We start from the raw sequence: 461,373 nt of genomic DNA, 5'->3' as shown, positions 1-461,373 counted from the left end.
AGTTTCTTTGAACACCGTGAGGCTCTGGTATGACCGCCAAGACCGTTCTGATTGTCGATGATGAGGCGTCGATTCGCGAGATGATCGCGGTAGCGCTGGAAATGGCTGACTATCGCGTGCTCGAAGCGGATAACGCCCAGGATGCCCATGCCATGGTGGTCGACCACCAACCCGATTTACTGCTGCTGGACTGGATGATGCCCGGCACTAGCGGTATTGAGCTGGCGAGACGCCTAAAGCGTGAAGAAACCACCGCTGAAATCCCGATTATTATGCTCACCGCGAAAGGCGAAGAGGATAATAAAATTCAAGGGCTTGAAGCCGGTGCCGATGACTATATCACCAAGCCCTTTTCACCCCGGGAATTGGTGGCACGGCTAAAAGCGGTGCTGCGCCGTGCGACGCCACGTGGCGTTGAAGACCCGATTGAGATTAACGGCCTGCTGCTTGATCCGGTGAGCCACCGGGTAAGTGCCCACGGCAAAGCGCTGGAAATGGGCCCCACCGAGTACCGTTTGCTGCAGTTTTTTATGACTCACCAAGAGCGCGCTTACACACGTAGCCAGCTGCTTGACCAAGTGTGGGGCGGCAATGTTTACGTTGAAGAGCGCACGGTCGATGTGCATATCCGCCGCTTGCGTAAAGCGCTGGGTGACGTGCATCAAAACCTGATCCAAACGGTTCGGGGTACCGGTTACCGTTTCTCTGCACGGGTGTAAATGTGCGTTTATGGAGTCGTGAGCTGTGGCGAATAGCGTGGCTGGCCACGCTGGGCACTTGCTTGGGCTGGCTGTTGGGCTCGGCTGGGCTGGGGCTCGCAGCAGGGCTTGCGGGATGCCTGTTTTACCACTTACGACAGTTACGCGAACTCTATTTGTGGCTCACCCTCCACCCTAACGATGAACCGCCTGCCGCTCGCGGGATGTGGGGCGAGCTATTCGATCGTTTATACCGCTATCAAAAAAGTCAGCGCATCACCCAAAGCCGTCTGCGGGCTACTTTGGCACGTATTCAAGAGTCGTCTGAAGCAATGCGTGATAGCGTGGTCATGCTTGATCGCCACGGTGATTTGGAGTGGTGGAACAGCGCCGCCACCGCCATGCTGGGGCTACAAACCGCCCATGATCGTGGTCAACACATTACCAACCTGCTGCGCGACCCAGGCTTTATCAGCTATTTTAATTCGCGTAACTACAGTGAGCCGTTAACGCTCACCTCACCGATTGATGAACGGCGAATCCTGCAGTATCAAATTACCCTCTACGGTGACGACGAACGCTTAGTGATGGCTCGCGATATCACCCGCTTGCATCGTCTTGAGCAGATGCGGCGCGACTTTGTCGCCAACGTTTCCCATGAGTTACGTACGCCGCTGACCGTTCTCTCCGGCTATTTGGAAACCTACAGTGATATCTCCGACCAGCTTCCGCCGCGCTTGGGACGTAGTATTCAGCAAATGCAGGAACAGACCCAGCGGATGCAGAATCTGGTCAACGATTTATTGCTGCTCTCGCGTTTGGAAATTGACCAGGGCGGCCAAGATCATCATCCACTGTCACTCGAGCCTTTACTGCAAAGCGTTTGTGATGATGCGCTGGCCCTATCGCATCAACGTCATACCATTACCGTCGCCCTTGAGAGCGATGCCCGACTGTTAGGCAGTGAACAGGAGATTCGCAGCGCCGTCTCTAACCTTGCCTTTAATGCGGTTCGCTACACGCCTGCTGGCAGCCAAATCACCCTGCGTTGGAAAGCTAGCGCTACTGGTGGCGGCTATATCGATGTGGAAGATAACGGTGAAGGGATTGATCCCGTTCATATTCCCCGACTAACTGAACGCTTTTACCGTGTTGATAAGGGGCGCAGCACTGCGACTGGCGGCACAGGTTTAGGCTTGGCGATCGTTAAGCACGTGCTGTTGCGCCACGATGCGCAACTACAAATTGAGTCCCTTCCCGGCAAGGGTGCGTTGTTTCGCTGCGCCTTCCCCCCCTCGCGTCTTGTTTAATTTAGCAAGTCATCCCATCGCATAATATTTGTAACAATGTGCAATATTGGCATGCAAGGTTGGTAAAGCTTTACCCATGTGCCATTTTTACACAGCTCAAAGCGTTGTGTCGTGACTCAGTTGATGCCTTTTTGGCATAACTTATTTTTAAGTAAGAATATGATTTTGTTGTTTTTATTTATATTCTTCAGTTTTTTGGCATGCCTTCTGCAGAGTACAGATTGAAGGAAGATGACCGCAGGAATTGCTGGCTTCTCAGTAAGCCTTTCTTTCTTCATTAAGCAGTACTAAACAGCGATCCGGAGGTAGGATATGACGTCCAAGGATTTTCTCAAGAAAGCTGGCATTTTAGGTGTATCTTTTGGTCTGATGGCAAGCCCATTAGCTTTTGCACAAACCGATAAAAATTCGGCGATTGACGAAAACCAAGGTATTACCGCTGACGAGCAACCGATGGATTCCCAAGGTACCGGTAGTTCAACTGGCAGTGATACAACAGACATGACTGACGATTTAACCCATGACGAAGGTGATGGTGCCAGCGACATGGATCCGCAATCAAGCAGTCACTCAGACGATGCTGAGTATGATAAGGATGAGCTTGTAGAAGAAAATGGCGGTAGCTAATTATCAATGACCTTTTAGATATCATTAAAAGCTTTTTCAGAGAATGAATAAGCGATTAACAGGATGTTACAAAAGCAAGAATGCTTTTAAGATTCACGGATGAATCAGTAGGCAATCAGAACACTAGTCAGGGTTAATTCCAAGGTTGGAGCCCCGCACAAGGAGTGGAAGCTAGCGTTAGTTATTACCTATAGCCAATTCTGATATCGGGCCCCGCAATGCGGGGCCTAATTTTTGCTGCCTACTTTTTATCTCGCTTATCCCCCCGCTACTTTCTCCCCTATCTTTTCCGCCGATCTTTCTTTGCGCCTCTCTATCCAATGCCATGTTTTGTTTTTTATGAATTGATGCCGTAGCGCTTTGTTGGCATCGAGCCTTTTATTTTGCTGAGTGTGTCATAAAGGCACAGACAGTTTTGCGCATGTGTCATTAGTGCACATGTAATTAGCGTGCTTTTGTTTTTAGCGGTGTATAATTGTGCGCAATGTATTTATTTTAAATTATTGATTTATATAAGTATTCTATTTTTATAAGAGAGTTGGCATTACATATGCTCTCTAGAGGTAGTGAAGCTAGCCGCAGTGAGATCTGGCCAGAGAGCCCTTCTCACTTCACTTCAGCGGTATCAAACGGTCACCAGGAGTAAATAGTATGTTTAACGATTTTGTTAAAAAAGCAGCCGTCGTAGGCCTCTCTTTTGGTTTGCTGGCAAGCCCGCTTGCCTTTGCCAATATGTCCATCGAAGCAAATCAAGATTTGACCGTTGACGATGAGCCTATTCAAGCTCAATCACATCATACCTCGGGTCAGGCTAAATTTAGCCCCTCTGATTTGATGTATGACGAAGGCGACCGCCCTCGAGTCATCAAGGCAGAGTCGCATCGCACTAGCGCTCAAGCCGAATACTCTCCGAAAGATTTAACGCAAGATGAAGGCGACGGAAACGTTTGGTAACAAAAATTTGCAATTCTGAAGAAATATATTACGATTAACACGTGAGCTAAACACGCGAAAGCGTGTCACACCGATACGGATGCATATCGATTCAAGGAATGAATCAAACGACAATCAGAGCGTTGGTCAGGGTTAAATTCCAAGGTTGGAGCAGCCCCGCAAAAGGAAAGGAAGCTAGCGCTAGTCATTGTCAAAGTCTTGTGTCCTTAGACCCTGCTGATGCGGGGTCTGATTTTTTGTGGCATCCAACACCTCTCCCACACTATTCTTGTTTTAGTTTAAGGTACGGCTTTCTAGCGGAGCCTAATTTCATTGCGTCGCTATTTATACACTGCCCATCATCAGCCTGCCGGTGGGTTATGTCTCAGGCATCCGGTCTCACAATCATTTTGACCGTAAAGGGTGAGCTAACTTTTTTGACGCTTAATATGCAACGCAAAGCGTAATAGCCGTTCTAATCATCGATGAACGGAATCCATGGATAATGAGGAGAACATCTTGCTGTTAAAAGAAATGAGCCAAAAAGTCGCCATAGTAAGTATTGTTTTTGGTTTGGTCGCGAGCCCCATGGCGATGGCGCACTCATCTATTGAACTGAACCAAGACCGTACCGCTGGTCAGGATGTCATCAACAAACCTGAGTCGCATGCAGCTTCCAAACCATCTCATGTCTCTGCGGGCGACTTGAACCGTGACGAAGCTGATAGCTTGGACTTTTCGCCTTCCAGTAGCCGTCCTTCTACGGCTGAAAATGGGCCTACTTCTCGCCAAGAGGGTTACACTCCTGGAGAACTCAACCGGGATGAAGGTGATAGCACCGACTGGTAAATAATAGGATAAGTGTAACTGCTAATGTAAGCGTTACTCGCTAAAAACCCCGCTTCGGCGGGGTTTTTGCTATGTGTTAAAAGCCAACGACATCAGTGGTGATGCCCATCAGCAGCTTCGCTACCGTCTTGGGCGCTCTGTATCCAGACCTCGATGTCTACGTCACCTTGTTCAGCGAAGGTGAGCGTGAGGGGAAACCGCTCACCCTCCTTCAGCGGCTCGGTTAAGCCAATCAGCATTAAGTGAAAGCCGCCACCAGGGCGCATGGTATAAGTCTCCCCTGCCTCGACACGAATCTCGTCCACATGCCGCATCTGCATCATATCGCCGTCCATTTGCATATCGTGCAGCTCAACGTTGCTGCTCGCAGGACTGCTCGCGCCAACCAGAGTGACGGGGCCTGAAACGGCGGTGATATCAAGGTAGGCGGCACCGTTTACCGCACCCGGTGGGGTTGGGGTAGCGAAGGGGTGCGCAATGCGAAGAGTCTCTGTTTTTACGTCGTGGGCTAACGCCATAGATGTCATCGAAATAGACATAGCGCCAATCAAGAGTACGCCACCCAGCCAAGCCATCGGTTTTATCATGCGGTGATTCCTTTGTTGTTGATTGAGCCCAGGATAGACGAACAAAATATAAAGGTAGCAAAGTGACGTAGCCTGGGTAATAGGCGCCTACTGCGGTGTAATGCCACGTGCATCGCCACGTTTGTCGCTACGTACGTCTCTATAGTGGTCGTCCCACAGCAGTACGGCACCCGCAACGGCGCCGGGAATCAAAAACAGGTTGGCCAGCGGAATCCAGGTAATTAAGGTCACTAACCCCCCAAAGGTGAGGCTTTGCCACCAGCGCTTAGAGAGCCGTTGGCGCATATCGGCAAACGTTACTTTGTTGTTATCCATTGGGTAGTCTAGATAAGTGATTGCCATCACCCAGGCAGAAAACAGTGCCCAGAGTAGCGGAGCAACTATATTGACGCCTGGAATCCAGCTAAGCACAAATAGGCCTGCGGCACGAGGCAGAATATAGGCGAGCTTAACAAACTCGCGTCCCACAGCATCGATGGCTGTTTTGGTCAGGTTTCGGTCATCAATGGGTTCGCGGCCAGTGGCTTGGATTTCAACTTTGGCGGCTAAAAAGCCGTAAAAAGGGGCTGCAATCAAGCTGGTAACCAGCGTGAAGGTAAAAAACACCACCACCAACAGGCTAATCACAAACAGGGGCCAGATAAGCCAGGATAACCAGTCAAGCCAAGCGGGTACCATGCCCATCCAATGGGCGAGCCAGCCATCAAAACGGTTGAGCACAAAGCTGAACATGCTCACGTAGACAATCAGGTTGACCAGAATAGGCAGAAAAACATAGCGGCGCATACCCGGTTGATACACACAGCGTGTACCTCGGCTAAGCGCAGTGACAGCATCCAGCATTTAGGTGAGCTCCTCGTGATTCCAACGTCCAGGCTGCGTGACAGCCTGGACGTATTGCAGGAGGAAAGCCCCATCAGGTCAAGACTTTTTTGGCACCTGTGGTTCCAGTTCATCGGTGTCGCTATGGCGAATATCCAGACCTTTGACGAGATAGACCACGTACTCAGCAAGGTTATCGGCGTGGTCGCCTACCCGCTCTAGCGCGCGCAGTACCCACATGATGCTGAGTACTGACGTAATAGAGCGTGAGTCTTCCATCATAAAGGTCATTAATGAGCGCATAGCGCTGCTGTACTCGTCATCCACCAGTTCGTCTTCGCGTACGACCTGCATAGCTAGGTCGGTATCAAAGCGGGCAAAGGCGGTGAGCGCATCGCGCAGCATTTTACGTACGTGCTCGCTAATGTGACGCACCTCCACCAGGCCACGAATGGTGCTAGAACTTTCGCTCAGGAGCAGGGCGTTGCGGGCGATTTTACTGGCTTCATCACCAATGCGCTCTAAGTCTGAGGTGGCGCGGATGACGGCCAGCACCAGGCGCAAATCGGAAGCAGCAGGCTGGCGGCGCGCCAGTACGCGGGTGCATTCGTCGTCGATTTGCAGCTGCAGGTCGTTGACTTGGCGGTCATTGTCACGCACCTGCTCGGCTAACCGGGTGTCTCCTTCCAGTAGGGCAAAGACAGCGTCCTGCACTTGTTTTTCCACCAGACCGCCCATGGCCATCAGGTGGGTTTTCAGCTCTTCCAGCTCCTGGTTGAACTGGCGAGAGATATGCTGGCTGTGAGAGTCGCTAGTAATATCCATGGAGCACTCCTGACGGTTCAGTTGCTAAGGCCTAGGTGATACGGCCGGTGATGTAGTTTTCAGTGCGTTGCAAACGGGGGTTGGTGAAGACCTGATCGGTAGGGCCGTATTCAACCAGCTCCCCTTGATGCAAAAAGGCGGTGTAATCCGATACGCGCGCCGCTTGTTGCATATTGTGGGTGACCAGGATCAGCGTCAGCTCCGACTTGAGGTTACGGATCAACTCCTCAATTTTGAGGGTTGAAATTGGGTCTAGCGCTGACGCGGGTTCATCAAGCAGCAGCACGTCGGGCTGTACTGCTAAGGTACGGGCGATCACCAGACGCTGCTGCTGGCCACCGGAAAGCTGCCAAGCGGAACGGTGTAGGCGGTCTTTCACTTCATCCCACAGAGCGGCGGAAGTTAGCGCCCACTCAATAATGTCGTCCCTTTTGCGCTTGGGCATGCGCTGTTGCAGTCGTAGCCCAAAGGCCACGTTTTCATAGATCGACATAGGGAAGGGGTTGGGCGTTTGAAACACCATCCCGACACGCCGCCGCAGCTCAGTCACATTCATTTGCGGGTCATGAATATCCTGCCCTTCCAGCGTGATTTGGCCGCTGTGGGTGACTGACTCATTAAGATCGTGCAAACGGTTAATTGCCCGTAACAACGTCGACTTACCGCAACCTGACGGGCCGATAAAGGCCGTTACACGATGCCGGGGAACACTGAGGGTTAACTCGCGCAACGCCTCTTTCCCCGCGTAGGCGAGGCTAAAGTGATCGATACTCAGGCAGCTGTGCTCGGACGAAAAGTGCGCCACTGGTGCCTGAGAGGTATTGGCTGAATGTAATGACGCTAGCATTCGTTTCCCCGTTGACGCCTAAGATAATGACGCAGAAATATGGCAGTTAGGTTAAGCACCAGCACAATTAACACTAAAAGTAGCGCTGTGGCGTAAACCAGCGGTATGGCAGCCTGCACATCTTCGCCGTGAAAGGCGGTATCAAATAAATGATAGCCAAGGTGCATGAACTTGCGCTCTAAATGTAGGTAAGGAAACTCACCATCGATGGGCATTTGAGGCGCCAGCTTAGCGACGCCAACCAGCATTAGCGGCGCCACTTCGCCGGCCGCGCGAGCTACTGCTAGAATGATACCTGTCAGCATGGCAGGGGCTGCCATGGGCAGTACAATGCGGGTGAGCATCTCTAAGCGCGTAGCGCCGAGCGCCACGGCGCCTTCCCGCTGCGCCTCGGGAATCCGCGCTAACCCCTCTTCTGTTGCCACAATCACCACCGGTAGGGTCAGCAGTGCCAGGGTGAGCGATGCCCATAACAGGCCGCCGGTGCCAAAGGTGGGCGAAGGTAGGGTATCGCTGAAAAACCACTCATCCAGCGAGCCGCCAATGCCGTAAACAAACACTCCCAACCCAAATACGCCATACACAATCGACGGAACGCCCGCCAGGTTGCGCACACCAATACGTACCAGCCGGGTCAGCCGCCCCTGGTGAGCGATTTCATTGAGATAAATAGCGGCCAGCACCCCAAACGGGGTCACCATCACCGACATTAAAATCACCATCAGCACCGTGCCAAATATCGCGGGCCAGACGCCACCGTCGGTATTGGCGGCCCGTGGGCCCTCACTCAGAAACCGCCAAACCGCATCCCCCCAGGCGAGCGTTTTCTGCCACACGCTCATGGCATTGGGAGCCTGAGCGCTCGCCACGCTGGCCAGCGGTTGGCGCAGGATTTGGCCGTCCACGGTGGTAAGCAGCAGTTGGCTATCCTGGCGTTGGCTGGCGGGAAGTGCCAATAAAGCGTTTAATCGCTGCCAGGCAGCGTCTCCCTCCCAGCGTTGATCATGCTGCTCAATGGCCACCAAACGGCCAATAAAGTCACCCCAGGGGCTGCGATCAAGACGAATCAAATCGTCTGGCTGGGCGCGCTCGGCAATTTCATCAATCACCACCCAGCGCCAGCGAACGCCCTCTATATCCTGGTTGCCGGTAAAGTAGAGGCGTTCATCCCCAGCTCGCTGGGGTAGCGCGACTTCGCGCACAGCTTGACCAGCAAAGGTTTCACCCGAGTCAAGGGTGACCTCTTCCAGCGTAGCGGGCCAAAAGTGCCCTAGCCCGCGTACCAGCAGTAGCGCGAGTAAGGCGCCCAGCATCAGCAGGGAGAGCGCTACGCTGGCTGCGCAAAGCCAGGGCCATACATCATTTACCCGGCTAAAACGACGGCGGCGAGAGGCGGTGTGGGTCGCAGAGTTCATCATGTGCCCCCCATCTGGCGGAAGCGGCGGCGTAAACGCTGGCGGACGACCTCGGCAAGGGTGTTGACCAGAAACGTGAAGATAAACAGCACCAGTGCAGCCAAGATCAGCAGATGGTAGGTTTGGCCACCGGGTGACGCTTCAGGCAGCTCAATGGCGATAGCCGCGGCCATGGAGCGCATGCCTTCAAAGGGGCTGGCGCTAAACAGAGCCGTATTACCGCTGGCCATAAGCACTATCATGGTTTCGCCCACCGCCCGGCCCGCACCGATCATTATCGCCGAGAAGATACCTGGGCCCGCTGCCACCAGCGCCACTTTCCATAGCGCCTGCCAGCGGCTGGCCCCCATCGCCTGGGCGCCCTCGATTAAGCTAGCAGGCACATCGGCGAGCGCGTCTTCTGCCAGTGAATATATGCTGGGAATAACGGCAAAGCCCATGGCAATGCCGACAATCAGTGCGTTACGGGTGGCGTAATCCATGCCATAGCGCTGGTCGAGTAACTGGCGTAAATCACCGCCTAACCACTGCTGCTCCATCCAGGGCGCGAGCCATAGTGCTATCGCCACCATTACAGCGAGCCAGGGAACGAGCCAGAGGCCCGCCCAGGAGAGCGGTAAGCGGCGGCGTAGGCGTGTTTTGGCCCACTGCCAGAGTAAGCCGGCAAGCGCTGCGCTAAGCGGCAGCCAAATGATCAGCACCAAAGCGCTGGCGAGATGGCGCTCTACCCAAGGTGCCAAAATAAGCCCGGCAATAAAGCCCACCACCACACCGGGGATCGCCTCCATCATTTCGAGCGCGGGCTTGATCCGCGAGCGCAGGCGCGCTGACATAAACAGCGCGGAGTAGATGGCGGCCCCCAAGGCCACGGGAATGGCGAACAGCAGTGCGGCTAGGGCGGCTTTGAGCGTGCCCCACGCCAGGGGAGAGAGCTTAGCCAGCGCTAAGGTATCGCCAATCGCCAGCAGCGGCAGGGTTTCCCACACCAAAAAGACACCGATAGCCAGAATTGCCAGCAGCACGCCTATGCCGCCAGCGGTGATTAAACCGGTGGCCATGCGGTCTTGCAGTAGCCTAAGTGGCTGTCGAGAAGAGGTTAACCGAGGTAGGGTCATGTGGATATCATGGCAAAACCGAGGTGATCATAGCGCTGACCAATAGGTAGTGAAAAACCAGAATGTGGTGAAAAACAGTGCATAGACAGGATCCCTACCCTAAGACAATTATGTGTCAGTTAGATGACAGTGGTTTACCACCTCTGTTGTGCACTAAGGACACTGGAGGTTAATGGTACAAAGCCGGATGCGCGCGCAATCTGCTGGCCCTCATCGGACATAATCAACTTGAGCAGTGCTTGCTCGGCGGGGGGTAAGTTCTCCCCCGGCGGTAGGTTCACATAGAGGTAAAGATAGCGCGACAGCGGGTAGTCACCGCTCTGTATCGCCGCTTCATCGGGCGGTATCGCAATGCCATCATCGTTATACAGGCTCAATGCATGCACGGCTGGGGTGAGGTGGTTAAACCCCGCATAGCCCATCGCATTGGCAGATTCGCCAACGGCCGCGACCACCGCCGATGAGCCGGGGTGTTCACTAATGTCGTCACGAAAAAGACCGCCACATAACGCCCGCTGTTGAAATAGCCCATGGGTACCCGAGGCAAGGTTACGCCCATGCAGCGCAATGCTACCAAATGACCAGTCACGGGTTGCCGATAGCTGCTCCCAGCGCCTGATCGGCGTTTCGCCACCGCAGGCCAGCGAGGTTGAGAAGATCGCATCAACCTGCTGGCGGGTCAGAGCGCGCAAGGGGTTATGGCGGTGTACGACTACAATCAATGCGTCACGGGCGACTTTTAATTCCAGCGGTGGATAGCCATAGCGCTCAATAAAGTTATCACGCTCTTCGCTGGTCATCGCACGAGACATCGGGCCTAGCCGGGTGGTGCCAGCCATCAGCGCCGTGGGCGCACTGGCTGAACCACTTGCTTGAAACTGCAGCTTCACGTCAGGATAGCGGGTGGTGAGGGTTTCACCCCAGCGCAGCATTAGCCCCGCCATAGTGTCGGAGCCCACCGCGCCCAAGGTGCCGCTAATAACTGTTGGCTGCTGCCCCCAGGTCAGGGGCGTTATCAGCATCAGTATAAACGCCACTCCGCTCAATACGGTGCGACGGACGGCGGAAGTTAACCTCCGATTAATGCAAAGAGTCGTCAAACGAGTATTCAAACGAGCGTCCTCTTATGGTTAACTAAATTCATTCCTTTGTGTTGCGATGCAGCAACACGCATAAACAACGTGCCACTCTGCAACGTTTACAACAATAAACTGACTAAGCGACTAACTCATGACTCTTCTGGAAACCGATTTGGATGACGTACCGGCCCCTCAAGGGCAGCTTACTTTAAAACTACTGGCTTCCCGCCAAGATACCAATTTTTATGGTGATATACCCGGTGGATGGCTGGTCAATCAAATGGATCAAGCGGCTGAGCTGGCGGCCGGTCGTGAAGCGGGTGGTCGCACGGCGACCGTGGCGATTGAAGCCATGGACTTTTTAAGCCCGGTGCGCGTTGGCTCAATGGTCAGCGTTTACACCCAAGTGCAAGAAATTGGTCATAGCTCGATCAAGATTGATGTGGAGGTCTGGGTGCGTCCTCCCCATGGGCAACGCATAGAGGAGCGCCAAAAAGTTACCGAGGCGCGCTTTGTGATGGTTGCGTTGGACGATAATGGGCGCATCCGAGCAGTACATAGCGACTAGCTCACTTCAACTTGAAATAGCAAAAGGGCGCTTAGGGCGCCCTTTTGTCGTGCTTGTCATTTACTTGTCTAGCGGCTCATTAACCGTCGACGTTATCGCGGTTCTTGAGGTAGGCGTATTCACCCACATCGCTGAACGGGCGCAGCAGCTTCTGGAAAGCCGAATAAGACTCGTAAACACGGCGAGACTCTTCGTCGCTGTCGACCTGGCGCTGGATGGCTTCCAGTGAAGAGGTGTGAAGCGCTGCCATTACGTCGTCAGGGAAAGTACGTAGCTGAACGCCATGCTCATCGACCAGAGTTTCCAGTGCTTGCGCGTTGCGGAAGGCAAATTCGCTGATCATGGCCAGGTTAGACGCCCGCGCCGCTTCGCGGATCACGTCCTGCAGGTCTTCTGGCAGGGAGTTCCAGGCATCCAGGTTGATCGTCCCTTCCAGTACCGCAGAGGGCTCGTTCCACGCCGAGGTGTAGTAGTAGTCAGCCACCTGATGCAGGCCGAATGCCATATCGTTATACGGCCCCACCCAGTCAGCGGCATCCAGCGCGCCGGTTTGCAGCGAGGTGAAAATTTCTGAGCCTGGCATAGTAACCGTACTGACGCCGATGCCGTTCATCGCCTCACCCGCTAGGCCCGGCAGGCGAAGTTTCAGCCCCTGCATGTCGTCGAGTGAGTTGATCTCTTTCTTGAACCAGCCCGCCATCTGCGTGCCGGTATTGCCCACGGCAAACGGCTTCAGATTGTGATTGGCGTAGATCTCATCCCAAAGCTCCTGACCGCCGCCGTGGTACAACCAGGCGTTCATTTCGGTAGTCGTCATACCGAAGGGTACAGCGGTAAAGAACTGTGAGGCAGCGACTTTGCCACGCCAGTAGTAAGAGGCAGAGTGGCCCATTTCAGCGGTACCAGCTGCTACCGCATCGAATACTTCCAGGGCAGGTACCAGTTCACCCGCGCCGTGGACGCGGATCTGCATGCGGCCGTTGGAAAGCTGTTCTACCCGGCGGGCGAAATCATTCGCACCAGTACCCAGGGCAGGGAAGTTTTTTGGCCACGAGGTGACCATGTCCCAGGTGAAGGTTTCTTGAGCGCGAGCACTTGAGGTGGTTACGAAGGGGGCGGCAACGGCCCCGGCGACGCCAAGGCTGGCAGTTTTGAGGAAGTGACGGCGTTGCATGGTGAGCAAAACTCCGGAGATTATAGGATTTTTTTGTCAGCGCGCACAAAGGCGCAATGTCCGTTCGCCAGTATGCGCTAAGCGGGTTTTAATCGGCAAGCCATTGCACTCAACGCCACGCGCGTAGCGGCTTAAAGCGGCGTTAGCTTAGCAAAACCAAGCACTAGCCATTTGACCCCTTCGCCTTCAAAGCTGACCTGTACCCGGGCGCGGGCACCTTCGCCTTCCGCGTTAAGAATAATCCCTTCGCCGAATACCGGGTGCTCAACGCCTTGGCCGACATGTAAGGCGGGTATATCACCGCTGCTCTCGACACTTTGCTGAGCAAAGGAGGTGCGCGACGCGGTGACTGGGCGGGAAATATGCCCGCGCAGACGGACTTCTTCGAGTAGGTGCGGCGGTAGTTCGCGCAAAAAACGCGACGGGCGTGGAAACACTTCTTTGCCGTGCAGGCGGCGGGTTTCGGCGTGTGTGAGGTAGAGCTTCTGCATAGCGCGTGTGACGCCGACGTAACAGAGCCGGCGCTCCTCTTCGAGCCTACCCGGCTCTTCCAGGGACATCTTGTGTGGAAACAGCCCCTCCTCGACACCGGCAATAAATACTACCGGGAACTCCAGGCCTTTGGCGGAGTGCAGCGTCATCAGCTGTACGCTGTCCTCAAACTCTTCGGCTTCGTGGTCGCCTGCGTTAAGAGCGGCCTCTGAGAGAAATGCTTCCAGTGCCGCCATGCCTTCGCCCGCTTCAGGCGCTTCAAAGACATCGCCTTGGGTAAAGGCACGGGCAGCGGTAACCAACTCTTCCAGGTTCTCGACCCGCGCTTGGCCTTTCTCGCCGCGCTCACTTTTGTGATGCTCTATCAGACCCGTGTGTATCGTGACGTGATCGATAATTTCGTGCAGCGCCATGCCAGAGGCATCGTTATCGAGCTGCTCGATCAGGTTGGCGAAGGTTTGCACGGCATTGGCCGCGCGGCCTTTCAAGGTGCCGTCGTTAATCGCATCGTGGAGCGCTTGCCAGAGAGGGATACTTTGTTCCCGAGCGCGCAGGCGGACAATCTCGACCGTGCGCGTGCCGATGCCGCGAGTGGGTACGTTAATCACCCGCTCCAGCGAGGCATCGTCGTCGCGGTTGAGCATCAGGCGAAGGTAGGCCAGGGCATTCTTGATTTCCAGGCGCTCGTAGAAGCGGTGGCCGCCGTAAATACGGTAGGGCATGCCTTGGCGAATCAGCGTCTCTTCCAGCAGCCGCGACTGAGCGTTTGAGCGGTAGAGAATCGCGATATCACGGCGGTTAAAGCCTTCGTCGACCTTCTCCTTGATGGTATCGACGATATAGCGGGCTTCTTCCAGGTCGTTAAACCCAGCGTAAATTGAGATCGGCTCGCCTTCGATGCCGTTAGTCCACAGGTTTTTACCCATCCGCTCGCTGTTGTGGCTGATCAGCGTATTGGCGGCTTCCAGGATGGCGCTGGTGGAGCGATAGTTCTGTTCAAGCCGTACGGTGTGGGTTTGCGGAAACTCTTGCTCAAAGCGGCTGATATTCTCCACCTTGGCACCGCGCCAGCCGTAGATCGACTGGTCGTCATCACCCACCGCCGTCATCGGCGTCTTCATGCCGGTGAGCAGTTTTAGCCAAGCGTATTGCAGGGTATTGGTATCTTGGAACTCATCTACCAGTACATGACCAAAGCGCTCCTGGTAGTGGTTTAACAGCGCCGGGTTGTCGCGTAGTAGCTCCAGGCTTCGCAGCAGCAGTTCACCGAAATCGACCAGGCCGCCGCGCTCGCAGGTGAGCTGGTAGCGCTCGTAGAGCTCAACCATCTGGCCCATGTAGGCATCGCCATCCACATTGACCTGGTGCGGGCGCAGCCCCTCCTCTTTGCAGCCGGAGATAAAGTGCTGCACTTGGCGGGGTGGGAAGCGTTCATCGTCGATGGAGTAATCTTTCAGCAACCGTTTGACCAGGCGTAGCTGATCGTCAGAATCGATAATCTGGAAGTGTTGCGGCAGCTTGGCGTCCTGCCAATGGGTGCGCAGCAGGCGGTGGGCGATGGAGTGAAAGGTGCCTACCCACACATGGCGCATCGAGATGCTCAGCAGTGCCTCAAGGCGGGTGCGCATCTCTTTGGCGGCTTTATTGGTAAAGGTCACTGCCAGCAGAGCATAAGGGGACAGCCCTTCGGCCTGCATCAGCCAGGCGATGCGATGCACCAGCACGCGAGTTTTACCGGAACCTGCGCCTGCGAGCACCAACAGATTACCTTGGGGGGCGCTCACTGCTTCGCGCTGGGCGGAGTTGAGCTGATCGAGAATCGCCGTGACGTCGTCCATAGTAGCCGCTGCCGGATCAAAAAATAGGCGGCTAGTCTAGCACAGCCAGCGAACTGGCTGTGTATACAGGTTAACGATTAGGATTCTTCAGGAAAGCGCAGCGTATTTAGGCTCTTTTTAACCGCTTTGAGCTGTTCAGCGAGTTTCGGCCCGCGGGTTTTGGCCACACCCACGGCGAGTACATCGATCAGCACCAGATGGGCAATGCGCGAGCTAAGCGGGGTGTAAATCTCGGTGTCTTCATGAACATCGATATACAGCGGCAGGCTGACCTCTTCGGCGAGTGGCGAGCCGCTGGGGCACAGGCCAATGACTGTTGCACCCGCCTCGCGAGCCAGGCGTACGCTGGCGACTAGCGCTTTGGTACGGCCGGTTTGTGAAATTGCCACCACCACATCGCCATCGTTCAAGGTCACTGCCGACATATTCTGCATATGCGGGTCGGCGTAGGCAGAAGTGGAGATCTGCAGGCGAAAAAACTTGTGCTGGGCATCAAAGGCCACTGCACCGGAAGCCCCAAAGCCATAGAACTCGACCCGGTTGGCCATCGCCAGGGCGTTTACCGCACGGCCCAGGGCATCGTTATCCAGCCGGTCACGAACCGAGAGCAGTGTACCCACGGTCGAATCGAAGATGCTGTGGGAAAATTCAGCGACCGAGTCGCTGTCGTTCATGGAGAATTGCGCGAACTGACTGCCGCTGGCCAGCATTTGCGCCAGCTGTAGCTTGAAATCCTGAAAGCCATTGCACCCCAGCGCACGACAAAAGCGCACCACGGTAGGTTCGCTAACGGTGGCTTCGGTGGCCAGATCCACAATGCGCATGTGGATGACCTCTTCGGGGTTGCGCAGTACAAAACGCGCCACTTTTTGCTCGGAGCGTCGAAAGTGCTCCATGCGGCGTCTCATTTCATCGAACAGGGCGCGACTCACGTTCAGCTCCTTGGGTGCTCAACCAACAGGTAGTCAACAGTACGCCAATATACAGTCGTTTTAAACGACCGTTTCTTCCTATCTGCTCACTGTGATGCTTCGTATTGCTTCAATGCGATAAGGACAGTATGCCTCAATGAGCCCATAGGGCCACAAACTATTAGGCAGCGATCCAACAGCGTTTAAGGTCGTTAGTCAGTTTTTTTAAGATTGGTCATCATTTTGTCAAGTAGGTTATAGTAATAATTGAAGTGCCGCACTGCATCATCACAGTCGTCACGGATGCAGGTGGACGAAGGCATATTCATCTGGAGGAACGTCGATTATGAGAAACGTCGAACGAATCACCTCGGTTAAAAGCGAATTGCTCGACATCTTTATGAGTATGGAAGTCGATGAGCATGCCCAGCGCCAGCGCAGCGCTGCCCAACGCAGCTTAAGAGCGCGGCGGGGTATTGAGCTTCATCGTGAGTTTCAAAAGTTATCGCGGGATATCGCCCCCTTGCCCGATGAAGATCGGCAAGAGAGCGAATTGCACTAAGTTTTAGGATGCCAAGAGGTTAGGGGCGCAACTATTATCTGCGCAGAACCACGCTGCCCTGCCGGCTAGCAGGGCCTTGGCGGCTCAGCTTAGATTAGCCCTGTTACGAACACGGCAACAACGCCAGCGGGCGCTACATAGCGCGCGATAATGTTCCATACGCTCTTGCCGGTCGCTGAAAGACCCAGTTCGTCTTCCACGCTGCTGCGCTCCAGGCACCAAGCGGTGAATAGAATCGCACCCAGCCCCGTCAGCGGCAGCATTATTTTGCTGGTCAGCGTATCCAGCAGGTCAAACACGCCCAGTCCAAACAGCAGCGGTTCGCTCCACACGTTAAATGACAGCAGCGCTGCAATACCCAGTAACCAAGCACCCACACCGGCCACAACGGTAGCCATGACGCGGCCTAGCGGCGTGCGCTCTTCAATGAATTCCACCACGGGCTCAAGCAGTGAAATGGCCGATGTTAATGCCGCAAACGTCAGCAGCAGAAAGAACATCAAACCTAAAAGTAAACCACCATCAATATTGCCAAAGGCCAGTGGTAGGGTGACGAAAATCAGCCCTGGGCCCGAAGCGACATCCAGATTATTAGCAAACACGATCGGGAATATAGCTAAACCCGCGCCTAAAGCGATGACGGTATCCATGATGATGACCGTGCGGGCGGTTTGCAGCAGATCGATCTCTTTGTCCAAATAAGAGCCGTAAGCCATCATGATGCCCATACCCAGTGAGAGGGTGAAGAAGGCGTGGCCCAAGGCGGCTAGCACGGTTTCTGCTGTGAGCTTGCTCCAGTCCGGGTTGAACATATACGTCAACGCCTCGCCAAAGTGGCCGGTTGTCATGCCATAACCGATCAGCACGACCAGCAGTAGTGCGAGGACTGGCATCAGAATGCGTACAGCGCCTTCAAGGCCTTTGGTAACGCCGCGGGCGACAATCCCAATGACCAGCAGCATAAACACGGAGTGGCCCAGCAGCAGCAACCCAGGGTTACTCAACATGCCATTAAATAGCGCGCCAATGCCATCGGCATCTTGACCGCTAAAAGCACCGCTCACCGAGTTGACGGTGTAGTAGAGTGACCAGCCGCCAATCACGCTGTAAAACGACAAAATCAAGAAGGCCCCGACAATGCCGCTAATGCCCACGATGGCCCAGGCTTTGGGCTTTTTCGCCGTGCGCGCTAGCTCTGACATGGTGCTGGCGGGGTTCTTCTGGCCGCGCCGCCCCAATAGCCACTCAGAGACAAGAATGGGCAAGCCGATCAGCGCGATACAGAGCAAATACACAAATACGAAAGCAGCGCCGCCGCTTTCACCCACCATATACGGAAATTTCCAGATATTCCCTAGACCCACCGCTGAACCAGCGGCGGCCAGCACAAAGGTCATTCGCGATGACCACTGCGCATGCGCAAGCTTCGCCATACATCACCCATTAAGTCGATTGTTGTGTAAGTCACTGCGTGTTGAACACGCTAGTTTTCGGAAAATTGCGTCATTGCCAGCGTACTTTTCCGAAAGTAAGCGCAATTTATCTGATCGACCGCAAGCATGCCAGTTAGCTGACCTAAAAAGGTGGGTTAAAACAGTTGGCTTTGCTTTTCACCCGCGAAGGGGCCAAGAGCGGGTAATGGCGTCACTTCTCCTAGTGCGTTATAGAGTAAGCGGGCCATGTGGGGAGACTCGCGGTTGTCCGCAGTATGCACAAATAAGAAAGGGGTTTTCCCCTGACTTATCCACAGCTTTAGGCGGGCTTTCCAGGCGGTGAAGTAGTCACTATTAATCGTTTTGTCAATATGGCCAATAAAGCGAATGACAGGAAAATTTGCCGTGGAAAGCACGTGTAGCGGGAGTTTCGGCTTTTCTTGCTGGGCGTGGGCCAAGCCCAAATGGTCATTTGCCGGGGTTGAGAAGAGCGGGCGCACGTCGAGCATCACGCGGTTGGCCGAATAAGTTATCAACAGGCGGTTAAGGGCAATTTCGGCGGCCCCTTTGTGGAAAAACTCAGGATGCCGAACCTCGACCGCGCAAGGCAAATGGGTAGGCCAAGCGGCAAGTAGCGCTTCAAGCTGGGGAAGCTCTTGGGGGCCGAAATCTCGTGGTAGTTGCACCATGGTGGGGCCAAGGCGGTCGTGCAGAGGTTCTAGCGCCGCTAAAAATGCCCAGGCCTCCTCTAACCGCGTTAGCCGTTGATCGTGGGTTACGCTGGCCGGTAATTTAAAACAAAAGCGAAAGTGGGATGGTGCCTGGCGCGCCCAGGCAGCAATGGTGTCCGGCTTTGGGGTACCGCTATAAAAGGTAGTGTTGCCCTCAACGCTGGAAAACACCGCCGCGTAATCGCTTAGCAGCTCAGTTTTGGCGTGGCGTGGATAAAGGTTGCCCAGCCAGTCTTGATTGGCCCACATAGGCAAGCCTAGATAAAGAGGAAGCGTCATGGGTGCCAGCCTACATCGACAAGATCAAGCGCTAATGTAACAGGTTAAGAGCCTTGCCCGTTAAGCGTGAATGGCGGCTTTTATATAACCTTTGTATGGCTTATATGTATAGCAAGGCGCGGAAAAAGTGAAATTGTTAAGGCGCCGATAGCGCTACTATGTAGGTATAGCCCTTTATTGGCAGTAGCCGTTTACAAACAGGATAGCGCCATGTGTTCAGCTTACGTTAGCAGTGATGAAATCCGCGACCAGTTTTCCCAAGCGATGTCGGCAATGTATCAGCAGGAGGTGCCGCAATACGGCACCTTGCTGTCACTGGTTGAGGCAGTCAACCAGGAGGTGCTAGCCGCTAACCCAGGGCTAAATAACGCATTGCAAAATAGCGATGAGCTGGCGCGTATCAACGTTGAACGCCACGGCGCTATTCGAGTGGGGAGTCCAGGCGAGCTTGCTATGCTGCGGCGAATGTTTGCGGTCATGGGGATGGAGCCAGTGGGGTATTACGACTTATCGACCGCAGGCGTGCCGGTACATTCCACCGCGTTTCGGCCGGTCGCGGATAGTGCGCTCAAGCGTAACCCCTTTCGTGTCTTTACCTCGCTGTTGCGCCTTGAACTAATTGAACAGTTCGAGCTAAGAGAACAGGCGAGTGAAATTTTAAGTGCCCGCGATATCTTCACTGCCAAAGTGAAAACGCTTATCAAGCGTTTTGAGCAGCAGGGTGGCCTAAGCGCCGATGATGCCAAGCAGTTTGTTCAGGAAGCGTTGGAAACGTTCCGCTGGCACGACAACGCCACGGTCGACTTGGCCACCTATGAGCGTTTGCATGCCGAACACCGCTTAATTGCCGATGTGGTCTGCTTCCGCGGCCCGCACATTAACCACCTAACGCCGCGCACGTTAGACATTGATGAAGTGCAGCGGCGCATGCCCAGCGTTGGCATCGACCCTAAAGCGACTATTGAAGGCCCACCACGCCGGGATTGCCCAATCCTTCTACGTCAAACCAGCTTCAAAGCACTGGAGGAGACGATTGCTTTCGCGGACGCTGCTGAAGGTAAACACACCGCCCGCTTTGGTGAAATCGAACAGCGCGGTATCGCATTAACGCGCAAAGGACGCGAGCTATACGACCGCCTGCTAGCAGCTGCCAAAGAGAACTCGCCCACAGCAGCCAATAATGACGCCCATCAAGCGTATTTATCTGACGTGTTTAAAGAGTTTCCCGATACGTATGAAACGCTGCGTCGTGAAGGATTAGCGTTTTTCCACTACCAGGCGGTTCAAGGTGTATCTGTGCAAGGGCCGATCTCAGTTGAGCAGGTGGATAGCTTGATCGAGCAAGGCGCTCTGAGAGTTATCCCCATGATTTATGAAGACTTCTTACCCGTGAGTGCGGCCGGTATTTTTCAATCCAACCTGGGGGGAAGCAGTCATGACCATTACGCCAGTAGCGCAAGCCAGCAGGCGTTTGAGCAGGCCCTGGGGAGAGCCGTCATCGATGAAATCGAGCTGTATGCCCAGCGCCAGGAAGCATCGCTTGAACAGGCGCTGGCGCAGTTGGCGGTTTAAGTGATAAAACAGGTAGCTACGTCAATTTACCCACTAACGCTGAAGGTTGAAGAGAGTTATGAGTCAAGGAAAGGTATTGGTATTACATGGCCCCAACTTAAATTTGCTGGGTAGCCGTCAGCCAGAAATATATGGGTACGAGACGTTAGACGACGTGAATAACATCTTGCGGGAGAAAGCAGTGATGGCCGACTGGGTCATCACATGCCTGCAGAGCAACCATGAAGGCGAACTGATTGACGCCATTCACGCCGCACGCCTGGATGGCACCCAAGCGATTATTATCAATCCCGCTGCCTACACGCATACCTCAGTGGCCATTCTTGATGCGCTCAATGCTTTTGATGGCAAAGTAATTGAGGTGCATTTATCCAATGTTCACAAGCGCGAAGCCTTTCGCCATCACTCCTACGTCTCGCTGCGCGCCGATGGCGTCATTGCTGGCCTCGGGGTTCAAGGCTATCGAGCTGCGCTAGAGGCAGTGATGGTAGAGGCTAATTAATATGCGCCCTTACTTGAGCCACTTTATTTTGTAAAACAGGTAAGTACACATTAATCAACGTATCAAGATCGACCCGGGCAGCGTTAGTGCTGATATTGATTGCGCCCATTAAATGCTGCTTGGCGTCATAGACAGGAACGGCAATGGAGCGCAAGCCGGAGTCAAGCTCTTGATCAGAAATTGCATAGCCCTGCTGCCGCGCTTTTATTATCTGGTTTCGTAGCTCACTCACATCTGTCACCGTTTTATCGGTGTAAGACTCTAGAGCAACCGACGAAAGAAAGTGATCAAGGTCGGTATCGCTGAGTTGAGCGAGCAACATGCGCCCCATGGAGGTATGAGCTGCTGGCAGTCGAGTGCCCACTGAAAGCGTAATCGCCATCAAGCGATGCTTTGCTGCCGAGCGCGCTACGTAGATAACATCATTGCCATCGAGCACACCAAGCGAGGAGGACTCACCGGTTTCAGCGGTAATGTCTTCGAGATGTTGCTGAATAACATCTCGGTAATTATTAGCCGATAAAAAGGCATAGCCGAGCTGAAGCACGCGGGGTGCCAATTCAAAGTAACGTTGCTGTTTTCGCACGTACCCCAGTGCATGCAGAGTGAGCAAGAAGCGCCTAGCCTTTGCTCTATTCATTCCCGTGCGCGCGGCGACTTCGCTTAGTGTCATACGCGGGTGCTCATGATCGAATGCCTGGATAACTTCCAGGCCACTAGCAAGCGCCGTTACAAAGTCGCGATTGTCTTCACTCAGCATTTCTTCCTGCATTTTTACTATCCATTGTCCTAAAATCTGAGATAAAAGATTAGCGTAAAAAAGTTCGCAGTGCGAACGTGCCTCACTCTTCCAGCCAACTATCTCGCCTCTTACTACTAAAGTTGTGTTTTTTAAAGGGTTAGCAACAACGTAATCTCAAGCTAGATATTACGAATACGTGTACGTCTTACGAACAATAGTTAAGTATAAGCAATCGCTTAGCAACGCACAGGAAGATAACAATGAATAAACTCCTTAGCGCAACATGTCTGGCTGCCTTCGGTAGCGCTCTGGCGCTGGGCCTTGTGGTTTCCTCCGCCAGTGCCAATGAGTGGCCCACCGACGATATTCGTCTTGTCGTCCCTTACGCCCCAGGTGGCACTACGGATGTGTTGTCCCGCCGCGTCGCGGATCTTCTTCAGCAAGAGCTTGATGCTAACGTGGTTGTGGAGAACCGCCCGGGGGCGGGCTCTACGGTGGGCACCGGTCGTCTCGCCCGCGGTGGACGTGATGCCAACCATACGATTCTGATGGCATCACCTGGTCACACCATTGGCGCTGCCATTTACCCTGACCTTACCTACGATCCAGTCGAAGATTTTGTCTTCCTGCAAAACATGATCGATATTCCCAATGTCATGGTGGTGCCCGCCGATAGCCCTTATGAAAGTGTTATTGAGTTCGTTGAAGCGGCCAAAGAAGAAAACATGACTTTTAGCCACAGCGGCGTGGGTAGCTCCATCCATATGTCCGGTGAGTTATTTAAAACGTTGACTGAGTCCAATATGACGGCAGTGCCTTTTGCCGGCAGCGGTGCGTCGCTTCCTGCGCTATTGAGTGGTGATGTCGATGTCTCATTCGAGAACATGCCGACCGTTCTTTCGCACATTCGCTCGGGTGACTTGCGCGCTCTGGCGGTAACCTCCGCTGAGCGGTCAGAGTACTTGCCGGATGTACCCACCCTGTCGGAAGTGGGCGAATATAACCTCGACCAGTTCGTCACGACGGCATGGTTTGGCCTGGTGGCACACAGCTCTTTCCCTGAAGAGGCGCAAAGCGTTATGCAGGATGCCCTGGCTAATGTGATGGAACGTGAAGAGTTTTTGGACTTTGCTGATCAGTTGGGCGCCGAACCGGGTCAGGTGTCTGGCGAAGAGTTCAAGCGGTTCATCGCCGATGAAGTTGAACGTTGGGAAGGTGTTGCACAACAGGCCGGTATTAGCCAGTAACTGAGTAGTCTTCCGTCATAGCACTGAGGCGAGGGCCGCTGCCCTCGCCTCTCTTGTTTCCCAGGAGAAGGCCGCGATGACACCCTCGGGTTCCAAGCGCAGAGTAAAAATAAAAGACACCAGCGACCTCATCACCGGCATCGTTTTGCTGGGATTTGCCATTGTGTTGGTCTTTTACCTGGTACCCAACTATATAAACGAACCGCCGATCCTACAAAACCCAATGATGTCGCCACGGTGGCTGCCGGCGATTATCGGCTGGTTGATTCTGCTGTTTTCGATTCTACTCATTCTTCAGGCCTTCATTTTGGAGGGAAAAACCGAGGAGGATGAGAGAGCGATTGAGAAAGGCTCTACGCGGCGTTTCGTGCTAATGGTGCTATCGCTGGTGATATATATTGCCTTGTTTGAGGTGATGGGCGCCGTGTTCTGCGGCATTTTGGCAACATTAGTTCTTTTCGTAGCGCACCCGGTTCGCACCTGGTGGGTATATAGTCTGGCATTTCTGTTTCCTGTTGTTGTGGCGCTCTTATTTGTAGAAGTAATGAACGTGCCGCTACCTATAATGCCGCTCGGATTCTGATTCGTGACAACTCTCCTGACACCGGGGTTGGCACAGACCGAGATTGACACACACCGAGAGAGTGCTAGGTGACCTATGGAAAATTTTTCGGAAGTCGTTGGGATATTCTTTAGCCTGGACAACTTTCTGGCCATAGCCGTAGGCGTGGTTATCGGCGTGGTTGTTGGTTCTATCCCCGGTTTAACCGCCACCATGGCGGTGGCATTGGCACTCCCCTTTACCTTCTCCATGCAGCCGGTTGCCGCTATCCTGCTGCTGGTAGGTATCTATAAAGGGGGGATGTACGGCGGCTCCATTACCGCCATTCTAATCAGAACCCCTGGCTCCCCCGCCTCGGCCTGTACGTTGTTAGACGGCTACCCGATGGCCCAGCAGGGGCATGCAAAAAAAGCACTAAAGGCTGCGCTTTATTCGTCGGTGATTGCCGATTTTATCTCCAACATAGCGTTGATCTTTTTTGCCGCCTACTTGGCCAAAATTGCACTGAACTTCGGGGCACCCGAATTTTTCTGGCTGATCTGTTTTTCTCTCACCATTATTATCTCGCTAGCCAGCGGTTCTATGATCAAGGGCCTGATGGCAGCGCTGCTAGGCATTTTGTTGTCCATGATAGGGCTGGATGAGGTCTTCGGTTCCCAGCGGCTTACCTTCGACAACTACAACTTGATGGACAGCATCTCCTTTATCCCCTTGTTGATTGGCCTTTTTGCGATTCCAGAGATTATCGAGTTTTATCGTAAGAAAGCGATCCCTCATATTAAGGCGAAGGCAAGTGGTGCTGGTTTGGCCTTCTCTGAGCTCAAACGTTGTATGAAAAGCATTGTGCGCGGCAGCTTAATTGGCGTCATTATTGGCGCTATCCCCGGCACTGGGGCGACGGCGGCAGCGTTCATCTCCTACAGCGATGCACGTCGGCGCTCTCCCAATAAAGCAAATTTCGGCAAGGGTGAGGTAGAAGGGGTGGCAGCGGCTGAGGCCGGTAACAATGGCGTGGCCGGGGCAACACTAATTCCGCTGTTATCGCTAGGTATTCCAGGGGATGTCATCACCGCCATTATCCTGGGGGCTTTTATGGTGCATGGGTTAACGCCTGGCCCGCTTATGTTCCAGGAAAATCTGTCGCTGATCTATGCACTGTTCCTGGGTATTATGTGCAGCTCGGTCATCCTGCTAGTGGTGGGTAACGTTGCCATCAAGTACTTCTCGTTAATTGCTGATATCCCCAAGTCAATTCTCTTTCCCATCGTCTTGATGTTCTGCGTCTACGGCGCTTATGCGGTCAATAACACCACTTTCGACGTGTGGCTAATGCTGGCTTTTGGGGTGTTGGGATATATCTTCAATCGTGCCGCCATACCGGCGGCGCCTTTTCTGATTGGCTTCATTCTGGGGCCGATGTTCGAAGACAACCTGCGTCGTTCTCTGCTCATCGGCTCCAACGACCTGTCGATCTTCGTGCGTGGGCCTATCACCTGGGCTTTCATCGTGCTGACGGTGGGTTCTATTGGCCTAGCCGTTTATCGCTTTGCTGCATCCCGACGTGGCGCGCGAAATAGCACTGACGAGTCACGCCAAACCTGAGTTGCCCGGTCTAACCGACCGTGACTCCACCGCAGACAAACAACGTCTGGCCGGTAATGAAACTGCTGCGCTCGTCGCAAAAGAAACTGACAGCCTGAGCCACGTCTTCAGGTTGTCCCATTCGGCCTAGCGGAATGTTATCGATGATACGTCGGGCGCGCTCAGAGTCGGGCGGGTTGTTCTGCCAGAAGGCACTGGTGGCGATAGGGCCGGGTGCCACGCAGTTGACCGTAATACCGTGCTCAGCAAGCTCCAGCGCCCAGGTGCGGGCCATGGATTGCAGTGCTCCCTTTGTCGCGCTGTAAATAGTGCGCGCCTCTTTACCGAGCACCACACGACTGGCATTCATGACGATACGGCCCATGCCCTGTGCCTTTATAGTGGGCAGTAGCGCTTGAGTGCAGACCAGCGCCGAGCGCACGTTCAGATGCATGAGCTTATCGAAGTCCTCAATCCGTGCCTCTTCAAGCAGCGCTGGTGCCACAATACCCACATTATTGATTAGCCGGGACACCGCATATCGTTCGGCGATTTCCTCCATCACCCGGTGAGTAGCGTTGGCGTCGGCAAGGTCAACTCGGTAGGCGTCTTCTTGTAAAGAGTCGACCTCCGGCGCAACGATATCCGCCACGATAACGCGATAGCCATCCTGCTGGAGACGCAAAGCAATGGCTTGGCCGATGTTTCTCGCTCCGCCGGTTACCACGGCGCAGTCCTGCAGATCAGAGTGTTGGTACATGTTTGTTTTTCTCCGAACACTTTTGCTATTTAAAACGCCATGAGCCCTGACAGTGTCATTAGCCAGATAATCAAGCTAAGGGTAAAGAAAGAGGCTACCGTCGCCACAAGCATTGAGGCAGCACTAACGCCACCTAAACCATAGCGTTGGCCAAACAGTGGGTAAATGCTGATCATTGGCGAGGCCGCAAACAGCAATGCACCGGCCATATAAAGGGGATCAATGTCTGGAACAAAATAGAAGGCGATGAAAATGACCAGCGGGTGAATAAGCAGTTTGCCGACAACGATCTGACCAACATCATTCGCCATACCTTTAACCTGAAGGCCAAATAGTGCGCCGCCGATCACAAACAGCGCCGCTGGGCCCGCCGCTTCGGCGAGCATATCGATGGCTTTAAACAGCGGCGCGGGAATCTTGACGCCGGAAACGGCCAGACAGATGCCGGTTAGTAAGCCTACCAATATGGGGTTTTTGATGAGGTTAAGGGCTGTCTGCTTAACCGTTTTCCATACGCTGGAGCCTTGGTGGTTATCCATTTCGGCCAGAATCAGTGCTGCGGGAATAACCAGCAGGTTTTCAATGAGCATATTGAGCGCTAACAGAACTGCCGCAGGCGAGCCAATCACCATGGCTGCTAAGGGATAGCCAACAAAACCACTATTAGCCGCTGCCATACCGAGTGCCTGCATGGCACTGGCGTTAAGTGGTTGGCGCTGTAGTTTTAAGCAGAGCAGTAACCCCGCACCGAAAACAGCAATAGAGCCCAGGCCGTAAGCAATCAGATAGTGGAGCTTGAAAATATCTTCCAGAGGCTGCTGGGTTAATGCACGAATCACGAGCGCGGGCAGCGCGCAGTAGAGCACAAATACGCCCACTCCTTGCATCTGATCGCGCTGGATAATACCGCTCCATCTCGCTATATACCCTAAGCCAATCAGTAGGAATATGGGTGTGGTAATCCCAAGTATAGCGAGCATGGCGGCCCCTTAGCGCATGAAGGCAAATGGTTAAGTTCGAATAACGAATAATTGTACGCTATTTCTCTTGCGCTTCATGGCATGGAGTGAACAGAAGGCGTGACAAGTTGCTCGATATAATGCGTACGCAGCGGTATCACATGCGGATCGATCTGTTCAGAGGTGATGCAATCGGTGTTTTCAGCCCGCAGACGGTCAGGGTCAAACCGCAGCATCTTGAGCGCTGCCGTTAATTTCCGCTTCCAAGCGCTGCTGCGCGGTGACGCGCACAAAAGCATTCGGCGCACCCAGGATGCAATCGGTGTTTTCAGCCCGCAGACGGTCAGGGTCAAACCGCAGCATCTTGAGCGCTGCCGTTAATTTCCGCTTCCAAGCGCTGCTGCGCGGTGACGCGCACAAAAGCATTCGGCGCACCCAGCCCTTGGTACCCTTCACGCTGCACCAGCTCAAAGAAGAACGCCTGGCGGCCGGGTTGGGTATACAGCTGATGGAAGTCGCCGCCACTGTCTTGATCAAAGAGAATATGGTGATCCTGCATCCACGCATGGGTTTGTGCCGAAAGGTCAAAGCGCGCGGCCAGGTCGCGGTAATAGTTGCCCGGAATTGGCAGTACCGGTATGCCCGCCTGCTGAAGCGCTGCACTGGTGTCGCGCATGGAGTTGGTGCGCAGGGCGACGTGATGAATTCCCGAGCCGCCGTACTGGCGCACAAAACGGTTGCTGGCGGTATCCGGCGAGGCACTGGCGTTAAGCGCCAGGCGAAAGCGGCCATTGTAGTTCTGCAGCACTTGGCTCTGGATCAGCCCGCGGGGATCGGTGACATCGAAGGAGGGCGTTGGCGCCAGCTGGAAAATAGCGCGGTACTGCAGCATCAGCGAGAGGTAGTCGTGGTAGGAGAGCGCCACGCTGATATGGTCGATATCCACCAGCGCCCCCTGAGGAACCGGCTGCACATCGACAGGGAACTCGCGATCCCAGGTGCGGCTAAGCTGCGAGTCGTCAATAATGTAGGAGAGGCTGCCATCCACATTACGCAGCGCGCTCATACGGTGGCTGGCGCCAACTTCTTCAGGCTCGACAATATCGTAGCCAAGTTTGTCTGCACGCTTAAACGCCTCATAGGCATTTGCCACGCGCAGGCCAATTGCCGTTACTGCGGTGGCATCACGTCCTGGCGTGCGGCCGGTAAAGCTCGATTCGGCATTGAGCACCAGATTGACGTCACCTGCCGCCCAGCGCTCGGCGTTAAGCGTGTGGTGGCGCCCCACGCAGGCCATACCCAACGCACTGAGCAGCTCGCGCAGCGATGCTAAATCCGCAGGCTCAACGGCGATTTCCAGAAAGGCGACCGACTCGATCGGCTGCGGTGCGGGAATGCCACTGTCGCTCTGCATGCTGCGCAGCAGGTTGTAGGAGCGCAGCCCATCCCGGGCCGTCTGGTCGCTGTGGCCCATGCGGAAAACATCGTTAAAGATCTCGTGGGAGAGCGGGCCGTCGTAGCGGGTCTCATCCAACATGGCCATGAACTTATCCATCTGCAGCTCGCCCTGGCCAGGGAAGCAGCGGTAGTGGCGGCTCCACGATAGGTGATCCATGGAGAGACGCGGCGCATCGGCGGTCTGTACCAGAAAGATGCGATCCCCCGGAATGCGGCCAATGGTGCCCAGCTCGGTCTGGCGGGAGAAGATATGGAAGGTGTCCAGTACCAGGCCGACATTGGGGTGGGCGGCACGGCGCACCACTTCCCAGCTGTCGCGGTAGTCGTGAATATGGCGGCCCCAGGCCAGCGCCTCATAGGCCACGCGCAGGTTACGCCGCGCGGCACGTTCTCCGAGCTCATAGTAGTCATCGGCGGCGCGGCTTAACCCCGGGAGTGAATCAGGGTGGACGGTACTGCATGCCATCAGCAGATCCGTGCCGAGCTCCTCCATCAGGTCAAACTTATGCTCGGCTCGGTCGAGCGCCCGCTCCCGAGCGCGCCCCTGCAGGCCTTCAAAGTCCCGAAACGGCTGTAGGGTGACCAGCTTAAGGCCGCGGGCGCGAATCAACTCACCCGCTTCCCGCGGCGTGCCGGTGAACGCCGTGAGGTCATTTTCAAACAGCTCAAGCCCCTCAAAGCCGGCTTGAGCAATGGCGTCTACCTTCTCTTCCAGGGAGCCGCTTAGGCAAACCGTGGCAATGGATGAGTACATGGACGTGTGCTCCTTGGTATCGAACAATCAGTAACCCGTCAGCAGTCAGCAAGGCGACCGACCGGTGCTGGCAGGAATAAAAAATCACTTGTACCTACCCCATCCCTTTGCTGTCTGTTTGGATGAACGGTAAAGCGAACCGGTATGGTTCACGAGAAAACGAGTTGAACTCTCGAAGTGGCGATTAGTCTGCTGTCATCGAATAAACAGGTTCTGGCGAGTCAGGCTCGTCGGGCGATCGCTCAAGGCTTTCAGGTAGATCTCCTGGGTTCGCATGATGTGCGCGTGTAGAACGCTTTCGAAGCTTGCGATATCGCTTTTCTTAAGGTGCTCGATCATGGCGTGATGCTCGTCGAAGCTTATATTTCTTAACTCGGTTTGCGGTGACGTGATCGACGTTCGCAGGGCCGAAATACGATTGCTGATCAAGTTGAAGGCATCGAGCAAATACCGGTTGTTGCAGTGTTCGAAGAACATCTGGTGGTAGGCGCTATCGAGGCTGGAATACGCCAGAGCATCGTCTTTATCCATAGATGACTGCATCTTCTGAGTGATCAACTGCAGAGATCTTACGAGTCTTATTGGGCTATTCGAAAAACTGCGCTTCGCTGCCTGTAGCTCTACCATAAAGCGAAAGTCGCAAAGATCCACAACGTCCGCGCTCGTTGGCTCGAATACGAAACTGCCGCGTTTGGGCTTAACGGTGACAAGCCCTAACGTTTGAAGTCGAGCGAGCGCGTCTCTTATGGGGGTTCGGCTGACACCGAGTTTCGATGAAAGCGCCTTTTCTGGGATTTTTTCTCCCAAGGCGAAATCCCCGTTGATGATGGCCGTTCGAAGTCGTTCGGCAACGATGTCCGTCAGGGATTGAACAGGCCCTATGCGAGATTTGTTTTTCATTAATTCGCCCTATCAACCGGTTACTGTCTTTTGTTTTCGAAGCAGTCGTAGCAAGACCGGCACAAACCATATGGAAAGCGTTAGGATGCCAAGCGTTGCGGCGATGGGGCGTGAGAAGAAATCGAGCAGGTTGCCGTCGCTCTTGATGAGCGAGGTAATCAGGTTGCTTTCGAGCATGGGACCCATCACCAGACCCAGTATGACCGGGGCGACAGGCAGGCCATTCTCTTCCATGAAATAAGCGATCAATCCCAGCACCAGCATGATCACGATACCGGTGTAGGTATTGTCGATCGCATAGGAGCCAGCAATGGCAAAAATCAGGATGAAAGGCACTAGAATGCTCTTCTTTACCTGAAGAAGATGCCGGGAGGCAAATATGGCGATCAGGCCAAGTGGAATGATCAGCAGGTTGGCCACCAAAAAGGTAATGAAGACTGCGGTCACTTCGACCCCTTTCGTGATAAATACCAGCGGCCCTGGGTTGAGCCCCTTGGCGTAGAGCACCCCTATGACGATCGCAGTGATCGAATCCCCGGGAATACCGAACACCATGGCCGGTACATACGCACCGGATAGCGCAGAGTTGTTGGCAGAGCAGGCGTCTACCAACCCTTCGTCGTGACCCGAGCCGTACTTTTCGGGTTGACGAGACATCTTCTTGGAGACGGCGTAGGCAATCCAGCTGCCGATATCGGAACCCGCGCCGGGCAGAATGCCCACGATATTGCCGATCAACGAGCCCCGCAGGATGTTGACCTTGTACCGGTATAGGGTCTTACCCAGGCCCGAAAACAGCGAGCGCAGGGAAACGTGTGAAGGCGCCTTCTCGGTCGACTCCTTGTGAACGATGGTGCGAATGATCTCAGGGATGGCGAACATGCCGATCAGGGCCGGTACGAAGGCCACACCTGAAATGACAGCGTCGATACCGAACACGAAGCGCGGATAACCTGCCGTCGAATCGAGACCGACTGTGGCGATCAAAAGCCCCACTCCCAGCGAGAGCAGACTCTTCAAAACGGAGCCGGTACCCAGCATGACAGCCGCTGTCAGCCCGAGAAGCGCCAGCCAGAAATACTCGGTGGAAGTGAAGTTCAGAGAGACCAGCGCAAGCTTGGGCGCGGCGAAAATGAGCACCAGCGATCCGAAGACGCCGCCAAAAGCGGCACAGAAAACCGAAATACCCAGCGCCTGCCCTACCTTCCCTTTCACGGCGAGACTATTCATGTCGCTGACGTAGGCGGCCGAGGCGGCTGTTCCGGGAATGCGCAGCAGGGCGGTGGGTATATCGGAGGCGAATATCGCCATTGCCGCCGTCGTGACGATCGCGGCAATGGCCGGCACCGGATCCATAAAGAAGGTGATGGGTACCAGTATGGCCGTTGCCATGGTGGCGGAAAGCCCTGGAATGGCGCCCACGAAGAGTCCGAAAAGCGCACTGATCAGGATAACGCTGAGCGTGGTGTAGTTGAAGACTAAGGGCAGCGCTCCCACGATGTTGTCGGTCATGTCGTTATACCCTTAGATGAATGGTCCGGCGGGGAGAGGCACATTGAGCTGTTGAGACAGCAGGTAATAAACCACAACGACGAAAAGAGCGGCGCAGCCAAGAATCAGCGGTTGGCGGTAGCCTTCAAGCCACAAAAGTGCCAGCGCCAGAATGATCCCACCGGGTACGAAGCCGATCTCTTCAATCCAAATTGCGAACACAAGACTTCCCAGCATCAGCAGCAAAAAGCCCAGAACGCGTTTCTTTTTCAGCCAGCCCTGGTTGGCGACCAGCAAGGGAGCCGCTTCTCCCGCGAGTATGTACTTGGCGATCAATATCGCGCCGCCGACCAGAAAACCGCAGCCGATAATCGTTGGAAAGGTGGAGGGGCCGACCATCTGCCCGGGCATGGCGGGAAAGGTGCGTGCCTGGAAAACCGCCAACGCGCCAATGAGTATGAAGGCAATACCAATCACAATATCGTTGAATTTCATATGAGAAGGCCTGAAGAAAAAGGATACCTTGCAGGCAAGGTATCCTTTTTTGCTATTCAACAATGCCCAGAGATTTCAGCGTTTCGCCGATTCTCTGATCCGAACTCTGCATGAAATCCATGAACTCATCGCCTTCCAGCCAAAGCGTTTCGTAGCCGCGATTGTTCATGAATTCCAGGTAGCTCGGGTCGTTCACTATGTCGCTCATATGCTCCTGTAGCGTGCCGATGATCTCCTCATCCACGCCGGCAGGCCCGACCAGTCCACGCCAGGAACCAAACGACCACTCATTGCCCGTCGCTTCTTCGAAGGTCGGCAGGTCAGGGGAGCTCGAGGAGCGCTCGGTATTCAGGATGACGAGTGGCTTGATGAGCCCCGCATCCATCAGTGCCCGCGCTTCCGGCATCGACGCGGCCGCGAAATCCACGCCGCCAGCGGCGAGATCCTGAAGGCCTGGGGCCGCGCCTTCGGAAGGAACCCAAGCCACTTTGTCCGCCGGGATATCTGATGCCAGCAGCATGCCAGCTTCTGCAATGTGATTGACGCCGCCCTGGGCCGAGCCGCTGGCCTTGAGCTCGCGATGTCCGGACGAGCGAACCGCCTTCAGCAGATCGTCGATGCTTTCATAGCCGCTTCTGGACGAAACGAAAATGGCAACTGGATCGGCATTGTAAAGCCCGATGGGCGAGTAATCCTGGTAGGTGATATCCGTGAGGCCCTGGTAATGCATGCCGCCTATTTCAAGCGTGGCGATTCCGATCGTATAGCCGTCGGGCGTGGCATTGGCGATGGCCGAATGGCCGATAACGCCCGAGCCGCCGGTGCGGTTAACCACGGGAACGGGAACGCCAAGGCTCTCTTCGAGCAGGGCGGAAATCATACGAGCGGTTGCATCGGTGCCACCGCCGGCGCCCCAGGGAACGACCAGCGTGACGGGTTTATCAGGCCAGCTACTGGCGTGCAGAGACGATGATGCAAGCAACAGCAATGAGGCAATACCAAGGGCTTTATAGCCTTGGCTCTTCGTTGAATGAGTCATGAGGGTCTCGTATTGTTATCAAAAAGCTTGTTGTATGTAACATATAACACTTCAATTTAAATGCGAGGTACCGTCAAGAAGTAATACTCAAAAACGCATTATCAAAAAGTATAATAAACTTATAAAAGCATGATAATAAAAGACATTTTGTGCACTCATTTTTTCCTGCTTGAACATACGTGTGCATATTTAAAGCACACAGTTCTTACACACAATAATCAAAGTTTAATGAGCAATTATTCGGTAAAGGGACATTAAAACGCCGAAATCGCGTTTTTTATTATTACTTTAGTCTTAGTTAAGCGGTTTAAACTCAGATTTAACTTGACGGTTTCTGGATCATTCGTTGTATGTTGTATGTAACACATTACATGAGGCGAAGCGGTGCACACCCTCAAGCGCCGACTCCGCTACGGAGGAACGATGTCCAGGACAATCAACCTGATTTTTAGAGTGGTTGACGTCGCACTCGTGGTACTGCTGTTCGGCATGACGGTCATGGTGTTTGTAAACGTCGTCTTGCGCTACGGTTTCGGCTCGGGTATCGACGTATCCGACGAGCTTTCGCGATTCTTTTTCGTGTGGCTGATCTTTCTTGGCGCCATCGCAGCTATGCACCGCAACATGCATATCGGCTTCGATCTAGTGCTTTTGCTGGCCCCGGCGCCGCTCAGGCGTGCCATGCTCGTCGTTGCCAACGGGCTGGTCGTTGCCGTTTGTGGGCTGCTCATCACCGGCGCACTTCAGCAGTTCGATATCAACGCGACGAATATCGCGCCGGTGACGCGCCTGCCGATGATTTGGGTCTTCGGCGCGGTCATCCCCATGGCGGGGGCGATCGGTTTGATCGCCGCGCTGCGTATGCTGGGCTATCTGACCGGGCGGCTGACCTCACTACCGCGTGGCGGTGAGGTGACACCATGATTCTGGGTATCTTTGTCGGTACGTTGATCGCCACTCTGGCGCTCGGCGTCCCCGTGGCCTTTGCGCTGCTGATCTGTGCGGCCATGATGGGCTGGGCGCTCGATCTGCTCGATCCACAGATCATTTCGCAACAGCTAGTGCTTGGCGCCAACAACTTTTCCCTGTTGGCCATCCCGTTTTTCCTACTGGCCGGCGAGCTGATGAACGCCGGCGGAATGTCCAAGCGAATCATCGCTTTCGCGATCGCTTTCGTGGGCCATCTACGGGGTGGGTTAGGCATCGTGGCGATCTTTGCCGCCATCATTCTTGCGTCGCTGTCGGGCTCTGCCGCCGCCGATACCGCGGCCCTGATCGCCATCATGCTGCCCATGATGCGCGCCTCGGGCCATAACGAGGCGCGCTCTGTCGGGCTCTTGTCGTCAGGGGGTGTCATCGCGCCGATCATCCCACCTTCCATCGCCTACATCATCTTTGCGGTGGCGACTAATCTCTCGATCACCAAGCTGTTTCTGGCGGGCATCGTTCCGGGTGTTCTGATGGGGCTCGCGGCGATGGCGGCGTGGCTGATCGTTGCACGTCGCGACAACGTTGAACCGCTGCCGCGTCAGGGGTGGATGACGCGTTTGCGCGAAACGCGGCGGGCGATCTGGTCGCTGGGTATGCCGGTCATCATTCTGGGCGGCATCAGATTCGGTATCGTCACGCCCACCGAGGCGGCCGTCGTCGCCGCGGTCTACGCCATATTCGTCGGCATGGTGATTCACCGTGAACTGAAGATCAGTCATCTGTTCGAGGTCTTTCGCAACGCAGCGCTCACCACGGCAGTCGTCATGCTGCTGGCCGCGGCGGCGCTGGCCACTGCCTGGTTCATCACCATCGCCGATTTGTCGGGAATAGTGCTGGAGCTGGTCGGCCCGCTGGTGGAGTCGCCGCGTCTGCTGCTAATCGTGATCATGCTGATCGTGCTGCTGGTCGGCACCATGCTGGATATGGGGCCGACCATTCTCATCCTCGCGCCCGTGCTGCTGCCCGTGGTCGTCGAGGCGGGCATCGACCCGGTCTACTTCGGGGTGATCTTCGTCGTCAATACCGCGATCGGTCTTGTGACCCCGCCTGTCGGCATTGTGTTGAGCGTCGCCTCAGGGGTGTCCGGTGTCGCGCTGCATCGGGTGGCGCGAGGGGCGGCGCCTTTTTTGATCGCCCAGGTACTGGTGCTGGTACTGCTGGTCGCGTTCCCGCAAATCGTTCTCTGGCCACTGGAGTGGTTGACTCGATAACGTCGAAGCGATCAAGCAGTGGTACGTCACTTGCGTCTTCAAACAATCAATAAGGAATGACTCATCATGAAAAAAATGACCTTCCTCGCCGCGACCGCCCTGACCGGAATGACAACGCTGGCACCGGCCATGGCCCAGGAGTTCGGCAATCACACCTTTCGAGTGTCGAACGGTGCCGCTCAAGACCACCCGGTGGCCACGGGGGTCGATGCCATGTCTAGCTGTCTTCAGGAGGGTTCGGGTGGCGCGATGAAGCTGCGCGCCTTCTACTCCGGCCAACTGGGTGACGACGCCCAGGCAACGCAGTCGGTGCGCTCGGGCTCCATCGATATGGTCGTTGCTGGGGCCGACGCGCTGGCGGGCATCGAGCCTGCGATGGGCGTTTTCAGCCTACCGTTCCTGTTTTCCAATTTCGATGAGGTCGATCAGGTGATGACCGGCCCCTACGCAAACGATCTGGCCGAAAAGATGGCCGGACATCAATTGGTAATGCTGTCGATCTGGGAAAACGGTTTTCGCCATGCCACCAACTCGGTGCGCCCCATCCAAAGCGTGGCAGATTTCGAGGGACTGAGCATTCGCGTGATTCAGAACCCGATCTATCTCGCCACCTTCCGCACGCTCGGTGCAAACCCAGTGCCGATGTCGTTCGGCGAAGTGTTCACGGCACTCGAAACCGGCGCTGTCGATGGCATGGAAAACCCGCTGCCGCTGATTCAGTCCCAGCGTTTCTACGAGGTTCAGGACTACGCCACGCTGACGCAGCACGCCTATTCCCCGTTGCCGGTCTTGATGTCCGAGAGCAAGTGGAACGGTCTTAACGAAGATGAGCAGAATCTAGTGCGCGAGTGTGCCGTCGCGGCGCGCGACCCCCAGGTCACGCGTGCCCGCGAAGCCGTTGACGAGGCGCGCGCTGCACTGGAATCCGAAGGCATGGAGTTTACCGAACTCAGCGGAGAGGCAATGGCCGAGCTTCGTGAGACGGTGGCGCCGGTTTACGAGAGCAGCCGTGACGCGCTCAGCGGTGACAACATCGACCGAATGATGGAACAGCTCGACAGCATCCGTTCAGGCAACTAATGAAGAGAGAATCATGTCTCGACCCACTGTACTGATTACCGGCGCGGCGGCGGGCATCGGCCGGGCCATCGCGATTCGGCTGGTGCAACGAGGCGCGCGTGTCCTGCTCTGGGACGTCTCGGCGCCGGCACTGGAACAGACACGCGACGAACTCGGCGATTTAGCCCGGGTAGAGGTCGTCGATATCGCCGATGAAAACGCCATCACGTCGGCGGATCTGACCACGTGGCGTCCGACACATCTGGTCAACAACGCCGGCATTCTGGGCCAAAAGCGCAGCTGGCTCGACCTGGAGGCCGCTGAAATCGAGCGCTTGTTACGCATCAACGTGACAGGCCCAATGCTGGCCACCAAGGCCTTTCTGAACGCGCGCGCCCTGGATACGCCTGGGGCGATCGTCAATATGGCGTCTATCGCGGGTGAAAACGGAGGCGCGCCGGGCTTTGCCGCTTATGGTGCCTCGAAGGGCGCATTGTTGGCGCTCACCCGCGCGATGGCTCGCGATCTGGCCCCGGAGCTTCGGGTCAACGCCTTGGCGCCCGGCATCATTCAAACCGCCATGCAGACCGGCGCGCCAGGCGGGGCGGCGAACGCCGAGGCTATCCCGCTCGGTCGGGCGGGCAGCGCCGAGGAAGTGGCCGGCGCCGCTGAATGGCTGCTGCTCGATGCGCCTTATACCTCTGGCGAAGTGCTACGCGTCGCCGGTGGGCGGCGCTGACACACACGTACTACTCCCATCACTCAAAGGTGCCCAATGACTGACACACGGCCAACTACCCAGGCTGCTCTTCTCAGATCCCTTATTGCCAAGGGCGATATCGTCGCCGCACCCGGTGCCCCCGACTCGCTGTCGGCGCGGCTGGTCGAGCGTGCCGGCTTCCCCGCTATTTACATGACGGGCTTCGGCGCCACTGCTAGCCGTCTGGGCATGCCGGATATCGGGCTTTTATCCCAGTCCGAGATGACCGAGCACGCCCGCAACATGGTGCGCGCGGTCAATATCCCGATCATCGCCGATGCCGATACCGGCTACGGCGGCCCCAACAATATCTATCGCACCGTGCAGGAGTACCTGCAAGCGGGTGTTGCGGCGATACACCTGGAAGATCAGGAAGCGCCCAAGCGCTGCGGTCAGCGCGCGGGTGTTCGCCTGATTGACGCCGAGGCCAACGCGCGGCGCTTGAAAGGCGCTGTCGCCGCCCGAGGCAATCAGGACATGCTGATCATCGGGCGTACCGATGCGATGCCCGCCGCTGGCCCCGAGGAAGCGATTCGCCGCGCCAAGATGTACCAGGATGCAGGCGTCGACCTGGTATTTGTCGACGGTATCAAGACCATCGCTGAAATCGAAGCGGTGGCCAAAGCGGTCGAAGGGCCAAAGGTCGTGTCGATTGTAGACGGCAACGAAACCGTCAAGCTCGACCGGGCCACGCTGCAGGAGATGGGATTTTCGGTCGTGTTCTACGCGGTCACGCTTCTCTTCACTGCCAGCAAGGCCATGGAGAACGCGCTGGTTCGCCTTCGCGACGACGGCACGCCCGCCAATGTCGGCGACCAGCACAACTACAGTCAGTTCACCGATATCGTCAATCAAGACTTCTTTAACAGATTTGACGACCAGTATGGAGCGCGTTCATGAGTCCCAAGATCGTTGTCACCGATTTCGAATTTCCCGATTTGGCCCCAGAGCGGGCGGTCATCGAAGCGGCGGGTTTCGAGCTGGTGGAAGCCCAGTGCAAGACCGAAGCCGAGGCCATTGCAGCCTGCGCCGATGCGGATGCCATTATTAATCAGTATTGCCAACTGACAGCAGGGGTAATCGATAAACTAGAGCGTTGTCAGGTTATCTCTCGTTACGGTATTGGGCTGAACACTATTGATGTGTCGCGTGCCACCGAATCTGGCATCTATGTTGCCAATGTGCCAGACGGCTCATTGGAAGAGGTATCGGATCATGCGATTGCACTCATGATGGCGCTGAAACGAGGCATTGGCACCTATGATCGAGCCTTAAGAGCAGGTACATGGGACTACACCGTTGCCAAGCCACTATCGCGGTTACGTGGGCAAACATTGGGCTTTCTTAGCTTCGGTCAAATTGCTCAGCGTATGGCACACAAGATGTCGAATTTTGGTTTGCGTATTATTGCGCATGACCCATACGCCGATGTAGCTGTTGCGAAGGCCGCAGGTGTTGAGCTGGTGACTTACGACAAGTTAATCGCTGAATCCGATATCTTGTCAGTACATGTTCCGCTGACCGATGAAACCCGGCACATGATTTCGGATGAACAGTTTGCGGCGATGAAGCCCACGGCGCTAATGCTTAACACCGCCCGCGGCCCAGTGGTTGACGAGGATGCGCTGGTACGTGCACTGAAAGGTGGCCAAATTGCAGGCGCAGGGCTCGATGTGTTTGAAGCCGAACCGATTGGCGCTGATCACCCGCTATTATCGCTGCCCAATGTTATTACTAGCCCGCATTGCGCTTGGTATTCAGAAGGTAGCGAGTTCGAGATTCGCTCAAAGACTGCGCAGAACATCGTCGACGTATTGCAGGGACGTGAGCCGACTTATCTCGCTAATCCGTCCGTCCGCGATATCCTTCGCGTTAAAGCCTGACGGTGGATCGAGCCGGTGCAGAGGCATCATGATCCGTTTCGGATAAGCGTTCGACGGCAACGAGTTGAGTGCGGTGAACATGCGTTTTCAGCACTCTCTCAAACCTAGCCATGTCCTGTTGTTTTAGAGCATCGATGATGTCGCCATGTTCAGTATAGCTGGCCTCGCGACGCTCTTCCCTGGCCGCTGTCAGTACGGTTCGGATTGTCGCTAGTCGTGCTTCGACCAGCATATAGGCGTCCTGTACCAATGCGTTGGAACAGTGTTGGAAGAATGCTTTGTGGAAGGCGGTATCCAGTGCGGCATAGCGCCGGGTGTCACCGCTTTTATGCGCGCTGGCCATTTCATCGAACAGCCCTTGAAGAGTTTGAATCAATGTCTCACCTCCACCTCGCATGGCGAGGGTGCAGGCTTCACGCTCTAGCATTTCACGGTATTCGCACAGCTGACCTATGTCGACGATCGTAGGATTGAAGACAAAACTACCTCGCTTGGGACGGATTTCAACCAAGCCTGTAAATTGCAGTGCGTTTAGCGCATCGCGTACCGGCGAGCGGCTGACACCAAACGTTTCGGCGAGCGACTCTTCTGAGATTTTCTCACCCAAGGTGAACTCACCAGACACAATAGCATCACGAATCCGCTCCATAACAAGTGTTGCCAGGGACTGGGGGCGCTGGATCTTAAGAGGTTTGGGAGCCATAGGTATTCCGCACAGTGGGTGGTGACTGCATCTAGTATGTAAAGTACCACACACCGTAAATCTAAATATAGTTGTGTCGTTTTGTTTCAACTTGGGAGAATTTGATATGGACACCACGGATAACGCGTTCAATACAGAGTTAAAGGGTACGGTTGCCATCATTACAGGAGCAGGTGGTGGTATTGGCGAGGCCCTTGCTTATGAGTTAGAGCGCTGTGGTGCGACTAACTGCTCGATATAATGCGTACGCAGCGGTATTACATGCGGGTCGATCTGTTCAGAGGCGATGCAATCGGCGGTGAAGAAGCGAAACGCATCCACGCCCTGGAACACAAATAGATCCACACCCGACAGTGTTTTGGCGCCCGCCTGCTGGGCGGCGCTTAACAGCTCGGTATGGGCGGGGATGTAAACCGCATCGAAGACCCAATGCTGGGCACCCAGCCCGGCGGTATCGATGGGGCAGCCGGGGTGATTGATATGGCCAATAGGTGAGCAGTTAACCACGCCCTGCCAATGAGGAAGTTCTCGCTGCGCCTGCTCTGGCGTGATGCACGCCGCTTTAATCCCCATGGCGTTAAGATCACGACTGAGGTTCTCAGCCCGGGTGCTGTCATGTTCAAGAATGTGTATGCAACTAACAGAAAGCTCCCCCAGCGCACACGCCACCGCACGGCCCACGCCACCGGCGCCGATCAGTAGAACCTCACCAGCGGGCTGGCTACCGAATGAGTGGCGGTAGGCGCTGATAAAACCGGTGTAATCGGTGTTTTCAGCGCGCAGCCCCTCAGCGTCAAACAGTAGAGTGTTGGCGGTGCCTACCCGCCGTACGCCTTCACCGCGGATATCGGCGAGCTGTGCGGCTTTTTCCTTGAAGGGGAACGTAACATTGGTGCCCCGGTACCCCTCGTCACGCAGCCTTCGTATCGCGCTGGAAAAATCAAAATCCGTCGCTCCCCGGCTATCGACTAAATCGTAACGTACCGGCTCGCCCAACGACGCACCCAGGCGCTCGTGCAAATCGGGAGATTGCGATTTAGCAATGCCTTCGCCTACCAGTCCAAGTTTGATCATGTTTGGCTCTCTCCCGAGTCGTGGTTTGGCGTTTCTTGGGCAATACCATCAATTTTCGCTTCCAAGCGCTGCTGCGCGGTGACGCGCACAAAAGCATTCGGCGCACCCAGCCCTTGGTACCCCTCACGCTGCACCAGCTCAAAGAAGAACGCTTGACGGCCGGGTTGGGTATACAGCTGATGGAAGTCGCCGTCGCTGTCCTGATCAAAGAGAATGTGGTGTTCTTGCATCCATTGCAGGGTTTGCGCCGGTAGGTCGAAGCGCGCGGTCAGGTCGCGGTAGTAATTCCCGGGGATTGGCAGTACCGGCGTGCCCGCCTGCTGCAGCGCAGCACTGGTGTCGCGCATGGCGTTGGTGCGCAGGGCGACATGGTGAATCCCCGAGCCGCCGTATTGGCGCACAAAGCGGTTGCTGGCGGTATCCGGCGAGGCACTGGCGTTAAGCGCCAGACGAAAGCGGCCGTTGTAGTTCTGCAGCACTTGGCTTTGGATCAGCCCGCGGGGGTCGGTGACATCGAAGGAGGGTGTTGGCGCCAGCTGGAAAATAGCGCGGTACTGCAGCATCAGCGAGAGGTAGTCGTGGTAGGAGAGCGCCACGCTGATATGGTCGATATCCACCAGTGCGCCCTGGGGAACCGGTTGCACATCGACAGGGAACTCGCGATCCCAGGTGCGGCTAAGCTGCGAGTCGTCAATAATGTAGGAGAGGCTGCCATCCACATTACGCAGCGCGCTCATACGGTGGCTGGCGCCAACTTCTTCAGGCTCGACAATATCGTAGCCAAGTTTGTCTGCACGCTTAAACGCCTCATAGGCATTTGCCACGCGCAGGCCAATCGCCGTTACTGCGGTGGCATCACGTCCTGGCGTGCGGCCGGTAAAGCTCGATTCGGCATTGAGCACCAGATTGACGTCACCTGCCGCCCAGCGCTCGGCGTTAAGCGTGTGGTGACGCCCCACGCAAGCCATGCCCAGGGCGCTGAGCAGCTCACGCAGCGACGCTAAATCCGCAGGCTCAACGGCGATCTCCAGAAAGGCGACCGACTCGATTGGCTGCGGCGCGGGAATCCCGCTGTCGCCCTGCATGCTGCGCAGCAAGTGGTAGGAACGCAGCCCGTCCCGGGCCGTCTGGTCGCTGTGTCCCATGCGGAACACATCGTTAAAGATCTCGTGGGAGAGCGGGCCGTCGTAACGGGTCTCATCCAACATGGCCATGAACTTATCCATCTGCAGCTCGCCCTGGCCGGGGAAGCAGCGGTAGTGGCGGCTCCACGATAGGTGATCCATGGAGAGACGCGGCGCATCGGCGGTCTGAACCAGAAAGATGCGATCCCCCGGAATGCGACCGATGGTGCCCAGCTCGGTCTGGCGGGAGAAAATATGGAAGGTATCCAGTACCAGGCCGACATTGGGGTGGGCTGCGCGGCGCACCACTTCCCAGCTGTCGCGGTAGTCGTGAATATGGCGGCCCCAGGCCAGTGCTTCATAGGCCACGCGCAGGTTACGCCGCGCGGCACGCTCGCCGAGCTCATAGTAGTCATCGGCGGCGCGGCTTAGCCCCGGTAGTGAGTCGGGATGAACGGTGCTGCATGCCATAAGCAGATCCGTGCCGAGCTCCTCCATCAGGTCAAACTTGTGCTCGGCGCGGTCAAAGGCCCGCTCCCGTGCGCGGCCCTGGAGACCCTCAAAATCGCGGAACGGCTGGAGCGTCACCAGCTTAAGGCCGCGGGAGCGTATCAACTCACCTGCCTCCCGCGGTGTACCGGTGAACGCCGTTAGGTCATTTTCAAACAGCTCAAGCCCCTCAAAGCCGGCTTGAGCAATGGCGTCTACCTTCTCTTCCAGTGATCCGCTTAAGCAAACCGTGGCAATGGATGAGTACATGGCATCACGCTCCTTACATTGAATAGCATCAGTAACCCGCCAGTCGCGGCAGGAAGGTGACCAGTGCGGGGACGAAAGTAATCAGCAGCAGAATCAAAAACTGCACGCCCAGCATCGGCAGAATGCGGCGGATAATTGGCCCCATTCCCACGCCGGAGACGGAGTCTGCGACAAACAGGCAGAGTCCCATGGGCGGCGTGATCAGCCCCATCATCAGATTGAAGATCACCACGATGCCGAAGTGCAGCGGGTCGATACCCAACGCCATGGCAATGGGATGGAGGATCGGCACGAGCACCAAGATCGCCGCTATACCCTCTAAAAACAGTCCCACCACCAACAGGAGCAGAATCACGGCGATCAGGAAGGTCCACTGGGTATCGATACTCATCAGTGCCCACTCGGTGAGCATGTTGGGCACGCGCTCAAACGTTAACACCCAGTTGGCCGCCGCTACGGCGCCCATGATCACCATAATCACCGCGCTGTCGCGCATGGCCCGGGCGAAGATAGCGGGCAGGTTCACCAGTTTGATATTGCGGTAGAGCACCACGCCCAGAATCAGCGCGTAGACCACGGCAAAGGCTGCCGCCTCGGTGGGCGTGACGATACCGGCAAGAATGGCCCCGACCACAAACACTGGCATGAGCGCAGGCAGCAGGCCGTGGAGAAGGGCGTGGCGGCGCGACTGCTGTTTTGATTGGGTGGCGCCAAGGTCACCGGCAAAAAAGTAGACGTAGACGGAGAGCCCCAATGCCAGCAAAAAGCCCGGCACAATACCAGCCAAAAACAGTCCCGGTACCGACACACCCGACACCGTCAGTGCATAGATAATCACCGGAATACTGGGTGGAATAATCGGGCCAATGACCGAAGAGGCAGCTGTGAGCGCAGCGGCAAAATCCCGGGGGTAGCCCTCTTTTTCCATTGACGGTATAAACACCCGCCCTAACGCGGAGGTGTCGGCAATCGCCGAACCGGAAAGACCCGCAAAAATCACCGAGGCCCAGATATTGACGTGTGCCAGCCCCGCCTTTAGGCGGCCGACAATGGCGGTGGCCAGGTTAATAATTCGATGGGTGATACCCGCTTCGTTCATCAGCTCGCCGGCCAGAATAAACAGCGGGATCGCCAGCAGTGGGAAGGACTCCATACCGCCGAAAAACTGCTGCGAGACGATACGGATGTGGTAGGGCAAATCGCCGGTACTCATTAACACCGTCAATGAGCCGAGGATGGCAAAGGCAAACGGCACCCCGAGCAGTACGAGGGCTAAAAGTAGTATAAAAATCATGATGAAGCCTCCTCACCACGCTGATCACACAGACGCAGCGCGCCCATTACCAGTGCAGAGAGACAGAGCAGCGCGCCACCGATGAGCATGGAGGCTTGAAACAGCCACATTGGCATTCCTGTGCTCGACGAGGTGCGGCCTCCGCGGGAGGCGATAAACTCAACGGCTGACACCATCAAGCCAATGCCCACTACTAGCACTATTAGGTCGACAGCCACGGCTTGCCAGCGCACCCAGCGCGGCGGCAGCAAGCGACGAATAAGGTCAAACCCGATGTGCTTGTCCTGTAGGTACGCCCAGGACATGCCAAACATCAGCCCGTAAATCATCAGGTAGATGGCGGTATCTTCTCCCCAGGTAATGGAGCCGCCAAAGGTGTATCGCGCAAAGGCATTGCCTGCGACCAGCAGAAAAATCAGCACCATGGCAAGCCCTGCCAAGCTGCCATTGAACAGGATCAGACCGCGGTGTAACCGGGCGAGAAGAGGAGACATAAGAGCACCTTCGATCGATAGTCAGGCACGCAGGGTTGCGAGTGAACCTCCGAAGGCCCACTCGCAAGCGCTTTGGTTCGGCGGGGATTAGAAGCGCGCGGAAGCCTCTTCCACAGCGGAAGAAAGGCGCTCGATCCACTCTGCGTCATCGCCAAGTTCTTCTGTCAGGTACGCCTGAACCGGTGGCTGGGCGGCTTCGCGGAAGGCCTCCATCTGCTCAGCAGTGGGCTGGGTGATCTCCATACCCTCCGCTTCCAGTTTGGTGATCCCCTCTGCCGAATTGAACTGCTGAATGGCACGGCCGGTAGTGCCGGCGACCACAGCGGCGCGCTTCACCGCGGCTTGCTCCTCTTCGCTAAGCGACTGAAATATCTCATCGTTGATCAGCAGGTGATCCACGCCGTAAACGTGACGATCCAGGGTCAAATAATCCTGAAACTCATAGAAGTTATTGCCGTAGATCACTGAGATGGGGTTCTCCTGGCCATCGACTACGCCGGTGGCAAGGGCCGTTGGCACCTCTCCCCAGGCGATGCCCTGAGGCTCTCCACCTAAAGCACTGACCATTTCCAAGTAGAGCGGAATAGTCTGCACGCGGAACTTCAGGCCCTGCATATCCTCAGGCGAGTTGATCGGGCGCACGGAGTTGGTGAAGTGGCGGAAGCCCGTTTCGCCGTAAGCCAGTGTGCGTAGGCCAGTCTGTTGCAAGCAGTGTTCGGCTAGTGCTGTACCAAACTCGCCGTCCATTACTTGCCACGCCACTGGCGCTGACGGGAAGGTGTAAGGGATATCCGTTACGGCGACCGCCGGGCAGAAATTAGCGTAGGCGCCGGAGACCATCGCAATGCTGATGGTGCCATCCTGGGCGCCTTCAATCAGCTCGGTTTCACCGCCTAGTGAGCCAGCGGGGTAGAGCTCCACGGTGAGATCAGTTTCGGCTTCCACCAGGTTTTTAAACACCTGACCAGCTGCGCCTTTTTTCGAAGTAGTCCAGTCATCTGGGTCAACGTGGGCGAAGCGTAGCGTCTGGGCAGAGGCGTTTGCGGCAGTCACTAGCGTGGCAGCGGCGATGGCGGCTGCTAGCGTGCGCTTCATGGACGTTTGTTTTAGTGCAAACAGTGGGTGTAGAGACATTGTTGTTGTCCTCTTATTGGGCTGTTGTCATGGGGTCTGGAGAAGCCTTCGGTCTTGGCGTGCTTGGCTCTTCCATCCTTTCCTGAGCAACAATGTACGAAATGGTACGTTCAGTCAAGCTATGGCATACTAGACAAAAGACGACCACGACAATAAAAGGCACGCTCTATGACAGCCCCTTCGACCAAGGCCAACCCCCCTGCCGCGCGGCGACGGCGTAAAAATGATCCCGAATCCGTGCGCGCCGATATTCTTGCGGTGGCTACCCGCGAATTCTCAGAAAAAGGCCTCTCTGGGGCCCGGATCGATGAGATTGCCGAGAAAACACGCGCCTCTAAGCGCATGATTTACTACTACTTTAATGATAAAGAGACGCTCTACCTACACACCTTGGAAGCCGCCTACCAGAAAGTGCGCCTGCAGGAGGCCGAGCTGGATCTTGACCACCTGGCCCCGCTCGAGGCGCTTAGCCGACTGGTGCGTTTTACCTTCTGCCACCACGCCAAAAACCCTGACTTTATTCGCCTGGTAATGATCGAAAATATTCATCATGGCCGCTTTTTAGCGCAGTCAGAGTTGATTCAATCACTCAATGCCGGGGTGATTGATGTACTCACCAACGTTTATATCCGCGGTGTAGAAGAGGGTTGTTTTCGTGAAGGCTTGGATCCTCGGGAACTGCACTGGCTGATTAGCGCGCTGTCGTTTTTCAATGTCTCAAACCAGCATACTTTTTCGCGGATTTTTGATTGGCACCAAGCCGCGCCTGAGAACCAGCAAAAATTAGAGGAGCATGTTACCGAGATGGTGCTGCGTTACGTGCGTCCTGAATAAGCAACGCCTCAATTGTAGTCAAGAGTCAGCACATGTTGATCCGCAAGCTTGCCTTCCGAAGCAGGGCGACGCTTGTGAGTTCACGCCTACCTAGTTAACGTACAGTTCGAATAGCGAACATATGTACAATTTTGTCTTGAGCCATGCTTTTTGAGCTATTTTTAGGCTCAGGACAGCGTTAATAGGAAGCCTACCGCCATGCCCTCTGCATTTTTAAAACACCCTTTCATGAGCCAGCGAGCCGTTGCCGAGTGCGACGATGACGCCATGGTGCGTGCCATGTTGGCCTTTGAGTTGGCCTTAGCGGAAGTGCAAGAAGCCAGCGGAGCCGTGCCTGACGGGATTAGCCAGCAAATGCGTGAGCAGCTTGAGCACGCCCACTTGTCTGTTTCTGAGATCGCCGATGGCATCGCCAGCGGTGGCAATGTTGCGATTCCTTTCGTCAAGCAGAGCCGTGCGCTCCTTGCCAATGACCTCAAGCGCTACTGGCACCAGGGGGCGACGAGTCAGGACGTAGTCGACTCCGCGCTGATGCTGCTGCTTAAGCCACGCTTGGCGGCGCTAGACGAGTTACTGCTGCGCTGTCGATCAGCGGCGTTAAAACTAATGGACACTCACATCGACACGCCTATGGTGGGGCGCACCCTAATGCAGCAGGCGCTGCCGATCACCTTTGGAGTGAAGGTGGCCCACTGGGCAATTGGCCTGGAGCAGAGCCGCCGCCGTTTGGATGAGGTGGAACTGCCCGTTCAGTTTGGTGGCGCGGTGGGGGCACACTCGGGCTGGGACACCCTAGGACTAGAGTGGATGGATGCGCTGGCCGGACGGTTAGGCTTGGCGGTGCCGGTGCTGCCCTGGCATACCGACCGCTACCCGATTCATGCCCTTGGCACGGCATTAGACGCTGTCGCCGGCGCCGCTGAAAAAATCGCCCTGGATGTATCTCTGCTCACCCAAACCGAAGTCGGTGAAGTGGCAGAGCCCTCTGCGCCGGGAATGGGGGAGTCGTCATCCATGCCCCATAAGCGTAACCCGGTACGCAGTGCGCTGATTCGCGGCGCGGCGCGGCAAGTGCATGGTCACACCAGCGTATTGATCAACGCCACCGCCCAGCCGCTGGAGCGCGGGCTAGGCGAGTGGCATGCGGAGTGGGCGCCGCTGATGGAGAGCGCTCTGCTGGTAGAGGGTGCATTAGAGCAAGTGGCCGTGTTGCTGGAAGGACTCGAAGTCTACCCCGACAACATGTGGCGCAACCTGGCAGCCACCGGCGGCGGCATCATGGCTGAGCCAGTCGCACGTTTGCTGGCGCCTACGCTAGGCGTGGAGAAAGCTAAAGCGGTTAGCGCTGAAGCGGCAGAAACCTCACGCCGGGAAGCACGCCCCTATTCAGAGGTGCTTGCCGAACATTCTGATGTAAAAGGAACCGTAGACCCCGATGCGCTGAGTAACGCCTGCGACCCCGCTTTATACCTTGGTAGCAGCGCCGCCCAGGTCACTCGTGCCAAAAAATGGTTAGCAGCGCAATAAGCGTATTTAAAAACAAAGTGTTACGTTTAGGTTTGGCGTGGTGGGTGGATTCAGCAGGGTAATTAGGTAAGCACCAATGGGTTTGACCCTATTAGCGTTCAGCAGTAGATTGTTCGTATAGAGGATCTATGTTCGCTTAACGAACATTTCTGCTAATCGCTAAGAGGCACCCATCATGGCCGAGTTTCTCAGCTTGCATGACGCGGTAGCGCGCTACGTCCAAGACGGCGCCACCGTGGCCATGGAAGGTTTTACCCACCTGATTCCGTTTGCCGCCGGTCACGAAGTGATCCGTCAGAAAAAGCGCGACCTGACGCTGATCCGCATGACCCCCGATATCATCTACGATCAGATGATTGGCGCGGGCTGCGCTAAAAAGGTGATCTTCTCCTGGGGTGGCAACCCCGGTGTGGGATCGCTTCACCGCTTGCGCGATGCGGTCGAGAAAGGCTGGCCGCGCAAGATCGAGATTCTGGAGCATAGTCATGCGGCCATGGCCTGTGCATTTGAAGCCGGTGCGGCAGGTTTACCGTTGGCAGTTTTTCGCGGCTACATCGGCAGCGAGCTGCCCAGCGTCAACGATCAAATCAAATTCATCGAGTGCCCGTTTACCGGGGAGCGTCTAGCGGCCGTGCCGTCGGTGCGCCCGGATGTCTCGATCATTCACGCTCAGCGTGCGGATCGTCAGGGCAATGTGCTGGTGGAAGGGATCGTTGGTGTGCAGAAAGAGGCGGTACTGGCGGCCAAACACAGTATCGTCACGGTGGAGGAGATCGTCGATGACCTCAACGCCCACCCCAACGCCTGTGTGATTCCTAGCTGGGCTATCAGCGCCATTGCGGTAGCCGAGAAAGGCGCGCTGCCCTCGTACACCCACGGCTATTACGGCCGTAGCAACCGCTTCTATAAAGAGTGGGATGCCATCGCCCGCGATCGCGACACCTTTACCCAGTGGCTCGACGACAACGTTTTTAATGCTGCCCAAAATCATGCAGGGGAGAACAGCTAATGAGTCTCGAATATACCTCTTCTGAAATGATGTCGGTGACCGCCGCGCGGGCGCTGGAAAATGGTATGACCTGCTTTGTGGGTATCGGGCTGCCCTCGGAAGCCGCCAACCTGGCACGGCTGACCCACGCCCCCGATGTAGTGCTGATTTATGAGTCTGGCACACTGCAGACCAAGCCCGATATTCTGCCGTTATCTATTGGCGATGGTGAGCTGTGCGAATCGGCGCTCACCACCGTGGCGGTGCCAGAGATGTTCCGCTACTGGCTGCAGGGCGGCAAGGTCGACGTGGGCTTTTTAGGTACCGCGCAAATCGACCGCTTTGCTAACCTGAATACCACGCTGATCGGCGATTACAAAGCGCCCAAGGTTCGCCTGCCGGGCGGCGGCGGTGCGCCGGAAATTGCCACCAACGCCGGTGAAGTGTTTATCACCCTGAAACACTCCAAGCGCGCCTTTGTGAAAGATGTCGACTTCGTCACCACCCTTGGCTTTGGCCGCGACGGCAAAGGCCGCGACAACGTACCCAATATCGGCAAGGGGCCCACCCGGGTAATCACCGACCTGTGCGTGATGAAGCCCGACCCTGAGACCAAAGAGCTGGTAGTCGTCTCTCTGCACCCTGGCGTTAGCTGTGAAGATGTCGTTGATGCCACCGGCTGGGAAGTCCGCTTTGCCGAGCAGCTTGAGAGCACCCCAGAGCCCAGCGAAAATGAGCTGACGATTTTGCGTGAGCTGAAAGCACGCACTGAGCGGGCCCACGCGGACGCATAAAGGAGCTATTTATGAGCGATGTTGTGATGCAAGACGTCTTTCTATGTCATCCCCGCCGCACCGCTGTTGGACGCTTTGGTGGCACCCTGGCCAGCGTGCGCCCGGATGATTTCGCCGCGACGATTTTTAAAGCCGTACTGGCAGAAGCGCCGGATCTCGACCCTGCTGCCATTGAAGAAGTCTTTATGGGCTGCGCCAACCAGGCCGGGGAAGATAACCGTAACGTGGCGCGCATGTCGTCGCTGCTGGCGGGCATTCCTACCTCGGTGCCCGGCACGACCATGAACCGCCTGTGCGGCTCGGGTATGGATGCGGTGGGTACGGCGTTTCGTGCCATTAAAGCCGGTGAAATGGAGTTGGCGCTGGCAGGCGGCGTGGAGTCCATGTCCCGCGCGCCCTACGTGATGGGCAAGGCCGATAGCGCCTTCGCCCGCGGGCAAAAAATTGAAGACACCACCATTGGTTGGCGCTTGGTCAATCCGCTGATGAAGAAAACCTACGGCATTGATTCCATGCCGGAGACCGCAGAGAACGTCGCCGAGCAGTTCACTATCTCTCGTGAAGACCAGGACGCCTTTGCCCTGCGCTCCCAGCAGAAAGCTGCTGCCGCTCAAAAAGCGGGGCGTTTTGCTCAAGAAATCACCGCCATTGAGATCCCGCGCCGCAAGCAGGAGCCGCTGATCTTTGATCAGGATGAGCATCTGCGGGAAACCACGCTGGAAAAACTGGCGGGCCTACCTACTCCTTTCCGTGACGGCGGCAGCGTGACCGCAGGCAATGCGTCGGGCGTTAACGACGGCGCGGCGGCGATGCTGGTGGCCAGTGAAGCAGCGGTTAAACAGCACGGTCTTAAACCGATGGCGAAAATTATCGGCATGGCCACGGCAGGTGTAGAGCCGAGGATTATGGGCTACGGGCCGGTGCCGGCAGTGCAGAAACTGCTCAAGCGCACCGGCATCTCGATGGATGAGATAGATGTATTTGAGTTCAACGAAGCATTCGCCGCCCAGGCGCTGGCCTGTATGCGCGACTTGGGCCTTAAAGACGACGACCCTCGCGTCAACCCCAACGGCGGCGCGATTGCCCTGGGGCACCCGCTAGGCATGTCCGGTGCGCGTCTGTTGATGACCGCTGCCCATGAGCTGCAAAACAGCGGCAAGCGCTACGCGCTATGCACCATGTGCGTGGGTGTGGGCCAGGGCATTGCCACACTGATTGAGCGCGTTTAACGGAGGTAGTCATGGCATTTCATACCATCAATGGCCGCAGTGTGGCTTACCGCCTGCTCGGCGCAGAAGTGAATCCGCTGGTCGTGCTGGCGCACCCTTTGGGCATGAGCCAGGCAGTATGGGATGACGTGATTCCCGCACTGCTGCCCCGCTATCGGGTGCTGACCTGGGATCTCCCTGGCCACGGTGCCAGCCAGGCGGTTAGCGGTGAGCAGATCACCCCCGCTGATTTAGCCGCTGAGGCTCTGGCATTGGTAGAGCTGGCGGGCGCGCAGCGCTTTCACTTTGCCGGGACGTCCATTGGCGGTGTGGTGGGGCAGCAGTTGATTGCCGAGCATAGCGACCGTCTGTTCTCTGTCACATTGACCAACACTGGCGCGGTGATCGGTAATCCTGATCTGTGGAATACCCGCGCGGGTCGTGTACGTCAGGAAAGTTTGGCGGCAATGTCTGAAGAGATCGTACCGCGCTGGTTTGCCCCGGCAGCCTTTGAGGCCAGCCCGGCGCTGAAAGCAGGCTGGTGTACACAGATGGGCCGTGGTGACGATGAGTCTTACGCCCAGCTGTGTGAAATGCTTGGCCGCGATACCTTTACTGGCAAGCTCTCAGGTAAGAGCACGAAAGTGCAGCTGTTTGGCGGCAGTGAAGATATGGCCACGCCGCCTGCAACGCTGGAAGCCCTGGCGGCAGAACTCGATGGCGCACCGCTGGAGATTTTTGACGGCGTCGGCCACGTGCCTGCGGTAGAGGCCCCCGCGCTGTTCGCACAAAAGCTCCTCGCCGTGCTGGCAACGGATCTGGGCGATGTGGCCAACCATGGCGTGGCTTACGCCACTGGCCTGGAAACCCGCAAGCAGGTATTGGGAGAAGAGCATGTAGCGCGCTCTACCGCCAACGCCAACAGCCTGGACGCTCCCTTCCAGCAGATGATTACCCGCTTGGCCTGGGGCGAGCTGTGGAGCAACGACGACTTAACCCGCCGTGAACGCAGCATGATCACTACCGGGATTCTCGCTACCCTTGGTCGTGAAGAGCTAACGCTGCACTTAAAAACCGCTAAACGGATTGGCCTAACGGAAGCCGAGCTGCGCCAAGTGCTGATGCACGTGGCGATTTATGGCGGCGTTCCGGCGGCCAACCACGCCTTTGCCCTTGCCAAAGAGCTGGGTTGGGGTGAGTAGCGAATCAAAATAATTGATGAGAGGTAAAGGGCGATGACCCACGACAATAAACGCTTTGTGGCCCGCGACCGCAACTGGCATCCGCCTGCCTACGCGCCGGGTTATAAAACCTCGGTGGCGCGCTCGCCTCAGCAGGCGCTAGTGAGCATGCAGCAGCCAACTGTATCCGAACTGACCGGCCCCGATTTCAGCCACCTGCGCATGGGGCCCCACGATAACGATCTACTGCTGAACTTCCGCCAGGATCCAGGCCAGGGCGGTCTCCCCCAGGGCGAGCGGATTATGATGTTCGGCCGAGTGGTGGATCAGTTTGGTAAGCCGATACCGCACACCCTGGTAGAAATGTGGCAGGCCAATGCGGGCGGGCGCTACCGGCATAAAAACGACAAGTACCTAGCACCGTTAGATCCCAATTTCGGTGGCGTTGGCCGCTGCTTGACCGATGACCAGGGCTTTTACCGTTTCCGTACTATCAAGCCCGGCCCTTATCCCTGGCCGAATGATATGAATAGCTGGCGGCCTGCGCATATTCACGTCTCGGTAACTGGTCCTTCAATCTCCACCCGGTTAATCACTCAGATGTACTTTGAAGGCGACCCGCTGATCCCGCTTTGCCCGATCGTGCATACACTGAAAGACCCGCTCGCGGTTGAGACTATGATTGGACGGCTGGATATGGCCCACAGTAAGCCGATGGACTTCCTTGCCTATCGTTTTGATGTGGTGGTGCGCGGCGAGCTGCAGACCTATTTTGAGAATCAATAAGGGGATACCTCATGAATCAGCCTAATAGCCAGCCGACCAGCGACCTGATGCTAAGGGAAACCGCCTCGCAAACTGCTGGCCCCTACGTGCATATTGGTCTTGCTCTCGCTGCGGCAGGCAACCCGGTGCGCGATGAAGAGATCTGGAACGAGATGGCTAAGCCTGACGCCGAGGGTGAGCATATCGAAGTGGTCGGCATTGTCATCGACGGCAACGGCGATCTGGTGCGCGATGCCTTTATTGAGGCGTGGCAGGCCGATGCTAACGGTGACTACCAAGCCGATTACGACCTTAGCAAACCGTTCAATAGCTTTGGCCGCACCGCGACGACGTTTGATCACGGCAGCGAGTGGTCGTTGACCACCATTAAGCCCGGCGCGGTGAAGCACCCCAGCGGCCAGCCAATGGCGCCGCACATTAACCTCACGCTGTTTGCCCGCGGGGTGAATATTCACCTGCAAACACGGCTCTACTTCGATGATGAAGCTGAAGCGAACGCCCAGTGCCCGGTGCTCACGCGTATCGAATCACCGGCACGCCGCCAGACCCTGATCGCCAAGCGCGAAGAGGTGGAGGGTAAGGTGCGTTATCGCTTTGATATCCGCCTGCAGGGCGAAGGCGAGACGGTGTTTTTTGATTTTTGAGTAGCTATTCTCGCCCCTGCAAAAAAAGCGCTGTGACGTTGTCATGGCGCTTTTTTGTGTGTCTGAGGTGGTATCTACCTACGCATCAAGAGCTCGGTGGTTTGTACCAGTATCCTGAACAGCAGCCTGATGATTAAACGGCACTGGAAGGAAATTTTTGTGTAAGCCATTTCGGAAAATTTTGTAAGAGATCTCTTACAAATATGGTTCCGGCAATATGCATTTGTTTTCCAAACAATTGATTTTGTTTGATTGTTGCTGGTTTTGTATGTTCTAAAACGCTGAGCAGTGCTCAGATCATCCCTGCTGTGTATCTGCCAGCTGTTGCGCCCTCACGGTATCTCGCTACGCTAGCACCACTCATTCGTAATCGACGATCCAAGGAGGGAGGCGATGGCAAACGGCAACGGTCTGTCCTTTACGCTCACACTACCCGGCGTAGACGATGTCGCCGTCGTGGACTTTACCCACCGCGAGGCCCTTTCCGCCCCCTTTGAGCTAACGCTCAATTTTGCCAGTCGCAATGGCCAACTCAATGCCGCCGAGCTGCTGGATCGCAACGCCACGCTTACCGTGTGGCATAGCGGAGAAGCGCTGCGTCACATCCATGGCATAGTTAGCGAATTTTCCCAGGGCGATCGCGGCCACCGCCGCACCTTCTACTCCCTGGTACTGCGCCCTGCGCTGTGGCGGCTTTCGCTACGGCACAACTCGCGTATTTTCCAAAAAGTCACGCCCATCACGATTATCACCACCCTCTGCCAGGAACGCGGCATTAGCGACATAACGTTTGATGTTACGCGCGAGCCCGTCGAACGTGAATATTGTGTTCAGTATCGCGAGACCGACCTCGCCTTTATCGAACGCCTCGCGGCTGAAGAGGGGCTGTTTTACTACCATACCTTTGAAGCAGGATCCCACCGCCTGATCTTTAGCGACGATCCTAAAATGCTCAGCACGCTCGGTGAACGCACCTACCACAGCCGCGCCGGGGGAACGCCGCCCACCCGCCATGTGCGCAAACTGCGCCAGACGGCGCGGGTGGCCAGTTCCTCTGCCATGCTCAAGGACTACACCTTCAAGAACCCTGGCTATGCACAGTTGCATGAGCATCAGGGCCGCGATATTGAGCAGCACGGCCAGCGTGCCGACTATGAACACTACGACTACCCGGGGCGTTATAAGCGGGACGCATCCGGCAAACCGTTTACCCGTACGCGACTTGAATACCTGCGCCGTGAGGCAATCACCGCGCACGCCGAGAGTGACCTACCCGAGCTTGCCCCAGGCATGCGCTTTACCCTCACCGACCACGACGCCGACGCTCTCAACCGCGACTGGCAACTGATCGAGGCCACCCACTACGGCGAACAGCCCCAGGCGCTGGAAGAGGACAGCATCTCCAGTAGCGACAAGGGCGGGATGACCCGCTACTACAACACCCTGGTGCTGGGGCCTGGTGACACGGCCTGGCGGGCAACCCCTAATCCCAAGCCGCGGGTGGACGGCCCTCAGGTGGCGTTTGTGGTGGGGCCGCCAGGGGAAGAGATTTACTGTGACGAGTATGGCCGGGTCAAGGTGCAGTTTCCCTGGGATCGCTACGCGGAGCCTAATGAGAAGGCCAGTTGCTGGGTGCGGGTATCCCAAGGCTGGGCAGGGGCGGGCTACGGCAGTATCGCCATACCGCGGATAGGGCATGAGGTCACGATTTCATTCCTTGAAGGCGATCCGGACCAGCCGCTGATCACCGGGCGCACTTATCATGCCGCTAATACAGCGCCGTACCTACTCCCTGAGCACAAAACCCGCACCACAATCAAAACCCAGACCCACCAAGGCGAAGGCTTCAACGAGCTGTGCTTTGAAGACAAGGCCGGGGAAGAGTTTATCTACATGCATGCTCAGAAAAACCTGGAGCTGCATGTCCTCAACTCCCGCCAGAAGCGGGTCGAATTCGACGACACCGCCACCATTGGCAATAACTCCCATCTGGCCGTCGCCAAGGATCGTGTCGAAACCATCGACGGCAATCGTGATATCACCGTTCGCACTAACCACACCGAACAGGTGGACGGTGATCGCGGGCTAACGGTAGGCGGCAGTTACCAGACCCACGCCAATGGCGATATCACTTTCAAAGCCGATGGCGAGCTGATCCTCGATGCCAGCAAGATCACCCTGGTTGCCGGCGGCGCCGCGCTGGTGGTCGGCGGTGGCAGCGTGGATGTCACCCCGGTACTCAATGTTGGCTCTGCATCGCCCAGCGCGGCGGCACTGCCCAGCATACCCGCCGTGCTGGAAGCCGCTGCAGGGGAAGGCAGCCCGTTTGTCTCCCACTGCCCGCTCGAAGGGGAATAACCCATGGCAATGGCTGACTACTGGCTCGCCCGCTGCCATGTGATGGCCTATTCCCCCAGTGCCCGACGCTGGGAAGAGGAGGCCGACGAAGCGGTCACCGTGGCCGCCGTATTGGCCGAGGACGCAGACGAGGTTAGGGCGCTGCTACAGCAGCAGTGCCACGATGACGGCCTGGGACTGATACGCCTGGATGCCATTGAAACCCTGCTTCAGCGCTGCCGCCGAGAAGGTATCGCCCACGGGCTGGTGGAACTGGCCCACACCACCTCGTCGCAACACCCGGTGGCTTATGGCGAGATGCTGCCCCTGTTACCGGAGAAAGTGCCTGAGCCCCCACCGGCCGTGATTCTCCCACCGGTGAATTACCAAGAGACCACCTGGCAAGCGCTGTTTGCCCCCCATCAGCCACCGTTATGGGCCGTGATTGACGGTGTTAACTGCCGCGAAGCAATGCAGCGCCTTAGCCAAGCCGATGACCAGCATACCTGTCTCTACGCCTCCACGGACACCGCCACCCAGGCCAATGCCCCGTGGTTGGTGCGCCTTGAAGCGGACAGCGACTTACGCGAATGGCTGGAAGGCCTGCCCCAGGATCAACACTGGGGGATATTGCTGCAATCCAACGCCACCCTAAAGCAACTGCGCAGCCACCTGCGCAAGTTCACCATGCTCTGGACGCCTGCCAACGACCAGGCCCCGGTGTACTTCCGCTTCTACGATCCCCGGGTGGCGCTGGATATGAGCCAAGCCTTGGAACCCTGGAAACTGGCCGCTTTGATGGCACCAATCGAAACGGTGATGGTGCCTGCCTCGCCTTTAATGGTGTTTCCCGCTGAGCTGACATTAACCCCAGCGATTGAACTCGACGCCGATGCCAACGACGTACAGGGAAGGCTAGTGCGCATCGAACTCAGTGACGATGCCCGCGCCGCCAACGGCCAGGGGCGGCAGTTTGCAATAGGGCAGGCGGAGTACCAGCACTTTGGGGAGCTTACGCAGTCAAGGGCGAGCCAAGCCCTCGCGCGGTCACTCAAAGAGCGCTATCCCCAGGTATCAGAAGGCGAGCGGACGCGTGCGGTGATTGATGCCACTCAGCTAGGGGAGCGGTATGGGCTTGCCTCTAAAAAGCAGATCCAAACCCTGGTCATTTGTGTGCTGGAGGTGGGCGCTGATTTTGCCCACCGCCACCCTGATGCTCAGCGGATCCTCGACAACGCTAAACTCGCTGGCTGGCGGAAGTGCCAGTTACTGGAAGAGTGGCTGCCCCGAGGGCGACTACGGCATGCGCTATTGGCCCCCTATCAACAAGCCGGTCAGCATGAAGACAACTATCGGCCCATCGCTGACGAGGAACGTCCATGAGCTATCAACCCAGTATTGAAGACATCGCGTATTTAGCGCAGAACCAACCGGAGCACTTCACCAGCCACGTAAACACGCTAAGATCGATCCAGAACGCTATGCAGGCAGACGAGGTTCAGCGTGAAACACTGGAGGTGATAACTACCCAAAACCACTACAACGACTTCTTGGCAAATGGTGGGGAAGCACTCACGGAAAGCCCGATTCCCTCTATGCCTCTACCCGTACTTGAAGGGAGGCCCCAAGCCCAAGATCCTGAGTTCGGTGCCGTTTGTACTGTGTGTGCATCACAAACCCCCTGTATCGAAAAAGTTGAGGTGGTATGTCATTCAGGCAGCAATAACCGAGTAACTCTGCAAGGTGAAAATGAACTGGTAGATACCGATTGTAAAATTTACTTTGTAGCGGATAAAGCGGTATCAGGTGAACTAAGTTTCGAAGGATTCTTGCAGGGCACAACGTTTAAGGACGAAGGTACTGTCACCATAACGCTAGCCGATGACTGCCCCCATGACGCTCATAGGCTGTCTTGGACTGAAGCGCTGAACGGCACGGCCATTACCTCGGGCGCCGAAATACCCTTTACGGTAGAGACAAACCCACGCCCGACCTTGCTCAATATACCTCGTTTGGGCGATTACGGCCTTGCCTTTGAAGCCGCCACGATTATTCTCGATATCATCATGAACCGTGCCGTCATGGTGAAAGAGGAACAATTCAAGATTAGCTACGATGGTACACAAGATTTTTTCTTTACCTCTGTGACCGTGCCGAGCCTGAAGTTCGCGGGAAAAGTGAGCTTACAGCCGCCTCAAATAGGCACCGAGAATATCCCTCGTAGTGAGGGAAGGCGGCTGCGCAGCGAGCATGGTATGGGGAGCAACCCCCGCCAGGTGACGCACGAACAGGGGTGGCAAATTGATGCCCAGATAGATGTGACCTGCGGTAGCAATACGAAAAAGATAGAAGTCGGTAAATACCGTAGTGAAACTACTACCTACGACAGTGCGCCATCGCTTCGCGATCAGGATAGGAGTCGCCAACAAAGTAGCTCTGTTGACCGGTTTATCGACTCGTTGAGCAATGGCGCCAAAAGCTTGGCCAAAAGGCTAAGTACTGAACACGATAATCGAAAACTGGTTAATCTCTACACCGTAGGCCCTAAGCTAGGTCTGGAAGCTGGGACAAAGCAAGTAGAAGAAACTAATGGGCCGGGGCTGACATGGGAGCTCGAGGTAGGGCTTTCAATAGATTTTGCGTTTGGTGTCAAAGTCGATATTTATCAGGCCTTGAAGCGCTCGTTACGAAGGTTGCCCGTAGTCACTCCCTTGGGTGGGGCGGCTCATGCATTACTAGTATTTCTGGAAGACGCAGAAAAGGGTAGGAACTGGGGCGTTGCCAGATACCAAATAAACCCATTCCTGTTTATAGATGTCGCTTTAGGGGCTGGGTTTAAAGCATCTGAAGATAATGCCAGTAGTGACAATATGTTAAATGGCGTCTATGACTTTTTTGAACGTGAGTTCGGTGAAGAGAGTATTCAGGGCCAAATAGAGATCAAGCTCACAGCCAAGGCGGTGGGCGGCATTATGGGGTATTTTGATTCAATTATAACCGAAGAGCGTGTATTCAGATATGAAGCGGAAATCGCTACTGAGGGCGGTATTCGGATTAAGACAGATGGAGGCCATTGGGGTTATCAGCTTTACCACAAGGGTGCGGCCATAAAAATCAAGTCGTTCAAGAAAGTGAATGTGGAGTCAGGTGGCCGGCAATCAGATGCTGGTGGTGAAACGAGAAGTTACAGTTCTAATTCACGACAAGCCGTACTAAACACCACGACGGTCGAATGGGTTGAGGATTCGGAAAATACAAACACTTACCCTCTTGCCGAGGGTTATACCGGGGAGTTTATACCATTCTCATGAAAACATTAGTGGCATTATTACTATCTTTTTTACTTGTAATGGAGACGAACGCGATGGCTCAGGAAACAGAATATCACTTTGGCGTACGCTGGTCTGTGAATGGAGTTCCTAGCTCGTTACGCATTCATAACATCATGTTGAATTTTTCAGGGACACCGAGCCATTTAGATACACGATTGCCAATTTCCCAGTATATTAAAAATGGTAAGAATACAATTAATTTAAATTCATGGCCACTTGAATATGAACCCGATAGTGAGTTGAAGGTTTCATTGCTTTACTGGCAGCCCGGTAAAAATCCTAATACCGAAGCCAGCACTGCCTTTGAAGTAGTTATGATGCCTGGAGAAGATAATGCTGATCCTGAAGTTGTCTTTCTAGACCCTGGAGCGCCTTTGCAACCGCTGCAGAATGATATTCGCTTTAGCCGCTATGAAGAATACGACACACTGGAAGTTAATTTTAATAACCGTCAGCAGATGCCCACTTGGTGCTGGGAGGAAGGCGATGTATTAAGAGACAGTAATGCTACCCGCGATAGCCTGGCCCGGGAATATCGTCGGCTATATGCTCTATTTGAAGCACAAGATAACGATGCGCTAATGGACGCCTCGAAAACCATGATCGAAGAGCTTGCTTTAGCTTCAGGAGAATCCGAAGCCTATGTGCGCCAGCGAGCAAGTTTCACCATGTTCTTTGATAATCCTAACCTTTTCCAGCTTGATCCTTTTCCAGAAGAGCCGATGACATTGAATTTGGGAGCGGATAATCGTGTGGCCTGGCTTACCCGTGAGGGGGTAGCGGCGCCGATTCGATTTGGGCATGCAGGAAGTGATGAACAAGTCTCAAACGTAAGACTCTACTTTATTCAACGCGATGGTCAGTGGGAAATCTGCCGATGAAACCCATCGCCCGCAAAGGCGACCTGCATCGCTGTCCCATCCACGGCCATGGCACCACCGAAATTGTCACCGGTTCGCCCTCTCAGGTAGAGGGCCAGCCCGTGGCGCGGGTGGGGGATAAAACCGGCTGCGGCGCCACCATTATCGAAGGCTCCAGCCACTCCAACCATGATGGAAGGCCTACGGCCTACCTTGGCTGTAAAACGGATCATGGTGGTGAGATTATTACCGCATCGAGTAGTGCCAAGGTTCAGCCTTAGTGCATCAGGTCAGTTTATCGAGTTGTTGAAGGTATATAACAGCATGAAAAAATGGGTGGCTTGCTTTTGGATTGTTGCGCTGATGCTAATCAGTGCGCCCTTAATGGCACAGGAAACCGAGTATCAGTTTGGCGTTCGCTGGAGTGTTAATGGATTAGCATACTCAGTGGACATGCAAGAGATAATGCTCAATTTCTCAGGAGTGCCGGGACATCAGAATACGATGCTGCCAGCATCACAATATATACGTAATGGTCGTAATGAAATTCAATTTTATGCTTGGCCAGTGCCCTCTGACCAACCATTTGACGAGCAGCATGAGTTGCGACTCTCCATGGAGTATTGGGAGCCGGGGCAAAATCCCAATACTGAAGCTAAAACCGCCTTTGAGGTTGTGATACACCCTGGCCTGGTAGGTTTTAAGCCAGAAGTTGTTGACGTAGATGATCAAGCTCCATTAAGTGTGGTAGCTAGTGCCATCCGTTGGGATGATGACTATTTCAGACTGGAGGTGCCTTTTAATAACCGACAGTCGATGCCCACTTGGTGCTGGGAAGAGGGCGACGTATTAAGAGACAGTAATGCTACACGTGATAGCCTAGCCCGTGAATATCGCCGACTATATGCCCTATTTGAAGCACAAGATAACGATGCGCTAATGGACGCCTCGAAAACCATGATCGAAGAGCTTGCTTTAGCTTCAGGAGAATCCGAAGCCTATGTGCGCCAGCGAGCAAGCTTTACGATGTTCTTCGATAATCCAGGGCTCTTTCAGTTAAGAGACTTTCCAGAAGAGCCGATGACACTAAATCTTGCGGCGGATAATCGAGTAGCTTGGCTAACCACAAAGGGGGTTAATGTTCCTATTCGGTTTATGCATGTCCAAGAAGACGATGTTTCAAGCAAAGTAAGACTTTACTTCATCCGCCGCGATGGTCAGTGGGAAATTTGCCGATGAACCCCTTTGCCCGTAAAGGCGATCTCCACCGCTGCCCCATACCCGGCCACGGCACCACGGAAATTATCACCGGTTCGCCCTCTCAAGTAGAGGGCCAGCCCGTGGCGCGGGTGGGTGATAAAACCGGCTGCGGCGCTACTATTATCGAAGGTTCCAGCCACTCCAACCATGATGGAAAGCCTACGGCCTACCTGGGCTGCAAAAAGGATCACGGCGGTGAGATTATTACGGCGTCGAGCAGTGCAAAGGTTCAGCCGTAGCGCTTATGCGGAATAACAGTTGTGGAAGGAGTCAGGAATTGAACGGAGTCGTTGAGCGGTTAGTGGTAGATGCACCATTTGGGGAATGTGGTGCTTATCCATTGAGTTAATGCTAAGTAGGTAAGAATTCTGAGTGTAAGAACAATAGGCAGCCTATGTTGGCTGCCCTTTTGTGATGAGGTTCAAGGAATCGCTAAACCTGACAGCTTTGCTGTAAATCCATCGCGGTATTATAGATTTCATTGGCAGCGCCGCCAATATCCTCCAAGTAATCATCAATGGTTTGCTGCAGTACAGGGCCCCATTCGGGATCTTCCAGCGCGTCTTCGATGACCACAAACTCATGCCCCGCTTCAACGGCTTCTTCACGCCCTTGGCGTATCATCTCGTCGTAAACCTCCGCCGCGCGCAGCGACCACTCCAAGCCGCTGTGGTCATCAATCACTTGCTGCAAATCGGCCGGCAGGCTGTCGTAGCTGCGCTGGCTCATGGTGGCGAACAGCGAAAGGTCATACAGGGGGACTTCAGTATGGTACTGCGCCAGTTCGTTCAGCCGGAAGGTCTTCATGCCTTCCCAGTTGAAACTTAGGCCGTCGACGACACCACGCTGCATGGAGGTAAACACATCCGGCGCTGGCATACCCACCGCCTGGGCACCAAGGCGTTCGAACATATCACCCACCACTGGCGTGGGGCGGCGTAGGCGAAGCCCTTCAAGATCCGCCGGTGTTTCAATCAGCTGGTTTTTGGTATGCAGGTAACCGGGGCCGGTGGTAAACAGGAACAGCGGGCGTGTATCGGCGTACTCCTGCTCAAAATGCCCTTGATCGTAAAGCGACTGGAGAATGCAGGCTCCTTGGCGGGCGCTCGATGATACCCCCGGCAGCTCGACGACTTGCGTGAGGGGAAAGCGGCCCGCCGTATAACCTTGGGCAGAGGCGCCAATATCGGCGATACCGCTGACAGCACTTTCGTAGGTTTGAGCCGATTTCGCTAGCGTCTGGCTGGGAAAAACTTCTACTGTCAGCTGCCCATCTGACGCCTCCTCGACGCTTTCAGCCCAGGCCTGAAACAGTTCGCGGTCTATCATGGAGCCGCCCGGCCAGACATGCGCCACTCGAAGTGTGGTACTGGCTTCCACGGCGGGGGCCACGAATGAAACGGCAAACACGCCAAACAGGGTCGCCTTGGCTAGGTGGGTGGGTATTTTTTTCATTGTCGATATCCTGATGTCTAGTCAACGGGGCACGTTTTTATGATTGTTTTTGCAACTTTTTTGAAACGGTGTTTGAGACGGTTAAAGATCCAACACAAGGGTTTTGCTCTTGGCTCTGGAGCAGCAGGGTGTGAATTGATCGTTGGCCGCGTGCTCATCGTCATCCAGGTATAAATCCCGGTGGTCGGGTTCGCCTTCGAGTACACGGGTGAGGCAGGTGCCACAGACCCCCTGCTCGCAGGAGACCATGATGTCGATGCCATTTTCAGCCAGTACTTGGTAGACGGTTTTATCGGCGGGCACGGTAAAGGCGGCGCCGCTGCTGGCAATGCGCACCTCGAAACTGCCGTCGTCTTCGCTGGCTGTTTCCGCGCCTGCAAAGTACTCGGTGTGAAGTTGGTTGGCTGACCAGCCACACTGCTTGCCGGTGGAAAGGACGGCGTTAATAAATCCGCTAGGGCCGCAGACGTAGACCAGGGCGTCAGCCTCTGGCTCACTAAGCAATTCTTCCAGGTCGAGAGTTGGGGCCGCGGTGTCGTCGTCCAGGTAGAAGTGCGCTCTATCGGCAAAACTTGATGTCTTGATACGTTCGCGAAAGGCCATGCGCTCGGCGGAGCGCGCACAGTAGTGCAGCTCGAAGTCTGCCTCGGTGCGCGCTAAACGCTCTGCCATGCACAGCAATGGGGTTATACCAATCCCACCCGCCAGCAGATAAGTTCGTTTAGCTGGCTTGAGCGGGAAGTGATTTTTAGGGGCGCTAATGAGTAAGAGGTCACCCTCTTGAACCTCATCGTGCATGGCGATGGAGCCTCCTCTGGAGGCCTCATCACGCAAAACGCCGATCAAGTAGCGATCCCGCTCTTCAGAGTGGTTGCACAGCGAGTATTGCCGGATTACCCCCTCTTTCACCTGCACGTCAATGTGGGCGCCAGCGCTAAAGGTGGGCAGCGGTCGACCATGCGGGTCGGCAAGTTCAAAGGTGGCAATGCCAAGCGCCTCCTCATGGCGAGCTTTTACCTCGACAATAAGCGATAGAGAGGGGTGGCTCATGCCGTTGCCTCCTGGGGTTGCTCGGCCTGCTCCTCTTTTAAGATGCGATCAATAATGCGGCGCGCTTGTACGCCCCCGCCGTCAATATTGAGTTTCAGTAGTTGGCGGTCGGGGTATTTGAGCAGGTTGCGTTGCTGTGCCTCGAGCATCTCAAGATCCTCTTCGAAGATCTTGCCCTGGCCCTCACGGATCTTGTCGGTGAGCGCCTGATCTTCCGGCTTGAAGTTGCGGGCCATGCCCCAGAAGTACCAGATAGAGGTATCGCTCTCAGGAGTGATAAAGTCGACCACGATACTGGACGCTTTTACATCTGCCGGTGCTTTAGCGCCGCCATTGCCCGCGTGGGCCACACCGACATCGATGTGCACATGGCTAGGAGGGGTAAAGCGGCAAATTTGCCAGCGGTCGACGGGGACATCATCAGCAAGCCCATTACCCCTTAGAGCGGCCTGCCAGAAAGGCGGTGCGGGTATGTTCTCCATCTCGCGGCTGGTGACCACCTCATCGCCGTTAACCGTCGTTTCCGGTGCGGCTTCCTCTATCTCGGGCTGGCCAATACTGGAGGCGTGCACATAGGTCTCATGGGTAAGATCCATGAGGTTGTCGATCATCAGGCGATATTCACACTGAATATGGTAGAGGCCGCCGCCATACGCCCAGTCCGGGTTGTTGGCCCAGTGCAGCTCGGGAATCAGATCGGCGTCCGCTTTCTCGGGGTCGCCGGGCCAGATCCAGATAAAGCCGTGGCGCTCTTCAACGGGGTAGGCGCGATTGCTTGGAAAGCCACGAACCCGCTGGCCGGGCATGCTGTCGCACTTACCGCTGCAGTTCATTTCAAGGCCGTGGTAGCCGCACACCAGCTTGCCATCGCGCACGAAGCCCAAGGAGAGCGGGGCACCACGGTGGGGGCAAAAGTCCTCCACGGCGGCCACGCGATTTTCGTCACCGCGGAAGAAAACTAGTTGCTTATTGCAAATAGTTCGCCCAAGCGGTTTCTCGGTAAGCTCTTCTGGGGTGCAGGCGACGTACCAGGTATTTAAAGGAAAGGGGGCTTGTTGAGTCACGGTAAACTCCTTTTTGGGTTAGTGTTGTAATTATGCTTATTGGATCCAAAGTAAAGGCTAGGAAGGTTTTTGTCGTCAACCTATACTTTCGTAGAGCTCGCCAGCTAATTGCAAAACAGTGTTGATATGAGAGAAAAAATAAATGAGTAACAACGATAAAAGTGTCGTCAGCCAGCTGCGAAAGCTGATCAGTGAGGGGGCATACGCTCCTGGGGAGCGCCTTGGTGAAGTTGCGGTTGCGGAGCAGTTAGGTGTTTCGAGAACGCCGGTAAGACTGGCTTTTCGCACTCTGGAGCAGGAGGGATTGCTGCAGCAGGCGGGCAAGCGCGGGTTTATGGTGCGTGAGTTTACCCAAGCGGATGTGCACTGCGCGGTTGAGGTGCGCGGGGTGCTGGAAGGGCTGGCCGCTCGGCACCTGGCGGAGCAAGGGCTGCCGCCTAGTGTCGCTAAGGAACTTGGGTTTTGGATCCAAAAAGGAAAAAAGCTAATCGCCAAAGGCTACCTTGTAGAGTCCGATATCAATCAATGGAGCGAGCTTAATGCGCATTTTCACGGCATTATCATTCACTCCATCGGTAGCGGTGTCGTGGCGGATGCCATTGCAAGGAATAATCACCTTCCTTTCGCTGCCGCCGACTCAATCATCATTGATAGCGATGACTTAGAGCGAGAGTTTAAAAAGTTGCAATTAGCGCAGTTTCATCATGAGCTTATATTTCAGTCACTTAAACAGGGAGAGGGGGCGAGGGCAGAAATGCTGATGCGCGAGCATGCGCTGATCGGGCTGCGTTACCCTGAGCTACTGGCCGATTCTGAATAAAAAGGTGGCTTATTTAGTTGTACTGTATAATTAAACCAAAGTATTAATAAAATAAAATTATTTATATTCAATACCTTACTTAATATTTAATATGCATAGCCTCCATTTTAATTGACAGATGGAGGTTTTTTTCGCAGCTTTGGTACGTAATGCGGATCATCGTTCGCATTGAGAACAATTACAACTAACCATTACGACCAAAAGCAGAGACAAACAATGAAAATTAACCACTTTGTTGCGTGCGCCCTTCTCGCTCCCTGTGCGCTTGCTGCCCAGGCCCATGCGTTTGATGTGGTAGAAGCCGGACAGCCTGTCGTGACCGGTGAGCCAAGCCGTGTAGGCCCACCCTGGAATCACCGATCAACGTTTAATATTCCAGGCACCAAAACCGATATCGCCTTTGGCGGGTACGTTAAGCTCGATGCGTTTTACGATTTCGACTACGACCTGGGTACATCAACGGATCCTTACGCCGTGATGAACCCAGGCAACCGAACCGATGGTCGAACCAGCTTTACGGCCTATGAGTCCCGTCTGAATTTCCGCACCCACACCGCGACTGACTATGGGCGTTTAACCACTTACTTCGAAGGGCATTTTGTGCCTGATGGTAAGTTCGGGTTGCGCCATGCGTATGGCGAGCTGAACGGTTTTCTCGCCGGGCAAACATGGTCAAATTTTATGAGCTTCGTGGGCGGGACACGCACCCTGGCACTAGGAGACCCTAAGGGCTACGCTTTCGAGCGGCAGGCTCAGTTGCGCTATACGCAGCCTGTTGGGGAAGGAAGTCTATCTGTTGCCTTGGAAAACCCCACCACGGTTATTGCCCGCAATGATGCTTCAGTGGCCGATGGGGAGAGTCAGCTTCCAGATTTGACGTTGCGCTACGAATATAAGCGTTTATTTGCGCTATCGGGGATAGCGCGTCAACTTTCGACCAATAACATCACCAATACCATTGATGATGAAGTCACCGGTTATGGGGTGCAGGCACAGTTCAATTTGCCCTTTAATACCTCAACCAGCTTGAAAGGCAGTGCCACCTACGGTGAGGGTATCGGTAACTATATGGGTAACCCCGGCAACGTAGGTCACCGTAACGCACCTGATGTCTATGTGCAGGGTAACAGCCTTGAAGCGATTGAAACCCAGGCGTTTGGTCTGTCACTTAATCACTACTGGACGGATAGCTGGTTCAGTTCTGTGGGTGTTTCGCGTCTTGAGCAAGACCTACCCGCAGGCTATGGCGACCATTTCGAAACGCTCGACTATGGGTTTGCTAATGTGATTTGGGATGTTACCGAGCGCATGTCAGTCGGTCTTGAGTACCAGCATGCGGATATCGAACAGGTGAATGGGGTCTCCAATGATGCGAGTCGCCTTCAGGCGAGTGCCACCTTCCAGTTCTAGCGCTCTACGCGTTGCAGTGAGGTGACTGTGTAAGTACTTTGCCGCTGTTTCAATCACGTTTTAGGCTGGCGTTTTGCCAGCCTTTTTTGGATCACGTATGGCTGCCTAAAAGTACCGCAGTTAAGGCGCTGGGTTCGCAGAGGGTAGGATAATGCGTGGATCCTTGGGTGACTCAGCGTAGAGGCACGCCACGAGATCCGAGTAGCGCTCGCGCACAAGCCGTTGGTTCACCGAGCCCTTGTCGGTCAATTCGCCACGGTCAACGGAGAGCGGTTGGTTGAGCAGTAGCAGGCGCTCCAGCCGCATGGAGCTGGACTGGCCGCGGCAGTGGGCTGCCAGGCGCTGGGCGAACCACTGATGCAGGCTGGCGGCTGTGGCCAGAGCATCAAGGGGAGTGCCCACTTTGCCCAGTTGCTGCTCACAGGCGGGAAGGTTCAACACGACGATTCCCGTCAGGTAGTCACGCCCTTCGCCGATCACCACTATGTCCTGTACCAACGGGGCAAAGTGTTCGACAAGGTGTAGGCGCAGGGTGCCCACATTGACCCAAGTGCCGGTCACCAGTTTGAAATTCTCGCTTAGTCGGCCATCAAAGATTAGCCCCCGTTCGGGGTGGTCGGGGTCAATAAGGCGCATGGCATCCCCGGTACAGTAGTAGCCTTCGTGATCAAACGCCTCGCTGGTTCGCTGTGTATCGCGCCAGTAGCCCGGCGTGATGTTAAGGCCCTTGAGGCGCGCCTCCCACTTATCATCCGTCGCTACCAGTTTCAGCGCCATGCCAGGTACGGGCTTCCCGATCAAACCCGGTGTGTCGCTGGGCTCTTCGGTGCAAAAAGCCAGGCATGCTTCGGTGGAGCCCAGCCCCGTCAACATGGGAACGGCGGCTCCGCGCGTCTGCTTACCTAACGCTTCCAGAGCGGTACGCACATGGGCGGGTAGCACGGCGCCCCCGAAGTGCAGCATTTCCAGATCGCGGAAAAAGGCCTCGCGCAGGGAGTCATCGTTGCGCAAATGCTCGACCAGCGCCTCGAACCCCTTGGGGACATTGCAGTAAAACGTGGGCGATACCTCGCGCAGGTTCTCGATGGTTCGCTGAACCCCCTGGGCGGTGGGATTGCCATCATCAATATATAAAGCGCCTCCGTTATGAATCGCCATCCCCAAAATCGTATTGCCGCCGAAGGTGTGGTGCCAGGGTAGCCAGTCGACTAACACCGGGGTGTGCTGCTCTAGAAAGCTCAGCCGTTTCGCTAGCATGGCTTGATTGCTACACAGCATACGGTGGGTATTGATTACCGCTTTGGGCATGCCCGTCGACCCTGAGGTAAAGAGTAGTTTGGCGATAGTGTCAGGCGTTACGCGGGCGTGGGCACTCTCCACCGCGACAGTCGCTGGCGTCGCGGCGAGGGAATCAAAGGTCAGGGCTCGCAGAGTTGGCACCTTGGCCACACAGGTGACGTCATTATCGCAAACGGCCGCCAACGCCCGACTAAAGCGCGCCTCCTCATCGACAAATAGCATTCCTGGGGTCACCAGTTTCACCACATGCCGAAGCTTAACGAAATCTTCTGATAACAGCGCGTAAGAGGGTGACACCGGCACGTAGGGAATGCCCACATGCATGGCGGCACAGGCAAGCAGTGCGTGATCGATGCTGTTTCCCGACAGCACCATCAGCGGCCGCTCCGTCGACAGGCCATGATTAATCAGTGCTTGTGCCAGGCGGTTCACTTGTGGCATTGCTTCGCCGAAGGTTAGCGTTCGCCACCTGTGTCGGCCCTCTTCTCGCTCAGCTAAAAAGGGGCTCAGTGGTGTTTCGCTTGCCCAATGGGTTAGGCGCTGGGTCATGCTGCTGGGATAACTGGGAACATCGCCCCCGTGTAGCCGGTACTCATGGAAGGTGGTGTTAGTAAGCGGAGGGGGGAGTGACATGAATAGCTCCATAGCGAAAAATCTTGGATTTGTTGTGTGCTGTCATCTTGGCGAATATAGTTATAGTTGTTAACTAGATGATTAGCTAGGATGCTGATTTAAGACCATAGTTGTAATTATTTAAATGAGATAGGAATTAACGCATGGCCATATCTAAAAAGGGCACGTCTATTCAGCAAGTTGAGCCTGACGAAAAAGAGCCGACTTCTGTCGCCGGTCTGGTGCTTGAAAATCGCCTTGGTTACGCCTTGAGAAGAGCGCAGCTGGCTGTTTTTAAACATTTTAATGAGGCCATGCAGGAGTATGAAATACGCCCTGCCCAGTTCTCTTCGCTTGTGGTGATTGAAGGCTATCCCGGCATCACTCAAACCAATTTAGCCAAGGTGCTGGACATTGATCCGCCCAGAATCGTTAGCCTAATTAATAATCTAGAGGAAAGAGGGCTTGCTTTGCGGGTGCGATGTAAGCGAGATCGGCGGTCACACGGGATTTTTCTTAGCAAAAAAGGCGAAGCCTTAACCGAACAGCTAAAAGAACTGGCTGAACAGAGTGATATCAATGCAACTCAAACACTTAGTGAGATTGAACGGCGTCAGCTGCTATCTCTGTTAGTGAAAATATACGCAGCGGACACCATCGAGGAATAAAACTTTAGGCGTATTTTTGTCGGCAACGCTTGCATGCTCTCTCAAAGACAATTACTTATATTAAGTAACTAGTTTGGTTGTGACGGTCTCGCGGTGTATAGCGCAAGGTGGGTTTCAGCCATACAGCGAATTCCAAAAACAAAGAGACGAAACGATGAGCAGCTTAGCGACGGTACCGACACTCGGCACTGCATTGATGCGCCGTAGTCTTGAGACACCCTGTAGGGTTGCCGCGATAAGCGGCGGCTTGCTGGTCGCAGCACTCGCGATCATCACCGTCGTCAGCATTCTTGGCCGGTGGGTAGCCAGTGCGCCAGTATTAAGCGATATGACGATGCTGGAGTGGGTGGGCCCAATCACTGGCGATTACGAGCTGGTGGAAATGGGGACTGCCATTGCCGTTTTTCTGTTTTTACCTTACTGCCATCTTCGCGGTGGGCATGTCACGGTGGATTTACTGGTCATGCACGCGCCGCCCATTGTTCAGCGCCTGCTCGCCGTTGTTGCCGAAACGCTCTTTTTGGTGGTGGCAGGGTTAATGACCTGGCGCCTCTTTCATGGCTTGCTCGATAAACGACGCTATATGGAAACCAGCATGCTGCTGGATATACCGCTCTGGTGGGGGTACGTCGGCGGTCTGGTGGGGTTCACGCTGTTGACGCTGGTTTGTCTCTATCGCACCTGCGATGCGTTTACTTACGATCCGCCACAGCCAGGTTCTAAACAAAATAGTCCGACTCAAAGCAGCTCGGCTGAGGTTCAAGAAAGCTCCGCCCAGGGAGACCAGTGATGACACCACTCACTTTGGGCGCTAGCGGCTTTGTGGTACTGCTATTCATGATGGCTACGCGTATTCCCATCGGCTTGGCCATGCTGGTTGTCGGTGCCGTAGGGATGATGCTGATCACCGGCCCGATGGGCATTTTAAATGGCTTAAAGACGCTCCCTTACGAACACTTTTCCAGCCATACGCTATCCATTATTCCGCTTTTTCTGCTCATGGGGCAGTTTGCGGCGAGAGCGGGTCTCTCCCGGGCCATGTTTCAGGCGGCCAATGACTGGCTGGGACACCGCCGCGGTGGGCTAGCGATGTCCACGATTGGCGCCTGTGGTGCTTTTGGGGCCATTTGCGGCTCTTCGCTGGCGACCGCCGCGACCATGACACAAGTGGCGCTACCTGAAATGGAGCGCCAAGGGTATCGCGGCAGTCTGGCAACCGGCGCACTGGCTGCTGGCGGCACTCTGGGCATTTTGATTCCCCCTTCTGTGGTGTTGGTTATCTACGCCATCCTGGCCGAGCAAAACATTAATGAAATGTTTGCTGCCGCCCTGGTGCCGGGGTTGTTAGCAGTGTTCAGCTATATGCTGGCCATCTCGCTCTACGTGCGCTTTTTTCCTGACAGTGCGCCGAGTAAGGCGAAAGCATCCCGGAGCGAGCGTTGGCGCTCACTGCTGGAGGTCTGGCCAGGAGCGGCGATCTTTATCGTGGTGATTGGGGGCATCTATACCGGTATCTTTACGCCTACCGAAGCCGCCGCCGTCGGTGCGGTCTCCACCGGTGCCCTGGCAATCACAAAAGGCGGACTGCGTTGGAACGGCCTGCGGGACTGTGTACTTGAGACCGCGGTGACCTCGGCAATGATCTTCTTCATTGTACTTGGCGCCAGTGTCTTCAATAGCTTCCTTGCTCTGACCCAGCTTCCGCAAATGACCGCCGGTTGGATAGTGGGGCTCGAGATCAGTCCCTGGGTGGTTCTGGCTGGAATTCTGTTCTGCTATTTAGTGCTTGGCTGCTTTATGGACAGCCTCTCGATGATCTTGTTAACCGTGCCTATCTTTCTGCCTATCGTCACGGGGATGGACTTCGGCATGCCCGCAACGGATGTGGCGATATGGTTCGGCATTTTAGCGCTGGTGGTCGTCGAGGTTGGCATGATCACGCCGCCGGTGGGGCTGAACATTTTCATTATCCACTCCATGGCTCCCCGCATTCCTTTAACGGAGACCTTTAAAGGCATCCTGCCTTTTTTAGCGGCCGATCTTATTCGCATTATCTTGCTGGTGCTCTTCCCCGCCATCTCGCTTGGCTTCGTCTACTTAATCAATTGATCAAGGTGAACACATGTCCCATGACGCGAGCCAGCGAAGGCTAACGCCCACCTTGATGGCGAGGAGATAGCTAATCGAAAAGTTCAGCGCTGAACAGATTGTTAAACAGTCGTTTTTGATAAGTAACGTTGTAAGTCGTTTGATAAAACCCAAGGAGCAAGAGATGAGTAACTACCAAGATCGCTGGCAAACCGTAAAAGTTAACGTCGAAGAGGGCATTGCCTGGGTGACGTTAAATCGCCCTGAAAAGCGCAACGCCATGAGCCCGACGCTCAATCGTGAAATGATCGATGTGCTGGAAACTATCGAACTGGATCAAGAGGCCCACGTGCTGGTATTAACCGGCGAGGGCGAATCCTTTTCGGCCGGTATGGATCTTAAAGAGTACTTCCGCGAGATCGACGCCAGCCCCGAGATTGTTCAGGTCAAAGTGCGCCGTGATGCCTCTACCTGGCAGTGGAAGCTCTTGCGTCACTACGCCAAGCCCACCATCGCCATGGTTAATGGCTGGTGCTTTGGCGGGGCTTTCTCGCCGCTGGTGGCCTGCGATTTGGCGATTGCCGCCGATGAGTCGGTTTTTGGTCTCTCTGAAATCAACTGGGGTATCCCTCCCGGTAACCTGGTGAGTAAAGCCATGGCCGATACCGTGGGCCACCGGGAAGCGCTCTACTACATCATGACCGGGGAAACATTTACCGGCCCCCAGGCAGCTAAAATGGGGCTGGTTAATAAAAGTGTACCGCTGACCGAGCTACGCGAAGCCACCCGCAAGTTAGCCGCTACGCTGCGTGACAAGAACCCCGTTGTGCTGCGTGCCGCCAAGATTGGCTTCAAAATGAGCCGCGAACTGACCTGGGAGCAGAACGAAGAGTATCTCTACGCCAAGCTTGATCAGGCGCAGCATCTTGATCCTGAGCAGGGTCGCGCCCAAGGGCTTAAACAGTTCCTTGATGAAAAGAGCATCAAGCCGGGGTTGGAAAGCTACCAGCGGTAAGGGCTTTATACCAATATTCGACCACCCTTTTGAGGAGAGTCAGATCATGGATCTTAATCTTTTAATTGGTAGTGAGCAGTGTGCTGCTCACCAAGGCGCGACCTTTACGCGAACCAACCCTCTCACCGGCGATACCGTCACTCAGGCTGCGGCGGCATCTACTGGCGATGCGGTTCGGGCGGTTGAAGCGGCTGCAAAGGCATTCCCTGCCTGGTCTGCGACGGGCCCCGGCGAAAAGCGCGCCAAGCTGCTCAAGGCGGCAGAGATGATGGAGGCGCGCCAAGCGGAGTTTATCGAACGTATGGTGGACGAAACTGGCGCTACGCCAGGATGGGCAGGCTTTAACGTCATGGTCGCCGCCAGCATCCTGCGCGAGGCGGCGTCGCTGACCACGCAGGTAGGCGGCGAAGTCATACCCTCTAACGTGCCCGGCAGTTTAGCGATGGGCGTGCGGGTTCCATGCGGCGTGGTGGTAGGGATCGCTCCCTGGAACGCGCCGATTATTCTGGGCACCCGTGCCATTGCAACACCGCTGGCGTGTGGCAATACGGTGATCCTTAAGGCCTCGGAGCAGTGTCCCGCGACCCACCACCTGATTGGGGAGGTGCTGATCGAGGCTGGCCTGGGCGATGGCATTGTTAATGTGGTGACCAATGCGCCCCCGCAGGCCGCCGAGGTCGTCGAGGCGCTGATCGAGCATCAAGCCGTGCGGCGTATCAACTTCACCGGTTCTACCCAGGTAGGGCGCATTATTGCCGAGAAGGCGGCGCGTCATCTTAAGCCGGTTCTGCTGGAGCTGGGCGGAAAGGCGCCGTTCGTGGTGCTTGAAGATGCCGACCTGGATGCTGCCGTTGAGGCCGCTGCCTTTGGCGCCTTTTTCAATCAAGGCCAGATCTGTATGTCCACCGAGCGGCTGATCGTGGTGGATGCGGTCGCCGATGCCTTCGTCGAAAAACTGGCCCGCAAGGCGGAAACGCTGCGCGCGGGCGATCCGCGTGGTGAAGGCAACGCGCTGGGTGCGCTGATCAATAGCGAATCAGGCGAGAAACTCAACGCCCTGCTGGATGACGCCCAACAGCATGGCGCGCGCCTAGCCTGCGGCGGCAAGGCCGAAGGCGTCATTATGCAGCCTACCGTGGTGGATGGGGTTACCAAGGCGATGCGCCTGTATGGCGAAGAGTCGTTTGGCCCGGTGGTGGCGCTGATGCGTGTTAAAGATGAAGAGGAAGCCCTGCGTGTGGCGAACGATAGTGAGTATGGCCTTTCTGCCGCCGTCTTCAGCCGCGACACCGCCCGGGCGATGCAGTTTGCGCAGCGCATTGAGTCGGGTATTTGCCATATCAATGCACCTACCGTCCACGATGAGCCGCAAATGCCCTTTGGCGGCGTTAAATCGAGCGGCTATGGGCGCTTTGGTGGTAAGGCCGGGATTGAGGAGTTCACCGACCTGCGCTGGATGACCATGCAGCATGGCCCGCGCCACTACCCCATTTAGATAAGTGCCTGACACACTTTCTTTTAATAAGGCTATAAGTAAGGAGGTTACTACAATGACAATAAAACCCACACTCGCCAGCCTCGCGTTGTTAAGCGGCCTACTTTTTAGCGGTAGTGGCTATGCCCAAGACACGGTGACCCTGCGCTTGCACCACTTTGCTGCCCCTGCAACGCCAGTGCAGACCGAGTATCTGGAACCCTGGGCTAAGCGTATTGAAGAGCAGTCCGAGGGGGCTATCAAGGTGGAAATATTCCCTGCCATGCAACTGGGAGGGGCGGCGCCATCGCTCTACGACCAGGCCAAGGACGGGGTAGTCGATATTGCCTGGACGCTACTCAGCTATACGCCGAATCGCTTCCCCGAGTCTGAAGCATTCGACCAACCCTTCCTGCCCACTACGGGCGAAGCCACCAGCATGGCAGCCCATGAGTTTGCGACAACGCACATGCAGGCTGCCTTTGAGGGCGTCTATCCTATCGCTGTATTTGCCCATACGCCGGGCAAAATCCATACCCGAGACGTGGCGATTGAGAGTGCTGATGAGCTGGATGGGCTGGCTATTCGCGCCCCTTCGAAAACCATGAATCGCTATCTGGGACTTCTGGGGGCTCAAGCGGTGGGTATGCCGATGCCGCAAATTCCAGAAGCGATTTCGCGCGGGGTAATCGATGGCCTGACACTGCCCTTTGAAAGCGCTGCGGCTTTGGGCGTGCTGGACGTTGCCCAGAATCACACCTTTTTCGAGGGCGATCATGGTTTATATACGGCAATGATGGTGCTGGCCTTAAACCAAGCTAGTTACGATGCGCTTTCACCAGAGCTGAAGCAGGTAATCGACGATAATGCGGGGCTTCAAGAGGCGCAACGAATCGGCCAGGTCATGGATCAAGCGGAAAAGGACGCAATTGAAGCTATTGAAGCGACGGGTGAGAGTGAAATGTTCTACATCGCTCAAGACGCACTGGCACCCTGGCAAGCGGCTGCCGAGACGGCCACGGCCCAATGGATTGACGACATGGGGAGCCGAGGTTTTGATGGACAACTGCTTTATGACGATGCGACTCGATTGGTAGAGAAGTATACCGAGCAGACAGAGTAGTCCATATCCCTACCTGCACCATCCAACGCGCTAAGGTTATGTTTACCACTAGCAAAAAATCCGCCTTCTGGCTTACAGCTAGAAGGCGGATTTTATTATATGCTTACGCGGGCTTGCCAAGGCTTTAATTTAATTTTTATTAGTACATAAAGCCTTAATTATGCAAATCAACTGACCTCCTCATTTTAAGTGCCGGTCAATGTGGCGAACAAGCCCCAGAATAGTGCGAGTAACAGGTACCGCGATGTTGTGCTCTTCCGCACGGCGTACTGCAGCGCCACAAATAGCTTCAATTTCGGTAGGCCTTTCTGCAAGTACGTCCTGGAGCATAGAAGGTTTATGGGAAGCGTGCAGTTCCAGTGCTTCGCTCACGGTTTTCTCGATACGCTCATTCTGAACAGCAAAGCCACATACATGGGCGGTAGTACAAAGTTCACCGATAATTTGAAATGCAAGTTCTCTAGTGTCCGCATTAGCGCCCACTTGGCCAACGGTTGATCTAGTGACTGCACAAAGGCCATTTAAAGCCGCGTTAAATATCACTTTTTCCCAAATTGCCACCTCTACCTGTGGATCAATAATGGTTTTTATCCCACTGTGTGTGAAGAGCTCAGGTATATAATTAAGTATTGGTGGCGCAACCGTAGATGAGGCGGCGGCTAGCCTGACAATGCCTTCACCATGAGACTCCACATACCCTGGCCCCTTCATGTCTGCAGGATAAGTGGTAATACCAACCACAATATTTTTTTGATCTACGAACTCCATAAGAGAAAGCTTATTGTCGAGACCATTTTGCAGGCTTAAGAGGACAGTATTAGAGTCTATTGCTGAACTTATCGCTGTAATTGCCGAATTTGTGTGCATTGTTTTAGTGAAAACTATAATAAGGTCATAGGTTTTACTCACTTCCCAAGGAAAAAGCACCGGGATAGGGATGTACCGCTCACCTTTATCTGTCTTGAGCTTGAGACCATTCTTGCGCAAAGCATCAACATGCTCTGCATTAACATCAATCAAAGTAACGTCCGCACCGCCTTCGGAAAGTCTCCCTCCTATTAGTCCACCCATTGCTCCTGCACCAAGGATAGCGATACTAGGTTCTTGTCTGGTTTGGTTATTCACTATTTTATCCTCTTAAAAGCTCTACACTTAGAAATTTATATTGTTTAATTTTGACTAAGTCTATTAAAGGGGTGGTCAGGCGTGTTAGGCAGTTTTGAACAGCGCTAATATTCTCTCGTATGCACGTTTATAAACTGTCATTTATACTGCATTGCTTTTAAATAAATAAAATAAATAAATTGTAGATTGGTCATAAAGCATATCTATAGCCAGTTAATGTCATCATCCATGTGCTATATAAGCTGTTAAAACAGCGGTGCCACTGACAGCTGAATTTTCGAGAGCTGGTTGTATGTGCCACACGGCTTATATCAAACTAGCTTGCGAAAAAATCACTTTTCCTCAGTGATAGCGGTAATGATGCTTTCACAAAGCCAACGTTGAGCTGGCGAACGCGAAGTGTGTGCCTGCCAGTAAAGTGTTACATCGAATGGAGGTACTTCGAATGGTAATTCAAGTGCTTTTAGTGGTGCTTCATTCACAAAGGCAGAAGCAATTTGCTGAGGTAAAATCACTACCAAATCGCTCTTTTGCAGGACTCTCGGTAAAATAGAGAAGTGGGGCACTACGAGGCTAACCTTACGCTTCAACCCCAGCCCTGCCAGCACATCTTCCGCCAGACTATGCCCTGACGAAACAGCAACCACAGCATGTTTAGCATCCATAAACTGCTCCAAGCTGAGATGATCATCAATACTTGGGTGATGGCGATTCAACAGGCAAACATATCGCTCCTTGAGAATGGTTCGGCGCTCTACGCCAGAGGCAGTAATAGGCCTACTACAGATGACCGCGTTAACCTTCCCTGCTGCCAGCCACTCTTCGACCTTGTCGATTTCCAAAGCAATGACTTCAAGCTCAACATTTGGTGCCTCGGCGTGTATATGGGAGAGAATGCGTGGCAATAGTGCTAGCTCGCCGAGGTCAGTAAGGGCTAGTCGAAATCGCCTATGTGAAGAGCGCGGGACAAACTCGCGATTTTCCTCCAGCGTACTGTCGATCTGGGCTAATGAGTCGCGCAGTGTTGGGTAGAGCTGTATCGCAGTGAAGGTCGGCTCCATGCCGTCTCGAGAACGCACAAAAAGACGGTCGTCAAACAAGTCGCGCAATCTCGAAAGTGCGTAACTCACTGACGGCTGAGTGACGTTCAAACGATCCGCTGCCACCGTGACGCTACGTGCATCAAAGAGAGTGACAAATACCCTGACTAGATTTAGATCAATAGCGGCCATGTAATAGATACCATTTATATTTTATAGAACATATATTTATTTGATGGATTTTTAAAGGCCAATTAGTGTGAAACAAACGTCTTCACACTAGAGCCAAATATGTCAACCGTACACTCTATTACTTACCAGCTTCTCCGCCGACAGGGACTCAACACTGTTTTCGGTAACCCTGGCTCCAATGAACTGCCGTTCCTAAAGCGCTTTCCTGAAGACTTTCGTTACATCCTTGGCCTTCATGAAGGAGTGGTTGTTGGCATGGCCGACGGCTACTCCCTGGCCAGCGGGCAGCCGGTGCTGGTCAACTTACATGCAGCCGCAGGTACCGGCAATGCGATGGGAGCACTGACCAATGCTTGGTATTCCCATTCACCGTTGGTCATTACGGCAGGCCAACAAGCGCGTTCTATGATCGGTGTTGAAGCGATGCTGGCTAATGTTGATGCATCGTCACTTCCACGCCCATTGGTTAAATGGAGTTACGAGCCTGCCTGTGCAGAGGATGTGCCGCGTACGTTGAGCCAGGCGATTCACATGGCTAATCTGCCAGCCCGTGGGCCGGTCTATGTCTCGATTCCTTATGACGACTGGGATCATGAACTTGAAGATGACGCAGCCCAAGTCGTTCAGCACGACGTTAGCCATGCCGGTTTACCGTCAGCCACCCAGCTGGAAGCCTTGGCTAAAAACCTCAAGCAAGCTCATAGCCCCGTGTTAGTACTAGGGCCTGAGGTTGATGCTGTACGTGCCAATTCACTGGCCGTGGAGCTGAGCGAGCGACTCTGTATGCCGGTGTGGGTGGCACCGTCTGCTTCACGCTGCCCGTTTCCAACGCGTCATGCCTGTTTCCGCGGTGTGTTACCGGCGGCCATTTCGGGAATTTCAGATAAGCTGGACGGCCATGATTTGATACTGGTGATTGGTGCTCCGGTGTTTCGCTATCACCAATATGCGCCGGGTCGTTACTTACCCCAAGGCGCGAAACTGTTGCATTTGACTGGCGACGTGCAGGAGGCTGCCCGCGCCCCGGTGGGCAATGCTCTAGTTGGCGACATCCATGCCACTCTGGAGGCTCTGCTGCCATTGTTGGCACAAAGTGACCGTGTTCTGCCCACCCCCCTTCCTTTGCCACCACCTCAGGCGGTTTCCTCTGGACGTCTAGCCCCGGAGAGTGTCTTTGACTCCCTTAATACCTTAGCGCCAGAGGATGCGATCTACGTTAAAGAGTCGACGTCGACAGTGACTGCTTTCTGGCAGCGCGTTGAGATGCGCCACCCTGGCAGCTTCTTCTTCCCGGCGGCAGGGGGGCTCGGGTTTGGCTTGCCTGCTGCCGTGGGCGTGCAATTAGCTCAACCCAATCGGCAGGTGATTGCGGTCATCGGTGACGGTTCAGCGAACTATGCTATCAGCGCTCTGTGGAGCGCCGCCCAGTACAACGTTCCGGTGGTATTTATCATTCTCAAGAACGATACCTATGGAGCGCTACGCTGGTTCTCGCGGCTGCTGGATGCAGAAGACGCTCCGGGGCTCGACGTGCCTGGGCTAGATTTTTGTGAATTGGCTCGGGGGTACGGTGTTGAGGCGGTTCGTACTGAGACGCTTGAGTCCTTCGAGGACGCGCTATGCCGGGCGCTGGATGCTTCCCGCCCGATATTGCTGGAGGTGCCGACAACAACGATAGAGCCTTGATTCGACGCTATACCCAGAGGGCGTGGAGATCACGCCAAACAATGAAGGTAATAACAATGACAGAGAGAACCCTCATGAAAAAAACGATATCGCCACTGCTATTCAGCATATCTACAGTAGTTCTATGTACGTCGGTTAATGCTGACACAACACTACGCATGGCCCACCTATGGCCTGCCAGCTCGACGGTTAACCAGGAAATTTATCAAGCCTGGGCAGAAAAAGTAGAGCAGGAGTCTGGCGGCCAGTTAAAAGTAGAAATCTACCCTTCTCAAACTTTGAGCAAGGCTGACCAGGCTTACGAGGCGGCGGTTAATGGCGTCGCTGACATTGCCATCACTGTACAAGGCTATACCTCCGGTCGCTTCCCTCTCTCCGAGATCGTGCAGCTTCCTGGCGTATCCACTAGCGCATCGCAAGGGGCTTGTATTTTACAAACACTCTATGATGAAGGCGACATAGCGGAGGAGTACGAAGATGCCCATACGCTATTTTTATTCACCACTGGGCCAGCCTATTTACATACACAAGATTCCGAAATTAAAACGCCCGCTGATTTAGAAGGCCTTAGGATGCGTCACCCCAGTGAGGTAGCAGGAGAAATGCTCACAAGTATGGGGGCGCACCCAGTGGGTATTCCTGCACCAGATATTTATACGTCACTGCAGCGTGGCGTGATAGATGGATTGAGTTTCCCCTGGGAAGCCATGACGGTGTTTCGTATCAACGAGTTAGTGAGTCATCACTTGGAGTTGCCATACTATACAGGCACGTTTGTAGCCACTATGAATCAGGCCTCTTATGATCGACTCTCTCCCGAACTAAAAGCAGTGATTGATAATAATAGCGGTATGGCATGGGCTAGTAAGGCCGGTCAAGTTTTTGATGATATTGATAAAACTGGACGTGAAGAGGCTGTGGCTCAAGGTGATACCATCTATGCAGTGGAAGATCCCCTCAATGACCCCGCCTGGGCTCCCCCTCTTGAGCAAGGTACTGAGAACTACCTCGAGCAACTTGAGCAGAGAGGCTTGGATAGCGCTCGTTCTGTCTACGAGAAAGCTCTGACGTTACGCGGTCAGTGTGAAGAATAAGTATTGGCGCAACGGTAGTCAGCCTTACCATTTAAATTATAGGAATACGCCATGAACACTCTCGATCTGCTTATAGGTGGTCATTCACGCTCAGCTCACGAGTCCGCCACCTTCGAGCACACCAACCCGCTGAGCGGAGAAACTGTCACCTGTATAGCGGCCGCATCGGTTAGCGATGCTCAGGCCGCCGCCGAGGCTGCAGACCGTGCCTTCCCGGCTTGGTCAGCAACGGGCCCCGGTGAAAAGCGCGCCAAGCTGCTCAAAGCTGCAGAGGCCATGGAAGCGCGACAGGCGGAGTTTATCGAACGTATGGTAGATGAAACCGGCGCTACGCCAGGCTGGGCAGGTTTTAACGTCATGGTCGCCGCCAGCATCCTGCGCGAGGCGGCATCGCTGACTACGCAGGTAGGTGGTGAGGTAATACCCTCCAACGTGCCCGGAAGTTTGGCGATGGGCGTGCGGGTACCCTGCGGCGTGGTGGTGGGGATCGCCCCCTGGAACGCGCCTATTATTCTTGGCACGCGTGCCATTGCGACGCCGCTGGCGTGTGGTAATACGGTGATTCTTAAGGCCTCTGAACAGTGCCCCGCGACGCATCACCTGATTGGGGAGGTACTGATTGAGGCGGGTCTGGGCGATGGCATCGTTAACGTGGTGACCAATGCGCCCCCGCAGGCCGCCGAGGTCGTCGAGTCGCTGATTGAGCACCAAGCCGTGCGCCGTATTAATTTCACTGGCTCTACTCAGGTGGGGCGCATTATTGCCGAAAAGGCCGCGCGCCATCTTAAGCCGGTCTTGCTGGAACTTGGTGGAAAGGCGCCGTTCGTGGTGCTGGAAGATGCCGACCTGGATGCTGCCGTTGAGGCCGCCGCCTTTGGCGCCTTCTTCAACCAGGGCCAGATCTGTATGTCCACTGAGCGGTTGATTGTGGTGGATGCGGTCGCTGATGCCTTCGTCGAAAAACTGGCTCGCAAAGCACAAACGCTGCGCGCGGGCGATCCCCGAGGTGAAGGTAACGCGCTGGGTACGCTGATCAATCGCGAATCGGGCGAGAAGCTCAACGCCCTGCTTGACGACGCCCAGCAGCATGGCGCTCGTTTAGCCTGTGGCGGCAAGGCCGAAGGCGTCATTATGCAGCCGACCGTGGTGGATGGAGTTACTAATGCGATGCGCCTGTATGGCGAAGAGTCGTTTGGCCCGGTGGTGACGATGATGCGTGTTAAAGATGAAGAGGAAGCCCTGCGTGTGGCGAACGATAGTGAGTATGGCCTTTCTGCCGCCGTCTTCAGCCGTGACACCGCCCGGGCGATGCAGTTTGCGCAGCGCATTGAGTCGGGTATTTGCCATATCAATGCACCCACCGTTCACGATGAGCCGCAGATGCCCTTTGGCGGCGTTAAATCGAGCGGCTACGGACGCTTTGGCGGTAAGGCCGGGATTGAGGAGTTCACCGATCTGCGCTGGATGACCATGCAGCTTGGCCCACGCCATTATCCCATTTAGCTAGTGCAAGAAGGATGTCTGGTAAGAAAGCGACGTCAATAAGAAATCCTTATGGTGGGGCGACTCGCTCGGTAGAGAAATATATCGATCTGACAAGGTAATCGTATTTTTCACACTGAAGCCGCCTTGGTGTGTTTAAAGGTGGCTTTTTTTGGTGCTTCAGGCGATCGTTAATTGCGCTACTAGTCGCTGCCTCGACCATAGTGGTGAGTAAATATTGGAAAAGTCCAATTATATAATGCCATTGTACCTTGTATAACAAGCCTTCTAGCCAGCAGCACTGGAGACTCTAAGCACTCGGCTAGAACGACGCGTTGCTATACCTGAGCATAGACGAATGTCGATTAGCCCTACGCCTGATAGTGGACTAATGTGGTCGTATAAGGCGAACTAGTATTCGCTATGCGAACTTAAAATAATCCAAAAAAGTCCTGGAGGCTCCTATGAAAATGTCCCTATCCCGTTGTGTTTTGGCAGCGGCAATTACTGGCCTGGCCGTTAGCTCGGCCCAGGCAGAGACCACCCTGCGTATGGCCCACTTTTGGCCTGGCCCTTCAGGCGTCAATGAAGATGTTTTGCAGGCATGGGCCGATACGATCGCCGAAGAATCCAATGGCGATCTAACCATTCAAATGTTTCCCGCCGGTACCTTAGCCAAGCCGGATTCCATTTATGAAGCCGCTGCCAACGGTATTGCCGATATTGGTGCTACTGCCCAGGGCTATACTGCCGGCCGATTCCCTCTCTCACAGATCGTTGAACTACCTGGGGTAGCGAGCACGGCAACGCAAGGTGCTTGCGTACTGCAAACGCTCTATGACGACGGCCATTTAGACAGCGAATACGCAGATACCCGCCCGCTGTTTATGTTTACCACGGGCCCAGGCGGCATCCACACCATCGACACCGATGTACAAACCCCTGCCGACCTGGAAGGGCTGCGTATACGCCGCCCCACCGCTGTGGCGGGTGAGATGCTGGAAAATATGGGGGCAAGCCCGGTGGGCATGCCTGCGCCTGATATTTATACCTCCATGCAGCGCGGCGTTATTGATGGCCTGAGTTTCCCCTGGGAAGGCTTAAAAGGCTTCCGTATTAACGAACTCGTCAACTACCACACCGAAGTACCGTTCTACACGCTGATCTTTGTCGCCACCATGAATCAGCGCGCGTACGATAATTTGACGCCTGAACAGCAGGCGGTAATCGATAATAACTCAGGCATGAAATGGGCTGAAAACGCTGGCGCGGTATTTGATCGTCTCGACGTTGAAGGCAAGCAAGAGGCTGCCGACGCCGGCCATACCATTCGTGAAATTGAAAATCCGCTGGCGCATCCAGACTGGCAGGAGCCGCTTGAAACAGGCATCGAAAATTACCTGACGCAGCTGGAAGAGCGCGGTCTTGATCAGGCGCGCGATGTCTATCAGGCGGCATTGGCAGCCAGTGAGTCTTGCAGCGCCCAATAGGGGTAATGTGTCATGCAGTCTACTCTTTACCGTGCCAGCCATTGGCTGGCCCTTATTTGTCGCTTGGTGGCCGGGGTCGCTTTGATTGGCCTGCTGGCGGTTACCATTGCTGATGTCAGCACACGCTACCTTTCCCGGTTGACGGAGGGCGCGATTGCGCTGCGCGTATCGGGGAGCGTGGAGTTGGTTAGCTATTTGATGTTGTTCGCGCTATTGGCAGCGATGGCGGCTAATGTCGAAAAAAGCCAAGTGGTGGTGGAAGCGTTCTCACATCGCTTACCACAAGCCATCAAAAATCGTGTGCAAGGCGTCTTTTTGCTCGGTTTTATGGCGCTGGGGCTGATCCTGTTTGTGGGGTTACTGGATTCTGCTGCCGCTGCTACGCGGCATGGGGAAATAACCCAAGACCTGCGACTGCCCATGGGGCCGATTTACCAGTTGGCAGCGGTGCTCAGTTTGCTGCTGGGAATACGTAGTTTTATTCACGCCTTGCTCGGCGTTATTTATGCAGTGGGTGAGGAGGCAGCGCATGGGGAGTGAAGCGATTGGTGCCATTGGGCTTGGGCTTTTATTGGTATTGATGATTCTGCGCGTGCCAGTTGCTCTCACGATGCTGATCGTGGGGGTGGTGGGCTTTGCCCAGATCATTAGCTGGGATGCGGCTGTCGCTCAGTTAAAAACCGTGCCGGTGGAAGTACTCTCTAACTACAGTTTCAGCGCCGTGCCCATGTTTATCTTAATGGGCGTGCTGGCTGCTCATTCGGGGATGGCCGGTAAGCTGTTTGATTCAACCCGTATTATTTGTGGTGGCTGGAAGGGTGGCCTGGCGATTGCGGCCGTGGGCTCTTGCGGCATCTTCTCCGCTATCTCCGGCTCTTCGTTAGCGACTGCGAGCACTATGACCCGGGTGGCGTTACCGGAGATGGAGCGCTATGGCTATAACCGTGGCTTAGCCACCGGTGCGCTGGCCGCAGGCGGCACGCTGGGCATTATGATTCCACCCAGTATCGCGCTGCTCATCTATGCCATTCTTACCGAACAGTCCGTTGGCGATATGTTTATGGCGGGGCTAATTCCCGGCCTGCTGGGGCTCGCGATGTATTCACTCACCATTACGGTAGTGATGTATCTGCGCCCTTCACTCGCCGTGGCGGGTGAGCCCACTGCCTGGAAAGAGAAGCTGCTCTCACTGACCGGCTTAGTGCCCTTTTTTGGCGTTTTCCTGGTGATGATTTTAGGTATCTATTTTGGTGCCTTTACGCCGACGGAAGGCGCTAGCGTTGGGGCATTCGCTACGCTGCTCTACGCCTTAGCGAAAGGCATGCGCGGCGCGCAGCTATGGCATAGCGTACAAGAGACATTGGCGCTCTCCGCGGTAGTTTTCTTTATGCTGGTAGGGGCCGAAACGCTGGGTTACTTCATTTCGGTGTCGCGCATTTCGTTCTCCATCACTGACCTACTCTACGGTATGGATCTAACGCCCATCGTCGTCGTGCTGTGCATCCTGGCGCTCTACTTCGTGCTGGGCATGTTCATGGACTCCATCGCGATGCTGGTGATCACCGTGCCGGTGGTTTACCCGATTATTCAGGCGATGGGCATCGACCCGGTGTGGTTCGGTATTTTGACCGTACTGACCGTTGAGCTGGGACTAATGACCCCGCCGGTGGGGATGAACGTGTTTGTGATTAAAGCGATGGCGCCACATGTCGGGCTAGGGGAGATATTTAAAGGGGTGGCGCCTTTTGTGGTTTCTGACTTAATACGACTAGCGCTATTAATCGCCTTCCCCATTTTGAGCACGCTGTTTCTGCTCTAGTTGGTGAGTACGCTTGCCTGTACCCAAGCCAGCGCTATGTCTCTGTGGTGTGCGGTAATACCTTCATCATGAAGGTTTCCGGGCAGTACCCGGCTGTGCACCATCTAATTGCCCACCCCGACATGCGGCGGATCAATTTCACCAGCTCCACCGGCGTTGCGCTTAGTTTTTGAGGCTATCGAGATTTAAACCCCGAAGGTCGAACTGGGAGTTCAACTTTCGGGGTGCTGTGTAGACCTGTATTAATGGGCTCTGTGAAACTTAGAAATCGTATCGAACCCCTAAAGCCCACCAATCCTTATCAATCGCATTGATCTCCCTATCTGTACTGCTAGCATATTCTAAATATACAAACATTGGATCACTAAGCCGGTAGCTGCCACCCGCAACGTATTGGACGTCACTCAAATTCATGTCACTATTTTCCATATAGCTGACGTTCCCGTATATTTTGCCTTCTGAGTAACTAAAAACGGGTGCTATACCATAATGACGAATATCTCCCTGCTCTTCAAATAACGCACCGACACTTAGCTGTGGAGATATTTTGTAGGTTACGCTTGCCCCGAGTAGAGCATCATCATCACCTTCTGCTTCATCATAGCCAGCGGCAAAACGTACCGGGCCTGTTTCATAGGCTACATATCCCATTAGGTTAAGTGTTTCTTCTTCACCTGCATCTTCATCTTCTGGATCGAGCTTTCCAGCGACACCCAGGCTGAAGCCATCGAAACTTTGGGATTCAAAAGAGATAGAGTTTCCACGGGCGCGGGCACCACCTTTTGCCAAGGCTCGCCAATCCACAGTATTTCTTACATTGATAACCTTGGATATGTTCTGATAATAGATGGAGTCAAAGTTACCAACCTTTACGGCTCCGACGTCTTCAAATCGTAGCCCTACATATGTGTTCCTTATATCATCAATGACGTTAGGCCGTGCCTCGTCACGATCATTAGCGGTGAATCTAAACTCGGCTCTTATAAAACCTTCTAGCTTAGGATTTATCCTATGTCCAGCTTTAAAGCCAAGTCGTGAACCTTCTTCACTAATATAGTCGTTACCGTCATCGTTGTTTAACGTCAAGTGTATACGGCCATATAGGTCAAAGTAAGTTTCTCCGTCTTCATACACATTGAATGCCTGTGTGGTTCCTGAAAACCCTAAACCTGCTACTAGTGCCAATGTAGAAATGCCATGGCATTTTTTGTTGTTCAACAACATGTTTACTCCCTGATTTATCTTTTTGAGTTTGTTTTTACACTGCCGTGAGATTTTTTTTCTTTTTGGCCCTCCTCTTTTTTATTAAATGTTGTATGGCGTAGGCATTAATAAGCCGCTCACGCAGCCAAAGCGGGATCACAGAGAGTGGCCAAAGTTGCCAACCTGTAACCCAGCGATGCTGGAGGAGCTTGTAAGCGCAATACGCCCTAGTTTTTATCGGTCAGTCTGAAATCATCGATCTCAGAACATCTGGTGAGTCATTTCTCTTTGGTGACGCTCGTTGATTCCCTTTAGTAGCAGGTGTCGTTTCGACTGTAATGTTGAGCAGTCACTCTGGCGCTGGATCTGCAAGCGTTTTTGGATGCGTTCGATCAGCTGACCTTGAGCGTCTTCAGGACATCGAGTGTGAAATCGGTAATCATGGTGTTTTCTGGTTCTTCATGGGTCGGCATTTTCATTCCTAGCCGACCCAGAATTGACGGGTGTAACCGGCGGTTCTCAACCGAAAAGCCACGGGTCGATCAGCCCACTTGGATAGGTCAGTGTTAAGAACTCAGCCATGCCGACCAGGAAAACGGTGACTCCAAGCGCCATGCTAGCGGCGATCCAGGGTTTGAGCCGTGCGATCACCAGCAGGAAGGTGAGGCAGAATAGCGTAGCTGCGGTAATGAAACCGAGCAGCACCATTGTCGCCACCAGCGCAAAGAAACCGACCAGCCAGAGTCCTTGCTGACGCATAGCCTGGTTTTGCCACAGGGGTCGATGCATCACGCACCGGGCGATCTCCAGCAAGCAGGAAACGGCAAGAATTGCGATGGCCAGACGGGGCATGATGCCCCCAATCAAAGAGAGATCGGCAACATCTATCCAGGCGACGGCGGCGGTGCCAAGCAGCGTGATGAAAAGTACCACGTCGATCACACCCAGGCTGGGGGGCACCGTGGGCGCTGCTGCTGCACCGTCGGTCTGACGGCGTTTGGCCCATAGAGAGCGCAGCATGGGAATTAACATCGCGCCCAGGATGAGGGCACCGATAATCAGCACACCGGGCCGTTGGAAGGCGCCCATTCCCTGAAACTGGACTGCTTGGTAGAAGTAGGATTCGGCACCTGGGGCAAGTACGAAGCCGATCAGGAACGCCGGACGTGACCAGTTCGCCTGCTTGAAAAGAACACCCAAGATGCCGACCGCCCCGAGGGCGAGCAGGTCGCCCGTGGCGCGCGTGGCCTGAAAGGCGGCAAACATGATCAGCACGGTGATCAGCGGTGCCAGGGTGACAAAGGGCAACCGGGTCAGGCTGGCTACCGGGCGAGCGAGAGCCAGACACAATGCAGCCCCCAGGATGTTGGCCAGAGCGAGTGACCAGATAATGGTGTAGGTCAGATCCAGGTGAGTCTCGATCATGCCGACGCCGGGCTGCAGACCAAGCAGCAGAAGCCCGCCGAGGAAGACTGCAGCCGTACCTGAACCGGGCACCCCAAACAACAGGGTCGGTACCATGGCACCACAAGCGCAGGCATTGTTGGCAGACTCTGGGGCAATCACGCCGCGGATATCGCCCTTGCCAAACTCCGACTTGTCTTTGGCGGTTTGAACCGCATGGCCGTAGGTGAGCCAGTCGACCACGGAGCCGGCCAAGCCAGGAATGGTGCCGACTAAACTACCGATACCCGCACAGCGTGCAACGAGCCCACGGTTCTGGCCCACATCCCGAATGCCTTGCCGCCAGCCCTTGCCGAGCTTACAGGGCTCTTCGGCGATTGCACCGCGCTTGACCAGCAGGTCGATGATTTCGGGCAGAGCAAAAATCCCCAGGCCAACCACCACCAGTGGCAGGCCATCATAGAGATAGTCGAGCCCAAAGTTCATGCGGAACTCGCCAGTGGCCGGCGCCATACCAATGACACCCACCAGCAGGCCTAGTCCGCAAGCGGCAAGGCCCTTGAAGAGGTCTTGCCCTGAGAGTACAGCCACCATCGACAGGCCGAGCAGGGTCAACATGAAGAGCTCGGAGGAAGAGAACGAAAGCACCAACGGGCGCGCGATCAGGATGAAGCCAGTCAGTACGACAGCACCGACCAGGCCGCCGATCATCGAGGATAGAAAGGCGCTCGACAGCGCACGGGCTGCCTGGCCACGCTTGGCCAGCGCGAAGCCATCGATCACCGTCGCCTGAGAGGCACTCGAGCCGGGAATTCCCAGTAGCACGGAGGCAAAGGTATCGCCGGTGGGAATCACTGCGACCAGGCCCATCAGCATGCCAAGAGCCACGGTCGGCTCCATGCCATAGAGAAAGGGGAGAAGCAGCGACATACCGGCGATGCCACCAAGACCGGGGATGATGCCGACAACAAGGCCGACAAGAACCCCCACGATCATGAAGAGCAAATGGGAAACAGTGAATAACTGTCCCAAGCTGGAAAGAAGGATATCAAGCATGGCGTGTGGCTCTTGAGTTATTTAAAAAGAGGGAGCCCGGGGCTACCGACCCCGTCGGGGTCGGCACATCCCGCACCGCGTCAGATTTTGGCGCCGTGCTCCGACTGAAGCCAGTCGGCCAGCCATTCGCGGGTAGCATCATTGATGGACATAGCGTCGTCGAGATGGCGCTGTGCAGTGTCGCCGATGACTGGCGTGTACGGGCCCAACTGGGCTGCAGCCGCCTCCTTGAATGCCTCAGTACTTACGAAGTCGCGAGCCGCCTGCCGGTAAGTATCAATCAGGGCTTGCGGCGTTTCCTTTGGCACCATGATCAGCTTTTGCAGTGCATAGCCGGACGCGAAGAACTTGCGGAACGCTTCATAGGCGTCTCCTGTCGGTGCTTCGCCATGGTGCTCCTGGTAGACCTCGTTGAAGGTGGGAAGCTCGGGGAAGGCTGGGTCGCGGACGATCTCTCCTTCATCGTTCAGCATGCCCAGCGAGAAGAGTGGCACGGCCTTGCCGGACTCCACCAACGGCGTTACGTTGCTCAAGTAGGCAGAGGTGGTCTGGAAGTCGATATCGGCTTCGCCACGTTCAAAGGCTAGGCGGCCCTCACCGCGGCTGCGCATACCGAACACTGCCTGTACATCAGCCCCCAGCATATCCAGAGCGATCAATACCGGAAGCTCGACGCCAGTGGGGTTCTGCGCCGCTAGCTTAACTGGTTGTGTCAGCAGGGCATCCAATGCTGCGTCGGCCGTCTCACCCAAGCTTGGCTGGGCATAAACGACACCCCCGGTTGGCGTGGCCAGGATGGGAGTCCAGTCGTTGTAGTCATAGCGAACGCGAGGGTCATCCAGCATGGCCGGATACTGAGTCGAGGCGGAGGTTCCCAGCCAATCACTGCCGTCCGTTTTGGCACGCAAGGCGAAGACATTGGCTCCATTGATGGAACCGCCGCCGGGAACATTGTCGATCATTAAAGTCGGCTCTCCTGGTAGAGAATTGCTCAGCCAGGGAGAGAAGAAACGCGCCCAGACATCGGTACCACCGCCGACGCCAAATGGAATAGTCCATTTGATGTTACCGGGTACTTCGACATCCTGGGCCTGGGCAGAGGTCATTAAACTCAAGCCCGTGAGGGTAAGCCCCAGTAAAGCAGCTTTCTTGAGCCCAAGTGTGATGGTGGGGGCTACAATCTTTTGGGTTTTCATGGCGTTACTCCTAGCATATTGTCGTTGTCGTTATTAAAGATGAGTCGGATGAGAGGACCCAACTGTTTCTATTAAGTCAGTAAATCCAGCCTAGGCGTGGCAGGAAGCGAGTAGAAAATGGAACCACTCATGATTTTTCTGGCAGTGCGAATCAATGACACGCGGGTAATATCGCAGAAATCGTTATTACGGTGCTCAACGTCGATGTCGATGTAACCGGAAGGATGCTCCAGCTTCACCTGCGCCAGAAGCTTGCCAGATGAAATTCGCTTGTTGTCTAACGCGATGCGATGGGCAATGGTGCCTGGGACACTGACCGCCGAGGCTAATGCGATGGCACCGGTCACGGCGATGGCCTTGTGGCAACGATGGGGCACGAAGTAGCGCGTGCACAGAGTGCTGCCGCTGTCCCGAGGCGCGGATAGGAGCACCGGTTTGGGCAACACACCTTGGCTGACGTCGCCCAGACCCATTCGCCGTCCAGCCTCCCGGCGAATAATCTCAAGCCGTTCGAGGGCGTTACGGTTATCATTCAATTCGGCGGGCTCTTCATCACCCCTTAGGCCTAGATCGGCGGCGTCTAACATGACAATCGGAGTCGCTGCGTCGAGACAACTAACAGCGACACCCTCAATCATGTCACAAGCCTGCCCAGTCGGCAGTAGGGCGCCCGTCTTGGTGCCGATAACGTTGAGGAAGCCGAGCATGATGCCGGCTGAGCTCCCCGGCACACCGCTGATGGAGGTATCGCCCTCGTAGGACACCTGACGGCCAGGTGTTGGCACATGGCACTCGATCAAGCGCTGGGTGTTCAGATTTCGAACCCGAACGAGAGTCGTTCCCTCTTGGGGTTCAACCAACCCGGTTTCGATTGCATAAGGGCCTACGGCGGAAAGCATGTTGCCGCAGTTGGGGTTGAAGTCCACATGGTGATTCAGCACGTCGACTTGGGCGAATAGATAGTCGACGTCGGCCTCCGGGTCGGAAGAGCGTTCCACAATCGCGACCTTGCTAGTCAACGGGTCGCCTCCCCCAATACCGTCGATCTGTAGGGAGTGACCGGATCCCATCAAACTGAGCAGGATCTTGGCTTGAGCTTCCTGGCTACTGGGGAGATCACTCATGCGTAGGAAGGGGCCTCGGGAGGTGCCGCCACGCATGATCATGCAAGGAATGCTATTTAACATTGTTCATGCCCGTCTCTGAAAATCATGATCTGAGCATGTCAGTGAACATGTAATGCTTCAAATGCAAATAAAGAGCAGTTCTAATGTGTTTTTTGGATTAATGTGATAGCGTTATCAAATACATTACTTCGTGCAAGAATATACGTATGCAGCATCGGCTAGAATTTTTGGATCTTCAGGCATTCATTCAGGTGGCAGAGCTAGGCTCCTTCCACCAAGCAGCGCAGCGGCTGCATATCTCACAGCCCGCTCTGTCTCGGCGCATCCAGAAGCTTGAGGACTTGCTAGAAGTTGAACTGCTAGAGCGAACCACTCGGCGTACTCGCCTGACCCCCATTGGTGCAGATTTCCTGCCGCGTGCACGCCGCATGATTGAGGAATACGAGTCTTCAATTCTGGGGATACGCGAGCTCGCGACGCACCAGAAAGGCACAGTGACCATTGCCTGCCTACCCACCGCCGCCTTCTATTTTTTGCCCAGCGTGATTCGAGGCTTTAGCGAGGCTTGGCCGGGTATTCGCATTCGTATCCTCGACGTTAGCGCCAATGAGGGGCTAGAGCGGGTCATCAGTGGAGAAGCTGACTTTGGCATTAATATGTTTAGTGCACAAAGCACCGAGGTTCGCTTCACTCCCCTTTTGCGTGATCCTTTCGTCCTCGCCCTGAGATCAGATCACCCACTTGCGGCAAAGGAAGATATTGGTTGGGCGGATCTCGAACAGGTCAGATTAATCACCGTCAGTCGGGATAGTGGCAATCGCACGCTATTGGACAATGCGCTTGCTGCTGAAGGTATACGCTTGAACAGCTTCTACGAGGTTCAACATCTTTCCACCTCGCTTGGTCTGGTGGAATCCGGTCTGGGTGTGGCGATCCTGCCTAGAATGACGATGCCGGGAGCGGATCATGACACCCTCTGCTCTCGGGAGCTTCCAGAGCCCCGCATTCAGCGCACCATTGGTCTAGTCAGAAGTAACTCGCACAGCATCTCCAGCACAGCCCAGTTATTTATCGATATGCTTCTCGAACATTGGGGAAGCTCGGCTAGCTCCTAAAAGCATTTCAATTTGACAGTGATGTCTTTATTGTTAGCTCTTCTACTTTTCATATTGATTTAGTCTGAGCTAACAGGTGTGCTGCCGCAGCCGAAAATCCCGCGGTGAAAGCGTGGTATTGCGCTTAAAAAAGCGCGTGAAGTAAGCCGGTTCAGAAAAGCCTAAGCTGTCAGAGACTTGGCCAATGGTCATATTGGTATAGGTGAGCTGGCGCTTGGCTTCCAGCAGCAAGCGTTCATGCAGCAATTGCAGGGCGCTGCGTCCTGCGAGTTGGCGGCAGAGCATATTCAAGTGCGCGCTACTCACCCCAATCTGCTCGGCTAACTGTTCAATACTCGGCTGCTCGCGATAGTGCGCTTCGATTAGCGCTTGATAGTGCTCTAAATGCTGCCGACCTTTGTCACTTTGGCGGGGGCCGTAGCGCTTTGCCGTGCTGCCGGTATAAGCACAAAGGCGCGATAGCTCGACCACCAAGGCTTGAATAAGTGCTTCGAGTAGGCTGTTTCGTCCAGGGGCAGGGTGGCGGTACTCCTGGTCGACCTGAGAGACCAGGGTGGCAATTCGTTCAGCCCGGTTGGCCTTTAGCAGCGGGTAGAAGTCGGCTTTTTTTAGCGTACTGCTCTCACCCATTAGCGCATGTAAGTGGTCTGCCAATGGCTTGGCCAGGGTAATGATGTGCCCCTGCACATCCGGTGAGAAGTGAAAGCCATGAATGGTCATGGCGGGCACCACGATAGCGCTGGTACTCTGCAGCTGATGGTTCGTTCCCTCCAGTTCTAACTCAACGCTACCTTGAGCAATAAACAGAATATGCACTAGATCGGCGTGGCGATGCGGGCGTATACGCCAGTCATGTAACTGGCTGCGCTCAGGAATGGATTCGCAGTGGAGCAAGTCTGGCGTGGGCCAATGCTGCGTCTCGCCATAGAGCTTAAATACGGGCACGGACGTTGCCGACGAGGCTGGCATCACCGGTATCTCCTATACGACTAAGGTGGGGTGAAAAAGCGCTAAATGTCCAATAATTGATCTAGATCATGCCTTATTATGCGGCGTGTTTCATTGAAAAATACAAGTCATAAGTTTTAGATAATGACAATGATGAGGCATCCCCTATGAAAACACAGGTCGCGATTATTGGCGCTGGCCCTTCTGGTCTACTGCTGGGGCAGCTACTCCATCGCCAAGGCATTGATAATGTGATTGTTGAGCGGCGTAGCGGTGAATATGTATTGAGCCGTATCCGCGCCGGTGTGCTTGAGCAAGGCATGGTGGACTTGCTGCGCGAAGCGGGTGTTGACCAGCGCATGGATGCAGAGGGCTTACCCCATGACGGTTTTGAGCTTGTTTTCGACAACCGCCGCGTGCGAGTCGCACTGGATGAACTGACTGGCGGCAGTAAAGTCATGGTTTACGGCCAAACCGAGGTCACGCGGGATCTGATGGAGGCCCGCGCCGCCGCTGGCGCGACAACGCTCTACGAGGCGGAAAACGTGCAGCCCCACGACCTGGAGAGCGACAGCCCCTACCTCACCTTTGAACATAACGGTGAAACGGTCAGGCTTGAGTGCGACTACATCGCCGGGTGCGATGGCTATCATGGTGTCTCCCGCCAATCGATCCCTCAAGAGCGCATTAAAGAGTTTGAAAAGGTTTACCCGTTTGGCTGGTTAGGGGTGCTCTCGGACACGCCCCCGGTCTCTGATGAGCTGATTTACGCAAGCCACGAGCGTGGTTTCAGTCTTTGTAGCATGCGCTCTGCCACCCGCAGCCGTTACTACCTGCAAGTACCCTTGGATGAAAAGGTAGAAGATTGGTCGGACGAGCGTTTTTGGGAAGAGCTCAAGCGCCGCCTACCTGACGAGGTGGCCGCCAAGCTTGTCACCGGGCCTTCCATCGAGAAGAGCATCGCACCGCTGCGCAGCTATGTGGTCGAACCAATGCAGTACGGGCGACTGTTTCTGGTCGGTGATGCGGCGCATATTGTACCGCCCACCGGTGCCAAAGGGCTTAACCTGGCCGCCAGCGATGTGAATACGCTTTATCGGCTAATGGTGAAGGTCTACCAAGAGGGACGCACGGATTTGATCGAGCGCTACTCACAAACGTGCCTGAAGCGCATCTGGAAGGCGGAGCGCTTTTCCTGGTGGATGACCTCCATGCTGCACAATTTCTCTGATGAGGAAGATTTCAACAGCCGCATGCAGTTGGCCGAGCTGGACTACATAACCAGCTCAAAAGCGGGGCTGACGACCATTGCGGAAAACTATGTGGGTCTGCCCTACGAACCGCTGGAATAGCGCCTACCCGTTGTCCATTTATCCTCCTTGCCCAGGCTGACGCTTGGGCTTTTTTGTGCCTTCTCGCTCAGTTTAAACAGTGTTTTCGTGGACTATTTCCGTGGTCTAAGTGAGTAATGGCGGTGGTGGCTACATCGTGTGAGGCTTTTGCTTGAGCGTGCCGAATTAAAAGCGAGCAGATCCGCTCCAGTGTGCACAGTATTGGTGCGCTGTGATACTTACTAAGCCATCCGATTACTTAGGTAGGCGGCTAATTATTCTCAAGAAATTAATTTATATTATTGATAATAATTGAATTAATTTTAATGGGCGAGTTTTTTGCATAAAAAAATAGATTTATGTCTGGGTATTTACTTTACTTTTCATGTGATGTTGAATGTTTTCTGCTAGGATTACCTGACATTCAACACAAAAACAAATAGGGCTAATGACCAATGACCAGCCAAAAAAAGCTGTGGCTCGAAACTTCTCGCCGACTGACACGCTTGAGCGGCGTATGCGCTGGGGTGCTACTCAGCACCAGTGCGTTAGCGGATAATATCAACCTCAGCTATGCCTTCTTTGCGCCTTCCCAAACCTTTCCCGCTGTGCAGATGGAGCACTGGGCGAAAGAGCTTAACGAAAGAACCGATGGCCAGGTAAACGTCAACACCTTCCCTGGTGGAACGTTGCTGACGGCTGCCAACATGTTCGATGGCGTCTTAAACGGTGTTGCCGATATCGGTCTCTCTGCCACCTCATACGAGCCGGGACGTTTTCCGTTACTCAATTTGGCCGGAAATCTAACGGGTATCGACGTGAATTCGCAGACAGCCAGCCAGGCAGTGTACGAACTGATCAAAGAGTTCCCTGCAGAAACGCTGGGCTTGGAAGAGTTTAAAGTCATCACGGCGTTCACCTCAGAGCCAGGCTACCTACATACTCAAGAATCAGTGACTTCGCTGGAGGATCTTGAGGGCCAAGAGATCAGGGTGCCAGGCGACAGTACAGCCGTTGTTCAAGCCCTTGGTGGCGTGCCTGTGGGTCTCACCCAATCGGAAACGGGGGAAGCCCTTCAGGCGGGTATCGTTAATGGCTATGTAGGTTCACGTGAGACGCTGATGGATCTGCAGTATGCCCGCAATGTGAGCTATATCACGGATTATCCTCTGACCAACGTTGTCTTCGTTGCGGTGATGAATCAGCAGCGGTGGGACGCTTTACCTGAAAACGTTCAGCAGGAGATCGATGCATTGGGTGCCGAAATGGCCTCCTATGCAGGTAAGTATCTCGATGAACACATCCAGGAATCCTTGACGTGGGCTGCCGAGAACCATGATCTTGAGCAGCTCACCTTGTCCGAGGAGGAGGCTGAGCGCTGGTCGGCCTTGCTGGAGCCCATCAATGAGCAACGGCTGGAAGAGGTGGCTGCTCAAGGGCTTCCTGCCTTTGAGTTGCGCGATCGGTTTATTGAGCTGATCGAACAAAACCAATAGTTGCCTGCGCTTTTTGTCTGGGCGCATTTATTTGCGCCCAGTAAGCGCCATGCTGATAGATCTAGGTAGTTACCATGAATAAATTTAATTGGGTAATTAGCCGTCTCTTACTCTATGTAGCCGGCTCGGCATTACTAATGATGGTATTTTTGGTGGTCGGTAACATCATAATGCGCCAAGTTAGCTCTTCATTTGGTGGTACCACCGAAATGGTGGGCTGGCTAACCGCGGTGGTAGTGGCGCTATCGCTCGCATACTCCCAGCTTACCAAAGCCCATATTGAGCTAGACTTGCTGGTCGAACATTTGCCCACCCGTCTGCAAAGCGTTCTCTATGTCTTGGTCTCAGGTGCAAGTTTTTTATTCTTCTCCATGGTGGCTTGGAAGCTTTGGGAGTATGGCTTTAGCGCTATGCAAAGAGGTTCTTTATCGCAAACACTGCGTATTGCGTTTTACCCCATTGTTTATCTAGTGGCACTAGGGTTTTCTGCTTTTTGCTTGGTTCTTTTAGCAGATTTTTTGAGTAGTCTAAAAAAGGTGGTAACACAATGAGTATGACGCTGGTAGCTTTGTTAGGCGTGCTCTGTTTGTTTCTTCTTATTTTGTTAAAAATGCCGATTAGCTTCGCTATGTTCATGGTGGGTTTTTTTGGCATGCTTTACATGACTAGTCCTATTGCCGCGTATAACGTTATTAGTTCAGGAATCTGGGAGCAATTATCGGGTTACTCTCTTAGTGTCATACCCTTATTTATTTTTATGGGGGAATTGCTGTTTCGCTCAGGGATAACGGAAAAAATATTTGCAGCTGCCTATGCCTGGATAGGCCATTTCCGTGGCTCCATGGCCACAACGACGATCCTTAGCAGCGCAGGTTTTGCAGCGGTTAGCGGTTCGAACACCGCCACAGCAGCTACTGTCGGTACCATTGCTCTCCCCGAAATGAAGAAATTTGGCTATAACCGCGCGCTCAGTGCTGGCAGTGTCGCGGCGGGGGGCACGCTGGGGGTCATCATTCCACCAAGTTCTGTGCTGATTGTTATTGCGCTACAAGCTGAGCTGGCCATTCGCGACCTGTTTCTAGCCAGTATTGTCCCTGGGCTTATCCTGGTCGTGCTGTTCATCGCGACGATTGGACTACTCTGTCGGCGTCGCCCCGATATGGGGCCAGCAGGTGTGCGTTCGAGCTGGTCCGTAAGGTGGCGTTCGCTGAAAGGTATTATCGAAATTGGTGCCCTGTTTACACTAGTACTGGGGGGGCTATTTGCGGGCTGGTTCACCTCAACAGAAGCTGCTGCGGTGGGCTGTATTGGCGCAATGCTGATTACCCTGATACAAGGAAAGCTCTCTTGGGCCGTCTTGAGTGAGGCTATCGCTAATGCTCTCAAGTCGTCGGCCATGATCTTGATGTTGGTTGCTGGAGCGGTCATCTTCGGGCGCTTTCTTACCATCACAAGACTGCCTTACATGGTGGGCGAGTGGGCGGCGGCATTGCCCTTGCCAGCCATAATGGTAATGGCCTGTATTCTGCTGATCTATGTGATCGGCGGAGCGCTAATGGATGCGATGGGATTTTTAATTATCTCAATCCCGATTTTCTTTCCCGTAGCGCTTGCCTTGGGTTACGACCCAATCTGGTTCGGCGTGGTGGTATGTATCGTTACCAGTATGGGGGCGATTACACCGCCGGTGGGGGTGAACGCTTTCATTGTAAAGAGCTTGGATGCAGAGTTACGAATGGGAGAGACATTCCGTGGAGTGGGTTACTTCATACTCCCTTATCTGCTGTGCATTGCCTTGCTGTTGGTTATTCCTCAACTTGTATTGTTCGTCCTTTAGCGTTTACCCGATTATATAAATGGTTATAAATTTTATGCCTATTTACTTGAAATTTCATGTGATAAGTCTAGCGAGGTGGCTGAGGTGACTATATTGACATCGAGGTTAAGCCTGGGGCAGGGGGCGCGCAAAGTGGTCGTCAAAGATACGATCGATATCGCCGGTTTCCCCACCTGTGCAGGATCCGCTGCCCTTGCTGACACACCGCCAGCCGTGGCCCATGCAGAGATCGTCGAGCGGACGCTCAAAGCGGGATACCACATCGTGGGGAAGGCCAATCTGCATGAGCTGGCGTTTGGTATGACGGGCATCAATGCTTGGGCTGGCACGCCAGAGAATCCGCGCTACCCCAGCCTTATCCCTGGCGGTTCTTCCAGTGGGTCGGCCGCCGCGGTGGCCGCTGGTCTTGCCGATATTGGCATTGGTACAGACACCGGTGGCTCTATTCGCGTCCCCGCTGCTTGCTGTGGTGTCTACGGTCTTAAGCCCACCTTCGGGCGCTTGAGTCGCCAAGGTGTTATGCCAGCGGAAAGTAGCCTCGATTGCGTAGGCCCCTTGGCTTGTGACCTTCACGCTCTGATAGCTTTCATGGCGGCGATTGACCCTCACTTTCAGTCGTCAATGGAGGGGGCCGAGCCTGTACTGGGGTGCATCGGCGTAAATGCTGAGTCGGCCATTTGGGCAAGTATCGAAGGCCAGCTCAGTCGGTCTGGCCTGGCGCGTGGGGATGTCGCCTTGCCGCTTATGGCCGAGGCGTTCGAGGCTGCCATGGTGATTATCAATCGCGAAACTTTCCGTGCCTGCGAGGCATTGCTTGCCACAGGCAAGGTGGGCGCGGATGTCGATCAACGTTTGAAGGCCGCTGCCGCGACGACCGATGCCGAGCTAAAAGAGGCGGAGCGCATACGTCGTGCCTTTACTGCCGAAGTAGATGCAGTGCTAGAGCGGCATGATGTCCTGGTGCTGCCGACGTTGCCGCATTTTCCCATGACCGTTCAGGATGCTTTTTCGGGCCACCAGGATTTGAAAATATCGTCCCTTGCGCGGCCCTTCAACCTATCTGGGCATCCCGCCTTATCGATCCCTCTTGAGTCTCAGCAAACATTGCCTGTCTCCATGCAACTGATTGGACGTCGTGGCGATGACGCGGGTGTATGCAGGGCTGCTTTGCAACTCATGGGCCGGGTTTCGTCAGCGGGAGAGGAACAAAAAAAAGGAGTGAATCATGCAACAACACATTGATAAATCACAGTGGGGAGGCGAGGAGCGTTTTGATGCGCTGCTTGAGTCAATCCGATCCCGGCGCAAAGAGCTCGAGGAGTTGCGCCATATCCCCATGGATATCATTGACGAATTCAAAGCCATTGGCGTCTATCGTGCCATGGTACCTGCCACCTACGGCGGTGATGAGAAGTCGCCCGCCGAGTTCCTGAAAATGGTCGAAGCGATCTCGGCGGCGGATGGCTCCTCTGGCTGGGTAGCGAGTTTTGGCATGAACCCCGCCTACTTGGCCGCGTTACCCGAGGAGACCCTAAAGGAAGTGTGGGGGGATTCCCCTGACATCGTCTTCGCTGGAGGGATTTTTCCGCCCCAACCCGCTGAGCGGGTCGATAACGGTTTTCGTATCAAAGGACGATGGAAATTTGCCAGCGGTTGTATGGGGGCATCGCTATGTGGCGTGGGCATTCTCCCCGCTGAAGAAGGTGCTCTGCCACGCATGGCAGTGCTGCCCCGCGACCAGGTGAAGATCGACCCGACCTGGGACATGTTGGGCATGGTAGCCACCGGCAGCCACGATCTCGTGGTCGAGGACGCTTATGTTCCAGAGGCCTGGACCTTCGTGCGCGGCGGCAAGCCCAACGTCGATACCGCCTTCTTCCGCTACCCATCACTCTCCTTCGCCGCTCAGGTGCTGGCAGTGACTACCCTGGGCTTGGCCCGGGAGGCACTGGATATCGTCCGCGCTATGGCCGGTGGGCGTAAATCAGTCACCGGTGCCCCCAATCTGGGTGAGCGTGAGTATGCCCAGATTGCCCTCGGCAAGGCCGAGGCCAAAGTTCGCGCCGCCCGCGCCTTCTTCTATGAGAGTACCGACGCCGCCTGGGCAAGCATTCAGGCCGGGGGCGAGCCAAGCCGTGAGCAGGTCAACCTGCTGCGACTCTCTACCACCCATTTGACCCAGGAGTGCGCCGAGTCGATTCGCAGCGTATATCAGATCAGCGGCATGACTGGGGCCGACAACGGCCACCCCCTGTCGCGAATCCTGCGCGACTCGCAGCTGTGTACCCAACACGCCTTTATGGGCGAGATCACCTGGAAGAATGCCGGCGCCATATTCTTCGGCCACGATCCTTTACCGGGCTACCTATAACCGCCCTACGTAGTTTAACCAACGGAGATCAACACTATGCATCGCGTACTTTTCTGCATCGGTATCAACCAAAATTTCATGAACGCTACGGCCGAGGAAGGCAAGCAAGTCTGGCAAGCCTTCAGCCAGATGATGCAAGGCATCGATGAACTTCCTGACGTCACTATCCTGGGGATCATGGATGACGACCGCATCATGGTCGGCCCTTCCACCACCGCCCCCTGGACCGCCTACATCATGGCCGATGTCCCTGATTACGAGACTGTTGTAGCCGCCTGCAACTTCTTCCGCACCATCCCGGTGGGGGATGGCACCTATAAGCTCTGGAAATACGCCCGTGTCGAAGCGCGTATCGGCCGTGAGTTGGTGGTACCTGAATAAAGACAGCATTAGCTGGCTAGGCATGAGGAGAACAAAATGAACCAATTAATCGACGTCAAAAACATCGCGCTCGAACCAGATCAACTGGTCAATAACGATAAGATTGCGACCCCGATGTACACCAGCGCGGCGCTGTTTGAGCAAGAGCAAGAGAAGATTTTCCGTAACACCTGGGTATGGGTAGCGCATACCAGCGAGATCCCCGATAAGGGGTCTTTTAAGCTGTCCAAAGTAGGTCGTGAACCGGTCATCGTGGTACGTGACCGTAAGGACAATATCCATGTAATGGTTAATCGCTGCCGCCACCGGGCAGCGACGGTGTGCGAGGTTCACAAGGGCAAGACCTCATCTTTCCAATGCCCTTATCACGGTTGGGGCTATGGACTCGATGGCAGCCTGCGTGCTTTGCCGAATCCCGAACAGTATGGCGATGATTTCGATAAGTCACAGCATGGGATGCTCAAGCTACGCGTTGAAAGCTATCAGGGCATGGTCTTCGCCACTTTTAACGAGGGCATTGAGCCATTGGAAGACTTCCTTGGTGCTGCCAAGAAGTGGATCGATCTGTTTATGAAACAGGGCGGTGGATACCCTGTAAAAACCCTTGGCGAACATCAGTTTTCGGTGCCAATGAACTGGAAGGTTCAGCTCGAGAACACCACCGACGCCTATCACTTTCCGATCGTGCATAAGTCCTTCCTGCAATCCCTCGATGAGGAAGCCGAAAAGACGTTCACCTTCCTTGATGGCGAAGGCTTCGTTGAAGACCTGGGTAACGGTCACTCCGTCATGGTCATGATTCCCGAACTCGTCGATCTAGAGGAGGACCTCGATCGCAAGATTCCAGAGCGTTTTGCAGAGCTGGCGCAGGCGCTGCGCGACGAAGGCTACCCGGAAGACCAAGTCCGTCGCATTGTGCGCGCGGTAGGTGGCTCTGGGTTCAACCTTAATCTATTCCCCAACGTGGCGTGCTCAATGGCCTTCTTCCGGGTGTTGACGCCCGTTGCTGTCGATAAAACTGATATTCGCCACATTGCCATTGGTATGGAGGGAGGTCCCGACATCGCCAATCGCGTACGTCTGCGCTTGCATGAACACTTTCAGGGCCCCATGGGCTTTGGTTCTCCCGACGATGCCGAGGTCTGGGAGCGAATCCAGCGGGGGGTCGATGGCGGTGCTGAACTACCGATTCTGGTCAATCGTGGCATCGAGAAGGAAGTGCCGGGCGAGGCAGGGCCACGTGGTCATGTATCGGATGAAACGGGCATGCGTGCCGCCTATGCGATGTGGAAACGGATGATGCAGGAGTGAACGAAATGAACGCAATCGACAATGAAAGCCTGCTCTGGCAGGTCGCGCAGTTTATCTGGCACGAAGCGGCGATTCTGGACGCAAAAGAGTACGACGCTTGGCTTGATCTGTGGCAGCCAGAGGGCTTGTACATCATTCCTATCGAGGACGCCGACGATTACGCGGCAGTGCTCAACCTCTGTTACGACGATGACAAGATGCGCCGGGATCGTATTAAACGCTTCCAGGATGGTTTCTCGATCTCTTCGGCACCCCCTGCCGTCACCGTACGCACCTTGTCTCGTTTTGTGATCGATGCCGTCGATGGCAATACGATTGTCGTTTCATGCGCGGAGCACCTGATTGAAGACAAGTTTGGGCGTCAGCGCATTTGGGCCGCCAATGTGCGCTACACCCTCACGTCCTCCGATACCGGCTTCCGTCTTCAGGAGAAGGTGGTTCGTCTACTCAACTCTGATGGAGTGCTGAATTCGTTCAGCTATTTGTTCTGATGAGCGTACCACTACCCGACAAAATTCAGACCGCGGTGGTGACCGGCGGCGCACGTGGACTCGGGGTTCACATCGTACGCGCACTGCATAAGGCGGGGTTTCGTGTCGTTATCACCGATATCGACACCGGCCCCGCCGAAGCGCTGGCATCCGAGCTCGACCTGGCCGGGGAAACCGCGGTGACCGCAACCCTCGATGTCGCCAAGCCAGAGGATTTCCAGTGCGTGCTGGACAAGATTGTCGCGCGCTGGGGCAGTTGCGAAGTGCTGGTCAATAACGCAGCCCGAACCGCTGTACAGGGAGTGTTTGATATTGACCCAGCCCACTTTAACGAAGTGATGACCACCAACGCTGGCAGTGTCTTTGCCGGTTGCCAGATCTTTGGTCGCCACTTCAGAGAGCGTGGCTATGGGCGCATCGTCAACCTGGCGTCGCTGGCAGGGCAGAACGGCGGTACCGCCACTGGCGCTCATTATGCAGCCTCCAAGGGCGCCATTCTGACCTTGACCAAGATTTTCGCCCGCGATCTGGCGGCGGATGGGGTGACCTGCAACGCCATTGCGCCGGGGCCGCTGGATACCCCGATGGTGCGTGAGGTACTCGGTGACAATCTGGATAAAGCGCTTGCCAATATCCCCGTAGGCCAGCTGGGTTCCCCTGAGCTGGTCGCGCAAATGGTGAGCTTTCTTGCCAGCCCTCAGGCGGCTTTTGTAAACGGTGCCTGCTGGGACGTCAATGGCGGCATTTACATGCGCTGAGCATCTGGAGATGACAATGCAAGATGACATCATGACCCTGCACGTTGTGCGCCGCGATATTCATACCAATGAGATCGCAGTGATCGATCTGGCTGCTGAGAGTGGCGCTGATCTGCCTGCCTTTGAAGCAGGCGCCCACATTGATATTCACCTTGATGAAGGGCTAGTGCGCCAATACTCGCTGAGTAATCCCCCAGGGGAGCGCCACCGTTATCGGCTCGGGGTGCTGCTCGACCCCGCCTCTAGGGGAGGATCCAAGGCAGTACACGACCGCCTACACGAAGGTGTCCAGGTGAAGGTTGGCGTGCCACGCAATCTATTCCCACTGGATGGATCGGCACCGCATAGCCTGTTGGTGGGCGGTGGCATCGGTATTACGCCAATGATTGCCATGGCGTACGAGCTGCGCGATGCCGGACGCTCCTTCGAGTTGCATTACTGCTGCCGTGGGCGTGAAAAGGCAGCTTTTATTGATGAGCTTGAGTCTGCCTTTGGCGATGCGTTAGTAATGCACTTCGATGATGGGGAGGCCTCCCAGCGGCTGGAAATAGAGACGTTGCTGGCGTCACAACCCGCCCATACCCACCTCTATGTATGTGGTCCCACCGGTTTTATGGACTGGGTGATTAATGCCGCCCGTCAGGCGGAGTGGCCGCAGAATCGTGTGCATTCAGAGTACTTCTCTGCAGAAGTGGATACCAGCGGCGCCGCATTTGAAGTGGAGGCGGTTGCCAGCGGCATCACCGTTCAGGTGGAAGAGGGCATGTCCATCGCCCAGGCGCTCAAGGCGGCGGGCGTCAAGGTCAATGTTTCCTGTGAAGAGGGGGTTTGTGGCACCTGTATCTGCGAGGTGCTGGAGGGCACTCCCGATCACCGTGACCACTTTCTCAGCGAAGAAGAAAAGGAAGATAACGACCAGATTGCCGTGTGCTGCTCCAGGGCTAAAAGCGCACGCCTAGTCATTGACCTTTGATCCGCCAGCGTAAAGGGAAACCGCATGCATGCCGTCAAAACAAGACTATGTGAGCCGATTCTAAACCTGTGTGGCCTCTGCCTGTTACTGATCGCCTTTGTCATCGGTGCGGGGGTGTTGATGCATTTGTTTGGAGTGTCGCAACTCATTGCGTTTGAAACGCCCCATTGGCTGGTGGGGGGAGCAATTACGTTCAACTCTTTGATGGGGTTACAGGTACTGCTTTTTGCAGTGGCCATCATGATGGCCATCGCCCCGGTCTTACTGCTGGATCGGCACGTTAGGGTTGATGTGTTCCACTCCCGTTTATCGGCACGCTATCGGCATGCGATCGATATTGTCGGGCATGCACTGTTCGGTATTCCTTTCTTTGCGTTGCTACTTCTGCCCGCTTATCGATTTGTCGAGCGCGCCTACTTGACCAGTGAGCGCTCGACAGATGGGGGGCTGACGGACATATACGTTATCAAGGCCACCCTGCCTATCGGAATCACCCTGTTTTTGGCGGTGCTGGTATATCTGTTAGTGAAACGAACTTGGTTATTTATATCAGGGAGCTCGGATCATGCTTGAACTCTGGCTGCCTCTCTCCATGGTGTTGCTGCTATTCGCGGGTATTTTGTCGGGCTATCCGGTGGCACTGGTGTTGGGTGGGGTGTCGGCCATTTTTCTGCTGTTTTCAGATCTCCCCTTGGCCTTCTCCAATCTCATGTTGACGCGCGTGTATGCGAACGCGCTGAGCAACTGGCTCTACGTTGCCATCCCGATGTTCATCATGATGGGGTTGCTGTTGGAGCGAACCGGCTTGGCCCGTGATGCTTTCCGCGTCAGTGAACGCTTGCTGCGCAGGCTTCCTGGCCATCTCGCGCTGACGGTGCTGTTCATCGGCGGGTTGATGGCAGCAACTACTGGCGTTGTTGGCGCTTCCGTTGTCCTGCTGGCGGTACTGGCGTTGCCCCGAATGCTCGATGCTGGCTACTCAGCATCGGCGTCGGCGGGGCTCATTTCAGCCTCGGGCACGCTCGCCATTCTGATGCCGCCTTCCGTTATGCTGATCATTCTATCCAGCCTGGTGTCGGTACCCGTCGGCCATCTGTTTAAGGCTGCCTTGATCCCGAGTGCTTTGTTGCTACTGCTCTACACCCTCTATTCGCTTGCCCTTGCATGGAGGCAGCGGCATTCGCCTTTAGCGGATATCAAACGCCCAGATGAGCAGCAAGGTGGCGGCGTTGGGCGCAACCTGCTGGCGTTGTTCCCTTTCCTCGTACTGATCCCCATCGTACTTGGCACCATCGTCTATGGAGTGGCGACGCCTACGGAGGCCAGCGGTGTTGGCGTGCTGGCGGTGTTGGGGTTTGCCGGTGTCATGCAGAAAATCGATGTGGAATCGGTAATGACAGCGGCGAGAGAGACCGTGGTATCGACTGCCATGATCATGATGTTGGTCATTACGGCGACTTGCTTCTCGCTAATTTTTAAAGGGGTCGGCGGTGATGGCTTAATTCGCAGTAGCTTGGGGCTGATGGGGGGAGGCAGCTGGAGCGTGTTAATCCTCATCCTGTTGCTGGTTTTCGTGCTGGGGTTCTTTCTGGACTGGCTGGAAATATCCTTGATTCTGATGCCTATCTTTGTGCCTATCATCACCCAGCTGGAACTGTCGAATGGGCTTACCGGTGGAGCGCTGCTGGTGTGGTTTGCCATTCTGTTTGCTATCAATTTGCAAACTTCCTTTCTCACTCCCCCGTTCGGCGTATCGCTCTTCTATTTGAAAGGGGCCGTGGGTGATCGCGTTGCCACTCTGGATATTTATCGAGGCGTACTGCCCTTCATCGCCATCCAGCTGTTCGTCTTGCTACTGATCCTGCTGTTTCCGGGGCTGCTCATGCTGTAGCCGTTGTATCAACCATCACCGCACAGAACTTACGACACAGAACTTAGGAAATGGAACTTAGGAAATAGAACTTACTAAACAAATAGAACAGGAGTTAACACCATGACGTTGTCTTTGAAGAGCACCATTATCGGTACTGGAGCGTCGCTACTCGCCTCCACCGCGATGGCCCAGAATTTGACCCTGCAATCCGCTTTTCCCTTCAGTCTTGAGGTCATTGATACCTCAATACATCGCTTTGTCGAGGATGTCTCCACGGCGACCAACGGGGAGCTGACCTTCACTCCTTATGATGCCGGATCCTTTTCGCCCCCCTTCGAAATTCTGGAAAACGTCGGTAACGGCAGCCTGGACGCAGGTTGGTCGGCCGCCAGCTACTGGGCAGGTCAGATTCCGGCTGCCGCGCTGTTTCAAAGCATTCCCTTCGGCCCTGATGTACCTAAGTACCTGTCCTGGCTATATGGCGGCGGCGGTCTCGAACTGTGGGAGGCGCTGTACGCACCCCATAATGTCGTACCGATTCCCTGCGGCAGCATGATCTCTGAAGCGGGCGGATGGTTCACCGAGGAAATCACTAGTGTTGAAGACCTCAATGGCATGAGCATGCGCATTAGTGGTCTGGGTGGAGAGGTGATTAGTCGCTTGGGAGTGTCGCCAGTTTCCATTCCTGCTGGCGAGACGTTTCTCGGGCTTGATACGGGGCGCATTGGTGCCGCTGAGCTCAGCTTTCCCACCATTGATACCAGTGCGGGCTTCTTTGAAGTTGCCAAGCACTACTACTTCCCTGGTTGGCACCAGCCCGGCAGCCTCAATGAACTGCTGGTTAACGCTGACGTGTGGGCTGGCTTGGCAGAAAGCCAGCGCTTGGCCGTGCGCAATGCCTGCAGTGATTTGAGCATTCGTATGTTTGCCCACGATATGCAGGCTCAATCCGCCGCCCTGGAAGAGTTTCGCAGCGCTGGAGTAACCGCTGAACGCTTCCCTGAAGAGGTGTTGGCTGCCTTGCAGTTGGCCACAGAGGAGGTGCTGGAAGAAGCGGCTCAGCGTGATAACGACTTTGCCGACGTCATTGAGTCGTATCAAAACTTTAGCGAGCGCTATGACGAGTACCGCGAGCTAACCGCTTTTTAACCACCCCGAGCCAACCGCTCAAATACGGATAATGAGGATTGCGATGCCTACCGTTCACGTTTACATGATGTCAGGCCGGACACAGCAGCAGAAGGAATCACTGATCAGCGAAGTCACGGATGCTGTGGTTTCTTCGCTGAGTGCGCCCAAAGAGAATGTTCGGGTAATTATTAGTGAGGTACCCAAGAGCGAGTATGGAATTGGTGGCGTCACCGGCGAGAAGCTAGGGCGCTGATTTATAACAACAAGCACGCTGGAGAATGAAAAATGAACTTTGACGCAAGAGATTTCCGCCGCGCCCTAGGCAAGTTTGCTACTGGCGTCACGGTGGTAACTACCCGCAACGCCAGCGGTGAAAATTTTGGCGTCACCGCGAGTAGCTTCAATGCGGTGTCGATGGATCCGCCGTTGATCCTGTGGAGCATAGATAAAGGGGCTCACAGCCTCGCTACATATCAAGTTGCTGAGCATTTCGTTGTCAATGTGCTGAGCAATGCCCAAGTCGATATCTCAAATCGTTTTGCAAGCCGTGGCGAGGATAAGTTTGCCAATATCACCTTTGAGGAGGGGGTTGGTGGAGCCGCCAAGATAACGGATGCGGCGGCCCATTTTGAGTGCCGTACCTGGAACGTCTATGAGGGTGGGGATCACCTTATTATTGTTGGTGAAGTGGTGCGTTATGCTTATCGGGACGTGGGCAGCGCGCTCGTGTTCCACAATGGCCGTTATGCGGTGCCTGAACCGCATCCCATGTTGCTACCTGTGAATGAACAGAGTTCCTTGAATGGTCGTTTGGGTAAGCATTTGCTCTACCTGATGCGCGAAGCCCTCGCCGCCTATCGCGGCGATTTCTATCCTCGGCTCGCCAGCCTCGGAGTCAATGACAATGAATGGCGAGTACTGACCTTACTGGCGGATCGTGGTGTTCTAGGGGTCGAAGATTTGGCCCGGTCTGTGGCCCAGCCTATTGCGGATCTCAACGATACATTGAATGGGCTACAAGAGCGTGCACTAGTGGTTCTAGCAAACGATGGAAGTGTCCTGCTCAGCGAAGCGGGAGAGACGTTAGCGCTGCGCTTATTGGCTATGGCAGATGACTACGAGCAGCGTCTCTTCGAAAGTTTAGAGCCAACCGAGATAAGCACAATCAAATCAGGGCTAGGGCGAGTAATCGAACGCCTTGGTACTACTGCTTAAACATTGAATTCATTGGCAAGTAGGCTTGAGAAAGCACTACTTTCTTAAGACTAATTATAAGACAGATGGCGTGTTTTTCGCGCCGCAAAAACTTGGAGTTTAAAATGACACAGGTATCTGATAACGAACTGAAAGCCTTGGTATCACGTATCGAAGTACTCGAAGCAGAAGCTGAAATTCGCCGTATTCAAGCACGTTATATGTTTTTATGTGACACGCCGATTCCCGAGTATGGCGTGCAAAGTGATGATGAGCGAATTGATTTGATTATGGATTTGTATACAGAGGACGCTGTATGGGAAGGCGTTGGAGAATATTACGATAATCAATTTGGTCGCGCAGAAGGGGCTGCTGCTATCCGTAAGCATTTCGAAGGATTTTGGAAAAAAGACCAAGACCCCAAGCTCTTGCTAAACGTTCACTATCTGACATCAGAGCAAATTCATGTGACTGGTGATACAGCGGAAGGCCAATGGGTACACTGCCAACCCTGGATATTCTCTGATGGTAAGGCACTGCTTCGCTCATCAAGATTGAATAATGGTTTTCGCAAAGAGTCTGATGGTAAATGGAGAATTACTAGAACGCGTACAGAGAATGTGTTTGTTGCACCTCTTAAGGAAGGTTGGGCGTCTGACTTTCCTTCTCAATCAATGTTGCTCAAACCCTGACTATATAACTTTTAAGGTTATTAAAAGCTTTGTGGGCTCATTATTACTATACCTTGAGCCCACTGCATTCTCTAAACAGTCTAGGTAAGAGCATGCCATATTCTTTTTTATATTCTACCAATCCTGCACGTATTGTTTTCGGTCCTGGCAGTTTGGAGCGAATTGCTGATGAGGTGCGCCGGCTGGAGTGTACCCGAGCGCTGGTACTGTCGACTCCCTTTCAGCGGGAGGATGCCGAGCGCCTTAGTCATCAGTTGGGAGAACTTGGAGCTGGCGTCTTTAGCGAAGCGGCTATGCATACTCCTGTAGAGGTGACTGAGCAAGCAATGGCAGCCTTTGCCGCAGTGAAAGCTGACTGTGTGGTCGCTCTAGGGGGGGGCTCCACTATTGGTCTAGGAAAGGCGATTGCTTATCGTAATAATGCGCCTCAAGTTGTCGTAGCCACGACTTACGCTGGATCGGAGGTTACTCCGATACTGGGGCAGACAGAGAACGGTGTGAAGACTACCGTTAAGGATGCATCAATTCTGCCTGAAGTAGTGATCTACGACGCCGAGTTGACCCTAGGGCTGCCGGTATCGATGAGCGTGACCAGCGGCCTAAACGCCATGGCCCACGCTGTGGAGGGCCTGTATGCCAAAGATCGCAACCCTATCACCACGTTGATGGCTATGGAGGGTATTCTCAGCCTTAAGGAAGCTCTGCCCGTAATCGTTGAGCGGCCAGAAAACGTGGAAGCTCGCAGTAAAGCTCTCTACGGTTCCTGGTTATGCGGTACCGTGCTGGGCACGGTTGGTATGGCTCTGCATCACAAGCTGTGTCATACCTTGGGCGGGAGCTTCAATCTGCCCCACGCCGAAACCCATGCCATCATGCTAGCTCATACTGTGGCCTACAACGCTCGGGCTGCAAAGGATGTACTCACACCCGTTGCCGAGCTATTTGGTGGTGAGTTGGGTGGAGGGCTTTACGACTTTGCCAGATCCCTAGGTGCCCCCCTGGCGCTCAAGGAACTAGGGTTGACCGAGGCCGAACTGGATCTGGCTGCTGGCCTGGCGATGAAGAGTCCCTACTGGAACCCTCAGCCTGTCGAGCAAGAAGCGGTACGTGAGTTGTTACAGTATGCCTGGAGCGGTGCCCGCCCCGAATGATCAATCAGGGCTTGTCAAAGCGAGGCCCCAGCAAGGAAAACAGTATGACCAGAATAGGTTATTTCACTGAAGAAAACTCCATCGAGGCAGTTAACGGTCGCATGAGTAAAGAGACCGCTCCGCGCTTGCAAGCGGTCATGGCCTCACTGATCAAACACCTACATAGCTTCGTCAAAGATGTCGAACTCACCCAGGAGGAGTGGGAAGCAGCTATTGAATTTCTTACCCATACCGGTCAGATATGCGATGACAAACGCCAGGAGTTCATCTTGCTCTCTGATACGCTAGGCGTCTCGATGTTGGTAGATGCGATCCAGCACCGCCGCCCCCCTGGTGCTACTGAGAACACGGTTTTCGGCCCCTTCCATGTGGATGGTGCCCCAGTACTTGAAATGGGTGCCAATATCTCCCTGGACGGTAAGGGAGAAACCTGTCTCTACGAGGGCCGCGTGCTTGATCTGGACGGTAACCCTGTCGAAGGTGTGCGAATCGACGTGTGGTCAGACAACAGCGAGGGCTTTTACGATGTCCAGCAACCGGGAGAGCAGCCGACCTGGAATAATCGCGGAGTATTCATTACCGGTTCCGATGGTCGCTATTGGTTCACTGGTATCAAACCTGTGCCTTATCCCATTCCGGACGATGGCCCAGTGGGACAGATGCTGACATTGCTCGGACGTCACCCCTGGCGTCCTGCCCACATGCATTTCATGCTTAACCATAGCCGCTACGAACGCATCGTTACACATACATTCGTCTCCGGAGATCCTTATCTTATATCGGATGCTGTTTTTGGAGTGAAGGACTCTTTAATAATCGACTACTTACCCTGCAGTGAAGAAGGCGTAATGTGGAAGGCTAGTTTTGACTTTTTTATAGTTGAGAAAGCGACCAAAAGAGACACTGAACGCAGCAACACCTAGAGGTGTTCGCTGACATACTAAAGAAAGCAGTACCTGGCACTCAGAACTTACAATAGTTTTGCGCTTGGAGCTTGAGACCGCCCAGCGCAGCCACCAGTGCATGATCTTCGTGCCTTACGGCTTAATGCAATACACAGGTCTTTATTGCGAAGCCCTGTAAAGCGAATGGCAAGTCAGTTTTTTCCACCACAGCTATTTTACCCGTGAATACGCCTGCTTTTTTAGGGAGCTGCCATCCGAGATTTGTCAGCGCGCGGCCTCTGGTTAAATGTAATCAAAATTATGAAAATCGATCAAACCGATAGGGCATTGGGTCTATGACCGGTGGGTTGCCAGAGAGAAGGTCGGCTGCTAATTCACCGGCGGCTGGCGAGGTACCAAACCCATGACCGGAAAACCCAGTCGCCACCGTTAGCCCTGGAAGCTTGTCCACCGAACCGATCACCGGGTTGGAATCCGGTGTAATATCGATCATGCCTGCCCACGTTTGTTCGATTTCGGCTTGCTCGAACGCTGGCCATGCTGCTTTCAGGTTGTTTAACGCCTCGTTGTTGAGAGTTTGGTTTGCGGCTGGGTCTATCGTCCGCACGCGTTCAAAGGGTGAGCGTTGGGTGGCGGACCAGCGGCGTGGCAGCGCTAAATCTTTGAAAAAATGCTTGTTGAGTCCTATTCGTAGAAGGTTACGCTGGGCACGTAGCGACTTCATGTAGTGCATACCGACCCGTAAATGATCCAGCGTTAGCGGTGCATCCAAAGCACCTCGCTGAGTGATAATAAAGCCACCGTCCCGATGCTTACGAAATGAAAAATCGGGCGCACCGACTGCAATATCAGTGGGGCCTTCCATGGGCTTTGTGCGCAGAACAGAGCTAATGAGAGGAAGCGTAGGCAGAGATACGCCGTGATTGCCCAAGAAACGCCGTGACCACATGCCCCCCGCTAAAAGTACCTGATCGCAGCGAATTTCGCCTTTTTCGGTAACCACACCGTCGACCTTGCCTTGTGATGTCGATAATGTGCGCACTGCGCAATTTTCAACAATAACGGCTCCTTTGGCGATAGCGGCTTTAGCAATCGCGCTGGAGGCGAGCGTCGGTTCTGCTCGCCCATCTGAAGGGGTGAAGATCCCACCAGTCCAGTCGCTACGGTTACCAGGTACCATATCGCTTATCTCATGAGGGCTAAGCAGTCGGGAGTCCAATGAAAGATGCTGAACAGAGTTTGACCAGTTTTCATAGACTGACATCTGGGCGTCGGTACGGGCCACAAACATAATGCCTGACTGTCGATACCCGACGTCACTACCGACACGTTCAGGCATCTCTGCCCACAGGCGGTCAGCGGCCTGGGCTAGAGGAATATCTTCTGCGTGGCGGCTCGTCTTGCGAATCCAGCCGAGATTGCGCGATGACTGCTCGCAAGCAATTCGGCCTTTTTCAAGTACGACGACGGGAATGTTGCGCTCTGCCAAGGTCAGGGCGGCGGTGAGCCCGATAATACCGCCGCCAATGATTACGACAGTTGTCGAAACAGGCAGATGTTGTGATGTCTCGACGGGGATTATTGACGGAGCCATAAAGCCGGTGTCCTTAGGAGTGTGCTTTAGCCTACTAGAAGGTGCGGACTCCCAGGGAGGCCGCACTAGCAGGGTAAGTAATTGCTTATTTTGCAGCCGTATTGATCATGTCTGCTGTTGTTTGAGAACCCCCTTTATAAGCAGTGACTTCGAGCTCGACTTTATAAACGGTTGAGCCCAGAGGGGGGCACGTTACCGTGGAGGCTGGATCAACGCCTTTAAATTTTTGCCCGATAATTTCCATAACAGTCGGTACATCTTGCGGATCTTGGATAAATACGCGTGACATAACGACGTCCGCCAGTGAAGCATCGATTGACGATAGGGCGGTTTCAATATTGGCAAACACTTGATGTGTTTGCTCGACAACATCTTCTGGGATCTCTTTTGTTTCTGGGTGGCGGCCAGCCGTATTGGAAACAAAAATCCAGTTATCAACCGCTACTAATCGTGAATAGCTGGCATGCTCTTCAAACGTTGAGCCTGTCTTGACTTTGACTATGTGAGCCATCGTTTTGTCCTATTATCCTGAACTATTTAGTGATCAATCGTTCGACGTACTAAAAGATGCCTGTGGCTGATATCAGCTCAACACGGGGGTTTCCCAAAGGTTTAGTGAGACGCCGATACCTTTTTCGATAGCATTACGGTAGACATACGTTGCCCATGCCACATCTTCCACTGGCATGCCCCCAACGGATAGCAGGATGATCTCGTCATCATTTTTTCGCCCTGGCGCTTCGCCCGCCACGATTTCGCCTAGGTCTTCCAGCTGGTCGAGAGTAGTCTTCCCCTCGGCAATCATGTCCATAAAGCGAACCCCAATCACTGGAATATAGTGGTGGGCTGGCTTAGGCACTTCTTCGTACCAGGCCTGATAAAGCCCAGTATTGTCGAGGACTTTACGTGCCTCTTTCTCCATTCCTTCATCCAGGTTGCATAACGCTGGCATGGAGAGAAAAGCGCCGGGTTTGACCCACTCTCGTTTGACGAGGGGGTAGGTTGAAGGGTCACCCACTTCACCAGAGTTGCAGTAGGTGACGATATCGGAATCGCGTACCACGGCTTCAATACTATCGACTACCAGAATATTAGTGATTTGCGGATAGCTGTCTTTAACCCATTGGATGAAATTGTCGAGACTTTTTTGCCCGCGTCCTTTCACCTTGATCGTATCGATAGAGGGGCAAACCGCCATAAAGGCAGAGACAGATGTTTTTCCCATCACACCTGGGCCTAGTAAGCCAATGACTTTGGAATCCTTGCGTGCCAAATGTCGGGCACCTACGCCAGGTACGGCGCCGGTTCTGTAAGCGGATAGCAGGTTGGCCGACATAAAAGCCAGAGGTGCGCCGGTATCAGCATCACTTAACGTGAAGGTAAGAATAGAGCGTGGTAGCCCCTTATCTCTATTGGCGATGTTAGACCCATACCATTTGACCCCGGAGGTGCGAAAGCTACCACCTAAATAAGCAGGCATTGCCATCATGCGGCGGTCTGCCGTTGGCTTGGGCATCGTGGGAAATGGTGACTCCTCAGGAAACATGATCATCGCGCCGTGCGAGTCGTTATTGGGGCCTGCCATACGGTAATCACCCTGGTGGAGCAGGCTGAACACCTCTTCCATCGCATCCACGCAAGCGGGCATATCAGTCACACCGGCGCGTATCATGTCTTGCTCGGAAAGGTAAATAAAGTCGATTTGTGTGTTATTTTTCATTGTAGACCTCGGTATCGTCATTGTTTTCCTCAGGGGCTAAAACAGCAACTACCTCTATATATAGTGCTGTGGAATACGTCACCCATAAGTGTTTTTGAGCGTGGTTTCCTACACGCTGTTGAATAAAGCTACGTCTCATAAGTCGGAAGCGTTAGCACAAATCGGCAACTTGTTACTGCTAATGAGGAAGGAATCATAAATTTTTATTTTAACTTTTTCTAATATTAATTTGTCTTAGAATTTGGGCGTCTGTTAGTATTTTTGATAACGTAACAATACCAAAGAGGTTGTTTTTAAACTTTTGTAAAAGATAGGAAAAAACTAACTGTCATGCTGATCCAAGTGGTCTCGACAAAAAACGACAATTAAGTTTCGGTGATTGCTTAACGTTCTCCTTAATAATAGAAAATAATGTATTAACAGATGCTAATTTTATGAGATAAGGAGTGCAGTAAGCGTTTGACTACATAGCGATAGGAACTGGTTCCGCTGGCTGTATGATCGTCCATCTACTCATCCCGGCAACGGGAGCCCCTGCTTTGTTGGTTTTGCAAGGCCAGCACATTCAAAAGCAATATACGAAGGCCAGCAGACCCGAATCTACCTTACGGATTAAAGAGTGAGACGTTATCAAAACCCTTTAATCGGCGATTTTTTGGTGTTGCGCACGATAATCCCTTGGCGGCATACCGTAGTGTCGTTTGAACACACGGGAAAAGTGCGCTGAGTCAGCAAAGCCCCAATTGTAGGCTATGGTTGTGATCGGTAGGCGGCCGTTACCAATTTGGGTCAGTTCGCGGGCGCAGCACTGCAAGCGCTGACGATTAATATAACGGCATATGCTTTCACCGTTCATTTCGAATTGACGATAGAGATGACGCACCGATACGTTCAGGCGGGCAGCCAATTCATCCGGCGTAGGTGGTTCCATCAATGCTTCATTGATCATTTGCTCGGCAAGACGCCGTAACGGGCTCCCCATTTTGATAGCGTCTTCAACATGCAAGCAGGGTTGCAAGAGACTGATCAAGGCATCCTGTAGCGCTTCACCATGTTGCTTGCCTTCGCTCAGGGTTATGTGATCCTTGCTAATCTGCTGAAACATTCCATAGAGCAGTCGTCTGCTAAGACTGGCCTGCTCGAGCTTGCCAAAGCGGCAGGTACCGGCAGGTAAAAGTCGATCAACAGCGTCACGGCAGAGATGGATCGACAATTGATTGATTAACCCCTGGGGCTTCATCTCAAACGCCTGAGCTGAATCAAGTAATGCCATGTCATTAGGCTGTAGAGTAAAGGAGTGGTTATTGTTAAGTATCGCCATGTTGCCTTGGCGCTGTAAGACAAGGAAATAGAAGCGATCATCTCCCCGTGTCGCAACTCCACGTTCTCGACGGATTGAGCGAGCGTTCACACGTATGTCCGCTAGTGTGAGACCACCCAAGTCATAACGTTGAATATTGCCAACAAAATGTTCGGGACAGTTTGCGCGCTGGGTTACAAAACGTCCGCAGACGGCTTGCATAGCATCATTCCAGCTATCGAAATCATAAGCAGTTTGCACATTCACAGCAGATCTCCTTTTTAGGATGTTCTTGTACTAAAATCCATGCCTGCGGTTGAGGCGGATGATTGCATGAATATTCATGTATTATTTGTATCAGAAAAATACCGAAGAAGCGAAGTAGTTCCTCATAGCTCACCCACGGTGTCGTCTGGCTGTACCCTAACTATCTCCCGGGGCCGATTTGAGTACTGTAATGCCCGTTATATTCCCCAGAGCGCAAAGAGGCGCTGCTGAAATAGCTCGGCAAGAAGGTATTTCCGATGCGCTGATAGATAGGCAATGACGCAGTATCAGCTGTCAAAACGGCAGGGAAATCCATGTTTTCGTCAAACAAAGACAAGATGTGCGTACCACGACTGAATACCCTTGATGGACTGCCCAGAAATTAAAGGGGTAAGACAAAATAACAAGGGGCTCTTCAATATGAAATTATGCTACTCCGCTTTTTTACCTGTTGCTGCTGTTACTAGTGGCGTAATTGCAGCGTCACTTAGCAGTGCGCAGGCTGCTGAAATATTTAGTAATACTGACACCCAGATTGGTGCCAACATTGAGGTAGTGCTGGGGGGCTTTCATAGCCAGGAAGGATACGCCCAGAGCGAAACCAGTGCGCCCGGTGGAAGGGACTGGCAGGAAGGGTTTGCCAAATATGGACTGGATGCTACGCATGCGCTAGGGGAAAGCTCGTTTTATGCCAACGTAGCCTGGGTATCCAGCGCGACTATCGGCCAAGGCGACGCGGCAGGCTATACGACCGGCGATGAGCGTAAAACCCGTCTGGAAAATTTATACGCCGGCTGGAAATCGGGCAATGCCTTGCCTGCCTTGGGGGTAGACGGCATCGATTTTTCTCTGGGGCGTCAGCGTATCCAGCTCGGCGATGGGTTTTTGATCTCAGGCGATGCACTCAACTTTGGTGAAGGAGTGTTAGGGGGCGATCTTGACCGTGGAGGCGCTTACTATTTAGCAGGACGCCAGTCGTTTGAAAACACAGCTGTGCTGAAGCTGGGGGGAGAGCAAGGCTGGCGTGGGGATGTAATGTGGCTAGCATCAGGCAACCCTGCACAGGCCAAGTCAGAACTGGCCGTTGCTAACCTTGAGCGTGTAACCGATAACGGTACGCTTGGCATCTCCTATCTTGATGTACTGAATACGGACGACGACTATGCTTTCCTCTACCCTGACCGGGAAAACGTTAAGGTCTATAGCGTGCGGGGGCAAGGCAATGTCGGTGTCGAAAACTTGTTTCTCTCTGGCCAATACGCGCTGCAAAAAAATGGCAGCACGGGGGACGAAAACGCGTGGTACCTAGAAGCCGGCTGGACTTTTTTAGACACGGCATGGACACCCAGTGTTAGCTACCGTTTCAGCCGTTTCTCGGATCAATATGACACTCTTTTTTACGGCAATGGACGTGCGTTAGGCACTTGGTTCCAAGGAGAAGTAGCCGCTAACTATGGCGGCCCGTTTAATGTTAATACGCGGGTTCATCAGCTGAACGCATCGTTGTCGCCTTCCGAAACGCTGAGCTTCGGCGCGATGTGGTATGACTTTACCTCTTTGTCAGATGACGCCGGGCCTAATACCGGTGGGCAGGAGCTCGACTTATATGCTTTTTGGGCGCCTAGTGAACACTGGTGGGTAATGCCGCTGATCGGACATTATACCCCGGATGCCTCAGCCACTGGTGGTGGTACTCAGCTCGGTAGCGATAGTGCCAATCTGTACACGCAGCTTTTGGTTGGATTTAATTTTTGAGGCAGGAAGCCGGGCATGGGTGAGGAAAATCGCCTACTTACCGCTGACAGAAGAGTAAAACACCAACAGATATCTCACAACTAGGCATTGGCTATTTAAGAGTACTAAGAAGGAGGCCGGGATGGTTAGAGAGCTAGCACAGTTACCGGGACCATACTCCTAGCAGAACAGACATGGGAACGCTGACGGGAGGGGTGGCTGATCAGCGTGAGTCATTAGGGAAAGCATTGGCAAGGGAGAACAACATTATGGCAATGCGACACAAGCGGCTGAGCTCCGCCCATTGGTAGTGTCGCTGACAAGGGTTGATTGCCCGCACCACAACTACAACCACTAGAACGGAAATAAAAATGGCTAAATCTTTGAATCGTCGCGATTTTCTTAAATCCTCGGGTGCCATGGTGGCGGGAAGCATGGCGGCCGGTACTCTCGGCCTCTCCACGAATGCTCATGGATCGGACGAAGATGCCAGTGTCTATGACGTAATCGTTGTCGGTAGCGGCTTTGCCGGTGTGACCGCCGCCCGTAATGCGAGCCAGGCCAACCTGCGAGTCCTGCACCTGGAAGCCAGCGCCCGTCTCGGTGGCCGCACCTTCACGAGCCACTTCGCCGGTCACGATATCGATCTGGGCGGCAGCTATATCGGCTGGGGGCAACCCCATGTCTGGGCCGAAAAGATGCGCTATCAAGTAGCTATTGATGAAACCGCAGGAGCAAGAGCCACTCATTACGTCTGGCATAATGAGTCAGGAGAAAGACAAGAAGGCTCTCCCGATGATTTTTGGTCACTCATGGGGCCTGCAATAGATCGCTTTTACGCTCCTGCTCAGGAAGTCCTGCCCAGGCCATATGATCCTCTTTTCATGCACGATAACCACGGTCTTGACATGATGTCTTCTGAGGAAGCTGTCAATGCATTAGGCCTGCCTCTCGATCAGCGTACATTGATACAGACTTTCGCCGCGATGAATGGTCACAGCGATGCGGATCAGAGCAGCTATCTTGATCAACTCAGGTGGTTCGCACTGTCGGGATTTAACCAGGACTTCATGTGGGACAATATCGGACGCTATAAAATAAAAGGTGGTACTCAAACCCTTCTAAGAAAAATTCATGAGGATAGCCGAGCAGAGTTTAAGACGGGCCAGCCTGTCAGAAAGGTCGAGCAGGTTGACGATCGCGTCAGCGTTACGACCGCAAGAGGAGAAACTTTTATTGCCAAGAAGTTGATCCTTTCCGTGCCGTTGAACGTGGTGTCGAGCATTGAATTTTCACCCTCCATCTCCTCAATCAAGATGGACACCAGTCAGCAACGCCATACCGGATCTGGAATAAAAACATACATTCGGATCAAGGGGAATCACCCTGTAATGTTTGGCCAAGGCAACCAGGATATGCCCTTTACTTTTATCTGGACAGAATATGAAGATGAGAACAGCCAAATTCTAGTAGCCTACGGAATTTCCCCCGAACAACTGGATACTACCGATGCAGAAGCTATCCAGTCTGCTGTCAATCAATATTTCCCAGACACTGAGATCATTGATTTTGCCAGTTACAACTGGAACGTCGACCCCTACGCCCTGGGGACTTGGTGCATGTATCGTCCCGGCTGGCTGACCGAGAGGCTGGAAGAACTCCAGCGCCCGGAAGGTAATATCCATTTCGCCACTTCGGATATCGCCAGTGGCTGGCGCGGCTTCATCGACGGGGCCATCGAGTCCGGCGCCCAGGCCGCCGAACAAGTATCGGTGCTGCTCAAGGCAGAGGCGGACTCATAATGAGATTGAAACTTACCCATTGGTTACTGGGACTCCCCTGTCTTTGGGGGTCCATCGCACCGGCATTGGCCGCGAATGACTGCGATATAGATCTAGGCAGGCAGGCCTTCGCCACCTGCAGCACCTGCCACTCCAATGATGCCAGTGGGACACACTCCGTCGGCCCCAACCTTTACGGCGTCATCGGTCGAGCGGCTGGTACCGCCCCAGGTTACGGCTATTCGGTCGCCTTGGAGGAGCTCGACACCGAGTGGACCCCTGAAGAGTTGAGCAAGTTCCTGACCAGCCCTATGGAGTATGCTCCGGGCAGCATGATGGCCTATGGTGGGCTGAAGAACGAAACACAGCGCAATGCAGTGATCTGTTACCTGGAGCAGTCTTCCGAATAACCTCGCCAATAAGGATCCAATGTCATTAAGAAGTCTCTGCCACTCTTGCTGTCCCTCTTGACCGTATCGATGGGTGCCAATGCTGCGGGCCTATCGGAGGCCGATAGGGTCGCTATCGAGAACAAGCTCGAGGCCGTCGAGGCGATGTGGAGCGAAGATGACTACGAGGGCATCGCCCGGTCTCTCTATGTCGAGGAGACGAGGATCACCGGTGAGGATACCACTGACGTCTATACCGGGATGGAGTCACTGACCGGACTCGTCGAATATCTCGTGGATACCAGCAACGCCGTCGAACTCACCCTGGTTCAGGCCAGCCCCGTGGGCGAAATTGGTGTCATCAGCTGGGTGAACTGGTATGTCACCCCAACCGAAGGCGAGGACTTCGTCATGAAGAGCTTGATGGTCTGGGAACAACATGACGGCGACTGGAAGGTAATGGCCGATATGTATGCCGCTGGCGAAATCGACGAAGGATAGGGAATAAAGGATAAGCAATATGATATCTCTCAAGTTGAAGCAGGCCTACAGTGACCTGGAAAGCATCTGCAGCGTCGCTAACATGGGTGCCGAGGTGCTGGAGGGCGACCCGCAGGCTTCGAGCAGGATGCTGGAAGGTAATATCGGCGATCCACTCAGTTGCGGTATTTTCGGCTGTACTGGGGGCAAGTATCGCGTTGTCTACACCTTTAGCGAACATGCAACCGTCGTTGAAGGCACGGTAATACTGACCAATGAATCCACGGGAGAATCCATGGAATACCATGAGGGTGACTCCTGGTTCGTCAAGCAGGGAACACCGGTCATCTGGGACGTTAAAAGCGACACTTTCATTAAGCACTTTGGTGCTGCAACCCAACCCTGATGAGCTGTAGCCATAGGTTGCTTGGCGGTAGTCGATATAATGCCAATCACATCAGTTCAGCATCCGAAGGCGACAAAAGTGCCTATCACTCCATAACATGATGCGTTTTATTGGCCAGTACTGGCCAATAAAACGCACCAGTAGCGCCAGGCTCGCCCAGCTGTAATGGCTGTCGCTGTTGTCAGTGATGCTCAGATACTCACTAACAGATGGCGGACACAGAAGGCATACAGCAGGAAGTAGCCGCGGTGATCGTAATAGCGGCTAAAGAACTTCTCGGCTTGCTCACCGTGTACAACGATATCGGTGCCATCAAATTCCAGCATGCTCCTCTTCGGGGTGCGTCATGCCGTTCATTGAAGGGGGGGCCACCGCAATTCATGGGTCTTGACCATTTGCTTGCCGATCGGCGCTCTGCTCTAACCGGCACAGCGTAGACTCGCCTGCCAGAGTATCATCTTCACCTAGCGCTGCTTGAACAGTTGGTCATAGCGCAGTGCTTCATGGTCGTTGAAATCTTCGTAGCCCGCGGCGACACCGAACACCACTGACGAACCAGGAAGTCGTTCTTGCTCTTGTGGCGAATCTGTTCCGGTGCCCAGGGGCATGAAGCGCCGAAGCGTTAGGCGATGTTACTTATAAACTTCCAATAACAGGAGCAATCCAGCGTCAGAGGTTATGTGGCCCCTGAGAAATCGGCTTCAATTTGGCGGCGTGAGAGTGGCGAGAAGGTGAGTTTTTCAGGTACTATTTCGGAGGCGGCTGTTGGTGTTGGTTTTTAGAGTAAGACCTTGAAACGTTAACACTTTCAGCCGCTTTTTTTACCGCGAAAGAAATTCGGGCTAACACTATAGCTATTCGGGGGTGAAAAGACCTTTCTTCATATATAACTTAACCCATAATACAGCGATTATACTAATGACTAGCAGAATACTTCCCGCAGTAATGTAAATTTGTTGTGTTAACTCAGGTGTGGGGGAGTTATTAAATGCAACGTAACCCATCCCGATAATTCCCAGCAGTTGCGGCACAGGGAAGAAAGGGCTCTTATAAGGACGAGGTAATTCTGGATAGCGAACTCGTAAAACAATGATATCAATATGAGCTATGATATAAGCCAATAACCAGCTGGTAGATGCTGAGATAACCAGTACGATGATAAAATCAATACTCATCGAGATCATGAATATAGAAACCATTAGCGACATGAACACAATGGCTACCCATGGAGTTCCAAACCGCTTACTGGTTATTTTTAACTGCGGAAACGATTGCCCGTTTTCTGCCATACCCTGTAGCATGCGCGAAACACTGGCAAGGACTGTATTGACAGTACTACAAGTCGCTGCAATGGCCATCACAGTCGCAAAGAGAAGGCCAGCCTTCCCAAAAACCGCATTCGCATAATCAAGATAAGGAATAGGTGTGCCGATTAGCGTTTCGGGCGTTAAGTACTTAGATGCTCCCCAAATAAAGAAGGTATATATACCTAGCATTATACATAGTGACAGCATCATTGCTCTAGGAATATCCCTCTCTGGTTTTTTGACCTCATTTACCATTGGACAAATAAATTCAACACCTACAAACATCCACATCGCGAGGGAAATAAGTCCAATGGTATCTAAACTTAGCGCCTGCTTAAAGTCCCAGGTAAGTGCTGAATTTTCCAGCACGGGGTGCGGCTCGGCGATCCCAGTTACAGCTGCTAATCCAATAGTTATCAATGCACATACTAGAATAAAAGCAAAGAAATTTTGAGCCTTTGCAAATACATTTGTCCCTAAAATATTGGTGATTGTCAAAGCAATTAAGATAACAAACGGTATCAGCATCGGGGGAAACAAGCCGGGCAATAACTCATTCAATATCGCATCTACCAGAAACATTTCGGCAGGAATCCCTAGCACTCCCACAACGACGTAGCCTGCATATACGGCCAGAATTGCAGGAAAGTGCCCGATTGCTTTTTCGGTATACGTACCTAACGTTCCAGCATGCGGAAACATAAGCGACAGCTCAGAGAAGGTCATAGCATTGAAAAGAGAAAGGATGAACGCAATAATAACAGCTGCGACAAAGGCTGTCCCTCCAATGCCCACACCCTGCAAGGCCGACAGCATCGATCCCTGAACTATAACTAAGCCAATACAAATAGAGATCATCGTAATGAAGCCGAGGCGAGACCTCTTTCGAGCCTTCCCATCTACAAGGGGGCCATAGTCCCCCACCATTCCTGATTTAGGGTTATCTACTTTATTCATTTTTTAACCTCACGAACCAAAAGGCAATTTGTTGAGTATTGTTAGGTAAAACCACGGTCTTAATATACTCATATGTAAATTGTTGTTACTTGATCCTTTCTGCCATAAACTTGAATTTTTGTGACCAATTTTTCCTGGCAACAGGCCAAATTTTGTACTCCCTATCTGCAATTATATTTCTTTAACTTGCCAGAAGTATGCAGCCGAAGTGCCTGGTAATTTTATCGCAACACATATTAGGGTTCCTAGTTCTCCTGCGCTTTCATCGGTTTCGACAGCCCCATATCCCCTGACAATTAAGCCGCTTAAAGCTGCACGCTGACTAAATAAAGAAGCCCAAGACACCCAGGTTCTTCCATAGTACTGAACCTGGCATTTTATATTAAAGAGGATTGCGTGAGCCCAGCGATATAATTCATGTTTTTTAAAATAGCTGCAAAATTTTTTTATCGATAGAGATTGAATTCCGAGTTCATCGAAAAACTTTAACAACCCTTAATCAACTTGGACTTCAAAAACTTCTCCTCACTAGGCTAGGCAGCCATAGACAACAAGCTTGGCAGCCACGATCAATTTTCGATTGCGGATTAAGGATCCAATAGAGTTTACGATGATCCATACAGCGAAGCTTCAATGTCGATACGAGATTAGGGCTACATCGTTGTTCTGTGCGCGGTGAGAGCCATGATCCTTGGCATCGTGCCACTTGAGCTTTTTTACGATCAGACGAAGGGGCTTTACGGTCTGATTGACTAACGACTGCTACCTTAACTTTGAACTATCTCACGTTGCCCAGGAGCCCTCATGAACGAAATACAGCTTTTGCCTCAGGTTCAAGACTTTCTTCAACAGAACCACGCCCACTTTATTGACGGCCAGTACTATAAGGGCCATTCCAATACTAGTATCCCGGTCATTAATCCGGCTAACGAAGAAGTGGTTACCGAGATTGCGAACGCCAGCAAAGCCGATATCGAAGCAGCGGTCTTTTCGGCCCGCAGTGCGTTTAAAGGAAGCTGGGCAAAGACCTCTCCTTATCAGCGCGGTGTGGTTCTTAACCGCTTGGCTGATCTTATCGAAGCAAACGGTGAGGAGCTGGCCCAGTTGGAAACCCTTTGTTCAGGTAAGACTATTCATCTATCGCGACTGTTCGAAGTTAGCCAAAGTGCGATGTTTTTACGTTACTTCGCTGGCTGGGCGACCAAAATTAACGGCGAAACTATAAGCCCTTCTTTTCCCTCCATGGCTGACGAGAAGTACACTGCGTTTACCCGTCGAGAACCAGTTGGCGTAGTAGCAGGCATCGTGCCGTGGAATTCGTCTGTGATGATCGGTGTGTGGAAAATCGCCGCCGCGTTAGTCACCGGTTGTACTATCATCATCAAACCTAGCGAATTTACTCCGTTGACAATGCTACGTTTGGCACAGCTAGCGGTAGAGGCCGGCTTGCCTCCTGGGGCGTTTAATGTGCTCAATGGAGCAGGAGGGGTCGGTGCGCAACTGATTAACCACCCGCAAGTGTCTAAGGTCTCTTTCACCGGTTCAGTGCCGACCGGCCTTAAAGTTGGCCAAGCTGCAATGGCAGCTAACCTTACACGTGTGACATTGGAACTGGGGGGCAAGAACGCAGCTGCGTTGCTGCCGGATGTAAATGTCGATGCGGCTGTTGCAGGCTTGATACAGAGTGGATATGTACACCAAGGTCAGGTCTGCGCGGCGCCGGAACGTGTGTACGTACCACGTGAGCGATTACAAGAGGTGATAGAGAAATTCAGCGTTGCTTTAGAGCAGCTGACTATCGGCTCTCCACTGGATGAAAGTGTACAGTTCGGGCCGCTGGCCAACAAACCGCAGTTCGACAAAGTTATGGAGTGTTTGCAGGTCGCTCATCAGGAGAGCAAGGTGTTATTTGGTGGTAAAGCACTGCCTCAGCCTGGTTACTTCGTAGAGCCAACCCTATTGCTAGCGCTTAGCTCGCAAGATCGGATGTTACACGAGGAAACCTTCGGCCCAATAATCACCCTGTTAGCGTATGACGACGTAAATGAATTACCTGCTTTGATCAATGATTCACCTTTCGGATTGACTGCCAGTGTTTGGAGCAACGATCTCTCCGGCGCACTGCGCCTAATAACTGAAATTGAAGCAGGTACGGTGTATGTCAACATGCATACTTTTATCGACCCCGCAGTGCCGTTTGGAGGTATCAAGGCTTCTGGTACGGGTCGAGAGTTTGGCAGTGCATTTATTGAGGATTATACCGAAATTAAATCTGTAATGATTCGCTACTGAAGCCTTGTCATCAGGTTGGCGCCTCACTGGCGTCGACCTTCTTTTACAGTTTTAAAGTAAAAGCTGTGTATTCTTAGGTAATAAAAGTCATGAAAAAACATTAATTAAATTTAATTTAGAAAATATGGATAGGCTAAAATAGCTAAGCTGACAAAAACATTTAAGATGACCATCCCTAATAATTATTAATATCAAACAGCAGCTTAATCTAGTATTTAATATTGCTAATCAAGATTTATCTTTTAAATTCTACCCCCTTCAAAAAGTGGCCCCCATGCCTATTGCATTCCATCATTGTACAGATGTAACCGAGCATGCCATGTGGTTATCTGGTTGGCAGCAGGAATTTGATCAGATTGACGAAGGGAGCTTTGTTGGGGAAATCATTGATATAAGCGAGCCGGGAATAAGGCTTTTCCGCGAAAGAGCCAACCTCGCCGTCTCACAATTAATGCGTTTTCCAGAAGATCAGTGGCATTTAGCCATGCCGCTACAATGGCCTAACAATTCCCTCTTTCGCTCTGATGCCATTACGGTACTGCCGCGTTGCAACGAGTTTTTGGGTATATCACCAGCTGGCTACGACTTGCTAGTGGTCTCTATAGACCTTAACCGCCATAGCTGGCTAGAACAGAATGCAAGAAAATCCCGGGTGCTCGCAGTTACGCCGGATTTATTCAAGATGGTCAAGCAGCAGTGGTGGGCATTGACAGAGCATTTAAGAACCTGCAGTGGAGAAGCTACTCCATGCACCCAGCAAGCGATAATGTGCCAGCTAAAGGAGGGTATAGACTTGTTACTTGGATCACCATCTTGCACTGTGGTGTCTGATGACAGTAGCAATTACCGCACTCGTCGCTATGTAGTGGATCGCTGCCATGCACTGTCCAAGATGCATCCAGACAATCCGCCTTCGATGATGGCGCTTTGTCAACAACTCAACATCTCACGGCGCACACTACAGTATAGTTTTCAGGCTGAGACAGGTCAGTCTCCGGTGCATTATCTTAGGGCGCTACGTCTCAATGCGGTGCGCCGCAGACTGATGAGAGACCCTACCCTTTGCTTGGCTGATGCGGCAGCGCAGCAGGGTTTTTTTCATCAGAGTTACTTCAGCCGCGAATACCGTCGCCTATTTCTTGAGCTTCCCTCTGACACTCGCAAACGAAGCCAGGAAGCATGAAAAAGCGCAACACATCGATTAACAAATAATCAATCATATAAAGAATGGAATCGATAATTAGCTCCGCCACCAATTGAAAAGACTTATGTCACAACAACGCGATACCTGATAGGCCCGGTGTTGTACTTGACCATTGTGCTCTGGTCTCTGATTTTCTGCCAGTTATCAACTTTAATTTACAAAGATCCGAATGATTTTTTTTCCGTTAAGCTGGCCACAGAAGACAAAAAATTGTCAGTAGCTGCCAAGTTTTCAAGAGAACTGTATGTTTTGATCAATAAGACGAGCGCGAAAATACAAAAATCGTAGAGGCGTAACAATGTATATAAAAACTTCTCTCCCACCCATCGCAAATTTCTCTGAAACAGCGCTTCTCTTAACTTCATTATATTCCCTAACTGCGAAGGCTTATGAAATCTATAAAGAAAATGGCCCGTCAATCGATGCTGATCACGAGGCAACTCTAGGGATTTACAATAGCCAGGACAGCTATTCCCAGTCCGGCACCCTGGACGAAGATGAGCAAAGTTGGCAGGAAGGCTATGTCAAAGATGGCATGCCATGTTCAGAAATTATTATTTAATTTCTAACGCTTTAAGACATCTGCTGCCAAAAAATAAGATAAAAATTAAGGGGTAATAGTCATGCACTTCCGGTCGCTGCGAATCTTCGTTACTGTGCTGGTAGGGGCCTGCTTGGCAGTCGCGGTTCTGATACTCACTGTCTATGCAGTAGTTACCAACTCACAAGCCCAGGAGCGATCTAGCCACGTTACGGAGCAGATGATTCAGGAAGGTGCCAAGCATCGGCTCTACGCAGAGGCCGCCTATCAGGCAGAAAAGATACAACTGCAACTAGGACAGGCATTGGGAGTTGCCAAAAGCCTGGCAAACGTCAATACCCTCATGGGAGTGAAGTCCGGCCAGGAAGACGCGCAACTCGATCTCAACCGACAGGAGGTCATGAACGTCATTCGCCAATTCATGGCCACGAATCCTGAGATCACAGACGCCTATATTGGCTGGGAGCCCAACGCCTTTGGGCCAGATGCCCCTTTTGCCGCCACCAGTGCGCCGGGGCACAGTCCTGATGGTCGATTCATGCCACTCTGGTATCGCGACGAGAACGGCTCACTCCAAGTGATGCCTCAGGGGGCAGATATTATCGAAAGTGATACCCTGCAGCCCAACGGCCTGCGCGAGGGTGAATACTACCTGTGTCCAAAGGAGACGCTGGCGCCCTGCATTACCGATCCAGCTGCTTACGAAGTCGAAAGTAAAACCGTCATGCTGACCTCCTTCAATGCACCGATCGTCGTTAATGGTGAGTTCATGGGCAGCGCCGGTGTCGATCTGTCCGTTGACTCCCTCCAAGCCACATTGAGCGAGGCCAACCGGGCTCTCTATGACGGGGCTGGGGAAATGGCGCTGATCGCTTCACGAGGCGGCGTGGTCGCCTACACCCAGGAAGCAGCGATGCTGGGTGAGCCGATGGCGAAGACACTACAGCCCGCGCTGCAGGAGCGTGTCACTCAGGCCCAGCAGGGAAATCTTATCTTCGAAACCGATGACCAGCAGGGCATGGTCGAGCTCTATTGGCCGTTTACCATAGCGGGGGTCGGCAAGCCTTGGGTGCTAATGATTCGCCTACCTGAAAGTGCTGTGCTCGCGGGGCTGCATGGTCTGCAGGAGCAGATGCAATCCCAGCGTCAAGCCGACATGCTGGGCATGTCCCTTATGGGTCTCATCATTGCCGGATTGGGACTGCTGGCGGCTTGGTGGGTAGGTGGTAGTATCGCTCGCCCGCTACGCCAATTGGCTGAGCGTATGCGTGATATTGCCAGTGGAAATGGTGACCTGACACAGCGTTTGCCGGTACATGGGCGTAACGAGAGTGCCGCGCTGGCCATACAATTCAATGCGTTCGCCGACAAGATAAACAACGTGTTACTTGATGTCCGTGAGAGCAGTGATTCGGTGCGGGTTGCAGCCAGTGAGATTGCGATGGGCAGCCAAGACCTGTCGTCGCGTACCGAGACTGCGGCCACCAATTTGCAGGAAACCTCCGCGTCGATGGAGCAGCTTACCAGCACTGTCGAGCATACGGCGGCGTCCTCGCGGGAGGCCAATCAGCTATCCTTGTCAGCTTCCGAAGTCGCCTCTCAGGGTGGTGAGGTGGTTTCCCGGGTAGTGCATACCATGGATGAAATTGATGCATCGTCCCGGCAGATCGCCGAGATCGTTTCGGTGATGGATGGCATCGCCTTTCAGACCAATCTGCTGGCGCTTAACGCCTCGGTAGAAGCAGCACGCGCCGGCGAGCAGGGCCGTGGCTTTGCGGTGGTTGCTGGCGAGGTACGCCAGTTAGCCAGCCGCAGCGCCGAGGCCGCACGCCAGATCAAGGAGTTGATTGGAACTTCAACAACCCGGATCCAGGCCGGTGCCGAGTTGGTGCGGGCTGCCGGAAAAACCATGGATGAGATCGTCGCCAGCGTGGCGCGGGTCACCGGCGTACTCGGCGAGATCAGTGCGGCCACCAAGGAGCAAAGCCAGGGCATCGGCCAGGTCAACCAGGCAGTCGCTGAACTGGATCACATGACCCAACAGAACGCAGCGATGGTTGAGGAGTCCACGGCGGCGTCTGACCGGCTCAAGGAGCAGTCGCTGCGTCTGAGCGAGGTGGTAGGTGCGTTTTTTCTGATGGAACGTGGCGCAACCGGTAGAGAAACCACTCCTGCAGAAAGACTCTCGCAACAATCTGGACAGCTGATGCTTGATGAGTAAACGTAAGTAGAAGATCGAGCCCATGCCGTTTAACGAATCGTGCATCGATCGGCAAGCGGTCACGTGTGACTTGACGCCAGCGCTTACGGCATGGGCCTCGCATTGTTTCAGCTTGCTTATACAGAATATGCTCTGGGCTTCGATAGCGGTGAGAACATGGCCCAGTCGACGTATGGAGCGCTGTGCTAAAGGACTGGCTACTCAGCAGGAAACCGATCAATCTATCACGCAGATTGCCTAGCAAGTGGGAGTTCGCGAATTCAACCCATTTCAACCACTCTTTCAAGCATTAATTTCATAACTCGCCGCGTGAGGTTAGCCGCAATGCACTAATGCAAATAACGGGGAAGAGGCCGCTTACTCATTACAACGAGCAGGCGTGGTGGAAGTTGCTTCAGTAAGCAATATCAAGTCTGCCCCGCGTTCACCCAGCATGATGGCTTGAGCATTGGTATTGCCACTGCTAATTTGCGGGCAAGCAGAGAGGTCAATGACTCGCAGGTTGGTCACTCCATGCACACACATCTGCAGGTCGGTCACCGAGGTAGAGGGATGTGTACCGATTCGGCAAGTCCCCCCGGGGTGATACACGGTTTTGATGGAATGGCGTATAAACTTTTCGATCTCGCTTGTATCACGCCAATCAATGCCTTCTGGTGCGGTCACCTTCTTAATAAGTCCTCTTAGTGCAGGTTGCTGCATGAGCTTAAGGCCAATCTGAACGGCTCGGATTTGGCCATCTAAATCATCTTGGTCTCCGAGATAGTTGGGATCGATAAGGGGTAGATCGGTTGGGTCTGAGCTGCGCAATCGCACTTCACCACGTGCTTTGGGGCGAAGGTGACCAACCTTGACAGTCAACCCATGTTCTGCCGCGGGTGGCGCTTCACCTGGCGTATTGTCGAAATTATCCAGAACAGGTAGAAACATTAGTTGAATGTCCGGTCGGCCAACGCCCAAGCTATCAATGAACGCACCACCTTCCAGAATATTGCTGGTCAATAGGCCGCTACGGAAGGCTAGCCATTGCGCCATATGTTTGATTCCGCGAAGACCTTTATCTTCTCCCAGTATGCTGTTTTGTGAATGAGTAGTGGCGTTGAGCGAGAGATGAAGATGGTCATGCAAGTTTTGGCCAACAGGTAGGTCAATTATTGGCTCAATACCGCGACTGGATAGATGCTCTTTGGGCCCGATACCTGAGAGCATAAGTATCTTTGGACTGCCAAATGCGCCCGCACTCAGGATAACTTCTTTGCGCGCCCGAACGGTTATCGGCGTGCCGCCTTTTTGGCTAAATTCCACGCCTAGCGCGCGGCCCTCTTCTATGATGACTCTGTGTATCAGAGTCCCTGTGGTGACTGTTAGCTGGCTACTTTTTTGTGCCGTTTTAAGATAGGTTCTAGAGACGCTGGCACGAGCGCCATTTAGAGTAGTTGTTTGATAAAAGCCAATGCCTTCCTGAGTAGCGCCATTGAAATCATTAACGTAGGGAAGGCCCATCTCCTGGCCAGCGCGCATAAAAGCCATTGTTAATGGGTGGCGATAGCGGTTTTCACTGACAGGTAGAGGGCCGTTTTGACCGTGGTACTGGCCGCTAAGGCTTTCGTTTGATTCCGCTTTTCGGAAATAGGGCAGTACGTCTTGATAACCCCAGCCGGTGCAACCCCACTGAGTTACCCAGTCATCGTAGTCCTTGTGCTGACCACGAATGTAAATCATCCCATTTACCGAACTTCCACCACCCAGTACTTTTCCCTGCGCGATGATCATTTCGCGGTGATTGCAGTGCTGCTGAGGTACTGTCATGTAGGGCCATGACTTTTGTTGAAATACTTTTACCACTGTCGCGGGGATGGTATGGAAAGGGCTGCTATCTTTGCCCCCAGCTTCGAGTAATAAGACGCTCCCCGCATTGTTTTCGATCAAACGGCTGGCAACAACACAGCCTGCTGAGCCAGCGCCAACCAAAATATAGTCATATTCCTGTCTGCACATTAGAGGCCTCGTCATTGGAATTTTATTCTGCCCCTATCCAAGTTGATTGTGTCAGCAGAAAATTGATCAGGGTGGACAAACTATTTGTACCTGACTGCACGAAGTTAATTGCGTTTTTTGAATATCGGTTGCGTATTGTGGATATCCGTCAGCAACGCTATGGCTATACCGTTTAACGATGCCTGAAGGTGTTAACAAGAAACGGAGATCAGCATGAAAGTCAGCGTTATTGGCGGTGGACATGGTTGCTACGCCGCAGCCATCGAGATGGTGGAGAAAGGTTTCGACGTGACATTGTGGCGTCGGGATGGCAATGCTCTGCAAGAGTTGCGTCAATTGGGCTATCTGGACGTTAAGGATGCGCAAGGTGAACGGCGTATCCAGGTTGGCACTCACAAGGATCAACTATCTCTAACAGATAGCCTGACGGAGGCGGCGCAACAGGCGGAGCTACTGATTGTGCCGTTACCCGCCACCTCCCATGACACTCTAGCCGACCAACTAGGGCCGTTACTACGGGATGATCAGGTGGTCTTTCTGCCTCCGGGTACTTTCGGCAGCTACCTGTTCCACCGAGCGATGCGAAAAGCGGGTAACGACAGCCAAGTGGCCTTCTGTGAAACGGGAACGCTCCCCTATTTGGCGCGTAAGCACGGTACGAATAAGGTTGTCATTAGTGTTTATGCAACTCGGCTACCTACCGGCGTCTTCCCCAGCGAACTGTCAGCACATGCCTTCTCTGTATTGCGGGAGGCCTACCCCAGCGTCGAACCCATCGAAGATGGCCTTAGTGGCGCCTTAATGAACGCTGGCCCTATTATCCATCCGCCTTTAATTATGATGAATGCGGGGCCGCTGGAGCATTTTGATGCCTGGGATATTCATAACGAAGGAACCCAGCCCTCTATCCGCAGCGTGACCACCGCGCTAGATAATGAGCGTATCGCGGTGCGCGAAAAGTTGGGTTACAAGCCCTCCCATTTTCCTCTTGCCAATCACTACGCCTCTGAAGGAGAGGAGTGGATGTATGGCCGGGGCGCCCACGGCAAACTGACCGATAGTGGCGACTGGCGAGAGAACATCGACCTTCATCACCATCGTTACATGCTGGAGGACACCCGAATGGGGCTCTCCTTCATCGTATCGGTTGGCCGCTGGGCGGGGCAGCCCACGCCAGTAGCGGAGGGGCTTTTAAGCATTGCTTCGGCGATCACCGGCCAAGATCTCTATGCCCAAGGCCGAACGCTGGAAATGCTGGGACTGGATTCGCTCTCCCAGGCGCAGATGCGCTCTTTATTGACGTATGGCATTCAGGCCTGACCTACCGATAGAGGAGACTGCATCATGCAGGACAACATCATCGTCTTGGGAGCAGGAAGAATGGGAGAAGGTATTGCCCTCTCATTCATTCTGGCTGGGAAGGAGGTCGTGCTGATCGACTTCAAGCCGCGCAGCCCTGAAGAGCGTCGGCACTATTATGAGCAGGCTCGCAGTCGGCTAGTGACGGAGCTCAAGTATCTTCAGGAGAAGCGGCTCATTCAGGAAGAGCAGATCGCTTCAATGGTGAAGCAGCTTCGTATCGTGGATGACCAGCAGGTGCAGATGTTGGCGGGAAGCCGTCTGGTTTTCGAGGCGCTGCCTGAAGTCAGCGAGATTAAGCAGCAAGGGCTGGCCTGGGCAAGCCGACATTTGGATAAAGAGGCTGTTATCGCCTCAACGACGTCCACTTTTCTGGTCACCGAACTCGCTTGCATGGTTAGCCATCCGGCCCGTTTTATGAACGCCCACTGGCTTAATCCTGCCCATTTGATGCCCTTAGTGGAGGTAAGCCGGGGCAAGGATACCGAGCAGCGTTATGTCGATGCGCTGTTCACGGTGCTTAAAGGGATAGGAAAAGTACCGGTGCTGTGCGAGGCGGCGCCGGGCTACATCATTCCCCGCCTGCAGGTGCTGCTCATGAATGAAGCCGCGCGTATGGTCGAGGAGGGCGTTGCCAGTGCCGAGGATATCGATGTGGCCATTCGAGTCGGGCTGGGGTTGCGCTATTCGGTGCTGGGAGTGCTGGAGTTCATCGATTGGGGCGGTGGCGATACGCTTTTCTATGCCTCCAACTACCTGTGCGACAAGCTGGATAACCGATTCAAGTCACCTGAGGTTATTACCCGGAATATGCAAGAGAAGCGTCGAGGCTTCCAAGATGGCGTGGGCTTCTTCGACTACTCAGGGGTCGATCTGTCGAACTACCGAAAGCAGCGCTCCGACGCTTTTCTAAAGCGTCTCGAGCTGCTTGACCTGATGCCAGCAGTCACTACCCGTTATTAATCCTTCACAGCCTATAACGCGCCTATTGGAAACCATGCTGTTCCTGTAGGCCTTCGCCGAGGATAGTCATAATGAAAACGAGTACACAGGTGGGAACGTTAACGGTACTAATGGCTGCAATGGCGTTGGTGGGGTGTAGCGATGCACAGGAGGAGGTAGTCGATGAGCCTAGCGACGAGTCCCAAGTGATTACCCTCAGCTACGCTTTCTTTGCCCCTGCGCAGAGCTTTCCGGCCATTCAGATGGAGCACTGGGCGAAAGAGCTCAATGAACGTACCGATGGGCGTGTCGAAGTCGACCTCTTCCCCGGGGGCACCTTACTCACAGCCAGCAATATGTACGATGGGGTGCTGAATGGTGTTGCGGATATAGGGCTTTCAGCCACCTCTTACGAGCCGGGCCGTTTTCCTCTGATCAACTTGGCCGGGAGTCTGACCGGCCAGGACGTCAATTCAGAAGTCGCCAGCCGCATGACTTACCAACTGATTCAAGAGTTTGGTGACCAGATGCCCGAACTCGAAGAGTTCAAGGTCATCACGGCCTTTACCTCGGAGCCTGCTTATTTCCAAACCATTGAACCGATTCATCAACTGAAAGACCTGGAGGGGCTGGAAATAAGAATTTCCGGCGATAACTCCAGGGCGCTGGACGCACTGGGAGTAACAGCAGTAGGCATGTCCCAGGCCGATGCTGGCGAGGCACTTCAGTCCGGCATTATCGATGGGTATGCGGCTTCCCGGGAAGTGCTAATGGATATGCAGTTTGCACGTTTGGCTAAGTACGTGACCGACTATCCCTTAACTAACACCATTTTTGCAGCGCTGATGTCGAGAGAGAAGTGGGAGGAGCTGCCTACTGATATACAGGCGGTGATCGAGGATTTGGCGCCGGAGATGGCAACCTTCACCGGTCAATATCTCGATGAGCATATACAGCGTTCACTTGAGTGGGCGCAACAGGAAGAGGGGGTTGAAGTGATAGCGCTTGACGATGATGAGGCTAGCCGTTGGGATGATCAGCTCGCGCCGGTCAATGAGACTATCCTGTCGGATGCAGAGCAGCAGGGCCTACCGGCGTATGCCTTTGCAGAACGAATGAGTGAGCTGATCGAGGAGTATCGTACCGAGGCTGAGTAAAAATAGCAGAGGCGACAGTAGGCTCAGAACAAGACGTTGGCCAATTCGTTACCAGTAGTATGTTCGCGGTTTGACTGTAGTGTTTGCACGGGGGTCACCCCATAGACCTCCTTGTACTGTGCGGAGAAGTGGCCAGGGCTGTTGATGCCATGCTGCATGATGACATCGGTGACACGGTGGCCACGAGGAGCATCAATCAGCGCCTGGTGCACACTCTTCATGCGTTGCTGAGTAAAATAGGCTTTGGGTGAGAGCCCAATAAATTGCTGGAAGCCGTATTGCAGCGTGCGCTTTGATACCCCCACCATCGAGGCTAGTGTCTCGAGCTCGATACTCTGCTTGAGATTTTGGTCAATAAGCATTTTGGCGTTTTTTACATAGTGCGGAAGAGGAGAGGGGTTACCACTCAAGCGCTGACTATAGTTGTTAATGAACAGCCCCAGCAGGCTGTCATATAAGTAGTCTTCCATCAGCTTGATCTGCTGGCGCGGGGCATTTTGCTGGTGAAGAGAGTCGGTGAGACGGGCAAAATACTTGATGGTATCCAGAAGAAAGACCGTGCCGGGGTAATGCTCGGGAAAGTAGTGGTCAAAGATGATCGGAAGATCAATGCGCTGTTCAAGTCGGCACGAAAGGCGCTGTTCCAACCGGTGGCGCGGTACTCGAACGATGATGTTATGGCAGTTCGGAGAAGTTTGAATGAGAGCGCGTTGACAGGGGGATGTGACAGTAACACCTCCCTGAATCATACTGACCTGACGGTCAGCGTATACGATGGTTCCCTGGCCTTCGAGAGTGATACGAAACAGGTAAACGTTTGACTCTTCGACGGGATCAATTTCGACATTGGCACCATATTGCAATTCGATAATGGCCAATTGGTCGAAGCTGACGGCACTCAAACGTGAGGCAAGTCGCGGGCCGTCAAATAAACGCATGCGATGTGGGCAGAGGTAGTGGGTGACATTCTCACGAATGACCTCTTGTGAATCGGTGCGCAGAATAGCGTGCTTCTGCAGCAGAAACGGTGTTGTACCCATGGTTCACCTCAACAATGCACCAAGCAGGTGATGGTTTTGGGGTGTGAAGCCGAGGCAATAGCGGCTAGGCCAGTAGATGGCACGCTCTATCTCTAGAAGCTCCCAGGCGCTTACACTCGAATGGATATATGCTAGAATAATCCACTATTTTTTTGGATGGCGCGCTTCTTATGGTCGACAAGGATGAATTATCGTCTTCCTTTTTTCCTCTTGCCGATGAATTTCGCTCGCGTGATTTTCCTTTTTATTGGGTCGCGAGGCTGAATGCTAAATACAGCGCTGATGTTGATACACTACTGAAACCACTCGGGCTCAGTTCGTCTAAGTGGCGCATTCTCATGATCCTACATGAACATGGGCGCCTTAGCATGTCGGATATATCAGTACACGCTGTTGCAAAATTGTCAACTATCACCAAAATTGTATACCGAATGCAAGAGTCGGGTTTGCTTAAAACAGAAGCCAGCCCGCAGGATGGTCGCGTCACGGAAGTAGAGCTTACTGAGGCGGGTGAGGCAAAGCTGGATATTGCTCGGCAAGTCACTAGCCGTCTAGTGGAAAAAGCCTTTGCCGACTTCAGTAAACAGGACATTGTGTATATCAATCAGTGCTTGAGTAGGATGTTTCATAACTTAAACGCGCTTTAAGGTCTAGAGGGACGCTGGAATTACTGCCATCGCGGCCAAAGTGCTTACATTTGCCCTATGGGCTATCTAATAGCCCTGCCCTTTCCTGAACTACTCCTTTTTATTCAAACTTCCGCTTAGCGCTTTTGCTTAAACGTCACGCGGGTAGTGAAATTGCCACGCTTTTCGCAGTAGCCCATCCATTAGTCGTAAACTATACGTCGTAATTAAGCAGGATATTCCCTATCCCTTGTGAAAGTCACGAATAGGTCAAGTACGAAAATAGCAGCTATTTTATAGTTAAATAACTGATTTTATTGACTATATAGAGTTCTCTGTATTCATGTCAATTTACTCAATTAGGTATGTGCATCAACCTGAGAGGTATTGGCGACTCGGCCCATCAGTCGTAACACTCACCTGCACCGTTATTGCTATGCAGGTAAAACGATCATGTCGCATACCACAGGGGCCGTTGAACAAGCGCCCTACGCTGAAGCCTCTGCTTTCAAGCCAATCTCACTTGTAATGGGTATCGTCATTGGCTTGGGTGTTTTCTTCCTTTTGCCTGAAACGCTGGCCTTCAATGCTCGTCTAGTGGCGGGTATTGCCATGCTGATGGCCACCTGGTGGATGACCGAGGCGATACCCATTCCTGCCACGTCGCTGTTGCCGCTTGTACTGTTCCCTTTTTTCGATATTGCCTCGGTCGGTGAGACCGCCTCGCCCTATGCTCACAGCATTGTCTTTCTAGTATTGGGTGGCGTACTGCTGGGCTTGGCAACGCAACGCTGGAATTTACACCGCCGCTTCGCGCTACTGACGGTGCTCACCGTGGGTACTAAGCCGGCTCAAATCGTCTTCGGTTTGATGTTCGCTAGCTGGTTTATCACCATGTGGGTCAGCAATACCGCCACCGCAGTGATCATGGTGCCCATTGGAGGCTCGATCATTGCGCTAGTGAAGTCACTGGGTAACGGTGATGACACGCCCAAGTTTTCTGCCTCTGTGCTACTGGGCATTGCCTATGCCATCACCATTGGCTCCATGGCCACATTGATCGGCCAGCCGCCGATGGCGCTAATGCGGGCCTACATGGAAGACACCCACGGGCTCAGCATCGGGTTTGGCCACTGGATGCTGGTGGGTGTGCCGTTCTCATTCACCATGCTAATGCTGGCTTGGTTTGTGCTTAACAAACTGGTGTTCCGCTCGGAAGTCGAGAGCATCCAGGGTGGCCGGGCGATGATCGAGGCAGAGCTCAAGGGGATGGGCCGACTATCGCCTGAAGAGTCACGTGTATTGATGGTCTTTGCCGGGGCAGTGTTCTGCTGGGTATTCCTGCCTTTAATCGCGAGAATTCCTGTAGTGCAGAGCGCGCTGCCTTGGTTGGGTAACATCAACGATACTAGTGTGGCGATTCTCTCGGCGATTCTGATGTTTGTGATTCCTGCCTCTAATGGAAAAGGGGCGTTGCTGGCGTGGTCGGCTACCCGTGACGTGCCCTGGGGGGTACTGATTTTGTTTGGCGGTGGCCTAACACTCTCAGCCCAGTTCACCGCCACTGGCTTGAGTGCGTGGGTGGGCGAGAGCGTCTCGGGATTATCGGGGTTACCTCCGATTCTGATCCTAGCCATCACTGCTATCGTCATTATCCTATTGACCGAGCTAACCAGTAACACGGCGACGGCGGCTGCCTTCTTCCCGATTATGGGATCTATTGCCGTGGGACTGGGTATCGAACCTTTTCTGATGACCATCGTGGTTACCTTTGCCGTGAGCTGCGCCTTTATGTTGCCCGTGGCGACACCTTCCAATGCAGTGGCTTTCGCAACAGGGGATCTTCCAATCAAGAGCATGATCCGAGCAGGTATCTGGCTCAACGTCATCGGTTTGCTGGTGATTATGGTCGCGCTCTACACCATCGTCCCTTTGGTATTCGATGTCTCTTTCTAAAATGTGGTTGTCAACGTCATTGGCAGCGATTCGGATTTGACGCTGGTAAAGATTCGCTCTATTTTGTTCGTAATACAAATTAGTGTTCGCAATATGAACAAGGAGAGGTTTCCATGTCTCAGCCCTGTATTATTTGTGTCGCTATCACCGGCAGCCTGCCGCGCAAAGAGAACAATCCTGCCGTGCCGATTACGGTTGAAGAGCAAATTGAAAGTACTCAGGCGGCGTTCGAGGCGGGAGCTACCATTGCTCATTGCCACGTGCGTAATGATGACCAAACGCCTTCATCTGACCCGGAGAAGTTTGGTCGCCTAATGGAAGGGCTTAAGAAGCACTGCCCTGGCATGATTATTCAGCTCTCAACCGGCGGGCGCTCCGGCGCCGGTGAGGCGCGCGGCGGCATGCTGTCGCTCAAGCCTGATATGGCCAGCCTCTCGGTGGGCTCCAATAACTTCCCCAATCGTGTGTACGAGAATCCGCCCCAGTTGGTGGAGTGGCTTGCCGATGAGATGCTCACGTATGGCATTAAGCCTGAAATCGAAGCGTTTGATCTATCGCATATCCATCAGGCGGTTGCACTCTCCAAGCAGGGAAAGCTGAAAGCACCGCTCTATGTGCAGTTTGTCATGGGCGTTAAGAATTCGATGCCAGCAGACAAGCCGACTTTTGATTTTTATATTGAGACACTCAAGCGGCTAGCGCCGGATGCACAGTGGTGTGGCGCAGGCATCGGCGCCAATCAATACGTACTTAACGAGTGGTCAATTGCTGCAGGTGGCCATACCCGTACCGGCCTTGAAGACAACGTACGCCTGGATAGCAACACATTGGCTCCTTCCAACGCCGCGTTGGTCGAGCGCACCGTAGTCCTATGCGAAAGGTATGAGCGCCCAGTGGCTACTTGGCAGCAGGCGCGTGAGATGCTTGGGTTGAACAATGTGTAAAAATGTTAGCTGCTACCCAACGGTGGGTGAAGGAACATACTCAATCACCATCGGATTGTTGTGTAGTCGTCTTTAAGGTGTCAGAGAGGGCTACTTACTTCGCGATATGTCAGTAGTCACCGGTAATTTTTCATAAAGCAGCCAGTATTATCCTTTTGTCGTAAATGTATTTTGTAGCGCGATGTGGTTGAGAACCCTAGCGGCCGCGGCAAATGGCTGTCGTATCGGGCTAACGGCTGAAGTGCTACGGCTTTTCTCATTTCGTTATTTAAGGCATTTATGCTCATTTAGTGATTAGTGGTGCAGCGTTAAGCTGCACCATTTTTTATTGTAGTCATTTGATTTAGTTGAATTTTAATCTATCAGTATTTAAGAAAATATATTTTTAGTTTGTTTTGCACGGTTTAATTTAAGCTACAGCTACACATGAGCGTTAAACAGCAACGCTAATGCTGGGTTAGCGATACCCTTACGGTATGGAAAGGCACTTAAACAATATTGGTTTCTAAAATCAGATGCTACCAAACTGCAGCCTAGCTAATGATTGCCAGACGCTGGAGCCTGCATGTCAACCGTCATCCAACATATTGAGACGCTGCTGGTCGATTTACCGACTATCCGTCCTCACAAACTCTCCATGACCACCATGGCCTGCCAAACCATGGTGATTGTGCGCATGCGCCACTCCGACGGTATCGAAGGGCTCGGCGAAGGCACCACCATTGGTGGCTTGGCCTATGGCCCGGAAAGCCCGGAGAGCATTAAGCGCAATATTGATACTTATCTAGCCCCTCTACTGGTCGGCCAGCCCTCTAACAATGTTCATCAGTTGCGTGCTCGGCTTAACCGCCATGCTCGCGGCAATATGATCGCCAAATCTGCATTAGAAACGGCTCTGTTGGATGCTCAGGGCAAGCGCTTGGGATTGAGCGTCGCCGAGCTGCTGGGCGGCGTACGTCAGGATCACTTGCCCGTACTATGGACGCTAGCCAGTGGTGATACCGCCAAAGATATTGATGAGGCCATGCTGCGTTTAGAACAGCGTCGGCACTGCGACTTCAAGTTAAAAATTGGTGCTAACCCGGTGGATCAGGACGTGCGCCATGTGGCGGCTATCAAGGAAGCGCTGGGTGATCGGGCCAGCGTGCGAGTTGATGTTAATCAGGCGTGGGATGAATCCACCGCCGTTCGCGGTATTCAGGTGCTACAGGATGCTGGCATTGAGTTAATTGAGCAGCCCATTGGCGCTCGTGAACATGCCGGCTTAGTTCGCTTGGCTAACCGCTTCAATGTGCCAATGCTCGCCGATGAGGCGGTGCAAGATGCCCGCGACGGGCTTGATCTTGTGTGCGGCGGCTTCAGTGGTGCCTTTGCGCTGAAGATTGCCAAATCCGGCGGTATTTACGGGGTACTAGAGTTAGCTCACGTCGCCCAAGCGGCTGGCATTGGCTTATATGGCGGCACCCTGCTGGAGGGCACTATCGGTACGGCTGCCTCTCTACATGCCTGGGCAACGCTGCCAGCAATGGCCTGGGGCACGGAAATGTTCGGCCCGCTGCTGCTGCAAGACGACATCGTCGTTTCCCCTCTCAACTACACCGAATTTGGGGTGGAGTTACCGCAAGGGGCTGGGCTCGGCATCACTCTAGATGAAGATAAGTTGGCGCATTACTCACGCAAGTAAACGTCACGTAAGTAAAAGCCGCAGTAAATAAAGCCATCGTTTGTGATCGCCCGCGATGAAAGAGGAGAGCCATATGCTGTTTCAAGTTGAGATGACCGTTAAGTTGCCGCCGGACATGCCTGCCGATCAGGCAGCCAAGATCAAGGCAACGGAAAAGGCGTATTCCCAAGACCTGCAGCGCCAGGGTAAGTGGCGCCACTTGTGGCGGGTAGCGGGTAGCTACTCGAACGTCAGTATTTTTGACGTGGAAGACAACGCCGAGCTGCAAGAGTTGGTCAGCAATCTGCCGCTCTTCCCCTATATGGAGATCAGCGTCAAACCGCTGTGTCGTCACCCCTCTTCAGTGCGTGATGACGACAGCTAGTTCTCCACATAACACGCCAAATCGTATGACGACAACAACACCCCATAACAAACAGAGGGTTTCACCATGACTGTAAAAATATTCGACACGCCCGAGGTTCAAGACTTCATCAAAACCGTGGCCGGCTTTGATAAAGCCGGTGGCAATGACCGCGCCAAGCAGATCGTCCATCGCCTGGTCAGCGACCTGTTCAAGCTGATCGATGACTTCGATGTCACCGAGGAAGAGTACTGGGCCGGTGTCAACCTGCTCAATGCCCTGGGTAGCCAAACCCAGTTCGGGTTGCTCTCGCCCGGTCTCGGCTTTGACCACTTCCTCGATATGCGTCAAGACGCCATCGATGCCGAAGCCAAGCGCACCGGCGGCACCCCGCGTACCATCGAAGGCCCGCTCTACGTGGCCGGTGCCCCGGAAGCGGAAGGCTTCGCCCGCATGGACGACGGCAGTGATCCCGATGCCGAGGTGATGTGGCTGACCGGTCAGGTGCGCGATGTCGACGGTACCCCGATCCCCGGCGCTAAGGTTGAAATCTGGCACTGCAACTCCAAGGGCGGCTACTCGTTCTTTGATCCCTCCCAGGATGAGTACAACATGCGCCGCACGATCTATGCGGACAGCGAAGGCCGCTACACCGCGCGCAGCATCATTCCCTCCGGCTACGGCGTGCCTGAAGGCGCCCCCACCGATGTGGTGCTCAAGTCCCTGGGCCGTCACGGCGAACGCCCGGCGCATATCCACTACTTCGTCTCCGCACCGGGCCATCAGCACCTGACCACCCAGATCAACCTGGCGGGCGACCCCTACACCTTTGACGACTTCGCCTTCGCGACCCGGGAAGAGCTGGTGGTGCCCGCTGAACGGATCGAAGATCCGGCCGAGATCGCCAAGCGCGACCTGGACGGCCCGTTCTCCCATGTGGTGTTTAACGTCGAACTGGCTAAAACCGAAGCCCCTGAGCTGCAAGTGCGTCACGCCCGCCCCCGCGCCAAGGAAGACGAGCAGGATCTCGCTAGCCAGTTGGCGGGTACCGCGAAGGTTTAATAGCCTTGTTAATTTCCTTTAAGTGCTTGAAGGGGCTTTAAAGAAGGGCCGCGCTAGGAAGGGGAATTGGCAAGCTCCAAAGGATCCACTTTCCTTTGAATATCATAGGTTATGGGTAGCGGCCCATGAAGCGATCATCAACAAGCTTGTGTAAAATGGTGGTCGCTTCATTCATGAGAAGTGATGGTTTTTCACCGCGGCGACGGCTGCAGACAACAGGTGAGGTGATTGTCTTGTCCGCCAATGCTACATAAGAAATACCATCTCGTTGTACGCGCTTTACCTCCTCAGGTACCAGTGTAATACCGATATCAGAGGCGACGAGGCTAAGTGCTGTCTGAACTTCGTTTGCTTCCTGTATGACCTCAACCTTTAAGCCTTGTCGGCGGAAAATACCTAGTACCATATCTGCCAAGCTAGGACGTGGTTTGGCGGGGAAAAGAATAAGTGGATAACGTGCCAATTCTTCGCATGTAGGCGTAGTGCCCTCTAAAGGGTGACCGCTAGGAAGGGCAGCAATAAATGGCTCATTGAAGAGTATCTCTTGCTCTACGTCTGGATCATCAATGCGAAGACGTCCAAATCCCATGTCAATACGACCTGCTTTAAGCGCCTGAATTTGCTGTATGGTCGTAAGTTCTGTCAATGATATTTCCACATTCTCAATTTGACGCAAGTCGCGAACCAGCATTGGAATCTGCCCATAAAAGATAGAGGGGACAAAGCCAATTCCAAATAGAGTTCGCTTGCTACGTGCCATGTGGCGTGTTGTATCAATAGTGACGTCTACTTTCTCCAAAATTTCTAAAGCACGCTGCTGAAAAAATATACCCGATGGTGTTAAGCGAAGGCCTCGCGAGCTTCTCTCAAACAGTTCGACCCCAACTTCCTGCTCTAGCTGTTTAACTTGGCGCGAAAGTGGCGGCTGTGACATATGCAAGCGTTTAGCGGCACAGGTGAGATTAAGCTCTTCAGCGACAACGCAAAAGTACCTCAGGTGGCGTAATTCCATAAGAACTCCAAGGTATGAGTAACTTCTTAACTAATGGTGGCATTTACCTTCGGTGGCTTCCAATCAGGCTGCATTGCTCAAACAACCGGGCAATCTGCTACTAGCTAGGTGAGGCGCTATAACGCTACCAGTATTTACGCACTTGAAAGCTAAATAACGTCTAAGACTTTAGTAATGCAAGGTAGTAACAAGAGGGGGAAAGCTTCCGAGTACGCCTATTCGCTGAGCTTTCAGCAACGACTCGTATAGCTTGGTTAGTCGCTGACACATAGTTGCACGAGGAAGGGGCTTCAACGCTTTATAATGCCTAGTATCGAACCGCCAGGAAATTACTTGCCGTCTAACACACCCTAGCCCATGCTTTTAGCAAGACGCTATAACCTAGGGTATTGGCTAAAACGAAACGTTAGGACGTTTGAACATGGCAAAATTCTTCCAGGAATTCCGAGAGTTTGCGGTAAAAGGCAACGTCGTCGATATGGCGGTGGGGATCATTATCGGTGGGGCGTTTACGCTGATTGTGCAGAGCCTGGTGGCGGATGTGATGAATCCGCTGATTGGCTTGCTGGTGGGCGGTGTGGATTTTTCCAATCTGTTTGTGGTGTTACGCCAAGGGGCGGTGGGCGGCCCTTATGCAACGCTGGCGGATGCCCAGGCGGCAGGGGCGGTAACGCTAAACCTCGGGCTTTTTATCAATGCGGTGGTCAGCTTTACGATTGTCGCCTTCGTGGTCTTCTTATTGGTACGCACCATTAACCGATTAAAGCGCGAAGAGGCGGTAGCGCCTGCGAACCCTACGGAGCAGCCGTGCCCTTACTGTTTGATGGTGGTGCCGATCAAAGCCACGCGCTGTGGCCACTGCACAGCAATGTTGGATCAGCCAGCGGAGGCTGAAACGCCGGTTGAAGTTACCTCTGCGCCACCGCAAATGCCACCCGCAAAACCTTGAGCCACTAAAAAGGGCGCCACTGCTGAAGAGGCGCCCTTTCACGTTATACCAGCAGCAACCCTAGGCGCTTTTCTTAATGGTTTTGCTGTCTTTTTGCTTACTGCCGGGCTTTTTGCTGTCGTTAGCATCGCTGGGTTGCGGCAGCGATGGCAGCGATTTGGCCAGCATTTCGACGCTGTGGCGATAGTAGAGCTGGCTCTTATTATGCTCGCCAAGGCTTGCATAGAGACGTGCAAGTTCAGCGCAAACTTCGCCATTGGGGCGCTGCCGCTGGCTGGCTTCAAAGTACTCCAACGCCTTTTGCCACTGGCCGGTGCGCAGCGAGAGGCGACCGCAGGCGAGCAGCAGCTCGGGGTCGTTGGGGCGCTCCTGCAGCCACTTCTCGGCTTTAACTAGTTGGCGACCGGCGTTCACATTCAGCAGGCCGTAGCGTTTTACTAAGCGTGCGTCCCAGTGGTGATCCAGCGAGTGGTTGAGCAAACGCTCGGCAATGGGCTCTTCGTGGGCTTGAATCAGCGCTTCGCTGTATAGCACGATCAGCTCGGTATTGCCGCGCAGGTAGTCGGGCATATCAGCCCAAAGGCCGCGCACCCGCTCAATGTTGGTGGGGTTTTGCGCTTCAAACACGATCAGCTCGCGGTAGGCTTTAAACTCCAACTGCTCACGCTCTTGCTGGGTAATGAGCTTCTGCGCCGCCAAGCGTGGAATCAAACGCCGTAAGCCTTCCCAATCGTTGACGCTTAAATGCACCTGTTTGAGTAGCTTGAGCACCTGCGGGTGGTTGGAGAGCTTCTTATCCAGGCGATTAAGAATCGCCAGCGCTTCTTCCGGCTGCTGACGCTCAATCATCATTTGCGCCTGCATCAAGCCAACGGCCGTATCGGCTCCGTCGGTGGTTAGCTGCGCCTGATTCAGGTGCTCCTGGGATTTCACGTGGTGGCCCTGGTAATGGGCCGCCAGCGCTGCGGATAGGTAGTTGACCAGCGGTGTGCTGGAATCATCGGCGGCATTAACCAGGGTTTTTTCGGCTTTTTTCCAGCGCCCTTCGGTCAGTGCTACCAGGCCACGCACGGTGCGCTGCATGGCGCGACGGTTACGTGCGCGGCTGTTCCAGCTACGAAAACGCCCCATAGGGCGAATAATGCCGCTGAGCAAACGCAGTACAAAGTGTAGGACGATAAAGGCGGCAAACAGCAGCACCAGACCAAACCAAAACGATGTCTGGATGGATGAGTCGCCCACGCGGATTAGCCAATAGCCGGGCACCGACATCATCAGGTGCCCAAACAGGGCCCCGACGGCGAGGCCTGCGACAATGAGGAGAACAAGCTTTCTCATGAATCACCTCCGCTTTGGCCACGCGTCTTATAGCGGTTGTCGATAAAGCGTGCGAGCTCCTGCTGTGAAGCGCTGATATCGGGCAGCTCGGGTTTTACCTCTGCTTCCTTGAGCTCTTGAAGGCGCGTAATAACGCTTTGGGTCTCTTCACGAGTGGTGTCGTAGTAGTCGTTCAGCAGCTGTAGCGCTTTGTCGATACTCGCGTCATAAAGCTCTTTCTCTTCGTTGAGCAGGGCCAACTGCGTCTGCTCCAGCACTAAGCGTAGACTTTGGCGTAGGTAAGACTCTTGCTCTGGGGTAATCAGCGCTTCCAGCGCTTCATCGTGATGGCGAACCACCACCAGGTCTTTGAGCTCTTCACCGAAGCGCGCCAGCTGGCGCTGGAAAGTGCCGGTCGGCGGCTGCTCGATGCTAGAGGTTACCGCTTGCTCCTCAATTTCTTGAGAGAGTCGCAGAGAGGAGATGCGTTCCTGCTGGGCATTGAGCGCTAAGTAGAGGCCTGTACGGTCAACCTGGGGCACGGCATCCAGAGCGGCTAGCTCATTGGCGATCGCTGCGCGTACGGGCGTCAACGCCGGGTTGTCAGCATCTACTAGGCGCGCATCGGCGGTACGCAGCAGCGCAGCTGCGCCATCAACGTCGCCTTCCAGCTGTAAACGCTGATTGGCCAGACGCAGCAGGTAGGCGGCTTCGGCATGCAACCACTCGCGCTCGTCGGTGTCCTGCTCTTGAGAGAGCTGGTCCAGCACTTGGCCCAGGGTCTCATCGACGTCGCTGCGGTAGCTGTCAAATTCATCACGCAGGTCACCCAGTGTGCTCTGCAGCGCTTCATCGCGCTCGGCTTCGCCGCTATCAAGGCGTGACTCAAGGTCACTAACCGCTTGTTGTGAGGCGCTCCCCTCAGCCTGCTGTGCGACCTCATCGAGGCGCTGCTGCTGGTTCTCCAGGCGCTGCCAGCCCTGCCAAACGACAAATGCCAAGGCAATCGCCAGGATAATCACCAGGGCAATCGCGAGGCCGCCGCTTTTACTGCCTCCGCCTTTGCCCCCACCGCTTTGGCCGTTACCGCTGCCTTTGTGGCCGGTGGGCGGCGTAGTGCCCGCCGATGACTTGCCGCTGGTCGGCTTTGACGAGGCGGCGCTTGACGATGGCGAACTAGAAGCCGATCCGCTTGAGGAAGATGGGCTGGGTTGAGCGGCACTCTGGGAAGGTGAGGCTGCGTTGCTGGATGTGGTATCTGCCGATTTAGCCGTGCTGGTAGTGCTGCTAGCAGCGGTTGAACTCGCAGTGGGCGAGCCCTTTCCACGCCGCCGCGACCGGCTATTTTTAGCGCCACTCTGAGCAGGTGTTGTTGAGCTCGGCGGTGTGTTCGGCTTGCTGGGCTCAGTCGCGTCGGTCGTGGAAGCTGCTTTGTCGGTCGTTTTAGGGACGCCCTGAGAGGCATCGGAGGACGTTGGTTGTACATCGTCCTGATCGTTTACTTGTTTGCTCATGTGTCGCTAGCCCTTAGTAAGTTCCTTGATCGACATCGGCACCCTGTGGGTCGCAGGTCTCCAACGCCGCTATCAACGCAGCTGGCGTAGCTCCGGACGCCACCTTGGGGTCACAAAAACCCAGTATGCCAGCCAGTGTAGCCAAACGGCGACTGGAAACGATTAGCGGTTGGTTCAAGGCCGCCTGATTGCACCATTTTGCCAGATGTTCCAGCAGTTCGCTGCTGGTGACGATCAACGCCCGGTAATTACCTGAAAAAAGGCGCGTTTGCAGAGCGGGTTCAAGGGGGTGAAACGTGCGTCGATACACCGCTACGCGAGTCACCTGCGCCCCCCGCTCAGCAAGCGTTTCAGCGAGCAGCGGGCGGCCACCTTCTCCCGCCACCAGTAGAATACGCTGGTGCCCTAACTGTTGAAGCGAGGCAAGCGCAAGCAGTGCTTCGCTGGTATCTTCACCTGCACTGGGCGCAGGCACATGCACACGTACGCCCAACTGATCATAAAGCGTTGCCGCGGTGGCGCTGCCAACGCTGTAGTAGTCAATGCCAATGGGCAGCTGTGGCCAGAAGCGATCTAGCGCTTCACTCAAGCAAGTGGCCGCAAAGGGGCTGATGACTATTATCTTATGGTACTGATCAATATCCAGCCAGATACGCCGCATTTCAGGGGTTTCTGGTAAGACTTCGAGTTGCATCACGTTGAGTGATTCAACGCTCTCGCCCCGCTCGCGCAGAGCAGCAGCCAGTGCTTCACCGCGCTCGCCAGGGCGGCAGATCAGTACCGGTTGGCTCATATGGCGCGGCCGTAAACCTCAGCCAAAATATCGCCAGCGCCTTGGTCGAGCAGCTCTTCGGCAATGCGAATGCCCAGCGCTTCGGGCTCATGCATCGAACCACGGCCTTCGGCGCGCAGCACTTCGGTGCCCTCTGGGTTGCCCACTAAGCCGCGTAGCCAAAGGGTTTCATTTTCAATATCCAGCACCGCGTGGCCCGCAATAGGCACTTGGCAGCCGCCCTCTAAGCGCGTGTTCATGGCCCGTTCGGCGCGCACACGCGTCGCGGTATCCGCGTCATCCAGCGGGGCTAGCAAGGCAATCAGCTCGGGGTCATGCAGGCGGCACTCAATGCCTAGGGCTCCTTGGCCGCAGGCGGGCAGGCACACTTCCGGCGGCAGTGCCTGGGCAATCCGCTCACCCAAGCCCAACCGCTTAAGGCCTGAGGTCGCCAGGATGATGGCGTCAAATTCTCCCGCGTCTAATTTACCTAGCCGCGTTTGTACGTTGCCGCGCAAGTTGAGAATTTGCAGGTCGGGGCGGGCTTCACGCATCTGCAGGCCACGGCGTAAGCTGGCGGTGCCAATTCGTGCCCCTTCGGGAAGCTCATCAATGCTAGAGTAGTGGTTGGATACAAACGCATCGGTAGGGTCGGCCCCCTCTAGGATGACCGACAGGCCCAGCCCTTCGGGGAAGAGCATGGGTACATCTTTCATCGAGTGGACGGCAATATCGGCACGGCCATCGAGCATGGCGTCTTCCAGCTCTTTAACGAACAGCCCTTTACCGCCAATTTTTGAAAGCGGTGTATCGAGAATTTTGTCGCCCTTGGTAGACAGAGCCACAAGCTCGACCTCAAGGCCGCTGTGAGCCGCCATTAAGCGGTCACGAACGTACTCAGCCTGCCACATGGCCAGTTGGCTTTTACGCGTGGCAATGCGCAGTTTGGTGATTGATAGCACGTTATTCTCCCTATACCGCAGACACGGCGAGTCAAGCTATGATAAGTGTCATCATAAAGCACCGAGCGCCACAGTAAAAATAACGGAACTGATTATGCTCCCGTAACGTGCTTTATCCGTCCCCCTAGGAAATTGTATGTCCTCAGTGTTACCCCGCGGCCAGCTTGACCAGTTTTTCCTGCTTTCACGGGATCTGTTCTGCTGTATCGACTTTAAAGGCACGCTGCTGCAAGTCAATCCAGCCTTCGAGACGCTGCTGGGATATACCTCTGAACAGTTGATCGGGCGTTCCTGTGGTGTCGTCATTAACCCCCTTGACCACCCGGTGATCGAACGGGCGTTGCAGCGAGTGCATCAAGGCGAAAAGGTCATTCCTTTTGAGGTGCGCGCTGTTTCCGCAACCGGCAAGCAGCACTGGTTAGAAATTTCGCCGTCGTTGGGGGAGGACGTGATTTACGTAATCGCCCGGGTGATTACGCGGCGTAAAGCTAGCGAACAACAGCTAAAATTATTGGAGCGTAGCGTTGAATCAAGCACCAATGGTGTTCTTATTGTCGATGCTCAGAGCAGCGATCTGCCTCTGGTTTACGTCAACGCTGCCTTTGAACGCATTACCGGCTATTCGCGCAACCAGGCACTGGGGCGTAACTGCCGTTTCCTACAGGGGGAAGAGACCGACCCCGCCACCGTCAAGCAGCTACAGGTAGGGATTGCCGAGCAGCGTGAAGTACACGTGGTCATCCGTAACTATCGGCATGACGGCACGGTTTTTTGGAACGACTTGCACATTTCACCTGTACGCGATGAGAACGGCCAAGTGACCCACTTTGTCGGCGTACAGAATGATATCTCTGAACAGCGCGAATATCAGGCTCAACTCGACCATAACGCCCATCACGACGCCTTGACCGGGCTGCCCAACCGCTTGTTACTTGGTCAGCGCTTGGAAGAGGGGGGCGTGATGGCGCGCCGCTACCATCGCTATATAGCCGTGCTGTTTATTGACCTGGACGATTTTAAGCCGATCAACGATACCTTGGGCCATGAAGTGGGCGACTTTATTCTGGTTGAAGTGGCCAGGCGGTTGGAGAATGAACTGCGCCCCTGGGACACCGTCGCGCGTTTTGGCAGCGATGAGTTTGTGGTGTTGTTGCCGGATCTAGCCCATCAGGACGATGTGATACAGGTGGTCGAGCGGGTTCTCCAGGGGCTTTCGCCGCCCTACTGGTACCGCGACAGCGAGCTGCGCATCACCGCCAGTATCGGGATTGCCATCAATGACGGCAGCATGGACAACCCCCGCCAGCTTATTCAGCAGGCGGATTTGGCAATGTATAAAGCCAAACGGCGCGGGCGCAATACCTACTACTGGTATACCGAAGACTTGAACCGCAAGGTGAGCGAACGGGTTAGCTTACGCAGCGCGCTACAGCAAGCCATTGAGCAGCAGCAGTTCGAGCTTCATTACCAGCCGCAGATTCACGCGCCAAGCGGTCGCGTGGTGGGGGTTGAAGCGCTGATCCGCTGGCAGCACCCTGAGCGCGGCAATATCCCACCATCTGATTTTATTAGCCTTGCCGAGGATACTAGTCAGATCATTCCCATTAGCGAGTGGGTGTTGGCTACTGCCTGTCGCGATGCCCAGCAGCTCAATGGCCTGGGGTTAGGCGAGATCACCATGGCGGTCAATATTTCGCCTATGCAGTTTCAACGCCCTGGCTTCCTCACCTCCCTTGAGCAGGTGCTGGCGAGCAGCGGTCTAACGCCAGCGTTGTTAGAGCTGGAGCTTACCGAGGGGGTGCTGATGGATAGCGCCGAACAAGCAATCCAGGCGTTAAAGAATTTGCGAGCGCTGGGAGTCCTGATTGCACTAGACGATTTTGGCACCGGCTTCTCTAGCCTAAGCTATTTAAAGCGGCTGCCGATTAATCGCATCAAGATTGACCGATCCTTTGTGCGCGATGTGATTTCAGACCGCCACGATGCCGCTATTATCGACGGCGTGGTCGCCATGGCGGGGAAAATGGGGCTCGAAGTGTTGATAGAAGGCGTAGAAACGGCAGAGCAGTTTGGCTACCTGCAGCAGCGTCACTGTGACTACTATCAGGGCTACTACTTTGCCCGCCCCATGTCCCTAAGTGCCCTGCACGCGTTTCTCCACAAACCACCTGCCGTCGTAACGTCACGCTCTTAGCCGCCACAGAAATAAAAACGGCGTGCCGCTGACCGTGGTGACTCTGGTACACTTTCTGCTAACGACTCCATTGTTTTGTCAGCAGGATATATCTTCGATGAGCCAAGCCACGAATCAGTCTTGGGGCGGTCGCTTTAGCGAGCCCACCGATGCCTTTGTTGCACGCTTCACCGCGTCAGTTAATTTCGACCAGCGCCTGGCCCCCCAGGACATCCAGGGCTCCATCGCCCACGCCACTATGCTGGCTCGGGTAGGCGTGCTCACCGATGACGAGCGTGATGCGATTATTAATGGCCTGAACGAGATTCAGGGCGAAATCGAGCGCGGCGAGTTTAACTGGTCGGTGCCGCTGGAAGATGTGCATATGAACATCGAAGCGCGGCTGACCGAAAAGATCGGTATTACCGGCAAAAAACTCCACACCGGGCGCTCGCGCAACGACCAGGTCGCCACCGATATTCGCCTGTTTATGCGCGATGAGATCGATGTTATCGAAGTGGAGCTCAAGCGTCTGCGTGAAGGCATGATCGAACTGGCTGATCGTGAAGCCGAGACCATTATGCCCGGTTTTACCCACCTGCAAACCGCCCAGCCGGTCACCTTTGGCCACCATATTCTGGCTTGGCAAGAGATGCTGGCCCGGGATCACGAGCGCCTGCTGGACTGCCGCAAGCGCGTCAACGTAATGCCGCTGGGTGCTGCCGCCCTGGCTGGCACTACCTATCCCATCGACCGCCACGTGACAGCGGAACTATTAGGCTTTGACCGTCCAACAGAAAACTCTCTGGACGCGGTCTCAGATCGTGACTTCGCTATCGAATTCACCAGCTTCGCCAGCATCCTACTGATGCATCTTTCGCGCATGAGCGAAGAACTGGTGCTATGGACCAGCGCCCAGTTCAACTTTATCGACTTGCCCGACCGCTTCTGCACCGGCTCTTCAATCATGCCGCAGAAGAAAAACCCCGATGTGCCTGAGCTGGTGCGCGGCAAAACCGGCCGCGTGTACGGCCACCTGATGTCGCTGCTAACGCTGATGAAATCGCAGCCGCTGGCCTACAACAAAGACAATCAGGAAGATAAAGAGCCGCTGTTCGATGCAGTGGATACCGTGCGCGACTGCTTAAAAGCGTTTGCCGATATGGTGCCCGCCATTGAGCCCAAGAAAGCCAGCATGTATGAAGCGGCGCGGCGTGGTTTCTCTACCGCGACGGACTTGGCCGACTATCTGGTGCGTAAAGGCGTGGCCTTCCGCGATGCCCACGAAATCGTCGGGCAGTCGGTGGCGTATGGCCTTAAAAGCGAAAAAGACCTGTCTGAGATGAGCCTGGATGAGCTCAAACAGTTCTCCGATACCATCGAGCAGGATGTGTTCGAGGTGTTGACCCTGGAAGGCTCGGTAGCCGCCCGGAACCATATTGGTGGCACAGCACCCAACCAGGTGCGGGCAGCTGCACAGCGAGCGCGTGAGGCGCTGAGTGCGCTCAAGGCGGGCGCATGAAAACGCTGGCAATCATGGCCCTTTCGGCGCTGCTGTTAACCGCGGTTGTCGGCTGTGGGCAAAAAGGGCCGCTTTATCTGCCGGAAGATGCACCCGCTGACGAGCAATCTGCCCAGGCGTCTGAATAGATAGCTGCAGGCCCAGGAGAAGGGGAGAGCACCATGGACTATTTTAATTACCGCGATGGCGTGCTGTACGCCGAAGATGTACCGCTGTCACGCATTGCCGACGAGTTCGGCACGCCCTGCTACGTCTACTCAAAAGCGACGTTTGAACGTCACTTTCGCGCCTATACCGAAGCACTGGGTGGTCACCCGCACCTGATTTGTTACGCGGTGAAAGCCAACTCTAACCTGGCGGTGCTGGGCTTGTTGGCCAAGCTGGGCGCGGGGTTCGATATTGTCTCTATCGGTGAGCTTGAGCGGGTGCTAAAAGCCGGTGGCGACCCGGCGAAAGTAGTGTTTTCGGGCGTTGCCAAGCAACCCCATGAAATGGTTCGTGCGCTGGACGTGGGCATTAAGTGCTTTAACGTTGAGTCACGCCCCGAACTTGAGCGCTTGAATCGTGTCGCCGGTGAGTTGGGGAAAATTGCCCCGGTCTCATTGCGGGTCAACCCAGACGTGGATGCGGGTACTCATCCGTATATCTCCACTGGTTTGAAGGATAATAAGTTCGGCATCCCGGTGGATGAAGCGTTGGCGGTTTACGAACTAGCCGCAAGCCTGCCCAATTTGCAGGTGAAGGGGCTCGACTGCCACATCGGTTCACAGCTAACTGAAACCGCACCCTTCCTGGATGCCCTTGATCGCTTACTGGTGCTTATGGAGCGGCTGCGTGAGCGGGGCATCGAAATCGAGCACCTTGATTTAGGTGGCGGTTTAGGCGTGCCTTACCGCGATGAAAAACCGCCCCAGCCGTTTGATTACGCTAGCCAACTGTTGGCGCGGCTTTCGCGTTGGGAAGGTGGCGAAGCGCTTACGTTGCTGTTTGAACCCGGTCGCTCCATCGCCGCCAATGCGGGTGTCATGCTCACTCGGGTAGAGTTTCTCAAGCCTGGAGAGACCAAGAACTTCGCCATTGTCGATGCGGCCATGAATGACCTGATTCGCCCGGCGCTGTACCAGGCCTGGCAGGCGATTGTGCCGGTGGATACTCGTCAAACACGCGAAAGCGCCCTTTACGACGTAGTGGGCCCAGTGTGTGAAACGGGTGACTTCCTGGGTAAGGAACGCGAGCTGGCGATTACCGAAGGCGATCTTTTGGCGGTGCGCTCGGCGGGGGCCTACGGTTTTGTTATGGCGTCGAACTATAACAGTCGCCCTCGCGCCGCCGAGTTAATGGTTGATGGCGACAGCTGCCATGTGGTGCGCGCGCGGGAAACCGTTGCCAGTCTGTGGGCGGGTGAAGCGCTGCTGCCCGAAGGGGGGCGTTGATGCTGTTACACTTCACCAAAATGCATGGCCTGGGTAATGACTTTGTCATGGTGGATCTAGTCACTCAGCGCGCCCGGTTGGACGAAGCTCAGATTCGTGCACTGGCAGACCGGCGTTTCGGCATTGGCTTTGATCAGTTGTTGCTCGTCGAACCGCCCCGGGATCCAGAGATGGATTTTCGCTACCGCATTTACAATGCTGACGGCAGTGAAGTGGAAAATTGTGGCAACGGTGCACGCTGCTTTGCCCGCTTCGTGCGCGATCAGCGATTGACCCACAAGCATGAAATCCACGTAGAAACCGCCGGGGGCCCGTTGGTGCTGACCGTGCAGCACGACGGTATGGTGCGAGTGGATATGGGCCGCCCGCGGTTTAGCCCTTTGGCGCTGCCGTTCGATGCCCCTGGGGATCAACCCCTGCATCAGTTACAAGTGGGTGATGAAACGCTGCAGATCGGCGTGGTCTCTATGGGAAACCCACATGCTGTGATGCAGGTTGAGAACGTTGATAGCGCCCCGGTGGAGCGCCTCGGGCCGTTGGTAGAGGCGCATCCGCGTTTTCCCAAGCGTGTTAACGTGGGCTTTATGCAGGTACTCTCGCCCAGTGAAATTCGTTTGCGTGTGTATGAGCGCGGCAGTGGCGAAACGCTGGCCTGCGGTACCGGTGCCTGCGCTGCAGTTGCCAGCGGTATTCGCCAGGGGCTGCTAAAAAGCCCCGTAAAAGTCCATTTACCCGGTGGAGAGCTCAGCATTGAGTGGCCTGACCCTGAAGGGGCGCTAACGATGGTGGGGCCAGCTACACGCGTCTTCGATGGCCGCGTAGCACTTAATTAATTCGAGGAGAACGGCGATGTCACAAGCCCCTGAACCCCGCAAAACGCTCGAGCCTGATCAAGTGGCGTTCTGGCTGGCGCGTCATCCCGATTTTTTCGTCGGTCGTGAAGGGTTACTGCAGCAGCTGCAGGTGCCCCACCCGCATATCGACGGGGCGGTGTCACTGCTAGAACGCTTGGTGTTAGACCTGCGTAAGCGCGCGGAAACCGCCGAGGGCCGCCTGGAGCACCTGCTGGAGACTGCTCGCCATAACGAATCCCAGTACCGCCGGCTGCGGGAAACGTTGATAGCCCTGGTGGAAGCGCCGGATCGCGATGCGCTGGCGCAAGCGCTGGCCACCCAGCTTAGCGAGCGCTTTGAAACCCCGGCCATGGCGCTGTGGTGTCCGGCCACGTTAAGCGATAGTGAACCGACGCCGCCTCAACCGCCACGGCACGTGCTTGATCAACATGCCAGCACGCGGCTGTCGGCGCTGCTGGATGGCCGCACCAGCCGTTGTGTGAAACTTAGCGTCAGCGACTGGAAGTGCTTGCTGCCCCATGTCAAAGCGCCGCGCAAAGCCGGTTCCTGTGCGATTTCACGGCTCTCGGCGGGTGACCCTTTGGGCTATTTGCTGCTGGCCAGCCCCAGCCCTGACGCCTATCGGGCCAGCATGGATACGCTGTTCACTGAGTACTTGGGTGATATCGTCGCGCGCCTGCTGGTGCGCCTGGGCGACTATGGCTGAAGCTCTTCCAACGGAAATAACGATAGCCAAGCGCGTTGAGGCTTTTTTAGCGGCGCTGGCATACCATGCTAGCCCTGCCACGGTGGCGGCTTATCAGCATGATTTGGCCGCACTGTGTAACTTCACCGAGCGACGCGATGTGACAAATCCTGCAGCGTTAGATACCGCTCTGCTGAGGGCTTTTCTGGGGTCGGAGCGTAGCCGGGGGCTGGCGCCTAGAAGCCTGGCCCGGCGGCGGGCGGCACTTTCCCGCTTCGCCGATTACCTGGTCAAGCAGGATGTGCTGGTCGATAACCCGGTGGGACTACTGCGTACGCCCAAACAGCCCAGCCACCTGCCGCGCCCGGTGGATGTCGACGCCCTGGCGCGCTTTCTCGATACCCCCCACGATGGCTCGCCGCTGGGCGTGCGAGATCAGGCTATTCTTGAACTGTTTTACTCCAGTGGCCTGCGCTTAGCGGAGCTGGCGGCGCTTGATTTGGGCGATTTGCAGAATAGCCGGGTAAGAGTGATCGGCAAAGGCGGCAAGCCGCGTCAGGTGCCGGTAGGGCGCCGCGCCCAGCAGGCGCTGGCTGAGTGGCTGGGGTGTCGCTCAGTGCTGGCACCCATTGATGAGCAGGCGCTATTTGTGGGCCAACGCGGGCAGCGCTTGGGGCATCGTGCCATTCAAAAGCGCTTAGCTCAGCTGTCGCTTGCCCGTGGCTTGCCCGAACACCTGCACCCGCACCGTTTGCGGCACTCCTTTGCCAGTCACCTGTTGGAGTCGAGCCAGGATCTGCGCGCCGTGCAAGAGCTGTTGGGGCACGCCAATCTATCGACCACGCAAATCTACACCCGGCTTGATTGGCAGCATCTGGCGACCAGCTACGACGCAGCGCACCCTCGTGCTAAACGAGGCTCCAACGACAGTAAGAATAGCCCCAGGAGCAAACCATGACGATGCTGCAGGCCATTACCTTCGATTTGGACGACACCCTATGGGACAACCACGGAGTCATGGCGCGTACCGAAGAGGGCCACTACCGCTGGCTACTGGAGGCACTTGAGGCATGGCGAGCGGCACGCCAGGAAACAGCGCTGGCGTTATCCCACGAAAGCGGCGGGCTGGATTATCTGCAGCGCCGTCAACAGTTGGCCAAAGAGGTGCCCGAACGGCGCGGCGACTTCACTTGGCTACGTTTGCGCTCACTGGAGGCCCAGTTAGAACACGCAGGTCTGCACCGCAGTGCTGCGTTGATGTGGGCAGCAGCAGCGATGAATGAGTTTCACCGCCTGCGCGTGCAGGTCACGCCCCATCCAGAAGCGGCCGGACTGCTGGCTGCCCTGGCAGAGCGCTATCAGTTGGCGGCGATCACCAACGGTAATATTCATCTTAAACGTCAGCCGCTGGCTGGCTACTTTCCGGTGGCCATTGCCGCGGGTGAGTTACTGGCGCCCAAGCCTGATCCGACGCCATTCCTCACCGCGCTGTCGCGCTTAAACGTTTCCCCCGAGTGTGCTATGCACGTGGGCGATTCGTGGCAGGAGGACGTGTTACCTGCCCAGCAGTTGGGCATGCACGCGGTATGGATTTCTGAAACAGAGGATCAACCGCTCCCCACGCGCGTGCATCGTATTGCCCATATTAAAGAGCTGCCCAGCATTCTCGAGAAGTTAGAGGCGCCTCATTCTGGCGGTGTATACAGCCACTGATTGAGCTTCTGGGACAGCGTATCGACGCCGTCGCGCTTGAGTGAAGAGAACAGCTGAACAGAGACGAGGTCTTCCCACTCTTTCAAGCGTGAGCGCACTTTTTGCAACGCAGCGCTGGCAGGGCCTTTTTTCAGTTTGTCGGCTTTGGTGAGCAAAATATGCACCGGCATTCCGCGCTGGTCAGCATAATCGAGCATCATTTGGTCGAACTCGGTGAGCGGGTGGCGCACGTCCATTAGCAGTACTAAGCCGCGTAGACTGAAACGGTTGCGCAGGTACTCGGCTAGGTGCTTTTGCCACTCTAGCTTGACCGCCTCCGGCACCTTGGCGTAACCGTAGCCGGGTAGGTCGACCAAACGCCGCGACTCGTCGTTCATAACGCTGAAAAAGTTGATCAGCTGGGTGCGCCCCGGTGTGCGCGAGGTGCGCGCTAACGCATTTTGTTGCGTTAATGCGTTGATAGCACTGGATTTGCCCGCGTTTGAACGCCCGGCAAAGGCTACTTCTGCGCCGGTATCATCCGGGCACAGGGCCAGGGTGGGGGCGCTGATAAGAAAACTTGCCGTCGGGTAGTTCAGCCGAGGGACTGGGCTATCATGGGGGGTAGTCATTGGGTTGATCCTGAAAAACGAACATAAAAGCGGCCTACTCTGCGCACTATCACCTCTCTATCGCTTCGATAAAGTAGAACGCATGATAGCGACTCATGATAGAGAATTGAGAGCAGTACCGCGACGAATTACCCCTAAAGCAGTCCAGCACTTGCATTCCCGCCGCTGGGGTGATTCGTTATAATGCAAGCGGTTTATATCTGCGACCTGGGGCGCTAGTGTACCATCGCGATACGTTGTTGGTATTAGCGAAGGTTGGTATTGGCGGAGCTAACCCTGGTAACTTGTGAAACCTGGGAAGCGCCCAGGGTGCGTACCAGTCAAACATAAAACGGCATAGTGGAATAGCAATGAGAAAGTTACTGGCAAGCCTAGCAATTACCATGGGCGCCGTTGGCATCGCCCACGCTCAAACGGACTATCAAGCTGATGCTGACGCATCCGCTGGCCAGGAAATGGCCCAGACCTGTGCCGCCTGTCATGGGCAACAGGGCATTAGCCCATCGGGCGCTTTCCCTAATCTAGCGGGTCAGCAGATGTCCTATCTGGCGAAACAGATTATGGATATCCGCGACGGCAACCGCATGGTTCCCCAAATGGCCGGCCAAGTGGATGACTTCTCCGACCAGGATGCCTGGGATGTGGCAGCACACTTTGCGCGCCAGGATGCCAACTTGGGCCAGACCAGCGACGAAGACGCTGAGTTGCTGGCTCGCGGTGAAGAGCTTTACCGCGCTGGTGATATGTCCAAGGGCATTCCTGCCTGTTCAGCCTGCCATACGCCAACGGGTGTCGGTATCGGCAGCGCCGTTTACCCCGGTCTATCTGGGCAGCACGCTCAGTACACGGTCTCAACGTTGCAGGCATTCGCCTCAGGTGATCGTAACAATAGCCCCAATAACATCATGGGCGACATCGCTTCAAAAATGAGCGACAACGATATGGAAGCAGTGGCTAACTATGTATTGGGTTTAAACTAAGTGTTGGGTTTGAACTAACGTTCTAACCCTGGGCGTTTAAAACCACACATAGACAGCCTACATACTTCCTTATGCCGTTTGCGGGTTCTCACTAGGCAACGTTCTTGGCAACGTTTGCTAACTGAGGGAACCCGCTAATGTATCCACGGTCTCACCCTTCGCTTACCCATGGAGAAACTTTTACAATGTCTAAAACGCGAGCGATGTTTAAAACGTTAATGGTCGCACTGGCCGGTTTGGGGCTTTCTGCGGCAGTGAGTGCCCAGGAAGTGGTTGAAGGCCAACATTATGAGCTGCTTGAAACGCCGGTAGAAACCCAGGTTGATGACGGGCAAATTGAAGTCACCGAAGTATTTTGGTTTGGCTGCCCGCACTGCTACCGCCTGCAAACGCCGATTAATGAGTGGTACGAGACCCTGGACGATGACGTTAGTGTCGTCAAAATGCCCGCCACCATGGGTGGGGATTGGAATACCCACGCTACAGCATTCTATGCAGCTGAGTCGCTGGGTATCGAAGAGGAGCTACACGCCGACTTCTTTAACGCCATTCATCAGGAAAATCAGTCGCTCACAGAGCCCGATGAGATTGCTGCTTTCTTTGCCAACTACGGCGTCAGCGAAGAAGAGGCCAAGCAAGCGCTGACTGACTTTGGTGTGCGTAGCGAAGTGAATGATGCCAATAACCGTATGCGCAAAATGAAGTTAATGGGTGTGCCTGCCCTGGTGATTGATGGCCGTTTTCTGGTGACGCCGAGCTCAGCCGGTAGCCTGGAAAACATGCCGAAAGTCGCTGAAGCGTTGGTTGAGCAGGTGCGTGAAGAGCGCACAGAGTAACCGTGTTGCGTGAAGCGAGGGAGCGTGACACAACAGCCATCAATGGCTCACACTCGACGCTGTTTGAAGATGGGCACTTGCGTTTGCTGACCTTTAATTTGCAGGTGGGCATCCAGACCTCGGCGTACCATCACTATCTTACGCGCAGTTGGCAGCACCTACTGCCCAACCCGCGTCGCCAGAAGCGGCTGGACGTGATGGGCGAAGTGCTGAGCAAGTTTGACGTGGTGGGGCTGCAAGAGGTCGATGGCGGTAGTTTTCGCTCAAGCCGCGTCAATCAGGTGGAGTATCTCGCTGCCCAAGCGGGGTTTCCCCATCATGTTCAGCAGCTCAATCGCAATCTGGGGCACATTGCCCAGCACAGTAACGGTTTACTCTCGCGCTTGGTACCCAGCCAAATAGAAGAGCACCGTTTGCCGGGGGCAATGCCAGGGCGCGGTGCGATTCACGCCCGCTTTGGCGAAGGGCCTGATGCGCTGCATATCTTTGTTGCCCACCTGGCGCTAAGCCACCGCGGCCGGGTGCGTCAGCTCAACTACTTAAGCGATATCATTCAACCACTGCGCCACGTGGTGGTCATGGGGGATCTCAACTGCACCCCTGACCAACTGCACGCTCACGAGCGTTTTAGTGCGTCGCTACCGCTGCACCCGGTTAAACCCCTGTTCAGTTACCCCTCCTGGCAGCCGCGCCATGCGTTGGATCATATTCTGCTTTCGCAATCGTTAGAGGCCGCCGAAGTGCGGGTGCTGGATCATCTCTTCTCTGACCACCTGCCGATTGCTGTCGATTTACCCTTGCCCGAGGCCTGTTTAGCGGCAATTCGTTCAAGCGTTTAATAATAAGCACGCTGTGCACTCCGTGAGCGCTGCATTGTCCGCGTATATGCGCTATTGTCTGGGACGCTGATCCCCTTAGCCGTTTTACGCGAGACACTCCCATGTCGGACACAACACAACTACCTGCTTTTATTGGTGCGCTGGACCGCGCTTCCGAATGGTTCGGGCGTACCCTTGCGTGGCTGATCATCCTTATGATGTTGATTCAGTTCGCGATTGTACTGCTTCGCTATGCCTTCAGTGTGAATAGCATCTTCATGCAAGAACTAGTGATGTATATGCACGCCAGCGTGTTTATGCTCGCTGCCGCCTATACGTTTCGCCACGACGGCCACGTGCGGGTGGATATCTTCTATCGAGGCATGACCCCGCGTCGCCAGGCGTTAATCAATGTGGTGGGCATTATCACGCTATTGATTCCAGTGATGGTCTTTATCATCGCTTCCAGTCTGGGCTACGTGGCCAACTCCTGGCGTATTCTGGAGACCTCCTCCGATTACGGCGGTATTCCGGCAGTCTACGCTCTGAAAACCTTGATACCGTTGTTTGCCGTGCTGATGATCGTGCAAGGCGTGATTGAAATTGTGCGCAATGGCTACGTGATGACCGGGCGGATAACGCCGGGAGCTGCTGGTGGCAATCACCTTGAGGAGCGTGTTTGATGCTGGAATTTATGCCAGTTATTTTATTTGCCGTTATCTGTATTGTGTTGATGTTCGGCTTTCCCGTGGCGCTTTCGCTGGCGGGCACGGCGCTGCTGTTTGCCGGAATGGGACTCGGGTTGGAAGCCATCGGTATCGACGCTAACTTTGATAGTGGCTATCTTGCCGCCTTGCCCAACCGGCTCTACGGCATAATGACCAACCAAACGCTGTTGGCGGTGCCGCTATTTGTCTTGATGGGCGTGTTGCTGGAAAAATCCAAAGTGGCTGAGACGCTGCTGGATGCCATGGCCCTGCTGTTTGGTGCCATGCGCGGTGGCCTGGGTATTTCGGTGACCCTGGTGGGTATGCTGATGGCTGCCTCTACCGGTATTGTGGGGGCCACGGTGGTCACCATGGGGCTGATGTCGCTTCCCACCATGCTAAAGCGTGGCTACAGCACCTCGTTGGCAACCGGCACCATCTGCGCCACCGGCACTCTGGGGCAGATTATTCCGCCTTCCATTGCCTTGGTACTGCTTGGTGATGTGCTGTCATCGGCGTATCAGCAGGCGCAGTTGGATATGGGTATCTTCAGCCCTAAAACGGTCTCCGTGGGCGACCTGTTTATGGGCGCGCTGGTGCCTGGGCTACTTCTGGTCGTGATGTACATGGTCTATGTGGCCCTGGTGGCCTGGTTGCGTCCGCATATGGCGCCTGCTGCCGACCGTGAAGAGTTGATGGCCGAGCTTGGTCATACCTCAGGGATTGGCATGCTACTGCTCAAAGGGCTGGTGCCACCGGTGGTGCTGATTGTGGCGGTACTGGGCTCGATTCTTAGTGGTTTTGCCACGCCGACCGAGGCTTCAGCGGTAGGCGCCTTCGGCGCTTTAGTACTGGCGCTGGCTTATCGTCAGCTCGATTGGGCGACGTTGAAGGACGTGCTGCGTTCGACCACTCACGTGACTACCATGGTGTTTTTGATCCTGATCGGTGCAGCGCTGTTTTCGCTGGTGTTTCGCGCTTACGGCGGCGAACACATGGTGACCGAACTGTTCGAGGGTATGCCTGGTGGGGTGGTCGGCGCGACGATCATCGTTATGCTGGTGATCTTTTTGCTCGGCTTTATTCTCGACTTTATCGAAATCACCTTTGTGGTGGTGCCCATTGTCGGGCCGATCTTGCTTGCCATGGGCCTTGACCCGATTTGGCTGGGCATCATGATCGCGATTAACCTACAAACGTCGTTCTTAACGCCGCCGTTCGGCTTTGCGCTGTTCTATCTGCGTGGCGTAGCGCCGCCATCTGTATCTACCTCGGCTATTTACCGTGGCGTTATCCCGTTTATCCTAATGCAACTGGGTATGTTGCTGATGCTAACGTTCTTCCCGCAGTTGGCAACGTGGCTGCCAGCGCAGTTTGGCTAATAAAGGGTTAGTTGAAAAACATCGCTGCTATCAACGTTAAGAAGTGGCAACCTAATTAATAAGCAGTAAATAGCCATTAATGGCCTGAAGTAAACCGCCTAGTGTTCTACGCTAGGCGGAGTATTCCCTACTCATAATAGTAATAATAGAAAGTAAGAGGGTTATTGTATGAAAGCCAAGACACTCCCTACTGCCATCGCCATGACGACTGCACTTTCCGCCAGTTTGTTGGCAGTCTCTAGCGTTGATAATCACGCCCAGGCGCAAGAGGAAGAATTCCGTTGGAAAATGGTCACCTCCTGGCCGAAAAATTTCCCAGGTGTTGGTCAGGGTCCCGAGCGGTTATCCCAGCTGGTCGATGAAATGTCGGATGGCCGCCTGACCATTGAAGTCTTCGGTGCTGGCCAGTTGGTACCGGGGTTTGAGGTGTTTGACGCCGTTTCTGACGGTACCGCTGAGCTAGGCCACTCCGCCTCCTACTACTGGAAAGGCAAAGCGCCTGCTGCGCAGTTCTTTGCTGCCGTGCCGTTTGGCATGAATGCACAAGAGATGAACGCTTGGCTAAGCTATGGCGGCGGTATGGAGTTGTGGAACGAGCTCTACGATGACTTCGGCGTTGACGTCATGGTGGCGGGTGCCTCAGGCGTGCAGATGGGGGGCTGGTACAACAAAGAGATCAATTCGGTTGCCGACCTCGACGGACTGAAAATGCGTATGCCGGGCCTGGGTGGCGAAGTGATGAGCCGCATGGGGGTCGCGATTGTGAATATGCCGGGTGGCGAGATCTTTACTTCGCTGCAATCCGGTGCGATTGACGCAACAGAGTGGATTGGCCCTTACAACGACCTGGCATTCGGACTACATCAAGCCGCCGACTATTATTACTACCCAGGCTGGCACGAGCCGACGGTCATGTTTGAGGCGATTGTCAACGAAGAGGCTTTCGCGGAGCTGCCAGCGGATTTGCAGGCGATCCTGCGTACCGCTATTAGCGACATTAACCAGAGCGTACTGGATGAGTACACCGCACGTAACAACGATGCGCTGGAAACCCTGGTGAACGAGCACGATGTTGAGCTACGCCGCATTCCCGATGACGTACTGGCCCAGGCGCGTGAGCACTCTCAAGATGTGGTCGCCGAGCTGGCTGAATCGAGCGAATTAGCTACGCGTATCTATGACTCCTATCAAGCGTTCCAGGAGAAGGTCGAGGATTACCACGCCATCTCCGAGCAGGCGTATTACAACGCCCGCAACCCGGAAGGTGACACCGCGCAATAGTTTGCCGTGCTTGATACACACTAACGAGCCGCCTTCGGGCGGCTCGTTAGTGTGTTTGGTATGTACGTTTTCGGCAGCATAAGTCGCCCAGCTTGGGTATCCTAGGCGTACAGTGACGTTTTTGCCGTGAAGGAGCCCCATGTCTACCCATTCCCGTCTTCGCAATGTGCTTACCATCGCCGGCTCCGATCCCTCGGGGGGCGCCGGGCTGCAGGGAGATCTAAAAACCTTTTCAGCCCTTGGCGTTTACGGCACCAACGTGATTACCGCGGTGATTGCCCAGAATACCTGCAGGGTGGCCTCGGTGTACCCCGTTTCGCCTCAGGCCATACGCGAGCAGTTGGAACACCTGCTGGATGATGTGGTGATAGACGCGGTTAAAATTGGCATGGTGGCGAGCCGTGAAGTCGCCGAGGTTATTGCTGATGTGCTGCGTCAGCGCCGCCCACGCTGGATTGTGCTCGACCCTGTGATGGTCGCCAAGAGCGGGGATGTTCTGGTCGACGACGCCGGTATTCATGCAGTCCGCGATATTCTCGTGCCGCTAGCCGATGTGATTACCCCCAATCTGCCGGAAGCCGCTGTATTGCTCGACACGCCGTCGCCCACCAGTTTAGACGCCATGGAAGCGATGCTGCCGGGGTTAACGCAATTGGGCGCGCCCTATGTGGTGCTGAAAGGCGGCCATCTGCGCGGGGAAACCTGCCCAGACTTGCTGGCAACCCCCAATGGTCATGAGTGGTTGCCCGCCTCGCGAATCGATACCGACAATTTGCACGGTACCGGCTGTGCGCTCTCCTCAGCGATCGCCGCCTGCTTGGCGAAGCTACCCGTGTATGCCGAAGGGGATGCCCCGGTAGCCGCTATCAGTGATGCCAAGCAGTGGCTGCACGCAGCCCTGGAGGCGAGCGTGCGCTTAAACGTGGGGAAAGGACGCGGCCCGGTGCACCATTTTCACGCTTGGTGGTGATGCTAGCTGTAGCCAGTGGCATTTGGGCAACAGTGCTTGCGAGAATGGACATTGCACACCATGCTAAGGAGTGTTTGCTTAACGGCTTGTAAGGCTGAGCTGCTCAGCCGAGGAGCGTTTCGCCATGCCTCGCACCATTCTGTTTGCCACCGATCTTTCCGCTGATAATCGCGCCGCTTTTGCTCGGGCGTTACGTTTGGCCTATGCCCAGGGTGTTCAGCTAGACGTGCTGCACGTGTTGGATCCTTATCTACCCAGGCGTGTGCTGCTGGATGTCGAGAGCGCGGTAGTGGAAGACATCACTACCATGTTGACGGATCTACGCGAAGACTACGCCCTAGAGGCGCCGAAAACGCTGATCCAGACCGTGACCGGCTCGCCTCACGTTGAAATCGTCCGCGAAGCTCATGAGCGCAACGCCGAGCTGATTGTGCTGGGCATGCATCGCAAGCGCGGGCAAAAAGACCTGCTGGCGGGTACCACGGTAATGCGCGTGCTGCGCAGTGCTCCATGCCCTGTGGTGGTCTCTTCTCACCAGCCGACCCAGCCCTGGCAGCATATTTTGGTGCCCATCGATTTTTCACTGACGGCGCGGCATACCTTGAAAGAGGCGCTGATTCGCTTCCCTGAAGCCACGCTGACACTGTTGCACGCCTGGACACTGCCCGGCGAGCGCGAGTTGGGTTCGCAAGCCTATTACGCCCATTGGCGTGAACATGAAGTGCAGCGTCTGCGTGAGCAGTTGAGTAACGAAGTCGATAGCCTGATACGCGAGTTAGAAGGAGTTCCCGATGTGGAGTTGGTGTTAGAACAAGGCGCGCCCTGTGATGTGCTGCAAGCATATATGAAGCGCCACACGCCCGATCTCGTGATGATCGGCAGTCGCGGTCAGCCCCACCACACCAGCCAGCTAACCGAGATGCTCCTGTGTGAACCGCACTGCGATTTAATGCTCTGCCGTGCCTGGTAAGTGGGTGGTGTTAATAATCAGTAGTGAACGGCCAATCATATATATTGTACGGAACCTTTATATGGTGTGTTGGTATGTATAGATATACTGCCATGAGGAGGTTCTATGTCTATATGCTTATTAGGGGCTAGGCGCGCCATACAATGGTCACTGCTGTTAGCTGGCCTATCGCTAACGCCTTGGGCGATGGCCAACAGTGTGACGGAAAAAGGCGAAGTGTTTGAGCGCACGGTAGAGGAGCACGGCCAGCGCTATAGCCTTATTGGTAGTGGCGTGTTTCGCTACATGATCTGGACGGCCTATGCGGGCGCCTACTACCAGGCAGGCGAATCCGAGCCACAGCCGTTGAGTGACGTTCCAAGGCGTTTGGAGCTTGCTTATTTCCATGCCATCGACGCCCCTGACTTCTCTGAAGCCACCACAGAAAGCCTTCAGAAGAGCCTCACCGCCTATGAATTTTCCCAGTTGGAAGCAGAGGTTGAGGCATTTAACCAAAGCTACCAGGACGTCAAGCCGCAAGATCACTATGTGCTAAGTTGGGACGGTGACACGCTGCGCCTGGCGCTAAACGGCGAAACATTATATGAGGGTGGTAACGCAGAGCTGGCTAGCGCCATGTTCGGTATCTGGCTGGGTGAGCGGCCTTTGGGTGAAGATTTTCGCAATGCCCTGCTAGGGAAAAATTAACGAGCGGTCGTTATAATGGCCGTTTGCTAGTGGGGAGAGAGACGTTTTGAAGGCACTCATTCAGCGCGTGAAGCGCGCCAGCGTGGAAGTGGAGGGCGAAATCGTCGGCAGTATCGACCATGGACTGCTGGCGCTGATAGGAGTGGAGAAGCACGATGACGGGACTAGCGTGGAAAAACTGCTGCACAAGCTCCTCCACTACAGGGTATTCAGCGACGCCGAAGGTAAAATGAATCACAACCTGCAGCAGGTGAACGGTGGTCTGCTGCTCGTCTCCCAGTTCACCCTGGCGGCGGATACCCGTAAGGGGCTGCGGCCGGGCTTCTCCAGCGCCGCTCCTCCCGCCCAGGGTGAAGAGCTATTCAACTTGCTGGTTACCCAGACCCGTACTGCCTGGCCGCACGTCGCCACCGGTGAATTTGGCGCCGATATGCAGGTGGCGCTAATTAACGACGGCCCGGTAACGTTTTTGCTGGAAAGCTAGTTGTTTACTTTGCAAATATCCTTCGCTGGAAAGGAGAGTCGTCATTACATCGAATACTCAGCCACCCACTTGCTGGATCGTTGCTGGGCCTAATGGAGCCGGTAAGACGACCTTCGCACTTCATTATCTCCCTCAGGTAGCGCATTGCTCCCGGTTTATCAATGCTGACTTGATTGCTGCAGGTCTCTCTCCGCTGGCGCCAGAGCGGGAGCTACTAACCGCTAGCAGAATTTTCTTGGGCGAAGTCCAACAGGCAATTGAGGAAAGAGATGACTTTGCCTTTGAAACAACACTATCTGGACGAAGCTATATGCGGCTGGTGAAACAACTGCTATCAGAGGGTTGGCGCGTAGAGTTAGTTTATCTAGCCCTACCTTCCGTCGAAATGTCACGTCTACGCGTTGCAGAGCGTGTTTCACATGGCGGCCACGATATTCCTTCGAAAGACATTCAGCGCCGATTTCCGCGAAGTTTGCGCAACCTATTAACGCTATTTGCGCCATGTGTTACTCGCGCTCGTTGTTTTATGAATGATGGCGATATGCCAGAACTTGTCTTTGAGCAGCGTGGAAGCAAACGAGATATAATCAATGATCCGTATTTTCAATTAATCTGTAAGGAGTCAGCGTCATGAGCCAGCTTGCACCCGACACGCAGGAAATGCTCAACAGCCTTCGTGCCGCTGTGACAGAAACATTGGAGCGTAAGCGTCGACTTGGCCAGTACGCGGTTATTTGGAAAGACGGCAAACCTGAGTTGGCAGGTGGTGACGCTCCCGAGAACCAAATAGACATCTCACATCCCCAGGGTTCCTCTACGAGCTAATGATCAGGCATTCCAATTCCACGACGGCCCGGTAACGTTTTTGTTGGAAAGCTGGCCCTATTGTTGAGTATTCGCTTTCCGCTAGCTAGCCGTCTCTTCACTGGCGAGCAGTTCTGCTTCCATTGTCTCCAACGCCTCTTCGGCGCTGAGCCACTGCCGCTCTGATTCATCCAGGCGCGCTTTAATCTCTGCCTGCTGACTCAGCGTCTTGGTCAGTTCGGCTTTGCGGCTGCTGTCAGTGTAGAGCTCAGGGTCTGCCAGCACTTGTTCCACCTTATCAAGCTCGTGCTGGGCCTTCTCCATGGCTTTTTCTGCCTGGTCGCGCTGCTTTTTCAGTGGGCGCAGCTTCTCGCGCAGTTCGGCAGCCGCTTTGCGGGATGCTTTACGCGCTTCTCGGCTGTCGCCGCTAGGCTGCTGGTTCTGGCGCTCGGCTTTTTCACCGCGGGAATCCCGACGGCTCTCTTCCAGGCGCGCTTTAAGCCAAGCCCGGTAATCTTCCAAATCACCATCGAAGGGCTCGACACGGTGATCCGCCACCCGCCAGAACTCATCGACCGTGGCGCGCAGTAAGTGACGGTCGTGGGAGACCAGAATAACCGTGCCTTCGAAGCTTGCCAGCGCTTGGGTCAGCGCCTCGCGCATCTCTAAGTCCAGGTGGTTGGTGGGCTCATCGAGCAGCAGCAGGTTGGGTTTTTGCCAAGCGACGAGGGCCAGCGCCAGGCGGGCTTTCTCACCTCCAGAGTAGTTGGCGACTGTGCCGAAGGCGTCATCGCCCTTAAAGCCAAAGCCGCCCAGGAAGTTGCGGATATCCTGATCGCTGGCGGTGGGCGAGAGGCGCTGGACATGCACAAAGGGCGTCGATGAAACATCCAGGCTCTCAAGCTGATGCTGAGCAAAATACCCAATCGCCAAATGCTCGCCGGGTACGCGCTTGCCGTTAAGCAGCTCAAGCTCCCCGGTGAGCGACTTAATCAGCGTCGATTTACCCGCCCCGTTGGGGCCTAACAGGCCAATGCGGCTACCGGGCAGCAGGGTGACGTTGACCTTGTCTAGTTGAATGTTGTCGTCACTGCCGTCGCCCTTTTTACCGCGATAGCCTAGCTGCGCCTGGTCAAGCACCAGCAGAGGATGCGAGGTTTTATCGGCGGCGGGCAGCGTAAAGTGGAAGGGGGAGTCCACATGGGCGACGGCGATATCTTCCATGCGCTCGAGCATTTTTACCCGGCTTTGTGCCTGCTTGGCCTTGGTCGCCTTGGCTTTAAAGCGGGCGATAAAGCGTTCGATCTCTTCCCGGCGAGCCTGCTGCTTGGCGGCTTCAGCCTGTTGCAGAGCAAGCTTTTCGGCGCGAGTGCGCTCGAATTGGGAGTAATTGCCGCGGTATAGCTCCAGGGTTTGGTGGTGCATATGCACGATGTGATCGCATACGGCATCTAAAAAGTCACGGTCGTGGGAAATCAGCAGCAGGGTGCCAGGATAGCGGGTTAGCCACTGCTCCAGCCACAGCAGGGCATCTAGATCCAGGTGGTTGGTAGGCTCATCCAGCAGCAGTAGATCGGAAGGCATAAACAGCGTACGAGCAAGATTGACCCGCATCCGCCAGCCGCCGGAAAACGCCGAGAGCGGGCGGGCGAGGTCAGCCTGGACGAAGCCCAGCCCCACCAGCAATTGCGCCGCACGCGACTCCGCACGGTAGCCATCCAGGGTCTCAATCAAACCGTGCAGTTCGGCTTCGCGGTGGGCTTGCCCGGCTTCCTGGGCGGCCAATAAGTCAGCTTCTGCTTGGCGTAGCGCCAAGTCGCCATCGAGTACATACTCGATAATTGGGCGGTCGAGGGCGTCAACTTCCTGGGCCATATGCGCAATGCGCTGGCCGCCACTCATCTCGACATCGCCCTGGTCGGGCGCAAGCTCGCCGAGCAGCAGTTTGAATAGGCTCGATTTACCGGCGCCGTTTGCCCCGATAATCCCGGCCTTTACCCCGTTATTAAGGGTAATGTCCGCGTTGTCGAGTAGCGTTTGCGTGCCGCGTTGCAAGGCGACTTGGCGCAGTGCGATCATGCCTTCTCCCGAAGAAAGTGGGTCATTTGATGCGAGATTCTATTACGCTTGATTCTACCCGATTGCAGCGCCTACAGCAGACACCGTTATGGGATTTTGTACTGACGCTCTACGCTAGACCCGGCGTTGAAGCGGCCTGCCTGAAGCTTCAAGAGGAGGCCGGGCTGGATGTGTGCGAGATGCTGTTTCATTGCTGGCTCTACTCTTGCGGTCTGGAAGCCGAACCTAGAGCGCTGGCTTACCAGCGTGAGCAGCGTCACCTTTGGCAGTGCCATGTAACGGAGGTATTGCGTGGGTTACGCCAAGACTTAAAAGCCTCAGCGGCAGCAAGCGAGTCCGTAAAAGCGCTGCGCGAGACCATCAAACAGGCCGAACTGATGGCTGAGCGTGAGAACCTTCAACGCTGGCAAGCGTGGGCTTCGGCCTCGCCCAGCGATGAGGAACGTGTGGTTAACGTTGTTGAAATGTCGCTAGATGTAGATAAGTGGCTGCTAAAACAACTGTTTTTAGGAAGGTGTGCCCGTCAAGGCGAGGGGAGTATAAAGGAGCAAAATGAGTGGCTTGATTCGCTACAAACGCTTACTTGCCAGCTTGACCCTCACCAAGGAGCGCGCTAGCCTGAAATTAAGCTGTATTTGAAATACCTAGCGCTATTCGCCCGCTAGAACGCAGTATAGAGCAGCACCATTGCCGGTTGGCGAACACCGGTTAGCGAACAACAGTGTCGTGTTGAGATACGCGAGGCTTATCCAGGTTCTTGCGCACTCGTAAAGCGCGCTTACCACTGCAAGGGGAACACCGCATGAAGGCAAGCAAATTCGTTTCTACACGTTCTGTAACTACAAAGTCTGTAACTACAAAGTTAATGACCACGGCAAGTGTGGGTGCACTGCTGTTTGGTCTAAGCGCCGCTGCTCAAGCAGACAACTGGCGCTATGCTCACGAGGAGTATGAAGGCGACGTTCAAGACGTCTTTGCCTATGCTTTTAAAGAGTACATTGAAGATAACTCAGACCACACCGTGCAGGTTTACCGCTTTGGTGAGCTGGGCGAGTCTGATGACATTATGGAGCAGACTCAGAACGGTATTCTGCAGTTTGTAAACCAGTCGCCTGGCTTTACCGGTGCGCTTATTCCGGAAGCGCAAATCTTCTTTATTCCTTACCTGCTACCGACCGACGAAGAGACTGTACTGACGTTCTTCGACGAAAGTAAGGCTATCAACGAGATGTTCCCTGAGCTTTACGCCGAGCAAGGCCTAGAGCTACTGAAGATGTATCCGGAAGGCGAAATGGTCGTGACGACCGACGAGCCGATTAGCTCACCGGAAGATATGGATAATAAGAAAATCCGTACCATGACCAACCCGCTGTTGTCGGAGACCTACGACGCCTTTGGTGCAACGCCGACGCCGTTGCCTTGGGGTGAAGTCTACGGTGGTCTGCAGACCGGCATCATTGATGGTCAAGAGAACCCGATTTTCTGGATTGAGTCTGGCGGTTTGTACGAAGTGTCTCCGCACCTGACGTTTACCGGTCACGGCTGGTTCACTACTGCGATGATGGCCAACCAGGACTTCTACGAAGGTTTGTCTGAAGAAGATCAAACGTTGGTGAATGAAGCCTCTGAAGCTGCCTATGACCACACTATCGAGCATATCAAAGGCTTGGCTGAAGAATCATTAGCGAAAATTCAGGAAGCATCTGATGAAGTGACGGTGACACGTCTCGACGAAGAGCAAATTCAAGCTTTCCGTGAGCGTGCCCCGCAGGTTGAAGAAGCCTTCCTGGAAATGACTGGTGAAGGTGGTCAAGAGCTGCTCGAGCAGTTTAAAGCTGACCTTGAAGCCGTAACAAACGAGTAATCATCCTTAAAGCCGCATTGGCGAACGGTTGATTGATCAAGGGGCAGCAAAGGCTGCCCCTTTTTGTTTTGCGGCGGTTAGGCGGGGGCTACTCGGGCTGGGGTTTGACATCGTTACCGTTGGGTTACGTACATCTAGCGTTGAATCATCGGCGGCCGCAAGCCGTTACGCTTTAGTTAACTCCTCGCCTTGCACGAGGTAAGACTTGTCTAGCAGCTCTGGTTTAGGCAAGTTGGGAAATAGGCGGGTTTTGACGAGATAGCTTGGATTGAGATAGCTCTGGAATAACGCTGTGTTTATTGTGCCTACGGCACGTAACTGTTGCCGTTAGAGCCGTTCAAAAGGAGTCCGGCCATGACCGATGACGAGATGGAAAAGAGTTACCGTTCCGGCTTGCCGGGGGTACTAGGCGTGATCGACACTGCAATTAGCAAAATAGAAGCCGTGATTCTCGCGATGGGTGTTTTGCTAATGGCGCTGAATACGGTCACCAACGTGGTTGCCCGCTTTGTATTTGGCAACAGCATCATGTTCTCCGGTGAGCTAAACCGCATTTTGATCATCATGATTACCTTTGCGGGTATTGGCTATGCAGCCCGTCATGGTCGTCATATTCGCATGTCGGCTATCTATGATGCGCTGCCGGTAGGTGGGCGCAGAGCGCTAATGATCTGCATCGCGCTGTTCACATCGCTAGTGATGTTTTTCCTGCTCTACTATTCGATCGTTTATATACTGGATCTGCATAGCAAAGGCAGGGTGTTGCCCTCCTTGGGCTTGCCGGTGTGGATCATTTACCTATGGGTGCCGATGGGCTTTTTAATCACCGGTATTCAATACTTGCTGACCGCGGTTAAAAACTTCACGTCCCACGATGTCTATCTCTCGACGGGCGTGGTGGATGGATATAAAGACACCGAAACAGAAGTCTAACGCGGGGCATTGCACCCTAGGGGAACAGCTATGACGACAATAATGGTCACCACCATGATTGCCCTGCTGCTGCTGGGCTTTCCAATGATGATTCCGCTGATTACCGCTGCAGTAATCGGCTTCTATATGATGTTTAACGGCTTCGGCCAGATGGATACGCTGATCCAGCAGATGATGGCGGGTATACGCCCAGCCTCACTTATTGCGGTTCCCATGTTTATCCTTGCCGCTGATATCATGACCCGCGGGCAGTCCGCTAACCGATTGATTGATATGGTGATGGCGTTTATCGGCCATATTAAAGGTGGCTTGGCGGTGAGCACGGCAGCTTCGTGTACGCTGTTCGGTGCTGTATCCGGTTCTACCCAGGCAACCGTGGTCGCTGTTGGCTCGCCGCTGCGTCCAAAAATGCTTAAAGCGGGCTACTCAGACTCTTTCACGCTGGCGCTGATTATCAATTCCAGCGATATTGCGTTTTTGATTCCGCCCAGTATCGGCATGATCATTTACGGGGTTATCTCGGGCACCTCTATCGGCGAGCTATTTATTGCCGGGATTGGGCCAGGGTTAATGATCCTGGTTATGTTCTCGATTTACTGCATTATCTACGCCATCGTGAAAGATGTACCTACTGAAGCAAAATCGAGCTGGAAAGAGCGCGCAGTAGCGGTTCAGCAGGCTCTTTGGCCGCTTGGCTTTCCGGTCATTATTGTCGGTGGTATTTACGGCGGTATCTTCAGCCCGACTGAAGCTGCTGCAGCCTGTGTGCTGTATGCCATTTTGCTTGAGTTTGTGGTCTTCCGCTCGCTTAAGATGAACGACATTTATGCCATCGCCAAATCAACCGGCTTGATTACCGCCGTTGTCTTTATCCTGGTCGCGGTGGGTAATGGCTTCTCATGGATCATTTCGTTTGCTCAGATTCCGCAAATGATTCTGGAGGCGGTGGGTGTCAACGAAGCTGGCCCCACGGGCGTATTGATTGCCATCTGTATCTCCTTCTTTGTGGCCTGTATGTTTGTTGATCCGATCGTGGTCATTCTGGTGCTAACGCCCATTTTCGCACCCGCCATTGCGGCGACAGGCCTGGATCCTGTGTTGGTGGGTATTTTGATTACCTTGCAGGTGGCGATAGGTTCGGCAACTCCGCCCTTTGGGTGCGATATTTTCACCGCTATTGCGATTTTCAAGCGCCCCTATTGGGATGTGATCAAAGGCACCCCGCCGTTTATTTTCATGCTGATTTTAGCTGCTGCACTGCTGATCATGTTCCCGCAAATTGCGCTGTTCCTGCGCGATGTCGCCTTCCGCTAAACAGCCACAAGGAGTACGCGAATGTTTAATCGCATTTTAGTCCCGGTGGATGGTTCAAAAGGCGCCTTAAGGGCGCTGGAAAAAGCGGTGGGTCTGCATATGCTAACCGGCGCTGAGCTCTATTTGCTGTGCGTGTTTAAACACCACAGCTTGCTGGAGGCCTCGCTCTCTATGGTGCGGCCCAACCAGCTGGATATCCCTGACGATGCGCTAAAAGAGTACGCCACCGAGATCGCTGTGCACGCAAAATCTCATGCGATTGAGCTTGGCGCTGACAGTGCTCGCGTGCGTGCTTTTGTGAAGGGCGGGCGACCCTCGCGCATTATTGTGCGCTTTGCCCGTAAGCGGGAGTGCGATCTGATCGTGATTGGTGCCCAGGGCACCAATGGCGAGAAGAACCCGCTGCTAGGCAGCGTTTCTCAACGGGTGGCGGGTGCAGCACACTGCCCCACGCTGGTGGTCTAAATCCGCTAAACCTCTCTCCCATTTTGTGGTCTTATTGGCGCCCACCTCCCCGAAGATGCAGCTCGGGGCGGTGGGTGTTAGTCTTTATATGACACTGATCGGCGTACGGCGCCGCTATAAAAAGGATCTTTCATGAAACAACTGCTCTCTACTACAGCTCTGACAGGTTTGCTTTTGGTTGCCCCTTTTGCCGCGGCAGCGCCCGAAACCGATGAACAGCGCTTGGCTTACAGCCTGGGTGTGACCCTGGGTGAAAGCATGCAGGCAGACATCGAAGACCTCGACTTGGATGCGTTCCACGACGGCATGAGCGATGTGTTTGAAGGTAATGACCTGGCGCTCAGTGAAGAAGAGATGACCGAAGCGTTGATGGCGTTCCAAGAGCAATCCATGCAAGCGCGTGAAGCGGAAGCTGAAGAGATGGCACAGAAAAACCTCGAAGAGGGCGAAGCTTTCCTAGCCGAGAACGCTGAGCGCGAAGAAGTGACCGTGACTGACTCTGGCCTGCAGTATGAAGTGCTTGAATCTGGCGATGGTGCCACGCCTGGCCCTGAAGATACCGTCGAAGTGAATTACGAAGGCATGCTGCTGGATGGCACCGTTTTCGATAGCTCTTTTGAGCGCGGTGAGTCTGTCAGCTTCCAGACTAATCAGGTGATCGAAGGCTGGCAGGAAGCGCTGCAGATGATGAGCGTTGGCGATAGCTGGATGCTCTATATCCCTGCGGATATTGCTTACGGCGAAAATGGTCAAGGTCCAATTGGGCCTAACGAAGTACTGACCTTCCGCGTTGAACTGCTAGGTGTCGAATAAGGGATGACTTCAACCCCCTCTTCTAACCTGCATTCTCTCGCTCAGGCACTGGTTTGCTTAGGTCTATGCACGCCGCTGCTAGCGCAGGCCGAGACGGACAGTGAGCCTGAGGATTTGCCCGCCCTGAGTGCTGCGAGTGAGCAGGCCAGCGTAGTGGGAGTATCGTCGGGCGGTTATATGGCGACCCAGCTAGCGGTGGCTTGGCCCGAGCGGTTTAGTGGCCTAGGTGTACTGGCAGCAGGGCCCTGGAGTTGCGCGCAGGGCTCGCTGAGTTTGGCGCTTAATCAATGCATGATGACCCGCCGTGGCGTGCCTTCGCTGGATGAATTGGAGGCTCGCCACCAGCGCTATATTGAGCTTGAACAGGTTGGCAGCACTGAGGCGCTTAGCCAGCTCAGGGCCTACTTATGGCACGGTGAAGAGGATGAAGTGGTTGAGCCACAGCTCGGCGACCTGCTTGCTGAGCAGTGGCAGCAGTGGCTTGCTTCGCCTGATCAGCTACGCGTTGCGCGCAGTGAAAATGCGGGACATGGCTGGCCGATACGCTTACCCAGTGAAGCGGCTCCCGGGCCCCAGGAGTGGGGCGATTGCCGACAGGGTGGCGGTAGTTTCCTGTTATCCTGCGATGACGATATTGCTGGAGAAATGCTGGATTGGCTCTACCCCGAACGAGCAGCCTCGGACGCTGGCGAGTCTAGTCGTGAGCCAGAGGATGAGCAAGGGGGCGAACTAGTCGCGTTTGATCAGTCAGAGTTTGCGGTCAAGGGCCTAGCGGACACCGGCTATGTGTTTATACCCGAAGGCTGTGATGCGGGGGAGTGCCCGGTAACGCTGGCGCTGCACGGCTGCCAAATGAACGCAGAGGCCATTGGCGATACGTTCATACGCTACACCGGGCTTAATGCCTGGGCGGCAGCGCATCAGCAAATCGTGCTCTATCCTCAGGCAGAAAGCAGTATGGCGAACCCCCAGGGCTGCTGGGATTGGTGGGGGTTTGCTGAAAGTACCTGGCAGTTAAGCCCCCAGCACGACACCCGTAGCGGTACCCAAATTGGCGCGCTGCTGGCGATGCTGGATCGTTTACAGGCGGCACCTGAACAAACCGATTAAGAAGAGACTTCGCTTAACCGTCTAGTTCGCTCTCTAATGCGGAGACTAAACCGTGCGGGGTCGGTGAGTAGAGCACTCGCTGCAGAATATCGCCCTCGCGATTAACCAAAAAGAGCGAGGCGCTGTGATCAATGGTGTAGTCCATTGCTGAATCCGGCGCTTCGACTTTCCGCCAGATCACCCCATAGCGTGAGGCGACATCCTCAAGCTGTTCCTGACTGCCCACCGCGCCGATAAACTCCTCGCCGAAAAAGCCCATGTACTCCTGCATGCGCGCGATGGTGTCGCGTTCGGGGTCAACGGTGACCATCACCGGCACTACACGCTCGCGCTGCTCCTCAGAGAGCTGGGCCAGGGCTTGACGCTTAACCGATTGGGTCATGGGACAAATGTCGGGACAGTAGGTGTAGCCAAAGGAGAGTATCGCGACTTGATCTTCATCTAACTGGGTTAACGAGAAATCACCCTGGGTAGAGGGCAGTTCAACTGGGCCTCCTACCGGTTCGCCCTCTTTGGGGGCGAAGGCATACTGATAGAGGCCTATACCGCTGACCACCAGTAAAGCCGCGACTAAACCGGTGCCTAGCCATAAGGGTTTCCTTGCCATATGCGTTAACTCCGAATTACGTCAAAATCGAACCAACTGCCTACCTTGCCTTCTGCGGTTTCCAGTATGACACGTGCACGCCAAGGCATAACGCTTTGAGTGCAAATCCCTACTTGGCCGTGACCTTGAAAATGGCCGGGTGCACCTGCGCTAAGGGCAAAACGGTGTAGCCCCAAATCCATATCTCGACCAATAAAATCTACCTCGACCTGGGTGGCCGTTACACCATCGACTTCCACTTCCAGTGGTAATATCTCTAGTGCATCGATTCGCCCATTTGCCTGAACCGCGAACGTGATGCGGCCCTTATCGCCCAAGGTGGCGGAGCAGGGCGCGGCATGCAGGTTGCAGCTTGATGTGGGCGGAAACCATGTCACATCACTGTCGCGGTGTAGCCAATGTGAAAAGGCATACCACGCGCAGGCCGCTAGCGCCAAGCCAGTGACCAATATCAGTACCCTTAAGGCAGGAAAGCCCGCTGAGTGTGCAGGTTTTGATGTCATCTTCATGGCAGAATAATCGCTACGCAAGCCGTGGGGCGGGGAATCATTGCCATGGTAACAGTAATCGCACCGATATCGCTGTGCTGGGATGTCGCAGGCAAAAGGGACATAAATGGAGAGTATCACTGGCGCTTTAGGCCCACTATTTCTGTTGATCTTACTGGGTGCCGTGCTTGGCTATTGGCGCTGGCCCAGCGACACCTTTTGGCCGCAGATGGAGCGGCTGATCTACTTTGTGCTGTTTCCCGCCATGCTGGTAAGCACTTTGGCCACTGCGGATGTAAGCCAAGTGCCGGTCGGCCGCTTGGCGCTGGTGCTGCTGGGCGCGATGGCGCTGTTTGGCTTGCTGCTATGGCGTTTACGTGGCTGGCTACAGCTAACGCCTGCGGCGTTTACGTCGGTATTTCAAGGTGCGGTACGTTTTAATACCTATGTGGGCGTTGCTGGCGCCGCCGCGCTACACGGCAGCTTAGGAGCGACCACCGCAGCCGTCGCCGTGGCACTAATGGTGCCAGTAGTTAACGTGATGTGTGTGGCCAGCTTTGTCGCCGCTGGCACACTCGGCGGTGCTAGCGTAGGTAAAAGTGCCATGGCGCTGATTAAAAACCCGTTGATCCTTGCCTGCTTGACGGGCATTGGCCTGAACCTTACGAACGTTGGTTTGCCCGGCTGGAGTCAAGATACGGTAGAGCTACTGGGGCGTGCGGCGCTGCCGTTGGGGTTGGTGGCCGTGGGTGTGGCGCTGCGCCCAGCGGCACTGCTACGCATTGACCGCGGCGTGCTGGCCACCAATGGCGTTAAACTGCTGCTCATGCCCGCGCTGGTATTGGCATTCACCTGGATCTTGCAGCTGGATCCCGTAAGCCGTGACGTAGCGCTGCTGTTTGCAGCACTGCCCACCGCCACCTCGGCGTATATCCTAGCCCGCCAACTGGGTGGCGATGCCGAGTTGATGGCGGCGATCATTACGGGCCAAACCCTATTGGCCATGCTCACCCTGCCTTTTTGGCTGCAACTGGTTAGTTGACAGCGAGGCTGCAAAGTTAAATAAAAGATATTCGCATTTGTATTGACGGAGTAAATGAGAATCATTACAGTGTGGTTGTCAGCGTTTGATGAGACGCTGACAACCAGGACAGCTGTTGATTTCAGAATCAGCGCCAGTTTACTGTCATGGTTTCTCCCTCTCATTGCTAGTCACGGTCTTTTTGCCGCTCCAATGGAGCGGCTTTCTTTTTTATGGTTTCCAGTTTCTTATTCATCTCCTGCGGGTGCGATCTTTGCTATCAGCAAGTGGTAATAAAAAATATTCGTATTTGTATTGACGCGGTAAATGAGAACTATTACATTGTGGTTGTCAGCGTTTGATGAGACGCTGGCAACCAGGACAGAAACCGCCAGTTTCCTGTCATGGTTTCTCCCTCTCATTGCTAGTCACGGTCTTTTTGCCGCTCCATTGGAGCGGCTTTCTTTTTTTAGCCCCTGCTACCCTCTCGCTTCCTATACTGCCTTTCGACTCCCGCTCCTCGCTTTCCGTCTCTTGTTTTAAAAACATGAATTTAAAAACGATGATTGCTGGCACGATGAGCCGGCTGACATAGCGTTATTGCTGTGGTGCGTTTTGGCGTCTACGTTTTATAAGTAGCCCCTAAAAGCGTTACTTGACATGGATACTAACGGAGGAGTTTGCCATGAACGATACACAAGACTTATTCCCTACTCGCTTGGAACGAAAGTTGGGAATGTTTGAACGCATCGATCCGGTGGTATACGGCGATGAGTCACAGCTTGCGAATGGCCCCTTAAGCAAATCAGAAATTGATGAGTACGAAAGAAAGGGATTTCTATCGTTTGAAGGATTTTTTGACGCTGATGACATGCAGGTTTTTCTTAAAGAACTGCGCGAATATGAAGACGATGCTGATCTGAAACTTTCAGAAGGCACTATTCTTGAACCTAGGCGTGAAGAGATTCGTACTATTTTCGGCATCCACGATGTTTCAAAACGCTTTCAGCGCTTGACCCAGGATCCCAAGCTATTGGCGATTGTTAAGCAACTTCTTGGCAGCGATGTATATATTCATCAGTCACGGATTAACTATAAACCAGGTTTTAAAGGCAAAGGGTTTGAGTGGCACTCCGACTTTGAAACATGGCATAGCGAAGACGGCATGCCACGTATGCGTGCGTTAAGTTGCTCCATCGTACTCACTGACAACGGTGAATTTAACGGCCCATTAATGTTGATCCCTGGCTCGCATCATTATTTTGTTCCGTGTGTCGGACGAACGCCGGAAAATAACTATAAAGAGTCGCTGAAAAGCCAAGAGGTGGGCGTGCCCCCAGCCAGTAGCCTTCGCGAGATAATGCTAGAAAACGATATCGAAGCTCCCAAGGGGCCTGCCGGTTCGCTGGTGATCTTTGAATGCAATACCATGCACGGCTCGAACATAAATATGTCTTGCTGGCCGAGAAGTAATCTGTTCTTTGTTTACAACAGTGTTGAAAACACGCTGCACGACCCTTACTGCGGTAACCGGCCCAGGCCGGAATTTCTAGCTAATCGTTCGGATTGGGAGCCGCTAAAACCGCTCAACGAGTAAAGCCCATGCGCATCGCCGTGTTTAGTGCTAAACCCTACGACCGCACTTTTCTTACACGCGCCAACTCGGGGCAACGCCACCACTTAAGCTTTTTTGAGGCGCGTTTAACTGAAGACACGGCGACCTTAGCCAACGGTTTTGACGCGATTTGCGCCTTCGTGAATGACTGCCTAGATGCCGCCGTGTTAGAGCAACTGCATAACGGTGGCACAAGATTAGTGGCGCTGCGTTCGGCGGGCTTCAACCATGTTGATTTGGCTGCCGCCGAACGGTTAGGCATCACAGTGGTACGGGTGCCTGCCTACTCCCCCCACGCAGTGGCAGAACACGCGGTCGCCCTAGTGCTGAGCCTTAATCGCATGACTTATCGCGCTTACAACCGTGTGCGGGAGGGCAATTTTGCCCTGGATGGCCTGCTGGGGTTCGACCTGCACGGTAAAACGGTAGGCATTATTGGAACTGGGCATATTGGGCTGATTTTTGCCGATATTATGCACGGCTTTGGTTGCCGGGTAGTGGCCAGCGACCCGTTTCCCAGCCCGGATGCTAAATCCTTTGTTGAGTACGTGCCGCTAGCAACGCTGTTTGCCAGCGCCGACATTATCTCGCTGCACTGCCCGTTGACGCCTGAGACTCACCATTTGATTGATGCCGATGCCATCGCGCAAATGAAGGAAGGCGTTATGCTGATCAATACCGGCCGCGGAAGGGTGGTCGATACCCAAGCCGTCATAGCAGGCCTGAAAAGCGGCAAAATCGGCCGCTTAGGGCTGGATGTCTATGAAGAGGAAGAGCAGCTGTTCTTCGAAGACCTCTCTCAAGGCGTGATTAACGATGACCAGTTTATGCGCCTGACGACCTTCCATAATGTACTGATCACCGGACACCAAGCCTTCTTCACCGCCGAAGCGCTAACCAATATCGCCGAGACGACGTTGGCTAATATTGACGCTTTTGAACGCGGTAGCGGAACCCTTCATCGAGTGACTACCCCATAATTCACCTTCACTCATGGGGGCGTTAGCGTTTCATCCAAGCATTTAATTCATCTAAGAATGCTAGGCACTGGCTAAGTTGATCAATTTCTATGAACTCATCGGGCTTGTGGGCTTGGCGAATAGAGCCGGGCCCAACAATCACTGAGGGTATGCCGCCATCGATCTCGAACACGCCGCCTTCTGAGCCATAAGATACCTTGCCGCCACGCTCGGGAAGAATGGGTTCAAGCTTTTTGAACATATCGCTGTCGGTGGCGTCCCCCATGGCGGGGTAGGCAAATAGCTCTTGCCACTCAATGGCGGAATCGGCTGATTGGCGCTGCATTTCGGGGAGTAGGGCAGTCTCTATATCGCGGATCAGTGCTTGAATGTCCGTGGCGGCTGCTTCCTGATCAATGCTGCGTAGCTCAAAGATAAAGCTGCAGGAATCAGGGGTAACGTTGGTCGCCACACCGCCTTCTATCATAGTGGTCAGTGTTGTGGCGTGGGGAACGGTAAAGTCGTGGTCGAAAGGGCCTTCTTGCTCATATCGTCGTGATCGCTCGGCGATCATGGTGATGATACGCGAGGCATACTCCACCGCATTGACGTGTTGAGGGGAGAACGATGAGTGGCCCCCTTCTCCGCGCACCGTCACCCGCATGGCGATTTTGCCCTTTTGGCCGTTGATCAGTTTCATTTCGCTGGGTTCACCGATAATCGCCAGAGCTGGTGGCACCTTGAGCTCGGCTAAGTGACGAGCAATGGCGGGGGCACCCAGACAGCCTACTTCCTCATCATGAGAGAAGCAGAAATAGAAAGGTCGGTGTAGTTCGCCGTTGGCAAACGCCGGTGCCGCCGCCATAACGCAGGCTGCAAAGCCTTTCATATCGCAGGTACCACGACCAAACAAGCGGTTGCCGCGTTGCTCCATTTTGAAAGGGTCGCTCTGCCAGTTCTTCGGGTTGGCGGGTACGACGTCCGTATGACCAGAGAGGACGATGCCAGCTGCGTCGGCCGGCCCCAGGCGGGCGACTAAATTGGCCTTTTCGCCGCTCTCATCGGGCAGCACCGTCACATCCGCGTCAAGACTGGCGAAGAACCTCTCGATGTGATGAATAAGCTCAAGGTTGGAGTAAGCACTCGTTGTGTCGTAAGCGATAAGGTCGGTGAGGTGTGATATCGCGGCTTCCAACTGCGGGTGAGCGTTAGGCGTAGCACTAGCTTGCATAGCGTTAAATCCTTGGCAGTAAGGGAATCTTTGGCTCAGACCTTGGCTTTTTTAAGCTGCTGACGAATTGTCACTACCACCACGAATATCGCCAGCGAAGCGAATAACCAGGTGATAGGCGACGACACCAGGATGCTTGGATCACCGCGAGATAGCGCAAGGGCACGACGCAGGTTCTCTTCCAGCATCGGGCCAAGAATGAAGGCGATTAAAAAGGGGGCGGCGGGAATGGCGAACAGGAACATGAAAAAGCCAAATATGCCCATCGCTAGCAGTACGATGACGTCATACATACTGTTGGAGATCGAAAAAATACCGAATACGCACAGAGCAAGTACGATCGGCGCCATTAAGCCGGGGGGAATGCGCGAGATATGCGAGAAAAAGCGCATCGTTGCTTTACCAGCACCAAACAGCAAAACAGAAGAGAACAACATGCCAATAAACAGCATGTAAACCTCATGAAGGTTGTTCTCAAATAGCATAGGGCCTGGGGTCATGCCGTGAATCATAAAGGCGCCCAGCATCACGCCCGTAATCACATCGCCCGGCACGCCCAGTGCTAACAAAGGGATCATGGTGGAGCCACAGCAACCATTATTAGCGGACTCTGATGCTGCGATCCCTTCTAGTTCGCCCTTACCAAAGTTCTCGCGATTCTTTGAGCTACGCTGTGCTTCCCCGTAGGAGGAGAAAGCCGCCGCCGAAGGCCCTATGCCGGGAATGGCCCCCATCACAACACCAATCATGCTGCCTTTGAGCATTGCCTTTAAGGATCGGCGCAGCTCGTCTCGCGTTACGCGGTTATCGCCCAACTGCATGGGCTTATGGCTTTGATTGTTACGAAAGACAATAATTTTAAGCAGCTCTGGGATCGCAAACAGACCAATGAGTACGGGGGCAACGGCAAGACCGCTCTGCATATCCACGGTTAGATCAAAGCGGAACGAGCCGTACATATCTTCGCCCACTGTGGCTAGTAGTAGCCCTAAGCACGCCGATACAAGCCCAAGCAGCAGCGAGCGCCCTGACACCCCAGCGACGGTGGTAAGTGCGAAAATCATCAACATAAAGTATTCGGGTGGCCCAATACGCAGCGCAAGTAGCGCCAGTGGCGCGGCAATAAAAATCAGCGAGAGATTGGAAATAAAATCCCCGGTACAGGAGGAATAGAGCGCCATGTTGAGGGCTTTGCCTGCCTTGCCTTGCTGGGCCAATGGGTAGCCATCAAGGGTGGTGCAGGCAGCCGAAGCAGTGCCTGGCGTTTTGATCAATATCGCGGATACCGAACCGCCGTAGGTCGAGCCTTTGTACAGTGCGACGAGTAACAAAATGCTCGGAATCGGCTGCATATAAAAAGTAAAGGGCAGCGCCAGCGTCACCGCCATGGTGCCGGTCATGCCTGGAATAGCGCCGATAATCACGCCGCCCCAAATACCGGCGGCCATGATCAGAAAGTTCTCAATGGTGGCAACCGCCTGGAAGGCAACCAGCAGGTCGTTGAGCATAGTGGTCAGTCCTATACGCGGTAAGTTAAATACCGATAGCCTTGAAAAGGCTGCCGACAGGGAAACGCGTATTGAGTGCGCTGGAGAAAAACAGGTAGAGGACCAGTGGGAGTGCAACGGCAACGATGGCCGCCACCACTTTGTGGCGCCAATAACCCGTCAATATCAGCATCGCCATTAACAGCAGAATGCTCGATAGCAAAAAACCGAGCAGCATCACTGAACCGATAAAGAGCGCAAAGGCGAGTACCGTCCAGCCGAAGCGGGTGAGCAGCGTGACAAGTGGCGTGTCACCGCGGATAGTGCTGGCATCTTCAGGGTCAGCGATTGCTTCGGTTTTGCGTGAAAAAGAAAGCCCGACGAGCAGTATGCCCAGTGCCATGCCGAGCATGGATACCGTGCGTGGCCACATATCAGGCGGTGGCGCGAACCCTGGAATAAAGCGCGGGCGGGGCACATAGGCGGGTATCAGTAAAAACAGCACGATACCGAACAGCACCGTAATAACTAAACCGCGTGTTATACCCATGACCCCTCCAGTGATGAAATGATGTATGCAGTGACGACAACGTGGTGCCTAACGCTGACTCACTCTAGATAGCCAAACTGTTCCGCTAAGGTGCGATAAAACTCATACTGCTCTTTTGCGTAGGTCTCCATATCGACGCTGCCAATAGTGGAAATTGAGCCACGATCGTCAGCACGACTGAGCCACATTTCATCTTCAGCCACCTGCTCCATTACCTCTGCCCAGGTATTCATGACCTCTTCAGGTAAATCTGGCGGGCCATACAGCGCGCTCCACCCCATCACCTGACCAGCCAACTCATAACCCAACTCTTCAGCCGTCGGCACGTCCGGTAGTGCTTCCATGCGCTCTGGTGAGAACACCATTAACGGACGCATGTCACCGCTCTCGATATGCGGCATCAGAGAGGCTGCCGCGATGGCGAGAAAATCAACATGCCCACCCAGTAATGCCGTTGCGAGTTCGCCGCCCCCACGGTAGGGAATCAACGTAGCCGCCGTCAGCGGATCCATTTTCGCGTCAGCCAGTAGCGACTGCACCGTAAAGCCATCAATGGCGGTGGCGCCGGAAGCGGCGTAGCTCATCGCACCAGGGTCGTTTTCGATGCCTTCCAGTAAATCCTCAACACTTTCATAGGGAGAGTCTTCAGCCACGGCAAGAATCATCGGTGTGGCTTCAAGCGGGCTGATGAAGGTGTACTCATCCCAATCAACACTGCTGTTTTCGTTGACCGCCGGTGATAGAGCCATGCCGACGCGGGCTAACAGCAGGGTGTAACCATCGGCGTCAGCTTGTGTCACATCGCGAGCGCCGGTCATTCCACCTGCGCCGGCTTGATTGACGACCGTGACAGGCTGTCCTAAATATTCGCGAGCCGACTCCGCTAGCGCCCGACCGGCCAGATCGGAGGCGCCGCCTGGGCCATAAGGGACTACCAGTGTGACGGGTTCGGAAGGGTAGCTCTGAGCATAGGCGGTGGAGGCAGCGAGCAGCGTTGCTGCCGCTAAACTTAAGATGAGTTTCATACTTATCTCCGCAATCGTTGTTGCATAGCTTTCATGGAGTGGATTTATTAATAGCATTTTTGAACCCAGCGCTTTTAACATAGACAGGTATGAAATTTGTTGCAACAATTCGATTTAGTATTCGATTTTGTTCTAGTGGTGAGCCAAAGTTGCAAGCTTATTGTTTATAAACGTTGTTTTTATTCGCTGTTTATTGAGTAAAAGACTTCTTGAGTGGGATTAACACCATGAAAATAAAAGAAATTGAAGCTTTTGATGCATTCATGAAGCATGGCACCACGAAAGCGGCTGCAGAAACGTTAGGAATCAGCCAGTCAATGGTAAGTCGTTTGCTCATCGGGCTAGAGGACGAGCTGGGTTTTGCTTTGTTCAAACGTGCCCGCAATCAGCTTTCGCCAACGTCAGAAGCGTTTTTATACCACGCGTCCGTTTTACGGCTAATGGCGAGTATTCGAGATACTCAAAAAGACGCGGATGCTATTGCTAATAACCAATTGGGCAGTGTCGTAGTCGCTGCACAACCCATTTTTTGCGATACCTTTTTACTCGATGTCATTAAGCGCTTTAAACAAAATCACCCTAATGTAGGCGTTCGGGTCATCGATGCCGGGTTGCAAGAGTTGCTTAAAATGATCGACAACAATACCTGTGATGTGGCGCTGGGAATAACGCTTGAAGCAGACACTTATGGAGCAACGGTTAGTAGTCTTGCACGCTGTTCTGCCAGGTGCATCATGCATCGTACGCACCCCCTTGCTAAGCAAGATGTGGTGGCGCTTACTAGCTTACAAAACCAGACATTCGTAGAGCTGATGGCGGATAGTCCTCTGCGTGCCCGCGTGGATTACATTATGCAGACAGTGGATATAAAGCGGCATATTGCCGCTGAAATGCGCCATATGCGGGGGGTGTGCGCATTAGTTGATCGCGGACTTGGGGTCGCAGTGATTGATCCCATTGCAGAACTGCTGTTGCAGGGAACAGCCGTTGTATCAAAGCCTATGGAGCCAACCATTGAGTGGGAAATTGCCTTACTTAAATCTAAACACAAGCCGTTAAGTAATGTGGCTGAATCCTTCTGCGAAGAGATATACGCTGAAATCGATAGCTTGCATCAAATGGGAATACTAACTTCACTAAAATAAAACAGTAACGACAAACATATGACTTAACAGGAGACCGCCCCATGCAGCTCTATTTAAATACCTCTTCTCCCTATGCACGTGTTGTGCGCGTGTGTCTCTATGAAAAGCAGCTGATCGAGCGCACTGAGCTTTGCTGGTGTGACCCTTGGGCGGCGGATAGCGAGCTTGTACAGATTACGCCGCTTAGCCGTATTCCAACGCTGGTAACCGATGAAGGAGACGTCATCACCGAGTCGTTGTTGATTGCTCACTATCTGGATGCAGTGGGTGAAGGGCCATCTCTGATGCCCAGTAAAGCACTAGCTGAAACCCTGGCGCTGGCAGGTTTGGGGCAGGGCTTGATGGACGCCGCTTTCAACGTGGTGATCGGCCGTAAGTATGCTGGTAATGAAGTGGATACGACGCTGTTGGGGCAGCGCCGTTTAAAAGCGATCGAACGCACCTTGATAACACTCAATGCCCACCCCAGCGTGCTAGCGGGCAGTGCCCAGCGCACCCTAGGGGCGATTACCGTTGCCGTTGCGCTGGCGTATATCAGCTTCCGCTTACCAGCCTTTGATTGGCAAAACCGCTACCCGACGCTACACGCCTGGCAGGCGAAGGTGGTGGAGGGTGAGAGCTTCGCGCTGACTGAATTTGAGTAGGAACCCACTATTTCAGATAGCGCATAAAGACTAGGCCATCGCGAGGTGGAGACAGCCCGTAGATTCACCCCTCCCGGCGATAGATCAAATCCCAAACCCCATGGCCGAGTTTCTCGCCGCGGGCTTCAAACTTGGTCAATGGGCGGAACGCCGGGCGCGGCACATACGGGGCGGTTTCCGCGCTGGCGGTATTGGCATAGCCGGGGGCCGCTTCCATTACCTCGGCCATCCACTCTGCGTAGGCTTCCCAGTCGGTGGCCATATGGAAGGTGCCGCCAGGCATCAGGCGAGTGCGAATCAGCTCAACAAAGGCAGGCTGAACGATGCGCCGTTTGTGGTGCTTCTTCTTCGGCCAGGGGTCGGGGAAGAATAGCTGTAGCGTGGTTAGCGAGCCTTCGGGCAGGCACTGCTCAAGCACTGCCAGGGCGTCCTCGCGGTAAACGCGCAGGTTAGTCAGGCCGCGCTTATCAACTTCATCGAGCAGTTTGCCAACGCCAGGAGCGTGGACTTCGATGCCGATAAAGTCGGTGTCTGGGTGAGTCTCGGCCTGTTCTATCAGCGAGTTGCCCATGCCAAAACCGATTTCCACTACCCGCGGTGCCTGACGGCCAAACAGCGCGTCCAAATCTTGGCGGCCGTCTGCGATGGTCAGGCCAAAACGCGGCCAAATATCTTCTAAGCCACGGTTTTGCGCCTGGGTCATACGGCCCGCGCGGATCACATAGCTTTTAATGCCGCGGCGATGCAGCGGTGCATCCGTACCTTCCGGCCCTGTAGTGGCGTTGCTTTCGGGCGTGACGTGACGTTCGGGTACGCTATCGTTGGGTTCAGTCATGGGGTCTCGAATCAATTAACCGTTAATACGGCCAGCGAAAGGTGAAGAAGGATCGGCGGCTGGGCGGCGCGGCATACGGCCGGCTAGAAACGCATCGCGCCCGGCCTCCACGGCCAGCTTCATGGCGTTGGCCATGCGTAGCGGCTCGCGGGCGTGGGCAATGGCGGTATTAAGCAGTACGCCGTCGCAGCCTAGCTCCATGGCCATGGCAGCATCAGAAGCGGTGCCAATGCCCGCGTCCACGAGTACCGGTACCTTGCTCTGTTCAACAATCAAGCGCACGTTGTGTGGGTTCTGAATGCCATGGCCCGAACCAATCAGTGAGCCCAGCGGCATGATGGCGCAGCAACCCATAGCTTCTAATTCGCGTGCCACAATAGGATCGTCGCTGGTGTACACCATGACGTCAAAGCCATCGGCGAGCAGCGTTTCAGCGGCTTTTAGCGTCTCGACCACATTGGGGTAAAGCGTATGATCGTCGCCGAGCACTTCCAGCTTGACCAGATTGTGACCGTCGAGCAGCTCGCGGGCCAGGCGGCAGGTGCGCACCGCATCTTTAGCGGTGTAGCAACCGGCGGTATTGGGCAGCAGGGTGTAGCGATCGGGGGAAATAGCGTCTAACAGGTTGGGCGCATCGGCGTCCTGGCCTAAATTAGTACGGCGTACCGCAAAGGTCACAATTTCAGCGCCACTTTGGGCAATGGCGGCGCCGGTTTCGGTAAAGTCTTTGTACTTGCCTGTGCCCACCAGCAGGCGCGATTGAAAATCGCGTCCGGCGATGGTTAGCGGGGTATCGGCTAGCGCTACATGCGTTTGTTGGGTCATAGTGTTTCCTCTAACCGCCGCCAATCGCGTGGACAACTTCTACGTGGTCGCCATCGACCAGGCGGGTGTCGGCGTGCTGGCTGCGGGGGACGATCTCTTCGTTAATTTCGACGGCGATACGACGACCGCTAAGGCCCAGCTGTTCAACTAAGTCAGCGGCGGTTAGGCCGGTCGACAGCGTATGGGGTTCACCGTTTAGACGTATCTGGATAGACATAGATAGGCGTGTCTCATTCGTCATGGTAGTTCGTTCTCTAAGGCATTCTCTATTGTAGCGGTTTCACACCGCGCAAGGTAAGCCGTAGGTGCAAACAGCGTGATGTATGCAAACCATAATAGGAGTAGGAGAGCAGCGTGCTGCGAACAGATAAAGTGTGGTGGTGTATAGCGGCCCTTTCAGGCGCCATACTGGTGATGCTAGGCGCCTATGCCGCCCATGGTTTGGCGGTGCGCACCACAGAAGCGATGGTGAGTGCCGTTGAAACCGGCGTGCGCTATCAGGCCTGGCACACGCTTGCCATCATGATCGTGCTGGTATGGCGCCAAGTGCAGCCGCTTGCCGGACAGCGCTGGGTGCTGGCGCTATGGGTGTTAGGCATGGGCTGCTTTTCAGGCTCGCTCTACCTGATGGCGCTGGCAGGACTGAATCTTGGCATTGTCACTCCCATTGGCGGGCTGCTGTTGATGGCCGGTTGGCTAGCGCTTGGGGTGATAGCGTTATTATGCAGCCGCACTTAACAGGTAAGGGCTATTCGCGCAGAGCAGTTAGATTAAAAGATATAAAACAACCACAGTGCCAACGCCTGCCATACCTATCGCGTCCAGTGTCTCTATCACCTCGCCCCGTAAAGGGTAAAGACGGCTACACATAGCTGTGCTTGTATTGCCTAACCTCAATAGCTGCGCTGTGCTGCTAACCCCAATACTGAAAATAGCGATAATGACTTCAAGTGACTCTATCTCAAATAGCACGAGGAGAGCGCTTAGCAAGCTGGTTAAAACTACGCATAACCGAAATGAAAACCATTGTTTGAAAATGCGAGCAGTATCATCCTTATTTATCGAATCCTCAGGTGCTGCCTTTTTTGTTGATAAGAGCCGCCTTTCAAAAAACGGGTGAGTCTTTGATAAAAGAGTTGTGAGCATGCCGACGCACCTGAGTTGTGATGAAGCTGAATCAATTTTGCCACTGAATAATTACCGATTACTTACGCGTTTAACTGCTGTTGGGTTGTCGGCACGTTTGGCTAATATCTTGTTCCTGCTGGTAGACAGTACTTGATACGCCAAGCAAACCCAACACGCTGTGAAATAGGTTGTCGTGTGAGGCGGCTTTGTCGGAAATCTGGTGTAAGCAGTCCGTATCTAGCCCTTGCTGCTGTGAAAAGGTGCTGGAAAGCCACCAAACCATAGGCACATGCGTCTGTTCGTCGGGGGCAATGGCGTAGGGAATGCCGTGCAAATAAAGCCCTTTTTCACCCAGTGATTCACCATGATCAGAGAGATAGATCATCGCAGTTGCGTAGTCATCCTGACGCTTTAACGTCTCAATTACCTGATTCAACACAGTGTCGGTATATAGAATGGCATTGTCGTAGCTATTGGTAATGGCATCTCTTGAGCACTTCGCTAAATCAGCGGTGGTGCAAGCAGGAACAAAACGTTCGTAGTCAGCAGGGTAACGCTGGTAATAGCTGGGGCCATGGTTGCCTAGCTGATGCAGCACTATCACCTGATCAGTTGGGGTGCTGCTAATTTGCATGGTTAAGGCTTGAACCAGTGCCTCGTCCAAGCAGCGCCCATCTTGGCATAAAGAAGCGTAGTCCTCTGGAGAGAGTGCTTTTGTCGTCACTCCTTCGCAGACGCCTTTGCAGCCCGACTGGTTATCAAGCCAGGTGACCTCTAAACCGGCGTGTGCTAATACGTCCAGTAAGGATTCATGTTGCTGAGCATAGAATTTAACGTAATCGGCACGCCCCGGTAATGAAAACATGCAGGGTAATGAGGCAGCCGTGCTGGTGCCGCATGCGGTAACGTCTGAAAAATTAATAACGTCGGGCTGCTGGGCAAGTTTGGGCGTGGTTTGACGTTCATAACCATTTAACCCCCAATTCACCGCCCGCGCCGTTTCGCCCACCACGATGACGAGCAGCGTGGGTTTGTCACCCACTTGTGAACTGATACGGGCATCTTCTCCCACTGGCGAGCGCACCGTATTTGCGGAAGCGTGCTGGCTGAAAACTGCCTGCGCCATCGAAACAATATAATTGCCTGGAGTCACCAAGTAGCGAAGCTCTTTATTGTTGCGCATGAGTGACGATACTTCTTGATAAGATAAGACGATCGCTAACAGCAATATAGTCGTACTGGCGAGGTAATAAGCTGAGCGGCGCAAAACAGCCTTCTTCCAGGTTGAAGGCGCGATTTTAACTCTCCAAATGATAAGGGTAGGCAAACCAAAAAAGATTGCCAAATGAATCAGCAAGCCAGCTGTAAGAAGCTCCCGTGCTTCGTTAGTATCCGTTTGAAGCACATTGTCTAACATTGAAGTATCAAAATAGGTGCCATAGTAAGTGGTAAAGTAGCTGACGAAGGCGGCTATTAGAAACAGTAATATTAATAGGGGTTTTACCAATGTTCGAACAGCAAGGCTAACGAAGACCAAAAAATGAATGCAGGTCATTACCAAAAACATATTGGCGAAGGTAAGCCACGTCTGAACTGCAAGAAGATCATAGCCAACAAGGGCTTGTTGCCAAAAAGGGCATTGTAAAAAACACTGAACATGACTACGGCCCATAAGACAAGTTGCTCCATGCTCAATGTGGGACGATAATGCCCAGCGGTGTAAACAATTTTTAAAGGCAAGGACAACAAAGGGGGCATCGAAAGGCTCTCTATGAACAGATTAATGAACGCGGTGGGGATAAGAATCTTGCAAGAACATTTGGGTGAACAGCACGCATAGCCACTCACACTCACCATCATACAAATGGTCAGCATGACGGAGGCTAACTTCATGTCGGCAGTACACTCGATAACGAAATATTAGGGTCACTATAAAAGGCAAAAACTTAACGAACAGTTATGCGCGTTAATTTATTAACTAGAGTACGTAGGGGCTGCACTGGGCTGCGGCGTTACGCACTGTTTTGGATAGTTTGTTACCGAGATAGCATGACCGGGGGCCGTTGAGGCTTGCCCGTAAACATTAGCTTGTATGGCTTCTACTACCGTGTTGATCTCTGGGCGCCAAAGGATGGTGTCATAAGATTCTCGAGGTACGAAGGCGAGAGATTTTTGCTGGCGTACCAGAGATATTGTGGGGACATCGAGCGCTGCCGCTAAATGCATAGGCCCTGAGTCTGGTGTCACGAGTAATTGAGCACGCTCCAAAACGGCGGCAAAGTGACGGATAGGAAGAGGTGGGCATAAGCTGCCGTAGAGGGAGGACTTTAAACGCTGCTCAATAGTTACTAGAAGCCTAAACTCCTCGGGCCCAAGGAAAACGACATAGCGTATTTTGTGGGCCTCCATGGCATCGATGAGCATTAGCCAAAATGCCAACGGCCAACGTTTGTTTTGATGCCCACCTACGAAGATAGCAATAAAGTCAGTATCTGATGGGTGATCGCTATGAAGACTGGTTAGCTGTCTTATCTCCGTCATTGCCTGAGAGCGCTCCTGCTTCGTTAGCTGGAGCAATGGCCGATTACGGCAAGCGACACCGAGCTGATGTGTTAAATTAATGATGGCATCGTAGGCATGTGATGACTTCCCTTCCGCCTCAATGCTGTACCATCGCTGGTGACCTTTACGTGAACCCATGCTATACCGTGCCCCTATTAACTGGGTCACTATAAAACCGCTCGTTGATCCTCCGCTCACTTGTACCGCTAGATCATAACGTTGAGCCCTTAGGCGTCGTAATAATGTCACACACTTCCAAGGACGAAGGATCGCGGATCTCGACAGTAAATAAAAATGGTCAATAGGTCGTTGTTGCAACAGTGGAAAAGTTTTATCCGTCGCTAGATAGTCTATGCGTGCGGAAGGAAAACGTTCACGAAAAGCATCAATGACAGGGGTGCTGATTAGTGCATTTCCCAGACGAAAATTGGGGCGAATAATTAGAATTTTTTCTATACCCACAAGGCTGTCGATGGTTTCTGGCGCAGGCGGTTTGACGATATACCGTATACCTCTCAGTAAATATCGTTTCATTCCTTTTTCTAAACCACGAGCCATTATTTTTAAATAATAGTTTGTTCTAATGAGGGTTAGTAAATGCATGCTCTGGCGCTCTTTTGGCTTTTCCCACGGCGGAAGAGGCAGCATGAGCCTAATAACTTAAAGAAGAGTTAAACTGTGTAAGAGCTTTACAAAAATAGGGTGGTAGGCTTACTGGTTTAGTTTAGAAGAAACTACTTTGTTGATTATAAGTCTCCGTATTTAAGAAAAGCTTAAGTTTTGGCATCCACGATAACGGTTTGACGATTGAGGAAGCAGAATGCGCGCACTGCTGATAGAAGATGATCCCCTGCTTGGGGATGGCATTAAGACAGCCCTGGAGCGTGAGGGGTATACAGTCGATTGGTTTATGCTTGGGCGTGAAGCAATCAATGCTGTCAATAGCGAGACCTTCAGTGTGATTATTTTGGATCTTGGGCTGCCCGATATGGACGGTATGCAGGTACTGCATTTACTCCGTCAGCAATCAACTCTGCCTATTCTGATTTTGACAGCCCGTGATGCGATGGAAGACCGTATTGGCGGCTTAGATGCTGGGGCGGATGACTATGTACTCAAGCCATTTAATTTGCAGGAGTTACTTGCCCGTTTGCGTGTCGTCATGCGACGCGCTGAGGGGCGGGCCTCGCAGATATTAACGCTGGGGGTGCTGAGTATTGATGAGGCTCGTCATGCGGTGAGTTGGCGGGGCAAAGACGTAAAGTTGGGCCGACGGGAGTATGCCTTGTTGTTAGAGCTAGCTAGGCATCCCGACAGAGTGCTATCTCGTCCTCGTTTAGAAAGTTTGCTTTACGGTTGGGGCGATGAGATAGAGTCCAATGCGGTGGAAGTTCACATTCATCATCTGCGTAAAAAACTTGAAAAACATTTGATCATTAATGTGCGCGGAATTGGCTACCGGCTGGATAGCCAAGCACAATGATATCGATACGGCGTTATCTACTTCGTACCCTGGCCATTACCATGGTTGTCGCCGGGGGAGTCGCGGTTACCGCAGCCTACTTAATTACGGATCACGAGCTAGAAGAAATTCTCGATACACAGCTTAGTCTGCATAGCCGGATTGTGGCTGGCCAACTCGATCCCAACGCGACCATTGACGACTATGCTCGACTGGCTTCGCGCATGGGCCTTCCAGAACATCCGGCTCAGCTATATCGCGACGGTAACGCAGTGCCCGACAGCAGCTTTGAATCAGGTATCAAGCTTTATCACGAGGAAGAGCTTAAATTAGTACTGGGTTTTTGGAATGCCGATGGCTCACCCAGGCTTCTAGGAGGCAAATGGAATGATGCAGGCCCTTTCCCCGCGCCTTTAGAGGAGGGTTTTCGCTGGGAAAGCTACGATGGTCATCGCTGGCGGGTTTTCAGCATGTTCGATGTTGCCAGCGATACTTGGATCAGTATGGGGCTACGAGGTTCGTTTCATGATGAAGTGGTGGAGCGCATCACCTGGAACAATTTATTGCCGATGCTCTTTTTGCTCCCACTCCTCCTTTGGCTGATGAGTCGTATTATCCGGCGAGGTATTGCGCCCATTCAAGCGCTTTCCAACCAGGTACAAGGCCGCTCCGCCCACGATTTGCGTCAAATTGATAATTCGGTTCCTCAAGAGCTTAATGGATTACGTCAATCGCTAAACGACTTTATCGCTCGGTTGAAAGAAACCTTAGAGCGCGAGAGGCGCTTTACAGCAGATGCGGCCCATGAATTACGTACTCCCTTAGCAGCGCTGAGAATTCATCTGGATAACGCGCAGGAGGGGGGAGAGCAATCATTAAAAAAGGCTTATATCGGAGTAGAACGGCTGCAGCGGGTGGTAGAACAACTGCTTATTTTGGCTCGTTTGGATCAAGTAGCCACAACCTCACCGGCCACTATCGATCTCTATCCTATTGTTGCTGAATTGGTAGCCGAGCTGTGGCCACTCGCTGAAGAGCGAGATCAGCACTTGAGGCTAACAGGGTTAACCCGGCTGGTGGTTCGCGCCGACGAAGTCGAGGTGGGCATTCTCTTTCGTAACCTCCTGGATAACGCCTTACGTTACACCCCGGAAGGCGGTCATATAGAGGTAGAGTTGGCGCTTCGGGAGGGGGTGCCTCAACTTATTGTGAGAGATACTGGCCCCGGACTGCCTGAGGCACTACTGGATAAAGTCACAGAGCGTTTTAGGCGCGCGTCTGGTCAGGGTACTACCGGCAGTGGATTGGGTTTGTCGATTGTTTCGGAGTTGGCTCAGCGCCAAGACGCACGCCTTGCACTTAGTAACCGCATACCCAATGGGCTAGCGGTCAGTGTTACGTGGGGAAAAAACAAGCTGCAAGCCATCTAAGGTAGGTGAGGGCTGTGGGTTATATTTTCCTCTATGCATGCGCTCAAAGTCAGATTTGCGTCTATTTTGCCGCTTGACCTTGGGGCTACCTATAGGTTGTAAGATAAAAAGTTAATGGATGCCACTAACTTTTTTGTTGATAGAGCTTATGACTGAGGGCCTATGGCTGATAGAGCTGGGTATAGTCCTGCTGGCCAGCTATTGGTTTAGTCACACACCTCAAGGAGATCGCTCATGAAACGTTTTACCGCTACGGTTTTATCTAGTGCTTTACTCCTAGGAGCCGCCTCGGCTCAAGCTGCGTTGCCGGACGAGGCCACATTGTATAAAAACCCCCAGTGCGGTTGCTGTGACGAATATGCGCGCCATCTTGAAGAGCTTGGTGTAGAAGTGACGATTGTAGATGACGTAGAGCTGGGGGATATCAAGCAGCAGGCGGGTGTGTCCTATGGTTTGGGGTCGTGTCATACCATCGAAATAGGTGACTACTGGATTGAAGGCCATGTGCCGATGGGAGCGGTTACCAAGCTGTTTGAAGAGCAACCCGACATAGATGGCATTGGCCTGGCGGGGATGCCCATCGGTACGCCGGGTATGCCGGGGCCTCAGAGCGAGCCCTATAACGTTTACGCCTTTAGCGACCAACAAGATGAGCCGTTTATGACCTTGGCGCCGCAACTGACGTTTGCTTCAAATCTTATCCGGCAACGCATAGCTGGCGGTGACATGCACCACGGGTCGCGTTTCGTCGCTGACTGAGAAGAGCTGAACTTCGCCCACTGCTAAGCGACGGCCGAGTTTGATCAGCTTGGCGTGGGCGATAATATCGTGATCACCGGACGCTGCGCGGAGGAAGTGGCAGTTTAAGTCGCTGGTCACGGCCATGGATTCGGGACCAATTTGCGCCAATATCGCCACATACATAGCCACATCCGCAAAGCCCATCATGGTGGGCCCGGAAACCCGCGGGCCAGGGCGCAAATGCTCGTTGCCGATCTTCAAGCGCATGGTGGCACTCATCTCACCCACGCTCTCTATCTTGCCCATCCGCTGGGGAAACACTTCATCCAGAAAGTGTTCGATTTGCTCGGCAGTCATTACGGTCATTGTTGTTTTCCTTTATAAAAAAGCCCCGAGGGATGAACCTCGAGGCTGATTACACCATAAAACGAACTTACTATGCCTTATGCACCTGGGCCTTATGCACCTGACGCCACTCGTGGAGTAGCGGCTCGGTGTAGCCGGAAGGCTGTACGCGGCCTTTGAAGATCAGGTCGGAGGCGGCTTTGAAAGCCGTGGAGCCTTCAAAATTGGCGCTCATGGCGGTGTAGGTGGGGTCGCCAGCGTTCTGCTCGTCGACTACCTTGGCCATGCGCTTGAGGGTCTCTTCCACTCGCGGTGCATCGACAATGCCGTGGTGTAGCCAGTTGGCAATGTGCTGGCTGGAGATACGCAGCGTGGCGCGGTCTTCCATCAGGCCTACGTTGTGGATATCCGGCACTTTCGAGCAACCGACGCCGTGCTCTACCCAGCGAACTACGTAGCCGAGAATACCCTGGCAGTTGTTATCCAGCTCCTGCTGCTTCTCTTCATCTGACCAGTTGGCGTTTTCCGCTACTGGCACGGTGAGTAGGTCGTCCAGGTAGTCGGGCTCACCCAACGCTTCCAGCTCGCGCTGAACGTCGGTGACGTTGACCTGATGATAGTGCAGCGCGTGAAGCGCAGCGGCCGTAGGTGAAGGCACCCAAGCCGTGTTGGCACCCGCTTTCGGATGGCCGATTTTCTGCTCTAGCATGTTGTGCATCAGGTCAGGCATGGCCCACATGCCTTTACCAATCTGGGCACGACCGCGAAGGCCGCAGGCAAGGCCCACTTGCACGTTGCTCTTCTCGTAGGCCTGAATCCAAGCGGCGCTTTTCATGTCGCCCTTGCGCACCATGGGACCCGCTTCCATGGCGGTATGCATTTCGTCGCCGGTACGGTCGAGGAAGCCGGTGTTGATAAATGCCACCCGTGAAGCTGCTTCAGCGATACACGCCTTGAGGTTAACGGTGGTGCGACGCTCTTCGTCCATGATACCCATTTTCAGGGTGTCGCGGTTCATGCCCAAAATGTCTTCAACGCGGCTAAACAGCTCGTTGGCGAAGGCAACTTCTTTAGGGCCGTGCATCTTCGGCTTGACGATATAAACAGAGCCAGTGCGCGAGTTGCGCGGCTGGTCAGCATCTTTCTTCAGATCATGCAACGCGAGCAGCGAGGTAACCACGGCATCAAGGATACCTTCCGGCAGCTCGTTACCGTTCTCATCCAAAATCGCCGGTGTGGTCATTAAGTGACCCACATTGCGCACGAACATCAGCGAACGGCCGGGCAGCGTGACGCTGCTGCCATCGGTGGTTTGCCAGATGCGGTCGGCGTTCAGCTTGCGGGTAAACGTCTTGCCGCCTTTTTCGATCTTCTCTTCCAGATCGCCCTTCATCAGGCCCAGCCAGTTACTGTAAACGCCCACCTTGTCTTCTGAATCCACTGCGGCAACGGAGTCTTCGCAATCCATGATGGCGGTCAGGGCGGCTTCCACCACGACATCTTTAACGCCTGCCGGGTCGGTTTTGCCGATGGCGTCGTTAGGGTCGATCTGGATTTCCAGGTGCAGGCCGTTGTTCCCCAACAGAATCGCGTCGGGTTTCGCCGCTTCGCCGTTAAAACCGATCAGCTTGCCGGAATCCTTCAAGCCGGTTTCACGACCACCTTCCAGCGTTACTACCAAGTGCTCATCACGAATGGCGTAGTTCACCGCATCCCGGTGCGAGCCAGTCGCCAGCGGTGCCGCGCGGTCAAGCACGCCACGGGCGTAGGCAATCACTTTGGCGCCGCGTTTCGGGTTAAAGCTGGTGCCTTTCTCCGCGCCATCCTCTTCGGAAATCGCATCGGTGCCGTACAGGGCGTCGTAAAGGCTGCCCCAGCGGGCGTTCGCCGCGTTCAGCGCATAGCGTGCGTTGCTCACCGGCACAACCAACTGCGGGCCTGCCTGAACGGCAACTTCACGGTCAACGTTGGCGGTGGTCGCTTTTACGTTAGCCGGCGCTTCTGCCAGGTAGCCAACCTCTTTCAGGAAGCGACGGTATCCCGGCATATCGGTGACCGGGCCGGGGTTTTCCCGGTGCCATGCATCTAGCTTCTCTTGCAGCGTGTCGCGCTCTTCGAGCAATTGACGATTTTTAGGGGTCAAATCATGAAACAGGGCATCCACACCGGCCCAAAAGGCGTTTTCATCAACACCTGTTCCCGGTAGCGCCTGCTCATTTATAAAACGATCTAGATCGGCTGCCACCTGTAAACGGTGGCGCGTGATACGCTCGCTCATGGGGTTTCTCCTGTGAGGATGCCAGTGGGTGATGTGTTTGCTACGGTCAGCGTAAAATGTATTTATGGAAAATAATTCCACACCTGGCCGGGCATGTAAACAGCGTAGACCCTAATGCGCTAAAATGCTCGACCAAATGACTAGGCATTTGGTTCTGAAAGCGCGAAACATCAGCCGTGCCTAGGTCAAAGGACAATGGCGTTATGGAGAAACATCGATGAGTGATTTCCAACATCTGGAAGGCTTGTTTCGCCACGCCTCGGGCGATACCGCCCTTAGCCGCCTGTTGCCTGGGGAAGTATTGGCAAACGCCATGCAAGACTATTTCCACCACTATGGCTTGGAAGCACTGCTGTTAGATACCAGTGAAGTGCATGCAGGCTTTATCGATACGGGGCGCTTTGCGCTGTGGTGCCAAGTGTGGAGCCCCCCGCAGCCGGTGGGCACTGCCTTTGTGGTACATGGCTATTTCGATCATATGGGGCTATATCGCCATTTGCTTGAACGCCTGCTGGCTAAGGGCTGGCGAGTGGTGCTGTGGGATCTTCCCGGCCACGGCCTTTCCAGCGGTGCGCGGGCGGCAATAGAAGATTTCGATGATTATCAGCACTGCCTGGCTCATTTGCAGATGACCTTAAAGAGCCAAGGCATGGCGCCTGAGCCGTGGTTAGGCGTGGGCCAGAGTACCGGTGGGGCGATTCTGGCTACCGATGCACTCACCCGTCGTGGGGCTTCCGGCTGGTCGGGTTTGGTGCTGCTGGCGCCCCTGGTGCGGCCTTGGGGATGGAGCCAAACCAGCTGGCTGCACTTGATTGCCAGCCCTTTTGTAAAAGAGTTGCCGCGTAAATATCGCCCCAACTCTACCGACGAGCAGTTCACCGAGTTTCTACGCGAGGGTGACCCGCTGCAGCCCGAGCGTTTGAGCGTTGCCTGGGTGAGCGCCATGCGCCGCTGGATGCCTCGCCTACTGGCCCAGGAGCCCAACCCGCTGCCTACCCTGATACTCCAGGGCGAGCAGGATTTGACCGTTGATTGGGAGTGGAATTTAGCGATTTTGGCGAAGAAGTTTCCCAATGCCGAAATTCACCGCCACCCGGAAGCTCGCCACCACTTGGTAAATGAGGCAGATCCCATTCGTGAAGTGCTGTTTGAAGCGCTGGATAATTTTGTAGATGGGTTTGTCGATAGTGTTAGTAAATAACGTCGGCAATTCCAGACCCTAGAGGCATCCCTGGATCTAGGGCCCTGTTCTACCCTCTCAATGAGCCCTGCTTTACCCCCAGGGCGGTGTGCCGCCGAGCTGATTTACCATGAAGTCTACAAAGCAGCGTACCTTTGGCGAGAGGTAGCGGCTGGCTGGATAGAGAATATAGAGGCCTTGCTCAGGGGGGCGGTATGTCGGCATTATTTCAATCAAGCGCCCAGCCTTGAGATCCGCACTGACTACGAAGGTCGGGGTTAGAGAAATGCCCATGCCCGCAAGCAGCGCTTCTCGCAGGGCGATGCTGCTATTGGCGGTCAGGGTTGCTTTCACTCGCTGTTCGATAGTCTGCCCTGCATAGCCAAGGCGCCACACTTCCGGTGCGGCGCCCAGGCTGTAGAGCAGGCATTTATGCTCAGAAAGTGCTTGAGGTGTTGTCGGTTCGCCGAATCGCTCGAGATAGCCTGGCGAGGCGCACAATACGCGATGAATGCTTTGTAGTCGGCGTGCGATCAGTGATGAATCTTCCAGTGGGTCACCGGCACGTAAGGCGACGTCGAATCCTTCCTCCACCAACGCTACGCGGCGGTCATTCATAACCAGTTCGATGTTGATTTCCGGGTAGCGCTCGGCAAATACGGGGATCAAAGGTGCGATATGCAAAAGCCCCAGCGACATGGGGCAGTTGATCTTAAGAGATCCCCGCGGGATTGCTTGGTGAACTCCCAACGCTAGCTCGGTTTCTTCAATGTCGTCGAGGATGCAGGCGCAGCGTTCGTAGTACGCCCGCCCCGCATCGGTAAGGCTCAGCCGCCGGGTGGTACGCGTCAACAGCGTTACCCCAAGGCTGGCCTCCAGTTCCGCTACCTGTTTACTCACAGCGCCGTTGGAGAGCCGCTGGTCGTTCGCGGCCGCAGAAAAGCTCTGCAGCTCTACGACTCGCCGAAAGGTGCGCATTGCCGTCAGCTTATCCATGCATTGTTTCCAGTAAGGAAAATATCATTTTCGAATACTACTGATTATCTCTATTTAAACAAAGCTTATCCTGGGATTCATGGCGTCGACGAGATCGCCTACTCAGAACGTATTCGAATAGCAACGCATGGAGAATCACGATGACCCGGGTACTAGTCCTTTATTATTCAACCTATGGCCATATCGAGACGATGGCTGACGCTGTAGCGAAAGGCGCGGCCAGCATCCCTGGCACTGAAGTGACCATCAAGCGCGTGCCAGAACTGATGCCAGAAGAGGTCGCCCTCAAGGCGGGGGCTAAATTGGATCAGTCTGCGCCTATCGCCGAGCCGAGTGAACTGGCTGATTACGATGCCATTATTTTCGGCACGCCCACTCGCTTTGGCAATATGGCCTCCCAGATGCGCAATTTCTTAGATCAAACCGGTGGACTCTGGGCTAAGGGGGCGCTTATCGGCAAAGTTGGTGCAGCATTCACTTCCACCGCGAGTCAGCATGGAGGTCAAGAGAGCACCCTATTGTCCTTCCATACCACCTTGTTACACCACGGCATGGTCATCGTGGGGGTACCTTATTCTTGTCCCGACCTTACGACGATGGACGAGATCAGCGGAGGCACACCCTATGGCGCATCAACCTTGGCGGCGACAGATGGCTCGCGGCAGCCGTCGGCGGTAGAGCTGCGCATTGCTGAATTTCAGGGTCAGCACGTGGCATCCATTGCGCGTTCGCTCAGTTCACACAACGATTAGAGGGGGAGGTGAGACATGCATCCATTAAAGGTGGTGTTTGTGCACGATGTTGTTTGCGGTTGGTGTTACCTTCTCTCTCCCCGGCTGCACTCGCTTGCCAAGCAGTTGAACCTGGATGTGCATCACCAGTGCTTTACGCTTCAAGCAAGTAGAGAAGCCATGCTAGAAGCCTTCGGCTCTATGGGTGATGCCAAAGAAACAATTCTCGGTCATTGGGAAAAATGCGTTGCCGCAGAGGATACCCCGCGTATCAACATTGATGGTATGCGTGCCCAAACCTTCGAGTATCCTCACGGGATGCCTGGCGCGCTGGCGTGTAAGGCGGCTGAAATGCAGGCAGGTCAACAAGGGCACTGGCGTATGTTTGATCGTGTTCAGTACGCGCACCTGACGGAGAGCCGCAATATCGGTGATAGCCAGGTGCTGCGATCACTGGCTGAAGAAATCGGGCTCGACATGGTTCGTTATGATCTAGACGTGCTCTCGGAAACAACTCAGCAGGCGGTGGAAAAGGATCACCACCTCGCGTCCAAGTTGGGAGTGCAGTCGGTGCCGACATTGATTGTTGAAGACAGATGGCTGATTAATGGTGCGCAACCGATAGAAAGCCTGCGTCTCCAGTTACAGGAAGTCCGCCAGCATATTGGCTGAATTTGTCGAGAGATTGCTGACGTTTTAACGTGAGGCTAGGGTCATAATTGAGCGCCCCGGCCCCACGCTTGCTCACATTACTGGGCGTTCAGGAAGTCCTCTACATCGAGCAGTATTAGCTCATTATCATCGGCGCGGCCTTGCTGGCGGCCAATCGAGAAAGGGTAGTTGTTGTCATTGGCGACCACGATGGTGCTCTCATCGACACGATCCACGTTCTCAATGGTCACAAAGGGAAAGTTAAAGGTGCCGTTGATCGTGCCGCGCGGTGCAAGGCCCTCTGGATCCTGGATGTCCATCAAGTCGATATAGGCGATTTTCTCAAGCACACCCTGCTCGTCCGTACGTTCGAGATCGACGAGATAGATGCGTTTGAACTCGGCAGGGTTGTCTGCCCACTCTTCTCGCGGGTCGCCCTGGCGGCTATCACGCTCGATGATCAAGCCGCGAGTTCCGCCAATGAGGTTGAAATCGCCGATGGCGTGATCCGCTGATTCCAAGGGGTAGTAGCGGGTTGTGTCGCCCCATTCGCCGGTTTTAGTGTTGAGCTCGAACATTCTTAATACGGGGGTGCCATCAATCGTTTCCGGGGCGTTGGCGTTGCTATCCCAGATGGGCTTTTCCAGTAAGGGGTAGAGGGTTGTTTGGTCTTCGGAGAGCGCCATGCCCTCATAACCACCGGAGCGAAACACCCTCACATCATCAGCGAGAGGCGCGCCAGGGTTCGGGGGGAGGGCAAAGGCATTGTCGGGGGAGCGCATCAGCGTCCCACCAGGATTGGTGGCCAGCACTTGCAGAACTTCGCCCTGATTATCCACCTGGATAATCCACGGGCCAAACTCATCGCCAATCCAGTAGCTATCGCCCACCGGCTGTATCGATTCAATATCGAAATCAGCCCCGGTTAAAAAACGACCAGGAGTGGCTTCATTCATAATCGGGAAGGGCACCTTGCGGTTTGGATCCGAGAGTTGAACGGTTTCCTCGATGATGACACGCCCAGTGTCCCAGTCGGTCTTTATGATGTTAAACATCAGAATGACGTCGGAGGAGTTCGCCTTGGAGCCAAAGCCGTTATCGGTCAATACCAGGAAACGGTTATCGCCAAGCGAGCGAATGCCAGAAAAACCCTGCAGGGGCTGGCTGGGGAAGGGTAGCGCTAAGCCGGTGGCTTGCATGTTCGTATACAACTGCTCAACGCGGCCCTCTTGGCCAGTAAAACGGCCTGAGACGTTATAGTGCTCAGCGGCACCGGAAGGAGCTGCCACAAAGGTGCTGCCGGGTAGCTGGGCATGGCCGGACAATGTGGCGGGAAAACTCTGCTGGGCGTGTGCCGCACTGGTAAACGCAAAGGCGAGTAGAGCAGTCGCTAGTAACGGCTTTGTCATCACTATTTCACCATTTCGGAGGAAAAATTAGGGCAGGTGCAGCTTTTGCTAATTTTCATCCGTAATAGTGATAGTTGAATGACAAAGTGCAGACGTTTTAATGGCAGCAGGGTTTCACGTCGAGTCTGGCCCTGAGTCGTAAAATACGTCTTGCTCAACAGGCGTAAATATTAATAAATGGTGTGGCTTTCAAATACATTATTCAAAGAGGAAATGGCAATGGGATCATCGGTCAAAAAGGTACTGGTCTTTGCTGGCAGTGCCCGAGAAGCGTCACTGAACAAGCAGCTAGCCAAGCTGGCCGCCAAGCGTATTGAGGCGCTTGGCGGGGAAGCAACCTTTATCGATTTAAAAGATTATCCCTGCCCACTGTTTGATGAAGATATTGAAGCCCGGGGCGTGCCGGAGAATGTGCTGAAGCTGCGTGAGATTCTGGCGGATCACCAAGCGGTGATGATCGCTTCGCCGGAGTACAACGGCTTTATCACGCCGCTGCTGAAAAACACACTGGACTGGCTATCACGTCCCTATCAGGATACGCCGGGGCTCAAGTTATTTGCCGGTAAGTGGGCAGCGCTGGTGGCGGCTTCCCCAGGTGGGCTAGGTGGCATCCGTGCGCTACCGCTTGGTCAGCAACTGTTAGCCAATCTGGGGTTGGTCGTGCTGCCACAGCCATTGTCGCTGGCGAAAGCGGGCAGCGCTTTCAATGATAGTGGCGCGTTACACGATGAAACCACGGGGCAGAAGCTGGATGCGCTGTGTCAGCGCCTAGTGGACTCACTGGCCGCCACGCACTAACCGCCCAGTGGCTTTCGGGGGCTTACGCCCCCTTTAGCATCCGATCCAGCTGGCGGTAGCCGATGACTTCAATGTAGGTACGGTTGCTCGAGTCGTTAAATGAGAGAATTGTTCATGCCACTTGGTGACGGCGGGCTTCTTCTAGGTCGTAGGCATTCTGCAAACGAAGCCAGTAACCTTCGCTTGTGCCGAAGATCTTTGCTAGACGTAAGTCAGTATCTGCCGTAATCGCTCGGCGACCCAAGGTGATTTCACCAATGCGGGTCGCTGGGACGCCCATCTGCTTAGCCAGCGCATTTTTACTCAGCGCCATTGGCTGCATGAAATCTTCGTACAAAATTTCACCGGGATGGATATTAGGAAGTTTTGCCATTTTGTCACCTCCCGTTATGAGTGATCGTGTCTAATTCAATGCTAAGCACCTTTCAGCATCCGATCCAGCTGTCGGTAACCAATGGCCTCAATTAGATGTGGCTGGGTGGGCTTGGGCTCACCCTGAAGGTCGGCAAGGGTCAGGGCTACGCGTAGTACGCGGTGATAGGCGCGGGCGGAGAGCTTGAGCTTTTCCAGCACGCCCGCGAGCCAGGCGCGCTCTTCATCGTTAAGCGCGCAGGCGGCTTCCAGGGCTTTGCCGCTTAGCTGGCTATTCAGCGCGCCACGGGCCATTTGGCGTTCTCGGGCGGCCATCACCCGCTCACGCACGGCTTCTGACGACTCGCCTTGGGTTTGTGCGGTGAGCTGCTCTGGCGGCAGTGCGGGCACTTCCACTTGCAGATCGATACGGTCTAGCAATGGCCCGGAAAGCCGCGCTTGATAACGCTGGATTTGGCTGGCGGTACACTGGCAGCGCTGGCGTGGGTCGCCCAAGTGGCCGCAGGGGCAGGGATTCATTGCGGCTACTAACTGAAATTGAGCAGGGTAGCGGCGCTCATGGCTGGCACGTGCGAGATGAATCTCTCCAGTTTCCAGCGGTTGCCGAAGTACCTCTAGCACATGACGAGAGAACTCCGGCAGCTCATCCAAGAACAGCACGCCGTGGTGGGCGAGTGAAATTTCGCCGGGTTTGGGTTTTGAGCCGCTGTCATTTTCAGCAATTAGTGCGACCCTCAGGGCGTAATATCGGGCTATTATGGTAGTCTGTACAGGATTGAGTGCGACAGAATTAATAGCAATTGATGCGACAGGTCTTGTTTTATTCAACATTTGGTGCGACTGCCCATGCCACTGCCTACATCCGTTCGTAAAATCGGCCCTACCCGACGAAGTGTGTCTGGCTACTATGCCTTTCGCGGGGAGGAGTCTATTGCGTTCGAGTCGACGCTCGAACGTGATTTCCTCATCAAGGCTGACTTTGATGTGAGCGTCCTTGGTGTGATATCCCAGCCGTGCGAGATCCCGTTTCATCATCCCGTGACCGGTAGGCGCTACACCTACACACCTGACTATTTGGTTTATTACCGTCTCGGTAACCGTCATTACAGGGATTACCCAAAACCTCTCCTGGTGGAGGTCAAACCACGGGAAAAGTGGCAAGCACATTGGCGTGAATGGTCGCCTAAATGGAAGGCGGCGATACGGCATGCCAACAATGAGGGCTGGGCGTTTCGCATTCATGATGAAAGCCGCATTCGTGATAAGACCTTGGACAACATTACCTTCCTAGCGCGCTACAAGCGGATGGTGTTTCCCTCTGTCGAAAGCCAGGCAGTCCTCAACACGGTGAGGGAAATGGGGGTGGCGACCTTGGATTACCTGCTTTCTCGGCACTTTATGGGCGATATTTACCGGGCAGAGGGGATTGCGCATTTATGGCATCTACTGGCGACTCGGCAGTTAGATTGCGATATGGCCCAATCCTTCAGTCCTCTATCGGAGGTATGGGTACCCGATTATGAATAACCATCGTGGCAGCGCAACTGAACCCAATAACGGCGTCGCCCAAACACGCCAACACTTGCAGATTATGGTGGGTGAGCAGGTTCAGAAAGATGGCACCGTTTACCGAATTTCCCAGGTGCTCGATTTTGAGACAGTCATTGGCATTGCCGTTGAGTCCGGGCGTAGTTGCCCGCTTCGCATCAAAGAACTAGCGCCTCTCAATAGCGGGTCCGTATCCCCTGAGCAGGATATGTCCGAGATTGGGGATGCCGATTGGCGGGAGGCCGAGCATCGCTTTTCCATCATTAAGCCCTTGGTGGATCGCCATACGGTGGGGCGGGATGCAGCGGAGGAGCGTGCGAAACAAACGGGGGTTGATACGGCTACGATCTACCGTTGGTTGAAGCGGTATAAAGCGACGGGCTCGGTGCTCGCATTGATTCCTCAAAAGCCAGGGTGGAAGAAGGGAAAGTCGCGTATTCCCGCGCATGCCGAGGCAGTGATTCAGGAAGTCATCAAAGAGGTGTATTTGACGCTGCAGCGTCCGTCCGCACAAAAAGCGGTACAGGAAGTCATGCGGCGCTGCCATGAACGGCGCATCGACCCGCCGAGCCCTGGTACCGTTCGTGCTCGTCTGCGTGATATCCCAGAGCGTGACCGGTTGCGTGGCCATGGTTTTAGAGACAAAGCCATTAACAAGTTCCAGCCGGCTGCCGGAAAATTTCCCAATGCGGACTATCCGTTAGCCGTTATGCAGATTGACCACACGCCTGCCGATATTATTTTGGTCGATGACGTGTATCGCAAGCCGATTGGTCGCCCATGGATTACGTTGGCCATGGACGTGTTTACTCGCATGGTCACGGGGTATTACTTGTCGTTTGACCCGCCCTCTGAAACATCTGTCGGCATGTGTGTGGCGCACTCCATGCTTCCTAAAGATGAGTGGTTGCTACTGCATAATGTGGAGGCTGAGTGGCCGGTATGGGGCACACCCGCCACGATTCATGTCGATAACGGCCCAGATTTTCGCTCTGAGACGTTTCGGCGCTCATGCCTAGCCTATGGGGTCAACCTTGAGTTTCGGCCTGTTAAGCAGCCTCGTTATGGTGGCCACATTGAGCGGGTACTGGGCTCTCTTCTAAAGGAAATCCATAACCTGCCTGGGACGACCTTCTCCTCCATTAAAGAGAAAGAGGGATACGATCCAGAGAAGCACGCGGCCATGACGAAAAGCGAGTTTGAAGAGTGGCTGGTGACGTTGATTTGCAAGGTTTACCACCAGCGCCTTCATTCTGGGATTGGTATGTCGCCGATGAAAAAGTGGGAAATTGGTGTGTTTGGCAATGCGGATGTGCAGGGAGTGGGATTAGCGCCGAGGCCTGCTGACAGGCTCTCTGTATTGCTCGATTTTTTGCCCAGCTTTCAGCGTACGATCCAGACCTTTGGTGTGACCATCGATGGCATAAACTATTACGATGAAGCGCTAAGACCTTGGATCAATGCCAAAGATCCAGACATGCCAGACAAGAAACGCACCTTTGTTTTCCGGCGCGACCCTCGCGACATTAGTGTCATTTGGTTCAAAGACCCGGAGCTCGGGCACTATTTTCGCGTGCCCTTTGCCAATCTTGCCCTCCCCTCGATGAGTGTTTGGGAGTATGCCCAAGCTAAAGCGCGCCTTCGGCAGGAAGGAAGAAACTCGGTCAATGAGACTGAAATTCTACGCGCTATTAGTGAGCTGCGAACCCATGTGGAGGAGTCGCAAGCACGTACTAAGCGAAGTCGCCGTCAGGCACAACGACGTAAAGAGCATGAGAAGAAGGTGACGCCTGCAGATCCCCTTTTACATGCGCCCTCAACTGCGGCCCCTAAAGAGACACCCGCTCAAGGGGACGGTCTTTTAACGGGTGATATCGATGTGAACTGGGACATAGCATGAGCACACACCTTCATCCTGATCTTCGTCACATCTTGGGGCTGTCCGCTAAAGAGCGAATGGAGTTTATGGATCAACCGCGCTGGTTGGGCTATCCATTGGCCAATCGTGTCATTGAGGTCATGCGTGGGTTGATGGAGAAGCCCAGTCGTCCTCGTATGCCTAACCTCTTGCTCGTGGGTGACTCCAACAACGGAAAGACAACCATCGTTCAACGGTTTCGTAAGCAGTACGGTGAAGGCTACGTGAATGAAGACGTAGAGCCCGTGAAGCCTGTTGTTGTCACTCAGGCTCCCCCGAGTGCCGATGAGAAAAGTCTGTATATCGCAGTGCTAGAGAGTTTCTGGGCTCCCTACCGGCCTACAGATCCTGTTCCCAAGCTGCGCTACCAGGTGATTCATCAACTGCGTGCTTGCCATACGCGCTTACTGATCATCGATGAGTTTCACTCTCTGTTAACCGGTGGTGCTGTTAAGCAGCGCGAAACGATGAATGCCATTAAGCTTTTATGCAATGAGCTAATGATTCCCATCGTTGGTGTGGGGACGCAAGATGCTGTGCGTGTGCTGCATTCAGACCCACAGCATGCGAGTCGCTTTGATGTGGTCGCGTTACCAAAGTGGGAGCTCAATCAGGAGTTTCAGAAGCTGCTCGCTGGCTTTGAGAAGATATTACCTCTCAAACATCCTTCCCAACTGCATGAGCCCCAATTGGCGACCCAGCTCCACGCGATTTCTGGCGGTAATTTGGGTGACCTGCACCGGCTGCTGATTGAGTGTGCAAATGCCGCTATTTTGTCTGGAGCTGAGTGCATCGATGAGAAAATTATTCAGAGTAAATCATGGGTGCGGCCCACCCGTGGCATTAGGGAAGTGATGCTGTAATGACCTGGGCGCTGAGTGTGCCCCTGCTGCCTGAGGAGTCCCTTTCATCATGGCTCGTTCGGGCGGCGTTGCGACAGGGGTGTGATCCTTTGTCGCTCACCGGGGCTATTTGGCCAACATGGCGTATATGGACGAGGGACATTGATAGGGAAATACCCCTCGCAAGAATGCGCCCATTAGTGAATGCCTCGGGGATATCTTCCGCTAAGTTTCAGAAAGCGGGGATGCGGGACGATTGTGAGAAAGTGGTCGGTTACTCGTTACCGGAAACCCGGACTTGGCCCTGGTTGTTGGCACTCGGCAGCCGAAATCGAACCCGCCATGGAGGACAACAGGTATGCACGTTGTGCTTGGCAGAGGACTCAACCCCCTACTTGCGCCGGCACTGGCGATTCGCTTGGCACACTGGGTGCCGCTTTCATGGGGTGCAGCTGGTAGATGAGTGCCCAGCATGCAAGGCCCCTATAGAGCCCCATCGCCTGACAGCGGAAGATCAACATTTAGCTCAATGCAGCCGGTGTCATAACGATTTTAGAAAGGCGGTATGCACGTCGCCTTTACCTGAAGCGTTCAGTGTTCAAGTGATGGCTGATCGTGTGTTAGAACAGGATAAGGTGACGTTTAGGCAGGCCTCTATCGCACCCGCCGATTGGTTTTCTATGGTGGCCTTTTTTATTGGCGTTATACGGCGTGCAAGTCGGCGGCCTGTGTCACCCCTGGCCGATGCGCTTCTTTCATTGGGCATTTCGGTTACGGATTGCCGAATGCCTGTGTCTGGCCTGGCGTTTGAGCTGCTGGCTGTCAGCGAGCGTAGTGCCTTATTGGTAGCGTTGGAACGCTTGCTCAGTATGGGCCTTGAAGAAACGTTCAGCGTTCTGGTCGCGTGCAATGTCAAAACGAGCGCGCTTCATGATCCCCGAAGGTCGCCCCCCGTTGTGTTGTTGCCGCTGCTATCACGGTTATCTCACCACCCTCATGGGCCGCATCGCCGCCGTGTTCCCCCGGCTTGTCGCCCCATGTCGGAACGCGCTGTTAGAGCCTCATGGGCGCGTTTAAAACGCAGAATGAAAGCGGAGCCAACCTCTTGAATCAACACCAAACGGTCGACTGCGATGAGTGTGGCCGAGAAGTCTCCAAATTGTGGCGACGCCATAAAGGGCACGGCTACTGTTCAACTTGCTATGCTCGTGTGTTTAAGCGGCGGATGTGCCCACGATGTGGTGAGTTAGCCCGTCTGCCTAAGAATGACCCAGACGCCGTCTGTCGTCAGTGCAACGTTGACAAACCGTGTGCACGATGTGGAAAAGCCAGTTCAGACTACAACATCGGCAAGGTCACTCCCTACGGCCCTGTCTGTATCGCCTGCGCTCCCTATTTCAAAGAACCAGAGCCCTGCGAGGCGTGTGGGAAAGCATCTCAACGTCTTACCCGAGTGGCGCGTATGGGGCATGATCATCGCTTATGTCCACGCTGTTCGACAGCAGACCACGGTACCTGTTCTGCATGTCGTCGACATCGTTTATTGGTGGTGGCACCCAACGGGGATGCGTTGTGCAAAGCCTGTAATGAGCAAGGGGAAATTGCCTGCCCATCGTGTGGTAATCCCATGCCAGCGGGTCGAGGTGATGCCTGTGAGCCCTGCTATTGGACGCGAACATGCCGTAAACGCATCACCATTGGCCAAGCCGGTATCACTACCAAAGCGTTAAGTGAGGCCTTTGGGGAATTTGGTGAATGGCTGATTCGTATCACTGGGCCGCATAAGGCTGCCCTCAAGATCAATCATTTCTTCTCGTTCTTCCTTGAGCTCGACCAGGCATGGTCACGGATACCGAGCTATTCGGAGCTACTTCATCACTTCGGGGCGGAGGGCTTGCGGCGTGTGAGGCTTCCCATGCGATGGTTGCATGAAGAGCAAGGGGTAGAGCCGGATCACCAAGCAAAGCGGATCGACTCAGAGAAAAGACGTATTCAAGCGTGTCTCAGTTCTATGCCGTTCGCTTCGCTATCAGACCAAGTGCTGCAAGCCTATTGGCTGCAATTGGAAACCCGTATAGAGGCGGGCAAAACGTCCCACACCTCCGCACGACTTGCACTAAGAGCGGCAGCCGCATTGCTACTCGCTACTGACCGGGAGGGGCAGCGACTGCCTCAACAGGGCGATGTGGACAACTATTTGCATGCGGTGCCCGGACAAGCAGCCTCGGTCACGGGGTTTACTAATTTCTTAAATCGCCAACATGCCACCACGTTGGCTCCTCGGGTGGATGTAAAACGGGCAAGAAAGCGGCGAAAAGAAACACTAGCCCGCACCCTGATGACGATGGCCCGGTGTGCTGATCAAGGAGAGGCCTGGAGGGAGGCATGGATCGTTGCTGCCATGGAGTATTTCCATGACACAAAATTAACGCAGAAAATGCTTCGACAACAGACCGTAGAGCGGACGACAGACGGGATACAGGTGGTAGTGGGTGGCGTTACCTACTGGCTGCCTCTGGATATTGAGTGCTAAGACACTGATAGCGCGCAGTCACTTGGAGGGCCCCGCGACTCTGTAGGCGAATGTCGCCCCGCCGTTTGGACGGGGCTATGGCTCTCTACCTATATGCCAGGGCTCAACGGGGTGCCAAAAGGCGTGTCATGACCGTTGAGATGACGTCAAAACCAGGTCTTCATAAATGCCCTTGATAGCCTTCTCTTCTGGGCTGTGGCGCTGTGGCTCCTGTTCCTGCTTTGGATGTAGTGGGGTTATAAGCCCGTTAGAGAGTGACAGGACATCGCTGAGCTGCTCGTAATCGAGGTTTACGTTATCGACATTGTATTGGTTAAGGCGTGTCATGGTCTCTGTGAGTGCGGTCATACTGTGCTCTTCTTCTCCAAGCGGCGGAAAGGCTTGAATCAGCGGCTGACCGCCTTCCCAACCTATCTTGATCGGCTGATTGATGATGTTGACTTGGGTGCCGGGTGGAATGCGGTCAAATATAGATTCGATGTCTTTGGGTAACATGCGGATACAACCTCGGCTTGCGCGCATGCCAATGCCATCGGGCTGGTTGGTGCCGTGAATCAAATAGCCATCGAAGCCTAGGATGATGGCATGGTCTCCTAGCGGGTTATCGGGGCCGGGCGGTACAACGCTTGGTGCGGTTTCGCCGCGTGCTTCCGCTTCACGTTTTACCGACTCAGGCGGGTACCATGCGGGGTTTTTAATGTTCATGGTAGTCTCGGTCACACCAAGGGGTGTATCAAACCCTTCGCGACCGATGCCGATAGGATAGGTCTCAACGCGCGGTGTCTCACCGGTTTTGACATCTGGGTAGTAGTAAAGCCGCAGCTCGGCGATATTGATGACGACCCCAGTACGCTCGACATTCGGCAGGATGAAGCGTCCTGGAATGGTTACTTCAGTACCCACTCCGGGCACCCAAATACTGACCTCTGGGTTAGCACGTACAATCTCCTGGTAGCCAAGGTTGTGACGTCTGGCAATATCAATCAGAGTATCCTCGTAATTCTTCACGATGAAGGTGTCAGCCTCTCCGATAATATTGCCTTCCTCAGGTAGCGGGTAATGCCCCTTGGGCCATTCCGTCTCCTGGGCAGTGGAAGGTTGTGCCGCCATGGCGACAGGGAGCCATGCCAGAAACGAAACCATCACACTCACGATGAAGCCGATCTGCATTGGCCATGGGAGGAATCTCTTAAGTATTGCTGCGTTCTTTGCCAAGAGCATCGCTAGGTTCCTTTTTCATCTAATGCGTCGTTTTTTGATCGAGATAAGTTCAGTTGTAACCCGAGCAGTGTCAGCACCGCAGCGAGTATCCAAGCGGGGCCACTACCGGTGCGTGTGAAAGGAGTTAGGCCCTGCATCGGGGTCACCTCGCCCGTTAAACTGGCCTGTTCAAACTGTGGGGCACGGGCTGTGACGTGACCTTGTGAATCGATGATGGCCGTCACGCCATTACTGGTAGCTCGAAGTAGGTGACGACCATTTTCTAAGGCACGTAGACGCGCCATTTGAAGATGTTGGTGTGGGCCAATGGAGCGCCCAAACCACGTATCGTTGGAAACCGTTAATAGCAGCTCGGCATTACGCGCCTGTTGGGCGACATGGTCGGCAAAAATGATTTCGTAACAAATGGCATTGCCAATGGTGGCTCCAGCCACGTGTAACGGAGCCTGTTCGCCTGACCCTGGGGTCAGGCGAGGTACTGGCAAGTCGAAAAAAGCAAGGGTGCCAGCGAGGAGACTTTGGAATGGCAAATACTCGCCAAAGGGCACCAAGTGCGCCTTCTGGTATTCGCCCTGCACATCATTTAGCCCTATGACGCTGTTATAAGAGCGCCCTTCACTGTCGCGTTGCAAAATGCCGGTCAACAAGGCGGTGTCAGGCCCCAGGTCGGACGCTACTTGCTCAAGTATTTGCTGTGCTTCCTGCTCAAGCATGGGAAGGGCTGCCTCAGGCCAAACGATGAGATCGATATCCCTTGCTTGCTCCCGTGTCATCGTCGTGTAGATACTGATCGCTTCGCGCTGCCCTTGGGCAGTCCACTTAATGCGCTGGTCAAGATTCCCTTGCAGCAATGCCACCCGGATGGGCTTGCCAGCCGGGGTTGTCCATTGGGCGGGCAATAGGAATGGAACGATCCACAAGGCGGCCATTGGGACAAGGAAACTCCAGCGGCGACGCAGTACCTCTACCCCTAACGTACCTGTCAGCGCGGTCATGAGTGACAGCAAGTACACACCACCAACGGGCGCCCATGGGGCTAGTGGAGAATCAATCTGAGAGGTGCCCAGCAATAACCAGGGAAAGCCGGTGAGCATCCAAGTGCGTAGCCATTCGCTCACCACCCACATACCGGCAAAGCTAAGAAAGGCGAACCGTGGCCCCGTGATGCGTCGATAGAGCCCAAAGGGGACTGCAAAGAAGAGCGCCAGGACGCTGACAAAAAGAGTGGTGAGGAGCATCGCCACCAAGGCCCCGGTGCCACTGAAATCGTGAATAGCAACGAAGACCCACGACGTGCCTGAACCGAACAGGCCTACCCCATAGCACCACCCACGCAGGGTGGCCATGGCGGGCGTTAGCGACGCTATTCTCCAATAGACCAGTGCCACGCTCACTGGGCCAAGCCACCATAGGGAAAAGGGGGCGGCACTCAAGGTGGTCAGCACCCCAGCGGCGAGCGCTACAACGCAATCGACTATTGGTGAGGAGCGCCCAGCAAAAAGCGTATATTCTTTATCTTTATCGACCACATCCATAGCGTTACTCAGAGCGCTTAAAAGCAGGACTTTCACGCCATAACGCCACCGCGAACATCAATACACCGGCAAATAGCGCGATATCGGCCATGTTAAAGGCGGGCCAATGCCATTCGCCCCAGTAAATGTCCAGATAGTCGACGACGTACCCTCGCGCTAAGCGATCAACAGTATTACCGAGCGCGCCGCCAAGAATCAGGCTGTACGCACAGGCCTCCAAGCGCGACAGGGGTTTGCATAGCTGCACAACCAATACGACGACCACCACCAACGCTAAACCAAGAAAGAGGTAGCGCTGCCAACCCCCTGCTTCTGCGAGAAAGCTGAAAGCGGCTCCTGTGTTCCCGGTATAAACCCAGTTAAAAAACGGCGTTAGCGGAATGACTTGGCCAAACGACATCTGGGCATGCACAATTTCCTTGACCAGTTGATCGGCTAGAGCCATCACGCAAGCTAATGTGAACCATGGCCAGCGACGTGAAGGGCTATCGTTTGGCGCTGTTCTCATGACGTTGTTTTTCCTTGTGACAGGCCTGTCATTGCGGTACTGGGCGAAAAGCGGTAACCCAGCAGTCGCATGGCGTTCAACGTCACCAGGACGGTAGCACCGGTATCGGCCATCACCGCAATCCACATGCCGGTAATACCCAGCGCCGTTGTAACTAGGAAAATGGCTTTTAAGCCAAGGGCGAGAACAACGTTGGTTTTCACATTGCGCAGCGTGGCACGAGAGAGGTCTATCAGCTCAGCGATGCCGGTAACGCGGTTCTTGAGCAAGGCTGCATCGGCGGTTTCCAACGCCACATCCGTGCCACCCCCCATCGCGATACCCACATCTGCTGCCGCGAGTGCCGGTGCATCGTTGATGCCATCGCCTACTTTACCGATGGGGCCACGGCCTGCCGCTTGCCAGTCTCGAACATACGCTGCCTTGTCTTCAGGCATTAGTTCGCCGTACGCTTCAATGCCTAAGCGACCCCCCGTGGCAGCGACGGTGCGGGCATTATCACCGCTGAGCATGACCGCCTGTACGCCTAAACGGGATAGCGCCGCTAGGCCTTCCATGGCATCTTCGCGTGGCTCATCGCGAACCGCGATCAAGCCCAGTAAACGCTCGCCTTCGACGAGGAGAGCGAGGCTCTTACCGGCTTCTTCTAACGCGACAATCCGAGCACTGAGACTTTCCTCAAGGATGACTTTCTCGTGAAGGTGACGAGGCGTCATTAAGCTCAGCTCGCGACCCTCCACCTGGCCGGAAACACCGCGCCCCGCCAGAGCGCGGCCGCCGGTGACGGTGGGGAGGTTGATGCCCGACTGTCGGGCATGCTCAACGATAGCCGTGGCGATAGGGTGACTGGAATCCCGCTCTATTGCGGCGGCGAGCCGCAATACGCTGTTATCGTCTTCCTCAGCAATCCAAGACTCCACATCTGTGACTCTTGGGGTACCCGCAGTGAGGGTGCCCGTTTTATCTAATGCCACCAAGCGAAGCTTACCTAACTGTTCAAGAACGGCTCCCCCTTTGATCAGTAGTCCGCGCCGAGCTCCCGCCGAGAGACCGGCGGCGATGGCGGCAGGGGTGGAAATGACTAACGCGCAGGGGCATGCGATTAACAGCAATGCTAACGCACGGTAAATCGACTCCGACCATGCCATGGTCGATACCAGCGGTGGCACTATCGCCATCAGTAGGGCGAGTAAGACGACGGCGGGCATATAGTAATACGCAAAACGATCAATAAAGCGTGCTATCGGTGCCTTGGCGGCCTGTGCTTCTTCAACCAGACGAATAACGCGTGCGATCGTATTGTCATCAGCGCCTCGTGTTACCTCCACCTCCAGGGCGGCATCAAGATTCACTGTGCCAGCAAAAATGTCATCACTAGGCGCTCGCGAACGAGGTATGGACTCGCCGTTTACCGGCGACTCGTCAATGTCGGAGGTGCCCACCAGGATGCGTCCATCGCAGGGTACGCGATCACCGGGCCGCACCAGCACACGCTGACCGGGTTTAAGTGACTCCGCCGAGACATCACGCAGATGGCCGTTGTCCATCAGCCTCGCCGTTGAGGGTGTTAAGTTTGCCAAGGCTGAGATACTGCGGCGCGCCCGTGACGCAGCTACCCCTTCGAGTAGCTCACCTACGGCGAACAAGAACACGACCATCGCAGCTTCAGCAGCAGCATTGATGGCCAATGCGCCAACCGCAGCGATGCACATCAGCATCTCGATGGTAAAGGGGTTGCGCATTTTGAGGGCGCCCCAGGCACTCTGCGCAATGGGCATTAAGCCGACCAGCGTGGCCAGAATGAACGGCACATTACCCAGCGCAGGCCATGCTAAACGAAGCGCGAAGGCTACGATCAGCAGATTTCCCGTGATAATGACCAAGCGCCCTTTAGCGGTTTGCCACCAAGAGGATGAAGCACCAGATGCGCGTGTTTGGCCAGCAGGGGAAGTCACTTGATAGCCTAGTTCGTTCAGGATGCCCTCAATGGTCTGTTGCGAGGGGCCTCCATGATCGCGCTGGTGAATCTTCACCGATCCTGTGACGGAGCTTGCCGTGACTTCCTCAATGCCGTCCAGCCGCTCTAGCGCCGACACAACCTTGCGCTCACAACCGCCGCAGTCCATGCCTTCAACACGCAGTGTCAAGACGGTAGGCGCTGTCGCCTGCGTTGATGTTTTCATGGTGCCTCTTCTCCCAATGAGCTATGGTTTTGAAGTGTAAACCTTGTAGCAACTACAGCTTCAAGCCCTGCGTAAGGAGTTTTACCATGTCGATGATGGGGCAAAGTATCAGCATTGGTGAGTTAGCACGACGAGCCGATTGCAAACCTGAAACGGTTCGCTATTACGAGCGTATTGGGCTGTTGCGCGATGCGACACGAACCGGCGGAGGACAGCGCCGCTATGGAGACGACGCTGTGCGGCGCTTGACCTTTATTCGTCATGCCCGTGACTTTGGCTTTTCGGTGGAGTCAGTGCGAGAGCTTTTGGCCATGTCAGATCAACCTGATATGCCTTGCCAAGAAGTCGATGCCATCGCCACGCATCACCTAAAGAAAGTGGAGTCCCGCCTTCAACGACTGTCCATACTGCGTGAGGAGCTTCAACGGATGGTCACACAGTGTGCCGGTGGTAAAGTGGAAAGCTGCCGAATCATTGAGGTCATCAGTGATCATCAGCTCTGTATCACTGAAAAATCGCACGGAGGGGCTCACGACTTGGGTTAGCACTAACGCTACGCCCCACGCCCAATGGTTAGCCCAGCGAAACATCCAAAAACAGCATGAGTACCAATCCGATGGAGAGGCCCAGCGTGGCCTTTTTTTGGTGCCCGCTCCGATGAGTTTCGGGAATAATCTCATGACTGATCACATACAACATCGCCCCCGCTGCAAAGGCCAACCCCCAGGGCAGTAGCGCTTGTGACATGCTGATGACTCCAGCGCCTAATAAGCCACCCAACGGCTCAACAAGCCCCGTAAGGGCGGCAATCGTCCATGACCGCCAACGTGAATAGCCCACGCTTAGCAGTGATACTGCTACGGCCAGTCCTTCTGGGGCATTCTGAAGTCCAATGCCAATCGCTAGCGGCATGCCTCCTTCGCTTCCCCCTGCGCCAAAGGCCACGCCAACGGCCAGCCCTTCTGGCAGGTTGTGTATCGTAATGGCAATAATAAACAACCAGATACGGCGTAGTGAGGCAGCCTCTGGCCCTTCTCGCCCCTGTTCGAAGTGCTCATGAGGTAAGAGCTCGTTCAGTAGTGCGACCATTCCAATCCCTAGCAAAATGGCCGCACAAGCAATGGCAGCAGGTACCACGCTACCGCCATAACGCAGCTCCGAGGCTTCTAAGGAGGGTATGATCAGTGAGAAGAAAGAGGCCGCTAGCATGACACCAGCGGCGAACCCCAACGCTAAATCGCGAACACCACGATTCGGTGTTTTGGTAAACAAGACAGGAAGCGCCCCTACAGCCGTCATCAAGCCCGCCGCAAGGCTTGCCAATACCCCCATGGTGACGGGAGAAACCTCTTCCATACCGATTACCTGTGTTGTGATAGATGAGTGATTACACGGCTTGGGTTCCATAACGAGACAAGCGCACGTTCACGTTACTAACCCCCATGCAACGTTGTTAAGCACGAGTGGTTACGGCTCGTTAAACGAGATCAAGTCATAAAGTGACGCCGTACCGATAGCTTGTTCTAAGCGATCTCTTGCCTCGTAAAGTGACGCTTGATATTCACTTTGAGTCGGCTGTTCGCCTAGCATGATGCGTTGACCTTGACCAAGGGGGTCAACAGGCTGGTTATTGACTCTCACTTCGTAATGTAGGTTGGGCCCCGTGGCGACCCCAGAGGCACCTACCTCTCCGAGCGACTCTCCCGCATTGACTAAATCCCCAACCACTAGCTGTGGGGAAAATCGGCTAAGGTGTGTGTAGCGACTGATTGCCCCTGTGTCGTGCTCCACCTCGATCACCTGCCCATATCCCCCTTGGCGACCCATAAAGGATACGCGCCCAGGTGCGGTGGCAATGACCGGCGTTCCTGTCGGCGCAGCCAAGTCAATTCCATTATGAGGACGCATCCCTCCATACACAGGATGTCGCCGATTCCCAAAGCGAGACGTTAAGCGGGCACTAAGCACGGGCAACCGCAACGTGCCTAGCAGGGTGTCGCTTTTGAAAAGAGCTACGTCCCCCTTTTGGGTGACCGGCCATATGACCTCCAAGGGCTCTGCCTGATCAGGCAGAGCGGCATAACTGAGGCGTGGTGGCCCAACACGGGCGCCGTCCTGGCGTCGATCTTCCTCCCACACTAATTGAATACGTTCACTGCCAGAAAACTCCAGCGGCGCTGCGATAAACTCGCTGAGCAGTGTTTCCAGTTTAGTGGCGAAACGCGTTGGGACACCTTCTGCTGCCAAGGCCTCGTAGAGGGTGGTATCAATGACGACATCACGCCCAAAGGTTAGGGTATCAACGCTATCGAGCGGTAATGTGCCTTCTTGCTCGCTAGCCGCCTGTAACTTGACAGGGCTAAGTTCAGACGGAGGCAATGACAGATGCGTTTGCCAATTGGCTTCGGCTAGCAAGGGGTAAAAGCCCACCAAGCCTAGTAACCACCAGCGCTGCATCACTGGCCATCCTCTTCCCCAGAGATCTCCGCTACTTCACTCTCGACGGCATCAATCAGCTCTTGCATACCAAAGGGGTCTAAAGGCTCGCCATTGACAAAAAAGGTAGGTGTTTGGCGAATCTGATTGGCTCTGACATCCGCCATGTCTTGGTCAATCACCGCCTGCACCTCAGCAGAAGTCAGTTGCTCTTCGGCAGCCGCTAAATCAAGGCCTCCTTGGCTCGCGATATCGAGGATAGCGGATTCATCAAAACTGCCATGTGAAGCCCATTGATCCTGGCGAGCCAGCAGCCTCTCCAGTACCGGTTCAAAGACGCCCTGACGACGAGCAACTTCTAATACCCGAATGGCCTTGTCCGATACGTCGCCGTGGAAAGGAGTGTAGCGCACGATGAGCCGCACTTTTTCTGGGTAGGTTTCCAGAATACTTTTTGTCAGGGGATAGAAAGCACGGCAGGCTTCGCAAGCCGGATCGAAGAATTCCACAATCGTCACCGGCGCGTCTTCTCGTCCCAAGATGGGGGAGTGTGAACGCACCAAGGAGTCCTCGGCCTGGACACCGCTCTCTTTTGCTGCCTGAGCTTGCATGTCTAAGAGGGCAGGCTTCGATACGGCGACGATCGCAGCGGTCAGCATTAACGTACCGGCCAATATAAAAGACGCTTTTTTGAACATGTTTCTCTCTCTGTCTCAACGATGGGGTGGAAAAGTAGGGTTGAAAAATAAGCCAATCGCTATGGGAGTAAGCTGCTCGCTATCTACCTGAGCTGGGAGCCGGCCTCGGTCTGTCACTCATGCCCATATAGATTGGCATTTTGATGCGCGTGGTCACTATGCTCAAACTCTAGGCTGGAATGAGCAATACTGAAGCGCATTTTAAGCTGCTCCTTGATCTCTGCTTTGACGGATTCAAGCTGCTGCCAGCCGGTTTCTGTCAGAACCACGTGGCAGTCAAGGGCTGCCATGTTTTCCTGCATCTGCCATAGATGCACATGGTGAATATCCTGGACTCCCTCGATATCTCGTACGGTCTCAACGACTGCCTGCCCGTCAATGTCCGGGGGAGATCCCAGCATTAGCGTACGGATAGGGCCGCCAATTTCAGAGAAGGCTAGGTAAAGAATATATAGCGCAATCCCTATCGTGATCGCGGGGTCTACCCAGCGCATGTCGTACAGTAAAATAAGCGAACCACCGATAATCACGGCGATGGAGGCAAACGCATCCGATAAGTTATGCAGAAAAAGGGCGCGGATATTGACACTCTCTTTTTGCATTGACCACGTGAGCATGGCGGTAAGGGCATCGACGACGAGCGCGACGCCACCAATAATCACGATCGTCCATCCCTCTATCTCAGGGGGATCGACCATCCGCATAGCGCCTTCGTAAATCAGGTAGACACCGACAATAATGAGGGTGGTGTAATTGATGAGTGCTGCCACTATCTCGATGCGGCCATAGCCAAAGGTCATATGCACATCGGCAGGCCGTCTGGCGATTTTACGAGCAGCAAAGGCAATGACTAATGCTGCCATGTCAGAAAAGTTATGTAACGCATCAGCGATCAGCGATAGGCTCCCCGCCATAATGCCACCGACGATTTGAGCGATGGTTAAGAGCCCATTGGCCCAAATGGAGATGCTGACGCGCCGGTCGCCAGAGGCAGGATCAATGTGGGGATGATCATGATGATGTCCCATCTGTTACCTTCTCTCGAATTATCTGTTCTTGGTACTATAAAACCTCTAGCAACTAAAGCTTCAACCCTTGAGCATTATCTATTTGCATCGCTGGATTGGGAAGCACGTCCCTAGCTACCAAGCGAGCCATGGCGCGCTGGGCCGAAGGTGATCATGTTTTAGGTGCGGGGCTCAATCCACTTCAACCGGTAACGTCTAATCCACCATGGGTAGATTCATTTATTTTGTCGAGGCGCACCTTGTCTGGTTTGTAATCGTCGTCGCGGGGGGAGGCTTACTCTTTCCGGCCACCGGAATAATGCTTAAGTTCGCGATTGGGCCATTACTGGCATTACTGATGTTGATTATCAGCCTCACATTCGATGCGCATGCAGTGCGCATCGTGTTCCGAAAGCCGTCACGGCAGTTGTTGGCATTGGGGCTGGTCTATGGGCCTATGTCGATTGCCGGGTGGCTAACGGGCCGTCTATTTTTTGGAAGCGGCCCGCTGGCTGCTGGCCAAACCTTGCTCGGCACGCTGCCGACAGATGTGTCCTCTCCTCTTTTGGTACTGATGGCAAAAGGCAATGTGGCGCTTGCCGCTGTTTTCAACGCAGTCAACACCGCGTTATGTCCGTTTATTGTTCCCTTCCTGTTTTGGGTATCCGGATTAAGTGGTAGATGGAGCCCCCTTGCTCCTTCGAACCCTTAACTCTCCCAGAAGGTTGATAGATCGACGCCGTAGTTTTTCTCAGGCTCGGGAAGACCCATGCTGTAGGTCATGGTGGCCTTGCCCAGGAAGGGGGATTCCTTGATCTGCGGCACCTTCTTCTTGTGCTTGGTGGTGTAGAGCATCCGGGCCCGCATCACCTCGAATGAGTAGCCCCGGCCATCGCGGTTCTTGTCCTTGGCCAGCCGATTGATCGACTCCGTGAAGGCGTTGGTGATTGGGGTGTCGGTTTCGAAGTAGGCCAGCACCTCCTCGCGCCATCCGCTGACGGCGCTGACGAGATCCTTCCACACCTCTTTCTGCCCCTGTGGAATGTCGTCAATCCAGCGGGCCAGCGCCTTTTCGGCATCACGCCGGGTGGTGCTGTCCCAGATGTGGTAGAACCGCTCCTTGTGCTCGTAGGCCGCCAGGAGCTGAGGGAAGGCCCCTGTCCATGTCTCCATGATAAGCTGCTCGCGATCTGAAACGTCGTGGGCACGCTTCAGCAGGATCTTCCTATCGCCCTTGAGGGTCCGCCGCTGGTTTGGCTTCAGATCCTTCCTGAGTCCCTTACGCACCTTCTCCAGGGCTTCGTTGGCCATCCGCACCACATGGAACTTATCGACCACAATGCGAGCCTGCGGCAGTACCGCCTGGACAGCACGGCGGTAGGGTTTCCACATATCCATGCTGACGATCTCGACCTGGTGGCGCTCGGTCATGCTCATGAGGCGCCTCGTCACCGCGTCCTGCTGGCGACCGGGCAGCAGGTCCACTCGACGTGGTTGTAAAGCCTCCGCGTCATGCGGTGATCGTCTACCATTTCCGGAAGAGCTGGCCGGAACGTCCTTCCACACGCCCGGCAGGTGTAGCGGCGACGGACCACCCAGAGGGTGACCCGCCTTCCGTGGATGGGTAGGTCGCGATAGGCCACATCGCGCTTGCCGAACCTGACAAACTCACTCTCAACGCCGCATTCCTCGCAAGCTAGAGGCTCAGGAGCTTCGACCTGGTAGTGGAGATCGGGTATCCGGATTAAGTGGTTGATGATCCCCTCTGATCCACCAAAACCTTAATCCTCCCAGAAGGTTGATAGATCGACGCCGTAGTTCTTCTCGGCCTCGGGGAGACCCATGCTGTAGGTCATGGTGGCCTTGCCCAGGAACGGAGATTCCTTGGTCTGTGGCGTCTTCTTCTTGTGCTTGGTGGTGTAGAGCATCCGGGCCCGCATCACCTCGAATGAATAGCCCCGGCCATCGCGGTTCTTGTCCTTGGCCAGCCGGTTGATCGACTCCGTGAAGGCGTTGGTGATTGGGATGTCGGTCTCGAAGTAGGTCAGCACCTCCTCACGCCAGCCACTGACGGCGCTAACGAGATCCTTCCAGACCTCCTTCTGCCCCTGCGGGATGCCGTCAACCCAGGCAGCCAACGCCTTCTCAGCATCCCGCCGGGTGGCACAGCCCCAGATGTGGTAGAACCGCTCCTTGTGCTCATAGGCTGCCAGGAGCTGGGGGAAGGCCCCTGTCCAGGTTTCCATGATGAGACGCTCGCGGTCTGAGACGTCGTGAGCCCGCTTCAGCAGGATCTTCCGGTCGCCCTTAAGGGTTCGTCGCTGGTTGGCCGTCAACTCCTTCCTGAGCCCCTTGCGGACCTTCTCCAGGGCTTCGTTGGCCATACGCACCACATGGAACTTATCGACCACAATGCGGGCCTGTGGCAGCACCGCCTGAACGGCACGGCGGTAGGGCTTCCACATGTCCATGCTGACGATCTCGACCTTGTCGCGCTCAGTCATGCTCATGAGCCGCTTCGTCACCGCGTCCTGCTGACGACCGGGCAGCAGGTCTAACAGAGTACGCTCCTCCAAGTTGGTCAGGATGCAGCGGTAGCGGCGATTCAGGTACAGCTCGTCGATGCCCAGGCAACGAGGAGTCTCGAAGCGGTGCCAAATCGCCAGGAACTCAGCCTTTTTCTTGAAGATTTCGCGTATGGTCTTCTCATCGAGGCCCGTGGTATCGGCTACATAGGCGTAGGGGTGGTTGAAGGCCTCCTTTTCAACATGGCTGTAAAGCCTCCGCGTCATGCGATGAGTGTCCACCATCTCGGGGAGCGTCGGACGGAATGTCTTTCCGCAGGCTCGACATGTGTACCGGCGACGGACCACCCAGAGGGTGACCCGCTTGCCGTGGATGGGTAGGTCACGATAGGCCACATCGCGCTTGCCGAACCTGACAAACTCATTCTCAACGCCGCATTCCTCGCAAGCTAGAGGCTCAGGAGCTTCGATCTGGTAGTGGAGATCATGCTCTTCCACCTTGGTGCCCAGGACGTGGTATTCCGGCAGGTGGAGAATGTTGTCAGAAAAGTGCGTCATATCTTGGGCGTTTTCGTGGCAAGTATGTTTATCGGGATAGTGCCTGTTTGGCATTGAGGACGATGCCAGCTACATGGTGACGAGAATGCCGCCACTGACCTTGAGGCCGTGGATGATCCCCTGGTTGAGGGGACCGTTGAGCACGGCGGCGCCCAGCGCGAACAGCGACGGTAGAGCCTGCGTCGTGTGCTTCCCTTGTACTAATCACGGAGGGCAGGCCCCCTTGCGCTCCATCGAATGCAGCATGGGGTAGAGGGTCCTGGGGCTCAGTCGATAGCCGTGGGGCAAGGTCAGCGTCGGGTAGCCCCACATCATTCCCCAGACGCCTCCTGTGGCAGCGCAAGAGCCATCAGGGCGCTGGCCGCCACCAGAGCGGCCGAGATCCACAGACAGGCGGCCAGGCCATACACCTGGTACACCCAACCGGAGAGTAGTGTGCCGGCGAGGCGGCCCATGGCGTTGGCCATGTAATAGAAGCCCACGTCCATGGAGACGCCATCGGCGCGGGCATAGTGCACGATCAGGTAGCTGTGCCAGCTGGAGTTGACGGCGAAGAGCACGCCGAAGGCCAAAAGCCCCGTCACCAACCAGCCCACTTCGGCCAGGGGCAGCAGGGCCAGCAGCGCTGGCAAGCCGGCCAGGGCCAACGCCCAGAACACGGTGACGGCCCGCGCCCCGCCCTTGACCAGGCCGGTGAGGCGCGGCGCCTGGGTCTGCACCCCACCATAGCCGATCACCCAGATAGCCAGCAGGCCGCCCACCGTCCAATGGCTCCAGCCGTGCTGGTCGTAGAGGAACACCGGCAACGCCACCACGAACCACACGTCCCGGGAGGCGAACAGGCATAGCCGCGCCGCCGAGAGCACGTTGATGGCCCGGGACTTGGAGAACACCTCGGTGAACTTGGGCTTGCGCTTCTGGCGACCCAGGTCAGCCTTGAGCCTTATCAGCGACAGCGTCAACACCGCGACGAGCATCAATGCCATGGCGATGACCGCACCGCGGAAGCCGATCAGAGTCAGCAGCAGGCCGCCGAGGAAGAAACCGGCCCCCTTCAGCGCGTTCTTGGAACCGGTGAGGATCGCTACCCAGCGGTAGAGGGCACTGCCGGCACTAGGGCTGTCCTTGGGCACCAGCACCTTGACCGCGCTCTTGGCGCTCATCTTGTTGAGGTCCTTGGCGATGCCCGAGAGCGCTTGGGCGGCCATCACCCAGGGCACGGTTAGCGCCGCGGCGGGCACCATCAGCATGACCAGCGCGACGATCTGCAGGCCGAGGCCCACGTTCATGGTGCGGTTGAGGCCCAGGCGTGCCCCCAGCCAGCCCCCCACCAGGTTGGTGACTACGCCGAAGGCCTCGTAGAAGAGGAACAGCAGCGCCACCTCCAGCGGTGAGTAGCCCAACTGATGGAAGTAGAGCACCACCAACATGCGCAGGGCACCGTCGGTGAGGGTGAAGGCCCAGTAGTTGCCGGTGATCAGCAGGTACTGGCGCACCTCGAAGGGCAGCCCCTTCAAGCGGATCCCGAGCTTCCCTGCCTCAGACATGGCCCACCTGCTCACTCCCCACCTTCATCGCCAGCTCGGCGGTCCGGTTGGCGTAGCCCCACTCGTTGTCATACCAGGCGTAGAGCTTGAGCTGGGTGCCGTTGACCACCATGGTCGAAAGCGCGTCGATGATCGAGCTGCGCGGATCGGTACGGTAGTCGATGGAGACCAGCGGGCGCTCCTCGTAGCCCAGGATGCCGGCTAGCGGGCCCTCGGCGGCGGCCTTCAGAGCAGCATTGACCTCGTCCACCGTCACCTCGCGTTCGAGTTCGAAGACCATGTCGGTGAGCGAGGCGTTGGCCAGGGGCACCCGCACGGCGTGGCCGTTCAGCTTGCCCTCGAGCTCGGGAAAGATGGCGGTGATCGCCTTGGCCGAGCCGGTGGTGGTGGGAATCAGGCTCATGCCGCAGGCACGGGCTCGGCGCAAGTCCTTGTGGGGGGCGTCGAGGATGGTCTGGGTATTGGTGATATCGTGGACGGTGGTCATGGAGCCGTGGCGGATGCCATAGGTCTCGTGGATAACCTTGACCACCGGCGCCAGGCAGTTGGTGGTGCAGCTCGCCGCGGTGACGATGCGGTGTGTCTCAGGATCGTAGCGGTCGTCATTGACCCCCATCACCACGTTCAGCACGCCCTCTTCCTTCACCGGCGCGCTTACCACCACCCGACCGACGCCCTGGTCCAGGTAGGCCTGCAGTTTCTCGCGGGTCTTGATCTTGCCCGAACACTCGATGACAACGTCGCAGCCCGACCAGTCGCTGTCGGCCGTGGCGACCTTGGAGGTAAAAGCCAGGCGCCGACCGTCGATGAGGATGTCCGCCTCGGTGGCGTCGATTCCCTTTCCCGGTGCCCAGTGGCCATGCACCGAGTCGAACTCCAGCAGGTGGGCGAAGGTGGCAGCGTCACCGCCCGGATCGTTGATCAAGCCGATCTCGACCTCGCCCGATTCGACGGAGCGCCAGAGGCTGCGCAGCGTCAATCTGCCAATGCGTCCGAAGCCATTGATACCAATACGCAGAGTCATAGTTACCTCGCTTTGAATTTAGTCGTGGGTCTCGATGGATCGAGGTTCAGCGCTCGATGTCGTCGCGCTCCTGGATCTCCAGCCAGAGCAATAGCCGATGACGGATTTCGGCCAGCGCCTGCTCGTAGGCATCCCACCGCTCGATAAGGCGAGGATCGCGGATATCCCAGTAGAGATACTCATCACTGCTGCCCTGCCAGTCACGGCATGCCTGCTGGGCCTTGTCACAAAGCACGATCACCGAATCGAAATGCTCACCGGCGAAATCGCCCAGGGACTTGCTGGCGAGCCCCTGAGTGTCGATACCTAGCTTGCTCAAGGTAGCCAAGGTGATCTCATGGGGGCGATCCGGCTCGGAACCAGCGCTGAACGCCTCAAAGCGGTCTCCCGCCAGGTGACGTAACAGGGCTTCGCCCATCAGGGACCTGGCCGAGTTGGCATTGCACAGGAACAGAACACGTCGCAGTCTCATCAGTTGACCCTCATTGATGCGGGCTTGCATATGTGCGGATAGAAAGATGTTGCGTGCTGCTAGGACGTTCTACGCTTCTACCTTGAGTGAACGACTTGACACGCCCCCAATAATTCCATAATTTTGGAAATATGGAAACATCAAACGTAATCGAGAGCTTTTCCGCTCTTGCCCAGGAGACACGCCTGGCGGTCTTTCGCCTGCTGGTACGCCAGGAACCGGATGGGCTCGCCGCCGGCGAGCTCGCACGGCAGCTATCGGTGCCCCATGCCACGATGTCGGCGCACCTGTCTGTGCTGTCGCGGGCAGGTCTGGTGGTATCCCGTCGTCAGGGGCGCTCGATCATCTATCGGGCGAATCTAAACCACATGCAGGAAGCCATCCGCTTCCTGGTGCGCGACTGCTGCGCGGGGCATCCGGAGGTGTGTGGCCCCTTAGCGGAGTCCCTGATCGGTTACACTCCGAATCAAGATAAGGAATGAAACAGTATGCTTCCCCAGATCTATCACAACCCGAACTGCGGCACATCACGCAATACCTTGGCGATGATGAGGGCCTCTGGTGAACCTCCCGAGATCATCGAATATCTCAATACGCCCCCAAGCCGGGAACGCATCGTGGAGCTGCTGGCGAAGATGGGTATCTGCCCTCGGGATCTACTGCGGCGCAAGGGAACCCCCTACGAGGCATTGGGGCTGGACGACCCGGCGTTGACGGATGATCAGCTGATCGATGCCATGCTGGCGGAACCGATTCTGATCAATCGACCGATCGTGGTGACACTGAAGGGTGCCAGGCTATGCCGACCATCGGAGACGGTGCTGGATCTCCTTGACCACCCAGTAGCGCACTTCATCAAGGAAGATGGTGAAGTCATCCATTACCCAGGAATCGCGCCATGAAAGACATCAAGATGCCGGCAGACCTCCCCAATATTGATCCTTCCCAGTTGCGTTCCATCGACACGACACTGTTGGCAGGCCCCGAGGCCCCCCAGCATGCGCCACGTATTTTGGTGCTCTACGGATCCCTGCGAGAACGATCCTACTCACGTTTCGTTGCCGAGGAAGCCGGGCGACTGCTGCGTTGGTTCGGATGCGAGGTGCGGACTTACAACCCTAGCGGCCTGCCCTTGCCGGATGATGCGGGGGCTGACCACCCCAAGGTTCAGGAGTTACGCGAGTTGGCCGAGTGGTCGGAAGGCATGCTGTGGGTCAGTCCCGAACGCCATGGTGCCATGACGGCCATCATGAAGGCCCAGATCGACTGGATTCCGTTGTCACTAGGCGGCATTCGTCCCACTCAGGGGAAGACCCTGGCCGTGATACAGGTATCAGGCGGGAGCCAGAGCTTTAACGCGGTTAACCAAATGCGCATCCTCGGTCGTTGGATGCGCATGGTGACGATCCCCAATCAGTCTTCGGTACCGAAAGCTTTCAATGAATTCGACGAAGATGGCCGCATGAAGCCCTCTCCTCTGTACCTCCGCATAGTGGATGTTTGCGAGGAACTGACCAAGTTCACCCTGATGATCCGAGGACGAAGCGACTACTTGACAGACCGCTACTCTGAGCGAGTGGAAAGCGCGGAAGACGTTTCTCGGCGCGTGAATCAATGTGCCATCTGATAGGAGTCACACCATGACCGCACTCCAAGAATCCCAAGCCCCAAGCGCCACCGAGGGCATGGGTCGTTTCGAGCGTTATCTTTCGGTATGGGTGGCGATGGCCATCGTCGCCGGCGTACTGCTGGGCCAGTTCGCCCCGGCGGTGCCCGAAACCCTCTCGCGCTTCGAAGTCGCCCAGGTGTCGATCCCAGTAGCCATCCTCATCTGGGCGATGATCTTCCCGATGATGGCGCAGATCGACTTTACCGCTGTGCTCGGTGTGCGCCGCCAGCCCAAGGGGCTTGTCATCACTACCACGGTGAACTGGCTGATCAAGCCCTTCACCATGTTCGCCATCGCCTGGTTTTTCCTGATGGTGCTGTTCAGGCCCTTCATTCCCGAAGAGCTGGCCAGCCAGTACCTTGCCGGTGCCATCCTGCTGGGGACCGCGCCATGTACCGCTATGGTCTTCGTGTGGAGTTACCTGACCCGCGGCGATGCTGCTTACACTCTTGTCCAGGTGGCGGTCAACGACCTGATCATGCTGTTCGCCTTCGCCCCCATCGTGATCCTGCTGCTCGGCGTGTCGAACATCCAGGTACCCTACGACACGGTGGCGCTGTCGGTGGTGCTCTACATCGTCATCCCGCTGGCCGCCGGTTACCTGACCCGGCGCACCCTGATCGCCCGTCGCGGCATCGAGTGGTACGACAACGTCTTCATGAAAAAGGTAGGACCGATCACGCCCATCGGCCTGATTATCACCCTGGTGCTGTTATTCGCCTTCCAGGGCGATGTCATACTCAACAACCCGCTGCACATCGTGCTGATCGCCATCCCGCTGATCATCCAGACCTTCCTGATCTTCTTCATTGCCTACGGCTGGGCCAAGGCGTGGAAAGTGCCCCACAATGTCGCCGCCCCGGGAGCGATGATCGGTGCCAGCAACTTCTTCGAGCTAGCCGTGGCCGCCGCCATTGCCCTGTTCGGCCTGCAGTCCGGCGCGGCGCTGGCCACTGTGGTCGGGGTGCTGGTGGAGGTGCCAATCATGCTCATGCTGGTCAGAATCGCCAACAACACACGGGACAGGTTCCCCGAATAATAAAATCGGCCCGTGTTCCTGTAACACGGGCCTCAATGCGTGATCTGAAAGTCAACGCCTAGCCGAGAAGCTACGTGATCAGGGTAGCCTGGCGAGCCATCACCCAGCGTAGTCCCTCTTGTCCTGGCCAATTCCACAGCTTCCCGAGCATGAACCAGGTAGTCCGGTTCTCCTTCGCTTTATCAACGGCGGCCAAGTAAGCGGCTATGGCTTCAAGTGTGGTTATGTAGGGCCTATCAACCAGTTAATCCGTTGTGAGTTTTGCTTGTCGCCCACCTTTCAATTTCGCATAGCAACCAGATAATCCGGATACCCGTATTGGTTAAGGCGTGTCATGGTCTCTGTGAGTGCGGTCATACTGTGCTCTTCTTCTCCAAGCGGCGGAAAGGCTTGAATCAGCGGCTGACCGCCTTCCCAACCTATCTTGATTTGCCAGGAGCATCGCTAGGTTCCTTTTTCATCTAATGCGTCGTTTTTTGATCGAGATAAGTTCAGTTTTAACCCGAGCAGCGTCAGTAAGGCAGCGAGTATCCAAGCGGGGCCACTACCGGTGCGTGTGAAAGGAGTTAGGCCCTGCATCGGGGTCACCTCGCCAGTTAAACTGGCCTGTTCAAACTGTGGGGCACGGGCTGTGACGTGACCTTGTGAATCGATGATGGCCGTCACGCCATTACTGGTAGCTCGAAGTAGGTGACGACCATTTTCAAGGGCACGTAGACGCGCCATTTGAAGATGTTGGTGTGGGCCAATGGAACGCCCAAACCACGTGTCGTTGGAAACCGTTAATAGCAGCTCGGCATTACGCGCCTGTTGGGCGACATGGTCGGCGAAAATGATCTCGTAACAGATAGCATTGCCAATGGTGGTTCCAGCCACGTGTAACGGAGCCTGTACGTCTGAACCAGGGGTCAGCCGGGGTGTTGGCAAGTCGAAAAAAGCAAGGGTGTCAGCGAGGAGGCTTTGGAATGGCAAATACTCGCCAAAGGGCACTAAGTGCGCTTTTTGGTATTCGCCTTGCACATCATTTAGCCCTATGACGCTGTTATAAGAGCGCCCTTCACTGTCGCGTTGCAAAATGCCGGTCAACAAGGCGGTGTCAGGCCCCAGGTCGGACGCTACTTGTTCCAGTATTTGCTGTGCTTCCTGCTCAAGCATGGGAAGGGCTGCCTCAGGCCAAACGATGAGGTCGATATCCCTTGCTTGCACCCGTGTCATCGTCGTGTAGATACTGATCGCTTCGCGCTGCCCTTGGGCAGTCCACTTAATGCGCTGATCAAGATTCCCTTGCAACAATGCCACCTGGATGGGCTTGCCAGCCGGGGTTGTCCATTGGGCGGGCAATAGGAATGGAACGATCCACAGGGCGGCCATTGGGACGAGGAAAATCCAGCGGCGACGCAGTACCTCTACCCCTAACGTACCTGTCAGCGCGGTCATGAGTGACAGCAAGTACACACCACCAACGGGCGCCCATGGGGCTAGTGGAGAATCTATCTGAGAGGTGCCCAGCAATAACCAGGGAAAGCCGGTGAGCAACCAGGTGCGTAGCCATTCGCTCACCACCCACATACCGGCAAAGCTAAGAAAGGCGAACCGTGGCCCCGTGATGCGTCGATAGAGCCCAAAGGGGACTGCAAAGAAGAGCGCCAGGACGCTAACAAATAGCGTGGTGAGGAACATCGCCACCAAGGCCCCGGTGCCACCGAAATCGTGAATAGCAACGAAGACCCACGACGTGCCTGAACCGAACAGGCCTACCCCATAACACCACCCTCGCAGGGTGGCCATGGCGGGCGTTAGCGACGCTATTCTCCAATAGACCAGTGCCACGCTCACTGGGCCAAGCCACCATAGGGAAAAAGGGGCGGCACTCAAGGTAGTCAGTACCCCAGCGGCGAGCGCTACAACGCAATCGACTATTGGTGAGCGTCGCCCAGCAAAAAACGTATATTCTTTATCTTTATCGACCACATCCATAGCGTTACTCAGTGCGCTTAAATGTAGGCCGCTCACGCCATAGCGCCACTGCGTATACCACGACACCTGCCAATAACGCGATATCAGCCAGGTTGAAGGCCGGCCAATGCCAGTCTCGCCAATAGAAATCAAAGGAATCCACAACATAGCCGCGAAAGACCCGGTCAATCAGGTTGCCCATGGCGCCACCGAGGATAAGACTGTAAGCGATGGCTTCTCCTTTATGACGATTTTCAAGGATCAGCTTGATCAGAAAAATCGAGACCACTACCGCGATTCCGATAAAAAAGTAGCGCTGCCAGCCTCCACCATTCGCAAAAAGACTGAATGCGGCACCGGTGTTCCATAGGTGCACCCAGTTAAAGAACGGGGTCACCGAAACATACTCGCCATAGGCCATTGATTGCTGCACCAGCCACTTTACAGCCTGATCAGACGCTGCCAGCAGGCCCGATATGGACAATAGGGCATACGGCGAGAGCTTTTTGCCAATAATGAGCATTATTTAACCCTTCAACGCCAGAATGCGTCTGGCACCGTTAAGTACAATGACCCCCGCGATGGTGCCGATAATCAGATCCGGATAATTGGACCCGGTCCACGCGACCAGGGCGCCGGCGGTGATGACCCCCAGGTTGATCACCACGTCGTTGGCCGAAAATATCCAGCTAGCCTTCATATGAGCTCCGCCCCCTCGATGTTTGGATACCATCAGCAGACAGGCGGTATTGGCAATCAATGCGACGAATGCGATGGCTATCATCACCAGCGATTCAGGCTCACTACCGAATACAAAGCGCCTCACGACCTCTACGAGTACGCCAACAGCCAAAACCAGTTGGACCACACCAGCAACGTGCGCAACACGGACCTGCCTTTTCACGCTATGCCCAACCGCATAAAGAGCGAGTCCGTACACTGCCGCATCAGCAAAATTGTCCAGGGACTCTGCAATGAGGCCAGTTGACTGAGCCATCAGACCGGCAGTCATTTCCACCACGAACAGAAGTGCATTGATGCCGAGCAACCAGCGCAGGGTCCCGGATTCTTGCTTAGCAGAAGCTGCCGAGAACTCGGCGGCCTTGATGGTCTCCGGATTTGCAGCAACGCTTTCCTGAAGCGCGGCTCCTAGCCCCAAGGTCTTCAGTTTCGATGTGACGGGCTCGACCTCGCCGTCATGCACGACCTTCAGCCGGCGGTTCGACAAGTCGAAGGACAGCGCTCGAATCTCCTCAAAGCCGCTCAGGGCTAGGCGAATCATTCGCTCTTCTGACGGACAGTCCATCTTCGGCACGGCATAAACGCTGACCCATCTCCCCGGCGCTTCGGAGGAGGCCTGTATATCGGTATCCGCTGCGGACGTTGCATCACCGCCACAGGCGCCACCACAGGATTTGCTCATGATACGACTCCACTTGAACAATGTTGTGGTACCATTTAAAACTATAAAGCTACTATAAGGTCAATAGAGTAAAGAATCCGTTGGGGAGGAGGCTGATGCGCATTGGTCAGTTGGCGCAGTTGGTAGGGGTCGAAACACAGACGATCCGCTTCTATGAACAGCAGGGCTTGTTGCCGCCGCCTGATCGGCAGGACAACGGTTACCGTGTCTATACCGAGAAGCATGGTGAGGGGCTGGCCTTCATCCGTCGCTGCAGAATCCTGGGCCTGTCACTGGCTGAGATTCACGAACTACAGAGCTATCAGGACGACCCTCATCAGCCTTGTACCGCCGTCAACGCCTTGCTCGATGATCACATCTCTCATGTGCGGTCGCAGATAACCGCTCTGCAAGCGCTTGAGAAACAACTCGTTTCACTGAGAGCGAGTTGCAACGATGACCGGGAAGTTGAGGCGTGTGGGGTTCTTGCTGGAATTAGCGAAGGAAACATGCACCAGCAGTAGGTGAAGCATCAACCAGATAATCCGATGAGATGCCGGTCTGTCTCACTCTCATGCAAAGGTAAGATCAACCATTAAATCCGTATACCCAAAACCTCTAGCAACTAAAGCTTCAACCCTTGAGCATTGTCTATTTGCACCCCTGGATTGGGAAGAGCGTCCCTTGCTCCCAAGCAAGTCATGGCGTGCTGGGCCGAAGTGATCATGTTTTAGGTACGGAGCTCAATCCACTTCAACCGGTAACGTCCAATCCACCATGAGTAGATTCATTTATTTTGTCGAGGCGCACCTTGTCTGGTTTGTGATGTTCGTCGCGGGGGTAGGCTTACTCTTTCCGGCCACCGGAATAATACTTGAGTTCGCGATTGGGCCATTACTGGCATTACTGATGTTGATCATCAGCCTCACATTCGATGCGCATGCAGTGCGCATCGTGTTCCGTAAGCCGTCACGGCAGTTGTTGGCATTGGGGCTGGTCTATGGGCCGATGTCGATTGCCGGGTGGCTAACGGGCCGTCTATTTTTTGGAAGCGGCCCGCTGGCTGCTGGCCAAACCTTGCTCGGCACTCTGCCGACGGATGTGTCCTCTCCTCTTTTGGTACTGATGGCGAAAGGCAATGTGGCGCTTGCCGCTGTTTTCAACGCAGTCAACACTGCGTTATGTCCGTTTATTGTTCCCTTCCTGTTTTTATGGCTCACTGGCCTCCAGTTAGACGTACCGCTGGGCTCAATTATTCTTGAATTAACACTGATCGTGCTTGTTCCTACCGTGATTGGGGTCAGCTTGCGGACAAAGTTCTCGACTTTCTTTGCACGGCATGATTCAGCGTATGCAGGGATAGGGTCAATTTTGTATCTGCTGATCCTACTCGCTGTGGTCGGGCCGAATGCCGCCACGATCATTGGCTATGGTGGGTATGCGTTTGTGATTGCGGGGGCGGCCCTGTGCCTCAATTTGATTGGGTACCTGGTAGGTATGTCCTCACGGTTACTCACTTCTGATCGCAAAGAGGTGATTACCTATCTTTTCACGGTCAGTAAAAAGGAATTCAGCATCGCCGCAGCGTTTGTCGCTGCTTCCGGTTTGCCATCAGAAATCGCGATTCCAGCCGCTTTTTTTGCCGTGATTCAAATGATCACTTCGCCCATCGCAGCGAAGATTCTCGCCCGCCACTGAAGGGATGGCCGTATCGGTTCTCCGTAAGAAGAGCAACCTGCACACGGTGTGTACAGGTTGCTCTTACCGACAAAACAGATACCGCCTACTTATAAGGTTGCAAATAGTAGCTACGCTAAGTCACTGCGACCAATACTGACCTTGCTAAAAGCATTTAACACAGAGGCTTCGCAGGGTATCTGTTCCTTTTTGGATTTAGGGTGCTTAAACGTATCGGCGAATCCTGGGCAGTGACGAACTAGTTTTTGGACAACACCTTCTACGTGCCGCACGTTAGACAGCACTTGGCGTAACCACTGCTCGAAGCTGCCTTGGTGGCTCAGCGTGAAGACTAAACCTTTATAGGAAGGAGGCTTGGATGCCTCCTCGCTACCACCAGCTCTGGGTTTTGGAGGGCGTCGTTGGATCTCCATGAGATAGAGCGTTTGATCTAACACATGCACCCGAATGACGAGCACCCCGCGAGGTACCTTGGTCTGAGTATCAACGTAAACCCAATTGGCGACTGTCGTTTTCACCTCCTCGTCTATTTCGAAAGGTTCGAGGCTGATCAACCGAGGGTCGGGGGAAGTGCTAAAGCCGTCTTCAAAGGTAAACCAGCTAACGCCACGAATCGTTGCGGGATAGGCCGATTGTAAATAGAGAAGCGCATTCCACATATCACGTAGAAAGCCCTGTGATTCCAGTGTAATAGGAGCATGAATAGAGGCCTGTCCGACCCCTTTTCCTGATCCATGTGGCTCCCCAGTGGAGAAAATGGTTTCGTCACCCGGAACGGGGACGCCTCGTGTATCGGGCACATTTTTTCGAGTATATCGTTTATCCAAGACGGCGCGAGGCTTACCTAAAATAACGAATTCGTCCTCAGGAAGGTCTAGCCAAGAAGAGCCATGGTCGGGCTCTTCATCATCCGTCAGGTCAATGACATCGGGGATGTCTTGAAGCTGATGATAGGGAAATTGAGTGGGAGCATCATCGCCATCGGTGGCTGGTACTGTCGTTGACTTCTCTCTTTCGCGGTGGATCGTGGCACCGTCGGGCTGCGTACAGCCTAATATCTGCAATCCTAGAAATGTGTTGCCACCATCAATTGGAACGCCAGAAACAGAGATTTCCCCGCTGCCTTGAAACCATGGGGTGGCTTTTAAAAGCATTTCATCTGGCGTGGAGCTGGTTTCAAATTGTGAATATATATATTTTGCAGCGCGCTTGGCATACGGATCGTACAACATATGCGCGAGCAAAATGGCATCGTGTCTATGAACATGATACGTAAATTTGACAGGCCACGTACCTGGGGATACAGGCGCATCAAGCGGTCGATAAAGACGTTTTTTGACTTCTTCCCAAGAGTAAGTGGCGAGCACTCGCTTGATTTCAGAGGATCGACCGTAAACGCGAATAAAAAATTCTGTGCAAGGGATGAGCAAGTGTTTGCCATCTGGAAGGTCAAATTCAATCAGGTATGTTTTGTGCTGATTTTTCTGGGGTAAGTAGTTCGAGTCATGAAAAGTGGTATAGAGGCTTCGTCCTGATTGTCGTAAATCATCTAAGGTGACAATTCGCCAGCCGCCTGGAGAAAAAGAAACGGAGAATTTTCTTTCCTCGTAGGCAATACGAGAGCTACTCACGCCCTTTTCCCATACTGACCCTATTCTCAATAGCCCAAGATGCGTTAAGACAGTCTCACGTCTCATCACGCCTCCTAAGTTATTTTCATGGTCGATAGTTCTTAAGAAGATATGGATTTTAGGGACGCTTCGTAAGCGATTGTTTTTAAATATAGGCCCGTACCACCAAACGACCAAGCGCTCTGCCTCGTCTTTTAGGGTGCCATCCCGGAAGCTAAAGGTTCTGGATTGTTTGAGAGAAACGGTCACTAGGGCGCGCTCTATGTAAACTCGACATAGAGATTGTCGCAGCAATTATTGTTTAGTCGCAACAATTGTTGAAAATGACAGCCGCCACCTACCAGCGCCGCAGCGCTGGCACTGTGATGGGGCTGTCGAAATGGCCTTTTTCCCCAGTCCGCTTCCAGCGGTAACCCGCAAACCGAACGCACGGCGGCGACTGCCAGAGCATCCTCCTCAGAAAGCGGCGGCAGAATGCCCGGCAGGCGACTGGCCAGCATGGTTTTGCCGGTGCCGGGTGGGCCTGCAAACAACAGGTTGTGTATTTCAAGACCCATGTTTATGCTGGCGCATCCAAACGGATGCCAGACAGTGAGAGTCAGAGACATGGACAACCAGCAGCAAAGGCCCAAGGCTTATAGCTACCTTCGCTTTTCTACCCCTGAGCAAATGCAGGGCGACAGCTTCCGCCGACAATCCCAGTTGGCAAAGGAATACGCTGAGCATAATGGGCTGGAGCTAGACGAAAATAGCTTTGATGACTTCGGCCTGTCTGCGTACCAAGGGCGGAACCAAGAGACCGGATCTCTACGCTTGTTTATGAGGGCTGTAGAAGATGGAGCAATCCCATCTGGCTCTTACCTATTGGTTGAGTCTCTGGACAGGATTTCCCGGCAGTCTGCTAGGAAGGCATCTAACCTGCTGGGCGAAATCTGCGACATGGGCATAACGGTAGTCACCCTGTTCGATGGCAAGGCTTACGATGCCAAGAGCCTGGACAGTGACCCGGTGGCCTTCATCATGGCTATACTGATTTTCCAGCGTGCTCATGAGGAGTCGGCAACTAAGGCTTACCGCCTTCGCTCGGTCTGGCAAGAGAAGCGAAAGAAAATAGCATCTGGAGAGCCTGTCCGGCTGACATCTCGCGGCCCACAATGGCTCCGACCTGCTGGAGATGGAGTCTCCTTTGAGATCATTCCAGAAAGGGGAGAGGTAGTCCGCCGTATTTATCAGATGGCCCTAGATGGAGTAGGCAAGAAATCAATCTCTGAGGCACTGAACACCGAGGGAGTCCAAGTATTTGGGCGAGGCCAATACTGGCACACTAGCTACATAAACAAGATTCTGAACAACCCAGCGGCTTATGGCACTCTCACGCCTTTCACCAGTAGGCCAGAGAGCAAGACAGACAGAGAAGCCTGTGACCCTATTGAGGGCTATTATCCTGCTGTGATCGACAAGAAGACCTATGAGGATTTCCAGGCCCTGCAATCCAGCAAGGCACCAAGGAGGGGTAGGCACTCCAAGAGCCAAGTAGAGAATGTCCTGGGCGGCTTGTCCGTCTGCCCACTGTGCGCCAGCACCATGGCTAGGGTGTCCAAGAATAAGGCGAAAGGTTGGGTTTACCTTGTCTGTCAGAGAGCAAGGCAGGGAGCAGGTTGTAAGTATAATGCTATTCGCTATGACCGTGTTGAGCCAATGATTTACAGCAAGATACACAGGCTAGTTGATGCCTGCCCTTCTGGTGATGACTCGCTTGATACACAGATAGAAGATGCAAAGCTGGAGCTAAAGCTGAAAGAGAAAAGCATTGATAGGATGCTGGAGGTTATAGAGCAAGGAGAGATGCCACCTAATGCCAAGGGCATACCCTTCTTACAGGAGAGGCTTGCTAAGCGTAGGTTGGAGCTAGATGAACTCAAGGCGGGCATTGCTGACCTGCACCACCAGCGGAGCATCCTAGGTACTGAGCTAGCAAGGCATCGTGCAGAGGGCCTAAGAGCTGTTGTGCTTGGTACCCCAGAGGACAAGACGCTTATCAATACCAAGATGCGTGAATGCTTCTCCAAGGTGGTAGTTGATTTCCAAACAGATAGCCTAGTTTTCCACTGGAAGCAGGGCGGGCATACCTCACTTAGATATAAGTAAGCGAGGGCAGTGAGAGGGCTAGGTGAACTCATTGCAGGGCTGGACTAGGACAGATTTACAAGGATGTCTGCTACCCCACCCCATACCTAGCTCTTACCACCCTGGGCGACGGGGAAAGAGGTGAGCGGTTAAGGCGGAGATGCCTTCACAGGATTGCTTACAGAATTTTGCATCTGGCATTTGAGTGCTATGCCTGCTGGCGATGGCAGCCTGTGCTGGCTTCTGCTGGATGATCTCACTCTGACATGGCCTACCATGCTGCAATCTTCTACATCGCCTTAGATGGCCGTGCAGGGCGGTCTGGCTGGTACTGGCTGGAAGTCTAATGGATGCGAGTGGTTCTCATGTATGCGCCAGCAGTACCGTCTGTGCTTGAAATCCAGGGGACTATGCCCCTGTCACTTGGCTACTTTTCAAGGAGAGCCGCCTGTATTGCCCTGGTCGGGAGCGCCGGAGAGGTAGAGTAGGCCCAAAGTGATTGTGAGACCTCTTGCTAGGAGATCTCTATCAGACATGCCCCTACCGTACTACTAATGCTCGGGTCGGCCTAGAAGGCCATACACAAGGGCTAGGAGGCTCATGTCTTTATTAGCATTTATTCTCATCTATATAATGAAAACCCTGCCGATGCAGAGCCATAGGGCTTGACTACAAAGGCAGGGCGAAGTGGGCTGTAATGCTGGTACTAAGGTGTCGAGGCCAGCCGGGGTGTAAGGGAGGCTAGGCAGGAGCTAGAATCAGGAGGATAGACTACCCTCGGCACTCTAGCCCTTTCTTACCTTTGGTTCTACCAAAGCAGAAATGCAAGGAATTTGCAGGTACCCTATTGATTAAGGTGGAAATTACATTAATTGGCATGGTAATTGCAAAAGCACCCTAGGCATCCTGGTATTCCTGTAACGTCCTAGGTTTACTGCCATCTCCTTTTCTAAGGAGAAAAGGGTAAAGGGGTGCTAGGACTACTGGTGTGCTGGGCTTCCTATGACGTTCTGGTATTCCTGTACGTCTAAGAGAGACATGCTTTCTTCTATACTGCGGGTTAATTGCTATTCGTTAATTACTCCCATGCAAAAGCCATAATAGGTAACAGCCATGTCTCTAATGATACGCTTGCTATATAGAGAATCCGGGGGAGCATCCGGCAATTGATCGTAAAATGCGTCAATCATCGACTCTAAGGAGTCTGTAACTATCCCCTGTTCTTGGGATGGATTTGTTAGGAATCGCTCTCTAGCCTCCTCCTTGGTAGCGCCAGCCAGATAGCGAGTATTGCCCACCTGAAACACCTTATGGTAAAGCGAGCGGCATTCTGCCTCGTATTGCTCTAGCGCTTTGCTCTCGAACTCTAAGGCCTGTTGTGTGCTTTCTGCGTTGTCCTGGGCGATTGCTGGCGCTGATAGCAGGGCTAACAAGCTGGTTAATCCTAATGCTTTTAACTGCATGAGCTGTGCTCCTGATGCTAGTGAATGAAGCCCGTTGATTTGTTGTGGGTCTCCAAAACCATAACAGTAACAGGTTATGGCCCCCGGCCGCCGCGACTTCCAGCGCCCGGCGAGCCTGCTGCTGGCCGCGCACATCGGCGAGATCATCCACTGGGGTGGTTGTTTTCACCGAAGCGCTGAGCTTGTGCGGGGGTATCTTCTCTTGAGCGAGTAAGTGCGCCACTACCTGCCAGAGAGTATCGGCAGGCAGCACCGGCAAATCGCCTGCCAGGGCGGCTTCATCGGCGCAGTCGCGGGGAATGATCAGTGCTTTTTTCGCCCGCCGGGTGGCCAGGGCAAAGGGCAGTATGCCCGGCACCGCGCGCAGCTTGCCATCCAGGGCCAGCTCACCAGTACACTCCATGCCCTCTAGCGCTTCCACGGGAATTTGCCCGGAGGCGGCGAGGATGCCCAGTGCAATGGGCAGATCAAAGCGGCCACCCTCTTTAGGAAGATCAGCGGGGGCGAGGTTTAAGGTAATACGGCGGGTATTAGGAAAATCAAAGCCCGCATTAACCAGTGCACTGCGCACCCGTTCGCGGCTCTCTTTTACCGCCGTTTCCGGCAAGCCCACTAGCGTTAGGCCCGGCAAGCCGTTAGCCAGATGCACTTCAACATGCACCGCCGGTGCATCTAAACCTACGCCTGCCCGCGTGGCTACAATGGCTAGCGTCATTGCACTCCCTCGCTGATTTTTCGTACGGCCTTAAGCTACTGCTTGGCGAAACCTACGTTATCTTGAGTATTTAAACTAACGTAATTAAGAACGCTTTGGTAGCCTTATGGCTTGCTAATCAGTAGAGGAAGCGTTCACCACAGTCGATGCGTCTAGCGCTGCGGTAAGTTCGCGAGCAAAGCGTTGGGCGGAAAGGAGCGCGCCGAAGCTACATACCGGAGGTAAGCGCAGTAGGTTATCGTGTTTAACGCCGGCGAGTTGTTGCCATAGGCCGCTTTTATCAAGCTGTTCTTGAACCTTGGCGGGCAGGGGGGAGATGATGATGAGCGTTGCCGTATTGAGCAGGCAGTCACGAAAACTAAATAAGCACGTCGCCAGACGGCTCGTATTAATAAAACAAAGAAGCTCGCTAAGGAAAAGATAATATTGAAGCTCAAGCACCTGGTAAAAGTGGGTTATCTGCTCCATCTTATATAGAAATGCTAAGTAAGATTTAATATTTGAGCTACCTAAAGAACCATTTGAGAACGATGCCTAGAGAATGAATGTGGCCCATTTGGACTATCTCAAGCTATAGATTGCTGAGATCCTCACCTGGACGACGGAAGGCTGTAGTTATTTCGCTCAGTAAAGCCATTAGATTTTCTACCCCAGGGCCAAAGAAATTATGATTTGGCTTGAAGATAAAGTAACACATCCACGTGTGCAACATATGCCCAATTCGTTTGTAATTGTGCAATAAAGACGGACACCAACGTAGATGGTAATATTGCCCCATAAAGGGAGGTGTCTGATGACCAAGAAACAACGTACTTTTCGCCCGAATTTAAGCAGGAAGCCGCCAGCCTAGTACTGGATCGGACTAAAAGTGAACATTGGCAAGCAATTTTGATGGATTAACCGAATGCTCATATACCCACGAATGAAAGGTTTTGAAAAATAGATATACTCTAAAAATATTGCTTAGTCTTGTCATTACATCGGTATGTCGATGCGCGTTCTTGCGAAAATATTCTGAAGAGGTACATTAAGTGAATCTATGCGAACCTGAAATGAGTGAGGTATAAGTGGAAATTACAAAAAACGATGTCGTCATTCTTCTGGACGATCCTTGGGATAATATAGTCATATACCGTGTGCTAAATGAAACAAATAAAGAATTCACATTAGTTCCGGTTTGTGATTTGTTTAGCTGCGAAAATCTAAGAACAATACCTATTTGCGAGCAGTATAAGTTGTTAATTTTTCCTTTCACAAGTTTTTCAAGTCAAAAATATAAAAAAATAATCGATTATATCAGCCGTATAGGAGATCTAGTATGTGCATTGCTTGACAAACATGAGGTATTGTCGCTGGAAAAACTTAGCGGTTTGATAATAAGACATAAGGTAAAGTATAAGCTTAACGATGATGATGTTGAATGGATATTACGTTGCCTAATCGCTTGTAAAGTAATTATAGCCACGTGTAAAAAAAAGATTGTCGAATTCAAAGTTTCACCCTCATATAAGGTTCGGGAAAAACAGCGTAAATTCTCTGCTACGATTGCTACCGAACTGGCCTCATTGAGTGAAAGAGTCAGGTTTATCATCGATCACGCCCCAACAGTTGGGACTTATCGTGAGAACCTCCTACAGAACTCACTACGAAAACACTTGCCTGAGCGCTATCATGTAGCAACAGGGTTTATCTTTGGCGTTTCTAAACAAATAGATATATTGATTTATGATCGAGTCGATTATGCGCCGTTGTTCCGAGAAGGTGACCTTGTAATCGTGCCGCAGGAGTCGGTTCGCGCTATTATTGAGGTAAAAACCCGATTAACGCCTAGCAATATTGTATCAGCACTGGAGCTAATTCATGCTGTATCGTACCTTGATGACAACCAGCCTCCTTTTTTTAAAGGCATATTCGCATTCGAAAGCTCAATGAAGAACGAGACCTTATACGATAAAATTTTTAATTTTTATACTGACTGGGATAGTCATGCACAGGGTGGGCGTGGAGAAAAGATTATAATGCCTTTTCAGCACCTTACATGTGCCTGCGTCATAAATAAGGCATTTGCCTACACTCGCTACGTTTGGAATGAAAACAAAAGGCTGGTGCCGAAGTTGTTTTCTAAGAATAGCGCTACTAACCTCGAAAGCCAGACTAGTTTTTTTATGCAGAGCCTATTATCTCACCTTAAATTTGGCGGCATGAAGCCATTCAAAATTGACTACATGAGTCGGATGCTCGGTGAAGATACGTTCAGTAATGAAGTTAAAGATCTTAGAGCTGGCGATGATAGCTGGGGAGCATATTTTAGATTTGACGAGGATGATATTGAAGGGAATGAAGTGGCAGAAATGGAAAAGCTCATCCTCAGTGCTCAGCAATGGTTGGACAGTGAAGAAAATTTCGACACTTAACCACCGGAAATCTGAGGTGGTCGAATTTTCATATGCACCATAGAGAAAACCGTTTAACTATAGTTCTTTCATTTTTTAAAATGTATCAAATATAACCTGGCTTGGTAATCCCCTCGAAAAATCAAGATAGCGTATTCAATCGGTGAGCTCACTTAGCTCGCGGGTAAGGCTTTTGCATCTCCTGGCAGATATCTATGCTGGGCAAATAGAACAAAGTGATCGGGGCGATTCACTCCAGGTGTGGCTTTAAACCTTCAAATATGGTTGACATATACGTCTGTACTGGCGGCTCCTGGGCTAGCAGCTTCAGGTTGGGTTGGGTGCGCAGGGTCATCGGTTTACACACAAGTTTATAAGCCGAGCTGGATAATTCGAGAAGTATTAAGCAATGACTAACCGTCGACATCAGAAAAAGATATCTATTAAGAAAAGAACTATTCTAAGGTGAAAATTTCTGTATTTTCAGTTGCTTTGCCCAAGCGAGCGAGAATTTGGCATGTCATACGGCGGCCGAAAAATAAGGTTTTCCCCAACCATTGTATGCCTGTTCACTATGTCAGAATTGTGGCGTATTCTATTTGCTTTATTGGCTGGGGAGGATGAAGGGCGCATGTGCGCATCGGGGTCACTACAGCCTGATCAATAGCGTCAACGGTGCTCTGAGTGGGTACCACACTAAATTCTACATAGCTTTTTTATCATAGAAATGGTCATGCAGGTCTAGTAGTCTCTATGGCATCTTAAGCGAAATTTCCTGAGTACGCAGACAGGGTATCTGCATACTGAAGATTGGCTGTACAGACCTGAGAAAAGACAAAATGCAGAAAACATCGTCGAAAGATTTAATCGCGCTTGAACTTCAGAAGGAAAGTCCGGATTGGAGATTAGTTGAAAGTTTGAGCCGAGTTGAGGTTTCTCAAGATCCAACGAATGTCAGATTTTCTGTCGACGCTGGTCACATACAACGATTGGGTGTTGAGCTAGTCGGCAAGAAGGACACTGCGCTTTCCGAGCTAATAAAAAATGCATTTGATGCTGATGCAACAGAAGTCAACCTCCACTTTCAAGACAGCAATATTACCGGAGGAACTTTAACAATTTCCGACAATGGATCTGGAATGACAATGGATGTCATTAGAAATAGTTGGATGCGCATTTCTACAGTTGCTAAAGCTGAGTATCCACTTTCACCATTTTACGAGAGACGGCGAGCAGGTCGAAAGGGAATCGGTCGATTTGCAGTGCAGAGGCTTGCGAAAAGTTTAGAACTCCGTACAAGTCCAAGCGGTGAACCGTATGGACACAGTGTATTCTTCGATTGGGACGAGGAGTTCACAGCAGGTAAAGATCTTAATGACATATTCAACCAAGTTCAAACATTTGAAAAGGAATTAAACGAATCAGGCACTGAATTAAGAATGATTTGTCTTCGTGACTCATGGACACCTGCGGCTATCTCTAGGGTATGGCGTGCAGTGCTTTTGTTGCAACCTCCATTCAAGATTGCAAAGGTGTCAGGAAACAAAATTGGGAAGCAAGCAGATCCAGGATTTACTGTCAGGGTAAATGGCGAAACTAATGATAAAAGTGATGACTCCTTCTCTATTGAGAAAGACTTTTTGAGTCAAGCACTAGCATCTATTGAGGCAAGTATTGAAGAAGATGGTAAAGCTAAGGTTCGTGTAATATCAAAAAAACTCGATTTAGACGACTTTGTGGACTTTGAAGATACATATGTTTTAGTTGGTCCGGTTTCACTTACATCAAGATATTTCATCTATAGTAGTGAAACCTTGTCCGGAATGAGAATGCAAGAAGCAGCGGCAATGGGTCGTAGGTATGGCGGCATACGTGTTTATCGGAATGGTTTTCGGGTTCTCCCTTATGGAGACCCTCATGATGACTGGCTCGGAATGGATTCTTTTGCCTCACGTCGAAAGTTTTTAGCACCGGGCAATAACCAAAACTTTTTTGGTCAAGTTAGCATTCTCAGCGAAGAAAACCCCTTGCTCGAAGAGACCGCGAGCCGTGAAGGGTTGCAAGAAAATGAAGCATTTGAAGAACTTCAAGATTTCGCGAAAAAAGCACTTTTATGGGCTATCAATAGAATTGCAGCAGCTCGAAACCGAAAGCAGACGGCATCGCAGCCTCGATTCGTATCCCAAGTTCGCCCACCTTCGCAATCGATTAGAACAGCGATTGAACTTCTGGAAGATGAGGGAGCATCTGATGATGATAAATCTGGTCAAGGTGAAACAGAATCAGATGCCCATAACTCACTGCCTAAGAATGAGCAGTTATTAGGTGCTTTAAAGGCAGCAGAGGAAGACGCAAAAGCTAGTGAGGAAGAATACGAGCGACAAAGGGAAGCATCCCTACAATATGAGGCAATGCTGCGCTTACTTGCATCCCTCGGGCTTTCAATCAGTGTTTTTGGCCATGAAGTAAAGGGAGCACAAGAAGCGATACGAGCACGTTTACAGCTTATGTCAGATGAGATTGAGGCTTTACCAATCGATGAATATCAAGAAAGCCTTCAGAAGCAGCATGAAATGCTCGAAACAAGCACCCGTCGCTTGTTCGATATTGGTGGTTACATTGCAGGTCTTATGTCCCAAACTGAAAGCCGTGATCTTCGAGAACTTTCAGTTACAGGTTCATTAAAGCGCTTCGGTAAGCAGTTTGAAAGTTACATGTCTAAACAGCAGGTAATATTTGATCCCGTTGATGTAGCTCCTTCAAGCTTACGCACTATCGAAATGCACGCTAGTGAACTTGATTCTGTGCTTCTGAACTTCCTTACTAACTCTATAAAATCAATGAAAAAAGCTAAAGTTTCCCAGCGTCGAATACGTATGGATGCTAAACGCGAGGGTAAATATGTTGTCATTGGATTTGAGGACAATGGGATTGGTATACCGAAAGAACAGCATGAGCTTATTTTTGATGCATTTTATACTACGACATTGATCGCCGAGGATGATGGTTTAGCCGGGCCTGGTACTGGGTTAGGACTCAAAATTGTCTCAGATATTGCAAAAAGCTATGGAGGAGATGTTTCTGTTGCCGAGCCTAGTAAGGGCTTCAATTGCCGAATAGAATTTAAAATTTTAGCGAATGAGGTCACGCAATGAGCTATATAGGGATTTTTGTTGAAGATAACGATACTGAAGCTGGTTTTGCTGAACAAATGTCTACAAAAGGCAAGCTTCAGATTAAGCATGAAAGGCCACAACCTGTTTCTAAACATTCTAAAGCTATCTTCAGTGCCAATCCAGATTTGTTAGTGCTCGATTTTCGTTTAGATTTAGATCTTGGTGATATGGATGCCAGCGAAGCCTATAAGGGCAGTGCTATGGCGCAGCAGATACGAGATCAAGCGATTAATGACCCTCGTCATGATTTCCCTATTGTATTAGTTTCAAGCGAAGAAAAAATTCGTGACCAGTTTGAACCAGATCGAACTTCGCACGATCTTTTTGATAAGGTTTATGCTAAAGAAGAGGTCAATAGTAATAGAGATAAAGTAAGAAGAGAAGTAATTAGCCTTTGCAAAGGCTATAAAGTGCTTAGATCAAAGGTTGGAGCTTTCAATTTACTTGATCTTGCTGGGCTTAGCTCTGAACAAGATTATGTGCTGGATTACCAAGAATTGCAGCTTTCATTAAGCCGCGCAGTTGCTCCGCATTTAATTTCTGCAACTTTCTTGAATTTACTAATTGGTCGAACCGGTCTGCTTTTGGATATTAATGAAGCCTGCGCACGCCTTGGTGTATCCAGCAGTGAAGGAAACAATATCGCTGCAATACTAGATGAACACGGCCTCAAATATAAAGGAATCTTTTCTGATGGATGGTCGAGGTTTTGGGCGCATTCTCTTGACGAGTTTGCATATGATATATTTAAAAGTAGGGCAACAGGAATACCTGCAGACGATAGGGCCACTGAACTTTCTAAATATTGCGGGAAAAAATTACAGCCTGCCCTGTCACCTTGGACTGGAAAAACTGATGAACTAATAGCATTCTCTTGTGCATGCTGCAGCAACGGTACCGAAATGAGGCACTCGGTAGGTGTGTTTGAAATGGGGTTGCCAAGTTTTGCTGTCAGGCGCCGTATTTGTTGGCGTTGCATTCATGAAGATCGCTATTTAGATACTCAGCCTCCATTCATGATTGATGATTCTGACAAAAGTCTAGTCGAAGAAATAAAAAAGCGAGAAGTTCCGGAGTGAATTTAAATGACGGATATTAAAGCTTCAGATGCAGGTGAAGCGCTAAAAATTATCGCACACAAATTAAATAACGTTAATGTAATTGAGCCTGAAGGGCTCCATACTTTATTGCGAGTTGTAAGGGATTTGAAGGCAGGAAAACGAAACCAACACTGGCTGCTAGATGTTGATCGTGGTAATCCAATCAAATTTAAGAAAGGCATCACATCAGATGGAAAATTCGTAAGGCCAAAAATAGATTTTGCAAAAATTAGAGTAAATCAATCCTATGAGGGTCGACCTCCTTTCGAAAGTTTTGATTTGGCTATGGTGCTAGAGGATGATGCTGAAGATATTTTGTCTCGTTGGCATATCGATCTGGCCAACAATGGAGAAGATGGTTTTCAAACTGGCCCGTTATTTCATCTACAATTTGGCGGGCGGAATAATGGGTTCGATCGCGCTCATGACCATCCAGTCAAAGAACCTAGGTGGTGCCATCCACCTATGGAATTAGCGTTGATGAGCGAGATGATTGTCGCAAATTTCTTTGAGCAAGCTTGGCATACATTGAGCAATGACCCCAGCTGGTGCACGAGTATATGTTTGTTCCAAAAGCTTTGTTATGAGAGCTATCTTTTGCGCTTACAAAAATGCCTTGATGCTCCCTCTGGTTCTACGATCCTCAAACATGTTTGGGCGTCAAACTGGAGCTAACCGACGCTTTTCGAGAAGTTTTACTCTAAACAGAGTGTTTGTTCACTCTGTTTATGCCACTGTTGTAAATCATAATGCTATGCTAGTGGGCTTATTCTAAATGCCCATTTTAATTTATATCAGCTGATTGAATATAAAGCTCTCTGCTTACTGTTACTGAGAAGAAACATATTCAATCGGATTGCCTTTCATGTTTTTACATAGCGCTGAGGACGGCGTTGATTTCTTATTTTTTCTAGGGTATTTGGTAATAAATCAAAACAATCACGACTTGTTCCAACTGGTAGGGCAGAGGCGAGAAGTGCATCTGCTATAGCCATAGCCCCGACGAAGTCATTTTGACGTAATGCTTCATCAATCTTTAGAAAAGCTCGTTTTACAGCTGCCGGACTGACCTCTGGCATAAGAACAGCAATTTTTTTTGCTTCGCTAGGCTCGTGCTTGAGTACACCAGATCCGTATCGACGGCCGACGATTTCGGCTGAAATCTGAGAAAAGCTACTGAGTATGCTGATGCAAAGAAGTTCCTTTTTAGACTGACTAATGCCGTCTTTAAAATAAACTCTATGTATCGTGTTAGTACTGTTACACCCCATATTGTTTAGGACAAGTTTAGGGCCAAAATGATGCATAACCGGAAAAAATGCATCGGGTACTTTGGTGTCTCCAGTGTTATACCATATCTTGCGTTTTTTGAATGTGGCTGTAGAGTTTCTTCGTTCAGTTGGAAAGGTATCAATATAAGAGAAAACGCGCTCGTTTTCCTCTCGGCCAAAGCCATTTACTAGATATCCTTTGAAGCCAGAATCAAGAGCAAAGTCGTGGTCACTATCTGTATATTTTAGACCACTAACCTGCTTGAACTTTGAAACAATTAAGTCGCAATCGCTAGGCTTTAATTCTTTTGCCATCAGTTGCTCATGATTTAGGACGAAGAAATCATTAGCACCTGTCACAACACCAATGTTTACGAGCGCCATATCGCCAAATTCTTTACATACAGAACTGCTAGCGAGTTTTTCATAAGCAAGACGAGCTTTGCCTTTTAAGTTAAGCAAAGCCGGGCGTTCATATGAAGCATTTCTACTACGGGTAGTTTTGCTCCAGCTTTCGATAAGCGATTCCAACTCTGTCAGTGTACTGGCCTCTCGGAAGCTAACACTGCAAGCATCGTGTGGCTCTAAAGAGTGACCTTCGGCAAGAAGAATAATGGTTTCCTCATCAGTACCTTCGTTTAGGAAAAGCCGCTCGTGAATCACATAACATGCAAGCTTGACGAAATGTCTAGAAAGATAACTCCTAAGCTCGCGAGCATAATTAGCGTGAAGGTAGGCTCCCGGAAGCACCCAAGCCATCCTTCCGCCTTCTTTAAGCATCGAGATCGAGTGAGCGACAAAATATGCCCAAAGGCCTGCACGGCCACCGAGTTTTCCTGCACCAATTATGCGCCGGTTCAATTCACCTCTTTTTTCGCTCTCAATCTTCTGAAACGGTATATAGGGTGGGTTGCCCATCACAACATCGAAACTGGTCGGCCAGTTTGGTGGTTCATGTATATCAAGGAAATCTTGTTTCAAAAAACGATGTAAATCAACTGGACTTTCAAACACCTCCGCTAGGAACTGGAAGGCTACGGTGTCTATATCACAGCCATAAATAGACTGCCTTGGATCCTGACTGCCCAACTCGGTCAAAATTTTCGTTGCAGATTTTAGAAAACCACAGCCACCAAAGCTAGGTTCCAGTATTTGATCATGGCAGCTTCTGATCGCCCACCTAGAGAGAATATCGCTCAGCCTCTCAGGGGTATAATAAGCGCCAAGCAAGCGTTTCTCTGCGATGTCGCGTGTTGTGGAGCGTCGGCTACACATATGTCTCCTTATGGCGCAGAGTGTTGAAGCTTGTTACACCCTCAATTTATGGTTTTGAATTATCCCTTCGGACTAAACATTCTTCAAGGTATACAGTAGATCAAGGAGGCGGGACATAAATGTAGCCACCGATAAGCAATGTGCCTGATGTGCGTAATATGGCTTATTTACCTGAAGCTAAACAGGAGGCTGCTAGCCTAGTGCTCGTCGATGGTGATATCCATCTTTAAGTACCTTTTTTAGCGAATATATCACTGTTTAATCCTCTTATTGCGGGCTCAGGACTGTAAGTGCCGTGGTTAATTCCTGGGCAAACCGCTGGGCGGAAGGAAGCGCGCCGAAGCTCCATACCGGCGGCAGGTGAACTATCCTGTCGTGCCTGACGCTGGGGAGCTGCTGCCACAGGCCGCTTTTTGCAAGCTTCTCTTCGACTCCGGTGGGCAGCGGGTCGATGATTACCATCGTTGCTTCTGGGTAGCGTGCCAGCGCTTCAATCCCTACCAGTGCAAATCCCCAGGCATTCGTGGCTTGATCCCAGGCATTGGGGAGGTCGAGCTGCTCCAGAACGGCGTTGTACAAACTGTTTTCCCCAAACACTCGCACGTGGCGGGCATCCATAAATTGCACCATCAGCAGCGGCGCAGTTTCTGATGGTGAGAGGGTGCGGGATTCGCGCAGGCTAGTCATCAAGGCCTGGGTTTCTTCAATTAGCTCTTCTGCTTGGGGCTGGCGCTCGGTTAATTCGCCTAGCTGGCGGGTCAGGGTCTGCATCTCCTGCCAGGTATCGGTGCCGGGGGAGTAGAGCGAGAACGACGTGACGGGCGCTATTCGCTCCAGACGCGGCGTTAAACCGGCGAACATAGGTGAAATAAGCGTCTGTTCTGGCGGCACCTGGGCCAGCAGTTCCATATTGGGCTGGGTGCGCAGGCCCATATCGGTGGCACTATCGGGAATAGGTGGCTCGCCTACCCAGGCATGGTAGTCACTCTGCTGGGCGACACTGCTCACCGGCGCATCAATCGCCAGCAAGGTTTCGGCAATCGTCCAGTCCACCGTTGCCCACTGGGCCTGGGCGGTTGACAGGTGCAGCATACAAACGGCAAATAGCCCGCAGCGCGCGAGCAAAGAGAACAGGTTGGTGTGGCGCATGGTGGTGAGAGGCCATCCAGAAAATAAGGAGTGTATTTAAACGATAATATTTATTGTTTGCAAACCTCTATTCAAGCTAAAGGGCCCAGGTAAAGTGGCCTGGGCAGGTGTGTTAACAATTACTTAGCAATACTTAGTCAAGGGCGTAGAGCAGAAGCTTAGAAACGGTAGTGAACACTGGCGGTGACGCCGCGCTCGGCACCGAAGTAGCAGTACTCCAGGGAGTTGCAGGAGGCCACGTACTCTTTATCCAATAAATTGTTCACGTTTAAACGTGTTTCGACCCCTTCTACGCCGAGTTGGCTGAGGTCGTAGCCAATGGTGGCATCCACCAGAGTGTAGTCGGGCACGGTTTCGGTATTGGCCCGGTCAGCGGCGATATCGGCGTAGTGACGCACGCCGACACCCATATCCACGCCGTTCAGCCAGCCGTCGTTGGCCTGGTAGTGGCCCCATAGCTGCACTTGGTGCCGTGGGGAGTAAATGGCGTTGTTGCCCTGGTTACCGTCGTCGCTTTTGGCGTAGGTGATGTCGGTGAAGCTATAGCCTGCCTGAACCGATAGGGTATCCGTTAGCTGGGTTTGTGCTTCCAGCTCCAGCCCTTGGGATTCGATCTCCCCTACGGCGCGGTATGGGTCGGTGGGCTGCTCTTTGGTGGCGACGTTCTCCTGGCCGATATGAAATAGCGCCGCGCTGTATTGGTTTTGGCTACCGTTAGGCTGGTATTTAACGCCGGTTTCCCACTGTTCGCCTTCCATGGGCTGGAGCAGATCGCCACTCTCATCCACGAAACTGGTGGGGGTGAAGGCGGTAGAGTAGCTCAGGTAGGGCGCTACGCCGTTATCGAACAGGTAGACCACCCCGGCGCGGCCACTGAACTGGGTGTCGCTAAGGGAACTGGTATCACCGCTATCGCGGTTGGCATTGTCGATATTGACCCAGTCGTAGCGGCCACCCAGGGTGAAGCGCCAGTTATCGAGGGCTATCTGGTCTTGCAGGTAAACCCCGGTCTGGTCGATCTCATGGCGTTCGCGCACCGGGGCGTAAAACTCGATGGGGTCGCTGCCATAAACCGGGTCAAACGCATTGAGCGGCGGGAAATACCCAGTGGGCCATGACACGTTGTTTTCCCGCTGCTGGTAATCCACTCCAAACAGCAGCGTGTGATCCATAAAGCCGCTGCTGAGTGTGGCTTCAAGCTGGTTATCGAGTGTCCAGGCTTCCAGAGATTCATTGCTGCCGGAGTAGTAGCGGGTGAGCTCGTCAGAGGTCGGTGACGTCCAACCATAGCCATAGACTTGATTGAGCACTACGTCGGAATTGAGATAGCGCATCAATTGGCGGCCGGTCACCTGGTCGTTGAAGCGGTGTTCCAGGGCGTAGCCGAACATGCGTTGGGCTCGCTCGTAGGTGTCGTAATCCTTTTCACCATCAAAGAAGTTGTTGCTGATCTTGTGGCCATTATGGGCGACCACGGCTCCCTCATAGGGTACGCCGGAGTGGTAGCCGCCTTCGGGTTCATCCTGTAGGTAGGCTTCTACGGTGAGGCTGGTGTCATCGGTGATATCCCAGGTGAGCCGGGGCGCAATGGCGTAGCGCTGCTCTTCTGCCGGGCCAAACTGGGTATCCGCGGCGCTGGCAATCCCGGTTAGGCGAAAGGCCACCCGCTGCTCTTCGCCAATCGGCCCGGTGAGGTCAAAAGCGGCGCTGCGCTGGTTATGATTACCCACTCGAAAACGCAGCTCACCGCCCTGTTCAAATTCCGGCCGCTTGCTGTTCAGGGCGACCACCCCGCCAGGGGAAGCGCGGCCATAGAGCACCGAGGCGGGCCCGCGCACTACTTCAATGCTTTCCAGAAACCATGGGTCGATGCGCATGCTGCTATGGGAGTTGGCATCGCCCATCACTTTCAGGCCATCCAGGAAGGTATTGCTCAAGCTGCCGTCAGAAAAACCGCGCAGTACCAGGTAGTCGAAGCGATTGGAGGCGCCTACCTGGTTGCTGTAAACACCGGGCGTGTAGTCGGTGGCGCGCTGCACGGTACTTACTCCGCGGTTATCCATCTGTTCGCGGGTGATCGTGGAAACGCTCTGGGGTATTTCGATCGTCGGCGTTTCCACTTTGGTGGCAGCCTGCTGGGCAGTCACCGTGACGGTGGCTAACTCGGTGCTTTCTTGAGCGTATACCGGGGAAACAGCCAGTGCCGAGAGAACGGCGACGCTAAGCGGAGAGCGTAGAAAACGGTGATGGGGGATGAGCATGGAGGCACCTGCAATAAGCATCAATTAACCAATGTGTTAATGAGAATTATTGCGCTTAATGGCTACTGAAAGGTATGCGCAATGACAAAGGGAGTATGCGTACTGCCAAAAAACGTCCAACAGAGGAACTTAGCGCTCCAAAAACAACCCTGCGGCTTTAATGGCGATGGTGTACTTCATGGGGCGCAATGCCAAAAGCGCGCTTAAAGGCGGTGGCAAAATTGGTGGCGTGGCGGTAGCCACAGGCGTGAGCGGTTTGCTGCACGCTATAACCTTTGCGTAAGTAGTCTTGAGCTTGGGTCAGGCGACAGCGTCGTAGGTAGTCGAATATCGAGCAGCCATAACAGCGGTGAAACTTGGTGCGTAGGCTGCTCGGGCTCATCGCGGCATTGCGGGCCAACTGCTCAAGCCGATAATCCTGGTTGGGGGAGTGTTCGAGCTGCTGACGCAAGTGCTCCAGGCGCTGGTGGTCGCGCTGGGTTAAACCCGGTGGCAGGCTGACTGCCTTTTCTTCGTCGCTGGACTCAAGGGAGGCGGCAGGCAGCCCATGAGCTAACAACTGGAGCGCGAGCCCCTGCCATAGCAGGCGCTGCCGCTCTACTGACCAGTTCGAAGCCAGTGCTGCCTCCAGGCTATGGATAAGGAACTGCGGCACCTGCCAAGTATGCAGTACGGGCGCTGCCGGAGGGGCAACATTGATAGGCGAACAGCTAATGGGCGAGAAAGAGAGAGGCTCTGTGCAAGCCAGAATCGATACGTTGAGAATGCGCAATCGTTGTGGCGCGGGCTGGAAGACCTCAAGCCCGGTCTGCTCGTTGAAATGGGCACTGAAGGCGTCGCCGGCCTGCAACTGAAACGACTGGTGCCCTAGGCCGACTTGGATATGGCCCTCGAGTATCACGCTGAGAAACCACGGCGCGGCACGCCGGGAAGTGGAGGCGTAAGCGTGCAGGACATCAAGATCAGAGTGTGTCACCCGCAGCGTGGGGGCTACCTCAACGTCCATCACCCGCCCATGGGCAACACAAGGCGCTGGCTGGGAGCGGTCAGGCGCTTCGGGAAAGCGGTAGTCGATCCCGAAGCGCTGACCAATAGCCAGCAGGTCATGGGTGGTTAGTGGTACGCAAGATGGCGTTATTGAGCCGAGTGTAGCCATCCCCGTTACCTCACCCTTGAGCGGTTGTCAGCGAGTAGCGAACCAGCACTCAGTACTCCATCGACCAGTTCAGGGTGTAAGTACGCCCGCGGCCCTGGTAGTCGTAGAGGTACTCTGGGCCGTAGTAGGGCGAATAGAACATGGCGGCTCGCTGACCCCAGACGGTGGAGTACTGATCATCCAGCAGGTTCTGCACTCCCAGGCTTAAGGTGCCAAAATCGGTTTCCTGGCTGAGCGATAAGTCGAGGGTGGTATTGCCATCGATCTCGCGGTCGGCATCGTCTTTCAGGTCGAAGTTGTGGTTGGCCTGCAAGCGAGCCGAACGTACATAGTCCGTCCAGCCAATAAAGGCAGTGGCGGAAGAGAGCGATGCATAGCGGGCGTCACGCTTCTCCCACTCCCCTTGGTCGTTCTCCTGCTCGGAACGCGCCAGGTGCAGAGTGCCCCCTGCCTCCAGGCCATTATCAAAGTAACGGGTCACGGCGCTTTCCAGGCCGAAGTCGCGTTTCTTCTCATCGACGACGCTGACGCTTAAATCCTCGGCATTCTCTACCGCTTTGTCCGACCAGGCGTAGTAAAGCGCTGTTTGGGTCGTCCAGTTGCCACCCTGGTAGCGCCAGCCTAGCTCTATCTGATCCGTCTCGATGGCAGATAACGGGTTGTTATCGACACTTACGTCGGGGCTCTTGCCGTAATATTTGGCAGGATCTGGCAGTTCGAAGCCCTGGCTAAACTGCAGCCAGTTCTGGTGACCGTTGCCGTAGTCGTAGAGGGCGCTGGCATTGAAGAGCGTTGCTTCATAGTCATTCTCGCCGCCAGGAATCCCCTGGAATTCATCCACCTCGACGTCCATATGCTGCTGCCGCAACCCTGCGGAGAGCTTGAGCGCCTGGGTGGCCTGCCAGTCGCCCTGGAGGAAGCCTGAAAGCCCGTCCACTTGATAACCGGGGTAGCGAGGCTCAACCCCCGATGCCTGCTGAACCAGGCCGCCGGAAGCATCCGATATGTCGGTATCGAACAGCATCTGGCTGGCATCGAAGGTTTCACGATCCAGATCGAGGCCGTAGGTTAGCGAAACGTCATCACCCAGGCGCGATTCAAACAGCGCTTTGATGCCGCTTAAATCGGTGTTTTGTTGCGAGGCGCGAAATTGCAGGCCGTCGGCGACTGGGTAGGGAAATGCCTGGAAGCTGGACTCCTCCTCCCGGTGGAATGCCTGCAGGTAGAAGTTTTGCCCCCACAGGTTGGCGTGGTGATAGTTGACGTTGACGAGCTTACGGTCGGTTTCCGGATCGCGCTGTGAACGGTAGCCATCGCGAATTTCGGCATCGTTCAAGTTGGGCGTGGCAGCGTCGAGGTTGGGAAAGTAAACACCCCGGTCACCTTCATAGCCTGAACGGTACAGCTGGGCACCCAGTTCCAGACTCTGTTCATCGGTCAAGCGGAAAGAGAGGTTGCCCAATACATCAATGCTGCGATTATCCTGTAGGTCGGTCTGGGCGATATCGGGAAAGATTTCCTGGCCGCTGCCGTCATAGTGGCGGCCGTTGTCGCCAATGGCGGTACCCAGATAGCCTTGAACCCGCTCGTTACCACCGCTGATGGATTGTGCGAGGCGTCGATCTATGTCATCGCTGTTGTTGAAGCCGGTGGTGATGCCTGCTTCAGTACGCCAGTTCAGGCCTTCTTCACCTTTGCGGGTAATGATATTGATCAAGCCCCCCGTAGCACCGCCGCCATACAGGCTGCTGGCGCCGGAAAGCACTTCCACGCGCTCAATATTGAAGGGATCGATGGCATCGAACTGTCGGGAAAGCCCACGGGAACTGTTCAGCGATACGCCGTCGATGAGCACCTGCACGCCCCGGCCTCGCATGTTTTGCCCATAATTGGTGCGCCCTTGAGGCGCCAGATCCAACCCCGGTACCAGATGCCCCAATGCTGTCTTTAGGTCTGCACCATTGCGGGTCTGCTGTTGCAGCATCTCTTTGTCAATTACCCATACAGCACCGGGAATTTGACTGATCTGACTAGGAGTGCGCGATCCAACGACCACCATGGTCTCGTCGGCGCTAGACGCAGTATTTTGGGCGAAAACGCCATTGGAGAAGCTCAGTAACAGGCCGGTGCCAACAAGCCCAGATATTGAAACAGACGACGGCGAAAAGAAAGGCTTTGCAAAAGGCAGCTTTGCAACAGATAGGTTTGATAGTGACAGGGCGTGCATAGTGAACAATCCGCAGACGGTAAGAAAATCAAAGGCGGTGAGTATCACCACGAAAAACAAAGTCAACGATAGTGATTCGTATTTATTTTGCGGTGCGCGCAGCAATAGGCCATTTCCCTATTGCTGCTAATGAAGCTTGAACGTTAAGCGGGTTTATTCTTCTCGTCTTCTGCATCTGATTCCGGCGCATGCTGCTCTGGAACTGGTGGGGCTTCAGCTTCGAGCGGCGTGGACGTCGTTGGCGCGGAGGCATCAACGGCTGCTTCAAGGTTAGCGACTTGGCGCTCTAACGCCTCTACCCGCGAACGGGTGCGCTGCAGTACATCCATTAAAATGTCGAAATCTTCCCGTGAGACAAGCTCCAGGCGGTCGAAGGCGCCACGCACGACTTGCTGCACGCCCTTTTGAATATCTTCTGGCGCCTGGGAGGCGTTTTGTAAACGGTCACCAATCTGCTGGGCCAAGCGGCTAATACGGTCTTGAGGCGCCATCGTTCTCTCCTAGATAAACCTGCTTTAAATATTGCTTACCGGTAAGGATACGCAACAGTTGGCGAATTCGCATGTATCGCGTGCTTTTACTGCTTAACCCAGGGTGTGCATCGAAATAGAGCAGGCTACTTTTGCTTACGCTCTTTTTTGGTGCAATAGCGGTGGTGTGAGAATGGATTTGCTCAGATTTAGCTCTGAGCTGCACTTTTGATGACGGCTAATTGGCTGACTTATAAGCAAAAAAAGTCAGCTGGCACAGTATGCGCATTATCGGTTCAGGTGCTTATTCTGGCGGCTGTGCCGCTACCAATCTAGCAGGACTTATCCAGCAGGGGAGATCCGGGATGAAACTCATCACCGCTATCATCAAGCCATTTAAGCTCGACGACGTTCGTGAGGCATTGGCCGACAACGGCGTTCAGGGCATTACGGTCACTGAAGTTAAAGGTTTTGGCCGTCAGAAAGGGCATACCGAGTTGTATCGTGGCGCGGAGTACGTCGTCGACTTTCTACCCAAGGTAAAAGTGGAAGTGGCCGTAGACGACGCCCGTTTGGAGAGCGTATTGGATGCAATCTGTAGTGCGGCTAACAGCGGCAAGATCGGTGACGGCAAGGTGTTTGTGACACCGCTTGAAGACGTTATTCGGATTCGGACAGGCGAGCGCGGTGCAGACGCCGTTTAACGCTGCTTTTTCGGATCATTTCTATAGTTCAACGGGGAACTTACAATGAATGAGTTGACTGATCTGAGCTACGCGCTCGATACGTTCTACTTTCTAATTTGCGGTGTGCTCGTCATGTGGATGGCGGCAGGCTTCTCCATGTTAGAGGCGGGCTTAGTACGCTCCAAAAACACCGCTGAGATACTGACCAAGAATATCGCGCTGTTTGCCATTGCCTGCACCATGTATCTGCTGGTGGGCTACTACATCATGTACTCCAGCAGCGCTGGCGGCTTCCTGCCCAATCTGGGCTTCTTGATTGGCGCTGAAAACAGTGTGGATGCGGTTACCGCAGGCGGCGATGACGCGCCCTACTACTCCATGCGTTCTGACTTCTTCTTCCAAGTCGTGTTCGTGGCAACCGCCATGTCAATTGTGTCGGGTGCCGTCGCTGAGCGTATGAAACTGTGGGCATTCCTGGCCTTTGCTGTGGTAATGACCGCGTTTATCTATCCGGTGTCTGGCTACTGGACTTGGGGTGGCGGCTGGTTGTCTGAAGTGGGCTACTCTGACTATGCGGGTTCCGGCATTGTGCACCTTGCCGGTGCGGCGGCTGCGTTAGCGGGTGTGATCGTGCTAGGCCCACGTAAAGGTAAATACGGTAAAGACGGTTCTATCCACGCTATTCCCGGTGCCAACATGCCGCTGGCAACGCTGGGTACCTTCATTCTGTGGATGGGCTGGTTCGGTTTCAATGGCGGTTCCGAGCTCAAACTTGCGGCTGTCGATTCTGCTAACAACGTGGCTCAGGTGTTTGTAAACACTAATGCAGCAGCGGCGGGTGGTGTGATTGCGGCACTGATCTTGGCCAAACTGTGGTTCCGCAAAGCTGACCTGACCATGGCATTGAACGGTGCCCTGGCTGGCCTAGTGGCTATCACCGCTGATCCGCTCTCTCCGACCGCACTGAGCGCTACCATTATCGGCGCAATTGGCGGCATCATCGTGGTCGCAGCCATCGTCACCCTCGATAAAGTGAAGCTGGATGATCCGGTCGGCGCGATCTCGGTTCACGGTGTTGTCGGTATCTGGGGCGTGCTGGCAGTGCCGCTGAACAATGACGGCGCATCATTCGGTGCCCAGATCATCGGTATCGTAGGTATCTTCGCTTGGGTATTCCTGGCCAGCCTGGTGGTATGGCTCATCCTGAAAGCCATCATGGGCATCCGGGTTAGCGAAGAAGAAGAGTATGAAGGCGTGGATATCGCTGAGTGCGGTCTCGAAGCCTATCCCGAATTTGGCATTAAGAAATAACTTAATGCTGACCTAGTGAGCTGGCGTGCTCCTTCTGGCCTCCCCTTAGTGGGAGGCTTTTTTATTCTCTGCCGATAGCGGTGTATGCTGGTAGTTAGCGGTTAACGGCTGCGATATTCGCAGCCGTTCAACCCGACCCCATCATGGCCACCCAGTTAGAGGATATGGTAATGAAATTGATCACAGCGATTATCAAGCCGTTTAAGCTCGACGATGTACGCGAGTCGCTCTCCGATATCGGCGTTCAGGGTATTACGGTGACGGAAGTGAAGGGCTTTGGGCGCCAGAAAGGGCATACCGAGCTGTATCGTGGTGCTGAGTATGTGGTGGACTTCCTGCCCAAGGTGAAGCTGGAAGTCGCCGTGGACGACGACATGGTCGAGCAGGTGATTGATGCCATCACCCAGGTGGCGAACACAGGTAAAATCGGCGACGGCAAAATCTTTGTGATGCCGCTGGAGCAGGTGATTCGTATCCGTACTGGCGAAACGGGCAAAGACGCGGTTTAACGGTGAAGGGTAAGGTGTGAATGGTAAGTAGTGCCGAGTAGACAAAGCCCCTGTGGATGCTCTCCCCAGGGGCTTTGTATGAGTGATGCGATCATTCTGGCGGCTATAAACTTTTTTCTATTCACCACTCATTCATTACGATTCACTATTTACGTCTCACTTCTCGACAAACGCACGCTCGATGACGTAGTCGCCCGGCTCGCCCATGCGCGGCGAGATATTCAGACCCAGCTCGTCAAGTAGCGCGCTGGTATCGTCCAGCATGGCGGGGCTGCCGCAGATCATTGCGCGATCCTGGCGCGGATCAATGGGCGGCAGGCCGGTGTCTTCAAACAGCTTGCCCGTACGGATATGGTCGGTTAGGCGCCCCATGGTGTGGAACTCCTCCCGAGTAACGGTGGGGTAGTAGACCAGCTTTTCAGCGATGTCTTCACCCAGGTATTCATGGGCTGGCAACTCTTTGGTGATAAAGTCGGCGTAGGCCAATTCAGAAACTTCCCGCACACCGTGAACCAGCACTACCTTCTCGAAGCGCTCGTACACTTCAGGATCCTGGATCAGGCTCATAAACGGCGCCAAGCCGGTACCGGTGGAGAGCATGTAGAGGTTGCGGCCCGGCAGTAGGTCATCGCATACCAGTGTGCCGGTGGGCTTGCGGCTAACCATGATCTGATCGCCTACTTTCAGGTGCTGAAGGCGTGAAGTGAGCGGGCCGTCGGGTACTTTAATGCTGAAGAACTCAAGGTGGTCTTCGTAGTTGGGGCTGGCAATGGAGTAAGCGCGCATCAGCGGCTTGCCGTTCACTTCCAAACCAATCATCACGAACTGACCGGTTTTGAAACGCAGGCTGCGCTCGCGGGTGGTGCGGAAGCTGAACAGGGTATCGTTCCAGTGATGGACGCTAAGCACTTCTTCCAGAGCAAACTTACTCATGCCGTTTTCTCCATTAGTCGATGCTGACGCTAGTCCGCATCGGTCATATTCTTAAAAAGAATAAAAATGATTAAATATGTTGCCAGCAAGTCTAAGCAAAGGGTGGTATATCTGTTAAGCGAATTATATTGATAACGGTTATCTGAAAAATAGATATAGATCAAATAAAGGTCAGACTCTATGCACTACACCCTGCGGCAGTTGGAAGTCTTTGTGGCGGTTGCTCAGCATGAGAGCGTCTCCCATGCGGCGCGGGCGCTGGCCATGTCTCAGTCGGCAACCAGCACGGCGCTTGCGGAGCTTGAGCGGCAGTTCGACTGCCAACTGCTGGATCGGATTGGTAAACGCTTAAAACTTAACGCACTGGGTTTTCAGCTGTTGCCCAAAGCGGTGGCGCTGCTGGATCGCGGCGAAGAGATTGAAGAGCTTCTACGTGGCCAGAAAGGGGTTGGGTCGCTGGATGTAGGGGCTACGCTGACCATTGGCAACTACCTGGCCACGCTGCTGATCAGCGATTTTATGCAGCGCCACCCCGGTAGCCGGGTGCGCTTGGCAGTGCGCAATACGCGCCATATTATCGAAGGCGTGCGCCAGCACTCGCTGGATTTAGGCTTGATCGAGGGGCAGTGCGACGATGACATGATCATCAGCCAACCCTGGGTGGAAGATGAGCTGTGCGTGTTTTGCTCGCCGCGACACCCACTGGCAGGCCGCGAGCACCTTGAACTTGAACAGCTGCTGCGTGAGGACTGGATTATGCGCGAAGAGGGCTCTGGCACCCGCATGACTCTGGAGCATGCCGCGCGCCACCGCCGCAGCCGGTTTAACACCCTGCTAGAGCTAGAGCATACGGAAGGTATTAAGCGTGCCGTGGAGTCAGGGCTGGGGATTGGCTGTGTCTCGCGCCTGGCACTGCGAGATGCCTTCCGGCGCGGCAGCTTGGTGCCGCTGCCTACGCCGGAGTTGGATCTAAAGCGTCAGTTTACGTTTATCTGGCACCGGCACAAATACCTCACCACCGGCGTGCGCGAATTTCTGCGCCTGTGCCGTGAAATGACCGCTGGGGCCAAGCGCAGCGACGATATTGCGCTGCCGCCGATTCCTTAAGCGTTTATCGCTCAGTCAATTCGGGAGCAGGCAACTGATGGTTGCTAGGGGCGTTTTTTGGCTCAAGTGTAAAGCCGCCTACCAGCGCAGCGAGCCTATCCGCCTGATCGTTTAGCTGTTCAGCGGCGGTCGTCGACTCCTCCACAAGCGCGGCGTTTTGCTGGGTCATTTGGTCTAGGTCGGTGACGGCAATGCTCACCTGGCTAATGCCCTCGCTTTGTTCTCGAGCGGCCGTACTGATATCTCCCAACATTTGCGTTACCCGCGTGACGCTTTCTGCTAATTCGTGCATTGCCGACTCCGCATCTCGAACCATTTGGGTACCGCTTTCAACCTTGCCAGCCGAAGTATTAATACGCTGGCGGATATCCTTGGCGGCTTCGCTACTGCGAGAGGCTAATTTGCGAACTTCGTCGGCGACCACGGCAAACCCACGACCGTGTTCGCCAGCCCGGGCGGCTTCCACAGAAGCATTCAGGGCAAGCAGGTTAGTCTGAAAGGCGATGCCGTCGATGACGGTCACGATGGCCTGAATTTCATCGGAATTGGAGCGAATATCATCCATCGTTGCCACGACTTGCTCAAACGCGCTGTCGGTACGCGAGGCTAACTGCGAGGCGGTTTGTGAAAGCCCACTGGCTTCTTGCGAGGCGTGAGTGGTATGGCTAACGGTGCTGCTGATTTCTTCCATCGCAGAGGAGGTTTGCTGCAGGCTGGCAGCGGCCTGTTCAGTGCGCCGTGAGAGGTCGTGGCCACCTTGAGTAATTTCATTAGCCGCGTGGTTGACGGCTTCACTACTACGGCGCACATCCAGCAGAATAACCTGAATTTTTTCTGCAAAGGCATTGAACTGCTCAGCTACCGCGGCACTTTCATCTCTCCCATGCACCGGTAGACGTTGGGTAAGGTCACCATGGCCTGAAGCAATCTCTTCCATGCGGCTTGCAAGCCGCTTAAGAGGCCGTGCGATTCGCCCGCCAATCCACCATAGCGCTGCCACCCCCAATGCTGCCAGAAGTAGCCCTACTACCGTCATGCCCAGCGTATTTTGCTGGCGCTGCTCGCTGAGAACTGCTTGCAGCTCGCCTAACTCCGCAAGCGCTACGTCTTCAGGGAGCTGGAGTACCAACACCCAGGGGAGGCGAGTATCGCCAATGGTAATAGGCTGATAGCGCTGCAGTAGACCATCGTTAACGCTGCTTTGCAGGCTACCTTGCTCTGATGCCTCTCGGATGCCCGCGAGAATTGTACTGCTAAGGGAGTCACTGGCAGGCGAGCCCAGACTCTCTACGCCTGCCGTGTCGGCGACTAGCCCCCCACTTCCCGCGACGAGAGCCATGCGCCCAGCGCCTTCGTATAGCGCTTGGTTGGCATCGCTTAGCAGGGTTTGGATAAAGTTAAGGGAGAGGTCTACCCCCGCAACGCCACGAAACTCGCCATCCACCAAAATGGGGGCGTTAAACGAAGTGACCAGTTGCGTCTCGCCGCCATAGTCATAAGCCGCCGGATCGATAATGCAGGGAACTAGGGTTTCACGAGGGCAAAGATAGTATTCGCCTTCCCGAACGCCGCTGGGAAGGCGTTCTTCACTCTCCATGGTATCTCCCAGCGGCAGCACTTCTAGCGTTTCATCCTCGGTGCGGTACCACCAGGGCATAAAGCGACCGCTACCGTCATGGCCATAGCGCTCATCTCCTGCATATCGTGCGTCGTCACCAAACGCATTGGGCTCCCAGCCGATAAATGCATCCAGCAGTGTCGGGTTGTCGGCCACAGTTTGGCGCACTAAGTTAGATAGTTCGCGGCGGTTCAGGTAAAGCGAGCGGCGCCCCTCTTCATCCTCCATACCCATCAAAGCATTAGTCGTCGCCAATTGATTGGCGATAGTCATGGCATTGTTGAGTTCGCGCTGAATACGCCCGCCCTCTGCTTCGGCAATGGCATCCAAGCGCGCATTCAATGCACTTTCCATCAATGCGCCGGTATGCTCATTCACCGTTTGCTGGGTGCGGGCCGCGGCGACCAAGTTATAGATGACTAGCGCAGCCACAATCGCGAGCAAGCAAGGGCCCGCAAGTGCGACGACAAAAGAGCGTAACGAACGAAAATGCATAGCGTTACCCCTTAAGTAATGTGATGGCGGCGGTTGTCATGTGCTTGGTACTGCACTTGCAGGGCAGGTGCCGCGGCGTGAGACAGCTTAAAACTACTGATAGTGCCTGCCAGATGATCGGCCTGTTCTTTTAGCTGCTCGGCGGCGGTCGTGGACTCTTCCACCATGGCCGCGTTTTCCTGAGTCATGCGATCCAGTTCTGCGACGGCAATGTTGACCTGATTGATGCCATCGCTTTGCTCGCTGGTGGCCGCATTGATCTCCTCCAAAACATCGGTAACGCGGGTAATATGCGCGACGATGTCTTGCATGGTAGATCCCGCATTACGCACTAAAGTGGTGCCATTGTTAACCTTGGTTTGAGAGTCCTCAATCAGCTTTTGAATATCGTTGGCGGCATCACTGCTACGCCCAGCCAGCTTGCGTACTTCGTCGGCCACCACGGCAAAACCACGGCCATGCTCGCCAGCGCGGGCAGCTTCCACCGACGCGTTAAGCGCCAGCAGGTTGGTCTGGAATGAAATGCTGTTCATCAAGGTGACAATCTCACCGATCTTATCCGAAGCGTGGGTAATGTCTTCCATGGTGGTCACCACATTTGCTACAACCTTCCCACCTTCGTTGGCTACCTCTGAGGCGGTTTGGGAGAGCTTGTTGGCTTCTTTTGCGGATGCAGCCGTGTGTTGAACCGTGCTGGTGATTTCCTCGATCGATGCAGAGGTCTGCTGCAGGCTAGCGGCAGCGTTATCGGTGCGACGGGATAAGTCCTGACCATTCATGGCGATCTCATTGGCCGCGTGGTGAACAGATTCACTGCTGGTGCGTACATCAATTAATACGGCCTCCATTTTACCTACGAAACGGTTGAAGGCCTTGGCAATTTGAGTGACTTCATCATTACCCTCTTCGGGCAAGCGTCGGGTTAAATCGCCCTCTCCCGATGCGATATCATCCATCGCATTACGAACTCCCAGCAAGCGGCGTAGCAGCAGAGAAAGCAGCAAACCGAAGACCACTGCCGTGATTGCGGCCACAATCAGCAGCGTGACTATCGATGTAGTGGCGATGGCGCGCAGGCCCGCTGTTGCCTCGTGTTCGTCCAGTGCCACAATCAACTGCCAGCCACTGCTACCACCCACGTTATTGCCCATTAGCAACGTATCGCTGTTTTGCAGTGAAAGCGATTGGGGTTCATCGGCTTGGGCGATTTCGCTAAGCCGGGTGTTGGTCAGTTCATCGCTCAAACGTGTGGAAGGTTCGAGCGTCATGTCAGCGTCAGGATGCGCGATCAGGGTACCGTCTTCAGTGGTTAAAAAGCCGAAACTGGACGGCGTAGGGGCAATGCCGGTAACAATTTCGATCACATCCTCGATAGTAATATCCGCACCAATGACTGCAGCCAGCTGCCCATTACGGTAGAAAGGGCGTGCAAAGGTAACGATTAAGCCCCCCGTTTGGGCATCCGTGTAAGGTGCCGTAATAATGGTCTCTTGCGCTTCGGCTGCGCCTTGGTACCAGGGCCGCTGACGCGGGTCGTAATCGCTGGGGGGCTGCCATCCATCGGAAAAAATAGCGTCTGGTGTGGAAGGATAAGCAATGTAGGCTGTCATAAAGCTGCCTGAGCCAGCCAGTTGTTGAAGTGCGGCAAGTGGGTCATCGCTATTGGCTGCATCATCCATGCTGGAAAGCATGGTATAGCGTGCGTTAAACCACTCGTTGATAGCTTGCGTATTACCGTTAACCACGGCGCTAAGATTGCGCGTTATTTGCTGGCTATTATGGTGCTTTACGGTGGTGTAACTGGCAATGCCGTTAATCACCAGGGCGAGGGTAATCGCCACTAATGCAGCCAATAGGATGCGTGCTCGGAGGGTAGATAGCATGGTCGCTCTCGACGTAGAAGTGCATGTCAGTACTCAGGGGGAGGTACCGTTTATAATGTCTTCTAGGCTATCGGCGAGAGCGACCCTTTCTTTAGTCTTACATGGTCTTTAAGTTTTGGATATTACTAGCGTAAATCACTAACTGCTTGTTGAATATCGGCCATTGAAGCTTTACTTAGATCTTTTGATAGGGAATGAATCACCAGCTTTTGGGTAGGGGCATCGAGTTTATCGCGTAAAAGCCCTAAAAATTTAGGTGGCGCCACCATAATGAGCTTCTTCATACTGTTGCCTACTCGAGCACTATAAAGTCGCTGAGCGACCTCTTTCGCAAACAACTCGTTTTCGTGCTTAGTAGCCGTTCCCTCTTCGCCAGCCGAGCGAGAGGTAGTGGACATCGACTCATGCACATCGCCTCGACCGTCGGTGACCAAGTCACCTTCGTGTAGACGTCCTTCAGCGTGAACCATGCTTTCTTGCTCTGCCAACGTTAAGGCATCTCGGGTAAAAATGCGTGCGCGAGCGGCGTCGGCTACCACGATATAGGTTGTCATCGCTGTGCATACTCCATGTCGTTGATGGTCATCTAACCATGGCAAGCGTTTGGCGTTAGGTCAAACGCTTGCCTCGGCTTAAGCAACGTGGGTTACAGCACCTTGCTACGCAGCAAGCTGGTGACGGCTTCACCAATCAGTACCAGCACAATAATGGCAATCAAAATGGTCGCCACGGTAGGCCAGGCAAAGGTGTCAATTGCGCCCTGGAGGATAACGCCGATACCCCCGGCGCCCACCAACCCAAGTACCGTCGATTCGCGGATATTGATATCCCAGCGGAGGATGACGATGGCAAAAAACGCGGGCATGACCTGAGGCACGATTGCATAGGCGACCACTTTGGCCTTGGAGGCCCCGGTGGCTTCCATGGCCTCTACGGGGCGCCGGTCAATCTCCTCTATTGCTTCGCCCATCAGCTTGCCGATAAAGCCAATCGAGCGAAACATGATGGCGAGTATGCCCGCTAATACCCCAGGGCCAAAAATGGCCACGAACAGCAGCGCCCAGATGATGGTGTTCACCGAACGGCTTGAGACCAGAATGAAGCGACCAAACCACAAACAGGCGCGGTTGGGGGTAGTATTCTGGGCGGCGATGTAGGCCACCGGGAGCGCCAGGAAAATCGTCAGAAAGGTAGCCAGCGTAGCGATATGCACGGTCTCGATCAGCGCTGCGATAATGCCATTGAGCCCCGCCGCACTGGGTGGCCACATGCGTGCGCCAAGCCCGGAGATTTGGTTGGGCGCATCCCACACCCAGGGCCAGAAAATATCAATATCGCGCACCGCCCAAACCACTAACATCAAGGTAGCTAGCAGAACGGCGTAACGAATCAGGCGCTGTTTGCGGTCATAGCGTTGCCAAATACGATCGGCAAGCTGCTGTGCGTGATCTACCATATTTTTTTCCTTACCCAGCCGCTGACACCTTCACTGAGCAAAATGACCGCGATGATAATGAGCAGAATCGCAAAGGCGAAATCGTAGTCGTAACGCCCAAAGGCATTCATCAGGGTGCCGCCAATGCCGCCTGCCCCAACGATTCCGACCACCGCTGATGCGCGCAAGTTACTATCCAATTGGTACATGGATAGCCCTACCTGGCGTGGCAGAATTTGCGGAAAGACCGCATAAAACAGAATGGCCACATAGCCAGCGCCGGCGGCTTTCATCGCCTCTACTTGGCCCCAATCAATCTCCTCGATCTCTTCGGCGAGCAACTTGCCCACAAAGCCGATGGAGTAGAGTGTCAGAGTCAGAATACCTGCGAGTGGGCCAAATCCAACGGCAGCGACAAACAGGATGGCAACAATTACCGGATGAAAGCTGCGCGATACGATAATCACCGACCGGCCAATCACATAGATAGGCATTGGGGCGATATTACGTGCCGCCATCACGGCAAAGGGAATAGAGAGTAAAACCCCCAATAGCGTCGCCAGAATGGCGATTTGAAAGCTCTCTTTAAAGCCTGTCAGCAGCAGCTCGTAGCGCTCTAGGCTGGGTGGGAAGCCGCCGCTAAATATGCGTGCCGCGCGGGGCAACCCTTCAGAGATCCGCGCCCAGTTGAACGGCAGCGAGCCGAACGCCCAGACCAGATAAACCACGGCAACCACGATTAACCCATAGCGTAGCAACGGGTTGGCAATGAACGGCGGCTTTCGCCAGGTGCGGGGCGCCGTTGAAGGGGCCTCAGGCGGAGTCATGTGAGGGTTCCTCCGCTGGCGTATCAGTAATCGCATCGTCCGGCGCTTCAATGCCACCGTAGATGGCGTCTAACGCGTCTTTGTTGAAATCGGCAGGCAACCCATCAAAGATCATCTTGCCGTGGCGTAGGCCCACAATCCGCTCGGTATAGGTTTTGGCCTGTGCGACGTTGTGGATATTGATGAGTACTGGCAGCGAGAGCTCACTGGCCAGGCTTTGCAGCAGTATCATGATTTGCTCGGAGGTGCGTGGATCCAGCGAGGCAGTTGGTTCGTCCGCCAGCAGAACATCAGGCTCCTGCATCAGGGCTCGCACGACGCCTACCCGCTGGCGCTCGCCACCGGATAGCTCATCAGCGCGCTTGTTGGCGTAATGAGCGATTCCCACCCGCTCCATTAGCACAAACGCACGCTCAATATCAGCCTGAGGGTAGCGGCGCGATATCGCTTGATAGAGATTCACATAACCCAACCGCCCGGCCAACACGTTCTCCATCACGGTCAAGCGATCCAGTAGGTTAAAGCCTTGGAACACCATGCCGATCTTGCGGCGAGCACGGCGCAGCTCGGCGCCTTTCAGGTTCACCAGCTCATTGCCGTTGAGTTTGATAGAGCCGGAGGTTGGTTCGACCAGGCGATTGATACATCTCAGCATGGTGCTTTTGCCCGCACCCGAGGCGCCTACGATAGAAACAACGCTGTTTCCCTCTACCTTGAGGTCAAGCCCTTTCAGCACGGCTTCATCGTGGCCATAACGTTTGACCAGATTGGTAATTTCCAGCATGTGTCCGCTTCCATCGTCGAGACAATAACCGCACCGCCGGCGGCGGTGCGCTACGTTTACTCTTCCAGGTTTTCTGGCGTATAGCTCACGTTATTGGCCGCTTGGATGGTACGAATTACCTGCCAGTTGTCTTGGTAGTTGATGGGTATGAATTTCTCGACGCCCTCAAACTCTTCACCAAGTTCGGTGCCGACAAAATCAAAGCTAAAAAAGGCTTCCTCTATTTTCTTGACCAGGTCGGGATGCAAGTTGTGCGCGTAGTTATAGGAGGTAGTGGGGAAACGGTCGGATTCGTAGATCAGGCGCACGTCTTCTTCATCGTAAAGACCGCGTGCTGCCATCCGCTCGACGACTTCTGAGGCCACGGGGGCCGCGTCGTAATCCTTGGCCACCACGCCCAGCATGGATTGGTCGTGGCTACCCGAATAGACCACTTCGTAATCCTCATCGGGGGTGATGCCGAGTTCCGGCAGCAGCGCACGAGGGGCTAAATTGCCCGAGTTTGAGGTGGGTGAGGTATGGGCAACGCGTTTGCCTTTGAGATCCTCAACCTCATGGATATCAGAGTCGATATGAGTAAATAACTGCAGGGTGTAACCGAATTGGCCGTCATCAGAGCCCATCAAGGCAAACGGCACGGCACCGGCCAAATTCACCGCAAACGGCGTAGGGCCAGTGGAGAAGCCAGCGATATGCAGCCGACCGCTGCGCATGGCTTCAACTTGGGCAGCGTTTGACTGTACGGCGAAGAAACGCACATCCCGTTCGGTAACCTCGGCCAAGTGATCGATAAACGGCTGCCAGATATCCGAATAGATAGCCGGATCCTCCACGGGGGTATAAGCAAAAATCAGCGTGTCTGGATTGACCCACTCAGCCTCATCGGCAGGGCGATCCGCCACCATATCGCCATCTTCATCACAATAGATGGTATCCAGGGCGCCACGTTCGCACTCCGCGAAGGCATGGGTAGAGAGCAGGGTGAGCGGTAGTAGGGATGTAGCGATAAGTATCGCAAGCGGGCGCTGGCGGAAGAGCGAAGTTGTCATGGTGAGCCTCGTTTGTGCGTTATTGTTGTGTTCTTGCTATGGGTCAGGCTGTATTTCCTTGGCTGCGTTTTGCCACTATTGAAAGCGGAAACTGTTTCGTAAGTGGACATTCCGCGTCAAGGATGGTTATTTTCGAAAGTAGACACCTTCAATCTAGGGTTTGTGACAAACTTATGTCAAATACTTTACAGCCGCTCTCCGACCATTGGCGCAACCGCTATTTATTCATGCGCCACGGCCATAGTCAGGCTAATCAACAGAGGGTGATTGTCAGCTCGCCGGGGCGCGGGGTGGAAAACTTTGGTCTCTCCGAGCATGGTGAGCAACAGCTTGCCCAGCTCGTTGCCGACTGGCAGTGGCCTGTGCCGACCCGCGTGGTGCATTCAGACTTTTTGCGTACCACCCAAACCGCTGCCCATGTGGCGGCCAGGTTCGAGTTGGTACCCAACGTGGATACGCGCTTGCGGGAACGAAATTTTGGCGAACTAGAGGGGTTGGGGGACGAGCACTATCCCAGTGTATGGGCGTTAGATGCCGAGGATGCTGAACACCAGCACCATGGAGTAGAAGCGTTGAGCCGGGTGGCGAGCCGTATGCAGGCGGTGATCGGTGACTGGGAACAACAGGTAAGCGGGGAAGTCATTCTGCTCGTCAGTCACGGTGATCCGCTGCAAATTCTGCTGACTGCCCTGGCCGGGAAACCGCTGACGTCCCACCGTAAGCAAACCCCGTTAGCACCCGCTAGCATTACTCTTTATGGGCATGGCGTGTAATCCACTAAAAGCTGTGTGGTAGTCTCTAAGAAAAGTAAAGAGAACCTGCTATGCCTGCTCCTTTTTCGCCGGATGCGCCGAGCCTGCTGAATGCCCTTGCTGTGGGCAGCCGCGCGCTCATCGACGCGCACTTTTGGAGTGAGGGCGTCGATCAGCTATTGGCGGCGCTAGGGGAAGCGTCGGGTGTCAATCGGGTGTGGATATTTCAAACCATAGAGCGCAACCCAAACGGTGTCTTGCAGGATTTTGTTTTTGAGTGGGCATCTTCATCGCACTATCGTGAGCGAACGCAAAAACGCTTTCGCTTTTTTACCACGCTGATCGACGATCCCGAGTATGAGGAAATGGTCAATCGTCGGGAGCGTGGTGACTCGCACACCTGTATTACCTCGCAGGTGGATTTGGGGTCGCTGCGCGACAATTTGGAAAGCCAGTCGATTTTATCGATGGTGACCGTTCCGATTATGGTGGATGGTCAGTGGTGGGGCACTTTGGGCTTCGATGACTGTGAGCGTGAAGTTGACTGGGAGGGAGCGGGGTTGCAGGCGCTAGTGATCGGCGCTGAACTGATCGCTTCGGCTATTTATCGTCAGCAGCTTACCCGCAGGCAGCGGCAGGTTGATCTGCTGCAGCAGGTCGCCGCCTGCGGCACCTGGGAGATTAATACTCGCAGTGGCGCAACCTGGTGCTCTTCGGCGTTGCTGCTTTCGCTGGGTTATCCTGGTGATTATGCAAGGCTCCCATTGCGCCGCTTACTGGCTCATGCCATGCCCACTGACCGCTTACGGGTGTTTGGTTTGATCCGCGAGTGCCAACAGCGGCTGCAAACCCAATGCCGCATTGATGTTCAGCTCAGGGTCGCATCCGGGCAATGGCGTTGGCATGAGCTGGTGATGGAAAGCTACTACTCCGATGATGGCTATTTAGCGCGTATCGGCGGCCTAGTCATCGATATTAGTCAACGTAAAAAAAGCGAAGAGCAGGCCTGGGCGGCGGCGGAGTTTGACGCCTTGACCGGCACACGCAATCGACGTGGCTTGGCTAATCACTTAGCACAACTCAATGAGCAAGCTGAAGCGGCAGCCTATTATTTGCTGATGATTGATATTGATTACTTCAAACATATTAATGATCGCTACGGTCACCCCGCGGGGGATACGCTGCTGGTGGAAATGGCAAAGCGAGTACACGAGGCCCTGCGGCCCGAGGATTGTCTGGCAAGGTTCGGCGGTGAAGAGTTTGCTGTTACGGCGGGTGATTTATCGCACCAACAGGTAGTCCAGCTGGGTGAGCGTATTCGCCAACGAGTAGCCCAGCAGCCGTTTTACCTGACGGTGGGTGATTCGCAAGTGCCGATGATGGTGACACTCACCGTCAGCGTGGGGATTGCACCTCTGGCGCTCACCAGTGATTTAGACCACAGTCAGGCAGTAGCCGTTGCCCAGGCCGACCAAGCGCTCTATGCCGCCAAAGAGGCGGGGCGAAATCGCGTTGTGGCTCACTGGCAGCCGTGATGACGACGACTGATGAGGTTTATTGCTGCGACGGTGGAATCCAGGCAATCATATCGACTTCCACATCAGCGCCGCCAGCCAAGCCGGTTACCCCGATACAGGTGCGGGTGGGTAGAGGCTGGGGAAAGTAACTGGCGTAGACCTTATTCACTTCGTCGAAGTGGCCCATATTGGTAATGAACACCCGGGACTGCACCACATATTGGAAGGCACTTCCGACTTCTTCCAGCACAATCGCCAGGTTCTGCATTACCCGATGAGTCTGTTCGGTGAAGGTGCCCAAAAGCATCTCGTTGGTCTCTGGCACCGTCGGCATCTGGCCAGTGATAAAGACCAGATCACCTACGCGGCAGGCGTGGGAAAAAGGCGCAATCGGTTGCGGGGCGCGGTCGATAAACAGCTTTTCAATCATGCTTTTATCCTTTTTTGAATGATGTCGTTGCGAGGAGCGGAGCGACGAAGCAATCTTGTTTGTAGTGGCAGGAGGATAACTTCAAGATCGCCGCGCTACGCTCGCGATGACATGCTGTTTTTTTAAAGTCTGTTAACTATCATGGGCCTCAAGTGAGGCCCATGATGACGAACTTATCCACAGCTGCTTTGTTGCTGGGGCTGTGTATTAATGCCCCAGAATCTGGCTTAAGAACAGCTGGGTACGTTCAGACTGCGGGTTGTTGAAGAACGGCTCTGGCGCGTTCTCTTCAATGATTTGCCCCTGATCCATAAAGATCACCCGGTCGGCGACGGTTTTGGCGAAGCCCATTTCGTGGGTCACGCAGATCATGGTCATGCCCTCTTCCGCCAGTTCCACCATAACGTCCAGCACCTCTTTGATCATCTCGGGGTCGAGGGCGGAGGTGGGCTCGTCAAACAGCATCACGTCGGGGTGCATGCACAGCGAGCGGGCAATCGCTACACGCTGCTGCTGACCGCCCGAGAGTTGCCCCGGGTACTTAGTTGCCTGCTCGGCAATGCGCACCCGTTCTAGGTACTCCATGGCTAGCGCTTCGGCCTCTTTGCGCGGCTTCTTTTGTACCCACATTGGCGCAATACAGCAGTTTTCCAGCACTGATAAATGCGGGAACAGATTGAAGTGCTGAAACACCATGCCGACGCTGCGACGAATCTGCTCAATGCGTTTGACGTCTTGGGTCAGCGGTAGACCGCCCACCACAATTTCACCTTTTTGGTGCTCTTCAAGGTGGTTAATGCAGCGAATTAGCGTTGATTTACCCGAACCTGATGGGCCGCAAACCACGATACGTTCGCCGCGTTTTACCTCAAGGTAGATATCCCGCAGTACGTGAAAATCGCCGTACCACTTGTTAACGTTGTGCATCTCGACCATCAGGTCAGAAGCACTGGTGTCAGAGGTGTTGGTGGCTGCTTGTGTCATGTTGAAATCCTACTTAAAACGTAATGAGATGCGGCGCTCGTATTTAAACTCGAACTAGTGCTTATGGCCGGTGTTTAGCTTGCGCTCCAAGTACTGGCTGTAGCGCGACATGCTGAAACAGAATATCCAGAACACGAACGCGGCAAATACATAGCCCTCTACCGAGAAGCCCAGCCAGCGCGAGTCGGAAAGCGCCGCTTGCACAATGCCCAACAGGTCAAACAGCCCGATGATCATGACCAGGGTGGTGTCTTTAAACAGTGAGATAAACGTATTGACGATGCCAGGAATCATCATTTTCAGTGCCTGAGGCATCACGATTAGCCCCATGCGCTTCCAATACGTCATCCCCAGTGCCGCGGCGGCCTCATCTTGCCCTTTGGGAATCGCCTGCAAACCACCGCGAATAACCTCGGCCATATAGGCACTTTGGAACAGCGTCAGGCCGATTAGCGCACGTATAAGGCGATCCACGTTAAGTTCAGACGGCAGGAACAGCGGCAGCATCACCGAGGCCATAAACAGAATGGTGATTAGCGGCACACCGCGCCAAAACTCGATAAAAATCACGCAGAAGGTTTTGACGATGGGCATGTTCGAGCGTCGCCCAAGGGCTAATACAATGCCAATAGGCAGTGCGCCAATCATCCCCACGCTAGCCAGTAGCAGCGTCAGCATCAAACCGCCCCAGCGGTGGGTGGAGACACGCGGTAGATCAAAGTAGCCGCCGTGTAGCAGCACGTAGGCGATCACCGGGAAGATCAGCAGCGCAAACAGTGTCATCCAGCGCTTAAACGGCAGGCGCGGAATGACCATCCAGGCAATAATGCCCGCGAACATGGCAAACACGATATTGGCGCGCCAATACTCCTCACTCGGGTAGAGGCCGTACATAAACTGGGAAAAGCGTGCGTTAACGAATACCCAGCAGGCGCCCACCCGTGTGCAGTCTTCGCGGCTGTCGCCCACCCAGTTGGCATCAATAAATGCCCACTGAACCGTTGGCACCACGAGTAGATAGAGCACGTACAGGCCCAGTAGCGTGAAGATGCTATTGATAGGGCCGTTGAACAGATTGCCTCGTAGCCAGGCAACCGGCCCAATGGTGCCTTTAGGAGCCGGGCGCTGAGGTATGGTTTCTTTATTGTGAATCATGGGGTCGCCTCCGGCCTAGCGTTCGACCAGCGCAACGCGAGCGTTGAACCAGTTCATGAACATGGACACCAGCAAGCTGATGATCAGATAAACCGCCATGGTCATGGCAATGACTTCGATTGCCTGACCGGTCTGGTTGAGCGTGGTGCCGGCAAAAACCGATACCAGGTCGGGGTAGCCGATGGCGGTGGCCAGTGACGAGTTTTTAATCAGGTTGAGGTATTGGCTGGTGAGTGGCGGAATAATGACGCGCATAGCCTGGGGAATGATGATTAGGCGCAGCACTAGCTTGCGCGGCAAGCTCAATGCCTGGGCGGCTTCCGTTTGGCCATGGGGGATGGCTTGGATGCCCGAGCGCACAATCTCCGCAATGAAGGACGCGGTATAGATAGACAGCGCCAGCCACAGGGCCAAAAATTCAGGGATAATGGTGATACCACCGCCGAAGTTAAAGCCGCGCAGTACCGGCATCTCCCAGGTCACCGGCACACCTGTAGCGACCAGTACCAGCAGTGGTAGGCCAAAGATAATCACCAGCGACATCCAGAAAACCGGTAGGCGCTTGCCGGTGGCTTCGTGACGGCGCTTGTTCCACATGACCAGTGCGATGCTGGCAATAATAGCCACCACGAAGGTGGCTGGGATAAGACCAAATCCTGACTCGAACAGAGGCTGAGGTAGGTACAGCCCGCGCACGTTCAGGAAAATGGCTTCACCAAAGGCCATGCTCTCTCTAGCGCTGGGTAACGTCCGCAGTACAGCAAAGTACCAGAAGAAAATTTGCAGCAGCAGGGGGATATTACGAAACGTTTCGATATACGCATTGGCTAGCCGAGCGATCAACCAGTTGGGCGATAGCCGCGCGATACCGACGATAAAACCAATAATCGAGGCAGCTAACACCCCCAATCCACCGACTAGCAGCGTATTGAGCAAGCCAATCACAAAAGTGCGGCCGTAGGTACTTTGGGAGGAGTACTCGATTAAGCTTTGACCAATACCAAAGCCGGCTGTGTTGCCCAGGAAGCCAAAGCCAGTGGTAATGCCGCGAGCATTCAGGTTGGCTTGGGTATTGCCGATAATATAGATCAGGAAAGCCGCGACAACGGCGACCAATATAAGCTGAAAAATAAGTGCGCGCTTAGCGCGGTCTCGCCAAAACGGCGGCTTGTGGCCAGCGGGGCGAATGTTGGGTCTTACGGACATGGATGGCGTCTCCGCTACACGGAAGGTCAATCAAATGGCCCGCCACGACCTTTAAACAGATACCTGTGAAGAGGGCGGCGGGCCGGGGTCAAGCGAGACGCTTAGCGAATCGGGGGAGCGTACTGGAAGCCGCCGTCTGTCCATAGGGCGTTGACACCGCGCTCAATTTCCAGCGGCGAGCCCATGCCCACGTTGCGGTCGAAGCTTTCAGCGTAGTTACCCACTTGGCTAATAATGTTGTAGGCCCAATCTGCTTCTAGGTTCATGCCTTCACCGTAGTTGCCGTCTTGGCCTAGCAAGCGAGCGATGTTGGGGTCTTCAGAGTTAAGCATTTCTTCAGCGTTTTCACTGGTGACGCCGTACTCTTCGGCGTTAATCATGGCGAACAGCGACCATTTCACAATGTTGAACCAAAGATCGTCACCCTGACGAACCACAGGGCCTAGTGGCTCTTTGGAGATAACGTCAGACAGGATCATCGAGGCTGAAGGATCGTCTAGCTGAATACGTAGCGCCGCTAGCTGAGAGGTATCGGAGGTTAGCACGTCACAGCGGCCGGCCTGATAGCCACCCACGGTTTGCTCAGAGGTATCAAATACGATCGGGTTGAATTCCATGTCGTTAGCACGGAAGTAGTCAGCCAGGTTCAGCTCGGTAGTGGTGCCAGACTGAATGCAGATGGAGGCGCCGTCGAGTTCATCAGCACCGGTAATACCCAGGTCACGGGATACCATGAAGCCCTGGCCGTCGTAAAATGTAACCCCGGTGAAGTTCAGGCCCAGAGTAGTATCGCGGGTGGTGGTCCAAGTGGTATTACGTGATAGAACGTCGACTTCACCTGATTGCAGGGCGGTGAAGCGCTCTACGGCGTTGAGTGAAATATAGTTGACGGCTTCTGAGTCGCCGAGTACCGCTGCCGCTACAGCGCGGCATACATCAACGTCGATACCTTGCCAGTTACCGTCGTCGTCCGGAGCTGAGAAGCCCGGCAAACCATCGCTCACACCACACTGAACGGCGCCACGCTCAATGGTATCTTCCAGGGTGTCGGCTTGAGCAGTTGCCATTCCCGCCAGGCTAAGTGAGCCAGCGGACGCCAGAAGCGCTAAGTGTTTTTTATTTAACATCTAGTTTCCCTCGAAGTTATTGGAATCAGCTACTGAAATCAGTTAATGAAACCAGTAGTTGAAATAGTTATGCATGCCGTAGCATGTCACTAAACCTAGCAAGGAAGATGCCAACAAGGGTACAGGCGTTAATTCAGCGCTTTTCAACGCTACTCAACGAATTCGAGACGAAGGTCTAGGTGCAAAAAAGGTTACCGCCCTCCTCGCATTGCACCGTAATAGGGCAAGCTGAGGTGGGCGGTAACACGAAGGCAGGTATTAGGTGTGGTTTACTCGGCTGCGAATGCCTTGCGCATAAATGGCGGAAGGGCGAGCGCACCTCGATGGGCGTCAACGCTATAGTATTCAAGCGGCAAGTCGTGGTTGGTGGCTGCCTGCTCGCGGAACGTATTCACGTCGGTGGCTTTACCCGCCAATGTTACGCTCCACCAGCCTGAAGGATAAACCGGCTGCGGGAAGGGCAGCGTGGCAACGCTGTCAAAACCGGCTTTCAACATGTCGTTGCGCAGCTCTCGGATGATCGAGCCACTGTGGTAAAGCGGTGATTCGCTCTGCTGCACCATTACGCCGCCGCTTTTCAAAATACGGTGGCAGCGCTTGAGAAAATCGGTTTTAAACAGCCCTTCAGCGGGCCCAACCGGGTCGGTGGAGTCGATAATCAGCACATCGATGCTCTCATCAGGTGCATCGTCCACCCACTTGACGCCGTCGGCGAACAGCAGTTCAGCACGGGGGTCGTTATTCGACGCTACCAACGACGGGAAGAAACGCTCAGACGCTTTAGTCACTTCTTCGTCGATATCAATTTGGGTCACTTTCTCCACACCTGGGTGGCGGAGAACTTCTTTTAAGGTGCCGCAGTCGCCACCGCCGATAATCACCACCCGTTTAGGGTCTTGATGGGTAAACAGGGCCGGATGCGCAATCATCTCGTGATAGAGGAAGTTATCGCGATCAGTCAGCATCACACAGCCGTCCAGCACCATTAGGTTGCCGTAGGTCTCGGTGGCGTAGACCTCTAGGTGCTGGTATTGGCTCTGTACATCCAGCAGTTTTTCAGAGATCTTCAGTGAGAAAGCGCTGCCGTGGCTATCAAAGACTTCGGTAAACCATTGGTCGTCGCGTAAATCGCTCATCAATTGGCTCCTGAGTGCTGTGCATTTGTGTGCGTTGGAATATCGCGGTGATACTGCGGGCTCAATTCGTGCAGTGCCTCCATAAAGGCAGTGACGTTGTCGGGGTTGGTAAACTGGCTGATTCCATGGCCCAGGTTAAACACGTGGCCAGGGCCATGGCCGTAGCTTTCCAGCACGCGGGCTACTTCAGCGCGGATAGCCGAGGGGCGGGCAAACAGAACGTTGGGATCAAGATTGCCCTGTAGCGCCACTTTGTGACCAACTCGAGCGCGAGCATTGGAAAGCTCGGTAGACCAGTCGATCCCCAATGCATCGGCACCGGCGCAGGCGATATGCTCAAGCCACTGGCCGCCGTTTTTGGTGAAGAGAATCACCGGTACGCGGCGACCGTCGTGCTCGCGGATCAGTCCCGAAACGATCTGCTCCATGTAGCGCAGCGAGAACTCAAGGTACGCAGGGGTAGAAAGTGCGCCGCCCCAGGTATCAAAAATCTGCACCGCTTGGGCGCCCGCGCGAATTTGGGCGTTCAGGTAGTCAGTTACCGCATGCGCCAGCGTATCCAGCAACTGGTGCATGGAATCCGGGGTATCGTAAAGCATGGTTTTCAGATGGCGGAAGTCCTTGCTGGAGCCGCCCTCCACCATGTAAGTCGCCAGCGTCCAGGGGCTGCCTGAGAAGCCGATCAGCGGCATGCGGCCGTTCAGCTCACGACGAATGGTCGACACCGCACGCATCACGTAATCCAGGTCGCGCTCGGCGTCGGGCACGCTTAGCGCGGCGACTTCTTCCTGTGTACGCACGGTTTTGCGGAATTTTGGGCCTTCGCCGGTTTCAAAATAGAGCCCCAAGCCCATGGCATCTGGAATGGTCAGAATATCTGAAAACAGAATGGCCGCATCAAGCGGGTAACGCTCCAAGGGCTGCAGGGTGACTTCGCAGGCCAGGTCATGGTTGCGGCAAAGATCCATAAAACTGCCCGCATCGGCCCGGCTGGCGCGGTATTCCGGCAGGTAGCGGCCCGCTTGACGCATCATCCACACCGGGGTGCGGTCGACGGGCTGGCGCGCTAGTGCGCGAAGAAAGCGATCATTTTGCAAAGGTGTAGTGGTCATAGACACTTGCTCTTAGGAAATTTGCCCGCATCGTATTGGAAACCGTACTTGGGAGCGTACTAGAAACCGTTTTGGGGATCGTATGAGGGCAATTGTACTTGAAGATAGGTGTTAGGGCGGCGTACTCGATGGCAAAAATCGTCGCACCCGGCCAATTTTTCTCCATTATTTAGTCGCTTTGTCAGCGTGAGGCGGGCGCCGCTTCCTGTTAGAATACTGGCCCACTTTGCCAACACTGGTGTGGTTAACTGGTTTGGTCAATCAGCGAGGTAACCTGTGACCATTCGCTTCATTGCCGCTTCCCGGCTGCCCACGCCCTGGGCAACGTTTACTATGCATGGCTTCGAAGATGAGGCTACCGGCAAGGATCATATCGCCTTAACGTTGGGTGATGTGACCGGCGGCGAGCCGGTGTTGGGGCGGGTGCACTCCGAGTGTTTGACCGGTGACGCTCTCTTCTCCATGCGCTGCGACTGTGGCTATCAGCTCCAGGAAGCGCTAAAACGCATCGCTGAAGAGGGCCGCGGCGTGCTGTTTTACCTGCGCCAAGAGGGGCGGGGAATAGGCCTGTTAAACAAAATTCGTGCCTACCACCTGCAAGATCAAGGTGCTGATACGGTCGAGGCCAACGAGCAGCTCGGTTTTGGCGCCGACATGCGCCGCTATGATCTGTGCGTGCCGATGCTTAACCATTTGGGCATCACAGCGTTAAGGCTCATGACCAACAATCCGCGCAAGGTGGATGCCCTCACCCGCGACGGCGTGAATGTCGTCGAACGTTTGTCGATCACCACCGGCCTGAACCCTCATAACGAGCAGTATCTCTCAACCAAAGCGGGCAAGCTTGGTCATATGATGGCTTTGGATGACTTCACCCACGCCAGTGATGTGGATATTGAGCGCAAGGGGTGATACGAGTGGGGGATGGCATGCGAGGAGCGCTCCAGGATGAACGCCGTCAGTAAGGAGCAGTACAAGCAGTATAAACAGCAGCGTGAAAACCTTCCCGAAGAGCAGGGCGAATTCAGTGTATTCGAAGAGTGGCTGCACAGTATCACCCACGGTATCGGTGCTGTGCTCAGTTTGGTGGGAATGGTAGTACTGTTGGTTGCGGCGAGTTACGCCGCCCATGTCGACCCGTGGAAAATTGTCAGCCTGAGCCTGTACGGCACCACGCTAGTCCTGCTTTATACCGCCTCTACCCTTTACCACGGCATCCCTCATCGGCGCTGGAAGCAGCGCTTTCAGTTACTTGATCACTGCGCGATTTATTTACTCATCGCAGGTACTTACACGCCCTTTTTACTCGTCAATATGCGCGGCACTACAGGCTGGGTTTTGTTTGCCGCCGTGTGGTCGCTGGCGTTGGTGGGCATTGCCTGCATACTGCTATGGCCTCAACGTTTTTCGATATTACGTGTGGCGATTTATCTGCTCATGGGCTGGATGATCGTGCTGGCATCAGGAGAGATGGCGGCGAGTCTTTCAACGACCGGCATTGCCCTACTGGCCGCGGGAGGAATTACCTACACGCTAGGGGTGATTTTCTACGCCGTGCGTGCGATTCCCTACAACCATGCGATTTGGCATCTATTTGTAGTGGCTGGCAGCATCTGTCACTACTTTGCTGTTTATAGCGCCGTTCTACCGCACGTTTCAGCTGCTTAATGGTTAATCGCTCGACTTCGAATCATTGCCTGCTTGAACCCGCCTGTAAATTAGATGGTTTTTAAGGGGTTAAAAATACCTGTAACTCGCAGTTTCCCACTGTAGACTAAACGTTAAACTTAAGTTTTAGGATGTTGAGCCGACAGTAGTATCAGGTTTAGATGCAGACCTTGATGTATTTAACGCCGTGCATCCTGAAAAAAACACAGTGGGTTCGTATAGTGATGTCTATTGCCACACCCAAAACGACATTCAATAAGCTTTTCCAACAAGAGGATTGTCATGAGCACTGTTAACAACGCCCACGACACGACGATGCCGTCGGTACTGGGCAAAAAAGACAGTACTGATGAGATGGTGCATCGCATAGGCCACTTAACGCGCCTACTGCGGGACAGCATGAAAGAGCTGGGCCTAGATCAGCAGATTAGCCAGGCGGCGCAGGCAATACCGGATGCTAATGACCGGCTCAATTACGTTGCCTCAATGACGGAGCAGGCCGCAGAGCGGGCATTGAATGCCGTTGAGCGCGCTCAACCGGTGCAAGACAGCCTTGAAGAAGAAGGCGCTGCGCTTAATGAGCGCTGGCAGGCGGCGGCAGCTAAGCTCGCGGCAGTAGAAGGTGATGCTAAGCTCGTCGAGGATACACAGAACTTTTTGAGCAGTAAGCTTCCCACCGCAACCGGGGCTACTCAAAAAGAGCTGCTTGAAATCATGATGGCCCAAGACTTTCAGGATCTCACCGGTCAGGTGATTAAGAAAATGATGGAAGTCATCAAGCTCATCGAAGAGCAGCTTGTTCAGGTGCTGGTCGATAATGTTCCTCACGTCACCGACGGCGTTAAGATGGAAGATGACCGCGATGAACATGCCAAGCTTCGTAACGGGCCGCAGGTGAACCAAAATAAGACGGATGTGGTGGCAGGGCAGGATCAAGTAGACGATTTGCTTGATGATCTTGGCTTTTAAGCAACGCCCGACTAGTTTAAAAACCGTTGCCACATACTGCCAGCAACGGTTTTTAAAGCGTTTAGATGTTGATTAACTCTCTGCTGCTGCCTGCTCTTTTTCGATTGCTCTAGCCATCGCGGCGCGCTGAATATGGCGTTCGCGATAGGCAAATAGCGGTTCGGGTAAGCGGTGCTTCATGCTGACCGCCCACGATAAGGTATGGGTTAAAAACAGATCCGCAAGGGTAAAGGTGTTACCCACCAAGTTTTCTTGCCCGTTGTAGCGGCGCTCCAGCGCGCTTAGCGCACGCTGAAACTCCCATGCGCAGACCGGCAAAATAGCGGGAACGCGTTTATCTGTGGGCAGGGCAAACTTATGCTTGGCTTGATTCCACAGTGGCTGCTCCATTTCGGTGACGATAAAGCTGAGCCACTGGTCGACCTGAGCGCGAGCGGCAGGGCTGCTGGGTAGGAGGGTGCCGTCGCCATATTGCTCCGCTAGATAACGGCAAATCGGCACTGATTCAAATAGCGATACTTCTCCATCTTCAAGAACTGGCACCTTGCCATCCGGGTGACGCGCCAAATGCGCGGCTGTTTGCCCCTCGCCTTTATCCAGCGCCACATGCTGGCACTGATACTCTAGGCCTAACTCTTCAAGTGTCCACGCTGCTCGTAGCGAGCGGGAGTGGGGGAATGTGTATAGCGTGACCATTACGGCTCCTTAGTACCCTTAATCTTCTTGTTGTTGTCTTTGCGACGGTTTTTTTCTAAATGTAGTAGAGGCCTAACAGGCTGCACTGCAACCTATAGAATTAAGCTTAAATGCCCCTGAATAAGCGCTGGTTATAAATGTCTTGGCGAGTTTCTATTAAGTGAATATCGGTAATGGTGGGGTGGAGAGGGTTAATGACGGCAATATTCTCCATTGCACCGGGTACAGCACAGCTGGGAACTAGCAGCATCAGCGTATCGCAACGCTGCAGCCATGCAGTGCCTAGTGTTTGAGTGCTTTCAGGGTAGGGGTAGTGGTGCCAATCGTCGGGTAACTGGTGCTGGGGCCAGATGTCCCTACCGGTATCGTCGGGGAGCTCGAAAATACCTAACCGGTAGTTGGCGGGTAGCAAGCGGGGAGAGGGCAGATAATTACCGAGTTCCAGCATCGCTACGCTTGCAGAGGTGCCGAAATAGACGACAGGGTTGCCTGGAGCGTTCCATCTTGCGCCATCCCGGTAGCTGGCGCCAAGGCCGCTTAAATTATTCATATAGCGTTCGGGAGCGATGCGGTATAGCTTCATTAGCTAAATTCACCGAACTCAATTTTACGCAGCGCTTCCCTCACTAACTGGCGACCTTCGAAAGTATCAAAAAGATTCAAAGGCGTCTCGCCCGCCAGCGCAGGAATCGGCGTATTTAGCCACTCATGGGCTCTAGCGGTATCGCCAAAAACAGTTTGAGCATGGTAAAGCACGCGCAACACATCCAGCACCTCTTCGCTGTCGGTGCGGCTTAGAGCTTTGCGATGGTAGAAGCGATGCAAATTGCCTGGCGTGGTTTCCAGCAGTCTGACAAACAGTTCACGATTATTGCCCATTGCCTGAATCGCTTGTTTTACCACGCTGCCTGGGACACCGACGCGCACCGCGTGAATAAAGGCGATCTTATCCGTCAGCACATTAACCGATACGCTAACGCCACTAACAGCTTGCTGGCTATTGGAATAATGTTCGAGCGCTTCCATAAGTACCTCCTTCGCTGAACGCTATAGAAGTATGCATCATTTTGATGATGGCTTTCCATCAAAATGTTTTCAGCGCTTCTGAGTATCCTTTCTCTTTATCCCTCCCTCGCCTCGCGGATCCGCTCGTAGGCATTGCCGATTTCGCTGGTGCGCGCCTGTGCGATATCACGCATGCTCTCGGGCAGGCCTTTGCCGGCCAGTTTGTCCGGGTGGTTTTGGCTCATCAGACGGCGGTAGGCTTTTTTGATTTCAGCATCGCTGGCGTCATCAGAAACCCCCAATACGCGGTAAGCGTCCTTGAGAGCCTCTTCGCTGGCGCCTTGAGAGTTCGCGGCCGCGCCGTGCAACATCGCTTCGATCTGCTGAACTTCGGCGTCGCTGCAGCCTACTCCCCGGGCGACACGTAGAATCATCTCGTGCTCGGCGGGGTGAAGCACGCCATCTGCGGCGATAGCAGAAAGCTGAACCTGGATAAATACCTGGCGCAGTACCGGCTGGCGTTGGGTTAAGCGGTTAACGGTGGCCAGCTCGGCGTCTAGATCGAAGTCATCGGCGCGACCACGCTCAAAGGCGGCTCGGGCCTTGGCGCGCTGTTCGCCCTGGAGGTGCATTTGATCAAACAGCTTTTCGGCAACGTCCAGCTCGCCTTCGGTCACTTTACCGTCGGCTTGGCATAGGCAGCCCATCACCGAGAAGATCGACTCCAAAAAGCCTTCCTGGATGCGCATCCGGGCGATATTCAGGCGACGGCTAAGGCGCTTGCCTAGCCACCAGCCCAGGCCACCGCCAATCAGCAGCCCTACCGGGCCTCCAAACGCAAGGCCAATCAAGGCGAAAATAATAATTAGAAATAGCATATTAGTCTCAAAGTAATTTAAAAAATAATGGCTTATGGCAGTCGAGCGCGAATAGCCTGCTCAATGCCTTCGATATCCAGTTGACAGTCGGCAAGCAGCTGCGCGGGAGTGCCGTGCTCTACAAAGGCGTCCGGCAGGCCGAGATTGAGCACTTCCACCTGAACGCCTTCGGCGTGGAGCAGCTCATTCACGGCGCTACCTGCGCCACCGGCAACCACATTTTCTTCCAGTGTCACCAATAGTTCGTGCTCGTCGGCAGCGTGCAGCACTGCATCGCGATCCAGCGGTTTGATGGAGCGCATATTGATGTGGGTTGCATTGAGTCGTTCGGCGACTTCCGCTGCGGCGCTGTTGAGGCTGCCAAAGGCGAGCAGCGCAATACGCACACCATCGTTGTCGGCATGGCGGCGCACTTCCGCTTTGCCAATGGCGAGTGGCTCAAGATGCGCGGGAATTTCCGCACCTGGGCCGGTGCCACGGGGGTAGCGCACAGCAGCAGGACCAGGGTGGTGATAGGCGGCACTGAGCATGGCGCGGCACTCGGCTTCATCCGCCGGGGCCAGAACCACCATGCCGGGCACACAGCGCAGAAAGGAGAGATCCATGCTGCCGTGGTGCGTGGGGCCGTCTTCGCCCACCAGGCCCGCGCGATCAATGGCGAAAGTGACGTCCAGGTTCTGCACGGCAACGTCATGAATCAACTGGTCGTAGCCGCGCTGCAGAAAGGTGGAGTAAATCGCCACCACGGGTTTCATGCCTTCGCAGGCCATACCCGCCGCGAGCGTTACCGCATGCTGCTCAGCAATCGCCACATCGAAATAGCGCTGAGGGTACTCTTTTGAAAAGCGAATCAGGTCGGAGCCTTCGCGCATGGCGGGGGTAATGGCCATCAGGCGCTTGTCGCTTGCCGCCATATCGCACAGCCATTCGCCGAACACATTGCAGTATTTTTTCTTCGCGGGTGGCGGGGTAACCACCGGTTTCTTGACCGTAGTCGCGTTGGCTAGCGTTTCGGGTTTTTCCAGCTTAGTAATAGCGTGGTAGCCAATCTGATCCGCTTCGGCGGGCAGAAAGCCTTTGCCTTTCACCGTCTTGATATGCAGAAACTGCGGGCCGTCGAGGTCGCGCAGGTTTTCGATCGTATGGGTTAACGCGTCTAGGTCATGGCCATCAATGGGGCCTACGTAGTTAAAACCCATCTCTTCAAACAGCGTGGCGGGGCTGACCATGCCTTTCATGTGCCCTTCAGTGCGCCGGGCAAGTTCCAGGGCGCCGGGCAGGTGCGAAAGCACTTTTTTACTCTCTTCGCGTATTTTCAGGTAGGGCTTGCTGGAGAGCACCCGAGCTAGGTAGGTCGCCATGCCGCCGACGTTCTCGGAAATCGACATCTCGTTGTCGTTGAGCACTACCAATAGATTGGCATTCACGTGGCCAGCGTGGGCGAGGGCTTCAAAGGCCATGCCGGCGGTCAATGCGCCGTCGCCAATAATCGCGCACACGTGACGCTTATCGCCCTGTGCCTTCGCTGCCAGTGCCATACCCAATGCCGCCGAAATCGACGTGCTGGAGTGGCCGACGCCAAAGGTGTCGTACTCGGACTCGGCGCGGCGTGGAAATGCTGCCAGACCGCCGTGCTGGCGAATACTTAGCATGGCCTCGCGGCGGCCGGTGAGAATCTTGTGCGGGTAGGCCTGATGGCCCACGTCCCACACTAGTCGGTCGTGGGGCGTTTGGTAGACATGGTGCAGGGCAACGCTCAGCTCGACCACGCCGAGCCCAGCGCCAAAGTGACCGCCGGAAACACCCACGCTATAGAGCAGGTAGGCGCGTAGCTCGTCGGCCAGTTGGGCGAGCTGGGAGGCATTCATGGCCCGCAGCGCGGCGGGGTGGTCAAAGGAGTCGAGCAGCGGCGTCGTTGGGCGCTCGCGGGGGATTTCGTCGAACAGCTTCATGGGCATCTTTAGTGGTCGCGCTCGATCATGTAGTGGGCTAAGTCGGCCAGCGGTGCAGCACGCTCGCCTAATGGGGCGAGTGCGGCAATGGCCTCGTCAATCAGGCTGTGCGCTTTGCGTTGAGCACCCGCTAACCCCAGCAGGCTGGGGTAGGTGGGCTTGGCGCGTGCGGCATCGGCGCCTGACGTTTTGCCTAGGGTAACGGTATCGCCGGTCACATCTAGGATGTCGTCGTGAATCTGAAAGGCTAGACCAATGGCGCGGGCGTAGCGAGTAAGCGCGTCTAAGCGCGGGTCATCGTCGTCGACGGCTACCAGGCCGCCCAAACGCACTGCAGCGACGATCAGTGCGCCGGTTTTATGGGCGTGCATGTGGGCCAGGGCATCGACATCTGGGTGATCGCCGACGGCGTCTAAATCCAGCGCCTGCCCCGCCACCATGCCATCACGGCCAGAGGCGGAGGCCAGGGTGTGCACCAAATGGCTCAGCCGGGGGTGCGCATTGCTGGCCAACACTTCGAAGGCCAGCGCCTGCAGGGCGTCTCCGGCCAGAATCGCACTCGCTTCATCAAAGGCTTTATGCACAGTGGGCTGACCACGACGCAGGTCGTCGTCATCCATGGCTGGAAGATCATCATGGATCAACGAGTAAGCGTGGATTAGCTCAATGGCCGCGGCGGGGGCATCCAGAGCATCGTCTTTAGCACCGAGTGCCTGACCAGCCATATACACCAGTAGCGGTCGCAGGCGTTTGCCGCCGGCCAGCAGGCCATGGCGCATTGCCGCCTCGAGGCGTGGCGCTACCGCTGGGCGGTTATCAAACAGCGCCGCTAGGGTGGCATCTACGCGGGCATTGCTGGTCTGACGCAGGGTGGCAAGCTGGCTAGGCTGCATGGCTACCATGGGGGCGTCTCCTTGCTCTCATTCTCGGCCGCATCCTTAGGGTCGTCGGGGCCAGTAAAGGGCGTTACGTTTAAACGTCCTTCGCTATCTTCACTCAGCGCCCGCACCTTGAGTTCGGCGCTATCCAGGCGCTGCTGGGCATCGCGGGTCAGCCGCACGCCCTGTTCAAACGCGGTCAGTGCATCTTCCAATGAGAGCTCGCCTGACTCGAGACGTTCAACGATGGTTTCGAGTTGCTCAACCGTCGCGGCAAAGTCCTGTGGGGGTGATGTCGTGTCACTCATTGGGGGGTGCCTGTAAACCGGTATGTTTTTTTAAATAAGCTTAAATAAGCCCACAGTATACACCGAGGCTGGGGGGCGGCGTCTGCCCTCTTCAATACAGCTTGTTGCGCGACTTGCGATCCATTCATTGTCACCACGCAGACTTTTCATCATTCACACCCGGCCTGAACGATGCGGGCTGTGCTACGATATGCGCCTCCCGTGAACCGATACACGGCGCATGCCGCCGACCATAGAGGTTGATTCAGCCATGGCCAAAACGTCCCTGGACAAGAGCAAGATCAAGATCCTGCTACTCGAGGGCGTCCACCAAAGTGCGGTGGACAATTTTCACACGTCAGGGTACGCCAATATTGAGCACCTGCCGACGTCCCTTGATGAGGATGCGCTGATCGAAAAGATCCGCGATGTTCACTTCATTGGTATTCGTTCCCGCACCCAGTTAACGGAGCGCGTGTTCGAGGCGGCAGAGAAGCTAGTCGGCGTTGGCTGTTTCTGTATCGGCACCAATCAGGTCGATTTAACCGCTGCCCTCACCCGCGGTATCGCGGTATTTAACGCGCCGTACTCCAATACCCGTTCGGTGGCCGAGCTGGTGCTGGCAGAAGCGATTATGCTACTGCGCGGTATCCCAGAGAAAAATGCCCGCGCTCACCAGGGTGGCTGGCTGAAGTCAGCGAAGAACTCCCACGAAGCGCGCGGTAAAACGCTGGGTATCGTTGGCTACGGCAGCATCGGTGCGCAACTTTCGGTGCTGGCCGAATCGCTGGGCTTTAACGTCATTTACTATGATGTCATCGCCAAGCTGGGTATGGGTAATGCAAACCAGGTAGCAAGCCTTGAAGAGCTGCTGGGTCGTTCCGATGTCATTAGCCTGCACGTGCCTGACCTTGCCTCTACCCGCTGGATGATCGGCGCAAAAGAGATCGCTGCCATGAAGCCCGGCGCGATCTTTATTAATGCCTCCCGCGGTAGCGTCGTTGAAATCGAACCGCTTGCCGAAGCGCTTAAAGCAGGCAATCTCAACGGCGCGGCGATTGACGTCTTCCCGGTAGAGCCGAAAGGCAACGAAGAAGAGTTTGAGAGCCCGCTGCGTGGCTTGGAGAATGTGATTCTGACCCCGCATATCGGTGGCTCTACCCTGGAAGCTCAGGAGAATATCGGTATTGAAGTGTCAGAAAAGCTGATTACTTACTCTGATAACGGCACCACCGTGACCTCGGTCAACTTCCCCGAGGTGGCGCTGCCCGCTCACCCGGACAAGCACCGTTTGCTGCATATTCACGATAACGTACCGGGCGTGCTGTCGCAGATTAACCGCGTGCTGTCTGAAAATGACATCAACATCTCCGGTCAATACCTGCAGACCAATGAAAAAGTCGGTTATGTGGTCATTGATGTAGATAAAGCCTACGGCCCCCAGGCGCTGGAAGCATTGAAGCAAGTGGATCACACGCTGAAAATTCGTGCGCTCTACTCGGCGCAAAATAGCTAACGCAATTGGTTAAATAAGTTGGCTGTAAAAACGGCGCCTCTTGCGAGGCGCCGTTTCGGTTTAGGCAGTTTAGTAGGTTCGGTCTTTAAGCAAGATCAAACAGCAGCACTTCGCCTGCTTCCTTGCCGGTAAGGTTTATCGCCTCATCCGGTTGGAACGCCGCGGCGTCGCCTGCGCTCAGCGTCTCACCGTTAATCTCCATTTCGCCGTTCACCACATGCAGCCAAGCGTAGCGCGAAGGCGGCGCTGTTGCCTGTTCGCCAGCGTTAAACAAACCCGCGTAAAGGTTCACATCCTGGTTGATGCTCACAGACCCGTCGCGGCCTTCTTCAGAAGCCACTAAACGCCATTGCCCTTGACGCTCAGCGCTAGGAAAAGCCTTTTGCTCATAGCTGGGTTTAATGCCGAGCTGCTTGGGTTCAATCCAGATCTGCAGGAAGTGCAGCCCGTTCTCCTTGGAGTGATTAAACTCGCTGTGCAGCACGCCGGTGCCCGCCGACATGCGCTGCACATCGCCCGGGCGCATCACCTCGCCATTGCCCATATTGTCTTTGTGCTCCATCTCACCTTCAAGCACATAGGAGATAATCTCCATATCCCGGTGAGGATGGGCGCCAAAACCATGGCCACCCGCTACGCGGTCTTCATTGATCACGCGCAGAGCGCGGAACCCCATATGGTTGCGGTCAACGTAGTTGGCAAAGGAAAAGGTATGGAAGGAACGCAGCCAGCCGTGGTCGGCGTAGCCCCGCTCGTTTGAACGACGAATAATCATGGTGTGCTCCGCAGGTTGCGTGAGATTGAATAATGACAATATACGCCTTACTGACGCTCCGTGGGGTGAAGCTTTCTGCACGTTCCTGTCGAATAAATCGATGTATTAAATGTGATTGCCAGCGCTAAACTTTTGGTTAGCTTTCGAGTAAAATCCTGGCCTCTTCTAACCCGGTCCGCCCTTTGCGAGGGTGACTACCAGGAGTTTTGCATGTCAGTAACTATTCAAACGCCGCCCATTGTGGTCGCTGCGCTGTACAAATTTGTCACCCTCAATGACTTTGAAGCGCTGCGCGAACCGCTGCGCCAAACCATGCTCGATAACGATGTAAAGGGCACGCTGCTGCTCGCCAAAGAGGGCATTAACGGCACGGTGGCGGGTAGCCGCGAAGGTATCGACGCACTGTTGACCTGGCTGACTGCTGACCCACGCTTGGCTGATATTGATCACAAAGAGTCTTTTTGTGACGAAACGCCGTTCTACCGCACCAAGGTCAAACTCAAAAAAGAAATCGTCACCCTCGGCGTGCCGGATATCGACCCTAACGATACCGTGGGCACTTACGTCGAGCCGGAAAACTGGAACGACATCATTGCCGACCCGGAAGTACTGGTGATCGATACCCGCAATGATTACGAAGTGGCGATTGGCAGCTTTGAGCGGGCGATCGATCCTAAAACCACCACATTCCGCGAGTTTCCCGAGTACGTGCGCGAGCACTACGACCCGGAAAAGCATAAGAAAGTGGCCATGTTCTGCACCGGCGGCATCCGCTGTGAAAAAGCCTCCAGCTTTATGCTTAAAGAAGGCTTTGAAGAGGTCTACCACTTAAAAGGCGGCGTGCTGAACTACCTGGAAAAAGTCCCGGAAGAGCAGTCGCTGTGGCGCGGTGAGTGTTTTGTGTTCGACAACCGGGTGACGGTTCGCCACGACTTAAGCAAAGGCGAGTTCGAGCAGTGCCACGCTTGCCGCATGCCCATCTCCGCAGAAGATATGCAGTCTTCTGCATACGAACCGGGCATTAGCTGCCCCCACTGCATCGACTCGTTGCCGGAGAAGACCCGCGCGGCGGCCCGTGAGCGCCAACGCCAAATCGATTTAGCCAAACAGCGCGGCGAGCCGCACCCCTTAGGCCGCGACACCCGCCTAATGAAAAAATGAAGTAGCGCACTGTAGGCAAGATTTTTAAACAAAAACGTACGTAAAGCTTGTGCGCTAGACTGATGGGCAAAGTGTTACTCAACCTCAGGAGTTCACCATGCCCATCACCACTGATGACCTTTCCACAACGGCCTCCCTCCTACAACGTTTTGACCACCAAGGCGTCACAACGCTGACGATGAGCGCGCCAGAGCGCTTTAACGCGCTCTCGGAAGCCATGTTGCAAGCGCTTCACGACGCGTTAGCCGAAATTGCCAACGATAGCAGCGTGCGCTGTGTGGTACTTGCCGCCGAAGGCAAAGCCTTCTGCGCCGGGCATGATCTGAAGCAGATGCGTGCCAACCCCGATAAAGCCTACTATCAAGCGCTGTTTGCCCGCTGTAGCGAAGTGATGCAGGCCATTGTGCACTTGCCTGTGCCGGTCATCGCCAAAGTGCAGGGCATAGCCACCGCTGCGGGCTGCCAACTGGTGGCGAGCTGTGATCTGGCGGTGGCGGAACGCAGCGCACGCTTTGCTGTTTCCGGCATCAATGTTGGCCTGTTTTGTTCTACTCCTGCGGTAGCACTTTCCCGCAACGTTGCGCGTAAACACGCCATGGAGATGCTGCTTACCGGGGAGTTTATCAGTGCTGATCAAGCCGCTGAGTGGGGGTTGATTAACCGCGTGGCAGATGATGACGCGCTGGACGAAGCAACTGAAGCCCTGGCCACCAGTATCTGCGCGAAAAGTGCCGTTGCAGTGCGCACCGGAAAAACCATGTTTGCCCGTCAGTTGAGCATGCCGCTCGACGAAGCCTACGCCTTTGCCGGGGAAACCATGGCCTGCAATATGTTAGCCGAGGATGTGGGTGAGGGGATCGATGCGTTTATAGCTAAGCGGCTACCGCGCTGGAACCATCGCTGAATGAATGGAATTCGTTTCCGTAAACGCGACAATTGCCATGTTGTCACGTTATCCTGACGCCCTTTGTATTTTAGGGAAGCCGTCGTCAGCAAGGGCGCTTTTAGTAAGTAGTAGGAGCGCTTTTGGGAGCGTCTTTTAGCAGTGCCTATTTGGAGAAAGCCAAGTGAGTGAAGCCAAACGCAGGACGGTCGGTCGTCCGGCGAGTACCGCCAAAGCTAGCGGAGGCCATAGCCAGTCGTTGGTGCGTGGCTTAACGCTGTTGGAGTACCTTGCGGCCAGCCCGCTTGGTTTAGCCCTTTCAGATGTGGCGGAGATGGCTGAGTTGGCGCCCTCTACCACCCACCGCTTGCTGCAAGCCTTGCAGAGTCAGGGGTTTGTGACCCAGGAGAACGAGCAAGGCCTATGGCGCATCGATGTCAAAACCTTCCGTATCGGCAATAGCTTTCTTGAAGCCCGCGACGTGGTGGCCACAAGTCGCCCTTTTCTACGCCGTTTAACCGCTGAGACCGGCGAGACCGCTAATTTGGGCATTCGCGATGGGGTCACGGCGGTATTTTTAGCGCAGCATGAATCACCGCAAATGATGCGTATGATCACCCGCCTAGGTTCCCGCGCGCCGCTGCATGCCTCCGGCGTAGGTAAAGCGCTGCTAGCGTGGATGCCCGATGATGAGCGCGCCAAACTGCTGGATGGCAGCGAGTTGGCAAGAGTGACCGCCAATACGCTCTATCAATCCGACACACTTCAAATGGAAACAGAGCAGATTCGCGCCCAAGGCTTTGCCTGTGACCGTGAAGAGCATGCCATTGGCCTGCACTGCGTGGCCGCCTGTGTGTTTGATGAGCATGGCACGCCGTTGGCGGCGATCTCGGTTTCTGGCCCGGTGGCGCGCATCCCGGAAGCTCGCTTACTCACCCTGGGGGCGCTGGTTCGCCAAACGGCCGATGAGATAACCCAGCAGTTGGGTGGGCAGGTGCCACGTTAACGTGGCTCACTGAGTCTATGCTAAGCCTGTTTTTTGTCGCCCTGGTCAGCGCCACGCTGCTTCCCGGTGGGTCGGAAGTGTGGCTAGCGCGGCTGTGGTGTCTCGGCGAACCGCCTCTGGGGCTGTGGGCGGTGGCCACGGCGGGCAACACTCTCGGCAGCATGATCAACGTGGCGATGGGCCGCTATGCGCGTCAGTTTCAAGATCGCCGCTGGTTTCCGGCCTCGCCACGCAGCTTAGCCCGAGCGGAGCGCTGGTATCATCGCTTTGGCGAGCTAAGCCTGCTGGTTTCCTGGGCACCGATTATTGGTGACCCTCTCACTGTACTGGCCGGCGTTTTCCGGCTGCCCTGGTGGCGGGCGCTAGCGTGGATTGTGGTCGCTAAAGGTACGCGTTACGCGGTGGTGTTACTGCTGGCACAGCAGTGGCTATTATCGCTTTGCCAGTGAAACGCCTTATTAATCAAGTCATGTTAACCTGTACAACTTTTTCACAAGCGGCGCTGGCAGTGTAGAGTGTAAGCAACTTGGGCTGCCTATTATTGGCTTGCGTAAAACTAAGCAGCCGTTAGATTGAACAGAACACTCACCCAAAAGGAGGTTTAGGTGTGAAGCCACTTCGTTTATTACCCTGGCTAGGTGTCTGGCTATTGGCAATGATTGCCTTAATAGCCACGCCAGCAATGGCGCAGAGCGCGCCAAGTGAGTCGACCAGCGCCGATGGTGCTGCATCCTCTGAAGAAGCAGCGCCTACGTCCTATGAGGCGCTGGCGAACCTGCTAGAGGATGAGCAGTCGCGGCAAGAGCTGATTGAGATGTTGCGCAATCAAGCCTCAGTGCTGCCCAATGGCGTTGCTACCGAACTCTCCCCGGAAGCGGCCGCTCAAGGCAGTGAGATAGCGCCGGAGGATGTCTCGCTGCCACGCCAACTCGCTGAGCTCACCAGTCGTGTGGTAAGCGATGTGGGTGGTCAATTCGAGCAAGTGGTAGGCATTGTCGGCGGTCTGTTTTCTGGCCAAGAGGCCGACAGTGTCTTTGATATGGCCGCCTTCACCAGTGCGGCGATTAATCTGGGTATGGTGATTGTCGCCACCTTTGCACTGTTTATGATTGTTCGGCGGTTGGCTAAGCCGCTGTTTACCAAAATCAGCGGCTGGTCGCTGAATGGTAAAAATTTAACCCCCGTTTTACGTTTGGTTTTCTGCGTGGCGATTGCGGCAGTCATCGATGTGCTGCTTGTCGGCTTGGCCTATGTGGGTGGTAATCTGCTGGCCACCTTTGCGATTGGTGAAGCAGGGGAGCTCTCGACCCGTGCCTCGCTGTTTTTAAATGCGTTCTTGATTATTGAACTGCTCAAAGCCGGTGTGCGAATGCTGTTCTCTTCGCGCTACGAAGGGCTGCGGCTACTGCCTATCTCTGCCCAGGAAGCCTCCTACTGGAACCGCTGGTTAGCGCGGTTGATCGGCATGGTCGGTTACGGCCTGATGGTGGTAGTCCCGCTGGTTAACTTCTATGTAGCGGCCTCACTGGGTCAAGCGGTCGGTACGCTGATTATGCTGTTGGCGTTTATCTATGCGGTGGTTGTGGTGCTAAGAAACCGCGCCCGTCTGCGTGGTAATCTGAACGAGATGGCGGCAAAATCAACGCTGACTGCCAGCCGCGTCTCGCTGCAGCTATTTGCCCGTACTTGGCACCTGTTCGCGCTGCTCTATTTCTTGATCGTATTTGTGCTGACGTTAACGCGCCCCGGCGATGCGCTGCCGTTTGTGATGTTTGCCACCTTGAAGTCATTGGCCGCGATTGTCGTTGGGTTGTTGGTGTCGTCTTTTCTTACCCAGACCATTGGCCGTCGGATTACCCTGTCGGACGATCTGCGGCGCAAATTACCGCTGCTTGAAAAGCGCTTAAACAGCTACGTGCCCAATGCGCTTCGCGTGCTGCGTACGATCATTCTGATTGTGGTCATCATGATGGTGCTGAACGCTTGGGGCGCCTTTGACCTAGCTGCCTGGTATGCCTCTGAAGGTGGCGCCGTGCTGGTTGGCAACCTGACCAGTGTTGCGGTGATTTTGATTGTGGCGCTCGCCGTGTGGCTGGGCCTGGCAAGCCTGATCGAGCATAAGCTCAATCCGGAAACCGGCTACGGTGAACCCTCTGCGCGGGCAAAAACCCTGCTCAGCCTGTTTCGTAATGCCCTGGCAATCGCTATGGTCACGATTACCGGCATGATCGTACTGTCGGAAATTGGCATCAATATCGGCCCATTGATTGCCGGTGCCGGTGTACTTGGTTTGGCGATTGGTTTTGGTGCTCAGAAGCTGGTGCAGGACGTTATCACCGGGGTATTTATCCAGGTCGAGAACGCTATGAATACCGGCGATGTGGTCACGGTGGGTGGCGTGACAGGCACCGCCGAACGGCTCAGTATCCGCTCTGTCGGTATTCGTGATTTGTCCGGTACTTATCACATCGTACCGTTCTCCAGCGTGGATACCGTGTCTAACTATATGCGCGAGTTTGGTAACCATGTGGGTGAGTACGGTATTGCCTATCGTGAGAGTATTGATGATGCCATTGCACAGCTTCAATTGGCTTTTGAAGACCTGAAAGCCAGCGAAGAGCATAGCCATAAATTGTTGGCGGATCTGACCGTGGCAGGTGTCATTGCGCTGGCAGACAGCTCCGTGAACATCCGTGTGGTGATCAAGACTACGCCGGGCGACCAGTGGGCCGTGGGCCGCGCCTACAATCGCCTCGTCAAGCTACGCTTCGATGAAGCGGGTATCGAGATACCTTTCCCGCATACCACGCTCTACTTCGGGCAAGATAAAACTGGTTCTGCGCCTCCCGCAAACCTGCGTGTTATGCAGCAAGCCTTTACGATCGATGGTAGCCCGGCTGGGCAGCCTAAGTCGGGTGATATTACATCGGATGACAGGTTTGATCCACGCGGTAGTAAAACTAGCTCTGATACTTTTGAACACGAAAAGCCTGACCATGACGACGTCGATGAAACTTAAACTGTTGTTATCGTGAAGCGATTGTTATCAATCGCTGCAACGAGGCCGCCTTCAGGCGGCCTCGTTGCGTTTTAAGGGCTGAATTTTTATTTAATTGGCATAGTTTTCTGAGTGCCGACCCTCCAGATTGCTTGACTCCCCGCCATCGACAAACAGAATCTGCCCCGCTACAAAGGGGTTTTCCAACAAGTAGTGCAGAGCTTGTACAAGGTGGTCGGGGTGCCCCTGGCGCTTGAGCGGAATGCCTTCAATACGCCACTCAATATAGGCGCTAGTGCGCTGGGAAGCGGGCAGTACCACGCCAGGGGCGATGCCGTTAATGCGAATGCGCGGTGCGAACTCCAGTGCCGCCATACGAGTCATCTCCGCTAGGCTCTTTTTCGATAGCAAATAGGCTGCATAGGGATACTGGTGATAGGCCACCTTATTATCGATGATATTGATCACCTGGCCCTCTTGAACGGTTTCGGCAAAGTAACGGGTGAGCAGTAGCGGGGTAAACATATTGACCCTGAACTGTGTCTCCAGCATCGCCAGCTCGGTCGCCGAGATCGGCGCGGGTTCATAGGCAGAGGCGCTGTTCAGCAGCAAATTAAGCCCTGGGAAGCGCTGCTTGGCCGACTGGAGTAAGTCGTTTAAGTCTTCGTTTAAAAAATCGCAGGAAAATATTTCGCACTCCCGCCCTTTAGCGCGGATACCGCTGGCGACCTCTTCGGCCTCTTTGCGGGAGCGATTAACGTGTAGAGCAATATCAAAACCGGCATCAGCCAACGCTTCGGAGAAGAATCGGCCCAAGCGGGTAGCACCGCCGGTTACCAGAGCAGCCTGATGATGCATAAAGCGTTCCCTACTGTTTTATTGGTATAGGAAGACTTTCTGCGTGAGTGTAGCGTTTGTCAATAACTTATACACAGCTTGCACGTGGCACGTGCTTAGAGGTATTGATAGATGAGTCCTGCTTACAGGGCCATTCAAGAAGACGTCACTTTTAACAGGATGTCGCTATGCCACCAACGACGTTGTTTACCAAACAATCTGAAGCGCTCCATGAGTGCTTGATCTCTTTAGGTTCTAACATCGACCCAGACCACTATGTGGCTCAGGCGGTCGATATCATTAACCGTGAGTGCAATCTGTTGGCTCGTTCCAAAACGATTCGCACCCAGCCGGTGGGGTACCAGCAGCAACCCGATTTCCTAAACGCCGCGCTGTTGGTGAGCACACCGCTTGAGCGTGAAGCGTTTCGTGCTTACCTCAAAGGGGTGGAAGATCGTCTGGGCCGTGTTCGGGGAGCGATTAAATCGGGGCCACGTACTATGGATCTAGACATTGTGGCTTGGGATGGAGAGGTGGTCGATGACGGTTACTACCTGCACGACTATGTAAAAAAACCTGTTGATGAAGTGCTGGCGAGTAGTGGTCGCAGCCTTGAGCCTCAAAAGTGTTCATGATTTTTGCGTTTAGGCCGATAGTAACGTTGTAGCCGCCATCAATCGGGCGCGCTAACTTCCCTGGAGGCGTGCGTTGCTCAGCCTAAATACCAATGTGATGTCGCTAACCGTGCAGAACAATCTGCGCGGCAGTCAGCAGGCCATGCAGACCGCCATGCAGCGCCTCTCTTCTGGGCTGCGCATCAATAGTGCCAAGGATGACCCTGCCGGCCAGGCGATTGCCAATCGTATGACGGCGCAAATCAAAGGCATGACCCAGGCGATCCGCAACACCAATGATGGCATATCAATGGTGCAGACGGCGGAAGGCTCGCTTAATCAGATTAACGACAACCTGCAGCGCATCCGTGAGCTGAGTGTACAAGCAGCTAACGGCACCAACTCTTCCGACGACCTGGATTCTATCCAAGACGAAATTGATCAACGTTTAGAAGAGATTGAGCGCATCGCCGGGAAAAGTAACTTCAATGGCATTGGGCTTTTGAACGACACTAAATCACTGAACATTCAAGTGGGTGCTAACGTTGGCGATACCATTGCCGTTCGTTTTGAAGCCATGAATTTACAGGGGTTGGGTCTTGATGGTTTGGACGTGACTGAGGATTTCAGTGGGACGGATAAACCGATAGATAGAGTGGATGAGGCGATCAAGCGGTTAGATCGCCAACGTAGCTATTTGGGGGCGGTGCAAAACCGTTTTGAAAGCGTAATTGATGGCCTCAATAACAGTATTGTTAACACCTCCGCTGCCCAGTCGCGTATTCAGGATGCCGATTATGCTAAGGAAGTCTCCAACCTTGTGCGCGCCCAGATCCTGCAGCAGGCAGGCATTGCTATGTTGGTTCAGGCCAACCAGCAGCCGCAGATGATTCTGCGCCTGCTGGAAGGGCTATAAGGTAAGCACTGTAGCGCAGCTCTCTTAATCAATAATGCCCTGTTCACGGGCCATGGCGTAGGCTGCCTGTGGGCCATTCCAGAGTGACGGCAGCAGTATCAACGAGACCGGAATCGCGGTGATAACAATGAACTGCTGCAGCGCGCCAATCTGGCCTGCGCCCATATACAGCAGTACCGCTGCCATCAACGCCATGGCGATCCCCCAAAACGCCCGCATGACCGGGCTGGGGTTATCGTGCCCCGCCCCCACTACCGCAATGGCGTAGCTCATTGAGTCGCCGGTGGTCGCAACGAAAATGGTGGTCAGAAGCAGGATCGCTAGTGCCATCCAGGTACCGCCGGGCAGTGCTTGGGCAATGGTTAAGGTGGCTACATCAAACTGGAAGTTGTTCAGCGCCTCGGTTAAATCAATCACCCCGGTGAGTTGATAATAAATGCCTGAGCCGCCCAGCAGGGTAAACCACACGGTGGTGGCAATCGGTGCCAGGATTGCTACCGCGATGATCATTTCGCGGATGCTGCGACCGCGGGAAATACGCGCCACAAAAATCGCCATCAGCGGCGCATAGCCAATAAACCAGGCAAAGAAGAATACTGTCCACCACTGCATCCACCACGCCGGAGCGGTCTCTGCGGTCATGGTCGCCATGGTAAAGAATTCGCTGACATACGCGCCCATGCCTGAAACGTAGCTATTGACCAAAAACAGTGTGGGGCCAAAAACAATAATGACCGCGCCAATGGCTAGCGCCAGTAGCACGTTAAAGCGGCTAAGTAGTTGAATGCCTTTGTGTACGCCGCTCATGGAAGAGAGCACGTAGATGCTGCCGAGTACGGCTAGAATGATCAACTGGCCGGGATAACCTTCCGGTAAGCCAAACAGCTCGTGCAGGCCGAAGCTGACCTGGGTGGCCAAAAAACCAATTGGACCCACAGTGCCCGCAACCAAAGCAATTACGCAGCAGGCATCGACGATGCTGCCCAGCGGGCCGCGCATTAGTCGCTCACCCAGTACGGGGTAGAGCAGGGTGCGGGGCTGAAGCGGCTGGCCTTTCACGTAGTGCGCATGGGCAAGCACCACGGCGGTTAGCGACCCCAGTACCGCCCAAGCCATAAAGCCCCAGTGCATGAAGGACTGCCCCAAGGCGCCGGAAACGGCGTCAGCGGTGCCTGCTTCGCTATCAAACGCGGGAGGCGTTACCACAAAGTGGTATACCGGCTCACCGGCGGCAAAGAATACGCCACCGCCTGCCAGCAGCGTACACAGAATGATCGAGAGCCACTTAAACGTGCTCATTTCTGGTGCATCTAAATTGCCGATTTTAGCTTTAGCGGCTGGGGTTATGGCCAAACCGATGGCGATAAAGAACGTCAGCAGGAGCAGCAGTTGAAAGTAACTGCCCAGCACTAGCGCGGTCCAGGCGAAGCCAGCGCTGATGCTGTCAGCTACCAGAGTTACGTCGTAAAGCGACAGTGCGAGAAAGGCAACGATAAAGCCGATACTTAATATCAATACAATAGGGTCGCCGAGCGAAAACCGCTGAGAGCCCTCAGAATTGGGGCTGGGGTGGGTCATGTTAAATACCTTATGGGGAGCGAGAAACTGAAATAGCAGCCTATTAAAGCGTGCCGTTAAGCGGTGTAACGCCACATGAGCGTTCAGAAGTTGGTGATTGAAGCAGGCGAAATTACAGGTAAAAAAAAGCGCCATTCAAGGAATGGCGCAAGACAGGAAACTGAGCTTAGTATATCGTCAATTTAGACCAACGTCTAATATGTTTTAACTTGGTGCGTTGCTCAGGGGTAAATGCACCATTTTGGCCATATAGCGGAGGGCGGCGGCACTTAACTGTCTACCTAATAGCATGAAAATTAAATAAAAAATCAATAATGGCAGTATTGCTGCAATGCTAAAGCATATTTTGTATACAAGGTATGCTCACGATGATGACCTCCACTTCTAAACGCCGTTTTTCTACTTCAACACTAGGCTTTCCCACTGCAACACCAGGTTTTTCTACGGCGCGCCTGCTCACCGGCTGCGCGGCAGCGCTGATGTTAATACCGGCTATCAGTTACGCCGACGATACCCAAATACGTTTTCAGCTGGATTGGCGCTTTGAAGGCCCCTCCGCGCCGTTTTTGATGGCTGAAGAGAAAGGCTACTTCGCCGACGAAGGGTTGGACGTTCAGATTGATTCCGGCAGCGGCTCGGCGGGTGCGATTAATCGCGTGGCGTCCGGGGCCTATGAAATGGGCTTTGGCGATCTTAATGCGCTGGTCGAGTTTCTCGCCGAAAACCCCGATGGCCCCGGTATCCAAGGCGTCTATATCGTCTACGACGGCACCCCCGCGGCGGTGTTTGCCCGCAAAGACCGCGGCATCGAGAGCCCGGCTGATTTAGCCGGTAAAACCATCGCCGCCCCCACCTTCGATACCGGCTACCGCGCCTGGGGCGTGTTTGCCGCGGCTAATAATCTGGACGCCGACGCGGTGGAGTGGCAAAACGTCGACCCTACGCTGCGCGAAACGCTGCTAACCCGGGGCGATGTGGATGCAATCACTGGCTTCTACTTCACCAGCCTGCTCAATCTTGAAGAGCGGGGAATGAGCGAAGACGAGCTGACTATTATGCCGTTCCCAGACTACGGCGTGCCCCTGTACGGCAACGCCATTATCGCTAGTGAATCCTTCGCCGAAGAAAATCCGGAAGCCGTGCAGGGCTTTCTGCGCGCCTTCAACCGCGCCCTGGGCGACACCATTGCCGACCCCGAGGCGGCCATTGAGTATGTTAAAAACCGCGACGGCCTGATCGATGTGGAAATGGAGACTCGGCGCTTAAGACTCGCTCTGGATGGCGTCGTCGACACTCCTGAAGTGCGCGAAAATGGCGTGGGCGGAGTGGATGACGAGCGCCTGGCTCAGGCGATTCAACTGGTTGCCGATGCTTACGACCTCACGTCAATTCCTTCACCCGATCAAGTGTTTAGTTCAAACTACTTACCTGCCCAGGAAGAACGCATGCTGTTTCCGGCCGAGGGCGAATAAGCATGTCGGCAGCATTTGTCACCTTTGATGACGTTAGCCTGGCCTACGATGCGTCGGGTAACGCCATTGAGGATATCAACCTGAGTATCCACGAAGGCGAGTTCGTCGCTTTCGTGGGCCCCTCCGGCTGCGGTAAATCGACCTTTATGAAGCTCTGCACCGGGCTGCATGCGCCTACCACTGGTGCCGTGCAAGTGGATGGAGAACCGGTCACCGGGCCGTTGAAGATCTCCGGCATGGCGTTTCAAAACGCCAACCTGCTGCCCTGGCGCACCACACTGGATAACGTCCTACTGCCGTTGGAGATCGTTAAACCCTACCGCCATCAGTTTCGTAAACGGCGCGAAGAGTTTGTCGGCTGGGCGCGCAAGCTGCTCAAGACCGTGGGGCTTGAAGGCTACGAAGAGCAGTATCCGTGGCAGCTTTCCGGTGGTATGCAGCAGCGGGCATCGATCTGCCGGGCGCTGATTCACCAGCCGCGCCTGCTAATGCTGGATGAACCCTTCGGCGCGCTGGATGCGTTTACCCGCGAGGAGCTGTGGTGCGTGCTGCGCGATCTGTGGGAAGCGCAGCGCTTTACAGTGGTACTCGTGACACATGACCTCCGCGAGGCGGCGTTTCTGGCCGATACCGTCTACATCATGAGCCGCCGCCCCGGACGGGTGATTGAGCGCCGTGAAATAGAGTTGCCGCGACCCCGTGCACTGGAAACCACTTACCAAAAACCCTTTATTGATCTGGTTCAGGAGCTGCGGGCTCAAATTGGCGAAGTGCGCAGCACTTAATAAAAGCCCCCAGCACCTGATGAAAGGCGCACTTATGACGAAAAATAATCAGTTAATTGAACGACTGGCGCCGTGGATAGCGGTGGTCGCGTTGGTTGTTATCTGGGAAGTAACGGTGCGGGTGTTTGATGTGCCCAGCTTTATCTTCCCCAGTGCCTTGGAGACGGCCCAGGCGCTGGTAACTTATTCCGAGCCTATCGCCATGCACTCCTGGCAAACCTTCTGGACAACGCTGATTGGCTTTGGATTGGGTGTGGCCGTGGGGCTGGTGTTGGGCTTTATTATCGGCTCGTCACGCTTTCTATATAACGCTTGCTACCCACTGTTAGTCGGCTTTAATGCCATTCCCAAAGTGGCTTTCGTGCCCATCCTGGTTGTCTGGTTTGGGATTGGCTCGGTGCCGGCGATACTCACCGCCTTTTTAATCTGCTTCTTCCCTATTGTGGTGAACGTGGCTACCGGTTTAGCCACGCTGGAGCCTGAGATGGAAGACGTACTGCGAGTGCTGGGCGCGCGGCGTATCGATGTGTTGCTGAAAGTGGGCCTGCCACGCTCGCTGCCGTATTTCTTTGCCTCGCTAAAAGTCGCTATTACTCTGGCGTTTGTAGGCACAGTAGTGTCAGAAACGGTCGCCTCCAATCAGGGCATTGGCTATCTGATGATGAGCGCCGGTTCGCAAATGCGCATGGGGCTGGTCTTTGCCGGGCTGCTGGTGATCAGCGCCATGGCCATGGTGATGTACGAGCTATTTGCCCAACTGGAAAAACGCATGACCGGCTGGGCGCACCGTGGTCAGAATCGCTAGGGCCAGTGCGCAACTCACCAGCGGTAAAGCAGTGAAGCGCTGGTGGTGTTGTCGGTGCGCTCGCTGGTGTCGTCAGGCGGTTGGGAGTTGTGCTTGATTTCATGAGATAAGCGCAGCGACAGCTTTGAATTGAGCCTTGCCGTGAGCGCTGTAAGCGACCGCGACGTGGTATTTTGGTCGGTGTACTCAAACGACATTTCCTGCTGAATATCGGCGTAGTCAGAAAAAAACCATTGATAATCCAACGCTGTATAAGCCACTGCTAACCGATAATCGCCATGTTCGCGTAGTCGGTCATGACGATAGCCTGGCCCTGCCTCCAGCGAAAAAACATGGGTATCGTTCTCTAAAATCTGACGCCCATAGCCACCGATGGCAGAAAGCTGCTGGTCGTAACCGGCAAAGCGATCCTTCTCCCAGCGGGCAAACCCAAACAGATAGTGGGGGCCATCCAGTTCATAGCGTTCGCGTCCTGCGACTAAGTACTGCTCGGCGCTGGTTTTGTCATCCTTGGTGACGTTACGCACTTCACCACGCAGCGAGTAGGTGAAGTTACCGGTAAGCCACGTCAGCAGCGTTTTACCGATTAGCGTCTGGCTATCGGTATTGCCCGAGAGGCGGGTAAAACCCAGTTCAGCATCGCCACTGAACACGGGCGCATCTTCCTGGGGAGGCGGTGGAGCGTAGAACGGGTTGGCATATGCCACGGTTAGCCATAGTGGCCAGCAGGCAAGCAAGAGTATCCATCTAACGATCGCCACTACATCCCTCCTTGATTTCGGCATTGGGCTATTATATCAGCGAACGATGACTCTGGGGTGACGGCGATTAACGCCGTTGGCTAGCGCGTGCCATAATGGCGCGGTCACGCATTTCGAGTCTACCTATGAGCGCTTCCCGCCCCCGAACGTTAGCCGACCTGCAGCGCTGGCGCCGCACTCGCGCAAGGCGCAGCTGGTATAAACGCAGTTTTCGCCTTCAGGTAATGCTGTTAGTCGGACTACTGTTGGCAGGCATGCTACTGGCGCAGGGCACCTACCTCAATCACCGCAAGGCAGAAATTATTAGCCAGCAGATGGGCGAGCGAGCGCTGGCGGTGGCCAAAACGGTGGCGTCGATGCCGCAAATTATCAACGCCTTTTCAATTCCCGACCCCTCTTTCATTATTCAGCCCCTCGCAGAGCGCGTTCGCCATGAAACGGGCGCGCGCTATGTCGTTGTAGGCAACGCCCAAAGTATTCGCTATTCCCACCCCGTGCCGGAGCGGATTGGGAAACCAATGGTGGGAGGCGATAATGATCAGGCGCTGATTCATGGCCAATACTATGTATCCGAGGCAACCGGGTCATTGGGCACTGCCATTCGTGGCAAAGCGCCCATTTGGGATGAAGAGGGCAATATCATTGGCCTGGTGTCCGTCGGCTTTATGATGGATCGCGTGGCCATGGACGTAGCCCGCTACAACAGCTTTGGCTGGGCGCTGGTGGCGCTGATGATTTGTCTCGGCTTTGCCGGTGCTTACTGGCTATCGCAGCATCTTAAAAAGGTCATTTTAGGCCTGGAACCCTACGAGATTGCCCGCTTGGCTATGGAGAAAGAGGCCATTTTGCAGTCGATCCACGAGGGTATTCTGGCGGTTAATCGTGAAGGTCATATTACCTTGGTCAACCAGCAGGCGCGGCGCTTTCTCAACCTGGACGATGAGCATGTGCTGCTGGGGCAGCCCATCCGCGAGGTCGTGCCCAATTCGCGGCTATTGGAGGTGCTCCGACGCGGAGAGCAGGAGTTCGACCAGGAGATGTGGCTGGGCGATCACCCGGTGGTGGTCAACCGCGTGCCGATTCTGCACGAAGGCGAGATTGAGGGGGCGGTGGCCACTTTCCGCAGCCGTCGCGAAATTGTCGATCTTTCCCACGCGCTTACCCAGGCCAGCCGTGATGTGGATATGCTGCGTGCCCAGGCCCACGAGTTTTCCAATAAGCTCTATACCATCTCAGGATTACTGCAGTTAGAACGCATCGAGGAAGCTCTCGCGCTGATCCATCAAGAAACCGAACGCGCCCAGGCGCAGATGAGCTTTTTAATGCGCAACGTGGCCGACGCCGTGCTTAGCGGTACGCTACTGGGTAAACTTACCCGGGCGCGGGAGCTGGGCGTAGCGTTGGAAGTCGATGAGCAAAGCTCGCTCTCCTGCCCGCTAACGCCCACCGGCCAAGAAGTGATGATGAGCGTGGTGGGTAACTTGCTGGACAACGCCTGCCATGCAGCGCTGAATGGGCCGAGTAAAGCGCCCAAAGTACGCCTGTTTTTCACCGATTTGGGGGAGCAGCTGTTGATCGAAGTGGAGGACAACGGGCCCGGAGTACCTGCCCAGCTCGCCGAATCGATTTTCCAGGAAGGCTTTTCGACCAAAACGGGCAAACACCAGGGCATTGGCCTGGCGCTGGTGGCCAGGCTCTGCCGCCAGCACGGCGGCGCCGTGACCCTGGAGGAGAGCGAGCTGGGGGGCGCATGCTTTATCGCGGTGCTCGACCGCTCGCTGTGTGTGCAGCAAGACCAACAGCAGTCTCAACAACAATTTTAAAAACAATTTCATCAACAATTTCAAAAACAGTGACCACGACGGCTAGGGGGGAACGCAATGTCTGATGGGCAGTACGGCATTTTGGTCATTGAAGACGATTTTCGCATTGCCGATATCCACCGGGCCTTTATTGAACAGAGCGACGGCTTTTATGTGGTGGGCATGGCGCGCAACGGTAGCGAAGCCAAGGCGATCATGGCGGAACAGGCCACCAACATCCAGTTGATCTTGCTCGACGCCTACCTACCCGATGTTGAAGGCCTGGAGCTGCTATGGGCGATTCGCCGCGACTACGTGCATGTGGATATCGTCATGGTTACCGCTGCCCGGGAAGTAGAAACCATCAGCGAGGCGCTGCGTGGTGGGGTATTCGACTACCTGATCAAGCCCATTGAAGCCGCGCGAATGACGCAAATGCTGACTCGCTTCCGTCGCGAGCGTGAAGCCTTGGCCAACCGTGCCGAGATGAATCAGGATGAACTGGACTCCGTGCTGGCGCGCCTGAAGCCCGGCGAGCCGTTGCGTGCTAAAAGCCAAGCCCTGCCTAAAGGTATTGATCGGCTGACGCTGCGCCGGGTGATTGATGCCCTGGCCGACGCACCCGACTCGCTCACCGCCATGCAGATGGCGCGCATCATGGGTGCCAGCCGCTCAACCGCCCGCCGTTATTTAGAGTTTTTAGTTGCTGAACAGGCGGTGAGTGCGGAGCTGGGCTATGGTGATGTAGGGCGGCCTGAGCGCCGCTATCGGCTGTTGGAGGCAGCACACGAGTGGCTCAACACTCTATAAAGGAATGTGGTAATTAGGCGCGCGTGAACAAAATGAACAAAATAGCCATAAAGAACTTTTTGTCTTTTATGCGCACAAGCTTGTCGGTCAGGGTAGTGGTCTTCTAACGTTCGCGGCGTGCAGTCTCACAATAAGAAGCTCTACACAGCAAACTCATCACACAACAAAACTGATACGTGGAGAACGCCATCATGACGTCGCTTACCCTCAAGCGTTTATCTGTATTTGCTCTTCCCATTGCTGCCTTTGCAGGCATGAGCACCGCCGCACAGGCGCAAGAGTGGACACCTGAACGCTCCATCGAATTCGTCGCACCGGCTAACCCAGGCGGCGGTTGGGATACTCTCGTTCGCACCATGTCGCGGGTGATTCAGCAAGAAGAGCTGGCCGATGAAAGCTTCGCTGCTATCAACGTACCTGGCGGCGGCGGTGCCGTAGCCTGGGCCCAAGTGGCCCGCGATAGCGGCAACCCGCACAAGCTGTTTGCCACCAGCCCGCCGATGATTCTGGTGCCGCTGGCAGGTGCTTCGCGCTACGACCACACCGACTTTACCCCGGTCGCGCGGATCAACACCGACTACTCAATCATCCTGGTCGCGGCAGACTCCGAGTATCAGAACCTCGAAGACCTGCTCAATGCGCTGAAAGAAGATCCCAGCTTGAGCGTTGGCGGTGGTAGTGCGCCTGGCTCCATGGATCATATTGCCATTGCAGGCCTTGCCTCTGCGGCCGGAATGGAAGCCTCGGCAGTCAACTACATCCCGTTTTCGGGTGGCGGCGACGCCATGACTAACCTAATGGGCGGCCATATTGAAGCCGTGGTCGGCGGCGCTGGTGAAGCGGTTGGCCAACTGGGTGAAGGCAGCCAACTGCGTGCGCTGGGCGTCTCTTCTGAAGAGCGTTTGGGCGGTGGCTTGAGCGAAGTGCCTACCTACCAGGAGCAGGGCTTCGACTACACCTTCGATATCTGGCGCGGCGTGATGGGCGCTCCTGATATGCCTGAAGAGGCAGTGGCCTACTACGAAGACCTGTTCGCCGAAATGCTTGAAACCGATGCATGGCGCGAAGCGAGCGACCAACTGGGCTGGATCGACGCCTACCAAAACAGCGAAGAGTTTGGCGCCTTCCTGGATCAGCAGCAAGAGCAGTTCAGCGACGTGCTGAGCGAGCTTGGCCTACTGCGCCAGTAATCCTACTCCTTGTATCGCCCAGTCGCCCAAGCGTGGCTGGGCGTCTCCCGCGGTTAACAATATGCGTTAACCGCGGGAGACGTGTTGGCTCCTTCGGAGAGATTCCTATGACTCGTTTAAATACCAATCAGTGGTTAGCACTGGTGTTTGCGGTATTGGCTGTTGGCTATATCGCGATGGCGTGGCAGATCCCTACCTTTCCTCTGCCGCGCCCGGTCGATTCTGACCTGTTTCCTAAAGTATTAGGCTTCTCGCTACTGATCCTGTCGGTGTTTCTATTTTTTGAGAAACCCACCCCGATAGCCGGTGCCGATGAAGTCGACGAAGAGGCGCAGCACGGGCCGCTGCTACTGACGCCCTGGGCGCGGGTCATCGTGACTTCGTTGGCGATTGCCGCCTACGCGCTATTGCTGGTGCCGCTGGGTTTTGTACTTGCTTCTACGCTGCTCTGCGTTGGATTGACGGCCTACTACGGCTATCGCCGCCATGGGGTCAACCTCGCTACGTCGCTGGGGGTAGTGCTGGCGCTCTACCTGACCATGACGAAGGTGATGGATGTTTACCTGCCCACTGGCTTGCTGCCTTTCTAAACAAAGCCTTGTTAGCAGGTCTTTCCGCTAGCAGTTCTTAAGAGAGTAATTCCCATGGATGCCTTCAATAATTTGATGTACGGCTTTGGCATCGCGCTTGAGCCAATCAATATTGCCTACGTATTTGCCGGTGTATTTGCTGGCACCATTATCGGCATGCTGCCGGGCCTTGGCCCTATCAGTGCACTTGCCCTGATGATTCCTATCACCTTTGCCATGGAACCCTCGTCGGGTTTGATCCTGATGGCAGGGGTTTACTACGGCGCCATCTTCGGTGGCTCTACTTCCTCGATTCTGCTCAACGCCCCCGGCGTTGCGGGTACCGTAGCAACCTCCTTTGACGGCTACCCGATGGCCAAAAAAGGTCTGGCGGGTAAAGCGCTGGCGATTGCCGCCTACTCGTCATTTGTGGGCGGTACGGTATCGGTTATTTTCTTGATGCTGGTGGCTCCGCTGCTTTCCAAAGTGGCCGTAAGCTTTGGCCCTTCCGAGTACTTTGCACTGATGGTGCTGGGCTTAACCGCCGTGGTCTCGCTGTCGGATAAATCGCTGATCAAGGGGCTGATTGCCGCCGTGGTGGGGGTAATTATCTCGATTGTGGGTATCGATATGCAGACCGGTACCGAGCGTTTTACCTTCGGCTCCGTTCAGCTTCTCGACGGTATCGACTTCCTGGTGGTGGCGCTGGGGATTTTTGCGCTTGCCGAGGTGTTCTACATGCTGCTGCGCGGCGGTGGTGGCAAAGAGGCGCCGCGTAATGCGATTGGCTCGCTGAAACTGACTCGTAGCGAAGTCAAAGAGATCGCTGGCCCCGTTGGCCGCAGCTCGGTGTTGGGCTTCTTCACCGGCGTTCTGCCGGGGGCTGGCGCGACCATTGGTTCGTTCCTGGGTTACAGCATGGAAAAACGCATTGCCAAAGATGGCGACACCTTTGGGCAGGGCAATATCAAAGGCGTGGCCGCGCCGGAAGCGGCCAACAACGCCGCCTGTACCGGCTCCTTTGTGCCGCTGTTGACGCTGGGTGTACCGGGTTCGGGTACCACCGCAGTACTGCTGGGTGCCCTGCTGGTCATGGGGGTCAATCCCGGCCCAATGATGCTGACAGAGCGTCCGGACGTGTTCTGGGGCGTGGTTGCCAGTATGTATATCGGTAATATCTTCCTGCTGGTGCTTAACCTGCCGTTGATACCGCTGATCGCCAAGATTCTTGATCTGCCCAAGCCGCTACTGCTGTCGCTGATTTTGATCTTCTGCATGATCGGCGTCTACGGCATGAGCTTCAGTGTGTTTGATCTGTTGCTGCTGCTCGGTTTTGGCCTGGTGGGCCTGGGTATGCGCCTGTTTGGTTTCCCCGCGGCGCCGCTGATTTTAGCGCTGATTCTGGGCAACATTATGGAAGAGTCCTTGCGTCGCGCGCTGCAGATCTCCGGTGGCGACTGGATGACCTTTATCGACAAGCCTATCTCGCTTGGCCTACTGGTCGTCGCCTTGCTGTCGCTTGGTCTGCCGTTACTGAAAAAACGCCGTAAGAAAATTCCACCCGACGTGGCTGTTTAACGCCACTACTTAAAGGGTGAATAGCAAGGAGCCTTGGTGATGCCAAGGCTCCTTTTTTTATCTGCACTTTCTTATCTACTTTTTTAACTAATAATAAAGAGTGGTTTTGTAACCAATGAGTAACTAATGCGTTAATGCTTTGTGTTTAAAAAGTTCAAGTACCTAGTTGGTGCACTGTCTTTTATTGGTGCATTGAGAGGGTGCTTCAGCAGCGTTAATGCGCTTTATTTTGGTGCATGTAGTGAGTTTTGAGATTTTGTGATGATTATTAAGTGGCTGATTAAATAGCTATAAGGCAACTTTGTGCCAATCTGGCGCATCCCTTGCAAGAGTTATTGGCTAGTGAACGTAATGGCTAGTGGACGTATTGGGGGAGCTAACACAACAACCCCAAGTGCGAAGCCAATCATCAAGCCTCGGTCATAACAAACCCCAGCCATAAGGGGTGCAAGGAGATTAACAATGAACACTCTCAAACGCTCGACACACCCTCGCCCCTTCCTTTCAAGTGGCCGTTTCGCGACCGCTTTACTCACCGCTGCCATCATGGGGGCCAGCACCCAAGCCATCGCCCAAGACGATGACCCGATCAAAGTCGGTATCCTGCACTCGCTTTCCGGCACCATGGCGATTAGTGAGACCGTCCTCAAAGACACCGTCGAAATGCTTATTGAGCAGCAGAACGAAGCCGGTGGTTTGCTCGGCCGTCAGTTAGAAGCCGTGGTGGTTGATCCCGCGTCTAACTGGCCGCTGTTTGCCGAACGCGCCCGGGAGCTACTAGACCAGGAAGAAGTGGACGTGATTTTCGGCAACTGGACGTCGGTTTCGCGTAAATCCGTACTGCCCGTCGTAGAGGAGCTCAACGGGCTGCTGTTCTACCCGGTGCAGTATGAAGGCGAAGAGTCTTCTGAAAACGTCTTCTACACCGGCGCAGCGCCTAACCAGCAGGCGATTCCTGCGGTTGAATACCTTATCAACGAAGTCGGTATCGAGCGCTTTGCACTAGTGGGTACTGACTATGTCTATCCGCGGACCACTAACCGTATCCTTGAAGCCTTCCTCAAGGATGAACACGGCATCGCGGATGAGGACATCATGGTCAACTACACGCCGTTCGGTCACTCCGATTGGCAGAACATCGTGGCAGAAATTCGCCGCTTCGGTGAAGAGGGTAAACCGACCGCCGTAATCTCGACGGTTAACGGCGACGCCAACGTGCCGTTCTATACCGAGCTCTCCAACCAGGGTATCGACGCTGCCGATATTCCGGTCATCGCCTTCTCTGTGGGCGAGCAGGAGCTTACCGGTATTGATACCGGGCCATTGGTGGGCCACTTGGCCGCCTGGAACTACTTCATGAGCGTCGATAACGATGACAACTACGACTTTATCGATGCCTGGATTGAGTACACCGGCGACGATATGGCCGTGACCAACGACCCAATGGAAGCGCACTACATCGGCTTCAACATGTGGGCCGAAGCGGTTCGCAAAGCAGGCACCACGGACGTCGATACGGTGAAAGACGCCATTATCGGTGTGACCGTGCCTAACCTTTCCGGCGGTTATGCAGCCATGATGCCCAACCACCACATCACCAAGCCGGTGCTGATCGGTGAGATTCAGGACAACGGTCAGTTCGATATCGTTTGGCAGACGCCGTCTACCGTGGCGGGCGACGCCTGGTCTGACTACCTGCCTGGCTCCCGTGACCTGATTGCCGATTGGCGCAAGCCGATGGAGTGCGGCAACTTCAACGTCGTGAACGGCTCGTGCGGTGGCAGCACCGCAGCAGAAGAAGCCGAAGCGGCGCTCGCTGAGTAAAAGCTCCTGTAGTGAGTAATACTGATCCCTCGTCCCTAGGCTGAAGCCCAAGTGGCGAGGGAGCACGCTAACTCCCCCTCTTTAGATAACCAAAGGAAGAACCCCATGAGGCGTTTCCTTTCCTTAGGGCTGCTGTGCCTACTGTTGTTAAGCATCACAGTGACCGCCCAAGCACAAACGAGCTCCACGAATACTGCCGACGATGCGGCCGCGCTCGAACTGTTGGAGGCGCTGGACGTTGAGTCTTACGCCGCCAAAGGCGAAGCTATCACCGCGATTTTGCAAAGCGACGACGAACGCGCCCGAGACTGGTTGCAGGCCTTGCTGGATGGCCGCTTGCAGCGCACCGAAGACGGCCGGTTCGTGCTGGTGCTAGAGAACCGCGGCCGCGACTGGCCGGTGGCCGATGTCCTAACCGGCGAAGCGCTGGGCGAGATGTCCCGTCGTGATCTGGAGCGTATCGGCATCAACAACAACCTGCGTAATCAGTTGCGCAGTGCCATCGCGGTAGTTGACCTTTACTCGCCTAATGTGGAGCGCCGCCGCACCTCGGCCGAGCGCCTGTTAGGGGAAGTAGATGGTGAGCTGGTGCCCACTCTCGACGACTTGATCGAACAGGAAGAGGACGAGCAGGTGCGTTACCGGCTGACCCAGGCCGTGGCGATCTACCGCGCAGAAGCGGGCGAAATGGCTGGGGTCGAAGCGCTGGACGGCAGCCTACACCCCCGTTCCCGCGTGGCATTGAGCCGGGCAGCCAATAGCGATGATCCCGTCGTCGCCAATGCCGCTGCCGCTTCTCTGGCGGGCATTGAGCAGCAACTCAAAATCAATCGTGGTCTGGAAACGCTCTATTTCGGCTTGAGCCTCGGCTCAGTGCTGGTGCTAGCTGCCATTGGTCTGGCGATCACCTTCGGGGTCATGGGCGTGATCAACATGGCCCACGGCGAGCTGATGATGCTGGGCGCCTACACCACCTGGGCGATGCAGCAACTGCTGCCCGGCCAGCCTGGGCTGGCGTTGATTCTATCGATTCCCGCGGGCTTTATGGTCGCTGCTCTGGCGGGTGTGGCGATCGAGCGCGGTGTTATCCAGTTCCTCAAAGGCCGTCCGCTGGAGACGCTGCTGGCGACCTTTGGTATCAGCCTGATTCTGCAGCAGCTGGTGCGCACGGTGATTTCACCGCTTAACCGTACCGTCATCACCCCCGAGTGGATGAGTGGTTCGCTAGTGGTGAATGATGCGTTGTCATTAACGCTTAACCGCATGTACGTGCTCGGCTTTGCGCTGGTGGTGTTTGCCGGGCTGATGCTGATTATGCGTCGCACGCGGCTGGGGCTTGAGGTGCGTGCGGTGACCCAAAATCGCGCCATGGCTCGCTCTATGGGCATTCGCGCAACTCGTGTGGATATCATGACCTTCGCGCTGGGTTCCGGCGTAGCCGGGCTTGCCGGAGTTGCGCTCTCCCAGCTCACCAACGTCGGCCCCAACCTGGGGCAGAACTACATCATCGACTCCTTCATGGTGGTGGTGTTCGGCGGCGTGGGTAACCTGTGGGGCACGCTGGTGGCCGGGCTATCGCTGGGGGTCATTAACCAGGTGCTGGAACCCTGGGCAGGCGCGGTGTTGGCCAAAATTATCGTGTTGGTCTTTATTATCCTATTCATTCAGAAACGCCCGCGTGGACTCTTCCCGCAGAAGGGCCGGGCTGCGGAGGGCTAAACGATGTCTTTAACGACCGAATCATCGACGAATTTTTGGCTAACACGCCCATTCAGCGAGCGCTCTACGCAGATTTTTCTCGGCGTGCTACTGGCCGCGCTGGCGCTGGTCACCATCCTGCACGTGGCAGTGCCGCCGGATAACCCACTGCATGTGGGTGCCTATACGGTCAACCTGTTCGGTAAGTACCTAAGCTACGCGTTGCTGGCCGTGGCGGTGGATCTGGTGTGGGGCTATCTGGGCATTTTGAGCCTCGGCCACGGCGCCTTTTTCGCCATTGGCGGTTACGCCATGGGCATGTACCTGATGCGCCAGATTGGCGATCGCGGTACCTACGGCCACCCGGTGCTGCCCGACTTTATGGTGTTCCTGAACTGGGACAGTCTGCCGTGGTTCTGGCACGGTTTCGATATGGCTTGGTTCGCCTTTGCCATGGTTCTGCTGGCGCCGGGGCTGCTGGCGTTAGTGTTCGGCTTCTTGGCGTTTCGCTCACGGGTCACCGGGGTATATCTGTCGATTATCACCCAGGCACTGACCTTTGCCTTGATGCTGGCTTTCTTCCGCAACGAGATGGGCTTCGGCGGTAATAACGGCCTGACTGACTTCCGCGAAATCGTCGGTTTTGACCTGCGCAGCGATGCCACGCGCCTAGGGTTGTTCCTGGTCACCGGCGTTGCGCTGGCGCTGGGGTATATCCTGTGCCGTGCGATTGTGACCAGCAAGCTGGGGCGGGTCAGCGTGGCCACTCGGGATGCCGAAGCGCGTACGCGCTTTCTCGGTTATCGGGTCGAGCGCTTTCAGCTGTTTGTGTTTGTGGTCTCGGCGATGCTCGCAGGCCTGGCGGGGGCGCTCTACGTGCCGCAAGTGGGGATTATCAACCCCAGCGAGTTCTCGCCGATTTTCTCCATCGAGATTGTGCTGTGGGTCGCACTGGGCGGTCGCGCCACACTCTATGGCGCAGTGATTGGTGCCATTTTGGTTAACTATGCCAAAACCATCTTTACCGGCGTCATGCCTGATGCCTGGCTGTTTGCATTAGGTGCGATGTTTGTACTGGTCACAGTGTTTCTGCCCAAGGGGGTAGCGGGGCTGTTTCGCTACCTCAAGCGTCGCAAGCGCGACGATTCGGCTAACCCTGATCATCAACACACGTCCAAGGAGGCCTCCGCATGAGTTTGCTGCAATCGCTGTCCCAGCGTGACCGGGTTTTCGATTTTATGGCGCCCCAAGCCTCACCGGTGGACGTTCGCCACGGGCCGATTCTTTATATGGAAGATGTCACTGTCAGCTTCGATGGTTTTAAAGCCATCAATAATCTTAACCTGACCATCAATGACGGAGAGCTGCGTTGCATTATCGGCCCCAACGGGGCGGGTAAAACCACCATGATGGATATCATTACCGGCAAAACCCGCCCCACCAGCGGCAGCGTGTGGTTCGGCAGTCGCCATAACCTGCTGCACATGAACGAACCCGACATCGCCAGCCTGGGCATTGGCCGCAAGTTTCAAAAGCCCACGGTATTCGAAGCGCTCTCGGTGTTTGAAAATCTGGAGCTGGCCATGGCGGCGGACAAGCGGATTTTTCCTACCCTGACCGCCCGCATGACCGGCGAGATCAAAGACCGTATTAACGAAGTGCTGGAAACGATCGGCCTGACGGAGCTGCGTCATCAGCCCGCGGGTATTCTTTCCCACGGCCAGAAGCAGTGGCTGGAGATCGGCATGCTGCTGATGCAGCGCCCGCGTCTACTGCTGGTGGATGAGCCGGTGGCGGGCATGACCGAGCAGGAGATGGAGCGCACTGCCGAGTTGCTCACCGGGCTGGCCGGTAAACAGTCCGTGGTGGTGGTGGAGCATGATATGGGCTTTGTACGCTCCATTGCCCGCCAGGTGACCGTACTGCACCAGGGCAGCGTGCTGGCGGAAGGCACCATGGATCAAGTCTCCAGCGACCCCAAAGTAATCGAGGTCTACCTGGGTGCTGACGACGAGGAGGCCGCCTGATGCTAGCGATCGAAAAGCTCAACCAGTTTTACGGCGAAAGCCACACGCTGTGGGATCTTGACCTTGAAGTGCCCACCGGTCAGTGCACCTGTGTGATGGGGCGCAACGGCGTGGGCAAAACCACGCTACTGAAAGCCGTGATGGGTGAGGTGGCGGTGAAAAGCGGCGAGTTGCGCTATGCCACTGAAGCAGGTGACATCGAGCTTACCAAAAAAGCCGTTGAGGCCCGCTCGCGGCTGGGTATTGGCTACGTGCCTCAGGGGCGGCAGATATTCCCGCTGCTCACCGTGGAAGAAAACCTGCGTACTGGCCTTGCCGCCCGCAGCGACGGGCTGAAAAAGATCCCCGAGCGGGTCTATGAGCTGTTCCCGGTACTCAAAGAGATGAAACACCGCCGTGGCGGCGACTTATCCGGTGGCCAGCAGCAACAGCTGGCGATTGGCCGCGCTCTGGTCATCGAGCCTAAGCTGCTGATTCTTGATGAACCGGGGGAGGGCATTCAGCCCAACATCGTCGCCCAGATTGGCCAGGTGATCCGTCAGTTGATTAAAGAGGATGGCCTAACGGTGCTATTGGTGGAGCAGAAGCTACCCTTTGCCCGTAAATACGCTGACCGCTTTGTGATTATGGATCGCGGCCGACCAGTGGCCAAGGGCGAGATCAGCGAACTATCTAATGAGCTGATCAAGCAGCATTTGACGGTTTAAGTTATCCCCACCTACGCCTGCTCGGCTGGAGTAGGTGGTGTATGTTGATTGGCCTAGTAGTGAAAAACACATTAGGCGTTAGGGCAAAAGCACCGTTTGTGACAGCTGTCTAGAAGTCTAGGGAGGCCGAGAACAAAAAGGTGCGGGGGGCGCCTAAGGCTAGGCTTGAGAGTTGCGGCATTGCCCAGTACGTTTTATCGGTCACATTGTTAACAGTGGCACGCAGTGTAAGCGGATAGCCGGAAAGGTTAGAGGTGTAGCGTGCGCCAACGTCATAAATAGTGTGTCCGGGTACTGATAGGGAGTTGTCACTATTAATGTACTGCTCCGACATTGCGGTGGCATTAGCGGTCAGTGTCAGCCCTGGTGCTGCGGGCAGATCCCATTCAGTGCCTAGCTTGGCTTGCAGATCTGGTACGCCGGTTGCCTGATGACCTTGCTCTTCATCGCTCGCGGCGCGGGTGATTTCTGGATCGACATAGGCGATGCCTCCCATTAGACGCAGGTTGCTGAGGGGGCTGCCGAAGAAGCTCCACTCCATTCCTCGGTTTCGCTGCTCGCCACCAAACGAGAAGATATTGGTTTCCAGGTCGGTGTAGCTGCTGGGCCGCTTGATTTCATACAGGCTAAGCGTGTGTGAAAAATCACCCAGATCAAGTTTCACGCCAATCTCGTTCTGTTTGGTCTTGTAAGGCTCGAATACTTCGCCTGCATTGGCGGCAGTCATAGGCGCCGTGGCCCCCTGACTGAGTCCTTCGATATAGTTGGCGTAGAGCGATACCTGGTCGGTGGCTCTGAAGAGTAGTGCGGCAGCGGGGGTGACCGCGCTTTCATCATAGCGGGAGATACGTTCGCCGGTCGCCACGCTGTAGGCATCGCTCACCACCTCCTGGCGTCGGGCGCCGAGCGTCAGCTGTAGGCGATCATCGGCAAACGAGAGCGTGTCCGCCAAGCCGTAGCTGTTCAAGCGTAGCTCGGTATGCATGATGTGCGGCGTGATGAAGTCTGCAGCGGCGCCCCACTGCGGATCGTATAGGTTGGTGATCCAGTCCGCACCGGGGACAGTTCTGCGGCCGTAGTCATGCTGCTCATGTTCGTAGTGGGTGGCATTGACGCTAATGACGTGGCTGACGGCGCCGGTCTGGAAATGGCCGCGAAGCCCGACTTCCGCCGATGTTTTTTCGACATCGAAGGCGAGCTGACCAATGCTTGTGCGATAGTTGCCTTGATCATCAAGCACCAAGGATGACATGGCACCGTTGTAGGTGTAGTTCGTTTCACTTCGACCCATAGACGCGTACCCCATGATCTCGTCGGTAAAGTCGAATTCGCCACGCAATATGGCGCCCTTGTCGCGAGTGTCGGCAAAGGCCCAGTCCGGATTGATCAAGGTATTGGAGTCGGGAGGCGTTGGAACTGCCAGGCCGGGGGCCAGGTTGATACCTCGAACGGGGCCATCGATATGGTCGTCTGCACTGTACAAGTCAGCTGACAGTCGCGCTTGCTCACCGCGCCAGTCCAGCCCCAGAGCGCCCATTTGAACCCTGGGTTCCTGGTTATCCACAGCACCCTCGCCGTCGCGGTATACGCCGTTAAAGCGAACGCCAAACTGCTGGTCGTCTCCCAGGCGTCGGCCGACATCAAGGTGCCCGCCAAACTGAACGTCGGACATGTACGTGGTGGTGAAACGCGTCAGCGGTTCATCACCCGCCCGCTTGGTAACCAGGTTAATGGCACCGCCAACGGAGCCACCTGGCGGCATCCCGTTGAGTAGTGCCGAAGGCCCCTTGAGCACCTCGATACGTTCGAACATTTCTGGGGACGTACGGTAGTAGGGTGCCATCCCGGCCAGGCCGCCGAATGTTACGTCGCGTGTACTGGCATCAAAACCACGTATTGCGTAGGTTTCGCTCCAGGCACTGGTGACGCCGTTGCTGAAGACACTCGGATCCGTCGCTGCGATCACATCGGTAATATTCTGAGCTTGTTGATCCTGGATAAAGCGATCCGTATAGCTGATGGTATTGAAAGGCGTCTCCATAAAGTCTTTATTACCCAGGAAACCCGCCCGGTTGCTGTAGGTGACTTGGCCGCCGGCATACGTATCGTTAACGGATGTCGCTTCTCCATGTACGGTGATGGGGGCCAGAATGGAGGTGCTGCGTGTCTCGGTCTCCTGGGTCTGTGCGAGAGCGTGTGAGGAGAGCAGCAAGGCAGCACTCGCGCTCAGCGCCAGCGGAAAGGCGCTCCTGACGAGCGATAAAGGGTTTGAGCAAGAGGCGCAATGTAGTGCTCTCGTCGGCTGTAGGGGGCGGTGGTGGCAACGTAAGGGCATGTCGATCTCCATTTTTAAACACAGAGGAACTACACCGCTTCAATTGAGCGCCTGTTAAAAGGCGCAATGAAGCAGTCAATGAAAGCGTTTTTTAGGTGCTTTAGTGCTTTAGTGCTTTGGTGCTTTGGGCTGCTAGTGCCGGTATCCGTCGATAATGTCATCCGCGATGATCGCCAGAGCGCTGACGCTGGCGGCGGTGACATACCAGGCTTCGGGGTCGACAAAGACCACCCGGTCATTTCGCCAGGCGTTAGTTTGGCGTAACAGGGGGTTGGCCAGACTGTCGGCACTCATGGTGGGCCGGTGCTCCATCACGGCAGTACGATCCACGACATAGATGATGTCGGGGTCGGCCTGCTGGATGAATTCGCTAGAGACCGGCTGGCCGTGCAGGCCGGTATCGATGTCGGGGGCGGCGGGGGCTACGCCGAACTCAGTGAAGATAAAGCCGTAGCGTGACTGCACGCCAAAGGAGTGGAAGGCACCATTATTATGCAGCAGGATAAGGGCTTTCTCAGGGCGGCCCTGGGTAACACGCCGGACCTCCTCGACGGTATGAACCAGCTCGGCTGCCCGCTGACGGGCCAATTCCTGTTTGCCAAAGATCTGCCCAAGATCCATGAGATGATCTATGACTACTTCAATGTGGTTGGTCTGACTGTTGCGGTAATCCACGTCGAAGTGCAGCGTAGGTGCGATCTGAGTCAGCTCGTCATAGTCGTTGGCCTGTAATGACGTCATAAGAATGAGATCAGGGTGAGCTCGATGCACTCGCTCAAGGTTAGGGCGTACGATGGCGCCCAGGTCTTCAATCGTCGGGTTGTCTCGATACTTCTCCAGAAAATGGGGAATAAAGTCCTTTGGCATGCCCACCACGGGAACGTCCAACTGATCCAGAAAGTCGACTTCATTCATGTCTAGTGCCGCTACTCGTTGTGGACGGTGATTGATCACGGTGCTGCCCAGCGCGTGGTGAATCGTCAGCGGCGTCATGGCCTCCTGGGCGGGCATATCATTGGCTGAAGGTTGATCGCACCCTTGTAGCAACGCCACCAAGGCGAGTGGGAGAAAGCGTGCCAAGCGGTTGTTGAGAGATCGTTTCATTCCAGGTTTCCTGAGGGCTTGAAGTAATTACATAGATAGCCGCGTTCGTTATGGGCGATGTCGAACGTCAGTCCGTAAAGCTCACTCAAGCGCCGTTCGGTGATCACATCGGAGACGTTGCCATCGCAGTGCACCGCCCCGTTCTTCATGGCGACGATGTAATCGGAGTAGTTGGCGGCGAAGTTGATGTCATGAACAACCAGGATGACCGTTCGTCCCTGCTCGTCGCAGAGGCGGCGAAGTGCCTGCATGATCTGAACGGCATGCTTGATATCGAGGTTATTCAGAGGCTCGTCGAGCAGCAGGTAATCGGTTTGCTGGGCAATGGTCATGGCCAAAAACGCCATCTGGCGCTGGCCGCCGCTGAGCTCGTTTAGATAAGCGCCGCGTAGTGCCGTCAGCGATAGAAACGCCAGGGCGTCGTCAATCACACGATGGTCATGCCGAGTGAGCGTGCCACGGCTATAGGGAAAGCGGCCAAAGGCAACCAACTCCTCAACGGTCAGGCGTAGGTTGAACTCAGGCGTCTGGCGCAGGGTGGCCACCTGCTTGGCATACTGGCCGATGGGAATGCGCGTTACCTGGGAGCCATCGAGCCGAATCTCCCCCCCAGAGGGCTTAAGCAGTCTCGCCAGCATCATCAGCAGCGTCGTCTTGCCCGCGCCATTAGGGCCCACCAAGGACGTTAACTGCCCTGATGGAAAGCATAGATTGACCGCCGATAGCACCGAACGGCCGCCGTAGGTTTTATGCAGGTCGTGAACCGTGATCATGCTGCGCCTCGCTTACGCACCATCAGCGACAGGAAGTAAGCCCCACACACAAGGTTGACGAGGATGCCGACGGTGGTTGTGTAGTTGAAGATATGTTCGACCAGCAGTTGGGCGAGGATGAAAAGGGCGATGGCGATGGCACAACCCAACGGCAGCGTGACCCGGTGGCGGTAAGTCCCGGCAAGCGCATAGGCCGTATTAGCCACGAAAATACCCATGAATGCCGTCGGGCCAAGCAGGCTGGTCGATACTGCCACCAGCGCAGCGATCAGCAAGAGCTGGCGCTGCACGCAGCGTCGATAATCGATGCCCAGTGATATGGCCTGCTCTCTGCCCAACAAGAGCACATCGAGCATTGGGAGGCTTTTTAACCCCACCAGGCAAAGCGTGGCCACGATCAGCGTGGCGTAGAGCAGTTGTGTGGCACTGGCGTGACCGAAAGAGGCTTGGCTGTACCCCATCAGAATGGAAAATTCGCCTGGGCTCATCTTGAGCTGAACAAACTGGGTGAAGGTGGTAATGACCATGGTCAGTACCAACCCCACCAGCAACAGGAAATAGACATTGTCTCTGCCGTCTTTAAACAGCCAGCGATGCAGTGTCCAGGAGTAGCCCAGCATCAGCAGGATAGACAGGGCGACGTTGCCGTGCTCGCCGAGCACCAACAGGCTGCGGGTGCCCAGGATCAGCATCAACAGGGCCTGAAACAGCAGATAGACAGCCTCGTAGCCCATGATGGCAGGCGTTAAGATCCGATTGCCGGTAAGACTTTGAAATGTAATGGCAGACCAGGCGACACAGATGCCGCCGATCACCATGGTGGCCAACCGCTCGAGCCGTTTCGGAATCACATACGCGAAGTCGAAACCGGAGCGCACGAAGACAAAAGCGAGCGCAAGAGCGACCACGGCTATCCAAACGGTGTGGCGAGTCTTGACCGTCATCGTTGTGTTCTCCCGACAATCAAGACCAGAAACAGTATTCCCCCGACGCAAGCCGTCGTTAAGCCGATGGGCACTTCAAAGGGATAGATCAGCAGCCGGCCCACAATGTCGCAGGCCAGCAGCAGGGTCGCACCCGACAGCGCCACGGCGGGTAGAGTGCGAGCCAGGTTATCGCCGTAGTAGAGCGCCACCAGATTGGGAATCACTAACCCGACAAAGGGGATGGCACCCACGGTGATGACCGTGACCGAGACGGTAATGGCCACCAGCATCAGCCCAATGGCGGCGGTGACGAGGTAGTTCACGCCTAAACTCGTCGCCATCTCTTCGCCCATGCCCAGTACCGTGAAACGATGCGCGTAGAGGTAGGTGAGTACAACGACCGGCAGAATAAGGTAGATAATTTCGTAATGACCCTGGACGATCTTCGAAAAATCACCCAGCAGCCAGCCCTGCATGCTTTGCAGGATGTTATGGCGGTAGGCGTAGAACTCGGCTAGAGCGCTTAGCACGCCGCCGTACATCAAACCGATGACGGGAATCAGTACCGTGTTGGTGAACTTGATGCGGCGAACGATAGCGATAAAGACAACATTCGCAGCGAAGCAGAACAGCAGGGCGGCCAGCATCCGGGAGCCAGCGCCCGCCGTCGGCATGAGGGGCAGCGATACGAGAATGCCCAGTTTTGCGGCATCAAGGCCGCCCGAGGTGGCTGGCTCCACGAACTTGTTTCGTACGATATGCTGGAGAATCACACCGCAAATCGATAGGCCCACACCGGTCAATGACACCGTGATAAGACGCGGCAGTCGGCTGGCCGTCAGCGTCAACCAAGCATCATCTGACAGGGTGACTAGTTGGTACCCGCTCATCTGCCGCGCACCTACCAGTAACGATAGCCCGCAAAGCAATACAAACAGGCAAGGCAGATATACGCGCATCACGAGGCGGTTTCCCCCGTTTTATTCGCGGTGATGCGCCACCCGTTGGCGGTCTGACGCTGGTCAAGAAACGTGGCGTACCGCCCCTGCCGAGCGAGTAACTCATCGGGCGCGCCTTGCTCAATGATGTGTCCGTCATCCAGCACGATGATCTGGTCAGCCATGCCCACAGTTGAGAGTTGGTGGGCGATCACCAATAGAGTACGTTTGCCTCTCAGGCGAACCAGCGTCTGGGTAATGATGGCCTGATTTTCCGCATCCAGTGCGGCAGTCGCTTCATCCACCAGTAGAATGGGCGCATCCTTGATCAGTGCTCGGGCGATGGCGATACGCTGGCGCTCGCCGCCGGAAAGGCGAGTGCCGCCTTCGCCCACCGGGGTGTCCAAGCCTTGGGGCAGGCGTTCGACGATTTCGATGACACCGGCCAAACGCGCTGCATTCATCAGTTCGGCATCGCTGGCTGCGGGGCGTCCAAAGCGAATATTGTCAGCAATGCTGCCGGCAAACAGGTAGCTCTCCTGGAAGATCTGGCTTACGTGATCCGCAAGCTGGGCGCTTGACATAGAGCGCACGTCCACACCGCCGACTAAAACACTACCGTGATCGGCATCGAAAAACCTCGCCACTAGTCGCGCCAGGGTGGTCTTGCCCGAGCCTGACTCGCCGATCAAGGCGGTCATGCTGCCAGGCGTGATAGACAGGCTCACCCCGTTGAGCACGTCGGGCTCATGCGGCGCATAGCGAAAACGCACAGCTCGCAATTCAATGGAGGCATCGCGGGGTGGCTGAGGAGCCGTTGGCTCGGCTAAGGGTTCAGCGTCGAAAATCGCCTGTATCGCCTCGAGCTGGCCCTTTGCACTGCGCAAAATGTCGCTATGTTGAGCGACGTCCAACAGCGGTTCGACGAAGCGGCTGACCAGCATCAACGCCACGATGACGCTGGTGATGCTCGACGCCGTCAGCGATTCTTCCAGAAGCGAATTGATCCACATGGCCGTTACGATCAGCAGCACGGCAAAGACTGCCTGCACTGCCCAGGCATTGAGCAGCGCCGAAAGTGCCGAGAGGCAAGCCAGCCTTGTTCCCGAGCGGTGCTGTTTTTCCATGGCCTGTTCCAAGAAGCGCGTGCTGTGGTTTTTGCCACTAAAGGCGCGTAATACCGCCTGGGCACTGGCGAACTCGACCATGCGCTGACTGGTCTCGGCAAAGTGTTGCTGAAAGGCGCTGTCGGCATGTCGGGCAAGCTTGGCGGTGAGGAATAAAACCCCCACAAGCAGTGGCAGCGCGACCAGCGCCGCCAAGCCCAACGGTGCGTGCAACACCAACAGCGCGGCAAGGATGACGATAGGCGTGACAAGCCCGCTGATCACCGGTGTAAAGACGTGGGCAGGGAGCTGAGCCACCGCCATCATACCCTGCGTGGTGACATGGCTAAGGCGTGCGGTATGCGTCGCGGTAAACCAGCCGACCGGCAGATGAGCCACGTGTTCGCCAAGGCGATGGCGGCCCGACTGCAAGATGGCTACGCCGACACGGATGCCCGCCTGTTCCACGTGCCAACGCAAGCCCCAACAGAGCAGAATGCCGCACAGTAGCGCTGCCAGCCAGGCGGTGGCCACGCTGAGTTGGCCGATCAGCAGGTAATTGAGTAGCGGAACAAGGGCCAGGATGGTCAGGCCGCTTAGCACGCCATAGGCGATGGCCAGCCCGAGATAGCGACGCAAGAGCGTGGTGTCGTCGCCAAGCAGTTGATTGAGTATTTTCAGCACGCTGCCACCTTCGCTTCCAGTGAGGTCGTGTTCTTTTCCAGTGCCCAAAGGCGAGCATAAAGGCCACCTCTGGCAAGCAGATGATCGTGATCGCCTTGTTCAGCGACCGTGCCGCCATCGAGTACCAGAATGTGATCGGCGTGCACGATCGTCTCGAGGCGATGCGAAATAATCACAAGCGTGCGTCCCTGGGTTAAACGCGACAGTGCCTGCTGAATGGCCAGCTCGCTGCTGGCGTCAAGCGCTGCTGTCGCTTCGTCAAGCACCAATAGGGGAGGGTCAAGTAACATGGCGCGGGCAATACTGACACGCTGCTGCTCGCCGCCTGACAGCTGGATATCTTCGCCAACAACCGATTGGTAACCGTGAGGTAGTGCTGCAATACGCTCGTGAATATTCGCCGCGCGAGCGGCCTCCTCGATTTCCTGCTGGCTGGCCGAAGGTCGGCCCAACGCAATGTTGTCGCGAAGGCTGGCATGGATGAGGCGCACGTCCTGCAGAACAAAACCGATACGCTGGTAGAGCGTTGACATCTCGAGATGACGCAGATCCACTCCGCCTAACGTAATGCGCCCGTGGGTGGGGTCAAAAAAGCGCAGCAGCAGTCGTGCCAGGGTTGATTTGCCCGCCCCCGATGGACCGACAATCGCCGTCATGCTGCCAGGGGCAAGCGTAAAGTGAAGGTTCGACAGCCCGTTTTGCGCGTTGTCATAGGTGTAACTTACGTTTTCGAAGCGAACTTCATGGCCATCTGGGAGCTGGCACTCATCGACGGGTATGGAGGGCAGCACTGGCGTTTCAAGCAGTGCCACTACGCGTTGGGCGGCGCCAACGGCACTGCCTAAGTCGTGCAGTAAGGTATGCAGCAGCAGTAACGGGGCGCAGATGCCCGGTGCCACCAGAATGAACGGCACTATATCGACAGGTTCTGCCCAGCCGTTGGCAACGGATAAAGTGCCGAAGGTGAGCGCCAGTCCCAATATTGTCACCGGCGTCACCATGGCATGGACATGCGCCATCGAAGCGACCAGAGGGCGGGTAAAACGCTCAAATGAATGGGCAAAGCTATCCACTGCCTGTTGGTAGCCTCGATAGGCTTGCCCGGTCGTACCAAACGCCTTGACCACGGGAATACCGCAGACAAATTCATTGATGGCGTTATTCATGCGCTCAAGCTGCGTGACAAACTCACCCGTATTGGCTTTGCTGGCTTGCATGAGTCGGTGCAGGAAAAGAAAGAAACCGGGCAAGGGCAGCAACGTAATCACGGCGATTTTCCAATCCAGTGCGACCAGGTAAATCACCGAGATCAGTAAGGCGCCAATTGCTCGTCCTACCGCCGTGTAAAAGTGCGCGGTCAGGCTGTGCAGCGTCGCAATATCGTCCTGTATCGCTTGCTTGACGTCGCCGGATGCTCGGCTGGTAAACCAGCCGAGCGGCGCCAGGGACAAGCGCCGCAGAACAGCCAGGCGTAGATGGTAGGTCAGTCGGTTATCCGCCAGATGCGCCACCAGTTCGCCTAGGAACATGCACCCCATGCCGATGAAGACACTCACGACACTGGCGGCTACCACCCAGCCGATTTCACGCACATTGGCGGTTGATAACTCCCAGGCGGTGTCTGGGGCAGATATAAGAAGCTTGGCGATATGCGCTATACCGGCGAGAGGCATCATCGTTAATATGGTGCCGATGCCTGCTAGCATTGCCGCGGCAAAAAGCCGTGTACGTATAGGGGCCAATACTTGGCTGATGGGGCTCTTACCTAGGGGTATCGATGTGTCGTGCGTGCTCATGAAACGTTAGTACTCGGCCATAGGGGGTGATCGAGCCTGCGTGCTCTCGGCAGTATCTAATGGAAGAGTCTGCGTAGCAGCGAGCTGTAACGAGAATTAGTCGCGTTTAAGTAGGCTAATAGATAATTAGTTTCATGGCAATAAACTAATTAATATAATTGCTTGTCAATCGACTAATTGACCCTACGGGGAGTGAATGGCTAGATAAGGTTAGTTAGTGATCAAGGACGCAATATGACAACGCAACAGCCAGTTAAAACACGGGGGCGGCCGCCTACCATCACGCTTGAGCGTATTGCGAATGCGGGGGTCGAAATTGGCCTACCCAACATCACCTTTGTTGGGGTGGCCAGCGCGCTAGGCATCAGCCATATGGCGCTTTATAAGCATGTGCCCAATTTAAAGGCGCTGAAGTGCTTAGTGGCCGAAGAGATATTTCAACGTTGGAAAATTCCGCGGGCTTCCAATGATGCGCCCGGGGAATTGAAAGAGTATCTATTCACTTTTGCCGCCTCGATACGCGAGTTTGTCAAAGCTCACCCAGGATTAACGCCCTATGTGATTCGTCGCTTGGCTGCCACTCAGCCCATGATTGAAAAAATTCGTGCACATCAAAACCATATTGCGGAGGTGTATGATATCTCCCAGGAGCAGGCTCGCTGGCTTCTGGCGACGATAGCTTTTCAATGCTTTTCCGTCGCCGATACGATTTATTCGGTAGTGGGGAAAGAGCCTGTCGAGGAGGCTAACCGCGGCCTGGAGGAGGTCGAAATGGAGGCGGAATTAGAGGAAGGTATGCGAGCGCTTATTACGGGTGCGCTATTAATACTGAACGAACGTTCACGTGGCTAGGGCCTTCATAAAAGCGTGCATCTTCGTCGTTGCAAGTGGCGCCCTGGTGCTGACGTTTAGCCTTTCAAAACAATGAAGGCGGCTCCACCGGCGCCTGGCGTGCCCGTTGGCGTTTGACCCGTTGGGTAATCACGCCGTAGCGTGGCCCCGCCAGAAAGGCGAGCAGCAGGAATACGCCGGTCATGACGGCCATCATGCCGCCAATGGAGACGTTGAGATACACGGCGAGGTAGTAGCCAGAAATACTTGAGGCGATAGAAATTAGCGCACCGATGATAAACATCATCCACAGCCGGTCGGTCAGCAAATAGGCGGCGGAGGCGGGAACAATGGCAAAGGCGATAAACAGCACCGCGCCTACCGCATCAAAGGCCGCCACGGCAGTGGAGCTTGTGAGCATTAGCAGCACATAGAAAAGGATCGAGGGCATAAAACCAAACGTTTTGGCCAGCGCCGGATCGAAGGTGGCCAGCTTCAGCTCCTTATAAAAGAGTCCGATAAACGCGTAGTTGAGCAGCGTCATCACGCTCATCGATACCAGCGCCTGGGGGATGGGCAGGCCGAAGATGTCGAGTGTATCCAGCCACACAAAACCGATCTCACCGAGCAGCACAGTATGCGTGTCGATATGCACATCATTGGCATAAATATTCAACAGCAGCACGCCGATAGAGAACAGCGCCGGGAAGACCAGGCCGATAGCGGTATCCTGCTTGACCCGTTTGGTGCTCGCTAAGGCTTCGGTGAGCAGGACGGTTAACAGCCCGGTGAGGGCGGCCCCAATCAGTTGTATCGGCCCGCTCTGTTGCTTGGTCAGCAGCCAGACGATGACGATGCCAAACACAATCGAGTGGCTGATTGCGTCGGATAACATGCTGTTGCCGCGCAGCACTAAAAAGGTGCCCACCGCTGAAGAGGCGATGCCCACCATGGCGCCCACTAGAATAATGGGCAGGGCGGTGGTGGTGAGTAGCTCTGCTATCATGTGGCTAGCTCCTCAAAGGCCGCGACCACTTTTCTCGCCTCTGCCTGGCCTTGCGCCGTCAGCCCCCAGCAAGCGTTGCTTAGGGTGGCGCTGCGTGGAGAGTGGGTTAGGTAGCCTTGCTGCTTAAGCTTGTTGAGCATCCTGCGTGAGCCGAGTGTTGAAGGGGCGCATGAGGGATCGGCCGAGTGTTTATATAGTGCATAAAGTAGCTGCTGTTGCTGCAGCGCTGACTTCTGGCGATAGTGCTTTATCACACCCCACAGCAGCCCACGGCCGGGCGCCAAGGCCAACGATATAAGCACGATGGCGGTTGCGGTAAGGACAATCAGCGGGCCGGTTGCCAGGCCACGCGATAGGGTGCTTATGGTCGCCCCTGAAACACCACTGACAATACCGACGCCTGCGGCGATGGTGAGCATGCCGCCAAGGTGGCGGCTCCACTGCCGCGCGGCGGCCGCGGGTGCCACGATCATGGCGGCCATCAAAATCACACCGACCATCTGCAGGCCGACGACGACTGCTAGCGCAACCATAGCGGTGAGCGATGCTTCAATCACGGTGATAGGCATGCCGAGCGTGCGGGCGTACTCCGCATCAAAGGTGACCAGCTTGGCCTGTTTCCAGAAGACGGCAAGCAGCAGCAGCGTAACCAGCGTAATGCTGCCCATCACCCATAAATCGGAGCGCAGCGTCGCGGCGGCCTGACCGAACAGAAAGGCCTCAAGACCGCCCTGGGAGGCGTTATTGGTACTCTGTATATAGGTGAGCAGAACGATACCCACGGCAAAAAAGATACTCAGGCAGGCGCCCAGGGCTGCGTCAGTTTTCAGGCGGCTTAAGCGCGTTAGCATCAGCATAATCAGCGCGGCGGCGGAGCCGGTGATCAGTGAACCAATAATAATCCCGCCAATATCCCGGCTGCCGGTGATGATAAAGCTTAAACAGATGCCGGGAAGGGCTGCGTGGGAAATTGCGTCTCCCAGCAGGCTTTGGCGACGCAGCACCGCAAAACAGCCCAGCGGGCCGCTGATCAGCCCCAGCAGCGAGGCGCCAATGACTACATTCTGAAAGGTGTAGTCAGATAAAAGCTCAAGCCACACCATGGGTTACTTCACCTTTGAGGCGGAAAACATTAACGATTCATTGTCGTTAAGTAGCGCGATTTGGCCGCCGTAAGCCTGGCGCAGGTGATCGATCTTGAACACCTCCTCGGCCTTGCCGCTGGCGATGACTCGCACGTTGAGTAGCAGTAGCCAGTCAAAGTAGGTGCGAACCGTTTGCAGATCGTGGTGTACCACAATTAGCGTTTTGCCCGCGTCGCGCAGGCGGCGCAGGATATCGATAATGGCCCGCTCGGTGGTGGCATCGACGCCCGCCATGGGTTCATCAAGAAAATACACATCGGCTTGCTGCACCAGCGCACGGGCCAAAAATACGCGCTGCTGCTGGCCACCTGAGAGCTGGCTAATCTGGCGCTCAGCCAAGGCACTCATACCGACCATCTCAAGTGCTTCCTGCGCCTCGTGGCGCTCTTTTCGCCCCGGTCTTTTGAGCCAACCTAAACGCCCGTAAAGCCCCATGGTGACCACATCCAGTGCAGTGGTGGGAAAATCCCAGTCAACGCTTGAGCGCTGGGGCACGTAGCCCACCCGTTTACGCTGCGTGGCGTAAGGCCGCCCATGCACCATCACCTCGCCTGACAGCGACGGCACCAGCCCCAGGAGGCTTTTGATCAACGTGCTCTTGCCCGCCCCGTTAGGGCCGACAATGCCCGCCATGACACCGGCGGGGATATCCAGATCGATATCCCAAAGCACGGGCTGGTTATGGTAGCTCACCGTCAGGTTTTTAATACTCAGTGCGGTGTCTGTAAGGTCGGATGTCGCCATGGATCACTGCCTTATCGAATGCTTATTGAGCGAGTTGCCACTCGCTGGCCCAGTCATCCAGTGCCTTTGGCAGCGGGGCCAAGGAACCGCCTAGCGCCTCGACAATGTGCTGGGTGTTACGGTAGATCATGCCCATGTAGGTACCATCTACCGTGCCTTCATCGCCCATGGCGTCGGAATAAAGCTGGCCGCCGATGGTCACATCATGGCCGCGCTGCCTTGCTGCATCGATCACTGCCTGAATGGTGCGTGGATTGATGGTGCTCTCGACAAATATGGCGGGCACGTTACGGGCAACAACGCTATCCGCCATGCTGCGAATATCGGCGATCCCGGTTTCGGTTTCGGTACTGATGCCCTGAATCCCTTCCACTTCAATGTCATAGGCACGACCAAAGTAGCTGAAAGCGTCGTGGGCGGTGACAAGAATACGCTGCTCTTCGGGGATGCTGGCAATGCTCTCTTTAATCCACTCATGCAAGGCTAGCAACTGAGCCTGATAACGCTCGGTATTGGTTTCAATCGTCGTGGCGCACTCAGGGCGTGCTTCGCTCAATGCATCGCTTAGGGTGGGCAGTGTTTGGGCCCATAAAGAGACATCCATCCACAGGTGAGGGTCGACTCCGTAGACATCCTGAGCGGTGATCAACGACGCCGGATCAATGGAAGCGGGCGCCACGGCAAGCGTGGGTGTTCGTGCCGAGAAATTCTCCAGCACACTCCCCAGCTGCCCTTCCAATGAGTAGCCTGAATAGAGAATGTGTTCGGCGCCCCGCAGCAAGGCCACGTCGCTAGCGCTTGCCTGATACAGGTGGGGGTCTACGCCGGGGCCCATCATGGCTTCCACATTAACGCATTCGCCGCCTACTTCCTGCGCTACATCTGCAATCATCCCAATCGTTGCCACCACGTTTAAGGGCGTTTCATCGGCAGTTGCCAACGCACTAAAAGGCAGCGTTCCCAATAGAATCACGGCATATTTTGTTGCCATTATTTAGCTCCAGACTCGTCATGAGGTAGATGGGCTGAAACTGCTTTGTGTAAACTGATTGTCCCGAGGAAAGAAGTATAGCCTTGGCTAAGTTTGTGGCGCTATTCATGAAATGTCAAGCGGATAAAAGACGCTGAGGTGAGCTGAAAGGGGTATCTGAGTATTGCGGGAATAAACGTAAGACGGGCTACTAACGCGCCTTTGAAATCTGCTAAGAACGGTTTAAGTTATCCACACCTGGTTCAAAGTCTTGGATCGGGTTGAAATGGCAGTGCCTCGGCTGTCGCGACGATTTGATCGAATAAGGGGTGTGCCGGGTTGAGCATGTAGTTGAGCTCTCTCGGCACGACCACGCTTGGCACTGCCAGTGCCAGACTTTGGCCTGAGGCCAGCCAGCCATCGCCAAGTTCAGCGGTCTCTGCGGGCGCTGGGGCTTCCTGCCAGTTTTCTGGTAGATCTTCTGCGCCAATGCTTAGAATACTGTCGGCTGGTAGCGTCAGGCGCAGCAGCGCATACGCATTGAGCAGCCGATAGCTTTCCAGATTCACCATAATTTCCAGTAGTGCCAGCGACTCGTAGCTTGCCACATACACACAGGCATTCCCTGGGCTGTTCCAGCGCCCACCGTAAAGCCGTGCGCCTTCGCCATCAAACGCTGTCTCCTGAAACTTACGCTTAACCAGCCGATAGGCGGTGACCTCGCTCATACCGAGACACCATGCTCCAGCCGCCCGATCAGATTCAACACCGTTTGATACTCTGCCGATGTGGCGCTCATTTCGACAGGGCGACGACCGCCTAGCCCGGCATTGGGTTTGAGTAGCCAGGCGCGGGCGCCCTCTGAGTCCCCCTCGAACAGATCCAGTGCCGCCTTGAAAAGCTCAGCAAAGCGATACAGCCGGTCACTCTCTGCCATTTTGAAACGGCCCGATTTGGCGCGACGGCTAAGCGTAGCAGAGGGAATATCCACGTAGCGCGCCAGTGCCTTCTGCTCAATACCTGATACCTTGGCAATCTGGGGATAAACACGATACTCCACCCCTTCATGCAACAGCTCATGCAACTTGCGGCCTCTGGCTGGCAAGCCAATTTGTTGCCAGAAACCGGACGCCAAAGCTTTGGGTGGCTGGTATTGAGTGAAGTGGATATCCATAATGTTATCCTCATTTGATACTTCAAAAGTCTATCATTTGATATACATGATGCTTTTACCGCCGTCAAGTGATGCACATGACAGAAGATATCTGGCGGGCTTATTCGCTAAAACCCTGCTCTGTGTTCGGTTGACGAAAATGCTTGGCGTGTAATATTGGCTGTTGATCAATAAGAAGCAGGTGGGGTATGCGCTATAAAGATAAACATCAGCTCGCCGCCGAGTGGCAAGCGCTTCTGGAGCGCACGCCCAAACCGTTGCGGCAAGCAGTCGAGACGTTGGTAGAGCACCACGGGCAAAGCTTTGCTGACCACTTTTACCGGGTGATGTTGGAAGACCCGCATGCCTCGCTGTTTCTCTCCAACGATCAAGTGGAGCAGCGTTTACACCCCTCAATGCAGCGCTGGCTGAAGGCCATGTTTGCCGTTGAGCACGCCGATTTTGAGTCCCTGGTTGAGCAGCAGGAAAAAGTGGGGCAGGTGCATGCCCGCATCGATATTCCGGTCAACCTGGTGCTAAGTGGAGCGCGGCAGCTTAAGCAGGTGTTTTATCAACAGATCAACGCCACGTTCAAAAGCCCGCTATCGCCGGGGGATGCCTCGGTGTACGTCTCCGACCATATTGATATGGCCATGGAAATCATGAGCCACGCCTACTCGGTGGCCAGTGACCGTAATGCGCGCACTGAAGAGGCGTACAAGCTGTTTTCACTCACCCAGAGCATTGGCGACGAGCGTGAACGCCAGCGTTCGGCGTTGTTGAATTGGGAGAATGCGCTGATGTTTGCCATAGCTGCCCAGCAGGATATCGCCACGCTGCCGCGGTTATCCAATTCCGATTTTGGTCTGTGGTACTTCCATAAAGCGTGCCATGCGTTCGAGGGCGTGCCGGAGATTGCCACTATTTCACGCCATATTCAGCAAGTGGATCGTGAGTGGCTGGAAGTGCTGATGCATGAAGATGCTAGCCAGCGACTTAAGGCGCTGGGCGAGATTCGTGATGCCGCCCGTACGGTGTTGATGCTGCTCGACAATGTATTAGAGCGCGCCTCCGGTTTGGATGCAGGGCGCGACAGCTTAACCCGGTTGCTCAACCGCAAGTTTTTGTCAGTGGTGCTTAGTCGCGAAATAGACATTGCCCGCCACTCGGAGCACTGCTTTGCGCTGTTGATGGTAGATATCGATCACTTCAAATCGATCAACGATACCCATGGGCACGACGCCGGCGACAACGTGCTGCAGCAGGTGGCGAGCATCCTTGATCGCTCCACCCGTGGGGGTGATTACGTGTTTCGCATGGGCGGCGAGGAGTTTTTGATTGTGCTGGTCAATACTGACCATGACGGCAGCCGGTTATTTGCTGAGCGTTTACGCCAATCGGTGGCTAAGGAGCCGATGCTCGCCGGTGCCGATACGCTGCTTAACGTGACGATTAGCGTGGGTGTAACGCTTCACGATGGTCACCCAGACTATCACCACTCCCTGCAGCGTGCTGATCAGGCCCTTTATGAAGCGAAGCGTGGCGGTCGTGACCGGGTCGTTGTGCAGTAATGGTGTGAAGAGTGAGTGCAGGCAGAGCGCTAAATAAGCAGTGAGTGCATTTATTTGGTGCATGCTGGGCCTGATACCGTTCTGTTTTGGTGCGCCTAGATGCGTAGTACTGCAAGCCACCGCCGTTCATCCCTACCATTGACCGCACAGCAGGGCTTTCACCATTTTGGCGCATTAATTGCTTACCTATGTCAAAGGCTTAGTGAAAAGGAAGCGGTAGCAACCCATGATCCTGTGCGAACTCGCCAAACCACACATTGCCTCTGGCCACCGCTTCGATGCAGGCCGCCATTGGGCGGCTTCGTTAGCACTCACCTTCGCCCATCGTGACGGCGCCACTCGCATGGTGCAGGCGCGTCATCAAGGGCCACTGCGGGTGCAGCGCCCTTTCTATCCCGAAGGAAGCGGTGAGGCTTGCCATGTTTATGTGCTTCACCCGCCGGGCGGGCTAGTCAGCGGCGATGCGCTTACCATTAGTGCCCATGTAGAGAGCGGTGCCCATGCGCTGCTGACGACCCCGGCTGCCAATAAACTCTATAAAGCCGACAGCCAGGGCGTAGCCTGGACGCAGCATACCCGGTTGAGCGTTGAAGATGACGCGACACTTGAATGGCTGCCCCAGGAGACCATTGCCTTTGATGGTTCCAAGGGTGAACAGCGCACCCAAATTGACCTTCACGGCAGCGCCCGTTGTCTGGGCTGGGAAGTGATGGCACTGGGCCGCCCGGCCAGCGACTTACCCTATGTTTCCGGGCGTATTGAGCAGCACTTCCGCTTAACCCTGGATGGCAAACCGCTGTGGCTAGAGCGCCAACCGCTAGACCCACTACACCCACGCTTTGCCGGGCGCTGGGGGCAGGGCGGTGCCACGGTGCAGGCCACGCTCTGGGCAGTGGGGATTGCCGACGCGCCTGCTGCCATTGAAGCCTTGCGTGAAGCGCTGCCGGATAACCCGCGCTGGGCGGTCACCGTCCGCCACGGTGTTCTGCTGCTGCGCTATTTAGGCAACTCGCGTAACGAAGCCTGGGCGTTATGCGAACAGGCTTGGCAACTGCTGCGCCCCCGCTGGATCGAGCGTGAAGCACATACACCACGAATTTGGCTAACCTAATTAGCATCACTGCGATGCACTGCTGGAGACACATTCCATGGAATTAACCCCAAGAGACAAAGACAAGCTGCTGCTGTTCTCAGCCGCCCAATTGGCGGAGCGCCGCAAGGCGCGTGGTTTAAAACTCAATTACCCGGAAGCGGTGGCGCTGATCAGCTTCGAGATTATGGAAGGCGCCCGGGATGGCCGCAGCGTAGCGGACTTAATGAGCTATGGTCGCGAAATCCTTAGCCGTGAGGATGTGATGGACGGTGTCGCCGAGATGGTCGACGAAGTGCAGGTGGAAGCCACTTTCCCCGACGGCACCAAGCTGGTCACTGTCCATACGCCTATTGTGTGAGGGGTTAATTGTGAGGGGTGAGGAGTGAATAGTTAGGGGTGAGTAGTAGTGGGTTACGCACCCCTCATACCTCTCTCTTTACACCTCACACCTCACAAAAAAACAAAGGAGCAACCAAATGATTCCCGGTGAGTACAAGTTAAAAGAAGGCGATATCGAGCTATGCGCGGGACGTGAGCGGATTAGCGTCGAGGTGGCCAATACCGGCGACCGGCCGATACAGATCGGTTCCCACTACCACTTTGCCGAAGCCAATCCCGCGCTGGTGTTTGATCGCGATAAAACCCGTGGCTTTCGCTTGGATGTGGCTGCAGGCACGGCGATTCGCTTTGAGCCTGGCCAAACCCGTGAAGTTACGCTGATTCCCTTTGTTGGCAAGCGTGAAATTTATGGTTTTCGCGGCGATGTCATGGGCGCGCTCGACGGAGGTAAACAATGAAACCGGTTAACAAGATCAGTCGGCAAGCCTATGCCGATATGTATGGCCCCACGGTGGGTGACCGCGTGCGTCTGGGCGATACCGAGCTGTGGATTGAAGTCGAACAGGATGCTACCCACTACGGCGATGAAGTGAAATTCGGCGGCGGCAAAGTTATCCGCGACGGCATGGGCCAAAGCCAGCGCGCCGACGACACGGTAATGGATACCGTGATTACTAACGCGCTGATTCTGGATTGGTGGGGTATCGTCAAAGCCGACGTGGGCATTCAAAATGGCCGCATCGCCGCGATTGGAAAAGCGGGCAACCCTGACGTACAGCCTGATGTTGAAATCGTCATTGGCCCCGGCACCGAAATCATCTCCGGCGAAGGGAAGATCCTGACCGCGGGCGGCATTGATTCCCATATCCACTTTATCTGCCCTCAGCAGGTCGAAGAAGCGCTGATGAGCGGCGTGACCACCATGCTGGGCGGCGGCACCGGCCCGGCGACTGGCACCAACGCTACCACCTGTACTCCCGGCGCATGGCACATCGGCAAAATGCTCCAGGCGGTCGACGATATGCCCATGAATATCGGCTTTCTGGGCAAGGGCAACGCCAGCCTGCCCGAGTCCCTGGAGCTCCAGCTCCAAGCAGGCGCCATGGGGCTCAAATTGCACGAAGATTGGGGCACTACACCTGCCTCAATCAACAACTGCCTCAACGTGGCGGATGCCTACGATGTGCAAGTGGCGATCCACACCGACACCCTAAACGAATCGGGCTTTGTGGAAGACACCCTGGCGGCGTTCAAAGAGCGCGGTATTCACACCTACCACACCGAAGGTGCTGGTGGCGGCCACGCGCCCGATATCCTCACGGCGTGTGCCAAAGAGTACGTGCTGCCGTCATCGACTAACCCCACCCGGCCCTACACGGTTAACACCATCGACGAGCATCTCGATATGCTGATGGTGTGCCACCACCTGGACCCCAATATTCCCGAAGACGTCGCGTTTGCCGACTCGCGCATTCGCCGCGAAACCATCGCCGCCGAGGATATCCTGCATGACCTGGGCGTGATCTCGATGATCGCCTCCGACTCCCAAGCCATGGGGCGGGTCGGTGAAGTGGTCTGCCGTACCTGGCAGACGGCGCACAAAATGAAGGTGCAGCGCGGCCTGCTGCCGGAAGATGAAGCGCTGGGCGCCGATAACTTCCGCGCCAAGCGCTATATTGCCAAGTACACCATTAACCCCGCGATTACCCATGGCATCGCCCATGAGGTGGGGTCTATCGAAGTGGGTAAGCTGGCGGACCTGGTGCTGTGGAAACCGGCCTTTTTCGGCGTCAAACCGGCCATGATGATCAAAGGCGGCATGATTGCGGCAGCGCCCATGGGTGACCCCAACGCCTCGATTCCCACGCCGCAGCCGGTACATTACCGCCCCATGTTCGGCACCTTTGGCCGCGCTGCCAGCCAGACGCGGCTCAATTTCGTCAGCCAAGCGGCGATCGATGCGGGCATCAAAGAGCGCTTGGGTCTACACAGCACGCTCTCCGCCTGTAAGAACGTGCGCGGCGTGCGTAAGAGAGACATGAAGCTCAACGACGCCTGTCCAGAACTCACCGTCGACCCGCAAACCTACGAAGTACACTGCAATGGCGAACTGCTCACCTGCGAACCCGCGACCGAGCTACCGCTGGCGCAGCGGTATCACTTGTTTTGAGCATAGAGAATACACTCCCATGACATGATAGCCGGGAGTAGCCCGTAGAGAGGGTCTTTTGCCAGGGATGGCAAAAGTAGCGTACAGGGAGGTATTCACAGCGCCCTCTCGTAGGGCTGCTCCCGGCGAGCCACCAGGGCTTATAACAGGACAATATCGATGTTGAAACTGATTGAACGCCTCGGCCCCATAGACGAAAGCGCCGCCAGCGACACGCTGACACTGCCCTTCGAGCTGCGCATTCGTGGCCGCTTGAAAGCCGAGAGCGATAGCGGCCGCGAGCTGGGGCTGTTTCTGGATCGCGGCCCGGTATTGCGCAGTGGCGAAGGTTTAAAAGCCGAGAGTGGCGAAGTCGTGCGTGTCTGTGCGGCAGTAGAACCGGTGGTCACCGCGCGGGTGAGCACCGGCTTACCGCTGGCGAAGCTTGCCTACCACTTAGGCAACCGCCATGTGCAGCTCGCGCTGGGGGAAGATGAACAGGGCGGCTGGGTGCGCTTTCCGCCGGATCACGTGTTGGAAGAGCTCGCCGAGCTATTAGGTGCCGAACTAGAGCACCACAACGCAACGTTCGACCCGGAGCCGGGTGCTTATAACCAAGTAGGTGGCGGACATTCACATGGTCATTCACACGACCACGATCATGACCACTCGCATGAGCACCACCATGCCCACTGAACTCACTGCGCTAGAAAGCCAAAGTGATGAGCTAGCGCTGCTAGGGTTGATGCAGTTGGTGAGCCCAGCGTTGCCCATCGGCGCCTTTGCCTTTTCCCAAGGTCTGGAAAGCGCCTTTGAGCTGGACTGGGTGCGCGATGAAGCCAGCCTCGCCGAGTGGCTAAACGGTGTGCTGGAAGATGGCTTAACCCGCTGCGAACTGCCAGTGCTGGCGCGGTTGCATGATGCGTTTGGCCAGGCGGACATGGCAGAAGGTCGTAAATCAATTGCCGCGTGGGATGAGTGGCTGGCTGCTACCCGGGAAACCGCCGAGCTCGCCGCCGAAGATAGCAGGCTGGGCGCTTCGCTAAAACGCCTACTGGGCAGCTTGAACTTGTTGCCGAGAGAGCAGCAGTTGCAAAGTGAGGGATTACTCCCACCCTTGCTTCCGCCCCAAGCAGGTTATGTAACGCTGTTTGCCTACACGGCCCACGTCCGTGGCGTGTCTGTTCGCCAAACGCTGCTGGGGTTTGCCTGGGCGTGGATGGAGAACCAGCTAGCGGTGGCCTGTAAAGCCTTGCCGCTTGGCCACACCGCTGCCCAGCGAGTAATTGAACAACTGCGCCCCGCGCTAGTGAATGCCGTTAATCAGGCACTTACGCTGGATGATGAAGAGCTGGGCCCGGTGCTGCCCGGTCTGGCACTGGCTAGCGCCTTGCACGAAACCCAATATTCGCGCCTGTTTCGAAGTTAGATGACCTAGAAGTTAACGAGGAGAGAACAATGACTCACTGTTTACGTGTTGGTGTGGGTGGCCCGGTTGGTTCTGGTAAAACCGCGCTGCTCAAGCAACTCTGTTTAGCGCTGCGTGATTACTACGATATCGCCGTAGTCACTAACGATATCTACACCCGCGAAGACGCCGACTTTTTGCTCAAGCACGATGCCCTACCGGCGGATCGTATTCTAGGGGTTGAGACCGGGGGGTGCCCGCATACCGCGATTCGTGAAGACGCCTCGATGAACTTGGCGGCCATTGATGAGCTCCAGGCGCGTCACCCGAAGCTGGAACTGGTCATGGTCGAGTCGGGCGGCGACAACCTCTCGGCGACCTTCAGCCCCGAGCTTTCCGACCTGACGCTCTACGTCATCGACGTCTCGGCAGGCGACAAAATACCTCGCAAAGGCGGGCCGGGCATTACCAAATCGGATCTACTGATTATCAATAAAATCGATATCGCCGAGCAGGTGCACGCTTCACTAGAGGTCATGGAGCGCGATTCCAAGAAAATGCGCGGCGAGCGGCCCTTTGTGTTTACCAACCTCTATGACGGCGTAGGGCTTGAGGAGATTATCCGCTTTATTCTCGATAAAGGAATGCTGGATGAGCGGCGTCCGCAGGCCGAAGTGACCGCTAGCTAACGTCAATCGACCCGCGTAATTGGTTGGCGATTGGGGTCGACGTGCCATGGCAAGCCAAGGCGGGTATTGCGTTCCAATTCGGCAATCACCTGGGCGCCCAGCAGTAAAATGATGGCGCCCACTTCCAGGCTAATCAGTACGACCACCAGCGCTGCCAGCGAACCGTAGACGGCGTTAACGAACGAGAGATTGGCGAAATAGTAAACCAGCAACAGGCGAACCCCCTCCCACAGCAGTGCTGCCACAAAGCCTCCTACGATTGCCCGACGTAAGGCGATGCGCACCACCGGCAGCACTTTGTAGATAGCGCTGAACAGCAGGAACACCCCAGTGAAACTAGCCAGGTTAAGCACCGGCTCTGAAAATCCCGCCAGCGGTAGTTCACGTTCAAATAGCAGCATTACCAGCGTATTGAGCGAACTGGCCAGGGTGACTACCAGCGTGAGAACCATAAGCGCCGCCCCCAGTACCACCATAAAGGCGTAGGGCAACATTACCGAAACCCAAACGCTGCGCTTGATATGCGGGCTATCCGGCGCATGGAAAATGATCGCCAGGGCGTCTTCCAGCATACGAAAGGCGAATGAGCTGAACAGGAGCAGAATGGGAAAGCTCAGAATGCCAATCACATCACGCGATTCCAGCAGGCTGCGAACGGCCTCCAGCAACACTTCCGCGTGGGCAGGCGCCATATGGCGTGCCTGTACGGCCAGCACATTGAGTAAGTGCTGCTGATCGACAACTTGGGTTAACAGCACAACGAGCACGGCAAAAAGCGGCACGATAGAGAGCAGGATGTTGTAGCCCACTCCGCCGGCCAGCAGGACACCGTGATTTTTCAGGAAATTGCGTAATACGCGCCAAGCAAAGTGAGCCAACCGAGGGAGCAGGAGCAAGACAGCGCTAACAAATGGGTGGTTTCGAACCATGCTTGCTATTCTCCTTGGACATTAGGCCCTATCGCCATGATACGCTGATGGCAATGGCAAATAACAAGGGCAAATATCAAGGAAGTCCCGAATTGCCTGATCTGGCTTCAGGAGAGAGTAGTAAGAGGCAGAAGCTAACTCGCCGCCCTACAAACAAAAAGGTCGCCCTGACCAGGCGGTAGAGAGACCAGGGCAACCGAAGATTGTGGTTAAGCGACTTGCTTAAAACGGGCCATCCCTGGCCACCACAACCTCACAATGAACCTTTACTCTATGAATAACCTTAACTTAGGTTATGAAGCTAATCATTAAATGCTAATTAATTGAATATTAAGTAAAAAAACTAAAAAATGGTTAAAGTTCGTGCACTTTAGGTCGATAAGGCTCCTATAACTACTAAAAACTCTTCACTCAAGACTGACTCTGGAGCTTGCCCACATATGTCCACTCCTTCTGCTCCCAAACGAGCCCTTGGTTTACAAACCAAGGTGCTGATGCTGGTACTGCTCCCTCTTCTGTTAGTGACGGTTGTGCTGGTCGGGTTTAAAGCCTACAGCAGCGCCCAAGACACCCGCGATACGTTGGCAAACCAGCGTGAAATGCTGATTGAAGAGCGCCGCCATGCGGTACGCGATATCGTCCAGATGGCGACTTCTGCCATCGAGCCCATTTACGAACAAGCCGGTGCCAACGATGAGGCAGCCAAGCAGCAGGTAGCCGAGCTGGTGCGTTCCATGCGCTTTGAAGATAACAACTACATTTTTATCTACGACTATGACGGTAACAATATCGTCACGGCGCCTGCACCGGAGCGTGAAGGTACCAACATGATCGACGCGCAAACCCCCGATGGCACTTATCTGATTCGCGAGATCATTCAGCTTGCTCAGAGTGGCGGGGGCTTCTACAGCTATATGTGGGATTACCCAGGTACCGACAGAATTGAACCCAAGCACTCCTTCGTTGACCGCCTTGAAAAATGGGATTGGCTCATTGGTGCAGGCGTTTATGTAACCGATGCTGACGATGCTATTGCCGAACTTGAAGCCGCGGCTGCCGCCGATTTGCGCCAGGGCATTATATTTGCCTCCTTGTTGGGTCTGGGTCTATTTATTGTGATTGCACTGATAGCGTATGGCTTGGTGCGTCGCACGCTGGGGCCGATCAAGCGCACTACTGCGGCTATGCACGATATTGCCCAGGGGCGCGGTGATTTAACCCGTCGCTTAGCAGTTGAAAGCGGTGACGAAATTGGCGAGCTTAGCGTTCAATTCAACGCCTTTGTAGCGCGGATGCAGAACACGCTTCGTGATGTACGCAGCAGTACGCTCAGCGTGCACCAAGCGGCGGGGGAGATCTCACAAAGCTCCGATGAGCTCGCCACCCGTACCGAGCAGGCGGCCGCGAACCTGCAACAAACCTCCGCTTCCATGGAAGAGATCACCTCGACGGTTAATCACAGCGCCGACAATGCCCAGCAGGCCAATACGCTGGTACAGTCTACTGCCGATGTAGCCCGTGAAGGCGAGAACTCAATGGGGCAAGTTGAGAGCACTATGCGCGATATTAACGACTCCGCTTCGCGTATCAGTGACATCATCAGCATGATCGATGCGATTGCCTTCCAGACCAATATTCTGGCGCTTAATGCCTCGGTGGAAGCCGCACGGGCGGGCGAGCATGGCCGCGGCTTTGCCGTGGTGGCGCAAGAGGTACGGGTGCTGGCCAGCCGTTCGAGCGATGCTTCCAAAGAGATTCGTGCGCTTATCGATACGTCCGTTCAGCACACTGAATCGGGCGCGAAGCTGGTGCGTAGCGCGGGCGACACCATGCGCGAGATTGTCTCCAGCGTGGCGAAAGTCACCGATGTGATCGGTGAGATCACCGCGGGCGCTAAAGAGCAGAGTAGCGGTATCGGCCAGATCAACACCGCCGTGGCCGAAATGGACACCATGACCCAGCAGAACGCTGCCATGGTGCAAGAATCGACCACCGCCGCTGCCAATATGCGCCGCCATGCGGAGCATCTTAATCAGCTAATCAACTCCTTTGTACTCGGCGAAGATGAGCCCACGCAGCAGCAGGCGCTGGCCTCTCCGGCGCCTCAGCAACGTGGCGGTGATAAAGGCCTGAAACGCCCCGCGCTTTCATCGCAAGCCTCGTCACAGCCATCATCCAAGCCTTCACCGGCAACGGCAAAGCACGCTGCAGATGAGTGGGAAGAGTTCTAACGTCCACTAACAGTGCTTGTGGTATCAGCGCTTTTAAACGATGGGTATAAAAAACGGGGCTTGCCAGATGGCAAGCCCCGTTGCGTTAACACCTGTGATGTTTATCCGCTATGGCGCCTGGCCAATCTTTCCGCCAGCAAGTTGACGGCTCGCTTTGCCAGTGGTGAAAGCGCGGCATCCTCGCGTTCCAGCGTGGCTATTAGGCGCTGCTTCATTGATCGTGCCCAAAAGGTTTCCAGGTGGCGACAGGTGGCCGCGGCTGCCATTTCTTCATCACGACCGCCGCCCAGGTTAGCTGCGATCTGGTTGGTCATGTGAATCAGGTGAGTATCTTGGTTCGACGACATTGCGTGCCTCCTCAGCCGTGTGCCATCGCCGCCGACGTGGGACGATGGTAAATCAGATGGCGGCCGGGCCGCGCAAAGCCTGCCAGTAGCAGCCCCGATGCCTGGGCCTGCTCCACGGCCAGGGCGGTGGCCGCCGATACCGCCACCAGAGCACCAATGCCGACACTGGCACACTTGTGAACCATCTCGTAGCTGGCGCGGCTGGTGACCAGCGCGAACCCTTCGCCGAGGGGGCTGGCCTCGCGGGCGAGGGCTCCAATCAGTTTGTCCAGGGCGTTATGGCGACCCACATCCTCGCGCAGTTGTTTAATGTTCCCCCAAGCATCGCACCAGGCGGCACCGTGGCTGGCGCCAGTGGCCCCCTGCAGCGGCTGGTGGATGGACAGCTCCCGTAGGGAACGCTGGATGGCGGCGTCACTCAACTGCGGCGCCATGACATGGGGAATTGGCCGGATGGCCTGCTCCAGGGCTTCGGTGCCGCATAGCCCGCAGCCGGTGCGTCCTGTCAGGTTGCGCCGCCGTTGTTTGAGCTCGGCCATTCGCTGGCTGGCAATAGTGAGGTGAACGGTGAGGCCTTGGGGTGCTTCGTGGATATCGAGGTCGTAGCACTCGTCGACGTTGGCCAGGATGCCTTCTGACAGGCTGAAGCCCAGGGCAAACTCCTCAATATCCGTCGGGCTGGCCATCATCACCGCGTGGGAGATGCCGTTGTAGACCAGGGCCACCGGCCTTTCCAGGGCCAGTAGATCCTCCTGGGTATCGGTGTACCAGCCGTTAGCGCCACGGCGCACCTCCACCGGCTGGCGCGCTACCGCGTCGCGAGTATGGTGGATGCTCATGGAACCTCCTGCTGGGCCTTGGCCAGGTAATCACGCTGGGCCAGGTCAAAGGCGCTAAAGCGTTGCTGCCAGGCCGACGGTTGGCTGACTTTTTCCACCTGCACCGCCGTGACCTTGTACTCCGGGCAGTTGGTGGCCCAGTCCGAGTTGTCCGTGGTGATGACGTTGGCGCCACTGCCGGGGTGGTGGAAGGTGGTATACACCACGCCGGGCTGCATGCGCTCACTGAGCCGGGCACGCAGTACCGTCTGGCCGGCACGGCTGGTGATGCCCAGCCAGTCGCCGTCGCGGATGCCGCGCAGCTCGGCGTCAGAAGGGTGCAGCTCCAGTACGTCCTCATCGTGCCAGCGCTGGTTGTCGGTGCGCCGGGTCTGGGCGCCCACGTTGTACTGGCTAAGGATCCGGCCGGTGGTGAGCAGTAGCGGGAAGCGGCGGTTGGCCCGCTCCTCGGTGGCCACGTACTCGGTAATTGCAAAGCGTCCCAGCCCGATGGGGAACTCAACCTCGTGCATAGTCGGCATGCCCAGCGGGTACTCGGCGTTACAGGGCCACTGAAGACTGCCGCGCTCCTCCAGCTTGGCGTAACTGACGCCCGCGAAACTTGGCGTCAACTGGGCGATTTCGTCCATGATTTCGGAGGGATGGGTATAGTGCATCGGGTAGCCCAGCGCATTGGCCAGATCCTGGGTGACTTCCCAGTCTTCCTTGCCGGCCACCGGGGCTGCCACCTTGCGTACCCGGTTGATACGTCGCTCGGCGTTGGTGAAGGTGCCATTCTTCTCCAGGAAGCTTGAACCCGGCAGCAGTACGTGGGCGAACTTGGCCGTTTCATTGAGGAAAATATCCTGCACGATCAGGCAGTCCAGCGACGTGAGCGCCGCCTCGACGTGCTGGGTGTTGGGGTCGGACTGAGCGATATCTTCGCCCTGCACGTAAAGCGCTTTAAAGGTGCCTTCGATGGCAGCGTCGAACATATTGGGAATGCGCAGCCCCGGTTCGTCGTCCAGTTTCACACCCCACACGGCCTCAAAGCGGCCGCGGGCGATGGGGTCGGCCACGTGTTGGTAGCCCGGCAACTCATGGGGGAAGGAGCCCATGTCACACGAACCCTGGACGTTGTTCTGGCCGCGCAGCGGGTTCACACCCACGCCCTCGCGGCCAATATTGCCTGTGGCCAAGGCCAGGTTGGCAATCCCCATCACCATGGTGGAACCCTGACTGTGCTCGGTCACTCCCAGCCCGTAGTAGATCGCGCCGTTGCCCGCCGTGGCGTAAGTGCGTGCCGCCTGGCGCACGGCCTCGGCGGGCACGCCGGTAATGGCTTCGGTGGCCTCCGGGGAGTGGCGCGGTTCAGCAATAAACTCACGCCAGCTGTTATAGGCATCGGTGTCGCAGCGCTTGGCCACGAACGCCTTGTCTTCCAGACCTTCCGTCACCACCACGTGACCCAGCGCGTTGACCAGCGCCACGTTGGTGCCTGGGCGCAGCGGCAGATGTTGGGCCTCGCTCATGTGCGGGGTCTTTAAAAGGTCGATACGGCGAGGGTCGGCGACGATCAGCTTCGCCCCCTGGCGCAGGCGTTTGCGCATCAGCGAGCCAAACACCGGGTGGGCATCGGTGGGGTTGGCGCCGATCACGATAATCGCGTCCGACTTCATCACCGAGTCAAACGTCTGGGTGCCCGCCGATTCACCCAGCGTGGTCTTCAGGCCGTAGCCGGTGGGCGAGTGGCACACCCGCGCGCAGGTGTCGGTGTTGTTGTTGCCGAATGCAGCGCGAATCAGCTTCTGCACCAGATAGGTCTCTTCGTTGGTGCAGCGCGAGGAGGTGATACCGCCGATGCTCTCGCGGCCGTGCTCGGCCTGAATCGACTTGAGACGGTTCGCGGCAAAGCTGATCGCCTCTTCCCAACTGGCTTCGCGCCAGGGCTGATCGATTGAGTCACGAATCATCGGCGTGGTCAGGCGATCCGGGTGGGTGGTGTAGCCGAAGGCAAAACGCCCCTTCACGCAGGAGTGGCCGTGATTGGCGTCGCCGCCCTTGTAAGGCACCATGCGCACCAGCTGGTCGCCCTTCATCTGGGCTTCAAACGAGCAGCCCACGCCGCAGTAGGCGCAGGTGGTGACCACGCTGCGATCCGGCACGCCGTGGTCGATCACGCTTTTTTCCATCAGCGTGGCGGTGGGGCAGGCCTGCACGCAGGCGCCACAGGAGACGCAGTCCGAGTCCATGAAGGCGTCGCTCTGGCCTGCTGATACTTTGGATTCGAACCCGCGGCCATCGATGGTTAGCGCGAAAGTACCCTGGACTTCGTCGCAGGCGCGCACGCAGCGTGAACAGAGGATGCACTTGCTGGGATCGAAGGTGAAGTAGGGGTTGGATTCGTCCTTGGCGGCGTCCAGATGGTTCTCGCCCGTAAAGCCGTAGCGCACCTCGCGAAGCCCCACGCTACCGGCCATGTCCTGCAGTTCGCAGTCGCCGTTGGCCGGGCAGGTCAGGCAGTCCAGCGGGTGGTCGGAGATGTAGAGCTCCATCACGTTGCGACGCAGCTTGGCCAGCCGCTCGTTCTGGGTGGTCACCTTCATACCTTCAGCAACGGGCGTGGTGCAGGCGGCGGGCAGGCCGCGGCGTCCCTCCACCTGCACGGCGCACAGCCGGCAGGAGCCGAAGGGCTCCAGGCTGTCGGTGGCGCACAGCTTGGGAATGTTGATATCCGCCAGTGCCGCCGCGCGCAGCACCGAGGTGCCTTCCGGCACGCTGATGGATACGCCGTCGATCTCCAGGTTGACTGTGGCGGCGCCCGGGTAGGGGGAGGGTGTGCCATAGTCTTTGGAAAAATCGACGCTGTTGGCCTGACGCCGTGGATCGAAATGTTCAATCATGATCTGTCTCCGTTCGCCGCCTGCTGGAAATCCTCAGCAAAGTGTTTCAGGGCGCTCTGCACCGGGAAGGGGGTCATGCCGCCCATGGCGCAGAGCGAGCCGTCTACCATCGTTTCGCAAAGATCACTCAGCAGGGCGAGGTTGGCCTCGCGATTGTCGTTGGCGCGAATACGATCGATTACCTCCACGCCACGGGTCGAGCCGATACGACAGGGCGTGCACTTGCCGCAGGACTCCACCTTGCAGAACTCCATCGAGAAACGCGCCTGTTCGGCCATATCGACGCTGTCGTCGAACATCACCACGCCGCCGTGACCGACGCCTGCACCGACCTCGGCGAAGGTTTCGTAATCCAGCGGCATATCCCACTGGCTTTCGGGCAGGTAGGCGCACAGCGGCCCGCCTACCTGAACGGCGCGCAAGGGCTTTCCGGTGAGCGTACCGCCGCCAAAATCCTCCATCAGCGTGCGCAGAGTGGTGCCAAAGGCGAGTTCCACCAGACCGCCACGCTTGACGTTGCCCGCCAGTTGGAGGGCCAGCGTGCCCCGGGAGCGGCCCATGCCGTGATTGGCGTAGGCCTCGGCACCCTCGGCCAGAATGAACGGCACGGCGGCAAACGAGAGCACGTTATTGACCACGGTGGGGCGGCCGAACAGACCCTCGATGGCGGGCAGCGGCGGCTTGAAGCGCACCAGCCCTCGCTTGCCCTCCAAGCTTTCCAGAAGCGATGTCTCTTCGCCGCAAATGTACGCCCCGGCGCCGAGGCGCACTTCCAGTTGGAAGGCGCGGCCGCTGCCGCGTAGGTCGTCGCCGAGATACCCTGCCTGTTCGGCGCGGCGGATGGCCTCGTCAAGAACCTCTTTCGCCAGCGGATACTCCGAGCGCAGGTAGATATAGCCTTGGGTGGCACCCACCGCGAGGCCGGCAATCGCCATGCCCTCAATCAACATATAGGGGTCGCATTCCATCACCAGCCGGTCGGCGAAGGTGCCGGAGTCGCCTTCGTCGGCATTGCAAACGATGTACTTCTGATCGGCAGGCGTATCCAGCACGGTCTGCCACTTGATGCCTGTCGGGAAGGCGGCCCCGCCGCGCCCGCGCAGGCCGGAAACTTTGACTTCCTCGACGATGTCCTGGGGCTCGCGTTGCAGCGCAGCCGCCAAACCGCAAAAACCGTTATGGGCGCGATAATCCTCAATCGATAACGGGTCAGTGATGCCGATACGCGCAAAGGTGAGACGCTGCTGGCGGGCGAGATAGTCGATCTCCTCCGTGGGGCCCAGCGCCAGGGGATGGCCGACGCTGTCTCCCAGCAGCCCGGCGTCGAGCAGTGCGGGTACATCCTCTGGTGTTACCGGGCCGTAGGCGAACCGGCCGATGGGGGTTTCAACTTCCACTAGCGGCTCCAGCCAGGCGAGGCCACGGGAGCCATTGCGCACCAGCGTGATGGGTTGGCCGCGTGCGGCTGCCTCCCTCTCCAGTCGGCGGGCGACCGTATCGGCGCCCAGTGAAAGCGCGGTGGTATCCCGGGGTACATAAACGCGGATGCTCATCCCATCACCTCCAACGGCCGTGTTTGCAATTCATCCACTAGCGCATCGAAGGCGTCCGGGGTGACGCGGCCGCGTACGCTGTCGTCCACGCGGATCGATGGGCCGCAGGCGCAGTTGCCCAGGCAGTAAACGGCTTCGAGGGTGATTTCGCGATCCGGGGTGGTCTGGTGGTAATCGACCCCCAAACGCGCCTTGGCGTGGGCTTCGAGCTGGCGCGCCCCTACCGACTGACACGCCTCGGCGCGGCAGATCTGCACGACGTGGCGCCCCGGCGGCGTGGTGCGAAAGTGGTGGTAGAAGCTGATGACTCCGTGCACCTCGGCACGTGTTTGGTGGAGGGCATCGGCGATGATGGGTACCGCTGCCTCTGGGATGAAGCCGATGCGATCCTGAAGGGCGTGGAGGATCGGCAGTAGGGCGCCGGGCTTGTGCTTCAGAGCGTCGACCTCGGCCTGAATAGCCTGCGGCGCCCACTCCTGGGAATGGTTCATGGTGCCTTCCTCACGACTGCTTATTATGTTTTAAATATGCACTACTTTTCATATTTAAAAAGTCGTGCATCACGGTTAAGACAAAGCTAGCATCAAGTTATCGACTTAAAAATATGAAATAGTGTGCCTATGAAACGGATCAAGGTAACGCCCACCTGGTGCTTTAGTGATGAAGAGGGGCACCGTCTCGATACCAACCTTCTGCGCTTGCTGGGGGCGGTGCATCGTCATGGCAAGTTGACCCATGCCGCCGAAGAGGCGGGTATTTCCTATCGTCACGCGTGGAATTTACTGCGCCAGGGCGGGGAGTTTTTTGGTGTTTCCCTGGTAGCCATGGCGCGTGGGCGAGGGGCGCAATTATCACCGCTGGGTGAGAAGCTGCTGTGGGCCGAGCAGCGCGCCACCGCTCGGTTAAGCCCGCAGCTTGATAGCCTGAGCTCCGAGCTGAATCTTGCCATTCAGCAGCACCAGGAAGGCGTGCACCCCGTACTTCGCCTCCACGCCAGCCACGGGTTTGCGATAGAGCTGCTGCCGCAGCATCTGGGAGAGTTGCAGCTTGATCTGCAGTACTGCAGCCCGCTGGAAGCACTGGCGACCCTTAACCGCAATGGCTGCGACCTGGCGGGCTGCCATCTGCCCAGGGGGGCAGTGGGTGAAAAGGCACGGCGCAAATACCGCCGCCTGCTCAAACCCCGCTATCATCGGCTAATAGGATTTATCGCCCGCCAGCAGGGGCTAATGGTGGCGCCGGGTAACCCGCTGGGCATTGATGGCGTTGCCGCACTGGCCGATAGGCCGGTCACGTTTATCAACCGGCAGGCATCATCGGGAACCCGGGAACTGCTGGATAGCTTGCTGGCCGAGGCAGGCATTGCTACATCCAAAGTGAATGGTTACGAGATTGAGGAGTACACCCACTCGGCGGTAGCGGCCTATGTGGCGGCGGGAATGGCGGATGCAGGGTTTGGTGTCGAGGCGGCCGCGCAGCGGTTTGGGCTTGAATTTGTGCCGCTGGCCACGGAAGACTACTTGCTGGCCTGTCATCACCGCTCCCTGAAAGAGCCTAAATTTGACGAATTCTTGCAGGTATTGCGCGGCGCTTCCTTTCAAGAGGCGGTGCAGGGTCTGCCGGGTTATAGCCCGAGCCAGTGTGGCAATGTGATACAGGTAGAGGAGATATTCTCACCAACACCCTAAGCAGCTAGTGGAGAGATTCAAGGCATAACTGTGCTGAGTGGCATCAGAAACGCATGGAGCCTGGAATGGTTTTACCTCAAGACGACGATGGATGCTGACTATAGCGGCTACACCCGTAGACCAATCAAGTGGTAGCTAAACGGGCGAACCTCATACAGCAATCCTAAAAGACATAACCCCATAAAGTGCGACGTTCTTTAGGAACCTGCGCACTTCCAAGTGCTTTGAGTCGACGAAAGCCGCGAGCAGTAGAGGAGTAAAATAGAGGTATAGAGCGAAGTCGACCGATACTATGAAACGCTGGTGCGCGTAACATGTTCTCAATTCTCAGGGCTTACGTTCATGCCGCATTCGGCGGTAAACCAATCACGAAAGCGCTGTATCTCTTCGTCAGCGGCCCGGTTTTCACGATAACAAAGATAGTGGCGCGTTTCCTCCAGCACTACTTGCTCAGCAACTGGTCTAACCAGTCTTCCCTCTGCTATCAACGGCATCACTAGATGATCCCACCCTAGCGCAACACCTTGATGGTTTAATGTCATCTGAATCAACATGTTATAGTCATTTGCATTGAAGAAATGAGAGCTATCCTTAGCATTCCTAGCGATCTCGAGCTGGTGAATAGCCATCCACACCCCCCAGTCCACATGCTCGGCCACCTGAGCGCGCCCGTAGGGGCTAAGGTTGAGCAGTACAGCGCCATGTCGCAACCCATCCAGAGTGCCGATCTCTGGATGTTTCTCCAAGTAGCGAGGCGAACACACCGGGTAGATTACATCACAGAACAGCGGAATGCTGATATAGCCTTCCATAACACGCGATAGCTTGGTGATAAAGATATCTGGAGAAACGCCTGGTTCCATGGCAAGGAAGTTCTGCGTCGTCACCAAGTTGAGGTCGATGTTCGGATTGTTACTAAAGAAGCTAGGCAGGCGGTGCGACATCCACAGCGCTGAGAAGGCAGGCGAGCAACATAGCGTTAGCGATTGTCGAGCAACGTTACCAAAATCATCTCGGATGCGATCAGCGGCTTGAGCGATATTGATGAACGAAAGCTGAGCGGCATCGAAGAAGATAGCGCCTGCTGCCGTCAGTTCCACAGCACTTCCCACTCGCTTGAACAGAGGCGTCTTCAGGAAGCTCTCCAGTTCGCGCACTTGACGGCTGATAGCAGCCTGGGTCACGCATAGGGCCTCTGCTGCGCGGGTGAAGTTCTGATAGCGCGCCGCCGCGACAAACGACCTTACTGCCCGCAGCGAAGGCATCTTCAACAGTGTTTGATCTGGAGCAGTATGTCGGCTCATTACGTGAAATCCTCAACGCTCGGGTAAAAGGCACTTCTACTCAGCCAGTTGGCTGCCTAGACCCACAGTAATCCGGAACTCGATATCGCGGCATCGTTGGAAGACTACCCCAAAGCAACGGTTATCAACAGACCCTTAAGCTGTCAGGAAAGGCAGAGCGTGGAAGGAAGTAAAAAGACTAGCAATCAGGCGGCTTACTGCACCGATATCTTCATCGCCAGCAGGTGAAGAGTTGTTATTTTCTAGCTGCCAGGGTTGCTAACGTACTTTCTGGTAATACCTCATTCTGAACCTTTGGCTCTGATAAAAGATACCGGTCTCCCCATAACATCTGCTCATGATTTGACGATAGAAAAGGTTTCTTCCGTCGCTATGGCATCACTGCTTATCCTGACAGTTCGGCTCGCTTGAGAATATTTGAACAAACTCAGCCGCAAAACCGTTCGTAAATATTTAACGGGCGACGCTCTCACATCGTCATTTCCAAAAGGTAATAATATGAACTTCGACGGTATCTGGACTCCTGTCGTCACGCCCTTCAACAGTGATGGCTCTCTAAAGCTCGAAGCTCTGGATGAACTGCTCAATACACTAATTGAACAGGGAGTGCATGGTTTAATCATCGGTGGCACTACAGGCGAGTACTACGCCCAGAGCATGGATGAGCGTAAGAGACTCTTTGACCGAGTAATAGAGCATGTACAGGGAAGGATTCCGTTGATGGCAGGGATCAATGCCACTGCCACAGCAGACAGCTTAGAACTGGGCCAACATGCTAAGAATAGTGGCTTCGATGCTCTGCTGGTGGCCGCGCCCTACTACTGCCAACCGGCTCAAGACGAGTTACTGGCACATATCCGTGCTATTGATGATGCCTTCGATATGCCGGTTATGCTCTACAACTTTCCTGATCGCACCGGTGTGCCGATGACCATGGCGCTAATAGAAGCCCTGCGCGACCGCCCTAATATACAGGCAATCAAGGAAAGTACAGGTTCTATTGAGCGCCTCCATACGCTAGCCACCGATCACGCCGATCAGCTACAGCTAAGCTGTGGCATGGATGACCAAGTGCTGGAATTCTTCGTGTGGGGCGCCCGGAGCTGGGTGGCCGGTGCTTCCAACTTCCTAGCCCCCGAGCACGTCGCTTTGCATAAGGCCTGTGTAATAGATAAAGACTTCGTCACCGGGCGTGAGCTGGCCGCGCGGCTGCTACCGATGCTCAATCTACTGGAGCAGGGTGGCAAGTTCTGTCAGTACATCAAATACGGCTGCGAGCTGGCTGGCCTGCCAGTCGGCCCGGCGCGACGCCCGCTGCTGCCCTTGAATGAGCAAGAGAAGGCTGTCTTCAAGCAGGTCTATGATGCATTGGTTGCCTGCCGCAGTTGAAACCTTGCCGTGGAGCACGCCCCATGAAGCTGCAATGCAAGTTTCTTCCCCAGGACGATGGATGCTGCGGCTGGTACGAAACCTTGCCCCCACCCCCGCCAAGCATGCCGCTGCGTGGCAACGTACGGGCCGACTGGGTGGTATTGGGGGCTGGTCTGGCTGGATTGGCTGCGGCCCGTCGCTTGGCCGAGCTGAAACCAAACGACGATATCGCCCTGATTGATGCTCGGCGCGTTGGCTTCAGTACCGCTGGGCGCAATTCGGGGTTCATGATCGATCTACCGCATGACCTTAACTCCAGCGACTACACTGGCGACCGCACTCACGATCTAGAACAGATTCGCCTTAACCGCGGCGCAATCGACTACATGCGCGAGATAGTGCAGCGCCATGGTATTGACTGCGATTGGCGCGAGCAGGGCAAACTGCATGGCGCGGCTAGAGACCAAGGCATCCGTGTGTTGGAAACGTTTGCCAATGGGCTTTCTGCGCTTGGCGAGCCCTACCGCGCATTAAACGCTGATGATATGCAGACAATTACCGGCACGCGCTTCTACAAAGCTGGCTTGCATACTCCCGGCTGCGTGCTGGTTCAGCCGGCGGCGTTAGTACGAGGCCTGAGCCAGGCTCTGCCCGAAAACGTGCAGTTGTTCGAGGACAGCCCGGTACGCCATATAAACGTGGGCAAACCCCATGTGCTGGTGACCGACCAGGGCCGCATTGAGGCGCCCCGACTAGTGCTAGCCAACAATGCCTATGCTGCTCAGTTCGAACAACTGGGACTCAAGGGGCGTCTGCTGCCGATTTACACCTACAGTAGCCTGACTCGCCAACTGAGCGATGCCGAGTGCGCCAGGCTAGGCGGCGACAATAGCTGGGCGCTGATACCAGCAGACCCAATGGGCACAACGGTTAGACGCATGGGAGACGGGCGTATTTGCATCCGAAACTCCTTCACCTATAACCCTAACGTCAGTACCAATGATCGCCAGCTGGCAAGAGCGCGAGCCGCCCATCAGAGTTCCTTTAAACGACGCTTTCCAATGCTATCGAAGGTGAGCTTCGAATACACATGGGGAGGGGCTTTATGCCTAACCCGCAACAATGGCAGACCGTTTGGTGAACTCGCCCCTGGCGTGTTCAGCGCCCTATGCCAAAACGCCTTGGGTCTGACTGGCGGCACTATCTCCGGAAAACTGATCGCCGAATACGCACTCGGTATGGAGAGTGAGCTGCTCGATATCATGTTGAAGCAGCCCAAGCCAGCCGCCAACCCGCCCTATCCGCTGCTTGGCATGGGGGTGCGCAAGGCCCTCGCCTGGAAGGAGTGGCGAGCTGGAATTGAACGCTAAGTGACCGAATCGATATAGAAAACCATGCTTCGTGCAGAGAGAAGTACGTAACCGAGAGATCAATAAGGGAGTAAAAAATAATGGCCAACACCCTCACCCAGGAAAATATTGCGCAGCAAATTGAACGGCTCGAATATCGCAATCTAGCCTTCATCGATGGTCAGTTCGTACCAGCAAGGTCGGGCAAAACCTTCGCCACCCTTAATCCGGCCACCGGAGAGGTTATTACTCAGCTGGCCGCGTGTGATGCCGAGGACGTTGATATCGCCGCCAAAGCCGCACGCCGCGCTTTCGAAGCGGGTGTTTGGTCGAAGATGGCGCCCGCCGAACGCAAAGCGATCATGCAACGCTTCGCCGATCTGATTGAGGAAAACTGCCTGGAGTTAGCGGTGCTCGAAGCCATTGAGGCTGGCAAGCCGATCAGTGAGTGCTTCAATGTCGATATCCCCGATACCGCTAATACCATCCGCTGGCATGCCGAAGCCATCGACAAGCTCAACGATGCCGTAACACCCACTGAGAGCAGTGTGCTTTCCATCGTCACTCGCGAGCCGATCGGTGTGGTTGGCGCAGTGCTACCGTGGAATTTCCCAGCCATGATGGTTGGCTGGAAGCTGGGTCCGGCGTTAGCCACTGGGAACAGCGTGATCCTCAAGCCTGCCAAGCTAACTTCGCTGAGCACCACGCGCCTTGCTGAGTTAGCCTTCGAAGCAGGCGTGCCAGCAGGGGTGCTCAATGTACTACCCGGCATGGGATCAACGGCTGGTAAGGCAATTGGTATGCACCCTGATATCGACCTAGTGGGCTTTACTGGCTCCACAGAAGTTGGGCGCATGTTCCTTGAATACTCGGCGGCCAGTAATCTCAAGGAAGTCTTGCTGGAATGTGGTGGCAAAAACCCTCAGGTGGTAATGCCCGATATCCACGATATCAAGACGGTCGCCAGTAACGTTCTCGCTGCCGCTTTTTGGAATATGGGTGAGAACTGCTCAGCGGGTTCGCGACTTATTGTACACCGTTCCATCAAGGACGCCCTGCTCAAGGAGGTGCTGGCCCAGTTGGAAAGTGATTGGAAGCTGGGCGACCCATTGGATCCTGAGGTCAATCTTGGCGCCTTGGTGGAGGAAGCTCACATGGAGAAAGTACTTTCGTATATTGCAACAGCCAAAAAGGAAGGACTTACATTACTTACCGGTGGTGAGCGGGTTCGCAAAGAGAGCGGCGGTTACTTCGTGCAGCCGACGATCTTCGATGACGCTACCCCTGAATCAACCATTGTCCGTGAAGAAATCTTCGGCCCAGTGCTGGCGGTGATGGCATTTGATACCGAAGAAGAAGCCATCGCTTTAGCCAACGACACCTGCTACGGCCTCGCGGCATCGCTTTGGAGCAACGACCTTAACACCGTTCATCGCATGTCGTCGGCGATTCGTGCTGGCACTGTGACTGTAAATTGTTTCGGCGAAGGCGACATTACCACTCCGTTTGGCGGATTCAAGCAATCCGGTTTTGGTGGGCGCGATAAATCTATCTACGCTCATGACCAGTACTGCGAACTCAAAACAACCTGGATAAAACTCACCTAAATAGAGTAAGGGAAAGCTACTCAAGTCGCCTGCTGCGCCCCTGTCTCTCCTGTTTTGTACTTGGAAGGCAGGCCTGAAAAATCCGTTAAATCTTTTTATCCATAACAAAAGGTTGTGGTTTGCTGGTCAAAAATGTCGTTTCCACTACTTAACTCACCAAAGTAGTTTAAACGGATAACTGCAATACAACAGATAAAGAAAAACGCCAGATTACAATATCTCCACTAAAAAAAGGCAGCTAATAAATGAAAACTTCAACAAAGCTCAACCACTGTATTATTTTGAATACCCTCATTGCTTCTGTCTTGATAATTCCAGGCGTTGCTATGGCGAGCGATGATACCTACCGCTTCCGTATGGTAAATGCGGAGGATACGGCAGATTCTCCGGCAGGGCGGGGCATGCAGAGGTGGGCTGATTTGATCGAAGAACGCTCAGATGGTCGCATGACAGCCCAGGTGTTTCACCAAGGAGCGCTTGGCAATGTCAGCGAGGTTTTCGACCATATGCTAATGGGCGGTGTTGACATGGTCATCGCCGCTACTCCGACCTCCTACGACAACCGGGTTGGAGTGATGTCGCTACCTTATCTATTCTTGGATTGGGAGGAAGCACAGACAGCTTGGGAGCGCGGCGGTTGGATGAACGGTATCGTTGAGCCGATCTTCACTGATATGGGGCTCAAGATGTTTGGGTCTTTTCCGTGGGGGTTCACTGGCGTCGCTACGCGTGGTGATTATGCGGTAAGCCTCGGCGAAGCCCAGGAGAAAGCATTGAAGGTACGTGCCATTCCTGCTTTTCCCGTACCTCAAACCGTACAGGCGATGGGCTACCACTCGGTGCCGCTTGACTGGAACGAAGTATATACTGCCATCCAGACAGGCGTGGTGGATGGCGACGCCGGCAATATCATTTACTGGGACTATGAGTTCTTCGGCGAAATCCTCGACTACTTTGTGCATACCAAGCACTTTTTCGGTCAAGCTGCGCTGATGATGAACCAGGATACCTGGGCAGCCTTAGACGAAGAGGATCAGCAAATTGTCGCGTCTGCAGCCTATGAGGTCGTTGACAAGCAGTTCTCGGATGCCCAATCCGAGGATGAGTACTGGATCGCCACCGCTCAAGAAGGCGGTATGGAGTACATCGAGCTTTCCGATCAAGAGTTAGCAGAGATGGCGCAGCACGTGCGCGACGTGGTATGGCAGCAAGCAGAGGAAGAATTTGGTACCGAGCTGATCCAGGAAATTCTCAGTCACACTCAACTGGAAAATTGATTCTAAGGGCAGAGTCATCGCTGACTCTGCCCTTGCTTTATATATCCAGAGAATTAAGGAGCTGAGAGATACCATGATCATTTTCAAGTGCATCGACTGGCTGCTCGACAGAATTATTGCACCAATCGTGGCAATAATAGGATTGTTTGTCGCGCTATCTTTTGTCGTCGGTATTACCGCGCGTTCGTTTCTAGGGATTCCTCTCTTCGGGGTGGAAGAGTTGGTTCTAATAGCGGTTATCTGGTTCTACATGCTCGGCGCTATTCTGGCCTCTAAGAACAGCGCTCATCTTCGGGCAGACTTTATTCCTGTCGTCATTAAAAATGAGAAGGTCATTTTGGCGTTTCGTATCATAGCCACCGTAATTTCTATCCTCATGGCAGGGCTCTTTGTCTTATGGAGTAATGAGCTGTTCCAGTGGGCCCTTCAGAGGAGCCAAACAACACCTGTGTTCTCGATCCCTATGTATGTTTCGCAGGTCAGCCTCCTGACCGCCGCTTTGTTCATGACCCTATACCTTGTCAGGGATCTCATTAACGATATCCAGGCACTTTGCCACAAAAAAGATAGTAGTACGCCGATTCAGCGGTAGTACTATTTAAGGGAGTTAATTATGGGCGCTTTAATAGCCATTGGCATGGTAGTTCTGTTGATGCTGATTGGTGTACCAGTGGTGTTTTCTTTCGCCGCGATGGTCGCAACGCTAGCCTTCTTCTACGATGTCGACGTAACTTTTCTTGCCACTACCGGCTTTTCCTCTATCAACTCGATTATTCTTATTGCCTTGCCTTTATTCATCATGACCGGCTATCTGATGCAGTCGGGCGGCCTAGCCGCTAGGTTGGTGGCTTTTGTCGAAGCGCTGACCGGTCGCTCCCGCTCCGGCATGGGGTCATCTATGGTCGTGGCTTGCGGTATCTTTGGGGCGATCTCAGGCACTGCCTCTGCTGCAGTGGCTTCCATAGGTACCATCATGGTTGGCCCCATGCAAAAACATGGTTATGAGAAACCGTACATTGCTGGGCTGCTGGGTATCTCATCATTACTAGGGCTATTGATACCACCTAGCATCACCATGATTCTTTACGCCATTGTGACCCGTCAATCGGTTGCTGCAAGCTTCCTCGCTACTATCGGCCCTGCCTTATTATTAATACTTTTCCTATGCGTTTATAACGCGATTAAAATACGGCTTACACCTGGGGTCGTCAGCGCAAAGATGCCGCTTAATGAAAGAGCCAAGGCGATTGGTGATACCGGTTGGAAGGCCATTCCTGCCTTGATGCTGCCAGTGATCATTCTCGGTGGTATTTATGGCGGTATCTTTACGCCCACCGAAGCGGCAGCTGTCGCCGTAGCCTATGCTATCCCGGTGGGTATGTTCGTTTACAAGGGGCTTAATATCAAAAAAGTCCTAGAGTGTATGGTGGCTGCTGCCACGACATCTGGGATCATCATCATCATTCTATTTTTCTCGTTTATTGTCAGCCGTATCCTCACTCTAGAAGGTGTACCCCAGCAGTTGACCACTTTCCTGCTGGACACATTTGAGAACAGGATTGTCATTCTACTGATGGTGAATGTGTTCCTAATCATGATCGGCATGATTATGGACGATGTGAGCGTGATCGCGATTGCCAGCCCTTTGTTAGTGCCAGTAGTAGCACAGCTCGGGATTGATCCAATCCACTTCGCAGCGATAATTGGCACTAGTGTGGTGATTGGCTGCAACAGCCCGCCCATGGCACCGATTCTTTTCATGTCGTGCCAAGTCACCGAGGTTGGTGTATCTCAAGCGATCCGCCCCGCACTGAGCTTGATGCTATTTACCGCTCTCCCGGTGATGCTGATCACCACCTATTGGCCGCCACTAGCGCTTTATTTGCCACGATTACTTGGCTACGTGAACTGATGCTTGCTTGAGAAAATTTCTGCAGATGTGAAAATACTTCTAATGTCTCTCGCCGAAAGTTTAAACTATTTAAATAGGGTAGCCATGAATATGATGAAAGTTATTGAATAGTACTTGATTTTATTTTTTCCTTCTTGGTTAGAGAGGTTTTGATATTCTATCAAGAGAAAGGATGCTATTCGTGATCTAGCTTCATAACTGCCCTTATTTTATTGTTTTTTATATTGATGTGCTTGGTGGTGGCTATTACGAGAGGTCTTGATGTGAATGATAAATTTCCAAGTTTATTTAAGAATAAAAATATGGCTTATCTCGAGCCAAAAAACTCATCGGTTGCTAATGCGGAAATTAGAAGAGTTGCTTTTTTGCTGCTTGAAAATTTCTCTTTGATGGCATTTACAGGAGCCGTTGATGCATTGATAACAACTAATTTAATGAGGTCTAAAAAGATTTATGAAGTGCTAGTGGTGGGCTGTGAAGAGGGAGCTACTGTTTCTGACCTGGGTATAGAAGTAAAGAATGAAACCTCTCTATCGGCGCTTGACATAAATGCCTCACAAATAGACATGTTAATTGTGTGTGGCGGTCTTCGTGTGAGGCCCATATCTACAGCGCTTATAAGAAATAAACTGAGAACTGCCAGTAGCAAGGGAGTAGCGCTTGGCGGGTTGTGGAACGGTGCTTATTTTCTTGCTGAGGCCGGTTTATTAAATGGCTATCAGTGCGCCTATCACCCCGATGGGCGAGCAATGATGCTAGAAGCATTCAGGGAAGTATCTGTATCGACCCGAAGCTTTATTGTAGACCGTAATCGGCTGAGCTGTGCAGGCGCCAGTAGCTCTTTAAGTATGATGCTAGAGGTAGTAAGAGCGGATTGCGGTAATGAGGTTGCGAGCGCCGTGGAAGAGATGCTTAGCTGCGATAAAGGGTTGGATTCGCCTGATATATCTACTATTTCGGTTGATCAAAATCACGCGCTACCAGAAAAGCTAAAGACGTCCTTACAGCTAATGAAAAATAATATTGAAGAGCCTTTGTCTATATCGGAAATTGCTAGATGGGTTGATATTTCGAGACGCCAGTTAGAGCGCTTGTTTTGTCACTACGTGAGCGCGAGCCCGTCTCGCTATTATATGGAGCTACGTTTAACACGCGCCCGGCAGTTACTTCAACAGACCAATAAAACTGTCGTTGAAATAGCCTTAGCGACGGGGTTTGTGAGCATTTCTCATTTTCATAGCTGTTTTAGCCAGCTTTTCAACATTACTCCCGGCCAGTTTAGAAAATATTGCCAATCTCAAAGCTATTAAATTAGCGCGCTTCGTCACAAAGCAGTAAGGGATCAAATAATCCCAGCTACTCAAGCTAATCATCGGCGAATACACTGACGATATCCTTGGTTTTAGAGATCATTATGCACTGCAAACTCAATGCCACTCGTTTGCGCTGGTACTACAATCTGATCAACAAAGCTGAAATAGCAGTTGACGAGGAAGGCGCCAATACCGGCGCAGCGGAAAACGATGAGACTGACTCCCCTAAGCCAACAAAACGCTGCCCTTGGGGAGCTCAGGTGGTGTTGCTCCCTGAACTCCCTGAAGAGACTGGCCACTGCCAGGATATGGCGCCGCGCTAATGTTATGGGCGCAAAGGTGAGCGAGGAGCTACACGCGTTGCCCGCTAAGTGGCTACCAGCACACTGGCTAAAGTGCTGGGTCTTTGTTGAACGCTTATTTGCGGTTAACTGCCCGACCAACCCAACATAATCGGCACGTAAACCACTAACAGCAGCACCCCGATCAGCCCCAGCAGGTAAGGGATGATCGCGCGGGTAATACGCTCCAGCGGTAGCTGGGTGATCGATGAGGCCACATAGAGGTTGATCGCCACCGGCGGGGTAATCATACCGATGGAGAGCCCCACCACGATAATCAAACCAAAGTGGATCGGATCAATCCCCAGCTGCAGCACCAACGGCAACAGCACCGGGGTGAGGATAATCAGCGCACTGGCGGTTTCGATAAACACCCCGGTGAGCAGAATAATCCCCACGATCAGCAGCATAATCACGTAAGGGTTGGTAGACAGTGACAGCACGGCCTGGGCAATCGCCCCAGGCACTTGCCAGCTTGAGAGCGTCCAGCTCAGCACCGCCGACATGGCAATCACCAGCATAATCACCGCGGTGGTCATCGCCGAACGGATCAGCAGCTTATAAATCTGGGGCAGGTTAAGGTCACGATACACAAACAGCGACACCAGCATGGCGTAGTTCACCGCCACTACCGCCGCCTCTGAAGGGGTGAAGATGCCCGAGAAGATACCACCCAGGATAATCACCGGCGTCATCAAGCCCCAGCTGGCGTCTTTAAAGGTCGTCCAGATGGTTGCCAGCGAGAGCAGCGTGCCTTTGGGGTACTGGCGCTTATAGGCCTGAGCAATGGCAATGGCCATTAATCCTAACCCCATCGCCAAACCCGGTAAAAAGCCGTTTAAAAACAGCTTGGAAACGGACTGCTGGGCGATCACCGCGTAGATGATCATCGGCACCGAGGGCGGAATCACCACCCCGATGGTGCCGCTGGCGGCGATCAAGCTGGCTGCTGAGGCCGGGTCATAGCCTTTGCGTTTTAGTTCCGGCACCAGACTGGAACCCACCGCGGCGGTGGTCGCGGCGCCAGAACCGGAGATTGCCGCAAAGAACATGCCCGCCATCACCGAGACCACTGAGAGCCCGCCGCGCATAAAACCGACCAGCGAATCGGCAAAGCTGACCAGCTTCTCGCTCACCTTACCCTGGGCCATTAAATCCCCAGCGAGGATAAACATCGGGATCGCCACCAGGGCAAAGGAGTTGATGCCCTGGAACATCTGCTGGGTGACCACCATCAGCGGCACGCCGGATTGATAGAGCGCATAGAGCGTGCTGGCGCCAATCGCAAAGGCAATTGGCACGCCCAGCAGCATAAACAGGAAGAACAGCCCAAACAGCAGCAGCGTCATAGCGACTCCTCCTGGGGTTGGGAGGTTTCACCGTTAATCAGCAGCTCGATGATATCGACCAGCGCATACCACGCCATCATTGCCGCACAGATTGGCATCACCGCGTAGACATAGGTCATCGAAAGCCGCAGCGAGGCGGATTTCTGAAAGCTCTGCACTTGCATGTAGCGGTAGCCGATCACGATCAGCGTGATCATAAACGCCAAAACAATCAGCAGGGCGGCAAGCCGGGCGATTTGGCGCAGGCGGCCAGGCAGGGCATCCACCACAAAGGTCACGGCAATGTGTCGCCCGCGCTGAAACGCCAAGGTGCCAGCTAAGAAGGTGATCCATACCAACAGAAAGCGGGCGACCTCCTCAGTCCAGCCCACCGCGGTGAATAGCACACGAGAGACGATCTGCAGGGTAATCACCCCAATCAGCGCCGCCATGCCCGCAAAGACCACGGGCTGTAGAATGGCGTCCAGAAAGCGTTCAGTACGCTGTAGCAACATTACCAATGGGTGCGTGTGAGTGGGCACTTACTTCACTTCCTCCTGGATGCGTTGCAGATAGTTACCGAACTGATCACCGTACTTCTCATACACCGGGGCAACGGCTTCCTGAAATGCGGCGATATCGGGCGACTCATTAATTTCCATACCTGCCTCAGCTAATTCGGCTAACTGCTCGGCTTCCATGATGGCATTTTGTTCTCTGGCATAGCTAGAAGCTTCGCTGGCGGCATCAAGTACGATCTCCTGAACCTCCTCTTGAAGGCCGTTCCAGGTGGGTAAGCTCATAATGAAGATCGCTGGCGCATAGATATGCCGCGTCATGGTGAGGTAGTCCTGGGTTTCCGCCAGGTTAAAGGCATGGATGGCGTTAACCGGGTTCTCCTGGCCATCAATCGTGCCTTGTTGCAGGGCAGTCAGCGCTTCTGTCCACGCCATGGGCACGGCATTGGCGCCGAGTTCCCGGAACGTATCCACATAGACCTCGTTCTCGATGACGCGCAGTGTCAAGCCTTCGAGATCCTGGGGCGCATTAATCGCGTGCTGGCTATTGGTGATATTGCGAAAGCCGCGCTCAGCAAATGCCAGCCCTTTAAGGTTCACATCCTCTAATTTGCCCAGTATTTCCTGGCCGATCTCACCATCCAGCACGGAGTAGGCAGATTCGGCGGTAGGGAAGAGGAAAGGCAGCTCAAATACCGAGAACTCATCAACGAAGTTAGCCACGGGCCCGTTAGTGATCACGCCCATATCGACAGTGCCGATCTGCATCCCTTCCAGAATGGTGCGCTCGTCTCCCAGAGAAGCATTGGGGAAGATCTCTACGGAGACCGCGCCGTCGGTCTGTTCGCTGACTAACTGCTGAAAGCGTTCGGCGGCGATATGGTAAGTATCTTCTGTATTTACCACGGTCGCTAAGCGCAGGTTGGTAGGGGTTATTTCCTCGGCGTGGGCCATCAGCGGTAAACCAAGCAGGCCAGCGCATAGCAATGTTAAGTTTAACTGTTTGAATTTACTTGTATTACAGGATGCAACAGATGGGATGAAGCGGGCGCGGTTATTCACATTATCTCCTAGTGGTGGCTGTTCTTATTATCTTGTTGGGCTTCATCTATATCACATCGAACTAACAGGGCAAATTACTTATTTTTATTCCACTATTCGCGATAATAATCCAAAAAATCTTTATAGATCTTAGGCTTGAGTGATTTAAGGGTTAGCGATAGCCTGCAAGCATTGACGATTGATTAACTGCCTTGGAAAGCGATGGTAAGGCTTGGCCGGTGGTGAGTCTTGCTAACCATGTTCTTACTAACCAATAGCCATGGCGACGCCAGCTAAAACAGGAATAACCAATGGATAAGTTGCTTAACGACCTAGTAGCGGTAGTCGGCCCAGAAGGCGTGCTGCTCGGTGAAGATGTCTCCCAGCGTAGCGTCGATTGGTTTACTGGGGCGCCCTGTCGTGCCAAAGCCATTGTAAGGCCCCGCAACACCGAACAGCTTAGCAAGGTCATGGCCCTGTGCTACCAGGCCGACCAACTGGTGGTGACCCATGGCGGCATGACCGGCATTGTGCACGGTGGGGAAGCCAGCCCTGAGGAACTGGTGGTTTCTCTTGAACTGATGAACCAGATCGAAGAGGTCGACCTGGTTGGCTCTACGATTCAGGTTCAGGCCGGGGTGACGCTCCAGCGTGTGCAGGAAGCCGCGGCGGAGATCGATATGCAGTTTCCGCTCGACCTTGGCGCTCGGGGCTCGTGCACCATTGGCGGCAATATCGCCACTAATGCGGGGGGAATACGGGTTATTCGCTACGGCATGATGCGCCAGCAAGTGCTGGGTCTGGAAGCCGTACTTAGCGATGGCACCGTGGTCAGCTCGCTGAATAAAATGCTCAAGAACAACGCAGGCTACGATCTAAAACAGCTATTTATCGGTAGCGAAGGCACTCTGGGTATCGTCACCCGCGCCGTGCTCCGGCTACAGCCCCATATGCCCAGCGAGCAAACCGCGCTGGTCGCGGTGCCCTCCTTCGATGCCTTGACCCAGCTGTTGCGACGAGTCTCCCAAGAGCTCGCCAATAGCCTTAGCGCCTTTGAGGCGTTGTGGAATAGCCACTACAAGCTGGTGACCACCGAGAGCGGCAAGCACGCGCCCCCGCTGGCCGACGACTCGCCTTTCTACGCGATCATCGAAACCCTGGGGCTAGATGACGCCCAGGATGCGGAGCACTTCTCAGAGATTCTGCAAAAGGCGATGGAAGACGGCTTGATCACCGATGCCGTGCTAGCCAGTTCCGGTGCCCAACGCCAGGGTATCTGGGCGATCCGAGAGGATATCGAAGTGCTGGTGCACCAGCTGAAGCCGATGTTCTCCTATGATATCAGTCTGCCGATTCCCCATATGGACGCGTACGTTGATACCCTGGAGCAAAACCTCAAGGCGCAGTTTCCGCAAACAGGAAAAATGATCGTGTTCGGCCATCTTGGCGATGGCAACCTGCACATCATGATCACGGTGCGCGACGACAGCTCGCAGAGCCGCCGCCAAGTTGAGCAATTGGTTTACTCGCCCCTTAAAGAGTACGGCGGCTCGATCTCTGCCGAGCACGGCATTGGTCTCGAAAAACGCGATTACCTAAATATTTCCCGCTCCAGCGAAGAGATCGCTTTAATGAAGCGCATGAAAGTCGCTCTGGATCCCAAGCTACTGTTGAATCGAGGCAAGGTTGTGGCAGTGGAGTGAGTTTGGCGGTTTGATTAAGGGTCGCCCAGGGCGGAGGGGGCTGGTGTCATCAGTTCCCGGGTTAATTGCCGCAACCAGTGTATGCCAGGATCGTGATCCTTCCTTTCATCCCAGCACAGGCAGACTTTGAACGCCGGTACGTCCAGGGGCAGAGCGTAGAACTTCAAGCTATTGTTGCGGCAAATGACCCTGGCCGCGCTCTCTGTCACCACGCAGAGCAGTGCTGTGGACACCAATATTTCCTGCAGCGGATTGATGTAGGGCGTCTTGGCGACGATTTTCCGCTCTAACCCCAACTCCCCCAGTTTTTCATTAATTAACAGCGGGCTGTCCTCACGATGTGACAAAGCGACCTGGGGGGAGTTTAAAAAAGCCTCAAGGGTAATGGCGCTGCTCTCGCCATGAAATATCGCATCACCTACACAGCCAATCACATCGTCAAACAGGTACTCATGATGCGAGGTGAGCGGCAAGGTTTCGAACTGCACCACCGCCAGGTCGATATCGTGCTCTTGAAGGACTTGCTGGGCACCTTCTGCACTTGCGATACGCGTGGAGAGCATGTTGAAACACACATCGGGCGCGTGTTCCAAGCAGTGCTGGATAAGCTTGGGTTGCAGCTGTTGGCTGACATAGTCCACCAAACTGACCCGAAATTCCCGCTTTGATGTGGCAGGCGAAAACTCATTACTACTGTGAACTGCCTGATCGAGATAGAACAGCCCTTTGGCTACGGCGGCATCCATCTGCCGGGCAAGCGGGGTCGGTTGCATGCCCTCCAGCGTCTTGATGAAAAGCGGGTCGTCCATTAACAGGCGGAGCTTTTTCAGCGAGTGGCTGACGGCCGGTTGCGTCAGGCAGAGCGCTTGTGCGGTGAGTGTCAAACTCCTTTTCCAATACAGTGTGTGAAAAACCAATAGTAAATTGAGATTTATCTTATTGAGCCTGTTCGCCAGCTTCGTATGGGTGGTGTCAGCCATCAGGCGTGTCTCTTGGTTGGAAGGGCCGTTCCGGCGCAGGAACAGCCCTCAGCCACTGCTGTAAAAGCATTTTATCTACTGTCGGGCTGCCTTGATGGGAAGCAAATTACTTGAGCGCTTCCTGAATGCGCGGCAGGTAATCACCGAACTGTTCGCCGTACTTCTCATACACCGGCGCGACGGCAGATTGGAAGGCCTCCATATCTGGATCGTCGTTGATCTCCATGCCCGCATCGCGCAGGGCCTGCAGCTGTTCGCTCTCCATTTCTGCGTTCACTTGGCGCTCATGCTCAGCCGCTTCCTGTGCCGCTGCTAGCAGTACCTCTTGGGCATTTTCAGGCAGTTGGTTCCAGGCGGGCATACCCATGACAAAAATCGCCGGCGCATAGGTGTGGCGGGAGAGGGTCATGTAATTCTGGGTTTCATCCAGGTTGAACGAGTGAATCACGTTCACCGGGTTTTCCTGACCGTCGATAGTGCCCTGCTGCATGGCGGTGAGAGCTTCAGTCCACGCCATGGGAATCGCGTTGGCGCCCAGCTCGCGGAAGGTGTCGGTGTAGACCGGGTTCTCCATCACGCGGATACGCAGGCCGTCCAGATCTTCCGGCGAGTTCACCGCCCGCTCGCTGTTGGTCAGGTTGCGGAAACCGCGCTCGGCGTAGGCCATGCCTTTCAGGTTCACTTCGGAAAGCTTGTCCAGCAGCTCCTGGCCAATGGGGCCATCGAGCACTTCGTAAGCGGCTTCCGGGGAGGGGAACAGGAACGGCAGCTCGAACACCGCCATCTCTTCGACAAAGTTGGCTACCGGCCCGTTGGTGATCACGCCCATATCCACGGTGCCGATCTGCATGCCTTCCAGCAGCGTGCGTTCGTCACCCAGGGTGGCGTTGGGGTAGATCTCGATATCCACCTTGCCGTCGGTGCGCTCTTCCACCAGCTCTTCAAACTTGGTGGCGGCGATGTGAAAACCATCCTGCTCGTTGACCACGTGGGCCAAGCGCAGGGTAACAGGATCCATATCAGCAAAATCAGCGGCGTTCGCGGCGCTCACCAGCGCCAGTGAGATGCCCAGTGCTAGCGTGCTACGTGCAAATGTTTTCATATTATTGTGTTCCCAATGGACTAAGGTGCAGAAGTGCTCCCAAAGCATGCACCACACCAGGGAAAACGGTCAATTGACTAAAGGTACTCAAGCGCCATACGGCTGGACACAGCGCCCCTGCACAGTTACGATACGCACCCACAAGCGCCCGTAGCTCAGTTGGATAGAGTATCGGCCTCCGAAGCCGAGGGTCGCAGGTTCAAATCCTGCCGGGCGCGCCAAATTGCAAAAAAAAGGGCCTGCGAGAAATCGCAGGCCCTTTTTTTTGTTTAGCTGCTTTCGGCCAGAAGTAGACAGTGGACGCCAGAGTGGCAGTTTGCTAGTGTCAATTCACCCATGCAAAAGCGTGGTCGTTCTGCTCATAATATCCTGCCACCACAGGTAATAGAGCTGCGAAGCAACACTTCAGTAATTAGTTAAAACATAGAGTATTAGTAGAGTCACTAGCTTTATACTTTCTTCGTGCCTAATGGGTTTTCCCTATTAAATAAATCCCAAGGGCAAGCAAGCAGTCATCGAGCACTGCGCTGTGGTAGCAGCTCGGGGCGTTTTACGCATCAACCGAAGGATTCCCGATGCAGCCAAATACTCAAGATATATATATTTACATGGACGACAGTTGGGACTCCATCTCAACCTATAAAATTAACCATATAACTAACACTCACTACTACCTCAACCTCTCGTCTGAACCATTTAGTGAAGTACATGTAATAAAGCTTCGGGCTGACGAAGCCTACAAACTGAAAATATATCCGTTTTCATTTTTCACCTACAATAAATACAGGAAGCTTGGCGATTGGATGCAGCGTATCGGCGACTTAGCCTCTGCTCACCTGAGTAGACATATTTCACTATCATTGGAGGATATATCAAAACTAATTTTAGAGCATAAAGATAAGTACCGGTGCAACGAATCAGACATTCCTTGGGTTCTTCGGTGCCTTGTAGCGAGTGGAATGATAATACCAAACTTAAAGAAGAATAGTGTCTCATTAAATCTTTCTCCATCCTACAAGGCGCGCGAGAATCAGCGAAAATTTTCCGCAACAATTGCTGGAGAGCTAGAGTCACTAAGCCAACGAGTCCGATATATAATTGATCACGGACCAACCGTGGGAACATACCGCGAAAACCTACTTCAGAACTCCCTACGAAAGCATTTGCCGGAGCGATATCACATAGCGACGGGGTTTATACACGGCTTCAAGAAGCAAATTGATCTTTTGATATACGATCGAATCGATTACGCACCCTTATTTCGTGAAGGCGATCTGGTAATAGTACCCCAAGAATCGGTACGAGCAGTTATCGAAGTCAAAACCAATTTGACAACCGGCAACCTCCACTCAGCACTTGAGCTGCTGCACTTGGCTTCTTTATTTGATGACAATCAACCCCCTTTTTTCAAAGGGATATTTGCGTTCGAGAGTGATCTTACCAAGGATAAATTATATAGTACGATTTCCGACTTTTACACGAACTACAATGCCCATGCTCAAGGTGCTCCTGGAGAGTTGATATGCTCACCCTTCCAGCACTTAACTTGCATGTGCGTAAATAAAAAAGCTTTCACCTACACCAAATACATACGCAACAAAAATAAAAGGCTGACTCCACGCCTATACTCAAAGCAAAGCGCAACTGAACTCGAAAGTCAGTCCAGCTTTTTTATACAATGCTTACTATCATATTTAAAATATGGCGGAATGAAACCTTTTAAAATCGATTACATGGACCAAATGCTTGGCGAAGATACCTATACAACTGAAGTAAAGGATCTGAGGCATGAGGACGATAGCTGGGGAGCTTACTTCGCAGTCGATGAGGGAGATGAAGACGAGATTTCTATAGACAAAATGGAAAATCTAATTCTATCAGCACAGAATTGGATTGAGGGATATGATAACTTCGGAACAGCCTGAAAAGTTCACTTTAATTACTTTAGTCCGAAAAGCAGCTTCGATAGTGAATTGCTACCAAAACTGCTCCAAGGTTATGAACTTGCACGCTGTGGCAGCACCTATCAACTGCTAGCTATTATATTAGGCAGGCAGCTGTGGCTCGACGCCGCCTGACACGACCGGCTACACCCGACTCAAAGAGGTCTCGTGGCAGGCAGACATCGGCCAAAAGCGGTCGTTGGGTGTTTAGGAAACTAGGGGCGATTCACTGATCTAAACGGCGAACCACGTGGCCGTATCAAATGTCGATAATTGCCCAACCTGCCTGCTGCAGTGCTGTCCTCCTCTTGGTCTCGGCCTTACCCTCACCCATCGAGCTTTTGCGCATGGCCAGACAAAGCATATGAGTCGGCCTGGTCATCGCCACGTACATGAGCATCATGCTCTTCTTCGCCGTCTCGTTCGGACGCTGCGCAGCTGAGGCTTTGCCTTCAAGCCACGGCAAGAGCTTTTTGACGAAGTGAGTGCGGTTGTACGTTTCCAGAATCAGGGTGGCAGCATGCGTTTTACCCTTCTCGGCGTGAATCGAAGACAAGCGGATGTTCACGTGCTCAGAACCGGTCTCAAACCTGTATGTGTTGAGCAGCGCACCAACGTTGTCGCCTGGGTCTCCTACTTGAGGAGCAGGTGACCAGGCAAGGTAGGCTTCAGCATCCGTTGCTGCCATCCGTTGATCAGAAAACACCAACTCCGCCGCAAGATCCATTAAGCCTGAGGCAACCGTTGCATCCCATTCCGCCTGAGGAAAACCAGTGGGGCTAAACAACAGCCGTTCGAGCCATCCACGATATGCAGCGGCCACTCCAGGACGCCCGGCAAGATGCTGTTCGACGCATTGATGACTGCGAGACCTCGCCACAATCGCGTCACGGGGAAACGCCAGGCGCACAAGGGTCAACAAGCAGGACGCAATCAGTTCCACGCCTGAAGCCGCAGTTGCATCCTTAGCAACATATCGACGAGCGATGTGTACACCCTCTGCAAATGTACGTGGCTTAAAGGAAGGCTTATTAACCTCTGACTGATACGGTGCCCAGTAATGCTCAACCGCTTTGGGGTAATGCTCTGGCTTGTCATTGTCCAGCCGATGTACCGCTCCAACCGCATAGACACCTGACCTCCGCACACCTGCAGGTAGGTGCTGGATCAATAGCTGCCCATAGGTATCTAGCACGTTGCTCACATCGCCATCAGGGAAGACGATGATGGTATTAGGAGCAGGCAGGCTGGCACCACTCTGCCTTAACCCTACCAAACCACCAGTGATCGGCAGGTAAGCAAAGGGATTGGCGATTGACGCGATCGACTGATTGAAACGGAAGCTACTGGCGATCTCCATGGTGCTCGACTGATCGGGAAACGGCTCCGGCAGCTCCATCTTCTCTTCAAAAATTTCCTGGTTGGGATCCCCAACCCTGATGACACAAACATCTGGATCCTGGCGCGGAAAGACCTTGCTCAGAATGTCGGCCTGCTCGTACCGCGTATCTTGGATCTCATCGACCATAACGCAGGGAAAACGTGCTCGCAAAGCGCTAGCTACCGCAGGCTCTTGAGCCAGCAGCGCATCAGCCAACACGAACACTTCATCAAAGCAAAAATGCCCCGTCTTCGCTGCATGAGACATCGCTTTGCAGACCCTTTTGTAGGTGTCTGTGTGGGCCCCGAACTTGAAACTGGAACCTGTGAGCGGGTTGTCGAAATCGACAGTGCGCAAGCGCAACTTTTCGAGTTTGAGGTGTGCCGATTCAAAAGCGGTCTTGATGCCCGCGTATTCCCAGGGCTTCAGTGCTTTCCTACGAGCAGCATGTGTGAGTTCATCGTCGATGGCCGTGAGGGTAATGCCTTCCGATCGAAGCCATGGTGAAGCAAGGAATCGCCCAGTGAAGCCATGGATAGTGTCGATGTAATGTGGGTAGCGAAGCAGACGTTGCCCAATCTCCGAGCCTCCCAAGCGATGTTCAATTTCCTCCCGCGCTGCGTTGGTATGTGAAAGGACACAGATACCCTGAGTTCGACTCTTCCAATGGCGAGCGAGGATCGCCAGTTTGGCCACCACTAATGTGGTCTTGCCGCTGCCAGGGCAAGCGGAGACGTCCAGTGAGCTCATGGACTTCAGGAAGCTGCGCCTAGGCTCGTCTAATGCCTCCAATTTCATGAGATTGGTGACCCACTCCACATCGTCGTCGGTTATCGGATCAATGAGCTGGGTCAGGTTCATTCCTCGTTCTCCTCAACAGCTGCTGAAGTGCCGGCTACAGTGCCCGTGGCAACCGGCGTGACCGTAGACCCCGTCGGCGGTACTGCTGAGCCACTGGTGGCGTATTCGATCGCGTGAATCACAGACTTTGATAGCGAGTCACGCAGAGTTGTCGCATCCAGCGTCTTAGCCTCGAAACGGTCTTCTATCAGGTCGATCAGGTGCTGGGCAGTAATGGTTTTGGAGGCCTTCTTGACCAGCTTGTAGACAGCCGAACACCTGGCCTCCTTGGTGGAGTGGGCTGCCTCAATCGCCTTGAATGCGGTTTCAGCCTCAACCAAAAGAGCTGCTCTAGTCACCTTCCCCTGATCAACCTTTTCCTCGTTGATCGCTAGGTAAGCTGCCGCGTGCACTTCAAGCGCAAGACCGGAAAAGGCCAGGTCATATTCGAGTGTCCAGTGGTCTGCTACGAAGGTTCGAACGCACTGTCCGTCGCTCACCATCCGCTTCTGACGATGCTCAGCCATACCGGCTTCTTGCTCTGCAATATTCGCGCCGAAATCACGCACAGCCTTCCAGCGGCGGCTAGTACTGCTCCACTTGGGATCAGTCGGCCCCGTTACCAATTCGTGAATCTCAGGCGCGCAGTCAGGCATGACATCCATATCGGTAATACACGCCGTAGGAATGGAGATCTCACCCTTGCTCGTATCTCGACGCTGCATGATCTTGGAGTAGCGCCGCAACCCTACGCCGCCCACATTGATCACCGACACACCATGCTTGGTCAGGTCTTTTCCAAGCATACGCGCAAGGGCTGGCAGAAGGATCGCTTCAGCATCGCCCTCCACCACCAACAGCCCTTTGGCGAAGAACAATCCTGCTTTCGTGACATCTAGAAATCGACTCAGGAACCGATAGTCATCGGCGCCCAAGCAGGTCTGATCTTCAGCCAGGGAGAACGCGTGCCCTTGATGCATGAGCACAAGATTCTGGATCGGAATCTTTGAGCTTAAATTCGGGCTGTGTGTGGTCAGAACCACCTGTACCGGTCTCAAACCATCCTCAGGTTTCGCGGCCTTCTCAAGAAACTCCATAAGCTGCAGTTGCCGCTGCGGGTGCAGGTGAGCCTCAGGCTCTTCAATCAATAGCAGCGGCAGGCCGTCCGGCTCTTTTCCAAGCAGGAGGAGCTCGCAGGCCATAAATAGTACGTTGTTCGAGCCCAGGCCATACACGCCCCGAGACTCCCTCGAAGCGTGATTAAGCAGTCCGAGCTCTAGGCGCTCAAGGATCTGTTTCAGCCTCGCATCCTCGGTACCCCCCTCGCCGAAACTGATACGGCTTGTCAGGGGCCGTCCCGCAAGAGAAAGCGGGGCCAGGTAGTTTTGGTTGATAGCATGTTCAGCGCTGACGATAGCGCTGTGCTTGTTCACCAGATACCGCATGTAGTCGCCCATACCAGCAATGCTCAACGCTTCTGCATCAACGGGGCTAGCAGGCGGGGTGGCGGTATCGAAAGCGTTTCCGACATCGATGTTTGGGAAGCTGCTCAAGACCTGAGAGAGCCGAGAATTGCGGCCTGGCGACATCTCGCGCTCCGCATCACGTAATGGTTTCAAGTACGCAGTGGCGAGCAGAAGACGGGCCCCTGCATCCAGGGACGGCCCTTCCCCGTTCTCTCCGGAACGCACTGAAATATCCACCCATCTGCGGGTGAGCGTTGAGCCTTGGACGCGCGTGGCTGACCAATGGATGTGCAGCCGACCTACGCTGTTCTTGTAAGTAACATACTCAGCGAACGCACCCAGTTCGGCCTTACTCAAACCATCTAATGTGCACCTCAGCGTAATGGTGCTGGCCTGAGCTCCGCTGTTATCGATATGGAAATCTTCTAGTTGCAGCTTCAGGTATTCGGCATCACGGGTTTGCAGTACATACCGGATCGCATCGATGACTGCCGTTTTACCTGCATCATTTTCTCCAACCAGCGCGGTGACACCTGGGTTGAAGGCGACCTCCAAGCCATGGTTGGCCTGGCCAAACTGGCGGAAATTTTCTAGTTTCAAAACAGATAGGTACACAGCGACGCTTCCTGTTACTCATGACGAGGCAGGGACGCCTATCTTGGCCATTTCTGCCAACCCAGTGCTGATCCCTGATGACTGGTAGATTTATGACATGATCTATCGGGCGAAACCAATCTCTTGTGATGACTGTCTGCTCCTGGCCGTTAGCCGCCCTCCACCAACTTCCGCTTTGGGTCGTTTTCAGTCTTATGCTGCATAGCTATACGCTGCCTTTTAGCTTTCGGGCACGAGCTCAACTCTCTACTGAAATTAGCCTAGCACAAGCTGCCGAAGTAGGATGAGGCTCGTAAGCTTTTCTTTTCAACGCTCCTTCGTGGCGGGCTCTATTGGGACTCATAACATTTTCCAGCTTTGGCGGGTGTGCTGCAGGAGCAGTATTGCTTAGATGGTAGCTGGTGGGCAGAGACAAAGTGCCGAGTAAGCAAGAGCTCCGCGTAAGCTCTTGAGAACCAAGAGGCGGGCGTATGCTTATGGCCATCATACTGTTAGCTGCCAGTGCGAAGCCCGAACTTTAAGCCGACATAAAGTCGTTCCAGCGCCTTACCAAATAGTTATGCTCATCCATGACGGTATTCCACACCGCGATACGGCTCATTCTTGTCTGGTAATCTCCGCCGTCGCGGATTTCGCCTCGATGAATCATGTCAGAGCTGCCATCAGGGCCCGGAAGGCTCTTGGCGGCAGGTTTGCCGCCATACCAAAAGTCCCACTCAGCAGTGGATAGGTGAGGGCGAGTTAGTTCTGGGGTGGAAATGTAATAGCCCTGGCGGGCCATGACGGCGCCGGGCCAACCAGAAATCCACCAGTTGAGGTAGTCATAGGCCGCATCTAGCGTGCGCCCCTTCACATGCCGTGAGATTGACATGCCGCCGTACCAGGCGCGATAGCCCTCTGTTGGCGCCGCCATGCGCACCTTTATGTTGCGTTTTTTGAGGTCTGTCATGGCGGGCGACCACAGGCTTTCGATGCCGACCCGGCCGCGAACCATATCGGAAGAGGCTTGATCCTGGTTGCTCCAGAAGGCGCGGAAGTGTTGCTGACGCTTAAGATTGATAAGGCAATCAATAAGGCTGTCGATCTCTGCCAGGCTGAGATTGCCCAGGTCTTCGAACTCGACCAGCCCTGCTGCTTTGGCTGCCAGTGCGGCGTCTATTGCGCCGATGGCGCTGTCATTTTGCAGGCTGACCATGCCTTTCCAGCGCTTGTCCAGCAACCAGCTCCAGCTCTCTTTGTTGATATCCAGCCCTTTGGGGAGCATGTCTGTGCGATAACCGAAGCTGTCCACATTGTGGCTAACCGGGAGCATGGTGATATGCCCACTGGGGCGAGAACCGCAGCTGCCATCGGGTTGGACATAGAGTAGGTTGACCGGGTTACTGCCTGCCCCCAGGGGGGCGTGGGGCGTCAGCCTTCCTGTCTTGGGGAGGTCATTGATCATGTCCCAGTGTTTAATGCGATCCACCTGAATGGGTTGAATCGCATTAGCGGGCCACACGAAGTCCACGTTGTGAAACCATTGGTCATAGATATCGAAGCTGTCAGGGGTTAATACCCCCGCTTGCTGTGCGGCAACACCATCGAGCACCTCAAAGGTTAGGCGAAGGCCCAAGTCTTCCCGAGCACGCTTGCGAATGCTTTCAAGCAGCGTCACCGAGGTGCCGAGCACCCTTAGGGTAACGGGGCCTCGCTGCACATAGGGCATGGCTAGCGGTTTGGGGGATGCAGCTTCATGCATGGAATATCCTGGGGCTTGGGTGGTTGCTAACGGCATTCATGAAGGTATTCAGCGAGTCTGTCACGCACTTGGCGGTGATGCCATGAGTGATGAAAATCAGCTCCGAAATGCGGTCGTCTTCAGGCCAGGCGTTTACGTGCTCAGGAGGATGAATGGTGTGCTGAACACCGTGTATTATCACCGGGCGGGTATCACCTTTTACATGCAGCACGCCTTTGACGCGCATGATGTGACTGCCATGGCGGTTGAGCAACATGGAGAGCCAAAGGCCAAAGCACGTCCAGTCCACTTCGCCGTCGAAGCAGAGGCGGAATGACTGAACATCTCCAAGGTGAGAAGCCGCGTCAGGTGCTGGCGGCTTACGCCAGGGCCCAAGCCATGTTTTTACCTCTGAGTAGCTGTAGTGGTCAATATGCGGCCCACTGCCGAAGAGCTCATCACTGGCCTGCTTTAAGGCTTCCTGCCCCAATTGCTGCGCTGCCGGGTTGATGGAGTCAATCAGGCTTTGAACTTCATCAAGCTGGGCTTGATCGACCAGGTCGACCTTACTGATGACGAGTTTGTCGGCGACAGCAATCTGGGATTCCCACACCGGCTGGAGCTTGCGGCTGGCGGTGGCGTTGAGGGCGTCGACCAGCGTGAGATTGGTGCCTGGGCGCAGATGGTGCCGCAGTACAGGATCAGCGGTGATCGTTGAGGCGATGGGGCCGGGGTCTGCCAGGCCAGTGGTTTCCAGAATGATGCGCTTGAAGGGTGGGATTTTGCCGTCCTGTCGCTGTGACATCAGGCGCCGTAACGCATCAGACAGTTCGCCACGAATGGTGCAGCAGACACAGCCACTGGATAGCAGCACGGCGTCTTCGGCGATTTCTCCCAGCAGGCGGTTGTCTAGGCCCACGTCGCCAAATTCGTTGATCAGCACGGCGCTGTCGCCGAAATCTTCACTGGCCAGTACCGATTTGAGCAAGGTGGTTTTGCCACTACCCAGAAAGCCGGATATCACGTGAACCGGTAGCAGTGGCGTCTTGTCGTTCATTGATCGGCTCCTCTCTGGGGCAAGCTAGAAACATCTAAGCATTAGTTTAACGATGCCAGAAAATTCTCATCCAACGGGTCGATATCCCGCCCGGTCATCAGCTCGGCTTGGCGCCAGATGCCGCCTAGATCCTGCACAATCTCTCGTTTGCCTGTTGCGCTGGCAATCACAAAGCTGGAGGCCTGAAAATCCTCGAGCACGAGGCGATGTGGCTTGAGTACGCGGTTGATCAGTTCTGCCCGATAGGCCCTGGCTCGGCGACGCTCGTAATGGGCCTGTTCAGGGTCTTCAATGTGAGTGCTCCAGTGGTTTTCACCGCCGAATACGCCGCATAATCCGCACATAACAGCTCCTTTAACAGTTGATTCAGAGTGGCAACGGGCCTATCGGGTCGCAGTCGGGAAGCCCCAAGTGATCGCTGGCGGCAAGTGCAACTCTCATAAGTGCCTCATCTTCTCCGCAAGGCGCCGTTAGCTGGATGCTGGTGTGCTGCTGATTCTCGTCCACACCGCTAGGCAGTGCGATAGCGGGGGAGTCAAGCAGGCTTGCCACCATGCTCAGCCGCAACGTGGCGAGATTCACTTCAGCGAAACGCTCGGGATCATCTTCCAAAGGGGCAAGGAGGGGGCCCGTGTGCGCAACCGTGGGAGAAAGTAGCGTCGCCCCGGCGAGTTCATGGCGAAGCTGCGCTTGAAGTGCCCTGCGCTGGCGATAAAGCGTCACTATGCTGTCCGGTGCCATCTTCTGCGCACTCAATAATCGCTGCCGAACCCTTGGATCCATAGCCTCTGCAGCGTCACTTTCCAGCAATTCACGGTACTCGGTGTAAGCTTCTGCTGCGCCTAGCCAGCCGTGATGTTGAATGAGGAGCAGGGTGTCGCTTACGCTGGCAAGCTTTCGTCTGACTAGGTGAAAGCCAGCATTAATAAGCTGCTCGGCGCTGCGCTCCAGGTTTTGCCGCACACCTGCTTCGATACGCTCGTCGTCCAGATAGGCGGTATCCAGCACGATGACCGTGCGCTCGGGGTCAGCACCCTTCCGCGCTGTGACCTCTTCTCCTCGTATGACATCGTCGATGGCCAGACAGTCTTCCAGAGACGTAGCGATGACACCAATGGTGTCCAGGCTATGGGCTAGGGGAGTGACGCCTTGCCGACTATGGCGAGCCTGGGATGGGCGATAGGATGCCAGACCATTAAAAGCGGCAGGTACACGCAGCGAGCCTGCCGTATCAGTTCCGATTGCTGCAGGAACGATACCTTTGGCGACGGCCACTGCTGAGCCGGAGCTGGAGCCGCCGGGCACTCTGGGTTCTCCCTTACCCGGCGTATGGTGAGGCGTGCCATAGTGCGGGTTCAGCCCAAGGCCTGAGTAGGCCAGTTCGGTCAGATTGGTCTTGCCCAGGCATACCATGCCAGCCGCTGTCGCATGGCGAACCGCCGTGGCATCGTACATGGCGGGCTTTTCGGTGAGCACTCGGCTGCCAGCAGTCGTCACTGCCCCAGCAATATCGAACAGATCCTTCCAGGCGATCGGGACACCATCGAGCGGCCCTAACGAAGCGCCGTGCGCTTGGCGCCGAGCGGCGGCCTCGGCCTCGAACATGGCGCGCTCCGGAGTGAGCGATATAAAAACGGCGTCACTGTCTTTAGCCGCCGCCAGGCATTGCCGCGTCAGCGTTATAGGGTCGAGCTTGCCATGTTTGATGGCTTCGCCGATGGCAAGGGCAGTACTTGGATAATGGGCCATAAAAAAGTCCCCCGAGTTAGTCGATTGGCGCTGTAGCGACGATGAAGGCCAACTTAGCGATCTTCACGCTTAAGCGCAGAGGTCGGGATGTCGTCGGTCGTCAGGCGCTCGAAGCGTTTCTGCTCGGTGTAGACCCAATTAAGACCTACTGATGTCGCCAGAAAACGATCATCAAAATTGCTCTCTAGCTCTTCTTGAGGATAGCGGCGCAGGATCCAGGTTTTCATCAGTATCACGTACACCACCAACGCGGTGATGAAGCCAACGGCATAAGCGTACTCTAGGAATATGAGTGCCATGGCCCCGCCCGCCAGCCAGGCGATAATGCCAGCTGGATTGAAGCCGTTGAAAAAGCGGAATTGGCCTTCGGGATCGTACAAGGCGGGCACATTAAGGCGACGGTGCCGCAAAATATAGTAATCTGCCACCATAATGCCGCCGACAGCGGAGAGTACCGCGCCATAGTAGCTAAGGAAGGTAAACAAATTGTTCAGAATCAGCCAAGGCATGGAAGCGGTGCCGATGACACCGGCGATGACCAAGGCGACAGGATAGCTAATACGAGGTGCACCGGCATTGACGAAGGTAAGGGCGGCCGGAATCAGGTTGGCGGCATTATTGGTAGACCACTGAGCCAATATCACCATGGCTAATAGTGCCACCATGGTGAAGCCTCCACCCTGGCCTTGAATGACGGTGACGGGGTTCCAGTCACCTGCCGCGATAAAGGATACGCCACCAATCAACGCAACCCAGGCCTGGGTCGCAGGTAAGGCCAGAAACTGTGCGACGAAAACGTTGCGATTGCGGGCGAAGAAGCTGCGTTGTCCTCCTGGCGTGCGTAGGAAGCGGGTCAAGTTGGGAATATCCACCGCTAGTGCTGACCAAAAAGCCATGTTGGCGAAGAACAGCGCCAAAGGCACTACTTGTTGATCGCCAACAAACGTCCAGATATTGATGCCGCTGGTCTCAGCTAACACGTTGAGCGTGAAGTACATCCAGACTGAGATGGCGACGATGCAGGGGGCGGCGATAGAGGCCAGCAATTCTACTGCACGAATGCCGAGAGCGGTGTTGACGATCTGCACTACCGCGAAAAGCACGTACCACAATACCCAATTATCAAACCCCCACAGGTACTCCACAATGCCGTTAAGGGCCAGGGCGCCGAGGTAAGTTTGTACACCGAACCAAATGGCAGCGACCACACCACGGGAGACAGCCGGAAGATGCGTGCCCTTGATCCCAAAGGGGGCACGTAAGTAGACGGCAAAAGAGAGGCCGTGTTCTGTACCTATATCAGCGGTAAGACTCATGACGATGCCAAGCACAAGGTTGGCAAAAAAGATGATAGCTACCACCTGAACCAGTGGCAGGCCAGCAACACCACCCGCGCCGAGCTGAAAGGTGGCAATGATGACGGCCATCCCGATCCATAACCAGATAAAACCAAAGAAACCAATCGTTCGCTGATTCAGCCAGACCGGCAAGATGGAGGCTTCCAGCAAGTTCTGGTGGCTATTGTCTGATCCAGCCGACGTTGCTGGTTCGTTGATACCTTTTGTGGATTCCATTGCATTGTTCCTCTGAATTATTGGTAGTTAGTTTTGGTGACAATGGCGTGATCATTTTTATAAGGATTAAAATGTAGTATGGATACAAAAATCATTAGTTAGCAAGGGGTGCGCTATAATTCTGCGGCGCAAATTGGCCTGAGATAATCTAATATTCTGTTCTGAATAGAAAAAAATTAAGCAAAGTCTTGGCGAGGGGCATTTGAAAATGCTTGGAGGGCTGTCGCCGATTTAGCTTGGCTCAAAAGGCAGGGAAGGAGGTGTTAGGATATAACAATTTGAATGTACCGTTGCTTAGATGGCGATAGGTAAGCAGGCTTGGCAATAGCTAGTCTTGGTAATAACTAGGGAAGGATAAGTTTGTGGAGGATGTGGTTCTGACCATTGACGAGAGTTCTAACAACGTTCAAGAAGGGCAAGCTCCACGCTATGCCAAGATTCAAGAATCGTTACGCGATGCCATTCTGTCTCAGCGTTTGCCGCCCAGCCTGGTGCTGCTTGAGGGGCCGCTGGCGAGAATGTATGGAACCAGTCGCGGGCCAGTGCGCAAGGCGCTTGAACTGTTACATCAGGAGGGGGTGATCAGTCGCTTTGAGGGGCGCGGTTTTTTGGCGACCTCCGAGCCTGAAACGGTCACGCCGGAGCGTCAGACGCTGACACCGGAGATGTTGGGGCTAGCCCCTGACTATAAGTCCCAGATCGATGCTCGTCCGATTTCTGACCGCATATACGCCGAGGTGGAAGAGGCTGTTGCCACATGCTTAGCCTTTGGCCACTTTCGCATCGTTGAGACGACGCTTAGTGAATATTATGGCGTCAGCCGTACTGTCGCCAGGCAAGTGCTGGGACGCCTTCGTAACCAACGGTTGGTAGAAAAAGATAATTACTCGCACTGGTTGGCGGGGCCTCTTACTGCCCAGGCAGTGGCTGAAGATTTCGAAATTCGTGCGCTGCTTGAACCGGCAGCTCTTAGGGCTTCAGGGCCTCTGCTGGATAAAGCGGAACTAGAGGCGATGAAAGCAAACACTCAGCGCTTGATTGACCATCCTGAATTGCAGAGTGCGGAGTCGATCACTCTCCTTGAGCAAGATTTGCATCAGCGATGCCTGCGTCATTACCGAAACCGCAAGGCTTGCGAGATGATTGCTCAGAGCCAGCTGCCGGTCATCGTAAACCGTATGTTTTTTCAAACGGTCGGCGTGCCCCCGAACGAGCCCCTTTTGAGGGAGCATCAACTGGTGCTTGATCATCTGTTATTTGGTGCTTTCGATGCTGCCGCTTCAAGTTTGCAAGCACATCTCCAGGCGGCTGCCGAACGTACCCGGCGCCGGTTAAAGGTATTGTCAGTTTTTCCAGAGCCAGACCTCCCGCCTTACCTGCTCAAAATTTCTTGAGCCGCTCTCTTTGAACGCCCCTGTTGTTCTGTTAAAGCGGCTAGATACTTGCGATAAGGGCAGTTTCTAGCGCTTTGGGTTCTCTTCTGAAACGTAACCTGGATTTAAAAGTCAAAAAAATGCCCAATTTTGGGGCGTTTCCATAGTTTTAAGCTCTCCTTCAAAAATGTGCTGCACCATGCAGTCTAGGTTTTTGCTGTCAAAATTCATGAATTTATCGAGCTTATAGCCTTATTTTCGGGCTTTTTAGCGATTTTTTGCCTTTTTGGTGCGGTTTGAAACGATGCATTGAGCATTTTTGGGTGTCGATAATACTTCATTGACAAAAATGACTGTTGTGTCCAGTCTTCAATTTATGGCGTTTGGAGACAGTGATCATTCGCCTGCTGCAAGCACACCATGACCAAGTATTAATAACGAGGTGTTCAAAATGGCTAAAAAAGAGATTCTCTGCGCATTTGGTGTTGATGTTGATGCCGTCGCTGGCTGGCTGGGGTCGTACGGTGGTGAGGATTCGCCCGACGATATTTCCCGCGGTTTGTTTGCTGGTGAAGTGGGGGCGCCGCGTCTGCTTAAACTGTTTGAGCGCTACAACCTGAAGACGACCTGGTTCATTCCCGGCCACAGCATTGAGACTTTTCCTGAGCAGATGAAAGCGGTTGTTGATGCCGGTCACGAGGTTGGCGTTCATGGCTATAGCCACGAAAACCCGATCGCCATGACACGAGAGCAAGAGCGGGACGTGCTCGACTACAACATCGAGCTGGTCACCAAGCTATCCGGTAAGCGACCAACAGGCTATGTGGCCCCGTGGTGGGAGTTTAGCCCAGTCACCAATGAGCTTTTACTTGAGCGTGGCATTAAGTATGACCACAGCTTAATGCACAATGATTTCCACCCCTATTACGTTCGCGTCGGCGACTCCTGGACAAAGATTGATTATTCCAAGCCTGCAAAGGAGTGGATGAAGCCGCTGGTGCGCGGCGAGGAAACCGATTTGATCGAGATTCCTGCCAACTGGTATCTCGATGACCTCCCACCGATGATGTTCATCAAAAAGTCCCCCAACAGCCATGGCTTTGTTAGCCCGCGTCATTTGGGTGAAATGTGGCAAGACCAGTTTGATTGGGTCTACCGCGAGAACGACTACGCGGTGTTTACCATGACCATTCACCCTGATGTTTCGGGCCGCCCTCAAGTGCTGATGATGCTTGAACGTCTGATTGAACATATGCAGAGCCATGAGGGTGTACGCTTCTGCACCTTCGATGAGATCGCCGATGACTTCGCTAAGCGTAGCCCGCGCAGCTAATGCCGCTAAGCATTGTTAAGACTAAATAACGATAATTGAAACGAGGGTGAAGTCGATGGCCGAGCCAAACTCAAGTACGACTGCCGAGGTAAGTCAGCACGCTGATGAGCCCTGGAATGCAGTCATCACGAAAAAACAGATCGGTTATGCCTCGCTGGTCTGTTTCATTGCCTGGGTGGCGTCGGTCTACGACTACACCCTGTTTGGAACCTTACTGCCCGTGATTGCTGAAGACTTTGGCTGGAGTGCTGCCAAGGCGACCGCGATTAATACTTACGCCACGATAGGGGTATTTCTTGTTTCACTAGTCGTCGGCTTTCTGATCGACCGCTATGGACGCAAGAAGACGTTAATCATGTTGGTGATTGGCGGTGCCGTTAGCTCAGGTTTGTCGGGGGTCGCCATTGGTGCTGCTTCCATGGTGATCATTCGGGCCTTTTCTGGCTTTGCGGTGTCCGAGGAGGTGGTGAATGCCGTCTACCTTAATGAAATCTATAAGAAAGCCAAGGGCCGCGGCTTTATGTATAGCCTGGTTCAGAGCGGCTGGCCGGTAGGTGCGCTGCTGGCAGCGGGTATGACGTCGCTGCTGTTACCTGTGGTGGGCTGGCGTGGCAGCTTCTTTGTGGCTGCCTGTGCCTCCATCATTGTCATCGTGATGGCCGTCAGACTTCCTGAATCGCCAGTATTCGCTGCGATTAAGGAAGTCGAACGTCGTCGCAAGGCAGGAGATGCTGAAGGCGCCGCAAAGCTGGCTGCTGAACAAGATCTTGAAGTCGATACCGGCAGTAACTTGGGGCTGAAGGGGGTTTTTGCGCCGGAATTACGCCGCCATACGATCTCCTTATCATTGGTCTGGCTGTTCAGCTGGATGGCTATTCAGGTCTTCGCGGTGTTGGGCACGACAGTGCTAGTGGAAGCGAAGGGAGTGAGTTTTGAAAACTCGCTTTACGTGTTGATCCTGGCTAACGCCGTTGGCTTTGTCGGCTACCTGAGCCATGGCTTGGTCGGAGATCGTATCGGCCGCCGTAACACCGTGCTGATGGGGTTCCTGCTGGGTGGTATAGCCAGCATCGTTATGTTGCTTGGCCCAGCGGATGACAGCTTTATCTACATGATGTACGCCATCACACTGTTTTTCCTGCTTGGCCCTTTTGCGGCAATCCTTTTCTATATGGGTGAATCTTTCCCCGCTCATGTTCGCGGTACGGGGGCTAACGTGGCCCACGTCATGGCCCCGGTAGGCGCCATTATTGGTTCAGGTTTGGTTTCCATACTGCTGACGATTGGCGTCAGTATGACTTGGGCAGCGATCCTGGCGGGCTCTTTGCCATTGGTTCTCAGTGGCTTGTTGATGTTTGGTACGCGCCATGTGGATCACCTCGAAAATGACCCTATAGAGGAGGCTGTGGCATGAGCGTATTAGCGCGCGACGATGGTCTGGCAGGCAAGGTGGCCATCATCTCAGGTGCCGCTAGCGGCATTGGCCAAGCCCTTGCAGTCTGCTATGCCAAGGCTGGCGTTAAGGTGGTGGCAGGCTACTACCCGAACGATCCCCATGATGTAGAGGAAACGGTTTCCGCGGTAAAAGCCATTGGCGGAGAGTGTGTGGCGGTCGCATTAGATGTGAGAGATGCCAATCAATGCGATCACTTTGCACAGACGGCTATCGACACTTTTGGTGCTCTGCACATCGTTGTTGCCGGTGCTGGCATTCTGCGCCAGGCACCCTTAGAGGAGCTTACCGATCAAGCGTGGGACGACATGCTATCAGTCGACTTGACGGGGGTAATGAGGGTCTTTCGTAGTGCTTCCAAGTTGATGCAGGAAGGGGGCTCTATGGTGGCTATTTCCTCTATCGCAGGAGGCGTGTATGGATGGGATAACCACGCCCATTATGCGGCAGCCAAAAGTGGCTTAGTGGGCTTAGTAAAGTCTCTGGCAGTTGAGCTAGCCCCCCGAGGTATTCGTGTTAATACCCTGATTCCAGGGTTGATCGAGACGCCTCAGTCGCTGGATCCTGTTAATTCGCTGGGGCCTGACGGCTTAGCGGCAGCCGGTAAGTCAATTCCTTTAGGGCGTGTGGGGTATGCCGATGAAGCAGCCCGTACTGCGCGTTTTCTGAGCAGTGACGATGCAGCCTACGTAACAGGCCAGCAACTGGTGGTCGATGGCGGCTTGACCGTGCGTTGGCCGAGCTAATCGTTTGCCTATGAAGCGAGGAGACATCCTCGCTTCTTTTATTTAATAAGCTGGGTGATCCTTATGTCTAAAAAACTTCAGGGAAAAGTTGCCCTTGTCGTGGGTGGCGCTAGCGGCATCGGCCGGGCTATTGCGGAGTGTTTTTATGCCGAAGGGGCCACCGTTGCCTTGGCTGATCGCAATCGTGACGCATGTGAAGAGTTAGCAATATTACTCGGAGCTAGTGCAACGCATCATCGTGTCGATGTCGCTGATGAATCTTCTGTTCAGTCGATGGTTAATGAGGTGGTACGCCAGCACCAAGCTATCGATGTACTGGTCAATTGCGCGGGTATTCTGGATGAAACGCCTTTCTTGGAAATGTCTGCTGAGACGTTTGATCGAATGATCAGTATTAACTTGCGCGGCGCTTTCTTGGTTGGGCGCTATGTTGCCGCGGAGATGGTGAAGCGAAAAAGCGGCCGGATTATCAATATTTCCTCTCAGCTAGCACTCAAGGGAGGCGTGGGCTTATCTCACTACTGCTCAGCGAAGGCTGGGCTATTGGGGCTTACTAAATCGATGGCGAGAGAGTTAGCACCCTACGGCATTCTTACCAACGCCATCGCCCCAGGCCCTATTCTAACGCCGATGCTTGAAGGGCTTAGTAAAGAGTGGGTGGCCAATAAAGAAGCCGAACTTCCTCTCGGTCGGTTTGGAAAAGCAGAAGAAGTGGCGCCCACGGCGCTTATGCTCGCTGCCTCTCCCGATGGCGATCTTTACCTTGGGCAAACGCTCGGGCCTAACAGTGGCGACGTCATGTAGCGGGCTGAAAATAGACTTATGTTAAGCCTTATTTTTGTAAAGTGGCTTTCCACCACGTTAGTGGTGGTCTGCGTATCACTTGCAGCTGTTCGTCTGGGCCCTAAGGTTGGCGGTGTTTTGGCAGGTACGCCAATAGTGCTGGGCCCTGGCTACTTTTTCATGATTCGCGAGCAATCCGACCCCTTCGTCGCTGATGCGGCACTGGGCTCTTTACATGCTATGTTGGCGACGTTGATATTCTGTCTTAGCTACGTGCTGCTGGCTAAGCGATTGGGCGCTTTTGCGAGCGTTGCTTGCGCTGCACTCATTTGGATGTTTGCAGCAGCAATAGCGGATCAGTTACCTGGAGGTGTTTTCCTAGTCTTGGCGCTTTTCGGTATAATGTTACTATTTTCGCGGGCTTACATTAATTCAATCGGGCTCTCTTCCAAGCCCGTTTCGGCACTCGTACGTTGGGGAGATTTGCTCGTTCGTGGTGTGTTAGCGGGCGGTGTTGTCTGTTTAGCGACAATTCTATTGGTTAATGTCGATCCTGCTATCTCGGGTATTGTGCTGAGTTTCCCTATCGGGATGTTAACCATTGCTCTGACGCTTCATCAGCGATATGGGGTTGAAGTAGCGCGTGTTACGTTAGCCAATACGCAGCTTGGAATGCTCAGCTTAGTAGCGTTTAGTGCTGTGTTGAGTGCAAGTATCGAATTATTGCCTTCCGGTTTTGCGTTTTGGCTTTCATTGTTTTTATCGCTTTTCGTTAGCACTTTTCTGTGGCTTTTTAGTCGGTGGGAGAATAGTCGCAAAGTTGTTTTTAAGTCCTGAGTCGCCACGGTTTTCGTAAGAGCCTTAAAAAATTATGCTGTAAATTTTTAAGGGAAAGCATGAGGCATCCCTGCCATTCACTGCCTAGTTTTGCACTTAGTATCTGCATCCGCCTAGCTAATCAGGAACTCCTGAATCTTTGGTTATGGTGTCTATTGTGGCCTCTCGCCCAAATCATGCTATGTGGCTAGCTAAAATATTATTCGCAACAGGTTCGCTATTCAGAGTGACTGTCTATTATTGCCACCGCTCTACACCACCCAGCAGATGCGCGCTCAATCAGTACCGGGAATGCCGAAAAGGTGAACCCGTGTGCTGGCAGTTCATTGAGCCGTGCTAGTTTTTCGATATGGCAATACTCCTTGTCGCGACCTGCGTAATGCCCTGGGAAGAATGCATCTGAGTCACCTTTACGAAGCGCCTCGGCCATCATCGGTATAGGAATATCCCAGCCCCAACCATCAGTACCCATCATGCGAATACCTTGCTCAATCAACCATAACGTCGCCTCGCGGCCCATGCCGGGGTGACGCATCGCCCAGTCGTGTCGATCAAAATCCATCCAGCGGTCGGTGCGTATTAGCACGATATCAAACGGTTTTAGCGTGTATTCGATGCGCGCCAGCGCTTGCTGCAGATCATCGACACCGATGACCTGCCCAGCTTCCATCCATGAAAAATCTAAGACCACGCCGTCCCCGTGGCACCACTCTAGAGGGATCTGGTCGATGGTGCGTGCTGGCTTGCCCTCAGAGGTTGGGCCGTAGTGAATCGGGGCGTCCATATGTGTGCCTGCATGCGAGGATAGGGTGATCCGCTCGCTGGCCGAATGGACACCAGGCAATGGCAGGTCGCCAGGGTCCACTCCATAGGCGGTGGCCCGCTGCCGAGCCATCGCGTAGTGGTCGATGTACTCGATGTGCTGCTCTTGGGTATCAAATGATGCGTTGCGAATGGGTAATGACAAATCGATGATGTGTTTGCTCAAGGGAAACCTCCTAATGCATTACAGACTTGATGAAAAGGAATCGCTATCGGCCAGCCAAAGGGGGGCATCGAAGCGATGGTCGATAATCGTCTCAAGATGGTGAGCGAGGGCGAGGACGCCTAGGTCTGTATGGCGTGGTCCTACAATCTGCAGCCCAAGCGGTAACCCGTGCTGACCCAGAGCAAAAGGCAGGGATACAGCAGGCACTTCGCAGTAATTGAACAGAGGCGTAAATGCGGCGTGGGCCCGTTGCGAAGCGGGTTGTCCTCCGATGGTGCCGGGGTGCGAAGCTTTTACTGGCCAGGCTTCCACTGGCGTCGTGGGGCAGATAAGAAAGTCGAAGCGTTCGAAAAAGTTATCCAAGGCCTGAATGAGCGTTTTGCGACGCAGCTCGTCCGCGGCGTAATCTGCCCCGCTTATGCTTAAGCCTTGAGTGATCTGATCGGCTAGGGCGGGGTCCAACAGTTCCGGCGTATCACGCAGCACATGGCCAAATTGAGCAGCCAGGGCCGCTTGCTGTTGGCGTAATAAAGGATACTCGAATGTATGGGCGGGCCAGTCGGGGGCAGCGTGTTCGAGTGTTAGCCCTGCGTTAGCCAGCGTAGCGATGCAGTCATCGAAGGCTGTTGCAACGTCTGCATTGAGGCGAAACCCACAGCCTAGGTCGCTGGTCCAGCCAATACGAATAGCCTGGGAATCGAGACGTTTTAAAGCATTGGTGAAGGGGCGGTCGACGGTGAGCTGGGCGGGTAGCGGATGGCTACGCGGGTCGCGAGGGTCATGGAATACCGCGCCGTCGAGTAGCCAGGCGCAGTCCTCAACATCTTTGGCCAATACGCCGATGTCGGAAATCGCATAGCTGGGGTCATCGAACCCATGAGGATCGGGAATCAGGCCATGCGTTGGCTTGAAACCTACTAATCCTGTGTGGGCCGCAGGCCGACGTATCGAGCCACCCGCATCGGTTCCCAGCGCTAGCGTGCCTAGCCCCGCGGCAACCGCGGCTGCCGCACCCCCCGAAGAGCCGCCGGGGGTGGTGTCTAAATCCCAAGGATTACGGGTCGTGCCATGCAGGGAGTTACTGGTGTGACCTTTGCAGGCAAATTCGGGGCAATTGGTAATGCCGATGCAGAGAGCGCCAAGTCGTTTAAGGCGTGCTACAACGGCACTGTCGCAGGGGGCTACATGATGCCGATAAACTTGCGAGCCATAGGTCGCAGGCCTGCCACCCAGCCAGAGGTTGTCCTTGATACTAAACACACTGCCAAGCAGCGGAAGTGCTTCGCCAGCATGTCGGCGTACTTCGATAGCCTCCACCTGACGCATCACATCAGCGTGGTCAGCGTCTACGAAGGCGATCAGTGAGGGATTGATAGACTCAATGCGAGCCAGAGTGGACTCAGCGAGTTCAGCCATTGTTAGTCCGCCCTGGTGGATAATGTCATGCAGGGCCTTGGCGCGCAGTTGATGAATCATATGGATGTCCTTGCCGACGGCAGGCCACTTAGTAACTCCGTACAAGGGCCGCTGAGGCCTGACAATGTCGTGGTGTAAGGTCCGTTCACGTGGGAGGGGGGCAGATTCAGTCGGATCAGGCCTTCCAGAAGAATTACCCCGCTTGCGATGCCATCGAGGAGCGGCACGGGAACCAGTGGTTGCAAGCGACGCTGGAGACCCGTCATTGAAGCGCCCGCAAGCACCACGGCCTCGCTGCCTTCATTTACGACCAGGTCCATGATAGCTGCGCGGAGGGCCGCCTCGCTGTCTGCGGGAGCGGCGTGATGCGTTTGTACCGTGGCCTCAATAGCACGTAGCCCGGCAAGCCGTTCACGCAAGCCATAGTTCAAAATGCGTTCACGATAAAGGGGAAGGGTATTGCGGTCCGGCATCACCACGCCGAACCGGTTGCTGACGAGGCACGCCTGCCAGCAGGCAGCCTCGGTCATCCCGACCACTGGAACGTTCAGTACTTCACGCAGGGCTTCCACGGCCGTATCCAGTGAAATCGCCACCAGAACGGCGTCATAAGGGTCTTGATGGTGGGCCACGGCATCCAGAACAGCATGACCGGCGATAACGTTGCTGGCCCGGCTTGAGACCAGGTCTGCACCGAAACGGGCTGTTACCGCACTGATCTGAACATTGGCCCCCGCATGACGCTCGGCCTCGGCCAGCAGTTTTTGGGTAACCGTTTTGGAGGTGTTGCCATTGACGAGCAGCAGCCGAGTCATTGTCTGACTCCCGCTTCGAAAGGCGACGGCGGCGGGCAATGTCGAAGCCAGTGCTGGGCTATCTGTTCACGGGTGGCATACCAGATAGGTAGCCCATGCAGGCTTGAGAACAGGTCGCGAAGGCCATCAATGCGTCCGGGACGACCAATGATACGAGTATGCAAGCCAATGGTGAGCATGCGCGGTGCCTGTTCTCCTTCACGCAGCAGGGCCTTCACGGCGTCCATCACATAGTCATGAAAATCGCGCCCGCGATGAAAGCTATGGTTGACGAAGAAGCGCATGTCATTGGTATCGAATGCGTAGGGCAGTACCAGGTGGGCGCGTTCGCCATATGTGACGTAATAAGGCAGGTCATCGTTGTAGGCATCGCTGTCGTAGAGGAAACCGCCATGCTCTATCAATAGACGGCGCGTCTGGACGGACGGGGAGGATTTGGTATGCCAGCCCACCGGCGCGTTGCCAGCAATATGTTGGAAGGTCGCCACGCAGCGGTCGATTAAGGCACGTTCCTCCGGATCAGACATTCCCGCGTGGGATTCCCAGCGCCATCCATGACAGCAGAGTTCATCGCCGCGCTGTCGCGCATAGGCCGCCACCCAAGGGGTCACTTCGAGTGCGCGGGCACAGACATTCAAGGTGACGGGTACACCGGCTTCCTCAAAGGCTGACATGACGCGCCAATAACCGGCACGAGTGCCATATTCGAAGTGACTCTCCATACACAGGTCTGGAGCGTCCTTGATTTGGCACTGCACCTCATGCGTGTCCTCGTTGCTTGGATCGCCCGCCCGCAGACTAAATTCGGCACCTTCCTCCAGATTGAGCACGAAGGAGAGCGCTAGCCGAGCGTTATTGGGCCATTCAATACGAGGTGGCGAGGCGCCGTAGCCAAAAAAATCCCGATCGATGAGTAAGGGTAAGCGTGTCTCCATGCTCATCGCTCCCACAGGTCGGCGTAGCGTGCTTTCCAAGGAGCAAGGCGCTGGTAGCGCTGCGCCAAGTCGAGCAGTAGGTGTTCCGACTGCCAGGGGCCGATCAGTTGCAGCCCGATGGGCAGGCCTTCATGCGACGGCTCGACCGGTAGGTTGATGGCAGGATTGCCTGCGGCATTCACCCAGCCAGTGAACACCGCATGCCCCCTCGGGCCGACTGGCTGGCCGTCGATGGTCGGCGGGTAGGCTTGGCTGGCAGGCCAAGAAAGGGCGGCGATGCTGGGCATCAGCAACATGTCTGTGCTGGTGAAAAGCGTATCCACCTGGCGGCGCAGGCAAGATACAACGTCCAGAGTGTGCCACAACCGGCTGGCCGGCAGACGGGCACCTGCGTTGGCCATGTCTTGGTACTTAGGGGAAGCATGTTCCAGCCAGGTGGGATGAGTCTCGGCGAGGTGCGCTAGGCCAATCTGCCCGACTTCGCTCCAGATTTTGTTAAGCGCTGCTAACTCCAGTGGGAGTGTATCGAACACGACCTCTAGGCCCATACGGGAGAACGTGGTTGCTGCCTTTTCAACATGTCGACGTATCTGGGGATCGACAGGGCAGCCCGGCAGCGAGGAGACACACAAGACGCGTGATGCCGTGGTTCGCCGCCCAGAGTGTTCCATCCATGATTGTCGGTCCTCTAGACAGGCGCCTTCTAGAACATTCAGCATGAGAGCGGCATCTTCAACACAGCGTGCTAGGGGGCCAGCTACTTCAAAATCGAGCAATATCTGAGGAAATCCATCGGCTCTGGGAACCGTTCCAATGGATGGTTTTAGTCCAACCAACCCGCAATGGGCGGCAGGACGCCTAATCGATCCCCCACCGTCTGTGCCTAGCGCCAGTGGCCCGATACCGGCTGCGACAGCAGCAGCGGCCCCCCCGCTTGACCCGCCCGGCGTCAACGCAGGGGCCCAAGGGCTCCCCGTCACGCCATATACCGGGTTGTCGGTATAGCCTTCTAAGGTGAATTCTGGTGCGTTCGTCTTGGCGAATAGCACAGCCCCGGCCTGACGTAGCTTGGCAACAGGCAACTCGTCACGGTCTGGTATCCAGTCTCGTAGGGCGGCCGTGCCCCAGGTTGCGGGTACGCCTGCCAGCAAAAGATTGTCCTTGATGCTGATGGGCACCCCGTCCAGTGGGCTCAGTGGCCTTCCCTCGATATAACGTAAGCCGCTTTTTTCGGCGGCTTCCTGAGCATCTCCGGTCAGGGCGATGACCGCATTGAGCGCAGGATTAATGGCTTCCAAACGTTCGAGAACCGAATCAAGGGCCTCCTTCGGTGACCACTGTCTAGCGCGAAAGCCAGCGACCAGCTCCGTTGCCGTGGATTGCCAGAGTGCCGTCATCGCATCATCTCCGGGAGCCACGTCACAATCGCCGGTACGGTGATAATTAAGCCCGCAAACAACAACATCAGCAGTACGTAAGGGAAGGCACCCTGCATAACGCCACTGATACTTCCATTGTCTGGGCGAATACCATGCACGACGAACAGGTTCATGCCGACCGGCGGGGTAATAAGACCCAATTCACACATTAAGACGACAAAAATACCGAACCAGATTGGGTCGATACCCAGCGCCAGCGCCATGGGGTAGGTAATCGGAATGGTGGCTACCTGCATGGAGAGGACATCCATGAACATGCCCAGCACGAGATAGAACACTACAAGCGCCAGCAGGAACATAACCGGTGTTAGGCCAAGGGAGGTGACCCAACTCGACATGGTACTGGCCACGCCCGTTAAGCTGATGGTTAGGTTAAGAATGAAGGCGGCAGTGATTATCAGCAAAATCATACCGGTTACCCGGGCCGTTTGGATGAAACAGGTGCGAAGGGTGGTCCACGTCAGCTTGCGCTTGAGCCCGGCAAAGATAAGGGCTGTCACCACACCGAGGGCGGCGGACTCCGTGGCGGTGGCGAGGCCGCTATAAATGCTGCCCATGACAATAAAGAACACAACCAACGGGGGAATCAGGTCAACAGAGGCACTGAGCCGTTCTCGCCAGCTGTAGTTTGCTTCTTTGTCTTCATGGCGGGTTCGCATGAGGCTGGACACGGCAATGTAGGCCATGAAAAGCAGGGTCAGCGTGATTCCCGGGATGATGCCCGCCATGAACAATTGGCCAATGGAGGTGTTGGTGAGTGAGCCATAGACAATCAAGTTGACGCTCGGCGGGATCAATATCCCCAAAGCCCCACCAGCGGCCAATGAGCCCAGTGATTGATTAATGGGATAACGGCGTTCATTTAACGATGGCAAGGCCACTGTGCCGACGGTCGCGGCAGTGGCGACTGAGGAACCGGAGGTCGCCGCGAACAGAGCACAAGTACCGATGTTGGAATGCAGCAGCCCGCCAGGCAGACGCCCAAGCCATATCGACAATGAGCGATACATGCCATCAGCAATGCCTGCACGTAGCAGAATCTCACCGAGCAGCACGAATAGCGGTATGGACGTTAGCAGACTGTCGTTCTGTACTCCCCAAACTACCGGAGAGATGGAATTCATAAAGGGAAGGCCGTAGGCCATGATGCCGCCAATGATACCAATGGCGGCCATCGATACGGCAATCGGTAGGCCCAGGAGCATCATGGCGACCATCAGCGCGAAGGCAATGAAGATATAGTCCAAACTCATAGCGACGGACCTCGCTGCCGTTGTGATGCACTATCCAGCTCATCCTCCAGTTCCTGTTTGGCGCTCTTGGGCTGGTACTCCTCGTCAAGACGGGCAAGCTTACCGCTGATAAGCAGCCATAGACTTTTCACAGCCAAGCCAATAGCCGCCAGCATGAAAATGGCCTGTCCGATATACCAAATGCTCTGAGGGTAGATGAGGGGCGTTGCCCAGGAGGTCTGAGCAACACTGCGATAGGCCAATGTGTCTCCGATGACGTTCCAGGCCAGGTAGCCCAACAGGCCAGCGAAGCTGGCCATCAGGACGCTTGATAAGCAGTTGAGCACTGCCCTGAACAAGCGTGGCAGTCGTTCGTGGATGATATCAATTCGAATGTGGTTGCGACCAAACAGTGCCAGGGTGAACGCCAGGGTGGCGCCCACCGCCAAGGCATAGCCGCCCAATTCATGGGAGCCCTGAAGGGAGAACCCGAAGAGCTTACGCAGTAGTACCTCCAGCGTTATCAGCACCGAGAGGGCGAGGAAAATGGCACCGAAGATAACGGCCAGCATGTTTTCGAGTCGCTCGATCATGAAAGGCTCCTTATTGGATTACTCGAGACCGATGACCGGCCCAACATTGGCTTCCCAGTTTGCCGAGCAATCTGGATTCGCCTGATCACAGATATCAGCCCAGGTCGGCAGCGAAATATTCAGGAGGGCCTCACGCACTTGAGCAAGGTCAGCTTCCGTTGGTTCGACATTAACGAGATCGTATTCAGTGCCGGTTTCACACGGCTGCTGGCCGCTGTTGCAGTTAAGCGCATCGTTGTAGAGCGATTCTGAGTACTCCCAGATCTCATCGTTGAGCTCGTTGAAAGCGGCTTGAAGAGTTTCTTGCTGATTGCTATCCAACTGATTCCAGGCCTTGAGGGAAATGGCATAACCGTTCATGGCGCTGCCCATGCCAAGCGTCAGCTGATGCGTAGTGACCTCTGGCCAGCCGGCTGAGTTGGCGGAGCTAGGGCCTGTGATGGCACAGTCTACGGCGCCAAGCGACAATGATTGATGAACCTCTGGAAAGCTCATCGGCACGGCCGTGGCGCCAACCGACTCAACAAATTTAGCGAGGTTTTGGTCGTAGACGCGAACCTTTAGCCCCTCGATATCAGAGAAGCTGGAAACGGGCGCATCACAAAACAGAATTTGCGGACCGAACGGCCAAGCCCCGAGAAGCTTAACGTCAAAGCTTTCCTGAAGTTGCTCGTCAAGCACCGGCAAATAGGCATCTGTAACAGAGCGAGCCGTAGCGTAATCAGGGTTCAGGCCAACCAGGTCAAGGCCGGTCAGGACTGGTGCATCTCGAGAGTTGGGCGACATTCGCAACGAAACGAGATCGAAAAGCCCTGCTTTCATAATGCGTAACTGCTCGGTATCTTTGATGCCAGTCGTGTCGACAGGCTGATAATTGATTTCAATGGGTAACCCAGTGCGTTCAGCGAAGTTCTCAAAGAACGGCTGCTCTTTCTGGCTCTGTATCTTTCCTGTCGCAAGGGGTTGGCCGAGCACTTTCCACTGAATAGTGTTTTCTTGAGCGGCCGCCGAGCCGATGAGTGAGACTGACAGTAAGCCAGCGGCAAGGAGAGTAGGTAGTCGTTGCATCTTGTCGTTCTCCAGCAGAGGGGATAGATGTTGTCAGGTATTGCTTCAGATTGAGAACAATCATGAGAACAATAAAAAATATAATGCATGTTGTGTGCCAGTCAGGCGACAATCGCTGTGCATTATTGATTTATGTTGGCTGGGCAGGGCTAATGCCAGAGAATCAGTAGAGGGAGTGCGAAGCTTGCTGGTGCATAAAAATTTTTATATGCACTATGAGGTGGCAAAAATATTGTTTTTGACGCGCGTATTGAAGTCGTTCGACGCAACATTGTCGAACGCTGTAAAATCAATTTGTACACAATATTGGAAACTGAAAATGCAAAATATGGAGGCTGGAAAGCCCACCATCGAAAGCATCGCCGAGCGCATTAATAACGCTGTGATGGAGCATCGACTGGCGCCTGGCAGCAAGCTTTCCGAAACGCGCATGGCAACCGCCTTCAATGTCAGTCGTACCAAAATTCGTCAAGTGCTTGCTGTACTGGCCAAGAAGGGGCTAGTGGAGGTATATCCCAACCGCGGGGCCTTCATCGCTAGCCCGACCGTGCAGGAGGCACACGAGCTCTTTTCCACTCGCCGGTTACTTGAACCAGAAATTATCCGCAATGTGATTACACGGGCGCAAAAGGCCGACTTAAAGCGGCTACATGAGCACCTTGATAAAGAGAAGACAGCGCGCCAGCAGAATAATCGTCGGGCCATTATCCGTCTTTCTGGCGATTTTCATCTGCTATTGGCACGGATCTCGGGGAATCGGTATATCGAAAACATGATGGGGGAGTTGTGCCCGCTGACCTGCTTGATTATTGCTATGTACGACCTGCCCCAAACCCCCGCTTGTCCCGAAGACGATCATGACAGGATCGTTGCGGCCATTGAGAGGCGTGATGAAAAGGCCGCCATTGAGCTGATGCTGCATCACTTAGAGCATATTGAGAGTGCACTTCACCTAACCAGTAACCACCGCGACGATGTAGATTGGGATCAAATCCTTGGTTGAATATTTCCAGTAACAAGGTTCAGCTTGGCATAGTTTGTGCTTTATTTTGTTAGCAATATTGTTTTCATCATTGTTAACAAATTTTTCTCGCTTTGCTTCACAGCGAAACGGGTTTTAACCAGGAGCTAAGCCACAGCCATGTCTCAATCTAGCATTCGATTCGGTGTCCTTACGCCTTCATCCAATACCGCCTTAGAGCCGCTGACGTGCGCTATGCTCGCCGATATCGAACCGGTGAGTGCTCACTTTTCTCGCTTTCGCGTCACTCAAATTTCGCTTGAACCTGAAGCATTGGGTCAATTTGATGATCGCCCTATCCTCGCGGCTGCCAAGCTATTAGCCGATGCTAAGGTCGATGTGATCGGCTGGAGTGGTACCGCTGCGGGCTGGCTAGGTTTTGAGCACGACATCGAACTCTGTAGGCGCATTGAGGAGTCGACCAATATCCCGGCGACGTCTTCAATTCTGGCGCTTAACGAACGCCTTAAAGAAGACAGCATTTCAAAGCTAGGTCTTGTATCGCCGTATGTTGCCAATGTTCAGTCACGTATTGTCGATAATTATCAAGGTATTGGGATTAGCTGCGTTGCGGAGAGCCATCTTAACATCAGCGATAACTTTGCTTTTGCCGAGGTAAGCCAGGCTTGCTTAACCGATCAGGTCGAGACCGTGGCTAAAGCTTCTCCTCAAGCCATTGTTACTTACTGCACCAACCTGAATGCTGCCCATCTGGTGACCGACTGGGAATCGAGGTTGGGGATTCCGGTACTGGATACGACGGCTACCGTCGTCTGGAAAATGCTGCGCATGACGGGGGTCGACCCGAGGGAAGTGCGTGGTTGGGGCAGTTTGTTCAGTAAGGAGGCTTGATATGGCGAACTTTGATTGCATCATTCGCAATGCTCGCTGTGCAACGGCGTCAGATGTGTTCGATGCCGATATCGGCATCGTCGACGGTATCATCACTGCTCTAGGCAAAAAGCTGAGTGGGGGTGAAAAAGAAATCGATGCTGGCGGACGATGGGTATTGCCTGGGGGTATCGATGGACATTGCCACTTTGACCAACCCACCGAAGATGGCACCGTCATGGCCGACGATTTCCTCTCCGGAACGCGTTCGGCAGCCTGTGGGGGCACGACAACGGTTATCCCCTTTGCCCTGCAGCGTAAAGGGCAAAGCCTACGCGAGGCGGTGGAGGACTACCACCGCAGGGCAGAAGGCAAAGCTACGATTGACTATGCCTTCCATCTGATAGTGACCGACCCTACCCCTCATGTGCTAGACGAGGAATTGCCAGCGCTCATTGCGGAGGGCTATACCTCTTTCAAAATCTACATGACCTATGACGATCTCAAGCTAGCTGATCGTCAAATTATCGATGTACTCGCGGTGGCCCGCGAGGAGGGCGCGCTAGTGATGGTTCATGCTGAAAATGCAGACTGCATTTCTTGGCTAACCGAACGACTTCTTCGGGCAGGAAAGACCGCGCCACGTTATCACGCCGAGTCACGTCCCATGCTTGCCGAACGAGAGGCGACTCATCGAGCTATTACATTCGCAGAGTTAGTCGATGTGCCAATTCTGATTGTCCACGTCTCAGGGCGAGAAGCTATTGAGCAGATACGGTGGGCGCAAGGGAACGGCTTACGCATCTATGGCGAAACCTGCCCTCAGTATCTCTTTCTTACCGCTGAGGATCTAGGCGGCGAGGATGACGTTGAAGGGGTTAAGTGTATTTGTAGTCCGCCCCCTCGAGATAAGGCTAATCAGAAGGTGGTTTGGGACGCATTAGAGTCAGGGACCTTCCATGTATTTTCTTCGGATCATGCCCCTTTCCGTTTTGCTGGTCATGATGGGAAGCTTGCCACAGGTAGCGCGCCTAGCTTTGATAAGGTAGCCAACGGAATTCCAGGCGTTGAGACACGTCTCGGCTTACTCTTTTCGCATGGTGTTGAAAAAGGGCGCATTGATATCAACCAGTTCGTTGCCCTGACATCAACGAACGTGGCCAAGATGTATGGGCTTTATCCGCGTAAGGGTACTATTGCGATTGGGGCAGATGCTGACTTGGTAATATGGGAGACAGGTGGACCAAAAGTAATTAATAACAACGATCTGCATCATAATGTTGATTACACCCCCTACGAAGGCATTGAGATTAATGCGTGGCCGCTCATTACGATGAGTCGAGGGCGCGTTGTATGGCGCGACGGCCAATACTTAGGCCAGCCTGATCTGGGTGAATTTCTACCTTGTGCTCGACCGGCCATGGCCACTCCGAAGCCCTTTTGGGAGGAACGCTGATGAACAGTTCTAACACCCTTCTTAGCAAGGCATTAGTCGACGCATGGCGTAGTGGCAAAGTATTGGACGCTGCCGACGCAAAGCGCTTGGCTCCGGGAACGGATCAGGCGGCTTATCGCATTCAGCGTGAAGTAGGTGAGGCGTTGGGATGGTTTGCCAACGACAAACCAAAAGCTTGGAAAGTCGGTGGCACGCTACAACGACCCACTGCTTCACCTATAGCAGATCTGCACATGGTGAAGGGGCCGTTCGCTATGGCCTATAGCGAACGCCATACTATGATCGGTATCGAGGTGGAGTTGGCTATACAGCTCGAGTCTCCCTTACCGCATGGGTCGACGTTGAGCGATGCATACAAAGCGGTAGGATCGGTAATGGCTGCTATCGAAATTTGCGACGTTCGCGCCGAGTGTTGGCAGGAACTGCCAGATATGTTCCTACTGGCTGACCATCAAATGAATCGTTGTTTGATACTGGGCGAGGCTGTTAAAAGCGACTGGAACCCACATTATGCAAACAGCATCGTTAGTATTAAAAGCAACAAGCGTGATATTAAAGGTAAGGAACTACGTCATCCTCTAGCCGATCCGTTAATTTTACTCCCTTGGTTGGCAAAACATGCCGCATCACAATATCCGCCGGGACTTCAGGCGGGTGACATTATCACGACAGGGACTTGGGCTGGCATTTTTGAGGCTCACCCTGGTGAAATAGTTAAGGCTAGCTTTAGCGATATTGGTGAGGTGAGCGTCTTAGTAGAGCCGTACCCCGAGATAATAAATCCTGAATTCATCTAATAAGTGCAGCACTCGCGGTTTCTAGTGCTCCTTAGTACTCACCTGAGAAAACTTTTGCTGGGATCCGGTATCCCCGCCGTGCTTCTTATCGTTCCAGGTTAGTGCGTAGATCCATGATGGCTCATGCAAACCCCGTTGGCATTGGCCATAAAACCACAGATTTGTTGAGGGCTCCATTCGTCCATCAATTGCCCTGTGACCCAGTGAATCAGGCTTGGCAGTCGTTTAGTCACTTTTCAAGCGCTACGTCGGCGCTGGTTACTTGCCAATTGGGCCTGTTCAGGCGCATAACCATTGTCAGCCCGTTGCGTTTTATCTGACGGACTAGTGCTGCTGTGGATGCCAATGGCCTTAGCTATCTTTCGCTGGCTAATGCCGGTCTCAAGATAGGCAAAAACTTGGTATCGTTGGATCTGGGTCAACTGTTGGTATCCCATGCTCTGCTTCACTTTGGCAGGTAAAGCAGAGAGGGGGTCGGCACTGGTTGGCAATATCGTACCTGATGGATCACGTGTTGCACTGGGTCATTGAGACCACCAACCCTACAACCAAGTAAAATCAATTGATGTAAGTGTAAAGTGTTTGAACTCAGGGTTTATTTAAGACATTTTTAGACGTAACGACCGTGTCGAACTCTCACGAACCAGAAGCTCGAAGCCTAGATCTATGACCTGCTCTACTCTCTCGCCCTGGAGGCGTTTGAGAAGGCAGGTAGCAATTTGATCGCCGATTTCTTCACGGGGAGGGCGCACAGTAGAGATCGGTGGAATGCAGCAATTACTAAAGTCCATATCTCCAAAACCGATCAAGGCTATGTCTTCTGGGATGCGGATTCCTCGTGCTTGGGCCTCGCTGATGGCGCCTAGTGCCAGCATATCATTTGAGAAAACAATTCCATCAATATCAGGCTGTTTCACTAGCAATTCAGCTAAAGCTTTACGGGCGGCTTTCGCCATAAGTCCTGTGCCAGTGTCAATGATGTGACAGTTACTGTCTCCGAGCATGTCCTGGCAAGTCATACTGACTCCAGACGCACGTCTTGATGCTCGGTTATCAATACTTAGTCGAGCACCGATAAAGGCCAGACGTTTGCAGCCAGAATCGATCAGGTGGCGTGCCTGAGCGCGACCTACATCTACATGAGAGAAACCCACCATTGTGTCAACTGTGTTGGAACCGAGCTCCCACATCTCGACTACTGGCATTGCAGAGTTGGTCAGGATGCGACGTGTCTCACGGGTGTGCTGCAACCCGGTTAGTACCATCGCGCTGGGTGACCAGGACATAAAGGTGCGTACCAGAGACTCTTCTTGCTCCTCGGAGTACTCGCTATGGCCCAGTAGTAGTTGATAGCCGTGTCGGCTGAGCTCCTGCTGCATACGGCTGACAGTGGATGCAAACATGGAGTTGACCATAGACGGCACGACAACTCCGATTACCCGAGTCTTTGCGGCCGCCAGTGCACCGGCCATGAGGTTGGGCACATAACCTAGAGTATCGACGGCCTCCTGGATCCTTTGGCCTAAGATAGTCGAGACCTCGTCAGGGCGCCGCAGGTAGAGGGAAACCGTACTTGCAGACACGCCAGATAACTTGGCTACATCTGACATCGTCGCTCGTTTAGTGCTGCGGCGTGAGCGCTGGTGGCTACTCATGAATTAAAGCTCTGTTATTATGAATATCAGGCATCGCACAACTATGAAGATTCTGAAAAAAACAGCGGTGCGGGCTCAATCAAGATTTAACCCTATCATAACGTTCTGGCACTAAGTCCAACAGAGTGCACGCCGTAAAAAGCCCCAAACGCAAGCGGTTGGGGCAAGATCGAAACAGTATTCTGGGCGACTGATAAACTGCTTCGCCTAGCTAAAGTAGGCCTTAGAACCAAGTCTCCGCTTGCACGCCGAAGCTCCACTGCCCGCCTGTGTAGCCCTCTTGGCCGAAGGCATCGTTGCCAGCGAAATTGTTTAATTCATCATCCCAGCTGGTGTAAGACGCGAAAGCCCGTATTTCTGGGCGTTTCCAAAAGCCTCCCACGCTGGGTTTGAAGGTGGGAGCAATGGTAAATTTTGTGAAATTTCCCTCTACGGCATTGCGACCCATATAGCCCTGCGGATCCAGATCCATGAACTGATAGCTAGCCTCGTACTGCATTTCGAAATTTTTACTTAACTCATTGGCAATTCGTGCGTTGAAAGAAGCCCATTGGTACTCATCTCCCTGCACAAAACGATCCTTGCTGGTCTCGGCTAGAAGCATTGGGGCGATTCGCCAGCTCGGCGTTAAGTAAGTAGTGCCATAGATCGCTAGGCGGGTAGATTGTGCGTCATCTAACAACTCACCGTTAGCGCCGACCTGCTTCACCTCGGCGCCAAGGCCTTGGCCGTGCAACAGGGCTGCACGATAGCTACCATCCGCTAACCCGAAGAAGCTGTCTCCTTGGTAACCTAGCATGCCGTGGAAGCCTCTTTCAGCGCTGGTTCCAGGGCCTTTGGTTAGGCGCTGATCATTGTCGGTGGCGGAGATCGCATTGACCATTAACTGCCAGTTCCCGACGTAATTGTTGGCTGTCAAAATCAAGCTATCAGTGTCGCTTGTTAGTTCTGTGTTCTCAGGGTTAACTGCGAAGTCATCAAAACTGCGACCATATAAAGAGAAGTTCGACGTCCAGTCATCACCCAGCCGAACGTCATAAACCCCCGCCCCAAGACCGGCTAGTTTGACCACATCACTGTCGAGCCAATGAATGTCAAAGATATCCCTGTCGAGCCGCTTGCCTGCCCATAGAGTAGAGTCCTCGAACGCTCCACCCTCAAGGCTAGGTAAGTGGGAAAGCTCGACAAAGACTTGTCGCACATTGAGTTCGGACTCGTTAGAAGTCCAGTCGTTACTGGTTTCAACGCTATCGGCAAAAGATACCTGGAAACGCTGCTGTGTTCCGTTATCGTAAGTTTGACGGTGGTTCAACCTGGCGTGAACGTAGGTATCTGGCTCATTACCAAGGCGCCCTACCGCGCCGCCCACGCTTCCTGCCGGTGTGGCGTAAGGGCCACCAGGAAGGCTCTTTCCTTCATTCCCGAGCAATAGCCCGGATCGGGCATAGGCGCTGAAGGAGAAACCGTCTTCGCTATCCGCCTTTTCTTCTAGATCTGTGATACGTGCCTCGTAGCTATCAGTTTGGCTAGATTCCATTTGTTTGGCACGAGCTTCGGCGGCCTGGGCGCGACGCTCTGCCTGAAGGACGCGGTTCTCGAGTTCTGCTAGGCGCTCTTCGACGTTGGCGTCGTTAGCGAAGGCGGTACTGCCGATGCTGAGAAAGCAGACGGCGGTGGCGAGGGGGGCAAGTTTGAAGTTTCTTAGCATGATCAGATCCCGGTTAATTGTTGTCTTAGTAAAAGTGACGCAGTTTTCGTAGCGCTACGACGACACACAGTAATCGTAGCGCTGTGAAATATAAGTGATATAGAACTTTGGTATTAATAAAAAGATGTGTTTATAAATATCTTAAAATCAAGTATTTATAAGAATTTATTCATAATAAATAATATTAAGCGCTATAAAATCTAATAACGTAGCGCAACGATATAGTGGGTTCAAAAAACGCTTGAGAGTTTCACTTGAAGCGCCAACTGATTGAATGGGGAGGGTAGGTGCTATTCAATGTTCTAGCATCAGGCAATTAGATTATGATCAGCAAGTTAATCTCGTTCCCCATAGGCAATGGGGGCAAATAGAGTCTGTTTTATCTCGATCCGAGAGATAGTAATTGAATGTTTAACGCACCACTGAAGCCTAGGGGGACGAACTATTCAGTTGGAGAAGGTGTCACAGACCTAACGGTAAATTGTGATTTAATCTAAATCCGGGCAGAAAAGGGCTTAGCTCCGAGGCCCTATCAGTATCCCTCGGAGCTTTGGGTTGCGGCGGACTGCGCCGCAATCATAGCAGAACCCTGATTCGGGTCTTACTGCAGGGCGGACTTGCGATCTGACTCAACTTCACTGGCGGCTCGCTCACGCGAGGCTTCTAGTTCGTTGAGGAATTCTTCGCCATCTTCACCGTAGTTTTCTAAGTACCAATCTCGGATTGGAGAGGCAAAACTGCGGAATTGCTCCATTTCATCCTCGTTAGGAGTGTATAGCTCGCCACCGGACTCTTTCCACTTCTCGTAAGCTTCGAGCTCCTTGCGGGGCTGCATGCCGAACTGTACCACGCCCATCAAGGCCGTCGCATCAGCCACCACGCGTTGTTGCTCGGGCGTCATAGATTGAAACTTTTGGTTGCCCATTAACCACATAGATGCCATGTAGGCATGGCCATCCAAAGTGATATGTTTGAGCACTTCTTGGAAGTTCATGCTGGTAATGTCGGAAATCGAGTTCTTGGTGCCGTCGACTACGCCAGTTTGCAGGCCAGTGTAGACTTCAAGCCATGGCAGGGGGGTCGGCGAGCCGCCCATCTCGCGCACCAAGTTCTGCTGAATTTCGGACTCGATGGTGCGGAAGCGAAGGCCCTCGATGTCTTCCGGACTCTTGATTTGGTGCTCGGAGTTGGCGAAATTCCGCCAACCGCCAGTCTGAGTCATAGTCATGAGGCGGATGCCACCACTGGTAGACTCAAGGATCTCGCCGCGTAGGAAGTCAGTGAGCTCTGGATCCGAAAGCATGCCCATGGCAGTACGGTCATCCGGGAAGATATAGGGGATGTCCATACCTTGGATAGGGGGGTAGATGCCGGCAACCCCTCCGGCGGTGGCAGTGAATAGGTCGACAACGCCAGCCTGCATTGCTTCAAAACATTCGTTGGCAGAGCCACACAACTGAGGTCCAACAAATACGTTAACGTCAACCTCGCCACCAGTTCGGCTTTCCACGTAGTTCTCGAAGACTAGGGCGGCGTCGTATTCCTCGTCTTGCTCGTTAGCAAGAAGAACGACGTTTAGATCCACAGCCTGAGCCATGGAAGCCATGCTCAAGGTTGAACCTAGCAGAACGGCGCTAGCAATGCCCTTCATCTTGGAGTTTGGTGTTTTCATTGTTTTGTCCTCTTGTATAGATATTGAAGGTTGCTTATGCGACATAACCGAAAGCGCGCGGAATCGCGAGCACAAGGTCTGGCACATAAACTAAGGCGAAAAGGATGCCAATCTCCACTAGGAATAGCGGGAGCATTTCCCAGGCGATCTTTTCAATTTTCTCGTTGCTGATGCTACCAACAACAAATAACACCAGGCCCATGGGAGGCGTGATCAACCCCATGATCAGTGTCACGCTCATCACCACGGCGAAATGAATGGGGTCAACACCTACGCCGACCATGACTGGTGACAGGATGGGGCCGAGAATCAGAATCGCTGGACCGGCATCCATCACGGTGCCAACTCCCAGAAGGAAGAGCACTACTAGGAAGAACAGTAAAGCAGGGTCGTCGGTGATTCCGATGATAAAGCTGCTGACAAGCTGTGGGGTGCCCTTGAGACTGACTATCGACGCGAAGGCCACGGCCGCACCAACCAGTAGAAGGACTACTGCAGAGCTCAAAGCCGCTTTGCTGAAGATTGTGGGCAAATCTTTAATACTAAGGTCACGGGTGATAAATAAGCCAAGGATCAGGGCATAAAAGGCAGCGACAGCAGCACCCTCTGTGGGAGTAAAGATACCACCCACTATCCCGCCGATCAGGATCACCGGTGTCAGGAGTGGCATGAATGCCGCTATGAAGGCCTTCCACTTCTCGCCCCAGCTAGCCTTGGGTAAGGGTTCGGGAAATTCTTTGAACCTGGCCATGATCGAGATGGTGATCATTAAACCTATGCCAATTAGTATGCCGGGTAAGATGCCTCCTGCGAACATAGCAGCCACCGATACGTTCATGATAAAGGCATAGAGGATGAATATGCCGCTCGGCGGAATAATGCTTGCGATCACCGCTGAAGCTGCCGTCACTGCTGCAGAAAAGCGATTGGTGTAGCCAGATTTTTTCATGGCCGGGATCATTACCGAGCCGAGCGCTGAGGCATCCGCTACCGCCGAGCCAGAGCCCCCGGCCAGCATTAGGGAGGATGACACTGAGACTTGGCCAAGACCTGCCTTACGATGTCCTATAAGAGTTTCTGCGAAGTGCACGATGCGTGAGGTTACACCACCAGCGGTCATCAGCTCGCCAGCCAAGATGAAGAAGGGTAGGGCCATCAGTGGAAAACTATCAATACCAGCAAACAGTCGCTGAAAGAGTAGGTCGTGGAACATTACCTTACCCTCAATCACCAAGCTCACGCCGGGAGCGATCAGCATTAGAAAAACGATCGGCATGCCAAGCACTAGCAATGCCACGAATATCCACAGGTAAGCGAATGTCATGGCTCAGACCTCCGTACGTTGGATGTTGGCATTGTCATGGGTAGCGTTTAGTGCCGCCGATGCCTGTGGCGCAACTAGGCCAAAGCCAGCGCGCATTATGCGCTCCAGCGAACAAAGGGCGGTAAGAGCAAAGCTCAATGGTAAAACGTAGTAGACCTTGGCCATCGGAATGCCTAACGCCAGACTTTGGGTGGTAGCACCTCGTTCAATTCGATCGAAACTAAGCTGAATGCACCAGATAAGCGCGACAAAGATAGCCACCTCTATTAATAATTGCAGCAGTTGCCAGGTGCGCGATCCCTTGAACCATTCGGTACAGGCCACAAGACTGACATTTAGCCCTTTCTTATGGGCGGCTGGGAAAAATAGGAAGGCCATCCATACCATCATGTAGCGCGATAATTCTTCGGTCCAACCAAAGCTGTCACCTAGCGCATAACGGTAGAAAACGTGAACGATCATGACGATCAACATCACGGCTAGTAGTAAGGTCGCCGAATAGCCGGCCCATCGTGTCGTCTGCCGATTGAGACGATCGAGGAAGGAAATAAGCGTTGGCATGCATTCTCTCCGAGATCAGCGCCTGGTGACTTTAAGTCACTCCGGATAGCCGTCAAATCTGTTTGTTGTCTTAGTTATCGTGGTTGTAATGCTGACGCTAACATATCGTAGCGCTACGAAATAGTAGGTTTGGTCTTAAACCATGTCAAGTTATAGAGGTTTACGATAACTCGAAAAAATTAAGACTAAAGTCTTAATTTATTAACGTTTAGTTTAAAAAAACATTAATATCATAAGTTTAATGATATTAACTGTAGTCGTTTTTTTCTGTCGAGTTGCTCGGTTGAGTATCAAGTTGACAGTTTTCATAGTCTGGTTCAATATTTCGTAGCGCTACGATATTGATGCCAAGGTAGTCATAATAACTTTGGCTTAAAACAACAGAGGCTAATTGATGAACAAAGACCGACGCACTATCGACCAACTGCGCAGTCAGCGCTGGTACAACTCACAGGACATGCGTGGGTTCGCTCACCGTCAGCGCACCCAGCAGATGGGATTGCGTCGAGAGGAGTTCATGGGTAAGCCAGTTGTCGGCATCATCAATACATGGAGCGATCTAAGCCCTTGTCACGCTCACCTGCGTGACCGCGCCGAGGCTGTCAAGCGTGCGGTCTGGGCAGCGGGTGGTTTCCCGGTAGAGCTGCCGGCGATGTCGCTTGGCGAGGTGATGGTCAAACCGACTACTATGCTTTATCGAAACTTCTTGGCCATGGAAGTCGAAGAATTGCTTCGATCGCATCCCATTGATGGTGTAGTGCTTATGGGTGGCTGCGATAAAACCACCCCAGCTCTATTGATGGGCGCCATCAGCATGGACATTCCCGCGATATTCTGTCCAGCGGGCCCGATGCTAAATGGCAAGTGGAAGGGCAAAACTCTGGGTGCTGGCACCCATACTCGCAAGTACTGGGACGAGTTGCGTAGTGGCAACATTACTCAAGAGGAGTGGGTGGACTTGGAGTCGCGTATGACCCGCTCCAACGGCACCTGCAACACTATGGGTACGGCCACCACTATGACCTCAATCGTCGATTCGATGGGGCTAACCCTGCCTGGCGCCTCCAGTATTCCTGCGTCGGATTCTGGCCACACTCGCATGGCCTCGGAGTGCGGTTCCCGCATCGTCGAAATGATCTGGGAAGATCTCAAGCCATCTGATTTTCTCACTCGCGATAGCTTCCTGAACGGTGCCCGCTGCTACATGGCAATGGGTGGTTCTACCAATGCTGCGGTCCATTTGATCGCCTTGGCGCGCCGCGCGAACGTTGAGTTGACGCTAGACGATCTAGACGCAGTTGCCCGAGATGTGCCAGTGCTTGCCAACATATTCCCGTCGGGCGAGTACCTAATGGAGGATTTCTTCTACGCAGGAGGGTTGCCGGCTTTATTAAAGCGCATTGCCGATCATCTTGAACTTGATGCTGGCGGGATCTCTGGCAAAACACTGGGAGAGTGGGTAAGACCTTCAGAGTGCTATGACGACGACGTCATCCGTCCCTTCACATGTCCAGTTACCCCAGGTGCGGCGCTAGCCGTGCTGCGTGGTAACTTGGCGCCTAGAGGTGCGGTAATCAAGGCTAGTGCCGCCAACCCTGATTTGGCTCGCCACCGTGGTCGTGCCGTGGTCTTTGAAAATCAAGCTGACTTGGTGGCGCGCATAGATGACCCCGCGCTCGATGTAACCGCCAATTCCGTTTTGGTGCTGCGTAACGCTGGTCCAAAAGGCGCTCCAGGCATGCCTGAGTGGGGCGCGCTACCGATCCCCAAGAAGCTGCTGGCCCAGGGCGTGCGCGATATGTTGCGCATTTCTGACGCCCGAATGAGCGGCACCCATTATGGCACCTGTGTGCTTCACGTGGCTCCGGAATCCGCTGTTGGTGGACCTCTGGCTTTGGTCCGCGACGGTGACGAGATCGAGCTGGATATTGACGCCCGCCGCCTTGAACTGTGCGTCAGCGAGCAGGAACTTGAAGCACGCCAACAGGCATGGAGGGCGCCAAGCCCGCGAATTGACCGCGGCTACACAGCGATCTTCCAAGAGCATGTGACCCAGGCTGACCAAGGATGTGATTTCGACATTCTTCAGAATGGCCAACAACAACATGAACCCGAAATATTCTGAGGTGATGATATGACGCTTCCTGTGAACCGTTTTAAGCAGTGGTTAGGCGAAACAAAAGTACCGGTAGGTACCTGGTTAATGACTGCGAGCCCCAATGTAGCCGAGGCAATTGGTTTCGCTGGATTTGACTATGTGGTTCTCGATATGGAGCACGTGCCGGTGGATGTGCCCCAAGCCATCGCCATCATGCAGGCCGTAGCTGGTACACCAGCGGAGCTCATGGTGCGGCTGCCCTGGAAAGATCCGGTGATGGTTAAGCGGGTGCTAGACAGTGGTGCTCAAACTTTGATGTTTCCCTACATCCAGAATGCCGAGGAGGCACGCCAGGCGGTAGCTTCTACTCGCTATCCTAAACGCGGCTTCCGCGGCGTGGCGGCGGTGCATCGCGCCAGCCGCTACGGCACCGTTAAAGGCTACCTACAAGAGGCGGATCGTGAGATCGGTGTGATTCTCCAGTTAGAAACTCCGGAGGCAATTGCGGCCCTACCGGAAATCGCTGCGGTGGAAGGTGTCGATGGCCTGTTCATCGGTCCAGGGGATCTTTCCGCTGCTATGGGGCACATTGGCGACATCCGTCATCCGGAAGTTCAGGGCGCTATTGGTGAGGCCGTATCAGCCTGTCAGACGCGAAATATGCCGTGCGGCATCGTTGGTGCCGATCCGGCACTGGTAGGTGAATACATTGCCAAAGGCTTTGCCTTTGTGGCCATCGGCTCTGACATGAGCTTGATGATGTCACGTGCACAAGAGTATCTCGCCGCACTGCACGGCGAAAAAGCTTCCATCGAGAACAGCGGCGTCTACTAAGTATGGTCAAGACGGTTGAGCTTTCGTCCCCGGCTTGGAGCTTGGCACTCGCTCCGTCTCTAGGTGGAGCTGTGTCGCGTTTATGCCTGGCGGGACAGGATATCCTTCGCCCTCTGGAACCTGATCGAGCAGGGGCTGCGGATGCAGTACGCCATAGCGCCGGCTATATGCTGGCACCTTACTCCAACCGTATTGCCGAAGCGGCCTTTCCCTGGGATGGGGAGACGGTAAGGCTGGCATTAAATTTCGGTGACCACCCTCATAGCCTGCATGGGTTCGCTTGGCAGCGTACTTGGGCTGTGGAAAGTTGTGATACAGCCAGCGCGCACCTAGTGCTAGAGCATCCCGGGGATGCTGACTGGCCCTGGCACTGTCGGTTACGACAGCGCTGGCGGATAGATGGGCTCCGTTTGACACTGGAACTCGAAGTCGAGAATTGCGATATCAGAGAAATGCCAGCGGGACTCGGCTGGCACCCCTACTTCCTGCGCGAGGGGCTCGAAATAGCATTTCGCTGTGAGGGCGTTTGGCTGAGTGATGATCGTCAATTGCCCGAGCAACATGTTGCGGTGCCGGCCGATTGGGACTTTACAGCATGCCGGGCGATAGGCTCGCCCGGATTGGATAACTGCTTCACCGGCTGGGCTCGAGAGGTTTACTTGAACTGGCCGTCGCAAGGCATCGCGATGACCATGGTCGCCTCGGAGGCGTTGTCTCACCTAGTGGTTTTTACCCCAAAAGAGCGTAATTTCGTCGGCATTGAACCGGTTAGCCATGCCAACAACGCTCTAAATATGGCCGACCCGACTGCTGCTGGCATGCGCCGCTTGATGCCCGGAGAGTGTTTAGTCGGCCGCATTCAACTAGAAGGCGAGATTGCATCATGACTAATTACCCATTCCATTCTGTGCTTTCAGCTCAGGCCTCTCTTGGAGAGTGCCCGGTATGGGCCGGCGACGAAGGTGTACTGTATTGGGTAGACATCGAGGCTCCGAGCCTCAACCGCTTCGACCCGGTTTCCGGAGAAAACACCGCTTATTCTATGCCTGAGCACATTGGTTGCTTCGGTCGTCGTCGAAAGGGAGGCTTCATCGCGGGGCTGCGCTCCGGTCTTTGGCTGCTGGACGAACAGGCCCAACCTTTAGAGTGCTTGGCGAGGCCAGAGGCTGATACGTCCATCACCCGCTTCAACGATGGTCGCGTGGACCCTTGGGGAGGTTTCTGGGCAGGTACCATATACGAGCCGCGTGATGAACTATTAGCCAGCCTCTATAGGGTCGACGCCGATCTCGGCTGCCAGCGGTTAGCGGGCGAAGTGCTGGTATCCAATGGCGTGGCCTTTAGTCTGGATCACCACTGGGCTTATCAATCCGATACTCCTAACCACGTTATCTACCGCTACCCGCTTGATCCGCAGAGTGGAATGATATTGGGACCTCGAGAAGTCTTCTACCGCTTTCCTTTCGGTAACGGCCGTCCTGACGGCGCCGCGGTGGACAGCGAGGGCTACTATTGGTCTGCGCTCTTCGAGGGCGGACGTGTGGTGCGCTTGTCTCCTGAAGGCGAAATCGTCGCTGAGTATCCAATCCCCGCGCGCTGCCCGACCATGTGTGCTTTTGGTGGTGAGGATCTTAAAACTCTATACGTCACCAGCGCACGACACGGCCGTCCAGCCGAAGAGCTCGAGGCATATCCACAGTCGGGGAATATCTTCGCTATGCGTGTCGATGTCGCTGGCCGTCCCGAGCCTCTATTCGCTGGCTAAAAACACCTTAATTTCATGGCTCAATAGGAGTTTATTATGCTTAATCTTCAGGACAAGTCTCTGCTACGCCAACAGTGCTTAATAGACGGTCAGTGGGTTGGTGCCGACAACAACGCCACCAATGATGTTACAAATCCAGCCAACGCCAGCGTGATCGGTCAGGTGCCTCGGTTGGGTGAAGCCGAGACGTTGCGCGCTATCGAAGCTGCAGAGCATGCAATGGTGGAGTGGCGGCAAAAAACCGGCAAAGAGCGCGGCATGCTGTTGCGCCGCTGGCATGAATTGATGCTTGAACACCAAGAAGACCTGGCAGCCATAATGACTGCTGAACAGGGTAAGCCGCTTGCTGAAGCGCGGGGAGAGATTGGCTTTGCCGCAAGCTTTTTGGAATGGTTCGCTGAAGAAGGTCGACGCACATATGGGGAAATGATTCCCAGTCCAATGAAAGATCGTCGTTTGATGGTAACCAAACAGCCGGTGGGCGTGTGCGCGGCTATTACACCTTGGAACTTTCCGGCCGCTATGATCGCGCGTAAGGCAGGTCCTGCATTAGCTGCAGGTTGCACTATCGTTATTAAACCGGCCGGCCAGACTCCTTACTCGGCTTTGGCTATGGGCGAGTTAGCTCTGCGTGCTGGTATTCCGGCGGGGGTTGTCAACGTGGTAACCGGCGACCCCCGCAGCATTGGTGGTGCTATGACCTCAAGCCCCAAAGTTCGTAAGCTGACTTTCACCGGCTCTACCGAGATCGGCAAACAGTTACTGAGGCAATGTGCCGACACTGTCAAGAAAGTATCCCTGGAGCTTGGCGGTAATGCGCCCTTCATCGTTTTTGATGACGCCGATCTAGAGCAGGCCATAGAGGGGGTGATGCAAGCCAAATTTCGCAATGCTGGTCAGACTTGCGTATGTGCCAACCGCATTTTCGTACAGGACGGTATCCATGACGCCTTTGTAGAGCGCCTCGCTGCTAAAGTGGCACAACTCAAGGTCGGCCCAGGTCATGAGGCGGGCGTCGACATCGGTCCATTGATCGATGCTAGTGCCGCAGAAAAGGTTGAGGGTCAACTGCGTGACGCGCTAGCCAAGGGCGCTAAGCTACATCATGGTGGCGAGCGTCTATACGGTAACTTCCTGTCGCCGGTGGTTATAGCATCGGCTACTCCAGACATGGAATGCTTCTCTGAAGAGACCTTCGGACCGTTTGCACCTGTGTTCCGTTTCCGCGACGAAACCGAAGTGTTGCGTCTAGCCAACGATACTGAATATGGCCTGGCTGCCTACTGCTACACCCGTGATCTGGGACGAGCATGGCGAATGTCCGAGGGCCTGGACTACGGGATGGTAGGGATCAACAACGGCCACGTTTCAACTTGCGAAGCCCCTTTCGGCGGCGTCAAACAGTCCGGACAGGGGCGCGAGGGTGCCCGTCAGGGCATTGAGGATTACCTCGAGACTAAATACGTCAATATGGCCATTTGAGAGGCTAGATTATGAGCAACCAATCCCAGGTTCAATACCATTCCCTTCAAGGTAAGACGGTGTTCATCTCTGGCGGCGGCTCCGGTATTGGAGCCGCTCTGGTGCGTGCCTTTGCCAGGCAAGGCGCCCGGGTGGCCTTTGTCGATATTGACATAGCTGCTTCGGAGTCTTTGGTGGCCGAGCTTGCCTCTGCGGAGGTGAGCTTCCATGAGTGTGATCTTCGCGATGTCGAGAGCCTTCAAAAGGTGATCGCGGAAGTTGAACGCGCAATGGCACCCATTGATGTGCTGATCAACAACGCTGGTCTCGACGATCGTCATTCTCTCGAGGAGTTGACGCCTGAGTACTGGGACAACTGTCAAGCTATCAACCTACGCCATCACGTTTTCGCCACCCAAGCTGTTCTGCCGTCGATGAAGCGACGCGGTGGGGGCAGCGTCATCAACCTTGGGTCGATTTCCTGGATGCGAGGACGTCCCGGTATGGTTGGCTATACCTCAGCGAAGGCAGCCATCAACGGCCTGACTCGTACTTTAGCTCAAGAGATCGGCCTACATGGTATCCGGGTCAATTCTTTAGTTCCTGGTGCGATTAAAACCGAACGCCAAGAACGGCTCTGGCTAACACCGGAACTTAATCAGCGCTTTCTCGACCAGCAGGCTTTGAAGTTTCGCCTTGAGGCGGACGATGTAGCACGTATGGCGTTATTCCTCGGCTCTGATGAGAGTCGTGGCTGTACTGGCCAGAATTTCGTGGTCGACGCGGGCCTAACGCTTAACTAAGCCCTTCAGCTTCCAGTAAGGCCTGTTCTCTCTGAGTTCGGTGTGCCTGTCTTCACTATTACTAACGGGAAACCATAATGATGCGCGTAATCACAGCGTCAAATGAGGTCAGCGTTTACCACGGCGACGCTCTTCTGTTCCGCCATGCCGACAATGCACCGGCAATTTATATCGGTCGGGGTCAAGCGGCTTTTGACATGTATCGCGGCAACTTTGAGATTGAGGACTATCTGGAGACCCGTGAACCCCTAGCACACTTGGAAACGAAGCAGGATGAGCATGGTTACCGGCTGGAATTTCGACGCCATGCAAAAGACTCGCTGCAGTTGGAACTGAGGTTGGAGACAACTGCGGCTGGCTCCTACCTGACCACACACTATGCCGCTCCAACTATTAACCGTACTTGGTGGAGACTCCCCGCAGAGCTCAATGAGCATGTGTGGGGCTGCGGTGAGCAAATGTCCTACCTGAATCTGCGCGGTCGTCACTTTCCGTTATGGACCTCCGAGCCTGGGGTCGGGCGCGATAAGCGTACTTACGTGACTTGGCGATCCGACGTAGAGAATCGAGCTGGTGGGGACTACTATCATACCAATTATCCACAGCCGACTTTTCTTTCTTCTCGTCGCTACGCCTGCCATGTTGAAACTAGTAGCTATGCTGATTTTGACTTTCGTCATGACGACTTCCATGAGTTGCAAGTATGGGCAGTGCCGGAGCGTCTCGAACTTTTCGCTGCTCCCACCTACCTAGCACTTGTCGAGGCGTTAGGTGCTCGCTTCGGCCACCAGCCTAAACTCCCCGAGTGGGTCTACGAGGGTGTGATTTTAGGACTGAAGCGTGGAAAGGCTCATGCTGAGGAGAAGCTCGAACAGGGGCTGTCTGCCGGAATGGCCATCTCCGCTCTGTGGTGTGAGGATTGGGCAGGGGTTCGCGAAACCAGCTTTGGTGCTCGGTTGTTCTGGGACTGGCAAGCCTCCGAGACCCGTTACCCTGACCTAGCCAACTGGTGTCGCGAGCTTGAGTCGAGGGGCATTCGCTTTCTAGGTTACGTGAACCCATATCTTTGCGTGGATGGCGAACTGTATCCCGCGGCGCGAGATCATGGCTACTTAGCACTCAATGACCAAGGTGAAGCAGCGACAGTTGACTTTGGCGAATTCGACTGTGGTGTAGTGGATTTTACAAACCCTGATGCATGCACTTGGTTTAAAGACACTATCCTCAAGACCAATATGCTTGATATTGGTATCAGCGGTTGGATGGCCGACTTCGGCGAATATTTGCCTGTGGACGTGATGCTTAGCAATGAGGTCTCAGCTGAAGTCGAGCACAACAGATGGCCGACCCGCTGGGCCAGGGTCAACGCCGAGGCGTTGGCTGAGCGAGATAAGACAAGCGAGGCCACATTTTTCATGCGCGCCGGCTATACAGGTGTCCAGGCCTACTGCCCGCTACTATGGGGTGGTGATCAGTCGGTGGATTTCTCGCGGCACGACGGGATTGGCACGGTGATAACGGCGGCTTTGTCCTCGGGTCTGCTGGGTAATGCTTTTCACCACAGCGATATTGGAGGCTATACCAGCCTGTTCGGAAATGTGCGCAGCGCTGAACTGTTTAAACGCTGGGTTGAATTATCGACATTTACCCCAGTGATGCGCACCCATGAGTGTAATCGTCCCACTGACAACTTGCAGTGGTTTGACAACGCTGAGTTGACTGAGCATCTAGCTCGCATGAGTCAGGTCTATCGTCACCTCGCCCCATACCTCAAGACGCTCGTTGAAGAGGGGGCCGAGAGAGGAATCCCAGTGCAACGCCCGTTGTTTCTGCACTTTGAGGAGGATCTCGAAGCCTATAGCACCCAGACCCAGTATCTCTATGGACCAGATATGCTGGTCGCGCCGGTGGTCGAGGAAGGTGTCAAGGCGCGCGAAGTCTATCTGCCGGCCGGTGAGACCTGGGTCCATTTATGGAGTGGTGTCATTGAGGCGGGTGGCCGTCGTATCGAGGTTAGCGCTCCCGATGGTCGTCCACCGGTATTCTTCCGCCAAGACAGTTTATGGCGAGGGCTCTTTGAAACCGTGCCGGGACGAGATTGATGGCCCTGTTGGAGCATTTGCCGTTGCTATTGGTAGTGGCGCTGGCGACTTACGCCCAGACTATCACTGGCTTTGCCTTCGGACTGATCTTCATGGCCGGCTTAATGTTGTTTGGCATCGCCCCAGTAGCGTTTGGCGCCATCCTGATCAGCATCCTCAGTTTGTTCAACTGCGGAGTGGCGTTATACGGCAAGCGCGCCAATCTGGATCGTCAGGTTGTTTTGCTGAGCACCCTAAGCGGTCTTGTCACTGTCTTTTTGGGTGTATGGGCACTCAATGCCTTAAGTGGCGGCTATGTAGACTGGCTACAGGTAATTCTTGGAGTGGGCATAATTATCAGTAGCTTGATGCTGGTACGGCATCCTAAGCCCCGAGACAGTCGTTCACCCCGGTGGACCTTTGCGCTTTTTGGTGGACTTTCTGGCTTCATGGGAGGGATGTTCTCAACCTCTGGGCCACCCTTGGTGTTTCATCTCTACCGTCAGCCCCTGAATCATGAGGTAATTCGTGACTGTCTATTGCTGATATTCGCCATTAACTCTATTCAGCGCCTGGCCATTGTGGGGGTTCAGGGAGCTGTCACCCTTGATGTATTGGTGCTAGCTGGGTTGTCTGTACCGGTGGTGCTTCTGTTTACATGGTTGGGACGTCAATACCCGCCGCCCTTATCGACACGCAGTATCCGTCGAGTGGCCTTTGTACTGCTAATGGGATCAGGCTTTAGTCTCTGCCTCTCTGGGCTGAGTTAAGTCGGATATTGCCTCAGGTGTTGAATAATCTAGCGGCAATTTCATCTCACAAAGTTTATTTCGACCAAGTGCGTGCCTCTCAAAACGACGCTGCGGAGCGTATTAGTGCATGAACGGGTCTTGTGACGGCAGTGAAATAGCCTGAAGTATCCTCGGGTCGTGAATGTGGCCCGTCTCTATGTTCGCTTTTGTCGTTAAGCAATGTGTGCCGCGAAGGCATGGTCTGTCTTGGTGGATAGCCTCAGCACGACAAAGCTTTATTGCTATGACTACAAATACACATGACTTCGTAACATTGAGGAAAGACTTTATGGATAAGCACTATATCCTGTCGTTTGATCAAGGCACCACCAGCTGTCGTGCCATTCTCTTCGACCGCAGTGCGAAAATTGTGGGCATAGCTCAAAAGGAATTCAGCCAGCAATATCCTAAGCCGGGTTGGGTAGAGCATGACGCCATGGAGATATGGGGCAGTCAGATGGGCGTGGCACGAGAGGTCTTAGAAACGCACAGCATCAAGCCCTCTGAGGTAGCTGCTATTGGTATCACTAACCAGCGTGAGACCACCTTGGTGTGGGACCGCCATACCGGCAAGCCTATCTACAATGCAATTGTGTGGCAGGATCGCCGCACAGCTGCTTTGTGTGATGAGCTTAAAGCCCGCGGAATGGAGACCTATATCAATGAAGCTACTGGCCTTGTGTCGGACGCATATTTCTCGGGCACCAAGATTCGCTGGATTTTGGATAACGTAGAGGGTGCTAGAGACAGGGCTAATCAGGGGGACCTGCTTTTCGGGACCATGGATACTTGGGTGGTGTGGAACCTAACTCGTGGTGAATGTCATGTGACCGATGTAAGCAACGCTTCGCGGACTATGCTCTTCAACATTCACACCTTGGAGTGGGATCAACGCATGCTTGACGAGCTGGACATCCCGGCTGCCATGCTGCCGGAAGTGCGCCCCTCAAGCCAGGTCTATGGCACAACCAGTGGCGAGATATTCGGTGGCGCCCGGGTGCCCATCGCGGGCATCGCCGGAGACCAGCAAGCCGCCTTATTTGGGCAGGCTTGCTTCGAGAAGGGCATGGTCAAAAATACTTACGGAACAGGTTGTTTCCTACTCATGAACACCGGAGACGCACCTGTAGCGTCTAAGTCAGGTCTTCTTACAACTATAGCTTGGCAGGTGAACGGGAAGGTGGAATATGCCTTGGAAGGAACAATCTTCATTGCTGGGGCCGCCGTCCAATGGCTGCGAGATGAGCTAAAACTCATTGATTCTACAGAAGATTCAGAATACTACGCCAGCAAAGTGAATGATGCTGGAGGTGTGTACGTGGTTCCAGCCTTTGCCGGGCTCGGTGCTCCCTACTGGGATATGTACGCTCGTGGCGCGATTTTCGGATTAACCCGTGGCACCTGCAAGTCACACATCACTCGGGCCACCTTGGATGCACTTTCCTACCAGACCCGCGACATCATCGACGCAATGCAAACAGATGCCGATATCAAGCTTAAATCTCTGCGCGTCGATGGGGGGGCTGTGGTCAATAATCTCATGATGCAGTTCCAGGCAGACATGCTTGGAGTCAATGTCGATCGGCCAGTGGTCACGGAAACAACTGCCTTGGGGGCGGCCTACTTGGCGGGGATCGCCGTGGGCTTGTGGACCCAAGAAGAAGTGGCCGGAAAAGGCCAGTTGGACCGAACCTTTGAACCTAAGATGTCCGTAGAGCAGCGAGAGCGCAACTATCGTGGTTGGAAGAAAGCCGTACACCGCACCATGGCCTGGGAGAAAGAGGAAATAGACTTTCCTGATTGATAGCCAAATTACTTCATCAGAAAGACCTGTTACTTCAGAGAGACAGCCGCACCAATAGAAGCCTTCAGCGTCTAGGCGGCGCTTTTGGAAACCGGTGTGCTTAACATTTTGTCAGGATTATCTAATGCAACTTCGTAGTATTAATATCAACAAGCTAGCCAGCGAAACCTTCGATGTACTTGTGATTGGTGGCGGGATAAACGGTGCTTCTGCGGTCGCAGCGCTAGCTGGAAAAGGCGTCAAGGTAGGGTTGATCGATCGGGGTGATTTCGCCAGTGAAACCAGTATGCATTCTTCCAACCTAGTTTGGGGAGGCATTAAATACATGGAAAGCCACGATTTCGCCCTGGTCCGCAAGCTCTGCGAGAGCCGTAACCACTTGATCAAGAGCTTTCCCTCAACAGTACGCGAGATTCGTTTTCTAACCACCATTACCAAAGGGTTTCGCTATCATCCTCGTTACCTTTGGGCTGGAACTTGGCTCTACTGGTTGATGGGCAATGGCTTTACTCAGGTCCCGCGTTTCCTGAAGCCGTCGGCAATTAAGATGAAGGAAGCGATAATCGACAAGCGGAATGCTGTGGGAGGTTTCGAGTACTCCGATGCCTATCTGCATGACAATGATGCGCGCTTTGTCTTTAATTTTGTGCGCAGCGGTTTGAGCTATGGTGCGGTTGCAGCCAATTACGTTGAGTCTCATGGAGCGAGACGAGAGAATGGTATGTGGCTTATAAATGCCCGCAACGTTATGAATGACGAAGCTTTCGAGATCCGCGCCAAGGTATTGATCAACGCCGCTGGCCCTTGGGTTGACCAGCAGAATAGATTGACCAAGCAGCAGACTACTCACCAGCACGCCTATTCAAAGGGGATCCACCTTATCGTACCGCGTCTGACCGAGGGCCACCGTGTGCTGGCATTCTTCGCCGATGACGGGAGGCTTTTCTTTGTCATCCCCATGGGACAGCGCACTTGCATCGGCACTACTGACACGCGCATGGAAAGCCCTGAAGTGTATGTCACCGATGACGACATCGACTTTGTGCTAGACAATATCAATAAGCGCCTCACCTTGAATGAACCACTCGAGAGGAAGGATATCATTGCGACTCGCTGCGGCGTACGCCCCCTTGCAGTCAAGCCTAGGTCAGGCGGTCGAGACTTCCTAAAGCTCTCGCGTAAACATGCTATTGACACTGACCACTCCCGGGCTCATATCAGCGTCTTTGGTGGCAAGCTGACAGACTGTTTGAACGTAGGTGAAGAAGTAGTAGATGAGGTTAGCCGACTGGGAATTGCTATTCCATACCCGAAAGTACGTTGGTATGGAGAACCACCGGAATCAGTCAGAGAGGAGTTTTTTCACCAAGCTAGATTGATGGATCTCGATGCCATGACCTCACCGGCCGCCTCAGAGCCTTTGACGACACGACTGTGGAGACGCTATGGCCTCTACGCCTTGGATATGCTTGAGGAAATCCGCGAGGATCCCCATCAGGGTGAGCTTCTGATTGAGGGAACTGAATACATACGGTGTGAATTGCGTCAAGCAAAGCGACGCGAAATGATCACACGCTTAGAGGATTTTCTGCGGCGACGCTCTAAGATTTCATTGGTGGTTAGTAGAGAGAAAATTCGCCACTCTCCAGGTTTGCGCGAGGCCTGCGATATACTTTTCGGCGATCAGGCCAAAGCGCGTTATGATGAATACTTTGATGAGGTTACCGATCAATCGTCAAAGGAACTGTGTTCGTTAGCCTTGGCTGATAATCCAGAACACTCTGTTGATGTGTCGCCCTGACACAAGTTGGTACTCTTCTTATAGGTTTTTAATTGGCATTAATATGCTCTGGGAACTTGGTTGGCTTTGGAGCAAGTCGTAACTGAATATGCATTGTCATAATGGCATATGAGCGTCCAATAGCGCGGACGTTTGAATTGGATGCCGAGTGGCTGAGAGCTTGTGAGAGCCAATAGGCGTGGGAATCGTAGTTGGTGTCCATAGGGCATGAACCTGCAAAGGGAAAGAGAGCTTCGGTTGTAATTAATTGCCTCACTTTCGGTTATAGCTATTAGATGCTAATGGTCGCCACGTTGTTAGACGCCAGTGCGAGGGAAGCGGATGAGAAGAGGCTAAATGAGAGATCAAACACACGACTTAAGCCGACATAAAGTCGTTCCAGCGCCTTACCGAATAGTTATGCTCATCCATGACGGTATTCCACACTGCGATGCGGATCATTCTTGTCTGCTAGTCTTCGCCGTCGCGGATTTCACCTCGATGAATCATAGCAGCGGTGCCATCGGGGCATGGAAGGCTCTTGGCGGCAGGTTTGCCGCCATACCAAAAGTCCCACTCTGCAGTGGATAGGTGAGGGCGGGTCAGTTCTGTGGAGGAAATGAATAGCCTTGGCGGGCCATGACGGCGCCGGGCCATCCAGAAATCTACCAGTTGAGGTAGTCATAAGCCGCATGTAGCGTGCGTCCCTTGATGTTGCGCTTTTTGAGGTCAGTCATGGCGGGCGACCACAGGCTTTCAAAGCCGACCCGGCCGCGAACCATATCGGAAGAGGCTTGATCCTGGTTGCTTCAGAAGGCGCGGAAGTGTTGCTGACGCTTGAGATTGTTAAGGCAGTCAATCAGGCTGTCGATCTCTGTCAGGCTGAGATACAGGACTCCAGCCCCGACGTTCTGGGTATGATACTCAGGTGTGCTAGAAACCGCAGGTGCTGCACTGATTAGTTGAATACAGATCGCTTCCATTAAGAGAAAAGATAGGCGCTAAGAATTACCGCGTGGGAGCGTCAGCGAAAATGTGGTGCCATCTTCGGCATTACTTTCTACCTGAACTTCGCCATCGTGCCATTGAGCAATTGAGTGAACTATAGCCAGCCCTAGCCCGCCTGAATCTACGACACCGCTCCGGGCCGGGTCGCAGCGATAAAACCGTTCAAAAACCTTGGTCAGATCGTCAGTTGAAATGATTGGCCCATGATTATGAACGCACAGCTTGATTCGCTCCCCAATATCCATCGTGCTGATATGGATCGGTGTTCCAGGACTACCGTGACGTAGGGCATTAGCGATCAGATTGGCCAGCGCCGTGCGCAACAGATCGTGGTTAGCGACGACGATTCCATTAGCTTGATTAATGAGTGTACGCGCGCCATCTTCTGCCATGCCCTCGAAATATTCACATAACTGTAAAACCATTTCACCGAGGTCGACGTTGTCACAGATAAGTTTTCTTGAAGGGCTCTCAGTTCGTGCTAGAAATAGCATGCTATCAATCATTCTCGATAGGCGTTCATACTCTTCGATATTTGACTCAAGCACCTGCCGATACTCCGCGTCGCTCCTTTCCCGCCGCAGGGCATGCTGCGTTTGTCCAAGCAGGTTCGTTAATGGCGTCCGCAGCTCGTGGGCCATGTCGGCGGAGTAGCGAGAAAGCTGTGAAAAACCGTCCTCTAGACGATCTAGCATCCGGTTCAGCCCATGGCTGAGGTTGCTGATCTCTTGGGCTTCGCCAGTGACATCTAAGCGTCTATCTAACTGACGGATATTGATGCTATTAGCTTGCTCAACCAAGCGACGTAAAGGTTGAAGCCCATGTCTACTCACGCCCCATCCGAGCAAAAAGGCGAGACAAGCACCGATAACCAGCGCAAACCACAGCCTTAATCGATAAGCCCTCAGCATCTGGTTGCGTTCATCAAGTAGCTTTCCGGCGATCAGCGTTAAAGGTCGACCATCTTGCTCAAATGTATGCCATGCCAATCTCGCCTGGATAGGCCCAGCCGTTTCCACCAAACGGACAGTGTTAGTCGTCGGGAGGTTAGGTACTGGCAAATCGCTGGGGTTGACTTCAATCAGTGCTTGGCCGGTGTTATCTAGTATCCACAGCAGGTTGTCGCGGTTTCCCAGCATGTTGTCATAGAGATGGGAACGATGTTGAAGCATATCTACGCTCTCGCCATTGCTGAGTATTGCTTCTAAGCGCTCCAGTCGACCTTGCAGCATTTGGTCATCACGCCAGGCTATTTCGCGTGTTAATGAGTGGTAGAGGTAAGTGCCAATACTGCCTAAAAGCAGCATGCTGACCAGAGCAAACAGTAGCGAAAGACGGGCCGCTAGGGAGTTGATGCCCAGCATTAGGAGCGATCCTCAAGCACGTAGCCCATGCCGCGTTCGGTGTGTATTAGCTTCTGAGTGAAGGGGTCGTCTACCTTGGCACGAAGCCGCCGCACGGCTACTTCTACAACGTTGGTATCGCTATCGAAATTCATCTGCCATACCCGGGAGGCAATGTAGGTGCGCGACAGGACTTCGCTTTCCCGATCAAGCAAGAGTTCTAAAAGTGCAAACTCTTTATTGGTGAGCGCGATGCGATCACCTTTACGTGTTACCTTTCGGCGCAACACGTCCATTTCCAAATCCGCAACGCGAAAGTGCTCTCTCTCTCGGGGCGGGCTGCGGCGCAATAACGTTCGTACCCTGGCCAGAAGCTCCACAAAAGAAAACGGTTTAACGAGATAGTCGTCGGCACCGAGTTCCAACCCCTTCACACGATCTTCTACTGCGTCCCTGGCGGTGAGAAAGAGTACCGGCACTTGGCTGCGACGGCGGATCAATTCTAGCAACTGCCAGCCATCTAGGCCCGGGAGCATGACATCGAGAATAACCAAGTCGAACTCGCTTTCGTCAATTAGGTGCTGAGCATCAAAACCATCGCGGGCTATCTCGACACTATACCCTGACTCACCCAGCCCTCTGCATAGATAGTCGGCGGTCTTATGTTCATCTTCTACCACCAGGATACGCATACCGTCACCCCGCTAAATTGGAACAGAGTAGCCGGATCAGCTGATTTTTCACATTACAAATCTGTAATGCTGCCGTCAGGTGATTGACGATTTCGGTATGTCAGGATGGCCTCCTCAATTAATAAGGAGGTTTCTATGACATTACGACTCGCTCGTCTGCCGGTGCTCGGCGCCGTTTTACTAGCTGGTAGCGCGCTTGCCGATATTGGCCCTGTTCAGCAGCAGAACCTATCGCTAGAACTGGCGAATCGTCTAGTAAACGCCACCCTTGAGGTGTGTCATGCCGACGGACGAACGGCAGTCGTGGCGGCAGTCGATCGTGGAGGCAATCTGGTTGCTCTGCAACGCGATGACAACATCGGCCCTCATAACACCGTAGCAGCGCAACGCAAGGCCTTTACTTCACTTTCAACGGGCACCGCCAGCCGGGAGCTGGCCGAGCGTGCCCGCCAAGATCCTGAGTCGGAAAACCTAAATACGCTAGATGAATTGCTGCTGTTAGGTGGCGGCGTTCCGCTGAGGTCTGGCGGCGACATTATTGGAGCACTTGGCGTGGCCGGGGCGGGTGGCTCTGCTATCGATGAGGGCTGCGCCACTACTGCCATCGAGCGCATCTTACCGCAATAAAATACCGATATATAAGTCACTGATCTCTGACTCAACCAAACATACATCAGCCTTTATGGCATCACTATTACAGGTATTTTTTTATGAAAACCTTATCTGCACTGGTTACCGGTGTTGTCTTCAGCGGCGTTGCGGTGATTGCACAGGCAGGAGATAACCCGCTCAGCGTTCATGTACTCAACATTCAGAGTGGTTTGCCATCGCCTGGTGTTGAAGTCGAGCTTGAGCGCCGTACCGATGCTGGCTGGGAGTCCTTAGCGACAGCCACAACGGATGAGGCAGGCCGTGTTGCTGCCCTTTATCCGACCAATGAAGATTTCCTGCCGGGTGTCTACCGTGTGACCTTCGAAACCGGCGACTGGTTTGAAGAGCGTGATATAGCAACGTTCTTTCCTGATGTTCCCGTGCCTTTCCAAGTGGAAAACACCGAGGAGCACTATCACATTCCGCTGCTGCTAAGTCCCTATGGCTACTCCACTTATCGTGGCAACTGATCACGCTTCATAGTTTTGCCAGCATATATCACTGTTAACGTCTCATATAGTTAGAGGTCATACATCATGAAAGCTTTCAATATCGCAGCCGCTATAGCCTTAGCACTATTCTCTAGTGTAGCTTTGGCCGAAAGAGGTTCTGGTCAAGATAATAAGATTTCCTATCCTGAATCGTCTTTACAGCAGCAAGTTAGTGATGCAAACCACTTTGCGCTCTCAGAGCTACAGACTCGGAATTCGTAATGAAGCAAGCAGTGCTAATGCTCCTAAATAAAGCGGGGCGGGCCATTCATGGCCCGCCCCGCTTTTGTTACTAGTTATAAGTTTTTCAAAGAGATGCAGTTATTCTACAATCCAGGCTTTCTAATTCGTTCCCTCAAGCGCTAATCACGCCTAGCAGTATCATTACTCCTGGAAGCCAGCCAGTAAAGGTCGCGCAAAAAATAGTATAGGCTGCAACGTGCCGCTGAATAGGCTTCGCTAGCGCTAATAGGTAGAAGAAGCTGAGCCATAAAAGGGACCATGAAAACCAGTTAACCGTATTCCATAATTTGAAAGTTGTCGTGTAACCGGCGTTTGAGTGCACACCAATAACGGCAGCGGTGATGCTTACAAAAAGACAGAACCAGCCTAATCCTTTACCATCAGATTTTAGCCACTGATTGGCACCTATCCAAATATAAGTTATTGAAAATAATAGTGTAAAAGCTCCCGCGCTAATATCAATCGTGTTGTTAGGGTCTTTGAAAATTAAGTGCATGGCTATAATAAAGCTGAGCAACCCAACCAGGACGTTGATGATTGAGACTTCTTGGTTGCTGATTTTCCCCAGGAGCCAGATACCATTTATAAACAAAACGGCACCCACATATAGCAGTGTAAGACCCAGGATCATACTGTCTTGCTCCAGATATTTAGCTTTAATAAAGCCACGTGCTCGTTCCCGTGGCTTTGGTTTAGCGGTAGGGTGCTTTTAGTAAGGCACTAATGTGTATCGTTAGTGGGTATTGATCGCTTGCGCCGTTAGCTGCGGTGTTGATTGATTCAGCTTAAACCGGGCGACGATAGAGTTGAGGCGTTCGGCCTCATGCTGAAGCTCGATGGCGGCCGTACTGGCTTGTTCGACCATTGCGGCATTTTGCTGAGTCGTTTGCTCCATATCGTTGGCTGCGATATTAACTTCTCGAATACCCGCGCGTTGCTCTTCGGTTGCTACGGATATCTCGTCCATTAACGTGGTGACCTGGGTCACTGATGCCATGATACGCGCCATGGTTTCGCCTGCTTTATCCGCTTGATGCGTGCCGGTTTCTACCATATTGGCCGATGTTTCAATCAGCTTTCGAATATCCGTTGAGGCGCTAGCGCTGCGGGTAGCGAGCTGGCGTACTTCACTGGCCACCACTGCAAAGCCGCGGCCATGCTCTCCAGCGCGTGCCGCTTCTACTGAAGCATTGAGAGCGAGAATATTGGTCTGGAAAGCAATGGAGTCAATCAGTTTGATGATATCGGTGATTTTCTGTGAGCTTTCGCGGATGTTGTGCATATGGCTAATGACTTCCATGACCACACTACCGCCTTGTTCCGCAGTGTTCGCAGCTTCACGCGCTACTTGTCTTGCTTGGATAGTGTTTTCGCTGTTGCGCTCCATTGTTGAGGTCATTTCTTCGATGCTTGACGCGGTTTCGGTTAACGAGGCTGACTGTCGTTCCGTACGCGCCGAGAGATCCTGATTACCTTTGGCGATCTCTTGGGCGCTGGTAAATACTTCGCTACTGCTTTCTCTAACCGTCATAACAGTTCCGAGTAAGCTTTGCTGCATATGACGCAGAGAGGTGAAAAGCACGCCGATTTCATTTCGACCGCGGGTTTCCACTTCTCTTGAAAGGTCGCCTTCCGCCATGCTCTTGAAATGCTCGGTAATGCGGTGCAAAGGCCGTATTAAATTAGCACCTACGCCCCAGTAAACAATCACGGTAACCATGAGCGCGATAATGAAGACGGTGATGATAGTAATTGTGGAAAGGCTGATGACAGAGTCAAAATTGGCCAGCCGGTTGTTACCTTCTTTTTCTACTTGATGAAAAAAACCAATCGCATCTTGATAGAAAGCTGCATAAGCCTGGTAAGCGGCGTCACGCTGTTCGCGGTAAGTCGCTGTATCGCCTTGGTACAATGCCGTTACTTGCGGCAAAAGGTGCACATCTAGCAGGGTGTCAAAGCTTGTTACGATAGGCGAGATGATCGCCTCATGGGCAGCGTCGGCGGGCAGTGAGATAAAATTCGAAAACACGTCTTGGGTACTATTAAGTGAGCTATGGAGCTCATTAGCTCGCTGCTGCCTCTCTTCATTGGTAAGCGTTGTTTGTGGCTCAATCAATTCCTCATAAAGGCGCGCCATGCTAAGGCGTGTGGCTTGTAGCGTAGAATTAGTTCGGTTGAGACTAGCCTGCTGGTTAACATTGACATTAGTGAGCTGCTCGATGCTTTGTTGGCTATGATTGACGGCATAAAGCCCTGTGCCACTGAGCACAAGAAGCATAAGTAAGAATGAGAGTAGAACCAGCGTCCAGCTCATCTTTAAAGTCATATTATCTAATATACGCATTTATATTCCCAAGTTAACCTATAGAGCCATGCACCTTAACCACAAAATAGAACTGCCAGCGCACGCAGCAGTTCTATTTTGTGGTGGCCAAATGGCTTCTAATTAGGTGTACATAACAACTGTTTAATTAGAGTGGGTGCTGTTTTGTGAGATTTTCTGGCTTCATTTGTCGCTGTCGGCTTTGGCCGCCTCGGCATCTGCTTTGGCAATCTCCTCCCGCTCTTTTGCCTCGTCGGTCAGTGTTTTATTAGGCAGGGCTATGTTAAGCGTGAAGGCTGTTATCGCAGCAACTACAATAGGCGCACCGCCAATCAGGTCTCTCAACACCGCCGGAAACTGCTCAATGGCGGAGGGGACAGAAGCGATCCCTAGGCTCAATGCTAAAGCGAGCCCCACGATCGTCATATTTCGAGCGGACATTTCATCTTTTACCAACAGCTGAATCCCCGTCATGGTGATCATGCCGAATACGGTAATGGTTGCTCCACCCAATACGGGATAAGGAATGGTGGTCATGATTGCCCCAAACTTTGGGCTAAGGCCAGCCAGAATCATCATGATGCCCGCCAGCGCCAGAACATAACGGCTAATAACCTTGGTCATCGCCACAATGCCTACGTTCTGACTGAAGGTGGAGGTAGGTAATGCACCGAAGAAAGAGCTTAGGGTGGTAGTCAGGCCATTGCCCAGTAAACCTCCCGTCAATTCCCGAGTCTTCAGCTCGCGATTCATGCCACCTACAGTTGTTGCGGACAAATCGCCGATAGTTTGTACTGAATTGATAATACAGATAACGACCATAGAGGCGATGGCGGCCGCGTGAAATTCCATCTCGAAAGGCATTACTTGAGGGATGGCCACCCAGGAAGCATTGGACACGCTATCGAAATTGACCATGCCAAGGGCGAGCGAGAGCAAGTAACCCACGACGATGCCTACAATGATGGCGGAAAGCTTAACCACGCCTTTACCGAACTGAGCGGCAATCAATACCGTGAGTAGCGTTACCATCGCTACGACCCAATTAATCGGATCGCCAAAATTGGGTGCGTTTACGTTGCCACTGCCCGCCATGTAACGAATAGCAATATCGTAAAGTGATAAGCCAATGACCAATACCACTGTGCCTGCGACAACAGGCGGAAAGAGGTGGCGGATATACTGGATGAAATAGCCCACTATCACCATGGTCATACCGCCGATTAACTGGGCGCCAAGTATCCCTTCAATACCATACTGAGCTCCTACTGCGACCAAGGTTGGTACATAGGCAAAGCCTACACCAAAGATGGCGGGTAAGCGGGCGCCAAATTTCCAAACACCGTAAAGGTGGAAAACAGTGCATACCCCTGATGCCAGCACGGCAATCTGAATAAGCAGGAGCTTTTCTTCTATGCTCGCCCCCACAACACCGGCAACGATAATGGGCGGAGTGATGACGCCAGCGATCATGGCCAGTAGATGCTGAAGAGATAGAGGTAAGGCCTTTGAAAACCGCGGTTTTCCATAGAAATCAAAGAGCGAGGTGTTCTTTTCGTTCACGTGTTTCCGCTGTTCGGAAGAGGCTAATGCATCATTCATAGATGAGGCTCCATTGTTATTGTATTCAGTGCTATTAATTTTTTGTTTATCTTATTTGATAATACTGTACACAAAAATAAATCAGAAAATAAATAATTTTGCAGCCTCCTCCAACCCCACATCATCAATGTGCGTTTTTTCCGGATAATTATACCTAGAAAATAATACTGGTATGCCCCATTTCTTCTAACAAAAATATAAATAAAATAATTAAATTACAATGGCTTATATTTGTATTGTCTGTTTTTATCTACCTGATGTAGCCAGGCTTTCAAAAGATAAATTCCCTCACGGCATGCCTACTAAAGTCGCATTCGCTAACTCTGGCCACCAAAGCATTCTCAAAGTGTATACAAAAAATATTTGAAATGAGTCCAGTAAAGAGCTAAAAATGTTGACTATAACCACATGAATGCTTTTTAGAATGTGCTAATTCTGCGTTGCCAATGATGAGCTAGCGGCACAGGATTCGCGGAAAATCATAGGAGAGAGGTGATGGGAAAACTGACAACACATGTTTTGGATACAGCCCAAGGCTGCCCTGGTGAAGGAATTAAAATCGAGGTATTTCGTTTAGATGGTGGGCTACGACAGCTTCTTAAAATAGTTAAGACCAATGACGATGGTCGTTGTGATGCTCCAATACTTGAAGGAAGTGAATTAGTAAAGGGCAATTATGAAATGGTGTTTCATGCAGGTGACTACTTGATGCGCCAAGGATTAAAAGCGCCAGAGCCGAGCTTTTTGGACATCATACCACTCCGTTTCGGGGTTAATGATGCGGCGCAGCACTATCATGTGCCGTTATTGCTATCGCCATATGCCTACTCGACTTATCGCGGCAGCTGAACATTCATTTTTAGCGTCAATATACGTTTTGTAGTTAGCCACCCAACAATAATCAAATGAGGCGAGGTTCCCCTAATGGAAGCCTATTTACTTGAATTTGGTAACTTTATGCTGCGCTGGCTGCATGTCATCGCGGCCATCGCTTGGATAGGCGAATCAATCTATTTTGTGATGCTGGACAACGGCCTCAAGACACCTAAAGACGAAAACTGCCGCCAAAAAGGGGTGTTTGGTGAAATGTGGGCTGTTCATGGTGGTGGTTTCTATCACAACCAGAAATATGCAACGAGTCCAGAAAAGCTACCGGATGATCTGCACTGGTCGTTCTGGAAGTCTTACACCACATGGCTGTCCGGTTTTGCCCTGTTCATCATTTTGTATATGGTCAACCCAAGCTTCTACTTGGTAAACCCCAACAGTAACTGGGAGTGGGCGGCTAACCTTGCTGGTTGGGAAGCTAATATCCTGGCGCTGGCCTTCCTGCTACTAGGGTGGGTTGTTTATAACGAGATGTGTAAGCGTATCAGCCCGAACATGGAGCGTGATGGTCTCTTGAGTATCGGCGTGGCGGTCATGATGATCGTAGTTGCCTACTTGAGTACTCAGATGTTTTCGGGGCGCGCGGCTTTCCTGTTAACAGGGGCTGTGATGGCTACTGCGATGTCGGCGAATGTGTTCTTTTGGATTATTCCTGGTCAGCGTCGCATGGTAAAGGCGATGAAGGCTGGCGCAACACCCAATCCTCTTGATGGTAAGCGTGGTAAGCAGCGCTCGGTTCATAACACCTATTTCACCCTGCCCGTCGTATTGTTGATGATCAGCAATCATTACTCCTTTGCTTACACTCATGAGCATGCATGGGTGCTGATGACACTCTTTATCTTTGCGGGTGCATTGATTCGTCAATACTTTGTTTTAATGCATGCGGGTAAAATTCAGCCGATCTATCCCATTGCTGGTGTTGCTCTTATCTTAATAGCTTTTTGGGTGGCCATGCCTGCGCAAAACTCGAATCAATCTGGCGCTCAGGCCGCAGAAAAGGGGCCAGATATCTCTGAGATCGGTGCCGTAATAGAGCAGCGTTGTGTCGCTTGCCACTCACAAACGCCGACACAGCCGGGCTTTTCTGCTCCTCCTGCTGGTTTTGCATATGACGAAATCGAGCAAATCATCAAACAACAAGAGAGCATTAAGCGAGTAGTAGCGAGTAGCTATATGCCGCTTGGCAATATGACGAATATGACGGAGGAAGAACGTGCATTGATTGAGGAATGGAAAGAGTGACCGTTTAAGTAAAATTCGTACGTATTTAAAGTCAGTGCTATTGGAGGCCTGCCTTATGGCAGCGCTTGCTTTCCCCAACGGTCACCCGAGCATGCGAGGTGGTTTGCCGCTGACCATTTTCGGCGTGGCCATGGTGCTCCTAAGGCGGAAAGCGACACACTGAACCAGAAGTTCTCCCAAAGTAACTCAATCCCGATCAAGCCGACCAAGTAAAGTATCTTGTTCTGCCGCCGATAGAATATTGACCATATGGTCAATTCAAAATACAACATGGCGATCCTGACGATGCGCCTCAGCAAAGGGCAGGAGAATGAAAAATTTTACCATTGCGCAGAGGCTAATGATCATCGTCAGTCTTTGCATGCTTCTGATCGTGGGCGGTGCCACCGCCCTTCAATATCACTTGTTCGGCAACCTGGTGACCAACCGGGTCACAACGGTCGAGCTGCCTGTGACTCTCGAAAGTATCCGCAACGATATCGAAGCCACGCTGTCTGGTCCCATCAGCGTGGCTGAGGGACTGGCGCATAATAGCTACCTCAAAGATTGGCTGGCAGAGGGAGAGCCACAGGGGGATGCGGATCGGGCCATTGGTCATTTTAGTGAGATTCAGCAGCGTACCGGCGCCAACGTCGTATTCTACGTGTCGGCGCAAAGCGGCAACTATTACACAGCCGATGGAATCGATAGGCGCTTGAGCCGTGAACAGGATGGTTGGTTTTACAACCTTGTCGACGCTAATGACGGGGTCGACTATCAGCTAGACATTGACGATGACGGAGGGGAACTGCAGGTCTTCATCAATTATGTGATAGAAGCACAAGGCAAACGAATCGGCATTGCGGGCGTTGGTTACACGCTGGAAACCTTGGCTGAAACTATTCGGGACTATCGCTTAGGTGAGGGTGGTACGGTATTTCTGGCAAACCGAGATGGCACCATCAGCATACACCCCGAAGGTGCCGAACGGGTCGGGGAACCGCTCGCGGCGTTGCCAGGCTGGGAGGATGTTGCTCCTACGTTGCTGGCGGAACAAGGCTATCGCTTCGAAACGGTCCGGGATACACAAGGTGCGGAGCACTTGGTGGCTGCTATCGACATACCGGGCACCGAGTGGATAGCCTTCGCACAGATCCCACGGGACGAGCTGTTCTCCGACCTCAATCAGGCGGTTGTACTGACCCTACTGGCCGTGAGTCTGATCTTGATAACGAGCCTGGCTGTGATTGCCCTACTGTTACGCGCACAGCTTCGACCTATTCGTCGCACTGCAGATGCCATGCGTGGAATCGCTCAAGGGGATGGAGATCTGACGCTGCGTCTACCGGTAACCGGCAAGGACGAAAGCGCTGAGCTCGCCATTCAGTTCAATGCTTTTGCCGATAAGATGCATGATGTGCTGAGTCTGGTTCGAACCAGCAGCGATGCTGTCCAACTGGTTGCACGGGAGGTTGCAAACGGTGGCCGGGACATGTCGCGAGGTACTGAACAGGCCGCCTCAAGCTTGCAAGAAACCTCGGCTTCCATGGAGGAAATTGCTGGCACCGTCGAGAACACCTCTACCTCTTCCCAAGAAGCCAATGGGTTATCACAGGCCGCAGCGGAACTGGCTCAGCGCACCGGTGGGCAGGTGGAGCAGGTAGTGATGACAATGGATGCAATTCAGGAGGCGTCAACGAAGGTCGGTGATATCGTAAAGGTTATGGACGACATTGCATTCCAGACCAATCTTCTAGCTCTGAACGCCTCTATTGAGGCGGCGCGAGCAGGCGAAAGCGGGCGGGGGTTTGCCGTGGTAGCCGGTGAAGTCCGACAGTTGGCGACACGCAGCGCAGCGGCCTCGCGTGATATTCGCCAACTGATTGATGCCTCGGGGGAGAAAGTACAGAGTGGCACTCACTTGGTCAGTGAGGCGGGCAAAGCCATGCATGAATTGATGGAGAGCGTCCAGCGCGTCGCTGGCATGCTTGGTGAGATCAGTCATGCAGCCGGCGAACAGAGCGACGGCATCGGCCAAGTAAATATCGCTGTGGCGGAGCTGGATCGCATGACACAACAGAACGCATCACTGGCGGAGAGATCCACCACATCGGCCCATCAGCTTAGTGAGCACGCCGATCAATTGGCCTTGATGGTGGGGCGCTTCAAGCTGCGCGGTGATTTGCTCCCTGCGCCGGCGGTTGAATCAGCCTGATCGTTCGCCGGTCTTGAACTGTAAAGGAGGCAGACTTTCATGCGCAACAGGCGATCATTTTCGCCATACTCCTCTACCACTTCATATCAACACCGACGTGGATAATGTTTATCTGGGCTTCTCTTCATCTTCACGATGATTGACTGTTCACTCACCATCTTGGCACGTGGATGTCGGTTCGTTGAGGAGGAGTCCATCCCATTGCTTACCAATAATTTGTTCTGCCAGCTATTTCTTGAGATGTATAGGGGGGCAGGGCTTTGAGGTCTGCTTGTTTCATGGTGTGCTCCAGTGGCAAGCTCGCAGAATATAGGCTCTGACACCAACAAACTGCGAACTTGCCATCCCCCGGAAAATGCTCATGGATGAACATTGATCGAAGCTGAAACCTACCCTGCTTCAACAAGGAATTTATCACAAGCCCGATCTATTAATGACGATGGAAGGCATTCTTTATCGAATGCGTTCTGGCTGCCTATAGCGTAATTTTCCCGAGATATTTGGCCGCTGACACACGGTCTATAAGCGCTTCAATGCCTGGTCGGCAGCCAGCAAAATGAAGCATTATCGGGATATTGCGACATGCTGATCACCTCCAGCGAAATTACGAGAGCATGGTTGCTTTAGCCTGCGTGTTCCTCTGGTTACCGATCTGAAACGTCAACAGACCTTAGCGAATGGCTTGGAAGATAAAAGGTGGATAGCGTCAGTCAGTCTCGCACGTGCTGGCGTCTGCCGCTTGCCCAGGTTTCCAGTACGCTGCGGTCATCGCCCATCATCATCAGCGCGAACAGGCGCTCGCTAAGGGTGCGACAGCGGGCATGGCGCCTTGACAGCAACGGTGTCGCATCGAGGTCGAGCACCACGAAGTCGGCCTCCATCCCGGGTGCCAGACGGCCGATCTTGCTATCCAGCGACAAGGCTCTGGCATTGCCCAGTGTCAAGCCATAAAGGCCTTGCCAGGCCGTCAGGGGCTGGCCACGCAATTGTCCCACTTGGTAGGCGGCCTTGAGGGTCGCGAGTCCGGAAAGGTCGGTACCACCGCCAATGTCGCTGGCATAAGTCACGTTGAGCCCGACGTCGCGTGCGGCGTGACGGTCGAACAGGCCGCTGCCCAGGAACAGATTGGAGCTGGGGCAGAAGGCCAGGTTGGCGCCACGATCAGCCAGCCGCCGCCGCATACCTTGGTCAAGATGAATGCCATGGGCAAAAGTGCTGCGTGGTCCCACCAGCCCGGACTGCTCGTAGACCTCGAGGTAGTCGCGGCTCTCGGGGAACAGCTCGGCAACCCAGTCCAGCTCGCCGGTATTTTCGGAAAGGTGGGTCTGCAGCCACAGGCTCGGGTCATTGCGCAACAGCCCTCCCGTGGCGTCCAACTGCTCACGGGTCGAGGTGGGAGCAAAGCGTGGGGTCAGGCTGTAGCCGAGTCGGCGCGTGCCGTGCCAGTCGCTGATCAGCCGTTCGGTATCGCGAATGCCACCTTGGATGTTGTCGCACAATGCCTCGGGGGCATGGCGATTCATCAGCACCTTACCCGCCAGCATGCGCAGGTCGCGCTTGCTGCTGGCGGTGAAGAAAGCATCCACGGAATCGGGGTGGCTGGAACAGAACACCTGAGCGGTGGTGGTGCCGACCCGCAGCATCTCGTCGAGAAAGACATTGGAAAGCGCCAGGGCATAATCGTACTGGGCGAAACGACACTCTTCGGGAAAGGTGTAATCGTTGAGCCAGTCGAGCAGCTGGCGCCCGTAGGAGGCCATGATCTCGAGCTGGACGTAATGGACATGACTGTCGATGAAGCCGGGCATCAGCAGCTTGCCGCGGTGGTCGATCACCTCGATTCTCGGAGGCAGATCCGGTTCGAGTCGCGCATAGTCATCGATGGCGCGGATGCGGCCACCCTCGATCCACAGGGCCGCGTCTTCGATATGGCGTACGCTGCCTTCGGCGGGTGTGTCGCCCTCGCCGGGGTCGGCGTCAAAGCTCAGTAGTTCGGCGCGGATTATGTATGTGTCATTCGTTGTCATAATTGGGACTCTTGTTTCCGGTGGCACGGTGTATAGCTATGAAGGATGCTGGCCGACGAGGGCACGTAGTTCCCCTGGGTCGAGGCCGCGTTGGTCTGCCCGCTCATGGGTGCCCACCAGAGGCAATAGCTCGGCCATGGCGGCAAGTGCAATGGCATAGGGCGTCTTATTGCCGCCCTTGGTCTTTTCACCGTTAGCACTCGAAGCAACGCCGATGGGGCAGCGTACTCTGGCTAGCGCTGTCGCGGCATGCCCGGCCTCGGTCAGCCGCGAGCGAAAGCTGGCCCATTTGCTCTTCGAGCCGATCAGGCCGATTGAGGCCATGTCGTCACGACGTAGCAGGGCATCCACCAGCTCGCGATCCTCGGCGTGGTCGTGTGTCAGCACTAACGCGTGACTGCCCGCTGGCAGCGCCGCGACGGCGGCCTGAAGGTCAGTCGCGTGGCGACAGGTCAGCCGCGGCTGTGCCTCGGCCCAGTCGGTGAAGGCGCCGCCGCGGCTGTCATGCCAAAGCACTTGCCAGGGCAGTGGGGCGGCTAGACGCACCAGCTCGGTACCGACATGGCCGGCGCCGAAGATGGCCAGGGTTGCCTCACTGCCGGGGAAGATCTCTAGCAGCACGTTGACGAAGCCGCCGCAACATTGCCCGCTGCGCCCGCCCAGGGCGAAGGCCTCGAGGCTCATGCCGAGCGCTCTTGACGCCAGCCGCTCGCGGGCTGAGTCGATCACCTGAAATTCGAAGGTGCCGCCGCCCAGGGTATCGAACACGGCATCATCGGTGATGACCATCCGAGCGCCTGGCTCTCGGGGCGTGGAGCCAGCGCTGGTCACCACGGTGGCCAACGCATGGGGCAGGCCGTCCCGCTGGAAGCGGTGCAGGGCCTGATGCCAGCTTTCGGGGCGCTGGACGTTCATTATTCGACACCCTTTTCCAACGGCCACGTATCGTTCCGGGCGCCATACTTGGCGCGCAGTGTCTCGGCGGCCATGAGCACACGTTCCGGGGTGGCCGGCGTATCAAGTCGCGGCGCTTCAGCATAGTCAGCAAGACTCGCAAGAGCGTCGCGCAACGCGGACCATACCGCCATGCCAAGCATGAAGGGAGGCTCCCCCACGGCCTTGGAACGATAGATGCTGGCCATGGAGTTGGGGTGTCCCTCCAACAGATTGACATTGAACACCGGTGGCAAGTCGCCGTAGGTGGGAATCTTGTAGGTGGCCGGGCCATCAGAGATCAGCCGCCCGGCGTCATTCCACTTAAGCTCCTCACTGGTCAGCCAGCCCATGCCCTGAATGAAGCCGCCCTCTACCTGGCCGATGTCGATAGCTGGGTTGAGTGAGTCACCTACGTCGTGAAGTATGTCCACACGGTCGACTTGGTACTCGCCAGTCAATGTGTCGACACTGACTTCCGCCACGGCGGCGCCAAAGGCATAGTAGTAGAAGGGGCGTCCCTGGCCGACGTTACGGTCGTAGTGGATCAGCGGCGTAGCGTAGAAACCTTTCTCCGAGAGCGAAATACGGTTGAGGTAAGCGGACTGAACCAACTCGCCCCACGGTATCCGACGCTCGCTCTCGCCGTGGCCGGCAATCAGGTGCCCGGCTTCCAGACGCATGTCTTCACGGTCGAGCCCCTGATCCGGATAGAGGTGCTCATGGGCAAAATCGAACAACCGCTGCTTTAACTTCATGCAAGCATCGCGTGCCGCCTGGCCGTTGAGGTCGGCGCCACTGGATGCGGCGGTGGGCGAGGTGTTGGGAACCTTGTCGGTGCGCGTAGCGGTGATGCGGACTTCCTTGGCATTGAGGCCCAGCTCACGGGCGGCTACTTGGCAGATCTTGGTATGCAGGCCTTGGCCCATCTCGGTGCCGCCATGGTTAATCATCACGCTGCCGTCGGTATAAACGTGCAGCAGGGCGCCGGCCTGATTGAGGTGCTTGGCGGTGAAGGAAATGCCGAACTTCACCGGCGTCAGCGCCAAGCCACGCTTGACGATCGGGCTCTCGGCGTTGAATTCGGTGATCGCATGGCGGCGTTCCCAGTAGTCGCTACTGGTCTCGAGCTGGTCAGCCAACTCCTTGAGCAAAGCGATCTGATCGACCTCCTGGCCATAGTGGGTCGTTTGACGGCCGGGACGGTAGAAGTTGCGCTTGCGGATCGTCAGTGGGTCTTCACCCATGCGACGGGCGATGTCGTCCATGGCCGCCTCGATCACCATCATGCCTTGAGGACCGCCAAAGCCGCGAAAGGCGGTATTCGATGCGGTATGGGTGCGGGCACGATGGCCGGTCACCCTGGCGTCGCCCAGCGAATAGGCGTTGTCGCTGTGGAACATGGCGCGATCGACGATGGCGTCGGAGAGGTCGGGGGAGTAGCCGCAATCACCGATCACGGTGATCTCGCCACCTAGGATCACGCCCTGATCGTCGACACCCAGCCGATAACGGTTATGGAAGGGGTGGCGCTTGCCGGTGGCGCGCATGTCCTCGGCACGAGGTAGGCGCACCCGGGTGGCGCGGCCGGTTCGTCGGGCAAATAGCGCAGCGATACAGGCCCAAGGCGATGCCTGGGTCTCCTTACCGCCGAAGCCGCCCCCCATGCGTCGCACCTCCACGGTCACGGCGTGAAACGGGATACCCAGTACCTCGGCCACCAGTTTCTGGGTTTCGCTGGGGTGCTGATTGGAGGTAAACACCACCACACCCTCGTCTTCGGTGGGCTGCACAAGGCAGGCCTGACCTTCCAAGTAGAAATGCTCTTGGCCGCCGACGAATTGTTCGCCTTCCACGGTCAGGGTGGCGTTATTCAGCGCTTGCTCCCAGTCACCGCTCTGTTGGACATGGCTGGGGCGCACAAATTCTTTCCGCTCGGCGGCGGCGACCGGGTCGAGGCAGGCCGGTTGCTCGTCGATCTCCACGACTGCCGCCTGGACGGCTTCCCGCGCAGCACGATGACTCTCGGCAGCCACAGCGAAGATGACCTGGCCGACGTAGCTGATCTCGTCCTCGACGAAGATCGGGTCTCCAGGGAAGACCGGGCCTATATCGGTGTGGCCGGGCACCTCATTTACTGCAACGACATCCACGACGCCGGGCATGGCTTTGACTTTTTTCAGGTCGAGGCGGGTCAGACGACCATGGGCCACCGGCGACAGACCCAAGGCCACATGCAGGGTATTAGAAGGGGCGCTCAGGTCGTCAATGTAGGCCGCCCGCCCGGTGACATGCTTGACCGCGCTCTCATGGGCCTGGGAATGGGGGTGAGTATTGGTATAGCGAAGGGTATCGCGGGCCAGGGGGCCGTCGCCCTTTATGCGACCATCGAGCTCGTGACGGGCAGTCGCCGAGTCGGCACTCACATCGACCGTTATTTTATCTTGTTCCGGCGCGGCATCGGGCGCCTTGGAAAGCTTAGTGAGCGTACGCATGGAGCATCACCTCCCGGGGGCTGTCTGTGGCGTTCTGCGCAATGACCAGGCGCAGGCGTTCGAGCAGGTTAGCGGCTGTAACTTGGCGATAGTGGGCGCTGCCGCGTACATCCGACATGGGCTGGAAATCCTGAGACAGCGCCAGCCGTGCTTGCTGGAAGGCAGCCAGTGAGGGCTCCTTGCCCTCGAGCGCCGCTTCGGCCTGGATCGCACGCTTGGGAATGGCGGCCATACCGCCAAAGGCCAAGCGAACGTCGCGCAGTACACCATCCTCCAGGCGCCAGGCGAAGGCCCCAAGTACCGCGGAAATATCGTCTTCTCGACGTTTGGAAAGCTTCCACACCTTGAGGGTTTCTCCCTCGATAGGGTGAGGCAGGAACAGGGCGCGGATCGCTTCGCCCTGCTGTAATGCGGTACGTTTGTAGTCGAGGAAGAAGTCCTCAAGCGGCAGTTCACGCTCACCCTCGGATCCCACCAACTTGAGACGTGAACCCAGCGCCAGCAGCACTGGCGGGGTGTCGCCAATCGGTGAGGCGTTAGCCACGTTGCCACCCAGTGTGCCGCGATTGCGGATCTGGGAAGAACCCAAGCGATGCAGCAGGTGAGCGAAAGCGTCGTAGTGTGTTTCCAACAGCGGCTCAATGCGAGTATAGGTCACGGCAGCTCCGATCCACCAGCCGCGACGGCCGTCTTCGAGTGTGGTTTCTTCAATCACGTTCAACTCGGCGACGCGCGTGACATCGATTAGCCGCTCGAAGCGGGCCAGCCGCTGCGTGCTCTCTAGCCACAGGTCGGTGGCTCCGGCAACGAGACGAGCCTCGGGATGGCGTTCTAGGCATTCGATCAAATCAGTAAGCGTGGTGGGCTGAGCAAAGGTACTTTCACTAATGACCTGTTCGGATTTCAACTCAGGGGCGGTGGCATCCATCCACAGCGGGCGATGTTCAGGGTGCTCGTTCATGGTCAGCGCAGCATCGCGGATCGGACGGTAACCGGTACAGCGACACAAGTTGCCCCCCAAGGCGGCCTCTAGACGCTGCGGCGTCAGCGGTGCCAGTGCATTGCCTTCATGTCGACGTTGCTGTTCATGAAGGGTGAACAGCGACATGACGATTCCTGGGGTGCAAAAGCCGCACTGGCTACCGTGGCATTCGACCATGGCGGCCTGGGCGGGGTGTAGTTTGTCACCATCGGCGAGACCATCCACGGTAATCAGGTGGCGTCCATGCAGCTGATGAGCAGGGGTGATGCAGGCATTGGCGCTGTGATAGCGCAGCTCGTCATCAGCGCCAGTTTCGCCAATGGCTACGGTGCAGGCGCCGCAGTCGCCGGAGGCGCAACCCTCCTTGGTACCCGTTGCGCCAAGGCTGTCACGCAATAATTCAAGCACACTGGTTTCGGGTGTCACCTCGCAATGGCGGGGCTGCCCGTTGAGAAGGAAGTCGATCATCGCCGTGTCTCTTGTTGAACTTGTAAGGGATGCGTTTTTCGCACTAAGTTGACCGATCGGTTAAGTCGCTTTCAGCATGTGCCAGGATGTGGAACTTTGCAAATCCGATGGCAGAATTTTTGTGACCGGGGAAGGCTTAAAGGTGGACTGTAGGTGCTGGTTGTAACGCTAGATAATCCGACGACCCGCAACGAAGATCCCAAGCCGTTTCCATTTCAGTGGCGGAAAAATGCTGATGAGATAGTGGCGTCGGTAGGTCGAGCAGCATTAGCCATGAAGGGATCGACCTACCTACAAGCCAAGTTAACGCTGCGAACTTGAGAAACACCACGCTGATCGATGGTGAGTCCTCTGCCTTCACTCCGTGAAAAGTGTCGACTACGACAATAGTCAAAGCCACCTGTCCAAATGGTCAAATGTTGTTTAGTCTGCTTCTACGCTTGGTTTGACCAAGTGGTCAACATTGAAAGCGCCTACTGGCAAGATACCCAATTTCCAATTCTTTCCAACAACAATGGGATCACCAATATGGAACCGAACTCCTCACCCCTTGCCGACAAGGACACCGTACGATCCGATGGGCAGGTCGCTAGGCCTGTCAACTGGCTGGATCACTATTTCGGTGTGACTCGGCGTGGCTCGTCGCTACGCACCGAAATCCTCGCTGGGATCGCCACGTTCCTGGCCTCCATGTATATCATCGTGGTCAACCCGGCGATTCTCAGCGACGCTGGCATCCCCTTCTCCGCCGCCCTCTCGGCTACGGTGCTGATCAGTTTCATGAGTAGCTTGGCAATGGGCCTTTATGCACGCAACCCGATCTTGGTGGCCCCGGGCATGGGAATGAATGCCCTCTTCACCTATACCCTAGTGCAGGGCGCCGGTCTCTCCTGGGAAGTGGCACTAGGTTGCGTATTCTGGTCCGGGGTGCTGTTCGCCATACTGGCCATGTTCAATGTCCGCAAGGCTATTATCGAAGCCATTCCCGCCTCGCTGCGCTATGCAATCACCTGTGGCATTGGCTTGTTCATCACCTTTATCGGTTTCAAGAATGCGGGCTTCATCGTCGGCAGCGATTCTACCTTGGTCACACTGGGCAATATGGATGCCAGTATGATTACCTTCTTTATTGGCATGATGGCGACAGCAATCCTGGTCATCCTGCGCTTCAACGGTGCATTGATCCTGGGTATCGCCTTAACCACCGTGCTGGCCTCGCCCATGGGCCGGCTATGGGGCGGTGACGTGGTGGTGGAGTGGAGCGGCCTGACTGCCTGGCCAGACTTCAGCGCGGTGATGCAGGTGGACATCTGGGGAGCGCTGAAGGTTGCCTATCTGCCGTTCATCTTCGTGATGCTATTCACCAACTTCTTCGATGCCTTGTCGTGTTTCATGGCTCTCTCCGAGTCAGCCGACCTCAAGGACAAGGATGGCAACCCTCGCAACCTAAAGCGTTCCATGACCGTCGATGCCTTCGCATCGATGATTGCTGCCCCCCTGGGTACCAGTGCGGCCCAGACTTTCATCGAATCCGGCGCCGGTGTTGCCCAAGGCGGTCGGACCGGTCTAGTGGCGGTAACCATCGGCCTGCTGTTTCTGCCCTTCCTGTTCCTATCGCCGCTGCTCTCGCTGATACCAGGCATCGCCACCGCCCCGGCGCTCGTATTGGTGGGGCTCTTCATGCTGGCCCCTATCAGCAAGATCGAGTGGGCCAAGTTCGACCAGGCCTTCCCGGCCTTCCTGGCCATCATCCTGATGCCGCTGACCTATTCGATCACCCTAGGTATCGCCTTCGGCTTTCTCAGCTTTGTGCTGATCAAGCTTTTCACCGGCCGCATTGAGGAGATCAAGCCAGCCATGTGGGTCTCGGCTGCCCTCAGCGTGGTGATGCTCGTGACCACTCACTAAGAAGTCGGCGACCAGAAAGCTAAGTTTTCCCGTGACAGATTCGCTGGCACGGGAAAGTCTAGGCACCTTGCCGGTGAGTGGTTGACCTGTCATGGCAGGGTTATGGGCAAGCTAAAAGCAAACCCTCAGAGTAGCGGTTCCGAAGCCATCACCCTGCGAATCTGCAATCCCACGACTGATACTCACCAATGAACACTGGTCGACGCTTAAAACTATCCTGCTTCAACAAGGCATTTATCTAAGGCTATGACAGTGACACTGTTGTCGGGACTTACATAATGTTAGAGGGAGTGAACATTTCTTATAGTTAAGGTTGCACTGCATATGGGTACAGTCTATATTTTTATTGTATACAATTTTATTGTTTTTATGCACTCATTAGAACATTGTTTCACAATAAGGAGCTTACATCATGCCTTCGCCCAATTATCCTCGTGACGTGGTCGGCTATGGCTGTAATCCTCCTCAGGCCAATTGGCCTGGCAAGGCGAAAATTGCTGTGCAATTCGTGCTGAACTATGAAGAGGGTGCAGAGAACTCGGTACTACACGGTGATACCGGTTCCGAGCAGTTCCTTTCCGAGATAGTCGGTGCGCCTGCTTTTTCCAATCGCCACCTGAGCATGGAATCCATTTATGAGTATGGCTCGCGGGCAGGGGTATGGCGTGTCTTGCGTGAATTCGAGCAGCGTGGTTTGCCGTTGACCATTTTCGGCGTGGCCATGGCGCTGGAGCGTAATCCCGAGGTGGCTCATGCCTTTCAGGAGTTGGGTCATGAGATTGCGTGTCACGGCTATCGTTGGATCAATTATCAGGAAGTGCCAGAAGCGCTGGAACGCCAGCATATGGAGCGCGCTATTGAGGTGTTCCAAAACCTTTACGGCGCGAAGCCGCTGGGTTGGTATACCGGCCGTGACAGCCCCAATACGCGTCGTCTGATATTGGATCAAGGCGGTTTTTTGTACGACAGCGACTACTACGGTGATGACTTACCGTTCTGGACACGCGAGAAGGACAGCCAGGGCCATACGCACTCTCATCTAGTAGTGCCTTATACGCTGGACTCTAATGATATGCGCTTTGCCTCGCCTCAGGGTTTTAATACCGCTGATCATTTCTTTAGCTATCTGCGCGATGCTTTTGATGTGTTATACGCGGAGGGAGCAGAAGTGCCAAAAATGCTCTCTATCGGCTTGCATTGCCGCCTGATAGGACGCCCTGGCCGTTTTATCGCCCTCCAGCGTTTTCTTGATCATATTGAAGCGCATGACCGTGTTTGGGTGAGTCGGCGCGTGGATATCGCCCAGCATTGGGTAAAGCACCATCCCGCCTGCTGAGTTGATCGATGCAGGTCTAGAGAAACAATAATTAGTAATTTCTTATCTACTAAGGTCTCTTTTTTTGTTCGCCTAAAAGCGATAACCCTAAAGCGAGTGAACGAGCCATGAGTGACAAGGATAACAAAAAACATCTGATACCCGCGCTTGAACGAGGACTAATGATCTTAATGGAGCTCAATCGTCATCACCGAGAGCTGAGCTTTTCCGAGCTTGTTAAGCGAGTGGGTTATCCACAAGCAACTTCGCATCGGGCGGTACAGACCTTGGAACAGATGGGGTTTTTACGTCATCACCCCGTCACGGGTTTATATTCCCTGGGGGTCAACGTATTGCGTCTAGGCTTTGAATACGTCGCTTCGCTGGATGTAGTTCAGGTTGGACAGCCGGTTATTGAGTCTTTGTGTGAGCAAACCGGTTGTTCAAGCCATATCGCTATTCGAGATGGTCGTGATGCCGTCTACGTGGCGAGAGTCGGGGCATCGAATGCCACTATTCGCCGTGTGAGTGTCGGAACCCGCTTACCGTTGCATTGCACTTCTTTGGGACGAATGCTGCTTGCCGATCTATCAAGAGAAGAATTCGAAACTCTTTATCCACCAGATTACCTTTTAAATAAGGAGCCGGGTGCTCCTGCCAACCGAGATGTCCTCTGGGATTTAGTGCAGGAAGACCGGCAGCGTGGATATGTGATTGCGGACTCCTATTATCACTTTGGTATCTCTTCTGTTGTCTATCCCCTCTATAACCATGATGGCTCTATGGAAGGCGTTATCAGCATTATGGTGCCAGTACATGAAGTCCCTGCCGACAAGCGTGATCGATTACAGAGCTGCGTCGCTGAAGCTGCCGAAACCATTTCCGCTATGTTGGGTTACGGATAAATTTCTTGATCCCTTTTTATATATAAAAAATCCAAACGATAAAGTGACCACAATAAAGGAAAGATGATGGCCAAGCGTAACTATTATGCCCCCAAGGGAGGGCTGCCAGCACAGACACAACTGCTGTCGGATCGCGCTGTGTTTACCGAAGCCTATGCAGTGATACCTAAAGGGGTCATGCGTGACATTGTGACCAGTAATTTACCGTTTTGGGATAAAACCCGCTTATGGGTATTGTCTCGTCCACTGTCTGGCTTTGCCGAAACGTTTTCACAATACATTATGGAAGTATCTCCAGGCGGTGGCAGCGAAAAGCCGGAACTAGATCCGGCAGCCGAGGGAGTGCTGTTCATCGTTGAAGGCGAACTGACCCTCACCCTGGCGGGTGAAACACACCTTATGCAGCCCGGCGGCTATGCTTTTTTACCCCCAGGTATTAGCTGGCAGGCGCATAACAGGACTGACGAGCCGGTTCGTTTTCATTGGGTGCGCAAAGCTTACGAATATGTTGAAGGTATTAAAGCGCCTGCGCCTTTCGTCACTAACGAAAATGCCATTGAACCATCGGCCATGCCGGATACCGATGAAAAATGGGTGACTACACGCTTCGTCGAACCGGATGACGTCCGCCATGACATGCATGTCAATATCGTCACCCTGCAACCTGGAGCCGTCATCCCTTTCGATGAAACCCATGTCATGGAGCACGGGCTTTACGTGCTCGAAGGTAAGGCTGTTTACCACTTGAATCAGAGTTGGGTTGAGGTCGAGGCCGGCGACTTTATGTGGTTGCGCGCGTTCTGCCCGCAGGCCTGTTATGCCGGCGGCCCAGGGCCGTTTCGCTATCTGCTCTACAAGGACGTTAACCGCCATATGAAACTGGGTTGCGTAGGGGCACGCTGAGGCGTTATCTGGCACGAGTTGAAGGCGAGGGCGATGACGTACACACTCTGATCAATAGCTTTGTTAGCCAGTTGAGATGCCTTTGGCGCTAAATTTCTCGAATGTCATCCGCTATCCCTTAAGGTTTTTATAGGCTAACAGCCAAGGCTGTTGGTCTATTAGTAGTACCTGAATTTCCCTCCTTGGTTCTACGATTCCTCCTTCGTACTAAGTTCATGTTTCTGTAGTCGTTATCTCAATAACTTAATGTTTATTAAGGGGATATTTTTATATTTAATTTTTTGTGGAAATATTTTCCATAAAAAATTGACACTCATCGAGTAGGCGCCTATTTTTGAATACAAGAACAAATCGAAAATGAATACAGCAATTGTATTCAATTGTTGAGGAGAAATTGTAATGGCTAAAATGACAGCTGCGGAAGCCGCCATTCACGTTCTGAAGAAAGAAGGTATCGACGTTGCCTTTGGGTTGCCGGGTGCCGCAATCAATCCTTTTTACGCTGCCATGCGCAAGGTGGGTGGTGTCGATCACATTCTGGCACGCCATGTTGAAGGGGCTTCGCACATGGCCGAGGGTTATACCCGGACAAAAGCGGGGAACATCGGGGTGTGTATCGGTACTTCTGGTCCCGCCGGCACCGACATGATCACCGGGCTGTATTCCGCCAGTGCCGACTCCATTCCGATTCTGTGCATCACCGGTCAAGCGCCACGGGCCAAGTTGCACAAGGAAGACTTCCAGGCAGTGGATATTCAGACCATTGCCGGGCCGGTCACAAAATGGGCGGTTACCGTGATGGAGCCGGCCCAAGTGCCGCGAGCTTTCCAGAAAGCCTTTCAACTAATGCGCTCGAGCCGCCCCGGGCCGGTGTTGATCGATCTGCCGATCGACGTCCAGATGAGCGAAATCGAGTTTGATCCGGATACCTACGAATCACTTCCGGCCTATAAGCCGTCTGCTTCGCGTGCTCAGATTGAAAAAGCGTTGACCATGCTCAACGAGTCCGAAAAGCCACTGTTGGTCGCGGGGGGCGGGATCATCAATGCAGATGCCGCAGAACAACTTGTCGAGTTTGCCGAACTTACCGGCGTGCCGGTCATTCCGACGCTGATGGGCTGGGGTACGATTCCCGACGATCACCCGCTGATGGCGGGCATGGTGGGCTTGCAGACATCTCATCGATACGGCAACGCAACCATGCTTGCCTCGGATTTCGTGATGGGCATCGGCAACCGTTGGGCCAATCGCCACACGGGTAACGTCGAAACATATACCAAAGACCGTAAGTTTGTTCACGTCGACATCGAGCCGACGCAGATCGGGCGTATCTTCGGCCCTGATTACGGCATCGTTTCTGATGCCAAGCTGGCATTGGCACTTTTCCTTGATGTGGCTCGGGAAATGAAGGCGAAGGGCAAGCTCAAGGATCGCAGTGCCTGGGCCGCGGAATGCCAGGAGCGCAAACGCACGCTGTTGCGCAAGACGCACTTCGATAACGTGCCGGTCAAACCCCAGCGTGTTTATGAAGAAATGAACAAGGTGTTCGGCAAGAATGCCCGCTATATCAGCACCATCGGTCTGTCCCAGATTGCGGGCGCTCAGTTCCTGCACGTTTACAAGCCGCGTCACTGGATCAACTGTGGCCAGGCGGGGCCGCTAGGCTGGACCATTCCAGCGGCGTTGGGCGTTTGCCGTGCTGATCCTGAAGCTGAAGTGGTGGCACTTTCCGGTGACTACGATTTCCAGTTCATGGTCGAAGAGCTGGCGGTCGGGGCGCAATTCAACTTGCCCTATATTCATGTGCTGGTGAACAACTCCTATCTCGGGTTGATTCGTCAGGCCCAGCGCGGCTTCGACATGGATTACTGCGTGCAGCTCTCTTTCAAAAACATTAACTACACCGACGAAGAGGCTGAATTAGCTGAATACGGTGTAGACCATATTGCTGTTGCCGAAGGCCTGGGTTGTAAAGCGCTGCGCGTACTAAAGCCTGAGGATATCGCTCCGGCATTTGAAAAGGCCCGCGAACTGATGCGTGAACATCGCGTACCTGTAGTCGTTGAGATCATTCTTGAGCGTATCACCAATATCTCAATGGGTACCGACCTTGATGGCGTCAATGAATTCGAGGAACTGGCTGAAAACTTGACGGATGCGCCTAGCTCCATCGCCAGTTTGACCTAAGCTTGGCCCTGGTGACCACCGAGGTTCGGTACCAGGGCAATTATTATCACTAGGATAAAAACAAGGAGACTTGCATGCCCAAATTTGCCGCGAATCTCAGCATGATGTTCACCGAAGTAGACTTCCTCGATCGTTTTCAGGCCGCCGCCGAGGCTGGGTTCGAGGGGGTTGAATACCTATTTCCCTACGATTACACGGCGGCGGAAATCAAAGAGCGTTTATTAGCCAACGGCCTTACCCAGGTATTGCACAATTTGCCTGCGGGCGATTGGGCAGCGGGTGAACGCGGCATCGCTTGTCACCCGGATCGGGTGGAAGAATTCCGGATCGGCGTTGATCGTGCCATCGAATATGCCACTGCTTTGGGGTGCAAACAGGTGAACTGCCTGGCGGGCATTAAGCCTCAAGGTGTAAGTGATGACGAGGCACGCAGCACGCTGATTGAAAATCTGCGTTATGCGGCTGAAAAGCTCAAGTCGGTTGGCGTCCTTCTGTTGGCGGAGCCGATCAACACTCGTGATATCCCAGGCTTTTTCCTCAACCGCACCGAACAGGCTCTGGCACTGTTCGACGAGATCGGTAGTGACAATCTGAAGCTGCAATACGACATCTACCACATGCAGATCATGGAGGGGGATCTAGCGCCCACGATTGAGAAGCATCTGGGCTGTATTGCGCATGTGCAACTGGCAGATAACCCGGGCCGACATGAGCCGGGTACCGGTGAGATCAACTACCCTTTTCTGTTCTCACAGCTTGACCGCCTAGGTTACGACGGCTGGGTCGGCTGCGAATACAAGCCCAAGACGTCGACGTCGGAAGGGCTGGTTTGGTTAGAGGCGGTGCGCTGAACATCCCAAGTATGAATAAGTACAAATTGCGTTAGTTTGAAGGAGAAAGAGGATGAGCAAGATTGGTTTTATCGGTTTAGGCATTATGGGACGCCCAATGGCAGGCCACCTGCTCGATGCGGGCCACTCTTTGGTGACCGTCAAACGCGGCCCCTTGGATGCAACGCTTGCCGATAAGGGCATGCAAGAGGCGGCTAATCCAAAAGCGGTTGCCCAGGCGTCCGATGTCATTATCACCATGGTGCCGGATACGCCAGATGTAGAGAGCGTACTGTTCGGTGAGGACGGCGTGATAGAGGGCCTCAAGCCCGGCACCTTGGTCATCGACATGAGCTCCATTGCCCCAATGCAGACCCAGGCATTCGCCAAGCGCATTACTGAAGCCGGTGGTGAATTTGTTGATGCCCCTGTTTCCGGTGGTGAAGGCGGGGCGATCAATGCCGCGCTGACCATTATGGTAGGGGCGACGGACAAAGGCTTTGAAAGGGCTAAGCCGCTGCTTGAAGTCGTCGGCAAGGTGATTACGCACATTGGTGGTCACGGAGCAGGCCAGACCTGCAAGGTCGCCAACCAGATCGTTGTTGCACTGACTATTGAGGCCGTTGCAGAGGGGCTGCTGTTCGCCTCCAAGGCCGGTGCCGATGTCGCCAAGGTGCGTGAATCCCTATTGGGCGGCCTCGCTCAGTCGAAAATTCTGGATGTGCATGGCGAGCGCATGATTAAGCGTACCTTTGACCCTGGCTTTCGCATCCGCCTGCATCAGAAAGATCTCAACTTGGCATTGGAGGGTGCGCGTAGCCTTAATCTCTCTTTACCGGGTACAGCAAATGCCCAACAGCTGTTCCAGGCATGTGCCGCTAATGGCGGTGCGGACTGGGACCATGCGGGAATCCTGCGTGCTCTGGAAAAGCTGGCGAATTATGAAATTGGCCACTAACGCCTTGTATGGCGCGACTGACTGATTGACGGAGGTTTCATTACTGTTTTACGGCGGGCACTGTTCTGCGGCCCGCCTCGTTATTGCATGTGACTCGTTGCCTTTTTCCGGTGCAAGACCTCCGTTCCGTTATGTGTCTTTCACCGGTTTTTTTGTCCCCTTTTTTCTATTCCCCCCGGCCCTTGCCTGTGGAGTCTACCGATGAATGCCCTTTTTCGCTTAGCACCCTTTACTAGTGAAGAGGCCTCGCGCCAGTGGTTAGTGCACCTGGCTGAAACGGCCATTGCTGCGGTGCACCCTTTCAGCTTACTGCCAGACCAACTACCAGAAAAACCGGCCGGACGAACCATTATCGTCGGTGCTGGAAAAGCCGCCGCTGCTATGGCAAGCGCACTAGAGCTAGCTTGGGTTGAGCGTGCACGTAACAACGGCGAAGCAATTGACTTGGACGGAGTGGTGGTGACTCGCTATAAACACGGTGCTGATTGCCAATATATCGAGGTGTTAGAAGCGTCTCATCCCATGCCCGATGCACTGGGTGAACAAGCCGCCAAACGTATGCTTGAAGCGGTGAAAAACCTCAGCGAAGACGATCAAGTGATTTCTTTGATCTCTGGGGGCGGTTCTGCATTGATGACGCTACCCGCCGCAGGTATCAGTTTGAAGGACAAGCAGGCTGTTAACAAAGCGTTGCTGCGTTGTGGCGCACCGATACGCGATATCAATACGGTGCGTCGTCACTTGTCTGAAATCAAGGGAGGGCGTTTGGCTGCTCATGCTCACCCGGCTCGGGTGGTGACATACCTTATTTCTGATGTGCCGGGTGATGATCCTACCCTGATTGCTTCAGGTCCCACCCTGCCAGATAACTCAAAACCGCTTGATGCCCTGGAGATTCTCGAACGCTACGCCATCAAGGTTCCTGATAACGTGCGTCAACATCTGATAGCCAATCACGACGCGCCTCAAGCCTCTAGCCCTGAGTTTGCACGCGACCAGTCCATAATACTGGCGCGAGCCAGTGATGCCCTTGAGGCTGCTCGGCTCAGTGCCGAAAAAAGTGCTGTCGACGTCAGAGTGCTGGGCGATGATTTGGAAGGTGAAGCTCGTGATTTAGGTATTGCTCAAGCGCGTATGGTGCGCAAACTGCAAAGTGAAATTATACGTCCACTGCTGGTGCTCTCCGGTGGCGAGACTAGCGTCACCGTGCGTGGCGATGGGCGTGGTGGGCGCAATGTCGAATATCTATTAGGGCTTTTTAACACACTTGAGGGTGCAGAGGGCGTTTATGCACTTGCTGTTGATACCGATGGCATTGATGGGTCTGAGGACAACGCTGGCGCTATATTCGGCCCTGAGAGCTGGAGACGTGCAAAAGCCTTGCAGTTGTCAGCAAGGGACTATCTGAACCGTAATGATGCTTACAGTTTTTTTGCGGCTACTAACGATCTGGTTGTGACCGGTCCGACCCGAACTAATGTCAATGATTTTCGAGCTATTCTTGTTCTCCCGAGGCCAGCATGAAACCAACCGCTTATACCCCCATTCGTCGCACCAAAATAGTGGCCACCCTAGGCCCCGCCAGCGACCGTGAAGGTGTGCTGGAGGGTATGCTGCGGGCAGGTGTGGATGTCGTTCGACTCAATTTCTCCCATGGTTCGGCTGATGATCATCGCCGTCGGCTAGTCGAAGTGCGTGAGATTTCCCAACGGCTAGGCAGAAGCGTAGCGGTGTTAGCTGATTTGCAAGGCCCTAAAATTCGTATCGCTCGCTTCAAGGACGACGCGGTTGTGCTTAGGGAAGGACAGCCCTTCGTACTGGACATGTTGTTGGATAGTAATGCCGGCGATATCACACGCGTCGGTTGTGACTACAAGACGTTGGCGGACGATGTCATCGTGGGTGACCGCCTGCTGCTGGACGATGGTCGTTTGGTGCTCGAAGTCAGTGCCATTGAGGGCCAAGAAATCCATACTCGGGTTGTTGTGGGAGGTAAGCTTTCCAACAACAAGGGCATCAATAAACAGGGAGGCGGGTTATCTGCGGCAGCTCTTACCGACAAGGATAAACGAGACATTAAGACTGCCATCGAAATAGGTGTTGACTACCTTGCGGTATCTTTTCCACGCAGCGCTGCTGACATGCAGGAAGCTCGAGATCTGCTGGGTGAGGCCGGCAAAGAAATCGGTCTTGTCGCCAAGATTGAGCGTGCCGAAGCGGTGGCTGATGATGAAATCTTAGATGGCATTATTAAGGCATCCGAAGCAGTCATGGTGGCACGGGGAGACCTGGGGGTAGAAATCGGGGATGCTCAGTTGATCGGCGTGCAAAAACGCATGATCAAGCGCGCGCGTAGCCTCAACCGTGCAGTGATTACCGCCACGCAGATGATGGAGACGATGATTAGTGCGCCGCTGCCAACGCGCGCTGAGGTTTTCGATGTTGCCAATGCCGTTCTTGATGGTACCGATGCGGTGATGCTATCCGCTGAAACCGCTGCTGGGGACTTTCCTGTAGAAACCGTGAAGGCAATGGATCGTTTATGCCTGGGGGCCGAACGTGAGCGGAGCGCTCAGGAATCTGGCCATCGTATCCATCAAGATTTTCTGCAGGTTGACGAAACGGTCGCTCTTTCTGCCATGTACGCTGCGAACCATCTCGCTGGAGTCACCGCTATTGCCTGTATGACGTCTAGTGGTTTTACGGCGCTGATTGCCTCACGCATACACTCTGGATTGCCCATTATCGGTCTAGCACAAAGTGAAATTTCTCAACGACGTATGGCACTGTATCGCGGTGTGCTCTCTCTGGCCTTTGATACAACAAGTATGAAAGCCGAAGAACTCAATGATAAAGCAATAGAATTACTGGTATCTAAAGGAATTGTTTCCCAAAATGATCATGTCATTCTTACCCGTGGCAACCATATGAATGCACACGGGGGCACCAACACCATGAAAATTCTTGCTGTAAACCAGAGCATAAGATGATCGGAACCGCTACAAAAAATGCTTGAGTTAGCTCTTGAGAAATAACCATTGCCAACGATAACGCATTGATCTTATGTTGGTTGTATTGGGGATACATGTTAAGTTCCAGCGAGGATCGTTAGAGACAAAGAATATGAACCTCGGCTGGCATAAAAATCGCTTTAATAAACCCAAAGAAGGTCGCGTCGGCGACCAGGACATCGTCGACCACATCCGGTCGGCTGTACTGATGCAACGTTTGGCTCCCAATACTAAATTGCCTGAGATAACGCTAGGTGAAGTATTTGGAGTCAGTCGCTCGGTGGTGCGTAAGGCACTAACACGGCTTGATGCCGAGCATGTCATTGATCAACGCCCCAATCAGGTCGCTCGCGTGCGTGCTCCCTCAATCGAAGAAACTCGTGAGACCTTTTCTGCACGTAGGTTAGTTGAAGGTGAAATTGTGGCGCTGCTTGCAGGTAAGCTGGAAACTAGCGCTAAGAAAGCATTGCAACAGCAAGTCGTACTTGAAAAGCAGGCTTATGAAAATAATAACGAACCAGCACGCATTGAACATTCACTGAATATTCACCACCTTCTTGCTGAAAGTTCCCCTAATAGTATCATGGGTGCGATTCTTACCGATTTAGTATTACGTACTTCTATCGTTATTGCACTTTATAAACCGCCGAGCTTATTGTCTTGTTATTTAGAAGGCGATCATGCTCAACTACTTTCGCATCTTGTAAATGGCGAGGCCGAAGCAGCTCGGCACTCCGTCCATGCTCACCTCAATAGCTTAGAATCTTTACTTGTACTCACCTCTAGGGAACCTGATGCGGATCTTATGACCATTTTAGGTGGTAATTAAATTAATAATGCAAATTTTTATTTAAATAAATGGCGCCTATAAAGGCGCCATTTATAAGTCATTTTTATCTTTAACTACAGCAGTAAGCGACGAATATCGGTCAGTACATCTGCCAGGAAAGCGGTAAAGCGTGCCGCGTCGGCGCCGTTGATCGCACGGTGATCGTAGGAGAGCGACAGCGGCATCATCAGGCGCGGCTGGAAGGCGCTGCCATCCCAAACCGGCTTCATCTGTGCTTTGGACACGCCCAGAATGGCCACTTCCGGCGCGTTAACGATCGGGGTAAACGCCGTGCCACCAATCGAACCGAGGCTCGAAATGGTGAAGCAGCCACCGGTCATCTCGTCGCGCTTGAGCTTTTTGGTCTGGGCTTTCTTGCCTAGCTCCGCCATCTCCTTGGCAATCTCGATCAAGGATTTGTTATCGGCGTTGCGCACTACTGGCACCATCAGACCGTCAGGCGTATCCACGGCAATACCGATATGGACGTAGTTCTTCCATACCAGTGTTTCACCGTCACCCTTCAGACTGACATTGAACTGCGGGAATTTACGCAGCGCAAAGGCGCAGGCCTTGACCATAAACGGCAGCGGCGTCAGTTTGGCGCCCTGGGCTTCCGCTTCGGCCTTCATTGCCTTGCGGAAAGCTTCCAGCTCGGTGATGTCCGCTTCGTCGAACTGGGTGACGTGGGGTACATTGAGCCAGCTGCGGTGCAGGTTGGTCGCGCCCATCTTGAGCAGGCGCCCCATGGGCTTCTCTTCCACTTCACCAAACTGGCTGAAGTCGACTTCCGGAATGGGCGGAATACCCGCACCGCCGGTAGCCGCGGCTGCCGCGCCGGGCTGAGCTTTACCCTGATTGGCAATCGCCTGCTTCACGTAGGACTGTACGTCCTCTTTGAGCACACGATCTTTCGGGCCGCTGGGCTTAACGAGCCCCAAATCGACGCCCAGCTCACGGGCCAGCATGCGCACCGCAGGCCCGGCGTGAACCAGCTTGCCATCGCGGGGCTTGTGGGCGGCCATCTGAGCTTCCGGGCTGGGGGTACCGGCCGGAGACTCAGCGGGTTCGCTCGGCTGAGTTTTTTTAGACGGTGTTTTTTCAGACAGTGCTTTGCCTGATTGACCTCGTTCGGGAGTCGCCTTTTCCGATGCGTCTTCGCCGTCGCCGCCTTCTCCAACAATCTCTATCTGGCCGATCACATCGCCCTCAGAAACCGTGTCGCCCTCTTTCACGGTAAAGCTGACGATCTTGCCGCTATGGGGGCTGGGCACGTCCATGGAGGCTTTGTCAGACTCCAGGGTGATCAGGGTGTCTTCAGCTTCGACCTCATCGCCTTCACTGACCGCGACTTCGATAATTTCGACGCTGTCCGAGCCACCGAGATCGGGCACTGTGATATCCACCGTCTGCTTACCACCGGCGGCCTTTTTAGCCGCAGGCTTCTGCTCTTGAGACGACTCTTTCGGCTTATCCTGTTTCGCTGGGGCCTCTTCAGCCTGGCTGTCCGACGAGCTCTCTTGCTTCTCGTCGCCACCACCTTCGACTTCCAGCTCAACGATATCGTCCCCTTCAGAGACGCTATCGCCTTCTTTGACCAGCACTTTGAGTACCTTGCCGCCTTTCGGGGCCGGTACGTCCATGCTGGCTTTATCGGATTCCAGCGTGATTAGGGTGTCTTCCGCTTCAATGACGTCGCCTTCTGACACCGCAATCTCGATGATTTCGACATCGGTATCGCCGCCGATATCGGGAACTTTGATGATTTCGCTACTCAAGGGCGGGCACGATCTTCGCCCTCACGATCCAATACCGATTCCAGGGAATCAATCCATTCCGTGGTTTCGATCGGATCGAGATCTTCTCTTGTCTCCAGACTCATAGAGGTCTCTCCGAATGACGATAAAAGGCAAGCCTCACAGCCTGAAGGGCGCGCACCGTTCAGGCTGAGGGAAGAGCAATCTCATGGGGTTTATGCAGCCGTCTCGGCACGCATGTGCAAGCGAAAGCGCGCTATCTGGATGATTTGGTTAATGGCAGTTTGCCGTTCAGTCACAGCGTCGTTTTCAAGTCGCTTTTCGAATGCATTGAGAATGGCGTGACGATCAAGCCCTTTAACGGCAATCACGAAGGGGAAGCCGAACTTATCCTGGTAAGCCTGATTCATCCGTTGGAAGCGCTCAAACTCGGCAGCGGTGCACTGGTCTAGGCCTGCTCCAGCCTGTTCGCGAGTGGAGTCTTGGGTTAGTTCACCGGCCAAGGCGGCTTTCCCCGCTAGATCAGGGTGAGCGCGGATAACGGCAATTTGTTCATCAATCTCTGCGTTGCGAAGCACTGCTCCCATGCTGTCTGCTAGTACGTCGGCATCATCATGCTGGGTGGTAAGGCCTTGTTTCCAGGAAGTTTCTGCTACCCATGGTGAGTGTTCAAATATGTCGCCGTACTGGGCAAGAAAATCTTTTAACCCAAGGCTGCTAGGACGTGCGGTGCTTAGAATGTATTGCATTTTATGCTCCTTTTGTACTTTTTTGTCTCTATTATTGTATACAATAAATATGGCTAAATGTACTCTAAGAAATGCGGTTATCGCAAACAAAACGGTTATTCACGCCCGTAAAAGCTTTTGCGGCGTTAAAAAATGCGTCTAAAAAATCAAACAAAAGAGGTTTTCGCATGTTGAAGAGAAACCGAGCAGTGGTTAGATACGTGTCGGTGGCCACACTTCTTGGCTGTATGTCGGCAGGTGCTCATGCGGCGGTGTGGAGTGATACGTTTGTGGGTTATCGCTATGGAACGCAGTTCATGGAGCCTAATAACCCTGAAAATGTGGAGAAGCATATTCTTCAGTTCACCCATGCAAGTGGTTATTCACTGGGGCAAAACTTTTTCAATCTGGATCTTCTACAGTCCAGTAATGAAGACCCCGCAAGCAATAGTGACTCAGGGGCAACGGAAGCGTACTTGACGTACCGTCATCAACTGCATGCGGGGAGCGTATTTGATGAGCCGGTAACATTCGGGCCAGTGAGGGATATGGCACTCACCTTGGGGTTTGATCTCAACACTAAAAACACCGGCTTTGCGCCGCGTAAGCGCCAACTGGTAGTTGGGCCAACGTTTAAGTTTGACGTGCCGCGAGGCTTTGTAGATCTAAGCCTGTTTTATAGCCGGGAGTGGAATCACTGTGGTCTGCCACCCTGTGGGCTACCCGAAAACCAGAACAGCATCTCTTTTGACCCTTATTACCAAATCAACTTGGCATGGGGGTTACCGTTTGAAGCGGCTGCGTTACCGCTAAAATTCCAAGGCTTTTATAACTACAACGGTGCGAAAGGGGATGACTACTTTGGCGACACGACCAAGCCTGAGCAGTTAATGCGTACCTCGCTGTTGCTGGATGTAGGGCAAGTGGCGTGGGGGGCGGAAAACTCGCTATGGGCCGGCGTTGGCTACGAATATTGGCGCAATAAATTTGGTAATCACAATAAGCCTGGGATTGATACCGACGCTATGACGCTGAATGTCGAATGGCATTTCTAATATAGAAACGTAGCTGCCTCGTGGTTGATTTTCTGTTCATCTAGTAGGTGCCGCTCCTGCGGCTGCTAGCGCTCCTGAGCATTCTCCTAAGAGCACCTGGGCTGGGGGGCGGTATCCCAGCCGCTTTGTTGGTCTACCGATGAGGTTATTGACGACGACTCTTTGCTCCGTGTTTGACCTATTTCGGAAGCCAGTCCCTTTCAGGAACTTTCCTTTTCTCAAAGTCGATATTAAAGCTATAATGCGCAAGATATATGTTTAAGCTTTATCTTAAATTTTTGAAAAAATATAGGAATGTAGACTATGGCGTCGGTACTGAGTGATTATCTCAAAAAAGAACAGATGTTGAAGCAGCTACAAGAAGAGCTGCAAGCGCTGGAAAACAACAGTGAGTTAAAAGCAGAGCTTGAATTCAAAGAAAGACTACAAGCACTTATGACTGAGCACGGAAAATTAGCGCGCGACGTATGTGAAATGCTTGACCCATCTTACCGCTCTAAACCAGCAAAAGCTGGCAAGGTAAGCGCCAGCAGCACAGATGGGCGTAAAAAACGTCCCTTGAAGGTATACAAGAACCCACACACTGGTGAGGTAGTAGAAACCCGTGGCGGGAATCACAAAGTTATCCAGGAGTGGAAGGCTGAATTTGGTAATGAAGAAGTGGTCAGTTGGGTTGTGAAAGAAATCGCGCAATAAGACTAATTTTTATTAGTGGTGACAACGCCAGCTTAGCAAAGTTACCCTTTAAAACGCTCACTGAGCCCGCTCAGTGAGCGAAAAATTATTTAAGCGATGTGCTGGGAAAGAAAAGTAACGAGTAAGTCCATCAGCCATCCGTTAATTTCGCGACAGGTCTTCCCTGAGGATAGGTACTTCTACTCTACTAAGGCCGCCCAATCTCCACGCCTCGACTGAGTTGCTACCCTCTGGCACGTTGAACGACCCCCAAATCACTCGAAACGTGGTTGCGTACACAGACCCGTCTCCCATGACGATGTTTGCATCAATGTGAAATCGACGCTTTTGCTCTTGCATTAATGCATCATCAAAATCAGATGTCGTTTCAATATCTGCTATACCGTTATCTCTGCATGCTGTATGGAAGGCAGAGAATTTTTCCTCATAATATAGATCGGGTTCAATTTTCCGCTGGTGCATTGAAAGATGTCTTTCTTTATCACCCTCGCAGATCGCTTGAACAGCGGCTTCGACCATACCGGTTGCTGTCTCGCTGTACACCTCATCCGCCAAAGCCGAGGAAGATAGCAGCAGAGAAAGAGCCGTGGCGGTCGAACGAGAGATTAAATAGCTGTTTTTTAACATTCCCATTTCCCTTTATTTTTTAGCTCCGCTCAACTAGAAGCCGAGCATAAGCGTAGGGCGACTGATGACCACATAGGCTATAGAGGTTTTCCTCTGCTGCCCGATAGAGTGCTCTAAAGCAATTCATGTCATGTGGGTGCAGGCCTATGGGCACCTACCCCAGCAAGCAACCACAACACCCCAGTTCCGTGCCGTGATTCGGACGGCGCCTTCTAATATTAGTGGTAGTGAGCGGGCTCGCAAATTTAACTTTACTAATGCAGTGATTCTCCTCGGTGGTGCTGGGGGATGTAGATGCTAAGCCTCACACGGGTTGTAATCTGATAGCTACTCTATCGCAGTAGTATGAAGCCGTAATGGGTGTTGTGAGCTCTTGCGCCCTGTGCCGACATTGAGCTCGCCTGAACGACGACTCTGTGACACGCTTTCCAACCAGTCATCGGCCAGACACCCCTCGACCAAGTTTCCTAATCGCCGTGAGGCCCTATGGATACGATCCAGCTCCTCGGCCGACTCTTTGTCGTCCGCTGGCAGGTTGCAGGCGATGAGATCCGCCGACGCCGCCATAATACCCAGCGGAGTGCGGAATTCATGCGAGACCATAGTCAAGAAGTTGCATTGCTCCTGAAGCGCTGCTTCCGCCGCGCAACGGGCAACGTTCTCCTTGATGAGGCGATCTTGTAGTAGGTCACGCAACCGCTCTGTCACCATTACCGCCAACCCTACTGTCAAACCGAAGAAGAACAGGATGCCCCAGGCGAAGAAGGTGCTTGTGCTAGGGCCGAGCCGTAACATATCCGTGGCCAATACCGGTTCCAACAAGGTTTGGGCTGCCCGTGCCAGATTGAGGGTGCCATGAAGAGCAAGCAGCACAGCGACTGCCTGATGTGCATTAAGTAGCTGAAAGCGGCTGTCGTGCACAATCGTCCAGGCACCGAGAAATACCAGAAGCGCCATACCGATGCTGATGATGCGAAGCCCCAGCGACCAACAAAGCATGACCGACAAGGATCAAGGCGTTGGCAATGGCGATGGACCAGAACGGCGGAATGACGTTTCGCCCGTATAACAGTCCTACCCCAATGCTGATGGCGACCATGCCGATGGCCCAATCACGTGGGCCTGGCAGGCTTCGGTGCAGGCGGAGTGAGGTTCAGGAAGCATCTAACTAATTATTGGTACGCTATAGATGCGCAATTAATTCGTCAAGATCGTCGAACATGCAAACAAATGTCACAAAAATCTTTTTGACTCTCCCCGATGAGTTGGCTCTACTTAGTCCAAATTAATTAGCAATTTCGAGTTAAAAAGTGCGAGGTACTGTAATCAACTAGGGCTACAATACCTGAGCGGTAGCATTAGCGATGTACGCGTTGAGGCGGCTTCCTCATTGGGGGCGATAATAATAGATGGGGAAGGGGACAAAAATGGTGAGCGATCTTTTACAACGCGGTAACGTCAAAGAAGTCATTTTCATCGATACAGGTATTGATGGTTGGCAAACCCTTGTTGATGGAGTTCCCGATGGGGCCGACATCGTCACCCTAGACCCTTCCCGCGATGGCCTGGAGCAAATGGCGCAATGGGCACAAACCCACAGCGGTTACGACGCCATTCATATCATTAGCCATGGTTCAGAAGGCCAGATCCATCTAGGCAATTTTAGCCTCGATGAGAGTGCTATCAATACTCGTGCCTCTGATCTGGCCCAACTGGGTGCCGCTTTAAATGAAGAAGGCGATTTACTGCTTTACGGTTGCTCCGTCGCCAGCGGCGAAGGGCAGGATTTTATTGCTGCTTTAGCCCAAGCGACCCAAGCGGATGTGGCAGCTTCTGATAATTTGACCGGTGCGGCGAGTAAAGGTGGGGATTGGGTGCTTGAAGCCGTATCCTCGGAAGGTGCCATCGAGACCCAGACTTTTTCGGCACAGGATTTTCAGGGGGTACTGTCAACGATAGCGTTTGATGGTGCCGTGCAGAATGGCAATTTTGCGGTTACTGTCACGGAACAGGGGCGAACAATAGAAGTTACCACTACTGGCGCAACGAATTATTTTTCACCCATTGATGCTGGAGGAGTAGGTGGTTCAACAGGTTACATTATAGGGGATACCAATGCGTATGGTCTTACTTCTGTAACCTTTACTTTTGATGTTGCTGTTGATGTGTCTTCGATACAGATTGTGGAAATTGGAGACATGGCAGCAGGAAATTATATTTTCACAAGCAATGACAGCCAAACCGCCAGCGTCGCTGCGAATAGTTCGACAGATATTGGCGGGTTTCATGGGATCACCGTCAGTTCACTGAATTTTAGCAACATTTCCTCGTTTACCGTGACGTACAGTGAAGGTCAATTTGCGCCAGGGTTTGACAATCTTGTTTTTGAGGTAGCAAGTACAAACGCTGCGCCCACCATCACTGGAGTACCTTCCGATATCACGGTAACCGAAGATACGGCTTCCAATGTTGACCTGTCTTCTGTGACGTTTGCGGATGCTGATGGCGATACCCTAACCGCGACCTTAACTGCCTCGGCAGGCACTTTGGCCGCTTCCAGTGGTGGTGGCGTAGCTGTCACTGGGTCTGGCTCGAGCGCATTAACCTTGTCGGGCAGTGTTGCGAATATCAATACGTACTTAGATACCACTTCTAACATTCAATACACCGGCGCGAGCAACGCCAGTGGTGATAACGCCGCTACGTTAACGATTAAGGCGAATGACGGCACGGTGGATTCGAGTACGACAACGGTTAACGTGGATATTACTGCTGTTGATAACGCTGCCACCTTCGGCTTTGAATCAGGTGTCACTGGACTCGGTACAAAAACAGTCACTGCTGTTGGTACAAGTGCTACGTTTACTATCGAAAGTGAAAGTGCAAATCTGCTAGACAGTGATAATGGTGGCTTCACAAATGTAAATTTATCCGGTTCTGAATCGATTGATACTGGTGAATGGGCTCCTGCTGAGACGAAGCTTACTTTCTCTATTGATTCTGGAAAGCAATTTGATCTTTCAAGTTTGATGCTTCAAAGTTGGGATGGTGATAATGAAGTTATTGTTTTGACTTCGGATAAAGGAAGTATAGAATTTATTGCCTCAAATACCACTGTTACCACTCTAGATATAGAAAATCATATTAATGCGGACTTTTTTAAGGGTATTACTTCTTTTACTTTGACTGAGAATACAGTAGATGGAGAATATAGTGGCTTTTACATTACCTTTGACGACCTCGTTGTCACCAACATCACTGCTGTTCCTACAAACGCTGCACCTACCATCACTGGAGCACCTTCCGATATCACGGTAACCGAAGATACGGTTTCCAATGTTGACCTGTCTGATGTGACGCTTGCCGACAGCAATGGTGATAACCTCACTGTCACGCTTACTGCATCGGCAGGCACGTTAGCCGCTTCCTCTGGTGGCAGCGTGACCGTGAGCGGCTCCGGCGCAGGGGTTCTGACACTTGCTGGTACCGCCGCGAATATTAATACCTATTTGGACACTACGACCAACATTCAATACACCGGCGCGAGCAACGCCAGCGGTGATAATGCCGCTACGTTAAGCATTAAGGCGAATGACGGCACGGTTGATTCCAGTACGACAACCGTTAACCTCGATATTACCGCAGTTAACGACGCCCCCACCGTTACTGGCGCGCCTTCAGATATCACAGTAACCGAAGACACGGCTTCCAATGTTGACTTGTCTTCTGTGGCGTTTGCGGATGCTGATGGCGATAGCCTAACCGTGACCTTAACCGCATCAGCCGGTACTTTAGCCGCTTCCAGTAGCGGTAGTGTGACCGTCGCGGGCTCTGGCACGGGCGCATTAACTTTGTCGGGCAGTGCCGCAGATATCAATGCGTATTTAGATACCATTTCTGCTATTCAATACACCGGTGCCGAAAACGCCAGTGGTGATAATGCTGCTACGTTAAGTCTTAAGGCGAATGACGGCACGGTTGATTCCAGTACGACAACCGTTAACCTCGATATTACCGCAGTTAACGACGCCCCCACCGTTACTGGCGCGCCTTCAGATATCACAGTAACCGAAGACACGGCTTCCAATGTTGACTTGTCTTCTGTGGCGTTTGCGGATGCTGATGGCGATAGCCTAACCGTGACCTTAACCGCATCAGCCGGTACTTTAGCCGCTTCCAGTAGCGGTAGTGTGACCGTCGCGGGCTCTGGCACGGGTGCATTAACTTTGTCGGGCAGTGCCGCAGATATCAATGCGTATTTAGATACCATTTCTGCTATTCAATACACCGGTGCCGAAAACGCCAGTGTTGATAATGCTGCTACGTTAAGTCTCAAGGCGAATGACGGCACGGTTGATTCCAGTACGACAGCCGTTAACCTCGATATTACCGCAGTTAACGACGCCCCCACCGTTGCTGGCGCGCCTTCAGATATCACAGTAACCGAACACACGGCTTCCAATGTTGACTTGTCTTCTGTGACGTTTGCGGATGCTGATGGCGATAGCCTAACCGTGACCTTAACTGCTTCTGCCGGTACTTTAGCCGCTTCCAGTAGCAGTAGTGTGACCGTCGTGGGCTCTGGCACGGGCGCATTAACTTTGTCGGGCAGTGCCGCAGATATCAATGCGTATTTAGATACCATTTCTGCTATTCAATACACCGGTGCTGAAAACGCTAGTGGCGATAATGCCGCTACGTTCACCATTAGTGCAGAAGATGTGAACGGTGGGTCACTGGCTGAAAACGTGACTGTTAATCTTGATATTACCGATGTTAATGATGCGCCCACTTACACTGGCAGCGGTCTAAATCCAATGTTTACTGAATTGGATAACGCTCAGATTGATTGGGCGAATTTAGCCATGCTCTTTGGTAATAATACGTTTGACACTATTGAAACCGGGCAAGAGGTTACCCAGGTCACTCTCACGGTGAGCAATGTGTCAGGCACCAGCGATGAAGTCTTAGCTATTAGAACGGGGGCGGACAGTGCCATTGTGATGCCATTGGTCAATGGTCAAAACGGTACTGTTAATACTAGCGAGTTGAACTTCAGCTATGTGGTTGCCGTGGATGACCAAAAAGTGGCAACAGTCGTCATCGACAGCTCTGACATTGCCAATGTTTGGAATAGTTACGCGGATAACCTTTTTTACGCCCACCTGAGTGACAACCCCGTCGCAGGCGACCGCATAGTCACCATTACAGGCGTTAAAGACAATGGTGGTACCGAAAACAGCGGTCAAGATACCACCACAGGTTTAAATGTCTCTTCCACTGTTACCGTTAAGTC

408 protein-coding genes, 1 tRNA gene and 7 pseudogenes (1 of these 416 cut by a window edge) are annotated in these 461,373 nt (G+C 54.3%); 236 read left to right on the top strand and 180 right to left on the bottom strand.

Features of this window, described 5'->3' with window-relative positions:
• Positions 1-29 precede the first annotated feature (29 nt).
• The 5 genes from phoB to YERSI8AC_RS24395 all read left to right on the top strand — a co-directional run bounded on the left by phoB (position 30) and on the right by YERSI8AC_RS24395 (position 4,417).
• Positions 30-719, top strand: a complete 690-nt coding sequence (phoB, locus tag YERSI8AC_RS24415) for a phosphate regulon transcriptional regulator PhoB (protein ID WP_009286297.1) — start codon at positions 30-32, stop codon at positions 717-719.
• Positions 720-721: 2 nt separating this feature from the next.
• A complete protein-coding gene (gene phoR / locus YERSI8AC_RS24410) occupies positions 722-2,008 on the top strand; it encodes a phosphate regulon sensor histidine kinase PhoR (RefSeq protein ID WP_009286296.1) in 1,287 nt (428 codons plus the stop codon).
• 312 nt (positions 2,009-2,320) lie between these two features.
• On the top strand, positions 2,321-2,635 hold the full coding sequence (locus YERSI8AC_RS24405; RefSeq protein WP_159177805.1) for a hypothetical protein: 315 nt from the start codon (positions 2,321-2,323) through the stop codon (positions 2,633-2,635).
• Between the two features lie 651 nt (positions 2,636-3,286).
• Complete coding sequence (locus tag YERSI8AC_RS24400) at positions 3,287-3,589, top strand: hypothetical protein (protein ID WP_159177804.1); 303 nt, start codon at positions 3,287-3,289, stop codon at positions 3,587-3,589.
• Positions 3,590-4,066: 477 nt separating this feature from the next.
• Positions 4,067-4,417: a hypothetical protein gene (locus tag YERSI8AC_RS24395; protein ID WP_159180204.1), complete on the top strand. Its 351-nt coding sequence runs from the start codon at positions 4,067-4,069 to the stop codon at positions 4,415-4,417.
• Between the two features lie 92 nt (positions 4,418-4,509).
• Here YERSI8AC_RS24395 and YERSI8AC_RS24390 read toward each other — a convergent pair whose 3' ends face one another.
• From YERSI8AC_RS24390 to YERSI8AC_RS24360, 7 genes are all read right to left on the bottom strand, one after another.
• The gene (locus YERSI8AC_RS24390) at positions 4,510-5,004 is read right to left on the bottom strand and encodes a copper chaperone PCu(A)C (protein WP_230804275.1); all 495 of its coding nucleotides are present in this window, start codon (positions 5,002-5,004) and stop codon (positions 4,510-4,512) included.
• 87 nt (positions 5,005-5,091) lie between these two features.
• Positions 5,092-5,847, bottom strand: coding sequence for a sulfate transporter CysZ (cysZ, locus tag YERSI8AC_RS24385; protein WP_009286295.1), 756 nt, complete (start codon positions 5,845-5,847; stop codon positions 5,092-5,094).
• 78 nt (positions 5,848-5,925) lie between these two features.
• A complete protein-coding gene (gene phoU / locus YERSI8AC_RS24380; RefSeq protein WP_009286294.1) occupies positions 5,926-6,651 on the bottom strand; it encodes a phosphate signaling complex protein PhoU in 726 nt (241 codons plus the stop codon).
• Between the two features lie 31 nt (positions 6,652-6,682).
• Positions 6,683-7,498 (bottom strand): phosphate ABC transporter ATP-binding protein PstB, encoded by an 816-nt coding sequence (gene pstB, locus YERSI8AC_RS24375; RefSeq protein WP_009286293.1) that lies wholly within the window; start codon positions 7,496-7,498, stop codon positions 6,683-6,685.
• Positions 7,492-8,916, bottom strand: a complete 1,425-nt coding sequence (pstA, locus tag YERSI8AC_RS24370) for a phosphate ABC transporter permease PstA (protein ID WP_009286292.1) — start codon at positions 8,914-8,916, stop codon at positions 7,492-7,494. The genes pstB and pstA overlap by 7 nt, the downstream gene beginning before the upstream one ends.
• Positions 8,913-10,028: an ABC transporter permease subunit gene (locus tag YERSI8AC_RS24365; protein WP_009286291.1), complete on the bottom strand. Its 1,116-nt coding sequence runs from the start codon at positions 10,026-10,028 to the stop codon at positions 8,913-8,915. The genes pstA and YERSI8AC_RS24365 overlap by 4 nt, the downstream gene beginning before the upstream one ends.
• A gap of 134 nt (positions 10,029-10,162) precedes the next feature.
• Positions 10,163-11,050 (bottom strand): PstS family phosphate ABC transporter substrate-binding protein, encoded by an 888-nt coding sequence (locus tag YERSI8AC_RS24360; protein ID WP_152419217.1) that lies wholly within the window; start codon positions 11,048-11,050, stop codon positions 10,163-10,165.
• Positions 11,051-11,258: 208 nt separating this feature from the next.
• On the opposite strand from YERSI8AC_RS24360, the gene YERSI8AC_RS24355 reads away from it, so the two are divergent.
• Positions 11,259-11,675: an acyl-CoA thioesterase gene (locus YERSI8AC_RS24355; RefSeq protein WP_022521117.1), complete on the top strand. Its 417-nt coding sequence runs from the start codon at positions 11,259-11,261 to the stop codon at positions 11,673-11,675.
• A gap of 79 nt (positions 11,676-11,754) precedes the next feature.
• Here YERSI8AC_RS24355 and YERSI8AC_RS24350 read toward each other — a convergent pair whose 3' ends face one another.
• The 3 genes from YERSI8AC_RS24350 to hexR all read right to left on the bottom strand — a co-directional run bounded on the left by YERSI8AC_RS24350 (position 11,755) and on the right by hexR (position 16,111).
• Entirely contained in the window at positions 11,755-12,849 is a 1,095-nt protein-coding gene (locus YERSI8AC_RS24350) for a TRAP transporter substrate-binding protein (protein ID WP_022521118.1), read from the bottom strand.
• 131 nt (positions 12,850-12,980) lie between these two features.
• Positions 12,981-15,179: a DNA helicase II gene (gene uvrD / locus YERSI8AC_RS24345; RefSeq protein WP_041157421.1), complete on the bottom strand. Its 2,199-nt coding sequence runs from the start codon at positions 15,177-15,179 to the stop codon at positions 12,981-12,983.
• 77 nt (positions 15,180-15,256) lie between these two features.
• Positions 15,257-16,111: a transcriptional regulator HexR gene (gene hexR / locus YERSI8AC_RS24340; protein WP_022521119.1), complete on the bottom strand. Its 855-nt coding sequence runs from the start codon at positions 16,109-16,111 to the stop codon at positions 15,257-15,259.
• A 325-nt stretch (positions 16,112-16,436) separates the two neighbouring features.
• Here hexR and YERSI8AC_RS24335 point away from each other — a divergent pair, with 325 nt between their 5' ends.
• A complete protein-coding gene (locus tag YERSI8AC_RS24335) occupies positions 16,437-16,652 on the top strand; it encodes a PA3496 family putative envelope integrity protein (protein WP_022521120.1) in 216 nt (71 codons plus the stop codon).
• A gap of 89 nt (positions 16,653-16,741) precedes the next feature.
• Here the strand turns inward: YERSI8AC_RS24335 and YERSI8AC_RS24330 are convergent, their stop codons facing one another.
• Both YERSI8AC_RS24330 and YERSI8AC_RS24325 read right to left on the bottom strand, forming a co-directional pair.
• Positions 16,742-18,085 carry a sodium-dependent transporter gene (locus YERSI8AC_RS24330; RefSeq protein WP_022521121.1) on the bottom strand — a complete coding sequence of 448 codons (1,344 nt, stop codon included), beginning with the start codon at positions 18,083-18,085 and terminating at the stop codon, positions 16,742-16,744.
• A gap of 155 nt (positions 18,086-18,240) precedes the next feature.
• A complete protein-coding gene (locus YERSI8AC_RS24325) occupies positions 18,241-19,095 on the bottom strand; it encodes a DUF72 domain-containing protein (protein ID WP_027958715.1) in 855 nt (284 codons plus the stop codon).
• 210 nt (positions 19,096-19,305) lie between these two features.
• On the opposite strand from YERSI8AC_RS24325, the gene hglS reads away from it, so the two are divergent.
• Both hglS and aroQ read left to right on the top strand, forming a co-directional pair.
• Positions 19,306-20,667, top strand: a complete 1,362-nt coding sequence (gene hglS / locus YERSI8AC_RS24320; RefSeq protein ID WP_159177802.1) for a 2-oxoadipate dioxygenase/decarboxylase HglS — start codon at positions 19,306-19,308, stop codon at positions 20,665-20,667.
• Positions 20,668-20,725: 58 nt separating this feature from the next.
• Positions 20,726-21,169: a type II 3-dehydroquinate dehydratase gene (gene aroQ / locus YERSI8AC_RS24315; protein WP_159177801.1), complete on the top strand. Its 444-nt coding sequence runs from the start codon at positions 20,726-20,728 to the stop codon at positions 21,167-21,169.
• Here aroQ and YERSI8AC_RS24310 read toward each other — a convergent pair.
• On the bottom strand, positions 21,162-21,941 hold the full coding sequence (locus YERSI8AC_RS24310; protein ID WP_009286285.1) for an IclR family transcriptional regulator domain-containing protein: 780 nt from the start codon (positions 21,939-21,941) through the stop codon (positions 21,162-21,164). The genes aroQ and YERSI8AC_RS24310 overlap by 8 nt on opposite strands.
• Before the next feature lie 230 nt (positions 21,942-22,171).
• Here YERSI8AC_RS24310 and YERSI8AC_RS24305 point away from each other — a divergent pair, with 230 nt between their 5' ends.
• From YERSI8AC_RS24305 to YERSI8AC_RS24295, 3 genes are all read left to right on the top strand, one after another.
• Positions 22,172-23,158: a Bug family tripartite tricarboxylate transporter substrate binding protein gene (locus tag YERSI8AC_RS24305; protein ID WP_159177800.1), complete on the top strand. Its 987-nt coding sequence runs from the start codon at positions 22,172-22,174 to the stop codon at positions 23,156-23,158.
• A 76-nt stretch (positions 23,159-23,234) separates the two neighbouring features.
• A complete protein-coding gene (locus YERSI8AC_RS24300; RefSeq protein ID WP_041157417.1) occupies positions 23,235-23,741 on the top strand; it encodes a tripartite tricarboxylate transporter TctB family protein in 507 nt (168 codons plus the stop codon).
• 75 nt (positions 23,742-23,816) lie between these two features.
• Positions 23,817-25,322: a tripartite tricarboxylate transporter permease gene (locus tag YERSI8AC_RS24295; protein WP_041157416.1), complete on the top strand. Its 1,506-nt coding sequence runs from the start codon at positions 23,817-23,819 to the stop codon at positions 25,320-25,322.
• Positions 25,323-25,332: 10 nt separating this feature from the next.
• Here YERSI8AC_RS24295 and YERSI8AC_RS24290 read toward each other — a convergent pair whose 3' ends face one another.
• The 8 genes from YERSI8AC_RS24290 to YERSI8AC_RS24255 form a co-directional block, all read right to left on the bottom strand.
• On the bottom strand, positions 25,333-26,061 hold the full coding sequence (locus tag YERSI8AC_RS24290; protein WP_138799610.1) for an SDR family NAD(P)-dependent oxidoreductase: 729 nt from the start codon (positions 26,059-26,061) through the stop codon (positions 25,333-25,335).
• Positions 26,062-26,090: 29 nt separating this feature from the next.
• Complete coding sequence (locus YERSI8AC_RS24285; RefSeq protein ID WP_159177799.1) at positions 26,091-27,041, bottom strand: AEC family transporter; 951 nt, start codon at positions 27,039-27,041, stop codon at positions 26,091-26,093.
• A 201-nt stretch (positions 27,042-27,242) separates the two neighbouring features.
• A complete protein-coding gene (locus tag YERSI8AC_RS24280) occupies positions 27,243-27,383 on the bottom strand; it encodes a hypothetical protein (protein ID WP_159177798.1) in 141 nt (46 codons plus the stop codon).
• Complete coding sequence (locus tag YERSI8AC_RS24275; protein ID WP_201521584.1) at positions 27,370-29,232, bottom strand: bifunctional sugar phosphate isomerase/epimerase/4-hydroxyphenylpyruvate dioxygenase family protein; 1,863 nt, start codon at positions 29,230-29,232, stop codon at positions 27,370-27,372. Before YERSI8AC_RS24275 ends, YERSI8AC_RS24280 begins: the two co-directional genes overlap by 14 nt.
• A 195-nt stretch (positions 29,233-29,427) precedes the next feature.
• Positions 29,428-30,132 carry a GntR family transcriptional regulator gene (locus YERSI8AC_RS24270; RefSeq protein ID WP_052475482.1) on the bottom strand — a complete coding sequence of 235 codons (705 nt, stop codon included), beginning with the start codon at positions 30,130-30,132 and terminating at the stop codon, positions 29,428-29,430.
• Between the two features lie 12 nt (positions 30,133-30,144).
• Entirely contained in the window at positions 30,145-31,644 is a 1,500-nt protein-coding gene (locus YERSI8AC_RS24265) for a tripartite tricarboxylate transporter permease (RefSeq protein WP_041157412.1), read from the bottom strand.
• Between the two features lie 12 nt (positions 31,645-31,656).
• Entirely contained in the window at positions 31,657-32,118 is a 462-nt protein-coding gene (locus YERSI8AC_RS24260) for a tripartite tricarboxylate transporter TctB family protein (RefSeq protein ID WP_041157411.1), read from the bottom strand.
• Positions 32,119-32,170: 52 nt separating this feature from the next.
• Positions 32,171-33,157 (bottom strand): tripartite tricarboxylate transporter substrate binding protein, encoded by a 987-nt coding sequence (locus YERSI8AC_RS24255; protein ID WP_041157410.1) that lies wholly within the window; start codon positions 33,155-33,157, stop codon positions 32,171-32,173.
• Between the two features lie 423 nt (positions 33,158-33,580).
• Here YERSI8AC_RS24255 and YERSI8AC_RS24250 point away from each other — a divergent pair, with 423 nt between their 5' ends.
• The 6 genes from YERSI8AC_RS24250 (at position 33,581) to YERSI8AC_RS24225 (ending at position 39,060) form a co-directional block, all read left to right on the top strand.
• The gene (locus YERSI8AC_RS24250; protein WP_041157409.1) at positions 33,581-34,081 is read left to right on the top strand and encodes a TRAP transporter small permease; all 501 of its coding nucleotides are present in this window, start codon (positions 33,581-33,583) and stop codon (positions 34,079-34,081) included.
• On the top strand, positions 34,078-35,358 hold the full coding sequence (locus YERSI8AC_RS24245; RefSeq protein ID WP_159177796.1) for a TRAP transporter large permease: 1,281 nt from the start codon (positions 34,078-34,080) through the stop codon (positions 35,356-35,358). The genes YERSI8AC_RS24250 and YERSI8AC_RS24245 overlap by 4 nt, the downstream gene beginning before the upstream one ends.
• 66 nt (positions 35,359-35,424) lie before the next feature.
• Complete coding sequence (locus YERSI8AC_RS24240; RefSeq protein ID WP_159177795.1) at positions 35,425-36,438, top strand: DctP family TRAP transporter solute-binding subunit; 1,014 nt, start codon at positions 35,425-35,427, stop codon at positions 36,436-36,438.
• Positions 36,439-36,451: 13 nt separating this feature from the next.
• A complete protein-coding gene (locus tag YERSI8AC_RS24235) occupies positions 36,452-37,156 on the top strand; it encodes an SDR family NAD(P)-dependent oxidoreductase (RefSeq protein ID WP_041157406.1) in 705 nt (234 codons plus the stop codon).
• 36 nt (positions 37,157-37,192) lie between these two features.
• Positions 37,193-38,077 (top strand): isocitrate lyase/PEP mutase family protein, encoded by an 885-nt coding sequence (locus tag YERSI8AC_RS24230; RefSeq protein ID WP_159177794.1) that lies wholly within the window; start codon positions 37,193-37,195, stop codon positions 38,075-38,077.
• Entirely contained in the window at positions 38,074-39,060 is a 987-nt protein-coding gene (locus YERSI8AC_RS24225; protein ID WP_141440259.1) for a C-terminal binding protein, read from the top strand. Before YERSI8AC_RS24230 ends, YERSI8AC_RS24225 begins: the two co-directional genes overlap by 4 nt.
• Here YERSI8AC_RS24225 and YERSI8AC_RS24220 read toward each other — a convergent pair.
• The 6 genes from YERSI8AC_RS24220 to YERSI8AC_RS24195 all read right to left on the bottom strand — a co-directional run bounded on the left by YERSI8AC_RS24220 (position 39,050) and on the right by YERSI8AC_RS24195 (position 45,642).
• Positions 39,050-39,763 (bottom strand): GntR family transcriptional regulator, encoded by a 714-nt coding sequence (locus tag YERSI8AC_RS24220; protein WP_159177793.1) that lies wholly within the window; start codon positions 39,761-39,763, stop codon positions 39,050-39,052. The two genes, YERSI8AC_RS24225 and YERSI8AC_RS24220, sit on opposite strands and share 11 nt — an antisense overlap.
• 198 nt (positions 39,764-39,961) lie before the next feature.
• Positions 39,962-40,837, bottom strand: coding sequence for a shikimate dehydrogenase family protein (locus tag YERSI8AC_RS24215; protein WP_159177792.1), 876 nt, complete (start codon positions 40,835-40,837; stop codon positions 39,962-39,964).
• Positions 40,834-42,720: a bifunctional sugar phosphate isomerase/epimerase/4-hydroxyphenylpyruvate dioxygenase family protein gene (locus tag YERSI8AC_RS24210; RefSeq protein WP_159177791.1), complete on the bottom strand. Its 1,887-nt coding sequence runs from the start codon at positions 42,718-42,720 to the stop codon at positions 40,834-40,836. Before YERSI8AC_RS24210 ends, YERSI8AC_RS24215 begins: the two co-directional genes overlap by 4 nt.
• A gap of 28 nt (positions 42,721-42,748) precedes the next feature.
• Positions 42,749-44,014, bottom strand: coding sequence for a TRAP transporter large permease (locus tag YERSI8AC_RS24205; RefSeq protein WP_201304265.1), 1,266 nt, complete (start codon positions 44,012-44,014; stop codon positions 42,749-42,751).
• On the bottom strand, positions 44,011-44,508 hold the full coding sequence (locus YERSI8AC_RS24200; protein ID WP_039857768.1) for a TRAP transporter small permease: 498 nt from the start codon (positions 44,506-44,508) through the stop codon (positions 44,011-44,013). Before YERSI8AC_RS24200 ends, YERSI8AC_RS24205 begins: the two co-directional genes overlap by 4 nt.
• Before the next feature lie 87 nt (positions 44,509-44,595).
• A complete protein-coding gene (locus tag YERSI8AC_RS24195; protein WP_009286279.1) occupies positions 44,596-45,642 on the bottom strand; it encodes a DctP family TRAP transporter solute-binding subunit in 1,047 nt (348 codons plus the stop codon).
• A 168-nt stretch (positions 45,643-45,810) separates the two neighbouring features.
• Here YERSI8AC_RS24195 and YERSI8AC_RS24190 point away from each other — a divergent pair, with 168 nt between their 5' ends.
• The 15 genes from YERSI8AC_RS24190 to YERSI8AC_RS24120 all read left to right on the top strand — a co-directional run bounded on the left by YERSI8AC_RS24190 (position 45,811) and on the right by YERSI8AC_RS24120 (position 61,632).
• On the top strand, positions 45,811-46,476 hold the full coding sequence (locus YERSI8AC_RS24190) for a TetR/AcrR family transcriptional regulator (protein ID WP_138799602.1): 666 nt from the start codon (positions 45,811-45,813) through the stop codon (positions 46,474-46,476).
• 198 nt (positions 46,477-46,674) lie between these two features.
• On the top strand, positions 46,675-48,003 hold the full coding sequence (locus tag YERSI8AC_RS24185; protein WP_159177790.1) for a class-II fumarase/aspartase family protein: 1,329 nt from the start codon (positions 46,675-46,677) through the stop codon (positions 48,001-48,003).
• 175 nt (positions 48,004-48,178) lie between these two features.
• Positions 48,179-49,012 carry a CoA transferase subunit A gene (locus YERSI8AC_RS24180; protein WP_009286278.1) on the top strand — a complete coding sequence of 278 codons (834 nt, stop codon included), beginning with the start codon at positions 48,179-48,181 and terminating at the stop codon, positions 49,010-49,012.
• Positions 49,012-49,785 (top strand): CoA-transferase subunit beta, encoded by a 774-nt coding sequence (locus tag YERSI8AC_RS24175; protein ID WP_009286277.1) that lies wholly within the window; start codon positions 49,012-49,014, stop codon positions 49,783-49,785. Before YERSI8AC_RS24180 ends, YERSI8AC_RS24175 begins: the two co-directional genes overlap by 1 nt.
• Positions 49,786-49,811: 26 nt before the next feature.
• A complete protein-coding gene (gene pcaF / locus YERSI8AC_RS24170) occupies positions 49,812-51,014 on the top strand; it encodes a 3-oxoadipyl-CoA thiolase (RefSeq protein ID WP_159178000.1) in 1,203 nt (400 codons plus the stop codon).
• Positions 51,015-51,025: 11 nt separating this feature from the next.
• Positions 51,026-52,195: an alpha/beta fold hydrolase gene (locus tag YERSI8AC_RS24165; RefSeq protein ID WP_159177789.1), complete on the top strand. Its 1,170-nt coding sequence runs from the start codon at positions 51,026-51,028 to the stop codon at positions 52,193-52,195.
• A gap of 33 nt (positions 52,196-52,228) precedes the next feature.
• Positions 52,229-52,960: a protocatechuate 3,4-dioxygenase subunit beta gene (gene pcaH, locus YERSI8AC_RS24160; RefSeq protein ID WP_159177788.1), complete on the top strand. Its 732-nt coding sequence runs from the start codon at positions 52,229-52,231 to the stop codon at positions 52,958-52,960.
• Between the two features lie 11 nt (positions 52,961-52,971).
• Positions 52,972-53,604 (top strand): protocatechuate 3,4-dioxygenase subunit alpha, encoded by a 633-nt coding sequence (gene pcaG / locus YERSI8AC_RS24155; RefSeq protein ID WP_170834125.1) that lies wholly within the window; start codon positions 52,972-52,974, stop codon positions 53,602-53,604.
• A gap of 393 nt (positions 53,605-53,997) precedes the next feature.
• Positions 53,998-55,962: a type VI secretion system Vgr family protein gene (gene tssI, locus YERSI8AC_RS24150; protein WP_159177787.1), complete on the top strand. Its 1,965-nt coding sequence runs from the start codon at positions 53,998-54,000 to the stop codon at positions 55,960-55,962.
• A gap of 3 nt (positions 55,963-55,965) precedes the next feature.
• Positions 55,966-57,324 (top strand): DUF4123 domain-containing protein, encoded by a 1,359-nt coding sequence (locus YERSI8AC_RS24145; RefSeq protein WP_159177786.1) that lies wholly within the window; start codon positions 55,966-55,968, stop codon positions 57,322-57,324.
• Positions 57,321-59,252, top strand: a complete 1,932-nt coding sequence (locus YERSI8AC_RS24140) for a hypothetical protein (RefSeq protein WP_159177785.1) — start codon at positions 57,321-57,323, stop codon at positions 59,250-59,252. The genes YERSI8AC_RS24145 and YERSI8AC_RS24140 overlap by 4 nt, the downstream gene beginning before the upstream one ends.
• Positions 59,249-60,154: a hypothetical protein gene (locus YERSI8AC_RS24135; protein ID WP_236557416.1), complete on the top strand. Its 906-nt coding sequence runs from the start codon at positions 59,249-59,251 to the stop codon at positions 60,152-60,154. The genes YERSI8AC_RS24140 and YERSI8AC_RS24135 overlap by 4 nt, the downstream gene beginning before the upstream one ends.
• Complete coding sequence (locus tag YERSI8AC_RS24130; protein ID WP_159177784.1) at positions 60,151-60,414, top strand: PAAR domain-containing protein; 264 nt, start codon at positions 60,151-60,153, stop codon at positions 60,412-60,414. Before YERSI8AC_RS24135 ends, YERSI8AC_RS24130 begins: the two co-directional genes overlap by 4 nt.
• A gap of 43 nt (positions 60,415-60,457) precedes the next feature.
• Positions 60,458-61,372, top strand: coding sequence for a hypothetical protein (locus YERSI8AC_RS24125; protein WP_159177783.1), 915 nt, complete (start codon positions 60,458-60,460; stop codon positions 61,370-61,372).
• Positions 61,369-61,632, top strand: a complete 264-nt coding sequence (locus YERSI8AC_RS24120; protein WP_159177782.1) for a PAAR domain-containing protein — start codon at positions 61,369-61,371, stop codon at positions 61,630-61,632. The genes YERSI8AC_RS24125 and YERSI8AC_RS24120 overlap by 4 nt, the downstream gene beginning before the upstream one ends.
• A gap of 193 nt (positions 61,633-61,825) precedes the next feature.
• Here the strand turns inward: YERSI8AC_RS24120 and YERSI8AC_RS24115 are convergent, their stop codons facing one another.
• From YERSI8AC_RS24115 to YERSI8AC_RS24105, 3 genes are all read right to left on the bottom strand, one after another.
• Positions 61,826-62,848, bottom strand: a complete 1,023-nt coding sequence (locus YERSI8AC_RS24115; RefSeq protein ID WP_159177781.1) for a TRAP transporter substrate-binding protein — start codon at positions 62,846-62,848, stop codon at positions 61,826-61,828.
• An 81-nt stretch (positions 62,849-62,929) separates the two neighbouring features.
• Entirely contained in the window at positions 62,930-63,898 is a 969-nt protein-coding gene (locus tag YERSI8AC_RS24110; RefSeq protein WP_159177780.1) for a PDR/VanB family oxidoreductase, read from the bottom strand.
• Positions 63,895-64,962: an aromatic ring-hydroxylating dioxygenase subunit alpha gene (locus YERSI8AC_RS24105; RefSeq protein WP_159177779.1), complete on the bottom strand. Its 1,068-nt coding sequence runs from the start codon at positions 64,960-64,962 to the stop codon at positions 63,895-63,897. Before YERSI8AC_RS24105 ends, YERSI8AC_RS24110 begins: the two co-directional genes overlap by 4 nt.
• 142 nt (positions 64,963-65,104) lie before the next feature.
• Here YERSI8AC_RS24105 and YERSI8AC_RS24100 point away from each other — a divergent pair, with 142 nt between their 5' ends.
• Positions 65,105-65,782: a GntR family transcriptional regulator gene (locus tag YERSI8AC_RS24100; protein WP_159177778.1), complete on the top strand. Its 678-nt coding sequence runs from the start codon at positions 65,105-65,107 to the stop codon at positions 65,780-65,782.
• A 216-nt stretch (positions 65,783-65,998) separates the two neighbouring features.
• Positions 65,999-67,192 carry a DcaP family trimeric outer membrane transporter gene (locus tag YERSI8AC_RS24095; protein ID WP_159177777.1) on the top strand — a complete coding sequence of 398 codons (1,194 nt, stop codon included), beginning with the start codon at positions 65,999-66,001 and terminating at the stop codon, positions 67,190-67,192.
• A gap of 120 nt (positions 67,193-67,312) precedes the next feature.
• On the opposite strand, the gene YERSI8AC_RS24090 is transcribed toward YERSI8AC_RS24095, so the two are convergent.
• Entirely contained in the window at positions 67,313-69,124 is a 1,812-nt protein-coding gene (locus YERSI8AC_RS24090; protein ID WP_236557415.1) for a feruloyl-CoA synthase, read from the bottom strand.
• Positions 69,125-69,267: 143 nt separating this feature from the next.
• Here YERSI8AC_RS24090 and YERSI8AC_RS24085 point away from each other — a divergent pair, with 143 nt between their 5' ends.
• The 6 genes from YERSI8AC_RS24085 to YERSI8AC_RS24060 all read left to right on the top strand — a co-directional run bounded on the left by YERSI8AC_RS24085 (position 69,268) and on the right by YERSI8AC_RS24060 (position 75,471).
• Positions 69,268-69,771, top strand: a complete 504-nt coding sequence (locus YERSI8AC_RS24085) for a MarR family winged helix-turn-helix transcriptional regulator (protein WP_159177775.1) — start codon at positions 69,268-69,270, stop codon at positions 69,769-69,771.
• Between the two features lie 154 nt (positions 69,772-69,925).
• Positions 69,926-70,561, top strand: a complete 636-nt coding sequence (locus YERSI8AC_RS24080) for a TRAP transporter small permease (RefSeq protein ID WP_159177774.1) — start codon at positions 69,926-69,928, stop codon at positions 70,559-70,561.
• On the top strand, positions 70,561-71,880 hold the full coding sequence (locus YERSI8AC_RS24075; RefSeq protein WP_141440288.1) for a TRAP transporter large permease: 1,320 nt from the start codon (positions 70,561-70,563) through the stop codon (positions 71,878-71,880). The genes YERSI8AC_RS24080 and YERSI8AC_RS24075 overlap by 1 nt, the downstream gene beginning before the upstream one ends.
• A 163-nt stretch (positions 71,881-72,043) precedes the next feature.
• Positions 72,044-72,874 (top strand): p-hydroxycinnamoyl CoA hydratase/lyase, encoded by an 831-nt coding sequence (locus YERSI8AC_RS24070; protein ID WP_159177773.1) that lies wholly within the window; start codon positions 72,044-72,046, stop codon positions 72,872-72,874.
• Positions 72,875-72,920: 46 nt separating this feature from the next.
• Positions 72,921-74,369, top strand: a complete 1,449-nt coding sequence (locus YERSI8AC_RS24065) for an aldehyde dehydrogenase (protein WP_159177772.1) — start codon at positions 72,921-72,923, stop codon at positions 74,367-74,369.
• Between the two features lie 55 nt (positions 74,370-74,424).
• The gene (locus YERSI8AC_RS24060; protein ID WP_159177771.1) at positions 74,425-75,471 is read left to right on the top strand and encodes a TRAP transporter substrate-binding protein; all 1,047 of its coding nucleotides are present in this window, start codon (positions 74,425-74,427) and stop codon (positions 75,469-75,471) included.
• A gap of 180 nt (positions 75,472-75,651) precedes the next feature.
• Here YERSI8AC_RS24060 and YERSI8AC_RS24055 read toward each other — a convergent pair whose 3' ends face one another.
• Together YERSI8AC_RS24055 and YERSI8AC_RS24050 are read right to left on the bottom strand one after the other, a co-directional pair.
• Complete coding sequence (locus YERSI8AC_RS24055; protein ID WP_159177770.1) at positions 75,652-76,596, bottom strand: ketopantoate reductase family protein; 945 nt, start codon at positions 76,594-76,596, stop codon at positions 75,652-75,654.
• Positions 76,597-76,928: 332 nt separating this feature from the next.
• Positions 76,929-77,828, bottom strand: a complete 900-nt coding sequence (locus YERSI8AC_RS24050) for a LysR substrate-binding domain-containing protein (protein ID WP_141440293.1) — start codon at positions 77,826-77,828, stop codon at positions 76,929-76,931.
• Between the two features lie 99 nt (positions 77,829-77,927).
• Here YERSI8AC_RS24050 and mdlC point away from each other — a divergent pair, with 99 nt between their 5' ends.
• The 6 genes from mdlC (at position 77,928) to YERSI8AC_RS24020 (ending at position 85,399) form a co-directional block, all read left to right on the top strand.
• Entirely contained in the window at positions 77,928-79,514 is a 1,587-nt protein-coding gene (mdlC, locus tag YERSI8AC_RS24045) for a benzoylformate decarboxylase (RefSeq protein ID WP_159177769.1), read from the top strand.
• A 74-nt stretch (positions 79,515-79,588) separates the two neighbouring features.
• Positions 79,589-80,608, top strand: coding sequence for a TRAP transporter substrate-binding protein (locus tag YERSI8AC_RS24040; RefSeq protein WP_159177768.1), 1,020 nt, complete (start codon positions 79,589-79,591; stop codon positions 80,606-80,608).
• A 51-nt stretch (positions 80,609-80,659) separates the two neighbouring features.
• The gene (locus tag YERSI8AC_RS24035; RefSeq protein WP_159177767.1) at positions 80,660-82,111 is read left to right on the top strand and encodes an aldehyde dehydrogenase; all 1,452 of its coding nucleotides are present in this window, start codon (positions 80,660-80,662) and stop codon (positions 82,109-82,111) included.
• Positions 82,112-82,554: 443 nt separating this feature from the next.
• On the top strand, positions 82,555-83,580 hold the full coding sequence (locus YERSI8AC_RS24030) for a TRAP transporter substrate-binding protein (protein ID WP_159177766.1): 1,026 nt from the start codon (positions 82,555-82,557) through the stop codon (positions 83,578-83,580).
• A 12-nt stretch (positions 83,581-83,592) separates the two neighbouring features.
• Positions 83,593-84,120, top strand: a complete 528-nt coding sequence (locus YERSI8AC_RS24025; protein ID WP_141440298.1) for a TRAP transporter small permease — start codon at positions 83,593-83,595, stop codon at positions 84,118-84,120.
• Positions 84,110-85,399 (top strand): TRAP transporter large permease, encoded by a 1,290-nt coding sequence (locus tag YERSI8AC_RS24020; protein WP_141440299.1) that lies wholly within the window; start codon positions 84,110-84,112, stop codon positions 85,397-85,399. Before YERSI8AC_RS24025 ends, YERSI8AC_RS24020 begins: the two co-directional genes overlap by 11 nt.
• A 261-nt stretch (positions 85,400-85,660) precedes the next feature.
• Here YERSI8AC_RS24020 and YERSI8AC_RS24015 read toward each other — a convergent pair whose 3' ends face one another.
• The 4 genes from YERSI8AC_RS24015 to YERSI8AC_RS24000 form a co-directional block, all read right to left on the bottom strand.
• Entirely contained in the window at positions 85,661-86,623 is a 963-nt protein-coding gene (locus YERSI8AC_RS24015) for a porin (RefSeq protein ID WP_086961201.1), read from the bottom strand.
• A gap of 498 nt (positions 86,624-87,121) precedes the next feature.
• A complete protein-coding gene (locus tag YERSI8AC_RS24010) occupies positions 87,122-89,062 on the bottom strand; it encodes a tripartite tricarboxylate transporter permease (RefSeq protein ID WP_141440300.1) in 1,941 nt (646 codons plus the stop codon).
• Between the two features lie 80 nt (positions 89,063-89,142).
• Positions 89,143-90,258, bottom strand: a complete 1,116-nt coding sequence (locus tag YERSI8AC_RS24005) for a tricarboxylate transporter (RefSeq protein WP_141440301.1) — start codon at positions 90,256-90,258, stop codon at positions 89,143-89,145.
• A 71-nt stretch (positions 90,259-90,329) separates the two neighbouring features.
• A complete protein-coding gene (locus YERSI8AC_RS24000) occupies positions 90,330-91,445 on the bottom strand; it encodes a 4-oxalomesaconate tautomerase (protein WP_141440302.1) in 1,116 nt (371 codons plus the stop codon).
• Between the two features lie 146 nt (positions 91,446-91,591).
• On the opposite strand from YERSI8AC_RS24000, the gene YERSI8AC_RS23995 reads away from it, so the two are divergent.
• Complete coding sequence (locus YERSI8AC_RS23995; protein WP_141440303.1) at positions 91,592-92,500, top strand: LysR family transcriptional regulator; 909 nt, start codon at positions 91,592-91,594, stop codon at positions 92,498-92,500.
• Positions 92,501-92,569: 69 nt separating this feature from the next.
• Here the strand turns inward: YERSI8AC_RS23995 and YERSI8AC_RS23990 are convergent, their stop codons facing one another.
• Positions 92,570-93,469, bottom strand: a complete 900-nt coding sequence (locus YERSI8AC_RS23990) for a helix-turn-helix domain-containing protein (protein ID WP_141440304.1) — start codon at positions 93,467-93,469, stop codon at positions 92,570-92,572.
• 146 nt (positions 93,470-93,615) lie between these two features.
• On the opposite strand from YERSI8AC_RS23990, the gene pobA reads away from it, so the two are divergent.
• From pobA to YERSI8AC_RS23895, 19 genes are all read left to right on the top strand, one after another.
• Positions 93,616-94,800, top strand: a complete 1,185-nt coding sequence (pobA, locus tag YERSI8AC_RS23985) for a 4-hydroxybenzoate 3-monooxygenase (RefSeq protein WP_159177765.1) — start codon at positions 93,616-93,618, stop codon at positions 94,798-94,800.
• A 434-nt stretch (positions 94,801-95,234) separates the two neighbouring features.
• On the top strand, positions 95,235-96,275 hold the full coding sequence (locus tag YERSI8AC_RS23980; protein ID WP_141440306.1) for a TRAP transporter substrate-binding protein: 1,041 nt from the start codon (positions 95,235-95,237) through the stop codon (positions 96,273-96,275).
• 74 nt (positions 96,276-96,349) lie between these two features.
• On the top strand, positions 96,350-96,826 hold the full coding sequence (locus tag YERSI8AC_RS23975) for a TRAP transporter small permease (protein ID WP_141440307.1): 477 nt from the start codon (positions 96,350-96,352) through the stop codon (positions 96,824-96,826).
• On the top strand, positions 96,823-98,112 hold the full coding sequence (locus tag YERSI8AC_RS23970; RefSeq protein WP_159177764.1) for a TRAP transporter large permease: 1,290 nt from the start codon (positions 96,823-96,825) through the stop codon (positions 98,110-98,112). The genes YERSI8AC_RS23975 and YERSI8AC_RS23970 overlap by 4 nt, the downstream gene beginning before the upstream one ends.
• Before the next feature lie 84 nt (positions 98,113-98,196).
• Positions 98,197-99,354, top strand: a complete 1,158-nt coding sequence (locus YERSI8AC_RS23965; protein WP_159177763.1) for an amidase — start codon at positions 98,197-98,199, stop codon at positions 99,352-99,354.
• Complete coding sequence (locus YERSI8AC_RS23960; protein WP_141440310.1) at positions 99,338-100,483, top strand: acyl-CoA dehydrogenase family protein; 1,146 nt, start codon at positions 99,338-99,340, stop codon at positions 100,481-100,483. Before YERSI8AC_RS23965 ends, YERSI8AC_RS23960 begins: the two co-directional genes overlap by 17 nt.
• Positions 100,484-100,519: 36 nt before the next feature.
• Complete coding sequence (locus YERSI8AC_RS23955; protein WP_141440311.1) at positions 100,520-100,864, top strand: IacB protein; 345 nt, start codon at positions 100,520-100,522, stop codon at positions 100,862-100,864.
• Positions 100,865-100,900: 36 nt separating this feature from the next.
• The gene (locus YERSI8AC_RS23950) at positions 100,901-102,175 is read left to right on the top strand and encodes an aromatic ring-hydroxylating oxygenase subunit alpha (protein ID WP_159177762.1); all 1,275 of its coding nucleotides are present in this window, start codon (positions 100,901-100,903) and stop codon (positions 102,173-102,175) included.
• Positions 102,176-102,180: 5 nt separating this feature from the next.
• Complete coding sequence (locus YERSI8AC_RS23945) at positions 102,181-102,666, top strand: aromatic-ring-hydroxylating dioxygenase subunit beta (RefSeq protein WP_159177761.1); 486 nt, start codon at positions 102,181-102,183, stop codon at positions 102,664-102,666.
• Positions 102,666-103,424: an SDR family NAD(P)-dependent oxidoreductase gene (locus YERSI8AC_RS23940; RefSeq protein WP_041157361.1), complete on the top strand. Its 759-nt coding sequence runs from the start codon at positions 102,666-102,668 to the stop codon at positions 103,422-103,424. Before YERSI8AC_RS23945 ends, YERSI8AC_RS23940 begins: the two co-directional genes overlap by 1 nt.
• 16 nt (positions 103,425-103,440) lie before the next feature.
• Positions 103,441-104,397: a PDR/VanB family oxidoreductase gene (locus YERSI8AC_RS23935; protein ID WP_159177760.1), complete on the top strand. Its 957-nt coding sequence runs from the start codon at positions 103,441-103,443 to the stop codon at positions 104,395-104,397.
• Positions 104,398-104,421: 24 nt separating this feature from the next.
• The gene (locus YERSI8AC_RS23930) at positions 104,422-104,970 is read left to right on the top strand and encodes a TRAP transporter small permease subunit (RefSeq protein WP_141440316.1); all 549 of its coding nucleotides are present in this window, start codon (positions 104,422-104,424) and stop codon (positions 104,968-104,970) included.
• On the top strand, positions 104,963-106,288 hold the full coding sequence (locus tag YERSI8AC_RS23925) for a TRAP transporter large permease (protein WP_159177759.1): 1,326 nt from the start codon (positions 104,963-104,965) through the stop codon (positions 106,286-106,288). Before YERSI8AC_RS23930 ends, YERSI8AC_RS23925 begins: the two co-directional genes overlap by 8 nt.
• 102 nt (positions 106,289-106,390) lie before the next feature.
• The gene (locus YERSI8AC_RS23920; RefSeq protein ID WP_159177758.1) at positions 106,391-107,419 is read left to right on the top strand and encodes a TRAP transporter substrate-binding protein; all 1,029 of its coding nucleotides are present in this window, start codon (positions 106,391-106,393) and stop codon (positions 107,417-107,419) included.
• A 43-nt stretch (positions 107,420-107,462) separates the two neighbouring features.
• Entirely contained in the window at positions 107,463-107,654 is a 192-nt protein-coding gene (locus YERSI8AC_RS23915) for a 2-hydroxymuconate tautomerase (RefSeq protein ID WP_088700097.1), read from the top strand.
• 32 nt (positions 107,655-107,686) lie between these two features.
• Entirely contained in the window at positions 107,687-108,616 is a 930-nt protein-coding gene (locus YERSI8AC_RS23910; protein WP_159177757.1) for a flavin reductase, read from the top strand.
• Between the two features lie 104 nt (positions 108,617-108,720).
• Positions 108,721-109,287 carry a nuclear transport factor 2 family protein gene (locus tag YERSI8AC_RS23905; protein WP_141440320.1) on the top strand — a complete coding sequence of 189 codons (567 nt, stop codon included), beginning with the start codon at positions 108,721-108,723 and terminating at the stop codon, positions 109,285-109,287.
• 92 nt (positions 109,288-109,379) lie between these two features.
• Positions 109,380-110,438, top strand: a complete 1,059-nt coding sequence (locus tag YERSI8AC_RS23900) for a maleylacetate reductase (protein WP_159177756.1) — start codon at positions 109,380-109,382, stop codon at positions 110,436-110,438.
• Positions 110,439-110,482: 44 nt separating this feature from the next.
• Positions 110,483-111,361: an intradiol ring-cleavage dioxygenase gene (locus YERSI8AC_RS23895; RefSeq protein WP_141440322.1), complete on the top strand. Its 879-nt coding sequence runs from the start codon at positions 110,483-110,485 to the stop codon at positions 111,359-111,361.
• 280 nt (positions 111,362-111,641) lie between these two features.
• Here the strand turns inward: YERSI8AC_RS23895 and YERSI8AC_RS23890 are convergent, their stop codons facing one another.
• From YERSI8AC_RS23890 to feaR, 4 genes are all read right to left on the bottom strand, one after another.
• Positions 111,642-112,937: an NAD(P)/FAD-dependent oxidoreductase gene (locus YERSI8AC_RS23890; protein WP_159177755.1), complete on the bottom strand. Its 1,296-nt coding sequence runs from the start codon at positions 112,935-112,937 to the stop codon at positions 111,642-111,644.
• An 85-nt stretch (positions 112,938-113,022) separates the two neighbouring features.
• A complete protein-coding gene (locus tag YERSI8AC_RS23885; RefSeq protein WP_141440324.1) occupies positions 113,023-113,448 on the bottom strand; it encodes a RidA family protein in 426 nt (141 codons plus the stop codon).
• Positions 113,449-113,520: 72 nt separating this feature from the next.
• On the bottom strand, positions 113,521-114,657 hold the full coding sequence (locus YERSI8AC_RS23880) for a tyramine oxidase subunit B (RefSeq protein WP_141440325.1): 1,137 nt from the start codon (positions 114,655-114,657) through the stop codon (positions 113,521-113,523).
• A gap of 640 nt (positions 114,658-115,297) precedes the next feature.
• A complete protein-coding gene (gene feaR, locus YERSI8AC_RS23875; RefSeq protein WP_159177754.1) occupies positions 115,298-116,224 on the bottom strand; it encodes a transcriptional regulator FeaR in 927 nt (308 codons plus the stop codon).
• A gap of 420 nt (positions 116,225-116,644) precedes the next feature.
• On the opposite strand from feaR, the gene YERSI8AC_RS23870 reads away from it, so the two are divergent.
• From YERSI8AC_RS23870 to YERSI8AC_RS23850, 5 genes are all read left to right on the top strand, one after another.
• A complete protein-coding gene (locus YERSI8AC_RS23870; RefSeq protein ID WP_201304264.1) occupies positions 116,645-117,979 on the top strand; it encodes a hypothetical protein in 1,335 nt (444 codons plus the stop codon).
• 350 nt (positions 117,980-118,329) lie between these two features.
• Entirely contained in the window at positions 118,330-119,760 is a 1,431-nt protein-coding gene (locus YERSI8AC_RS23865) for an FAD-dependent oxidoreductase (protein WP_159177997.1), read from the top strand.
• A complete protein-coding gene (locus tag YERSI8AC_RS23860; RefSeq protein WP_159177753.1) occupies positions 119,760-120,149 on the top strand; it encodes a c-type cytochrome in 390 nt (129 codons plus the stop codon). The genes YERSI8AC_RS23865 and YERSI8AC_RS23860 overlap by 1 nt, the downstream gene beginning before the upstream one ends.
• Before the next feature lie 69 nt (positions 120,150-120,218).
• Entirely contained in the window at positions 120,219-120,629 is a 411-nt protein-coding gene (locus tag YERSI8AC_RS23855; RefSeq protein WP_159177752.1) for a hypothetical protein, read from the top strand.
• A gap of 19 nt (positions 120,630-120,648) precedes the next feature.
• A complete protein-coding gene (locus YERSI8AC_RS23850) occupies positions 120,649-121,014 on the top strand; it encodes a cupin domain-containing protein (RefSeq protein WP_159177751.1) in 366 nt (121 codons plus the stop codon).
• Positions 121,015-121,068: 54 nt separating this feature from the next.
• Here the strand turns inward: YERSI8AC_RS23850 and YERSI8AC_RS23845 are convergent.
• Positions 121,069-121,765 (bottom strand): annotated as a pseudogene (locus YERSI8AC_RS23845) (transposase); the annotation flags it as partial.
• Positions 121,766-121,868: 103 nt separating this feature from the next.
• On the bottom strand, positions 121,869-123,278 hold the full coding sequence (locus tag YERSI8AC_RS23840) for an APC family permease (RefSeq protein ID WP_236557412.1): 1,410 nt from the start codon (positions 123,276-123,278) through the stop codon (positions 121,869-121,871).
• An 804-nt stretch (positions 123,279-124,082) separates the two neighbouring features.
• Here YERSI8AC_RS23840 and YERSI8AC_RS23835 point away from each other — a divergent pair.
• The 4 genes from YERSI8AC_RS23835 (at position 124,083) to YERSI8AC_RS23820 (ending at position 129,536) form a co-directional block, all read left to right on the top strand.
• Positions 124,083-125,570, top strand: coding sequence for an aldehyde dehydrogenase family protein (locus tag YERSI8AC_RS23835; RefSeq protein ID WP_159177748.1), 1,488 nt, complete (start codon positions 124,083-124,085; stop codon positions 125,568-125,570).
• Between the two features lie 274 nt (positions 125,571-125,844).
• Positions 125,845-126,753, top strand: coding sequence for a helix-turn-helix domain-containing protein (locus YERSI8AC_RS23830; RefSeq protein ID WP_159177747.1), 909 nt, complete (start codon positions 125,845-125,847; stop codon positions 126,751-126,753).
• 319 nt (positions 126,754-127,072) lie between these two features.
• Complete coding sequence (locus YERSI8AC_RS23825; RefSeq protein ID WP_159177746.1) at positions 127,073-127,336, top strand: hypothetical protein; 264 nt, start codon at positions 127,073-127,075, stop codon at positions 127,334-127,336.
• A gap of 61 nt (positions 127,337-127,397) precedes the next feature.
• Positions 127,398-129,536: a methyl-accepting chemotaxis protein gene (locus YERSI8AC_RS23820; protein WP_159177745.1), complete on the top strand. Its 2,139-nt coding sequence runs from the start codon at positions 127,398-127,400 to the stop codon at positions 129,534-129,536.
• 357 nt (positions 129,537-129,893) lie between these two features.
• Here YERSI8AC_RS23820 and YERSI8AC_RS23815 read toward each other — a convergent pair whose 3' ends face one another.
• Positions 129,894-131,534: a GMC family oxidoreductase gene (locus YERSI8AC_RS23815; RefSeq protein WP_159177744.1), complete on the bottom strand. Its 1,641-nt coding sequence runs from the start codon at positions 131,532-131,534 to the stop codon at positions 129,894-129,896.
• Positions 131,535-131,747: 213 nt separating this feature from the next.
• On the opposite strand from YERSI8AC_RS23815, the gene YERSI8AC_RS23810 reads away from it, so the two are divergent.
• The 3 genes from YERSI8AC_RS23810 (at position 131,748) to YERSI8AC_RS23800 (ending at position 134,992) form a co-directional block, all read left to right on the top strand.
• Positions 131,748-132,854 carry an NAD/NADP-dependent octopine/nopaline dehydrogenase family protein gene (locus tag YERSI8AC_RS23810; protein WP_141440332.1) on the top strand — a complete coding sequence of 369 codons (1,107 nt, stop codon included), beginning with the start codon at positions 131,748-131,750 and terminating at the stop codon, positions 132,852-132,854.
• A 24-nt stretch (positions 132,855-132,878) separates the two neighbouring features.
• The gene (locus YERSI8AC_RS23805; RefSeq protein ID WP_141440333.1) at positions 132,879-133,856 is read left to right on the top strand and encodes a 3-hydroxybutyryl-CoA dehydrogenase; all 978 of its coding nucleotides are present in this window, start codon (positions 132,879-132,881) and stop codon (positions 133,854-133,856) included.
• Between the two features lie 71 nt (positions 133,857-133,927).
• Positions 133,928-134,992: a TRAP transporter substrate-binding protein gene (locus tag YERSI8AC_RS23800; RefSeq protein ID WP_223828061.1), complete on the top strand. Its 1,065-nt coding sequence runs from the start codon at positions 133,928-133,930 to the stop codon at positions 134,990-134,992.
• Between the two features lie 23 nt (positions 134,993-135,015).
• On the opposite strand, the gene YERSI8AC_RS23795 is transcribed toward YERSI8AC_RS23800, so the two are convergent.
• A complete protein-coding gene (locus YERSI8AC_RS23795; RefSeq protein ID WP_159177743.1) occupies positions 135,016-136,032 on the bottom strand; it encodes an AraC family transcriptional regulator in 1,017 nt (338 codons plus the stop codon).
• A 170-nt stretch (positions 136,033-136,202) separates the two neighbouring features.
• Here YERSI8AC_RS23795 and YERSI8AC_RS23790 point away from each other — a divergent pair, with 170 nt between their 5' ends.
• The 6 genes from YERSI8AC_RS23790 (at position 136,203) to catA (ending at position 142,647) form a co-directional block, all read left to right on the top strand.
• Positions 136,203-136,679: a MarR family winged helix-turn-helix transcriptional regulator gene (locus YERSI8AC_RS23790; protein ID WP_041157349.1), complete on the top strand. Its 477-nt coding sequence runs from the start codon at positions 136,203-136,205 to the stop codon at positions 136,677-136,679.
• 432 nt (positions 136,680-137,111) lie between these two features.
• Entirely contained in the window at positions 137,112-138,614 is a 1,503-nt protein-coding gene (locus YERSI8AC_RS23785; RefSeq protein WP_176303010.1) for an SLC13 family permease, read from the top strand.
• Positions 138,615-138,727: 113 nt separating this feature from the next.
• Positions 138,728-139,558: a 3-keto-5-aminohexanoate cleavage protein gene (locus YERSI8AC_RS23780; protein WP_159177742.1), complete on the top strand. Its 831-nt coding sequence runs from the start codon at positions 138,728-138,730 to the stop codon at positions 139,556-139,558.
• Between the two features lie 565 nt (positions 139,559-140,123).
• Positions 140,124-141,242 carry a muconate/chloromuconate family cycloisomerase gene (locus YERSI8AC_RS23775; RefSeq protein ID WP_141440336.1) on the top strand — a complete coding sequence of 373 codons (1,119 nt, stop codon included), beginning with the start codon at positions 140,124-140,126 and terminating at the stop codon, positions 141,240-141,242.
• Between the two features lie 73 nt (positions 141,243-141,315).
• Positions 141,316-141,606, top strand: coding sequence for a muconolactone Delta-isomerase (catC, locus tag YERSI8AC_RS23770; protein ID WP_159177741.1), 291 nt, complete (start codon positions 141,316-141,318; stop codon positions 141,604-141,606).
• 66 nt (positions 141,607-141,672) lie between these two features.
• The gene (catA, locus tag YERSI8AC_RS23765) at positions 141,673-142,647 is read left to right on the top strand and encodes a catechol 1,2-dioxygenase (RefSeq protein WP_159177740.1); all 975 of its coding nucleotides are present in this window, start codon (positions 141,673-141,675) and stop codon (positions 142,645-142,647) included.
• 109 nt (positions 142,648-142,756) lie between these two features.
• Here catA and YERSI8AC_RS23760 read toward each other — a convergent pair whose 3' ends face one another.
• A complete protein-coding gene (locus tag YERSI8AC_RS23760) occupies positions 142,757-143,659 on the bottom strand; it encodes a LysR family transcriptional regulator (RefSeq protein ID WP_141440338.1) in 903 nt (300 codons plus the stop codon).
• A gap of 421 nt (positions 143,660-144,080) precedes the next feature.
• Here YERSI8AC_RS23760 and mscL point away from each other — a divergent pair, with 421 nt between their 5' ends.
• A complete protein-coding gene (mscL, locus tag YERSI8AC_RS23755) occupies positions 144,081-144,608 on the top strand; it encodes a large-conductance mechanosensitive channel protein MscL (protein ID WP_159177739.1) in 528 nt (175 codons plus the stop codon).
• Between the two features lie 60 nt (positions 144,609-144,668).
• Here mscL and YERSI8AC_RS23750 read toward each other — a convergent pair whose 3' ends face one another.
• The 4 genes from YERSI8AC_RS23750 to hemC are packed head-to-tail and all read right to left on the bottom strand — an operon-like array spanning position 144,669 to position 149,173.
• Positions 144,669-145,946: a heme biosynthesis HemY N-terminal domain-containing protein gene (locus YERSI8AC_RS23750; protein WP_027957997.1), complete on the bottom strand. Its 1,278-nt coding sequence runs from the start codon at positions 145,944-145,946 to the stop codon at positions 144,669-144,671.
• Positions 145,943-147,439, bottom strand: coding sequence for a uroporphyrinogen-III C-methyltransferase (locus YERSI8AC_RS23745; RefSeq protein WP_208457973.1), 1,497 nt, complete (start codon positions 147,437-147,439; stop codon positions 145,943-145,945). The genes YERSI8AC_RS23750 and YERSI8AC_RS23745 overlap by 4 nt, the downstream gene beginning before the upstream one ends.
• A gap of 13 nt (positions 147,440-147,452) precedes the next feature.
• Positions 147,453-148,232, bottom strand: a complete 780-nt coding sequence (locus YERSI8AC_RS23740; RefSeq protein ID WP_138799530.1) for a uroporphyrinogen-III synthase — start codon at positions 148,230-148,232, stop codon at positions 147,453-147,455.
• The gene (gene hemC / locus YERSI8AC_RS23735; protein ID WP_138799529.1) at positions 148,229-149,173 is read right to left on the bottom strand and encodes a hydroxymethylbilane synthase; all 945 of its coding nucleotides are present in this window, start codon (positions 149,171-149,173) and stop codon (positions 148,229-148,231) included. Before hemC ends, YERSI8AC_RS23740 begins: the two co-directional genes overlap by 4 nt.
• A gap of 136 nt (positions 149,174-149,309) precedes the next feature.
• Here hemC and YERSI8AC_RS23730 point away from each other — a divergent pair, with 136 nt between their 5' ends.
• The 8 genes from YERSI8AC_RS23730 (at position 149,310) to YERSI8AC_RS23695 (ending at position 157,553) form a co-directional block, all read left to right on the top strand.
• Positions 149,310-151,367: a sensor domain-containing protein gene (locus tag YERSI8AC_RS23730; RefSeq protein ID WP_159177738.1), complete on the top strand. Its 2,058-nt coding sequence runs from the start codon at positions 149,310-149,312 to the stop codon at positions 151,365-151,367.
• Positions 151,368-151,464: 97 nt separating this feature from the next.
• Complete coding sequence (gene argH, locus YERSI8AC_RS23725) at positions 151,465-152,868, top strand: argininosuccinate lyase (RefSeq protein ID WP_022521219.1); 1,404 nt, start codon at positions 151,465-151,467, stop codon at positions 152,866-152,868.
• Positions 152,865-152,996 carry an LPS translocon maturation chaperone LptM gene (gene lptM, locus YERSI8AC_RS23720; protein ID WP_022521220.1) on the top strand — a complete coding sequence of 44 codons (132 nt, stop codon included), beginning with the start codon at positions 152,865-152,867 and terminating at the stop codon, positions 152,994-152,996. The genes argH and lptM overlap by 4 nt, the downstream gene beginning before the upstream one ends.
• 33 nt (positions 152,997-153,029) lie before the next feature.
• Entirely contained in the window at positions 153,030-154,301 is a 1,272-nt protein-coding gene (gene lysA / locus YERSI8AC_RS23715; protein WP_022521221.1) for a diaminopimelate decarboxylase, read from the top strand.
• Positions 154,301-155,134 carry a diaminopimelate epimerase gene (dapF, locus tag YERSI8AC_RS23710; protein ID WP_022521222.1) on the top strand — a complete coding sequence of 278 codons (834 nt, stop codon included), beginning with the start codon at positions 154,301-154,303 and terminating at the stop codon, positions 155,132-155,134. Before lysA ends, dapF begins: the two co-directional genes overlap by 1 nt.
• A 16-nt stretch (positions 155,135-155,150) precedes the next feature.
• Entirely contained in the window at positions 155,151-155,861 is a 711-nt protein-coding gene (locus YERSI8AC_RS23705; protein ID WP_022521223.1) for a DUF484 family protein, read from the top strand.
• Positions 155,854-156,798 (top strand): tyrosine recombinase XerC, encoded by a 945-nt coding sequence (locus YERSI8AC_RS23700; protein WP_138799527.1) that lies wholly within the window; start codon positions 155,854-155,856, stop codon positions 156,796-156,798. The genes YERSI8AC_RS23705 and YERSI8AC_RS23700 overlap by 8 nt, the downstream gene beginning before the upstream one ends.
• Complete coding sequence (locus tag YERSI8AC_RS23695) at positions 156,795-157,553, top strand: HAD family hydrolase (protein WP_041157314.1); 759 nt, start codon at positions 156,795-156,797, stop codon at positions 157,551-157,553. The genes YERSI8AC_RS23700 and YERSI8AC_RS23695 overlap by 4 nt, the downstream gene beginning before the upstream one ends.
• On the opposite strand, the gene yihA is transcribed toward YERSI8AC_RS23695, so the two are convergent.
• The gene (gene yihA, locus YERSI8AC_RS23690) at positions 157,526-158,164 is read right to left on the bottom strand and encodes a ribosome biogenesis GTP-binding protein YihA/YsxC (RefSeq protein WP_009286228.1); all 639 of its coding nucleotides are present in this window, start codon (positions 158,162-158,164) and stop codon (positions 157,526-157,528) included. The genes YERSI8AC_RS23695 and yihA overlap by 28 nt on opposite strands.
• Before the next feature lie 350 nt (positions 158,165-158,514).
• Here yihA and YERSI8AC_RS23685 point away from each other — a divergent pair, with 350 nt between their 5' ends.
• From YERSI8AC_RS23685 to YERSI8AC_RS23630, 12 genes are all read left to right on the top strand, one after another.
• Positions 158,515-159,144: a c-type cytochrome gene (locus YERSI8AC_RS23685; protein WP_022521226.1), complete on the top strand. Its 630-nt coding sequence runs from the start codon at positions 158,515-158,517 to the stop codon at positions 159,142-159,144.
• A 203-nt stretch (positions 159,145-159,347) separates the two neighbouring features.
• The gene (locus tag YERSI8AC_RS23680; RefSeq protein ID WP_053857157.1) at positions 159,348-159,980 is read left to right on the top strand and encodes a thiol:disulfide interchange protein DsbA/DsbL; all 633 of its coding nucleotides are present in this window, start codon (positions 159,348-159,350) and stop codon (positions 159,978-159,980) included.
• A gap of 5 nt (positions 159,981-159,985) precedes the next feature.
• A complete protein-coding gene (locus YERSI8AC_RS23675) occupies positions 159,986-160,819 on the top strand; it encodes an endonuclease/exonuclease/phosphatase family protein (RefSeq protein WP_159177993.1) in 834 nt (277 codons plus the stop codon).
• Between the two features lie 101 nt (positions 160,820-160,920).
• Positions 160,921-161,481: a TRAP transporter small permease subunit gene (locus tag YERSI8AC_RS23670; protein ID WP_009286227.1), complete on the top strand. Its 561-nt coding sequence runs from the start codon at positions 160,921-160,923 to the stop codon at positions 161,479-161,481.
• The gene (locus YERSI8AC_RS23665; RefSeq protein ID WP_022521229.1) at positions 161,481-162,887 is read left to right on the top strand and encodes a TRAP transporter large permease; all 1,407 of its coding nucleotides are present in this window, start codon (positions 161,481-161,483) and stop codon (positions 162,885-162,887) included. The genes YERSI8AC_RS23670 and YERSI8AC_RS23665 overlap by 1 nt, the downstream gene beginning before the upstream one ends.
• Positions 162,888-163,055: 168 nt before the next feature.
• Positions 163,056-164,168 (top strand): TRAP transporter substrate-binding protein, encoded by a 1,113-nt coding sequence (locus tag YERSI8AC_RS23660; protein WP_009286225.1) that lies wholly within the window; start codon positions 163,056-163,058, stop codon positions 164,166-164,168.
• A 139-nt stretch (positions 164,169-164,307) separates the two neighbouring features.
• Positions 164,308-165,138 carry a bifunctional hydroxymethylpyrimidine kinase/phosphomethylpyrimidine kinase gene (thiD, locus tag YERSI8AC_RS23655; protein ID WP_041157313.1) on the top strand — a complete coding sequence of 277 codons (831 nt, stop codon included), beginning with the start codon at positions 164,308-164,310 and terminating at the stop codon, positions 165,136-165,138.
• 124 nt (positions 165,139-165,262) lie between these two features.
• The gene (locus tag YERSI8AC_RS23650) at positions 165,263-166,108 is read left to right on the top strand and encodes a universal stress protein (protein ID WP_022521246.1); all 846 of its coding nucleotides are present in this window, start codon (positions 165,263-165,265) and stop codon (positions 166,106-166,108) included.
• A gap of 105 nt (positions 166,109-166,213) precedes the next feature.
• Positions 166,214-166,795: a chalcone isomerase family protein gene (locus tag YERSI8AC_RS23645; RefSeq protein WP_009286223.1), complete on the top strand. Its 582-nt coding sequence runs from the start codon at positions 166,214-166,216 to the stop codon at positions 166,793-166,795.
• A gap of 46 nt (positions 166,796-166,841) precedes the next feature.
• On the top strand, positions 166,842-167,279 hold the full coding sequence (gene dtd, locus YERSI8AC_RS23640; protein WP_027957985.1) for a D-aminoacyl-tRNA deacylase: 438 nt from the start codon (positions 166,842-166,844) through the stop codon (positions 167,277-167,279).
• Positions 167,280-167,304: 25 nt separating this feature from the next.
• Positions 167,305-167,913 carry a zeta toxin family protein gene (locus tag YERSI8AC_RS23635; RefSeq protein ID WP_217920557.1) on the top strand — a complete coding sequence of 203 codons (609 nt, stop codon included), beginning with the start codon at positions 167,305-167,307 and terminating at the stop codon, positions 167,911-167,913.
• A complete protein-coding gene (locus YERSI8AC_RS23630) occupies positions 167,910-168,104 on the top strand; it encodes a hypothetical protein (protein WP_022521249.1) in 195 nt (64 codons plus the stop codon). The genes YERSI8AC_RS23635 and YERSI8AC_RS23630 overlap by 4 nt, the downstream gene beginning before the upstream one ends.
• A gap of 81 nt (positions 168,105-168,185) precedes the next feature.
• Here YERSI8AC_RS23630 and YERSI8AC_RS23625 read toward each other — a convergent pair whose 3' ends face one another.
• On the bottom strand, positions 168,186-170,162 hold the full coding sequence (locus YERSI8AC_RS23625) for an ATP-binding cassette domain-containing protein (protein WP_022521250.1): 1,977 nt from the start codon (positions 170,160-170,162) through the stop codon (positions 168,186-168,188).
• A 29-nt stretch (positions 170,163-170,191) separates the two neighbouring features.
• On the opposite strand from YERSI8AC_RS23625, the gene YERSI8AC_RS23620 reads away from it, so the two are divergent.
• The 7 genes from YERSI8AC_RS23620 (at position 170,192) to YERSI8AC_RS23590 (ending at position 176,661) form a co-directional block, all read left to right on the top strand.
• Positions 170,192-170,779 (top strand): TIGR02444 family protein, encoded by a 588-nt coding sequence (locus YERSI8AC_RS23620; protein WP_201304263.1) that lies wholly within the window; start codon positions 170,192-170,194, stop codon positions 170,777-170,779.
• A gap of 185 nt (positions 170,780-170,964) precedes the next feature.
• Positions 170,965-172,026 (top strand): TRAP transporter substrate-binding protein, encoded by a 1,062-nt coding sequence (locus YERSI8AC_RS23615; RefSeq protein ID WP_022521252.1) that lies wholly within the window; start codon positions 170,965-170,967, stop codon positions 172,024-172,026.
• Between the two features lie 354 nt (positions 172,027-172,380).
• A complete protein-coding gene (locus YERSI8AC_RS23610) occupies positions 172,381-172,959 on the top strand; it encodes a TRAP transporter small permease (RefSeq protein WP_022521254.1) in 579 nt (192 codons plus the stop codon).
• A 30-nt stretch (positions 172,960-172,989) separates the two neighbouring features.
• Positions 172,990-174,273, top strand: a complete 1,284-nt coding sequence (locus YERSI8AC_RS23605; protein ID WP_022521255.1) for a TRAP transporter large permease — start codon at positions 172,990-172,992, stop codon at positions 174,271-174,273.
• A 21-nt stretch (positions 174,274-174,294) separates the two neighbouring features.
• Entirely contained in the window at positions 174,295-174,738 is a 444-nt protein-coding gene (locus tag YERSI8AC_RS23600; RefSeq protein ID WP_022521256.1) for a universal stress protein, read from the top strand.
• Between the two features lie 132 nt (positions 174,739-174,870).
• Positions 174,871-175,551: an FKBP-type peptidyl-prolyl cis-trans isomerase N-terminal domain-containing protein gene (locus YERSI8AC_RS23595; RefSeq protein WP_159177736.1), complete on the top strand. Its 681-nt coding sequence runs from the start codon at positions 174,871-174,873 to the stop codon at positions 175,549-175,551.
• Positions 175,552-175,554: 3 nt separating this feature from the next.
• Positions 175,555-176,661: a PHB depolymerase family esterase gene (locus tag YERSI8AC_RS23590; protein ID WP_138799524.1), complete on the top strand. Its 1,107-nt coding sequence runs from the start codon at positions 175,555-175,557 to the stop codon at positions 176,659-176,661.
• Between the two features lie 13 nt (positions 176,662-176,674).
• Here the strand turns inward: YERSI8AC_RS23590 and YERSI8AC_RS23585 are convergent, their stop codons facing one another.
• Together YERSI8AC_RS23585 and YERSI8AC_RS23580 are read right to left on the bottom strand one after the other, a co-directional pair.
• A complete protein-coding gene (locus YERSI8AC_RS23585; RefSeq protein ID WP_022521260.1) occupies positions 176,675-177,268 on the bottom strand; it encodes an SCO family protein in 594 nt (197 codons plus the stop codon).
• A gap of 5 nt (positions 177,269-177,273) precedes the next feature.
• Positions 177,274-177,777 (bottom strand): hypothetical protein, encoded by a 504-nt coding sequence (locus tag YERSI8AC_RS23580; RefSeq protein WP_039857676.1) that lies wholly within the window; start codon positions 177,775-177,777, stop codon positions 177,274-177,276.
• A 106-nt stretch (positions 177,778-177,883) separates the two neighbouring features.
• Here YERSI8AC_RS23580 and YERSI8AC_RS23575 point away from each other — a divergent pair, with 106 nt between their 5' ends.
• From YERSI8AC_RS23575 to YERSI8AC_RS23565, 3 genes are all read left to right on the top strand, one after another.
• A complete protein-coding gene (locus YERSI8AC_RS23575) occupies positions 177,884-178,798 on the top strand; it encodes an AEC family transporter (RefSeq protein WP_022521262.1) in 915 nt (304 codons plus the stop codon).
• 664 nt (positions 178,799-179,462) lie between these two features.
• Positions 179,463-180,374 (top strand): ectoine hydroxylase, encoded by a 912-nt coding sequence (gene thpD, locus YERSI8AC_RS23570; protein ID WP_159177735.1) that lies wholly within the window; start codon positions 179,463-179,465, stop codon positions 180,372-180,374.
• 5 nt (positions 180,375-180,379) lie between these two features.
• Entirely contained in the window at positions 180,380-181,372 is a 993-nt protein-coding gene (locus YERSI8AC_RS23565) for a 2-hydroxyacid dehydrogenase (protein ID WP_141440351.1), read from the top strand.
• Between the two features lie 22 nt (positions 181,373-181,394).
• Here YERSI8AC_RS23565 and argE read toward each other — a convergent pair whose 3' ends face one another.
• The 4 genes from argE to YERSI8AC_RS23545 are packed head-to-tail and all read right to left on the bottom strand — an operon-like array spanning position 181,395 to position 185,644.
• Positions 181,395-182,582: an acetylornithine deacetylase gene (argE, locus tag YERSI8AC_RS23560; protein WP_159177734.1), complete on the bottom strand. Its 1,188-nt coding sequence runs from the start codon at positions 182,580-182,582 to the stop codon at positions 181,395-181,397.
• 35 nt (positions 182,583-182,617) lie between these two features.
• The gene (locus tag YERSI8AC_RS23555; protein WP_039857670.1) at positions 182,618-184,090 is read right to left on the bottom strand and encodes a tripartite tricarboxylate transporter permease; all 1,473 of its coding nucleotides are present in this window, start codon (positions 184,088-184,090) and stop codon (positions 182,618-182,620) included.
• A gap of 25 nt (positions 184,091-184,115) precedes the next feature.
• The gene (locus YERSI8AC_RS23550) at positions 184,116-184,619 is read right to left on the bottom strand and encodes a tripartite tricarboxylate transporter TctB family protein (RefSeq protein WP_035555025.1); all 504 of its coding nucleotides are present in this window, start codon (positions 184,617-184,619) and stop codon (positions 184,116-184,118) included.
• Positions 184,620-184,678: 59 nt separating this feature from the next.
• Positions 184,679-185,644: a Bug family tripartite tricarboxylate transporter substrate binding protein gene (locus YERSI8AC_RS23545; RefSeq protein ID WP_159177733.1), complete on the bottom strand. Its 966-nt coding sequence runs from the start codon at positions 185,642-185,644 to the stop codon at positions 184,679-184,681.
• A 227-nt stretch (positions 185,645-185,871) separates the two neighbouring features.
• Here YERSI8AC_RS23545 and YERSI8AC_RS23540 point away from each other — a divergent pair, with 227 nt between their 5' ends.
• Both YERSI8AC_RS23540 and YERSI8AC_RS23535 read left to right on the top strand, forming a co-directional pair.
• On the top strand, positions 185,872-186,789 hold the full coding sequence (locus tag YERSI8AC_RS23540) for a LysR family transcriptional regulator (protein WP_039857665.1): 918 nt from the start codon (positions 185,872-185,874) through the stop codon (positions 186,787-186,789).
• A 41-nt stretch (positions 186,790-186,830) separates the two neighbouring features.
• A complete protein-coding gene (locus YERSI8AC_RS23535; protein WP_141440353.1) occupies positions 186,831-187,433 on the top strand; it encodes a glutathione S-transferase N-terminal domain-containing protein in 603 nt (200 codons plus the stop codon).
• A 64-nt stretch (positions 187,434-187,497) separates the two neighbouring features.
• Here YERSI8AC_RS23535 and trmB read toward each other — a convergent pair whose 3' ends face one another.
• The 3 genes from trmB to thiS are packed head-to-tail and all read right to left on the bottom strand — an operon-like array spanning position 187,498 to position 189,310.
• Entirely contained in the window at positions 187,498-188,268 is a 771-nt protein-coding gene (trmB, locus tag YERSI8AC_RS23530) for a tRNA (guanosine(46)-N7)-methyltransferase TrmB (RefSeq protein ID WP_159177732.1), read from the bottom strand.
• A 15-nt stretch (positions 188,269-188,283) separates the two neighbouring features.
• Positions 188,284-189,093, bottom strand: coding sequence for a thiazole synthase (locus YERSI8AC_RS23525; RefSeq protein WP_159177731.1), 810 nt, complete (start codon positions 189,091-189,093; stop codon positions 188,284-188,286).
• Between the two features lie 10 nt (positions 189,094-189,103).
• Positions 189,104-189,310 (bottom strand): sulfur carrier protein ThiS, encoded by a 207-nt coding sequence (thiS, locus tag YERSI8AC_RS23520; RefSeq protein ID WP_022521266.1) that lies wholly within the window; start codon positions 189,308-189,310, stop codon positions 189,104-189,106.
• Between the two features lie 137 nt (positions 189,311-189,447).
• On the opposite strand from thiS, the gene YERSI8AC_RS23515 reads away from it, so the two are divergent.
• On the top strand, positions 189,448-189,831 hold the full coding sequence (locus tag YERSI8AC_RS23515; protein ID WP_159177730.1) for a DUF423 domain-containing protein: 384 nt from the start codon (positions 189,448-189,450) through the stop codon (positions 189,829-189,831).
• A 478-nt stretch (positions 189,832-190,309) separates the two neighbouring features.
• Here the strand turns inward: YERSI8AC_RS23515 and YERSI8AC_RS23510 are convergent, their stop codons facing one another.
• Both YERSI8AC_RS23510 and YERSI8AC_RS23505 read right to left on the bottom strand, forming a co-directional pair.
• Positions 190,310-191,893, bottom strand: coding sequence for a phosphoethanolamine transferase (locus YERSI8AC_RS23510; RefSeq protein WP_236557410.1), 1,584 nt, complete (start codon positions 191,891-191,893; stop codon positions 190,310-190,312).
• Between the two features lie 302 nt (positions 191,894-192,195).
• Entirely contained in the window at positions 192,196-193,386 is a 1,191-nt protein-coding gene (locus YERSI8AC_RS23505) for a glycosyltransferase family 9 protein (RefSeq protein WP_159177729.1), read from the bottom strand.
• 217 nt (positions 193,387-193,603) lie between these two features.
• On the opposite strand from YERSI8AC_RS23505, the gene YERSI8AC_RS23500 reads away from it, so the two are divergent.
• The 3 genes and pseudogenes from YERSI8AC_RS23500 to YERSI8AC_RS23490 form a co-directional block, all read left to right on the top strand.
• The gene (locus tag YERSI8AC_RS23500) at positions 193,604-194,266 is read left to right on the top strand and encodes a response regulator (RefSeq protein WP_159177728.1); all 663 of its coding nucleotides are present in this window, start codon (positions 193,604-193,606) and stop codon (positions 194,264-194,266) included.
• Positions 194,263-195,675: an ATP-binding protein gene (locus tag YERSI8AC_RS23495; protein WP_159177727.1), complete on the top strand. Its 1,413-nt coding sequence runs from the start codon at positions 194,263-194,265 to the stop codon at positions 195,673-195,675. Before YERSI8AC_RS23500 ends, YERSI8AC_RS23495 begins: the two co-directional genes overlap by 4 nt.
• A gap of 234 nt (positions 195,676-195,909) precedes the next feature.
• Positions 195,910-196,344: pseudogene (locus YERSI8AC_RS23490) on the top strand (DUF411 domain-containing protein); the annotation flags it as partial.
• A gap of 21 nt (positions 196,345-196,365) precedes the next feature.
• Here the strand turns inward: YERSI8AC_RS23490 and YERSI8AC_RS23485 are convergent.
• Both YERSI8AC_RS23485 and YERSI8AC_RS23480 read right to left on the bottom strand, forming a co-directional pair.
• On the bottom strand, positions 196,366-196,782 hold the full coding sequence (locus YERSI8AC_RS23485) for a PaaI family thioesterase (RefSeq protein ID WP_159177725.1): 417 nt from the start codon (positions 196,780-196,782) through the stop codon (positions 196,366-196,368).
• Positions 196,783-196,852: 70 nt separating this feature from the next.
• Complete coding sequence (locus YERSI8AC_RS23480) at positions 196,853-199,039, bottom strand: malate synthase G (protein ID WP_159177724.1); 2,187 nt, start codon at positions 199,037-199,039, stop codon at positions 196,853-196,855.
• 217 nt (positions 199,040-199,256) lie between these two features.
• Between YERSI8AC_RS23480 and YERSI8AC_RS23475 the strand changes: the two genes are divergently transcribed.
• Positions 199,257-200,240 carry an alpha/beta hydrolase gene (locus YERSI8AC_RS23475; protein ID WP_022521274.1) on the top strand — a complete coding sequence of 328 codons (984 nt, stop codon included), beginning with the start codon at positions 199,257-199,259 and terminating at the stop codon, positions 200,238-200,240.
• A 72-nt stretch (positions 200,241-200,312) separates the two neighbouring features.
• Here YERSI8AC_RS23475 and YERSI8AC_RS23470 read toward each other — a convergent pair whose 3' ends face one another.
• Entirely contained in the window at positions 200,313-201,215 is a 903-nt protein-coding gene (locus tag YERSI8AC_RS23470; RefSeq protein WP_009286202.1) for a LysR family transcriptional regulator, read from the bottom strand.
• A 140-nt stretch (positions 201,216-201,355) separates the two neighbouring features.
• On the opposite strand from YERSI8AC_RS23470, the gene wrbA reads away from it, so the two are divergent.
• Positions 201,356-201,967: an NAD(P)H:quinone oxidoreductase gene (gene wrbA / locus YERSI8AC_RS23465; RefSeq protein WP_022521275.1), complete on the top strand. Its 612-nt coding sequence runs from the start codon at positions 201,356-201,358 to the stop codon at positions 201,965-201,967.
• Positions 201,968-201,982: 15 nt separating this feature from the next.
• Positions 201,983-202,618, top strand: coding sequence for a DsbA family oxidoreductase (locus YERSI8AC_RS23460; RefSeq protein ID WP_022521276.1), 636 nt, complete (start codon positions 201,983-201,985; stop codon positions 202,616-202,618).
• 77 nt (positions 202,619-202,695) lie between these two features.
• Here the strand turns inward: YERSI8AC_RS23460 and YERSI8AC_RS23455 are convergent, their stop codons facing one another.
• Positions 202,696-204,006: an esterase-like activity of phytase family protein gene (locus tag YERSI8AC_RS23455; RefSeq protein ID WP_236557409.1), complete on the bottom strand. Its 1,311-nt coding sequence runs from the start codon at positions 204,004-204,006 to the stop codon at positions 202,696-202,698.
• A gap of 219 nt (positions 204,007-204,225) precedes the next feature.
• On the opposite strand from YERSI8AC_RS23455, the gene YERSI8AC_RS23450 reads away from it, so the two are divergent.
• The gene (locus YERSI8AC_RS23450) at positions 204,226-204,804 is read left to right on the top strand and encodes an NADPH-dependent FMN reductase (RefSeq protein ID WP_022521278.1); all 579 of its coding nucleotides are present in this window, start codon (positions 204,226-204,228) and stop codon (positions 204,802-204,804) included.
• Positions 204,805-204,916: 112 nt separating this feature from the next.
• On the opposite strand, the gene YERSI8AC_RS23445 is transcribed toward YERSI8AC_RS23450, so the two are convergent.
• Both YERSI8AC_RS23445 and YERSI8AC_RS23440 read right to left on the bottom strand, forming a co-directional pair.
• Entirely contained in the window at positions 204,917-205,177 is a 261-nt protein-coding gene (locus YERSI8AC_RS23445) for a HigA family addiction module antitoxin (RefSeq protein ID WP_159177722.1), read from the bottom strand.
• Between the two features lie 41 nt (positions 205,178-205,218).
• A pseudogene (locus YERSI8AC_RS23440) lies at positions 205,219-205,881 on the bottom strand (ATP-binding protein); the annotation flags it as partial.
• A gap of 279 nt (positions 205,882-206,160) precedes the next feature.
• Between YERSI8AC_RS23440 and YERSI8AC_RS23435 the strand changes: the two are divergent.
• The 5 genes from YERSI8AC_RS23435 to YERSI8AC_RS23415 all read left to right on the top strand — a co-directional run bounded on the left by YERSI8AC_RS23435 (position 206,161) and on the right by YERSI8AC_RS23415 (position 212,017).
• Positions 206,161-206,703, top strand: a complete 543-nt coding sequence (locus YERSI8AC_RS23435; RefSeq protein ID WP_236579234.1) for a heteromeric transposase endonuclease subunit TnsA — start codon at positions 206,161-206,163, stop codon at positions 206,701-206,703.
• Positions 206,696-208,624, top strand: coding sequence for a Mu transposase C-terminal domain-containing protein (locus tag YERSI8AC_RS23430; RefSeq protein ID WP_016916422.1), 1,929 nt, complete (start codon positions 206,696-206,698; stop codon positions 208,622-208,624). Before YERSI8AC_RS23435 ends, YERSI8AC_RS23430 begins: the two co-directional genes overlap by 8 nt.
• Positions 208,621-209,505 (top strand): TniB family NTP-binding protein, encoded by an 885-nt coding sequence (locus YERSI8AC_RS23425; protein ID WP_159177721.1) that lies wholly within the window; start codon positions 208,621-208,623, stop codon positions 209,503-209,505. Before YERSI8AC_RS23430 ends, YERSI8AC_RS23425 begins: the two co-directional genes overlap by 4 nt.
• Positions 209,505-210,593 (top strand): TniQ family protein, encoded by a 1,089-nt coding sequence (locus YERSI8AC_RS23420; protein WP_081139052.1) that lies wholly within the window; start codon positions 209,505-209,507, stop codon positions 210,591-210,593. The genes YERSI8AC_RS23425 and YERSI8AC_RS23420 overlap by 1 nt, the downstream gene beginning before the upstream one ends.
• A gap of 518 nt (positions 210,594-211,111) precedes the next feature.
• Entirely contained in the window at positions 211,112-212,017 is a 906-nt protein-coding gene (locus YERSI8AC_RS23415; protein WP_016916423.1) for a hypothetical protein, read from the top strand.
• Between the two features lie 126 nt (positions 212,018-212,143).
• Here YERSI8AC_RS23415 and YERSI8AC_RS23410 read toward each other — a convergent pair whose 3' ends face one another.
• The 4 genes from YERSI8AC_RS23410 to YERSI8AC_RS23395 are packed head-to-tail and all read right to left on the bottom strand — an operon-like array spanning position 212,144 to position 217,464.
• Positions 212,144-213,187, bottom strand: coding sequence for a L,D-transpeptidase family protein (locus tag YERSI8AC_RS23410; RefSeq protein ID WP_016916424.1), 1,044 nt, complete (start codon positions 213,185-213,187; stop codon positions 212,144-212,146).
• A 53-nt stretch (positions 213,188-213,240) separates the two neighbouring features.
• Entirely contained in the window at positions 213,241-214,773 is a 1,533-nt protein-coding gene (lnt, locus tag YERSI8AC_RS23405) for an apolipoprotein N-acyltransferase (RefSeq protein ID WP_016916425.1), read from the bottom strand.
• A 4-nt stretch (positions 214,774-214,777) separates the two neighbouring features.
• Positions 214,778-215,281, bottom strand: a complete 504-nt coding sequence (gene lspA / locus YERSI8AC_RS23400) for a signal peptidase II (RefSeq protein ID WP_016916426.1) — start codon at positions 215,279-215,281, stop codon at positions 214,778-214,780.
• A complete protein-coding gene (locus YERSI8AC_RS23395) occupies positions 215,278-217,464 on the bottom strand; it encodes a heavy metal translocating P-type ATPase (protein ID WP_159177720.1) in 2,187 nt (728 codons plus the stop codon). Before YERSI8AC_RS23395 ends, lspA (YERSI8AC_RS23400) begins: the two co-directional genes overlap by 4 nt.
• A gap of 86 nt (positions 217,465-217,550) precedes the next feature.
• Between YERSI8AC_RS23395 and YERSI8AC_RS23390 the strand changes: the two genes are divergently transcribed.
• Positions 217,551-218,009, top strand: coding sequence for a MerR family transcriptional regulator (locus tag YERSI8AC_RS23390; RefSeq protein WP_082051477.1), 459 nt, complete (start codon positions 217,551-217,553; stop codon positions 218,007-218,009).
• 28 nt (positions 218,010-218,037) lie between these two features.
• On the opposite strand, the gene YERSI8AC_RS23385 is transcribed toward YERSI8AC_RS23390, so the two are convergent.
• The 4 genes from YERSI8AC_RS23385 to YERSI8AC_RS23370 form a co-directional block, all read right to left on the bottom strand.
• Positions 218,038-218,820 carry a ZIP family metal transporter gene (locus YERSI8AC_RS23385; protein ID WP_027965781.1) on the bottom strand — a complete coding sequence of 261 codons (783 nt, stop codon included), beginning with the start codon at positions 218,818-218,820 and terminating at the stop codon, positions 218,038-218,040.
• Between the two features lie 111 nt (positions 218,821-218,931).
• Positions 218,932-219,921, bottom strand: coding sequence for a M23 family metallopeptidase (locus YERSI8AC_RS23380; RefSeq protein ID WP_051233885.1), 990 nt, complete (start codon positions 219,919-219,921; stop codon positions 218,932-218,934).
• Positions 219,921-220,598, bottom strand: coding sequence for a DsbA family protein (locus YERSI8AC_RS23375; RefSeq protein WP_022521292.1), 678 nt, complete (start codon positions 220,596-220,598; stop codon positions 219,921-219,923). The genes YERSI8AC_RS23380 and YERSI8AC_RS23375 overlap by 1 nt, the downstream gene beginning before the upstream one ends.
• 113 nt (positions 220,599-220,711) lie before the next feature.
• Positions 220,712-221,626, bottom strand: coding sequence for a cation diffusion facilitator family transporter (locus YERSI8AC_RS23370; protein ID WP_027965780.1), 915 nt, complete (start codon positions 221,624-221,626; stop codon positions 220,712-220,714).
• A gap of 205 nt (positions 221,627-221,831) precedes the next feature.
• On the opposite strand from YERSI8AC_RS23370, the gene YERSI8AC_RS23365 reads away from it, so the two are divergent.
• Positions 221,832-222,317: a hypothetical protein gene (locus YERSI8AC_RS23365; RefSeq protein ID WP_231125682.1), complete on the top strand. Its 486-nt coding sequence runs from the start codon at positions 221,832-221,834 to the stop codon at positions 222,315-222,317.
• Here the strand turns inward: YERSI8AC_RS23365 and YERSI8AC_RS23360 are convergent.
• The 5 genes and pseudogenes from YERSI8AC_RS23360 to YERSI8AC_RS23340 all read right to left on the bottom strand — a co-directional run bounded on the left by YERSI8AC_RS23360 (position 222,314) and on the right by YERSI8AC_RS23340 (position 227,731).
• Positions 222,314-223,365 (bottom strand): annotated as a pseudogene (locus YERSI8AC_RS23360) (ISL3 family transposase). The gene YERSI8AC_RS23365 and the pseudogene YERSI8AC_RS23360 sit on opposite strands and share 4 nt — an antisense overlap.
• A gap of 21 nt (positions 223,366-223,386) precedes the next feature.
• On the bottom strand, positions 223,387-224,688 hold the full coding sequence (locus tag YERSI8AC_RS23355; RefSeq protein WP_008958322.1) for an ISL3 family transposase: 1,302 nt from the start codon (positions 224,686-224,688) through the stop codon (positions 223,387-223,389).
• A 311-nt stretch (positions 224,689-224,999) separates the two neighbouring features.
• The gene (arsJ, locus tag YERSI8AC_RS23350) at positions 225,000-226,235 is read right to left on the bottom strand and encodes an organoarsenical effux MFS transporter ArsJ (protein WP_008958323.1); all 1,236 of its coding nucleotides are present in this window, start codon (positions 226,233-226,235) and stop codon (positions 225,000-225,002) included.
• Positions 226,228-227,259 (bottom strand): ArsJ-associated glyceraldehyde-3-phosphate dehydrogenase, encoded by a 1,032-nt coding sequence (locus YERSI8AC_RS23345; RefSeq protein ID WP_008958324.1) that lies wholly within the window; start codon positions 227,257-227,259, stop codon positions 226,228-226,230. The genes arsJ and YERSI8AC_RS23345 overlap by 8 nt, the downstream gene beginning before the upstream one ends.
• Positions 227,260-227,305: 46 nt before the next feature.
• Entirely contained in the window at positions 227,306-227,731 is a 426-nt protein-coding gene (locus tag YERSI8AC_RS23340) for an arsenate reductase ArsC (RefSeq protein WP_008958325.1), read from the bottom strand.
• A gap of 131 nt (positions 227,732-227,862) precedes the next feature.
• Here YERSI8AC_RS23340 and YERSI8AC_RS23335 point away from each other — a divergent pair, with 131 nt between their 5' ends.
• The 4 genes from YERSI8AC_RS23335 to arsB are packed head-to-tail and all read left to right on the top strand — an operon-like array spanning position 227,863 to position 230,439.
• Positions 227,863-228,213 carry an ArsR/SmtB family transcription factor gene (locus YERSI8AC_RS23335; protein ID WP_008958326.1) on the top strand — a complete coding sequence of 117 codons (351 nt, stop codon included), beginning with the start codon at positions 227,863-227,865 and terminating at the stop codon, positions 228,211-228,213.
• Between the two features lie 6 nt (positions 228,214-228,219).
• Positions 228,220-228,633, top strand: coding sequence for an arsenate reductase (glutaredoxin) (arsC, locus tag YERSI8AC_RS23330; protein WP_008958327.1), 414 nt, complete (start codon positions 228,220-228,222; stop codon positions 228,631-228,633).
• A gap of 11 nt (positions 228,634-228,644) precedes the next feature.
• A complete protein-coding gene (gene arsH / locus YERSI8AC_RS23325; RefSeq protein ID WP_025733932.1) occupies positions 228,645-229,358 on the top strand; it encodes an arsenical resistance protein ArsH in 714 nt (237 codons plus the stop codon).
• A gap of 13 nt (positions 229,359-229,371) precedes the next feature.
• The gene (arsB, locus tag YERSI8AC_RS23320) at positions 229,372-230,439 is read left to right on the top strand and encodes an ACR3 family arsenite efflux transporter (protein ID WP_008958329.1); all 1,068 of its coding nucleotides are present in this window, start codon (positions 229,372-229,374) and stop codon (positions 230,437-230,439) included.
• 444 nt (positions 230,440-230,883) lie between these two features.
• Here arsB and lnt (YERSI8AC_RS23315) read toward each other — a convergent pair whose 3' ends face one another.
• From lnt (YERSI8AC_RS23315) to YERSI8AC_RS23305, 3 genes are read right to left on the bottom strand one after another with little or no spacing between them, the layout of a single operon-like run.
• The gene (gene lnt / locus YERSI8AC_RS23315) at positions 230,884-232,416 is read right to left on the bottom strand and encodes an apolipoprotein N-acyltransferase (RefSeq protein WP_008958330.1); all 1,533 of its coding nucleotides are present in this window, start codon (positions 232,414-232,416) and stop codon (positions 230,884-230,886) included.
• A 4-nt stretch (positions 232,417-232,420) separates the two neighbouring features.
• Positions 232,421-232,918, bottom strand: a complete 498-nt coding sequence (gene lspA / locus YERSI8AC_RS23310; RefSeq protein ID WP_008958331.1) for a signal peptidase II — start codon at positions 232,916-232,918, stop codon at positions 232,421-232,423.
• A 3-nt stretch (positions 232,919-232,921) separates the two neighbouring features.
• Entirely contained in the window at positions 232,922-233,818 is an 897-nt protein-coding gene (locus YERSI8AC_RS23305) for a cation transporter (RefSeq protein WP_159178004.1), read from the bottom strand.
• Between the two features lie 95 nt (positions 233,819-233,913).
• Here YERSI8AC_RS23305 and cadR point away from each other — a divergent pair, with 95 nt between their 5' ends.
• Entirely contained in the window at positions 233,914-234,321 is a 408-nt protein-coding gene (gene cadR / locus YERSI8AC_RS23300; protein WP_004364961.1) for a Cd(II)/Pb(II)-responsive transcriptional regulator, read from the top strand.
• 253 nt (positions 234,322-234,574) lie between these two features.
• Positions 234,575-235,495: a bile acid:sodium symporter family protein gene (locus tag YERSI8AC_RS23295; RefSeq protein ID WP_141440364.1), complete on the top strand. Its 921-nt coding sequence runs from the start codon at positions 234,575-234,577 to the stop codon at positions 235,493-235,495.
• 110 nt (positions 235,496-235,605) lie between these two features.
• On the opposite strand, the gene YERSI8AC_RS23290 is transcribed toward YERSI8AC_RS23295, so the two are convergent.
• Together YERSI8AC_RS23290 and YERSI8AC_RS23285 are read right to left on the bottom strand one after the other, a co-directional pair.
• Positions 235,606-237,375 (bottom strand): hypothetical protein, encoded by a 1,770-nt coding sequence (locus YERSI8AC_RS23290; protein ID WP_141440365.1) that lies wholly within the window; start codon positions 237,373-237,375, stop codon positions 235,606-235,608.
• 80 nt (positions 237,376-237,455) lie between these two features.
• Positions 237,456-237,668 (bottom strand): annotated as a pseudogene (locus tag YERSI8AC_RS23285) (ATP-binding protein); the annotation flags it as partial.
• A 64-nt stretch (positions 237,669-237,732) separates the two neighbouring features.
• Here YERSI8AC_RS23285 and YERSI8AC_RS23280 point away from each other — a divergent pair.
• Positions 237,733-239,274, top strand: a complete 1,542-nt coding sequence (locus tag YERSI8AC_RS23280; RefSeq protein ID WP_159177719.1) for a recombinase family protein — start codon at positions 237,733-237,735, stop codon at positions 239,272-239,274.
• Positions 239,275-240,783: 1,509 nt separating this feature from the next.
• On the opposite strand, the pseudogene YERSI8AC_RS23275 reads toward YERSI8AC_RS23280, so the two are convergent.
• Together YERSI8AC_RS23275 and YERSI8AC_RS23270 are read right to left on the bottom strand one after the other, a co-directional pair.
• Positions 240,784-241,431: pseudogene (locus tag YERSI8AC_RS23275) on the bottom strand (magnesium chelatase domain-containing protein); the annotation flags it as partial.
• 114 nt (positions 241,432-241,545) lie between these two features.
• Positions 241,546-241,899: a hypothetical protein gene (locus tag YERSI8AC_RS23270; RefSeq protein ID WP_321169483.1), complete on the bottom strand. Its 354-nt coding sequence runs from the start codon at positions 241,897-241,899 to the stop codon at positions 241,546-241,548.
• Between the two features lie 599 nt (positions 241,900-242,498).
• Between YERSI8AC_RS23270 and YERSI8AC_RS23265 the strand changes: the two genes are divergently transcribed.
• The 4 genes from YERSI8AC_RS23265 (at position 242,499) to YERSI8AC_RS23250 (ending at position 248,775) form a co-directional block, all read left to right on the top strand.
• Positions 242,499-243,845, top strand: a complete 1,347-nt coding sequence (locus YERSI8AC_RS23265) for a DUF6602 domain-containing protein (protein WP_159177718.1) — start codon at positions 242,499-242,501, stop codon at positions 243,843-243,845.
• 818 nt (positions 243,846-244,663) lie between these two features.
• On the top strand, positions 244,664-246,979 hold the full coding sequence (locus tag YERSI8AC_RS23260; RefSeq protein ID WP_159177717.1) for a sensor histidine kinase: 2,316 nt from the start codon (positions 244,664-244,666) through the stop codon (positions 246,977-246,979).
• On the top strand, positions 246,976-248,079 hold the full coding sequence (locus tag YERSI8AC_RS23255; RefSeq protein WP_159177716.1) for a hypothetical protein: 1,104 nt from the start codon (positions 246,976-246,978) through the stop codon (positions 248,077-248,079). The genes YERSI8AC_RS23260 and YERSI8AC_RS23255 overlap by 4 nt, the downstream gene beginning before the upstream one ends.
• 6 nt (positions 248,080-248,085) lie before the next feature.
• The gene (locus YERSI8AC_RS23250; RefSeq protein WP_159177715.1) at positions 248,086-248,775 is read left to right on the top strand and encodes a hypothetical protein; all 690 of its coding nucleotides are present in this window, start codon (positions 248,086-248,088) and stop codon (positions 248,773-248,775) included.
• Between the two features lie 188 nt (positions 248,776-248,963).
• Here YERSI8AC_RS23250 and YERSI8AC_RS23245 read toward each other — a convergent pair whose 3' ends face one another.
• The 6 genes from YERSI8AC_RS23245 to YERSI8AC_RS23220 form a co-directional block, all read right to left on the bottom strand.
• Complete coding sequence (locus YERSI8AC_RS23245; RefSeq protein WP_159177714.1) at positions 248,964-250,646, bottom strand: N-6 DNA methylase; 1,683 nt, start codon at positions 250,644-250,646, stop codon at positions 248,964-248,966.
• A 267-nt stretch (positions 250,647-250,913) separates the two neighbouring features.
• On the bottom strand, positions 250,914-251,795 hold the full coding sequence (locus tag YERSI8AC_RS23240; protein WP_159177713.1) for an ABC transporter substrate-binding protein: 882 nt from the start codon (positions 251,793-251,795) through the stop codon (positions 250,914-250,916).
• A gap of 158 nt (positions 251,796-251,953) precedes the next feature.
• Positions 251,954-254,056 carry a TonB-dependent siderophore receptor gene (locus tag YERSI8AC_RS23235; RefSeq protein WP_159177712.1) on the bottom strand — a complete coding sequence of 701 codons (2,103 nt, stop codon included), beginning with the start codon at positions 254,054-254,056 and terminating at the stop codon, positions 251,954-251,956.
• A 157-nt stretch (positions 254,057-254,213) separates the two neighbouring features.
• Entirely contained in the window at positions 254,214-255,212 is a 999-nt protein-coding gene (locus YERSI8AC_RS23230; protein WP_159177711.1) for a helix-turn-helix transcriptional regulator, read from the bottom strand.
• A gap of 49 nt (positions 255,213-255,261) precedes the next feature.
• Entirely contained in the window at positions 255,262-257,544 is a 2,283-nt protein-coding gene (locus YERSI8AC_RS23225) for a TonB-dependent receptor (RefSeq protein WP_159177710.1), read from the bottom strand.
• 38 nt (positions 257,545-257,582) lie between these two features.
• On the bottom strand, positions 257,583-257,930 hold the full coding sequence (locus YERSI8AC_RS23220; protein ID WP_022521302.1) for an accessory factor UbiK family protein: 348 nt from the start codon (positions 257,928-257,930) through the stop codon (positions 257,583-257,585).
• A 344-nt stretch (positions 257,931-258,274) separates the two neighbouring features.
• On the opposite strand from YERSI8AC_RS23220, the gene YERSI8AC_RS23215 reads away from it, so the two are divergent.
• The 3 genes from YERSI8AC_RS23215 to glnK all read left to right on the top strand — a co-directional run bounded on the left by YERSI8AC_RS23215 (position 258,275) and on the right by glnK (position 260,415).
• Positions 258,275-258,613 carry a P-II family nitrogen regulator gene (locus tag YERSI8AC_RS23215; protein WP_007112359.1) on the top strand — a complete coding sequence of 113 codons (339 nt, stop codon included), beginning with the start codon at positions 258,275-258,277 and terminating at the stop codon, positions 258,611-258,613.
• A gap of 45 nt (positions 258,614-258,658) precedes the next feature.
• Positions 258,659-259,906, top strand: a complete 1,248-nt coding sequence (locus tag YERSI8AC_RS23210) for an ammonium transporter (protein ID WP_009286189.1) — start codon at positions 258,659-258,661, stop codon at positions 259,904-259,906.
• 170 nt (positions 259,907-260,076) lie between these two features.
• Entirely contained in the window at positions 260,077-260,415 is a 339-nt protein-coding gene (gene glnK, locus YERSI8AC_RS23205) for a P-II family nitrogen regulator (protein ID WP_027957942.1), read from the top strand.
• Between the two features lie 156 nt (positions 260,416-260,571).
• Here the strand turns inward: glnK and YERSI8AC_RS23200 are convergent, their stop codons facing one another.
• The gene (locus tag YERSI8AC_RS23200; RefSeq protein ID WP_007112363.1) at positions 260,572-261,348 is read right to left on the bottom strand and encodes a ferredoxin--NADP reductase; all 777 of its coding nucleotides are present in this window, start codon (positions 261,346-261,348) and stop codon (positions 260,572-260,574) included.
• A gap of 180 nt (positions 261,349-261,528) precedes the next feature.
• On the opposite strand from YERSI8AC_RS23200, the gene YERSI8AC_RS23195 reads away from it, so the two are divergent.
• Positions 261,529-262,455 (top strand): LysR family transcriptional regulator, encoded by a 927-nt coding sequence (locus tag YERSI8AC_RS23195; protein WP_009286188.1) that lies wholly within the window; start codon positions 261,529-261,531, stop codon positions 262,453-262,455.
• 4 nt (positions 262,456-262,459) lie between these two features.
• On the opposite strand, the gene YERSI8AC_RS23190 is transcribed toward YERSI8AC_RS23195, so the two are convergent.
• The 7 genes from YERSI8AC_RS23190 to phnD all read right to left on the bottom strand — a co-directional run bounded on the left by YERSI8AC_RS23190 (position 262,460) and on the right by phnD (position 270,546).
• Entirely contained in the window at positions 262,460-264,568 is a 2,109-nt protein-coding gene (locus tag YERSI8AC_RS23190) for a methyl-accepting chemotaxis protein (RefSeq protein WP_159177709.1), read from the bottom strand.
• Positions 264,569-264,579: 11 nt separating this feature from the next.
• Complete coding sequence (locus tag YERSI8AC_RS23185) at positions 264,580-266,451, bottom strand: methyl-accepting chemotaxis protein (RefSeq protein ID WP_159177708.1); 1,872 nt, start codon at positions 266,449-266,451, stop codon at positions 264,580-264,582.
• Between the two features lie 125 nt (positions 266,452-266,576).
• Positions 266,577-267,005, bottom strand: coding sequence for a host attachment protein (locus YERSI8AC_RS23180; protein WP_022521305.1), 429 nt, complete (start codon positions 267,003-267,005; stop codon positions 266,577-266,579).
• 92 nt (positions 267,006-267,097) lie between these two features.
• Positions 267,098-267,907, bottom strand: a complete 810-nt coding sequence (phnE, locus tag YERSI8AC_RS23175) for a phosphonate ABC transporter, permease protein PhnE (RefSeq protein WP_022521306.1) — start codon at positions 267,905-267,907, stop codon at positions 267,098-267,100.
• On the bottom strand, positions 267,901-268,713 hold the full coding sequence (phnE, locus tag YERSI8AC_RS23170; protein WP_022521307.1) for a phosphonate ABC transporter, permease protein PhnE: 813 nt from the start codon (positions 268,711-268,713) through the stop codon (positions 267,901-267,903). Before phnE (YERSI8AC_RS23170) ends, phnE (YERSI8AC_RS23175) begins: the two co-directional genes overlap by 7 nt.
• Positions 268,700-269,497, bottom strand: coding sequence for a phosphonate ABC transporter ATP-binding protein (gene phnC / locus YERSI8AC_RS23165; protein WP_022521308.1), 798 nt, complete (start codon positions 269,495-269,497; stop codon positions 268,700-268,702). Before phnC ends, phnE (YERSI8AC_RS23170) begins: the two co-directional genes overlap by 14 nt.
• A gap of 56 nt (positions 269,498-269,553) precedes the next feature.
• Positions 269,554-270,546 carry a phosphate/phosphite/phosphonate ABC transporter substrate-binding protein gene (phnD, locus tag YERSI8AC_RS23160; protein ID WP_159177707.1) on the bottom strand — a complete coding sequence of 331 codons (993 nt, stop codon included), beginning with the start codon at positions 270,544-270,546 and terminating at the stop codon, positions 269,554-269,556.
• A gap of 173 nt (positions 270,547-270,719) precedes the next feature.
• Here phnD and YERSI8AC_RS23155 point away from each other — a divergent pair, with 173 nt between their 5' ends.
• Together YERSI8AC_RS23155 and YERSI8AC_RS23150 are read left to right on the top strand one after the other, a co-directional pair.
• Positions 270,720-271,319, top strand: coding sequence for a histidine phosphatase family protein (locus YERSI8AC_RS23155; RefSeq protein ID WP_159177706.1), 600 nt, complete (start codon positions 270,720-270,722; stop codon positions 271,317-271,319).
• 50 nt (positions 271,320-271,369) lie between these two features.
• The gene (locus YERSI8AC_RS23150) at positions 271,370-272,833 is read left to right on the top strand and encodes a sensor domain-containing diguanylate cyclase (protein WP_159177705.1); all 1,464 of its coding nucleotides are present in this window, start codon (positions 271,370-271,372) and stop codon (positions 272,831-272,833) included.
• A 19-nt stretch (positions 272,834-272,852) separates the two neighbouring features.
• On the opposite strand, the gene YERSI8AC_RS23145 is transcribed toward YERSI8AC_RS23150, so the two are convergent.
• The 7 genes from YERSI8AC_RS23145 to hemE form a co-directional block, all read right to left on the bottom strand.
• Positions 272,853-273,245, bottom strand: coding sequence for a RidA family protein (locus tag YERSI8AC_RS23145; protein ID WP_159177704.1), 393 nt, complete (start codon positions 273,243-273,245; stop codon positions 272,853-272,855).
• Positions 273,246-273,452: 207 nt separating this feature from the next.
• Complete coding sequence (locus tag YERSI8AC_RS23140) at positions 273,453-274,229, bottom strand: amino acid ABC transporter ATP-binding protein (protein WP_022521313.1); 777 nt, start codon at positions 274,227-274,229, stop codon at positions 273,453-273,455.
• Positions 274,230-274,283: 54 nt separating this feature from the next.
• On the bottom strand, positions 274,284-275,384 hold the full coding sequence (locus YERSI8AC_RS23135; RefSeq protein ID WP_009286182.1) for an amino acid ABC transporter permease: 1,101 nt from the start codon (positions 275,382-275,384) through the stop codon (positions 274,284-274,286).
• 15 nt (positions 275,385-275,399) lie between these two features.
• Positions 275,400-276,590, bottom strand: a complete 1,191-nt coding sequence (locus YERSI8AC_RS23130) for an amino acid ABC transporter permease (protein WP_141440375.1) — start codon at positions 276,588-276,590, stop codon at positions 275,400-275,402.
• A gap of 101 nt (positions 276,591-276,691) precedes the next feature.
• Positions 276,692-277,717 carry an amino acid ABC transporter substrate-binding protein gene (locus YERSI8AC_RS23125; protein ID WP_159177703.1) on the bottom strand — a complete coding sequence of 342 codons (1,026 nt, stop codon included), beginning with the start codon at positions 277,715-277,717 and terminating at the stop codon, positions 276,692-276,694.
• Positions 277,718-277,986: 269 nt separating this feature from the next.
• Positions 277,987-278,853, bottom strand: coding sequence for a polyamine aminopropyltransferase (gene speE, locus YERSI8AC_RS23120; RefSeq protein WP_159177702.1), 867 nt, complete (start codon positions 278,851-278,853; stop codon positions 277,987-277,989).
• Entirely contained in the window at positions 278,853-279,965 is a 1,113-nt protein-coding gene (hemE, locus tag YERSI8AC_RS23115; RefSeq protein ID WP_159177701.1) for a uroporphyrinogen decarboxylase, read from the bottom strand. Before hemE ends, speE begins: the two co-directional genes overlap by 1 nt.
• A gap of 276 nt (positions 279,966-280,241) precedes the next feature.
• Between hemE and ribA the strand changes: the two genes are divergently transcribed.
• The 3 genes from ribA (at position 280,242) to cheZ (ending at position 282,602) form a co-directional block, all read left to right on the top strand.
• A complete protein-coding gene (gene ribA, locus YERSI8AC_RS23110) occupies positions 280,242-280,877 on the top strand; it encodes a GTP cyclohydrolase II (protein WP_009286177.1) in 636 nt (211 codons plus the stop codon).
• 36 nt (positions 280,878-280,913) lie between these two features.
• Complete coding sequence (trhA, locus tag YERSI8AC_RS23105) at positions 280,914-281,633, top strand: PAQR family membrane homeostasis protein TrhA (RefSeq protein WP_022521317.1); 720 nt, start codon at positions 280,914-280,916, stop codon at positions 281,631-281,633.
• Between the two features lie 282 nt (positions 281,634-281,915).
• Positions 281,916-282,602, top strand: coding sequence for a protein phosphatase CheZ (gene cheZ / locus YERSI8AC_RS23100; RefSeq protein ID WP_022521318.1), 687 nt, complete (start codon positions 281,916-281,918; stop codon positions 282,600-282,602).
• Between the two features lie 72 nt (positions 282,603-282,674).
• On the opposite strand, the gene YERSI8AC_RS23095 is transcribed toward cheZ, so the two are convergent.
• From YERSI8AC_RS23095 to YERSI8AC_RS23065, 7 genes are all read right to left on the bottom strand, one after another.
• The gene (locus tag YERSI8AC_RS23095) at positions 282,675-283,298 is read right to left on the bottom strand and encodes a glutathione S-transferase family protein (RefSeq protein ID WP_159177700.1); all 624 of its coding nucleotides are present in this window, start codon (positions 283,296-283,298) and stop codon (positions 282,675-282,677) included.
• Between the two features lie 106 nt (positions 283,299-283,404).
• A complete protein-coding gene (locus YERSI8AC_RS23090; protein ID WP_138799505.1) occupies positions 283,405-283,881 on the bottom strand; it encodes an RES family NAD+ phosphorylase in 477 nt (158 codons plus the stop codon).
• A complete protein-coding gene (locus tag YERSI8AC_RS23085) occupies positions 283,881-284,324 on the bottom strand; it encodes an antitoxin Xre/MbcA/ParS toxin-binding domain-containing protein (protein ID WP_159177699.1) in 444 nt (147 codons plus the stop codon). Before YERSI8AC_RS23085 ends, YERSI8AC_RS23090 begins: the two co-directional genes overlap by 1 nt.
• Positions 284,325-284,419: 95 nt before the next feature.
• Entirely contained in the window at positions 284,420-285,181 is a 762-nt protein-coding gene (gene djlA, locus YERSI8AC_RS23080) for a co-chaperone DjlA (RefSeq protein WP_138799504.1), read from the bottom strand.
• Between the two features lie 32 nt (positions 285,182-285,213).
• Entirely contained in the window at positions 285,214-287,139 is a 1,926-nt protein-coding gene (dxs, locus tag YERSI8AC_RS23075) for a 1-deoxy-D-xylulose-5-phosphate synthase (RefSeq protein ID WP_138799503.1), read from the bottom strand.
• A gap of 2 nt (positions 287,140-287,141) precedes the next feature.
• The gene (gene ispA, locus YERSI8AC_RS23070) at positions 287,142-288,035 is read right to left on the bottom strand and encodes a (2E,6E)-farnesyl diphosphate synthase (RefSeq protein ID WP_009286173.1); all 894 of its coding nucleotides are present in this window, start codon (positions 288,033-288,035) and stop codon (positions 287,142-287,144) included.
• The gene (locus YERSI8AC_RS23065; RefSeq protein WP_039857613.1) at positions 288,029-288,319 is read right to left on the bottom strand and encodes an exodeoxyribonuclease VII small subunit; all 291 of its coding nucleotides are present in this window, start codon (positions 288,317-288,319) and stop codon (positions 288,029-288,031) included. The genes ispA and YERSI8AC_RS23065 overlap by 7 nt, the downstream gene beginning before the upstream one ends.
• 250 nt (positions 288,320-288,569) lie before the next feature.
• Between YERSI8AC_RS23065 and serA the strand changes: the two genes are divergently transcribed.
• Positions 288,570-289,814 (top strand): phosphoglycerate dehydrogenase, encoded by a 1,245-nt coding sequence (serA, locus tag YERSI8AC_RS23060; protein WP_039857612.1) that lies wholly within the window; start codon positions 288,570-288,572, stop codon positions 289,812-289,814.
• Between the two features lie 85 nt (positions 289,815-289,899).
• On the opposite strand, the gene YERSI8AC_RS23055 is transcribed toward serA, so the two are convergent.
• Positions 289,900-290,589, bottom strand: a complete 690-nt coding sequence (locus YERSI8AC_RS23055) for a pirin family protein (RefSeq protein ID WP_022521326.1) — start codon at positions 290,587-290,589, stop codon at positions 289,900-289,902.
• A gap of 210 nt (positions 290,590-290,799) precedes the next feature.
• On the opposite strand from YERSI8AC_RS23055, the gene trhO reads away from it, so the two are divergent.
• The 5 genes from trhO (at position 290,800) to ybiO (ending at position 296,658) form a co-directional block, all read left to right on the top strand.
• Positions 290,800-291,750 carry an oxygen-dependent tRNA uridine(34) hydroxylase TrhO gene (trhO, locus tag YERSI8AC_RS23050; RefSeq protein WP_027957917.1) on the top strand — a complete coding sequence of 317 codons (951 nt, stop codon included), beginning with the start codon at positions 290,800-290,802 and terminating at the stop codon, positions 291,748-291,750.
• Positions 291,751-291,847: 97 nt separating this feature from the next.
• Positions 291,848-292,654: an enoyl-CoA hydratase gene (locus tag YERSI8AC_RS23045; RefSeq protein WP_141440380.1), complete on the top strand. Its 807-nt coding sequence runs from the start codon at positions 291,848-291,850 to the stop codon at positions 292,652-292,654.
• Between the two features lie 163 nt (positions 292,655-292,817).
• Complete coding sequence (locus YERSI8AC_RS23040) at positions 292,818-293,639, top strand: IclR family transcriptional regulator (protein WP_022521329.1); 822 nt, start codon at positions 292,818-292,820, stop codon at positions 293,637-293,639.
• A gap of 17 nt (positions 293,640-293,656) precedes the next feature.
• A complete protein-coding gene (locus YERSI8AC_RS23035) occupies positions 293,657-294,088 on the top strand; it encodes a YqaA family protein (RefSeq protein WP_039857610.1) in 432 nt (143 codons plus the stop codon).
• Between the two features lie 158 nt (positions 294,089-294,246).
• On the top strand, positions 294,247-296,658 hold the full coding sequence (ybiO, locus tag YERSI8AC_RS23030) for a mechanosensitive channel protein (RefSeq protein ID WP_009286170.1): 2,412 nt from the start codon (positions 294,247-294,249) through the stop codon (positions 296,656-296,658).
• Between the two features lie 90 nt (positions 296,659-296,748).
• On the opposite strand, the gene YERSI8AC_RS23025 is transcribed toward ybiO, so the two are convergent.
• Positions 296,749-297,495 carry an SDR family NAD(P)-dependent oxidoreductase gene (locus YERSI8AC_RS23025; protein ID WP_159177698.1) on the bottom strand — a complete coding sequence of 249 codons (747 nt, stop codon included), beginning with the start codon at positions 297,493-297,495 and terminating at the stop codon, positions 296,749-296,751.
• A 167-nt stretch (positions 297,496-297,662) separates the two neighbouring features.
• Here YERSI8AC_RS23025 and folK point away from each other — a divergent pair, with 167 nt between their 5' ends.
• Entirely contained in the window at positions 297,663-298,109 is a 447-nt protein-coding gene (gene folK / locus YERSI8AC_RS23020) for a 2-amino-4-hydroxy-6-hydroxymethyldihydropteridine diphosphokinase (RefSeq protein ID WP_027957911.1), read from the top strand.
• 73 nt (positions 298,110-298,182) lie between these two features.
• Positions 298,183-299,004 carry a flagellin N-terminal helical domain-containing protein gene (locus YERSI8AC_RS23015; protein ID WP_009286169.1) on the top strand — a complete coding sequence of 274 codons (822 nt, stop codon included), beginning with the start codon at positions 298,183-298,185 and terminating at the stop codon, positions 299,002-299,004.
• Positions 299,005-299,028: 24 nt separating this feature from the next.
• On the opposite strand, the gene YERSI8AC_RS23010 is transcribed toward YERSI8AC_RS23015, so the two are convergent.
• Positions 299,029-300,582 (bottom strand): BCCT family transporter, encoded by a 1,554-nt coding sequence (locus YERSI8AC_RS23010; RefSeq protein ID WP_159177697.1) that lies wholly within the window; start codon positions 300,580-300,582, stop codon positions 299,029-299,031.
• 368 nt (positions 300,583-300,950) lie between these two features.
• Between YERSI8AC_RS23010 and YERSI8AC_RS23005 the strand changes: the two genes are divergently transcribed.
• From YERSI8AC_RS23005 to YERSI8AC_RS22995, 3 genes are read left to right on the top strand one after another with little or no spacing between them, the layout of a single operon-like run.
• Positions 300,951-302,054 (top strand): ABC transporter substrate-binding protein, encoded by a 1,104-nt coding sequence (locus YERSI8AC_RS23005; protein ID WP_236557405.1) that lies wholly within the window; start codon positions 300,951-300,953, stop codon positions 302,052-302,054.
• A 2-nt stretch (positions 302,055-302,056) separates the two neighbouring features.
• The gene (locus YERSI8AC_RS23000) at positions 302,057-302,839 is read left to right on the top strand and encodes an ABC transporter ATP-binding protein (RefSeq protein ID WP_022521336.1); all 783 of its coding nucleotides are present in this window, start codon (positions 302,057-302,059) and stop codon (positions 302,837-302,839) included.
• 34 nt (positions 302,840-302,873) lie between these two features.
• Positions 302,874-303,644, top strand: a complete 771-nt coding sequence (locus tag YERSI8AC_RS22995; RefSeq protein ID WP_022521337.1) for an ABC transporter permease — start codon at positions 302,874-302,876, stop codon at positions 303,642-303,644.
• Between the two features lie 14 nt (positions 303,645-303,658).
• On the opposite strand, the gene YERSI8AC_RS22990 is transcribed toward YERSI8AC_RS22995, so the two are convergent.
• Positions 303,659-304,429 (bottom strand): DUF481 domain-containing protein, encoded by a 771-nt coding sequence (locus YERSI8AC_RS22990; RefSeq protein ID WP_009286167.1) that lies wholly within the window; start codon positions 304,427-304,429, stop codon positions 303,659-303,661.
• Positions 304,430-304,530: 101 nt separating this feature from the next.
• Here YERSI8AC_RS22990 and YERSI8AC_RS22985 point away from each other — a divergent pair, with 101 nt between their 5' ends.
• From YERSI8AC_RS22985 to urtE, 10 genes are all read left to right on the top strand, one after another.
• Complete coding sequence (locus YERSI8AC_RS22985) at positions 304,531-306,228, top strand: ATP-binding protein (protein ID WP_159177696.1); 1,698 nt, start codon at positions 304,531-304,533, stop codon at positions 306,226-306,228.
• Positions 306,229-306,285: 57 nt separating this feature from the next.
• A complete protein-coding gene (locus tag YERSI8AC_RS22980; RefSeq protein WP_022521340.1) occupies positions 306,286-307,017 on the top strand; it encodes a response regulator in 732 nt (243 codons plus the stop codon).
• A 191-nt stretch (positions 307,018-307,208) separates the two neighbouring features.
• Positions 307,209-308,207 (top strand): Bug family tripartite tricarboxylate transporter substrate binding protein, encoded by a 999-nt coding sequence (locus tag YERSI8AC_RS22975; RefSeq protein WP_022521341.1) that lies wholly within the window; start codon positions 307,209-307,211, stop codon positions 308,205-308,207.
• Between the two features lie 107 nt (positions 308,208-308,314).
• Positions 308,315-308,797 (top strand): tripartite tricarboxylate transporter TctB family protein, encoded by a 483-nt coding sequence (locus tag YERSI8AC_RS22970; protein WP_022521342.1) that lies wholly within the window; start codon positions 308,315-308,317, stop codon positions 308,795-308,797.
• 54 nt (positions 308,798-308,851) lie between these two features.
• Positions 308,852-310,354, top strand: coding sequence for a tripartite tricarboxylate transporter permease (locus YERSI8AC_RS22965; RefSeq protein ID WP_009286164.1), 1,503 nt, complete (start codon positions 308,852-308,854; stop codon positions 310,352-310,354).
• Between the two features lie 462 nt (positions 310,355-310,816).
• Complete coding sequence (gene urtA / locus YERSI8AC_RS22960; RefSeq protein WP_009286163.1) at positions 310,817-312,178, top strand: urea ABC transporter substrate-binding protein; 1,362 nt, start codon at positions 310,817-310,819, stop codon at positions 312,176-312,178.
• 105 nt (positions 312,179-312,283) lie between these two features.
• Positions 312,284-313,897: an urea ABC transporter permease subunit UrtB gene (gene urtB / locus YERSI8AC_RS22955; protein ID WP_089691172.1), complete on the top strand. Its 1,614-nt coding sequence runs from the start codon at positions 312,284-312,286 to the stop codon at positions 313,895-313,897.
• Between the two features lie 3 nt (positions 313,898-313,900).
• A complete protein-coding gene (urtC, locus tag YERSI8AC_RS22950; RefSeq protein WP_159177695.1) occupies positions 313,901-315,070 on the top strand; it encodes an urea ABC transporter permease subunit UrtC in 1,170 nt (389 codons plus the stop codon).
• Entirely contained in the window at positions 315,067-315,903 is an 837-nt protein-coding gene (gene urtD / locus YERSI8AC_RS22945; protein WP_133731832.1) for an urea ABC transporter ATP-binding protein UrtD, read from the top strand. Before urtC ends, urtD begins: the two co-directional genes overlap by 4 nt.
• The gene (gene urtE / locus YERSI8AC_RS22940) at positions 315,903-316,610 is read left to right on the top strand and encodes an urea ABC transporter ATP-binding subunit UrtE (RefSeq protein WP_159177694.1); all 708 of its coding nucleotides are present in this window, start codon (positions 315,903-315,905) and stop codon (positions 316,608-316,610) included. Before urtD ends, urtE begins: the two co-directional genes overlap by 1 nt.
• Positions 316,611-316,719: 109 nt before the next feature.
• Here urtE and YERSI8AC_RS22935 read toward each other — a convergent pair whose 3' ends face one another.
• From YERSI8AC_RS22935 to YERSI8AC_RS22905, 7 genes are all read right to left on the bottom strand, one after another.
• The gene (locus tag YERSI8AC_RS22935) at positions 316,720-318,945 is read right to left on the bottom strand and encodes a TonB-dependent receptor (RefSeq protein ID WP_159177693.1); all 2,226 of its coding nucleotides are present in this window, start codon (positions 318,943-318,945) and stop codon (positions 316,720-316,722) included.
• A 132-nt stretch (positions 318,946-319,077) separates the two neighbouring features.
• Positions 319,078-320,049, bottom strand: coding sequence for a siderophore ABC transporter substrate-binding protein (locus YERSI8AC_RS22930; protein WP_159177692.1), 972 nt, complete (start codon positions 320,047-320,049; stop codon positions 319,078-319,080).
• Entirely contained in the window at positions 320,046-320,822 is a 777-nt protein-coding gene (locus YERSI8AC_RS22925) for an iron ABC transporter ATP-binding protein (RefSeq protein ID WP_159177691.1), read from the bottom strand. The genes YERSI8AC_RS22930 and YERSI8AC_RS22925 overlap by 4 nt, the downstream gene beginning before the upstream one ends.
• The gene (locus YERSI8AC_RS22920) at positions 320,819-321,766 is read right to left on the bottom strand and encodes an iron chelate uptake ABC transporter family permease subunit (RefSeq protein WP_159177690.1); all 948 of its coding nucleotides are present in this window, start codon (positions 321,764-321,766) and stop codon (positions 320,819-320,821) included. The genes YERSI8AC_RS22925 and YERSI8AC_RS22920 overlap by 4 nt, the downstream gene beginning before the upstream one ends.
• Positions 321,763-322,707 (bottom strand): ABC transporter permease, encoded by a 945-nt coding sequence (locus YERSI8AC_RS22915; protein ID WP_159177689.1) that lies wholly within the window; start codon positions 322,705-322,707, stop codon positions 321,763-321,765. The genes YERSI8AC_RS22920 and YERSI8AC_RS22915 overlap by 4 nt, the downstream gene beginning before the upstream one ends.
• On the bottom strand, positions 322,707-324,476 hold the full coding sequence (locus tag YERSI8AC_RS22910) for an ABC transporter ATP-binding protein (RefSeq protein ID WP_159177688.1): 1,770 nt from the start codon (positions 324,474-324,476) through the stop codon (positions 322,707-322,709). The genes YERSI8AC_RS22915 and YERSI8AC_RS22910 overlap by 1 nt, the downstream gene beginning before the upstream one ends.
• Positions 324,470-326,272, bottom strand: coding sequence for an ABC transporter ATP-binding protein (locus tag YERSI8AC_RS22905; RefSeq protein ID WP_159177687.1), 1,803 nt, complete (start codon positions 326,270-326,272; stop codon positions 324,470-324,472). The genes YERSI8AC_RS22910 and YERSI8AC_RS22905 overlap by 7 nt, the downstream gene beginning before the upstream one ends.
• A 234-nt stretch (positions 326,273-326,506) precedes the next feature.
• Here YERSI8AC_RS22905 and YERSI8AC_RS22900 point away from each other — a divergent pair, with 234 nt between their 5' ends.
• Positions 326,507-327,124 carry a TetR/AcrR family transcriptional regulator gene (locus tag YERSI8AC_RS22900; RefSeq protein ID WP_159177686.1) on the top strand — a complete coding sequence of 206 codons (618 nt, stop codon included), beginning with the start codon at positions 326,507-326,509 and terminating at the stop codon, positions 327,122-327,124.
• A gap of 64 nt (positions 327,125-327,188) precedes the next feature.
• Here YERSI8AC_RS22900 and YERSI8AC_RS22895 read toward each other — a convergent pair whose 3' ends face one another.
• The 6 genes from YERSI8AC_RS22895 to parS form a co-directional block, all read right to left on the bottom strand.
• Positions 327,189-328,109: a metal ABC transporter permease gene (locus YERSI8AC_RS22895; protein WP_159177685.1), complete on the bottom strand. Its 921-nt coding sequence runs from the start codon at positions 328,107-328,109 to the stop codon at positions 327,189-327,191.
• Positions 328,106-329,212: a metal ABC transporter permease gene (locus tag YERSI8AC_RS22890; protein WP_159177684.1), complete on the bottom strand. Its 1,107-nt coding sequence runs from the start codon at positions 329,210-329,212 to the stop codon at positions 328,106-328,108. The genes YERSI8AC_RS22895 and YERSI8AC_RS22890 overlap by 4 nt, the downstream gene beginning before the upstream one ends.
• A 3-nt stretch (positions 329,213-329,215) precedes the next feature.
• A complete protein-coding gene (locus YERSI8AC_RS22885) occupies positions 329,216-329,998 on the bottom strand; it encodes a metal ABC transporter ATP-binding protein (RefSeq protein ID WP_089691170.1) in 783 nt (260 codons plus the stop codon).
• Between the two features lie 22 nt (positions 329,999-330,020).
• Positions 330,021-330,989, bottom strand: coding sequence for a metal ABC transporter solute-binding protein, Zn/Mn family (locus YERSI8AC_RS22880; RefSeq protein WP_089691169.1), 969 nt, complete (start codon positions 330,987-330,989; stop codon positions 330,021-330,023).
• Between the two features lie 242 nt (positions 330,990-331,231).
• Positions 331,232-331,696 carry an RES family NAD+ phosphorylase gene (locus tag YERSI8AC_RS22875; protein ID WP_089691167.1) on the bottom strand — a complete coding sequence of 155 codons (465 nt, stop codon included), beginning with the start codon at positions 331,694-331,696 and terminating at the stop codon, positions 331,232-331,234.
• Positions 331,693-332,142 (bottom strand): type II RES/Xre toxin-antitoxin system antitoxin, encoded by a 450-nt coding sequence (parS, locus tag YERSI8AC_RS22870; protein ID WP_022521350.1) that lies wholly within the window; start codon positions 332,140-332,142, stop codon positions 331,693-331,695. Before parS ends, YERSI8AC_RS22875 begins: the two co-directional genes overlap by 4 nt.
• 188 nt (positions 332,143-332,330) lie before the next feature.
• Between parS and YERSI8AC_RS22865 the strand changes: the two genes are divergently transcribed.
• The 8 genes from YERSI8AC_RS22865 to ureG all read left to right on the top strand — a co-directional run bounded on the left by YERSI8AC_RS22865 (position 332,331) and on the right by ureG (position 339,370).
• Positions 332,331-333,692, top strand: coding sequence for a diguanylate cyclase (locus tag YERSI8AC_RS22865; RefSeq protein ID WP_022521351.1), 1,362 nt, complete (start codon positions 332,331-332,333; stop codon positions 333,690-333,692).
• A 226-nt stretch (positions 333,693-333,918) separates the two neighbouring features.
• On the top strand, positions 333,919-334,803 hold the full coding sequence (locus YERSI8AC_RS22860) for an urease accessory protein UreD (RefSeq protein ID WP_159177683.1): 885 nt from the start codon (positions 333,919-333,921) through the stop codon (positions 334,801-334,803).
• A gap of 37 nt (positions 334,804-334,840) precedes the next feature.
• Entirely contained in the window at positions 334,841-335,143 is a 303-nt protein-coding gene (locus tag YERSI8AC_RS22855) for an urease subunit gamma (protein WP_022521353.1), read from the top strand.
• Positions 335,144-335,261: 118 nt separating this feature from the next.
• A complete protein-coding gene (locus YERSI8AC_RS22850) occupies positions 335,262-335,582 on the top strand; it encodes an urease subunit beta (protein WP_027957896.1) in 321 nt (106 codons plus the stop codon).
• Positions 335,579-337,294: an urease subunit alpha gene (gene ureC, locus YERSI8AC_RS22845; protein ID WP_159177682.1), complete on the top strand. Its 1,716-nt coding sequence runs from the start codon at positions 335,579-335,581 to the stop codon at positions 337,292-337,294. The genes YERSI8AC_RS22850 and ureC overlap by 4 nt, the downstream gene beginning before the upstream one ends.
• A gap of 159 nt (positions 337,295-337,453) precedes the next feature.
• Positions 337,454-337,969 carry an urease accessory protein UreE gene (gene ureE / locus YERSI8AC_RS22840; RefSeq protein ID WP_159177681.1) on the top strand — a complete coding sequence of 172 codons (516 nt, stop codon included), beginning with the start codon at positions 337,454-337,456 and terminating at the stop codon, positions 337,967-337,969.
• Positions 337,959-338,702 carry an urease accessory protein UreF gene (locus YERSI8AC_RS22835; RefSeq protein ID WP_321169486.1) on the top strand — a complete coding sequence of 248 codons (744 nt, stop codon included), beginning with the start codon at positions 337,959-337,961 and terminating at the stop codon, positions 338,700-338,702. The genes ureE and YERSI8AC_RS22835 overlap by 11 nt, the downstream gene beginning before the upstream one ends.
• A 29-nt stretch (positions 338,703-338,731) precedes the next feature.
• Positions 338,732-339,370, top strand: a complete 639-nt coding sequence (gene ureG, locus YERSI8AC_RS22830) for an urease accessory protein UreG (protein WP_009286151.1) — start codon at positions 338,732-338,734, stop codon at positions 339,368-339,370.
• Positions 339,371-339,372: 2 nt separating this feature from the next.
• On the opposite strand, the gene YERSI8AC_RS22825 is transcribed toward ureG, so the two are convergent.
• Positions 339,373-340,299, bottom strand: a complete 927-nt coding sequence (locus tag YERSI8AC_RS22825; protein ID WP_027957892.1) for a YihY/virulence factor BrkB family protein — start codon at positions 340,297-340,299, stop codon at positions 339,373-339,375.
• Between the two features lie 440 nt (positions 340,300-340,739).
• Between YERSI8AC_RS22825 and YERSI8AC_RS22820 the strand changes: the two genes are divergently transcribed.
• Positions 340,740-342,530, top strand: coding sequence for a methyl-accepting chemotaxis protein (locus YERSI8AC_RS22820; RefSeq protein WP_138799477.1), 1,791 nt, complete (start codon positions 340,740-340,742; stop codon positions 342,528-342,530).
• Positions 342,531-342,631: 101 nt separating this feature from the next.
• Here YERSI8AC_RS22820 and YERSI8AC_RS22815 read toward each other — a convergent pair whose 3' ends face one another.
• The 5 genes from YERSI8AC_RS22815 to YERSI8AC_RS22795 are packed head-to-tail and all read right to left on the bottom strand — an operon-like array spanning position 342,632 to position 348,642.
• A complete protein-coding gene (locus YERSI8AC_RS22815; RefSeq protein ID WP_022521360.1) occupies positions 342,632-342,877 on the bottom strand; it encodes a formate dehydrogenase subunit delta in 246 nt (81 codons plus the stop codon).
• A gap of 11 nt (positions 342,878-342,888) precedes the next feature.
• Complete coding sequence (gene fdhD, locus YERSI8AC_RS22810) at positions 342,889-343,716, bottom strand: formate dehydrogenase accessory sulfurtransferase FdhD (RefSeq protein ID WP_138799476.1); 828 nt, start codon at positions 343,714-343,716, stop codon at positions 342,889-342,891.
• Positions 343,713-346,598 (bottom strand): formate dehydrogenase subunit alpha, encoded by a 2,886-nt coding sequence (fdhF, locus tag YERSI8AC_RS22805; protein WP_159177680.1) that lies wholly within the window; start codon positions 346,596-346,598, stop codon positions 343,713-343,715. Before fdhF ends, fdhD begins: the two co-directional genes overlap by 4 nt.
• Positions 346,595-348,151 carry a formate dehydrogenase beta subunit gene (locus tag YERSI8AC_RS22800; protein WP_159177679.1) on the bottom strand — a complete coding sequence of 519 codons (1,557 nt, stop codon included), beginning with the start codon at positions 348,149-348,151 and terminating at the stop codon, positions 346,595-346,597. Before YERSI8AC_RS22800 ends, fdhF begins: the two co-directional genes overlap by 4 nt.
• The gene (locus tag YERSI8AC_RS22795) at positions 348,148-348,642 is read right to left on the bottom strand and encodes a formate dehydrogenase subunit gamma (protein WP_159177678.1); all 495 of its coding nucleotides are present in this window, start codon (positions 348,640-348,642) and stop codon (positions 348,148-348,150) included. The genes YERSI8AC_RS22800 and YERSI8AC_RS22795 overlap by 4 nt, the downstream gene beginning before the upstream one ends.
• A gap of 129 nt (positions 348,643-348,771) precedes the next feature.
• Between YERSI8AC_RS22795 and YERSI8AC_RS22790 the strand changes: the two genes are divergently transcribed.
• On the top strand, positions 348,772-349,839 hold the full coding sequence (locus tag YERSI8AC_RS22790) for a substrate-binding domain-containing protein (RefSeq protein WP_159177677.1): 1,068 nt from the start codon (positions 348,772-348,774) through the stop codon (positions 349,837-349,839).
• A gap of 320 nt (positions 349,840-350,159) precedes the next feature.
• Here YERSI8AC_RS22790 and YERSI8AC_RS22785 read toward each other — a convergent pair whose 3' ends face one another.
• Positions 350,160-351,143 (bottom strand): LysR substrate-binding domain-containing protein, encoded by a 984-nt coding sequence (locus YERSI8AC_RS22785; RefSeq protein ID WP_022521366.1) that lies wholly within the window; start codon positions 351,141-351,143, stop codon positions 350,160-350,162.
• A 498-nt stretch (positions 351,144-351,641) separates the two neighbouring features.
• Here YERSI8AC_RS22785 and YERSI8AC_RS22780 point away from each other — a divergent pair, with 498 nt between their 5' ends.
• The 8 genes from YERSI8AC_RS22780 to YERSI8AC_RS22745 all read left to right on the top strand — a co-directional run bounded on the left by YERSI8AC_RS22780 (position 351,642) and on the right by YERSI8AC_RS22745 (position 360,295).
• Positions 351,642-352,532: a dihydrodipicolinate synthase family protein gene (locus YERSI8AC_RS22780; protein ID WP_138799470.1), complete on the top strand. Its 891-nt coding sequence runs from the start codon at positions 351,642-351,644 to the stop codon at positions 352,530-352,532.
• A gap of 23 nt (positions 352,533-352,555) precedes the next feature.
• On the top strand, positions 352,556-353,884 hold the full coding sequence (locus YERSI8AC_RS22775) for an NAD(P)/FAD-dependent oxidoreductase (RefSeq protein ID WP_022521368.1): 1,329 nt from the start codon (positions 352,556-352,558) through the stop codon (positions 353,882-353,884).
• Between the two features lie 80 nt (positions 353,885-353,964).
• The gene (locus tag YERSI8AC_RS22770; protein WP_022521369.1) at positions 353,965-355,470 is read left to right on the top strand and encodes an aldehyde dehydrogenase; all 1,506 of its coding nucleotides are present in this window, start codon (positions 353,965-353,967) and stop codon (positions 355,468-355,470) included.
• 326 nt (positions 355,471-355,796) lie between these two features.
• Positions 355,797-356,747, top strand: coding sequence for a TRAP transporter substrate-binding protein DctP (gene dctP / locus YERSI8AC_RS22765; protein ID WP_159177676.1), 951 nt, complete (start codon positions 355,797-355,799; stop codon positions 356,745-356,747).
• Positions 356,748-356,820: 73 nt separating this feature from the next.
• A complete protein-coding gene (locus YERSI8AC_RS22760; protein WP_022521371.1) occupies positions 356,821-357,339 on the top strand; it encodes a TRAP transporter small permease in 519 nt (172 codons plus the stop codon).
• Positions 357,340-357,360: 21 nt separating this feature from the next.
• Positions 357,361-358,659 carry a TRAP transporter large permease gene (locus YERSI8AC_RS22755; RefSeq protein ID WP_138799468.1) on the top strand — a complete coding sequence of 433 codons (1,299 nt, stop codon included), beginning with the start codon at positions 357,361-357,363 and terminating at the stop codon, positions 358,657-358,659.
• 263 nt (positions 358,660-358,922) lie between these two features.
• Positions 358,923-359,969, top strand: coding sequence for a GlxA family transcriptional regulator (locus YERSI8AC_RS22750; protein WP_022521374.1), 1,047 nt, complete (start codon positions 358,923-358,925; stop codon positions 359,967-359,969).
• 104 nt (positions 359,970-360,073) lie between these two features.
• Complete coding sequence (locus YERSI8AC_RS22745; protein ID WP_022521375.1) at positions 360,074-360,295, top strand: hypothetical protein; 222 nt, start codon at positions 360,074-360,076, stop codon at positions 360,293-360,295.
• A gap of 104 nt (positions 360,296-360,399) precedes the next feature.
• Here the strand turns inward: YERSI8AC_RS22745 and YERSI8AC_RS22740 are convergent, their stop codons facing one another.
• Genes YERSI8AC_RS22740 through YERSI8AC_RS22730 form a run of 3 tightly spaced genes read right to left on the bottom strand, consistent with a single transcriptional unit; the run spans position 360,400 to position 363,221 of the window.
• Positions 360,400-361,662: a TRAP transporter large permease gene (locus tag YERSI8AC_RS22740; RefSeq protein WP_138799467.1), complete on the bottom strand. Its 1,263-nt coding sequence runs from the start codon at positions 361,660-361,662 to the stop codon at positions 360,400-360,402.
• Positions 361,659-362,156, bottom strand: a complete 498-nt coding sequence (locus YERSI8AC_RS22735) for a TRAP transporter small permease (RefSeq protein ID WP_138799619.1) — start codon at positions 362,154-362,156, stop codon at positions 361,659-361,661. Before YERSI8AC_RS22735 ends, YERSI8AC_RS22740 begins: the two co-directional genes overlap by 4 nt.
• Positions 362,157-362,183: 27 nt before the next feature.
• Positions 362,184-363,221 carry a TRAP transporter substrate-binding protein gene (locus YERSI8AC_RS22730; RefSeq protein ID WP_138799466.1) on the bottom strand — a complete coding sequence of 346 codons (1,038 nt, stop codon included), beginning with the start codon at positions 363,219-363,221 and terminating at the stop codon, positions 362,184-362,186.
• Positions 363,222-363,511: 290 nt separating this feature from the next.
• On the opposite strand from YERSI8AC_RS22730, the gene YERSI8AC_RS22725 reads away from it, so the two are divergent.
• The gene (locus tag YERSI8AC_RS22725; protein WP_159177675.1) at positions 363,512-364,903 is read left to right on the top strand and encodes an FAD-binding oxidoreductase; all 1,392 of its coding nucleotides are present in this window, start codon (positions 363,512-363,514) and stop codon (positions 364,901-364,903) included.
• 14 nt (positions 364,904-364,917) lie between these two features.
• On the opposite strand, the gene YERSI8AC_RS22720 is transcribed toward YERSI8AC_RS22725, so the two are convergent.
• Positions 364,918-365,883, bottom strand: coding sequence for a LysR family transcriptional regulator (locus tag YERSI8AC_RS22720; RefSeq protein WP_159177674.1), 966 nt, complete (start codon positions 365,881-365,883; stop codon positions 364,918-364,920).
• A gap of 106 nt (positions 365,884-365,989) precedes the next feature.
• A complete protein-coding gene (locus YERSI8AC_RS22715; RefSeq protein WP_035581763.1) occupies positions 365,990-366,985 on the bottom strand; it encodes a TRAP transporter substrate-binding protein in 996 nt (331 codons plus the stop codon).
• A 144-nt stretch (positions 366,986-367,129) separates the two neighbouring features.
• Between YERSI8AC_RS22715 and YERSI8AC_RS22710 the strand changes: the two genes are divergently transcribed.
• Together YERSI8AC_RS22710 and YERSI8AC_RS22705 are read left to right on the top strand one after the other, a co-directional pair.
• Positions 367,130-367,206, top strand: a tRNA-Arg gene (locus YERSI8AC_RS22710).
• 354 nt (positions 367,207-367,560) lie between these two features.
• Positions 367,561-368,910 carry a DUF6602 domain-containing protein gene (locus YERSI8AC_RS22705; protein WP_159177673.1) on the top strand — a complete coding sequence of 450 codons (1,350 nt, stop codon included), beginning with the start codon at positions 367,561-367,563 and terminating at the stop codon, positions 368,908-368,910.
• A 277-nt stretch (positions 368,911-369,187) separates the two neighbouring features.
• On the opposite strand, the gene YERSI8AC_RS22700 is transcribed toward YERSI8AC_RS22705, so the two are convergent.
• The 7 genes from YERSI8AC_RS22700 to YERSI8AC_RS22670 all read right to left on the bottom strand — a co-directional run bounded on the left by YERSI8AC_RS22700 (position 369,188) and on the right by YERSI8AC_RS22670 (position 379,330).
• Complete coding sequence (locus YERSI8AC_RS22700; RefSeq protein WP_159177672.1) at positions 369,188-371,170, bottom strand: UvrD-helicase domain-containing protein; 1,983 nt, start codon at positions 371,168-371,170, stop codon at positions 369,188-369,190.
• Positions 371,167-373,230, bottom strand: a complete 2,064-nt coding sequence (locus tag YERSI8AC_RS22695) for an ATP-dependent nuclease (RefSeq protein ID WP_159177671.1) — start codon at positions 373,228-373,230, stop codon at positions 371,167-371,169. Before YERSI8AC_RS22695 ends, YERSI8AC_RS22700 begins: the two co-directional genes overlap by 4 nt.
• A gap of 517 nt (positions 373,231-373,747) precedes the next feature.
• Entirely contained in the window at positions 373,748-374,971 is a 1,224-nt protein-coding gene (locus YERSI8AC_RS22690) for an ABC transporter substrate-binding protein (RefSeq protein WP_159177670.1), read from the bottom strand.
• Entirely contained in the window at positions 374,964-376,007 is a 1,044-nt protein-coding gene (locus YERSI8AC_RS22685) for a CobW family GTP-binding protein (RefSeq protein WP_159177669.1), read from the bottom strand. The genes YERSI8AC_RS22690 and YERSI8AC_RS22685 overlap by 8 nt, the downstream gene beginning before the upstream one ends.
• A gap of 41 nt (positions 376,008-376,048) precedes the next feature.
• Positions 376,049-376,351, bottom strand: a complete 303-nt coding sequence (locus YERSI8AC_RS22680; protein ID WP_159177668.1) for a hypothetical protein — start codon at positions 376,349-376,351, stop codon at positions 376,049-376,051.
• Between the two features lie 22 nt (positions 376,352-376,373).
• Entirely contained in the window at positions 376,374-377,756 is a 1,383-nt protein-coding gene (locus YERSI8AC_RS22675) for an amidase family protein (protein ID WP_159177667.1), read from the bottom strand.
• A gap of 53 nt (positions 377,757-377,809) precedes the next feature.
• The gene (locus tag YERSI8AC_RS22670; protein WP_159177666.1) at positions 377,810-379,330 is read right to left on the bottom strand and encodes an NCS1 family transporter; all 1,521 of its coding nucleotides are present in this window, start codon (positions 379,328-379,330) and stop codon (positions 377,810-377,812) included.
• 362 nt (positions 379,331-379,692) lie between these two features.
• On the opposite strand from YERSI8AC_RS22670, the gene YERSI8AC_RS22665 reads away from it, so the two are divergent.
• The 6 genes from YERSI8AC_RS22665 to YERSI8AC_RS22640 all read left to right on the top strand — a co-directional run bounded on the left by YERSI8AC_RS22665 (position 379,693) and on the right by YERSI8AC_RS22640 (position 385,855).
• Entirely contained in the window at positions 379,693-380,724 is a 1,032-nt protein-coding gene (locus tag YERSI8AC_RS22665) for a GntR family transcriptional regulator (RefSeq protein ID WP_201304260.1), read from the top strand.
• Positions 380,725-381,154: 430 nt separating this feature from the next.
• Positions 381,155-382,036 (top strand): polysaccharide deacetylase family protein, encoded by an 882-nt coding sequence (locus YERSI8AC_RS22660; protein ID WP_027957865.1) that lies wholly within the window; start codon positions 381,155-381,157, stop codon positions 382,034-382,036.
• A 55-nt stretch (positions 382,037-382,091) separates the two neighbouring features.
• Positions 382,092-383,450 (top strand): MFS transporter, encoded by a 1,359-nt coding sequence (locus tag YERSI8AC_RS22655; RefSeq protein ID WP_159177665.1) that lies wholly within the window; start codon positions 382,092-382,094, stop codon positions 383,448-383,450.
• The gene (locus YERSI8AC_RS22650; RefSeq protein ID WP_159177664.1) at positions 383,447-384,235 is read left to right on the top strand and encodes an SDR family NAD(P)-dependent oxidoreductase; all 789 of its coding nucleotides are present in this window, start codon (positions 383,447-383,449) and stop codon (positions 384,233-384,235) included. The genes YERSI8AC_RS22655 and YERSI8AC_RS22650 overlap by 4 nt, the downstream gene beginning before the upstream one ends.
• A gap of 63 nt (positions 384,236-384,298) precedes the next feature.
• Entirely contained in the window at positions 384,299-385,039 is a 741-nt protein-coding gene (locus YERSI8AC_RS22645) for an SDR family NAD(P)-dependent oxidoreductase (RefSeq protein WP_159177663.1), read from the top strand.
• A gap of 18 nt (positions 385,040-385,057) precedes the next feature.
• A complete protein-coding gene (locus tag YERSI8AC_RS22640) occupies positions 385,058-385,855 on the top strand; it encodes a hypothetical protein (RefSeq protein ID WP_159177662.1) in 798 nt (265 codons plus the stop codon).
• A gap of 217 nt (positions 385,856-386,072) precedes the next feature.
• On the opposite strand, the gene YERSI8AC_RS22635 is transcribed toward YERSI8AC_RS22640, so the two are convergent.
• Genes YERSI8AC_RS22635 through YERSI8AC_RS22600 form a run of 8 tightly spaced genes read right to left on the bottom strand, consistent with a single transcriptional unit; the run spans position 386,073 to position 394,341 of the window.
• Entirely contained in the window at positions 386,073-386,843 is a 771-nt protein-coding gene (locus YERSI8AC_RS22635; protein WP_159177661.1) for a cyclase family protein, read from the bottom strand.
• A gap of 18 nt (positions 386,844-386,861) precedes the next feature.
• Entirely contained in the window at positions 386,862-388,319 is a 1,458-nt protein-coding gene (locus YERSI8AC_RS22630) for an amidase (protein ID WP_159177660.1), read from the bottom strand.
• Positions 388,316-389,074, bottom strand: coding sequence for an aspartate/glutamate racemase family protein (locus tag YERSI8AC_RS22625; protein ID WP_159177659.1), 759 nt, complete (start codon positions 389,072-389,074; stop codon positions 388,316-388,318). The genes YERSI8AC_RS22630 and YERSI8AC_RS22625 overlap by 4 nt, the downstream gene beginning before the upstream one ends.
• Entirely contained in the window at positions 389,071-390,009 is a 939-nt protein-coding gene (locus tag YERSI8AC_RS22620) for a polysaccharide deacetylase family protein (RefSeq protein ID WP_159177658.1), read from the bottom strand. Before YERSI8AC_RS22620 ends, YERSI8AC_RS22625 begins: the two co-directional genes overlap by 4 nt.
• A 2-nt stretch (positions 390,010-390,011) precedes the next feature.
• On the bottom strand, positions 390,012-391,406 hold the full coding sequence (locus YERSI8AC_RS22615; RefSeq protein WP_159177657.1) for an amidase: 1,395 nt from the start codon (positions 391,404-391,406) through the stop codon (positions 390,012-390,014).
• Positions 391,403-392,701, bottom strand: a complete 1,299-nt coding sequence (locus YERSI8AC_RS22610) for a TRAP transporter large permease (RefSeq protein ID WP_144809842.1) — start codon at positions 392,699-392,701, stop codon at positions 391,403-391,405. Before YERSI8AC_RS22610 ends, YERSI8AC_RS22615 begins: the two co-directional genes overlap by 4 nt.
• Entirely contained in the window at positions 392,698-393,273 is a 576-nt protein-coding gene (locus tag YERSI8AC_RS22605; RefSeq protein WP_236557402.1) for a TRAP transporter small permease subunit, read from the bottom strand. Before YERSI8AC_RS22605 ends, YERSI8AC_RS22610 begins: the two co-directional genes overlap by 4 nt.
• Positions 393,274-393,291: 18 nt before the next feature.
• The gene (locus YERSI8AC_RS22600; protein WP_144809841.1) at positions 393,292-394,341 is read right to left on the bottom strand and encodes a TRAP transporter substrate-binding protein; all 1,050 of its coding nucleotides are present in this window, start codon (positions 394,339-394,341) and stop codon (positions 393,292-393,294) included.
• Between the two features lie 319 nt (positions 394,342-394,660).
• Here YERSI8AC_RS22600 and YERSI8AC_RS22595 point away from each other — a divergent pair, with 319 nt between their 5' ends.
• The 4 genes from YERSI8AC_RS22595 to YERSI8AC_RS22580 all read left to right on the top strand — a co-directional run bounded on the left by YERSI8AC_RS22595 (position 394,661) and on the right by YERSI8AC_RS22580 (position 398,446).
• Positions 394,661-395,344 carry a GntR family transcriptional regulator gene (locus YERSI8AC_RS22595; RefSeq protein ID WP_201304259.1) on the top strand — a complete coding sequence of 228 codons (684 nt, stop codon included), beginning with the start codon at positions 394,661-394,663 and terminating at the stop codon, positions 395,342-395,344.
• A 138-nt stretch (positions 395,345-395,482) separates the two neighbouring features.
• Positions 395,483-396,214, top strand: coding sequence for a maleate cis-trans isomerase family protein (locus YERSI8AC_RS22590; protein WP_159177656.1), 732 nt, complete (start codon positions 395,483-395,485; stop codon positions 396,212-396,214).
• 1 nt (position 396,215) lies between these two features.
• Complete coding sequence (gene hydA, locus YERSI8AC_RS22585) at positions 396,216-397,649, top strand: dihydropyrimidinase (RefSeq protein ID WP_159177655.1); 1,434 nt, start codon at positions 396,216-396,218, stop codon at positions 397,647-397,649.
• On the top strand, positions 397,649-398,446 hold the full coding sequence (locus tag YERSI8AC_RS22580) for a fumarylacetoacetate hydrolase family protein (RefSeq protein ID WP_159177654.1): 798 nt from the start codon (positions 397,649-397,651) through the stop codon (positions 398,444-398,446). The genes hydA and YERSI8AC_RS22580 overlap by 1 nt, the downstream gene beginning before the upstream one ends.
• Before the next feature lie 599 nt (positions 398,447-399,045).
• Here YERSI8AC_RS22580 and YERSI8AC_RS22575 read toward each other — a convergent pair.
• The 5 genes from YERSI8AC_RS22575 to YERSI8AC_RS22555 form a co-directional block, all read right to left on the bottom strand.
• Entirely contained in the window at positions 399,046-400,056 is a 1,011-nt protein-coding gene (locus YERSI8AC_RS22575) for a LacI family DNA-binding transcriptional regulator (RefSeq protein ID WP_236557400.1), read from the bottom strand.
• 268 nt (positions 400,057-400,324) lie between these two features.
• On the bottom strand, positions 400,325-401,809 hold the full coding sequence (locus YERSI8AC_RS22570; protein WP_159177652.1) for a carbohydrate porin: 1,485 nt from the start codon (positions 401,807-401,809) through the stop codon (positions 400,325-400,327).
• 601 nt (positions 401,810-402,410) lie between these two features.
• Complete coding sequence (locus YERSI8AC_RS22565; RefSeq protein WP_159177651.1) at positions 402,411-403,481, bottom strand: TRAP transporter substrate-binding protein; 1,071 nt, start codon at positions 403,479-403,481, stop codon at positions 402,411-402,413.
• Positions 403,482-403,515: 34 nt separating this feature from the next.
• The gene (locus tag YERSI8AC_RS22560) at positions 403,516-404,805 is read right to left on the bottom strand and encodes a TRAP transporter large permease (protein WP_159177650.1); all 1,290 of its coding nucleotides are present in this window, start codon (positions 404,803-404,805) and stop codon (positions 403,516-403,518) included.
• Between the two features lie 3 nt (positions 404,806-404,808).
• Positions 404,809-405,366 carry a TRAP transporter small permease gene (locus YERSI8AC_RS22555; RefSeq protein ID WP_159177649.1) on the bottom strand — a complete coding sequence of 186 codons (558 nt, stop codon included), beginning with the start codon at positions 405,364-405,366 and terminating at the stop codon, positions 404,809-404,811.
• A 394-nt stretch (positions 405,367-405,760) separates the two neighbouring features.
• Between YERSI8AC_RS22555 and araD the strand changes: the two genes are divergently transcribed.
• The 10 genes from araD (at position 405,761) to YERSI8AC_RS22505 (ending at position 418,804) form a co-directional block, all read left to right on the top strand.
• A complete protein-coding gene (gene araD / locus YERSI8AC_RS22550; RefSeq protein WP_159177648.1) occupies positions 405,761-407,491 on the top strand; it encodes an L-arabinonate dehydratase in 1,731 nt (576 codons plus the stop codon).
• Between the two features lie 9 nt (positions 407,492-407,500).
• Positions 407,501-408,298, top strand: a complete 798-nt coding sequence (locus YERSI8AC_RS22545) for an HpcH/HpaI aldolase family protein (protein ID WP_159177647.1) — start codon at positions 407,501-407,503, stop codon at positions 408,296-408,298.
• Positions 408,299-408,300: 2 nt separating this feature from the next.
• A complete protein-coding gene (locus YERSI8AC_RS22540) occupies positions 408,301-409,185 on the top strand; it encodes an aldose 1-epimerase (RefSeq protein WP_159177646.1) in 885 nt (294 codons plus the stop codon).
• Complete coding sequence (locus YERSI8AC_RS22535; protein WP_159177645.1) at positions 409,182-410,063, top strand: SMP-30/gluconolactonase/LRE family protein; 882 nt, start codon at positions 409,182-409,184, stop codon at positions 410,061-410,063. The genes YERSI8AC_RS22540 and YERSI8AC_RS22535 overlap by 4 nt, the downstream gene beginning before the upstream one ends.
• Before the next feature lie 36 nt (positions 410,064-410,099).
• Complete coding sequence (locus tag YERSI8AC_RS22530; protein ID WP_159177644.1) at positions 410,100-411,545, top strand: NAD-dependent succinate-semialdehyde dehydrogenase; 1,446 nt, start codon at positions 410,100-410,102, stop codon at positions 411,543-411,545.
• An 11-nt stretch (positions 411,546-411,556) separates the two neighbouring features.
• A complete protein-coding gene (locus YERSI8AC_RS22525) occupies positions 411,557-412,327 on the top strand; it encodes an SDR family NAD(P)-dependent oxidoreductase (RefSeq protein WP_159177643.1) in 771 nt (256 codons plus the stop codon).
• Between the two features lie 77 nt (positions 412,328-412,404).
• Complete coding sequence (locus YERSI8AC_RS22520) at positions 412,405-414,429, top strand: alpha-glucosidase (RefSeq protein ID WP_159177642.1); 2,025 nt, start codon at positions 412,405-412,407, stop codon at positions 414,427-414,429.
• Positions 414,429-415,178 (top strand): sulfite exporter TauE/SafE family protein, encoded by a 750-nt coding sequence (locus YERSI8AC_RS22515; RefSeq protein ID WP_159177641.1) that lies wholly within the window; start codon positions 414,429-414,431, stop codon positions 415,176-415,178. The genes YERSI8AC_RS22520 and YERSI8AC_RS22515 overlap by 1 nt, the downstream gene beginning before the upstream one ends.
• 310 nt (positions 415,179-415,488) lie before the next feature.
• Complete coding sequence (gene glpK / locus YERSI8AC_RS22510) at positions 415,489-417,003, top strand: glycerol kinase GlpK (protein WP_159177640.1); 1,515 nt, start codon at positions 415,489-415,491, stop codon at positions 417,001-417,003.
• A 124-nt stretch (positions 417,004-417,127) separates the two neighbouring features.
• Positions 417,128-418,804 carry a glycerol-3-phosphate dehydrogenase/oxidase gene (locus YERSI8AC_RS22505; RefSeq protein ID WP_159177639.1) on the top strand — a complete coding sequence of 559 codons (1,677 nt, stop codon included), beginning with the start codon at positions 417,128-417,130 and terminating at the stop codon, positions 418,802-418,804.
• Between the two features lie 980 nt (positions 418,805-419,784).
• Here the strand turns inward: YERSI8AC_RS22505 and YERSI8AC_RS22500 are convergent.
• Together YERSI8AC_RS22500 and YERSI8AC_RS22495 are read right to left on the bottom strand one after the other, a co-directional pair.
• A complete protein-coding gene (locus tag YERSI8AC_RS22500) occupies positions 419,785-421,155 on the bottom strand; it encodes a heavy metal sensor histidine kinase (RefSeq protein WP_159177638.1) in 1,371 nt (456 codons plus the stop codon).
• A complete protein-coding gene (locus YERSI8AC_RS22495) occupies positions 421,155-421,826 on the bottom strand; it encodes a heavy metal response regulator transcription factor (RefSeq protein ID WP_159177637.1) in 672 nt (223 codons plus the stop codon). Before YERSI8AC_RS22495 ends, YERSI8AC_RS22500 begins: the two co-directional genes overlap by 1 nt.
• 135 nt (positions 421,827-421,961) lie before the next feature.
• On the opposite strand from YERSI8AC_RS22495, the gene YERSI8AC_RS22490 reads away from it, so the two are divergent.
• Both YERSI8AC_RS22490 and uraH (YERSI8AC_RS22485) read left to right on the top strand, forming a co-directional pair.
• The gene (locus YERSI8AC_RS22490; RefSeq protein ID WP_159177636.1) at positions 421,962-422,453 is read left to right on the top strand and encodes a GlcG/HbpS family heme-binding protein; all 492 of its coding nucleotides are present in this window, start codon (positions 421,962-421,964) and stop codon (positions 422,451-422,453) included.
• Between the two features lie 83 nt (positions 422,454-422,536).
• Positions 422,537-422,947 (top strand): hydroxyisourate hydrolase, encoded by a 411-nt coding sequence (gene uraH, locus YERSI8AC_RS22485; protein ID WP_159177635.1) that lies wholly within the window; start codon positions 422,537-422,539, stop codon positions 422,945-422,947.
• A gap of 376 nt (positions 422,948-423,323) precedes the next feature.
• Here the strand turns inward: uraH (YERSI8AC_RS22485) and YERSI8AC_RS22480 are convergent, their stop codons facing one another.
• From YERSI8AC_RS22480 to YERSI8AC_RS22470, 3 genes are all read right to left on the bottom strand, one after another.
• Positions 423,324-423,842, bottom strand: coding sequence for an AmiS/UreI family transporter (locus tag YERSI8AC_RS22480; protein WP_159177634.1), 519 nt, complete (start codon positions 423,840-423,842; stop codon positions 423,324-423,326).
• A gap of 102 nt (positions 423,843-423,944) precedes the next feature.
• Positions 423,945-425,555, bottom strand: coding sequence for a methyl-accepting chemotaxis protein (locus YERSI8AC_RS22475; RefSeq protein ID WP_159177633.1), 1,611 nt, complete (start codon positions 425,553-425,555; stop codon positions 423,945-423,947).
• Positions 425,556-425,717: 162 nt separating this feature from the next.
• Positions 425,718-427,136 (bottom strand): uracil-xanthine permease family protein, encoded by a 1,419-nt coding sequence (locus YERSI8AC_RS22470; RefSeq protein WP_159177632.1) that lies wholly within the window; start codon positions 427,134-427,136, stop codon positions 425,718-425,720.
• Positions 427,137-427,631: 495 nt separating this feature from the next.
• Here YERSI8AC_RS22470 and uraH (YERSI8AC_RS22465) point away from each other — a divergent pair, with 495 nt between their 5' ends.
• The 4 genes and pseudogenes from uraH (YERSI8AC_RS22465) to YERSI8AC_RS22450 form a co-directional block, all read left to right on the top strand.
• Positions 427,632-427,985 (top strand): hydroxyisourate hydrolase, encoded by a 354-nt coding sequence (gene uraH, locus YERSI8AC_RS22465; protein ID WP_159177631.1) that lies wholly within the window; start codon positions 427,632-427,634, stop codon positions 427,983-427,985.
• 75 nt (positions 427,986-428,060) lie between these two features.
• Complete coding sequence (locus YERSI8AC_RS22460) at positions 428,061-429,269, top strand: urate hydroxylase PuuD (protein ID WP_159177630.1); 1,209 nt, start codon at positions 428,061-428,063, stop codon at positions 429,267-429,269.
• A gap of 310 nt (positions 429,270-429,579) precedes the next feature.
• The gene (locus YERSI8AC_RS22455) at positions 429,580-431,463 is read left to right on the top strand and encodes a methyl-accepting chemotaxis protein (protein WP_159177629.1); all 1,884 of its coding nucleotides are present in this window, start codon (positions 429,580-429,582) and stop codon (positions 431,461-431,463) included.
• A 382-nt stretch (positions 431,464-431,845) separates the two neighbouring features.
• Positions 431,846-431,971, top strand: a pseudogene (locus YERSI8AC_RS22450) (IS5/IS1182 family transposase); the annotation flags it as partial.
• A gap of 202 nt (positions 431,972-432,173) precedes the next feature.
• Here YERSI8AC_RS22450 and guaD read toward each other — a convergent pair.
• Genes guaD through xdhA form a run of 4 tightly spaced genes read right to left on the bottom strand, consistent with a single transcriptional unit; the run spans position 432,174 to position 438,368 of the window.
• Positions 432,174-433,490, bottom strand: a complete 1,317-nt coding sequence (guaD, locus tag YERSI8AC_RS22445) for a guanine deaminase (RefSeq protein WP_159177628.1) — start codon at positions 433,488-433,490, stop codon at positions 432,174-432,176.
• A gap of 36 nt (positions 433,491-433,526) precedes the next feature.
• Complete coding sequence (gene xdhC, locus YERSI8AC_RS22440; RefSeq protein ID WP_159177627.1) at positions 433,527-434,405, bottom strand: xanthine dehydrogenase accessory protein XdhC; 879 nt, start codon at positions 434,403-434,405, stop codon at positions 433,527-433,529.
• Entirely contained in the window at positions 434,405-436,918 is a 2,514-nt protein-coding gene (xdhB, locus tag YERSI8AC_RS22435; RefSeq protein WP_321169481.1) for a xanthine dehydrogenase molybdopterin binding subunit, read from the bottom strand. The genes xdhC and xdhB overlap by 1 nt, the downstream gene beginning before the upstream one ends.
• Positions 436,902-438,368 carry a xanthine dehydrogenase small subunit gene (xdhA, locus tag YERSI8AC_RS22430; protein WP_159177626.1) on the bottom strand — a complete coding sequence of 489 codons (1,467 nt, stop codon included), beginning with the start codon at positions 438,366-438,368 and terminating at the stop codon, positions 436,902-436,904. The genes xdhB and xdhA overlap by 17 nt, the downstream gene beginning before the upstream one ends.
• A gap of 153 nt (positions 438,369-438,521) precedes the next feature.
• On the opposite strand from xdhA, the gene YERSI8AC_RS22425 reads away from it, so the two are divergent.
• The 11 genes from YERSI8AC_RS22425 (at position 438,522) to YERSI8AC_RS22375 (ending at position 451,214) form a co-directional block, all read left to right on the top strand.
• Positions 438,522-438,689 (top strand): hypothetical protein, encoded by a 168-nt coding sequence (locus YERSI8AC_RS22425; RefSeq protein ID WP_159177625.1) that lies wholly within the window; start codon positions 438,522-438,524, stop codon positions 438,687-438,689.
• Positions 438,690-438,896: 207 nt separating this feature from the next.
• Positions 438,897-440,276 carry an NCS2 family permease gene (locus YERSI8AC_RS22420; protein WP_159177987.1) on the top strand — a complete coding sequence of 460 codons (1,380 nt, stop codon included), beginning with the start codon at positions 438,897-438,899 and terminating at the stop codon, positions 440,274-440,276.
• 412 nt (positions 440,277-440,688) lie between these two features.
• On the top strand, positions 440,689-441,612 hold the full coding sequence (puuE, locus tag YERSI8AC_RS22415; protein ID WP_159177624.1) for an allantoinase PuuE: 924 nt from the start codon (positions 440,689-440,691) through the stop codon (positions 441,610-441,612).
• 107 nt (positions 441,613-441,719) lie between these two features.
• Positions 441,720-442,496 carry an IclR family transcriptional regulator gene (locus tag YERSI8AC_RS22410; protein ID WP_159177623.1) on the top strand — a complete coding sequence of 259 codons (777 nt, stop codon included), beginning with the start codon at positions 441,720-441,722 and terminating at the stop codon, positions 442,494-442,496.
• Between the two features lie 66 nt (positions 442,497-442,562).
• Positions 442,563-443,399, top strand: coding sequence for a bifunctional allantoicase/(S)-ureidoglycine aminohydrolase (locus YERSI8AC_RS22405; RefSeq protein WP_159177622.1), 837 nt, complete (start codon positions 442,563-442,565; stop codon positions 443,397-443,399).
• A 399-nt stretch (positions 443,400-443,798) separates the two neighbouring features.
• On the top strand, positions 443,799-445,586 hold the full coding sequence (gene gcl / locus YERSI8AC_RS22400; RefSeq protein ID WP_159177621.1) for a glyoxylate carboligase: 1,788 nt from the start codon (positions 443,799-443,801) through the stop codon (positions 445,584-445,586).
• 74 nt (positions 445,587-445,660) lie between these two features.
• Positions 445,661-446,437, top strand: coding sequence for a hydroxypyruvate isomerase (gene hyi, locus YERSI8AC_RS22395; protein WP_159177620.1), 777 nt, complete (start codon positions 445,661-445,663; stop codon positions 446,435-446,437).
• A gap of 52 nt (positions 446,438-446,489) precedes the next feature.
• Positions 446,490-447,374 carry a 2-hydroxy-3-oxopropionate reductase gene (locus YERSI8AC_RS22390; RefSeq protein WP_159177619.1) on the top strand — a complete coding sequence of 295 codons (885 nt, stop codon included), beginning with the start codon at positions 446,490-446,492 and terminating at the stop codon, positions 447,372-447,374.
• A gap of 201 nt (positions 447,375-447,575) precedes the next feature.
• On the top strand, positions 447,576-448,898 hold the full coding sequence (locus YERSI8AC_RS22385; RefSeq protein ID WP_159177618.1) for a glycerate kinase type-2 family protein: 1,323 nt from the start codon (positions 447,576-447,578) through the stop codon (positions 448,896-448,898).
• Entirely contained in the window at positions 448,895-450,364 is a 1,470-nt protein-coding gene (pyk, locus tag YERSI8AC_RS22380; protein WP_159177617.1) for a pyruvate kinase, read from the top strand. Before YERSI8AC_RS22385 ends, pyk begins: the two co-directional genes overlap by 4 nt.
• A 133-nt stretch (positions 450,365-450,497) precedes the next feature.
• Positions 450,498-451,214, top strand: coding sequence for a GntR family transcriptional regulator (locus YERSI8AC_RS22375; protein WP_159177616.1), 717 nt, complete (start codon positions 450,498-450,500; stop codon positions 451,212-451,214).
• Between the two features lie 74 nt (positions 451,215-451,288).
• Here YERSI8AC_RS22375 and aceF read toward each other — a convergent pair whose 3' ends face one another.
• Complete coding sequence (gene aceF, locus YERSI8AC_RS22370; RefSeq protein ID WP_159177615.1) at positions 451,289-452,992, bottom strand: dihydrolipoyllysine-residue acetyltransferase; 1,704 nt, start codon at positions 452,990-452,992, stop codon at positions 451,289-451,291.
• A 194-nt stretch (positions 452,993-453,186) separates the two neighbouring features.
• Positions 453,187-453,720 carry a 2-oxo-4-hydroxy-4-carboxy-5-ureidoimidazoline decarboxylase gene (gene uraD / locus YERSI8AC_RS22365; protein ID WP_159178010.1) on the bottom strand — a complete coding sequence of 178 codons (534 nt, stop codon included), beginning with the start codon at positions 453,718-453,720 and terminating at the stop codon, positions 453,187-453,189.
• A gap of 167 nt (positions 453,721-453,887) precedes the next feature.
• On the opposite strand from uraD, the gene YERSI8AC_RS22360 reads away from it, so the two are divergent.
• The gene (locus tag YERSI8AC_RS22360; protein WP_201304288.1) at positions 453,888-454,754 is read left to right on the top strand and encodes a hypothetical protein; all 867 of its coding nucleotides are present in this window, start codon (positions 453,888-453,890) and stop codon (positions 454,752-454,754) included.
• 303 nt (positions 454,755-455,057) lie between these two features.
• Entirely contained in the window at positions 455,058-455,450 is a 393-nt protein-coding gene (locus YERSI8AC_RS22355) for a histone-like nucleoid-structuring protein, MvaT/MvaU family (protein ID WP_022521384.1), read from the top strand.
• 141 nt (positions 455,451-455,591) lie between these two features.
• On the opposite strand, the gene YERSI8AC_RS22350 is transcribed toward YERSI8AC_RS22355, so the two are convergent.
• Both YERSI8AC_RS22350 and YERSI8AC_RS22345 read right to left on the bottom strand, forming a co-directional pair.
• Positions 455,592-456,077: a hypothetical protein gene (locus YERSI8AC_RS22350; RefSeq protein ID WP_022521385.1), complete on the bottom strand. Its 486-nt coding sequence runs from the start codon at positions 456,075-456,077 to the stop codon at positions 455,592-455,594.
• A gap of 327 nt (positions 456,078-456,404) precedes the next feature.
• Positions 456,405-457,076 carry an ATP-binding protein gene (locus YERSI8AC_RS22345; RefSeq protein WP_159178011.1) on the bottom strand — a complete coding sequence of 224 codons (672 nt, stop codon included), beginning with the start codon at positions 457,074-457,076 and terminating at the stop codon, positions 456,405-456,407.
• A gap of 428 nt (positions 457,077-457,504) precedes the next feature.
• On the opposite strand from YERSI8AC_RS22345, the gene YERSI8AC_RS22340 reads away from it, so the two are divergent.
• On the top strand, positions 457,505-461,373 hold the 5' portion of the coding sequence (locus tag YERSI8AC_RS22340) for a DUF4347 domain-containing protein (RefSeq protein WP_201524294.1). Its footprint extends 2,704 nt past the window's final position; only the first 3,869 of its 6,573 coding nucleotides appear in the window; it begins with the start codon at positions 457,505-457,507; its stop codon lies off the right edge, out of view.

Source organism: Halomonas sp. 113 (assembly GCF_904067645.1).
GTDB classification, from domain to species: Bacteria; Pseudomonadota; Gammaproteobacteria; order Pseudomonadales; family Halomonadaceae; genus Vreelandella; species Vreelandella titanicae.
This window is presented reverse-complemented; position numbering and strand designations above follow the sequence as displayed.

Excerpts from the sequence above, each read along its gene's own strand:
- YERSI8AC_RS23660 (WP_009286225.1), top strand. The coding sequence starts at position 163,056 with ATGAAAGCCAAGACACTCCCTACTGCCATCGCCATGACGACTGCACTT.
- YERSI8AC_RS22740 (WP_138799467.1), bottom strand. The coding sequence starts at position 361,662 with ATGACGCTGCTGCTGTTTGGGCTGTTCTTCCTGTTTATGCTGCTGGGC.
- YERSI8AC_RS24085 (WP_159177775.1), top strand. The coding sequence starts at position 69,268 with ATGGCCATATCTAAAAAGGGCACGTCTATTCAGCAAGTTGAGCCTGAC.
- YERSI8AC_RS22820 (WP_138799477.1), top strand. The coding sequence starts at position 340,740 with ATGTCCACTCCTTCTGCTCCCAAACGAGCCCTTGGTTTACAAACCAAG.
- aroQ (WP_159177801.1), top strand. The coding sequence starts at position 20,726 with ATGAGTCAAGGAAAGGTATTGGTATTACATGGCCCCAACTTAAATTTG.
- YERSI8AC_RS24405 (WP_159177805.1), top strand. The coding sequence starts at position 2,321 with ATGACGTCCAAGGATTTTCTCAAGAAAGCTGGCATTTTAGGTGTATCT.
- YERSI8AC_RS24025 (WP_141440298.1), top strand. The coding sequence starts at position 83,593 with ATGCAGTCTACTCTTTACCGTGCCAGCCATTGGCTGGCCCTTATTTGT.
- YERSI8AC_RS24400 (WP_159177804.1), top strand. The coding sequence starts at position 3,287 with ATGTTTAACGATTTTGTTAAAAAAGCAGCCGTCGTAGGCCTCTCTTTT.
- YERSI8AC_RS22355 (WP_022521384.1), top strand. The coding sequence starts at position 455,058 with ATGGCGTCGGTACTGAGTGATTATCTCAAAAAAGAACAGATGTTGAAG.
- YERSI8AC_RS23475 (WP_022521274.1), top strand. The coding sequence starts at position 199,257 with ATGAGTGATTTCCAACATCTGGAAGGCTTGTTTCGCCACGCCTCGGGC.
- YERSI8AC_RS24220 (WP_159177793.1), bottom strand. The coding sequence starts at position 39,763 with ATGGCTCCCAAACCTCTTAAGATCCAGCGCCCCCAGTCCCTGGCAACA.
- phnE (WP_022521306.1), bottom strand. The coding sequence starts at position 267,907 with ATGGTAGATCACGCACAGCAGCTTGCCGATCGTATTTGGCAACGCTAT.
- YERSI8AC_RS22405 (WP_159177622.1), top strand. The coding sequence starts at position 442,563 with ATGGCCAAGCGTAACTATTATGCCCCCAAGGGAGGGCTGCCAGCACAG.
- YERSI8AC_RS22540 (WP_159177646.1), top strand. The coding sequence starts at position 408,301 with ATGGTCAAGACGGTTGAGCTTTCGTCCCCGGCTTGGAGCTTGGCACTC.
- YERSI8AC_RS23090 (WP_138799505.1), bottom strand. The coding sequence starts at position 283,881 with ATGAAGCTATACCGCATCGCTCCCGAACGCTATATGAATAATTTAAGC.
- YERSI8AC_RS22935 (WP_159177693.1), bottom strand. The coding sequence starts at position 318,945 with ATGCCCTTACGTTGCCACCACCGCCCCCTACAGCCGACGAGAGCACTA.
- YERSI8AC_RS24310 (WP_009286285.1), bottom strand. The coding sequence starts at position 21,941 with ATGCAGGAAGAAATGCTGAGTGAAGACAATCGCGACTTTGTAACGGCG.
- YERSI8AC_RS22455 (WP_159177629.1), top strand. The coding sequence starts at position 429,580 with ATGAAAAATTTTACCATTGCGCAGAGGCTAATGATCATCGTCAGTCTT.
- YERSI8AC_RS23510 (WP_236557410.1), bottom strand. The coding sequence starts at position 191,893 with ATGGGCCGTAGTCATGTTCAGTGTTTTTTACAATGCCCTTTTTGGCAA.
- YERSI8AC_RS22515 (WP_159177641.1), top strand. The coding sequence starts at position 414,429 with ATGGCCCTGTTGGAGCATTTGCCGTTGCTATTGGTAGTGGCGCTGGCG.
- YERSI8AC_RS23035 (WP_039857610.1), top strand. The coding sequence starts at position 293,657 with ATGCTAAGCCTGTTTTTTGTCGCCCTGGTCAGCGCCACGCTGCTTCCC.
- YERSI8AC_RS24365 (WP_009286291.1), bottom strand. The coding sequence starts at position 10,028 with ATGACCCTACCTCGGTTAACCTCTTCTCGACAGCCACTTAGGCTACTG.
- YERSI8AC_RS24230 (WP_159177794.1), top strand. The coding sequence starts at position 37,193 with ATGACTGACACACGGCCAACTACCCAGGCTGCTCTTCTCAGATCCCTT.
- YERSI8AC_RS23695 (WP_041157314.1), top strand. The coding sequence starts at position 156,795 with ATGACGATGCTGCAGGCCATTACCTTCGATTTGGACGACACCCTATGG.
- YERSI8AC_RS22995 (WP_022521337.1), top strand. The coding sequence starts at position 302,874 with ATGACGAAAAATAATCAGTTAATTGAACGACTGGCGCCGTGGATAGCG.
- YERSI8AC_RS22900 (WP_159177686.1), top strand. The coding sequence starts at position 326,507 with ATGACAACGCAACAGCCAGTTAAAACACGGGGGCGGCCGCCTACCATC.
- YERSI8AC_RS23585 (WP_022521260.1), bottom strand. The coding sequence starts at position 177,268 with ATGGCAAGGAAACCCTTATGGCTAGGCACCGGTTTAGTCGCGGCTTTA.
- hydA (WP_159177655.1), top strand. The coding sequence starts at position 396,216 with ATGGCGAACTTTGATTGCATCATTCGCAATGCTCGCTGTGCAACGGCG.
- YERSI8AC_RS22505 (WP_159177639.1), top strand. The coding sequence starts at position 417,128 with ATGCAACTTCGTAGTATTAATATCAACAAGCTAGCCAGCGAAACCTTC.
- YERSI8AC_RS24135 (WP_236557416.1), top strand. The coding sequence starts at position 59,249 with ATGAAAACATTAGTGGCATTATTACTATCTTTTTTACTTGTAATGGAG.
- YERSI8AC_RS23135 (WP_009286182.1), bottom strand. The coding sequence starts at position 275,384 with ATGATTCACAATAAAGAAACCATACCTCAGCGCCCGGCTCCTAAAGGC.
- uvrD (WP_041157421.1), bottom strand. The coding sequence starts at position 15,179 with ATGGACGACGTCACGGCGATTCTCGATCAGCTCAACTCCGCCCAGCGC.
- YERSI8AC_RS23885 (WP_141440324.1), bottom strand. The coding sequence starts at position 113,448 with ATGGCTCACATAGTCAAAGTCAAGACAGGCTCAACGTTTGAAGAGCAT.
- YERSI8AC_RS22525 (WP_159177643.1), top strand. The coding sequence starts at position 411,557 with ATGAGCAACCAATCCCAGGTTCAATACCATTCCCTTCAAGGTAAGACG.
- YERSI8AC_RS24100 (WP_159177778.1), top strand. The coding sequence starts at position 65,105 with ATGAGTAACAACGATAAAAGTGTCGTCAGCCAGCTGCGAAAGCTGATC.
- YERSI8AC_RS24075 (WP_141440288.1), top strand. The coding sequence starts at position 70,561 with ATGACACCACTCACTTTGGGCGCTAGCGGCTTTGTGGTACTGCTATTC.
- YERSI8AC_RS23180 (WP_022521305.1), bottom strand. The coding sequence starts at position 267,005 with ATGACAACCTATATCGTGGTAGCCGACGCCGCTCGCGCACGCATTTTT.
- catA (WP_159177740.1), top strand. The coding sequence starts at position 141,673 with ATGACTGTAAAAATATTCGACACGCCCGAGGTTCAAGACTTCATCAAA.
- YERSI8AC_RS22530 (WP_159177644.1), top strand. The coding sequence starts at position 410,100 with ATGCTTAATCTTCAGGACAAGTCTCTGCTACGCCAACAGTGCTTAATA.
- YERSI8AC_RS24090 (WP_236557415.1), bottom strand. The coding sequence starts at position 69,124 with ATGTCACTCCCCCCTCCGCTTACTAACACCACCTTCCATGAGTACCGG.
- YERSI8AC_RS22490 (WP_159177636.1), top strand. The coding sequence starts at position 421,962 with ATGACATTACGACTCGCTCGTCTGCCGGTGCTCGGCGCCGTTTTACTA.
- YERSI8AC_RS24000 (WP_141440302.1), bottom strand. The coding sequence starts at position 91,445 with ATGTTAAATAGCATTCCTTGCATGATCATGCGTGGCGGCACCTCCCGA.
- YERSI8AC_RS23920 (WP_159177758.1), top strand. The coding sequence starts at position 106,391 with ATGACGTTGTCTTTGAAGAGCACCATTATCGGTACTGGAGCGTCGCTA.
- YERSI8AC_RS23370 (WP_027965780.1), bottom strand. The coding sequence starts at position 221,626 with ATGGGACATCATCATGATCATCCCCACATTGATCCTGCCTCTGGCGAC.
- YERSI8AC_RS23910 (WP_159177757.1), top strand. The coding sequence starts at position 107,687 with ATGAACTTTGACGCAAGAGATTTCCGCCGCGCCCTAGGCAAGTTTGCT.
- YERSI8AC_RS24070 (WP_159177773.1), top strand. The coding sequence starts at position 72,044 with ATGAGTAACTACCAAGATCGCTGGCAAACCGTAAAAGTTAACGTCGAA.
- lnt (WP_008958330.1), bottom strand. The coding sequence starts at position 232,416 with ATGGATGTGGTCGATAAAGATAAAGAATATACGTTTTTTGCTGGGCGA.
- YERSI8AC_RS24205 (WP_201304265.1), bottom strand. The coding sequence starts at position 44,014 with ATGATTTTTATACTACTTTTAGCCCTCGTACTGCTCGGGGTGCCGTTT.
- YERSI8AC_RS22735 (WP_138799619.1), bottom strand. The coding sequence starts at position 362,156 with ATGTTGCTACAGCGTACTGAACGCTTTCTGGACGCCATTCTACAGCCC.
- YERSI8AC_RS23200 (WP_007112363.1), bottom strand. The coding sequence starts at position 261,348 with ATGAGTAAGTTTGCTCTGGAAGAAGTGCTTAGCGTCCATCACTGGAAC.
- YERSI8AC_RS22640 (WP_159177662.1), top strand. The coding sequence starts at position 385,058 with ATGTTAAGCCTTATTTTTGTAAAGTGGCTTTCCACCACGTTAGTGGTG.
- YERSI8AC_RS24390 (WP_230804275.1), bottom strand. The coding sequence starts at position 5,004 with ATGATAAAACCGATGGCTTGGCTGGGTGGCGTACTCTTGATTGGCGCT.
- YERSI8AC_RS24325 (WP_027958715.1), bottom strand. The coding sequence starts at position 19,095 with ATGACGCTTCCTCTTTATCTAGGCTTGCCTATGTGGGCCAATCAAGAC.
- urtA (WP_009286163.1), top strand. The coding sequence starts at position 310,817 with ATGAACACTCTCAAACGCTCGACACACCCTCGCCCCTTCCTTTCAAGT.
- YERSI8AC_RS22410 (WP_159177623.1), top strand. The coding sequence starts at position 441,720 with ATGAGTGACAAGGATAACAAAAAACATCTGATACCCGCGCTTGAACGA.
- YERSI8AC_RS23870 (WP_201304264.1), top strand. The coding sequence starts at position 116,645 with ATGAAATTATGCTACTCCGCTTTTTTACCTGTTGCTGCTGTTACTAGT.
- lysA (WP_022521221.1), top strand. The coding sequence starts at position 153,030 with ATGGACTATTTTAATTACCGCGATGGCGTGCTGTACGCCGAAGATGTA.
- trhA (WP_022521317.1), top strand. The coding sequence starts at position 280,914 with ATGAACGCCGTCAGTAAGGAGCAGTACAAGCAGTATAAACAGCAGCGT.
- YERSI8AC_RS23760 (WP_141440338.1), bottom strand. The coding sequence starts at position 143,659 with ATGGAATTACGCCACCTGAGGTACTTTTGCGTTGTCGCTGAAGAGCTT.
- YERSI8AC_RS24215 (WP_159177792.1), bottom strand. The coding sequence starts at position 40,837 with ATGATCAAACTTGGACTGGTAGGCGAAGGCATTGCTAAATCGCAATCT.
- YERSI8AC_RS23525 (WP_159177731.1), bottom strand. The coding sequence starts at position 189,093 with ATGACCCAACAAACGCATGTAGCGCTAGCCGATACCCCGCTAACCATC.
- YERSI8AC_RS22700 (WP_159177672.1), bottom strand. The coding sequence starts at position 371,170 with ATGAACCTGACCCAGCTCATTGATCCGATAACCGACGACGATGTGGAG.
- YERSI8AC_RS24350 (WP_022521118.1), bottom strand. The coding sequence starts at position 12,849 with ATGCAACGCCGTCACTTCCTCAAAACTGCCAGCCTTGGCGTCGCCGGG.
- xdhC (WP_159177627.1), bottom strand. The coding sequence starts at position 434,405 with ATGAACGTCCAGCGCCCCGAAAGCTGGCATCAGGCCCTGCACCGCTTC.
- urtD (WP_133731832.1), top strand. The coding sequence starts at position 315,067 with ATGAGTTTGCTGCAATCGCTGTCCCAGCGTGACCGGGTTTTCGATTTT.
- YERSI8AC_RS23045 (WP_141440380.1), top strand. The coding sequence starts at position 291,848 with ATGCCCATCACCACTGATGACCTTTCCACAACGGCCTCCCTCCTACAA.
- YERSI8AC_RS22610 (WP_144809842.1), bottom strand. The coding sequence starts at position 392,701 with ATGAGTTTGGACTATATCTTCATTGCCTTCGCGCTGATGGTCGCCATG.
- YERSI8AC_RS24275 (WP_201521584.1), bottom strand. The coding sequence starts at position 29,232 with ATGTACTCATCCATTGCCACGGTTTGCCTAAGCGGCTCCCTGGAAGAG.
- YERSI8AC_RS22785 (WP_022521366.1), bottom strand. The coding sequence starts at position 351,143 with ATGAGCCGACATACTGCTCCAGATCAAACACTGTTGAAGATGCCTTCG.
- YERSI8AC_RS24225 (WP_141440259.1), top strand. The coding sequence starts at position 38,074 with ATGAGTCCCAAGATCGTTGTCACCGATTTCGAATTTCCCGATTTGGCC.
- YERSI8AC_RS23960 (WP_141440310.1), top strand. The coding sequence starts at position 99,338 with ATGCAACAACACATTGATAAATCACAGTGGGGAGGCGAGGAGCGTTTT.
- YERSI8AC_RS23740 (WP_138799530.1), bottom strand. The coding sequence starts at position 148,232 with ATGAGCCAACCGGTACTGATCTGCCGCCCTGGCGAGCGCGGTGAAGCA.
- YERSI8AC_RS23645 (WP_009286223.1), top strand. The coding sequence starts at position 166,214 with ATGTCTATATGCTTATTAGGGGCTAGGCGCGCCATACAATGGTCACTG.
- YERSI8AC_RS22615 (WP_159177657.1), bottom strand. The coding sequence starts at position 391,406 with ATGACGGCACTCTGGCAATCCACGGCAACGGAGCTGGTCGCTGGCTTT.
- YERSI8AC_RS23775 (WP_141440336.1), top strand. The coding sequence starts at position 140,124 with ATGTCAACCGTCATCCAACATATTGAGACGCTGCTGGTCGATTTACCG.
- YERSI8AC_RS22990 (WP_009286167.1), bottom strand. The coding sequence starts at position 304,429 with ATGCCGAAATCAAGGAGGGATGTAGTGGCGATCGTTAGATGGATACTC.
- YERSI8AC_RS22620 (WP_159177658.1), bottom strand. The coding sequence starts at position 390,009 with ATGGAGACACGCTTACCCTTACTCATCGATCGGGATTTTTTTGGCTAC.
- YERSI8AC_RS23730 (WP_159177738.1), top strand. The coding sequence starts at position 149,310 with ATGTCCTCAGTGTTACCCCGCGGCCAGCTTGACCAGTTTTTCCTGCTT.
- YERSI8AC_RS24080 (WP_159177774.1), top strand. The coding sequence starts at position 69,926 with ATGAGCAGCTTAGCGACGGTACCGACACTCGGCACTGCATTGATGCGC.
- YERSI8AC_RS23455 (WP_236557409.1), bottom strand. The coding sequence starts at position 204,006 with ATGACAAAGCCGTTACTAGCGACTGCTCTACTCGCCTTTGCGTTTACC.
- folK (WP_027957911.1), top strand. The coding sequence starts at position 297,663 with ATGCCACCAACGACGTTGTTTACCAAACAATCTGAAGCGCTCCATGAG.
- YERSI8AC_RS24130 (WP_159177784.1), top strand. The coding sequence starts at position 60,151 with ATGAAACCCATCGCCCGCAAAGGCGACCTGCATCGCTGTCCCATCCAC.
- YERSI8AC_RS24180 (WP_009286278.1), top strand. The coding sequence starts at position 48,179 with ATGGCCGAGTTTCTCAGCTTGCATGACGCGGTAGCGCGCTACGTCCAA.
- YERSI8AC_RS24210 (WP_159177791.1), bottom strand. The coding sequence starts at position 42,720 with ATGTACTCATCCATTGCCACGGTTTGCTTAAGCGGATCACTGGAAGAG.
- parS (WP_022521350.1), bottom strand. The coding sequence starts at position 332,142 with ATGGATATCCACTTCACTCAATACCAGCCACCCAAAGCTTTGGCGTCC.
- YERSI8AC_RS23345 (WP_008958324.1), bottom strand. The coding sequence starts at position 227,259 with ATGACTCTGCGTATTGGTATCAATGGCTTCGGACGCATTGGCAGATTG.
- YERSI8AC_RS23445 (WP_159177722.1), bottom strand. The coding sequence starts at position 205,177 with ATGGCAAAACTTCCTAATATCCATCCCGGTGAAATTTTGTACGAAGAT.
- YERSI8AC_RS22795 (WP_159177678.1), bottom strand. The coding sequence starts at position 348,642 with ATGAACCATTCCCAGGAGTGGGCGCCGCAGGCTATTCAGGCCGAGGTC.
- thiD (WP_041157313.1), top strand. The coding sequence starts at position 164,308 with ATGTCTACCCATTCCCGTCTTCGCAATGTGCTTACCATCGCCGGCTCC.
- YERSI8AC_RS23800 (WP_223828061.1), top strand. The coding sequence starts at position 133,928 with ATGAAAACGAGTACACAGGTGGGAACGTTAACGGTACTAATGGCTGCA.
- YERSI8AC_RS23125 (WP_159177703.1), bottom strand. The coding sequence starts at position 277,717 with ATGTTAAATAAAAAACACTTAGCGCTTCTGGCGTCCGCTGGCTCACTT.
- YERSI8AC_RS23140 (WP_022521313.1), bottom strand. The coding sequence starts at position 274,229 with ATGACACAAGCAGCCACCAACACCTCTGACACCAGTGCTTCTGACCTG.
- YERSI8AC_RS23270 (WP_321169483.1), bottom strand. The coding sequence starts at position 241,899 with ATGGAGCAGATAACCCACTTTTACCAGGTGCTTGAGCTTCAATATTAT.
- YERSI8AC_RS22790 (WP_159177677.1), top strand. The coding sequence starts at position 348,772 with ATGAAACGGATCAAGGTAACGCCCACCTGGTGCTTTAGTGATGAAGAG.
- YERSI8AC_RS23805 (WP_141440333.1), top strand. The coding sequence starts at position 132,879 with ATGCAGGACAACATCATCGTCTTGGGAGCAGGAAGAATGGGAGAAGGT.
- YERSI8AC_RS23355 (WP_008958322.1), bottom strand. The coding sequence starts at position 224,688 with ATGACGCACTTTTCTGACAACATTCTCCACCTGCCGGAATACCACGTC.
- YERSI8AC_RS23840 (WP_236557412.1), bottom strand. The coding sequence starts at position 123,278 with ATGAATAAAGTAGATAACCCTAAATCAGGAATGGTGGGGGACTATGGC.
- ureG (WP_009286151.1), top strand. The coding sequence starts at position 338,732 with ATGACTCACTGTTTACGTGTTGGTGTGGGTGGCCCGGTTGGTTCTGGT.
- YERSI8AC_RS22850 (WP_027957896.1), top strand. The coding sequence starts at position 335,262 with ATGATTCCCGGTGAGTACAAGTTAAAAGAAGGCGATATCGAGCTATGC.
- YERSI8AC_RS23865 (WP_159177997.1), top strand. The coding sequence starts at position 118,330 with ATGGCTAAATCTTTGAATCGTCGCGATTTTCTTAAATCCTCGGGTGCC.
- YERSI8AC_RS23855 (WP_159177752.1), top strand. The coding sequence starts at position 120,219 with ATGGGTGCCAATGCTGCGGGCCTATCGGAGGCCGATAGGGTCGCTATC.
- YERSI8AC_RS23185 (WP_159177708.1), bottom strand. The coding sequence starts at position 266,451 with ATGCTATCTACCCTCCGAGCACGCATCCTATTGGCTGCATTAGTGGCG.
- YERSI8AC_RS23410 (WP_016916424.1), bottom strand. The coding sequence starts at position 213,187 with ATGCAGATCGGCTTCATCGTGAGTGTGATGGTTTCGTTTCTGGCATGG.
- YERSI8AC_RS22545 (WP_159177647.1), top strand. The coding sequence starts at position 407,501 with ATGACGCTTCCTGTGAACCGTTTTAAGCAGTGGTTAGGCGAAACAAAA.
- YERSI8AC_RS22720 (WP_159177674.1), bottom strand. The coding sequence starts at position 365,883 with ATGGCTGACACCACCCATACGAAGCTGGCGAACAGGCTCAATAAGATA.
- YERSI8AC_RS23590 (WP_138799524.1), top strand. The coding sequence starts at position 175,555 with ATGACTTCAACCCCCTCTTCTAACCTGCATTCTCTCGCTCAGGCACTG.
- YERSI8AC_RS22595 (WP_201304259.1), top strand. The coding sequence starts at position 394,661 with ATGCAAAATATGGAGGCTGGAAAGCCCACCATCGAAAGCATCGCCGAG.
- YERSI8AC_RS23615 (WP_022521252.1), top strand. The coding sequence starts at position 170,965 with ATGAAGGCAAGCAAATTCGTTTCTACACGTTCTGTAACTACAAAGTCT.
- YERSI8AC_RS23750 (WP_027957997.1), bottom strand. The coding sequence starts at position 145,946 with ATGAGAAAGCTTGTTCTCCTCATTGTCGCAGGCCTCGCCGTCGGGGCC.
- YERSI8AC_RS23970 (WP_159177764.1), top strand. The coding sequence starts at position 96,823 with ATGAGTATGACGCTGGTAGCTTTGTTAGGCGTGCTCTGTTTGTTTCTT.
- YERSI8AC_RS24195 (WP_009286279.1), bottom strand. The coding sequence starts at position 45,642 with ATGTCTCTACACCCACTGTTTGCACTAAAACAAACGTCCATGAAGCGC.
- YERSI8AC_RS22345 (WP_159178011.1), bottom strand. The coding sequence starts at position 457,076 with ATGCTTTGTTGGTCGCTGGGGCTTCGCATCATCAGCATCGGTATGGCG.
- YERSI8AC_RS24140 (WP_159177785.1), top strand. The coding sequence starts at position 57,321 with ATGAGCTATCAACCCAGTATTGAAGACATCGCGTATTTAGCGCAGAAC.
- YERSI8AC_RS22855 (WP_022521353.1), top strand. The coding sequence starts at position 334,841 with ATGGAATTAACCCCAAGAGACAAAGACAAGCTGCTGCTGTTCTCAGCC.
- YERSI8AC_RS23925 (WP_159177759.1), top strand. The coding sequence starts at position 104,963 with ATGCTTGAACTCTGGCTGCCTCTCTCCATGGTGTTGCTGCTATTCGCG.
- hyi (WP_159177620.1), top strand. The coding sequence starts at position 445,661 with ATGCCCAAATTTGCCGCGAATCTCAGCATGATGTTCACCGAAGTAGAC.
- YERSI8AC_RS23685 (WP_022521226.1), top strand. The coding sequence starts at position 158,515 with ATGAGAAAGTTACTGGCAAGCCTAGCAATTACCATGGGCGCCGTTGGC.
- cheZ (WP_022521318.1), top strand. The coding sequence starts at position 281,916 with ATGAGCACTGTTAACAACGCCCACGACACGACGATGCCGTCGGTACTG.
- YERSI8AC_RS22885 (WP_089691170.1), bottom strand. The coding sequence starts at position 329,998 with ATGGCGACATCCGACCTTACAGACACCGCACTGAGTATTAAAAACCTG.
- urtC (WP_159177695.1), top strand. The coding sequence starts at position 313,901 with ATGTCTTTAACGACCGAATCATCGACGAATTTTTGGCTAACACGCCCA.
- YERSI8AC_RS23905 (WP_141440320.1), top strand. The coding sequence starts at position 108,721 with ATGACACAGGTATCTGATAACGAACTGAAAGCCTTGGTATCACGTATC.
- phnC (WP_022521308.1), bottom strand. The coding sequence starts at position 269,497 with ATGCTGGAAATTACCAATCTGGTCAAACGTTATGGCCACGATGAAGCC.
- YERSI8AC_RS22890 (WP_159177684.1), bottom strand. The coding sequence starts at position 329,212 with ATGGTGTGGCTTGAGCTTTTATCTGACTACACCTTTCAGAATGTAGTC.
- ureE (WP_159177681.1), top strand. The coding sequence starts at position 337,454 with ATGTTGAAACTGATTGAACGCCTCGGCCCCATAGACGAAAGCGCCGCC.
- YERSI8AC_RS22520 (WP_159177642.1), top strand. The coding sequence starts at position 412,405 with ATGATGCGCGTAATCACAGCGTCAAATGAGGTCAGCGTTTACCACGGC.
- phoB (WP_009286297.1), top strand. The coding sequence starts at position 30 with ATGACCGCCAAGACCGTTCTGATTGTCGATGATGAGGCGTCGATTCGC.
- YERSI8AC_RS23415 (WP_016916423.1), top strand. The coding sequence starts at position 211,112 with ATGCCAGCGGGTCGAGGTGATGCCTGTGAGCCCTGCTATTGGACGCGA.
- yihA (WP_009286228.1), bottom strand. The coding sequence starts at position 158,164 with ATGACTACCCCCCATGATAGCCCAGTCCCTCGGCTGAACTACCCGACG.
- YERSI8AC_RS23240 (WP_159177713.1), bottom strand. The coding sequence starts at position 251,795 with ATGCGCCACACCAACCTGTTCTCTTTGCTCGCGCGCTGCGGGCTATTT.
- YERSI8AC_RS22715 (WP_035581763.1), bottom strand. The coding sequence starts at position 366,985 with ATGAAAACATTTGCACGTAGCACGCTAGCACTGGGCATCTCACTGGCG.
- YERSI8AC_RS23780 (WP_159177742.1), top strand. The coding sequence starts at position 138,728 with ATGTCTCAGCCCTGTATTATTTGTGTCGCTATCACCGGCAGCCTGCCG.
- YERSI8AC_RS23460 (WP_022521276.1), top strand. The coding sequence starts at position 201,983 with ATGCATCCATTAAAGGTGGTGTTTGTGCACGATGTTGTTTGCGGTTGG.
- YERSI8AC_RS23085 (WP_159177699.1), bottom strand. The coding sequence starts at position 284,324 with ATGGAAGCGCTCGAACATTATTCCAATAGCCAGCAAGCTGTTAGTGGC.
- YERSI8AC_RS24235 (WP_041157406.1), top strand. The coding sequence starts at position 36,452 with ATGTCTCGACCCACTGTACTGATTACCGGCGCGGCGGCGGGCATCGGC.
- YERSI8AC_RS22865 (WP_022521351.1), top strand. The coding sequence starts at position 332,331 with ATGCGCTATAAAGATAAACATCAGCTCGCCGCCGAGTGGCAAGCGCTT.
- YERSI8AC_RS22985 (WP_159177696.1), top strand. The coding sequence starts at position 304,531 with ATGAGCGCTTCCCGCCCCCGAACGTTAGCCGACCTGCAGCGCTGGCGC.
- YERSI8AC_RS23990 (WP_141440304.1), bottom strand. The coding sequence starts at position 93,469 with ATGCCAGCCTCGTCGGCAACGTCCGTGCCCGTATTTAAGCTCTATGGC.
- YERSI8AC_RS23130 (WP_141440375.1), bottom strand. The coding sequence starts at position 276,590 with ATGTCCGTAAGACCCAACATTCGCCCCGCTGGCCACAAGCCGCCGTTT.
- YERSI8AC_RS23380 (WP_051233885.1), bottom strand. The coding sequence starts at position 219,921 with ATGCAGCGCTGGTGGTTACTAGGCTTGGTGGGCTTTTACCCCTTGCTA.
- YERSI8AC_RS24300 (WP_041157417.1), top strand. The coding sequence starts at position 23,235 with ATGACACCCTCGGGTTCCAAGCGCAGAGTAAAAATAAAAGACACCAGC.
- YERSI8AC_RS24015 (WP_086961201.1), bottom strand. The coding sequence starts at position 86,623 with ATGTTGTTGAACAACAAAAAATGCCATGGCATTTCTACATTGGCACTA.
- YERSI8AC_RS22930 (WP_159177692.1), bottom strand. The coding sequence starts at position 320,049 with ATGAAACGATCTCTCAACAACCGCTTGGCACGCTTTCTCCCACTCGCC.
- YERSI8AC_RS23365 (WP_231125682.1), top strand. The coding sequence starts at position 221,832 with ATGGGTAGATTCATTTATTTTGTCGAGGCGCACCTTGTCTGGTTTGTA.
- YERSI8AC_RS23605 (WP_022521255.1), top strand. The coding sequence starts at position 172,990 with ATGACGACAATAATGGTCACCACCATGATTGCCCTGCTGCTGCTGGGC.
- YERSI8AC_RS24145 (WP_159177786.1), top strand. The coding sequence starts at position 55,966 with ATGGCAATGGCTGACTACTGGCTCGCCCGCTGCCATGTGATGGCCTAT.
- YERSI8AC_RS23210 (WP_009286189.1), top strand. The coding sequence starts at position 258,659 with ATGAATGAGTTGACTGATCTGAGCTACGCGCTCGATACGTTCTACTTT.
- YERSI8AC_RS22760 (WP_022521371.1), top strand. The coding sequence starts at position 356,821 with ATGATCATTTTCAAGTGCATCGACTGGCTGCTCGACAGAATTATTGCA.
- YERSI8AC_RS22680 (WP_159177668.1), bottom strand. The coding sequence starts at position 376,351 with ATGTGCGGATTATGCGGCGTATTCGGCGGTGAAAACCACTGGAGCACT.
- YERSI8AC_RS22655 (WP_159177665.1), top strand. The coding sequence starts at position 382,092 with ATGGCCGAGCCAAACTCAAGTACGACTGCCGAGGTAAGTCAGCACGCT.
- ureC (WP_159177682.1), top strand. The coding sequence starts at position 335,579 with ATGAAACCGGTTAACAAGATCAGTCGGCAAGCCTATGCCGATATGTAT.
- arsC (WP_008958327.1), top strand. The coding sequence starts at position 228,220 with ATGCTTCCCCAGATCTATCACAACCCGAACTGCGGCACATCACGCAAT.
- YERSI8AC_RS23890 (WP_159177755.1), bottom strand. The coding sequence starts at position 112,937 with ATGGCTCCGTCAATAATCCCCGTCGAGACATCACAACATCTGCCTGTT.
- YERSI8AC_RS22860 (WP_159177683.1), top strand. The coding sequence starts at position 333,919 with ATGATCCTGTGCGAACTCGCCAAACCACACATTGCCTCTGGCCACCGC.
- YERSI8AC_RS23065 (WP_039857613.1), bottom strand. The coding sequence starts at position 288,319 with ATGAGTGACACGACATCACCCCCACAGGACTTTGCCGCGACGGTTGAG.
- YERSI8AC_RS23250 (WP_159177715.1), top strand. The coding sequence starts at position 248,086 with ATGACGGATATTAAAGCTTCAGATGCAGGTGAAGCGCTAAAAATTATC.
- YERSI8AC_RS22475 (WP_159177633.1), bottom strand. The coding sequence starts at position 425,555 with ATGCGTATATTAGATAATATGACTTTAAAGATGAGCTGGACGCTGGTT.
- dctP (WP_159177676.1), top strand. The coding sequence starts at position 355,797 with ATGGCGAGCGATGATACCTACCGCTTCCGTATGGTAAATGCGGAGGAT.
- YERSI8AC_RS22770 (WP_022521369.1), top strand. The coding sequence starts at position 353,965 with ATGGCCAACACCCTCACCCAGGAAAATATTGCGCAGCAAATTGAACGG.
- YERSI8AC_RS22835 (WP_321169486.1), top strand. The coding sequence starts at position 337,959 with ATGCCCACTGAACTCACTGCGCTAGAAAGCCAAAGTGATGAGCTAGCG.
- YERSI8AC_RS22980 (WP_022521340.1), top strand. The coding sequence starts at position 306,286 with ATGTCTGATGGGCAGTACGGCATTTTGGTCATTGAAGACGATTTTCGC.
- tssI (WP_159177787.1), top strand. The coding sequence starts at position 53,998 with ATGGCAAACGGCAACGGTCTGTCCTTTACGCTCACACTACCCGGCGTA.
- YERSI8AC_RS23940 (WP_041157361.1), top strand. The coding sequence starts at position 102,666 with ATGAGCGTACCACTACCCGACAAAATTCAGACCGCGGTGGTGACCGGC.
- pstB (WP_009286293.1), bottom strand. The coding sequence starts at position 7,498 with ATGCTAGCGTCATTACATTCAGCCAATACCTCTCAGGCACCAGTGGCG.
- YERSI8AC_RS23385 (WP_027965781.1), bottom strand. The coding sequence starts at position 218,820 with ATGGAAGAGGTTTCTCCCGTCACCATGGGGGTATTGGCAAGCCTTGCG.
- YERSI8AC_RS22780 (WP_138799470.1), top strand. The coding sequence starts at position 351,642 with ATGAACTTCGACGGTATCTGGACTCCTGTCGTCACGCCCTTCAACAGT.
- YERSI8AC_RS24165 (WP_159177789.1), top strand. The coding sequence starts at position 51,026 with ATGGCATTTCATACCATCAATGGCCGCAGTGTGGCTTACCGCCTGCTC.
- speE (WP_159177702.1), bottom strand. The coding sequence starts at position 278,853 with ATGAGCGATTTACGCGACGACCAATGGTTTACCGAAGTCTTTGATAGC.
- YERSI8AC_RS23860 (WP_159177753.1), top strand. The coding sequence starts at position 119,760 with ATGAGATTGAAACTTACCCATTGGTTACTGGGACTCCCCTGTCTTTGG.
- arsB (WP_008958329.1), top strand. The coding sequence starts at position 229,372 with ATGACCGCACTCCAAGAATCCCAAGCCCCAAGCGCCACCGAGGGCATG.
- YERSI8AC_RS23295 (WP_141440364.1), top strand. The coding sequence starts at position 234,575 with ATGAGTAGATTCATTTATTTTGTCGAGGCGCACCTTGTCTGGTTTGTG.
- YERSI8AC_RS22420 (WP_159177987.1), top strand. The coding sequence starts at position 438,897 with ATGGAACCGAACTCCTCACCCCTTGCCGACAAGGACACCGTACGATCC.
- YERSI8AC_RS23565 (WP_141440351.1), top strand. The coding sequence starts at position 180,380 with ATGCGCATCGCCGTGTTTAGTGCTAAACCCTACGACCGCACTTTTCTT.
- YERSI8AC_RS22480 (WP_159177634.1), bottom strand. The coding sequence starts at position 423,842 with ATGATCCTGGGTCTTACACTGCTATATGTGGGTGCCGTTTTGTTTATA.
- mdlC (WP_159177769.1), top strand. The coding sequence starts at position 77,928 with ATGTCAACCGTACACTCTATTACTTACCAGCTTCTCCGCCGACAGGGA.
- YERSI8AC_RS23945 (WP_159177761.1), top strand. The coding sequence starts at position 102,181 with ATGAACGCAATCGACAATGAAAGCCTGCTCTGGCAGGTCGCGCAGTTT.
- arsH (WP_025733932.1), top strand. The coding sequence starts at position 228,645 with ATGCCGGCAGACCTCCCCAATATTGATCCTTCCCAGTTGCGTTCCATC.
- YERSI8AC_RS24265 (WP_041157412.1), bottom strand. The coding sequence starts at position 31,644 with ATGACCGACAACATCGTGGGAGCGCTGCCCTTAGTCTTCAACTACACC.
- YERSI8AC_RS24010 (WP_141440300.1), bottom strand. The coding sequence starts at position 89,062 with ATGCTTGATATCCTTCTTTCCAGCTTGGGACAGTTATTCACTGTTTCC.
- uraD (WP_159178010.1), bottom strand. The coding sequence starts at position 453,720 with ATGCAATACATTCTAAGCACCGCACGTCCTAGCAGCCTTGGGTTAAAA.
- YERSI8AC_RS22660 (WP_027957865.1), top strand. The coding sequence starts at position 381,155 with ATGGCTAAAAAAGAGATTCTCTGCGCATTTGGTGTTGATGTTGATGCC.
- YERSI8AC_RS22555 (WP_159177649.1), bottom strand. The coding sequence starts at position 405,366 with ATGCCAACGCTTATTTCCTTCCTCGATCGTCTCAATCGGCAGACGACA.
- dxs (WP_138799503.1), bottom strand. The coding sequence starts at position 287,139 with ATGCCCATGAAGCTGTTCGACGAAATCCCCCGCGAGCGCCCAACGACG.
- wrbA (WP_022521275.1), top strand. The coding sequence starts at position 201,356 with ATGACCCGGGTACTAGTCCTTTATTATTCAACCTATGGCCATATCGAG.
- lspA (WP_016916426.1), bottom strand. The coding sequence starts at position 215,281 with ATGAGAACAGCGCCAAACGATAGCCCTTCACGTCGCTGGCCATGGTTC.
- argH (WP_022521219.1), top strand. The coding sequence starts at position 151,465 with ATGAGCCAAGCCACGAATCAGTCTTGGGGCGGTCGCTTTAGCGAGCCC.
- YERSI8AC_RS23255 (WP_159177716.1), top strand. The coding sequence starts at position 246,976 with ATGAGCTATATAGGGATTTTTGTTGAAGATAACGATACTGAAGCTGGT.
- YERSI8AC_RS23790 (WP_041157349.1), top strand. The coding sequence starts at position 136,203 with ATGGTCGACAAGGATGAATTATCGTCTTCCTTTTTTCCTCTTGCCGAT.
- YERSI8AC_RS22745 (WP_022521375.1), top strand. The coding sequence starts at position 360,074 with ATGCACTGCAAACTCAATGCCACTCGTTTGCGCTGGTACTACAATCTG.
- YERSI8AC_RS22375 (WP_159177616.1), top strand. The coding sequence starts at position 450,498 with ATGAACCTCGGCTGGCATAAAAATCGCTTTAATAAACCCAAAGAAGGT.
- YERSI8AC_RS22560 (WP_159177650.1), bottom strand. The coding sequence starts at position 404,805 with ATGACATTCGCTTACCTGTGGATATTCGTGGCATTGCTAGTGCTTGGC.
- YERSI8AC_RS24280 (WP_159177798.1), bottom strand. The coding sequence starts at position 27,383 with ATGCTGCGGTTTGACCCTGACCGTCTGCGGGCTGAAAACACCGATTGC.
- YERSI8AC_RS24360 (WP_152419217.1), bottom strand. The coding sequence starts at position 11,050 with ATGCTGATAACGCCCCTGACCTGGGGGCAGCAGCCAACAGTTATTAGC.
- YERSI8AC_RS23895 (WP_141440322.1), top strand. The coding sequence starts at position 110,483 with ATGACCAGAATAGGTTATTTCACTGAAGAAAACTCCATCGAGGCAGTT.
- arsJ (WP_008958323.1), bottom strand. The coding sequence starts at position 226,235 with ATGTCTGAGGCAGGGAAGCTCGGGATCCGCTTGAAGGGGCTGCCCTTC.
- YERSI8AC_RS22685 (WP_159177669.1), bottom strand. The coding sequence starts at position 376,007 with ATGAACGACAAGACGCCACTGCTACCGGTTCACGTGATATCCGGCTTT.
- xdhB (WP_321169481.1), bottom strand. The coding sequence starts at position 436,918 with ATGCGTACGCTCACTAAGCTTTCCAAGGCGCCCGATGCCGCGCCGGAA.
- YERSI8AC_RS22875 (WP_089691167.1), bottom strand. The coding sequence starts at position 331,696 with ATGAGCGAGGTCACCGCCTATCGGCTGGTTAAGCGTAAGTTTCAGGAG.
- YERSI8AC_RS22360 (WP_201304288.1), top strand. The coding sequence starts at position 453,888 with ATGTTGAAGAGAAACCGAGCAGTGGTTAGATACGTGTCGGTGGCCACA.
- pyk (WP_159177617.1), top strand. The coding sequence starts at position 448,895 with ATGAAACCAACCGCTTATACCCCCATTCGTCGCACCAAAATAGTGGCC.
- fdhF (WP_159177680.1), bottom strand. The coding sequence starts at position 346,598 with ATGATTGAACATTTCGATCCACGGCGTCAGGCCAACAGCGTCGATTTT.
- YERSI8AC_RS23880 (WP_141440325.1), bottom strand. The coding sequence starts at position 114,657 with ATGAAAAATAACACACAAATCGACTTTATTTACCTTTCCGAGCAAGAC.
- YERSI8AC_RS22965 (WP_009286164.1), top strand. The coding sequence starts at position 308,852 with ATGGATGCCTTCAATAATTTGATGTACGGCTTTGGCATCGCGCTTGAG.
- puuE (WP_159177624.1), top strand. The coding sequence starts at position 440,689 with ATGCCTTCGCCCAATTATCCTCGTGACGTGGTCGGCTATGGCTGTAAT.
- YERSI8AC_RS22500 (WP_159177638.1), bottom strand. The coding sequence starts at position 421,155 with ATGCTGGGCATCAACTCCCTAGCGGCCCGTCTTTCGCTACTGTTTGCT.
- araD (WP_159177648.1), top strand. The coding sequence starts at position 405,761 with ATGAACAAAGACCGACGCACTATCGACCAACTGCGCAGTCAGCGCTGG.
- YERSI8AC_RS23850 (WP_159177751.1), top strand. The coding sequence starts at position 120,649 with ATGATATCTCTCAAGTTGAAGCAGGCCTACAGTGACCTGGAAAGCATC.
- YERSI8AC_RS23915 (WP_088700097.1), top strand. The coding sequence starts at position 107,463 with ATGCCTACCGTTCACGTTTACATGATGTCAGGCCGGACACAGCAGCAG.
- YERSI8AC_RS23145 (WP_159177704.1), bottom strand. The coding sequence starts at position 273,245 with ATGATTGAAAAGCTGTTTATCGACCGCGCCCCGCAACCGATTGCGCCT.
- YERSI8AC_RS22915 (WP_159177689.1), bottom strand. The coding sequence starts at position 322,707 with ATGCGCGTATATCTGCCTTGCCTGTTTGTATTGCTTTGCGGGCTATCG.
- YERSI8AC_RS24040 (WP_159177768.1), top strand. The coding sequence starts at position 79,589 with ATGAAAAAAACGATATCGCCACTGCTATTCAGCATATCTACAGTAGTT.
- YERSI8AC_RS23450 (WP_022521278.1), top strand. The coding sequence starts at position 204,226 with ATGGGATCATCGGTCAAAAAGGTACTGGTCTTTGCTGGCAGTGCCCGA.
- YERSI8AC_RS23425 (WP_159177721.1), top strand. The coding sequence starts at position 208,621 with ATGAGCACACACCTTCATCCTGATCTTCGTCACATCTTGGGGCTGTCC.
- YERSI8AC_RS23555 (WP_039857670.1), bottom strand. The coding sequence starts at position 184,090 with ATGCTCAACGACCTGCTGGTTGCCTTCCAGGCGGTTGCCACCATTGAG.
- ispA (WP_009286173.1), bottom strand. The coding sequence starts at position 288,035 with ATGGTAGCCATGCAGCCTAGCCAGCTTGCCACCCTGCGTCAGACCAGC.
- YERSI8AC_RS22565 (WP_159177651.1), bottom strand. The coding sequence starts at position 403,481 with ATGAAAACACCAAACTCCAAGATGAAGGGCATTGCTAGCGCCGTTCTG.
- fdhD (WP_138799476.1), bottom strand. The coding sequence starts at position 343,716 with ATGAGCATCCACCATACTCGCGACGCGGTAGCGCGCCAGCCGGTGGAG.
- YERSI8AC_RS22670 (WP_159177666.1), bottom strand. The coding sequence starts at position 379,330 with ATGGAATCCACAAAAGGTATCAACGAACCAGCAACGTCGGCTGGATCA.
- YERSI8AC_RS24305 (WP_159177800.1), top strand. The coding sequence starts at position 22,172 with ATGAATAAACTCCTTAGCGCAACATGTCTGGCTGCCTTCGGTAGCGCT.
- YERSI8AC_RS23540 (WP_039857665.1), top strand. The coding sequence starts at position 185,872 with ATGAAAATAAAAGAAATTGAAGCTTTTGATGCATTCATGAAGCATGGC.
- YERSI8AC_RS22535 (WP_159177645.1), top strand. The coding sequence starts at position 409,182 with ATGACTAATTACCCATTCCATTCTGTGCTTTCAGCTCAGGCCTCTCTT.
- YERSI8AC_RS22895 (WP_159177685.1), bottom strand. The coding sequence starts at position 328,109 with ATGATAGCAGAGCTACTCACCACCACCGCCCTGCCCATTATTCTAGTG.
- YERSI8AC_RS23260 (WP_159177717.1), top strand. The coding sequence starts at position 244,664 with ATGCAGAAAACATCGTCGAAAGATTTAATCGCGCTTGAACTTCAGAAG.
- YERSI8AC_RS23620 (WP_201304263.1), top strand. The coding sequence starts at position 170,192 with ATGCGAGATTCTATTACGCTTGATTCTACCCGATTGCAGCGCCTACAG.
- YERSI8AC_RS24005 (WP_141440301.1), bottom strand. The coding sequence starts at position 90,258 with ATGAAAACCCAAAAGATTGTAGCCCCCACCATCACACTTGGGCTCAAG.
- YERSI8AC_RS22775 (WP_022521368.1), top strand. The coding sequence starts at position 352,556 with ATGAAGCTGCAATGCAAGTTTCTTCCCCAGGACGATGGATGCTGCGGC.
- YERSI8AC_RS24115 (WP_159177781.1), bottom strand. The coding sequence starts at position 62,848 with ATGAAAAAAATACCCACCCACCTAGCCAAGGCGACCCTGTTTGGCGTG.
- YERSI8AC_RS22800 (WP_159177679.1), bottom strand. The coding sequence starts at position 348,151 with ATGAGCATCCGCGTTTATGTACCCCGGGATACCACCGCGCTTTCACTG.
- lnt (WP_016916425.1), bottom strand. The coding sequence starts at position 214,773 with ATGGATGTGGTCGATAAAGATAAAGAATATACGCTTTTTGCTGGGCGC.
- YERSI8AC_RS23670 (WP_009286227.1), top strand. The coding sequence starts at position 160,921 with ATGTCGGACACAACACAACTACCTGCTTTTATTGGTGCGCTGGACCGC.
- thpD (WP_159177735.1), top strand. The coding sequence starts at position 179,463 with ATGAACGATACACAAGACTTATTCCCTACTCGCTTGGAACGAAAGTTG.
- YERSI8AC_RS23820 (WP_159177745.1), top strand. The coding sequence starts at position 127,398 with ATGCACTTCCGGTCGCTGCGAATCTTCGTTACTGTGCTGGTAGGGGCC.
- YERSI8AC_RS23550 (WP_035555025.1), bottom strand. The coding sequence starts at position 184,619 with ATGGGTATAACACGCGGTTTAGTTATTACGGTGCTGTTCGGTATCGTG.
- xdhA (WP_159177626.1), bottom strand. The coding sequence starts at position 438,368 with ATGATCGACTTCCTTCTCAACGGGCAGCCCCGCCATTGCGAGGTGACA.
- YERSI8AC_RS24335 (WP_022521120.1), top strand. The coding sequence starts at position 16,437 with ATGAGAAACGTCGAACGAATCACCTCGGTTAAAAGCGAATTGCTCGAC.
- YERSI8AC_RS23835 (WP_159177748.1), top strand. The coding sequence starts at position 124,083 with ATGAACGAAATACAGCTTTTGCCTCAGGTTCAAGACTTTCTTCAACAG.
- guaD (WP_159177628.1), bottom strand. The coding sequence starts at position 433,490 with ATGACAACGAATGACACATACATAATCCGCGCCGAACTACTGAGCTTT.
- YERSI8AC_RS22580 (WP_159177654.1), top strand. The coding sequence starts at position 397,649 with ATGAACAGTTCTAACACCCTTCTTAGCAAGGCATTAGTCGACGCATGG.
- YERSI8AC_RS23955 (WP_141440311.1), top strand. The coding sequence starts at position 100,520 with ATGCATCGCGTACTTTTCTGCATCGGTATCAACCAAAATTTCATGAAC.
- YERSI8AC_RS24330 (WP_022521121.1), bottom strand. The coding sequence starts at position 18,085 with ATGGCGAAGCTTGCGCATGCGCAGTGGTCATCGCGAATGACCTTTGTG.
- YERSI8AC_RS23245 (WP_159177714.1), bottom strand. The coding sequence starts at position 250,646 with ATGTGTAGCCGACGCTCCACAACACGCGACATCGCAGAGAAACGCTTG.
- uraH (WP_159177635.1), top strand. The coding sequence starts at position 422,537 with ATGAAAACCTTATCTGCACTGGTTACCGGTGTTGTCTTCAGCGGCGTT.
- YERSI8AC_RS22605 (WP_236557402.1), bottom strand. The coding sequence starts at position 393,273 with ATGATCGAGCGACTCGAAAACATGCTGGCCGTTATCTTCGGTGCCATT.
- YERSI8AC_RS23935 (WP_159177760.1), top strand. The coding sequence starts at position 103,441 with ATGCAAGATGACATCATGACCCTGCACGTTGTGCGCCGCGATATTCAT.
- YERSI8AC_RS22755 (WP_138799468.1), top strand. The coding sequence starts at position 357,361 with ATGGGCGCTTTAATAGCCATTGGCATGGTAGTTCTGTTGATGCTGATT.
- YERSI8AC_RS23815 (WP_159177744.1), bottom strand. The coding sequence starts at position 131,534 with ATGTGCAGACAGGAATATGACTATATTTTGGTTGGCGCTGGCTCAGCA.
- phnE (WP_022521307.1), bottom strand. The coding sequence starts at position 268,713 with ATGACTCCGCCTGAGGCCCCTTCAACGGCGCCCCGCACCTGGCGAAAG.
- YERSI8AC_RS22600 (WP_144809841.1), bottom strand. The coding sequence starts at position 394,341 with ATGCAACGACTACCTACTCTCCTTGCCGCTGGCTTACTGTCAGTCTCA.
- YERSI8AC_RS23005 (WP_236557405.1), top strand. The coding sequence starts at position 300,951 with ATGATGACCTCCACTTCTAAACGCCGTTTTTCTACTTCAACACTAGGC.
- YERSI8AC_RS22675 (WP_159177667.1), bottom strand. The coding sequence starts at position 377,756 with ATGGCCCATTATCCAAGTACTGCCCTTGCCATCGGCGAAGCCATCAAA.
- dapF (WP_022521222.1), top strand. The coding sequence starts at position 154,301 with ATGCTGTTACACTTCACCAAAATGCATGGCCTGGGTAATGACTTTGTC.
- YERSI8AC_RS23280 (WP_159177719.1), top strand. The coding sequence starts at position 237,733 with ATGGACAACCAGCAGCAAAGGCCCAAGGCTTATAGCTACCTTCGCTTT.
- YERSI8AC_RS23025 (WP_159177698.1), bottom strand. The coding sequence starts at position 297,495 with ATGCATCATCAGGCTGCTCTGGTAACCGGCGGTGCTACCCGCTTGGGC.
- YERSI8AC_RS22350 (WP_022521385.1), bottom strand. The coding sequence starts at position 456,077 with ATGTTAAAAAACAGCTATTTAATCTCTCGTTCGACCGCCACGGCTCTT.
- YERSI8AC_RS24290 (WP_138799610.1), bottom strand. The coding sequence starts at position 26,061 with ATGTACCAACACTCTGATCTGCAGGACTGCGCCGTGGTAACCGGCGGA.
- YERSI8AC_RS23810 (WP_141440332.1), top strand. The coding sequence starts at position 131,748 with ATGAAAGTCAGCGTTATTGGCGGTGGACATGGTTGCTACGCCGCAGCC.
- YERSI8AC_RS23600 (WP_022521256.1), top strand. The coding sequence starts at position 174,295 with ATGTTTAATCGCATTTTAGTCCCGGTGGATGGTTCAAAAGGCGCCTTA.
- YERSI8AC_RS23505 (WP_159177729.1), bottom strand. The coding sequence starts at position 193,386 with ATGCATTTACTAACCCTCATTAGAACAAACTATTATTTAAAAATAATG.
- hglS (WP_159177802.1), top strand. The coding sequence starts at position 19,306 with ATGTGTTCAGCTTACGTTAGCAGTGATGAAATCCGCGACCAGTTTTCC.
- YERSI8AC_RS23995 (WP_141440303.1), top strand. The coding sequence starts at position 91,592 with ATGCAGCATCGGCTAGAATTTTTGGATCTTCAGGCATTCATTCAGGTG.
- YERSI8AC_RS23795 (WP_159177743.1), bottom strand. The coding sequence starts at position 136,032 with ATGGGTACAACACCGTTTCTGCTGCAGAAGCACGCTATTCTGCGCACC.
- YERSI8AC_RS22625 (WP_159177659.1), bottom strand. The coding sequence starts at position 389,074 with ATGACTCGGCTGCTGCTCGTCAATGGCAACACCTCCAAAACGGTTACC.
- YERSI8AC_RS22925 (WP_159177691.1), bottom strand. The coding sequence starts at position 320,822 with ATGATCACGGTTCACGACCTGCATAAAACCTACGGCGGCCGTTCGGTG.
- pcaF (WP_159178000.1), top strand. The coding sequence starts at position 49,812 with ATGCAAGACGTCTTTCTATGTCATCCCCGCCGCACCGCTGTTGGACGC.
- YERSI8AC_RS24060 (WP_159177771.1), top strand. The coding sequence starts at position 74,425 with ATGACAATAAAACCCACACTCGCCAGCCTCGCGTTGTTAAGCGGCCTA.
- YERSI8AC_RS23495 (WP_159177727.1), top strand. The coding sequence starts at position 194,263 with ATGATATCGATACGGCGTTATCTACTTCGTACCCTGGCCATTACCATG.
- YERSI8AC_RS23745 (WP_208457973.1), bottom strand. The coding sequence starts at position 147,439 with ATGAGCAAACAAGTAAACGATCAGGACGATGTACAACCAACGTCCTCC.
- YERSI8AC_RS23785 (WP_176303010.1), top strand. The coding sequence starts at position 137,112 with ATGTCGCATACCACAGGGGCCGTTGAACAAGCGCCCTACGCTGAAGCC.
- YERSI8AC_RS22630 (WP_159177660.1), bottom strand. The coding sequence starts at position 388,319 with ATGATTCATCAACTGCGCGCCAAGGCCCTGCATGACATTATCCACCAG.
- pobA (WP_159177765.1), top strand. The coding sequence starts at position 93,616 with ATGAAAACACAGGTCGCGATTATTGGCGCTGGCCCTTCTGGTCTACTG.
- YERSI8AC_RS23575 (WP_022521262.1), top strand. The coding sequence starts at position 177,884 with ATGGAGAGTATCACTGGCGCTTTAGGCCCACTATTTCTGTTGATCTTA.
- YERSI8AC_RS24065 (WP_159177772.1), top strand. The coding sequence starts at position 72,921 with ATGGATCTTAATCTTTTAATTGGTAGTGAGCAGTGTGCTGCTCACCAA.
- YERSI8AC_RS23195 (WP_009286188.1), top strand. The coding sequence starts at position 261,529 with ATGCACTACACCCTGCGGCAGTTGGAAGTCTTTGTGGCGGTTGCTCAG.
- djlA (WP_138799504.1), bottom strand. The coding sequence starts at position 285,181 with ATGCTATTTCTAATTATTATTTTCGCCTTGATTGGCCTTGCGTTTGGA.
- lptM (WP_022521220.1), top strand. The coding sequence starts at position 152,865 with ATGAAAACGCTGGCAATCATGGCCCTTTCGGCGCTGCTGTTAACCGCG.
- YERSI8AC_RS24245 (WP_159177796.1), top strand. The coding sequence starts at position 34,078 with ATGATTCTGGGTATCTTTGTCGGTACGTTGATCGCCACTCTGGCGCTC.
- YERSI8AC_RS23500 (WP_159177728.1), top strand. The coding sequence starts at position 193,604 with ATGCGCGCACTGCTGATAGAAGATGATCCCCTGCTTGGGGATGGCATT.
- YERSI8AC_RS23340 (WP_008958325.1), bottom strand. The coding sequence starts at position 227,731 with ATGAGACTGCGACGTGTTCTGTTCCTGTGCAATGCCAACTCGGCCAGG.
- YERSI8AC_RS23830 (WP_159177747.1), top strand. The coding sequence starts at position 125,845 with ATGCCTATTGCATTCCATCATTGTACAGATGTAACCGAGCATGCCATG.
- YERSI8AC_RS24030 (WP_159177766.1), top strand. The coding sequence starts at position 82,555 with ATGAAAATGTCCCTATCCCGTTGTGTTTTGGCAGCGGCAATTACTGGC.
- YERSI8AC_RS22825 (WP_027957892.1), bottom strand. The coding sequence starts at position 340,299 with ATGGTTCGAAACCACCCATTTGTTAGCGCTGTCTTGCTCCTGCTCCCT.
- YERSI8AC_RS23010 (WP_159177697.1), bottom strand. The coding sequence starts at position 300,582 with ATGACCCACCCCAGCCCCAATTCTGAGGGCTCTCAGCGGTTTTCGCTC.
- YERSI8AC_RS23630 (WP_022521249.1), top strand. The coding sequence starts at position 167,910 with ATGAGCCAGCTTGCACCCGACACGCAGGAAATGCTCAACAGCCTTCGT.
- YERSI8AC_RS23155 (WP_159177706.1), top strand. The coding sequence starts at position 270,720 with ATGTCAAATACTTTACAGCCGCTCTCCGACCATTGGCGCAACCGCTAT.
- YERSI8AC_RS23215 (WP_007112359.1), top strand. The coding sequence starts at position 258,275 with ATGAAACTCATCACCGCTATCATCAAGCCATTTAAGCTCGACGACGTT.
- lspA (WP_008958331.1), bottom strand. The coding sequence starts at position 232,918 with ATGCTCATTATTGGCAAAAAGCTCTCGCCGTATGCCCTATTGTCCATA.
- YERSI8AC_RS22495 (WP_159177637.1), bottom strand. The coding sequence starts at position 421,826 with ATGCGTATCCTGGTGGTAGAAGATGAACATAAGACCGCCGACTATCTA.
- YERSI8AC_RS23950 (WP_159177762.1), top strand. The coding sequence starts at position 100,901 with ATGAACCAATTAATCGACGTCAAAAACATCGCGCTCGAACCAGATCAA.
- YERSI8AC_RS22570 (WP_159177652.1), bottom strand. The coding sequence starts at position 401,809 with ATGCTAAGAAACTTCAAACTTGCCCCCCTCGCCACCGCCGTCTGCTTT.
- YERSI8AC_RS22690 (WP_159177670.1), bottom strand. The coding sequence starts at position 374,971 with ATGCATGAAGCTGCATCCCCCAAACCGCTAGCCATGCCCTATGTGCAG.
- thiS (WP_022521266.1), bottom strand. The coding sequence starts at position 189,310 with ATGTCTATCCAGATACGTCTAAACGGTGAACCCCATACGCTGTCGACC.
- glnK (WP_027957942.1), top strand. The coding sequence starts at position 260,077 with ATGAAATTGATCACAGCGATTATCAAGCCGTTTAAGCTCGACGATGTA.
- YERSI8AC_RS24050 (WP_141440293.1), bottom strand. The coding sequence starts at position 77,828 with ATGGCCGCTATTGATCTAAATCTAGTCAGGGTATTTGTCACTCTCTTT.
- YERSI8AC_RS22460 (WP_159177630.1), top strand. The coding sequence starts at position 428,061 with ATGGAAGCCTATTTACTTGAATTTGGTAACTTTATGCTGCGCTGGCTG.
- YERSI8AC_RS23930 (WP_141440316.1), top strand. The coding sequence starts at position 104,422 with ATGCATGCCGTCAAAACAAGACTATGTGAGCCGATTCTAAACCTGTGT.
- YERSI8AC_RS23430 (WP_016916422.1), top strand. The coding sequence starts at position 206,696 with ATGAATAACCATCGTGGCAGCGCAACTGAACCCAATAACGGCGTCGCC.
- urtE (WP_159177694.1), top strand. The coding sequence starts at position 315,903 with ATGCTAGCGATCGAAAAGCTCAACCAGTTTTACGGCGAAAGCCACACG.
- YERSI8AC_RS23705 (WP_022521223.1), top strand. The coding sequence starts at position 155,151 with ATGTCACAAGCCCCTGAACCCCGCAAAACGCTCGAGCCTGATCAAGTG.
- YERSI8AC_RS24035 (WP_159177767.1), top strand. The coding sequence starts at position 80,660 with ATGAACACTCTCGATCTGCTTATAGGTGGTCATTCACGCTCAGCTCAC.
- YERSI8AC_RS24020 (WP_141440299.1), top strand. The coding sequence starts at position 84,110 with ATGGGGAGTGAAGCGATTGGTGCCATTGGGCTTGGGCTTTTATTGGTA.
- YERSI8AC_RS23975 (WP_141440307.1), top strand. The coding sequence starts at position 96,350 with ATGAATAAATTTAATTGGGTAATTAGCCGTCTCTTACTCTATGTAGCC.
- YERSI8AC_RS23665 (WP_022521229.1), top strand. The coding sequence starts at position 161,481 with ATGCTGGAATTTATGCCAGTTATTTTATTTGCCGTTATCTGTATTGTG.
- YERSI8AC_RS24395 (WP_159180204.1), top strand. The coding sequence starts at position 4,067 with ATGGATAATGAGGAGAACATCTTGCTGTTAAAAGAAATGAGCCAAAAA.
- YERSI8AC_RS23375 (WP_022521292.1), bottom strand. The coding sequence starts at position 220,598 with ATGTTCAAAAAAGCGTCTTTTATATTGGCCGGTACGTTAATGCTGACC.
- YERSI8AC_RS24200 (WP_039857768.1), bottom strand. The coding sequence starts at position 44,508 with ATGTCTCCTCTTCTCGCCCGGTTACACCGCGGTCTGATCCTGTTCAAT.
- YERSI8AC_RS23055 (WP_022521326.1), bottom strand. The coding sequence starts at position 290,589 with ATGATTATTCGTCGTTCAAACGAGCGGGGCTACGCCGACCACGGCTGG.
- YERSI8AC_RS24240 (WP_159177795.1), top strand. The coding sequence starts at position 35,425 with ATGAAAAAAATGACCTTCCTCGCCGCGACCGCCCTGACCGGAATGACA.
- YERSI8AC_RS23480 (WP_159177724.1), bottom strand. The coding sequence starts at position 199,039 with ATGAGCGAGCGTATCACGCGCCACCGTTTACAGGTGGCAGCCGATCTA.
- catC (WP_159177741.1), top strand. The coding sequence starts at position 141,316 with ATGCTGTTTCAAGTTGAGATGACCGTTAAGTTGCCGCCGGACATGCCT.
- gcl (WP_159177621.1), top strand. The coding sequence starts at position 443,799 with ATGGCTAAAATGACAGCTGCGGAAGCCGCCATTCACGTTCTGAAGAAA.
- YERSI8AC_RS22725 (WP_159177675.1), top strand. The coding sequence starts at position 363,512 with ATGGATAAGTTGCTTAACGACCTAGTAGCGGTAGTCGGCCCAGAAGGC.
- YERSI8AC_RS22645 (WP_159177663.1), top strand. The coding sequence starts at position 384,299 with ATGTCTAAAAAACTTCAGGGAAAAGTTGCCCTTGTCGTGGGTGGCGCT.
- YERSI8AC_RS23595 (WP_159177736.1), top strand. The coding sequence starts at position 174,871 with ATGAAACAACTGCTCTCTACTACAGCTCTGACAGGTTTGCTTTTGGTT.
- YERSI8AC_RS23900 (WP_159177756.1), top strand. The coding sequence starts at position 109,380 with ATGCCATATTCTTTTTTATATTCTACCAATCCTGCACGTATTGTTTTC.
- YERSI8AC_RS23535 (WP_141440353.1), top strand. The coding sequence starts at position 186,831 with ATGCAGCTCTATTTAAATACCTCTTCTCCCTATGCACGTGTTGTGCGC.
- YERSI8AC_RS23580 (WP_039857676.1), bottom strand. The coding sequence starts at position 177,777 with ATGAAGATGACATCAAAACCTGCACACTCAGCGGGCTTTCCTGCCTTA.
- YERSI8AC_RS24095 (WP_159177777.1), top strand. The coding sequence starts at position 65,999 with ATGAAAATTAACCACTTTGTTGCGTGCGCCCTTCTCGCTCCCTGTGCG.
- YERSI8AC_RS24295 (WP_041157416.1), top strand. The coding sequence starts at position 23,817 with ATGGAAAATTTTTCGGAAGTCGTTGGGATATTCTTTAGCCTGGACAAC.
- YERSI8AC_RS23825 (WP_159177746.1), top strand. The coding sequence starts at position 127,073 with ATGTATATAAAAACTTCTCTCCCACCCATCGCAAATTTCTCTGAAACA.
- YERSI8AC_RS24120 (WP_159177782.1), top strand. The coding sequence starts at position 61,369 with ATGAACCCCTTTGCCCGTAAAGGCGATCTCCACCGCTGCCCCATACCC.
- YERSI8AC_RS22575 (WP_236557400.1), bottom strand. The coding sequence starts at position 400,056 with ATGTCAGATGTAGCCAAGTTATCTGGCGTGTCTGCAAGTACGGTTTCC.
- YERSI8AC_RS23650 (WP_022521246.1), top strand. The coding sequence starts at position 165,263 with ATGCCTCGCACCATTCTGTTTGCCACCGATCTTTCCGCTGATAATCGC.
- YERSI8AC_RS24190 (WP_138799602.1), top strand. The coding sequence starts at position 45,811 with ATGACAGCCCCTTCGACCAAGGCCAACCCCCCTGCCGCGCGGCGACGG.
- YERSI8AC_RS22390 (WP_159177619.1), top strand. The coding sequence starts at position 446,490 with ATGAGCAAGATTGGTTTTATCGGTTTAGGCATTATGGGACGCCCAATG.
- trmB (WP_159177732.1), bottom strand. The coding sequence starts at position 188,268 with ATGACTGAACCCAACGATAGCGTACCCGAACGTCACGTCACGCCCGAA.
- YERSI8AC_RS24110 (WP_159177780.1), bottom strand. The coding sequence starts at position 63,898 with ATGAGCCACCCCTCTCTATCGCTTATTGTCGAGGTAAAAGCTCGCCAT.
- pstA (WP_009286292.1), bottom strand. The coding sequence starts at position 8,916 with ATGATGAACTCTGCGACCCACACCGCCTCTCGCCGCCGTCGTTTTAGC.
- YERSI8AC_RS22815 (WP_022521360.1), bottom strand. The coding sequence starts at position 342,877 with ATGTCGTCGAACCAAGATACTCACCTGATTCACATGACCAACCAGATC.
- YERSI8AC_RS22905 (WP_159177687.1), bottom strand. The coding sequence starts at position 326,272 with ATGAGCACGCACGACACATCGATACCCCTAGGTAAGAGCCCCATCAGC.
- glpK (WP_159177640.1), top strand. The coding sequence starts at position 415,489 with ATGGATAAGCACTATATCCTGTCGTTTGATCAAGGCACCACCAGCTGT.
- YERSI8AC_RS22920 (WP_159177690.1), bottom strand. The coding sequence starts at position 321,766 with ATGACGGTCAAGACTCGCCACACCGTTTGGATAGCCGTGGTCGCTCTT.
- phoU (WP_009286294.1), bottom strand. The coding sequence starts at position 6,651 with ATGGATATTACTAGCGACTCTCACAGCCAGCATATCTCTCGCCAGTTC.
- YERSI8AC_RS23395 (WP_159177720.1), bottom strand. The coding sequence starts at position 217,464 with ATGAAAACATCAACGCAGGCGACAGCGCCTACCGTCTTGACACTGCGT.
- YERSI8AC_RS24285 (WP_159177799.1), bottom strand. The coding sequence starts at position 27,041 with ATGCTCGCTATACTTGGGATTACCACACCCATATTCCTACTGATTGGC.
- YERSI8AC_RS24260 (WP_041157411.1), bottom strand. The coding sequence starts at position 32,118 with ATGAAATTCAACGATATTGTGATTGGTATTGCCTTCATACTCATTGGC.
- YERSI8AC_RS23390 (WP_082051477.1), top strand. The coding sequence starts at position 217,551 with ATGTCGATGATGGGGCAAAGTATCAGCATTGGTGAGTTAGCACGACGA.
- YERSI8AC_RS23190 (WP_159177709.1), bottom strand. The coding sequence starts at position 264,568 with ATGCATTTTCGTTCGTTACGCTCTTTTGTCGTCGCACTTGCGGGCCCT.
- YERSI8AC_RS24270 (WP_052475482.1), bottom strand. The coding sequence starts at position 30,132 with ATGAAAAACAAATCTCGCATAGGGCCTGTTCAATCCCTGACGGACATC.
- YERSI8AC_RS23095 (WP_159177700.1), bottom strand. The coding sequence starts at position 283,298 with ATGGTCACGCTATACACATTCCCCCACTCCCGCTCGCTACGAGCAGCG.
- cadR (WP_004364961.1), top strand. The coding sequence starts at position 233,914 with ATGCGCATTGGTCAGTTGGCGCAGTTGGTAGGGGTCGAAACACAGACG.
- phnD (WP_159177707.1), bottom strand. The coding sequence starts at position 270,546 with ATGACAACTTCGCTCTTCCGCCAGCGCCCGCTTGCGATACTTATCGCT.
- pcaH (WP_159177788.1), top strand. The coding sequence starts at position 52,229 with ATGACCCACGACAATAAACGCTTTGTGGCCCGCGACCGCAACTGGCAT.
- YERSI8AC_RS23980 (WP_141440306.1), top strand. The coding sequence starts at position 95,235 with ATGACCAGCCAAAAAAAGCTGTGGCTCGAAACTTCTCGCCGACTGACA.
- YERSI8AC_RS23680 (WP_053857157.1), top strand. The coding sequence starts at position 159,348 with ATGTTTAAAACGTTAATGGTCGCACTGGCCGGTTTGGGGCTTTCTGCG.
- YERSI8AC_RS22975 (WP_022521341.1), top strand. The coding sequence starts at position 307,209 with ATGACGTCGCTTACCCTCAAGCGTTTATCTGTATTTGCTCTTCCCATT.
- trhO (WP_027957917.1), top strand. The coding sequence starts at position 290,800 with ATGTCAGTAACTATTCAAACGCCGCCCATTGTGGTCGCTGCGCTGTAC.
- YERSI8AC_RS22470 (WP_159177632.1), bottom strand. The coding sequence starts at position 427,136 with ATGAATGATGCATTAGCCTCTTCCGAACAGCGGAAACACGTGAACGAA.
- YERSI8AC_RS23610 (WP_022521254.1), top strand. The coding sequence starts at position 172,381 with ATGACCGATGACGAGATGGAAAAGAGTTACCGTTCCGGCTTGCCGGGG.
- YERSI8AC_RS24175 (WP_009286277.1), top strand. The coding sequence starts at position 49,012 with ATGAGTCTCGAATATACCTCTTCTGAAATGATGTCGGTGACCGCCGCG.
- mscL (WP_159177739.1), top strand. The coding sequence starts at position 144,081 with ATGGCAAAATTCTTCCAGGAATTCCGAGAGTTTGCGGTAAAAGGCAAC.
- urtB (WP_089691172.1), top strand. The coding sequence starts at position 312,284 with ATGAGGCGTTTCCTTTCCTTAGGGCTGCTGTGCCTACTGTTGTTAAGC.
- YERSI8AC_RS23220 (WP_022521302.1), bottom strand. The coding sequence starts at position 257,930 with ATGGCGCCTCAAGACCGTATTAGCCGCTTGGCCCAGCAGATTGGTGAC.
- YERSI8AC_RS24125 (WP_159177783.1), top strand. The coding sequence starts at position 60,458 with ATGAAAAAATGGGTGGCTTGCTTTTGGATTGTTGCGCTGATGCTAATC.
- YERSI8AC_RS23420 (WP_081139052.1), top strand. The coding sequence starts at position 209,505 with ATGACCTGGGCGCTGAGTGTGCCCCTGCTGCCTGAGGAGTCCCTTTCA.
- YERSI8AC_RS23230 (WP_159177711.1), bottom strand. The coding sequence starts at position 255,212 with ATGGCTACACTCGGCTCAATAACGCCATCTTGCGTACCACTAACCACC.
- YERSI8AC_RS23150 (WP_159177705.1), top strand. The coding sequence starts at position 271,370 with ATGCCTGCTCCTTTTTCGCCGGATGCGCCGAGCCTGCTGAATGCCCTT.
- uraH (WP_159177631.1), top strand. The coding sequence starts at position 427,632 with ATGGGAAAACTGACAACACATGTTTTGGATACAGCCCAAGGCTGCCCT.
- argE (WP_159177734.1), bottom strand. The coding sequence starts at position 182,582 with ATGCAAGCTAGTGCTACGCCTAACGCTCACCCGCAGTTGGAAGCCGCG.
- YERSI8AC_RS22590 (WP_159177656.1), top strand. The coding sequence starts at position 395,483 with ATGTCTCAATCTAGCATTCGATTCGGTGTCCTTACGCCTTCATCCAAT.
- YERSI8AC_RS24355 (WP_022521117.1), top strand. The coding sequence starts at position 11,259 with ATGACTCTTCTGGAAACCGATTTGGATGACGTACCGGCCCCTCAAGGG.
- YERSI8AC_RS22705 (WP_159177673.1), top strand. The coding sequence starts at position 367,561 with ATGCAGCCAAATACTCAAGATATATATATTTACATGGACGACAGTTGG.
- YERSI8AC_RS23625 (WP_022521250.1), bottom strand. The coding sequence starts at position 170,162 with ATGATCGCACTGCGCCAAGTCGCCTTGCAACGCGGCACGCAAACGCTA.
- YERSI8AC_RS22880 (WP_089691169.1), bottom strand. The coding sequence starts at position 330,989 with ATGGCAACAAAATATGCCGTGATTCTATTGGGAACGCTGCCTTTTAGT.
- YERSI8AC_RS23235 (WP_159177712.1), bottom strand. The coding sequence starts at position 254,056 with ATGCTCATCCCCCATCACCGTTTTCTACGCTCTCCGCTTAGCGTCGCC.
- YERSI8AC_RS24250 (WP_041157409.1), top strand. The coding sequence starts at position 33,581 with ATGTCCAGGACAATCAACCTGATTTTTAGAGTGGTTGACGTCGCACTC.
- serA (WP_039857612.1), top strand. The coding sequence starts at position 288,570 with ATGGCCAAAACGTCCCTGGACAAGAGCAAGATCAAGATCCTGCTACTC.
- hemE (WP_159177701.1), bottom strand. The coding sequence starts at position 279,965 with ATGACCACTACACCTTTGCAAAATGATCGCTTTCTTCGCGCACTAGCG.
- YERSI8AC_RS23700 (WP_138799527.1), top strand. The coding sequence starts at position 155,854 with ATGGCTGAAGCTCTTCCAACGGAAATAACGATAGCCAAGCGCGTTGAG.
- YERSI8AC_RS23000 (WP_022521336.1), top strand. The coding sequence starts at position 302,057 with ATGTCGGCAGCATTTGTCACCTTTGATGACGTTAGCCTGGCCTACGAT.
- cysZ (WP_009286295.1), bottom strand. The coding sequence starts at position 5,847 with ATGCTGGATGCTGTCACTGCGCTTAGCCGAGGTACACGCTGTGTGTAT.
- YERSI8AC_RS24185 (WP_159177790.1), top strand. The coding sequence starts at position 46,675 with ATGCCCTCTGCATTTTTAAAACACCCTTTCATGAGCCAGCGAGCCGTT.
- YERSI8AC_RS22970 (WP_022521342.1), top strand. The coding sequence starts at position 308,315 with ATGACTCGTTTAAATACCAATCAGTGGTTAGCACTGGTGTTTGCGGTA.
- YERSI8AC_RS22650 (WP_159177664.1), top strand. The coding sequence starts at position 383,447 with ATGAGCGTATTAGCGCGCGACGATGGTCTGGCAGGCAAGGTGGCCATC.
- YERSI8AC_RS23335 (WP_008958326.1), top strand. The coding sequence starts at position 227,863 with ATGGAAACATCAAACGTAATCGAGAGCTTTTCCGCTCTTGCCCAGGAG.
- YERSI8AC_RS23545 (WP_159177733.1), bottom strand. The coding sequence starts at position 185,644 with ATGAAACTCATCTTAAGTTTAGCGGCAGCAACGCTGCTCGCTGCCTCC.
- YERSI8AC_RS24255 (WP_041157410.1), bottom strand. The coding sequence starts at position 33,157 with ATGACTCATTCAACGAAGAGCCAAGGCTATAAAGCCCTTGGTATTGCC.
- pcaG (WP_170834125.1), top strand. The coding sequence starts at position 52,972 with ATGAATCAGCCTAATAGCCAGCCGACCAGCGACCTGATGCTAAGGGAA.
- YERSI8AC_RS22385 (WP_159177618.1), top strand. The coding sequence starts at position 447,576 with ATGAATGCCCTTTTTCGCTTAGCACCCTTTACTAGTGAAGAGGCCTCG.
- YERSI8AC_RS23485 (WP_159177725.1), bottom strand. The coding sequence starts at position 196,782 with ATGACCGTAATGACTGCCGAGCAAATCGAACACTTTCTGGATGAAGTG.
- YERSI8AC_RS23305 (WP_159178004.1), bottom strand. The coding sequence starts at position 233,818 with ATGAGCAAATCCTGTGGTGGCGCCTGTGGCGGTGATGCAACGTCCGCA.
- YERSI8AC_RS23470 (WP_009286202.1), bottom strand. The coding sequence starts at position 201,215 with ATGGATAAGCTGACGGCAATGCGCACCTTTCGGCGAGTCGTAGAGCTG.